Origin of the sequence: Kitasatospora sp. NPDC051853 (genome assembly GCF_044452665.1) — a bacterium.
Lineage (GTDB): Bacteria > Actinomycetota > Actinomycetes > Streptomycetales > Streptomycetaceae > Kitasatospora.
Map to the genome: position 1 here is coordinate 1 of NZ_JBITBY010000006.1, position 444615 is coordinate 444615.

Below are 444615 nucleotides of genomic sequence, written 5' to 3' on the forward strand. Positions count from 1 at the left end.
CCGCCCCCGCGGGGGGGGCCCCCGGGGGCGGGCGGGGCCCCCCCCCCCCCCCGGGGGGGGGGGGCGCCCCCCCCCCCCCCCCCCCCCCCCCCCCCCGTCGCAGGTGAACGGAGTAGGTCACCGAAAAAATCTCTGATCTTCTCGGCCCCACCCGTGCTACAGTCGAAGCAGTTGCAGTTTTGGTTCCCATGAACGTATGTGTGCGCCTGCTGGTACCAACCAACAGGCGCATTTGTTTTGTCCGGTGTTTTGTCTCCGGATGGGGATCGCGGCTACTTGGAGCCTACGAGGTGTGGGTTCCTTGCCCCAGTTTTAGAGGAGACGGTTATGGCTACCGGCACCGTGAAGTGGTTCAACAGCGAAAAGGGCTTCGGCTTCATCGAGCAGCAGGGTGGCGGCCCGGACGTGTTCGCCCACTACTCGAACATCCAGGCCAACGGCTTCCGTGAGCTCGTCGAGGGCCAGCAGGTCGAGTTCGACGTGACCCAGGGCCAGAAGGGCCCGCAGGCCGAGAACATCCGCGTCATCGGCTGAAGCTGATCCACGCGTAGCGAGGGCCCGCACCGCTCGGTGCGGGCCCTCGCTCATGCCGCCGAACGGCCGGGGCGGCACCACCTTCCTGACGGCCGACCACCAGGCCGACCGCCACGCGCGCACCCACGTGCCCGCCGGTGGCCGTCGGACGTCCAGGACGGAGTACCACCCCGTATGAGCACCCCCGCACGCCCGCCGCGCGCCCGCCGCGGTACGCAGCAGTCCACCGACCGCACCCAGCAGCCCCGCACCGGTGGCCGTGGTCCGCAGGGCGGACGCGGCCAGCAGTCCGGCGGCGGCGCCCGTCGTGCCCCGCGTGCCCGCACCGCACCGCAGGCCCCCGCCGACTTCACCGTGGTCGAGGGCACCCCGGCCCGGCCGCCGGCCGCCACCTTCGCCGAGCTGGAGATGCCCAAGGGCCTGCTCTCGGCGCTCGGCCAGCAGGGCGTGACCGAGCCCTTCCCGATCCAGTCGGCCACCCTGCCCGACTCGCTGGCCGGGCGCGACGTGCTCGGCCGCGGCCGCACCGGCTCCGGCAAGACGCTGGCCTTCGGCCTGTCGCTGCTGGCCCGCACCGCCGGCAAGCGCGCCTCCGCGCGCAGCCCGCTGGCCCTGGTGCTGGTGCCCACCCGTGAGCTGGCCCAGCAGGTCACCGACGCGCTCACCCCCTACGCCACCGCCGTGAACCTGCGGATCGCCACCGTGGTCGGCGGCATGTCGATCAACCGTCAGGCCAACGCGGTGCGCCGTGGGGCCGAGGTGCTGGTCGCCACCCCCGGCCGCCTGGACGACCTGATCAACCGTCAGGACGTGCAGCTGGGCGACGTGCAGATCACCGTGCTCGACGAGGCCGACCAGATGGCCGACATGGGCTTCCTGCCGCAGGTCACCAAGCTGCTGGAGCAGGTCGCCGAGGGCGGGCAGCGGATGCTGTTCTCCGCCACCCTGGACCGCAACGTCGACCGCCTGGTGCAGCGCTTCCTCACCGACCCGGTCACCCACTCCGTGGACCCGTCGGCCGGCGCCGTCACCACCATGGACCACCACGTGCTCCAGCTGGAGGCGACCGACAAGGTCTCCGCCGCCGCGCACATCGCCTCCCGCGAGGGGCGCCTGATCATGTTCGTGCACACCAAGCACGGCGCCGACCGTCTCGCCAAGCAGCTGCTGGCCAGCGGCGTCCGGGCGGCCGCGCTGCACGGCGGCAAGTCGCAGCCCCAGCGCAACCGGGTGCTGGACCAGTTCCGCGACGGCCACGTCACCGCGCTGATCGCCACCAACGTGGCGGCCCGCGGCATCCACATCGACGGCCTGGACCTGGTCGTCAACGTGGACCCGCCGATCGACCACAAGGACTACCTGCACCGCGGCGGCCGCACCGCCCGGGCCGGCGAGTCCGGCACCGTGGTCACCCTGGTGCTGCCCGAGCAGCGCCGCGAGGTCAGCCGCCTGATGACCACGGCCGGCATCCGGCCGACCGTCACCAAGGTGCGCCCCGGTGACGCCGAGCTGGCCAAGATCACCGGTGCCCGCACCCCGAGCGGCGTCGCCGTCACCCTGGCCCCGCCGGTGGTGGCCGCCCCGGCCGCCGAGTCCGCCGCCCCGGCCCAGCCGCGCCGCCGCGCCCCCAAGCGCTCCGGCCTGCCCACCGACGTCGACATGAACGGCAACGCCCGCCGTCCCCGTCCCAAGCAGCGGATCGGCGCCGGCGGTTCCGGTTCCGGCTCCGGTGGCACGGGCGGCGGCCGCACCGCGGCCGGCTTCATCGGCAAGTCCGCCGGCCGCAAGCCGGGCTCCGGCTCCAAGAGCGGCTCGAACTACGGCACCGGCCGCCAGCGCCGCAAGTCCGACTGAGCGTCAACCCGCGCTTCCCGCAGGGGCGGTGGACCATCCCGGTCCGCCGCCCCTGCGGCGTTTCCGCGCGCGTTCCGCCACCGGGACGGATCGGAACGGCCGTTCGGGGGTGTGCTAGGTTCGCGGCCGCCGCATGATGGCGGCTGACGACGGGGCACGGGGGAAGGAAGCCTGACATGTCGGGTGGGTACCAGGTCGATCCGGAGGCGATACGGCGATTCGGCCGGACCTCCGAGGAACGGGCGGCCAGGCTGCGGGAGATCCGTGGCCGGCTGGGGGCGCAGCAGCTGCCCGCCGACGCGTTCGGCAAGCTGCCGGAGTCGGACGAGATCACCCGGGACTACCAGGAGCGCAGCGAGGCGGCGATCGAGAACGTCGGTGCCGCCGCCGAGTCCATGGAGCGGCTGAACGAGTACGCGCAGGGCCTGGCCCGCACGTACGACGGCATCGAGCAGGGGCTCTCCGACGAGCTGACCACGATGGCCGGGGGGACGGGCTGATGAGCGGCGGACCGGCTTCGCAGGCGGCCAACGCCTACGCCAAGGTCAGTGACTGGATGAGCCCGCTCGGCAGCGTGATCGACGAGATCATGCGGCCGATCGTCGAACCGCTCGCGGAGATGCTGGAGTTCGTCACCGGCGACCCGGAGGGGCTGCTGGAGGCGTCCAAGCTCTGGAAGGAGCAGGCCGAGGCGCTCCGCGAGGTGATCGCCGACCAGCGCCGGGACCGGGCCGCGCTGCGGCACGACTGGGCCGGCGAGGCCGCCGACCGCTTCCAGCAGGAGCTCGAGACCTTCGAGCGGGGGCTGGAGGAGGAGGCGGACGACATGGAGAACACCGCCTTCCAGCTGGAGGAGGCGGCCGAACAGTGCCGGGTCGCCCAGGAGATGGTCGAGACGGTCATCCGCGAGCTGATCGAGTGGGCCATCATCAGCCTGGCCGCGGCGGCCGCGTTCAGCGTGGTCACGGCCGGCGTCTCGCTGGCCGCCGAGGCGGCCGCCGCCGCGGCCGAGGGGGCCATCGCCAGCGCCCGGATCGCCATGCTGGTACGGAAGTTGGCGACCGCGCTGCAGAAGGTCGCGAAGGCCATGCAGAAGCTCAAGGAGATCTCGGCCGGTCCGCGCGCCAGCGTGCTGCGGCCCTCCACCTGGCGGGACCCGGCGATGCTCCAGGCGTACGCGGCGAAGAAGGTGGTCAAGATCGTCGGCAAGACCGCACTCGGCGCGGTCGGCCTCACCGGCGACCCGGTGGGCGAGGCGGGGCAGACCGCGATCGAGCAGGGCCTGATCTTCGGAGCGGACGAGGTGGACAAGCGGATCAACCCGCAGAACCTGCCCCCGACCGTAGAGTTGAGCCCCGAGGAGCGCAAGCGGCGCTTCGACCAGGCCTTCGGCTGACGGCCGGGCGGGCAGGGTGCGGGGAGGACGGGGCTGATGCTGGAGAGCGTACGGGCGGCGGTGCAGCCGCTGCTGGAGCCGGGCGAGCAGCTGATCGAGGCGGCCCGGGTGACCTTGGTGCCCGGCATCCCCCGCCCGCCCGAGCAGTACCTGGCCCCGGCCCGGCCGAGTGCGGTGGAGGAGCGGCTGGCCAAGCCGTTCGGTCTGCTCCGTCGTGCCTACACGGCCGTCAACCCGCTCTCCAGCGCGGTCGGCGCGGTGGAGGACCGGATGGTGGGGGCGGTGCCCGACTCGGTCTTCCACGGCACCGGGATGGGCGGCGGCTGGGAGAGCGCGGCCGGCCGGTTCGTGATCCGGCTGCACACCGACGGCGGCCACACCAGCGGCCTGCTGGCGGTCACCGACCGGCGGGTGGCGGTGGCGGTGGACCGCTCGGCGCTCTGGCAGCTGTTCAGCGAGGAGTACGCGCTGCACTGGGCCGTCCCGCGCCACGAGGTGCGGGAGTTGCGGCGCAACGCCACCGGCGTCATCCAGCGCGGGCGGATCGACCTGCTCTTCGCGGACGGCTCCTGGGCCGGGGTGACGGCCGATCTGCCGCGCAACGCCGATCCGTTGGTGGCGGCGTTCCACGGCTGAGCGGGCGTCAGGCCCCGGCGAGACCGCGCAGGCGCCCGGTGGTCTCCTCGTCGCGCGGGGAGAAGACCACCAGCTGGAAGCCGTCCGGGGCCTGGAGCACCAGCTGGTCGATCCGGAGCAGGCCGAGCGTCTCGTGGGCCAAGTCCTTGGCGGTGCCCGCGCGTTCGCTGATCTGGTGCTCGTCCAGCCAGCGGGCGGCCTCCGGGAAGTGGGTGCGCAGGCGGTCCAGGGTGGCGGCCAGTGCGGGGCGGTCGCCGGCGGTGGCGCGCAGCTGGGCGATCAGGCGGCGGGCGTGCTGCTCCCAGTCCACGGTGCGGTCGCGGTTGGGGCGGTGGGCGAAGGCCAGCCAGGCCAGGTTGCGGTCGGCGGGGGAGTGCCGGGAGAAGGCGAACAGCGCGTCGGCCTCCGGGTTCCAGGCCCGCACCTGCCAGTCGGCGTCCATCAGGAAGGCCGGGGCCGGGGACTGCGCGGTGGTCAACCGGGCCAGTGGGATGGGGAGTTCGGCGGGTGCGGGGTCCCGGTCGGCGGCCGACGGGTCGGTGGCCAGCCGGAAGAGGTAGTCGGTCTCCGCGCGGTCCAGCCGCAGGGTGCGGGCCAGGCTGCCCAGCACCTCGGCGGAGGGGTTGATCCGCCGCCCCTGCTCCAGCCAGGTGTACCAGGTCACCCCGACCCCGGCGAGCAGCGCCAGCTCCTCGCGGCGCAGGCCCGGGGTGCGGCGGCGCACGCCCGGGGCGAGGCCGACCTGCTCGGGGGTCAGCCGGGCCCGGCGGGTGCGCAGGAAGTCGGACAGCTCGGTGCGCCGCTCGTCGCGCCGCAGTTCCTTGACGGCCATGTGGTTCCCCCTGGTCCTGGTAGCCGGACTACCAGTATCACCAGGCACTGCTGCGCCTTCGCACGGGGCGGGAGGGTGGAGGCATCGCAAGGACGCAGTACCGCTGGTGAAGGAGTACCGAGATGACGAACCGTCCGATCCGTGCCGCCGCCGTGGCCGTGGTGGCCGCCGCCCTGCTGGGAGGAGCGGTGGCCCCGGCCGTCGCCGCCCGGCCCCGCCCGGGGGCGGTCGCCTCCGCGTCCGTGCTGGCCGGCCACGCCGACAGCCTGCACCCCGAGGACGCCGTCTGGGACGCCGGGCACGGCCGCTTCCTGGTCGGCTCGATCCGGCACGGCACCGTCTCCGCCGTCCGCCCCGACGGCTCGGTGCGCACCCTGGTGGACGACCCGGCCGTGCTGGTCTCGGTGATCGGCATCCAGGTCGACCGGGCCCGCAACCGGGTGCTGGTCGCCAACGCCGACCCCGGCTTCGGCCTGCGCCACGAGGCGGGCAAGGTGGTCGCGGGCATCGGGGCGTACGACCTGGAGACCGGGCGGCGGCTGTTCTACACCGACCTGGCGGCGGTGGCCGCCGACGGCGGGCGGCACTTCGCCAACGACCTGGTGCTGGGCCCGGACGGCGAGGCGTACGTGACCGACTCCTTCGCCCCCGTGCTGTACCGGGTGCGGCCGGACGGCCGGGCCTCGGTGATCCTGCGGGACCAGCGGCTGGCCGCGCCGGTCGGCGGCTTCGGGCTGAACGGCATCGTGCGGCACGGCCGGACGCTGCTGATCGCCAAGTACGACGACGGCACCCTGTGGCGGGTGCCGGTCGACCGGCCGGAGGACTTCCGGCAGGTCCGGCTGGCCGGCCCGACGGCGATCGGCCTGGACGGCCTGTACCGCGCCTCCGGCGGCCGCCTGCTGGGCGTCACCAACACCCTGGGCGGCGCCGGGGCCGACACCCTGGTGGACATCCGCTCCACCGACGGCTGGCGCACCGCCGTCCTGACGGCCCGTCCGTCCGCCGACCCGGCCCCGACGGCGGTGGTCGCCGGGCCGCACGGCTCCGTCTGGACGCTGTCCGGCCGGATGGACCTGCTGTTCGGCGGCACCACGGACGACCGGTTCACCCTGCGTAGGCTGTGACCATGGAACTCGACGCGCGGCGCCTCGACGAGCAGGGCCTCGACGAGCAGGAACGGTGCCTGGACGAGCTGCTGACCGCACTCGGCCTGGCCTGGGACGAACCCGCCGACCCGCGCGTCGAGGCCCTGGCCGCCCGCCAGCCGCTCTACCCGCAGTACCACCGGGTGGGCCACAAGCGGCAGGTGGTGTTCCGCACGCTGGAGGCCGGGCCCCGGCAGCTGGTGCTGGACCACTACCCGGCGGTGCTGCGGGCGGTGGCGGCCGACCACGACCCCAACTCGCCGCGCTGGCTGGTCGCCGTCCTGGCCGGGGCGGTCGGCCCGCGCCGGGCCCGCCGGGACCTGGACGCGGCGGGGGCCTCGGCGGCGGCGCTGCGCTGGGCGCTGCCGGACTAGCGGACCACCTCGGGGAGGGGGCGGACGTACCGCCGGTCGGCCGGGGTGAGGGACTCCGCCGGGCCGGCGGCGCGGAGCACCACGTCCAGGACGGCGTCCGGGTCGCAGGCGTAACCGCCGCTGGCCCAGGCCGGGTTGGCCTCGACCACGGCCCAGCTGCCGTCGGCGAGCTGTCCGACGTCCACCACGGCCGCGCTCGGCAGGCCGCCGGTGGCGAGCACCTCGGCGGCGAAGGCCAGGGCGGCGGGCGGCACCTCCGGGGAGACCGCCAGGTCGCCGCCGACCGCGTAGCGGCTCGCGGCGCGGACGGTGCCGTCGAGCACGAACAGCCGGTACTCGGTGGCGAACGTGACCACGTCGCTGACCAGGACCGGGGTGTCGTCGTCCAGGGCGTCCGGGCCGGGCAGGCCGCTGCCGTCCGGGTGGACCCGGGCCGCGAAGAGCTTGTCGTTGGGCGGCTTGAGGAAGGCGGGGCGGCGCAGCCCGCGCGCCTCGGCGAGGGTGGTGACCGTCACCTGACGGCCCAGCAGCTCGCGCGGCAGCGTGGTCAGCCAGTCGTCCGGCGGCTCCAGTGGCGCGACGCCGAGCACCCCGGCGACGACGTCGGCGAACAGGGGCCCGCCGTACAGGTGCGCGGGCCTCAGCTCGGCGAGCCACTCCGGGGCCTCCCAGCGGGTGGCGGTGTGGGCGGTGAGCCCGCGGAAGCGAGCCCGGGTCAGCAGTTGCAGACCCGTCTCGTTGATCCGGGGCGCGAGCAGGAGGAGCGTCATGCGGCCCATGCTGACGGATCGTCGGCGGTCCTGACCAGCCGATTCTCCGAGGGAGGACGGCGGCCGCGGTGATGGTCCGATCGGATGGTCTTGTTCAGGGCGGGCTCCGGTGTGGACGAATCATCAGATGGGCGGCCCGGCCCGGTGGCCGGGCCGTCGTCCTGTCAGCCCCGTCCTCGGAACGGAGAGCCGCATGCGTCGCTTCGCGCGCGCCGTGTCAGCAGCCCTGCTCCTGTGCGCCGCGCTCACCGGCGCCCCGGCCGCCGCCGCTTCCTCGCCGGTGCCGGTCGCGCTGTCGGCCGGGGCAGTGCCGGACCAGTACATCGTCACGCTCAAGCACCGGGTCGAACCCCGGGAGCTGGCGGGCCGGCTCGGGATCTCGCCGCGGTTCACCTACGGGAAGGTGGCGCACGGTTTCGCGGCGGTGCTGAGCCCGCGTCAGGTGGAGGTGCTGCGCCGGGTGCCCGGGGTGCTGGCGATCGAGCAGGACGGGGTGGTCGCCGTCGAGGGGGCCGCGCGGCCCCGGGGGTCGGCCTCGTCCTGGGGGCTGAGCCGGATCAACCAGCGTGCCCTGCCGCTGACCGGCCGCTTCGAGGTGGCACACACCGGGGCGGGCGTCACGGCCTACGTGCTGGACAGCGGGATCGACTTCGCGCACGAGGAGTTCCGCGGGCGGGCGTTCCGCGGGTTCGACGCCGTCGGTGACGGGCGGAACGGGCAGGACTGCCACGGGCACGGCACGCACGTCGCGGGGACCGTCGGCGGCTCCGAGCACGGGGTCGCGCGGGGGAGCACGCTGGTCTCGGTGCGGGTGCTGGGGTGCGACGGCTTCGGTACCTGGTCGGGCTTCCTGGCGGGCGTCGACTGGGTCGCGCAGGACGCGGTGCAGCCGGCGGTGCTGAACGGTTCGCTCGGGGGACCGCACTCGGCCGTCGTCGACGCCGCGGTGAACTCGCTCGCGGCCTGGGGCGTCCTGCCGGTGCTCGCGGCGGGGAACAGCCACGAGGACGCCTGCGGCGTCTCGCCGGCCGGGGCCAGGCTGGCACTCACCGTCGGGGCGACCGACATCGAGGACCGGCAGGCGGGCTTCAGCAACCACGGCCCCTGCCTGGCGATGTTCGCGCCCGGGGTCGGGATCGTCTCGGCCGGGCTCGGCGGCGGCTCCGCCACCATGAGCGGGACCTCGATGGCCGGCCCGCACGTGACCGGCATCGCGGTGCTGCTCAAGCAGGCCGAGCCCCGGGCGACCCCCGCGGAGATCAAGCGGCGGCTCGCCGAGTGGGCCACCCCGGACGCGCTCACCGTCAGCTCGACCTCGCCGAACCTGCTGGCCTACACGGCCGGGCTGTAGCGGGCCCGCCGTCAGGCGGCGAGCCGGGCGGTGCGGCGGGCCTGGTCGTAGCGGTGCAGGAGCAGCTCGGCGATCTCCGGGGCGGCGCCGAGGACCGGGGCGACCAGGTCGACGCCGGCGGTGCGGGCGGCCTCGGCGATCCGGTCGGGGAGCAGGCCGGGGGCCAGCAGGTAGGGCGCGACGGCGAGGCGGCGCAGGCCGCGGGCGCGCAGGGCGGCGACGGCGTCGGCCGGGTGGGGCGGGACGGCGGAGGCGTGGGCGACCTCGACGGCGGCGAAGCCGCGGGTGCGGCGGTACTCGTCGGCGACGGCGCGGGTGGCGGCGTTGGCGGCCTGGTCGGAGGAGCCGGCGGCGGCGAGCACCAGGCCGGTGCGCGGGGCGTCGGCGAGGTCGAGCCCGGCCTCGGTGAGGCGGCGGTCCAGCGCGGCGAGCAGCAGCGGGGAGGGGCCGAGCACTCCGGCGACCGGGAGGGTGGCCCCGGCCTCGCGGAGGGCGGCGGGGATGTCGCTGCGGGCGTGGAAGGCCCGGTTGAGCAGCAGCGGGACGGCGATGGCGTCCCGCAGGCGGGGCGCGACCCGGCCGAGCCGGGGGGCGCAGTGGTCCAGGTAGGCGGTGGTGATCTCCAGGTCCGGGCGCAGTGACCGGACCTGGTGGGTGAGCGCGTCGACCGTGGCGGCGTGCCGGGGGTCCCGGCTGCCGTGGGCGATGAGCAGCAGGGCGGGGCCGCCCGCGCCGCCGCCGGGGTGGCGGGGCGCGGGCGGACGGCCGTGGTGCGGGAACATCGCGCGGGCCTTACCGGGCGCCGTGCAGGAGGCCGCGGTTGCGCAGGACGCGGCGCTCCAGGGGGCTGAAGAAGAGCAGGTCGATGGCGACGCCGACGATCAGGATGAGGATGATGCCGAGCAGCACGCCGGACATGTCGGCGAACTCGCGCTGGTTCTCCAGGTAGCGGCCGAGGCCGATGCCCAACTCGGGGGAGGCGGCGATGAGTTCGGCGGCCATCAGGGAGCGCCAGGAGAAGGCCCAGCCCTGCTTGAGGCCGGCCAGGTAGCCGGGGAGGGCACCGGGGAGCAGGATGTGGCGGGCCTGGACCAGGCCGCTGGCGCCCATGGTGCGGCCGGCCCGCAGCAGGATCGGCGGCACCTGGTCGATGCCGGCCACCAGGCCGTTGGCCACCGAGGGGACGGCGCCGAGCAGGATGACGGCGTACATGGTGGAGTTGTTGACGCCGAGCCAGATGACGGCGGCGGGCACCCAGGCGACCGAGGGCAGCGACTGCAGGCCGGACAGGATCGGGCCGATCGCGGCGCGCACCGGCTTGAGCTGGGCGACCAGCAGGCCGATCGGGGTGCCGATGATCACGGCGGCGACGAAGCCGGACAGGCCGCGCCACAGGCTGGTCCAGATGATGCTGAACAGGGTGCCCTGGCCCCAGAGGTCGGCGAGGGCGTCCCAGACCATGCCGGGGCTGGGGAGCTTGTAGCTGTCGGTGAGCTCCAGGCTGAAGGCGGCCTGCCAGACGGCCAGCACCAGGGCGATGGCGATGACCGGGGGCAGGGCCTTCTGACGCAGGGTCACCAGCAGCGGGGTGCGGGTGGTGACGACGGCGTCGAGGGCGTCCAGGCCGGCGCCGACGTCGGCGCTGCTGGGGCCCTGGCTCTTGTCGAGGAGGGGGGTGGTCTCAGTGCTGGCCATGGCGGCGGATCTCCCCACGCAGCTCGTCGGTGATTTCGATGGACAGGTCGGCCACGCCGGCGGACTCGATGCGGCGGGGCTGGGGCAGGTCGATGCGCCACTCCTTGGCGACCCGGCCGGGGCGCGAGGAGAGCAGGACGACCCGCTGGGCGAGGCGGACGGCCTCGCGCACGTTGTGGGTGACGAACAGCACGGTCAGCTTGCGCTCGGCCCAGATGCGGGTGAGCTCGTCGTGCAGCACGTCGCGGGTGATGGCGTCGAGCGCGGCGAAGGGCTCGTCCATCAGCAGCACGTCGCTGCCCTGGGCCAGCGCCCGGGCCAGGGCGACGCGCTGGCGCATGCCGCCCGAGAGCTCGTGGACGCGCTTGCCGTACGCGCCGTGCAGGCGGACCAGCTCCAGCAGGCGCTCGGCCTCGGCGCGGCGCTCGGCCTTGGGGGTGCCGCCCAGGCGCAGGGCGAGCTCGATGTTCTTGCCGGCCGTCAGCCAGGGGAAGAGCGCGTGCTCCTGGAACATCAACGCCGGGCGGCCGCCGGCGAGTTCGATGTTCCCGGCGGTGGGCTTGTCGAGCCCGGCCACCAGGTTGAGCAGGGTGGACTTACCGCAGCCCGAGGCGCCGAGCAGGGTGACGAACTCACCCGGGGCGACGTCGAGGGTGATGTCGTCCAGCACGTGGGTGGCCGCGCCCGGGCGGCCGAAGGACTTGTGGACGTGCGAGATCCGTACGGCGGGGGCGCCGATCGGGACCTCGGCGCTCTGCGCGCTCTTCGAGGTGGTCAGTGCCGTGGTCATCTCCGGGCACCTCCTGGGTGACTGGTCTGGCGGCTGGCGAAGGGAGTGGGAGCCGGGGTCCGGCCCCGCCCGGCCCGTTGACTGGGCATCGACCGGGCTGGGCGGGGGCACGGACCTCGGAGCTTGCTGGCGCTGCTTACTTGGTGCCGAGCCCGGCGTCCGCGACGGCGGCCTGGCTCTTCTCCTTGAGCACCTTGTTCAGCAGGGTCAGGTCGTAGATCCCCGCCAGGTTGGGCTTCTTGAGGAGACCGGCGGTCACCGCGTTGTCGGCCTCCTTCTGCAGGGTGGAGGCCAGCGGGTCGTCGATGAAGTCGATGTCCGCCCAGGCCGGGTCGAGGATGGCGGCCTCCAGTGCGTTGCCGGCGGCCTCCTTGATGGCCGCGTTGGCGGCGGCCTTGGCCTTGTCCGGGTTGGCCTTGATGTAGGCGTTGGTGTTCACCGAGCCGCGCAGCACGGCCTCGACCACGTCCGGGTGCTCCTTGAGGAACTTCTGCGAGACGATGATGTTGGTGATCACGAACTTGTTGTCCGGCCACAGGGACTTCTCGTTGAGGAGTTCCTTGGCGCCCAGGGTGACCAGCTTGGAGGCGGTGGGCTCGGGGACCCAGGCGCCGTCGATGGAGCCGGACTTGTAGGCGTCGGGGGTGACCTTGTTGTCCGAGCGGACCACGTTGACGTCGCCCGCACCGGAGTTGGCGTCGACCTTCCAGCCCTTGCTGTTCAGGAAGGAGAGCAGGGCGACGTCCTGGGTGTTGCCGATCTGCGGGGTGGCGATCTTCTTGCCCTTGAGGTCGTCGACCGACTTGATCTTGTCGGGGTTGACGACCAGTCGGACGCCGCCGGAGGCCGAGCCGCCGATGATCTTCAGGGCCTCGCCGTTGGACTTGGTGTAGCCGTTGATGGCGGGGGAGGGGCCGATCCAGCCGATGTCGATCGAGCCGGCGTTGAGGGCCTCGATCTCGGCGGGGCCGGCGTTGAAGATCTGGGTCTTGATCTGGGTGGAGCCCAGCTCCTTCTGGAACAGGCCCTCCTTGAGGCCGACCAGCGGGGTGCCGTGGGTCAGGTTGGCGAAGTAACCGATCTTCACCGTGTCGGCCGAGAGCTTGGCGCCACCGGCGGCGGAGGCGGCGGCCGGGGCGGCGGCGGAGGTCTTGTCCTCGCTCTTGGCGCCGTAGCCGCAGGCGGAGAGCAGGCCGATCGCGGTCAGGCCGGCCACGGTGGCGGCGGCGGTGCGTCTGATCCGGGTGGAGCCGTGGTGCTGCGCGGTCATCGCTTCGTCCTCGGAGAAGTTCATGGAAGAAAGAAAGAAAGTCGGGCGTGGGTGCCTGCGGATCCGGAGCGACCGCCGCTGTGGGAAGCGGCCGCCCCGGTGACAGGGGCTCAGAGCCCCTGTCCGCCTGCACATCGCGTCAGCCCGCCCTGGCCACTGCCGAGGACGCCGCTGCCGATGCGGCCGCCTTCCTTGTCCATGCCCGAGAACGCCTCGCTGGGCATCAGACCCAGTCCTCCTCGTCGGGTTCCTGTGCGGTGGGTGTGGTCTCGAAGGCCTCGCCCGCCATGCCGGCGGTGAGGGTGGTGCCGTCGGCCGGGTCGATCAGGAGGAAGGACCCGGTGCGGCGGTTGTCGGTGTAGGGGTCGAGCGCGAGCGGCTCGGCCGTCCGCAGGACCACGTGCCCGATCTCGTTGACCTCCAACCCCTGGGCGCCGGAGCGCTGTTCGAGGCTGTCGATGTCGATGCGGTAGGTGATGTCCTTGACCAGGGCGCGCACCGTGCGGGTGGTGTGCTTGAGCAGGACCTTGGCGCCGACGGTCAGCGGGCGCTCGTTCAGGTGGCAGACGGTGGCCTCGACGTCCTTGGTGGGGACGGGGGTCGGGCCGGCCGCGATCAGGTCGCCGCGGGAGATGTCGATGTCGTCGGCCAGACGGACCGTCACCGACTGGGGGGCCCAGGCGATGTCGGTCTCGGTGCCGAGGGCGTCGATCCCGGTGACGGTGGTGGTGCGCCCGGCCGGCAGCACGGTGACGCTGTCGCCGACCCGCAGCACGCCCGAGGCCAACTGGCCCGCGTAGCCGCGGTAGTCGGGGTGCTCGGCGGTCTGCGGACGGATCACGTACTGGACCGGGAAGCGGGCCGGCTCGTCGCTGGGGTCGGTGCCGACCGGCACGTTCTCCAGGTGCTCCAGCAGGGTCGGGCCACCGTACCAGTCCATGTGCGCGGACGGCTCGACCACGTTGTCACCGGCCAGCGCGGAGATCGGGATCGCGACGATGTCGGTGACCCCGAGGGAGGCCGCGTAGGCGGTGAACTCCTCGGCGATGGCGGCGAAGACGGGCTCGGCGTACTCGACCAGGTCCATCTTGTTGACCGCCAGCACCACGTGCGGCACGCGCAGCAGGGCGGCGACGGCCGCGTGGCGGCGGGTCTGCTCGACCACGCCGTTGCGGGCGTCGACCAGCACCACGGCCAGCTCGGCGGTGGAGGCGCCGGTGACCATGTTGCGGGTGTACTGCACGTGGCCGGGGGTGTCGGCGAGGATGAAGCGGCGCCGGGCGGTGGCGAAGTAGCGGTACGCCACGTCGATGGTGATGCCCTGCTCGCGCTCGGCCCGCAGACCGTCCGTCAGCAGCGCCAGGTCCGGCGCCTCCTGACCACGGCTGAGGGAGGCGCGCTCGACGGCCTCCAGCTGGTCGGCCAGCACCGACTTGGAGTCGTGCAGCAGACGGCCGACCAGGGTGGACTTGCCGTCGTCGACGGAGCCGGCGGTGGCGAAGCGCAGCAGCGAGGTGGCGGTTGCTTCCTGGGTGGTGCTCATCTTAGAAGTACCCTTCGCGCTTGCGGTCTTCCATCGCGGCCTCGGAGAGCTTGTCGTCGGCGCGGGTGGCGCCGCGCTCGGTGAGGCGGCTGGCGGCGATCTCGGTGATGATGTCCGCGTTGGTGGCGGCGTCGGAGTCGACCGCGCCGGTGCAGGACATGTCGCCCACGGTGCGGTAGCGGATCAGGCGGGTCTCCACCTGCTCGGTCTCCTTGGGGCCGCCCCACTCGCCGGCGGTCAGCCACATGCCGTCGCGCTTGAAGACCTCGCGCTGGTGGGCGTAGTAGATGCCCGGGAGCTCGATCTTCTCGCGCTCGATGTACTGCCAGACGTCCAGCTCGGTCCAGTTGGAGAGCGGGAAGACGCGCACGTGCTCGCCGGCCGCGTGGCGGCCGTTGTAGAGCGACCACAGCTCGGGGCGCTGGCGGCGCGGGTCCCAGGCGCCGAACTCGTCGCGCAGGGAGAAGACGCGCTCCTTGGCGCGGGCCTTCTCCTCGTCGCGGCGGCCGCCGCCGAAGACGGCGTCGAACTTGTGGGACTCGATGGCGTCCAGCAGCGGGACGGTCTGCAGCGGGTTGCGGGTGCCGTCGGGGCGCTCGCGCAGCCGGCCGTCGTCGATGAAGTCCTGCACGTTCGCCACGTACAGCCGCAGGTTGTGCTTGGCGGCCGTGCGGTCGCGGTACTCGATGACCTCGGGGAAGTTGTGGCCGGTGTCCACGTGCAGCAGCGCGAACGGCACCGGCGCGGGGGCGAAGGCCTTGAGCGCCAGGTGCAGCATGACGATGGAGTCCTTGCCGCCGGAGAACAGGATCACCGGCCGCTCGAACTCACCCGCCACCTCGCGGAAGATGTGCACCGACTCCGCCTCCAGCGCGTCCAGGTGCGACAGCGCGAACGGCGACTCGGTCAGCGGCGTGGTGTGCGTCGCGGTGGTCATGCCAGGCCCCTCTCGGTCAGGAAGGCGTACAGCTCGGCGGCGGACTCCGCCACCAGGCGGCCCTGCGTCTGGAGCCTCAACTCCGGGTTCTCCGGGGCCTCGTAGGGGTCGTCCACACCGGTCAGGCCGGAGATCTCACCGGCCGCCTGCTTGGCGTACAGACCCTTGACGTCCCGCTCGGAGCACAGCTCCACCGGAGTGGCCACGTGCACCTCCAGGAACTCGGTGCCGAGCTCCGAGTGGCGCTCGCGGACCGCGGCCCGGGAGTCGGCGTAGGGGGCGATCACCGGGGCCAGGACCTTCACGCCGTTGCGGGCGAGCTTCTCGGCGACGAAGCCGATCCGCGCCACGTTGGTGTGCCGGTCCTCCTTGCTGAACCCCAGCCCCTTGGACAGGAACTCACGGATCTCGTCACCGTCGAGGACCTCGACCCGGTGGCCCTCGGCGCGCAGCCGCTCGGCCAGCGCGAAGGCCAGCGTGGTCTTGCCGGCGCTCGGGAGCCCGGTCAGCCACACCGTGGCGCCGCGCTCGCAGGGGGCGGCCTGCGGGGCCGCCTCTGCGGCTCCGTCGGCGGCCAGGGTGTGGACTGTGCTCACGGGTCGTTCTCCTAGGGGTGGTTGACGGTCGGTCGGCGGATCAGAGGTGGATGCCGCACTCGGTCTTGCCCGAGCCGGCCCAGCGGCCGGCCCGGCCCTCCTCGCCCTCGCCCGGCTTGGCGGTGCAGGACAGCGGCGAGCAGCCGATCGAGGTGTAGCCCTCCCACAGCAGCGGGTTGAGCAGTACCCCGTTGGCGGCGACGTAGGCGTCCACGTCGTCCTGGGTCCAGCGGGCGATCGGGGCGATCTTCACCTTGCGGCGCTTGGCGTCCCAGGCCACCACCGGGGTGTTGGCCCGGGACGGCGACTCGTCCCGGCGCAGGCCGGTGGCCCAGGCGTCGTACCCGGCCAGGCCGCGGTTGAGCGGCTCGACCTTGCGCAGGGCGCAGCACAGGTCGTTGTCCCGGTCGTGCAGGTTCGGCCCGTACTGGGCGTCCTGCTCGGCCACGGTCTGCAGCGGCTTGAGGGTGATGACGTTGACCGGCATCACCGCGGCCACCGCGTCCCGGGTGCCGATGGTCTCCGGGAAGTGGTAGCCGGTGTCCAGGAAGACCACGTCCACCCCGGGGAAGACCGAGGAGGCCAGGTGGGCCACCACGGCGTCCTCCATCGAGGAGGTGACGCAGAACCGGGAGCCGAAGGTCTCGGCGGCCCAGCGCAGGACCTCCTGCGCCGGGGCCTCCTCCAGGTCGACGGCGGCCTTGGCCGCTATCGCCTCGTAGTCAGTCACGCTGCTCATGTGCCGTTCCCCCGTGGGTGGTTGACAGCAGGCCCAGGTACTTCAGCTGGAACGCCCGGCGGCAGGAGTGGCACTCCCAGGCGCCGTGGCCGGCCTCCGAGGGCCGCAGGTCCTCGTCGCCGCAGTACGGGCAGTGGAAGGGGGCCGCGCGCTCGCTCACGACAGCTGCTCCTCACTGGCCCGGGCCGTCCACTGGGCGAACCGCTCGCCCTCGTTCCGGTCCTCCTGGTAGCGGGTCAGGACCCGCTCCACGTAGTCCGGCAGGCCGTCCTTGGTGACCTTGAGGCCGCGGACCTTGCGGCCGAAGCCGGCCTCCAGGCCGAGCGCGCCGCCCAGGTGGACCTGGTAGCCCTCGACCTGCTCGCCGTTCTCGTCCGTCACCAGCTGGCCCTTGAGGCCGATGTCGGCGACCTGGATGCGGGCGCAGGCGTTCGGGCAGCCGTTGATGTTGATGGTCAGCGGCTCGGCGAACTCCGGGAGGCGGGCCTCCAGTTCGTCGATCAGGGTGCGGCCGCGCTCCTTGGTCTCGACGATCGCCAGCTTGCAGAACTCGATGCCGGTGCAGGCCATCGTGCCGCGGCGGAACGGCGAGGGGGTGACCCGCAGGTCCAGCGCCTCCAGGCCGGCCACCAGCGACTCGACCCGGTCCTCGGCGATGTCGAGGACCAGCATCTTCTGCTCGGCGGTGGTGCGCAGGCGGTCCGAGCCGTGCTCGGCGGCCAGCTCGGCGATCTGGCCGAGCAGCTTGCCGTTGACCCGGCCGACCCGCGGGGCGAAGCCGACGTAGAACTTGCCGTCCTTCTGCCGGTGCACGCCGACGTGGTCGCGCCAGGTGCCGCTGGGCTCCTTCGGCGCCGGGCCGTCCACCAGCCGGTACTTGAGGTACTCGTCCTCCAGCACCTGGCGGAACTTCTCCGGGCCCCAGTCGGCGACCAGGAACTTCAGCCGGGCGCGGTTGCGCAGGCGGCGGTAGCCGTAGTCACGGAAGATGCCGATCACACCGCCGTAGACGTCGGCCACCTCGTCCAGCGGCACCCAGGCGCCGAGCCGGACACCCAGCTTGGGGTTGGTGGAGAGGCCGCCGCCGACCCAGAGGTCGAAGCCCGGGCCGTGCTCGGGGTGCTCGACGCCGACGAAGGCGATGTCGTTGATCTCGTGCGCCACGTCCAGCAGCGGCGAGCCGGAGATCGCCGACTTGAACTTGCGCGGCAGGTTGGAGAAGTCCTTGTTGCCGATGAAGCGGCTCATGATCTCGTCGATGGCGGGGGTGCCGTCGATGATCTCGTCCTCGGCGATCCCGGCCACCGGGGAGCCCAGGATGACGCGCGGGGTGTCGCCGCAGGCCTCGGTGGTGGAGAGGCCGACCGCCTCCAGGGTCTGCCAGATCGCCGGGACGTCCTCGATCCGGATCCAGTGGTACTGGACGTTCTGGCGGTCGGTCAGGTCGGCGGTGCCGCGGCCGTACTTCTCCGAGACCTCGGCGATCGCCTTCAGCTGGGCCACCGTCAGACGGCCGCCGTCGATCCGGACCCGGAGCATGAAGAACTCGGCGTCCAGCTCGTGCGGCTCCAGGATCGCGGTCTTGCCGCCGTCGATCCCCTCCTTGCGCTGGGTGTACAGACCCCACCAGCGCATCCGGCCGCGCAGGTCGGCCGGGTCGATGGACTCGAAGCCGCGCTGGGCGTAGATCGTCTCAATGCGCGTCCGCACGTTGAGACCGTCGTCGTCCTTCTTGAACTGCTCGTTCGCGTTGAGCGGGGTCCGGTGCCCGAGTCCCCACTGGCCCTCGCCACGGTGGCGGGTCACCTTGCGGGCGGCCGCGGGGCGGCGCACGGGGGCGCCGGCGGCCTGGGGCTCGTCCGTTTCGGGGGTGCTGGCCATGGTGAAGTCCTTACGGCAGTGGCTCTGGGGGCGGCTGCGGGGCTTCCGGGCACGGACCTGCTGCGACCTGCGGGTTCTCCGCGAGGTACGGGGGAGCAGTGACCTTGCCGGGGGCTCGCGCATCCGCAGCGGCGGGGACGGCGAAAGGGTTCGCGCCGGGGTGCGGTGGAAGGCGGCGGGTGGGCTCAGGTCACCGGACAGATGGCGCTGGACACGCGAAGGAGATCGACGTGAAGTCGACCTACTAGGGTGGTTCCGGCGCTCGGCATGGCAAGAGATTCGCACGCCGCACGACCCCCGGTCCACCAACGTCCGGATGGTGGACTCGTGAGTTTCGCTTCCTGAGACGCGCTCCGCTCCGCCGCAGCCAGGACGGCCGGTGAGACCTCGTCAGGTTGCTCGTGGGTCCCACGCCCCGGGACCGATAGGTTAGGGGCGTGCAAGCAGCAGGGGAAACCAGCAGGACGGGGGCCGAGCGCCCCTCACGGCGGCGCCGTCGCGGACGCCGCCGCCGTGAGTCGACGTGGCGCCGGACGGCCTGGACCTTGGTCAAGGACACCACCAACACCTGCGTCGAGTACCGGGTCACCGGACTCGCGGCGGAGGCGGCTTTCTTCACGCTGCTCTCCATCCCCCCGCTGCTGCTCTGCCTGGCGGGCACCCTCGGGTACCTGGACGACATCCTCGGGGCCGGCACCATCGAGAAGCTGGAGCAGGACATCCTGCAGGCCAGCGCCACCGTGCTGGCCCCCAGCTCGATCCAGCAGATCGTCCAGCCGCTGCTGGACAGCGTCTTCGACGAGGGCGGCCGGCCCGACCTGATCTCGATCGGCTTCCTGCTCTCGCTCTGGTCCGGCTCGCGGGCGCTCTACATCTTCATCGACACCATCACCGTCATGTACGGCCTGGACGGCAAGCGCGGCATCGTCAAGACCCGGCTGATGTCGCTCGGCCTCTACCTGGGCGCCCTGGTGATCGGCTCGCTGGTGCTGCCGCTGCTGCTGGCCGGGCCCGGCCTGGTCCGCAACGCGCTGGGCCCCGACTCGGCCGGGCCGATCAACGCGCTCTCCTGGCCGGTGGTGATCTGTCTGCTGATCATCTTCCTCACCACCCTCTACCACGTGGCCGTGCCGGTCTCCACGCCCTGGCGCGAGGACATCCCCGGCGCCCTGGTGGCCCTGGTGGTGCTGGTGGTGTGCAGCGTGCTGCTCCGGCTCTACCTGGTCAGCTCGATCGAGGGCCGCTCGGTCTACGGGCAGCTGGCCGCGCCGGTCGCGGTGCTGCTCTGGATCGGCGTGGTGGCGCTCGCGGTGCTGATCGGCGCCGCGATGAACGCCGCGCTGGACCGCCGCTGGCCGACCACCGAGACCGCCGACGCCCGCGCCGAGAACGAGCGCGCCAGCGAGGAGGCGGCCGCCGCCGTGGTCCGCGAGGCCACCGCCCGCCGGGCCGTGGAGCGGGCCCGGCTGGCCCGCGAGCTGGGCCTGGGCGAGGGCCACGAGGAGGACCTGGACGAGGACGACGAGGGCGACCACCCGCCCTCCGAGTACCCCGAGCGCTGGGCCGACTTCCTGCCGCCGGGCAATCTGCGCGGCCGCCTCGCAAACGGTGGGCCGCACCACCGCCGCCGTCCGCCGCCCCCGCCGGACAGCGACCGTCCGGGCGGCTCCTGGCACGTCTGACGGGTGGTGGAAAAAAGAGGTGCGCGGGCCTGTGGGGGTTCGCTATCGTCGCCCGGGCCGGGGGCGAGCTGCCCCCCGTGAAAGCCGTTGAGTGAACAAGGAGGTGACGACCGTGCTGACTGTCGTCGTCGCGGACTCCGTCCGCACCCAGAAGGTCCTCGTTCTCACCTCCGTGGTCTCCGGCTGACACTCCTTCACCATCCGCGCCGTGCGCGGGACGCCGGGGCCACCCCTTTGAAGGGTCACCCCGAAGTTGAACCTCTCCACCACTGACCGCTCGCTGTCCGGCTACGGCTGGAACGACGGGTGGGCCTCCAAGTTCTCCCTCTTCGCCGGCACGGACCTGCGTCCGGGCCGGGTCACCCGGGTCGACCGGGGCCTGTGCGACGTCTTCCTCGACGACGACGGCTCCGGCGCGCCCGGCACCGTCCGGGCCGACCTGCGCCCGGTGCGGATCTCCGATCCGGCCGAGTGGGTCTGCACCGGCGACTGGGTCGGCGTCGACCTCACCACCGCTCCGCTGCCGAGCGTCGCGGCCGTGCTGCCCAGGACCACCGCGATCGTCCGCAGCACCGCGGGCAAGCGCTCCGAGGGCCAGGTGCTCGCGGCCAACGTGGACACCGTGATGATCGCCGTCTCGCTGGCGGCCGATCCGGACCTCGGACGGATCGAGCGCTTCGTCGCGCTGGCCTGGGAGTCCGGCGCCGAGCCGCTGGTCGTGCTGACCAAGAGCGACCTGGTCGGCGACGCCGACTTCGTCAAGGACGACGTCGAGGGAGTCGCCCCCGGCGTCACGGTGCTCGCGGTGAGCGCCGAGACCGGCGAGGGCATCGACGTGCTCCGGGCCTGCCTCGGCACCACCAGCGCGCTGATCGGCCAGTCCGGCGCGGGCAAGTCCACCCTCACCAACGCGCTCAGCTCCTCCGAGTCGATGGTCGTCCAGGCCACCCGCTCGGTGGACGAGAAGGGCCGGCACACCACCACCACCCGCGAGATGATCCCGCTGCCCGGCGGCGGCGTGGTCATCGACACCCCGGGCCTGCGCGGCGCCGGCCTGTTCGGTGGCGAGGGCCTCGCGGTGGCCTTTGCCGAGATCGAGGAGCTGGCCGCCGACTGCCGCTTCCACGACTGCCGCCACGCCGGGGAGCCGGGCTGTGCCGTCCGGGCCGCGCTCGAGGAGGGCACCCTCCCGGTGCGCCGCTGGGAGAGCTACCAGAAGCTCCAGAAGGAGAACCTCTGGATCGCCTCCCGCACGGACGCCCGGCTGGCCGCCGAGCGCCTGAAGAAGTGGAAGACCATCACCAAGTCGGTCCGGGCCAACGGCTCGCCGAAGAAGTAGCGCGAGCGAGGGCCGCGACCCGGATCGGGTCGCGGCCCTCGGCCGTCTCATGCACGCGTCTCACTCCTCGGGCAGCCGCCCGGTGCGGATCACCTCGGCGTACCAGCGCGCGCTGTCCTTGGGCGTGCGGCGCTGGCTGGCGAAGTCCACGTGCACCATGCCGAAGCGCTTGCCGTACCCGAAGGACCACTCGAAGTTGTCCAGCAGCGACCACAGGAAGTACCCGCCCACCGGCACCCCGTCGGCCGCCGCCCGCCGCACCGCGTCCAGGTGGCCGTGCAGGTACGCCACCCGCTCCGGGTCGTGCACCGCGCCGCTCGGGTCGCTGTAGTCGTCGTAGGCGGCGCCGTTCTCGGTGACCAGCAGCGGCACGCCGGGCAGTTCGTCCCGCAGGCGGGTGAGCAGCTCGTACAGCCCGTCCGCGTCCACCGGCCAGCCCATCGCGGTGCGGCTGCCCTCGGCCGGCACGAAGCGCACGCCCTCGTCGGCCGGCCAGGGGGAGATCTCCCCGGCGTGGCCGTCCTGGCGCGGGGCCGGGTCCGACGGGTCGTCGGCGCCGACCACGGTGGGCGTGTAGTAGTTGATGCCCAGCGAGTCGATCGGGCGGGAGATCTCCGCCAGGTCGCCGTCGTGGACGAAGCCCCAGTCGGTGACGTGCGCGGTGTCGGCCAGCACGTCGGCGGGGTAGCTGCCCTTGAAGACCGGGTCGAGGAAGATCCGGTTGGCCAGGCCGTCGATCCGGCGGGCCGCGTCCAGGTCGGCGGGGGTCCGGCCGGCCGGGCGGACGGCGGCCAGGTTGAGGGTGAGCGAGACCTGCGCGGAGGACGGCAGCTCGGCGCGCAGGGCGGCCGTGCCCAGGCCGTGGGCCAGCAGCAGGTGGTGATGGGCCGTCAGCGCCTCCACCGGGCTGGTCCGGCCGGGGGCGTGCACCCCGGAGCCGTAGCCGAGGAAGGCGGAGCACCAGGGCTCGTTGAGCGTGGTCCAGGTCGGGACGCGGTCGCCCAGGCGGCGGGCCGCGAGGGCGGCGTACTCGGCGAAGCGGTACGCCGTCTCCCGGTCGAGCCAGCCGCCCGCGTCCTCCAGGGCCTGCGGCAGGTCCCAGTGGTAGAGCGTGACCACGGGCGTGATGCCCTTGCCCAGCAGCTCGTCCACCAGGCGGTCGTAGAAGTCGAGCCCGGTCTCGTTGGCCGGGCCGGTGCCGCCCGGCCGCACCCGCGGCCAGGAGAGCGAGAACCGGTAGGCGCCCAGGCCGAGTTCGGCCATCAGCGCGACGTCCTCGCGGTAGCGGTGGTAGTGGTCGCAGGCGATGTCGCCGGTGTCGCCGTTGCGCACCTTGCCTGGGGTGCGGCTGAAGGTGTCCCAGATGGACGGGGAGCGGCCGCCCTCGGCGGCGGCGCCCTCGATCTGGTACGCGGCGGTGGCCGCGCCCCAGACGAAGCCGGTGGGGAAGTCGGATCGGACGGGGGCCGGTAGGGCTGCTACGGACATGTCGCCTTCCATGGACGTCTACGGTAGAGGGCTCAGCCCTTGACGGCGCCCTGCATGATGCCGCCGACTATCTGACGGCCCAGCAGGGCGAAGACCAGGAGCACGGGGAGGGTGCCGACCAGGGTGCCGGCCATGACGATCGACTGGTCGGGCACGTAGCCCTGGCCGAGCGACTTCAGGGCCACCTGGACGGTCGGGTTCTGCGAACTCAGCGCCACCACCGGCCAGAAGAAGTCGTTCCAGGTGGCCATGAAGGTGAGCATGGCGAGCACCGCCATGCCGGGGCGGGCCACCGGCAGCACGATCGAGCGGAAGATCCGCAGGCTCGACGCGCCGTCCATCCGGCCCGCCTCGATCAGCTCGTCCGGCAGGGCCTGGACCAGGAACTGGCGCATGAAGAAGACGCCGAAGGCGGAGACCAGCGAGGGCAGGATCACCGAGGGCAGTTTGTTCTGGAGGTCCAGCTTCACGATCACCATGAAGAGCGGGATCACCCCGAGCTGCGGCGGGATCATCATGGTGCCCACCGTGACGGCCAGCAGCAACCCCCGCCCCCGGAACCGGAGTTTGGCGAAGGCGAAGCCGGCCAGGGTGGAGGAGAGCACCACGCCGACGGTGACCGCGACGGAGACGATCAGCGAGTTGAGCAGGGCCGTGCCGATCGCGGCCTGCTCCAGCGCCTCGCCGATGTTGTGGAACAGGTTGGGGCCCGGGGTGAGCGCCGGAGTCGCCGAGCTGAGCTCGGAGTTGGAGCGGCTGGCGGCCACCAGGGTCCAGTAGAAGGGGAAGACGAAGAGCAGGGTGGCGAAGGCAAGCACCGCGTAGGCGAGCGGTCCGCCGTGCAGCGGCGAGCGCCGTCCGGTGGTCCGGCTGCCGGTGCGCTTGAGCACGAGTGTCGTGGAGGCCAAGGGAGTTCACCCGTCCGTACGGTTGCGCCGGGCGGCGACGGCCGCGTTGGTCAGGGCCAGCACCACGATCAGCAGGAACATCACCCAGGCCACGGCGGCGGCCCGGCCGAGGTGGAAGAAGGTCCAGCCCTGCTCGTAGAGGTAGAGGCCGAGGGTCTGGTACTGGTGCGAGATGCCGCCGCCCGAGTTGCCCTCGTAGAGCAGCGGCTCGCCGAACAGCTGGGTGGCGCCGATGGTGGAGACCACCACGGTGAAGACGATGGTCGGCCGCAGACCGGGCACGGTGATGTGCCGGAACTGCTGCCAGCGGGAGGCGCCGTCCACCGCCGCCGACTCGTACAGCTCGTTCGGGATGGACTGCATCCCGGCCAGGTAGATCAGCGCGTTGTAGCCCGTCCAGCGCCAGGTGACGATGGCCGAGACCCCGAACTGCGAGGCCCAGGTGGAGGCCTGCCAGTCCACCGGTCCCACCCCGACGCCCTGCAGCGCCCAGTTGATCAGACCGTAGTCGCGCCCGAAGAGCTGGGCGAAGACCAGGGTGGCGGCGGCCACCGAGGTGGCGTACGGCATCAGCATGGCGACCCGGAAGAAGGTCCGGCCGCGCAGCCGGTAGTTGAGCAGGTGGGCCAGCCCGAGCGCCATCAGCAACTGCGGGACGGTGGAGAGCACACCGATGGTGAAGGTGTTGCCGAGGGCGTTCCAGAAGAACGGGTCCTCGAACAACCGGGTGTAGTTCTGCAGGCCCAGCCAGTCCATCCGCTCCGAGGTCTGCAGCTCCACCCGGTGCAGCGAGACGTACGCGGTGTACAGCAGCGGGAAGAGGCCGAAGGCCGCGAACAGGACGAAGAACGGGGCGAGGAAGCCGTACGGGGCCAGCCGCCCGGCGAGCCGGCCCGGGCGCGGGGCGGGCCTGGTCGTGGGGCGGGGGGCGGTGAGCGTGGCCATGGGGGTCCTTTCCCGGGCCGGGGCCGCAGAGCGGAACGGCCCCGGCCCGGGGGAGTCGGGCGTCGGAGGGGCGCCGGAGCGGACGGTCCGTCAGTTGCCGGAGGCCTTCTTGACGTTGTCCAGGGCGTGCTGCCAGGCGGTGGCCGGGGCGGTGCCGGTGCGCTCCACCTCGCCGAGCGCGTCCGTGAAGGCCTTGCCGATCACGCCGTCCTGGGTGCCGAGCACCTGGGCGGGCATGGTGACGGCGGCCTCGGAGAAGATCTCACCGATCGGGGCGTCGTTGAAGTACGGGTCCTTGACCGACTTGATCTCGGCCTGCGCGGCGGTGGAGGACGGGAAGGAGCCCTGCTTGGCGAACAGCTTGGCCTGCTGCTCCTTGGCGTTCAGCCACGTGATCAGCTCGGCCGCCTCCTTGGGGTGCTTGGCGGTCTTCGGGACCGCCAGGTAGGCGCCGCCCCAGTTGCCGGTCCTGCCCGGGCCGGGGGCGATGTCCCACTTGCCGGAGAAGGAGGTGCCGGCCTGGCCCTTGATGTAGCCGATCATCCAGGCCGGGCAGCTGAGGGTGGCGAACTTGCCGGTGGAGAAGGCCTTGTTCCACTCCGGGGTCCACTGCGGGAGCTTGGCCGAGAGGCCGTCGGCGACCAGCTTGGTGGCGTCCGCCCAGGCGGTCCGCACGGCCGGGTTGGTCTCGTGCACCGGCTTGCCGGACTCGTCGGCGTAGCGCACCTTCTGCTGGCCGACCTCGGCGGTGAACATCCCGGCGGCGCTGTCGGTCCAGGCGTTGCCCGGCTCGGCCTTGGCGACGTACTCCTTGCCGAGCTCCAGGTAGCCCGCCCAGGTGGACCACTTGGCGGCCAGCTCGGTGCGGTCGGTCGGCAGGCCGGCCGCCTTGAACAGGTCGGTGCGGAAGCAGATCGCCTCCGGGCCGATGTCGGTGCCCGCGGCCAGCACCTTGCCGTCGGCGGTCCGCACCGCGGCGGCCTTCCAGGGCACCAGGCCGTCGTTGACCTCGGCCGCGCCCAGTGAGCGCAGGTCCTGGAACTTGTCGGCCTGCTTCTGCATCACGCTGGCGATCCGGCCCACCTCCAGGCCCTGCACGTCGGCCAGGCCGCCGCCCCCGGCCAGCTTGGTCTGGAGCGCCTGCCAGTACTGGCCCTCGTCCTGGGTGTCGGTCTGCTTCACGGTGATGTTCGGGTGCAGCTTCATGTACTCGTCGTAGAGGCCGGCCTCCTTGAACCCGAAGGTGCCGAACAGGTCGACGGTCAGCGTGACCTTGCCGTCGCCGTCGGCCGAGCCGGTGGAGCCGGAACCGCAGGCGGTCAGCAGCAGGGCGGCGGCGAGGGCGGCGCTGCCGAGGGTGGCGGCTCTGAACGGGCGCATGGGGGTGCCTCCTGATCGAGTTCTGAGAGCGCTCTCAAGCGCTGGAAGGAGCGTGCCGGGCGGCGCCCCGACCGTCAAGTGGTCGAAACCTGAACGTGATCTGGGGAGTTCGGGGAGTCCTGGTTTCACAGTCCGAAGTCAGGAAGGTTTCGTCCGGCCCGTTGACACCCTTCCGGGACCGCCCCTACGGTCCGGGGCTGAGAGCGCTCTCACCTTCCCCCACTTCCAGTTGAGGTGACTCATCGTGAAGCCACCACGGCGCCCCGCCGCCGTCCTGACCGCCCTGGCCCTCGCCGCCGCCGCGCTCACCGCGACCGTCGGCGCGCCCAGCGCCTCCGCCGCCACCGTCAAGGTCGGCCTCGGCGGGTACACCGACACCCGCCCGGCCGGCACCGTCGGCCCGAGCAACTCCGCCGGCGCCCCGGTGACGCCCAAGGTCACCGCCCGGATGGCCGGCAAGGCCGTGCCCACCAACGACTGGTGGTCCTCGCTGGTCTTCCAGCGCTACGCGGGCAACCCGTACTCCGAGAACATGTACGCCCACCCGTTCACCTTCAAGGCCGTCAACTCCGGCCTGGAGGTGGGCTACCCGACCTCGCCGACCGTCACCCCCGACGGCCGCCAGTACGACTTCACCCACACCAAGGACCTCACCCTCGGCGTGGCCGGGCTCAACTCGCCCGACACCAAGGTGGACGGCTGGACCGACTGGACCGTCACCCCCGCCTGGTCCGACGCCGGGCACACCTTCACCGCCACCATCGGCCACGGCCTGCCCTACGTCTACGCCAGGGCCACCGGCGGCGCCGCCCAGATCACCGCGGCCGGCACCCCGACGGTCTTCGCCAATCAGGGCAACGTCCTCGGCATCACCGTCGGGGGCCACCACTACGGCCTGTTCGCGCCGACCGGCACCAGCTGGAACGTCAGCGGCACCACCCTGACGGCCGCGCTCGGCACCAAGGACCACTACTCCGTCGCCGTCCTGCCCTCGCCCGGCGACCTGGCGCTGTACCGCACTTACGCCTACAGCTTCGTCACCGACACCAAGGTCTCCTGGGCCTACGACAACGGCTCGCTGACCACGAACTACACCGCCACCACCACCCCCGTCGAGGGCAGCCAGACCGGCACCCTGCTGGCCCTCTACCGGCACCAGTGGCTGGCCACCTCCGACCAGCTCACCGCGCTGAGCTACACCTCACCGCGCGGCCAGATGAAGGTCCGTCAGGGCAGCGGCTTCTCCACCGTGATGAAGGCCGACGCCATCCTGCCCTCGCTGCCGGACGTCGGCGGCGCCGACCGCGCCTCGCTGGGCGCCCTGGTCCGCGAGGCGGCCGACGCGGCCGACCCGTTCAGCGGCGCCACCGACACCTACTGGACCGGCAAGGCCCTCGGCCGCCTGGCCCAACTGGTGCCGATCGCCGACCAGTTGGGCGACACCGCGACCAGGGACAAGCTGCTCGGCCTGATCAAGGGCAAGCTCCAGCAGTGGTTCGCCGGCACCGGCTCCACGGTCTTCGCCTACGACACCCTGTGGAAGACCCTGATCGGCTACCCGGCCTCGTACGGCACCGACGGCGAGCTCAACGACCACCACTTCCACTACGGCTACTACATCCAGGCCGCCGCCACCGTGGCGCGCTACGACGCGGCCTGGGCCGCGGACTCCGCCTGGGGCGGCATGGTCAAGCTGCTCGCCAAGGACGCCGCCAACACCGACCGGGCCGACGCCCGCTTCCCCTGGCTGCGCAGCTTCGACCCGTACGCGGGCATGGGCTGGGCCTCCGGCCACGCCGGCTTCGCGGCCGGCAACAACGAGGAGTCCTCCTCCGAGTCGCTCAACTTCAGCGCCGGGCTGATCCTCTACGGCTCCGCCACCGGTGACACCGCGCTGCGCGACCTGGGCATCTACCTCTACACCACCGAGTCGCGGGCCGTGGAGCAGTACTGGTTCAACGCCGACCAGGCCGTCTTCCCGTCCTCCTTCGGGCACCAGACCGTCGGCATGGTGTGGGGCAGCGGCGCGGCCTACTCCACCTGGTGGACCGCCAGCCCCGGCATGATCCACGGCATCAACTACCTGCCGATCACCGGCGGTTCGCTCTACCTGGCACGCCGTCAGGACGACGTGCTGGCCAACCTGGCCGAGCACCGGGCCAACAACGGCGGTGCCCTCACCGACTGGCGGGACCTGGCCTGGGAGTTCCAGGCACTCGCCGACCCGGCCGGGGCCAAGGCCAACTGGCAGGCGGGCAAGGACTCCTACACCCCGGAGGAGGGCGAGTCCAAGGCCCACGTCCAGCACTGGATCGGCAACCTCGCGGTGCTCGGCACCCTCGACCCGGCGGTCACCGCCGACCTGCCGACGGCGGCGGTCTTCGTCAACGGCTCCACCCGGACGCACGTCGCGCACAACTTCTCGACGACGGCGCGGACGGTCCGCTTCTCGGACGGCGCGGTGCTGACCGTGCCGGCCCGGTCCACCGCGAGCGAGCGCGGCAGCTTCCAGGACGGCGGCACGGGCGGGGTCACGCCGTCGCCCACCCCGTCGCCGTCGCCGTCCTCCTCGCCCTCCCCGTCCCCGTCCCCGTCCTCCTCGCCGTCGGTGCCGCCGGTCGGCGGGAACACCTTCTACCTCCAGCCCGGCGGCAGGCTGACCACCGGGTACGGCGCCGGGGCCTCCTCCGACACCGTCGCCTCGGCGGGCGGCACCAACCACGACGGCACGCCGTACCAGCCCACCGTCTACGAGGTGCGCAACGTCAACGCCACCCTGCGGGCGGGCGCCGCAACGGAGTTCGACCTCTACCTGGACGCCGGCTCCGCCGTCGGCCTCGGGCAGCAGCTGCGGGTCTCCTACGACCTGACCGGGGACGGCAGCTTCGACCGGACCGAGACCTACCGGTACTTCGCCACCGATCCGGTGACCGGCTGGGAGCGCTACTCGGCGACCGCCGGGTTGGCGGCCTCCACCGGTGCGCTCGGCAACCTGAGCAACGGCACCGTCCGGATCGAGGTCTGGTCGGCGATCGGCAACGCCCCGGCGGCCCTGCGGGTGGGCGCCACCCAGGCCCAGGGCAGCGCCTCGGTGCTCCGCCTGCCGTTCGCCTGACGGACGGCGCTCCCCGGGCCGGGCCGCGGGCTCCCGTGGTGGATGGTGACCACCACGGGAGCCCGTGCGGCGCCCGGGGAAGGGCCGTAGGACTGTCCTATCATCGGCCGGTGACTCTCGATGCGGCCTTGGCCGATTTCATCGCCCGGGGCGGGCCCGACGAGCAGGTCCCGCAGGTGCTCGGCGCCGTCATCGACCAGGGGCTCTACGTCCCGGTCCGGGAGGACGGGGACCCGCTGCTGGTCCAGCGGGCCGGGGACGGGGTGCCGGCACTGCCCGGCTTCACCGACGAACTCGACTGTGCCGCCCACCTCCCGCACGCCGCCGGGACCGTCTACTGCGACGCGCTCCGGCTGCTGGAGGTGATCCGCGAGTACGGCGCGGCCCGTCTGGTGCTCTTCGGCCCCGACGGCGCGACCGTGCTGCTGCCGGTGGAGTCGCTCTTCGAGGCGATGGCCGGACGCGGCGTCCGGGGAGCGGGGCAGCGGCTCAGGCTGACCTGGTCCACCCATCCGCTCGCGGTGGCGCTGCGGGACGCGGCGCTCGCCCGGGTGCGCGACTTCCCGGAGGTCCACTGCGTCTGGGTCTCGCACGCGCGCTGGCTGGACACCGGCGCCGAACACCTGTTGGTGCACCTGGCGGTGGACGCCGACCCGCCCGGCAACGCCGGACACCCCTTCATGCAGGCGCTGCTCACCGAGGAGCTGGTGCTCGGCGACGGCGACCCGATGGTCTCCGCCCTGGCCCTCAACCGCACCACCCACGCGGACCAGATCGCCGACCTGGACCGGATGGGCCTGGACACCGTCCGGGTGGACCACGCCACCGGCCGGGTGGAGGTGCTCTCGCGGGAGTACGACGCGCCGCCGCCCGCGGCGCCCCCGGAGGAGCGGCCGCCGAAGCGGTGGTGGCGCCGTGGCCGGGAGTAGGCTGCGCACGTCCGGTCGGAGCTGATCTGCTGTCAGGAGACCCACGTGCCCGAGGAGTTCGCGGAGCTGACCACCCCGGAGCTGACCACCCCGGAGCTGACCACTCCGGAGCTGGCCGCCCTGGAGCTGACGACCCCGGAGCTGGCCGACGCGGCGGTGCGGCTCGGCCTGCCGGTACGGGTGGCACCGCCCGGGATCGCGGCGGTGACCCCCGGGCAGCGGGTCCTCGGACGGGCACTGCCCGTCCGGCACCACGGGAGCGTGGACGTCTTCCTGGAGGCGTACGGCACGGCCGGCCCGGGGCAGGTGCTGGTGATCGACAACGGCGGCCGGACGGACGAGGCCTGCGTCGGCGACCTCGCGGTGCTGGAGGCGGCCGCGGCCGGGATCGCGGGCGTGGTGGTCTGGGGCCTGCACCGGGACACCCCGCAGCTGGCCGGGATCGGCCTGCCGGTGTTCAGCTACGGCAGCAACCCGCTCGGCCCGCTCCGGGTGGACCCGCGCGAACCGGAGACGCTCGTCTCCGCCCGCTTCGGCCCCCACCTGGTCACGGCGGAGGACCTGGTGGTCGCCGACCTGGACGGCGTGCTCTTCCTCCCCGCCCCCCACGCCCGGGAACTGGCCGCCACCGCCGCCGCGATCCAGGCCACCGAACGGGCCCAGGCCGACCGCATCCGGGCCGGTGACACGCTGCGCCGCCAGACCTCCTTCGAGGACTACCTGGCCCGCCGCGCCGCCGACCCGGCGTACACCTTCCGCGAGCACCTGCGGCAGGTCGGCGGCGCGATCGAGGTCTGACGGGGCGTCGGGACGGGTCGAGGCGGGACGGGGTGGGGCGGGACGGGGTGGGCCCGGGGCGGCCGCCCGGCCGCTACCCCGGGTCGTGCGGGACCTCGGCCCAGACGGTCTTGCCGGGCGGGGCGGGGTGGTGACCCCAGGCCCGGCTGAGGTGGCGGACGACCACCAGGCCGTGGCCGCCCGGGCGGTGGGACGGGATGCGTGGGCTGCCGTCCGTGACCGCCACCCGGACGGCGGCCGGGCCCCGGGCCCGGCCCGGGCCGGGCGGGCCCAGGTCGGTCAGCACCAGGCTGCGCGGGCCGCCGCCGTGCAGGACCGCGTTGGCCACCAACTCGCCTGCCACCAGGGCGGCGTCGTCGCACCCGGGCCGGCCGACCAGCCAGTCGGCCAGGGTCGCCAGGACCAGGCGGCGGGCGGTCGCGACCGGGGCGGCCAGCCCGGCCAGGTCGATCCGGTGCACCCGCGCCGACGGCGGGGGACCGGTCCGTGGTGCCGTCACCGGTCACCTCCTCGTTCTCGGTGCCTCCCTCGTCCTCCCGGTCCGCCCGGCGGCGGATCAGGAAGGGTCCGGGACGAGGGCGGTGCGCAGCTCGCCGAGCACCCGGGCGAGCAGCCGCGAGACGTGCATCTGCGAGACGCCGAGCCGCTCGCCTATCTGGGACTGGGTGAGCTCCTCGCTGAAGCGCATCGCCAGCAGCAGGCGGTCCCGCTCCGGCAGTGCGGAGATGGTGGGCTTCAACGCCTGGACGGCGTCGACCCGTTCGAAGCGCGGGTCCTCCGCACCGAGCACGGCCTCCAGGGGCGGGCCCTCCCCGTTGGCGGCGTCGTCCAGCCGGGCCTCCAGCGAGTTCGCGGTCCGGGCCTCGGCCGCGCCGATGCCCTCCACCACCTCCTCCTCGGAGAGGCCGAGGTGCTCGGCGAGTTCGGGCACGGTCGGGCTGCGGTCCAGCCGCTGCTCCAGCTCCTCGCTGCCCCGCACCACGGCCAGCCGGGCCTCCTGGAGCCGGCGCGGGACGTGCACCGCCCAGGTGCTGTCCCGGAAGAAGCGCTTGACCTCGCCGACGATGGTCGGCACGGCGAAGGTGGTGAACTCCAGCCCCCGCTCCGGCTCGAAGCGGTCGATCGCCTTGATCAGGCCCACCGTCCCGGCCTGCACGATGTCCTCCAGCGGCTCCCGGCTGCCGGAGAAGCGCCGGACCGCGAAGCGCACCAGCGAGACGTTCAGCTCGATCAGGGTGGCCCGCACGTAGGAGTACTCGGGCGTGCCCTCCTCCAGTTCGTGCAGCCGGGCGAAGAGCACGCGGGACAGCTGGCGCGCGTCCGGTGCGGCCACCTCGCGGGGCCGGTCGAGCGCGGGACCGTCCTGCAGCCCGGGCAGGCCGGCCAGGGCGGCCCGGCGCAGCCCCGACGGGGCGGGTGGGACGGGGCCGGTGTCCGCCAGGGCGGTGGTGATGGTCGCCATGTCGTTCCTCTCCTCGGGCTTCCGCGACGAGAGCGCGGTTACCCGGAGTGCCCCGGGCCATGTCCGCGCACACGCGATCGTCACAGGGTCGGCACGCCGGCTCCGGATCGTGGTGCCGGGTCTTCATGGGGCAAGTGTCGTGCGCCACAAGGGCGGTTGGTGTACGTTCGGCAGGTTTCGCCCCGCACATCGGGGTGAGACGCAGGCCGGGCCGAACCACCGGAACGAGCGAAGGAGCACCCATGACCGTCGTCTCGCGCCTGCCCGGCGCCTTCGAACACGAGTGGAACTGGCAGCTGCGCGCCGCCTGCCGGACCGTCAGCACCGACCTGTTCTTCACCCCGCTCGGCGAGCGCGGGCCCGAGCGGGAGGCCCGGGAGGCGAGTGCCAAGGAGGTCTGCGCCCGCTGCCCCGTCCGGGAGGCCTGCCTGCGCCACGCCCTCCTCGCGCACGAGACGTACGGGGTCTGGGGCGGGATGACCGAGGACGAGCGGGAGCGGATGTTCCGCGCCTCGCGTCGTCGTCGTACGGCGGCCTGACGGCCGTTCACCTTCTTCTGCCCCGCGGCAGGGAGAGCGAGGAGCACGGGCGTGCAGATCTGGACCGTCCTGCGGCCCACCGTGGCGGTGGCCGTCGTCGTACTGGCGCTGCTGGTGGTGGACCGGGTGGTGCGCCGCGTGCTGCGGCGGCTCACCGCCGCCCACCCCGAGGCGGTCGCCTGGCCGGTGCTGCGGCGCTGCCGGGTGCCGTTCCTGGCGGCCACCGGCTCGGCGCTGCTGCTGGCCGGAGGACGGGTGGCCGTTCCGGGCGCGGGGGTGGTGCGGCACGCGCTGCTGCTCGCCCTGCTGGTGGGCTGCGGCTGGCTGGCGGCCCGGATGGTGTCCCTGCTGCTGGTGACCGGGCTGAGCCGGTACGCGAGCGGGCGGCCGGACCGCGACCCGGCGCGGGTGCGGCGGGTGCGGACCCAGGCGAGCGTGCTCGGCCGGGTCTGCGGGGCGGCGATCGCGGTGCTCACGCTGGCCGGGGTGCTGATGACCTTCCCCGCCGTCCGCACGGTCGGCACCAGCCTGCTGGCCTCGGCCGGGCTGGCCGGCCTGGTGCTCGGGGTGGCCGCCCAGAGCACCCTCGGGAACCTCTTCGCCGGACTCCAGCTCGCCTTCAGCGACATGGTCGGTATCGACGACGTGGTGGTGGTCGGGGGCGAGTGGGGCACCGTCGAGGAGATCACCCTGACCTACGTCGCCATCGCCACCTGGGACCAGCGGCGGATCGTGATGCCCGTCTCCCACTTCGTCGGCAAGCCCTTCGAGAACTGGTCCCGCCGGGGCCCCGGCATCACCGGCACCGCCGTGCTCCACCTCGACCACAGCACCCCCGTCGGCGAGCTGCGCGCCGAGTTCGAGCGGCGGATCGCCGAGCACCCCCTCTGGGACGGCGTCGGCCGCGCCCTCCAGGTCGTCGACACCACGCCCAGCACCATCGTGGTGCGGGCCCTGATGACCGCCCGCAACGCCGACGACGCCTTCGAACTCCGGTGCTGGGCACGGGAGGAGCTGATCCGTCACCTCCGGCACCACCACCCCGGCGCCCTGCCCCGGGTGGCCTTCGCCGCGGCGCCCGCGGAGGTCGGTCCCGCTCAGGCCGGTCCCGTGGAGGCCGGCCCGGCGGAGGCCGCTCCTGCTCAGGCCGAGGGGTCGAAGCGGGCGACGTAGCGGCGCTGCCACGGGGTCTCCACGGCGTGCGGGGAGTAGTGCGCGCGGACGTAGGCGACGGCCTCCCGGGCGGGCACCCCGTCCAGGACGGCGAGGCAGGCCAGCGCGGTGCCGGTGCGGCCGCGCCCGCCGGCGCAGGCGAACTCGACCCGTTCGGCGGTGCAGCGGCGCCAGGCCTCCCGGAGCGCCTCGGTGGTGGCCACCGGGTCGGCGGGCAGCCGGAAGTCCGGCCAGCGCAGCCAGCGGAACTCCCAGGCCACGGGCGGGGGTTGACGGCCGAGCAGGTAGAGGGCGAACTCCGGCTCCGGGCCCGGCGGCAGGGGGTTGCTCAGGCCGCGGCCGCGGACCAGCCGTCCGGAGGGGAGACGGAGAACGCCGTCCGCCGCGGGATCCCAGGTCACGACGTGCTTCATGACGCACTCCCGAAGGCGCCGTCCGCCAGGAGCGGGACGGTGGCGGAGGCGTCGGTCTCCACGGCGACGGCGACGTCCTGCGGCCAACCGCCGTCGGCCAGTTCGCGGCCGGAGGCACAGGACCGGACGGTGGCGGCCGGGTCGGGGTCGGCGCGGAGGGCGAGGGCGGCGAGGGCCGCCTCGGGGGAGAGCCGGGCGGCGGAGCCGGGCAGGGCGGCGATCACCGCACCTGCGCCCAGCAGGTCCTCGACGGCTGGGCGGAGCGAACCGTCCGGCCAGCGCTCGCCGGCCGCGACCACGGCGAGGGGCCGCTCCGGCGTGCCGTAGCCCTCCCGGTGGAGGTGACGGGCGACGGCGGTGGCGTTGCGCAGGCAGGCGGCGTACACCGGCAGGCCCTCGGCGGCGGCCGCGATCGCCGACCCGTTCGGGGACGGCAGCACCAGGCGCGGGGTGAACGGCGCGGTGCGCAGCGCCGCGGGGGAGAGCGACCAGGGCGCCCGCGGCGAGGCCTGCCGCCGCCCGACCGCCAGGTCCGCCCCGTGCCCGGCCGCGAACTCCCGCGCGGTGTCGTCCCGCCAGGGGTACGGGTACACCCGCGTCCCGCGTTCCACCGCCACGCTCACCGCCGTGGTGAACGACAGGACGTCCACCACCACCAGCGCGGCCGCCCCGGCGCGTGCCAGCCGCGCCGCGCCGACCGGCCCCCACTCGAACCGCACCCCGTACCCCGCCTGGGCACTCCACGTCTGCTCGTCCATGACGGGGCATCATTTCACGGCGGGGCACGGGCCCCCGGAATTCCGTTGATCGTGCGGGGGAGGGCGGAGCAGAGTGCCGGCCATGACGAGTGCTTGGGTGGCGGAGCTGGCGCTGGGCGGGGTGGTGCTGCTCGGTTCGACCGTGCAGCGGATGGCCGGGATGGGCCTCGCCCTGGTCGCCGTACCGGTCCTGGCCCTGCTGATCGGCCCGGCCGAGGGGGTCGCCCTGGCCAACTGCGCCTCCGGGGTGATCAGCCTGCTCGGGTTGGCGGGGAACTGGCGGGAGGTCAGGCCGCGGGCCATGGTCCCGCTGGTCCTGGCGGCCGGCTGCACCGTCCCGTCGGGCGTGTGGGTCGCCGACCGCCTGCCGGGCCCCGCCCTGCTGGTCGGCATCGGGCTGCTGGTGACGCTCGCCGTGCTGGTGGTGCTCGCCGGTGCGCGGGCCGCCGCCCTGCGCGGCACCGGCGGAGCGGTGGCCGCCGGAGCGGCCAGCGGCTTCATGAACTCCGCGGCGGGCGTGGGCGGCCCCGCCCTCTCCCTCTACGCCGTCAACGCCGGCTGGACCGCCCGCGAGTTCCTCCCCAACGCCCTCTTCTACGGCTTCGTCGTCAACGTCTTCTCCGTCACCGCCAAGGGCCTGCCCCACCTCTCGGGCGACGGATGGACCCTGGCGGCGGCTGGCATCGCGGGCGGAGCTGTGATCGGCGGCACGCTGGCCGGACGGGTACCGGAGCGCTGGGCCCGGCGGGTGGTCCTGGGCATCGCCCTGGCCGGTGGCCTCAGCACGCTGGTGAAGGGCGTCGTGAGCTTGTGAATCAGGTCAGCAGGCGGTCGAGCATGGCCCGGAGAGCACCGTCATCTCCGTTGTGGCTCTGGATCGAGGCCCGTCGGTTCTGCTCGGCATCCAGAAGGCGCCAGGAGAGCTGGTAACCGGATTCGGTCGCGAGTTGGGAGAGGAAGGCCCGCTGGGTGCGCCCGTTCCCTTCGCGGAACGGGTGAAGAGCGTTGATGTCGCCGTAGAGGCTGGTCAGTCTGTCCAGGAAGGCGGAGCGAGGCAGCGCCGCCAGTTGCGAGGGGGCCGGGACGCCGGCGAAGACGCTCCCGGCGAAGGCCTCGAGGTGTTCGGTCCGGCAGAAGCCGGTCTCCTTGGAGATCTCGACGGTGCGTAGCTGCCCGGCCCACTCGTAGACGAGGCCGAAGATGGCTCGGTGGAAGGCCTGGAGATGGGGGAGGTCGTAGCTGCCGGGGACGGGGTGGGCAGCGATCCGGATCAGGGTTGCGTGGGTGATGTCGGCTTCTGCGGCTGCGAGTTGGGCCGGGTCGGTGATGCCGAGCAGATTGCGCAGTGTCCCGTCAGGAAGGGCGTAGGGGTCGTTCATCCTGTCCGTCGTTCAGTGGGGCCCGGTAGCGGTTGGCGGCGCGCTCGACGAGTTCGTCGGCGGTGATCCGGCCGTGCGCGTAGTCGTCGGCGTCCGCCTCGGCGGCGCTGGACGCGTGCAGGCCCTCGGCGCGGAGCGACCCGGCGGCCGAGGCCACGGCCTCACGACGCCGGGCGGCGGTCAGTTCCTCGTAGAGGGCGACGGAGAGCAGGACGCCCTGGGGTTTCCGGTGGGCGCCGATGACCACAGGGGCGGCGGCCGGGCCTTCGGCGGCGAGACCGGCCAGTATCTGAGGAAGCTGTGCTCTCGCCGAGCTGACGGTGACTACTTCCTGGATGTCCATACCGGAAGTGTACAGAAATCTGTACAGATTTCACCGTCAGGCGGAGCCGCGGAGGATCAGGCGGGTGGGGGTGATGACGGAGGTGGGGGTGTTGGGCTGGGTGGGGGTGTTGAGGCGGCGGAGGAGGAGACGGGCCATCAGGCGGCCCATCTCCTCGATGTCCTGGCGGATGGTGGTGAGCGGGGGCTCGGTCCAGGCGGCGATGGACTCGACGTCGTCGAAGCCGATGACGGCGACGTCGTCGGGGACGGTGCGGCCGTGGGCGCGGAGGACGTGGAGGGCGCCGGAGGCCATCTGGTCGGAGGCGGCGAAGACGGCGTCCAGGTCGGGGCGGCGTTCGAGGAGTTCGGCCATCGCGCGGCGGCCGCCCTCGGGGGTGAAGTCGCCGACGGCGATCAGGGCGGGGTCGCCGTCGGGGAGGAGGTCGCGGTAGCCGTCGAGGCGGTCCATGGAGGAGGTCTGGTCGAGCGGGCCGGTGATGGTGGCGATCCTGGTGCGGCCGAGGGAGCGCAGGTGCTGGACGGCGGTGCGGGCGCCGCCGCGGTTGTCGCTGTCGACGTAGACCAGTTCGCGGTCGGACTCGGCGCCGGGCCAGCCGGGGCGGCCGCCGATCACGGTGGGCAGCCCAACGCGGCGGGCCATCTCGGGCAGCGGGTCGCTCTGGTGGAGGGAGAAGAGCAGGGCGCCGTCCACGTGGCCGCCGGCCAGGTAGCGGCCGACCCGCTGGTAGTCCTGCTGGTCCTCGATGAAGAGCAGCACCATCTGGTTGTCGGCGGCGGAGAGTTCGCGGCTGATGCCGCGCAGGTGCTGGGCGAAGAAGGGGTCGGAGAAGAGGCGGCTCTCCGGTTCGGCGACCACCACGGCCACGGCCTGGTTGCGCCGGGTGACCAGGGTGCGGGCGGCCAGGTTGGGCACGTAGCCGAGTTCCTCGACGGCGCGCTGGACCTTCTCCCGCAGGGGTTCCCGTACGCCGGTGCCGCCGTTGATCACCCGGGAGGCGGTGGCGCGGGAGACGCCGGCGCGCTCCGCGACCGACTCCAGGGTGGGGCGGGGGAGCGGCGCGGCCGACTCGGCCTCGGGCTGCGGCTGGGCCACCTCGGTACTCCTCGTGAGGGCTGCGGTGCTGGGACGGGGGGGACGTGCCGGTACAGAGCTTACTCGTACCGGGACAGTCGTGAGAGCGCTCTCAGAGGCTTTCCCGCGGCACGGCTCGCCAGGGGCGACGGCGGTGTCCGAATCCCGCCAGTCGCGCCCCGTGCGGTGACGCAGACTGGAGGGCGTGACCGAGACCGAGACCCTGACCGACGACACCCGCTACCGGGCGGTGGACAGCCGGGACGCCCGTTTCGACGGGGTGTTCTTCACCGCCGTCCGCAGCACCGGCATCTACTGCCGCCCGAGCTGCCCCGCCGTCACGCCCAAGCGCGTCAACTGCACCTTCTACCCGACGGCGGCCGCCGCCCAGGGCGCCGGGTACCGGGCCTGCCGCCGCTGCCGTCCGGACTCGGTGCCCGGCTCGCCGGAGTGGAACCACCGGGCGGACCTGGTCGGCCGGGCCATGCGGCTGATCGGTGACGGCGTGGTCGACCGGGAGGGCGTCTCCGGCCTGGCCGACCGGCTCGGGTACAGCGCACGGCAGGTGCAGCGGCAGCTGAGCGCGGAGCTGGGCGCGGGGCCGATCGCCCTGGCCCGCGCGCAGCGCGCGCAGACCGCCCGGCTGCTGCTCCAGACGACGCAACTCCCGGTCACCGAGATCGCGTTCGCGGCCGGCTTCTCCTCGGTCCGCCAGTTCAACGACACCGTGCGCGAGGTCTACGACCGCACCCCGAGCGGCCTGCGCGCCGAGGCCAACGGCCACCGCCCCGGCACCGCCACCGCCGGGCAGATCGGACTCCGCCTCGCCTACCGGGGCGCGCTGGACAGCGACCACCTGCTGGACTTCCTCGCCCTGCGCGCCGTCCCCGGCGTGGAGGAGGTCGTGACCGACGGCGCGTCGGGCGTGCGGACCTACCGGCGCACCCTCGCCCTCCCGTACGGCCACGCCGTCGCCGAGGTGGACGGCTTGGCCCCCGGCGAACGGCCGGACCGCGGCTGGCTGGACTGCCGCCTCCAGCTCACCGACCTGCGCGACCTCACCACCGCCGTGCACCGGCTGCGCGCCCTCTTCGACCTGGACGCCGACCCGGGCGCGGTGGACGGCCAGCTCGGCGCCGACCCGGTGCTCGGCGAGCTGGTCCGCTCCCGTCCCGGGGTGCGCTCCCCGGGGCACGTGGACCCGCATGAGCTGGCCGTGCGCGCCGTGCTCGGCCAGCAGGTGACGGTGGCCGCCGCCCGCACGCTGGCCGGGCGGCTGGCCGAGAAGTACGGCGCCCCGCTGGCCGAGCCCAGCGGCGGGCTGCGGCTGCTCTTCCCGACCGCCGCCGCCCTGGCCGGGGCGGCGCCGGAGGACCTGGCCATGCCGGACGCGCGCAAGCGCGCCCTGCGCGGGCTCTGTGCGGCCCTGGCGGACGGCACGGTCCGCCTCGACGGCGGAGTGGACCGCGAGGAGGCCGCCGCCGAACTGCTCGCCCTGCCCGGCATCGGCCCCTGGACGGTCGGCTACCTGCGGATGCGGGCGCTGGCCGACCCGGACGTCTTCCTGCCCAGCGACATCGGCGTCAAGCACGGCCTGCTCCGGCTCGGGCACCCCGGTGACCCGAAGTCGGCGGCGGTGGCGGGCGCGGCCTGGGCGCCCTGGCGCTCGTACGCGGTGCACCGGCTGTGGGCCTCGCTCACCCCGCCGGTGGGGGAGAATCCTCCGAAGGGCAAGCGGGGGAAGACTGTTGACGGTGCGTCAGGAAGTGGATCGGCATGACGACGACGGTGTACACCACGATGGAGAGCCCGCTCGGGCGGCTGCTGCTCAGCGGGGTGCCGGACGGCTCGGGCGGGGTCGCGCTGCGCTCCGTCACCGCGCCCGGGCAGAAGGGCGCCCCGGAGGGCCCGGCCGACGGGTGGGTGGCCGATGACGCGGCCTTCGCCGAGGTGATCGCCCAGCTCGACGCGTACTTCGCGGGGGACCGGACCGACTTCTCGCTGGCGCTCGACCCCGAGGGCAGCGACTTCCGCCGGGCGATCTGGGCCGCCCTGGCCGAGATCCCCTACGGCGAGACGGTCACCTACGGCGAACTCGGCGCGATGGCCGGCCGGCCCCCGACCGCCGTCCGAGCGGTGGGCGGCGCGGTCGGCGCCAACCCGCTGCTGGTGATCCTCCCCTGCCACCGCGTGCTCGGCGCGAACGGCGCCATGACCGGCTTCGCGGCGGGGGTGGACCGCAAGCGGCAGCTGCTCGCGTTGGAGCGCGGCTCGCTGTTCTGAGCCCTGGTGGGGGTCAGGGTGCCTCCCAGTAGAAGCGCCCCTCGAGGTGGTCCGGGCTCAGGAAGACGTAGCCGTGCCCGTCACCGAAGTTGAGGAAGTAGGGGTCCTCCCCGGCCCCGCTGCAGTCGCCGAGCTGGAGGAGGAACTCCCAGGGGGCGTCGACGCCGGGACGGCCGTGGCTGAGGTACGCGGTGCCGCCCAGGTACGTGCCCAGCTCGTGCCCGTCGCGGCCGGGCGGCGCCGGTGTCAGGTCGAGGTGGCCTTCCACGGGCACCTCGCGGTAGTCGGGGCTCCAGCGCCAGAGCGTCCGGCCCCGGGTTCCGGCCGGGCCCGTGACGGCGAAGTGCGGGACGCGGCCGCCGGGCTGGACCAGGACGACCGCGTCGCCGTCCTCCGGGCCGAGGCCACCCATGATCATGTCCTCCTCCTCCACGAAGAGGTACGCGAGGCGCAGCTCGTCCCCGGGGATCGGGAACTGTCCGACGAACACCAGCGGTTCGCCCGTACGGGAGTCGAGCGGCCACGCCGGTTCGGCGAGCCAGACCGGGTCGCCGCCGAGTTTGGCGACCGGTTCGGTGATGGGGTGCTCCGCGGGCCGGAACGTCAGTCGGAGACGGGGAAGGAAGGCGGCACCGTACGGTCCGTCGGCCTGCCCGGTGGGACGCGCGATCATGGCGGCACCCTACGGGGGAGCGCCGACAGCGGCCGGGCCGGGTCGACGGGCGGTCAGAGCGGCCGGTCGTCCGGGGTGGTGAGGGCGCGGGCGAGGAGTTCGAGGCCGGGGAGGGCGTTCATGACGGCCTCGCGGTCGGTGTCGCCGAGGCTCTCCAGGGCGGCGGCGAGGCGGCGTTCGTGGGCTAGTTGCCAGTCGCGGAGCTGGCGGCGGCCGGCGTCGGTGAGGGCGATGCGGGCGGTGCGGCGGTCGCCCGGGTCGGGCTGGCGGTCGACGAAGCCGGCGTCCAGGAGCTTGCCGACCAGGCCGCTGACGGTGTTGGGGGCCAGGCGCTGACGGGCCGCCAGTTCGCCGACCCGGAGCGGGGCGGCGGCCAGGGTCTGGAGGAGTTCGACCTGCGCCATGGGCAGGGACTCCCACGGGTAGTCGGTGCGGATGCTGCTGCGCAGCGCCCGTCGCAGCCGGGTGATCACGTCCGTCAGCCGTTGGGCCCGCTCCAGCGTGCCGTCGTCCTCGCCGCGGGGATCGGACGGGGCGGGCGGAACGGGGCTGGGCTGCGAAGACATGGGCGACAGCGTAGCGGGCGGGGCGCGGCGGCCCGGGCGCGTTCCGAGGGATGGCCGGGTAGCTCTGTGGACCGAATGGATCGGTGACAGATATATTTAGGGCATGGCCACCGTGCGAGAGCTGACCGGACGCCTGCTGGTCGAGCGTCCGCGGCCGCGGACGATCGCCGCCCGGCCGTACGCGCACTGGCTGGCCGTCGGCGCGGTCTGCCTCGGGGCCTTCCTCGGTCAGCTCACCGCGAGCGTCACCGCGCTGGTCTTCCCCGCCCTGGAGTCCGCCTTCGACACGGGCTTCGCGGCCGTGGCCTGGGTGTCGCTGGCCTACCTGCTGGTGCTGGTGGCGCTGCTCGCCCCGGTCGGGCGGCTGTCCGACCTGATCGGGCGCAAGACGGTCTACCTGGGCGGCTTCGCGGTCTTCGCGCTCGCCTCGCTCGGGGCCGGGGCGGCCGGGAGCCTCGGCGTGCTGGTGGCCTGCCGGGCCGTGCAGGCGGTCGGCGGCGCGATGATGCAGGCCAACAGCGTCGCGCTGGTCGCCCGCGGCGTGCCCGAGCGGGCCATGCGGACGGCGCTCGGCGTCCAGGCGGCCGCGCAGGCCCTGGGCCTGGCGCTGGGCCCGAGCCTGGGCGGCCTGCTGGTCCAACACGCCTCCTGGCGCTGGGTGTTCTGGGTCAACGTGCCGATCGGGCTGGTCGGCCTGGTGGCGGGATGGTTCCTGCTGCCCCGCACCCACCCCGACGGCTGCCCGCCCCGACTCCCGCGCCCGGAAGGGAAGTTCGACCTGGCCGGGCTGCTCCTGCTCGCCGGGGCCACCACCTCCGCACTGCTCGGGCTCTCCGCCGCCTCCGGCCTCCCGCTCCCCGGCTGGGCGGTGGCCGCACTGCTGCTGCTCGCCACCGTGCTGGCGCTCGCCCTGACCCGGCAGGAACGCCGCGCGGACCGTCCGCTGATCCCGCCGGGCCTGGTCAACACCCCCGGCATCCGCACCGGCCTGCTGGTCGCGCTGGTCGGCTACCTGCTGCTGTTCTGCCCGCTGGTGCTCGGCCCGGTGGTGCTGGCCGGGGCGGGGGTCCCGGTGGCGGTCGCGGGGCTGGTGATCACCGCGCTGCCGGGGGCGTTCGCGGTGGCGGCCACCGTCGGCGGCGCGCTGCTCCCCGCCACCTGGACGGACGCCGCCCGCTGCCGCCTCGGGGCGCTACTGGCGGCGCTCGGCCTGGCCGGGGCCGCCGTCCTGCCCGCCGCCCCGGTGGCCACGGCGGTGCCGCTGGCGGTCGCCGGGTACGGGCTCGGGCTGCTGCTGCCGGCCAACAACGCCCTGGTGATGCGCGCCATACCGGCCGCCAGCTCGGCGGTCGGCGGCGGGCTGGTCAGCATGGTGCGCAGCCTCGGCACGGCGCTCGGCACCGCCCTGCCGGTGCTCGGCGTCCACCTGGCCGGGCCCGCCACCGGGGGCCGGGCGGTCCTCGCGCTGCTGGTCCTGGTCGCCGTGGCGGCGGCCCTGGCCGCGGGGCGGGTACGGACCCCGGCGCGCGGCCCGGCCGATCGGCCCGCCCTGCCGCGTCAGTCGGCCGGGGCCGGGTAGGGCTGACGGAGCGTCGGGAGACGCCGACGGGGCGCGGCGCGGGCGGTGTACCGTCCGTGCCGCGCCCAGTCGGGCCGGTGTCTGCCGCCGCTCCCGTCAGGAGAGCGGCTTGGCGCCGCGCTTGTCCAGCATCGAGGTCATCAGGTCGATCTCGGCGCTCTGCCCGTTGACCATGGTCTGGGCGAGGCGCTTCTCCACCGGGTCGGTGCCGATGTCCAGGAAGCCCTGGGCCATCGCGACCCCGCCCTTGTGGTGCTCGATCATCAGCTGGAGGTAGAGCACCTCGGCGTCCTGGCCGCTGAGCGAACGCAGCTTGCCCAGGTCGGTGTTGGTGGCCATGCCCGGCATCAGCGCGCCGTCGTCGGCGGTGAACTTGTGGTCCATCTTCATCCACGCCATGGGGGTGGCACCGGAGTGCTGGGTGAGCCCCCACTGGTCCAGCCAGCCGGTCATCATGCCGCGCTGGTTGGCCTGGGTGTTGATGATGTCGAAGGCCAGGGTCCGGACGTCCTGGTCCTGGGTCCGGTCCCGGACGATGAACGACATGTCCACGGCCTGCTGGTGATGGGTCGACATGTCCCGCGCGAAGCCGGCCTCGGCCGACTCCTGCGCGGGGGCCGCCACGGCCGGGCCGCTGGAGCTGCTGCTGACCAGCGCGGGCACGCCGAGGCCCAGGGCCACGGCGGCGGCCAGCGCGGCCGGCCACCAGACCCGGCGGCGGCCGCCCCGGACGGGGGAGACCGGCTCCTGACCCTCCGTCACGGCGGTCTCGTCCCGGACGACCTCGTCCTTGACGGTCACGGTCACATCACCGCCGCGCTGCAGGAGGCACCCGGCTCCTGGGTCTGCGGGCCCTGCACGTACTTGGTGAAGAAGGTGCCGACCCGCGGGTCGGAGGCGCTGTCCACCGAGAGCTGGGTGCCCCAGGCGGTCAGGGTGATGGTGCCCTTCTCGTCCGGGTAGGGGCTGATGAAGGAGTACGGGGTGGACTTCACCTTGCTGGAGAGCGTGTTGATGTCCTCGGCCGAGGCCTTCGAGTTGTACGTCACCCAGACCGCGCCGTGCTCCAGGGCGTGCACGGCCTTCTCGTTCTCGACCGGCTTGTCGTAGACGGTGCCCATGCAGTTGAGCCACATCGGGTTGTGGTCACCGCCGACCGGCGGGGTCTGCGGGTAGGTCACGGTGGTCTGGACGTGGTTGCGCGAGAGGTTGTCGAAGGTCTGGACGCCGTCGATCGGGGCCTTGGCGGCCGCGGTCTCCTTGTCCTTCTTCGCCTTGGCGTCGAGCGCGATCCACGCGCCGCCGCCGACCATGCCGCCGACGAGCACCACGCCGAGGGTGATCGCGAGGATCTTGTTGCGGCGGTCGCGGCGCTGCTCCTCGGCGCGCAGCTCGGCGATCCGGGCGCGGCGTTCGGCGGTGCTGCCCTTCACGGTGCCCTTGCCCTTGGCGGGCTGCTGCTGCTTGGTCGGCTGCTTGGAAGCGGAACCCATGGAAGTGTGTCCTTGTCCCCGCCGGGCGGTGTCCGGCCGGCGGTATGCGGATTGGCAGGGGAAGCGGAGCCGTCCGGTCCGGCCGGTCGGCCGGGGTGGTCCGGGCGGTGGGTTCCGCTCAGCTCAGGTGGACCTGGAGGACGTGCAGGTCGGGCGCGAGGTCGAGATCGCCCACCGGTGCGGGCCGGGCCGGCGCGGGCAGCGCCAGCGGCGGCACCAGCCGGGCCGCGACGGCCGGTACGGGCTGCGGCGGCGCGTTCGGCAGCTGGGCCTCCGGCCCGCAGAACGTGTGCCCCGAGCAGCCGCTGCCCGGGAACGGCCGCTCGCCGTCCACCGAGCACCAGACCAGCTCGGCGGGGAGCCCGGCCTGGACGGAACTGTGCCTCGTGGTGGCGTGCCCGCCCGGCTGGGGCTGGGCGTGGGCGCCCGGGAGCGCGGTCACCGTGGTCAGCGGGGTGGGTGCGGCGGCCGCCCGGGCCACCGCGTGGGCCGGGCCCGAGCACGGCAGGGCCAGCAGCAGACCGGCCAGCAGGAACGCCCACAGCGCGGCGACGGGGTGGTGGCCTGCGCGGGCCCTCCCCGGCTGCGGTCTGGTGGCCTCCGGCGCGGTCATGCGCACATATTAATCAGCCGAACGGGTGAGGGTAGAGCCCCTTTGGGGGTCTGATCACCGCCCCCACCCCACCCCCGACCCGGGAATTCATCCTGTTGGCACCGTGCAGCACCTGCGCCGCCCCGGCCGGAGGGTGCCGTTCCGGCCGCTGAGCCCATGGAGTGACCGGTTGTCGCCGAATGCCGGACAGCGTCGTTCTCCGTTCGGAAGAATGACGCCGAGTCCGGGAGCAGGCACCGCTCGGCAGACGGCCAGAGACGCACGAGGAGCAGCCGGATGAGCAACCAGGGCACACCGTTGCAGCGCGGCGACGGCTGGTGGCACGAGGTGTACACCGGTCCGGCGGCCACCCTGCCGGATGCCCTGGCGGCGCCCGACGCGGCGGCCGAGGACGCGACGGTGGACGAGTGGTTCGACTCCGCGGTCGGGATGATCGGGGCGCAGCGGACGACGGAGACCGAGGCCGTGGCGGAGCCCGGGCCCGAGGCCGAGGCCGAGGCCGAGGACGCGACGGCGGGGGAGGGTGTGGAGCCCGCCGCCGTGGAGCCGACGGTGGACGAGTGGTTCGACTCGGCGCTCGGGATGATCGGGCCGCAGCGGGTGGCGGAGACTTCGTCGGATGGGCCGGCGGAACCGGTGGTGCCGGTCGTGGCCGAGGCCGGGCCCGACGTCGCGGCCGAGCCGGTCGTGGAGGTCGCGCCGGAGCCCGTGGCCGAGCCCGAAGCGATCGTCGAGCCGGATCCGGAGCCCGTGGCCGTGACGGTGCCTCAGGTGGCCGAGCCCACACTGGAGCCCGAGGTTCCGCCCGTGACGGAGCCCGAGTCCGAACCCGTAGCGACCGTCGAGCCGGATCCGGAGCCCGTCGTGCCGTCCGCCGAGGTGTCCGTCCCGCCGCTGACGCCGCCCGCTCGGCGGGCGTTCGCGCAGCAGCCGGTGCCGCACGTGGGGGAGCGCCCGCCGACGTACGGGCCGGAGCCGACCGCCGTCACGGCCGTGGAGCCGGACGAGTTGGACCTGCTGACCCCCGACACGGTGGTGGACGGTGCGCAGTACGGCGGGGCGACCGTACGGGCCGTCTCGGTGCGGGGGGATTCGGCCCGGTACCGGGGCGAGGGGCGGCGGGACGCGCTGCTGCTGACCCGGTTCGGGGAGGGGGAGGACGGGCTGCTGCTGGCGGTGGTCGGCACCACGCCGGAGCCCTCGCCGTTGGCGGCGGAGGCCTGCCGGCAGTTGGCGGCGGCGGTCGGGCGGAGTCGGGCGGAGCTCGCCGCCGACCTGCGCGCGGGCGCGCGGGACCGGCTGCGCTACGGGCTCCAACGTCTGACCACCGGCGCGTTCGCCCCGCTGCGCGCCCCCGGGGCACCGCAGGACGCCCCGCAGGACGCCGCCCTGCACTGCCTGATGATCTCGCTCGACCCGACCGCCACCCACCGCGCGGCCTTCGGCCTCGGGCCCGGCGGCCTCTACCTGCTGCGCTCCGGCCACTGGATCGACGCCTACGCCGCCCGCCTGCTCCACCACCCGGACGGCCAGCTCCCGCACCCGGTGGGCCCGCACCCCCGCGCGTTCCGCTTCCGGCTGGTCCCGGCCACCTCGGGCGACATCCTGCTGCTCTGCACCCCCGGCCTGGCCGACCCCCTCGCCGAGGAGCCCTCGGTGGCCCACTTCCTCGCCAACCACTGGGCCCACCCGCACCCGCCCGGCACCGTGGACTTCCTCCGCCAGATCCAGGTCCGCGCCAAGGGCTACGCCTCCGACCGCACCGCCGTCGCCCTCTGGACCGAGTGACGCCGCGTCAGCCCGCCCCCTTCGCCCGCCGGCCCGCCCGGCGCGGCGGTGGCCACTCCTGGAGGCGTTCGCCGACGGAGGTCCTCGCCGCCGGTTTCGAGCCGCGGCGGTCATCCCGCCCGGCACGCACGGTCGACGCGAACGGTCGGACAGCCCCCGGAGCAGGCCCGCGTGCCGGGCACCGCGCTGCCGCCTCGCGCCAGCCGGTCCGGACGCCGACCACGGCCCGAGCGGAGGTCAGTCCCGCAGCAGGGCCCGGGCGACGGAGTCGAGCTGTGCCTCGGCCGTGGCGCGGTCGGCGCCGGGGAGGCCGATCGCCACGGGGACGGCCAGTCCGTCGAGCAGGGCCCGCAACTGCACGGCCCGTTCGGCGACTCCGGTGCTCCCGAGCCCGAACTCCCCGCCCGCCACGCCCTCTTCGAGCAGTGCGACCAGGTCCGCCTGCCACGGGGCCTCGATCTCCAGCTGGCCCTGCCGGATCTCGGCGCTCGCGGGGGAGCGTCCCCAGACCTCCAGCCAGAGCACCCAGCGCGGATCGCCCGGACCCTCCGGCAGGTACAGGGCGCCGTAGGCGGCCAGCCGCTGACGGACCGTCGTGCCGCGGTCGGCGAGGACGGCCCGGCGGCGTTCGCCGAGCTGTTCCTCGCTCCAGCGCAGCGTCTCCAGCAGTAGCTGGTCCTTGCTGCCGAAGTAGTAGAGGAGGTGGCCGGCGCTCATCTGGAGCTGCTTGCCGAGCCCGGCCATGGTCAGTTTGGCCAGCCCGTGCTCGGCGATGGCGGCCCGCGCGGTGGCGAAGACCTCCTCGCGCGGCCGCGCCGGGCGCCGGGTGCGTGGCTCGGCCATCGGGGCTGTCCTTCCTGCTCCTGCGGGGTGGCTGGGCTGCGGTCAGCCTCTCACGAAAGGCCGCCCCACCGTCCGTCCGTCCGCCGCGGGCCGTCCTGCGGGCCGTCCCGCGGTCCGGGCCCGCTGTCCCGTGGCGTACCGACCCTCGCCGACAGGCCCGCTCCTAACGCTGGTCGCCGACCTCGAGGACGGGCCGGTGGTGGCGGGCCCGGCCGCCGTGTCGGCCGCGGCCGGCCAGACGGCAGCCGAGGCAGTCGGTGTGGCGGGTGGTGTCCCGGACCTTCCAGCTCCACTGCTGCTCGGGGCGGGGGCCGCTCGGCTTGCCCCAGCCGGTGAGGTGCAGTGCCCAGGTGGCCAGGGCGCCGAGGACGACCACGGCGGCGCCCAGCCGGAGGAGGAGGGGTGAGCCCGCGCACATGCCCACCCCCGCGAGGACGGTGCCGGCCGTCACCACGGCGGTGCCGGTCCAGCCGGCGAGGGTGTGGCCCATGTCGTGGTGACCGTGGATGCCGCTCATGGGGGCGCTCCTTCGTCATGATGGGGGACGTAGACGCAGATGTCTTAGTTTCTAAGTATCTTAGACTGTAAGGAGATTTCTGGTGGAGGGCAAGCCGCGCCCCGAGGCGTCCCCGGAGCAGGCCCTGGCGGCCATGGACCGGCTGATCGCGCTGAGCCTGACCGGCCAGCAGGACATCGCGCAGCGCCTGGGACTGGGGGTCACCGACCTCACCTGCCTCGGCCACGTGCTGGGGGCCGGCGCCGAGCCGATCACCGCGGGGGAGCTGGCCGAGCGGGCCAACCTCACCACCGGGGCCGTCACCGGTGTGGTCAACCGCCTGGAGAAGGCCGGCTACGCCCGCCGGCAGGCGGACCCGGCGGACCGGCGGCGGGTGCGGGTCGTCGCCGACGAGACGGCGGCCGGGCGGCTGTACGAGGTGTACGGGCCGTTCTACCTGCGGTTGAACGAGCTGTTCGCCGACTACACGCCGGACGAGGTCGCCGTGCTGGCGGACTGGTTCACCCGTGCGGCCGGGCTGATGCGGACCCGGCAGGAGGAGCTGCGGCGGCCGGCGGACGGGTGACGGCGGGCTGCGGGGCCGGACTCCCGGCGAAGGAGGGGAGTTGACGACGGTTCAGACGCGCGTGGACCGGATGCGGCGGTACCCGTACGGCATGTCGTCCGTCGCCACCACCGCGCGTGCGGGGCACGGCTCGACCGCGATGCGCCGGGAGGACGGCCGGTGGGCCACCCCGCTGCGGGAACTGACGGTGGAACAGCTCGCCGCCGTCGCGACGGCGGAGGGCGTCACCTCGGCCGGGTAGCATCCGGCCCGGGGCGGAGGGAACGCCACCACCAGACCCATGGGGGATTTCATGCGCACACGTGCGAAGGGCCTGCTGGCCCTCGCCTTCAGCTCGGTCCTGGCCCTGACGGCCGTCTCCGCCACCGGTGCCACCGGCGCGGCCGCGGCCGGCAGCCGGGGCCTGGAGATCGCGGTGCCGGCGTACGTCTGGCCGGGGGGCCCGATGACCACGGCCCTGCAGGGCACCTCGCCCGCCGCCTCGGTGGTGGTGCTCAACCCGGGCAACGGCGACAGCCCGTTCAGCGCCGCCTGGCAGGCGCAGGCCGACGCACTGCGCGCCGGGGTCACCGCGACCGGCGCGCACACCAAGGTGCTCGGCTACGTCCACACCGGCAACGGCACCCGCCCGGCGGCCGAGGTGAAGGCCTCGGTGGACAACTACCTGAAGACCGCCGACGGCAAGCTGCACGTGGACGGCATCTTCTTCGACGTGGTCAGCCGGGACTGCGGCGCGGGCAACGCCACCCGCGACCACTACCTGGCGCTGCGTCAGTACGTGCAGGCCACCGTCGAGTCGGTGGCGCCCGGCACCGAGGAGCTGGTGATCGACAACCCCGGCACCGCGATCGCCGACTGCTACCTGGAGCCCGGCCACCGCACCGCCGACACCTTCGTCACCTACGAGGGCACCCACGCCAACTACACCGGCAGCGGCTGGCTCGGCGGGAACGTCTTCAACCTGACGGCCGGCTACTACTCGGGCGCGGCCTTCGACCCGAGCGGCACCTCCTTCTGGCACCTGGTCTACGGCGTGCCCGGCCAGGTCGAGATGAAGGCCGCCCTGGACACCGCCTTCGCCCGGGGCGCCGGCTACGCCTACGCCACCGACGACACCCTGCCCAACCCCTGGGACGCGGCGCCGGGCTTCGGCTTCGCCGCCCAGACCTCGTACGCGGCGACCATCGGCTGACGGTCGGTCAGGGCCTCGTCAGGGCCCCGGCGGGGCACCGGGAGCGCACGTCGCCCGGTGCCCCGCCGGGGCGTACGCGCCGGGGCCGGGCGCCGTCGGCGTTCCCCCGTTCGTCTGATTGTCCGCCGCTTTCCGGGGCGGGGGAGCACCTGACGGGTCATCACTGGAGGCATGGGAAGAACCGGCTCCGTGCTCCTCTCCTCGCTGCTCGTGCTCGCGGCAGTCCTCCCGATCTCCTCCGAGGTGGTGCTCCCGGTCTCCGCGGACACCGCGGAGGCCGTGAAGGAGGCCACCACCTGCCCCCGCGTCCAGGTGGCCGGGCACCGCGGCGCCCCCGCCGTGGCGCCCGAGAACACCATGGCCTCCTTCGACGCCGCCCTCCGCGAGGGGGCCGACTGGCTGGAGACCGACGTCCTGGTCAGCCGGGACGGCGTCCCGGTGCTGATCCACGACCCGACCGTGGACCGGGTCACCGGCGGCACCGGCCACGGCGAGGTCGCCGGCCTGCGGATCGCCGAACTGGACCGGCTGCGGGTCACCGTTGGCCCCGGTGGTCCGCAGCCGATCCCGCACCTCACCGAACTGCTGGACCGGCTGCGCGGCACCGAGGTCCGGCTGCTGCTGGAGATCAAGGACGTCGGCGGCCCGGCGGACGCCGCCCTGATCGGCCGGCTGGCCGCGGTCTCCGGCGTCCGGGTGGAGCTCTACTCCTTCCGGCCCGAGCACCTGCGGGCGGCCCACGGCGCCGCACCCGGCCTCCCGCTCACCCTGCTCCAGGCCTCTTGGTACGCCCGGGACCCGGAGGGGCTGCCGCTGCATGCCGTCTCCCTGGAGCGGGTGCTCGCCACCCCCGAGCGGATCCGGGCCGAGCACGCGGCGGGGCGCCGGGTCTACGTCTGGACGGTGGACGACCCGGCCGCCTGGGACGAGCTGGCGGAGCGCGGGGTGGACGCGGTGATCACCGACACCCCCGGCGCCGCCCGCTCCCGGCTGGACCGCGACTGCCCGCGGCGCGGCGGCCACCAGTGGCGGCGCATGGCGGCACCCCGGTGAACCCGGTGGGACCTACGCCCGCTCCGGCCTGACCCGCGTGGAGGAGGAGCGGGCGGGGCCACCCCAGCCGTGGCCGTGCACCTCGCCGGAGGGGATTCAGAGCAGTCCGTGGTGCCGCTTGGCCTCCTCGGCGAGGGAGTTGGCGTACTCGGCGAGCGTCACCCCGCCGAACGGCTCGTCGACGGGCAGCACGAGGTACTTGCTGGACTCGAGACTTCCGGCGTTGTCCCCGAGCCTGACGCCGATGCAGGTGCCGACCGCGCGGACGAAGTCGCTCCCGCCGAGGTGGACCGTCGTTCCGTCGGGCCGCTCCCAAGGCAGGAACTTCAGGCCCTCGGTACCGGCGCCCAGCCAAGTGGCACGGGCCTGTGCCGGGTTGTTCCGGGCCCAGGCCGCGAATCCTGCGGCGTAGGGCAGGGCACTGCGGTGGGCCTGGAACGTGAGGACCGTCCGGGGCGGGACGGCTCCCAGGCGCAGCAAGTACCGTCAGGCGGTCTCACGGGGCTTGCGCAGAACGGTGTTGGGCATGTGTTGTCACTCCTCGGGACCGGTCGGGCGGTTGGTGATCATGCCGCACCGGGTGTGAGCGGCGGCCTCGCGGGGACGCTCAGCTCCTTGCGGTGGACGGTGGAGCTGTGGCGCACCCGCATGCCGACCCGCAGGTAGAGGTCGAGGGCGCCGGTCCCGGAGTGGGTGCCGAGGGTGGTGGTGGGGCGGCCGTGGCGGCGGAAGGCGTCGAAGGTGGCGGCCAGGAGGTGGCGGGCGAGGCCGCGGTGGCGGTGGGCGGGGTGGACGGCGAGCTGTTCGATCCAGCCCTGGTCCGGTTCGGGGGAGTGCAGGGAGACGGTGGCGCCGGTGAGCCGGCCGTCGGTGAGGGCGAGCAGGGTGGCGGCCGGGGCGAAGGCGGGGTGGGCGACGGTGTGCGCGGCCCACTCCCGGTAGCCGTGGCGGCGCTGCTGCCACTCGTCGAAGGCGTCCTGGACGAGGGTGTGCAGGGCCGGGCCGTCGCCCTCCCGGTACGGCCGGACGGTGGTGCCGGGCGGCGCGGGCGGGAGCTCCCCCGGGGTGGCCCGGTGCTCCAACAGCCATTCGGTGACCCGGGGTTGGTACCCGCGTGAGCGGACCAGGGAGACCGCGGCCGCGTCGGCGTCCGGTACCACCTGGGTGATCTGCTCCGCGCCGGCCGCCCGGGCCCGGGCCTCGGCCCAGTCGAGCAGCGCCGCCCCGAGCCCGAGCCCCCGGTGCGCCGGGTGCACCCGCACCACGGAGCGCCGGTCGACCCAGGCCCAGCCCGCGACCGCGCCGGTGGCGTCCCGCGCCACCGCGGTGTCCAGCTCGGCCACCAGCCCGGGCCGGGCCAGGTCGGCCGTCACCCGGCCGGCGTCGCTGCCGGCCCGCCCGTACAACTCCCGCTCGCAGGAGGCCAGCAGGGCCTCGACCGCGCGGACGTCCTCGGGCCGGGCCGGGTGGCTCCGGTACCCGGCGGGCAGCAGCGGTTCGACGTGTCCCGGCATGCCGTCAGCCTAACCGGCGGGGCACGGAGGGGAGTTCAGTCCCCGACGTAGATCTGCTGCTGCGGGTCGAGGTGCTCGCCGCCGGGGGCCGTGTAGTTGGCGTAGGGGGTCTTGCCGCTGAGCACGTGGGCCACCGAGGTGGCGGCGGCCGAGGTCAGGCCGGTGGCCAGCGCGATGGCGGCAGCGGCGGCGGCGATGGAGCGGATGTGCATGGTTCCCCCGTGGTCCGTTCGTCCCGGCCGTACGGGCCGGAGCGGCGATCCTCGCAGGTGGGCGGCGCGCCGCACAAGGGATGTCCGTGGCCCGGGACGGTGACGGCCCGCCGGCCGGAAGGCCGACGGGCCGACGGGCCGTCACCGAGGCTGACCGGGGGGTCAGGGCTTGGGCTGCTGCTGGGTGATGCAGTGGATGCCGCCGCCGTTGGCGAAGATCTCGCGGGCGTCGACCAGTTCGACGGTGCGGCCGGGGTAGGCCTGGCCGAGCAGCTCGGCGGCGGTCCGGTCGCGCGGGTCGTCGAAGGCGCAGAGGATGACGGCGCCGTTGGCGACGTAGTGGTTGATGTAGGAGTAGTCGACCGGCTCGCCCTCCTCGTCCAGCAGGACGGTGGGGGCGGGGAGTTCGATGACCTCCAGCTGCCGACCCTGGGCGTCGGTGGAGGCGCGCAGGATGGCGACCAGCTCCTGGCAGACCTCGTGGTCCGGGTGGGCCGGGTCCGGCTGGACGTGGGCGACGACCACGCCGGGGCGGACGAAGGAGGCGACGATGTCGATGTGGCCCCGGGTGCCGAACTCGTCGTAGTCGCGGGTGAGTCCGCGCGGCAGCCAGACCGCCTTGGTGGTGCCGAGGTGGGCGTGCAGCTCGGCCTCGACCTGCTCCCTGGTCCAGTCGGAGTTGCGGCCCTCGCCGAGCTGGACGGTGTCGGTCACCAGCACGGTGCCCTCGCCGTCGACGTGGATGCCGCCGCCCTCGTTGATCAGGCGGGAGGCGAAGCGCTGCACCTCGGTGAGCTTGGTGATCTCCTCGGCGATGTGCTGGTCGTTGTCCCAGCGGGCCCAGGACTGCGCGCCCCAGCCGTTGAACACCCAGTCGGTGGCGGCGAGTTCACCGGAGCCGTTGACCAGGAAGGTCGGGCCGATGTCCCGCATCCAGGCGTCGTCCAGCGGGCGCTCGACCAGTTCGACGGCGGCGTCGACGTAGCGGCGGGCGGCGTCCAGCTCCCCGGTGTTGACGATCATCGTGACCGGCTCGTACCGGACGATGGTGTTGGCGACCCGGGCCCAGGCCTCCCGCGCGTCGTGCAGGTGGTCGGGGGTGTCGAAGGTCGGGTTGTCGGTGGGGAAGGCCATCCAGGTGCGGTCGTGCGGGTGCCATTCGGCGGGCATCCGGAAGCCGAGCTGGGCGGGGGTGGAGGTCATGGGTGTGAAGTCCTCAGCGGGTGACGGGGGTCGGGTGGGCGGGGGTCAGAGGAAGTAGAGGCGGCTGAGCGACACCGAGTCGGCCGGGGCCGAGCGCAGGGGTTCGCCGTCGAGCGAGACCAGGCCGGTGGTGGCCTCGACCTGGACGGTGCCGGTGCGGGCGTTGCGGACCATGTCGGCCGGGCCGATGCCGCGGGTGCCGCGGACGGCGACCCGGCGGCGCCGGGTGGGCAGGGTGTCGCCGTTGTCGACCGCGGCCCGGGCCACGAAGGCGACCGAGAGGTCGGCGGCGGTGGCGCCGTGGGCGCCGAACTGCGGCCCCAGGACGAGGGGTTCGCAGCGGTCGGTGGAGGCGTTGGGGTCGCCGGTGACGCCGTAGGCGGGGAAGCCGGACTTCAGCACCAGCTGCGGTTTGGCGCCGAAGTGGTCCGGGCGCCAGAGCACGATGTCGGCGAGCTTGCCCACCTCGATCGAGCCGACCTCGTGGGAGAGGCCGTGGGCGATGGCGGGGTTGATGGTGAGCTTGGCGATGTAGCGCAGCACCCGCTCGTTGTCGTCCCCGGCCTCGGTGGTGCCGAACCCACCGTCCAGCGGCCCGAGTTCGAGCTTCATCTTGCCGGCCATGGCGAAGGTGCGGCGCACCGTCTCGCCGGCCCGGCCCATGCCCTGGGCGTCGGAGGAGGTGATGCCGATGACGCCCAGGTCGTGCAGCACGTCCTCGGCGCCCATGGTGCCGGCCCGGATCCGGTCGCGGGCCATGGCGGCGTCGCCGGGGAGGTCCACCTTGAGGTCGTGGGCCGAGACGATCATGCCGAAGTGCTCGCCGAGGGCGTCCCGGCCGAAGGGCAGGGTGGGGTTGGTGGAGGAGCCGATCACGTTGGGGACGCCGGCCATCTTCAGCACGTTCGGGACGTGCCCGCCGCCGCAGCCCTCGATGTGGAAGGCGTGGATGGTGCGCCCGTCCAGGACCCGCAGGGTGTCCTCGACCGAGAGGCACTCGTTGAGGCCGTCGGTGTGCAGCGCGACCTGGACGTCGTGCTCCTCGGCGACCCGCAGCGCGGTGTCCAGGGCGCGGGTGTGGGCGCCCATGTCCTCGTGCACCTTGAAGCCCGAGGCGCCGCCCTCGGCCAGCGCCTCGACCAGCGGGGCCGGGTCGGAGGAGGAGCCGCGGCCCAGGAAGCCGATGTTGACCGGCCAGGCGTCGAAGGCGTTGAAGGCGTGCCGCAGGGCCCAGGGGGAGTTGACGCCGACGCCCCAGACCGGGCCGAACTCCTGGCCGATGACGGTGGTGACGCCGGAGGCCAGCGAGGCCTCCATGATCCGCGGCGAGAGCAGGTGGACGTGGGTGTCGATCGCGCCGGCGGTGGCGATCAGGCCCTCGCCGGAGACGATCGTGGTGCCGGTGCCGACCACCACCTCGACGCCGTCCAGGGTGTCCGGGTTGCCGGCCCGGCCGATGGCGGCGATCCGGCCGCCGACCAGGCCGATCGAGGTCTTGCGGACGCCCTGCACCGCGTCGATCACCAGCACGTTGGAGATGACGACGTCACAGGTGTCGCGCACGGCGGCGGGCTTGAGGTGCAGCCCGTCCCGGGCGGTCTTGCCGAAGCCGGCCAGGAACTCGTCGCCGGGGGCCTGCGAGTCGGACTCCACCCGGACGATCAGGCCGGAGTCGCCGAGCCGGATCCGGTCGCCGGCCCGGGGGCCGTGCACGGAGACGTAGTCGTGCGGGGTGATGGCGGTCATCGGACGGCCTCCGCGGGGGTGTCGACGGTGGTCACGAGTCCAGCTCCGCGTCGTCGAAGCTCGTGAGGTAGCCGGTGGCGCGGGCCTTGGCGAGGGCGGCCTCGCGGGCGCCGGGGGCGTCCAACGGTCCGTCCACCAGGCCGGCGAAGCCGATCGCCACCCGGGCCCCGCCGATCGGCACCAGGCCGACCTCGACGGTGGCGCCCGGGTCGAAGCGGACCGAGGAGCCGGCCGGGACGGCGAGGTGGGTGCCGTAGGCGGCGGAGCGGTCGAAGGCCAGCCGGGGGTTGGCCTCGAAGAAGTGGAAGTGCGAGGTGACCGAGATCGGCACGTCCGAGGTGTTGTGCACGGGGATCAGCAGGGTCTCCTCGACCGGGTCGTAGCCCCGGCCGCTGCCCAGCAGTGCTCCGCCGGGAGCCTCGTCACCGAGCGAACCGGCGCCCCGGAACGGGTCGTTGACCACCGCGAGGCGGGTGCCGTCGTCGAAGACCGCCTCGACCTGGACCACGGTCACCACGTCGGGCACGCCGGGCAGCACGTCCTCGGCGGAGAGCACGCTGCGGCCGGCCTCGACGGCTTCGGCCAGCCGGCGGCCGTCCCGGGCCGCCTCGCAGACGGTGTCGGCGATCAGTGCGGTGGCCTCGGGGACGTTGAGCTTCACGCCCCGGGCCCGCCGGGCGCGGGCGAGTTCGGCGGCGGTGAAGATCAGCAGCCGGTCCCGCTCGGTGGGGGTCAGTCGCACGGTGCCTCGCTCTCCTGCCGTGGGCGGTGGTCGATCAACTTAGAACGACGTTCAAACTCTGCGTCCGGCCATTGAACCCGGACGGCGCCGCCGTGTCCAGCCTTGTCCGTTCCGGGGCGTTCTGCGCGCCGGGCGCGGCGCGCGGGTGGCGGTCCAAACCTCCTGGTCGCCCCGGAAAGGATCACTTCGAGCCCCTTGAGCCCCACTTCACCTCAGGTGACCGTCCGCACACTGTTGCGTGTCCCCGCCAGTGGGCATGAGGATGGTCGTCGGTATCGGGACAGTCCGCCAGCGGGGGACGCGACGCGGCCAACTGTCCGGGAGAAGGGCTGTGGGGGGCGTTACGTGATGGAAGGCAAGGCCAGGTTCCCGCGTCAGCGGACGGCTTCGAGCAGCACGGCGGCCGGCGGGGACTCCGTCCGCGCCAGGGACCACGAGCAGTTCGCCCACGACGGCCGGGCCCACCCGCGGCAGGAGCCGGGCTGCGCCCTGCACCGCAGGCTGCACGCCGCCCTCGGCCCGTCCGACCTGACCGGCGTCGGCGCCGTCCGCCGCCGCCTGCGGGCCGCCCTCGACCTCTGGGGCGTCCCCGAACTCGCCGACACCGCCGAGCTGTTGACCTCCGAGCTGGTGACCAACGCGCTGCTGCACACCGAGCGTGGCGCGGTGCTGGACGCGGTGCTCAGCCCCGAGCAGCGGCTGCGGATCGAGGTGCAGGACGGCACCACCCGGCTGCCGGGCCGCCGGGCCGCGAGCGAGACCGCCACCTCCGGCCGGGGCCTCCAGCTGGTCGAGGCGCTGGCCGACGACTGGGGCGTCCAGCTGCGCGGCGACGGCAAGGTCACCTGGTTCGAGCTCGGCGCCGCCTGAGGCGGCACGGCCCCGTCCCTCCCGACCGTCCCCCGTGCATATGCCGCGTCACCGCCGGGTCACGAAATGCCCCGGGCTCATTGCCCGCGCCGCCGTCCTGTGCTCATCTGGACCTGGCCTTTCGGGTACGTCCCGCGCGTGCGGCCCGGCCCGTCACCCGAAAGCCCGCTGGTGAGGCGGTACTAGTAATCTTTCGGCAGGATAGTGAGAATGTGTGCCCGGGAAGGCAGCGGGGAGATCCGAGCCTCGACTGACCGCCCTCGACCCGAGCACCGCCCACCCACTCGGCACACGGCTGTCACGGTCCGCCCGGACCTGACGGCACGGCAGCGGCAGGAGAAGCATGGCGACTGAGCCCGAGTCCACGGGGCCCGCACGCCGCACCCCGCCTGCCCAGTCGGCCCGCGGCACGGCCGGTCCCGGCAGGCAGGCGGTGAACGCGCTGCGCCCGGCCGCCGCCGGCAGCGGCCTGGCCGCCGGCCGGATCGCCCCGGTGGTCCCGCGCGGCCTGCCCACCAGGACGGGCGACTCCACCCCCGACTGGCTCGAACCCGCGATGGCCGCCAACGGCATCGGCTCCTTCGACTGGGACATCCGCCGCGACGTGCTGGAGGGGGACCCGCGCGCCTGCGCCATCCTCGGCCTGGACCCGGGCCGCTTCGACCGCAGCTCGGCCGCCTTCCTGGCGATGCTGCACCCCGAGGACGCCCCGGTGGTCCGCCGCCGGGTCGAGCGGGCCGTCGCCGAGCTCGGCCAGTGCGGCGCCTACTACCGCACCGTCTTCCCCGGCGGGGAGCTGCACGCCGCCCGCTTCCGCGGCCGGGTGCTGGCCGACGCCTTCGGGCGGCCCTCCCGGATGGTCGGCTTCGTCTGGGACGCCACCGTCGAGCTGCACAAGCGCGAGCGGGCCGGGGCGATGGCCGCGCTGCGCGAGGAGCGTTCGCGGTTCATCAAGGAGGCCGCCCGCGCGCTCTCCGAGGCCGTCACCGTCCGCGACGTGGCCCGGGTCTTCACCGAGCTGCCGCTGCCCGGCCTGCCGCCGGACGGCCTGATCCTGGCCTCGCTGGAGGCCGGCCGGTTCCAGGTGCTCGGCGCCAGCGGCTACCGGAACGGCGACCTGCGCCAGTACGACCGGGTGCCCGTCCCGGCCGGCCACCCGGCCGCCGAGGCGATCCGCAACCGCGCCCCGGTCTTCATCTCCAGCCGCGAGGAGTACCGCGAGCGCTACCCCGACGCCTACCCGCAGATGGCCGAGACCGGCCAGCGCAGCGCCTGGGCCTTCCTCCCGCTGGTGGCCAGCGGCCGGGTGACCGGCGTCTGCGTGGTCGGCTTCGACGACGACCGCGAGCTGGACGCCGACGAGCGCACCCTGCTCTCCACCCTGGGCGGCCTGGTCGCCCAGTCGCTGGCCCGGGCCCGGCTGCACGACGCCGAGCACGAGCTGGCGGCCGGCCTGCAGCGGGTGATGCTGCCGCGCACCGTCCCCTCCGTCCCCGGCGTCACCACCGCCGTCCGCTACCTGGCGGCCGGCTCCGGCCTGCAGATCGGCGGCGACTGGTACGACGTGGTGCCGCTGCCCGGCGGCCACGTCGGCCTGGTGATCGGCGACGTACAGGGCCACGACGTGCACGCGGCCGGGATCATGGGGCAGCTGCGGATCGCACTGCGCGCCTACGCGGCCGAGGGGCACCCGCCCGCCGCCGTGATGGCCCGGGCCTCCCGCTTCCTGGCCGACCTGGACACCGACCACTTCGCCACCTGCACCTACGCCGAGGTGAACGTGGACTACGGCGTGGTCTACGCCGTCCGGGCCGGCCACCTGGACCCGGTGGTCCGCCGGGCCGACGGCACCGCCGCCGCCGTCCCGGTGGCCGGCGGGCTGCCGCTGGGCGTCTCCCCGGACGAGGAGTACCGGGTCACCCGGTTCTCCCTGGACCCGGGGGAGACGGTGGTGCTCTGCACCGACGGCCTGGTCGAGGCCCGCGACATGGACCTGGACACCGGCTACGCCCGGCTCTGCGCCACCGTCGCCCGCGAGCTGCCCGGCCGCGGCGAGGGCCCGCGCGACCCGCTGGACGAACTCGCCGACCGGGTCGCCTCCTTGGCCGCCGACTCGACCGAGCGCGAGGACGACATAGCGCTGCTGCTGCTCCGCTGGGACGGCCCGGCGGGCGGGCTGGCCGCGCAGCAGCTGCGCCGCCGGATCGGCCAGGCCGACCTGGCCCGGATCTCCGAGCTGCGCGGCGAGCTGCGGGACGCGCTGCGCCGCTGGGGCGTGGCGGAGCTGGTCGACTCGGCCGAGCTGCTCGCCTCCGAGCTGGTCACCAACGCCATCCGGCACACCGACCGGGACGCCATGTTCACCGCCCGGCTCTACCGGGAGGGCGCCGGGGAGGGCCGGGCCCGGCTGCGGGTCGAGGTGGAGGACGAGTCCGACCTCTGGCCGACCAGGCGCACCCCGGGCGAGCAGGCCTCCTCCGGGCGCGGCCTGATGCTGGTGGAGGCGCTGGCCGACGCCTGGGGCGTGGAGCCGCGCGGGACCGGCAAGCGGATGTGGTTCGAACTCTCCGCCGACTGAACCGGCCGGACCGCTCGGCCTGACCGGGCGGATCGAACGGACCGGACGGATCGAACGGACGGACCGTCAGGTGGCGGCCGGGGGAGCCGGGCCGCGGCCTGATCGGTCCGGTCACGGGTTGCGCCGGGGGCGTGGGTCGCGCACCGCGCGCCGCGGACGGCCGCCCGGCGGTCCGTCAGCGCCCGACCGGCTGGTCCGTCAGCCGAACTGCTGCTCCAGGTCCTTGAGCTTCTGCTCCAGGGAGTCCAGCCGGGGCAGCGGCATGGTCTCCTCCTCCGGCGTCAGGTCGATGCTGCGCCTGGCCGGCAGCGCGCCCTCGGTGGCCGGAACGGCGGGGGCTGGGGAGTTCGGGGAGCCCGGGGAGCCCTGCGAGTTCTGCGACGGTTCTATGACGGGCTCCGAACTTCCCGGCGTCAGCTGCCGGTTGGCCCCCCGGGCCCGCCAGGCGCTGCCCGGCTGGCGGCCGATGGCGCGGATCTCGGCCCGCTCCCGACGGCTGGCCATCCGCTGGCGCTCGCGGTCCAGCGCGGCCTGCCGCTTGTCGTCGCGGACCTCCTCGACCGCCTCGTCCAGGCTGCGGACGCCCTCCAGCAGCATCAACGACCAGGCGGCGTACGTCTCCAGGGGCGCCCGCAGCCAGCGGACCACCCGGATCTGCGGCAGCGGGCGCGGCACCAGGCCCTGCTCGCGCAGCGCGGCCCGGCGGGTCTGCTTCAGTGCGCGGTCGAAGAGGATCGCGGCCGAGAGCGACATCCCGGCGAAGAACTGCGGGGCCCCGACGTGGCCGTAACCCCGGGGCGCGTGCACCCAGTTGAACCAGGCCGAGGCGCCGGCGAACAGCCAGACCAGCAGGCGGGAGCCGAGCGCGGCGTCACCGTGGCTGGCCTCGCGGACCGCGAGGACGGAGCAGAACATCGCGGCGCCGTCCAGGCCGAACGGCACCAGGTACTCCCAGCCGCCGGAGAGCCCGAGGTTCTGCACCCCGAAGCCGACCAGGCCGTGGAAGGACAGGGCCGCCGCGACGCCGGCGCAGCAGAACAGCAGCGCGTAGGCGGAGACCCCGTACATCGACTCCTTGCGGCGGCGGCGCTCCTCGCTGCGCTCCCAGGAGTCGGTCGCACCGGTGGCGGCCGCGGCGGCCGCCGCCCTGGTGCGCAGGAAGGTCACCAGGACGGCGACCGCCACCAGACCGGCCACGCCCGTGACGGCCCAGCCCAGTGGAATATCGGACAGTTTCATGGCCGGAACCAGCCTCGCTTTCCCGCCGTGTGACGGCGAGTCACCACTATGGCCGATGGCTGACGGCCTTTCGGCCGATTCCGGGGCAATGCACCGAGGAGAGGGAATTCCGAACTCGTTGAATCCATAAGGTCATATGAAAGGACCGAGCCGAATCGGGCCCGGAACGCACTATTCCGGACAGCTCCGCGGACAGGTGAGACAGGTTTCTTCCGGACGCACCGTGTAGAACAGGCAGCAGCTCACCCGGGTCCTGGTCCGGGCGGCCGGGCCGTCCGTCAACCGCCTGAACCCCGCCCCGCCGACGAACGGGCGCTCGGACGGGCCGGGCAGCAGTTCGGCCGCCTCGGCGGCGGCCCGCTCCTCCTCGCCGAGCAGACCGCCGAGGAACCAGAGCCCCTCGATCACGTCGTCGGTGGCCATCCCCCACAGGGTGCGCGAGCCGCGCCGCATGGCCGGGCGGAAGGCGCCCAGCACCGGGGTGAGCAACTCGGTCAGCGCGGAGCGCAGTTCGGCCCGCAGGGCGGCCTCGTCCGGCACCACCCGGGCGCCCGGCAGGCGGGCCGCGGGGTCGTCCGGGAGGCAGGCGAAGCCGGCCGGGTGGACGGCGAGCCCGCCGCCGGGGCGGTCGATCGCCACCCGTTCGGCGGGCAGCCGGGGCACCCGGCGCTCCAGGAACCACGGCAGGGTGAAGGCCAGCGCGGCGGGCCAGACGTAGCGGTGCAGGCAGAACCCGGCCGCCACGTCGGGCCGCAACAGCTGCCCGTAGTCGGCCAGGGCGAGGGACTGGTCGTGGGCGATGAGCTCCTGGCGGACCGATTCCTCGGCGATCAGCGCGGTGGTCGTCACCCAGCCGGGGCCGGTGGGCAGCGGGCCGGCGACGATCCGCAGGGCGGGGAAGACCCGGTGCTGGCGGGCGTAGGAGCCGAGCAGCGGCGGCGCGCCGGTGGACGGGGCCTCGGTGGGCGGGGTCCTGGTGAGCGGGCCGTCGGAGGGCAGGTCGTCGGCGAGGGGGCCGGGCCCGGCGGGGCGGGCCTCGGTGCTGCTGGCGGTCATGCGGGCCCCCGGGGGTGGGCCGGGGCTCGGGGAGCCCGGGACGGCGGTACGGGCCGGCCCGCACGGGCGGGCCGGACCTGCCCGGAGTGGGTCTCCCCGGGCAGGTTAGGCTCACCTTAGCTGAAGCCCGTTCCGACGTCCCGTCAGCTTCCGCCGTCCGGGGGAGCCGCCGGGGCGGGCACGGTGTCCAGCCGCCGCGCGAGCCAGACCGGCACGCCGCCCAGCGCCTGCACCAGCCGGGCCGCCTCCGCCCGCAGCCGGGCCGCCTCGGCCGGCTCGGAGACCTCGGCCAACGCCGCCAGGGCCGGTGCCACCCCCACGGTGAAGCCGAGCTCCTCACGGATCGTCAGGGAGGCCCGGAAGCCCTCCCGGGCCTGCTCCGTGTCGCCCGCCGCCAGGGCCAGCGAGGCCAGGTGGCGCCAGGTGTAGGAGCGCAGGAGTTCGTCACCTCGCTCGGCCGCGCCGTCGTGCGCGCGCCGGTACGCGATCCAGGCCGCCTGCCGGTCGTGCAGCAGGTTCTCCGCCACCAGGCCGCGCCGGAAGTCCAGCAGCGGCCGCCCCGGGGCGTCCGGCGGGAGCAGGGCGGAGGTCCGCCCGAGCGCCGCCTGGGCCTCGTCCAGCCGGTCGCGCGGGCCCAGCACGCTGGCCACGTAGGCCAGGAAGCCGCGGGCGCAGGCGGCCGCGGCGCGCTGGCCCGGTGTGGCGGCCAGTGCCTCCGCCGCGCGCAGTGCCTCCTCGCCCTGCTCCCAGTGCGCGGCGGTGAACATGCACTGCTCGATGAGGAGTTCGGCCCTGCCGAGGGCAGCCGAAGGGTCGTCACGGGCCGCCGGTAGGAGCAGTTCGGCGGCCTCCTGCCAGCACCCCCGGGACCGTAGCCGCCAGACCGCGTCCGTCTTGCTGCCCCCCAGGGCCGTTCCGTGCTCCGACAACGCCACCTCCTTGTGCGCGGTGTCCAGCGAGCGGGCATGGCCGCTGTGGCGGCAATTCAACACGGGGGTGAGCTTGTGCACCAGATCACGAGCGCGAGATGATCCGGAATCAGCCCCTCCTGATCAACTGGTCCAGACCGCTGGGGAGGGGCTCGGCCGACGGGCCGTCAGGACGTCCAACCCGTCTCCAGCAGGGCTTCGGCGGCGCCGTTGGCCGGCTGCGGGATGCCCGACTCGTCGAGGCGGAACAGTGCCACCAGCAGCTGCTCGCCGCGGACCAGGGCCTGCTGGGTGAAGCCCGAGCGGCTGAACAGCGCCGCCGCGATCTCCTCCGCGTGCAGGGTGCGCAGCCAGAGGCACTCCACCGTGCGCAGGTCGGCCGGTGCCCCGGAACCGTCCAGCTGGGCCACCATCCGACCACCCAACAGGGTGACCACGGAAGTCTCCTGATCCTCCGTCAGCTCCAGGTCGTCGAAGCCCAGCCACTGGAGGTAGCGGGCGGTGGTGAGCACCGCGTCGTCCTCGGAGCGCACCGGGTGCGGGCGGAACGGCGGCCGGAGCTCCCAGGCGGACGGACCGCCCTGCACGGGGACGGTCGGCCGGGGGTCGGCCGGCAGGCCGTCGAGCGCGCGGGTGTCGAACGGGCGCGGAGTGGACGGGCGTTGGTGACGGGGGCCCGGGCCGGCGCTCTGGAGGCGGGGCGCCCGGTCGACCGGGAGGCGGACGGTGGCGCCGCAGTTGCAGGTGAACTCCGGCTGGGGCCACTGGTCGTCACGGCCGCAGTGCGGGCAGCGCATGCTCAGCCAGGAGTCCTCCCAGGAGCGGAAGCGGATCTGCACCGGTATGCCGCCGCGCAGCAGCGGCACCCGCAGCCGGGCCCCGCAGGGGCAGGGCAGGCTGGGCGGCTCGTACAGGTGCTCGCGGCGGCAGGCCGGACAGCGGATCGGGCTCGCGCCGTGCGGCCGGTCCGCCGCCGGTTCGTCGAAGTCGTCGGGCAGCGGTGCTCCGGGCATCGTGCACACCGTCCGTTCTGGTCGCCTGGCCTGGTCGGTCCCATCGTCCCCGATCGGACCGGCCGTCGGCCCTGATATCGGCAATCCTCAGGGAGAGACCAGGGGCACGTCAGGGGCGCACGGTCCCACGGGAGGAGGGCCGGTCAGCCCGCGTCCCAGCGGGCCAGGTCCGCCGGGGTGTCGAGATCGTCCGGGACGGCGACGTCGCCGCACTCGACCAGCTCCACCGGGTGGGCGGCGAGCAGCGCGCGGGCCCCGGCGTCGCCGACCGCGCCGGCCGCCGCCTCGGCGAAGTGGCGGGCGCCGATCAGCACCGGATGGCCGCGCCTGCCGCCGTAGGCGGCGGCGGCCAGCTCGGCCCCGGCCGCGTGGGCGGCGAGCAGGCGGGCCACGGCGGCCGGGGTGACGCCCGGGGTGTCGACCAGCATCACCAGGGCGGCGGTGGCCTCCGGGGGGAGCGCCGCCAGCCCGGCGCGGAGGGAGGAGCCCATGCCGCCCTCCCAGTCGGGGTTGTCCACCAGGACGCTCGCCCCGGTGTCCACGGTGGCCCGCACCTCCCCGGCGGCGGCCCCCAGCACCACCACGGCCCCGGCGCAGCCGCCGGCCCGGACCACCCCCAGGGCGTGCGAGAGCAGCGGGCGCCCCTGACGGGTGATCAGCGCCTTGGGCCGCCCGCCGAGGCGGCGTCCGCCGCCCGCCGCGAGGACCAGGGCCGGGACGTGCACCGTGCTCATGCCGCTGCTCTCCTCTTCTCCTCCGGTCGTTCCTTCCGCACGGCTCATCCTGCCCCCGCCGGGACCGCCGGAGAGGGCGGAGCGGTTGTGTGATCGCACAGGGCGGCGCCGCAGGTCAGCGGGGTGGGCCGGTGCTTCCGCCGCTGGCGCCCGCCGGGGGACGGGCCCTGTACTGGGCAGATGGACACCGCACCAAGCCCGCTGGTGGACCGCTTCGGCCGGGTCCACACCGATCTGCGGGTCTCCCTCACCGACCGCTGCAACCTGCGCTGCACCTACTGCATGCCGGCCGAGGGTCTGAACTGGCTGCCCCGGGCCGAGGTGCTCACCGACGACGAGGTGGTCAGGCTGGCCCGGATCGCCGTCACCCGGCTCGGCATCACCGCCCTACGGCTGACCGGCGGCGAACCGCTGCTCCGGCGCGGCCTGCCGGGGCTGGTGGCGCGGCTCAGCCCGCTCGGGGCCGAGGTCTCGCTGACCACCAACGGGATCGGGCTGGCCCGGACGGCGGCCGACTTGAAGGCCGCCGGGCTGCACCGGGTGAACGTCAGCCTGGACACCCTTCGGCCCGAACGCTACGCCGAGATCACCCGCCGGGACCGGATCGCCGACGTCTTCGCCGGCCTGGCCGCCGCGCAGGCGGCCGGGCTGGCGCCGGTGAAGGTCAACGCGGTGCCGGTGCGGGGGGTCAACGACGACGAGATCGTGGAGCTGGTCGAGTTCGCGGCGGAGCACGGGTACCGGATGCGGTTCATCGAGTCGATGCCGCTGGACGCGCAGGGCGCGTGGGAGCGGGACCGGATGATCACGGCGGACGAGCTGCTCGCGGTCCTGACGGAGCGTTGGGAGCTGGTGCCGGTCGGGCGGCACGGCAACGCCCCGGCGGAGGAGTGGCGGATCGCCGGGACGGAGGTCGTGGTCGGGGTGATCGCCTCGGTGACGCGGCCGTTCTGCGGCGGCTGCGACCGGGTCCGGCTGACGGCCGACGGGCAGCTGCGGAACTGTCTCTTCGCGACGGAGGAGTCCGATCTGCGGGCCCTGCTGCGGGGCGGTGCCGACGACGCGGCGATCGAACGGGCCTGGCGCAACACCATCGCCCGCAAGGGCCCGGGCCACGACATCAGCTCCGCGGACTTCGTCCAGCCGGACCGCCCCATGTCCGCCATCGGCGGCTGACGCCCGGCAGGGCAGCGGCCCCGGGGCACGAGGGATGAACGTGGCCCGCCGGGGGCGCGAGGGACGTACGTGGTTACCCCGGGGGCGCGAGGAACTGCGCGCGGGGGAACGGCAGTACGTGCAACTGGCTGATGTGCCCCGATCTCACGCCGGGCCGCCTTCCGATTCGCGCAGTTCCTCGCGCCCCCAGGGCCTTCGGCCCAGGGCCGCACCCCCGGGGCCGGTCAGTCGGTGCAGCGGGTGCCCGGGGGTGGGAGGGTGCCGGTGGTGAGGAAGGTGTTGACGGCGGTGAAGGTGCACTTGCTGCGGTTGTAGCCGAGGTGGCCTTCGCCCTCGCGGGTGAGGAGGGTGGCGTTGCCGAGTTGGGCGGTGAGCTGCTCGGCCCAGGCGTAGGGGGTGGCCGGGTCGCCGGTGGTGCCGACGACCAGGACCGGGGGTGCGCCGTTGGACTTGGTGGGGCCGGGCTGCTCCGAGGTCCGGTACGGCCAGCTGCGGCAGTCCGGGTCGAACAGGTCCTCGTCGGTGTAGCGGGCGGAGATCAGCGGCGCCTCGTCGCGCAGCTTCTGCTTGGCCGCCGCGAGCCGGGCCTCGGTGGGGACGTCCGCGCCCGGGTCCGCGCAGTGGATGGCGGTGTAGGCGTCGAGCATGTTGGTGTGCTTGCCGTCCTCGCCGCGGCGGTAGTAGTCGTCGGCCATCGCCAGCAGGTAATCGCCCTTGTCGCGGAGCATCGCCCAGGCGACGGCGTTGCGCAGGTACTCCCAGCTGGTCGCGTTGCCGTAGAGCATGCTCAGGGTGCCGATCCAGGCGGAGGAGGCGGTGAGCTTGCGGCCGCTGGAGGTGGTGAGCGGCTCCTTCTTCAGGCCGTCCAGGAAGGCGGCCAGTTTGCCGGCGGCCTTCTCCGGGTCCTTGCCGAGGCTGCACCCCTTCTGCTTGACGCAGTCGGCGGCGAAGGCGTTCAGGGCCTTCTCGAAGCTGATGTTCTGCTGGACGGCGTGGTCGAGTTGGGAAAGCGTCGAGTCCACCGCGCCGTCCAGGACCACCCGGCCGACCTTGTCGGGGAACTGCTCGATGTAGCGGGAGCCGAGGTAGGTCCCGTAGGAGAAGCCGAGGTAGTTGAGCTTGGGCTCGCCGAGCGCGCCGCGCAGCACGTCCAGGTCGCGGGCGGCGTCCCGGGTGCCGACGTGCGGGAGGAGCTTGCCGGAGTTGGCCTGGCAGGCGTCGGCCATCGCCTTGCCCCGGGTGCCGTCGCGGACGTCGGTGCTGTCGAACTCGTCCCGGGCGCGGTCGTCCATGCAGTGCACGGCGGTGCTGGCGCCGACGCCGCGCGGGTCGAAGCCGACCAGGTCGTAGCTCTCGCGCAGGCCGTCCTTGCCGAACTCGGTGCCGCGCGCGGCCACCATGCTCACGCCGGAGCTGCCGGGGCCGCCCGGGTTGAGCAGCAGGTGGCCGATCCGCCTGCCCTCCTGGGCGGTCTGACGCCGTGCCAGGGCGAGCTCGATGACCTCGCCGCCGGGGGCGGCGTAGTCCAGCGGGACGCGGAGCCGGGCGCACTGGGCGGTGGACTCGTCGGCCTTCGCGGTCTTCGGGTCGTCGGCGCAGGCGGACCAGGTGATCTGCTGGCCGTAGAACGGCTTGAGCCCCGGGTCGGCCTCGCCGGTGGGCTTCGGGGTCGGCGTGGGGCTCGGTTCGGGCGTGGGACTGGTGCTGGGAGAGGCACTGGGCGAGGCGCCGGGGCCGGGGGCGGCGGCCTCGGTGGAGGCGCCGGAGGTGCACCCCGCGAGCAGGGTGGCCGCCAGGACGGCGGGGAGGAGTCGGCCGGTGAGCCGGACGGTGTTCGCGATCACCGCATATGGCTATCACCTGACGGTCACACTGATCATCTTGTTATCGCGAGGGGGTGCCCGGTGCCGTCGTCAGCCGCCGCAGAGGGTGAGCATGGTCCTCTTGTCGGCGGGCACCACCGGGAGTTGGTACTTGAGGGAGACCTGGGCGAAGCGGACGGCGTAGGAGCAGCGGACGGCCTCGTTGGCGGGGAGCCAGGTGGAGGGGCCGGAGTCGCCCTTGGAGGCGTTCTGGGAGCCGTCGGCGGGGATGAGGTTGAGGGGGTCGTTGGCGATCTGGACGCGCTTGGCCTTGGGCCAGGCGGCGGCGCCCTGCTTCCAGTCGTAGGAGAGCGGCATCACGTGGTCGATCTGGATCTTCGTGGCGGCCTGCTTGGTCCACTGCACGGTCTGCCCGGTGTAGGGGTCGTAGATGGTCATGCCGGTGACCACGCAGGCGGAGCCGTCCTTGCGGGTGACCGAGCGGCCGTCGCGGGCCAGCAGGTCGTCGCGGGTGCCGCAGTCGTTGTGGCCGAAGGGGACGCCGTCCACGTTGTCGGTCCACGGCGGGCCGAACTGGTCGCGGTCGTAGCCGGCCTGGGAGCCGGGCTCGGCGGTGGTGACCGTGGCGATCAGGTCGCGGGCGGCCTTCTTGTCCGCGTCGGAGGTGATCGGGGCCAGGCCGGGCTTGGTGCCGTCGGGGTTCTGCAGCGGGTTGGTGCCCAGGGCGTCGACGGGGGCGGGGGACCTGTCCTGGGAGGAGCCGGTGGTGCCGCAGGCGGCCAGGGCCGGGGCGAGCAGCAGGAGCAGGGCGGTCGCGGTGAGTGTGGTCCTGCGGGCGCGCACGGTTCCCCCGGTCGGTGGTGCGGTCGGTGACGGTGCACCAGCACAGCAGTCGCCCCACGGAGGGTCAAGTCGGCGCGTCGGCGCGTCGGAACGGAGTGTGCGAGCACACACGCGCCCCTCGGCGGGGGAGCCGCCGAGGGGCGCGTGCGGTGCTGGGGCGTCAGGCCTTGGGCTGGGCCGTCAGGTCGTAGAGCGTGGTGCCGCCGACGGTCTTGGCGGTGAAGTTCTCCGCCACCCAGGAGGCGATCTCGGAGGACCAGTTGGAGCCGCCCATGCCGCCGCCGCCCATGCCGCCGCCACCGATGAACCAGTGCACCTTGCCGTCGGCGACGTACTGCTTGAACTGCTCCAGCGAGAGGGAGGGGTCCGAGCCGTTGAAGCCGCCGAGCGCCATCACCGGCTCGCCGCTGGCGAGTTGGTAGCTGGCCTGGTTCTGCGAGCCGACCGCCGCGGCGGTCCAGGTGTACCGGTCGGCGTCCTGCTTGAGCAGCTGGGCCACCTCGTCACTGACCTTGGCGCCGTTGAGCAGGCCGCCCATGCCGCCCACGCCGCCGCCGCCGAAGCCGCCACGGCCCTCGCCACCGCCGGGGAACTGGCCCGTCCCGCCCGGGAACTGGCCGGTGCCACCGGGGAACTGGCCGGTGCCGCCCGGCAGCTGGCCGCCGCCCTGCGGGAACTGGCCGGTCCCGCCCGGGAGTTGCCCGCCGCCGGGGAGCTGGCCCGTCCCGCCGGGGAGCTGGCCGCGGCCGGTGCCGCCCTGCGGGAAGCCCCCGCCGTCGCCGTTCATCCGCATCCGGGGCCCGCCGCCGCCCGGCCCGAAGCCGTTGCCCCCCTCGACCCGGGGGCCGGCCGTCACGATGGAGCCGGTGTGCGGGGTCGAGACCGTGTCGATCGCGTACGCCGTCGGCCCGCCGAGGGCCGCCGCCAGGGCGGCCAGGCCGGCCACCGCGCCGAGCCGGGCGCCGGTGCGGCCGGGCAGCCGCAGGAGCGGGGCGAGGGCCAGCACCAGGGCCGCCGACAGCCCGGCGGCCGGTACGGCCCAGCGCAGCCACGGCAGGAAGGTGGAGCTGCGGCCGAGCAGTACGTAGGCCCAGACCGCGGTGACCGCGACGGTCAGCGCCAGCAGGGCCGCGTACGAGACCCGGGCCCGGGCCCGCCAGAGGCCGTCGACGCCCATGCCGACCAGGGCCGCGACCGCCGGGGCGAGGGCCACCGTGTAGTACTGGTGGAAGATCCCGGACATGAAGCTGAAGGTCAGGCCGGTGAACAGCAGCCAACCGCCCCAGACCAGGAAGGCGGTGCGGGCGCCGTCGGTGCGCGGGGCGCGGCGGGTGGCCCAGAGGCCGACCAGCAGCAGGATCAGCGCGGCCGGGAGCAGCCAGGCGATCTGGCCGCCGATGTCGCCGTCGAACAGCCGGGTGATGCCGGTGCTGCCCCACATGCCGCCGCCCTGGCCGCCGGGGCGCCCGCCGCCGCCGACGCTGCCGGTCTCGTTGCCGGTGATCCGGCCGAGGCCGTTGTAGCCGAAGGTGACGGAGAGGAAGTCGTTGTCCTGCGAACCGCCGATGTACGGGCGGGAGGAGGCCGGGACCAGCTCGACGACGGCCACCCACCAGCCGGCCGAGACGACCAGCGCGAGGGCGCCGTACAGCAGTTGGACCACCCGGCGGCCGAGGCCGGTGGGGGCGACCACCAGGTACACCAGGGCGATCGCGGGCAGCACCAGGAAGGCCTGGAGGGTCTTGGTGAGGAAGCCGAAGCCGAGCATCACGCCGACGAACAGCAGCCAGCGGGTGCTCGCGGTCTCGGTGGCCCGGACGGTGCCGTAGGCGGCCAGGGTGAGCAGCAGGACGAGCAGCGCGTCCGGGTTGTTGAAGCGGAACATCAGCGCGGCCACCGGGGTGAGCGCCAGCACCGCGCCGGCCACCAGACCGCCGAGCGGGGAGAACCGGCGCCGCACCGTCGCGTACACGGTGGCCACGGTGGCCACCGCCATCAGCACCTGGGGCATCAGCAGGCTGAAGGAGTTGAGGCCGAACACCCGGGCGGAGAGCGCCATCGGCCAGAGCGACATCGGCGCCTTGTCGACGGTGATGAAGTTGGCCGCGTCCGAGGAGCCGTAGAAGAAGGCCTTCCAGCTCTGCGAACCGGCCTGCACGGCGGCCGAGTAGAAGGAGTTCGCCCAGCCGTTGGCGGTGAGGTTCCAGAAGTAGAGCACCGCGGTCAGGGCGAGCAGGCCGAGCAGCGCGGGGCGGGCCCAGGCCGGGTCGTCGGGGCGGCCGCGCCAGGTGCGGGCCGGCAGGGTGGCGAGCCGGGCCGCCCAGGTGGCCGGGCCCTTGGGGCCGGCGGCCGGGAGCGGGAGGGAGGGGAAGAGCGGGGGGACCTCGGCCCGGGCCGGGGGCGTCGGGGCGGCGGGCGGCTCCGGCGGCGGGTAGTTCGCAGCCTCGGGCCACGGTTCGCTGGTCGGAGGAGGGGAACTGGTCGTGGTCATGGGGGATACGCTCGGGCGTCCCCCTGAGATTCTCATGAGGTGCGGCTGTGAGCCGGTTTCAAATCCGGCCGCCCCGTCCCCCCGGGGGAATCAGGCGGGCTGAACCTGCGTCAGGTGCTTGCCGAGCCACTCCAGGGCGGGCGGGATCTCCCTGGTCCAGGTGTGGAAGTTGTGGCCGCCGCTGTCCAGGGTGATGGTGGCCATCCGGGTGGGCGCCTTGAAGTTGGCGACCATCTCCTGGGTGGCCTGGTAGTTGTACTCGTTGTAGCTGGTGGCCAGCAGCAGCGAGACCGGCTGGGCGGGCCGGTTCTTCAGCAGCCAGACCAGGTCGTTCTCCTTCTTCAGCTGCTCGTCGCCCGCGAACAGGTCGCCCGTGGTGGCGTCGATCGGCGTGGTGTAGTAGCCGGAGAGCGAGATCGCCGTGCGGTACGAATCCGGCTTGCGCAGCGCGAACTTGAGGGCGCAGTACCCCCCGGTGGAGTTGCCGATCGCGACCCGCTGGTCGGGCTGGTCGGACACCCGGTAGGAGGCGGCCACCGCGGTCGGCAGGTCCTCGGTGAAGTAGGTCTCCACCTGCGGCCCGCGCGGCACGTCGACGCACTCGGTGTCCCGGTTGCCGACCACGGTCGGACGCATCATCACCAGCACGGTGGGCGGCAGCTTGCCCGCCTCGATCGCGGCCAGCGCGGAGGCCGGGTACTCCAGCAGCGAGATCAGCTTCTCGGCCGACCCCGGGTAGCCGGAGAGCACCAGCGCCATCGGGAACTTGCGGTGGTCGTTGTCCGACTGGAAGTACTGCGGCGGCAGGTAGACGTAGGCGTCGCCGCTGATACCGGACTTGGCGCCCTTGATGGTGACCTGCTGGATCACCCCGGCCCGGTCCCGCGAGGACCCCTGCGAGGAGTACACCTTCTGCTCCCCGCGCAGCGCCACCGCCTTGCCGGGCTGCTGCTCCACCACGACGCCGGGGCTGCCGCTGGTGCCGAGCAGGTCGGTCCAGCTGGTGTAGAAGCCGAAGTAGGAGTTGGCCACCAGGCCCATCGCCGACAGCAGCGCCACCTGCGCCACCAGGAAGGCGCCGATCCGCCCGGCCCAGGCCTTCCACCCCTTCCCGGCCAGTCGTGGCCAGAGCCACATGGTGAGCACGAACGCCACCACCGCGAACACGACGGCGACGATCTGGATCGGGGTTCCGGTCAAGCTGGGCACTTGCTGATCGTAGATGAGAGATTCCTGTGCGCGGCGCTCCGGGGCGTCGTTCTGCCCCGTTCCCCACCGGATCTGCCCGTGCGATCACGCCGGGGCTGCCCCCGCGCTCGTGCTATAAACGGCCGCATGAGCGAAGCCCTGGCGCGGCGGCCCGCGACGCTGGAGGACGTGGCCCGGGAGGCGGGGGTCTCGCGATCGACCGTCTCACGGGTGATCAACAACATCCGGAACGTGGACCCCGAGCTCCAGCAGGTGGTCCGGGACGCGGTCGCCGCCACCGGCTACGTCCCCAACGCGGCCGCCCGCGCCCTGGTGACCAGACGGGCCGGGGCGGTGGCGCTGGTGTTCTCCGGCACGCCGGGCCAGGGCGAGATCTTCACCGACCCCTTCTTCGGACGGGTCGTCAGCGGCGTGATCGGCGCGCTGCGCCCGCTCGGCGTGCACCCCGTGCTGATGCTGGCGGACGACGCGGCGGCCCGCGAGGAGGTGCTCTCCTTCCTCCGCCAGGGCAACGCCGACGGCGCGATGCTGGTCTCCACCCGGGCCGGGGACCCGCTGCCGGGCCGTCTGGTGGAGGCCGGGCTGCCGGTGGTGATGTTCGGCAGCCCGCCGGAGGGCCTCGCCGACGGAGTGAGCTGGGTCGACCTGGCCAACGTCGAGGGCGGCCGGCTGGCCGCCGGACTGCTGCGCGGGCGCGGCTGCCGGCGGATCGTCTCGATCGCCGGGCCGTCCGCGCTCTCCGCCGGGCGGGACCGGCTGGCGGGGGTGCGCGAGGTGCTCGGTGACGTGCCGTCGGCCGAGGGCGACTTCGGGCAGGCCAGCGGGGCGGCGGCGATGGCCCGCCTGCTGGCCTCCTGCCCGGACCTGGACGGCGTGGTGGCCGCCAACGACCTGATGGCCCGGGGTGCGGTCGCGGTGCTGGCCGAGCACGGGCGGCGGGTGCCGGAGGACGTCGCGGTGGTGGGGTTCGACGACAGCAGCGCGGCGACGGGCGGGCTGCCGCTGCTCTCGACGGTCCGCCAGCCGGTGGAACTGATGGCGGCCGAGATGGCCCGGATCCTCCTGGAACGGGTGGTCGGGTCGGCCTCCGGGACGGCCTCGGTGGTCTTCGAGCCGGAGTTGGTGGTCCGCGAATCCGCTTGATGCGTGGGCGCGCGGCGGAACGGCAGGGCGTGCAACTGGCTGACGTGCCCCGATCCAGCGCTGGTCCGCCTTCCGATGCGCGCAGTTCCTCGCGCCCCTGAGGTCGCTGCCCTTTCACGCTCGGGGGCCGCCCTGTTTCGACGGCCGGGGAAATCACCGGTGAATTTCCTTGGGGAGGGCGGGAATTGCCCGTTCACAATGCCGCACCGGCGGGCCGGTGCTTCCGGCAATTGGGGTGAGGTGGGAGACTCGGGGCATATCCGATGAGAGGAAGCGCGATGGGATTCAAGCGACTGCTGGCCGGTCTCGGAGCCGGCGGGGCCTCGGTGGAGACGGTGCTGAACGACCCGAACGTGGTCCCCGGCGGCACGCTGCACGGTGAGGTGCGGATCCAGGGCGGCAAGGTGGACCAGCGGATCGAGGGGCTGACCCTCAGCCTCCAGGCCCGGGTCGAGGTGGAGAGCGGGGACGGCGAGCACCACCAGGACATCCGCTTCCAACCGACCCGACTGGGCGGGGAGTTCGAGCTCAAGGAGGGTGCGCTGCACGCCGTGCCGTTCGCCCTCCCGGTGCCGTGGGAGACGCCGGTGACGGCGGTCGGCGGGCAGCAGCTGCGCGGCATGGCGCTCGGGGTGCACACCGAGCTGGCGATCGGCCGGGCGGTGGACGCGGGCGACCTCGACCCGATCGTGGTGCACCCGCTGCCGGTGCAGCAGGCGATCCTGGACGCGTTCGGCCGGCTCGGCTTCGGCTTCAAGAGCGCGGACCTGGAGCGCGGCCACGTCCGCAACACCCGCCAGCGGCTGCCGTTCTACCAGGAGATCGAGTTCTTCGCGCCGCAGCAGCAGTACCCGGGGCTGAACCAGGTCGAGCTCACCTTCGTGGCGGACGAGCACGCGGTGGACGTGGTGCTGGAGATGGACAAGAAGGGCGGTCTGTTCACCGAGGGCTCCGACACCTTCCGCTCCTTCACCGTCGCGCACGCGGACGTGAACGCGACCGACTGGGCCGGGTACCTGCACCAGTGGCTCCATTCGGTGGGCGGCCAGCGCGGCTGGCTCTGATCCACCGGGCCCCGCGCCTACGGTGACGGGGTGTCAGTGAGTCGTAGGGCCGTGCCGGGCGGGTTGGCGGCGGGGCTGGCGGGCTGCGGCGGCCCGGCGGCGCCACCGTCGCCCGCCGCCTCGTCGTCGGTGTCGGTCTCCGCCGCACCCGGCCCGTCGCCCGCACCGTCGGCCCTGCCGCCCAGGGCCGAGGTGGTCGCCCGGTACGGCGGGCAGCCGGCCGGGCGGTGGGGGACGGACGTGGCCGGGGTGATCGGCCGGCTGCCGGGGGAGGCGGTCGCGCTCACCTTCGACGCCTGTGGCGGCCCCGGCGGCAACGGCTGCGACGAGGCTCTGCTGCGGACGCTGCGTCAGCACGCCGTGCCCGCCACCCTGTTCGTGAACGCGCGCTGGCTGGCGGCCGATCCCGGCCGGGCCCGGGAGCTGGCCGCCGATCCGCTGTTCGAGCTGGCCAACCACGGCACCGCGCACCGCCCGCTCTCGGTGGACGGCCGCTCCGCCTACGGGATCGCCGGCACCCGCGGCGTCGGCGAGGTCTACGACGAGGTGGCGGCCAACCACCGAGGGCTGGCCGAGCTGACCGGCCGTCCGCCCCGCTTCTTCCGCTCCGGCACCGCGCACTACGACGAGACCGCCGTCCGGGTGGTCGGCGAGCTGGGCGAACGGGTGGCCGGGTTCACCGTGAACGCGGACGCGGGGGCCACCTTCACCCCGGCCGAGGTGCGGCGGGCGCTGGCCGCCGTCCGCCCGGGGGCGGTCGTGATCGCGCACGTCAACCGGCCCGGCCGCGGCACGGCCGCCGGGTTCGCCGCCGCGCTGCCGGAACTGCTCGGCGCCGGGCGGAGGTTCGTACGCCTCTCGGATGGTGTAGACCACCTGGGTTAGCCGCTAGGGTGCCGGTCAACCACCGGGAGGGGCAGTCATGACCACCAGTACCACCACCGAGCGAGTGCGCACCGTCCGGGCCGGAACGGCCACCGGCGAGGTGATCCGCTGCGGGGTCTCGGACGCGATGCTGGCCGAGCTGGCGGTCTCCGTCGTCTTCTTCTACGACCGCCCGCTGGACGAGCAGCGCCTCGCGGACGGGTTGGCGGTGGCGCTGGGCCGGGCGCCGGTGTTCGCCGGGCGGCTGCGGAGCACCGGCGCGGGCCTGGAGATCGTCTGCTCCGACGCGGGCGTCCCGATGGTCTCGGCGGACGCCCCCGAGAACCTGGGCGAGGCGCTCGGCCGGATGACCCTGGCGGCCTCCGGGTACGTGGACCACGTCGCGGCCCAGGCCGTGCACGAGGGGGAACTCCCGCTGCTCACCGTCCGGTTGAGCCGCCTGGCGGACGGCGGGACGGCGCTCGGCTGCTCCTGGCACCACGTGCTCGGGGACGTGCAGACCTTCATGACCCTGATGCGGGCCTGGTCGGCGGCGGTGGACGGCAGCGAGCCGCCCGAGGTGCTGGTGGTCGAGGACCGGGAGGCGTACCTGGACTCGGTGCTGCCCGAACGGGACTCCGGGCGGCTGGGCTTCCGCGTCCCCGGGCCGGAGGAGGTGGAGCTGCTGGGACGGGAGTTCGCCGTCGCCTCCCGGGCCAACCGGACCGTGCAGGTCTACTTCACCGACGCCGAAGTCGCCCGGCTGCGGTCGGAGTTCGAGGAGGCGGCCGGGCGCCGGCTGTCGGTCAACGACGTGCTCTGCGCCCACGTGGTCACCGCCGTGCGCCGGCTGGACGAGGACCACGAGCCGCGCACCCTGGTGCTGCCGGTGAACGTGCGCCGCCACCTGGGCCTGCCGGCCGGCGGTCTGGGGAACGTGCTGGGCGAGATCGTGCTGGACTGCCCGGCGGACGCCGCGCCGGCCGCGCTGGCCGCCCGGGTCCGGGCCGCGGTCGAGGGTTTCCTCACCGACCACCTCAGCCTGCGCACCAACCGGGACTTCCTCGCGGGCCTCGGCCGGGAGCGGCTGCGCGCGTGCGTGCCGCTCGGCTTCGACCCGGCGGCCAAGACCTTCACCCTCTCCACCTGGTCCCGTGCCGGGGTCTACGACCTGGCCTTCGAGGGGCACCGGCCGATCGCCTTCAGTCCGGCGGCCAGTGTCCAACTCCCGTGGGTCTCCTGGCTGGTGGAGGGTTTCGAGGGCAGCGGCCACCTGCTCACCGTCTCGCTCCCGGTCCGGCTGGCCGCCCGGCTGCGCACCGAGGCCGGGCAGGCCCTGCTGCACGCGCACCGCGCGGCCGACGAGCAACTGCCGGAGATCGCCCGGCAGATGAAGAAGCTGGCGTGAGCCGGCGGCCGGCCCCACCTCCGCCGAGGTGGGGCCGGCCGCCGGGTCAGCGGGCCGCGGTCACGGGAAGGAGACCACGGTGGACGGGACGGTGCTGGTGCCCGAGGTGCCGGGGCCGGTGGAGTTGATCACGTGGTTGTACTGGCCGTTGCCGCCCAGCGAGACCACCGAGAGGTCGTGGAACTTCACGCCCGGGCGGACCGGGGCCTCGAAGCCGTGCTCCTGGCGGATGGTCGGGTCCACGTTGTAGTAGCAGTAGCTGCCCAGGCCCCAGCCCTCGTGGGTCTGGACGTCGGGGCCGACCCGGTAGGCGGCGTAGCCCTGGGTCGAACCGTTCTGCACGGCGGCCTGGTTGGGGGCGTCGTAGGCCTTCTCGTTCTGGAAGAAGACGGTCCTGCCGCGCTCGCCGAACCACTGCACGTCGTACTTGTTGAAGTGCTCGACGAACAGGCCGGTGGTCAGCACGTCGTCGCCGTTCACGATCAGGCCGTGGTCGGAGCGGTTGGTCTCCCAGCCGACGCCGTCACCGTGGTCGGCCCGCCAGAGCCAGGTGTGGTCCACGATCACGTCGTCGCTGTTCACCACGACGGCCGTGGTGGCCTTGCCCGCACCCGCGCCGCCGACCCGGACGAAGACGTCCTGCACGGTGGTGGGGTTGGCGGTGTGGTCGGCGGCGGCCCCGGCCGGGCCGACCTCCAGCAGGGTGGGGGAGTTGACCGGGCCGGCGTCGATCAGGAAGCCGGCCAGCTTGACGCCGTCCACGTCGGCGACCTTCATCGCCGTCACGCCGTTGTCCGGGATCAGGGTGGCCAGGCCGAGGCCGAGCACCACGGTGTCCGGACGGGTCACGTCGATGGTCCGGTCGACGTGGTAGACCCCGGGCGTGAAGAGCAGGTTGAGGCCCTGGGCCAGCGCCGCGTTGATGGTGGCGGCGGTGGCGCCCGCCTTCACCACGTAGAACTGGGAGAGCGGGACGGAGCTGCCCTGCGGCGCGCCGTTGCCCCAGCTGGTGCCGCGGGCGTCGGTGCGCTTGGCCGGGACGAAGACCTTGTAGTCGGCGCCGTCCAGGTAGAGGAAGGGCTTCTCCCGGGAGACCGGGGTGGTCTCCAGGGTGGTGTAGGCCGGGTTCGGGAAGCCCTGCGCGGGCGCGCCCTGGACGCCGGAGAAGACCTGGTTCCAGACCCCGTTGGAGAAGCCGCCGATCGAGCTGTCCCGGGTGTACCACTGCTGCTGCGAGTAGTTGCCGATCTGCCCGTCGATCTTGCTGTCCGCGATGTACCCGCCACTGGCCCAGCCGTAGCCGTTGGGCGCCAGGTTGAGGCCGCCCTTGATGTGCATCCGGCGGAACGGCGCGGCCTGCGAGACGGCCCAGCGGTCGGTGCCGCTGACCGGGTTGACCGCCAGGTTCTCGGTCGAGCGCCAGAAGTTCTGGGTGGCGTTGCCGTTGAACCAGCCGGCGTCCACGGTGATGTCGCCGTTGATCAGGGTGTCGTCGGGGGACAGGCCGAGGCCGTTGACCGAGGTGTAGAAGCCGACCTGGGCGTTGAGGTTGTTGTAGGTGCCCGGCTTGAACAGGAACTGGTAGCGCCCGCTGCCGAACTGGGCCGACTCCTGCTGCTGGAAGACCTCGTCCAGCTTGGCCTGGATGTTCGGGGTGGACGGGTCGAAGACGATCACGTTGGGGCCGAGGTCGCCACCGCCCTGGATCGGGGGCAGGCCGGTGCCGGTGTTGACCTTGAAGTCCCAGAGCGAGTAGCCCCAACCGGTGCCCCGGGTCAGGCCGTTGACCCGCACGTAGCGGCCGGAGCCGGTGACGTTCAGGGTCTCCTGGCCGCCGGTGCCGTTGGTGGTGGTGTGGACCGTGGTCCACCCGTTCCCGTCGGCGGAGGTCTGGATCTGGTACGACTTCCCGTACGCCGCCTCCCAGTTGAGCACCACCCGGCAGAGCTGCTGGACCGAGCCGAGGTCCACCTGGAGCCACTGCGGGTCACTGGCCGCCGAGGCCCAGCGGGTGCCGGAGTTGCCGTCGGTGGCGGCGGAGGCCGGGGTGCCCGCGTTCTCGGTGGAGGAGGCGGTGGTGGGGCGGCCCTGGGCGGCGTCGGTGGTGGAGCAGGTGGAGCCGCCGGTCTGCGAGCCGAAGACCTGGAACTCCCAGAGCGAGTAGCCGTACCCGGTGCCCCGGGTCAGGCCGTTCATCCGCACGTAGCGGCCGGTGCCGGTGACGTTCAGGGTCTCCTGGCCGCCGGTGCCGTTGGTGGTGGTGTGGATGGTGGTCCAGTTCGCACCGTCGGCGGAGGTCTGGATCTGGTACGACTTCCCGTACGCGGCCTCCCAGTTGAGCACCACCTTACTGATGGTGGAGCTGGCGCCGAGGTCCACCTGGAGCCACTGCTGGTCGCTCGCGGCCGAGGACCAGCGGGTGGCGGTGGAGCCGTCCACCGCGAGGGCGGCGGCGGTCCCGCCGTTCTCGGTGGAGGAGGCGGTGACCGCCTTGCCCTGGGAGATCAGGGCGTCGGCGGCGTGGGCGGTGGTACCGGGCAGGGCGAGCAGCGCTCCGGAGAGCAGTGCCAGCGTGGTGGCGGTCGCGGCTGTACCGCGTGCCGAGGTGAGCCTCACGGGCTTCTCCTGCGGTGGGTGGGGGGTGGGGGTCGGGGAGGCGCGGGCGGTGGACACGGACACACCGGCGGATCTTTGGAGAGCGCTCCCCGGTGGGAGTGTGGAGGGCCCAACTCGCGGCTGTCAAGCACCCGGTGGCGACCTGACGTACCGCCGGCCGGTCGGCCACCGGCCGGGCGTGTACGGTCAAGTCACTTCCCCGAAGGGGGAGTTGTCGCAGGTCGGCGCGGCTATGCCGGGGTCAGCCGGCGGAGTTCGCCGCCCGAGGTGAGGAAGTGCGTGAGCGGCAGGGTGGCCGCGCCCACGGTGACGGCGTCCGGGCCGAGGCGGCCCAGGGTGATGGTGGTCTGGGCGCGCGGGAAGCGCAGGGCGTACTCGGTGGCGGCGGCCTCGATGCCCGGCAGCAGCCGCGGCCCGAGCAGCAGCCCGGCCCAGCCGCCGATGACGATCCGTTCGGGGTTGAACAGGTTGACCAGGTCGGCGATGGCCGCGCCCAGGTACTCGGCGGCCTCCGCGAGCAGGGCCTCCGCCGCCGGGTCGCCGGCCTCGGCGGCGGCCAGCAGCGCGGCCAGGCCCTCCTTCTCCGAACTGCCGGGCGGAGCCGCGCCCCACCGCTCGACCAGCGCCTCCGCGCCGACGTACGCCTCCAGGCAGCCCTTGGAGCCGCACCGGCAGAGCCGCCCGCCGACGTGCACCTTGGTGTGCCCCCACTCGCCCGCGCTGCTGGTGGCGCCCCGGAAGCGGGAGCCGTCGGCGATCACGCAGGCCCCGACGCCGGAGCCGAACAGCGCGACCACCGCGTGCCGCGCGCCCTGCCCGGCGCCGAACCACATCTCGGCCTGGCCCAGGGTCTTGGCACCGTTGTCCACGTAGAGCGGCAGGTCGGTGCCGGCCCGCAGCAGCCGGCCCAGCGGGACGGCGTCCCAGCCGACGGTCTGGCTGTGCACCACCACGCCGTACCCGTCCGAGTCGGGTTCGCCCTGCTCCACGATGCCGGGCACGCCGATGCCGACCCCGAGCACGGTGGCCCGGTCCACTCCGGTGCGCTCCAGCACCTCGGTGATGCCGGTGAGCATCAGCTCGACCACGTGGTCCACGTCGTGGCCGTGGTCGGAGAGCGGGTGGTCGCTGGCGGCCAGCTCGGTCAGCGCCAGGTCGAAGAGCGCGACCCGTACCTGGGTCTCGCCCACGTCCACCCCGATCAGGTGCGCCCGGTCCGGGGTGACCTGGAGCAGGATGCGCGGACGGCCGCCGTCGGAGTCGACCGAGCCGCACTCCTCCACCAGCCCGTCGGCGATCAGTTCGCCCACCACGTTGCTGACCGAGCCGCCGCTCAGGCCGCTGATCCTCCCCAACTCCTGTCTGCTCAGCGGACCTTCGAAGTACAGCCGGTGCAACAGGGTGGAACGGCTGCCCCGTCGCAGGTCACGGACGGTCTGCTTGCCTCGCTCTGCCATCTGGTCTCCCTCCTGACTCGAATCTATCGCTGCGCGGACTCTTGACGCCAGCTTTTCTCACACGTTAAATCACGGTCCGAAGTAAGCATCTGAGCTCGCGGTTCCACGGCGGCTCACACTTCCCCCGAATCCCACCACCCACTCGTCCGAGAGGGACACGGTCATGCGCTTCCACCGTCTCGCCGCAGCCACCGCCCTGGTCTCCGTCCTCACCCTGACCGCGACCGCCTGCGGCGGCGGGTCCTCCTCCGAGGGCGGCGACAACAGCGCCCCGAAGGAACTCACCTACTGGGCCAGCAACCAGGGCACCAGCCTGGAGAACGACAAGCAGGTCCTGGAGCCCGAACTGAGAAAGTTCGAGCAGCAGACCGGCATCAAGGTCAAGCTCGAGGTCGTCCCCTGGTCCGACCTGCTCAACCGCATCCTGGCCGCCACCGCCTCCGGCCAGGGCCCCGACGTGCTGAACATCGGCAACACCTGGTCCGCCTCGCTCCAGGCCACCGGCGCCCTGCTGCCGTTCGACGAGACCACCTTCGGCAAGATCGGCGGCAAGGACCGGTTCACGCCGTCCACCATCGCCTCCGCCGGGGCGGCGGGCAAGGACCCGGCGGCCGTCCCGCTGTACTCCATGGCCTACGGCCTCTACTACAACAAGAAGCTCTTCCAGGAGGCCGGCATCGCCCAGCCCCCCGCCACCTGGGACGAGCTGGTGACGGACGCCCAGAAGCTCACCAAGGACGGCAAGTTCGGCCTCGCCATCGAGGGCGGCAACGTCTCGGAGAACGTCCACCACGCCTTCGCCTTCGGCAAGCAGCACGGCGCCGACTGGTTCGACGCGGCCGGCAAGCCCGCCTTCGCCACCCCCGAGGCGGTCGCGGCGGTCAAGCAGTACGTCGACTTCATCGCCAAGGACAAGATCGCCGCCCCCGGCAACGCCGAGTACGCGGCCAACCAGTCGGTGACCGACTTCGCCAGTGGCAAGGCCGCGATGCTGATGTGGCAGGCGGCCGGCGCCTCGCTCAAGTCGCACGGCATGGCCCCCGAGGACTATGCCGTCGCGCCGATCCCGCTCCCGGCGGGCGCCACCGGCGCCAAGGCCACCACCTCGATGGTGGCCGGCATCAACCTGGCGGTCTTCAAGAACACCAAGAACACCGACGGCGCCCTGCAGTTCGTGAAGTTCATGACCAGCACCGAGGAGCAGGTCCAGCTCAACAAGACCTACGGCTCCATCCCGCCGGTGAAGGAGGCCCAGGCCGATCCCGCCTTCTCCACCCCGGAGTTGAAGACCCTGGCCACCGTGCTGCAGACCAGCGCCGCCCCGCTGCCGCAGGTGGCCAACGAGAGCCAGTTCGAGACCCTGGTCGGCACCGCGGTGAAGAACCTGCTGGCCGCGGCCGCCTCCGGCAAGCCGGTCACCGAGGAGTCGGTGAAGGCCGAGCTCACCAAGGCCCAGCAGCAGATGCCGGCGAACTGATCCTGATGCGACAGCGATTCGGCCGACGTGCCCTGCCCTACCTGCTCCTGCTCCCGGCACTCGCCCTGGAGCTGCTGATCCACCTGGTCCCGATGGTGGTCGGCATCGCGATGAGCTTCAAGCAGCTCACCCAGTTCTTCATCCGGGACTGGTCGGCCGCGCCCTGGTCCGGCCTCGCCAACTACCGCGTGGCGGTGGACTTCGACGCACCGATCGGCCGGTCGCTGCTGCACTCGTTCTGGGTCACCTGTACGTTCACCGCCCTGGCGGTCGGGCTCTCCTGGCTGCTGGGGACGGCGGCGGCGGTCTTCCTGCAGCAGGAGTTCCGGGGGCGGGGCCTGCTCCGCACCCTGTTCCTGGTGCCCTACGCGCTGCCGGTCTACGCGGCGGTGATCACCTGGTCGTTCATGTTCCAGCGGGACACCGGCCTGGTGAACCACCTGCTGGTGGACCAGCTGCACCTGCTGGACGAGAAGCCGTTCTGGCTGATCGGCGAGAACAGCTTCTGGGCCCTGGTGGTGGTCGCGGTCTGGAAGACCTGGCCGTTCGCCTTCCTCACCCTGATGGCCGGCCTGCAGAACATCCCGCGCGAGCTCTACGAGGCCTCCGCGATCGACGGGGCGGGCGTCTGGCAGCAGATCCGCCGGATCACCCTGCCCTCACTGCGGCCGGTCAACCAGGTGCTGGTGCTGGTGCTCTTCCTCTGGACCTTCAACGACTTCAACACCCCCTACGTGCTGTTCGGCAAGTCCGCCCCCGAGCAGGCCGACCTGATCTCCATCCACATCTACCAATCCTCCTTCGTCACCTGGAACTTCGGCTCCGGCTCGGCCATGTCGGTCCTGCTGCTGCTGTTCCTGCTGCTGGTGACGGCGGTCTACCTGTTCGTCGGTTCGCGCCGGAGGGACGCCGATGCTTAAGCCCCCCACGTCCTTCCTGTGGGCCCGCAGGGTGTTCCTCACCCTGCTGACCGCCTTCGTGCTGGCGCCGGTGCTGGTGATGCTCAGCTCCTCGCTCAAGCCGCTGCGCGACGTCCAGGGCCCGTTCCGCTGGTTCCCCAGCGAGCTGACGCTCCGTCCGTACGTCGACATCTGGACGACCGTCCCGCTGGCCGACTACTTCGTCAACTCCCTGATCGTGTCGCTGAGCGCGACGGTCTGCTCGGTGGCCATCGCGGTCTTCGCGGCCTACGGGGTGAGCCGCTACCGCTTCCGGGGGCGCAAGCTCTTCACCGTCACGGTGCTCTCCACCCAGATGTTCCCCGGCATCCTCTTCCTGCTGCCGCTGTTCCTGATCTTCGTGAACCTGGGCAACGCCACCGGTGTCGCCCTCTACGGCAGTCGCGGCGGGCTGATCCTCACCTACCTCACCTTCTCGCTCCCGTTCTCGATCTGGATGCTGGTCGGCTACTTCGACTCCATCCCGCGGGACTTGGACGAGGCGGCGGCGGTGGACGGCTGCGGACCGCTGCGCACCCTGCTGCGGATCGTGGTCCCCGCCGCCACCCCCGGCATCATCGCCGTCTCGGTCTACGCCTTCATGACCGCCTGGGGCGAGGTGCTGTTCGCCTCGGTGATGACCAACCGGACCACCCGCACCCTCTCCGTCGGCCTCCAGGGGTACGCCACCCAGACCGACGTGTACTGGAACCAGGTGATGGCCGCCTCCCTGGTGGTCAGCGTCCCGGTCGTCGCCGGCTTCCTCCTGCTGCAGCGTTACCTGGTCGCCGGCCTCACCGCCGGGGCCGTCAAGTGACCCTCCCCTTGCTCCCCTCCGAAAGGCTTTCTGACATGGAACTCGGTGCTCTCCCCGACGACTTCGTCTGGGGCGCGGCCACCGCCGCCTACCAGATCGAGGGCGCCGTCGCCGAGGACGGCCGGGCCCCGTCGATCTGGGACACCTTCTCCCACACCCCGGGGAAGGTCGACAACGGCGACACCGGTGACGTGGCGTGCGACCACTACCACCGCTGGCCGGAGGACCTCTCGCTGGCCTCCCGGCTGGGCCTCGGCGCCTACCGCTTCTCGATCGCCTGGCCCCGCGTGGTGCCGCAGGCCGACGGCGTGGTCAACCCGGCCGGTCTGGACTTCTACGACCGGCTGGTGGACGCCCAGTTGGCGGCCGGCATCACGCCCTTCCCGACCCTGTACCACTGGGACCTCCCGCAGGCCCAGCAGGACCGCGGCGGCTGGGCCGAGCGCGAGACCGCCGAACGCTTCGGCGAGTACGCGGCGGTGGTCGCGGAGCGCCTGGGCGACCGGGTGACCAACTGGGCCACCCTCAACGAGCCGCTCTGCTCCGCCTGGATCGGCCACCTCGACGGCACCATGGCCCCCGGCATCAGGGACCTCACCACCGCCGTCCGGGCCTCCTACCACCTGCACCTCGGCCACGGCCTGGCCGTCCAGGCCCTGCGGGCGGCCGTGCCGGGCGCGAAGATCGGCATCGTCAACAACCTCAGCACCATCGAGCCGGCCTCCGGCTCGGCCGCCGACCTGGCCGCCGCCGTGCGCGCCGACGGCCACATCAACCGGTGGTGGCTCGACCCGGTCTTCGGGCGCGGCTACCCCGAGGACATGGTCAAGCTCTACGGCGTCGAACTCCCGGTCCGGGACGGCGACATGGAGCTGATCGGCGCCCCGCTGGACTGGATCGGCCTGAACTACTACTTCCGGCAGTTCGTGACCGACGACCCGTCCGGCCCGGCCCCGGGCTTCCGTCAGGTGCGCGGCCCGAACGCCGAGCACACCGCGATGGACTGGGAGGTGCACGCCCCCGGCCTGGAGGAGCTGATCCTGCGCCTGGCGAACGAGTACGGCGCCGCGAAGATCTACGTCACCGAGAACGGCTCCGCCTACGCCGACACCGTCACCCCCGAGGGAGCCGTCCACGACCCGGGCCGCACCGCCTACCTGGAGCAGCACCTCGCCGCCTGCGACCGCGCGGTGGCCCAGGGCGCCCCGCTGGCCGGGTACTTCGCCTGGTCCCTGCTCGACAACTTCGAGTGGGCGTACGGCTACGACAAGCGCTTCGGCCTGGTCCACGTCGACTACGAGACCCAGCGCCGCACCGTCAAGACCAGCGGCCTGCGCTACGCCGAGCTGATCGCGGCCCACCGCAGCCGCTGACCGTCACCACCGGGGCCGGCCAGGGAGAACACCCTGGCCGGCCCTTCCGCGTCCGGCGGCGTCCGGCTCCGGCGCGCACCGCCCGCGGGCGGGCAATTCTGTCGGCGCCATTGAAAAGCAATGTGACGTGTGCCATTTTACCTCGCAGTCCGTCGCTGACGGACGTCTGCTCCAACCCCCAGGAGTGAACCTTGCGAGCCATCGCCACCACCCTGCTGATCGCGGCCCTCGCGGCCGCCCCCCTCTCGGCAGTCCAGACCGCCCACGCCGCCCAGGGCGGGCTCAAGGCGGAGCAGGTCCTCGCGGACCCGTCCCAGCGGCCCGCCCACGGCAGCGCCAAGGACGCCGCCGCCCTGGCGGCCCCCACCGGCGGCCGGCTGGAGTCGCGCATCCTGCCGATCGTCCACACCTGCAGCCCGTCGCTGCGGATCCGGGCGCAGGAGATGACCGCCGACCAACTGGCCGCCACCTGCGCCAGCCTGGCCAACCAGGACGCCTACTTCCACGGCGTGGTCAAGGACTCGGGGCCGGTCGCCAACGACTTCAACACCACGCTCGAGGTCGACGTCTTCAACTCCAGCGCCGACTACAAGTCCTACGCCGGGAAGATCTACGGCATCAACACCAACAACGGCGGAATGTACCTGGAGGGCGACCCGGCCAAGTCCGGCAACCAGCCGCGGTTCATCTGCTACGAGCGCACCGACGTCAGCCCCGGCTGGCAGATCTGGAACCTCAACCACGAGTACACCCACTACCTCGACGGCCGGTTCGACCTCTACGGCGACTTCAACGCCAGCCAGACCACCCCGACCGTCTGGTGGGGCGAGGGCATCGCGGAGTACGTCTCGTACTCCTACCGAGGCGTCAGCTACACCAACGCGACAGCCGAGGCGGGCAAGCACACCTACGCCCTGCGCACCCTGTTCGACACCACCTACGACAACACCGACACCAATCGCACCTACAACTGGGGCTACCTGGCCGCCCGTTACATGGTCGAGAAGCACCCGGCCGACGTCGCCACCGTGCTCGGGCACTACCGCACCGGGAACTGGGCCGCCGCCCGCACCTTCCTCACCTCGCTCAGCTACGAGAGCGACTGGAACACCTGGCTGACCGCCGTGGCCGCCGGCGCGTGACCGGTGCGCCGCTGCCCTCGCCGTCTCCGGACCGCGAGGGCAGCGGCGCCGGCCAACTGTCCTCCTCGCTCCGCACAGGCGGATTCCGCCCTCCGGCCGAGCAGCCGCCGAGCGGTTATCGGGCCGACGTAGACTCCAGGGAGTCCGAGCCGAGGAGGGGCAGTGGAGGCGTGGATTTCGGTGCGGGGCGGGGACGACCCGGTGCACGAGCTGCGGGAGTTGGACGCGTGGTTGAACGACGAGCCCGAGCTGCGGGGGAAGGTGCGGCCGCGGGCGGCGCGGCCGGGGCACGGTGAACTCGGCGCTCCCTACGACGTGTTGATCGCGGCGATCGGGAGCGGTGGAGTGGTCACCGTTCTCGCCGGATCGCTGCACGGCTACCTGACCCGCCCGCGCGGTGCCGACGTGCGGATCTCGGTGTCCGCGCCGGACGGGCGCAGCGTGGAGGTGGAGGCCCAACGGGTCGAGGACGTCGAGGCGTTGCTCCGCCAGGTGATCGCCGCCTCGTCCGAGGAGGGCGAGGGCGGAGCGGAGGCGTGAGCCGGGCGGTCGATCCGGGGCGCTCGCGGGCGGTGCTGATCGGCACGCCGTCCTACCAGGACGAGCGGCTGCCCGAGCTGGCGGTGGTCGGGGCCGGAGTGGCCGACCTGGCACGGGTGCTGACCGATCCGGAGCTCGGCGGCTTCCCGGCGGAGCACTGCCGCACCGTGCCGCCGGACGCCGACCTCGCCCGGGTGGGGGAGGAGTTGACGGCCGCCGCCGAGGAGGCGGAGGACCTGTTGCTGGTCTACTTCTGCGGCCACGGCCTGATCGACCGCCGCGGCAGGCTGCACCTCGGTCTGGCCGGTACCCGGCTGGAGCAACTCCCGTACACCGCGCTGCCCTTCGAGGCCGTCCGGGAGACCTTCCTGGACAGCCGGGCGGAGAACCGGGTCCTGGTCCTGGACAGCTGCTTCAGCGGCCGGGCGGTGGGCCGTCCGATGGCCGGGGAGGAGCAGCGGCACCTCGCCGAGCTGGAGGTCTCCGGTGCCTTCACCCTCACCTCCGCCCCGGCCAACCGGGCCGCCCTGGTGCTGGACGGCGAACCGCACACCGCCTTCACCGGCCGGCTGCTCCGACTGCTGGAGGAGGGCAGCCCGCAGGCCGGTCCGATGCTCACGCCGGCCGGGATCTTCCGCCACCTGCGGGCCCAACTGGCAGCCGAGGGGCTGCCGTTGCCGCAGCACCTGGGCACCGACACGGCCGGCGAGCTCGGACTGGTGCGCAACCGGCAGGCCCTGACGGGCCGTCGGCCGCCGGTGAACGGGACGCTCCCGGCCTTGGCGCACGCGGCCGTCACCGGCCCCGCCCCGTCGCTGCGGGAAACGGCTCCGGAGGAGGCGGTCCGCGCGATCGAGCGGGCGCTGCGGCTCACGGCCCGGGCGGAGAGCAAGCAGCTGCGACGCGTCCTGGTCTCCGCCGTCGCCCCGGTGGTCGCGGCGGTCTCGGAGGAGCAGGCGGTGGGCATGGCCGCCACCGTCTCCGACCCGGACCGGCGGCAGTCGATCACGGCGGACATCGCCGTGGTGCTCGCCGCCGAGGACGCCTTCAAGGCCCTCGACACGGCCCACGGCCTCTGGGAGTCCTACCGGAGCACGGCCGTCGCGGAGATCGCCCGCGTCGACGACCACCGCCACCCCGGGAACGGGGCGTACCTCCTGGACACCTACCTGCTCGCCGGCCAGAAGCCGGGCAGAGGGAGTCCGGTCTGCTGGGAGGACGTGGTGCGGTCGGTCGCGGCCTTCGCCCCGGACCGGGCCGAGCAGCTCGCCGCCGCCCTCCCGGAGGGGTACTCCCGCACCGTGGCCCGCGCCGGGATCGCCCTGGCCCTGGCGGCCACCGATCCGGACCGCGCCCTCCGGCTGCTGCCCGACCGGTGTCCGCCCTGGGCGACGCCGCCCGTGGCCGAGGCCCTGGCCGTGATCGACCCGGACCGGGCGTTGCGCTTCCTCGCCCCGTACGCGGGCCAACGCCCCTACGCCCACGCCTTGGTGGGCGTCGCCCGCTCGACAGTGGCCACCGACCCCCGGCGCGCCGTCCGTCTCGCCGACGCCGTCACCGAACGGTCCTGCCGCATCGAGGCCCTCGCCGCCGTGGCGACAGTGGTCGCCGCCACCGACCCCGACCACGCCCTGCGGATCGCCCGCACCATCGGCGACCCCGAGGCGGAGCAGGCGGCCCGGGCCGACCTGGTCCCGGTCCTCGCCGCCACCGACCCGCCCCGCGCCACGGCCCTCACCGAAACCATCGACCACACCCTCTGGAAGGTGCGCGCCCTCACCGGCACCGCCGCCGTCCTCCTCGGCACCGGCCACCGCCGCGGCAGCGCCGCCGCCCTCGCGTCCCGTCGGTGACCCGAGGGGCGGCGGCGCCGGCCGGCTACAGGCCCGGGATCTGCCGGGCGGCGAAGGCCTGGCGGACGGTGGCGGCGGCCTGGTCGCCGTACATGGCGCGGGCGGTGGCCACGGTGGTCAGGGCGGCGGCGGAGAAGGAGGTGTCGGGGGCGAAGGAGAACTGGGCGTTGACGATCAGGCGGTCGGCGGTGCGGGCACCGAGGGCCTTGCGGATGTCGTAGAGGGCCTGGGACCAGATCTCGCCGTCGGCGTGCACCTCGCCGACGCGGTCGGCGTAGACCTTGCCGGTGTCCAGGCGGCGCAGGCAGTGCGGCGTGGTGGAGGTGTAGGAGGTCGAGTCCCAGTCGCCGACGCAGGCCTCCTCGGCGCGGCCGGTCCAGCCGTAGCGGGCCTGGGCGGCCTGACCGACGGTCAGGGCGAGGTAGTCGCCGAAGGCCTCGCCGATCGAGCCGGCCTCCACCGAGCTGCCGAAGCCGGGCACCTGGGCCTCGTGCACCGCGTGGCCGTACTCGTGCACGATCACCTCGGCGTCCTCGGCGTCGTCCACGCCGCCCTTGCCGAGGCGGATCTCGTTCTTCTTGTCGGTGAAGAAGGAGTTGTCCGAGCCCCACTGGTTGAGCCGGACCTGCTGGACCTTGTCGTTGGCCCCGCGCAGCTCGCTGCCGAAGCCGAGGCCCTGGAGGTACTCCTGCGCCTCGTTGACCCAGAAGTACGCCATCACCTGCTCGAACTGGTCCGCGTTCCGGGTGTACCGGAAGTCCCCGGTGGCCGACCGGGCCGGGGTGCCGGTCTCGGAGCGGACCGCCGCCCACGTGCCGGAGAGGCCCCCGCTCGTGTCCAGGTTGCGCAGCGCCACGGTCGCGTAGGCGGCGGCCAGGGCGGCGGAGTCGGCGTCCTTGGCGTCGGTCAGCGACTGGTCGCCGGTGGCCTGGACGGGGTTGACCCGGAAGACCTGGCCCACGGGGGCGGAGGCCGGGGCGGGCGCGGGCGCGGCGACGGCCGGGGCGACCGGCACGGCGAGGGTGGCCAGGGCGGCGGCGGTGGCCAGGGCGAGGCGGGAGGCACGGGTGGTGCGGGACAAGGTTCCTCCAGGGCGGGCTGGGTGAGGGTGCGGCGGCCCGACCGATCGGTCGGGGCCGACGGCGGGGATCATGCCGCATCGCCGTAGGAAAGGACAGACCCGGGACCGAATCCGCCGGGTACTCCTAACACTCGTGCCCGGTGCTCCCGTTAGGGGGTTGCCAAACGGTTTTCGGGCCGCCGAGACTCCAAGGAGGCCGGAGCGGAGGAGGGGCAGTGGAGGCGTGGATCTCGGTGCGGGGCGGGAGCGGGGTGCGCGAGCTTCGGGCGCTGGAGGTGTGGCTGGGCGCCGAGGCGGCGCTGCGCGGCCGGGTGCGGCCGCGGGCGGTGCGGCGCTGGCGCGGTGAACTCGGCGTCCCCTACGGGGTGTTGGTGGTAGCGGTCGGGCACGGCGGGGCGGTCGCCGCGCTGGCGGGCTCGCTGCACGCCTTCCTGGCCCGGCCGCACGGCGCCGGGGTGCGGATCTCGGTCTCCTGCCCGGAGGGGCGGAGCGTGGAGCTGGCGGACCAGCGGGCCGAGGAGGTGGTGGCCCTGGTCGGCGGAGTGCTCACCGCCCCCGAGGAGGACGCGGTGTGGCCGGCGGCGGACGGGGTCCTCGCGTCCTGACGGATGCCGGTCGGCGTACGTATGATCGCCCGGACCGGCAAGTCGGGGGAGTGGGGCGTGGTGGGCGACGAGCGCGTGGTGGTGGTCACCGGGGGCGGGACGGGGATCGGGGCGGCGACCGCCCGGGTGCTGCGGGAGAGCGGGCACGAGGTGGTGGTGTCCGGGCGGCGGCGGGAGCCGCTGGAGGCGGTGGCGCGGGAGACCGGGGCCGTCGCGCACGTGGCGGACACCACGGAGCAGGGGCAGGTGGACGGGCTGGTCGCGGCGGCGGTCGAGCGGTTCGGGCGGCTGGACGGCCTGGTGCTGAACGCCGGGATCGGGCGGCCGGGAGGAGTGGGGGAGCTCGCGGTCGAGGACTGGGAGGCGGTGCTGCGGACCAATGTCACCGGCCCGTTCCTGGTGCTGCGCGCCGCGCTGCCGCACCTGCTGGCGGCCGGGGGCGGCGGCGCCGTGGTCGGGGTGGCCTCGGTCTCCGCGCTGCGCAACGGGCACGGCAACGCCGCGTACGCGACCTCCAAGGCCGCGCTGCTCCAGCTCTGCCGTTCGGTGGCCGTCGACTACGGCCGCCACGGTCTGCGGTCCAACGTGGTCTGCCCCAGCTGGGTCCGCACCGAGATGGCCGACCGGCCGATGGGCCGCCTCGCCGAGCTGGGCGGCCACGGGGACGTGGAGGCCGCGTACCAGGAGGCCACCAGGCTCAACCCCCTGGGGCGGCCCGGCGAGGCGGCCGAAGTGGCCGAGGCCGTCGCCTGGCTGCTCTCCCCGTCCGCGAGCCTGGTCAACGGCGCGGTGCTCACCGTCGACGGCGGCATCAGCACGGTGGACCCGGGCACGGTGCCCTTCCCCTTCCGGGTGGAGCGCCGGGAGGACTGATCCTCCGTCAGGGGCCGGGCGGATCTGCTTGCATGGGCCCCATGAGCGCCATACTCACCAGTGTCATAGCCGTCCTCGGCACCCTGCTCGGCTCCTTCCTCACCCACGCGTTCCAGCAGCGCTCCGCCACCCACGCCGAGCGCGGTGCCCAGGCCGAACGGCTGCGGCAGGAGCGGCTGGAGGTCTACGGGGCCTACGCCGGGCTGCTGGTGGAGTTCCGCCAGGCCGTGCTGCACCACTGGTTCTGCCTGCACCGGGGCACCGACGCCGCCGAGGAGCCGGCCCTGCGGGCCAAGTCCTTCGAGCTGCGCTCGCAGACCCAGCACGCGGTCTTCCGGCTCCAGTTGATCGCCGACTCGCCCGAGCTCACCGCCGCCGCGACGGCCGCCTTCGAGACGATCGGCCGGATCGACCGGGCCGCCGACCTGGAGGACGTGGAGCGGCGCCGGGACGCCACCAGGGACCTGATCGACGCCTTCGTGGCCACCGCCCGGCACCACCTGTGATCTTCTGACGCCGCCTCAGGGGATAATCACAACCGTGACAGAGTACCGCGAATGGACCCATGACGGCACCGAACTCGCCTGGCTGTCGGCCCGGCTCGGCCGGCCGGAGCCCGGCCCGGGGCACCTGGTGTCCGAGATCCTGCCCGACGGGTACGAGGCCTACGTCCGGATCTTCCACCGCTTCGAGAGCCTGGACGGCGCGACCGCCGGCCCGAGGTGGCGGGAGTGGGCCGAGCGCTCGGGCGTGCCGTTCGTCCCGGAGCTCTCGCACCGCTGGCTGAAGGACGGCCTGGAGACGGAGGACGAGGACGGCGAGGTGACCACCGTCCGGTGGGTGGCGGAGGACGGGGCGCTGGACGCCGCCAGCCGCCGCGCGCTGACGACCGCCCTCGCGGCGGTGACGGGGGATCAGCCCGTGCACTACGCCTGGGACCTCGCCGCCGTCACCAACGGCCTGGACCGCCCGCTGGTGCGCACCGCCCCGCTGGCCGGCCTGGAGCAGCTGCGCACCGAACTGGCCGCCACCGTCGGCGAGTCCGGCCCCGAGTACTGGTGGCCCGAGGACCGCGGCTGGGTGGTCTCCAGCGACTACGACCTGCTCTCCACCTACGTGGCCTGCGACACCGCCACCGCCGCCCTCCTCCTCGCCGACCCGGCCCTGGAGACCATCGCGGCCGCCCCGCACACCCGCGTCGACTGGGACACCGAGGTCCCGCGGGTCGAGGCGTAGCCGTAGGCGGCGCGGTTCACGGTGTGCCGTCCTTGGCCGAACTTCAACCCCGACCAGTCATCACCGAGGGCGGCCACCTTCACGTCGACGGCACCGAGTGGCACAGCATCGCGTGATCGTCGAGCTCCCCGACCAGCACGGCGAAGGACCGGTGGAAGGCGAGCGTCACATCGGCCCCCGCGGGCCGCCGGCCGCGATCGTGCTCCCCCTCGGCCAGGTCCGGGACCTCCTATCCAGCGGGCCGATGGGGTACCCGCACCCGGTCGCCGGGCCTGATCGCCCACGTCGAATCCCTTTCGGCAGCCCGGTGGTCCTGGCCTGGCATGTTCTCGAACAGTACCGAGATGGGCAGGCCTGGTGAGGAGGTGAGAGGTGGAAGACGTCGTGTCACCCGAACCCGAGCATCAGTGGGCTCGCCGCGTTGTAGCGTGGTACCGGCCTACCTGTACGGAGGAGACGTGACCGCACAGCCGGAGCACCACGCCGACGAGCTGATCCCGCGCCCTGAGCGGACCATCACCGCCCTCAAGGCTGCCCTTGCCGTCGTGGCCCCGGACCGTCTGCTGGAGATGCAGACGGAGCAGGCCGAAGCGATCACCAAGGCCATCGACTCCGACACCCTCGATCCCCTCCGAGGGTTCCTCCTGCGGTGGGCCGTCGTGGTCGAGATCGAACGCCACCCGGAGACGGCCTCCAAGCTCCGCCGAGCCGAATACCTCATGCAGGTGGCGGAGGAGCCGGATGACTCCCGGCGTCATGCCCTCAGCGCTGCCGAGATCGTCCGAGCCGCTTACCGAGTGCTGGGCGCATGACGTGGTCCTGGGAGTACCTCCCCAATGAGGAATACGTAGTCAGCGGAACGCCGCCGGCCTTCGTCGCCGAGGTCGAGAAGAAGGCTGACGAGCTGGTTCGAGCTGCGGAGGCCCTCTATCTCGACGGAACCTCGTACCGAGGCGAGAACCCCAGGAGCAAGACGGCCGACGTTCCGGGAGGCATGTTCGAATACCTGACCGTCGTGCGGCACGAGCAGATCTACATCGTCCAGGTCACGTACCTGTAGGCCGCCAGGAAGCCTTCTGTACGGCTGGCCACGAGGGCTGTGCAGCCTACGGTGCACCCTGCGAGCGGTGCTCGTTCTTCTTTTGGTGAGTATTCGCGCCGCTGCCTTCTTGCCGAGCGAGATTGGCATGAGTGAAATAAGAATGCCCGTTCGGTCGCCGCTCGTTGCTGCTGTATGCGGTGGTTTGTATGACAAGCGCACATGGGGAGTGGCCGGCATGGGATGATTTCCACAAGGAGTGTTGTCGTGTCCAGGTCGGGGAACATTGGCACTGTGGATGGAGCAACTGGTCCAGGCCGTGGATGCGGTCCTGGCGGGCGAGGGCCGTTCAGGTGGCCGTGCGGAATCCCCGAGGCACACGAAGGTCGGGGACGTCCATCATCTGGAGGACGGGTGGTACGGGCTGCCCACCTATGCGAGCCGGATCGACCCTGATGACCTCGAGGACATGCGGTTGGCGACGGGGGCCGGCCCCGATGATCGGCAAGGTCGGTCCTTCACCGTCCTCGGCTGGCGGGTCGAGTCGGAGCGGGTGCGGCTCCAGGTGGCTGCCCATGCGCCCCGGAGTGGATTGGCGCTGTGGGCGGTACGGAGACCGCCCGATTTCCTGGTCCGATCGCTGCGCGAGGCAAGCGACCTTGCGCTGCGGGGCAAGCGCGTCCTGCTGGTCTCCGGCACCAATGTGGCGGTGGACAACGCCTTGGAGGGGGTACTCAAGGACCGCTCGTCGCTGCCGCCTGGTCTGATGGTCCGAGTCGGTTCTCCCGCGCTCCGCCACGTGGCCGAGGACCCGCGGGTCTCGCTCCCCCTGTTGGTGCGGGCCAAAGTCGCGGAAGCCGAGAGTGCGGTGGAAGGCGTCGCCGAGCGACTCGCTGCCCTGGCGGGCGAGCCACTGCTGACCGAAATGCGCGAGACGGAGGCCCGACTCGTTGGTTTTGACCCCGACGCGTACGGGCGGGCGAAGAGGCGCCTTGTCCACGGCCACCTGGTGGAGCGCCTTGCGACCGAACTGGAGGCGGCCGAAAGGGGTGAGGCGGACGCCCGGTGCCGGAGTGAGCAGGCTGCTGTCGAGCACAGCAAGGCGCTTGGGCGCTGGGAAAGTTGGGAGCCTCAGCGTGCTCTGCTGGAGCAGGTGGCGCAGTGGCGGGCCGAGATCGGGAAGGGCAAGCAGAGCCAGCAGCAATTGGGGGCGGCCCTGCTCGATGCCGAGGCCGCCTTGGCCGCTCTGGAAACGGAGCAACGCGAGCTCGACGGACGGGGTCGCTTGCGGGCCAGGCGGCGGCGTGGCGAGATCCAGCGCGAACGAGCTGAGCAGGGCCGACGCCGTGATGTCCTCCACCAGCAGGTCGTCCAAGCCGTCGATGACACTGCGCTGCGCCTGCAACTGGCGCTGATCACTTCGACTGCCGCCGACCAGGCCAAGGCCGACCAGGACCTCGACCTCGCCCGGCAGACGGCGCAGGCTGCCGGACATCGGCTGCGTGCCGCTCAGCAGGATCACTGCCCTCAGCCCGGGGACGCCGATCTGGTGGCCACCTCCGACAACGCCGGCCTTCCCCGGCTGACCGGTCGGCTTCGGGAACTGCAGGAGTCCTGTGCCGGACTGCTGGCCGAGCAGGGCAAGCTGGAGCGTGAACACGAGCGACTCGTGCGGGAGTTGGCGCGTCGACGCTCCCAAGCCGAGCCTGAGCTGATCCGCGGAGCGAGAGTGGTGGCCACCACGCTTGCCCGGTTGCGGCTCAACCGGACCGTGGCCGAGGGACCCTACGATGTCGTCCTGGTCGACGAGGCCGGGGCTGCGCTGCTGCCCGAACTGATCGTCGCGGTCGCCAAGGCCAAGGAGACCGTCGTCCTGTTCGGGGACTTCTGTCAGCTCGGCCCGGTGATGCCCACGCGTGTGCCGAAGCAGCCGGAACTGGAGCGGTGGATCCGTACGGACTGCTTCGAGCTGGTGGGCATCCGCACGCCCGCCGACGCGTTGGCGCACCCCGGATGCGCGGCACTGCTCACCACGCACCGGTTCGGACCCGACACCACCGATCTGGTCAACCGGATCGCCTACGGCGGCATGCTCAGGTCGGCGCGCCCGGTGCGGGACCGGGCGCTGGACCCGGAGATCATCCTGGTCACGACCGACGGGCTCGGTGAGGAAGACGACGGAATGGCTTCCGCACGGCGGGTGCCGGGGGAGAAGGGCCGCTGGTGGGTGGCCGGCAGCCTGCTGGCCACCGCGCTTGCAGAGCGTCACCACGACGAGGGCGAGAGCGTCGGAATCGTCACGCCGTACAAGCTGCAGGCACAGGTGACGCATGACTGGCTCCACGATCAAGGCCGCCTGTTCCGAACCCCGGAGGTGGAGGTGGGCACCGCGCACCGGTTCCAGGGGCGGGAGTTCGACGTGGTCATTCTGGACCTGGTCGAGGACGGTGTGCTTGCGGGATGGGCTGCTGTCGGCGACTTCAAGGACTCGCGGCCGTACCCCAGGGACGGGGCCAGGCTCTTCAACGTTGGTGCGACGCGGGCGCGCCAGCGCGTCTACGTGCTCGCGGCCTGGGAGGCCGTCGCCAGAGCGGCGAGCGGGACGGTCCTGGCCCATGTGCGCGACATGGCGAGAGCGGAGCCCGAAGCGTTGGTGCGCGGTGTCCGTTCCGATCATCTCGTCGGCCTGCCGACTGCTGCGTCGCCGGGGCTGAACCCGTTGCAGCAGGAGATCTGGCGGGCTTTCGAAGGCCACGTCCGGTACACCGCCATCCACGACGAGGACACCTACTACCCCGACGCCCTCGACGCCATTGACCAGGCCCGCCACAGCATTTGGCTCTGGTCACCCTGGTACACCAAGCGGATGTGGGAGGTGCTCCCGCGCCTTCACGAAGCGCGCGGCCGCGGTGTGCGGATCCATCTCTTCGTCACCAACGAGAGCGACAGCCTGCTGCAGGGCCAGCTGGCCAAACCGAAGACCGCCGCCGACGCCGCCCGCCGCCTGCCGGAACTCAAGGCGGTGGCCGACACGGTGGTGGAGATCAAGGACATGCACCAGAAGATCCTGGTGATCGACGAACGGCTCTGCTTCCTCGGCAGCCTCAACACCCTGTCCCACGCGCCCGGTGGGCAAGGCCGGCGCGAAATCATGATCCCGTTCCGAGGGCGCCGCTTCGCCCGCCACATCCTCGACCACGAGAATGCCGAGCTCTTGCTTCACCCGCCCGCCTGCCCCGACCACGGAGACCAGGCCGAGCTGCGAAAGTACACGATCCCGTCCAAGCAGCGCACCGCGAAGTCCGCGCACACGACCAACCACCCGGCCCAGCGCTACTTCGTCTGGGCCTGTCCCACACGCGTTGCCGTCGTCGAGCCCGACGGCACCACCGGAACGGTCGGTTGCGACAGGCGGAAGGCTCTGCGCCCTGAGGAGGCCGGATACTTGGGAAAGCAGCCGTCGTTGTAGGCGTCGATCCGAGCGACGACTCCCCGGGCCGGTCTGCCAGGGGGCGCCGTATCCTGACGGGGCGTCGGCAGCGGTCTGGGGGGCGGGAGGAGCGGGAGTGGAGAGTCAGCCGGCGGTCGTGCCGACGTACGGGATGTCGAACGACTTCGCGGCCATCATCTGCGCGGTGCTGGCCGCGTTGCTGGTGGTGGCGGCACTGGAGGCGGTCAACGGGTTCCGGGACAACCGGCAGCGCAATGAGGAACTGCTGCTGGAGTACGCCGAGCCGATCAGGCGGACACTGCTTGCCCGGAGCACCGGCATTCCGCTCCCACCGGCCGAGCAGGCGGACGTGGACAAGGAGCTACAGCGGTTCTGGATCCGCAAGCACTCGCTCCAACGGATCCGGATGTTCGCTGTGCTGTACATGGCCAGCAGCGCGCTGCTGGCCTGCGGCATCGCGGCGGCCGTGCGCTGGGCTGCCCTCAAGCAGCCCACCGCGGGCTATGCCACCGCGCAGTTCTGTCTGGTGGCAGCGGGATTGTCCACCGTCATGCTCGTCGCCGGACTGGCGCTCAGGCTCTCCGTGGATCGCAGGTACCGGCGCCACCGTCTTCAGATCGAACTCTCCCGGCAGCTCGGCGAGCCGAACGCCACGCTGGCCCACCGTCAGTTCCTGGACTGGACGTTGGAAGCGGGCGACGGCTCGATCATCGAGATCGCCGGGCAGCGCTTCGTCCACCCGTGGAAGTCGGGCCGGATGTCCAGAGCACCTCTCGACTAGCACTTCCTGGCGGCATCGGATTCTGAGGACGGGCGGCCTAGCTCGCCGTCCGCGGGATGCGCCGCTGCCAGTCCCGTTCGAAGACCACGTCGCCGCCCTCCAGGGCGGTGAGGTGGTTGTGGACGGTGAAGTGGTGGGCGTCGCAGGTGATTTCGGAGCGGGTGCGGACGGTGGTGTCCCAGCCGAGGTCGGGGCGCTGGAGGCGGACGGTCCAGTCGGAGCGGGTGGCGGCGGAGAGCGGGGAGTCGGCCAGGACGCGGTAGGACTCCAGGGCGTGTTCGTCGTAGACCAGGCCGTCGGGGTAGATCCGGGTGCCGCCGTAGCCGGGGTCGACCTCCAGGCGGTGCTCGCCGGTGGCGACGTCGCGTAGGACCAGGCGTTCGGGGCGGGCGGTGAGCGGTTCGGGGTGGGTGACGTCCAGCCCCTCGGACTGCTCGGGCGGCTCGAAGGTGACCGGCGGGGAGCCGGCGTCGGCGGCCAGGTGGCGGACGGGGAGGACCAGGCGGCTGTGGCCCGGGTCGACCTCGAAGCCGGTGGGGTCGGGCTGGGGCCAGATCCAGGGCCAGTAGGCGGAGGAGAGGGAGAGCCGCAGGCGGTGGCCGGCCGGGAAGGCGTGGGCGATGGAGACCAGCTCGAAGGAGACGTCCTCCGCCTCGCCGGGGGTCCACTCCACCACCCGGTCCCGGCCCTGACGGGAGCTCAGGTTGAGCACGCCCCGGGTGACCAGGGTGGAGGAGCCGTCGGGGGCGACGTCGCAGAGCCGGGCGATCACCTGGCCGCGCCGGGCCCGGCCGCGCACCCGCAGCCGCACCGAGGCCCGCCCCAGGACCTCCACCGGCTCGGGCAGCGGCTGCGAGTCGAAGCAGACCGAGCGTCCGTCCTCCTCGCGCTGGTCCGGCGGCAGGTCGGCGGCGTTGCCGAAGGGGAAGAACCGCCCGGCGTCGAGGCCGGTGTGCTGCGGGGAGCGGACCTCCACGTAGCGGTCGGCCGAGGTGCCGGCGGTGCGCAGCGTGTCGTCGAGGCCGTAGCCGACCTCCCGGACGTCCGGCGAGGGCCAGGTCTCGTCGCCGACCCAGCGGCCGGGCCGGTTGGCGTACACGGTGGCGGGCGGTACCGACTCGTTCATCCAACTGCGCAGCGCGGGCTCGGACATGACGCCGTTGTCCACGCCCTTGAGCCAGTGGTCCCACCAGCGCAGGGTCTCCTGGAGGAAGCCGATCGCGGGGCCGGGCGGCAGGCCGCGGTCGGGGTACTGGTGCGACCAGGGGCCGATGATGCCGCGCACCGGGGCGTCCAGGTGCTCCAGCAGCCGCAGCACGGTGTCCCGGTAGGGGTCGGCCCAGCCGCCGACGGCGAGCACGGCGGCCCGGACCGCGCCGTAGTCCTCGCAGACGCTGCCGTGCCGCCAGTAGTCGTCCCGGACCTGGTGGGTGAGCCAGGGGTGGACGAAGGGTTCGAGGGCGGCCAGGCGCTCCAGCCACATGCGGCGCCAGTCGTCGCCGACGTACTTCGGGTCCGGCGGGCGGGCGGCGAAGGCCAGCATGGTGGCGGACCAGGCGTGCATGTCCACCGCGAGCAGCGAACCGCCCATGTAGTGCACGTCGTTGTCGTAGCGGTCGTCGGTGGAGCAGACGGTGACCACGGCCTTGAGCGGTTCGGGGGCCAGCGCGGCGATCTGGAGGCTGTTGAAGCCGCCCCAGGAGATGCCGAACATGCCGACCTTCCCGCTGCACCAGGGCTGCGCGGCCAGCCACTCCACCACCTCGACGCCGTCGGCCAGCTCCTGGGCGGAGTACTCGTCGCCGGGCAGGCCGCCGGAGTTGCCGTGCCCGCGCACGTCCACCCGGACCGAGGCGTAGCCGTGGCCGGCGTACCAGGGGTGGCGCTGGGCGTCGCGCGGGGCGGTCCAGTCGGTCAGCCGGTAGGGGAGGTACTCCAGCAGGGCGGGGACGGGCTCCTCGGTGACGGGGCGCCAGATCCGGGCGTACAGCTCGACCCCGTCGGAGAGCGGGATGCGCAGGTCCTCGCGGGTGGTCCCGTACGGGTACTGCGACGGGTGCTGCATCGGAACTCCTCCGGACGGGGTCAGCGGACGGGGTGCATGGTGCGGCGCATCCAGGGCAGGGCGAGGTACAGGGCGACGCCGGCGGCGACCGCGAGGGCGCCGAGCCAGCCGTAGTAGGCGGCGTCGGAGACCTCGCCGTAGACCTTGGTCAGCTGGGCGGCGATGCCCTGGGAGAGGGCCAGCGAGAGGAACCAGACGGCCATGGTCTGGCCGGTGAAGTGACGGGGCGCCAGCTTGCTGGTGGCGGACATGCCGGTGGTCTCCAGCAGGATGTCGCCGACGCCCATGAAGAGGTAACAGCCGAGCAGCCAGAGGCCGGCGATCCGGTAGTCGCCGCTCTTCCCGGCGGTGGCCGGGACCAGCACCAGGAAGGCGGCCCCGGCGGCGAACAGCGAGTAGGCGATCTTGCGGGAGGCGTGCGGCTGGCGGTGGTCCATCCGTACCCACAGGGCCGCCACCACCGGGGCGAGCAGCACCTCGATGGCGCCCAGGATCGAGGTCCACCAGCTGGACGGGAAGTGCCAGCCGAAGATCGAGTTGTCCACGTGGTCCACGGCCAGCAGGGCCAGCGTGGTGTAGGAGGAGAACAGCACCAGGTTGAAGACCACCGAGGCGAGGAAGAGCACCACGTACGGCCGCAGCCGTCCGCGCTCCTCCCGGCTGACCTCGGGGGAGCGGAACATGACGGCGAAGTAGGCGATCGGGGCCAGCACCGAGACCAGGGTGATCAGGTCGACGGTGCGGTCCATGGTGAGCCAGCCGACTGCCCAGAGCAGCACCCCGAGCGCGGCCACCGCGGCGGCGCCCAGCAGCGCGCCCCTGGTCCAGCGGGTGCGTTCGGCGGGGGTGAGCGGGTGGACCGGGCCGCGGTCGCGGTGCAGGGTGGAACGGCCCAGCACGTACTGGACCACGCCGAAGGTCATGCCGATCGCGGCGGCCGAGAAGCCCCAGTGCCAGCCCTCGTTCTGGCCGAGCCAGCCGCTGACCAGCGGGCCGGCGAAGGCGCCGATGTTGATGGCCATGTAGTAGAGGGCGAAGCCGGCGTCGCGGCGGTCGTCGTCGGTGGCGTAGAGGCCGCCGACCAGGGTGGCCGCGTTGGGCTTGAGGAAGCCGGTGCCGACCACGATCAGGCCCAGGCCCGCCCAGGTCATGGCGGCGGTGGGCACCGACATCGCGTAGTGGCCGCAGGCGATCAGCACCCCGCCGTGGAGCACCGCCCGGTAGGAGCCGAGCATCCGGTCGGCGAGCCAGCCGCCGACCACCGAGGTCAGGTAGACCAGCGTGCCGTAGGCGGAGACCACCGAGGCGGCGGTGCCCTGGGGCATGCCCAGGCCGCCGTCGGCCACCGAGTCGGCGAAGTAGAGGACCAGGATGGCCTGCATGCCGAGGAAGGAGAACCGCTCCCAGACCTCCAGGCCGGAGAGGGTCAGCAGGCCGCGGGGGTGCCCGAAGAAGGAGTGGTCGAGTCGGGCGGTGTCCCTGCGCTCGGTGTCCGTGGTCACAGGAACAGACGATAAGGGACATTTATGTCGATTTCCTGACGGAGTGTGAGCTGGGGGGCCGTCAGGGCGGCCCCCGGACGCCGTCGAGTGCTCCCGCGCGCCGGGGTGGCGCAGTTGCGAACGGCTTGCAAGTGCGACCCGCCAGGGGGAAGGATGGCCCAGCTCAGCGCTCTGGGCATCTCGTACGACTTACCTGGAGGACTGCCGGATGGCTTCGCCTGCGAGACTGCGCGACCGGCTCACCCGCGAGGAGTGGATCCGGCTGGCCGGCATGGGCGGCTTCGTGCTGGCCCTGCACGTGATCGGCTGGTTCACCCTGATCGCCCTGGTCGCCCCGGAGGAGTACGACGTCGGCGGCCAGGTCTTCGGCGTCGGCATGGGCCTGACCGCCTACACCCTCGGCATGCGGCACGCCTTCGACGCCGACCACATCGCGGCCATCGACAACACCACCCGCAAGCTGATGGGCCAGGGCCAGCGCCCGCTCTCGGTCGGCTTCTGGTTCTCGCTCGGCCACTCCTCGATCGTCTTCGGCCTCTGCGCGCTGCTCGCCTTCGGCATCCAGTCGCTGGCCGGGCAGGTCGAGTCGGACGACTCCACCCTGCACGACGTCACCGGCCTGATCGGGGTCAGCGTCTCCGGCGTCTTCCTGGTGCTGATCGGCCTGATCAACCTGGGCGCCTTCAACGGCATCCTGCGGGTCTTCCGCAAGATGAAGGTCGGCGAGTACGACGAGGCCGAGCTGGAGCGCCAGCTCGACAAGCGCGGCTTCCTCAACCGGATCCTCGGCAGGGTCACCAAGGCCGTCACCAAGCCGTGGCACATGTACCCGGTCGGCCTGCTCTTCGGCCTGGGCTTCGACACCGCCACCGAGGTCTCGCTGCTGGTGCTGGCCGGCGGCGCGGCCGCCTTCCAACTGCCCTGGTACGCGCTGCTGGTGCTGCCGGTGCTGTTCGCCGCCGGGATGAGCCTGCTGGACACCATCGACGGCTCGTTCATGAACTTCGCCTACGAGTGGGCGCTCTCCAAGCCGGTCCGCAAGATCTACTACAACCTCACCGTCACCGGCCTCTCGGTCCTGGTCGCGCTGGTGATCGGCACCATCGAGCTGGTCGGCCTGCTCGGCGAGAAGCTGGAGATCACCTCCGGCCCGGTCGCCTGGATCGGCGAGATTGACCTCGACCTGGTCGGCTACGCCATCGTCGGCCTGTTCGTGCTCACCTGGGCGGCGGCGTACGGCTACTGGAAGCTCGCCCGGGTCGAGGAGCGCTGGACGGCCGCCATGGCCAAGGGTGCCGCGGTCCGCGACTGAGCCGCCGTCACACCCCGTCGGGAGGGCCCGGGCAGCTGCCCGGGCCCTCCGGTGCGTTCAGAGCCAGCCGCGTTGGGCGGCCTTGAGACCGGCCTCGAAGCGGCTGGCGGCGTCGAGGCGCTCCATCAGGGCGGCCATCTGGCGCCGGACGGTGCGCAGCGAGACGCCGAGGCGCTTGCCGGCGGCCTCATCGGTGAGGCCGGTGGCGAGCAGGCGCAGGAGTTCGCGCTCGGCCGGGTTGAGGCCGGTCTCGCGGTCGGAGGCCGGGTCGGCGCCGAGCGGGGTGGCGGTGTCCCAGGCCTGCTCGAAGAGGGCCACCAGGGAGGCGACCAGGCCCGGTTCGGTGGTGCAGAGGGCACCCGCCCTGGTGTCGGCGGGGTCGATCGGGACCACCGCGACCCGGCGGTCGAAGACCAGCAGGCGGGGCGGCAGCATCGGGGCGGTCCGCACCTGGCCGCCGAGCCCGGCCATCCACTGGGCGTAGAGGAAGGTCGGCAGGTCGTTGCGGACCGAGTCCTGGTAGAGCGTCAGCAGCCGGACGCCGCGCGCCATCGCGTCCTGGTCCAGCGGCCGGGACGCCTCCAGGCTGGCGGCGGACTGCGCCCCGCCGGGCATCACCGAGAGGCACTCCTCGGTCAGGCCCTCGGTGAGTACCTCCAGCTTGGCCTGGATGGCGTCCAGCCCCTGGAGCCGCTCGGCCTGCACCGTGCCGGAGCCCGGCCGCAGGTCCGCGTACTCCGCCACGGCCCGGGCGGCGGCGGCCCGGCCGAGCGTCAGCTCCTGCTGGCGGCGGGCGAGTTCCTCCTCCTGACGGCGCAGGATCAGCTCCAGGCCGCGCTCCGGGCTGACCGGGCGCAGCTGGCCCGGGCGGTCCCGGGAGGCGCGCAGCAGGGTGAGGTCGGCCAGCCGGTCGAGTGCGTCGCGGACCACCGGCTCGGAGAGCGCGAGCCGCGCGCAGAGCTCGGCCAGGCCGCCCTCCGGGTGCGCCAGCAGCTCGCGGTAGACCGCCTCGGCGGTCGGGTCCAGGCCCAAGAGTTCCAGCACGTCGGCGGCCCCCCACAGCTCGTCGTGTACGCGGCACGTGCGCGTGATCCGGATCTTCACATTCCGCACGCGTGGTGCGCAAGCCCGTCCGGGCGGGGCCGTGCCGCACCCCGGGCAGCTTGCTGCCTGGCACGTTCGTGCCGTCCGGCTGCCCTCCCCGCAGGGGTGGGCGGCCGGGCAGGATCGGGGTGTCGGACGATCAGATCCAGAGAACCGGGAACCACCGTGCTCAACTCCGCCCGCCGTGCCGCCGCCCTGCTCACCACCGTCCTCGCGGCCGGTGCCCTGCTGGCCGCCGCCGCCCCGTCGCAGGCCGCCCTGGCCGACAAGGGCATCGGCTGGGACGCCCCCGCCAAGCGCACCGTGCTCGCCGACAAGGGCATCGGCTGGGACGCCCCGGCCAAGTCCGCTCCGGCCAAGTCCGCTCCGGCCGAGTCCGGCCGGGTCTGACCGGGCGGGCCGCCGCCGGAGCCGCGCGGTGCACACCGTCGACCTCGTCCTGGTCCGCCCGGGCGCCGGTCCGCCCGGGCCGGACGAGGCCAGCGCCGTGCAGGACGCGATCTGGGCGCACGCCGCCCCGGCCGACGGGCTGGAGCACGTCCGGGCGCTGGCCCTGCCCGAGGGCATCGGCCTGGTGCTCTTCCTGCGCGCGGCCTCCCGGGCCCGGGCGTCAGTGCAGGCCCAGCTGCTGCTGGCCCGGGTGCTGAGCTCGGCCGCGCACGCCGGGCTGACCGTGGCCTCCTGGCTCTGACCCTCCGTCACCTTCCTCTTCCCCACCTCCCCCAGTCCCCCCAGCTCAGCGGTCCGCCACCGGCGGATCGCTGTCATGGTCATGCCTCAAGGAGAACCATGTCACGCCTTCCCGGCGGCGGAGCCCCGCCGTCGTCCCACGGCCCCCGCAGCGGGCGCCCCGGCCTGCGGCCGCTGGCCGTCGCGCTCTCGGTGCTGATGGCCGCCGAGTGCGGCGTCGCGATGCTGAGCACCGGTCAGGCCTTCGCCGTCACCGCCGACTCCTCGCGGATCGAGCTCCCCTCGTCCGCGCCGAGGACGGCCGGCCCGGCCGAGGCCCAGAACGAGGCCAGTGCCCGGGTCAAGGCCCGGCTGGAGAACCGCCGGATCGAGATCCTGGACGCCCGCTCCGAGACGGTCACCCTCTGGGCCAACCCGGACGGCTCGACCACCCAGGACATGGCCACCGGCCCGGTCCGCTTCAAGGGCACGGACGGCCGCTGGCAGGACGTGGACGTCTCGCTGGTGCAGCAGCCGGACGGCAAGGTCACCGCCAAGGGCCACCCGCTGGGCCTGACCCTGGCCGGGAAGAGCGCCGCCCCCAAGCCCGGGCCGAAGGCCAAGGCCGCCCCGTCGGCCGGCTCGGCCGCGGCCGAGCCGGTGCCGAGCACCCCGCTGGTCACCCTGCAGGGCGGCGCCGACGGCCAGGCCATGACCCTGTCCTGGCGCGGCGCGCTGCCCGCGCCGACCCTGGAGGGCACCAAGGCCCGGTACCCGGACGCGCTGACCGCGACCGACCTGGTGATCGAGTCCACCCGGACCGGCTTCGAGCAGTTCCTGGAGCTCAAGGACCGATCGGCCGTCGCGGCCAACGGCTCGGTCACCATGACCCTGGACGCCAAGGGCCTCACCGCCCGGGCGAACGAGGACCGTTCGGTCTCCTTCATCGACCCGAAGACCGGCCTGGAGGCGGGCGTGCTGCCCGCCCCGGTGATGTGGGACGCCCAGGTCGACCCGCGCACCGGCGACCACCGGAACACCGCCCCGGTGGGCCTGAAGGTCAGTCAGAACGGCGACGCCGTCGACCTCACGCTCACCCCGGACGCGGCCTTCCTGAACGACCCGAAGACCCAGTACCCCGTCACCGTCGACCCGGCGGTCAACCTCGGGGTCGGCTTCGACACCTTCGTCCAGCAGGGCTACGCCACCGACGTCTCCAGCCAGACCGAGCTCAAGCTCGGCAACAACGGCTCCGGCCAGGTGGCCCGCTCCTTCCTGCAGTTCCCGATGGCGAAGATCACCGGGAAGCAGATCCAGAACGCCAAGCTCAACCTGTGGAACTTCCACTCCTGGTCCTGCACGGCCAAGGGCTGGGAGGTCTGGGACACCGGCAGCGCCTCCACCGCCACCCGGTGGACCGCGCAGCCCGGTTGGAACAAGAAGTGGGCCTCCTCCACCTCCACCAAGGGCTACTCCTCCAGCTGCGGCGACGGCTGGGTGAACACCGACGTCACCACCCTGGTGCAGGCCTGGGCGAACAACGGCAACGCCAACAACACCCTGGGCATCCGGGCCACCGACGAGACCGACGAGTACGCCTGGAAGAAGTTCAACTCCGGCAACGCGGCCTCCAACACGCCCTACCTGTCGGTGACCTACAACACCAAGCCGGGTGCGGCCACCCCGATCTCCCCGCTGTCGGGCGCGCTCACCAACGACTCCACCCCGACCCTGACCGGCAAGGCCACCGACCCGGACGGCAACACCGTCCAGCTCTCCTACGAGATCTGGGCCGCCAACGGGACCGCCGCGCTGCAGACCGGCAAGTCGGCCTTCGCCGCCTCCGGCACCAACGCGCCCTGGACGCCCACCACCGCGCTGGCCCCCGGGGCCTACAAGTGGCGGGCCGCGGTCTACGACGGCCTGATCTGGAACGGCACCTGGTCCGCCTGGCAGACCTTCACGGTGGACACCACCGCGCCCGGCGCGACCACCATCGGCTCGGCCGACTTCCCGGCCGGCGCGTGGTCCGGCAGCGCCGACGGCTCCGGCAACTTCACCGGCAACTTCACCTTCACGCCGCCGAGTTCGGACGTGAAGGACATCCAGTACAAGCTGGACGGCGGGGCCTGGGTCACCGTCGCCACCACCGGAGCCGCGGTCACCAAGGCGCTCACCTTCAAGGCCGGCCAGCACACCGTCACGGTGCACACCCGGGACGCGGCGGGCAACCTCTCGGCCGACCGCACCCACGTGTTCTACGCCGGCAAGGGCGCCGCCCTGACCACTCCCGGCGACGGCGAGCGCCCGGCCCGCCGCACCGTGCTGCAGGCCGAGGGCAAGAGCAGCTACACCGGCGTGCGCTACCAGTACCGGCGCGGCGAGGCGGACGCCTGGAAGGACGTGCCGACCGCCAACGTGACCACCACCGGCGGCGGTTCGCTCGCCGCCTGGCCGTACGCCGCGGCGGCCGGCAAGCCCGCCCCGCTGACCTGGAACATCACCGACACACTGGCCCAGGACGGCCCGGTCGACGTGCGCGCGGTCTTCACCGACGGCTCCGCCACCGACGCCTCCGAGCCCAACACCGTGACGGTGGACCGCAAGGCGGGCACCGCGCCGAACGAGGCGCACGGCCCGGGCACGCTCAACCTGCTGACCGGCGACTACACCCTCTCGGCCACCGATGCCTCGGCCTTCCAGGTCTCGGCCACCCGCTCGCTCTCCTCCCGCAACGCGCGGGCCCAGGAGGACGGCCAGGCCCCGATCTTCGGCGCCGAGTGGTCGGCCGGAACCGTGATCGACGTCAACGAGACCGCCTGGTCCTACGTCAAGCAGACCTCGGCCACCTCGGTCGCGCTGGTCGACGTGGCGGGCCGGGAGTACGGCTTCACCGCCACCACCGGCGGCGGCTGGAAGCCCGAGCCGGGCGCCGAGGAGCTCACCCTCACCGGCACCACGGCCACCTCCTTCGCCCTGAAGGACACCGGCGGCGACACCGTGACCTTCACCAAGGCCGATGCCGCCCAGCCGACCTGGCGGATCTCGTCGAGCGCCGAGAACGGCATCGCCGACTCCACCACCACGGTCACCTCGGAGGCCGTGACGGTGGGTGGCAAGAAGCTCTCCCGCCCCAAGCTGGTGATCGCGCCCACCACCGCGGTGGCCGCCGCCACCTGCGCCTCGGTGCCGAGCACCGCGGGCTGCCGGGTGCTGGAGTACGTCTACGCCGACGCCACCACCGGCACCGACGCCGCCTTCGGCGACTTCGCCGGCCAGGTCAAGGAGTTGAGGCTCTGGGCGACCGAGCCGGGCGCCTCGACGGCCACCGCCAAGGTGGTCTCCAGCTACCGCTACGACGGCTCCGGCAAGCTGCGTGAGCAGCGCAACCCGCTGCAGCCGCAGGCCGCCCCGGTGGCCTACGACTACGACGCGGCCGGCCGGGTCACCAAGCTGACCCCGGGCATCGACCTGCCGTGGAGCTTCGCCTACGGCAAGGCGGGCAACTCCGCGACCGCGGGCGAGGGCATGCTGCTCTCGGTCTCCCGGGCCGGCCTCAAGCCCGGCAGCAAGGACGTGACCGAGGGCACCGCCACCTCCACGGTGGTCTACGACGTGCCGCTCACCGGTGCCAACGCCCCGTACCAGCTGGGTGGTTCGGACGTTGCGGCCTGGGGCCAGACGGACGCCCCGACCGACGCCACCGCGATCCTGCCGCCGGACGCCGTGCCGGCCGGCAACGCGGGCTCGGCGCTCACCCCGGCCGCCTACAAGCGGGCCGCGATCACCTACACCAACGCCTCCGGCCGCGAGGTCAACTCGGCCGTCCCCGGCGGCCACCTGACCACCACCGAGTACGACCGGTACGGCAACACCGTGCGGGCCCTGTCGGCCGCCAACCGCTCGCTCGCGCTCGGCCTCACCGCCGCCGACAAGGCGGTCCAGTCCGACCTCGGCATCGGCGGCCTGACCGCCGCCGCCCGGGCCGAACTCCTCTCCGCCCGCACCGTGTTCAACGACAAGGGCACCCGGGCGCTGGAGACCTTCGGCCCGCTGCGCCGGATCGAGCTGACCGAGGACCTGAAGAACGGCGCCACCACCGTGCAGCCGGCCGGCGCCACTCTGGTGGCCCGGAACTGGACGGTCAGCGAGTACGACCAGGGCCGCCCGGCGGACGCCACCGTCGAGGACCAGGTCACCAAGGTCAGCGCCGGCGCGCAGCCGCTGGAGTACCCGGCCCTGATGGCCGACGCCCGGGTCACCGAGACCGCCTACGACTGGGTCAAGGGCCTGCCGGTCCGCGAGGTCCAGGACCCGAACGGACAGGCCGTCACCAACGCGGTGGAGTACGACGCGCAGGGCCGCGCCGTCAAGGAGCTGCTGCCCGGGGCCACCGGCGCCGACGCCGCCACCACCGTGACCAGCTACTGGTCCGGCACTGGCACCGGTCCGTGCAAGGGCCGCCCGGAGTGGGCCGACCTGGCCTGCACCACCGGCCCGGCGGGCGCGATCACCGGCGGCGGCGCCAACCCGGCCGCGCTGCCCGTGATCACCTCCGAGTACGACTGGTGGGGCCAGCAGACCAAGGTCACCGAGACCGTCGGCGCCACCACCCGCACCAACACCACCAGCTACGACCCGATGGGCCGCACCCTCTCGGTGACCCTGACCGGCGGCCTGGGCCAGGCCCCGCCGCAGAGCACCACCGAGTACGACCCGGTGACCGGACGGGCCGTCAGGACCGTCTCGCCGACCGGCGGCACCATCACCCGCGAGTACGACCGGCTCGGCCGGATGGTCAGCTACACCGACGCCGACGGCGGCGTCACCCGGGCCGAGTACGACCTGCTCAACCGCCTGGTGAAGACCACCGACTCGGCGCCCTCCAGCGTCAGCTACGTCTACGACCACGCGGTCGAGCCGCGCGGCCTGGCGGTGCGCACGGTGGACTCGGTGGCGGGCTCGTTCGCCGTCGCCTTCGACCCGGACGGCGAGGTCTCGACCGAGAAGCTGCCCGGCGGCTACACCCTGAACGTCCAGCGCGACCCGGCCGGTGCGGTCACCTCCCGGGTCTACACCCGGGACTCGGACGCCGCCGTGGTGATGTCCGACAGCGTCACCCGGGCCGCCAACGGCGAGCTCACCAGCCACTCCGGCTGGTCCTCGCAGGACTACCGCTACGACCGGCTGGGCCGCCTCACCTCGGTCGAGGACACCACCGGCGACACCTGCACCAAGCGCTCCTACACCTTCGACAAGCGGGCCAACCGCACCTCGCTGACCACCGCCGAGGCCGCGGCCGGCGCGGGCTGCCCGGCCACCGGCGGCACCACCGCCACCTCCACGTACGACAGCGCCGACCGCCTGGTCGACGCCGGGCACGCCTACGACGCGCTCGGCCGCACCACCAACCTGCCCGGCGTGCAGGTGGGTTGGTACGCCAACGACCTGCTCCAGCAGCAGACCACCGACACCCGTCGGCAGACCTGGGCGCTGGACGCCAACCTGCGCAACCGGTCCTGGACCACCGAGGGCAACGACGGCGGCGGCTGGGTGCAGGACGGCGCCAGGACCAACCACTACGCCAGCGACGGCGACAGCCCGCGCTGGATCACCGAGGACGCCGCCACCGGCGAGCTGACCCGGATCGTCGACACGGCCGGCGGCTCCTTCGGGGCCACCACCTCGGCCACCGGCGACGTGGTGCTGCAGTTCTCCAACGTGCACGGCGACGTGGCCCTCCGGCTTCCGCTGGACCCGGCCGACAGCCTGCTGGTGCTGGACAACGACGAGTACGGCAACCCGCGTTCGGGCCAGCCGGCCACCCGGTACAACTGGCTGGGTGAGAAGGTCCGCTCCAGCGAGACCCCGACCGGCACCGTGCTGATGGGCGCCCGGGTCTACAACCCGGCCAGTGGCCGCTTCCTCTCCACCGACCCGGTGCCCAACGGCGGCGCCAACGCCTACGGCTACTGCTCGGGCGACCCGGTCAACTGCCGGGACACCACCGGCACCCTGGACTACTCGTTCAAGTTCGACCTGGGGAACGGGACCCGGAGTGCCAGCGGCCTGTTCAAGTACTGGATGGCCAACTTCGGCAAGATCTTCCCGCTCAAGGGCCGGGCCAACAAGATCACCTACGTCGGCCAGAAGATGGACCTGCGGGACTCCTTCGCCTGGGGCATGGGCTCGATCAACTTCAACGTCCGGGTCGCCTACATCGGCTCGAACACGCTGAAGCTCGGCACCCGCAAGGGCAGCTTCGTGCACGGCCGCAACAGCTACATCCAGTTCACCATCACCAAGGGCCGGACCGACCGGATCGGCATGGGCCGGCTCTACCTGACCACCCACGGCCACACCGCGGGGGACAGCCCGGCGGACGACTGCATCGACACCTGGTACTGCCCGCTCACCGCGTGGATGTACCGGAAGGGTGCCCATCTCACCTGGGAGAAGCTGGCCGGCAACCTGCGCCGTCACGTCTGACCAGGCAGCTCTGACGGACCGTCGGCCCGTCGCCCCTCCGGGGGCGGCGGGCCTTCCCGTCGTCCGGGTGCGGGGCGTCCCCGCGCCCGGACCGTTGCCGATTGTTAACTGACGGAGTCTTGTCGCGCCATTTTCTACGCGCGTATCTTTGGGCCGCCGGTACTGGCCGGTAATGATCTACGCGGGTAGTGGCCTCCGGTCCGCTGCCTGACCCACCCTCAGCCCCGGCGACCCCACGACCGCCGGAGCGTCCTACCGAGGAGCCCTGCCCGGTGACCAAGTCCACCGCCCCCCGTTCGCGTCGCGCGCTGCTGCGCGCCACCCTGCTGCCGGCCGGCGTCGCGGCCTCGCTCGTGCTCGTCCCGCTGCCGGGTGCGATCGCCGTGCCCTCGGCCGACGCGGTCATCGCGGAGGTGTACGGCGGCGGCGGCAACTCCGGCGCCACCCTGAAGAACGACTTCGTCGAGCTGGCCAACAAGGGCACCGGCGCGCTGAGCCTGGCCGGCTACAGCGTCCAGTACCTGCCCGGCACCCCGGGCGCCAACACCCAGTGGGGCGTCACCCCGCTGACCGGCACCATCGCCGCGGGCGGCCGCTACCTGGTGGCCGAGGCCCCCGGCGCCGGCGGCACCGTCGCGCTGCCCGCCCCGGACGCCTCCGGTTCGCTGGCGCTCTCCGGCACCTCGGGCACCGTCGCGCTGGTCCAGGGCACCGCCCCGCTGACCTGCAAGACCGCCGCCGACTGCGCGGCCGAGCCGCGGATCAAGGACCTGGTCGGCTTCGGCACCGCCGTGGTCCGCGAGGGCTCCGGCCCCGCCGCGGGCGCGAGCAACACCGCCTCGGTGGCCCGCACCGCGGGCCTGCCGGACACCGACGACAACGCGGCCGACCTGAAGGCCGCCTCGCCCTCCCCGGTGAACTCCAAGGGCGAGGCCGCCGAGGGCGGCGACACCGGCACCGGCCCGACCGACCCCGGCACCGTCCGCATCCACGACATCCAGGGCACCACCCGGCTCTCCCCGCTGACCGGCAAGACCATCGCGGGCGTGCCCGGCGTGGTCACCGCCGTGCGCACCTACGGCTCCAAGGGCTTCTGGTTCCAGGACCCGGACGCGGACGCCGACCCGGCCACCAGCGAGGGCCTGTTCGTCTACACCGGCAGCGCCGACCCGGCCGTCAAGGTCGGCGACTCGGTGCTGGTGACCGGCAAGGTCGCCGAGTACTACCCGGCGTTCAGCGCGGGCGGCCAGTCGCTCACCCAGCTGACCAACCCCCAGGTCACCGTCCGCTCCGCCGGCAACCCGGTGCCCGCCGCGGTGCTGCTGGACGAGGCCTCGCTCCCGGCCGCGTACACCCAGGAGGCGGCCGGCGGCTCGATCGACCCGCTGCCGCTCAAGCCCGCCGACTACGCGCTCGACCGCTTCGAGTCGCTGGAGGGCATGAACGTCCAGCTGGGCCACGCCCGGGTCGTCCAGGCCACCGACGAGCACCACCAGCTCTGGGTGACGGTCCGTCCGACCGACCCGCGCACCGAGCGCGGCGGCGCCGCGTACCTCGGCTACCAGGGCCAGAACTCCGGCCGCCTGATGATCCAGTCGGCGCTGACCGAGGCCCAGCGTCCGTTCCCGGTGGCCAACGTCGGCGACGAGATCTACGGCGGCACCCAGGGCCCGCTGGACTACAACCGCTTCGGCGGTTACACCCTGGTGGCCAACACCATCGGCGAGCACGTGGACAACCAGCTGGAGCGCGAGGTCACCGACCGCGCGCTGCCCAGCGAGGTCGCCATCGCCACCTACAACGTGGAGAACCTCGACCCGGGTGACCCGGACGAGAAGTTCTCCGAGCTGGCCAAGGGCGTGGTCACCAACCTGCGCTCGCCCGACATCGTGGTGCTGGAGGAGATCCAGGACAACAACGGCGCGGTCAACGACGGCACGGTGGACGCGAGCCAGACCCTGGCCAAGTTCGCCGCCGCGATCCGCGCGGCCGGCGGCCCGTCCTACGACTGGCGCACCATCGACCCGGAGAACGGCAAGGACGGCGGCGAGCCGGGCGGCAACATCCGCACCGCCTTCCTGTTCAACCCGAAGCGGGTCTCCTTCAACGACATCGCGGGCGGCGACGCCACCACCGCGGTGGGCGTGACCGGCTCCGGCAAGTGGACCTCGCTGACCGCCTCCCCGGGCCGGATCGACCCGGGCAACGAGGCCTGGGCGAGCAGCCGCAAGCCGCTGGTCGGCGAGTTCATGTTCCACAACAAGAAGATCTTCGTGATCGCCAACCACTTCAACAGCAAGGGTGGCGACCAGGGCCTGGACAGCCGCTTCCAGGCGCCCACCCGCTCCTCCGAGGTGCAGCGGGTCAAGCAGGCCCAGGCCGAGCAGGCCTTCGTCGCCAAGCTGCTGGCCGCCGACCCGAAGGCCCGGGTGGTCTCGCTCGGCGACCTGAACGACTTCCAGTTCTCCCCGGCGCTGACCGCCCTCACCAAGGACGGCGTGCTCCGCGACCTGGTCAACGAGCTTCCGGCGAACGAGCGTTACTCCTACGTCTTCCAGGGCAACTCGCAGGTGCTGGACCACACCCTGGTCAGCCCGGCGCTGAAGCACGTGGAGTACGACGTGGTGCACATCAACGCCGAGTTCGCCCAGCAGGCGAGCGACCACGACCCGCAGATCGTCCGCATCAAGCCGTAAGGCCGATCGACACGGCGGGGGGGCCCCCCCCCCCCCCGGGGGGCCCCCCCCCGGGGCGCCGGCCCCCCCCCCCCCGCCCGGGGGCCCCCCCCCCCCCGCCCCCCCCCCCCCCCCCCCGGGGGGGGGGGGGGGCGCGGGGGGGGGGGGCGGGGGGGCGGCCCCCGGCGGGGGGGGGGGCGGGGGGGCCCCCCCCCCGCCCGCCCCCCCCGCCCGCCCCCCCCCCCCCCCCCCCCCCCCCCCCCCCCCGCCGCGTTCTCCGGTGCTACCGGCCCAGTGCCTTGAGCACCGCGCCGGCCATCGCCCGCTCGCCGGCCGCGTTCGGGTGGAACGGCACCGCCGGGGAGCCCGGCAGCGCGCCCTCCACCCAGCGGTCGTCCGAGCAGGCGTCGTGGCCCCTGGTGGGGGACAGGGTGTCCACGTACGTGGCGCCGTTGGCGGCGGCGGTCCGGGCCAGCATGGCGTTCAACTCGCCCAGCACGCCCCGCAGGTAGTCCACGTCCCCGGGGGTGACGGGCTGGCGGCCGATGCAGCTGCGGCCGTCCTCGGGCAGCACGGCCGGGTAACCGACCAGCAGCACCTTGGCGTTGGGCGACTTGGCGTGGATCTTCCGCAGCATGTCGGCGAGTTGGGGCGCGGCCCCGGCGATCCGGGCGCGCAGCGAGTCCTCGCCGTAGACCCACTGGAAGGACCAGTCGCGCCACTCCCAGTGCCCGTCGGCGTAGACGTCCTTGCACGGGGTGCCGAAGGGGTTGACCACCGCCCCGGCGATGCAGACGCCGATCACGTCGCCGACGCCCAGGTCGGTGACCCCGAGGTCGTTGCCGCCGATGCCGAGGGTGACCAGCCCGGTGTCCGGCCGCAGCGCGTCCAGCTGCGGGTCGTTGACCCGGAGGAAGGCGTCGTACTGGGCCGTGGTGAGGTGCTTCACCTTGGCGGCGGCGCAGGTGACGTCGGTGTAGGCGGGGCTGCTCAGCGCGGCCGCGACCAGGTGGCCGTAGTTGCGGTCCGAGCGCAGGCAGAGGCCGGCGGACTGGCCGGGTACGCCGGCGCCGGCGGCGTAGGAGTCGCCGAGCGCGACGTACGGGCCGTATCCGGTCTGGGCCTGGGCGGTGGTGGCGGTGGTGGGGGCGGCGAACGCGGCCAGTGCGGCGGCGGCGACCAAGAATTTCCGGGCATGGCGGAGCACGGTTCCTCCTGAGGGGTGGAGAGAAACGCATGGTGGGGGAATTCGCTTTACCGACAAGTAAGTTACTGGCAGGTTAATAGGGCTGTCCAGGGGTGTTGCGGAAATCCATTCGCTCCGTCAACTCCACTGGTATTTACGATCCTTGGCGGATCGTTTGTCGGCGGAATTCCGCTACCCGGCGGAGCGGAAATCCGGTGCGCGGTGGTTGACCCGGCCCGGCCCAGGCCAGAGAATCCCGACACCACCCCCGCACCCCTGGAGGAACCCCGTGGCACTGGACGCCGACGTCATCGTGATCGGAGCGGGGTTGGCCGGCCTGGTGGCCACGGCCGAACTCGCCGACGCGGGACGGAAGGTGATCCTCCTCGACCAGGAGCCCGCCGCCTCCCTCGGCGGCCAGGCGCACTGGTCCTTCGGCGGCCTCTTCCTGGTCGACTCGCCCGAGCAGCGCCGGATGCGGATCCGCGACTCGCACGAACTCGCCTGGCAGGACTGGCTCGGCACGGCCGGGTTCGACCGTCCGGAGGACGCCTGGCCGCGCCGCTGGGCCGAGGCCTACGTCGCCTTCGCGGCGGGGGAGAAGCGGTCCTGGCTGCACCGGCAGGGCGTCCGGTTCTTCCCGGTGGTCGGCTGGGCCGAGCGGGGCGGCCTCTCCGCCACCGGCCCCGGCAACTCGGTGCCGCGCTTCCACATCACCTGGGGCACCGGCCCCGGCCTGGTCGCCCCCTTCGCCGCCCGGGTCCGGGCCGCCGCCGCCCGCGGGCTGGTGGACCTGCGCTTCCGGCACCGGGTCACCGGCCTCGCCGCCACCGCCGGGGCCGTCGACACCGTCACCGGCGAGGTGCTGGTGCCCAGTCAGGTGGCCCGCGGCGAGGCCAGCTCCCGCGAGGTGGCCGGCTCCTTCGAACTGCGCGCCCAGGCGGTGATCGTCACCTCCGGCGGCATCGGCGGCAACCACGAACTGGTCCGCAAGGCCTGGCCCGCCCGGCTCGGCACCCCGCCGCAGAAGCTGCTCAGCGGAGTCCCCGCGCACGTGGACGGCCTGATGCTGGACATCGCGGGCGCGGCCGGCGGCCACCTGATCAACGGCGACCGGATGTGGCACTACACCGAGGGCATCGAGAACTGGGACCCGATCTGGCCGAAGCACGGCATCCGGATCCTGCCCGGCCCGTCCTCGCTCTGGCTGGACGCGCGGGGTCGGCGGCTGCCGGTGCCACTCTTCCCGGGCTTCGACACCCTGGGCACGCTGGAGCACATCATGACGACCGGTCACGAGTACACCTGGTTCGTGCTCACCCAGAAGATCATCGAGAAGGAGTTCGCACTCTCCGGCTCGGAGCAGAACCCCGACCTGACCGGCAAGTCGGTGCGCGGGGTGCTCGGCCGGGCGCTGCCCGGGGCCACCGGGCCGGTGGAGGCCTTCAAGCGGCACGGGGCGGACTTCGTGGTGGCCGACTCGCTCGCCGAACTGGTGAAGGGGATGAACGCGAAGGGCGGCGAGGACCTGATCGACGAGGCCGAGCTGCGCCGGGAGATCGAGGCCCGGGACCGCGAGCTGGCCAACCCCTTCTCCAAGGACCTCCAGGTCACCGCCATCCACGGCGCCCGCCGCTACCTGGGCGACAAGCTGATCCGCACCGCCACCCCGCACCGCCTGCTCGACCCCAAGGCCGGGCCGCTGATCGCGGTGCGGCTGAACATCCTCACCCGCAAGTCGCTCGGCGGCCTGGAGACCGACCTCGACTCCCGCGTCCTGCGGGCCGACGGCTCGCCGCTGGAGGGCGTCTACGCGGCCGGTGAGGCGGCCGGCTTCGGCGGCGGCGGGGTGCACGGCTACCGCTCGCTGGAGGGCACCTTCCTCGGCGGCTGTCTGTTCTCCGGCCGGGCGGCGGGCCGGGCGGCGGCGAGGGCCACCGCCTGACCCGCCCCGGGGGCTCCGGTCAGCGCTTCATGTAGACGCTGTCCATGAAGTCCACGATCTGCTTGTCCGTCAGCCGGCCGCCCTCGCGGTGACCCATCGCGAGGTCGGCCTCGCTGATCATGCCGACCAGCCGCTCCCCGTCGATCACCGGGATGCGGCGGATCTGGTGCTGCTCCATCTTCTTCAGCACCGCGTCGATCGAGTCGTCCGCGCGGACGCAGTGCAGATGGCCGCCGAGCTCCATCGCCTTCATCATCGACGGGTCCTTGCCCTCCGCGATACATCGGGTGACGATGTCCCGGTCGGTGATGATCCCCTTGAGGAGCTGGTCCTCGCCGCAGATCGGCAGGGCGCCGACGCCCATGTCCCGCATCATCATGGCGGCGTCGAGCAGGGTCTGGTCGGCACGGACGCACTGGGCACCGGCGTGCATGATGTCGCTGGCCGTGATCATGAGTCGAACCTCCGGTCCGCCCCCGGAGGGTCCGGGGTGCGGTCGCGGCCACCGTAAGCAGGTGCCGGACGGACCGCACGGCGGGCGGCCGGGCCCGTGACGCTCCGTCATGGCGGCGGCCGTACTGACGCACCCTGCCGGGGCCGCGGTGCCGTGGTGCAGAATTCAGGGTGATCACGGGGGTGGCGCCAGCCCTCCCCGGCGCCCGCAGCACGGCCCCGGCACCCATGCCGCCGGGCCCCCGTCGGAAGGAAACTGATGGCTCGTCGCCCCCGCAAGGAGGCCGCCGCGGCGGCTCCGGCCCCCGTCACCGTCACGGTCTGCCGGGGATGCTGCTGCGGGACGGAGCGGCGGCACCCGGAGGTGGACCACGCGGCGCAGCTGGTGCGGCTGAAGGAGGGGATCGGTGCGGCCGGACGGGTCCGCGCGGTGCCCTGCCTGGACGCCTGCGACCACTCCAACGTGGTGGTGGTCAGCCCCTCCGCCGAGGGCCGCGCGGCGGGCGGGCGCCCGGTCTGGCTCGGCTGGGTGCTGGCCGACGACATGCTCGACGAGATCACCGACTGGGTGAAGGCGGGCGGCCCCGGCGTCGCCGACTCGCCCGGGACGCTGGACCTCCAGGAGTTCGCCGTCTCCCGCCGGGTCCGCGACGGCCTGCCGGGCTGAGCCACTGCCGGGCTGAGCCGCTGTCCGGCTTCGCGTCGCGGACCTGGCATGCTGCCGGGCATGACCGAGACGGAACTGAACGGCAGGCCGGTGCGGCCCGAGGAGCTCCAGGCGCTGGCGCTCACCAACTACGGCCACTTCACCACCCTGCGGGTGTCCGACGGCTGGGTGCGCGGCCTCGCCCTGCACCTGGAGCGGCTGCGGCGGGACTGCCGGGCGCTGTTCTCGGCCGAGCTGGACCTCGACCGGGTGCGGCAGTACGCCCGGCGGGCCGTCCCGGCGGCGGGCGGGGACGTCATGGTCCGGATCACCGTCTTCGACCCGGCCCTGGACCTGGCCGGTCCGGCCGGGAAGGCCGACCCCGCCGTCCTGGTGACGACCCGTCCGGCCGGTGCGGCGGCCGCCTGGCCGCCGCTGCGGGTCCGCTCGGTGACGTACGTACGGGACCTGCCACAGGTGAAGGCGGTCGGTCTGTTCGGCGCGCTGCACCACCGCAGGGAGGCCCAACTGGCCGGGTACGACGACGCGTTGTTCGTCTCGCCGGAGGGCGCGGTGGGGGAGGGCGGCACCTGGAACCTCGGCCTGGTCCGGGGCGGCGAGGTGGTCTGGCCCGAGGCCCCGTACCTGCCGGGAGTCACCCAGGAGCTGCTGGACGGGCTGCTGCCGGGCCGCCGCGAGGTGGTCACCCCCGGCCGGCTGCCGGAGTTCGAGGCGGCGTTCGCCACCAACGCGGCCATGCCGCTGGGCCTGCGGCCGGTCACCGCGATCGACGCGGTGGCCTACCCGTCCGAGCACCCGGTGCTGGAGGAGCTGGCCGCCGGGTACGCCGCGCTGGCGGGCGAGCCGCTCTGAGCGGCCGGCCCGGCCCGGGCGGCCGTGGGCGTGACGGACCGGAGTGGGGACCGGGGGCTCAGGCGGCCGGGACAGCGGGCCGGGGACGGTGGAGCTCCCAGAGAAACCCGTCCGAGAGGTGGTGGCCACCGTGGCCGTGCTGTGTCGACCCGCCGTGGCGGTGCCCGAACACGTGATCACGATGGCGGAGAGCCTGGAGATGGCCCGCAGGCTGCACCGCGACAACCCCCAACTGCCGCTCGCCCTGCGGCTGATCGAGAACACCGGAGTACGCACCCGGCACCTGGTGCAGCCGATCGAGCAGACCCTGCGCCATCCGGGCTTCGAGGCCCGGAACCGGGTGTACACCGAGCACGCCAAGGAGCGGGTGCCCCCGGTGGTCCGGCAGGCGCTCCAGCACGCGGAGCTCGCACCGCCGGAGATCGACCTGATCCTGTACGTCTCCTGCACCGGCTTCGCGATGCCCTCGCTGACCGCCTGGCTGGTCGGCGCGATGGGCTTCCGGCCGGAGACCAGACAGCTGCCGATCGCCCAGCTCGGCTGCGCGGCCGGCGGCGCGGCGGTGAACCGGGCGCACGACTTCTGCCGGGCCTACCCGGGGGCGAACGTGCTGATCGTCTCCTGCGAGTTCTGCTCGCTCTGCTACCAGCCGGACGACGTCGGGGTCGGCTCGCTGCTCTCCGACGGCCTGTTCGGGGACGCGGTGGCGGCCGCCGTGGTCCGTGGCCGGGGCGGCGCCGGGATGGCGCTGGAGCGGAACGGCTCGTACCTGATCCCCGGCACCGAGGAGTGGATCTCCTACGACGTCAGGTCCACCGGCTTCCACTTCCGGCTGGACCGGCGGGTGCCCGGCACGATGGAGCCGCTGGCCCCGGTGATCGGCCGATTGGCGGCCGAACACGACTGGGACGCCTCGGCGTTGGACTTCTACGTGATCCACGCCGGCGGCCCGCGCATCCTGGACGACCTCAGCCGTTTCCTGGGCGTGGCCCGGGAGGCGTTCCGGCACAGCCGGGCCACCCTGACCGAGTACGGCAACATCGCCAGCGCGGTGGTGCTGGACGCGCTCGGCCGGCTCTTCGACGCGGGAGGCGCGGAGCCCGGCGGCCGGGGCGTGATCGCCGGCTTCGGCCCCGGCATCACGGCCGAAATGGCGCTCGGCCGCTGGACGGTGGGAGGCGGGCAGCCGTGACGGAGGCGCTGATCGTCCCGCCCGGAGCCGGGCGGAGATTCGTCACCAGGGCGCACGAGGTCACCTTCAAGGTGACCGGCGAGCACTCCCGCGCCGCCTCCACCTTCGAGGTGGTGGTGCCGCCCGGCTTCGACGTCGGGGCCCATGTGCACCGGCGCGGCGAGGAGTTGTTCTACGTCCTGGAGGGCGAGCTCGACTTCCTGGCCTTCGAGCCGCGGCGGCGGACCGCCGAGGGCTGGCGGGACTGGCGCTCGGCCGCCGGGGACCGGCCGGTCCGGGCCGGGGCGGGCAGCTGCCTGTTCGTCCCGCCGGGCTGCCCGCACGCCTTCGCCAACCGCACCGACCGGCCGGCCCGGATGCTGTTCCAGCAGTCCCCTCCACCGGACCACGAGCGCTACTTCGAGCAGCTGATGGAGATCTTCGACTCCGGCCGGGGCGTCGACTCCGGGGCGGTGGCCCGGTTGCGCGAGCGCTACGACGTGCACCAGTTGACCCCGCTGCGGTACGAGGCGGCGGCCGGGTCCGAAGGAGGAGCGTGATGACCAGGGTGCTCGCGGTCTGCGGATCGCTGCGAGAGGGCTCGGTGAACCGACGGCTGCTCCGGGCCGCCGCCCGACTGGCCCCGGAGGGAATGGAGTTCCGCTGGTACCGGGGGCTCGCGGACCTCCCGCACTACGACGAGGACCTCGACGCCCGGCCGCCGGGCCCGCCGGTGCGGGGGCTGCGCGAGCAGATCCGCCGGGCGGACGCGCTGGTGATCGCGATGCCCGAGTACAACCACTCGGTGCCGGGCGTGCTGAAGAACGCCATCGACTGGGCCTCCCGGCCGAAGACCGGGGCGGCCCTGTCCGGGAAGCCCGTCGCCCTGATGGTGGCCACCCCCAGCCGCCTGCACGGACACCACGCGCTGGCGGAGGCGGCCCGGGTGCTCGACTCGATGGGCAACACGGTGGTGGCCCGGCCCGGACTGCTGGTCCGCTCGGCCCCCGACCTGCTGCCGGAGGGCGCGGGCGACGGGCTCACCGACCGGGTCACGGCCGAGCTGCTCCGGGACCTGCTGGAGCAGCTCGGCCGGGCCGCCGGGCAGCGCTGAGGAGTCGGCGGTGGGCTCGGTGATGGGGTCGGCGGGCGGGCCGGTGGGCGGGCCGGTGGAGCTGAGGGTGGTGCGGGGCGGGCCGACACCGGCCGAACTGGCCGTCGCGGTGGCGCTGCTGACCCGGCGTCGGCTCCCGGCGGCGGCCCGGTCGTGGGCCGCCGCCAGCCGCTGGCGGGAACCGGGGTACCACGCTCCCGGCTGCTGGTGCCTGCCGCCGGCCCGGCGGCCGGCCCCGGCGCTGCCCGCTCGGTAACTGCTCAGTGGCCGCTCAGTAGCCGCGGGCGCCGCGGCCCGGGTCGGCCTGCTGGACCTTGGAGGCCAGGTCGTGGCCGTCCTTGGAGACGCCGTAACGGTCCATCACGTAGTTCATCGCGGCCGCGCAGCTGGCGACCGGGTCGTAGATGTTGGTGGAGGTGCCCGGCTGGTGGTGGGCGGCGAAGGTGCTCGGGATGGTCTGCCAGGGGCCGCGCGAGCAGTTCTGCGGGAAGCCGTCGCCGACCTTGGGGCCGTGGGCGTTGCTGTCCCAGTCGTTGACCAGCGGCATCGAGTTGTACGAGGACTCGCGGCCGGTCATGGTCAGCAGGCCGCGCATCCAGTTGGCCCGGGCCTGCGGGTCGGTGACGCCCATCAGGTCGAGCGTCTTGTTGATGTAGTCCTCGCAGGCCGCCCGGCCGCTCTTCCAGGAGCCCCGGCCGCCGTACTCGACCTCGGAGACCTTGATCGCGGAGGCGGTGGACGGCGTGGCGGAGGCGTCGCCGCCGTTGTCCCCGCCGCCGTCGTGGTCGCCGCTGCCGTTGCCGTTCCCGTGGCCGTTGCCCTGCCCGTTACCGTGGCCGTTCCCGTTGCCCTGGCCGTTCCCGTGGCCATTGCCGTTGCCGTTCCCGGTGGGCTTGGGCTTGTCCGGGGTCTCGCGCTCCTTGTCCTGCTTCTTCTGCTCCTCGGCGATCCGGCGCTCCGCCTCCTGGTACTCCCGGATCACGGCCTGGAGCTTCAGGGCGTCCGCGGCGATCGCCTTGGTGAGCTTCTCCTTGGTCTCCATCAGGTGCCGGGCGCGGTTCTCCACGTCCTTGGCGTCGTTCAGCACGTCGTAGGCGATGTAGAACCCGGCGATCCCCGCCAGCGGGCTGACCGCCAGGTCCACCGCGACCGCCTTGGCCAAGGTGTCCTGGATCTTCCCGAGCTTGGCCTGCAGCTCCGCCATCCGCTGGCTCATCTGCTGCCAGTCCTTCTGGAGCCTGCCCAGCTCCGCCGTCGAGACGCCGAACCCGCCACTCATACCGCTGCCCCCATGCCTACTAGCTCTGCCCTGGACCACCACCGCGAACACCTGCCCGCGCCACGTCTGGTGACGGCCCCTCAACACCTGATGGTTCCCCGGCATCCTGCCATGACCTGGCCATCCACCGCAGACGGCCGGTGCTCGGCCCGGGGCGGGGCCGGTGCGGTTCAGCCGAGGAGCGGGACGAAGCCTCCCCGGGAAGAGCCCCGGCCGAGCAGGGCGGACCAGTCGAACGAGTCGGGCAGGGCGTCGACGGAGAGCACGACGGCGCCACCGGCCCGTTCGGCGTCGGCGCACCAGTCGGCCATCCCGCCCGGTCCGGCCGGGGAACCGACCACCGGCGCGACCATGGCGGGCACCATCAGACCGGCGTCCCCCGGGCCGTCCACGACGCAGAGGGTGAGCCTGGGCACGATGCTCCACCCCTCGCAGCGGGCCGCCGTCGCCACCGTCCCGTCGGGTGCGCTGACGGCGGGCAGCTCCGCGTGCACGGGCGCGTCGGCGAGGAGCAGGACGGGGGTCGTCCCGCGGACGAAGAGGGTCTGTTCGGGGTTCAGCAGCATCCGGCCATCCTGCCAGGCGACGCCGACGGCACCGCCCGAGGGATAAACCGCTTGCCCCCCGGGCGGGCTGACCTAGCATCGGCAGGGTGGCCAGTGAACTGCGGCGGATCACCGCCTTCCGGACCTCCTTCGCCCGGCGGCAGGCCGGCTCGGTGCGGGAGGTGGAGGGCGGGTTCGTGGTGCGCAGCGCGGAGTTCCCGCTGTCCTACGAGCACAACCAGCTGCACGTGGACGGGACGGGCCTCGACCCGGCCGGGCTGCTCGTGCTCGCGGACGAGGTGATGGCGGACGCGGACCACCGGTTGCTGACGGTCTACGACGACGAGCTCGGGGCGGCCTGTGCGCCGCTGTTCGCCGCCGCCGGGTACCAGCACAGCACCGAGCTGGTGATGCACCACACCGGCCCGGTGCCGCCGGCCCCGCCCGCGGTGCGGGCCGAGCCGGTGGGCTGGTCGGAGCTGGCGGGGCCGTACGGGGAGCGGCTGCGCGAGTGGATGCCGGAGCTGACGGACGAGGGCGTGCGGCAGTTGGTCGAGCGCCGCCAGGCGCGTCTGCGGGGTGCGGAGGAGGTGCTCTTCCTGGCGGCCCGGACCCCGGAGGGGGAGGTGGCGGCCTGGGCCGACCTCTACCTGGACCCGTCGAGCGGCGCCGCCCAGATCGAGGACCTGATCACCGCCGCCGAGCACACCCGCCGGGGCTACGCGGACACCGTGGTCGCCACGGCGCTGCACCGCGCGGCCGGGGTGGAGCTGCGCTTCCTGATCGCCGACGCCGAGGACTGGCCGCAGTACTGGTACGGGCGCCGGGGCTTCACCCCGGTGGGCAGGGGGCACTCCTTCACCCGCACCTGAGGCCGTTGACGGCCATGATCAAATGGCTGAACGGGCAGGCCCTGACGGAGGGCTGACCAATCATCAGGAGTGAACGTGCGCAAGCTGGTGTACTTCATCGCCACCACGCTGGACGGCCACATCGCCGCCCCCTCCGGCGGCGACCCGACCGGCCCGGACGGTTTCTGGCCGGTCGGCCAGGACTACGTCGAGCACCTGGTCGCCGAGTACCCCGAGACCCTCCCGGGCCCGGCCCGCGCCGCCTTCGGCCTGACCGCCGAGGGCACCCGCTTCGACACCGTGCTGGAGGGCACCAACACCTACCGGATCGGCCTGGACGCCGGCGTCACCAACGCCTACCCGCACCTGCGCCACCTGGTCTTCTCCCGCTCCCTCACCGAACTCCCGGACCCCTCGGTCGAGTTGGTCGCCACCGACCCGGTCGCCAGGGTCCGCGAGCTCAAGCAGGAGGACGGCCGGGACATCTGGCTCTGCGGCGGCGGCGAGCTGGCCGGCACGCTCTACGCGGAGATCGACCGCCTGGTGCTCAAGCTCTCCCCGCTGAGCACCGGCTCCGGCATCCCGCTGTTCGGCCGCTCGGTCGCCTTCGAGCCCCGCGGTTGGCAGCTGACCGACCAGACCGCCCTGAAGAGCGGCGTCCTCTTCCTCACCTACGACCGGGTCTGAGGACGCCGCCCGACCGGTCAGGCCAGGGCCCGGCGCAGCACCTCGCAGAGTTCGGCGAGCTGGCGTTGCGAGACGTCCGCCGACAGGATCGCCTGCGAGCCGTGGAAGGTGCCGGGCCACTGGTGCAGTTCGACCGGGACCCCGGCCTGCATCAACTGCAGGGCGTAGACGATCTCCTCGTCCCTGAGCGGGTCGAACTCGGCGGTCGAGATGTACGCGGGCGGCAGGCCGGAGAGTTCGGTGGCCCGGGCGGGGGCGGCGTACTCGTCGGCCACCGCGTCGCCCAGGTAGTGCGCCCAGATCGCGGTCAGCTTGGCCCGGTCGTGCCACGGGGTGGCGGTGAAGTGCCGCTGGGACCAGGTCTCCTGGCGGTCGTCCAGGCCGGGTTGGTTGAGCAGCTGGAAGCGGATCGCCGGACCCCGCCGGTCGCGCGAGCGCAGCGCCAGCCCGGCGGCCAGGCCGCCGCCCGCGCTGTGCCCGCCGACCGCGATCCGCTCCGGGTCGACCCCGAGCTCCTCCGCGTGCCCGGCCAGCCAGCCGAGCACCGTCCAGGCGTCGTCCAGCGCCGCCGGGTAGCGGTGCTCGGGGGAGCGCCGGTAGTCCACCGAGACCACCAACGCCCCCGAGCCGTGGGCCAGCTTGGCCGCCCACGGGTGCTCCGTCTCCAGGTCGCCGAAGACGAACCCCCCGCCGTGCAGCCAGATGATCGCGCCCAGGGGGGACGTCCCGTCCCGGGGGCGGTAGATCCGCACCGCCACGTCCGGGTCGCCGGGCACGGTGCGGTCCTCGACGTCCAGCAGTTCGGCCTCCGGGGCGGGCCGGGCGGCAGCCCGCTCGGCGAAGTTGCGCCGGGCGGTCAGCGGGTCGGTCACGTCGGTGTCGGGCAGGAAGGGGATGAAGGCTTCGAGTTCAGGGTCCATGCCGCCCATCCTGTCCGCCCACTGACGCACCGTCAGCCGCCGCCCGTCGCACGTCCCGCCCCCGTGGCGCACCGTTCGGCGGAGGCATGCCGGGCGGGCCGGGGCCTAGGGTGCCGGTATGGAAGCACTGGCGGTCCGGCTGTCCGGGCTCGATCCGTACGTCGACGGTGCGATCCGCATCATCGGCTTCTACGACACCCTGATGCGCCGCCGGGTCGACCTGCCCGCGCTGGCCCGCACCTCCGCCGGGCTGGCCGAGTGCGTGACCGGCATCCGGCTGCACGGCACGGAGCGGACGGTCCGCTTCTCGCCGCTGGGGACCGAGGTCGCGGGGCCGCCGGGGGAGGCCTCGGCGCGGGTCGCGGTCACCCTGGACGAGGAGGAGATCGGCGAGGTCTGGCTGGAGCGCGGCGGCGCGGGGAGCCCGCTGGACGAGGTGCTGCTCGACCGCCTGGCCATCGCCGTCGCGGCGGCGGTCGAGCGGTACGGGCCGGCCCGCACCACGATGGCCGACCCGGCGCTGGTCGAACTGGCCGTCAGCTCCGGTGCCGACGAGGCGGCCCGGGCCAGGGCGCTGCGGCTGCTCGGGTTCTCACCGGACCGGCCCCTGTGCGTGGTGGCCGTCCGCTCTCCGGAGCTCGCCCTTGACCGGCTCGGAGCGGCGGTCTGTCCCGGTCGGCCGGTGAAGGCGGCCACGCTGGGCGGCGTCGGGGTGCTGCTGGCCGCCGCGCTGGACCGGTCGGCCTTCCCCGCCGGAATCCGGGCGGGCATCGGCTCGGCGGCCGCTCCGGCGCAGGCCTGGCCGCAGGCCCGCACCGCGCTCCGGTTCACCACCGAGCACCAACCGGTGGTCAGCCACCAGGAGTTGGGTGCGCTGGCGCTGTTGGCGGCGGTACCGCCGACGGCCGTGCGGGCCAACCCGGACGTGGTCGCCGTCGCCCGGCTCGCCGCGGACCCGGAGGGGCTGGCCACCCTGGAGGCGTACTGCCGGACCGGCTCGCTGCGCCGTGCCGCCGACGACCTCCACCTCCACCACAGCAGCGTCGCCCGCCGGATCGACGGGATCGGCCGTACCCTCGGCCTCGACCTCACCGACCCGGCGGACCTGACCAGGGCACGGATCGCCCTCACCGCCCGGCGGTTGCTGGACGGTGAGGGCGGGGTCGAGGACGCTGCCGAGGGCTCGGCGGGCACGGGCGGCTGACGGGGCGCCGGCGGGAAGCGGGGGGCGGGGCGGTGGTGCCGGGCGGCGGGGCCCGATGAGGGCTCAGGCCCCGGTGAGCACCGTCGTCAGCCGGCCGAGATCCGAGCGCCAGGTCTCGGCGTACTCGGTCTCGCCCCAGAGCTCGGCCAGCTCGGAGTCCGCCCCGAGCACCCGGCCCAGCGCGGCGGCCGCCAGTGCCCGCAGCTCCGGTGGGAGCGGGGGCAGCGGCTGCTTGGGGCCGTAGGCGGGTGACACCGGTGCCCCGCCCGGGAGTTGGGAGGCGATCAGGGCGGCGGCGGCCACCGCCTCGGCGCCCTCGTCGCTCTCCAGGTAGTCCGTGCTGTCCGCGACGGCAGCCAGCACCCGGCGCAGGATCTCGCCCCGCTCGGACGGCTCGGCGTCGTCCAGGAAGGCGGCGAAGTCGGCCGCGTTGTCGTTCTCGAACGGGCCGATGTCCCAGGCGCCCATGGCGTGCTCCCCCAACTCGGGTGGTGGTGTCCGGAGGATCATCGCAGCGGGGGGTGACACCCCGTTGGAGCGGGGTGGTCCACCGGCCGCACGGCCGGGGGCGACTGGTGCCGCGGCCTCGCCCCAAGCTAAGCTGAACGTGTTCAAAAGAGCGTGCCGGGGATGCTTGGCCACCCCCGGCCATCGGAATACGGGGGCGTGCGGCATGGGGGAACGACCGGGGAGACCGGGAGGACGTGGCCGGGGTACGAGAACGTCGGCGCTGCTGTTGGGCCTCGGGCTGCTGGTGACTGGCCCGGCGCTCTCCGGGTGCAGCCTGTCGGCCGTCTACGTGCTCTGCGTCGGGGAGCAGCCCGCCGGGATCACCTCGGCCGACCTGGCCGGGGCCTACCGGGGGGATCCGAACGGAAGGCTGACCCTTGCAGCGGACGGCACGGTGACCGTCTCCGACTGGAGCCACCGCGTGCACGGGACCAGCGGGAAGGTCGTCCGGATCGCGCACGCGTCCGGTACCTGGGCGCTGCGCGAAACCACTGCCGAGGACGGGATCCTGGAGGTGGTCATGACCTTGGACGCGGAGGGCGGCACCGTGCACGAGTACGCCAACATAGGCGGCAGCCGGAAGAAGCCCGAGCTGGTCTACCACCTCGGTGGGGACCCGGACAGCTGCGAGACGGTCGACCTGGCCAGGGCCGAATGAGCTCCGGCCCTCCGGAGTGGGCGGACCCACTCCGGAGGGTGACTGGCCGTCAGCCGGCCTACCGGGTGCGGTAGGCGTCCACGATGGTCTGGGTGAGCGTGTTGCCGCCGATGTCGGTCAGTTCCGCGCGCAGGCTCACGCCCGCCGCCCGGCCGGTCGCCGGGACGGTCACCGCGCCCCGCTCCAGCGGGAGTTGACGCCAGGTGGCGCCGCCGTCCAGCGAGTACGAGAAGCCCAGCGAACGGTGCCTCCCGTCGGCCGCCGCACCGCGGACGGTGACCGGCAGCCGCAGCGCCGCGTCGGCCGGCGCCGAGCCGTCGCTGCGCAGCGCGGGGGAGAAGCGGACCACGCTGAGCGGTAGCGGGGTCGGGCCGGTGGTGGCCGCACGGGTGGAGAAGGTCCAGTCGGCCGTCACCTTGGTCGCCGCCCCGGGGACGCCGCCGCGCTCCACCGAGCTGGTCAGCCGGTAGTCCGCCCGGCCGGCCGGGACGGTGAAGGTGGCCTGCCCGGGGGCGTCGGTGGCGGTCCCGACCACCCGGCCGTCCCGGTGGAGCGTGGTGGCGGTGGCGTCGAAGGCCGGGGACCAGGCCACGTGTCCGTCGCCGTCCGCCAGCATCGAGACGTCCAGGGTGAGTTGGTCGCCGTCCTGGACCAGCGCCGGCCGGGTGGTGAGCTGCGGGCCGAGGACCGCGTTGTCGAAGGCGTGCACGGTCCTGGTCCCGGCGCGCAGGTTCAGCCCGAGGGCGGGGTAGACGGTCGGCCGGGCCTCACCGACCCGCGGCGTCTGGTAGATCAGGTCCCACGCGCCGCGCTCCGGGGTGACCAGGAACTCCGCCGTTGCCGGCACCGGGAACTTGGCCGGCACCCCGATGGTCGGCCCCTGCGCCGGGGACAGGTCCACCACGGCCTCGCCCTCGCTGCCCGGCCGGGCGGCCCCGCGCACCTCCAGGGCGGCCAGGTCCCGCGGCGCCGGGTGCCGCACCAGCCCGTCCAGCGCCCGGCTGCCGGTGAAGACGTACCCGAGGGCGTAGGTGGTGGCCCCGTTCCGCCAGTAGCTGTCGTACGACTGACGGACCGTGCCGGGCTCGGCGTCCGGGCCGACGTGGCCGATCCGGACCTCCGGGTGGGAGAACATCCGGTTCGCCAGCCGGGAGCCCGGGCCCGAGCCGACCACCAGGTACACGCCGCTGTTCACGAACTCCGCCGAGGCGTCCGGCGGCCGCACGTCCACCGGGGAGGTGCGGCGGGAGTCCAGGGTGACGGTGGTGTCCCGGGACAGGTCCAGCCGGGGCTGCACCAGCCAGTCCACCGCGTCCGAGCCGGTGAAGGTGGAGTCCAGCAGGTACCGGCCCTTGGGCAGCCGGACCTTGGTGGTGCCGGAGGCGTCGTACGGCGCCTCGGTCAGGTCCGCGCCCGGGCCGGAGACGCCGATCACGTGGGTGGCGTAGGTGGAGGTGGGGCGGCCGTCGCGGCCGAGGTGATGGATCGTCAGGGTGTAGGTGCCGGCGTCGGCCGCCACGGCGTCGGTGACCGGCGCGGCGGTGACCAGCAAGGCGACGCCGACGGCCAGCGAACGCAGGGCGGCGCGGCGGGTGGGGAGGGTGGGGCGGGAGTTGTCCATGCCCCTGCCCTGCACCCTGGCGCCGCCGCGTTCCGGTGATCCGGGTCACAGCGGCGGCCGGGCCGCCCCGGTGTGGCGCAGGTCACCGGAACTCCCGCAACGCCCGAGGCAGGGCGGAGTGTGACAACGTACGGGAGGAACCGGACATGAGGGACCGTCTGCGCGCGGGGGACCGCGACGCCCTGGCGGAGCTGTACGACGAGCACGCCGCCGTGCTGTACCGCTACGCCCTGCGCGTCACCGGCGACTGGGCGGAGGCCGAGGACATCGTCTCGGCCACCTTCCTGACCGCCTGGAACGCGCGGGAGTCGCTGCGCACCGAGGGAGGCGAACTCCGGCCCTGGCTGCTCGGCATCGCCACCAACCTCATCCGCCGCAACGCCCGCACCCGCCGCCTGCGCCGCCTGGCCCTGGCCCGCGTCCCCGAACGCGGCCTGCTCCCCGACTTCGCCGACGACCTGGTCGCCCACCTCGCCGACGCCGAACAGCTCCGGGCCGCCCGCGCCGCCCTCGGCCGGCTGCGGCCGCGCGACCGCGAGGTCTTCGTCCTGGTGGTCTGGGAGGGCCTCGACTACGCGGCCGCCGCCGAGGCCCTCGGCATCCCGGTCGGCACCGTCCGCTCCCGCCTCTCGCGGGCCCGCGACCGGCTCCGGGTGCTCACCGAGGCCGAGCTGCGCCGTTCCCGCCCGGCTCCGTCCGACGCCGCGTCACCCGTCCCGTCCCCTGCGCCGTCCCCTGGCCCGTCCCCCGTTCCGTCCCCCGCCCGCCTCCGCCTCCAGGAGTCCTCCCGGTGAACCGCACCCAGCCCCCCTCCGACCCCTCCCGTTCCCTCGCCGAGCTGCTGCCCCCGCCGCCGGTGCCGCCGTTGGGGGCCGCGCGCGGCCGCCAGCTCAAGGAGTCGGTGCTGCGCTCCGCCGCCCCTGCTCCTGCCCCCGCCCCCGCCGTTGCGGTGGCCCGTCCCGTCCGCCGTCCGCTGCTCCTCGCCGGGGTCGCGCTGGCCTGCGCCGTCACCGGCGTGGTGGCCGTGCAGCCGTGGCAGCGGGCGGCCCCCGCCCCCGCGGTCGTCGCGGACGCCCCCACCTCCGCCGTCCACCTGCTCGACCGGATCGCCCTGGTGTCCTCCGGGGCCGGTGCCGCTTCCCGGCCGGGCGCCCGCGCCGACCAGTTCGTCTACGTGGAGAGCCGGGTCGCGTTCGCCGGGCGCAGCGCGGACGGCGGCCCCGCCGTCCTCCCGCCCGTGCACACCCGCCGGGTCTGGTCCTCCGCCGACGGCAGCCGCCCCGGCCTGGTCCGCGAGGACGGCGCCCCCGACAGCGTCACCAGCTACGCCCCCGGCACCCCCGTCGACGGCACCGCCCCCTCCTCCCCGTCCGGCCCCTCGGTGAGCAACCCCACCCCGGCCTGGCTCGCCTCGCTCCCGACCGACCCGGCCGCCCTGCTCCGCCTGATCCACGATCAGACCCGGGGCCAGGGCGGCGACCCGGACCAGCGCGCCTTCACCGCCATCGGCGACCTCCTCGCCGAGACCTCCGCACCCCCGCAGGTCACCGCCGCCCTCTACCGCGCCGCCGCCCTGATCCCGGGCGTCACCGTGGTCCCCTCCGCCACCGACGCCGCCGGCCGCGAGGGCGTGGCCGTGGCCCGCACCGCCCCCTCCTCCGGCGCACAGACCCAGTGGGTCTTCGACCGCGTCACCCACCACTACCTCGGCGAACGCACCGTCCTCACCACGACCACCGACGCCGGCCCGGCCGGTACCGTCCTCGGCACCTCCGCCGTCCTGACCCGCGCCGTCGTCGACCGCCCGGGCGACCTCCCGGCCCCGTCCGCAGCCTGACCCTCCCCGCCGTCGGCGGGGTCGGAAACTCGTGAAAAAACTGACGCCGCGCCCTCCCGGAAAGGCCCCTCACGGGCCTCCGGCGGGGGCGCGGCCGCACTCCCGGGGTGGCCTGAGGGTGGTGGGGGCGGGCGCCTCCGGGGAGGCGCGCAGAGACTCTCCTGAGGCTCCGTCAAACCTGCTCTGACCTGGCATTTTTCCGAAATTTGCCTAGGCTGGAGGCTCCGTTCGGGCGACCTTCGGGAGGGGTACTGTGAGTACGGAGAACCACACCTACGACGCCAGCCACATCCAGGTGCTGGAGGGCCTGGAAGCGGTCCGGAAGAGGCCTGGGATGTACATCGGCTCGACCGGCGAACGGGGCCTGCACCACATGGCCCACGAGGTGGCCTGCCACTTGATGAACGAGGTCCTCGCCGGGAACGGGAGCCGGGTCGACGTCACGGTGTTGTCCGACGGCGGTCTCCGGGTCAGGAGCAACGGGAGCACCGATCCCGCTGACCTCTGGACGGTGTTGAGCGAATTCTCCTTCGGCTACGCCGGGAAGTTGAGGCGCAACGAGATCGTTCTCCGCTTCCCCGGAATGCTGTGTGCGGTGAACGCCCTGTCCGCCCGTTTGGAGTTCGAGGTCCAGCACGATGGCATCCGCTGGGCAGCGGACTTCATCCGGGGGCGCACGGCCACTCCGCTCACGCAGGCCGGTCCGGCGCACGGCAGTGCGACCGTCGTGACGTTCTGGCCGGACCCGGAGATCTTCGACACCACGGACTTCTCCTACGAGATCCTGGCCGACGCTTTCGGGGAACTGGCCTTCCTCTACCGGGAGTTGAACGTCACCCTCATCGACGAGCGCGGTCCGGGAGAGCCCCGTTCGCGTGTCTTCGAGGGTGGTCTCCAGGGTCTCCTCGCCCTCCTGGACGGTGAGAAGGTGCTGGATCCCGTCACCTTCAGGTGCGACGACAGTCGGATGCCCGGCGAGCTGGAGGTCGCGTTGCGCTGGCGGCCTGGCGGTGGGAAGGTCCGCGCATGGAGCTTCGCCAACGGCTATCGGACCGAGGGCGGTGGCACCCACGAGAAGGGTCTCCGGCGCGGGCTGCGGTCGGCCGTCAACTCCTACGCCCGGCAGCGCCGGTTGCTCCCGGTGGGGGCTCCTGAGGTCAGCTGGGACGGGGTCTCGGACGGACTGACCGCGGTGGTGTCCGTGAAGCTCGACGAGCACCTGGTACTCGAAGGTTCCTGCCGCGAAAGGCTGGCCAACCCGGCGGTCGCCACCTGCGTGGAGGACGCCGTCCGGGAGCACGTCACCGCCTGGCTGGAGAGCCACCCGGCCGAGGCCGAAGCCCTTCTCGCCCGGACGGCCCTCGGCGCCGACCGGTCCTGACGGTCCGCCACCTCCCCGGGCGGCGGCCTCAGTCGACGTAGCACTCGCCGCCCGGGGAGGTGTCCGGGGAGCCCATGCTGCCGACGTACAGGGCGAACAGGATCAGGGTGACCACGACCAGTACCACCCACTTGACCTCGGGTTCGGTCTGCTTCGGAAGTGCGGCGGCCAGGCCGAGTTGGACCAGGAACAGCACCACGCCCATGCCGACCCAGGCGAAGGCCGTGCCCATGGTGATCGTCGCGCGGGTCGCGACGCCCATGCCGAACCGGCAGTCCGACCACTGGCTCGACACCATGGCGGTCCCCAGCAGGGTGGCTCCCAGCGCGAGGGCCTGGCCCGTGAGGTACCAGAGGCAGCCGGGGGATCTGCCGTTCGCCTGCTCCGTCATGCCGTACGACCTTTCGTCCGTTCTCTCCTTGCCAGCTCACACACGCCACTGACGTTCCGTCGGTTCCCACCCGCCCGTTCCGTGGCAGGATCGGGCACCTGACGGCGAGGGGCGGCGGTCGCGGGTGGTCGAGGGCTGGGATTGGGACGAGACCCTGTTCGAGGGGGTGGCGCCGTACTACGAGCGCGGCCGGCTTCCGTACGCACCGGGGTTGGTGGCGGCGCTGACCGCGGAGTTGGGGCTGGACGGCAGCCGGGGCCGCCTGCTCGACGTGGGCTGCGGTCCCGGCACCCTGGCGCTGCGCCTGGCCGGACGGTTCGCGGAGGTCGTCGGGGTGGACCCGGACGCCGGGATGCTCGCCGAGGCGCGCCGCGCGGCGGAGGGTGTGGGTGGAAACCTCCGCTGGGTACGGGCCCGCGCCGAGCAACTCCCCGCCGGTCTCGGCACGTTCACCGTCGCGACCTTCGGCAACGCCTTCCACTGGATGGACCAGGACCGGGTGGCGGCCACCATTCACGACCTGCTCCGGCCCGGCGGTGCCTTCGTGCACGTCGCGGACTGGAAGGCCGAACCCCGCTCCACGGAGGCCTTCCCCCACCCGCCGGTCCCCCACGCCGCCGTCGCCGACCTCGTCCGCACCCACCTCGGCCCGCTCCGCCGGGCCGGCCGGGGCGTGCTGCCCCACGGCACCCCGAGCGGCGAGGCCGAGGCCCTGGCCCGGGCGGGCTTCGCCGCTCCCGTCCGACTCCTCGTCCCCGGCGGCGAGTTGCTGACCCGCACGGCCGACGACGTGGTGGCCGGTACCTTCTCGCTGTCCTCCTCCGCCCCGCACCTCTTCGGCCCCCGCCTGCCCGCCTTCGAGGCGGACCTGCGGGCCCTGCTGCACGCCGCCTCCCCGGCCACCGGCCTGTTCTCCGAACGCCTCCCCAGCACCGAGGCCCGCATCTGGCGCAGGCTCAGCCGCTGAGCTCCCGGGCCGACGACGCGGCGTCCGTCGGGACGTACGGGCACCGAGTGCCCGTGACCGGCTCGACGGTTACCGTGCCGGGACGGAGGGGCGTGAGGTCTTCGCGAGGGGGCAACCGGGGGGCTGTGACGCCACCGCCGGCTTCTCCCGGGATCCCTCGGGCATCCGGCAGTTCGCCGTGCGAGAGCCGGCCGAGGTGACCTGCCGCGGTGACGCCGTCACCTACGACACAGTATTCCTCGGCCAACTCCCGCTCGTCTTAGTCGACTTCGACACCGCTCATCCCGGCTTCGACGTCACCGAGGTGTGGGATGGGGACGTGGCCGGTACCGTCCCCGTCAGTTCTCGAGTTCGCGCGCATCCGACCTCCCCGGGATCAGGACGGCGAGGGTGCTGCGGGCCTCGCGGCGCAGGGTGCGGCGGCGGGCGAAGGTCGCGGTCAGGGCGAGGAGCGAGACGGTTCCGCCGTAGAGCGCGGCAGCGATCGTGGAGAGCAGCCCGACGGTCATCGGGCACGCACCTTTCTTCCCCCCGTCGGGCCCGCCCGGCACACGGCACGGGGGCGGGCGTTGCTGCGGTTCCCTCCACCATACGGGTGGCGTCAACTCCCTTGTGCGCCCTCGGGAGGCCGCTGCGGGAATCCGCGTCATCCGTGTGGGTGGTGTACGGCGCGGGAGGCGCGGCCGGGTGGGGTGACGGATGGTCAACTCGGGGGGCGGGTGACGTGGAGTGGCCCGGGGACGAGAGGTGCTGTGGTGGGCGGACGGGTGCGGGCCGCGCTGGTGGCCGTGGTGGGTGGTGCGGTGCTGGTGGCCGGGGGAGGGGTCGCCGTCGGGGCGGGGACGGTGACGTGCGACGTGCGGGAGATGGGCGCGCAGGCGGCGAAGCTGCGGGCGCAGGGGCGGGAGGCGGAGGCCCGGGCGGTCGAGCAGCGCATCCGGGCGTGCGAGGACGCGGAGCGGGACAGCGCCGGGCCGCTCTGGCGGTGAGGAGCTTCAGCCCTCGCCGAGGGCGGCCAGCTGGGCGGTGAGGGTGTCGGCGTGCTGGAAGGTGAGGCCGGCCAGGGCGATGTGACGCCAGGTCACGGTGGAGCCGCCGTCGAGGATGAAGACGGAGCGGCGCAGGCCGAGGCCGGGGACGGTGATGCCGTAGGCGCGGGCGACGGCGCGGTCCGGGTCGGCGAGGAGGGGGAAGCCGAGGCGGTGCTTGCGGGCGAAGCGTTCGTGGCTGTCGAGGTCCTGGGGGCTGATGCCCCAGACGGTGGCGCCGAGGTCGCGGAAGCGGTCGAGGTCGGAGGTGTACGAGCACAGCTGCTTGGTGCAGACGGGCGTGTCGTCCCCGGGGTAGAAGACCAGCACCAGCGGCCCGCCCTTGGCCTCCTCCAGGCGGTACTCCCGGCGCTCGGCCAGGTCCTCCGTCAGGAGGACCCCGGGCAGCGAGAACGAGGGGGCTGAGGCCCCGACGGCGGGCGGCTTGGCCATGGGAGGTTCCTCCGGTGGGGACGTTGCCGGGGGCGTGCAGGCACGTCCCGGGAGCCTTGCGGACGGGGTTGCGGCGGTACGGTCGCACTGTACTTGCTCGGTGCCGTCGGTCGGAGCACCGTCAAGCGAGGGAAACGTGCGGAGGCGGTGGCGGCGTGGTCGAGGAGGGGCCGGGACCGAGGAGTCGAGATCCCCGGGCCGGCCGGGTTCACGCTGTCGACGGAGATCCTCAAGGGCTACAGCCGCTGAGGGCGGTCCGGGCCTCCGGGCCGGTCACGGCTCCAGGAGTCCGGTCCGGCGGGCGTGGAGTTCGGAGCGGACCAGTTCGAGGAGGCGGCCCGACCAGTTGCGGCCGTGGCCGGCGTTGTCGCCCCAGAACGCCGAGTTCATGTCGTCGTAGATCACGGTGGCGTCGTCCGTCGCGAGCAGCACCGAGGCCAGTGCGGGGTGCTGGTCGTACTTGGCGCGCAGCAGGTGCGTCATGACGGCGGTCCGGACGTGCTCCCAGTCCTCGCGGCGGGGCGTCCCGCTCGCGAGCGTGCGTGCCGCGGCGGCGCTCTCCGCCGCCGTGACCGCGGGCCGGGCCGAAGGGTCGGCGACCGACAGGGCCCAGTAGGCGTGGGCGGCGGAGGGGTACTCGGTGCCGGCGACCGTGATCGGGGCGGGGTAGTCGTGGCGCAGGCCGAGCTTCCTGGGGTCGGCCAGCGGCTTGTTGGGGTACGAGTGGGAGAGCTGGACGGCGGGTGCGTGCGGTGTCACCGGTCCGTCCGCGGGGACGGCGGTGGCCCGTTCGGCCTTCCAGCGGGCCCGCTCCTCGAAGTAGGCGACGGCCTTGTCGTAGCCCGCCTGGGTGATCGTCTTGCCCGACGACAGGTTGGTCAGGCCGCCGGGCCCGGCCACCAGGACGCGCAGCGGCCAGTCCTTGCTGTCCATGTCGCCCAGCGCGAAGTGGCGCTGGGACTCCGGGATCGCCAGGTACGCGGCACGGGCCGTGGCCCGGTTCTCCTCGGTCCGGTCGGCGAGGAAGGTGTCGACGGCGGCCAGGCAGCGGTCGGTCGAGTCGGGGCGGCCGTTCAACTCGTCGATGGTGTCGCGGACTTCGGCGGCCAGCAGTTCGGGCGTGAGCCAGCTCTCCGGCTCGCCGAACGTCCAGTCGGCCAGCTCGTGGGCGGACGCCTCGGCGCCCTCCGGGAAGGTGGTGGCCACCCAGCCGGTGCGCAGCTTCTCCTCGAACTCCTCGAAGGTGACCAGGCCCCAGCAGTCGATGAGACCGTCCGCGTAGATGAAGAGGTCGGTGAGGTAGTGGCGGTCGCCGTTGCGGATGAAGGCGTGCCGCCAGGTGCCGGGGACGCGGACGCCGTCCGCCGTGCGGTGAGTGATCCTGTTGCCGGTCATCCCGCGATTGTGGCGCAGCGGACGCCGGCGGGCACCGGCCTTTTTCGGGCCGGGCCGGGTCGGGCCGCCCCGGCCCGGGTCAGCGGCGGGGCCCGTACATGATGACCGCGACGCCGGCCAGGCAGACGAGGGCGCCGAGGACGTCGGTGCGGGTGGGGCGGAAGCCGTCGACGGACATGCCCCAGAGCAGGGAGCCGGCGACGAAGACGCCGCCGTAGGCGGCGAGGACGCGGCCGAAGTTCGCGTCGGGCTGGAGGGCGGCGACGAAGCCGTAGACGCCGAGGGCGACGATGCCGAGGCCGGCCAGCCACCAGGGGCGGGCCTCCTTGACGCTCTGCCAGATCAGCCAGCAGCCGCCGATCTCGGCGACGGCGGCGAGGACGAAGAGCAGGACGGAGCGCAGGACGGTCATGGTCCGAGCCTATGCGGTCGGTGAGGAGGGGCTGACCGGGGGAAACGCGGTTGTGGAGGAGGGCGGTGGCTTGGTCGAATCGGGGGCGTGAAGACCCTTCTGGAGACCGAGCGGTTGGTGCTGCGGCAGTTCGGCGGTGCGGACCTGGACGAGCTGGCGGCCCTGCACGGGGACCCCGAGGTGATGCGGTACATCGACACCGGGCGCCCGCAGCCGAGGGAGGTCGTGGCGGAGCGGGTGCTGCCCGCGATCCTCCGTGCGTACCGCGAGCTCCCGGACGGGATGGGGACGTTCGCGGTGGTGGGGAAGGCGGACGGCGCCTTCCTGGGGTGGGTGGCGCTGCAGCCGGCCGACAGTGCCGGCCTCGCGGCGGGCTCCACAGAGCTGGGCTACCGCTTCCGCCCGGCCGCCTGGGGCCGGGGCTACGCGACCGAGGCGGCCCGGGCGTTGGTGGGGTACGCGTTCGGGCACGGCGGGACGGAGGCCGTGGTGGCCACCACGATGACGGTGAACGCCGGCTCCCGGCGGGTGATGGCGAAGACCGGGCTGCGCCACGTCCGGACCTTCCACGAGGAGTGGCCGGACCACATCGAGGGCGCGGAGCACGGCGACGTGGAGTACCTGGTCACCCGCCGGGAGTGGGAGGCGCAGAGGCCTACTGGCGGTAGGTGGTGAGGAAGCGGCCGATCCGGCTGATCGCGGTCTCCAGGTCGTCGGCCCGGGGGAGGGTGACGAAGCGGAAGTGGTCGGGGCGGGGCCAGTTGAAGCCGGTGCCCTGGACGATGTGGATCTTCTCGCGGAGCAGCAGGTCCAGCACGAAGCGCTCGTCGTCGACGATGCGGTGCACCGCCGGGTCGAGCTTGGCGAAGGCGTAGAGGGCGCCCTTGGGCTTGACGCAGCTGACGCCGGGGAGCTCGTTGAGGGCCCGGTGGACCACGTCGCGTTGTTCGGTGAGGCGGCCGTTCGGCAGGGTGAGGTCGTGGATGGACTGGTGCCCGCCGAGGGCGGCCTGGACGGCGTACTGGGCCGGGACGTTGGGGCACAGCCGCATCCCGGCGAGCATGGTGAGCCCCTCCAGGTAGTCCTTGGCGTGCTGCTTGGGGCCGGAGACCACCAGCCAGCCGCTGCGGAAGCCGGCCACCCGGTAGGCCTTGGAGAGGCCGTTGAAGGTGAGGGTGACCACGTCGTCGGAGAGGGCGGCCAGGCAGTGGTGCTCGACGCCGTCGTAGAGGATCTTGTCGTAGATCTCGTCGGCCAGCACCATCAGGCCGTGGCGGCGGGCGAGTTCGAGGATGCCGAGGAGGAGTTCCTTCGGGTAGACCGCGCCGGTCGGGTTGTTCGGGTTGATGACGACGATGGCCTTGGTGCGGTGGGTGATCTTCGAGGCGATGTCGTCGAGGTCGGGGTACCACTCCGCCTCCTCGTCGCAGAGGTAGTGCACCGCCTTGCCGCCGGCCAGCCGGACCACGGCCGTCCAGAGCGGGAAGTCCGGCGCGGGGACGAGGACTTCGTCGCCGTCGTCGACCAGGGCCTGGACCGCCATCTGGATCAGCTCGGAGGCGCCGTTGCCCAGGTAGACGTCGTTGACCGTCACCCCGGAGACGCCGCGCTGCTGGTAGTACTGCACCACGGCGCGGCGGGCGGGCAGGATGCCGCGCGAGTCGCTGTAGCCGTGCGCGTTGGGCAGGTTGCGGATGATGTCCTGGAGGATCTCCTCCGGCGCCTCGAAGCCGAACGGGGCCGGGTTGCCGGTGTTCAGCCGGAGCACGCTGTGGCCGGCCTCCTCGAGCGCGTTGGCCTGCTCGACCACCGGGCCGCGGATCTCGTAACACACGCCCGCCAGCTTGCTGGACTGCCGAAACTCCATCTGCGGCCTCCCGACCGTGGTACCTCTACCCGTGTCCGGTGACGCGCCGTCATCCGTCATCATCCGGTTGCTTTGTTCTACCAAGTACCCACTTGGAAAGTCCAACCTTTTGGCTATGCTGATCCACATGTCACGCCGAAGCTACGACCAGTACTGCGCCGTCGCCCGCGCCCTGGACGCGGTGGGAGAGCGCTGGAGCCTCCTGATCGTCCGTGAACTGCTGCGCGGTCCGCGCCGTTACACCGACCTGCACGCCGACCTGCCGGGCGTGTCGACCGACATCCTGGCCGCCCGGCTGAAGCAGCTGGAGGCGGAGGGCCTGGTGGAGCGCCGCAAGCTGGAGCGCCCGGCCAACGCGATGGTCTACGAGCTCACCGAACGGGGCGCGGCGCTGCGCCTGGTGGTGGACGCGCTGGGGGAGTGGGGGATGGACGCGCTCGGCGAGCAGCGGCCGACGGACGCCGTGCGGGAGCACTGGGTGACGGCGGCCCGGCCCTGACGGCGGATCAAGCGGTCGTGTCCGCACGGTAATTGGTACTGCACGACGGTGGTGCCGGGGCGGGCCGGGCGGGAGGATGGGCACCGCACGTGTGTGTCCTGTCCACGCCAGAGACCGGAGTGCCGCATGAGCCGTCCTGCCCTGCCCAGCCGCCGTGACGCCCTGAGGTGGGGGGTGGGAGGCGCGATCGCCCTGGCGGGCGCGGGTGTCGGCCTGGCCGGCCCCGCGGGCGCCGCCGCGCTGTACGCCCCGGACTGGATGGCCCGGCTGGACGGCGGGCTGCCGCTCACCCGGCTGACCATCCCCGGCACGCACGACTCCTGGTGCACCGACCCGGGCAACGGCACCGAGTGGTCGCACACCCAGAACTGGGGCCTGCCGCAGCAGCTGGAGAAGGGCATCCGCTTCTTCGACATCCGGCTGAACGGCCTCCAGGGGACGGCCGACGAGATGGGCGTCTACCACGACCGCTACTACCAGTACCACCGCTACCAGGACGTGCTGAACGCCTGCCGCGACCACCTCCGGCGGTTCCCGGGCGAGGTGCTGGTGATGCGGGTCCGGAACGAGAGGGCGGGCGGACAGGCGCTCGGCGACGAGGAGTTCCGCCGGCGCTTCGACTTCTACATGGACCACCCCTCGATGAACTACCGCGGCCTGTTCTGGACCAACCCCTGGTGGCCCCGGGTCGGCGAGGCCCGGGGCCGGATCGTGCTGGCGGCGGACTTCGCCAACCCCTGGTCCGTCATCCAGTGGTCGAGCGGGACCAACGGGTTCTTCCGCACCCAGGACACCTGGCAGGGGGTGTCCACCTCGGCCAAGGCCACGCTGGTGGAGCAGTGGTTCGACCAGGCCCACCTCAACCAGGGCGCGGCCGAGATGTACTGCAACTTCACCAGCTACGCCAACGGCCTCTGGCCGAAGACGCAGGCCGGCTACATCCTGCCGAGGGTCTTCCGCTACCTGGACGCGCGCAGGGCGGAGCGGGCCCACCTCGGCATCGTGCCGATGGACTTCCCGGACTTCGACGAGCGGATCGTCAGCCTGCTGATCGCGAAGAACTTCGTCTGACGGGCGGTCAGCGGCGGTCCCGGAGCTGGGCCAGGACCTCCGCGCGGGCCTCGTCCGGGTCGAAGGGGGCCGGGGAGAAGAGGCCGCCGGAGGCCCGGACGTGGGCCTGCCAGTCATCCTGCCAGAACTCCACCGTCCAGCCCGGCCAGAGCATGGGCACCTCGTCCGCCTGCGGGGTGAAGTACGCGCACCACCAGCCCAGTTCGCGCCGCTCCGGGTCGAGGTGGATACCGGAGGCGGTGTGCAGGCGGACGGTGCCGTGCTCGGGGGCGTCGGCCAGGCGGTCGAGGAGGGCGGGGCCCTCGCGGAGCGGGTGGTCGGAGACGTCGCTGGTGATGTGCGACCGGCCTCCGGGGAAGGTGATCACCACGCCACCCGGGTCCTCCCGCTCCAGGTCCTCGTCCCCCGGGGCCAGCAGCTCTTCCGGGTAGATGCGGTCGTGGTCGCGGCGGGCCTCCGCCGGGTCCCGGCCGGCGTACGTGAGCAGGGCGGACTGGCCCTGGTAGAGCCAGCGGACCTCCCAGCCCGGCCAGGCCTCGGCGAGCAGCTCCAAGGTGGCGGCGCGGTGCCGGAGTTCGGTGCTGGGGCCCTCCCAGACGAAGAGCATCAGCACCTTCCGGGCGAGGTCGACCACCGCTCCGCCCTGGGCGTGGATCTCGTCCAGCCACCAGCCGTCCTGCTTGAGCCGGGGGAGCGAGGCGAGCAGGACGTCCGGCCCCCGCAGGAAGTCGAGGTCGAAGCCGACCGCACGGCCGGACCGGTACAGCTCCTGGCTGCCGTCCTCGCGGATCACGACGATGTTCGCTCTGTCTCCCATGGCAGCAGGATGGGCCCCGGCGGGGCGGCGGTGCCAGGGGATTTCCGGTGGGGTGTCCAGGGGGTGGAAATCAGGTGAGACCCGCTGGTGGCAGGACCCGGACGCGTTGGAGGCCTACGTCTACAGCCCGGGGCACATCGCGGTGCTGCGGCGGCGCCGGGAGTGGTTCTCCCGGGCGGGCGAGGCGATGACCGCGCTCTGGTGGGTGCCGGCCGGGCACGAGCCGACGGTGGCCGAGGCGGAGGCCAAGCTGCGCAGGCTGCGGGCGCGGGGGCCGGGGCCGGAGGTGTTCACGCTGCGGGAGACCTTCCCGGCACCGGGAGTCTGACAACCGTTCACGAGGCTTGTGTGTTCGGCCGCCGATGCGTCAACCTCGTTGCTGGCGGCCGGACATGACCAGCGGCCCACTCCGCCCCCTCCCTTGTCATGGGCATGCGATGGATGGCCGGATCCGCCGAGCACGTACCGCCCCCACCTAGGAGGAGTCCCCCTGATGGCTGTGATACGTCACCCCCGCTCCCGCCGCGGCATGCTCGCCGCCACCGCCGCCACCGTGGCGGCCCTCGCGCTCGGACTCGGCGTCGCCCTCCCCGCCCAGGCCGAGGCCCCCCGCCCGGAGGGCGCGGTGCTCAACGCCGACGCCCCGGACGCCGTGCCCGGCAGCTACCTGGTGGTGCTCAACCAGGGCTTCGCGTCGGCCGGTTCGGCGCAGGGGAAGGCGCTGGTGGAGCGCTACGGCGCCCAGGTGACCAGCACCTACACGGCGGCGCTGAACGGCTTCGCGGTCCGGCTCGACGAGGCGGGGGCCAGGCGGCTGGCCGCCGACCCGGCGGTGGCCGCCGTCTCCCGCAACCGCACCTTCCACGTGGACGCCACCCAGTCCAACCCGCCCTCCTGGGGTCTGGACCGGATCGACCAGCGGGCGCTGCCGCTGGACAGCGGCTACACCTACCCGGACACCGCGGGTGAGGGCGTGACCGCGTACGTCATCGACACCGGCGTGCGGATCAGCCACTCCGAGTTCGGCGGGCGGGCGAGCAACGGCTACGACGCCATCGACAAGGACAACGTGGCGCAGGACGGCCACGGGCACGGCACCCACGTGGCCGGTACGGTGGCGGGCTCCTCGTACGGCGTGGCCAAGAAGGCGAAGATCGTCGCCGTCCGGGTGCTCGACAACTCCGGCTCCGGCACCACCGAGCAGGTGGTCGCCGGCATCGACTGGGTCACCGCCAACGCGGTGAAGCCGGCCGTGGCCAACATGAGCCTGGGCGGTGGCGTGGACACCGTGCTGGACGCGGCCGTCCGCCGCTCGATCGCGGCCGGCATCACCTACGGCGTCGCGGCGGGCAACGACAACCAGGACGCGGGCACCCACTCCCCGGCCCGGGTCTCCGAGGCGATCACGGTGGGCTCGACCACCAGCTCCGACGCCCGCTCCAGCTTCTCCAACTACGGCAGCCTGGTGGACCTGTTCGCGCCCGGCTCCTCCATCAAGTCCTCCTGGAACACCGGCGACACCGCCACCAACACCATCTCCGGCACCTCGATGGCCACCCCGCACGTGGTCGGCGCGGCCGCCCTCTGGCTGGCCGACCACCGGACCGACAGCCCGGCCCAGGTGGCCACCGCCCTGGTGAACAACGCCACCACCGGCGTGGTGACCAGCCCCGGCAGCGGCTCGCCCAACCGGCTGCTGTACGTGGGCAGCGGCGGCACCACGCCGCCCACCGGGCCGAAGTTCGAGAACGCCGCCGACTACGCGATCGCCGACAACACCACGGTGGAGTCGCCCGTCACGGTCAGCGGCGTGAGCGGCAACGCCCCGGCCACGCTCAAGGTCGAGGTGGACATCAAGCACACCTACAAGGGCGACCTCAAGGTGGAGCTGGTGGCGCCGGACGGTTCGGCCTACCTGATCAAGAACTTCGGTGACGGCGGCAGCACCGACAACGTGATCGGGACCTTCACCGTCAACGCCTCCTCCGAGGTGGCGAACGGCGTCTGGAAGCTGCGGGTCAGCGACAACGCCGCCGCCGACATCGGCAAGATCGACCGCTGGGCGCTGCAGTTCTGACGCCCCCTCGGTGAACGCCCGGCGGGGCCGCACTCGTCCCCCGAGTGCGGCCCCGCCCGGGCGTACCGGCCGCTACGCCTCGGCGATCAGGGCGGTGCCGACGGTGCGGAAGCCGACCCGGCCGTAGATCCGGGCCACGTTCTCGTCGCCGGCGGAGAGGAAGACCGTCCGCACCCCGCGGGCGCGGGCGTCGGCCACCAGGGCGGCGGTGACGGCGTACCCGAGGCCCTGGCGGCGGGCGCTCGGCAGGGTGCCGATGCCGACCAACTCGGTGACCTCGCCCACCGGTTGGTGCTGGCCGCCGCAGAGCGCGGTGCCGTCCGGGCCGAACGCGGCGGCCACCACGGTGAGGCCGTCACGGATCCGCTGGGCGATCCGGGCGGCCGTCCCGTCGGCGCTCAACTGAGCCGTCATCGCGGCCAGTTCGGCAGGGCCGGCGGTGCCGATCGCGGTGCCCGGCTCGCCGAAGGAGAGGTAGGCCACCGCGAGCGACTCGGCCAGCGCCGGGTCCTCCGCGCCGACCACCCGGACGGTGGCGGCGGCCGGGTGCGCGTCGTCCTCCGCCGTGCCGCCGCCGGTGCCGTCCGGAACGGCCTCGGTGAGCACCATCAGCGGGTGGTCGTGCACCGGGAGCCCGGTCGCCTCCACCGCCGCGCGCAGCCCCGGGGTGGTCTCGGCCACCCACTCGAAGGCCTCCGGCACCTCCGCCTCGCGCTGCCGGGCACGCACCCGCTCGACGTCCTCGGGGGTGACCCCGCGGCCGGACCAGCCCAGGGCCGGACGGGCGTAGTAGGGGAAGCCCGGGCCGTTGCGCAGGAAGAGCGAGAGCGGGCCGAAGTCCTCGACGCGGGCGGCGCTGCGCGGGACGGCGTCGTAGTACCGCTCCAGCCGGTCGAGCAGCTCGGAGGGGGAGGGATCGGTGCTGTTCGGGTCGTCGGTCACGGGCGAATGAAAGCAGGCGGCACCCCCGATGGCCAGCGGATTACCCCGCCCGGGGTGGTGGTCGTGGCGGGTGGTCGTGGCGCGCGGCGGCGCTACGCGTACGATCGTGCTGCCATGACGAACCAGACCGCCACCACCACGTACCGCAGCTACGTCGCCGTCGGGGACTCCTTCACCGAGGGCATGTGCGACGAGCTGCTCCCCGACGGCCACTACCTCGGCTGGGCCGACCGGGTCGCCCGGGCGCTCGCGGCCGAGAGCGGGCCCGGCTTCCGGTACGCCAACCTCGCGGTGCGGGGCAAGCTGATCGGGCAGATCCGGGACGAGCAGCTGGACGCGGCCGCCGCGATGGGAGCCGAACTGGTCACCCTGGCAGGCGGGTTGAACGACGTGCTGCGGCCCGGGTGCGACATCGGGCTGGTGAAGCGGCTGCTCGGCGAGTCGGCCGAGAAGCTGCTCGCGGGCGGCTCCACGGTGGTGATGTTCACCAGTACCGACCCGACCAGGCGGCTGGGCGGCAGCGCGCGGCTGCTCCCGGCGATCCTGGAGATGAAGGCCTACGTCGAGGGCCTGGCCCGGCGCCACCCCCGACTGCGGGTGGTCGACCTGTTCTCGGCCCCGTGCTTCGACGACCGCCGGCTCTGGGACGAGGACCGTCTCCACCTCTCCCCGGAGGGCCACCGCCGGGTCGCCGTCGCGGTGTTGGAGGCCCTCGGCCGGCCGGCCCCGTTCGACTGGCGCGCCCCGCTGCCGCCCGCCCCGCCGCGCACCCGCGTCGCCAAGGCCGGTGCGGACCTCCGGTGGCTGCGCACCCACCTCGGCCCCTGGATCGGCCGCCGTCTCACCGGCCGCTCCTCCGGCGACGGCCGCCCGCCCAAGCGCGCCGAGCTGCTCCCCTATGAGGGCTGACGGAGGTTACCGGGGAGTCGGGTGGATCTCGTTCCGATGTGGTCAAGTTGCTTGTCCAAGTGGTCAGTTGACTTGACCACCGGACAGGTGGAGCTGGCATGCTGCCGGTATGAGCGAGCCCGAGCCCATCGCCCAGAGTCTCCCGCCCCTGCTGATAGCCCTGGCCTCCGAGTTGGTGCACGCCATCGACACCGGAGTGCGCGACCGGGGCTTCACCGACCTCCGCCCCGCCCACGGCTTCGCCTTCGCCCGGCTCGCTCCGGGCGGTGCCACCGTCAACGAGTTGGCGGTCCACCTCGGCGTCACCAAACAGGCGGCCAGTCAGATGGTCGATGACCTGGTCCGGAAGGGCTACGTCGAACGACATCCGCACCCCAGCGACGCCCGCGCCAAGCTGATCGTCCTGACCGACCTCGGCTGGGAGTGCACCCGCGCCACCGAGGCCGCCGCCGCCGACGCCGTCCGCCCCTGGGCCACCACCCTGGGCCGGCGCCGCCTGCGCGAGCTCCACGAGGACCTCAACCTGCTGGCCCCCGTCGGCCAGCTCCGCCCCGCCTGGTGACACTCCCCACCCCCTCGGGGGACACCCGCACCTGACGAGGTGTCGGTCCGTTTGCCCGGCCCATCGGGGGAGCCGGGCGGAAGGGCCGGCGACCCGACGGGGGCCCGCCGGGGGCCCGCGCGCCGCCGCGTTAACTGTTTGCGTGCACACGGCAGGCCCGGGCAAGGTGCCGGGATGACGACGGAGAACGCGGTACTGCCGCCCGAGGTGCTGGACTACTACGCGCGCGGCGAGGAGGACGGCCGGCTGGACCGGGGCGCCAACCGCCTCGAGGAGCTGCGGACCAGGGAGCTGCTGCTGCGCCTGCTCCCGCCCGCCCCGGCCCGGGTGCTGGACGTGGGCGGCGGCAGCGGCCGGTACGCGGAGTGGCTGGCCGGGCTCGGGTACGCGGTCGAGCTGGTCGATCCGGTGCCGCTGCACGTGGAACAGGCCGGGCGGCGGCCCGGCGTTACGGCCCGGCTCGGCGACGCACGGGCGCTGGAGGTGCCGGACGCCTCGGTGGACGCGGTGCTGCTGCTCGGCCCGCTCTACCACCTGACGGAGCGCCGGGACCGGGTGAGGGCGCTGGCCGAGGCGCGGCGGGTGGTCCGGCCGGGCGGGCCGGTGGTGGCCGCGACCATCAACCGCTTCGCGGGCCTGCACGACATGCTCGCCAAGGAGTACTACTTCGACCCGGCCCGCCGCCCGCAGGTGGACGCGGCGGTCGTCGACGGCCACCTGCGGCCGTCCGGAGAGCGGCCCGCCTTCACCACCGCCTACTTCCACCGGCCCGAGGAGGTGCCGGAGGAGTACGCGGAGGCCGGGCTCGCGGTCGCCGGGCAGTACGGCGTCGAGGGCGCGGCCTGGCTGATGGGCGGGGTGAACGACTGGCTGGACGACGAGGAGCGGCGGGCCGTGGTGCTGGAGGCGGTGCGGCGCACCGAGTCGGAGCCCTCCCTGCTCGGCGTCAGCGGTCACCTGCTGACGGCCGGCCGGCGTCCGGAGCGGGCCGGCTGACCCTCCTTCGGGTGCGAAAGGGCGGGTACCCGTGCCGCCCGCGCGCCCCGCGGCCTACGATCTCCGGACGAGTCGGTGTGAGGGGGAGAGCGTGGGCCGTGTACGACCGGCGGGGGCCGGGGCGGGGGAGGCCGGGCCGCAGCGGGACGGTGTGCTGGTGCTGATGGCGGCGGCCGTCGCCTCGGTCCTGGTGGTCTCGCTGGCGGTCAGCTGGCTGGCCCGGCAGCTGGTGCCGTTCGCCCTGCTGCTGTCCCTGGCCGCGATGGCCGGGGCCGTCACCAGCCGCTTTCGGGTGCTCGCCCGTCGGCGCGAGTTCGTCGCCAGGACGGCCCAGCTGAGGCACGGCGGGCGGTTCCTGGCGATGAGTCAGGAGGAGTTCGCGCAGGCCCTCGCCGAACTCTGCCGCCGGGACGGCTGCGCCTCGGCGGAGCTGACCGGCCCGGCCGAGCTCCTCGTCACCGCCCCGGACGGCGGCCGCCTGCTGCTGCGCACCGTCCGCCAGGAGTCCCGCTCCCCGCTCGGCCCCGCCGAGCTCGGGCAGCTGCCGGAGACCCACCACGACCACCGGACGGCCCTGGTGACGGCCGGTCGCTTCACCGAGGCCGCCACCGCCCGCTGCACCGGGGCCGGCATCCGCACCGTCGACCAGCGCGCCCTCTCCCTCTGGGCCGACGGCAGCGGCCCGCCGCCCTGGGCCTGACCGGCCGGTCCGCGGGGCGGCCCGGTGCCCGGCGCCTGTGCCGGAGCCGGAGCCGTCAGGTCAGGGTGATGCGGACCGCCACCGTGCCGGTGTGGCCGCGGCGCAGGCGGCTGCCGAGGAGGGTGAGGCGGCCGATCAGGCCGTACTTGCGGTTGAGCAGGGCGCGGTACTCGTGGGCCGCGGCGGCGTCCAGGATCTCGGCGGTGCCGGGGACCTGCTCACCGGTCGGGTTGCCGCGGACGTCGCAGGGGCCGACCAGGACGTCGGCGCGGTTGCGGATCCGCTTGACCTTCCAGGAGTCGGCCACCGTCCAGATGCCCAGCGCGTCACCGTCCCGGACCACCCAGACCGGCGTCGGCACGCCGGACCCGTCCCGCTTGAAGGTGGTCACCAACAGGTACTTGCCGTCGGCGAGTTGGTCGATCGTCTGGGAGCTCATGCCGGGAGTCTAGGCGGGGCCCGTGAGCTGGGGTATACCGGGACGACCCGCCCGGAGCCGGACGGGTGGACGGGGGTGGTGGTGACGTACGCCAGAGTGACCACGGCGGCGGAGGGTGACACGGCCCTGGCGTTCGCCACGGGGGTGGTGGGTGCCGGGCTGGTGGCGCTGGGTGCGACGGCGGGGCGGGCCGGGCCGGGGTACCTGGCCTACGGGTGCTCGCTGGCGCTGCCGGGGCTGCTCTGGTCCTCGCTCCAGGTGCTGCGGCCGGGCCGGATCACGGTGGACGGGCGCGGGCTCTCCGTACGCTTCGCCTTCCTACCCCGTGAGGTCCGGCTGCTTCCTACCCCGTGAGGTCCGGCTGCCGTGGGCGGCGGTCACCATGGTGACCGAGCTCGGGGTGCGGATCGCCCGGGAGCCGGTGCCGGTGGTGGCCTTCGACCTGGAGGTGCCGCTGCCCCGGGTGGTGCGGCTCTCCTCGGCCTGGTCGCTCTACCGGCGGCTGGCGGAACGGCTGGGCCGCGGGCCCGGGGCACCCGGCTTGGCCTTCGTGGCCCGGCACCGGGAGGAGGAGTTCGCCGAACTGCTGCTGGCGGTCCGTGAACTCGGCGTGCGCCACCGGGACCGTACCCCGGATCCCTTCACGCTGTGACCGCCCGCCGTGCCGTTCAGGCCGTGACCGCCCGGCGCGGGCGGTCGACCAGTTCGCCGCCGCAGTTGGGGCAGACCTGCTCCATCGCGTCCGCGCACGGCACGCAGTAGCTGCACTCGTAGGAGCAGATCCGGGCGGGCCCGTCCGCCGCCAGCTCGGCGGTGCCGCAGCGCTCGCACAGTCCGCGCATCTCCAGGGCCATCGGGTGCTCCGTTCTCCGTGATCGGGTGGAGCACCATTCTGGGGCGAAGGAAAACCGCAGGTGAAGGGGTGTCAGTGCCACCCTCCGCCGAGATCCTGCCAGAATGCGGACGGTACTCAGCGTTGAACCAGGAGAAGGTGACCGGCTTCGTGACCATGCCAGTCGAACGGAAGATCGCCGAAGAGCTGGGCGTACGGGAGGGGCAGGTGAGAGCGGCCGTCGAACTGCTCGACGGCGGCTCGACCGTCCCCTTCATCGCGCGCTACCGCAAGGAGGTCACCGGCGAGCTCGACGACGCCCAGCTGCGCACCCTGGAGGAGCGCCTGCGCTACCTGCGCGAGCTGGAGGAGCGCCGGGCCGCGGTGCTGGAGTCGATCGAGGCCCAGGGCAAGCTGGACGAGGCGCTCAAGGCGCGGATCCTGGCCGCCGACTCCAAGGCCCGCCTGGAGGACATCTACCTCCCGTACAAGCCCAAGCGGCGCACCAAGGCCCAGATCGCCCGCGAGGCCGGCCTGGAGCCGCTGGCCGACGCCCTGCTCGCCGACCCGGGCCTGACGCCCGATCAGGCCGCCGGGGCCTACCTGAACGAGGCGGTGGCCGACAGCGCCGCCGCCCTGGAGGGCGCCCGTGCCATCCTGGTCGAGCGCTTCGGCGAGGACGCCGACCTGGTCGGCTCGCTGCGCGAGCGGATGTGGGGCCGGGGCCGCCTGGTCGCCACCGTCCGCGAGGGCAAGGAGCAGGACGGCGCCAAGTTCGCCGACTACTTCGACTTCGCCGAGCCCTACACCAAGCTCCCCTCGCACCGCATCCTGGCGATGCTGCGCGGCGAGAAGGAGGAGGTGCTCGACCTCGACCTCTCCCCGTACGACGGTGCCGAGGGCGACCTGCCCGGCGAGAACGACTACGAGCAGCGGATCGCCGCCCGCTTCGGCGTCGCCGACCGCGGCCGCCCGGCCGACAAATGGCTGGGCGACACCGTCCGCTGGGCCTGGCGCACCCGGATCCAGGTGCGGCTCGGCATCGACCTGCGCACCCGGCTGCGCCAGGAGGCCGAGGACGAGGCCGTCCGGGTCTTCGCCGCCAACCTGCGCGACCTGCTGCTGGCCGCCCCGGCCGGTACCCGCGCCACCATGGGCCTGGACCCGGGCTTCCGCACCGGCGTCAAGGTCGCCGTGGTGGACGCCACCGGCAAGGTGGTCGCGCACGAGACCATCTACCCGCACCAGCCCGCCAACAAGTGGGACGCCTCGATCGCCACCCTGGCCGCGCTGGCCGCGAAGCACGACGTCGAGCTGGTCGCGATCGGCAACGGCACCGCCTCCCGGGAGACCGACAAGCTGGCCGAGGACCTGATCAAGCGTCACCCCGAGCTGAAGCTCACCAAGGCGATGGTCTCCGAGGCCGGCGCCTCGGTCTACTCCGCCTCGGCCTTCGCCTCCCAGGAGCTGCCGGACCTCAACGTCTCGATCCGCGGCGCGGTCTCCATCGCCCGCCGGCTCCAGGACCCGCTGGCCGAGCTGGTGAAGATCGACCCCAAGTCGATCGGCGTCGGCCAGTACCAGCACGACCTCAGCGAGGTGAAGCTCTCGCGGTCCCTGGACGCGGTGGTCGAGGACTGCGTCAACGCGGTCGGCGTGGACGTCAACACCGCCTCCGCCCCACTGCTCACCCGGGTCTCCGGGGTGACCGGCACGCTGGCCGACAACATCGTGGCGCACCGCGACGCCAACGGGCCGTTCCGCACCCGCAAGGCGCTCAAGGACGTGGCCCGGCTCGGGCCGAAGGCCTTCGAGCAGTGCGCGGGCTTCCTGCGCATCCCCGGGGGTGACGACCCGTTGGACGCCTCGGCGGTGCACCCCGAGGCCTACCCCGTGGTGCGCAAGATCCTCGCCGCCACCGGTGGCGACCTGCGCGCCCTGATCGGCAACGGGGCCGCCCTGCGCGCCCTGCGGCCCTCGGACTTCGCCGACGACACCTTCGGCGTCCCGACCGTCACCGACATCCTCGGCGAGCTGGACAAGCCGGGCCGCGACCCGCGCCCGGCCTTCCGCACCGCCACCTTCAAGGAGGGCGTCGACAAGATCGGCGACCTGGAGGCCGGCATGGTGCTGGAGGGCGTGGTCACCAACGTGGCCGCCTTCGGCGCCTTCGTGGACGTGGGCGTCCACCAGGACGGCCTGGTGCACGTCTCGGCGCTGTCCAAGAACTTCGTCAAGGACCCGCGCGAGGTGGTCAAGCCCGGCGACATCGTCAAGGTCCGGGTCGTCTCGGTGGACGTGCCCCGCAAGCGGATCGGCCTGACGCTCCGTCTGGACGACGAGACCCCGCGCGGCGGCTCCACCTCCGGTGGCGGTGGCGGTGGCGGCCAGGACCGCAACCGGGACCGCGGCCCGCGCCCGCCCCGCCAGGGCGGCGGCAACCGCGACCAGGGCCAGCGCGGCCGCGGCAACGCCTCGTCGGCCCCCGCCCCCGCGAACAGCGCGATGGCCGACGCCCTGCGCCGGGCGGGCCTGACCGGCAAGTGACGCCGGACCGCTGACACGCCGTCGGGCCGCCTCCCGTTCTCGGGGGTGCGGCCCGAAGTCGGTCGGTGCCCGTGAGGGGCCCCTCGGGGGCGGGGCCCCGGGATGGGGTCAGATGGGGGAGCGGTCGTCAGCCGGCGGTGGCGCGGGAGTCGACCGCGAGGGCGATCAGGTCGTGCCACCAGGGGTCGCGGTGGTGGGTCAGCAGGCGCTGGGCCTCCGCCGGGGGCACGGCGCGGACCTCGACCACCTGCTCGCCGTCCTCCGGGTTCAGGGGCTCGGAGTCGACCGTGACCTCGGCCCAGCCCCAGAGCCAGGCCTTCTCGGGGTGCGGCTGCCAGGGGCGGTAGGGCTCGGGGTGGTCGGTGACGCAGCGGTGGGCGCCGATCCAGACCGGCTCGCCGAGCATCCGGGCGCCGGCCTCCTCGCGCAGCTCGCGCACCAGGCAGCTCTCGATGCTCTCGGCCGCCTCCCGGGTGCCGCCGGGGAGGAACCAGTGGCCCCGCGCGTCCCGGCAGAGCACCACCTGGTCACCGGAGAACCCGACCAGGTGGATGTTGGTGATCAGCCCGTCCGGCGGGAGCTCCGCCGCGAACTGGGCGTCGATGCCGCCCCAGGCCCAGCGCTGGGGCGCGTACAGGCGCGGGTAACGGGCGGCCTGCTCGGCTGTTCTGTCCGAAGTGTCCGTCATTCAAGGATCTTAGTCCCGCCCGGGCGGTGGCTGTAAAGCACCGCTGACACGCGGTCAGGTCCGCCCGCGCCGGGGCCGCGTAGGGTGGGCCGGAACCACCCCGGAGGGAGTCCCCGATGCCCACTGTCCTCTACGTCACCGACCTGACCTACCAGGCCAAGGGCCGCCGCTACTGCGACGAGGACATCGCGCTCTCGGCCGCGCTGCGCGGCGAGTTCGCGACGGTGCTCTGCCACCCGCTGGACGCCGCCGCCCTGATGGGCCGCTTCGACCTCACCGTGGTGCGCAACAGCGGCCCGGTGCTCGGGTACCGGGAGGCGCACGAGGCGTTCCGGGAGCGCGCGCTGGCCGAGGGGGTCAAGGTCTTCAACCCCCTGCACGGCCGGGGCGACATGGCCGGCAAGGGGTACCTGCTCGACCTCACCGCCGCCGGGTACCCGGTGATCCCCACCGTGGCCTCGGCGGACGGGCTCGGCCGGCTGCCGGAGGCGGCCGTCTACCTGAGCAAGCCGCTGCTGGGCGCCGACTCGATCGGGATGGCACTGCACCGCCCGGAGGAGCTGCCCTCCCTGGAGCTGGACGGCACGGTGCTGCTCCAGCCCCGGATCGACTTCCGGTACGAGGTCTCCTTCTACTACGTCGGCCGGGAGTTCCAGTACGCGCTGTACGCCCCGGACCCGGCCGCCCGCTGGCGGCTGGAGCGCTACGACCCCACGCCCTCCGACCTGGCCTTCGCCCGCCGCTTCGTGGAGTGGAACGCGCTCGACCACGGCATCCAGCGGGTGGACGCCTGTCGCACGCCCGAAGGCGGGCTCCTGCTGGTCGAGTTGGAGGACCTCAACCCCTACCTCTCGCTGGACCTGCTGGACGGCGGCACCCGGGCCTCCTTCACCGCCGCGATGGCCGCCTCGATGCGGAGCCTGCTGGAGTCCTGACGGGCGGTCAGTGCCGGAGCAGGTAGGGCAGCGAACTGTCGTTGTTCAACAGCCAGGCCAGGTAGGAGGGGTTGGTCCTGGCCAGCTCCAGGTAGGCCGAGCGCAGGTCGCCGTACAGGCCCTCCAGGGCGCAGCTGCTGAGGGCCCGGGCCCGCCAGACCAGCAGCAGCCGGACGCTGAACGGGTCCCCGTGGACGGGGCGGATGACGGTGCCGGGGCCGGGGAGCGAGGTGGGCTGGCAGGGGCGGACGGCCTCGCCGGAGGCGACCAGTTCGGCGGCGGTGGCGTTGTCCCTGACCTGCACCACCCGGGGGTTGAGCCCGGCCTCGGAGAGGACGCGGCGCAGTGCGGCGTACTCGTGGTCGGCGGTCGGGTCGACCATCCAGGCGTCGGCGGCCAGGTCCTGGAGGCGCACCACGGGGGAGGCGGCCGCCGGGTGGGTCAGGGCCAGCGCGACGAACTGCGGCTCGCGGGCGACCAGGACGCGGTGCCCGGTGCCCTCGGGCAGCCGGAGCGGGAAGCCCTCGCTCTCGTGCACGAAGGCCAGGTCCAGCTGCTCGGCGCCGACCAGTTGGAGCAGGGCGTTGGCCGAGACGTCGATCCGGATGGTGGTGTCGGTGTCCGGCAGTCGCTCGTGCACCCGGCGCAGCCAGCCGGCGGTGGCCCGGCTGCCGACGCTGCCGATCCGCAGCCTGGCCCGGTCCGCTCCGTCGGTCTCCTGCCGGGCGGCGGCGACCAGTTCGGCCATGTCGGCGACGATGCCGCGGGCCCGGGAGAGCACCGAGTGGCCGAGCGGGGTGAGTCTGCTGCCGGTCCGCTCGCGGGTGAACAGCCGCCCGCCGACGGCCCGTTCGATCCGGTGCAGCTGGGTGGTGACGGAGGGCTGGGTGGTGCCGAGCTGCAGGGCGGCCTTGCGCACGCTGCCGGTGTCGGCGACCGCGCACAGCACTCGCAGGTGCCTGACTTCGAGCTCCACAGCGGGAGCATAGGCGGTCGCTGACCTGCACGCCAGGGACATGACACCTTCTGTCAAGGCGGGTGATAGCCCCGTGCTATCTCCGGCTGCCATCATCCGCAGCCCCGGGGTGGTGGCCGAAGCTCATGGGCACAGCGCAATCCCCCACGCCAAGCCGGCTGCCCCACAGGTGACTTGGCCCCATGAACTGGAGTCCCCCGCATGCAGCGCTCCATGCTCTCGCTCGCCGCGGCCGCCGCCCTCGCCCTGACCGGCCTGGCCGCCCCGGCCGCCGTGGCCGCGCCCGCGCAGCCCGCCGTCGCCCAGTACGCCGGCTCGGCGGCCGAGCAGGCCGACGTCAAGGCCTTCCACGAGGCGGTCATGAAGGCCGCGCTGGAACGGCAGGCGGCCAACCCGTACCTGCTCGCGGTCACCGTCACCTACAACGCCGCCTCCGCGCCGACCTTCCGCACCCAGATCGCCAACTCCACCTCGATCTGGAACAGTTCGGTCTCCAACGTCCAGCTGCGTTCGGTCACCGGCACCGCGGACTTCAAGTACTACGAGGGCAACGACTCGCGTGGTTCCTACGCCTCCACCGACGGCCACGGCCGCGGCTACATCTTCCTGGACTACCGCCAGAACCAGCAGTACAACTCCACCCGGGTCACCGCTCACGAGACCGGCCACGTGCTCGGCCTGCCGGACCACTACTCCGGCCCGTGCAGCGAGCTGATGTCCGGCGGCGGCCCCGGCACCTCCTGCACCAACGCCCGCCCGAACGCCGCCGAGAAGAGCCGGGTGAACCAGCTCTGGGCCAACGGCGTCGCTGCGTTCAAGGCCCAGCAGACGGCGAAGGCCGGTCGGTGAGAAGCTAGTTGACGTCCGAGGGCCCGGCCTCCGTGCGGAGCGGCCGGGCCCTCGGCATGCCCGCGGCTCAGCTCCTGGACGCGAGCAGCAGGGCCACGTCGTCCACCCGGTGGTCGGAGTGCCGGGCCTCGCGCAGCAGTTGGTCGGCCAGCCGGTCGAGACCGTCGGCCGGACTGTGGGCCAGGGCGCTGCGCAGCCGGTCCAGGCCCTGGTCGATCGGGGCGCCGGGCCGCTCCACCAGGCCGTCGGTGAACAGCGCGAGCACCGCCCCCGGCGCCAACTCCAGCTCCGTGCACGGGTACTCGGCCCCGGGATCGACCCCGAGCAGCGGGCCGCCGGGCAGCTCCAGCAGCTCGGTGCGGCCGTCCGGGTGCCGCAGCAGCGGCGGGACGTGCCCGGCCCGCACGGCCCTCGCCCGGCCGCTGGCCGGATCCAGCCGGAGCAGCAGACAGCTGGCCAGCAGCCCCGGGTCGAGCTCCAGCAGCAGCCGGTTGGTCCTGCTCAGCACCTCGCCGGGGGACTCGTCGGTGTCAACGAACGCCCGTACCGCACTGCGGAGTTGGCCCATCGTCGCAGCGGCCCCGACACTGTGCCCCTCGACGTCCCCGATCACCAGCGAGACGCACCCGCCGCCCGCGATCGCGTCGTACCAGTCACCGCCGATCTCCATCCCCCGGGTGCCCGGCAGGTAGCGCGCCGCCACCGCCAGACCCGGGACCTCCGGCAGCCGGTGCGGCAGCAGCGCCTGCTGCAGGCCGCGGGCCAGCGCGAACTCCGCGTCGTACAGCCGCGCCCGGTCCAGCGCCTGGGCGATCAGCCCGCCCAGGGCGGTCAGCACCGCGCGCTCCTCGCTGCCGAACACCCGGGACCGCTCGAAGCCCAGGATGCAGCTGCCCACCGGCAGCCCCGAGGCGACCAGTGGCAGGAAGGCCCAGGCCCCCATCTCGTCCTGCGCCAGACCCGGGTAGGCCGCCTGGAGCTCCCGGGCCGACTCGAAGAACACCGGCGCACCGCTGCTGAACACCTCCGCCCCCGGCACCCGGGCCCGCACCGGGATCCCCTCGAACGGCTCCAGGAACCCGTCCGGGTACCCCGACTGCGCGATCAGGTGCATCCGCCCGCCCCGGACCAGGTAGAGCGCCAGCTCCTGGCCGCCGAACCCGGGCAGGATCTGGTCGATCACGCAGTCGCAGACCTCCTTCACCGTCACCGCCTCGGTGAGCGCGCTGGCCAGCTGGAGCAGGTGGTACGTCGCCCCCAGACTGGCGGGGGTGGCCGGCGGGGCCTCGCGCGGCCCTGCTCCGGCCCCTGCTCCTGCTCCGGCTCTTGTTCCGGCCCTGGGCCGGGCAGCGGCGGGCACGCCCGGCCGCTCGGCCGGGGTGATCCGCACCGTCAGCCCGGACGGGTCCGGGTAGAGCGCGAAGGCCAGCCACTGGTCGGGCGGGCGCAGCGCCAGGAAGGCGGTCGGCTGCTGGGCCAGCATCGCGGCCCGGTAACGGTCCTCGTAGGCCGGCTCCGCCAGCCAGGGGAGCACGGACCAGGGATGACGGCCGATCAGTTCGTCCCGGCCGGTGCGCAGCAGCAGTTCGGCACTGCGGTTCAGGTAGCCGACCCGGCCGTCCGGATCGAGTGCCACCACCCCGTCGCGCAGCCGCTCCACCGCGGCGGCGGCCGGGTGCGACGGCTCCTCGGCGGAGACGGTCAGCGGCTGCTCGGGCGGTGCGGGCGGATCGTCGGCGAGCGCCGCCGCCAACCGGTTGGCCACCGTCCTGAGCTGCCGCCGGGCACTCGCCGACGGGGTGTACCCGGCCGGCCAGACCACCGCCAGGACACCGAGCGGGTGACCGTCGGCACTGACCGGAGTGCAGCCGAAGGCCTGCAGGTGCGGCAGGCCCAGCGCCACCCGGGGGTAGCGCCTCATGGTCTCCTCCGGGTCGGTGAGCAGCACCGTCCGCCCGGTCCGGAACGCCTCCGAGGCGGGCAGCGGAGCCGCCACCGACAGGTACCGGAACCCGCTCAGCAACTCCACCGGAATCCCGGCCACCGCACTCAGCACCAACCCCCGGCGGTCCGCCGAGGGCAGGTAGAGCACGCTTCCGTACGCCGAGGTCGTGCGGACCGCCCGCCGCAGCGCCTCGGCGAGGACGGCCTCGTCGGCCGGACCCTGGCGCATGTCCTCTCTGTACGCCGCACCACCAGGGGTGTCAAACCGGGGGGCGTCCGGGAGTCGCCCGGAAGGGCAGCGGCCCAGGGGCGCGAGGAACTGCGCGCTGCGGTAGGTGATGACCCGTGTACCGGGTACGGAGGTTCACTTGCAGGTGGCTGTCCGTACCCGGCACACGGGTCTCGTCCTTCCGATTCGCGCAGTTCCCCGCGCCCCTGGCCGCCCTCCGGGCGGCACGGGCGGCACCCGGGGTGACCGATCAGGGGTGTTCGGTGAGGGCCCGGGCGGTGGCGAGTTCGGTACGGGCGGCCTCCTCGACCTGGGCGAGGTAGGTGTAGGCGTCCGAGCCGATCGGGATCCGCACGGGCGCCTCCTCGGCGGCGACGATCCGCAGCACGCGCTCCGCGAAGTCGGCCGGCCGCCCGATCTCCGGCAGGTCCTCCATCTGCCGCATGGTGGCGAGCATCGGGTCCACCAGCTCCCGGTAGGCGTCGAGCCGGCGGGCGCTCTCGTTCACCGAGGTGCCGTAGTGGGTGGCGAAGCCGCCCGGTTCGACGGCGGTGACCCGGATGCCGAAGGCCGCGACCTCGGCGGCCAGGGTCTGCGTCATGCCTTCCAGCGCGTACTTGCCGGTGACGTACGCCCCCAGACCCGGCAGGCCCATCCGCCCGGCGATCGAGGAGACGTTGACGATGTGTCCGGAGCCCCGCTCCCGCATGCCGGGCAGCACCGCGCGGACCAGCCGCCACGGCCCGACCACCAGGGTCTCCAACTGGTCCCGCAGCTCCTGGTCGCCGACCTCCTCGACCGCGCCGAAGAGCCCGTAGCCGGCGTTGTTGACCAGCACGTCGATCCCGCCGAGGCGGTCCTCGGCGAGCGCCACCGCCCCCGTCACCTGGGCCTGGTCGCGGACGTCCAGGGCGGTGGTGAGCACCCGGTCCGGGTGGCGCTCCCTCAGCTCCTCCAGGGTGGCGGGCTTGCGGGCGGTGGCCAGGACGGTGTCGCCCGCCGCCGCGACCGCCTCGGCCAGCGCCAGGCCCAGGCCCGACGAACATCCGGTGATCAGCCAACGCCGTGCCATGGGCTCCCCCTACGAGTCTGCGGTGACGGCCCACGCTCCCAGATCCGGAGCCGGGCCGCTCCGCTTCCGTCCGCCCCGGCCGAGGCGAGCGGAAGCGCACCAGGGGCGCACGCTCCCGCCGCCGGATGCGCCCCCGGCACGAACGAGCACCAGCCGGCGCGCCCTCCTCACTCCGTCGCGGTGAACAGCTCCAGCGCCCTGTCCCGGACGTCCTCGGCCGGGTGGCGGCGCAGCGTCCGGAGCAGGTCCCGCCACTCGGCGGGCCAGCCGTGGCGCCGGCCGAAGACGGTGGTCAGGCCGAGCGCCTGGAGGCCGGAGCGGTAGCCGCCGCACGCGGCCAGCTGCCGGGCGAGGGCCGCCACCGCGGCCGGGTCCTCGGGCATGAGTGCGCTCCGCCGCCTCCGGGAGAGCGCGTCCGCGCACTGCAGGGCCAGCGCCGGACGTCCCGCGCAGGCCTCCTCCAGATCGGCCAACCTCCCTGCCAGCACGGCCGGCTCGTCCCTGAGGTCGACCAGGGAGAGCAGCAGCCGGACCCGCAGCGCGGGCTCCGGGCGGAGCAGCTCGGCCAGGGCCGTCACGGTCTCCCGCTGCCAGGGCCGCTCCGGCTGGGCGACGGAGGTGAGCAGCTCCCGCAGGCGCTGACGGGCCGGCAGGTCCCGGTCCTCCCCGGCGTCCGCGGTGTCCGCGGCGTCCGCGGTCCCACCGGGCAGGCCCGACGCCGCGTCCGCCGCGAGCAGCACGGTGACGGTGCGGTGCAGCACGCTGCCCGGCGCGGCCCCGCCCAGGGGGTGCGGCTGCCCGTTCCAGGCCAGTGAGACGGTGGCGCGGGCGGCGGCCCGCCAGGTGGCCCGCAGGGCCGGGTCGGCGACCAGGGCGGGGAGCAGACCGGCCACCTCGGGGGCGAAGCGGGCCCACTGGGGAAGGCTCTCCAGCCCGGCGACGGCGACCTCCGGCTCGGGGCTGCGGCAGACCCGGCCGACCAGGCCGGCGTACCGGACGCGGTGCGCCTCGGCGAGCTGCCACGGGCGTATCCGCACCAGGGCCTGCTGCGCCTGGGCGGGGCCGGAGGCGGCCCGTTCGAGCAGGTCCCAGACCTCCGGACGCTCCGTCAGCCGGGTCGCGGCCCCGATGGCGGCGGCCAGCGCGTCAGGGTGCTGACCGGGTGTCAGGGTGGCGGTGCGCAGCAGGGCGGCGGCCCGGGCCGGCGGCAGGTACGCGGTGGCCAGCCGGACGGCCTCCTTGCGGGTGGTCACCTTGCCGCCGGTGGTCAGCGGCGCCAGCTGCCGTTCGAGCTCCGCGGGGCGGACGTGGCGGGCGGCCCTGGCGGCGGAGTACATCGCCACCCGGGCCCGGTCCCCGTCCACCCGGGCGAGCAGTGGCGCCAGCGCCCCGGCCGGGTCGTCGGTCCAGGGCAGCGCGGCCAGCGCGGCCTCGGCGAGCACCACCTCGGCGGAGTCCAGGTGCTCCAGGGCCAGCAGCCGGCCGTGCACCGGAACGCCCCGGGCCGCGGTGAGGGCGGAGGCCCGGTGGTGGACGGGTTGGGTGGTGTCGGCCACCGTGCCGGCCGCGAGCCGGGCGGCGGCCTCCTGCTGACGGGGTGCCCAGCGCCGGGCGTCCCCCAGCGGTGGCAGCGGCGCCCGGGTGCCGCGCGGCAGGAAGCGGCCGTACGGCGGCGCGGCGGCCAGCAGCGGGTCGAGCAGGTCGGCCCGACGGGTGGTCAGCACCGCCAGCACCGGCGGCAGTACGGCGGCCGAGGGGTCGAGCCGGAGCAGGTGCTCCACCCGGTCGTCCCGGGTGGCCGGGGCGTCCAGCCAGTACCGGGCGGCGGTGCGGAAGGCGGCGTCGTCGGAGTGCTCCAGCGCGTCGGCCAGCAGGGCCTGGAGCTCGGGCATCCGGTGCGCCCGGCGGCCGAGCGATCCGGTCAGGGCGAACAGCAGCCGGTGGTGCGGGCCGGGGGCCTCGGCCAGCAGCCAGGGGCGCAGCGCGGTGAACACCTGGTGCTCCTGGCCCCGGCGCAGGGTGCGCTCCAGCGGGCCGAGGTCGGCGCCGCCGAAGTGTCCGGCGAGCTGCTGAAAGGTGGTCAGCGACCACTCCAGCAAGGGCGATCCGGCCTCGGTGGCGTTCTCCCGCAGGATCCCGACGGCCAGTCGGCGCAGGGCGTTCCTGGTCTGCTGGGAGCAGTCGCGGGCGGTGAGCGCGTCGGTGGTCAGCCGGCCCAGCGCGGCCGCGTCGGCCGGGGCGAAGAGCCGGGGGTGCAGCCCGGCCAGCGCGCCGAGCGCGGCGGACCGCACCGGGTCCTGCTCGTTGCGCAGCCGGTCGAGCAGCGGCAGCAGCCGGGCCAGGTCCGCGGGGTCGCCGGAGCCGCCCGCGTTGGTGATCAGCAGCGGCCAGGCATGGGACCGCTCCTCCGCCGACGGGCGTCGGGTGGCGGCCAGCAGCTCGGCGCCCACCTCCGCGGCGGGCAGCCGGGCGAGCACGGTCAGCACGGCGTACCGGCTCTGCCCGGCCGCCGCGCGCCGGTCGGCCTCGGCGCGGGCCCAGGCGTGGCGGTGCGCGCGCGGCAGCAGGTCGAGCTCGGTGAAGCGGGTGAGGTCCAGCCCCTTGGTGGCGGTCTCGAAGAAGGTGCCCCGGCGGCTCGGCGCGAGCTCGCGCAGCAGGGCGAGGTACAGCTCGGGCTGCTCGTACCAGCGGCGGCCGAGCTCGCCCAGCGACGGCGGGTCGGCCCGGACCAGCCGCCGCAGCAGCGAACGGGCCGGCCGGTGCACCAGCGGCCGTTCGGCCCGGGCCGGGTCGAGCAGCCAGCGGACCACCCGCTCGGCGTCCACCGCCACCAGCAGGCCGAGCCGCCCGGCCACCTGCCGGGGCAGCGCGCCCGGCCCGTACCGCTCCAGCAGGGTGAGCACCCGGGCCGGGTCGACGGGCAGCACGGCGGCCACCGCATCCGCCCGCCACTGCCACCAGGCGTCGCGCAACTGCTGGGTGCGATCCGCGAGTTCGAGCTCGGCGTGGTCCAGGAACAGGGCGGGGTGACGGCGGGCCAGCCGGGCCGGGCCGTTGCCCGCGTGGGCCAGCTCCGGCAGCAGCCGGGCGGCCGTCGCGGGGGAGCAGGCGGGCAGCAGCCGGGCCGCCTCGTCCTCCCCCCAGTACTCGCGCACCCGGTCCACCAGCCGGTCGGCCGCTCCGGTCCGCCGCCCGGCCAGCAGCGCCTCGGCCAGCCGGCCGCGCTCCACGGCGGCGGCCGACGGGTAGGCGTCCTCGACCGCCGCGTCCGGCACCAGGCCCTGCCGGACCGCGCGGAAGGCGTACCCGCGGACCACCGCGTCCCGGTCACCCAGCCACCCGGCCAGCCGGTCGCCCCGCCGGGTGGCCAGCGCGGCCAGCGCCGCGAGGCGCCGCTCGTACGGCCCGCGCGAGTCCAACTGGTCGATCAGTTTGGTGAGTTGGCGTTCGTCCAGGCCGCGGGCGAAGCGGGCCACGTACGGGTCCACCCGCGGCGCGGGGAGCGGGTCGACGGCGCGGAGCAGCTGATCGGCGATGCGGAACATGCGGCCGATTCTGCCCGGTCCGGCCCTGGCCGGGCCAACGGAAAAACCAGGGGCCGACGGGTGGGCCAGGGTGCCATCATGGCCGGTCAACCGGCCCGGTCGGCCGGGGGCGGAGCGAAACAGTGGAGACGAGCATGGTCAGCGGTACGGCATTGGCGGGGATCGCCCTGGTGGCGTTGGGGATGGCACTGACGCCCGGCCCCAACCTGGTCTACCTGGTGTCCCGTTCGGTGTTGCAGGGCCGCCGGGCCGGGCTGGTCTCGCTGGCCGGGGTCGGGCTCGGCTTCCTGGTGTACCTCGCGGCGGCCGTGGCCGGGATCGCCACCGTCTTCGCGCTGGTGCCCGGGATCTACCTGACCCTCAAGCTGCTCGGCGCCGGGTACCTGCTCTGGCTGGCCTGGCAGATGCTCCGGCCCGGTGGCCACTCACCCTTCGCCACCCGGGAGTTGACCCCGGACCGGCCGCGGAAGCTGTTCGCGATGGGCTTCGTCACCTGCCTGCTCAACCCCAAGATCGCCATCCTCTACGTCTCGCTGCTCCCGCAGTTCATCGACCCCGAACGCGGCGGAGTGGCCGTGCAGAGCTTCGCCCTCGGCCTGACCCAGATCCTGGTCTGCCTGGCCAGCGACGCGGCGTTCGTCGTCACCGCCGGCTCGGTCGCCGCCTTCCTCACCCGCCGCCCCACCTGGCAGCGCGTGCACCGCTACGCGATGGGCACCGCCCTCGCCGCCTTCGCCGTCCGGCTCGCCGCCGACCGCTCCCGCGCCGTGGTGGCCGCACCGTGAGGGGCCGCCGGACGGGGATCGACACGGTCACCCAGGAGAACATCCGGTACCTGCTGACCCTGGCGCCCGTCGAGGTCCGCTCTGGCGTCTGCGCCCGGTTGGGGATCGAACCGGGCGGCGTACTGGCGGGAGCGGTGCACCTGCACGGCGACGCCGAGCACCGGCCGCTGCTCTTCGCGGGGCTCGTGCCGTTGCTCCCTCGGGCCGCCGGCTGGTGGATGCTGCGGGAGGACATTCCGGAGGTCAACCGGCAACTGCTGAGCCACGGGTGGCTGCCGCCGGGCCTGGCCGCCGACGTCCGGGACGGGATGCCGTTCGGTCCGGGCACCGTCGGGTCGGTGCCGGTGCTTCCGGCCCGGTACGGGGTGTGGGCCCCGGCCCCCGCTCCGCTCGCTCCGGCCGACGAGCTGATCGCGCAGCTGAGGGCGGCCGTCGGGCCCAAGCGACTGCGTTCGGCCCGTAGTGCCGCAGGACAACTCCGCTACTCCGACTGGCCCTTGGTGGCCGAGGCGGATGCCGCCGAGCCGCTGCCCGGCTTCGCCCGGTGGGCGCTGGCCGAGCGGATCGACTGCCCGGCCGAGCTGCGGGCCGCCTTCGGCAGCCATCCCAAGTTCGAGCACCGGCTCCGGCAGGCCACCACGGCGGTGGAGTGCCGGGAACTGCTGGACCGGAGCGGGCTGGTCCGTGCCACGCTGCGCATCCTCGACCTGGGCCGGTGGGCCTTTCCGACCGCGCTGGCTCCGGTGGAGGAGGCCCTACGGCCCCTGGTGGCCCGTCACTTGGCCGACCGGCCGGAAGCGTGGGTCGTGCTGGCCCGGTTGCTGCCGACCTACCGCGGCACCGTGGGTGCCCTGCTGGCCGAGGCCGGAGCGGCCCGGCCGGGGGAGGAGGCGGTGCTCCCACCGGCCACCCCGCGCACAGCGGCCGGTGAGCGGGCCGCCGACCCCGCTGCCGCCCTGCGGACCGCATCCGCCCGTGCCGCCGCGGCCCCCGACAGCCCGTTGGCGGAGCACCGCCGGCGGATGGCCGAGCGCCGGGCGCGGGGCGAACTCCCCGGACCGTCCGGCAGCGGGACCACCGACCGGGAGGCCGCACCGCCGCCGGGGCGGGGTGGGTGGCTGGGGTGGTTGCGCGGGTCGCGCTGACGGTGAGCCGGTTGCGGTGCGGTGGCCGGGGCGGGCCCGTTCGGTCCGGCCCGCCCCGGCTGCCGTCCGGCCGCCTGGTGCCGTCGACCGGGGCGGTCCGCTCGGGTCGTTGACGGCCGGTCAGCTCGCCGTTGGCGGTGCGGTGCGGTGGACGCTGATCACCGCCGCCACGTCCGCCGGGAGGGCGGGCGGTGGGAGGTGGGCGCTGAGGGCGTCCAGGCGGCGGCGGACGGTGGTGGCCACGCCCTTGCCGAGGACGTAGCGGGTCGCGGTGGCGGCCGCCGGGGCGGCGTCCAGCAGGCGGTGGGCCGCCCGGCTGCGCAGGCCGGTGTTGCTCAACACCAGGTGTCGCAGCCGGTGTGCGGCTCCGGACAGGGCGGAGCCGATGGCGGTGGCGGCCGTCTCGTCCAGCCGGTTGTCCGGTGCGCCGAGGTGGGCGGCGGCGCGGACCCGGCCCAGGTCCAGCAGCTCCACCCCGGCCCCGGCCGCCGCCGTCACCAGCTCGGCGAGCGCGGTCGGCCCGATCCCCGAACTCGCGACCGAGAGCCGGGTGAGGCGACCGTAGGGGGCGGAGCGCAGGGCGGCGGTGAGTGCCCCGGTGCCCCGGTCGCCCAGCCCGGCCGCCGAGAGGTAGAGCTCACCCACCGCGCCGGCCGCCACCAGTCGCGCCACCTGCTCGGCACCTTCCGGCCCGAGCGGGTTGCCGCCCAGGTAGAGCCGCTCCAGCGGCGGCCGGTCGGTGGCCAGCAGGGCGTCCGTCAACTCGGCCAGCGCAGCCGGCGTCAGACCGGTCTGCACCAGGTCCAGCGTGCGCAACTCGCTTGCCGCGCGCACCAGATCGCCCGCCGCGTCGCCCAGCGGGTTGCGCTTGAGCCAGAGTGCCCGGACCGCCTGCGGGGAGGCGCGCAGCTGGTCGGCGATCCGGCAGGCCCCGCCGGTGGTGATGCCGTTGCAGCCCAGGTAGAGGGTGCTCACGTCGGCGACCAGGACCCGCGCGGTGACGGCGGCGGCGCCCTCGTCGCCCAGTCCGTCGGTGCCCAGCAGCAGGTGCCGCACCGGCCCGGGCGTACCGTCCGCGGCGCGCGGGCGGAGCGCCTCGGCGACCAACCGCGCACCGTCCGGCCCGAGTTGCTGCTTGCACAGGTCCAGTCGGCCGTCCGGCAGGGCGGTGCCGACCGGGAAGTCGATCCGTTCGGCGGCGGCCCGCCCGGCGCGCAGCCAGCCCAGCAGCGGACCGAGCTCCGGCTCCCGGCCCGCGGTCACCACGCCGCCTCCCGGTAGTCCTTGAGGAAGACGCCGGAGTACGGCTCCCCGGCCTCGCCGCGGACGATCGGGTGGTAGACCCGGGCCGCGCCGTCCACCACGTCGAGCGGGGTGCGGAAGCCGTGCCCGGCCATCCGGGCCTTCTTCGGGGCCGGGTTCTCGTCGGTGATCCAGCCGGTGTCCACCGCGCACATGTGCACGCCCTGCTCGGCGAGTTCGGCCGCGCTGGTGCGGGTGAGCATGTTGAGCGCGGCCTTGGCCATGTTGGTGTGCGGGTGGCCGCCGGTCTTGTTGCGGACCTCGAAGCGGCCCTCCACGGCGGTGACGTTGACCACGTACCGGTGCGGGTGCGGCGAGGCGAGCAGCAGCGGCAGCAGCCGGTCGCAGAGCAGTGCCGGGGCGAGGGAGTTGACCAGCTGGGTCTCCAGCACCTCGGCCGGGTCCAGCTCCCCGAGCCGGGCCGACCAGGAGTTGGCGGGCGCGGTGTCCGGCAGCAGTCCGGCCTCGTCCGCCTCCGGCAGCACCACGCCCGCCGACGGGCCGGCCGCCAGCTCGGCGGCCGGCCAGGCGGTGGTGAGCGCGGGCATCGGCCGGAAGCCGGGCGCCTGCCGCACCGGTGCCCCGGGCGGTAGTGCCTCGGTCTCCCCGGCGGCCAGCAGCGCGTACGCCTCGGGCGGGCGTCGCAGGGTCTGTGCGGCGTTGTTCACCAGGATGTCCAGCGGCCGCCCGTCCCGGCGCAACTCCTCGCACAGGCCCAGCACTTGGCGCGGGTCGCGCAGGTCGATGCCGACCACCGAGAGCCGGTCCAGCCAGTCCGCGCTGCCCTTGGCGGCCCGGAAGCGGCGCAGCGTGTCGTGCGGGAAACGGCTGGTGACGGTCAGTTCGACGCCGTCCCGCAGCATCATCAGGGCCAGCTGGAAGCCGATCTTCACCCGGCCGCCGGTGAGCAGCGCGCGGCGCCCCCGCAGGTCAGTGCCCAGGGCACGGAAGGCGGTGTTGTCGGCGGCGCAGTCCGGGCAGAGCAGGTGGTAGAAGCCGTCCAGCTGCCGGTAGGCGGTCTTGCAGACGTAGCAGTGCCGGGCCCGGTGCAGCCGCCCGGCGGGCGCGGGCGCCCGCTCCGGCAGCGGCGCGTCCTCACGGCGGGTCAGGCCGCCGGTGGCGGTGGCGGAGGTCAGCACGGCGTCGGCGGCCGTGCGGGCCCGGCGGCGGAGCTTGCGGCTCTCCCGGAGGAAGGAGTCGCTGTTGCGCTCGGCCCGGAGCCGTACCGGGTGGTCCACGGGCAGGCGCCGCAGGCGGCCCAGGGTCCGCTCGAAGTCGGCGAGCTCCCGCTCCGTCACCTCGTCCTGCTGCACTGCCCCTCGCCCCTCCGTGAACCCGTCCGGTCCCGGTCGGATTCGAACCGACGTGATCCTGCATGCCATGCAGGTGCGCCTGCCTCTGCGCTACGGGACCGTCCGGGCCGCCCGGTGACCGGATTCGAACCGGCGTGTCTGCCTGAGCAAGGCATGCGCCTGCCTCTGCGCTACGCCCGGACGGTTCGCACATGCTAGCGGGTCGGTGCGCACGGGATCATCCGAATACGCGCGGTGGGTGCGGGCACGGACGGAACCCGCGCGGTGCTCTTGACCTAGAGTGCACTCCAAGGGGCAGGGTGGGCCTCCGGACGATCGGCCACACCGGAGGAGTGAAGAAGCATGCGCAACACCACCCTGGGCACCGGCGGTCCCGAGGTCGGCGTGATCGGGCTCGGGTGCATGGGCATGACCTGGGCGTACGACCCGAACGGACGGGACGACGCGACCTCGGTACGGGTGCTGCGCGAGGCACTGGACCTGGGCGTGACCCTGATCGACACGGCGGACGTCTACGGGCCGTTCGACAACGAGGAACTGGTCGGCAAGGGCCTGGCCGGGGAGTACCGCGAGCGGGCCGTGCTGGCCACCAAGGTCGGCCTGGTGACGGGCCTCGGCGGGGCCCGGGTCGGCAACGACGGACGCCCCGAGCACGTCCGCGCCTCCATCGACGACAGCCTGCGCCGCCTCGGCACCGACTACGTCGACCTCTACCAGCTGCACCGGGTCGACCCGGCCGTCCCGGTCGAGGAGACCTGGGGCGCGATGGCCGAGCAGGTCGCGGCCGGCAAGGTGCGGCGGCTCGGCCTCTCCGAGGTGACGGTGGAGCAGATCCGGCGCGCCCGGGCCGTCCACCCGGTCGCCTCCGTGCAGTCCGAGCTCTCGCTCTGGACCCGGGACGCGCTGGCCGAGGTGCTCCCGTACACCGAGGCCAACGGCATCGCCTTCCTGCCCTTCTCCCCGCTCGGCCGCGGCTTCCTGGCCGGCCGCTTCGGCACCGCCGCCGACCTCCCCGCCGACGACTGGCGCTCCACCCTCCCGCGCTTCCAGGCCGACGCCCTGGCCGCCAACCAGGCCCTGGTGGACACCGTCCGCCGGATCGCCGACGCGCACGGCGCCACCCCGGCCCAGGTCGCCCTCGCCTGGGTGGTCGCCCAGGGCAGCCTGGTCATCCCGATCCCCGGCACCAAGACCCCCAAGTACCTGGCCGACAACGCCGGTTCGGCCGACCTCGTGCTCACCGCCGAGGACCTCGCCGAGCTCGACGCCCTCCCGGCCCCGGTCGGCGACCGCTACTGACGCGCGCTCAGGCCGGGCCGCCCCCGCCGTCGCGCGGGGACGGCCCGGCTTGCCGTTCCTCCGGTCCACGCGCTTGCATGTGCGAATGCCCTCACCCGTCCTGTACCTGTTCGGCACCGCCGCCTTCCCCGTGCTCGGCGTACGCTCCGTCATCGAGCAGGCCCAGGCCCGCGGCTGGGACGTCTGCCTCGGCCTGACCCCGACCGCCGCCGACTGGCTCGGGCCCGAGATCCCGGCCCTCACCGAGCTCACCGGCCACCTGGTGAAGAGCCGCTACCGCCGCCCCGGCGAACCCGACCTGCTGCCCCCGCCGGACGCCGTCCTGTTCGGCCCGGCCACCTTCAACTCGCTCAACTCCCTCGCCCTGGGCCTCACTTCCTCCTGGGTCGTCGGCTACACCGCCGAGGCCTTCGGCAAGGGCCTCCCGGTCGTCGTCCTGCCCTGCGTGAACGACGCCCTGGCCGCCCACCCGCAGTACCCCCGCAGCCTCGCCACCCTCCGCTCGGCCGGCGCCCGGGTCCTCACCTCCGGGCCGGACCTGCCATGGTCCGAGGCCCTGGATGCGGTCGGTGGCCCGTAGCGGGCCGGTTCTCTCATATGCTCTCGGGGGAACAACATCCACATCACGAGGAGCAGAGCAATGAGCGAGAACGACCTCAAGAACGTCTACTTCGACGTCACCGCCGACGGCGAGGACCTGGGCCGCATCGTCTTCAAGCTGTACGACGACGTCGTCCCGAAGACCGCGAAGAACTTCCGCGAGCTGGCGACCGGTCAGCACGGCTTCGGCTACAAGGAGTCCACCTTCCACCGGGTCATCCCGGCCTTCATGCTCCAGGGCGGCGACTTCACCCGGGGCGACGGCACCGGCGGCAAGAGCATCTACGGCGAGAAGTTCGCGGACGAGAACTTCACCAAGACGCACGACCGCCCGGGCCTGCTCTCGATGGCCAACGCCGGCCGCAACACCAACGGCTCGCAGTTCTTCGTCACCACCATCGTGACCGACTGGCTCGACGGCAAGCACGTCGTCTTCGGCGAGGTCGTCGAGGGCATGGACGTCGTCAAGGCGATCGAGGGCTTCGGCAGCCAGTCCGGCCGCACCTCCAAGAAGATCGTCATCAAGGACTCCGGCACCGTCTGAGTCCCCTGACACCCCCGCCCCGGGGCCGCGCACCCGCACGGCCCCGGGAGGGGAGTCACCTGCCTTCCCGGCCGCCCTGGCCTTCCCGGACAAACCGATGGCGCGCCGACTGCCCGGCCCCCTACCGTCCCGGGCATGACCAGGACCACGCCGCCCCGACCGGTCTCCGCGGAGGCCCTCTTCCCGGAGCTGGCCCCCTACCGGGGCCGGGTCACCCGGCTGCACCCGAGACCCGGCCGCCCCGGCCGGCACGACAGCCACATCGGCGGCCCGCTGCTCTGGCCGGGCGACGAACCGTGGCCGCCCTGCCGCGAGCCGCACCAGCCCGAGACCGAGGGGTACGCACCGGAGGACATCCGCCGTACCCGGGCGGACGGCAGCCACCCGGCCGGCCGGCCGTGGCCCTCGGACGACGGGCCCGGCCCGGTACCGTTCCTGGCGTTGGCCCAGCTCTTCCGCCGCGACATCCCGGGGCTCGCCCCCGGGCCGGACGGCGCCGACCTGGTGCAGCTGTTCCGCTGCCCCCGGACCCACGGCCCGTACCTGGAGCGCCGCTACCACCTGGAGTGGCGGTCGGCCGCCCGCACCGAGCGGGCCGGACGCTTCCGCGTCGATCCACCCGTGGCGCCCCTGCTCCGCTGGGAGCACGAACTCCCCGAACCGTGCGTGCTGCATCCGGAAGAGGTGGACACCTACCCCTGGGCCGAGGACGACACGCTGCCGGCCGAGCTGATCGCGCGCATCGACGCCTGGGAGGACGCCCAGCGGGCGGAGCGCGGTCCCGACGCCCTCGACTACCAGTGCGACCTCTCGATCCCGCCCGGTTGGCGGGTCGGCGGCTTCCCCAGCTGGGCGTCGACCGGCCCGATGGCCGTCGACTGCGCGTCCTGTGCCACCCCGATGCGGCTGCTGCTGACGGCCGAGGGAGGTGAGTACGACGGTGGCTCGCACAGCTGGGTGCCACTGGAGGACCGTGACCCGGACCGTACCGGGAAGGAGTCGGTCCGGTTCGGGCTGTCCGCGGCCACCCCCACCCGGCTCCGCTTCGGCCGCGACCGGGACCTCCACGTCCTCACCTGCCCCGCCGACCTGGGGCACCCGCCGCGCTGGGTGCTCTCCTGAGCACGCGTCAGGTGAGGGCCGCGACCACGGTGGAGTGGAACCTCCCCACCGCGGTGTCCACGCTCCGGATGAAGGTGGCCCCGGCTTGGCCGCCCTTGTCGGGGAGGCCCTTGTAGAGCGAGAGCCGGAAGCCGGTCGGGCGGGAGTCGTGCCGCGGCAGGAGTTCGCCGGGTACGAGCCGCAGCGCGCTCAAGGTCCGGGACGGCCCCTGGGGCGTCCCGTCGACGAGTGCCTCGACGTGGAGGCCGGCGGGAGCGTCGGCGAGCTGTCCGACCAGGCGCTCGGCCCAGTCGGACGGACGTCCCTGCTCCGGCGCGGGGACCTCGATCGAGGTGCACAGCTTCTTGGCGCGCAGGTCCGCCGTGAGCAGCAGGTTCCCCGGCGCGTCGTCGATCCTGATCTCGGCGTGCAGACGGCCCTCGTCGGCCAGCCGGTCCGCGGCGGCGGTGAGACGGCCCAGAGCCCCCTCGGCCCGGTCGGTGCGCTTGATCACCGGCCGTACCCGGACCCCGAGTTCACCGCCGAGCTCGAGGCAGATCTGCTGGGTGAGGCGCTCCCAGCTCTCCACCACCTGGAGGGCGCGCTCGTCGCCCCGCTGGAGCTTGCTCAACTCGACCGCGTTCCGCACCGGTACCCAGGCCGGGCCCATGCGCTGGAAGCCGTGGCAGCCCGAGTGGTCGTGCCGGAGGTAGTGGAGGAGCTCCTGGAGCAGCCAGGCGTGTGCCGGGTGCCCGAGGCCCTCGTGCCGGATCAGCATCTTCGCCTGGTGCGCGATCTCGGCCCACGACAGGTGCCAGAGCCCGACCCGATGCCGGCCTGCGCTGTCGGTCCGCACCTTGACCAGCGGGAGGCCGTCCACGGCCACGTCGTTGGAGACCGTGATCACGGCGTCGTCCTCCCGGTGCGCGGCGATGTCCAGATAGTCCTGGATCTGAGCCGACTTCAGGGGATTGCCGTTGGTCTTGGACTCGACCAGGGCCCGCCACGGCCCCCCGGCGCGCTCGACCACGATCACGCCGTCCGGGTACCTGGTGCCCTTGCCGTGCGGGAGCTTCACCTCGGTGAAGGTCTCCATCCGGCCGGCCGGTGCGCCGAACGGAGCGGTGAGCCGGCGGCCGAACTCCGGCACCTGGGCCATCACGGCCAGCAGCACGGACGTGGCCCGGACTTCGCGTTCGTGGTCGTTCTTGAGCGTCGGGGCGGGGAAGAGGCGGGCCGGGTGCCACTGGGCGTTCTCGGCGAAGGAGTCCTTCGCCTCCTTCGGCAGTGTCACCTTCTTCCTGGTGGTGCGCACGGGCCCGGCCACCGGGGTGGCGGAAGCCACTGACGGGGCCGCGACGACCGGGGACGGGGGCTCGTCGTCGACCTCGACCCCGAACGCGGTGGCCAGCCCGGCCAGGCCGGTGTCGTAACCCTGGCCCACCGCACGGAACTTCCAGTGCCCGGCCAGCCGGTAGAGCTCGCCGAACACGAGGGCGTTCTCCGCGCCGGAAGGCTCGATCGCGAAGCCGAGCAGCTGCTCGCCGAAGGAGTCGGCGAGCCCGACCCGGAGGGCCTCCAACTGGCTGAAGGGGGCGAGCTGATGACGGCTCGCGGCGATCACGACCCGCTCGACCTCGGCGGGCAGTGCCGAGAGGTCGATCCCGATCCGGTCCTCCGCGCCGCTCTCCGTCAGGCGCTGGCCGAGCAGTTGGACGCTGCCGTCCGCGGCCGCCGGGTTGTTGTAGAAGAGGAAGTCGGCGTTGCTGCGGACCTTGCCGTCCGCCGTGACGAGGAGGACGGAGACGTCGGCGTCGCCCTCACCCGTGGGGCTGCTCCAGCCGACGCTCACGACGAAGGGGTCGAGCTCGGTCGTGAGGGTGTCCAGGCCGATGTTGGCGCCCTTGGTCATCTCGTGCACGGTCGGACCTCCCGGGGCCGGGCCGCCGGCGACGGAAGGGGCGGCCTCAGCGGAGCGGAGTGCGCCGTGGGTCGACGGCCGGGCGGTAGCTGGAGCCTACTCCGGGGGCCGTGCGTGTGCCCTCGATCGGATGTGGGCCGATCGGGGGAAGCCGTCAGGTGGGGTCGCGTGCGCCCCACCTGACGGGAGGTCAGGACTCCTTGGTCCAGATCAGCTTGCGGCCGGTCTCGGCCGGGGCGGTGGGGGTGTAGTCCACCGTGCGGTCGAGGTGGTAGCCGAGGGTGCGGGGGATGGCGGCGCTGGGGTGGTTGGCCTCGTCGCAGCGGATCTCGACGCGGGTGATGCCCGGGAGGGCGAGGGCGGCGTCGGTGAGGGCGGCGGCGGCGTTGGTGGCGATGCGGCGGCCGGTGTGGGAGGCGGAGACCCAGTAGCCGATCTCCAGGGCGCCGGCGCCGATCCGGCCGTGCAGGCCGAAGGCGCCGACCACGCTGCCCGGGTCCTCGTCGAGGCCGGCCAGGTACATGAAGTCGGTGCCGTCCTCCCAGGCGGTGATGCCGGCCAGGGCGAGCTCGCGGGTGTGCTCGGGGGTGGGGGCGGAGGCGGCCCACTCCATCCAGGGGCGGAGGTGGTCGAGGTTGGCCACGGTGGCCTCGTTGAGACGGTCCGAGTCCGCAAGGGTGCGGCGGCGCAGGTGGACGCCGTCGGGGAGGGTGATCAGCTCCGGCGGGCGGCCGGGGGTGAGGGGGGACTGGGCGGGGGCGGCTTCGGGGGTGGTCTCGCTCATGCGCGGATTATGCCTTCCCTTTACCGCCCCCGACCAGGGGGTTTTTCGCTGAACGGACTCCGCTGCCGGTATTCCGGACGGAGTGTCAGAGTCGGACCAGGACCTCGTCGAGTGGCTTGCGGTGGAGGTCGGGCACCCGGGCGTCCTCGGCCGGGTAGCCGACCGGGATGACGTACGCGGCGCGCTCCTCCTGCGGGCGGTCGCAGACCTCGTTGAGGAACTTCATCGGGCTCGGGGTGTGGGTCAGGGTGGCCAGCCCGGCCTGGTGGAGGGAGGCGAGCAGGAAGCCGACGGCGATGCCGACCGACTCCTTGGTGTAGTAGGGCCGGGGCGAGTCCGGGCCCTTGTGGACCTCGAAGACCACGATCACGGCCGGGGCGTCCTCGAGGAAGGGCTTGTGCCAGTCGGTCCCGATCGGGGCCAGGGCGGTGAGCCACTCCTCGGAGGCGCGGTGGTCGTAGAACTCGCGCTCCTCGGCCTCGGCGGCCTCGCGCAGGCGGCGCTTGCGCTCGGGGTCGGTGATCACGACGAAGCGCCAGGGCTGGACGTGTGCGCCGCTGGGGGCGGTGGAGGCGGTGCGGATCGCCCAGTCGATCACCTCCTCGGGGATCGGCCGGGTCGAGTAGTCGCGGACGGTGCGGCGCTGGTCCATGACCTCGTGGAAGGCCTGGGTGCGGGCGGCCGCCTCGTGGGCGGGCACGGTCATGGGGCGGAGCGGCACGGTGGGGTGGGTGGCCGCCGGTGCGGTGCTGTCAACCATGGCGCACAGCACAGCACATGACGGGGGGTCGGGGGAAGGTCTGGACCACTCTCCTTCCGGGCCGGTGCGGTCGGGCAGGTTCAGTCGGAGTGGTCGCCGGCCTGGGTGGGGCGGGCCCGGACGTGCATCCGTTCGCCCTGGGCACCGAACAGGCTGAGGAACTCCACCGGGCGGTCGCCCGCGTTGGCGAAGGCGTGCGGGGTGCGGGTGTCGAACTCGGCGGCCTCGCCCGCCTTGAGCACCAGGTCGTGTTCGCCGAGGTGCAGCCGGAGCCGGCCGGAGAGCACGTAGAGCCACTCGTAGCCCTCGTGGGTGCCCCGCTCGACCGGGGTGCCGGGCGGTGTGCGGTCCGGCGGGATGACCATCTTGTAGGCGTGCATGCCGCCGAGGTTCCTGGTCAGCGGGATGAAGGTGCGGCCGTGCCGGGTGAACGGGCGGGCGTGGATCCTCGGGTCGCCGGTGGCGGGGGCGCCGACCAGCTCGTCCAGCGGCACCCCGTACGCCTGGGCCAGCGGCAGCAGCAGCTCCAGGGTGGGTTTGCGCCGGCCGGACTCCAGCCGGGAGAGGGTGCTCACCGAGATGCCGGTGGTCTCGCCCAGCCGGTTCAGGGTGAGGTCGCGGGCCTGGCGCAGCGCCCGCAGGCGCGGGCCGACGGCGGTCAGCACGGGTTCGAAGTCCATCCGTCCATTTGCTGCTTCGGCAAGGTTCTTTGTCAATCGCGCGGGGCCGGGTGCAGGCTCGGGGACGTGGAGGCGGGGACGTGGAAAGGAGGCCCGAGATGGAGCGGTACGACGTGGTGGTGGTCGGCGGCGGTGCGGCCGGCCTGAGCGGAGCGGTGACGCTGGCCCGGGCCCGGCGCTCGGTCCTGGTGGTCGACGAGGGCCGCCCGAGGAACGCTCCGGCGGACGGGGTGCACGGTTACCTCGGCCGCGAGGGCACCCCGCCCGGCGAGCTGGTCGCGGCCGGCCGGGAGGAGCTGCGCGGCTACGGCGGGCAGGTCCGCCGGGGCACGGCGGTGGCGGCGGAGCGCGGGGCGGACGGCGGTTTCGTGGTCCGGCTGGCGGACGGCGGGGAGGTGGCGGCGGCCCGGCTGCTGGTCACCACCGGTCTGGCGGACGGGCTGCCGGAGCTGCCCGGGCTGGCCGAGCAGTGGGGGCGGGGCGTGCTGCACTGCCCGTACTGCCACGGCTGGGAGGTGCGGGACGAGGAGATCGGGGTGCTCTCCACCGGGCCGTTCGCGGTGCACCAGGCGCTGATGTGGCGTCAGTGGAGCGAGCGGATCACGCTCTTCCGGCACACCGGGCCCGAGCTCGACGCGGAGCAGCGCGAGCAGCTGGCGGCGCGCGGCATCGAGGTGGTCGAGGGCGAGGTGGCCGAGGTGGTCGGCGGCGCGGACGGCCGGATGGCCGGGCTGCGGTTGGCCGACGGGCGGCTGGTGCCGTGCCGCGCGCTGACCGTCACCACCCGGCTGACCGCCCGGGGCGGCGGGCTGCTGGAGTCGCTCGGCCTGGCCCCGGTGGAGCAGGAGCGGGACGGGCACGTGATCGGCACGCACTTCGCGGCCGACCCGGTCGGCGCCACCGCCGTGCCCGGGGTCTGGCTGGCGGGCAACGTCACCGGGCTGATGGACCAGGTGGTGGCCGCGGCGGCGGCCGGCGTACGGGCCGGGGCGGCGGTCAACGCCGACCTGACGGCCGAGGAGACGCGCCGCGCGGTCGCGGCGTACCGGATGCGGGAAGAGGGAGAGAACAGTATGGGCAACCACGAGCACGGGCACGGACACCAGCACGGGCACCAGCGCGGCGGCGCGGCGGTGGAGGAGTTCTGGGACGGCCGCTACGGCGAGAGCGAGCGGATCTGGAGCGGGAACCCGAACCCGACGCTGGTCCGGGAGGCGGCCGGGCTGACGCCGGGCCGGGCGCTGGACCTGGGGTGCGGGGAGGGCGCGGACGCGCTCTGGCTGGCCGAGCGGGGGTGGACGGTGACCGCGACGGACGTGTCGAAGGTGGCGCTGGAGCGGGCCGTGGAGCACGCGGCGGCGGCCGGGCCGGAGGTCGCGGCGCGGATCGACTGGCAGCGGCACGACTTCGGGGTCTCGTTCCCGGAGGGGGAGTACGAGCTGGTCTCGGCGCACTTCCTGCACTCGCCGGCCGACGTGGAGCTGGACCGCGACGTGATCCTGCGGTCCGCGGCGGCCGCGGTGGCCGTCGGCGGCACGCTGCTGGTGGTCGGGCACTACGAGCACCCGTCCTGGGCGCAGGACCGGCACCCGGGGATGGTCTTCCCGAGCACGGACGAGGTGCTCGCTGCTCTCCAACTGCCGGACGGGGACTGGGTGGTGGAGCGCAGCCAGCTGGAGCCCCGGGACTTCCCGTCCCCGGACGGCACCCCGGGCACCCGGACCGACAACCTGCTCAGGGTCCGCCGCGTGCGTTAGCGGTCACGCCGGGGGCGCGGGGAACTGCGCGCGGTGGAAAGGCAGCACCTGCAACTGGCTGATGGTGGTTCAGTTGCAGGTGGGCCGCCTTCCGCCTCGCGCAGTTCCTCGCGCCCCCGGAGGTGCAGCCTCGGTCAGAGTTCCACGACGCGCCCGTCGGCGACCTGGAGGCGGCGGTTGACCGTGACGGCGTCGAGCATGCGGCGGTCGTGGGTGACCAGCAGGAGCGTCCCCGTGTAGGAGGCGAGGGCGGACTCCAGCTGCTCGATGGCGGGCAGGTCCAGGTGGTTGGTGGGCTCGTCCAGGACCAGGAGGTTGACGCCGCGGCCCTGGAGGAGGGCCAGGGCGGCGCGGGTCCGCTCGCCGGGGGAGAGGGTGTCGGCGGGGCGCAGGACGTGGGCCGCCTTGAGGCCGAACTTGGCCAGCAGGGTGCGGACCTCCTCCGGGTTGGCGTCCGGGACGGCCGCCTGGAAGGCGTCGAGCAGGGGCTCGCCGCCGAAGAACAGCCCGCGCGCCTGGTCCACCTCGCCGACCAGGACGCCGGAGCCCAGGGTCGCGCTGCCCTCGGTGAGTTCGAGGCGTCCGAGCAGCGCGGCCAGCAGGGTGGACTTGCCCGCGCCGTTGGCGCCGGTGATGGCGACCCGGTCCGCCCAGTCGATCTGGAGGTCGACCGGTCCGAAGGAGAAGTCGCCGCGGGAGGCCCTGGCGCCGCGCAGGGTGGCCACCACCGAGCCGGAGCGCGGTGCGGAGGCGATCTCCATCCGCAGCTCCCACTCCTTGCGGGGCTCCTCGACCACCTCCAGCCGTTCGATCATCCGCTGGGTCTGCCGGGCCTTGGCGGCCTGCTTCTCGGTGGACTCGGTGCGCATCGCGCGCCCGATCTTGTCGTTGTCGCTGGACTTGCGGCGGGCGTTGCGGACGCCGTTCTCCATCCAGCCGCGCTGCATCCGGGCCCGGGCCTCCAGCCCGGCCTTGGTGTCGGAGTACTCCTCGTACTCCTCGCGGGCGTGCCGGCGGGCCACCGCGCGCTCCTCCAGGTAGGCGTCGTAGCCGCCGCCGTAGTGGTTGATCTGCTGCTGGGCGAGGTCCAGCTCCAGCACCCGGGTGACGGTGCGGGTGAGGAACTCGCGGTCGTGGCTGATCAGCACGGTGCCGGCGCGCAGGCCCTTGACGAAGTTCTCCAGCCGCTCCAGGCCGTCCAGGTCCAGGTCGTTGGTGGGCTCGTCGAGCAGGAAGACGTCGTAGCGGGAGAGCAGCAGCGAGGCCAGGCCGGCCCGGGCGGCCTGGCCGCCGGAGAGGGCGGTCATCGGCAGGTCGAGGCTGATCTTGAGGCCGAGCGAGTCGGCCACCTCCTCGGCCCGCTCCTCCAGGTCGGCGCCGCCGAGGTCCAGCCAGCGGTCCAGGCTGGTGGCGTAGGCGTCGTCCGCGCCGGGGCGGCCCTCGACCAGGCCCTCGGTGGCCTCGTCCAGCGCGGCCTGGGCGGCGGCCACGCCGGTGCGGCGGGCCAGGAACTCGCGGACCGACTCGCCCTCCCGGCGCTCCGGCTCCTGCGGCAGGTGACCGACGTTGGCGGTCGGCGGGCTCAGCTTGAGCGAGCCGCCCTCCGGGCTGGTCAGCCCGGCCAGCAGCTTGAGCAGGGTCGACTTGCCCGCACCGTTGACCCCGACCAGCCCGATCACGTCGCCGGGGGCGACGACCAGGTCCAGGCCGGAGAAGAGGATGCGGTCGCCGTGGCCGGCGCTCAGGTCCTTGACTACGAGAGTGGCACTCATGATGCGGCCGATTTTACGGGGCCCGGGGAGAGCCTCCGAATAATCCGTTGCGGGCCCCACCGGGTGGCTCCTACCGTGGTCCACGGCTCGCAAGCAATCCCAAGACTGGAGAAGGCCGTTGCTCTACTGAGGTCCTGAGACACCGTTCCCGCCGTGATGACGTCACCTCCGGCGGTGCGCGTGCGCGACCTCAGTGGAGAGCCCTGTCCTCCCTGCCGTGTGCCCGTAGCGGTGTCTCCCGTGTGCCCATCCACCACGGCGACCACCGGGAGGCCAACCATGGCGCAACCCACCACCGTTTCCATCCGCTGCACCGACCTCTGCTTCGAGTGGCCCGACGGCCGCAGCGTGCTGCACGACTTCCAGCTCGTGGTCGGCCCCGGCCGCACCGGGCTGATCGGCCTGAACGGGGCCGGCAAGTCCACCCTGCTGAAGCTGCTCGCGGGCGAGCTCGCACCGACCTCCGGCGGCGTCCGGATCGGTGGCGAACTCGGCTACCTGCCACAGGACTTGACCCTGGACACCACCCAGCGGGTGGACCAGGCCCTGGGTATCGGGCAGACCCGTGAGGCGCTGCACGCGATCGAGGCGGGCTCCGTCGAGGAGCGCCACTTCGCCGCCATCGGCGACGACTGGGACGTCGAGGAGCGCGCCCACGCGACCCTCGCCGGGCTCGGCCTCGGCCGGCTCGACCTGGACCGCACCGTCGGCGGGCTCTCCGGCGGCGAGGCGGTGCTGCTGCACCTGGCCGCACTGCTGCTGCGCCGCCCGGACGTGCTGCTGCTCGACGAACCCACCAACAACCTGGACCGGCGCGCCCGTTCACTGCTCTACCAGGCGGTGGAGCGCTGGCACGGGGTGCTGGTGGTGGTCAGCCACGACCGCGAGCTGCTCCAGCACGTGGACCAGATCGCCGACCTGCGGGACGGCTCGGTCACCTGGTACGGCGGCAACTTCGCCGACTACGAGCGGACGGTGGCCGCTCAGCAGGAGACCGCCGAGCGGCTGCTGCGGGTGGCCGAGGCCGACGTGCAGCGCCAGAAGCGGGACCTGATGGAGGCCCGGACCAAGCTGGACCGCAGCGCCAGCTACGGGCGGAAGAAGAGCTTCGAGCGGAACGACCCGAAGATCATCCGAGGGGCGCTCAAGCGCAAGGCCGAGGTGACCGCGGGCAAGGTGACCGGCCTGCACGTGGAGAAGCTGGCCGAGGCCAGGGAGCGGCTGACGGTGGCGGAGGAGGCCGTCCGGGACGACGCCGAGATCCGGATCGACCTGCCCCGCACGGCCGTCCCGGCCGGGCGGACGGTGCTCGGCCTGGACCGGGTGCGGCTGGTCCGCGGGCCGGCCGAGCCGGTCTCGCTGGAGCTGCGCGGCCCCGAGCGGATCGCCCTGCTCGGGACCAACGGGGCCGGGAAGTCCACCCTGCTGCGCACCATCGCGGGCGAAGTCCCGTTCGTGGAAGGCCTGTTGGACACCCCGGTGCCGGTCCGGCACCTGCCGCAGCGGCTCGACCTGCTGGACGGGGCGCTCTCCGTGGTGGCCAACGTCAAGGCCTTCGCGCCGGGGGCCGGGGACAACGCGGTCCGGGCCCGGCTGGCCCGGTTCCAGTTCCGCGGCGCCCGGGCCGAGCAGCCGGCCGGGACGCTGTCGGGCGGCGAGCGCTTCCGGGCCACCCTGGCCGCGCTGCTGCTGGCCGACCCGCCGCCGCAGCTGCTGCTGCTCGACGAGCCGACCAACAACCTCGACCTGGCGAGCGTGCGTCAGCTCACCCAGGCGCTCTCGGGGTACCAGGGGGCGCTCGTGGTCGCCAGCCACGACGTGCCGTTCCTGCGCGGGCTCGGCATCACCCGCTGGCTGGAGCTGGACGAGCGGGGGCTGCGCACCGTCGACCCGATGTGACGGTGAGCTGCCGCCGAGCAGGGGGTACCGGGGGTCTGTCGGCCCCCGGTACCCCTTCGGTACCATCGGGCCCATGCCAGCGCTCAACATCGAGTACACGGAGCACGAACTCGCCGCCATCCGCGAGGCGGCGGCGGCCGACGGCAAGAGTGTGAAGGCGTACGTGCACGACCTGAGCGTCCGGGAGCAGCAGCGCAGGGTCTTCGTGAACCGCGCGGTGGCGTTCTGGAACGAGCACGTCGAGGAGTTCGACGCGGCCTTCCCCGAGGACGCGCCGACGACGGGGAGCCCGGTGGCGTGAGGACCGTGCTGCTCGTCGACATCCGGTGGCTGCTCGACGTCCAGGAGCAGGCCTACCCCGAGGACCTGACGGTGAGTGACTACTCGGCCCTCCAGGCCGCGGTGGCCCGCCACCGGGTCAACACCGCCCAGCTCGGCCACGACCCCGACCCGGCCTGGCGGGCGGCCGCCCTGATGCACACCATCGTCCAGCTCCGCCCGCTGCCGGTGCGCAACAACCTCTACGCCTGCATGACCACGGCGGCCTACATGCACGCCGCCGAGGAGGGCATCGACCCGCCCTACGGCGCCCTGGTCGAGCTCGCCCGCGACGTCGCGGAGTCCCGTGCCGACATCTTCGCCGCCGCCGACCGGATCAGGTCCTGGCGGATCTGACCGGACCCGGTCGGCCTCGCTCGGTTCCGGTCATCGGAGGGCGAGTATCGGCCATGCGGCCGCGCGGGGAACGGGAGTTGGGCTGTGATGGCCCGATTCACCGTAGTGCGGACGACGGTTTGGGGCCGACGTGGAGAACGAGGGCAGCGCAGCGCCGACGGGCGGGGCCGGGGCGGGCGAGGAGCGGTTCCGGGGGTTGTTGGAGGCGGCGCCGGACGCGATGGTGATCGTGGACGGGGCGGGTCTGATCCGGTTGGTGAACGCGCAGACGGAGTCGTTGTTCGGCTACCGTCGTTCCGAACTGCTGGGCCAGCCGGTGGAGTTGTTGATCCCGGGTCGGTTCCGTGGGCTGCACGGGAAGCACCGTGAGGGGTATGCGTCGGCGCGGCAGGTGCGGCCGATGGGTGCGGGGTTGGAGCTGCACGGGCTGCGCAAGGACGGGACGGAGTTCCCGGTGGAGATCAGCCTGAGTCCGCTGGAGACCACGGACGGTCTGCTGGTGTCGGCGGCGGTGCGCGACGTCAGCGACCGCAAGGCCGCCGAGCAGCGGTTCCGGGGGTTGTTGGAGGCGGCGCCGGACGCGATGGTGATCGTGGACGGGGCGGGTCTGATCCGGTTGGTGAACGCGCAGACGGAGTCGTTGTTCGGCTACCGTCGTTCCGAACTGTTGGGCCAGCCGGTGGAGTTGTTGATCCCGGGTCGGTTCCGTGGGCTGCACGGGAAGCACCGTGAGGGGTATGCGTCGGCGCGGCAGGTGCGGCCGATGGGTGCGGGGTTGGAGCTGCACGGGCTGCGCAAGGACGGGACGGAGTTCCCGGTGGAGATCAGCCTGAGCCCGCTGGAGACCACGGACGGTCTGCTGGTGTCGGCGGCGGTGCGCGACGTCAGCGACCGCAAGGCCGCCGAGCAGCACATCAACCAGCTGGCCGCGCTGGTCGAGTCCTCCCAGGACGCCATCCTCGCCAAGACCCTGGACGGGTACGTCACCTACTGGAACGCCGCCGCCCAGCGGATGTACGGCTACTCCGCCGAGGAGGCGATCGGGCGTCACGTGGGGATGCTGGCGCTGCCCGAGTACGCGCACGAGATCGACGCGCTGCTGGAACTGCTGGCCCGGGGCGAGAAGATCGAGCACTTCGAGACCCTGCGGGTCACCCGGGACGGGCGCCTGCTGGACGTGGACGTCACCCTGTGGCCCACCCACGCCGCCGACGGCACGGTGGACGGCGCCTGCGCGATCGTCCGCGACATCAGCGACCGCAAGCGGGCCGAGGCCGAGCTGCACGCCCTCTACGAGCAGCAGCGGCACATCGCCCTGACCCTCCAGCGCAGCCTGATGGGCACCCCGCCGGCCATCCCCGGGCTGGCCACCGCCAGCCGCTACCTGCCCGCCACCCAGGGGGCCGGGGTGGGCGGCGACTGGTTCGACCTGATCCCGCTGGGGGCCGGCCGGGTCGGCATCGTGATCGGCGACGTGATGGGGCGGGGCCTGGACGCCGCCGCCGTGATGGGCCAACTACGCGCCGCCGCCCACGCCCTGGCCAAGACCGGCATGGAGCCGAGACAGCTGATGCAGGCGCTGGACGCGATCGTCGGCGACCTGGACCAGCCGGACCAGCTGGTCACCTGCTGCTACCTGACGCTCGCCCCGGACACCGGCGAGGTGACGGTCTGTTCGGCCGGCCACCTGCCGGCCCTGCTGGTCGATCCGGCGCTGGGCGTACGGGTGCTGGAGGCCCCGGTCAGCGCACCGCTCGGGGTCGGCGGGATCCCGCACCAGCAGACCCGCACCGCCGTCCCGCCCGGCGCGGCCCTGGTGCTCTACACCGACGGGCTGGTGGAGACCCCCGGCGGGGACATCGAGTCCCGGCTGGCGGAGCTCACCCGCACCCTGGGCGAGGCCTTCGCCGCGCCCGCCGACCGGACCGAGACGGACGACGGCCTGGAGGCGGCGGCCGACCGGGTGCTGGCCGCGCTGCTGCCCGACGCGCGGGGCCACGACGACGACGTCACCCTGCTGCTGGCCCGGCTGCCGGAGGCCCCGCTGGCCACGGCCGGCACCGACCTGCCGGGGCTCCCCTCGGCGGTCGCGGAGGGCCGGGCCTTCCTCGGCAAGACGCTCACCGCCTGGCACTGCGCCCATCTGGCGGACGACGCGCGGCTGTTGGTCTCCGAGGTGCTGACCAACGCGATCAAGCACGCCCGCGGCCCGTTCGCCCTCCAGGTACGCCGGGCGGCCGCCGAGCTGACGGTGGAGGTCAGCGACCGCAGCCCGCACCTGCCGCAGCCCCGGCTGGCCGACCCGGACGACGAGTCGGGCCGGGGCCTGCTGCTGGTGGAGGCCCTCGCGGCCAGCTGGGGCGTGCGGCCGACCGAGGAGGGCAAGACCACCTGGTTCACCCTGCGGTCCTGAGCGGTGGGGCCGGGCCCGTCCCCCGTGGTGCGGCGAACGGGCCCGGCGAGGGGCAGTACGGGTCGGCGCGGGTCAGGCCGGGACGACCGTGATGTCGTCGCACCAGCCGTAGCCGGTGCCGCTGCGGGCGTAGCAGTAGACGCGGGCGCTGGTGGCGGCCGGTCCGGTGGTGAAGGTGGTGGAGCCCTGGGTGTAGGTGGTGCCGGTGAAGGCGGCCCGGGTGGTGGAACCCGCGGTGTCGTACTGCTTGACGCCGAGGGAGAGTTCGGTGCCCGCTGCGGAGACCCGGCCCCAGCCGGAGAGGCGGTAGGTGGTGTTCGGGGCGAGGGCGATCACCTGTTCGGCGGCGGCCTGGGCCGGGCCGACCCGGACGGCGCGGGCGCCGGAGTGGGCGTTGGCGGTGTCGAGGGTGACGCCGCCGTAGTACGTCCAGGGGGAGAGGGTGGCGTCCTCGAAGCCGGGGTTGCGGACGGCGTTGGTGACCACCGGGGCGCAGGTGGAGTCGTCGAAGGCGGAGAGCTGGGCGAAGCCCCGGTCCGGGCGGCAGACGGCCGGGACGGCGGTGCCGAACCAGTCCCGGCCGCCGTTGCCCGCGATCGGTGAACCGGTGCGCAGGGCTGGGGAGTTGGCGGTCAGCCGGTAGTCCTCGGGGGCGGTGCCGCCGGGGTTGGCGAAGAGCGGGTCGGCGGTGGACTTCTCCGGGTCGGCCGGCTCGTTGGCCGGGTGGTTGCCGTGGAGGGTGTTGGCCTGCCAGGTGTAGTCGGCGGCGGTGTAGTTGGTGTAGCCGCCGGTGCCGAGGTTCTGGAAGACGTTGTTGGTCAGCCGGGTGATGGTGGAACCGGAGCCGTCCTGGATGATCGCGGCGGTCGAACCGGCGGGCAGGTAGGCGGTGTTCTGGTAGATCCGGGCGTTCTTCTCGCCCACCGCGTACAGCCAGCGGCTGCGGTCGTCGACGCTCAGGTTGTAGCGGACCACGGTGCCGGTGGAGCTGGAGCCGGCCCCGCAGGCGCCGCAGAAGAGCATGAAGCCGCCCTCGTTGTGGTGGCTGTAGTTGTACTGGAAGAGGGCGTCGTTGTTGCCGTAGTCGGAGTCGAAGGCCATCCCGTCGTTGTTGTCGGCGAGGCGGCGGACGTGGTGGACCTCGTTGAACTGGACGGTGGTGGCGTCGGAGTTGATGGTCCAGATGCCCGCGTTGGAGCCCATCGGACGCATCGCGATGTCGTAGGCGGTGTTGTGCTCGACCAGCGCGTGGTCGGCGGCCCGGACCACGATGCCGTCGCCGCCGGTGTCGTTGATCGTGTTGCCGCGGAAGACGATCCGGGTGGAGGCCCGCCAGTTGACGGTGGTGCCGCAGCCGTCGCCGGTGCCGTAGGAGGGGCGGCACATCCAGGTCGAGCGGTTGGTCAGGCCCTCGCGGTCGACCCGGGAGATCCGGGAGTCGCTCACCAGGACGTCGTCGAAGTTGGTGGGCGTGGTCAGGCCGGAGACCCGGAACTGGATGCCGTTGGACCACTTGGTGGTGTCGCCGTTGACGTCGTGCACGTAGAGGTCGTCGGCGACGTAGTGGGTGCCGACGCCGTCGGGCAGGTCGGCGATCTCCACCAGCAGGCCGTTGCGCTCGCGCTTGGTGGTGTTGGTGTCGGGGAAGGTGATCTCGAGGTCGCGGATCTCCCACTGCTCGACGTTGTAGAGGTGGACGGCGGCCTTCTCGGTGGAGGCCGCATCGCCCTGGACCACCGGACGGGAGGTGGAGGTGCCGTACCCGGCCAGGGTGACGGGGGAGCCGGGGGCGCCGGAGCCCTGGGGCCTGAGGGTGCCGAGGCAGGTGGCGCCGCGCTTGAGGAGGAGCTGGTCGCCCGGGCCGAACACGTGGGCGTTGGCGGTGGCCAGGTTGTTCCAGGGGCTGGCGGCCGTGCCGGTACCGTTGGTGGGCGCGGAGCAGTCGAGGTAGTGGGCTCCCGCGGCGGCCTCGGCCGCCGGAGCGGGGAGGACGGCGGCGGTGACCGCGAGGAGGGTGAGGGCTATGCGAGGCAGGAGCATGAGTGGGGTTGACTCCTTGAGCGGTGAACGGATCACTGCAGACCGTTAGATCAAACGGCGATCGAATGATACAAAGTGATCAGACGGTCGCGACAGACCCGTGCACCCGCGAACCTGGAGAAGGAAGCCCATGACCATCTCGGCCGACGAACGGCGGACCCGCATCACCGAGGCCGTCCGCGAGCTCGGCACGGTCCGGGTGGCGGACCTGGCCACCCGCCTCGGCATCCCCGCCGTGACCGTCCGCCGCGATGTCGCCGCCCTCGCCGAGAGCGGCCGCCTCAACCGCTCGCACGGCTCCGTCTCGCTCGCCGCCGCCGACCCGGCCGCGCCGGTCCCCGCCGGCGAGCGGGTGATCGGCATGCTGGTGCCCACCGTGGGCTCCTACTTCGACGAGGTGATCGCCGGCGCCCGGGCCGCCGCCGCGAAGGCCGGCGCCCGCCTGGTGCTCGGCATCGCCCCCTACGAGGCCCGCGACGACCAGGAGCAGGCCGCCCGCCTGCTCGACTCCGGCGTGGACGGTCTGCTGCTCACCCCCAACTGGCAGCCCGGCGGCCGCGCCGAGGACTCCGCCTGGCTGGGCCGCCTCCCCGTCCCCGCCGTCCTGGTCGAGCGCCGCGCGGCCCCCGAGAGCCCCGGCGCCGAACTCGACTCCGTGGTCTCCGACCACCGCCACGGCGCCCTGCTGGCGCTGCGTCACCTGGCCGCCCTCGGCCACACCTCCGTCCTGCTGGCCGCCCGCGAGGACACCTGGACCGCCCACCAGGTCCGCACCGGCTACACCGCCGGCGCCGAGCTGCTCGGCCTCACCGCCCACCCGGTGATCGACCTGCACCGCCCCGGCGGCGGCCCCGCCGACCCGGCCCTGGTGGCCGAGAAGATCGCCGCCGCCGCCCGCAAGGGCACCCGCGCGGTGCTGGTCCACAACGACCAGGATGCCATCCAACTCCCGCCCGTGCTGCGCTCGCTGGGCCTGGACGTGCCCACCGACGTCGCCCTGATCTCCTACGACGACGTCTTCGCCGCCCTGGCCGCGCCCCCGCTCACCGCCGTCGCCCCGCCCAAGCAGGCGGTCGGCGCCACCGCCCTCTCCCTGCTGCTCCGGCGGCTGGGCGGGGAGCCGGACCTCCCCGCCCACCACATCGAGCTGCTGCCGAGCCTGAAGGTCCGCACCTCCTGCGGCGGCGCGGCCTGAGCCGGCGTCAGCAGTACTTCCGCCGGCGGTACTCGCGTCAGCAGTACTTGAACGAGCTGATCTTGTCGTTGATCCAGTTCGGCAGGTACGGCCACTGCTCGTGCGGGCCGATCTTGAACTCGGCACCGCCGTACCAGTTGTGCTCGTAGAAGCAGATGCTGCTCCCGGTCTTGTTGACGACCGAGGAGGTGACGTCCTGCATGCCCTTGTCGCCGGCCGGGCCACGGCCGAGCTTGCCCATGTCGCCGACGTTCTGGTTCGACCCGAAGGCGCTGTACTTGGACTCCAGGGCGAAGTGGTGCGCGATGAAGTTGGCCTCCGGCCAGAGGCAGACGTAGCCGTTGGGGCAGGACCCCTCCCCGTGGCTGATGTCGTAGACGCTCGCGGCGTTGGCGGAGGTGGAGAGGGTGAGGACCAGTCCGGCCGCGACGGCGGCGGAGAGTCCGAACTTGGCGAGCTTGGTCTTGGAGAACACGGTGTACCTCTTCTTCTGTGGAGGGGATCTACGGGTGGTCAGCAGTACTTGAAGGAGCTGATCCTGTCGTTGATCCAGCCCGGCACCGAGGCCCACTTCTCCCGGGGCCCGATCCTGAACTCCGCGCCGCCGTAGTTGTTGTGCTCGTAGAAGCAGATGCTGCTCCCGGTGTTGTTCACCACCGAGGAGGCCTCGTCCTGCATCCCCTTCCAGCGCCAGAGCTTGCTCTCGAAGACGATCTTCCCCATGTCCGGGGTGTTCTGGTCGGAGCCCACGGACCCGTAGTCGGTGCCGCCCTTGGGGTTGCCGCGGTGGAAGTCGTTGTCGCTCCACAGGCAGACCCAGTTGGCCGGGCAGCTGCCGGAGCCGTTGTTGATCTCCTTGAGCACGTCGGCGTTGGCCGGCACCGTCGAGGCGACCAGCGCCCCGGTCAGGGCGGCGGCTCCCAGGGCGAGACGTACGGCGGTGGTGCGAAGCTTCACGGTGGACTCCTCTGCGGTCACTGTCAGGTGCTGCCCCGGGGTCCGTTCTCCCGGGCGCAGCACCACAGTGCCGCCCGGGCCGTACCGGCGGCCTCAGTCATCTGACGGTCCGTCAGGGTACGGAGGATTGGCTGACGGAGCGCATCCGGGCGGTCGTCAAGACGTGAGGACCGCAGAGCTCCGAGGACCGTCAGGGCTTGAGGCGCCCGAGGGTGAGACCGCCGGAGGCCCGCTTGAAGAGGTACTCGGCGCGCTCGTAGGAGAGCCGGGCCCGGCCGGTGTCCGGACAGAGGTCCGCGGCGGGCAGGCGGGCCGGGCCGGGGCGGCGGTCGGTGAGGAAGAGCGGGCCCCGGGTGCGGCCGGCCAGCAGCTCGGGGAGCAGCCGGGCGGTGCCGGAGCGCCAGCTGATGGTGGAGCGCCGGCCGTCGCCGCTCCGGGCCCGGCGGTCCTCCAGGTCCAGGTCCTCGACGTCCAGGGCCAGCACGGCCTTCACTCCGGCACCGGACTCGTGGAGCAGCCGCCACAGCACGCGCTCGCGGACCGACGTGCCGGGCAGTGCGCAGAGCGCGTCCAGCCGGGCCGGGCTGACCGCCCCGGCGGCCCGGGGTCCGGGCTCGGCCCGCCGCTCCAGTGCCGTCGCCAACTCCCCGGCCAGCCCGGGAAGTCCGGCCCAGAGGGCGAAGGACCGCACGGCCGCGCGGTGCCGGTTCCAGGTCCGGGCGGCCGCCGTGCCCCAGGCGGTGGCGAACACCCCGGCCACCTGAGCGGCCGTCAGCCCGTCCAGCGGCAGGCCCTCCCCGAGCGCCAGGCAGAGCCGCCGCACGGTCTGCCCGTAGGAGCGGGCGGTCGAGGCGTCCAGCTCCGGGCGGGCCAGGAAGGCGCGGGTGGCCGGGCCGAGGGCGGGGCCCTGCGAGGTGCTCGGCCGCGAGGTGCTCGGCCGTGCGGTGTCGAGGGCTTCGGCGCGCGCGAGCAGGAAGGCGCGTTCGGCGGCGTTGCGGGTGAGTTCGGCCGCGCGGAGGAACTCCGGCCGGGCCTCGGCCGGCCGGTGCAGCCGGGCCAGCAGATCGCCCCGGACGCTCGGCAGCAGGTGGTAGTCGCGCAGCGCGGGTTCGGCGGTCAGCTCGTCGGCCAGGTCGAGCCCGGCCTGCGGGCCGCGGGCCATGCCGACCGCGACGGCCCGGTTCAGCCGGACCACCGGCGTGGGCAGCAGCCGGGCCAGCGCCCCGTACAGGGCGGCGATCTGCGCCCAGTCGGTGGCCTCGGCGGTGGGCGCCTGGGCGTGGCAGACCGCGATCGCCGCCTGGAGCACGTACGGGCCGGGCGGGCCGCCGAGCTCGCGGGCCCGGAGCATCGCGGTGAAACCGCGGCGGATCAGCAACTGGTCCCAGCGGCCCCGGTTCTGCTCGTGCAGCAGCACCGGTTCGCCGGCCGGGCCGGTGCGGGCGGCCGAGCGCGAGGCCTGGATCTCCATCAGCGCCACCAGACCGTGCACCTCGGCCTCGCGCGGGGCCAGCACCGCCAGCAGCCGGCCCAGCCGGAGCGCCTCCTGGCAGAGGCCGGGGCGCATCAGGTCGTCGCCGGTGGTGGCCGAGTAGCCCTCGTTGAAGATCAGGTAGACGACCTCCAGGACGGAGGCCAGCCGCCCCGTGAGCTCCTCGCCCTCGGGTAGTTCGAAGGAGACCCGGTGCTCGGCCAGGGTCCGCTTGGCGGCGGCGATCCGCCGGGTGACCTCCGGGCCGGTGGTCAGGAAGGCACGGGCGATCTCGGCCGGGGTGAGGCCGCCGAGCAGACGGAGCGTCAGGGCGGCCCGCTGGGCGGCCGGCAGCACGGGGTGACAGGAGACCAGCATCAGCCGGAGCACGTCCTCCGGGTCGTCGTCCGGCGGCCGGTCCTGGTGCTGCTCCTGGAGCTGCTCCTGCGTCAACTCGTGGGCCAGCTGGCCCTGTCGGCGCTCCTGCAGCTGGGAGCGGCGGATGTGGTCCACCGCCCGGCGCCTGGCGATGGTGGTCAGCCAGGCGCCCGGGTTGTCCGGGACGCCGGTGCGGGGCCACTGCTCCAGCGCCGCCACCAGGGCGTCCTGGGCCAGCTCCTCGGCCAGCCCGAGGTCGCGGACCATCCGGACCAGGGAGGCGACGATCTTCGCCGACTCCAGCTTCCAGACCGCGTCGACCGTCCGGCGGGTATCCAGCACGGTCCTCATCCCACCACACCGGCCCCGGTGCGTGTCTTGCGTGCCGGGGCCGGTGTGGTGGGGGTGGATCGGGCATGAGGGCGGATCAGGCGGTGAACACCTGCTGGAGGCGGCTCTGGCCGTCGCCGACGATCCGGCGGAAGCGGCGGGCCAGCTCGACCGCCTCCTCCTGCGAGCGGACCTCGACCAGGGCGAAGCCGGCCACCGCCTCCTTCGCCTCGGCGAACGGGCCGTCCGTCACCGTGATCTCTTCGCCGGAGGAGGAGACCAGGATCGAGGCCGGGTCCAGCCCGCCGGTGGCCAGCAGGACACCGGAGGCGGTCAGCTCCTCGATGAAGGCGCCCATCTCGGCGAAGAGCTTCTCGTCGGGGGTGGAGCCGTCGGCGTTGGTGGTCATCAGGTAGCGCATGGGGTTTCTCCTCGGGTGGGTGCTGTTGCTGCTTCCACCGGTACGTCGAACGAGGCGATGTGACAGGGAACGGGCCGCGTTCCCTGTCACACCGGCCGGACGACGTGTGAGTGAGGAACCACCCGCCACCCCGGAGGAAGAACCCGCCATGACCACCTACACCACCTCGGCCGTCACCGCCCGCCCCCGCCCCCGCCCTCGTCCCCGTACCCGCACGCTGCTCGCCCTCGGCGCGGCGGTGATGCCGGTCTGGACGGTGGTGGCCTCGGCCCAGGCCCTCACCCGGGAGGGCTTCTCCGTCCTCCGGCACCCGCTCAGCATCCTGAGCAACGGCCCGCTGGGCTGGGTGCAGATCACCAACTTCCTGGTCACCGGCCTGCTGATGGCGGCAGGGGCGACCGGGCTGCGCCAGGCGATGCGGGGTCAGGCCGGTGCCACCTGGGTGCCCCGGCTGGTCCGCCTCGGCGGCCTCGGCATGGTGGCGGCCGGCGTCTTCGTGATGGACCCGGCCGACGGCTTCCCGGTCGGCACCCCGGCCGGACCGCCCGCCGCCCTCAGCTGGCACGGCTACGCCCACATGGCGGCCGGTTCGGTCACCTTCCTCTCCCTCATCGCGGCCTGCTACCTCCTGGGCCGCCACTTCCGCCTGGCTGGCGACCGCACCTCGGCCGTCCTCTCCCGGACCGCCGGCACCGCCCTGCTGCTCGGCAACGGCTGGGCGATGGGCGGCGGCCCGGCCGGTTCGCTGACCCTGGCCGTCGGCGTGATCACCGCGATGGCGTGGATCTCCCTGGTCTCGGCCCGGCTGCGCCGCACCGCCTGACCCACACCCCTGCCCCGCACCTCCCGACCTGCACCGCCTGACCCGCCGTCAGCATCCTCCGGCCCGGCCCCGTGGAAATCTCGGGTGCCCGGGCCGGGGGCGTTCCGCGATACTCCCGCCATGGCCCTCCACCAGCAGCTCGCGCGCGTGAGCACCGCGTACCTCGACGGCTGCCGCCGTGCCGCTGCGGCCGCGCCCGACGCCGACCCGGGGTGGGGCCCGCCGGACGGCGACACGCTCGATCTCGACTGGGCCCTCTGGGGGTTGGTCCGCTACCTGCGCTGGGCGGAGGAGGAGCCGGAACTGCTCCGCACCCTGGAGCGGAGCATCGACGGCGACGGTCCGGAGGAGATCCCGTACCTCGACCACCTGGAGGTCTACGACCGCTTCGGTGACCCGCCCTCGCTGCTCTCCCCGCCGGTGGTCGCCGAACTCGCGGCCCGCCTGGGCGCGGTGAACCCCGAGGCGGTGTTCGCCGCGTTCCCGCAGGAGCGCGAACTGGTCGAGGAGGCCTGCGGGCTGGGGCCCGTCGACGGTGACGTCCGGGAGTGGCTCGCGCTGCACCTGGCGGCCCTGCGGGAGTTCTACCGGGAGGCCGCCGCACGGGAGTTGGCCGTGGTGGCCTGGGTGGACTGAGGCAGCGGTCAGTCGGTGTCGGTGGCAGCGAGGAGGTGATGTGCGCGCTCCAGCAGCGACAGGGGTCGCAATGCTCCCGACCTCACCTGGGTCGGCTCGTCGATGACCTGCAACGCGGTGTCTGCTCGACCGGTTCGGCCGCCGCCCGGGCGGTCTGACGATCCGCAACGCTCGGATGTCGCTGAACCCGTTGGGAACATGATCAGTTGACGCCCTGTCGGACGTGGTCCTCGATGCTGGTGGACAGCAGCCTCAGTCCACGAGCGTGACGACTGCCGAGAAGCCGGTGAACTCGGAGGCGAGGGCGTCCATGATGACCTCGTCGCAGACCTGGCCGAGCCAGTAGCCAGCCTCGCGCAGGGTCCCGGCGGCCTTGAAGCCGGCCTTCTCGTAGGCGCGGATGCCGGCCTTGTTGGGGGCGAGGACCTTGAGCCAGACCATCCGCAGGTTGGTGATGTGGAAGGCGTAGTCCAAGGTCAGGCGAGTGGCGGCGGTGCCCAGGCCCTTGCCGCGGGCCTCGGGGGCGATCATCACGACGTACTCGGCGGTGCGGACGGCCGGGTCGGGCAGCAGCGTGGTGACCCCGGCCGGGACCGGCGTCCCGCCGGTGAGGTCGTAGACGGTGAAGCGGATGTTGTCGCCGCGGAGCTGGTGGGCGATGCCCTCGGTGCGGGCCTCCAGCGACTCAGGCTGCTGACGGCCGTAGCCGACGAGCAGGGCGGGGTCCTGTTCCCACCGCCAGTAGGTCTCCACGAGGTCGGCGCGGTAGGGGCCGAGGCCGCAGGTGTCGTGGCGGACCCAGATGATCGGCTCAGCGGTGGCGGTGATGGCGGGCTCCGATGGTGAGGACGGGTGTGTAGGCGAGGGTGGAGGGCGGTTCGGCCACCGGGACGCCGTCCTCAGTCTGCACCCAGGCGTGCAGCCGCACGGGATCTGCGGCGATGCCGTGGCACCACGTGACGGAGAGGCGGCGGGCGGCCAACAGCAGCACGGTGGCGGCGGACACCTCCAAGCAGGCGGTGCGGGCCGGGGAGCACCAGCCGGCGGACCGGACCGCGAGCACGGCCGCCTTCGCCTGATCGGGGTTGGCGGGGCGCGGCAGGGGGCGCACGGTCCGCTCCTGGCCTGTGCGCTGATGCGCCGTCACCCGTGTGGGTGTCGTGGTCGGTGAAACTGGCAGACGGTGACACGGTGGGCCGCAGAATCGGCCGGATGGATGACGTCCCCGACTGCCCGCCGTCTCCGCCCCTGCCGTCCCCACCCCCACCGCCCTGCCCACCGCCGGCCGGGCCGCCGTGGCACTGGCCGCCGCACTGGCTGTGGTCCTGCCACACGCCTTCGCCGACACCGAAACCGACGCCCAGCCCGTCGCCCTCGCCCTCGAAGAGTCCGGCCCCGACGCCGTCCACCTCCCCGAGCGCGAAGCCCACGCCCACGCCCACGCCTGAGGTGACACCGACGCCGACGGTCGCGTCCGCCCCCACGCCGTCGGCGACGTCCGCCCCCGCCGAGGCCGCCGTGCCCCGGCCGTCGGCCGCCCGCGTCACACCGTCGCGGTCGGAGCGGCCGTCCCCGAGCCCGACCTCGGTGCCGCCGGCTCCGCCGTCGCCGTCCGCGACGCAGGCCGTCGTGCTGGCGGCGCCTCCGTCTCCGCCCGTACTGCCGCCGCCCGCAGGTGAGTTGGACCCGATGGTGTGGTCCACCGTGCTGCTGTTGGTGGTCCTGGTGCCGTCCGCCGTGGCGGCGCTACTGCAACCCGTCCTGCGCAACCACCGGAGCCGCTCGTGAACCTGCTCTCCCTACTCGGCGCCCTCGCGGCCGTCGCCGTCGCGATGACCGGCCTGGCCGTCGGCCACCGCTTCCGTCCGCGGCCGCTGCCCGTGGAGGGCGAGCCGGAACCGGAGCCGCACGCCGTGCTGCTGACCATCGGCTCCGGCATCCTCTCCGGCTTCGTGCTGCTCACCGGCTTCCTGGTGGCCACCGGCTGGGCCGCCCGCACCACCCACGTGCTGCCGCCGCTGGGGCTGTACGCGGCGGACGTCTGCGCGAGCATCGCGGTGCTGCTCTACCCGGCGCTCGCGGGGCTGCCGGTGACGCCCCGTCACATCACGGCCGTCGCCTTCTTCAGCGCCCTGGTCGGCTACACCCTCACCGCGGCCTTCCAGCTCCGCCCGTGACCACGTCCGTGGACGGGCACGGGGGCCGCCGACGCACCCCGCGTCAACGGCCCCCCGCGGGTGGCGTCCGGAGTCTGCCCTTCCGGACGCCGCCCGCTGCCCGGAGGGTCGCCGCAGCGCCTCCCGCTGCGGCACGGACCGCGTCCCGGCGGCCTCCGGGCCCGTTCCGCGGGCACTCGGTACTTCCCCGCATCCGTTCCCTCACCCGTGGTGAGCTGCCCGGATGCCCGGCCGGCGACGGCCCGGATGTCCGCGGAGGCAGCCGCCGGTGAGCCCTCGGGCACTGTTCCCATCCGGAGGTTGACGCCCGCTCGGCCGCCCCGGAGGCTGGTCACAGCCCGTCTGCCGGGCCCCGTCGCCCGGCCCCGTGCCGACGTCCCCCCAGAACCTGCCGGTCCCGGCCCGGTCACTGCTCGGCCGAGCCGGGCCGGGCGACGCTCCTCTCCTCCACCCGGTGCTGACGCCCCGTCCCCTGCCGTCGGCCCCGATGCTCCGGCTGACCCTGCGTCATCCCCTCCCGCCCTCCGTTCCGCCGGCGCCGGCGGAACAGGGTGTGGTGCGGCGGGTGCCTTGGGAGCCGTAGGAGCGGGAAGTCCCCAAGGCGGTGCGGGAGTTGCTGGAGCAGAGGCCGGTGGTGGTGAAGCCGGCCGCCGACGTGGCCGGCGTCTCGGTCCACCGGGTCGGTACCGAGGCCGAGTTGGAGCGGGCGGCGGACGAAGTGGCCGGGCGGGGGCTGGAGTTCCTGGTCGAGCCGTTCCTGCCAGGGCGGGAGTTCACGGTGGCGGTGGAGATCGAGCTGACCACGCCGCTGTTCGACTACGCGGCCAAGTACCGGGCGGGGGCGGTGCGGGAGCTCTGTCCCGCGCCGGTGGAGGAGGGGTTCGCGGCCCGGCTCCGGGAACTGGCACCGGCCGCCCATCGTGCCTTGGGCTTCGGGGCCGATGCGTACTCGCACACCGACTTCCGCTGCGACGCCTCCGGTGAGCCGATGTGCATCGAGGTGAACGCGCTGCCAGGCCTCGCCGCCACCAGCCTGCTGCCGCCCGCCGCGTCCGGCGCCGGCTGGAGCCACCCGAAGTTGACGCAGCGGATCCTGGACCTGGCGGGGGGACTGAGCCGCCCCGGGGGACCCTGGTGCCGCGGTTCCGGCCGAAGGGTCCCTAAGCTGCGAGTATGCCGAGCAGAATGAGCCTTGCCGAGATCACTCCCGACAACCTGGACAGCGCGATCGCCGTCCGCGTGCACCCGGAGCAGGAGCACGTGGTCTCGTCAGTGGTGAAGTCCCTCGCGGAGGCGTACGTCCACCCCGGGGTGGCCTGGCCGCGGCTCATCCTGGACGGCGACCGCGTGGTCGGCTTCCTGATGGCCTTCCTGGACATCGACTGGTTCGGCGACGGCAGCGGTGACATCCGCTCGGGCCTGTGGCGGCTGAACATCTCCGCCGAGGCCCAGGGCCGCGGCTACGGCCGCTTCGCCGTCCAGGAGGTGGCCGCCGAGATCCGCCGCCGCGGCGGCCGCCGCCTCTTCGTCACCTGGCACCAGGGCCCGTCCAGCCCGGAGAACTTCTACCTGGGTCTCGGCTTCCGCCCGACCGGCGAACTGAGCGACGGTGAGATCGTCGGCGTCCTGGAGCTGATCTGACCTCAGGAACCGTCGCCGCCGTCCCCGCCGGTGCTCCGGCCGTCGCCCCGGCGGCGGTCGGACTTGGCGAAGGCGCGGGCGGTGGCGGCGAGGATCTGGGTGGCGGTGGCCACGCCACGGGTCCAGCGGGGGCCGCCGCGGTCGGCCCAGACGGTGCAGACGCAGCCGAACACGACGAGGGCCAGCAGGCCGACGAGCAGCGGACCGATCATGTTCTCCACCCCGGGCGGTAGGTGCCGTGAGGGGGAATCATCGCAGATCGGGGGCGGTGTCGGCGCCCTTCGGCGGGGTGACGTGCCGTTCCCTGTCAGTCGGCCATGGCTGCGGCGAGGTTCGACAGGAGGGTCGAGTAGCGGTCCGCGCCCAGCCGTGTGCCGAGCCGGGATCCTTTCAGCAGGAACAGGCCGAAGGTGCCCTGGCATGAAGCACGGAGATCGCTGCCGTTGCCGCAGTGGACCGATTGCAGGTCGACGGTGCGTCGCCCGGTGTCGACCACGTACGTCTTCAAGACGTAGGTGTCGACTTCCACGTCGGAACTGCTCCGCACCCTGGTCCGGGTCACCGTCACGACCAGGTCGGGGTCGCCGGTGTCGATCGTTCGCACCACTGTGTCGGCTACCGGGTTGGCGGGCGGGCAGTCGGGAAGCCCGAGCCTGCGGACCAGGAGGGCCGCCGCCACCGGGTCGTCGGCACCACAGATGGTCTTGGCAGCCCGCTCCGGACCGGTACGGGGCGGGAGAAAAGCGACGACCATGCGTCTCAAGTTCGGTTCGCCGATGAACACGCCGCTGCCGAGGACCGCGCAAGGTGCCCCGAAACCGGCCAGGTAGACCACCTCGGGGCTCTCACCGGGTACGGCGACGCCGTAGACGACCCAGCCGCGCGGAAGCGTGACCCCGTCCGGCAGCGTGACGTCCTGCGGTACGCGGACAGCCGCACCGCCGGCGGAGTCGGGGCGCATCGCCGGGCAGGTGTCGGCCACCAGGGCCGTCCCCGTCACGGCAGGCCTCGCCCCGCTGTACGGGAGGGCGATCAGCACGTTCTTGCCGTACGCGGGCCCGTCGGTGGGCGGAGACGACGGGTAGACGCCGTGGTCGAACCGGTCGAGGACCCGCTCCGCCAGCCGCCAGGCGGCCAGTTCCGAGTGTGTCAGCGAGCTGGGTTCGCCGTCCGCGCGTAGCAGACCCAGCATCATGCGGAACCCGAACATCATCGTGCCGCGCCGGACGAACAGCCCGTCCGCTCCGCACCACAGGGCCTCGCGTGATCCATTGGGGCCGTCCGTCAAGCGGCAGGTGTCGTCGGCCAGCACTTGCCGCTTCCCGCGCTCCCACTCGGAGTCCGCGACGTGCCCGTACTGCCAGTCCGCCTCCCAATGCGCGTCCTGGTAGGGAGCCGGGGGCTTGAACGGAGCGTCCATCGTCTTCTGTTCGTAGAAGCAGGACCGCCGGTCGGTCTGGTAGGCGATGTCGATGTAGCCGAATCGGTCGGTGCTCCACACCCGGGTGCCGCTGGCGATCACCGGGAGCTTGCGCAAGTACGAGTCCTCCGCGACGTCGGCCGAGGCCATCAGGTCCTCGACGGTCAGCACCTGACAGGGGTCCCTGGGGAAGATCGCCACCGGACCGGCGGGATCGGACGGCTTCCGGCCGTGCCACAGGACGGCGCCGGCGGCCAGCAGGCCGAACAGCAGGATGCCGACGACGACCTTCGTGTCACGGCGCATCAGGGACGCAGCCCCACCGCGAGGGCACCGAAGTCGGAGCGGTTGCTGCCCACCGTCTTCCACCCCTTGGCGCTGACGTCCGGGGGCGAGACGTAGGCGCCGCCCACGCGGTCCGGGAGGCCGGACAGGACGAACGGCCGACCGCCCTCGCCCGTGATCTCGGTCTTCCCGGCCCGGCCGTCCACGGTGTACGAGACGACCAGCACGTAGTGGATCAGGTCCCGCTGCGCGAAGACCGAGACGGTCACCGGCGCCACCTCCTGGAACGTGAGCCCGAAGCCGTTGCGATCGAAGTGGGGAGCGCCCAGGGTGCGCTTGTCCTGGTCGTAGGCGCGGGCGCGGGGCTGCGCCTCGTCCAGGTCGAGGCCGACCACCAACGCGTCGACGCCGCCTGCCGATTCGGTTCCGTACGCCGCACCGTCGTAGGGCCGGGTCCGGTCGAGGACGCGTGCACCGATGTCGGTGACCATCACCGTCCGGTGCCGATTCCCCTCCAGGGTGAACCTCACGGTGTCCTCGACCATCGGGGCGCCTTCGTGCACGGCCGCGAGTTCGCCGATGGTGGTGTCCGGGGCGGGCTTCGGAAGGGGGTCCTTCAACACCCACCAGCGTTGGAGGTCCCCGGGTGTGCCGACTCCGCTGAGCACGGTCCTGAGGGCCGGGCCGCTCTCCGTCGGGCCCCGGGCGTTCCACCACAGGGCACCGGCGACCAGGGCGGAGGAGAGGACCGAGGCGAGCAGCACCCGCCCGGCCACGACCAGCCGCGAGGGCCGCGCGGGGCCGGGGTACGCCGTACCGCTGAGCAACGGAGGCGGGCCGTCCTCCGGTCCGCCGAGGGCGGCACGGAAGAGCTTGCGCTCGGGTGGCGCGAGACGCTCGACCGTCGCCAGCGGCTCCACGGTCAGCGCGCTGACGCCCTCGCGTAACCGGTGCTCGGTGACGACTCCGATCGCGAACTCACCGCCCCGGCCGTCGGTGGCGAAGACCAGCGTGCCCGAGATGCCGGGCCACACCGACTCGTTCCGGGCATCGCGCGGTGCGGCCTTGAGGTGGAAGGTCAGCCTGCCGCCCACCTGTCCCTCGGCGGTGGGGACGTACCCGACCAGTTGGGCGCGCCCGCGTGGCCGCGAACCGGGACCACGGGGCTTGTCGCCCTCCTTCCACCAGGGGTAGCCCAACCCCTGGCACGCCAAGCTGGTCGCCCGGGAGGTGTCCACCCCTCGGGAACGGACCTGCGGCGCCTCGGGCGCATCCGCCCCGGTCAGGATGAGCAGGGCGAGGTCGGTGTGCTCCCCGCCGTGCGCGACGATCTCGGCGGGGTACTCCGCGCCGCCCCAGAAGCGCACCACGACTTCGCCCGGTCCGACCGCATGACCGACCGTCAGCACGTGCCGGCCGCCCACGCAGTATCCGGAGGACACGGTCCACCGGGCGGCCTCGCCGGTCCCGGAGCAGTGGAGCACTTCGACGGCGTACTTGCTGTCCGGCATCGGTGTCAGGGACGCTCTGCGCTGGGCCGGGAGCTCACGAGAACGGATTCGCCGTCGCGGTCGACCGGGGGGCCGAGCTGCAAGGTCACGGTCTGCACCGTCTCCCTGCTGTACCCGGAGTCTGCTCCGAGCTCCAGCACCCAGAACTTCGCCTTGCCGCCGGCCTGCGCATCCAGCGTGACGGCGACCTGGAACTCCAGGGTCACCCCCTCCACCGGGAAGCGCAGGTCCCGGCCTTCGGCCGCCCTCGCGGCCTCGGCCAGCTCCTCCTGCAACGCCGCCACGGCTTCGGTCAGCCCGATTCTGCCCGTCATTCCCGCCCCCTTGGTCCAGAGGCGCCGATCGTACGGCCACGACCCGGGCGGCGTACGGTCTTTGACCGTCTTTCGTGGATGAACTTTTGGCAACTCCTGTTGACCCGAGCGGAGTTCCGAAGTGATCAGTGCGGCCGGGGGAGGGCGAGGAGGGGGGCGAAGGGGGCGGCGGTGGGGTGCCAGGGGGCCTCGTACTCCCAGGAGACCCAGGCGGTCGGGGGGAGTTGGGAGAGGCAGGCGGTGAGGGGGAGGGTGCCGGTGCCGAGGGGGAGGGGGGTGAGGTCGTCGGGGGAGGCGATGTCCTTGACCTGGGTGTAGCCGAGCCAGGGGGCGAGGGCGGTGTGGGATTCGAGGGGGGTCTCGTCGGCCAGGTGGGTGTGCATCAGGTCCCAGAGGCCGCCGACGGCGGGGGAGTCGACGGCGGTGGTGAGGCGGGCGACGGCGCGGGCGGAGCGGTGGGTGTCGTGGGTCTCGACCAGGACGCGGACGCCGAGGGCGGTGGCGGTCGGGGCGATGGCGGTCAGGCGGCGGACGGCGGTGGCGTCGGTGCCGCGGGGGAAGACCCGGACGAAGGGGGAGCCGAGGTCGGCGGCCAGCCGGAGGTGGGCGGTGAGGTCGGCGAGGACGGGGCCGTCCTCGCCCGGTTCGGCGATGCCGAGGTAGGAGCAGACGGCGAGGGGGAGGACGCCGGTGGTGGTGAACCGCCGGGCGAGGGCGGCGCGTTCGGCGGGGGTGAGGCCGAGGTGGACCGGTTCGCCGGGGGTGCAGCGCAGCTCGACGCCGTCCCAGCCGTGGTCGGTGGCGAGTCGGAGGACCTCGGGGACGGGGAGGCCGGGCAGTCCGAGGGTGGAGAAGGCCCACTTCACGGCCGTACCTCCACGGTGGCGTCGCCGAGCGAGGCGGTGACGGAGGAGCCGTCGGGCCAGTGGACGTGCAGGGTGGTGCCGGTGACCGTGACCGCGGGGGACGGGCGGTCGGGGGACGGGCGGTCGGGGGTGCCGGTGAGGCGGGCGGTGCAGACGAAGAGCCCGTCGGTGACCGTGCCGGTGAGGGCGGGGAGGGTGGCGTCCGGGCCGTAGGCGGTGCCCTCCGGGAGGTGGTGGGCCGTCAGGGCGGTGTAGCCGTGCACGGGGTGGAGCGAGGAGTGCAGGCGGGGGGTGGTGACCGCCCAGCCGGTCTGGCGGGCGGGGGTGCCGGGGGCCGCGCCGGTGACCAGGTGGGCGCGGACCTCGTCGGGGCCGTGGGCCAGGGTGAGCGAGGTCACCCGGAGGCCCTCGGCCGGGGTGGAGTGCGAGGCGGCCCAGCCGGGTCCGGTGCCGAGCGGGGTGATCCGGCCGCGTCCGGTGGCGGCCCCGTCGAGGGTCAACGCGAAGTGGTTGTCCGAGAGTTCGGCATCGAAGGTCGGCCCGGTGGCGGTGGAGTGGGCGCAGCGGGCGTACAGCGGGTCGTCGGGCAGGGGGTCCCCGGTGGCGGGCTGGTCGTCGCTGCCGTGGTTGTGGACGCGCACCACCCCGTCGGCGGCGGTGGACTGCACCAGCCAGCCCGGGGCCGCCAACGGCAGGACGGTGTCGGCCTGTTCGGCGGGGGCGGGCTGTTCGGTGGCGGTCCAGGCGGGGTGGTCGGCGGGGAGGAGGAGGCCGAGGAAGCCCTTGCTCGACCAGTAGGGCGAGGCCGGGCCGGAGTAGGGCTGGACCATCGGCGGGTGGGCGCCGTACCAGCCGAGGGTGAGCAGGCCGCGGTGGTCGGCGGCGCCGCGGTCGAGGAAGTGCCGCAGGGCGCCGGAGGCCAGCCGCCGGGTGGTGCCGGGGGCGAGCGGGGTGTGGCCGGTGAGGGCGCCGAGCCAGAGGGGGGCGGCCGCGGCGTGACGGTAGATCAGGGAGCGGCCCTGGTGGAGCGGGGCGCCGTCGCCGCCGAAGGTGCGGGCGTAGCCCTCCAGGTGGGCGGCGAGCCGGGCGCCGTACCGGGCGAGCAGCCCGGCGTCCCCGGCCAGGTGGGCGTGGAGCACGGGGTAGAGGTGCAGGGCCCAGCCGTTGTAGTGGTCGACGGCGCGGGGGCGGCCGTCGGTGTACCAGCCCTCGCCGAGGTACCAGCCGTCCAGCTTGGCCAGGCCGCGGGTGACGGCGGCGGAGCAGGCGGCGGCGTCGGTGCCCGCCTCCTCCAGCAGTCCGGGGTCGGTGGTGTCGAGTTCGGCGAGGAAGCCGGCCACGGTGAGCGGGAAGAGGTGCCAGTTGTTGTCCACCGGTTCGCGGTGGAGGGCGGCGGCCAGCCAGCGGACGGCGCGGAGCCGGACGGGTGCGTCCAGCCGCTCCCAGAGCCAGGGGCGGGTGAGGCGCAGGGCCAGTGCGACGGAGGCGGCCTCGACCATCGGCTGGCCGCGGTCGGTGATCCGCGGCCAGGCCTCCGCCGAGGCCGGGTCGGTGCCGGCGGCCAGGCCGGCGGCGTAGCGCTCCAGCAGGCCGGCCGGGTCCGCGCCCCGGGCGCCCGCGGTGCGGAAGGCGGCGAGCAGGAAGGTGCGGGCGTATCCCTCCAGGCCGTCCGAGGCGGGGCCGGACCAGCTGGGGCGGGGGCCGGGCAGGTCGATCCGGGCCAGCCCGGGGGAGGCGTACGGGCGGACGGCGGCCAGCAGGCCGTCGGCGGCGGCCTCCCAGTGGGCCCTGGTCCAGCCGGTGTGCGGGCTGAGGACGCGGTCCTCGGCGGGCAGCGGGAAGGGGGTGGCCGCGGGGGCGGGCGCGGCGACGGGCACGGGAGCGGGCATGGGGGTGTCCTCCGTCCGGGGCTTACCGGGCCGAATCTAGGAGCAGGGTGATCACCCGTCAAGGTCAGGCGATCGAATGATCGGACAAGAGATCAGATCGGATCATTCGATCCAGATCTCTTGACTCCGATCGGAGGGCGGCCCAAGATGGCGTCACACCTCGTCAGACCGCCGTAAGAGCGGCGATCCGACGCCAAAGCGGTGCAATCCCCCCTCACTGCCAGGAGCCGAGCCATGCCTTCTTCCCCCGCCCGCCCCCGCAGAGCCCTCCTGCTCGGCGCCTGCGCGCTCTCGCTCACCCTGCTCACCGCCTGCGGCAGCGGCGGGTCGGGCTCCGGCTCCACCCAGGCGGCCACGGGGGAGCAGGCCACCGACGGCAAGCCGGTCTCGCTCACCTTCTGGGGCTGGGCCAAGGGCACCAAGGACGTGGTGGCCGCGTTCAACGCCTCCCACCCGAACGTCCAGATCACCTTCGAGGAGATCCCCTCCGGCAACGCGGGCGGCTACGCCAAGATCGCCAACGCGGTGAAGGCCGGCAACGCCCCCGACGTCTTCAACGTCGAGTACCCCCAGCTGCCCGACTTCGTCAGCCAGGGCGCCGTGCAGGACATCTCCAAGCTGGTCACCCCCGACCTCAAGGCCAAGTACCTGCCGCAGGCCGTCGAGCTGACCACCCTGGGCGGCAAGAACTGGGCGCTGCCGCTGGACGCCGCCCCGCAGTCCTTCTACTACCGCAAGGACCTGTTCGAGAAGGCCGGCATCACCGCGGCCCCCAAGACCTGGGACGAGTTCCGCACCGCCGCCCAGAAGCTCAAGCAGGCCGACCCCAACACCCGGATCGCCACCTTCTTCCCCGACGACCCGAGCACCTTCGAGGCGCTCGCCTGGCAGGCCGGGGCCACCTGGTTCGGGACCAAGGGCGACTCCTGGCAGATCGCCCTGACCTCCCCGCAGACCACCAAGGTCGCCGACTACTGGCAGCAGATGATCGGCGAGGACCTGGTCCGTTCCATGCCCTCCTTCAGCCAGCAGTGGACCGCCTCGCTCCAGAAGGGCGAGACGGCCGGCTACCTGGGCGCCTCCTGGGGCGGCGGCGTGCTCAAGTCCTCGGTGCCGGACGGCGCCGGCAAGTGGGCCGTGGCCCCGATCCCGACCTGGGACGGCAGCCCCGCCAGCGGCATGCTGGGCGGCACCACCTTCGCCGTCTCCAAGGACAGCAAGAAGGCCAAGGCCGCCGTCGAGTTCGCCACCTGGGCCACCACCACCCCCGAGGGCATCAAGGCCCGGATCGCCTCCGGCACCTCCTCCGCCTACCCGGCCGCGCCCGAGCTGGTGCCGGTCGCCAAGGCGGCCTTCGACACCGCCTTCTACGGCGGCCAGGACATCTACGCGATCTACCAGGACGCCGCCAAGTCCATCAAGCCGAACTGGAGTTGGGGCCCCGCCATGGGCGCCACCAACACCTCGCTGAAGGACGCCTTCGGCAAGCTGTCCGGCGGCACCACCCTCGGCCAGGCCGTGGACGGCGCCCAGAAGGCCACCGTGGCCGAGCTGAAGAACCGCGGCCTCAAGGTCGCCGAGTGACCACCTCCGTCACCCGGCGGAGGAAGCGCGGGAACGGGGCCGCCGCCACCCTGCTGGCCCCGTTCCTGCTCCTCTTCACCGCCTGCACCCTGGTCCCGATCGGCTACGCGCTCTGGCTCAGCCTGCACAGCGAGCGCAGCTCCGGCCTCGGCTTCGGCGGCTCGGAGACGGTCTTCACCGGCCTCGGCAACTACACCCGGGCCCTGGCCGACCAGGCGTTCCGCGAGGGCTTCCTGACGACGGCCCAGTACTGCCTGCTCTACATCCCGCTGATGACCGGCCTGGCGCTCGGCCTGGCCCTGCTGCTGGACTCCGCGCTGGCCCGGGCCCGCCGCTTCTTCCAACTGGCGCTCTTCCTGCCGCACGCGGTGCCCGGCATCATCGCCGCGCTGATCTGGATGTACCTGTACACCCCCGGCATCAGCCCGGTGATCGGCGCCCTGGAGGGCCTCGGCACCCAGCCCGACCTGCTCGGCCACCCGCTCCCCGCCGTGGTGAACATCGCGCTCTGGGAGTGGACCGGCTACAACATGGTGATCTTCTACGCCGCGCTGCAGGCCATCCCGCGCGAGGTGCTGGAGGCCGCCGTGGTGGACGGCGCGGGGCCGCTGCGCACCGCGCTGAGCGTCAAGATCCCGCTGATCCGGGCCTCGATCACGATGGTCGGCCTGTTCACCGTGATCGGCTCGCTCCAGCTCTTCACCGAACCGATGATCCTGCACGGCGCCTCACCCGGCGTCAGCTCCACCTGGACTCCGAACATGTACGCCTACACCGCCGCCTTCGAGAAGGGCGACTACGGCCTGGCCGCCGCGGCCTCGGTGCTGCTGGCCCTGACCGCCGCCGCCCTCTCCTTCCTGGTCACCCGCTTCGGCCGCGGCCGGAAGGAGGCGAACGCCGGATGAGCACCACCACGACCGCCCGCCGCCCCTGGTCGCTCTCCAAGGCCGCCGTCAACGGCGCCCTGCTGCTGGCCACCCTCTACACCCTGCTCCCGCTCGGCTGGCTGGTCACCGCCGCCGCCAAGGACACCGGCGACCTGATCGGCGGCCGCGCCCTCACCGCCGACACCTGGCACCTGGGCGCCAACCTCCAGGCGCTGGCCACCAGCGGCGACGGCATCTACTTCCGCTGGTACCTCAACTCCCTGCTCTACGCCGGGATCGGGGCCCTGCTCTGCGCCCTGGTCTGCGTCTGCGCCGGGTACGCCTTCCAGGTCTACGACTTCCCCGGCAAGGAGAAGGTCTTCGGCCTGGTGCTGCTCGGCGTGCTGGTGCCCACCACCGCGCTCGCCCTGCCGATGTACCTGCTCGCCTCCGAACTGGGCGTGGTGAACACCTTCTGGTCGGTCTTCATCCCCTCCCTGGTCAACCCCTTCGGGGTCTACCTGGCCCGGGTGTTCGTGGCCGGCTACGTGCCCGGCGAGGTGCTGGAGGCCGCCCGGATGGACGGCGCCGGTGAGCTGCGCACCTTCTGGTCGATCGGCCTGAAGATGGTGATGCCCGGCTTCGTGACCGTGTTCCTGTTCCAGTTCACCGCGATCTGGAACAACTTCTTCCTCCCGCTGGTGATGCTCTCCGACAGCCGGCTCTTCCCGGTCAGCCTCGGCCTCTACAGCTGGAACGCGCAGACCCGCGCCTTCCCCGAGTACTACCCCCTGGTGGTCACCGGTTCGCTGCTCGCCGTGCTCCCGCTGGTGATCGCCTTCGTCGTGCTCCAGCGCCACTGGAAGGCCGGACTGACCGCAGGGAGCGTCAAGTGACCCTCTACCAGGAGACCTCCGTGACCGACTCCGCCCCACCGGCCCCGCCCGGGCAGCGCCGACCGCGTGCCCTGCTCGCCATGGAGCGCGGCCTCGCCGAGCGGCTGATCGACCGGGAAACCCTCGGCCGGCTCACCGAACTCGCCGACCTCGACCCGCAGTTGGTGGTGGACGACTTCACCACCCCGGCCGCCCTGGCCGCCCTCGCCGAGGCCGAGGTGATCGTCAGCAGCTGGGGCTGCCCGCCGCTGGACGAGACCGTGCTGGCCGCCGCCCCCCGGCTGCGCGCCGTGATCCACGCGGCCGGCTCGGTCAAGCACCACATCACCGAGGCCTGCTGGCAGCGCGGCCTGGAGGTCACCTCCGCCGCCTGGGCCAACGCGCTCCCGGTGGCCGAGTACACCGTGGCCGCCGTGCTGCTGGCCAACAAGCAGCTGCTGCGGATCCGCGAGGACTACCGGGCCCGCCGCACCCGCCACGACTGGCAGGACGCCTACGCCACCACCGGCAACTACCGCCGCACCGTCGGCGTGGTCGGTGCCTCGCGGATCGGGCGGCGGGTGCTGGAGCTGCTCCGCCCGTACGACCTGGAGCTGCTGCTGCACGACCCGTACGTGACGGCCGAGGAGGCGCGCGAACTCGGCGCCCGGTCGGTGGAGTTGGACGAGCTCTGCGCCGCCTCGGACGTGGTCACGGTGCACGCCCCGGAGCTGCCCGCCACCCACCACCTGATCGACGCGCGGCGGCTGGCCCTGATGCCGGACGGCGCCACGCTGGTCAACACCTCGCGCGGCTCGCTGCTCGACCAGGACGCGCTGGTCGCGGAGCTGGTCACCGGACGGCTGAACGCGGTGCTGGACGTCACCGTCCCGGAGGTGCTGCCGGCCGACTCCCCGCTGTACGAGCTGCCGAACGTGGTGCTCACCCCGCACGTGGCGGGCTCGCTCGGTGGTGAACTCCACCGGATGGCGGCCGCCGCCGCCGACGAACTGGCGCGCTTCGCCGCCGGGTTGCCGTTCGCGCACCCGGTGCTGCCGCAGGACATCGCCCGCAGCGCTTGACGGAGCAGCGCGTGCAAGTGAGCGCCCGTACCCGGCAGAAGGGTCCGTGCCTTTTGTCTCGCGCAGTTCCTCGCGCCCCTGGGCAGTGCAACTGCCCCTCTGACCAATCTACTTCCTAGGAGACTCCCCATGCCCCGCAGGGTGATCGGCATCGTGATGAACGGTGTCACCGGCCGGATGGGCTACCGCCAGCACCTGGTGCGTTCGATCCTGGCCATTCGGGAGCAGGGCGGCCTGCCGCTCGGTGACGGTGAGGTGCTGTGGCCGGAGCCGATCCTGGTCGGCCGCAGTGAGCTCAAGCTGAAGGAGCTGGCGGACCGTCACGGTCTGGCCCACTGGACCACCTCGCTGGAGGAGGCGCTGGCGCACCCGTTGGCGGAGGTGTACTTCGACGCGCAGGTGACGCCGGCCCGGGAGGGCGCGCTGCGGGCGGCGATCGCGGCCGGCAAGCACGTCTACACGGAGAAGCCGACGGCCGAATCGCTGGACGCGGCACTGGAGTTGGCGCGGCTGGCGCGGGAGGCGGGGGTGTGCAACGGGGCGGTGCAGGACAAGCTGTTCCTGCCGGGTCTGCTGAAGCTCAAGCGGCTGGTGGACGGGGGTTTCTTCGGCCGCATCCTGTCGGTGCGAGGGGAGTTCGGCTACTGGGTGTTCGAGGGCGACTGGCAGGAAGCGCAGCGTCCGTCCTGGAACTACCGGGCCCAGGACGGCGGCGGGATGATCCTGGACATGTTCCCGCACTGGCGGTACGTGCTGGACAACATCGTCGCCCCGGTCCGCTCGGTGTACGCGCACACCGCCACGCACATCCCGCAGCGCGTCGACGAGCAGGGCCGTGCGTACGAGGCCACGGCGGACGACGCGGCGTACGGGGTCTTCGAGCTGGAGGGCGGCATCACCGCGCAGATCAACTCCTCCTGGGCGGTGCGGGTGGACCGGGACGAGCTGGTGGAGTTCCAGATCGACGGCACCGAGGGCAGCGCCGTCGCCGGGCTGCGCAACTGCCGCATCCAGCACCGGGCTTCGACCCCCAAGCCGGTCTGGAACCCGGACCTGCCGGCGACCGAGTCGTTCCGTGACCAGTGGCAGCAGGTGCCGGACAACGGCGAGTTCGACAACGGCTTCAAGATCCAGTGGGAGCTGTTCCTGCGCCACGTCGCCACCGGCTCCGCCTACCACTGGGACCTGCTGGAGGGCGCCAAGGGCGTCCAGCTCGCCGAGCTCGGCATGCAGTCGGCCCGCGAGGGCCGCCGCCTCGACGTCCCGGAGCTGTCCCTGTGAGCACCAGTATCGAGCTCCCCGGTGGCGTCCACCGGATGCGTGAGCCGCTCGCCCTCCCCGCCGGGCCCGCGCCCGCCTCCAGGACCGTCTTCGCCGCCGCCCATGTGGTCGCCGACCCGCTGGGCGGCAACGCCCCCGGAGCCCCGGCCGCCGTCGACTGGGACGCCACCCTCGCCTTCCGTCACCACCTGTGGTCGCTGGGCCTGGGCGTGGCCGACGCGATGGACACCGCGCAGCGCGGGATGGGCCTGGACTGGGCGGCCACGGCCGAGCTGATCCGCCGCTCCGGTGCGGAGGCGCGGGCGGTGGGTGGGCGGCTGGCCTGCGGAGTGGGCACCGACCAGCTCACCGCACCCTCCCTGGATGGTGTGCGGGCCGCGTACGCCGAGCAGTTGGAGGTCGTGGAGCAGGCCGGTGCGCAGCCGATCCTGATGGCCAGCCGGGCGCTGGCCGCCACGGCGCGCGGGCCGCAGGACTACCTGGAGGTCTACGGCGAGCTGATCAAGCAGTCCGGGCAGCCGGTGATCCTGCACTGGCTGGGTGAGATGTTCGACCCCGCCCTCGCCGGGTACTGGGGATCGGCCGACCTGGACGCCGCCACCGACACCGTGCTCACTCTGATCAAGGAGCACGCCGACCGGATCGACGGCATCAAGGTCTCCCTCCTGGACGCCGGGCGGGAGGTGGCCCTGCGCCGCGCCCTGCCGGAGGGGGTGCGGCTCTACACCGGGGACGACTTCCACTACCCCGAGCTGATCCGCGGCGACGAAATCGGGCACAGCGACGCCCTGTTGGGTGTCTTCGACCCGATCGCCGCGGTGGCCGCGGCCGCCCTGCGGGCGCTGGACGCCGGCGACCTCGCCGCGTACGACGCGCTGTTCGCCCCGACCCTGCCGCTGGCCCGCCACCTGTTCGCGGCGCCGACCTTCCACTACAAGACCGGCATCGTCTTCCTCGCCTGGCTGGCCGGACACCAGTCGCACTTCACCATGGTCGCGGGCGCGCAGAGCGGCCGCTCCGTCCCGCACCTGATCCAGCTCTTCCAACTGGCCGACCAGGCGGGCATCCTGCCCGACCCCGACCTCGCCGCCCACCGGATGCGGCAGTTCCTGGCGGTGTCGCTGTGATGCGCGGGCTCTCGCTCAACCAGATCACCACCAAGGGGTGGACCCTGCCGGAGGCCGTGCGCGGCTGCGCGGAGGCCGGGATCGAGGGGATCGGCCTCTGGCGCGACAAGGTGGCGGAGACGGGCGTCGCCCGGGCCGCCAAGCTCTGCCGGGACGCCGGACTGACCGTCAGCAGCCTGTGCCGGGGCGGCTTCCTGACCGCCGCCACGCCGGAGGGGCGCCGGGCCGCGCTCGCCGACAACCTCCAGGCGATCGAGGAGGCGGCCGAACTCGGCACCGACACCCTGGTCCTGGTGGTCGGCGGCCTGCCCGAGGGCTCCCGCGACCTGCCCGGCGCGCGAGCCGCCGTCGCCGACCTGCTCGGCGAACTCGCCCCGCACGCCGGGGACTTCGGCGTCCGCCTGGCCATCGAACCGCTGCACCCGATGTTCTGCGCCGACCGCGCGGTGGTCTCCACCCTCGGCCAGGCCCTCGACCTCGCCGAACCCTTCCCCGCCTCCCAGGTCGGGGTGGTGGTCGACAGCTACCACGTCTGGTGGGACCCGCAGTTGGCGCAGCAGATAGCCCGCGCGGGCGAGCGCATCGCCGCCTACCAGCTCTGCGACTGGACCCTCCCGCTCCCCGCGGACGCCTTGCTCGGACGCGGCCACGTCGGCGACGGCCACATCGACTTCCGGGCACTGGACGCCATGGTGGCGGCCGCCGGGTACACCGGCTGGATCGAGGTCGAGATCTTCAACCAGCAGATCTGGGACACCCCCGGCGCCGAGACCCTGCGCACCCTGATCGAGCGTCACCGGGCCCACGTGGCCGCCCTGTGAAGGTCGTGATCGCGCCGGACTCCTTCAAGGGAACGGCCACCGCCACCGAGGCAGCCGATGCCCTGGCCGCCGGCTGGCACTCCGTCCGCCCCCACGACGAGCTCGTGACACTCCCGATGGCCGACGGCGGCGAGGGCACCCTCGCCGCCGTCGCGGGCCGGGCCTCGCTGCACCGGGTGCCCGGCTGCACCGGCCCCGACGGCCGCCCGGTGACCGGTCTGTTCGCCCTGCTCCCGGACGGCACCGCCGTGGTCGAACTCGCCACCGCGAGCGGCCTCCCGCTGATGGACCGTCCTGCCCCGCTCACCGCCACCACCCGCGGCACTGGCCAGGCCGTCGCCGCCGCCCTCGACGCCGGCGCCACCCGTCTGCTGATCGGCCTCGGCGGCTCCGCCTCCACCGACGGCGGCGCGGGCTTCCTCACCGCCCTCGGCCTGCGCCTGCTCGACCCCCACGGTCTTGAACTACCCGACGGAGGAGGGCCCTTGGCCTCGGTCGCCGCCGTCGACCGCAGCGCACTGCGACCGCCTCCGCCCGGTGGGGTCCGGCTGCTCACCGACGTCACCAACCCCCTCCTCGGCCCCACCGGAGCGGCCGCCGTCTACGGACCGCAGAAGGGTGCCGGCCCGGCCGACGTCGCCGCCCTCGACCACGGCCTGGCCCGCCTGGCCGCGCTGCTGGGCACGGACCCCGCCACCCCCGGCGCCGGGGCGGCGGGCGGCACCGCGTACGGCCTGCACGCCCTCTGGTCCGCCGACATCACCCCGGGTGCGGCGGCCGTCGCCGACCTGCTCGGCCTCACCGGGGCGGTGGCCGACGCCGACCTCGTCATCACCGGCGAGGGCCGCTACGACGCGACCTCCCACCAGGGCAAGGCCGTCGGCGAGGTCCTCCGCCGTGCCGCCCGCACCCGCACCGCCGTGGTGGCCGGAGCCTCCGACCGCCCCGTGCTGACCCTGACCGCCCTGGCCGGCTCCTCCCGGGCCGCACTGGACGCCCCGCTGCACTGGCTGGCGGTGGCCGGTGCGAGGCTTGCGGCAGGTGAGCCGGCCCACCCGGGTGGGTAGGGGCCGGGCGGACGAGGGGGAGAACATGACCGAGGGTCAGGACAGCGGTGTGGTCGTCTACTGGCGGCCGATGTGCCCGTACTGCGTGAAGCTGATGACCCAGCTGCGCTTCACGGACCTGGAGTACACCACCGTCAACATCTGGAAGGACCCCGAGGCCGCCGCCTACGTGCGCTCCGTCGCCGACGGCAACGAGACCGTCCCCACCGTCTCGGTGGCCGGCCACGCCCTGGTCAACCCGTCCCGTCGCGAGCTGCTCGCCGCCGTCGACACCCACGCCCCGCAGGCCCGCAAGCGCGGTTGAGCCGTTCCCGCTGCGGCCACGGTTGAGTACGGCTACTCATGCAGGCGGGTGGGGCGGTCTGACACGCTCCGTCAGGTGAACGGTCGCACGGGGGCGCTGACGGCCCTGCATCTCCTCCTGGTCTGGGCGGTGACGGCACTGGTGGTGCCGCTCCTCGGTCTCGTCGTGCTGGCGGCGGGTTGGGCCGGCGGGCTCGGCGGGGCGGCGGTGGTCCTGCTGCCGGGCGTTCCGGCGGTGGTGGGTCTGCTCGCCCTGGCCGGTGGCCCGGCGGCCTCGGTGGTGCCGCTGTGCGGGTCGGTCCGGCGGCGCCTGGTCTGGGCGGTGTCGGTCTTCGTCCTCGGCACGCTCGGCGTCCTGGCTGGTGTGGCCGCGTACAGCAGGGGCGTGGACCTCGGGAGCGGCGGTGTCAGGGCCGCCCTGACGGGCGTGCCGTACGCCGTGGCGGCCGCGTTCTTCGTGCCCGGCGTGCGGGTGCGGGCGGGAGCGGCCCTCCTGCTGGCCGTCGGAGTGCTGTACGGGGGATTCGCCGGCCCGGCCCAGGCGGAGCAGACCCGGCACGAGGCGGAGGCGGCACGCTACCGGGAACGGGCCGACCTGCTGTACCTGGCCGACCCGCCGCCCGGGATGCGGGTGGCCCTGGCCGACTCGGAGGCCGCCGGCTTCCTGGTCGACTACCGCTCGGCCGCGGGCGGGCCGGAGCGGCTGGGCCTGACGGTGCGCCGCCCCCTGACCCCGGAGCTGCGCTGCCCCGAGGCCTCGACGGAGGGCACGACCTGCCGGGTGGACGAGGGCCGCGAGGTGGTCGAGGTGCACGTCTTCCCGGACGGCACCCGCCAGGTGACCCTGACCCGGCGTCACGGGCCCTCGGAGGTCGAGGTGGGGAGCCAGTCCCTCGACGAGGCCGGACTCCGGCGCGTCCTGGACTCCGTGCACCCGTTGTCCGGGCCGGAGTTGGAGGACCTGATGCGGTCGGAGCGGATCCGCCACCACCTCTGATCCGCCAGCACCCCTGATCCGCCACCGCCTCTGATCCGCGGCCCCCGCGGCCTCGGGCTCAGGCGGCACCCGGGTCGTACCCGGTGACGGCCCGGGCGTACGCATGCAGGGCGCCGATCACCTCCGCGCGGGTGCGGCGGCCCGCCAGCACCTCCATCTGGTAGCCGTCCTCCATCGCCAGCAGGCTGCTGGCCAGCAGCCGTGGCGAGTCGGCCAGCCGGAAGTGCCCCTGGGCCTCGCCGAGCACCAGGATGCCGTAGTAGACCGCGACCTGACGTTCGGTCAGTGCCGAGTCCAGGGCGGCCGCGCGGGGGTCGCGCAGGCTCCTGGGCCAGTACTCGAAGAGCAGCCGGGGCAGCAGGTCGTCCGGTCCCGTGGCGACGCCCGAGGCGATGCAGTCGCGCAGCCGCAGGCGGGCGTCGGGCTCCTGCTCGGCGGCCTGCTCGCGGGCCCGGCAGAAGCGCTCGATGGCCTGCTGGAAGGTCTCGTACATCAGCTCGTCGAGATCGCCGTAGTAGTACAGGACGGCCGCCGGGGTGACCCCGGCCTCGGCCGCGACGTCCTTGAGGCGCAGCCCCTCCAGGCCCCGGCTGAGCAGCGCCCGCTGGGCGGCCTCGCCGAGTTCGGCCCGCCGTGCGTCCTGGTCCTTGCGCCGCGCCACTGTTCGCTCTCCCGGTCGTTGCTGAAGGTGAGCGTAACGATACCCGACCAGCTCTTGACGCCCTCGGGGCCTTTTCCTTAAATCTCTGTTTAACGAAAAGCTCCGACCCCCGGGAGTACCTCCGTGTCCACCGTCACCAGATCCGACGACCCTCCGGCCGCCGCCCCGGGCAAGGGGCTGCGCCCCGGCTCGGTCGGCCTGCTGGCCTCCGTCACGCTCGGCCTCTCCTCGGTCGCCCCCGCCTACTCGATAGCCGTCACGCTCGGCTTCGTCACGGTGGTGGCCGGGGACGCGGCGCCCGCCGCACTGCTGCTCGGCTTCGTGCCGATCCTGCTCACCGCGTTCGCCTTCCGCGAGCTCAACCGCGAACTGCCGGACTGCGGAACGACGTTCGTCTGGACCACCCGGGCCTTCGGGCCGATCGCCGGCTGGCTCTCCGGTGGCTGGGTGGTGCAGTGCGCGACGCTGATCGCGATGACCGCGCTGGCCCGGATCGGCGCCACCTACCTGCTCGGGCTGCTCGGGCTCACCGGCGCGGCCGGGAACGGGGCCGTGGTGACCGCGGTGGCGGTGCTGCTGCTCGGCGGCGCCACGGTGCTGGCCCGCCGGGGCCTGCAGCTCGCCGCGGTGGTGCAGTACGCGCTGCTCGGCCTCCAGCTGCTGGCCCTGCTCGCCTTCGGCGTGGCCGCCCTGGCCGCCGACGGCGCCACCGCCCCGTCGCTCGGCTGGCTGAACCCCCTCGGCTTCGACGGGTTCGGCCCGTTCGCGGAGGCGGTGATCCTCTGCCTCTACATCTACTGGGGCTGGGACGCCCTGATCACCGCGAACGAGGAGACCGTCGACAGCGCCCGGACCCCCGGCCGGGCCGCCGTCCTCTCCACCCTGGTGCTGCTCGCCACCTACCTCTTCACCGCCTTCGCCGCGATCTCCTTCGCCGGGGTGGGCAGCGAGGGCGCCGGGCTCGGCAGCCCGGAGAACGCGGCCGACGTGCTGGCCACCCTCGCCCCGGCCGTGCTCGGCGGCGGCCTCGCCAAGGTGGTGCAGCTGGCGGTCTGCGTCTCGGCGGTCTCGGCGCTGCTCACCTGCCTGGTCGGCAGCTCCCGGGCGACGCTCTCGATGGCCTCCCACGGGGCCCTGCCCGGGCGCTTCGCGCGGCTGCACCCGCGCCACGGCACCCCGGCGTTCGGCGCCGCGTTCTTCGGTGCGGCCGCGGCCGTGGTGCTGGTCCTGCTCACCCTGCTCTCGGCCGACTTCCTCGGGGACGCGATCCTGTCGGTCGGCCTGCTGATCGCCCTCTACTACGGCGTCACGGGCCTGGCCTGCGTCTGGTACTTCCGCCGCACCCTGCGCGACTCCGCCCGCCACCTGCTGTTCCGGGGCGTGCTGCCGCTGGCCGGCGGTCTGATGATGATCGCCGCCTTCGCCCGGACCGCCCGCGACATGGTCGACCCCGGCTACGGCTCCACCTCGCTCGGCGGGGTCGGCGGGGTGTTCCTGCTGGGCGCCGGCTCGATCCTGCTCGGCGCCGTGCTGACCCTGCTCGCCCGGGCCCGCTTCCGCCCGTTCTTCCGCACCGGCCGCGACAGCGTGGCCGGACCGACCGTCAAGGACCACTGACCATGCGCACCCTGGCCATCGCCGCCCTGCAGACCACGCCCGTCCCCTTCGACCGCGAGGCCACCTGGGAGCGGTTCGCCGCCCAGGTCCGGGCCGTCCGCGCCACCTTCCCCCACGTCCAACTGGTGGTGGTCCCGGAGCTGTTGCTGGCCGCCGAGGCGCCGCTGCTGCAGGCGCGGGCCGACTGGATGGAGCAGGTGGCGGAGCCCGTCCCCGGCCCGCTCACCGACCGGATCGCCGAACTGGCCCGGGAGACCGGGCTCTGGCTGGTGCCGGGCAGCCTGTACGAGCGGGACGGGGACGGGCGGATCTTCAACACCGCGATCGCCGTCTCGCCGGAGGGCGGGATCGCGGCCCGCTACCGCAAGGTCTTCCCCTGGCAGCCCTACGAGGCCACCGAGCCCGGCCACGAGTTCGTGGTCTTCGACCTCCCGGGGATCGGCCGGGCGGGGCTGGCCATCTGCTACGACGGCTCCTTCCCCGAGACGGTCCGTCAGCTGGCCTGGCTGGGGGCCGAGGTGGTGATCCAGCCGACCCTGACCACCACCCGGGACCGGGAGATGGAGCTGGTCTGCGCCCGCGCCAACGCCTGGACCAACCAGGTCTACGTGGTGAACCTCAACGCCGCCGACCCGGCCGGGGTCGGTCACAGCGCGATCGTCGACCCGGAGGGCACGGTGCGCCAGCAGGCGGCCGGCGGCGAGGAGATCCTGGTCGACGTGCTCGACCTGGACGCCGTCACCCGGGTGAGGCGGTACGGCAGTTCGGGGCTGAACCGCCCCTGGGCCCAGCTGGAGCGCTACGGGCACGCCATCGAGCTGCCCGCCTACGGCGGCGGCTTCCGGCCCCGCCCCTCCGGGCGGGAGTGAGGCCCCGTCAGGGCGAGGGGAAGAGGTTGGCGGCCACCAGGAGGAGGAAGACGGGCAGGGTCAGGAAGGCCAGGGAGGCCAGCAGGCAGCCGAGCTCCGCCAGCGCGTGTCCGGTGGACTGGTACCGGACGGGTGCCTGGTGCCCCGCCGGGGTCGTGCGCCACTTGCCCGAGGTCTGACTCACCCGGCCAGTCTCGGGCAGGGCCGGGGGCCTCTGCCTGAGTACCGGTACTCAATCGCGGAGGCGGGGCCGACGGCATTGCTCGAAGATGCTCGAAGCGGCTATAAATCAAGCATCAATGAGCAATGGAGTCTGCCGTGATCCTGACCGTCACCCTCAACGCCGCCCTCGACGTCACCTACCACCTGCCCCGGGTGGCCCGCTTCGGGAGCAACCGGGTGCGGGAGGTCGCCGAGCAGGCGGGCGGCAAGGGGGTCAACGTGGCCCGGGTGCTGCGGGCGCTCGGGGCGGAGGTCGTGGCCACCGGTCTGGCCGGCGGGGCGGCGGGTCTGGCGATCCGTCAGGAGCTGGGGCGGGCCGGGCTGCCGGAGGAGTTCACGGCCGTGGCCGGGGAGAGCCGCCGCACCATCGCCGTGGTGGAGCAGGAGGACGGCGACGCCACCGTGTACCTGGAGCCGGGGCCGGTGGTGACCGAGGAGGAGTGGCTGGCCTTCCTGGAGCGGTACGCGCGGCTGCTGGCCGGGGCCGGGGCGGTGGTGCTCTCCGGCAGCCTGCCGCGCGGCCTGCCCGCCGACGCGTACCGGACGCTGGTGGAGCTCGCCGGGGAGCGGGGCGTCCCGGCCGTGCTGGACGCGGACGGGGCGGCGCTGGCCCACGGGCTGGCGGCGGGCCCCGCCCTGGTGAAGCCCAACCGCAAGGAGCTGGCGGCGGCCGTCGGCTCCGACGACCCGCAGGCGGGTGCCGCGCGGCTGCGGGCCGCCGGGGCCGGGGCGGTGGCCGCCTCGCTCGGCCCCGACGGGCTGCTCGCCGTGACCGGGCACGGCAGCTGGCTCGCCACTCCGCCGGAGCCGGTGCCCGGCAACCCCACCGGCGCCGGCGACGCGGCGGTGGCCGCCCTCACCCTCGGCCTGGTCCGGGACGAGCCCTGGCCGGACCGCCTGCGCCGCGCCGTGGCCCTGTCCGCCGCGACCGTCCTGGCGCCCCGCGCCGGCGAGTTCGACGCGGCGGCGTACCGGCGCTGGCTGGAGCTGGTCCGGGTCGAGCCCCGGGGGTGACGCGGGGTCAGGACTTGAGCTGGTAGGCCTTCATGTTCTTCAGCAGCAGGTAGGTGTCGCGCAGCGAGCCCGAACTGTCGTCCAGCGAGCGGTAGATGCCCCACTTGGGGCGGACCCGGTCGGCCAGGAAGGTGTCCACGCCCGTCTTGGTGGCGTCGACCACGGTCTTGCCGCCGCTCTTGAGCACCCAGCGGACCGAACCGGCCTTGCCGTCGCCGATCCTGATCTCGTACTCGACGTCGACCCACTTGTTCTGGAGCGGTTCGAGGTCGGTCCGGCCGACCAGCACGCCGCCGTCGAACACCTTGTGCTCGATGGTCTGCTTCCCGTCCACCCGGCGCAGCGAGGTGACGGTGATCGGGGAGGTGCCGTTGCCCGGCTGCTTGGTCTGCATGATGTGGGTGAAGGTGGTGGTCGCCATCAGCGAACTCGGGATGTACATCGAGTAGGTGACGCGCCAGGTCTGGCCGAGCTTCCACTCCAGGAAGTCCGAGGAGGAGGTGCGGTTGCCGGTGACCTCGTGGCGCTGGCGGTCGTCGTAGGAGTCGCGGTCCACCTTGTGCATGTCGAAGCGGTAGGCGTCGCCCGCGACCTTGATGTGCGGGCCGCCGGCCGGGTGCGAGTCGGCCCGGTCGTCCTCGACCGTCTCGAAGGCGCGCAGGCCGTCGGCGGCCGGGCTGGGTGACCAGCGCAGGGTCCAGGTCGGCGCGGCGGAGGCGGAGCCCGCCGGGACGAGCAGGGCCGGGAGGGTCAGGGCGAGGGCGGTCAGGACGGTGGGGAGCACGCGGGGACGCATCAGCTGCCAACTCCTGTGGTCGGGCCGGTCGGATGGCCGCCATCCTGCCGTGCTGACGATGGACAGTAAAGATTCCTGACAGTTCTCGGAGTGTCGATCCTGTGGAGCGAACGTGCGTGCTTTTCCTGCCAGTTGACCGGGCGTCGGTTGACCGGACCGTGATCCGTCGGGTTATGGTCACTCCGTGCGCGCATCCCCGTACCGAGCGCTGCTGGCGCTCGTCGCCCTGGTGCTGGCCACGCTGACCTGTTCGGCGGCCGGCCCCTCCGCGCACACCCATCTGGCCGCCCCCGCCGGGGTGCTGACGGTCTTCGAGCTGGAGTCGCAGGACCCCTGCCCGGGCGGCGCGACCCCCGCCCCGACGGTCGCCGACCACTGCGCAGAGGAGTCCGCCCAGTTGCTGGCCGCCCCGGCCCCGCTGCTCCCGGCCCTGGCACTGGTCGCCCTGCTCGCCGTCGCCGTCCTGCTGTCCGCCCCGGCCCTGCCGGGACGGGCGGCCCGCACGCGCAACCGCCGCGCCCGGCCGAGACACGGCCGCACCCTTCTGAACCAGCTCTGCCTGCAGCGGGTCTGACGGAACCCCACGCCCTGCCCCACCGACCAGTGGGGCGGACGGGCGTGCCCGCCGACCTGATCATCCGTCAGCAGGAAGCAGAGCAGTGACGATCACGCGTTCCCTCGACACGGCGGTGCTCACCCCCGCCACCCTTCCCCGCACGACCGCCGGCACCGGCACCGGGCGCTCGCTGGCCGCCGCCGTCGGCCACACCCCGGTGGTGTGGATCGGCGAGCCGTTCACCGGCTCCGCCCAGGGCTTCTGGGCCAAGCTGGAGGGCTTCAACCCCGGCGGCATCAAGGACCGCCCCGCCCTGCACATGGTGGCCCGAGCCCGCGAGCGCGGCGAACTCCGGCCCGGCGCACGGATCGTGGAGTCCACCAGCGGCACCCTGGGCCTCGGCCTGGCGCTGGCCGGGCAGATCCACGGCCACCCCGTCACCGTGGTCACCGACCCGGGCCTGGAGCCCGACGTGCACCGGCTGCTCACCGCCCAGGGCGCCACCGTCGACCTGGTCGGCGATCCGCACCCCACCGGCGGCTGGCAGGAGGCCCGCCGCCTGCGGGTGGCCGAGCTGCTCGCCGCCGACCCCACCGCCTGGTGCCCCGACCAGTACGCCAACCCCGACAACGTGGCCGCCTACGAACCGCTGGCCGAGGAGCTGGTGGCCCAACTCGGCCGGGTGGACGTGCTGGTGGCCAGCGTCGGCACCGGCGGCCACTCCGCCGGGGTGAGCCGGGTGCTGCGCGAGTACTACCCCGAACTCAAGGTGATCGGGGTGGACACCACCGGCTCCACCATCTTCGGCCAGCCCGCCCGCAGCCGGCTGATGCGGGGGCTCGGCAGCTCCATCCACCCGCGCAACGTCGCCTACGAGCAGTTCGCCGAGGTGCACTGGGTGGCCGCCCCCGAGGCCGTCCGGGCCTGCCGGGCGCTGGCCCGCTCCGCCTACGCCTCCGGCGGCTGGAGCGTCGGTGCCGTCGCCCTGGTCGCCGCCTGGGCCGCCCGGAACGAACCGCCCGGCACCCGGATCGCCGCGATCTTCCCGGACGGCCCGCACCGCTACCTCTCCACCGTCTACAACGACGACTACTGCCGCCCGAACGGCCTGCTGGACGGCGAGACCGCCGGACACCCCGACGAGATCGCCCACCCCGGCGAGCGCGAGGTCACCCGCTGGACCCGCTGCCGCACCGTCACCGACCCGCTGGGCGGCGCGCGGTGACGGCCGGGCGGAGCGGAGGGCGGGCCGGGTACCGCTCCTTCGAGCGCAGCGTCCGGCTGCTGATGGTCAACCAGTTCACCATCAACCTCGGCTTCTACATGCTGATGCCGTACCTGGCCCAGCACCTCTCCGGCACCCTGGGCCTGGCCGGCTGGACGGTCGGCCTGGTGCTCGGCGTGCGCAACCTCAGCCAGCAGGGCATGTTCCTGGTCGGTGGCGCCTTGGCGGATCGTTTCGGCTACAAGCCGCTGATCGTCACCGGCCTGGCCCTGCGCACCGTCGGCTTCGCGGTGCTCGGCCTGGTCGACTCCGTCCCCGCGCTGCTCGCCGCCTCGGCGGCCACCGGGCTGGCCGGGGCGCTGTTCAACCCGGCGGTGCGCGCGTACGTGGCGGCGGACGCGGGGGAGCGGCGGGTGGAGGCGTTCGCCCTGTTCAACGTCTTCTACCAGGCGGGCATCCTGCTCGGCCCGCTGGCCGGGCTGGCCCTCACCTGGCTGGACTTCCGGCTCACCTGCCTGACCGCGGCGGCGGTCTTCGCCGTGCTCAGTGCGGTGCAGGTGCGCAGCCTGCCGCACCGGCCGGCCGAGCGCGGCGGCGGGCAGCCGCTGCGGTGGCGCGGGCTGCTGGGCAACCGGCGGTTCCTGCTCTTCGCCGCCGCGATGACCGGCTCCTACGTGCTCTCCTTCCAGGTCTACCTGGCACTGCCGCTGGAGGTCCGGCGGATCGGCGGCGAGGCGGCCGCCCCCGCGGTGGCGGTGCTCTTCGTGGTCTCCGGCCTGGCCACCGTCCTCGGCCAGACCAGGCTCACGGCCTGGTGCCGCCGGACCTGGCCGCCCGGGCGCTCCCTGACGGCGGGTCTGCTGGCGATGGCCGCGGCCTTCCTGCCGCTCGCGGCGGCCGCCGCCGTCCCGCCGCCCGGGCCGGGCCCGGCCCGGCTGGCGCTCGCGCTCGGCCCGCCGGTGCTGGCCGCCGCGCTGCTCACGCTGGGGACCATGCTGGCCTACCCGTTCGAGATGGACACCGTGGTCTCGCTCGCCGAGGGCCGCCTGGTGGCCACCCACTACGGGCTCTACAACACCGTCTGCGGGATCGGCATCACGCTCGGGAACCTCGCGGTCGGCGCCGCGCTGGACCTCGCGCCCGCCGCGACCTGGCTCGGCCTGACCGCCCTCGGCCTCGCGGCCGCGGCCGCCCTGGCCGCCCTGCACCGCACGGGCCGGCTGGCCCCGGCGCCGCGCCCGGCCGCCACCCCGGCCCGGGTCGGCTGAGACGGCGCCGGGTGCCCCGTCCTGACCGTGCGTCAGGACGGGGCACCCGGCCGCGCCGTCCGGGCCTGCCCGTACAGTGGCCGGATGCCTCCCGAGACACCGCCGGAGTACTCGCCGCAGCAGCAACTCGACTCCTGGATCGGCGACTTGCCGTACCGGCTGGGAATCCTGGAGAAGGTGCTGCTGCCCGGGCACTTCCGCTTCGACCACTCGCCCGGGTCGCTCGACGCCCTGGAGCAGCACCTGCTGGACCAGGACACGGCCGCCGGGGAGTGGGCGGAGCTGGCGGAGTGCGCGACGGCCTACCTCGGCGAAGTGCTGCGCGCGGTCGCGGGCGGAGGCTGGGCCTGGCACACCCGGCCGGGCGGTGCGGACCCGGGCCGGCCGGTGCTCCGGCCGGACCAGGAGCTGGGCCTCTCGCCGGTGGCCCCGGGACTGCTGATCGACCACGCGCTCCGGGTCCGCACCGGGACGGCGTTCGCGGGGGAGGCCGGGCGGCTGCGCGCCGAGGTGGCGGAGCGTCAGGAGGCATTCCCCGGCTGGGAACCGGCCGCGGAGCACACGCCCGGGGTGGACCCGGAGCCGCCGCTGCCGGAGCACCCGGTCCTGACCGAGTGGCTGGCCGGGCGGCGGGAGGCGTTCGAGCCCTGGTCGCAGGAGGCCTTCGGCCGCTCGGTGCACTGGAACCAGCACGCGGGGACCCTGGACTGGCTGGAGCACGCCGTGCGGCAGCGGTTCGCCGGCCCGGCCGAGTTCGACGCGGCGCGGGCGGAGCCGTTCGTCCAGGGCGCGTGCTGGTACCTGGGCGAGACGATCCGGCGGAACACGGGAGCGGTCTGGCAGTACGTCCCCGTCGACCCCGGGGCCGGGCCCGGTGCCCCGGGGTCGCCCGGACACCCGTGGACCGGGGTGCCGTTCGTCGCCCAGCCGGACAAGCGGCTCGGGGGCGCGGCGGTCCCGCTGGAGTGCCTGCGCGACCTGTTCCGGTACGAGGACGACGTCCTGCGGCACGTCCTGCTCCGGTTCCGGTCCTGCTCGTACGCGTACGTGGGCGGGCTGCTCCGGCGGATCGGCATGGTGCCGGCGGCGCGGGTCGAGGCGGCCCTGGCGGAGCGCGCCGACCACGCGCACGAGGAACTGGCCGCCCACGAGGTGCCGGGCATGCTGGAGGCGTTCGGCGTGGCGGTGCGGGTCCACGCCGACGACGTGGACTTCCTGGAGGAGAGCTACGACCACCTGCTCCAGGAGGCCGCGGCCCTCACCGGCGGCGCGGTCACCGTCACCGGCGTCCGGCTGCGCGAGGACGGGGACGGCGACGAGGCCCTGGAGTTCCTCCGCAACGGCGTGCCGGTCTCGGTGCCCACCGAGCACCACTCGGACGAGTACCTCGACCACCTGGCGGTCGACCTGCTCATGGGGCACCTGGACCCCGACCCCGCCGTCGACACCCGGCGGTTCCGCCTGGTCCTGTTCGTGCACGGGGAGCACTCCAGCCACGACACCTACTACGTCCACGCGTCGCCCGAGCACGCGGCGGTGCTGGAGAAGGAGCTCGGCCTGGAGCTGCGCTGACCGACCTGACACGGCCTGTTCCGAGGTGTGGGACGTCCGGGCACCGGGGGGCGGGCGCGGGGGAGGATGGCGGTGCCCCGCCCGAGTTGAGCCTGGAGGACGTTGTGACGGTGGTCGAGATACCCGGATCGAAGTCGGTGACGGCGCGCGCGCTGTTCCTGGCCGCTGCCGCGAACGGCAGCACCAGGCTGCGCCGCCCGCTGCACTCCGACGACACCGAGGGCTTCGCGGCCGGCCTCGCCGCGCTCGGCTACGCGGTCACCGGGGACGGCCAGGACTGGATCATCGAGGGCCGCCCGCAGGGCCCCGCCAACGACGCCGACGTCTACTGCCGCGACGGCGCCACCACCGCCCGCTTCCTCCCCGCGCTGGCCGCCGCCGGGCACGGCGAGTTCCGCTTCGACGCCTCCGCGCAGATGCGCCGCCGCCCGGTCGGCCCGCTCACCGAGGCGCTGCGCGAGCTCGGCGTGGAACTGGTGCACGAGGAGAACGAGGGCCACCACCCGCTGCGGATCAGCGCGCGCGGCGTCAAGGGCGGCGAGCTCACCCTGGACGCCGGGCTCTCCTCGCAGTACCTGACCGCCCTGCTGCTGCTCGGCCCGCTCACCGAGCAGGGCCTGCGGATCACCGTCACCGACCTGGTCTCGGTGCCCTACGTCGAGATCACCCTGGCCATGATGCGCAGCTTCGGCGTCGAGGTCGGGCGCGAGGGCGACGGCAAGGTCTTCGTGGTGCCGCCGGGCGGCTACACCGCCGTCGAGTACCCGGTCGAGCCGGACGCCTCCACCGCCAGCTACGTCTTCGCCGCCGCCGCCCTGACGGGCCGTGAGGTGACGGTGCCCGGTCTCGGCAAGGGGGCGCTGCAGGGCGACCTGAAGTTCGTCGAGGTGCTGGAGCGGATGGGCGCCCGGGTCCGGATCGGCGCGGACGAGGTGACCGTGACGGGCGCGCCGGGCGGGCGGCTGTCCGGGATCACCGTCAACATGCGGGACATCTCCGACACCATGCCGACGCTGGCCGCCATCGCGCCGTTCGCCGACGGGCCGGTGCGGATCGAGGACGTCTACAACACCCGGGTCAAGGAGTGCGACCGCCTGGAGGCCTGCGCGCAGAACCTGCGGGCCCAGGGCATCGAGGTGGAGACCGGGCGGGACTGGATCGAGATCAAGCCGGGTACGCCGCAGCCGGTGGAGATCGCCACCTTCGGGGACCACCGGATCGTGATGTCCTTCGCGGTGGCCGGGCTGCGCACCCCGGGCGTCACCTTCGACGACCCGGGGTGCGTGCGGAAGACCTTCCCGGCCTTCCACGAGGAGTTCGCGAAGCTGCGCGCCTCCTGGGGGATCTGACCGCGGGTCAGGCCTCGGCCGGCTTGAGCCTGCGCGCGACCAGCGTGCCGAGCCGGTCGAGGCCGACCACGAGTGCCGCGAGCGCGATGAACTCGAAGGTCAGCTGGACGATCTGCAGCGACACCCAGCCGTAGCCCTTCTCGCTCGGGTCCAGGAAGAAGTACGGGTACTTGACCGGGAAGTCCGGGAAGAGCAGGGCCCGGGCGATGGTGACGGCGGCGTAGCCGAGCGGGAAGGCGAGCCAGAGCGGCAGGTCCTTCCAACGGGAGGCGTTGCGCGGCTTGAGGCAGAGCCAGTCGCCCAGCACCAGCACGGGCGTGACGTAGTGCAGGAAGAAGCTGGACCACTCCTGCACCAGGTTCTCGCCGTCCACCAGCCCCGGCAGCGGGCTGACGCCCTTGTTCAGCAGGATGTGCGCCACCAGGCCGGTGATGGTGATGTACAGCGTCACCGCCCCGCGCAGCCGCGGCGCGGGCGCCTCGACGGTGGAGCGCTTCGCCATCCAGTACACGGCCCCGAGGAAGTACCCCAGCACGATCACGTTGCTCTCGATGGTGAAGTACACCAGCGAGCTGTTGCTGAGGATCAGCCCGAGCCCGGCCGAGAGCACGATGGCCGCTCGCCACCAGAGGGCGGGGCGGGTCCAGACCGACATGTTGTTCACCAGTCCGTGGTCGATTGTTGGCATGGTCGCCGCACTCTACCTGCGGGTAGCCGACCCACGGAAGGCACCTGGTCAGCCGGGCTGGACGAAGCCCTCCTGGTAGGCGGTGATGACGGCCTGGGTGCGGTCGCGGGCGGCGAGTTTGGTGAGGATGCCGCCGACGTGGGTCTTGACGGTCTCGGTGCTGACGACGAGGCGGGCGGCGATCTCGGCGTTGTTGAGGCCGGCGGCCATCAGGCGCAGGACCTGGGACTCGCGGTCGGTGAGGCGGCGGGTGCGGCCGTCGGTGCGCTCGGGGCGGCGGCCGGCCGCGAGGTCGCGGATGGCGGCGGGGAAGAGCAGGGAGTCGCCGCGGGCGACCAGGCGGACGGCCTGGACCATCTCGTCGGCGCTGGCCCGCTTGAGCAGGAAGCCGGCCGCGCCGACCCGCAGGGCGTCGTAGACGTGGTCGTCGTTCTCGAAGGTGGTGACCACCAGGATCCGGGGCGCCGGGTCGAGGGTGGAGACCAGCTGTTCGGTGGCGCGGATGCCGTCCACCTGCGGCATCCGGACGTCCATCAGCACCACGTCCGGCCGCAACTCCCGGACGAGGGAGACCACTTCGGCCCCGTTCGCGGCCTCCCCGACCACCTCCAGGTCGGGTTCGGCGTTCAGGATGGCCCGCAGGCCCATCCGTACCAGCCGCTCGTCGTCGGCGATCACCACACGCAGCGTCATGCCAGAAGCCCCCTCGTCGTACCGGTTCAACTGCTCAGCGGCAGCCGGGCGGTGAGCCGCCAGCGGCCGTCCCCGTCCGCCCCGGCGCCGCACGTGCCGCCCAGCACGGCGGCCCGCTCGGTCATCCCGGGCAGCCCCCGCCCGCCGCCGGGGCGGCTCGGGCGGTCCTCGCCGACCGGATTGATCAGCTCCAACTCCAGCGCTCCGTCCGCCACTTCGAGACGGAGTTCGGCCCCCACCCGCCCGGCGTGCCGGAGCACGTTGGTCAGCCCCTCCTGGACGATCCGGTACGCCGCCCGGGAGACCTCCACCGGCAGCTCGGCCGTCCCCGGCCCGACCCGGGCGGACACCGCCACTCCGGCCAGCTCCGTCTGCCGCAGCAGGGCGCCGAGCCCGGCCAGGGTGGGGGCGGCGGAACCGGCGGCGGGGGCGGCGTCCTCGGCGTCCTCGCGGAGCAGGCCGAGCACGGTGTCCAGTTCGGCCACCGCCGCCCGGGCGGTCTCCTCGATCGCCTTGAGCGCCTCCTCGGCGAACTCGGGATCGCTGCGCAGCACCCGCCCGGCGGCCGCGGCCTGGATGCCGACGGCGCTCAGCGCGTGGCCGACCGAGTCGTGCAACTCCCGTGCCAGCCGGTTGCGCTGGGCCAGCTCCAGGGCCCGCTGCTCGGCCGCGGCGAGCCGCTCGCCGGGCGTCGGGCCGAGCAGCGGCACCGCGGTGCGGGCCAGCCAGGCCCCGGCCCCGGCGTTGGTCAGCAGCACCAGCAGGGCCAGCCCGAGCGCGACCAGCTGCGGCGCCACCCCGAGCGGGCCGAACAGCTCCCGCACCGCCGGATGGTCCGGGAAGAGCACCAGCACGCAGACCGCGGGCGGGACGGAGAGCGACATCCCCGAGACCACCCCGCCGCAGAACAGGTGCTGGACGAACCAGGCGGCGGTGCGCCGCCGGGCGGCCCAGGAGCGCGACGGGGTGCCCGCCAACTCCCGCTCCCCGGCCAGCCCGAGGGCCCGCGCGGCAGTCGCCTCCAGGACCCGGACGGCCGGCAGCAGCAGTGCCACGGCGGCGGCCAGCGGCAGCGCCACCGCGAAGGCCTCGAACTGCGCCAGGACGTCCCCGCGCGAGTCGTCCAGCCCCCGGGTGGTGGAGACCAGGATCAGGCTGAGCAGCCAGAAGGGCATCAGCAGGGCTCCGCCGAGCACCAGGTGCACCCAGCGGAGCGCCGCTCGTCGTCCGATCAGTGCACTCACGCGGCTGACACTACGTCAGCGGTGGCGCGCACACGTTCGACGGGGGTCTGAGCCTGCTCGGCGGCGGCGTGTGCGCGCTCGACCAGGACCAGCGCTCCGACCACCAGCAGCAGCCCGCCGATCCCGGCCTGCACCGCCTCGGCCAGCTGCCCGGCCGGGGGGACGGTGTCGGCCGGCTCGGGGAGGCCGGGCTGGAGCAGCCAGGTGAAGACGTTCCAGGTGCCCCAGGCGAAGACCGCGCCGCTGGTCAGCCAGCCGGTCACCAGGACGGGGGCCAGCGGGCGCTCCGGGGTGCGGCGCAGGACCACCCACAGGAAGGCGGCGCAGGCGGCCAGCAGCAGCACGGCGGTGACGGCGTCGATGATCCGGGCCGGCCGGTGGCCGTCCAACAGCCGCAGCGGACGGGCCAGTTCGCCGCCGAGCGCCCAGTACAGCCGGGCGGCGGCGAGCGGGAGGGCCAGCCCGGCGGCGGTCACCGCGAGCACCCGCTGCAGCCCGAGGGTGGCGGTGCGGGGCAGGTCGCCGATCCGGTCGGCGAGCAGCCCGGCCCAGCGCTCCCGGGCGTGCAGGGCGAAGCCGGCCAGCAGGGTGATGCCCTGGAGCGCGAAGCCGCCGTAGACCACGGCGAACACCCAGGGCTGGAGCCAGGTCTGCGGGTCGACCGAGGGTTCGGTGCCGAGCAGCAGCTCGGTGCCGAAGATCAGCGGGAGTTCGACCAGCAGGGCGCCCAGCATGCCGCTGCCGACCCAGGCGGGGAAGAGCACCAGCCCGACCGGGAGCCGCCGGCCCCAGGGGCGGACGAAGGCCAGCGCCAGCACGATCGCCACCGCGTCCATCACGAAGGTGACCAGGTTCGCGGCCCACAGGGCGCCGGAGTGGGCGAGGTCGGCGTCGGGGCCGAAGCCGACCGTGCTGCCGCACAGCCAGAGCGACTTGAGGGTCAGGTACGGCACGGTGGCCGCGACGGTGAGGGCGCAGATGCCCCGGCGCGGTGCGCCGGACGGGGTGAGGTCCATGCCTCCACCCTCCCGTCCGGCGCCCCCGCCCCACGTCCTCCGTGGTCAGGAACCCGTTCCCCCCGGCGGGGGAGGCGGTGCTACTCCTGGGGGAGGGTCACCCCGCTGGCGCGGAGCATCTCCTCGCGCTCCACCACCTTGACCCGCTCGCGCTGCTGCGGCTCGCCGAGCGCCTTCTCGTACGCGTCCAGCAGCTTCCAGCCGTCCCAGGTGGTGTACGCGACCTGGTTGGCCGTCAGGTGCGCGAGGACGGCGTCCTCCTCCGGAGCCTCGGGGGTGCGCAGCGCGCCGGCCCGGAAGTCCTCGATCAGGCAGGCCACGGTCTCGTTGGCGTCGCCCTTGGTGTGGCCGATCAGGCCGACCGGGCCGCGCTTGATCCAGCCGGTGACGTAGGTGGAGGGCAGGTGGTGCCCGGCCTCCATGACCCGGCCGGCCTCGTGCGGCACGGTGCCGGAGACGGCGTCCCAGGGCAGCTTGGGCAGCTCCTCGGAGAGGTAGCCGACGGCGCGGTAGACGGCGCCCAGGTCCCAGTCGGTGTACGCGCCGGTGCCCTTGACGTTGCCGGTGCCGTCCAGCTCGGTGCGTTCGGTGCGCAGGCCGGTGACCCTGCCGTCCTCGCCGAGCACCTCGACGGGGGACTCGAAGAAGTGCAGGAAGAGCTTGTGCGGGCGCTCGCCCACGTCGCGGATGGCCCAGTTCTCCAGGGTGGCGGCGACCATGTCGGCCTGCTTGTTGCCCCGGCGGGTGGCGATCGAGCCCTCGTCGTAGTCGATGTCCTCGGGGTTGACGATGACCTCGATGTTCGGCGAGTGGTCCAGCTCGCGCAGCTCCATCGGGCTGAACTTGGCCTGGGCCGGGCCGCGGCGGCCGAAGACGTGGACCTCCAGCGCCCGGTTGGCCTTGAGGCCGTCGTAGACGTTGGCCGGGATCTCGGTGGGCAGCAGCTCGTCCGCGGTCTTGGCCAGGATGCGGGCCACGTCCAGCGCGACGTTGCCGACGCCGAGCACCGCGACCTTCTCGGCCTCCAGCGGCCAGGTGCGGGGAACGTCCGGGTGGCCGTCGTACCAGGAGACGAAGTCGGCCGCGCCGTGCGAGCCGTCCAGCTCGATGCCCGGGATGTTCAGCTCGCGGTCGGCCATCGCGCCGGTGGAGAACACCACGGCGTCGTAGAGGCGGTGCAGGTCGTCCAGGCCCAGGTCGGTGGGGTAGTCCACGTTCCCGAACAGGCGGACCTGCGGCTTGTCCAGCACCTGGTGGAGCGCGGTGACGATGCCCTTGATCCGGGGGTGGTCGGGGGCGACGCCGTAGCGGATCAGGCCGAAGGGCGCGGGCATGCGCTCGAACAGGTCGATCGACACACCGGGGTCGGCGGCGACCTCGGACTTCAGCAACGCGTCGGCGGCGTAGATGCCGGCCGGACCGGCTCCGACTATGGCCACTCGGATGGGGCGGGACATTCGTGCATCCTTCGGCTGGGCAGCGTTGACCGCCAGGGTCCCTGACGGTTCCTGGTTAGGCTACCCTTTCCCGATCTATGACCCCATAGGGACGGCCTATGGCCGAGGGAGTGGAGTGGTACAGACCACCGTCTTTCGGGCGGGGTGTGAATGGCTGGTTCGTCACCTTCCTTTGACGTGTCCATGCCTTCAGTCTTGTGCGGCCGGACCACGGCCGACCACACCGACCGCACACGAGGGAGAAGTCATGACCATGCGCCGGACCGCCCGGGCGGGCATCGTCGCCGCGATCGTCGCCCTACCGCTGGTGTTCGCCTCCACCGCCTCGGCGGTGGAGGTCCACGAGGGGTCCGACTACGCGGCCTACACCGGCGGCACCCTGTTCGCCTGCGACCTGGAGGCGGACGGGAACGGCGTCTACGCCGAGTACCGGGGGCCGGGGGCCTCGCACGGCTACATCTGGGACGGCAACGGCTCGCAGGGCGGCTGCAGCACCGCCCAGGTCGCCGTCACCTCCTTCCGGGTCTGCGAGGACACCTGGGGTCCCGACACCTGTTCCTCCTGGGTGACCGTCTGACGGTCCGTCCGACCGCGGAGCCGCCGCCCCCGCCGGGGGCGGCGGCTCCGTCGCGCGGGTGGTGCCCAGGGTCACGGGGCGATCGGCAGCGGGCGGCAGGTCGAGGTGGCGGTCGGGCCGGCGGAGGCGGTGGCGCAGGAGTTGGGGTACCTCGGCCCGACCAGGGAGACGCGGCCGACCTGGTACGGGCCCTGCCCGTACCAGCCGTGGAAGGTCACGGTCACCTCGTTGACGTCGCCGATCTCCACGGTGCCGAACAGGCCGCTCCACCCCGGGCCGTCGGCCCAGCGGGTCACCTCGCCGCTGCCGGTCCCGGTGCCCGAGACGGTGACGAAGGCGTAGGAGCCGGACACCTGGGCGGACAGGTCGTAGCCGGTGCGGGGGACGACGGAGACCTTCTGGGAGCAGCCCGCGTAGTCCTGGCCGCCGGGGCGGCCCTCGGCGATCCGGTCGGTCACGGTCACCGAGCCGGTGCAGGACCAGCCGGCGGCCAGCGGGTCGTGGAAGTCGCCGTTGCGCACCCACTCCAGGGGCGGGGGCTGGGCGACGGCGGGACCCCCGCTCACCAGGGTCGCGGTGGCGGTCAGGGCCAGGGCGCCGAACAGGACGGCGGGGGTGCTGGACGGACGTCCGGGTGCACGCATTGCCTTCTCCGTGGGGGAGTTGTGGACGGGCAAGGGTGCAGGGAGTGGGCACACCCTGGCGGAGGCCGGATGGTGGCGTCAAGGGTGCCGATTTCGCTGATCCTCTGGACGGTATATTCAACTCACCGGTATATGTGGACCCATGACGGACCGTTCGATGCAGGAGCCGACGCTCCTGCTGCTCACCGCACTGGCCGACGCGCCCCGGCACGGGTATGCGCTGCTCCAGGAGGTCTCCGTGATCTCCGGGGGCCGCGTGAAGCTCCGCGCCGGGACGCTCTACGGAGCCCTGGAACGCCTGCTCAAGCAGGGGTTGGTCAGGGTGGAGGGGGAGGAAGTGGTGGCCGGAAGGGCCCGGCGGACCTTCGGGCTCACCGAGGGAGGGCGGGAGGTGCTGGCCGCCGAGGCGGAGCGGTTGCGCGCCGTGGTGGCCGAGGCCGACCGGCGGCTCTCCTCGGCCCGTGCCGCCAAGCTGCGCCCCGGGTACGCCTCGTGAGCGGCCTCGGCGTGCGGGTGGCGATGCGCATCCACCCGGCGGCCTACCGCCGGTCCGAGGGGGCCGAGTTGGCGGCGGTGTTCGCGGACACCACGGCCGGCAAGGGGAGTTGGGTGGTCGCCCGGGAGCTGGTCGATCTGGCCGGGCACGGGCTGCGGATGCGGCTCGGGCTCGGCTCCGACCGGACCTTGGCCCAACTGGCCGCCCTGGCAGCGCCGTTCGCGGGGGTGGCGGCGATGTCGGGGCAGCTGGCCGACCAGGTGTCCGCTGTCATCGGCGACCTTGGCAGCCCCCGGGGTCTCGGCTGGCGGCTGCGGGTCCCCTTCGACACCTTCCAGGGCTTCGGCTACTGGGTCTACCAGGCGGCCCTGCTGATCACGCTGGCCGTGGCCGTCGCGGCCGTGGCCGGGCGCTGGTCCACGGCCCGGGCACTGGTGCCCGTCGGCCTGTTGGCGGTCCTGGGCCAGGTGGTGGTCGAGGCCGAGATCTCGACCAGCCTGGCCACGGGCGACTGGGGCCGGCTGCTGGCCAGGTTGGCAGGCTGGCACGGGCCCCAGCTGATCTGGCTGCTGATCCTGCTGGCCGCTCCCCGGGACCTGCTCGGGCCGCCCACCCGCAGGCGCGGGCTGGCCTCGCTGGCGGGCCTGCTGGTGGGCGGTGTGCTGCTCAACACCGCGCTCGGGCTGGGCCCCTTCTCGCCCTTCAACCACGGCACTCCGAGTGTCGTGCTCGCCCTGGTGCTCGGCGTGACGGAGCTCGCGCTGCTCGCCGTGGCCGTGCCCGCGCTGCTGCGCGGCCGCCCCGGCCCGGCGGCCGGGGCCCTGGCCGGGGCGCCCGTGCTCTGTCTGATGGTGCTCTCGGCCGCCGGCAACCTGTGGAACTCCGGCAGCCGCTCCCTGACCGTCGCGCTGCTCGCGGTGGCGGTGCTCGGCGCCGCCGCGCTGGCCCGCCGGCGGCCGGGGTTCCCCGCCCGCCGTCCGCCGGCCGCCCGGTAGGCCGGTCGCACACCGGAGGCCCCGCCGTCACGGCGGGGCCTCCTTCGCGTTCCCCGGCGGGTGAGGCGCCGTCAGAACAGCAGACGGGCTTCGCGGTGGGTGTGGGACTCGATGCCGGAGGCCGCCTTGAGGATCAGCTCGTGGGCCAGGTTGGAGCAGGCGCGGGCGGCGGCCAGCTCCTCGCCGACGGTGGAGTCGGGGGCGTCGTCCGGGTTGCGGCGGGCGATGCCGAGACCGCGCACGCCGGGGGCGCTGAAGCCCTCCAGTGAGGCGGTGCAGGTGGTGCGGTTCTCGTCCTCCTCGAAGACGAGCGCGACGTTCCACTGGTTTCGCACGGTCGGTCACCTCGTTCCGGATGGGTACCGGGTGGATCGTTCAAGGCCCAGCCTCCGCCTGTGCGCGGCCGATTTCAAGGCGAGCGGGAGGCCGGTCGAACCGGTGTCGCGACCCGTGCGCGGAAGCCTTGTTACCGTCGGGTCACTTGTCTATCATCGCCACTGTGACAGCCCTACTGTCAAACACGAGAGGACGGCCGGTGGACGGGACGACCAACCGGGGACCGCTCGCCGGGGTGCGGGTGGTCGAGCTGGCCGGGATCGGGCCCGGCCCGTTCGCGGCGATGCTGCTCGCCGACCTCGGCGCCGACGTGGTCCGGGTGGACCGCCCGGGGCCCTCCCCGCTCGGCCCGGAGCCGGGCCACGACCTGACCAACCGGAACAAGCGCTCGGTCCTGGTGGACCTCAAGTCCCCCGAGGGGCCGGGCCGGGTGCTCGACCTGGTCGAGCGCGCCCACCTGCTGATCGAGGGCTACCGCCCGGGCGTCGCCGAACGCCTCGGCGTCGGCCCGGACGCCTGCCTGGCCCGCAACCCCGCGCTGGTCTACGGCCGGATGACCGGCTGGGGCCAGGACGGCCCGCTGGCCCAGCGGGCCGGGCACGACCTCGGCTACACCGCCACCGCCGGGGTGCTCGGCCTGGCCGGCCCGGCCGACGGCCCGCCCGCCTGGGCGGCCAACCTGCTGGGCGACTACGCGGGCGGCTCGCTCTACCTGGTGGTCGGCCTGCTGGCCGGCCTGCGGCACGCCGAACTCACCGGCACCGGCCAGGTGGTGGACGCCGCCATCGTGGACGGCGCGGCCCACCTGACCACCATGCTCTGGGGCCTGCTGGGCGCCGGGCTCTGGCAGGACGCACGCGGCGTCAACCTGCTGGACGGCGGCGCCCCGTGCTACGCCAGCTACCGCACCTCGGACGGCCGGTACATGGCCGTTGGCGCGCTGGAGCCGCAGTTCTGGGCCGAGTTCGTCCGCCTGCTGGAGCTCCCGGCCGACGCCCCCGGCCAGTTCGACCTGCCCCGCTGGCCCGAGCTGCGGGCCGCCGTCGCGGCGCGCTTCGCCACCCGCACCCAGGCCGAGTGGACCGAGGTCTTCGAGGGCACCGACGCCTGCACCTCCCCGGTGCTGACGCTCGGTCAGTCCACCGCACACCCGCACCTGGTGGCCCGGGGCACCTACCTCACCGAGGGCGGCGTCACCCAGCCCGCCCCGGCCCCCCGGTTCTCCGCCACCCCCGGCGGGGTGCACCGCCCGCCCGCCCTGCCCGGCGCGCACACCGAACAGGTGGCGCGCGACTGGGACGTCAAGAGCCTTCAGAACCCCTCCAGTTGAGAGCAGGAGCCGTGCAGCGCGAGATCTACACCGAGGAGCACGAGGCGTTCCGCGAGACCGTCCGCGCCTTCCTGGCCAAGGAGGTGCTGCCGCACCACGACCGCTGGGAGAAGGACGGCATCGTGGACCGCTCGGCCTGGCTGGCCGCCGGGCGGCAGGGCCTGCTCGGCCTGGCCGTCGAGGAGGAGTACGGCGGGGGCGGCGAGCCCGACTTCCGCTACCCGGCCGTGCTGGCCGAGGAGTTCGTCCGGGCCGGGGCCAGCGGCCTGGCGATCGGCCTGCACAACGACATCATCGGCCCCTACCTCACCCAGCTGGCCACCGAGGAGCAGAAGCGCCGCTGGCTGCCCGGCTTCTGCTCCGGCGAGCTGATCACCGCGATCGCGATGACCGAGCCCGGCACCGGCTCCGACCTCCAGGGCATCGCCACCCGGGCCGAGGACAAGGGCGACCACTACCTGCTGAACGGCGCCAAGACCTTCATCTCCAACGGCATCCTGGCCGACCTGGTGGTGGTGGTCGCCAAGACCACCGAGGAGGGCGGCGCGCACGGCCTCAGCCTGCTGGTGGTCGAGCGCGGCATGCCCGGCTTCGAGCGCGGCCGCAACCTCGACAAGATCGGCCAGAAGGCCCAGGACACCGCCGAGCTGTTCTTCCAGGACGTCCGCGTCCCCAAGGAGAACCTGCTGGGCGAGCTCAACCAGGGCTTCTTCTACCTGATGCGCAACCTCGCCCAGGAGCGCCTGGCCATCGCGGTGGCCGCGATCGCCGGGGCCGAGCACCTGGTGGAGATCACCACCGAGTACGTCAAGCAGCGCACCGCCTTCGGCCGCCCGCTGGCCAAGCTCCAGCACGTCCGCTTCGAGATCGCCGAGCTGGCCACCGAGTGCGCCGTCACCCGGACCTTCGTGGACCGCTGCATCACCGAGCACAACCGCTGGGCGCTCACCCCGGTGGACGCCTCGATGGCCAAGTGGTGGGCCACCGAGCTGCAGAAGCGCACCGCCGACCGCTGCCTCCAACTGCACGGCGGATACGGCTACATGACGGAGTACCCGGTCGCCAGGGCGTTCACCGACGGCCGGATCCAGACCATCTACGGCGGCACGACCGAGATCATGAAAGAGATCATCGGCCGCTCCATCCTCGGCTGAAAGGCACTCACACCGTGACCACCGAAGCGTACGTCTACGAGGCGATCCGCACACCGCGCGGCCGGGGCAAGGCCAACGGCTCGCTGCACGCCACCAAGCCGATCGACCTGGTGGTCGGCCTGATCCACGAGATCCAGCGCCGCCTGCCGGACCTGGACCCGGCCGCGATCGACGACATCGTGCTCGGCGTGGTCAGCCCGATCGGCGACCAGGGCTCCGACATCGCCCGGGTCGCCGCGATCGCGGCCGGCCTGCCGGACACCGTGGCCGGCGTGCAGGAGAACCGCTTCTGCGCCTCCGGCCTGGAGGCGGTCAACCTGGCCGCCGCCAAGGTCCGTTCGGGCTGGGAGGACCTCATCCTGGCCGGCGGCGTGGAGTCGATGAGCCGGGTCAAGATGGGCTCCGACGGCGGCGCCTGGTTCGCCGACCCGATGACCGCCTACGAGACCTCCTTCATCCCGCAGGGCGTCGGCGCCGACCTGATCGCCACCATCGAGGGCTTCTCCCGCACCGACGTGGACGCCTTCGCCGCCGAGTCCCAGGCCCGGGCCGCCAAGGCGCAGGCCGACGGCCTGTTCGACCGCTCGGTGGTGCCGGTGCGCGACCGCAACGGCCTGGTGGTGCTGGAGCGCGACGAGTTCATCCGCCCGGGGACGACGGTGGAGACCCTGGCCGGGCTCAAGCCCTCGTTCGCCGGGATCGGCGAGATGGGCGGCTTCGACGCCGTCGCGCTGCAGAAGTACCACTGGGTCGAGGCCATCGACCACGTCCACCACGCGGGCAACTCCTCCGGCATCGTGGACGGCGCGGCCCTGGTCGCGATCGGCTCCAAGGAGGTCGGCGAGCGCTACGGGCTGCGCCCGCGCGGCCGGATCGTCTCGGCCGCCGTCTCCGGCTCCGAGCCCACCATCATGCTCACCGGCCCCGCCCCGGCCACCCGCAAGGCGCTGGCCAAGGCCGGGCTGACCGCGGCCGACATCGACCTGGTCGAGATCAACGAGGCCTTCGCCGCCGTCGCCCTGCGCTTCGTCCGCGAGCTCGGCTTCCGGCCGGACCAGGTGAACGTCAACGGCGGCTCGATCGCGCTCGGCCACCCGCTGGGCGCCACCGGCGCGATGCTGATCGGCACGGTGCTGGACGAGCTGGAGCGCCGCGAGCAGCGCTACGGCCTGGTGACCCTGTGCGTCGGCGGCGGCATGGGCATCGCCACCGTGATCGAGCGCATCTGACCACCCGACACTTCTGGACTTCTGGAGACCCTCTCTCATGACTTCCGTCACCCCCATCCGCTGGGAGCAGGACCAGGTCGGCGTGGTCACCCTGGTGCTCGACGACCCGGACCAGTCCGCCAACACCATGAACGCCGCGTTCACCGCCGCGTTCGAGGAGACCGTCCAGCGCCTCAAGGACTTCGACGGCCTCCGCGGTGTCATCATCACCTCGGCCAAGAAGACCTTCTTCGCCGGCGGCGACCTGCGCCTCATCTCCGCCGCCCAACCGGCCGACGCCCAGCGGGTGTTCGACAACTCGATGCGGATCAAGCGCGCGCTGCGCACCCTGGAGACGCTCGGCAGGCCGGTGGTCGCGGCCATCAACGGCGCGGCGCTCGGCGGCGGCCTGGAGCTGGCGCTGGCCTGCCACCACCGGATCGCGCTGGACGCGCCCGGCAGCAAGATCGGCCTGCCCGAGGTGACGCTGGGCCTGCTGCCCGGCGGTGGCGGGGTGGTCCGCACGGTCCGGATGTTCGGCATCACCGACGCGCTGCTCAAGGTGCTGCTGCAGGGCCGCCAGTACCGCCCGGCGCAGGCGCTGGAGATCGGCCTGGTGGACGAACTCGTCTCCGACGCCGACGAGTTGCTGGTCAAGGCGCGCGCCTGGGTGGAGGCCAACGAGACCGCTGTCCAGCCCTGGGACGTCAAGGGTTACAAGATCCCCGGCGGCACCCCGTCCACCCCCGCCTTCGCGGCCAACCTGCCGGCCTTCCCGGCCAACCTGCGCAAGCAGATCAACGGCGCCCCCTACCCGGCCCCGCGCAACGTGCTGGCCGCCGCGGTGGAGAGCGCCCAGGTGGACGTGGACAACGCCTTCGTGATCGAGGCCCGCTACTTCACCGAGCTGGCCTGCGGGCAGACCTCGAAGAACATGATCAAGGCGCTGTTCTTCGACATGCAGGCCGTCAACTCCGGTGCCAGCCGCCCGGCTTCGCCGGCCAAGCGGAAGGCCTCCCGCGTGGCGGTCCTCGGCGCCGGGATGATGGGCGCGGGCATCGCGTTCTCCTGCGCCAAGGCCGGGCTCACCGTCTTCCTCAAGGACGTCACGCCGGAGGCCGCCGAGCGCGGCAAGGCCTACTCCGCCGGGCTGCTGGAGAAGCAGGTGGCCCGCGGCCGGATGACCGCCGAGGAGCGGGACGCCTTCCTGGCCCGGATCACCCCCACCGCCGAGGCGGCCGACCTGGCCGGCTGCGACACCGTGATCGAGGCGGTCTTCGAGAACACCGAGCTCAAGCACAAGGTGTTCCAGGAGGTCCAGGGCGTGGTCGCGCCCGACGCGCTGCTCTGCTCCAACACCTCGACCCTGCCGATCGGCCTGCTCGCGGAGGGCGTCGAGCGCCCGGCCGACTTCATCGGCCTGCACTTCTTCTCGCCGGTCGACAAGATGCCGCTGGTCGAGATCATCCGCGGTCCGCAGACCGGCGACGAGGCGCTGGCCGCCGCCTTCGACCTGGTGCAGCAGATCAGGAAGACCCCGATCGTGGTGAACGACTCCCGCGGCTTCTTCACCTCCCGGGTGATCGGACAGTTCATCAGCGAGGGCGTGGCGATGGTCGGCGAGGGCCTGGAGCCCGCCTCGATCGAGCAGGCCGCCGCCCAGGCCGGCTACCCGGCCAAGGTGCTCTCGCTGCTCGACGAGCTGACCCTCACCCTGCCGCGCAAGATCCGCGACGAGGCCCGCCGCGCCGTCGAGGAGGCCGGCGGGGAGTGGCCCGGCCACCCCTCCGACGAGGTCTTCGACCGGATGGTCACCGAGTTCGACCGCCCCGGCCGCAGCGGTGGCGGCGGCTTCTACGAGTACGAGGACGGCAAGCGCACCCGCCTCTGGCCGGGCCTGCGCGAGCACTTCACCCGCCCCGGCGCGGAGATCCCGTTCCGCGACATGCAGGAGCGGATGCTGTTCTCCGAGGCGATCGACTCGGTCCGCTGCCTGGAGGAGAACGTCCTCACCACCGTCCCGGACGCCAACGTCGGCTCCATCCTCGGCATCGGCTTCCCGGCCTGGACCGGCGGCGTGCTCCAGTACATCAACGGCTACCAGGGCGGGATCGCCGGATTCGCCGCCCGCGCCCGCGAGTTGGCGGCCGCCTACGGGCCGCGCTTCGAGCCCCCGGCGCTGCTGGACGAGATGGCGGCGGAGGGCCGCACCTTCTGACCCGCCTCCCGGCCCGCTCCCGGGGCCCGGCCGGTGACGTTCGCGGTCACCGGCCGGGCCCCTCGGCGTCCCGCAGGCCGCTGGGGCTGCTGCCGGACCACCGCCGCACCGCGCGGCGCAGGGCACGGGCGTCCGCGTAGCCGGTGCGGGCGGCGATCGTCTCGGTGCTCAACCCGGTGCCGCGCAGCAGCTCCAGCACCCTGGCGCGGCGGGCGGACTGGAGCTCCTCGCGCCAGCTCGTCCCGTGCTCGTCCAGTCTGCGCTGGAGGGTGCGCGGGCCGATCGCCAGCTGCTGCGCCACCGCGGCCAGGGTCGGCCCGCCCTCCCGCTCCGCCGCCGCGAGCGCGATCCGGAACAGGTCCAGCCAGCTGTGCAGCGGGACGGCCGCGCTGACGCTCTGCTCCGCGTGCGCCCGGAGCACGGCCGAAAGACCGGGCTGGGCAAGGGGGTTGGCGGCCCTGAGATCGGCGGCGGCGAAGGTGACGGAGGAGATCGGGGCGTCGAACTCGACCGGCGCCCCGCCGTAGAGCTCGCGCAGCGACCGGTGCCGGCGAGGTGCGCGGGCCGCCAGCGCGACCCGGACGGGGACCAGGTCCCGCCCGGTGGCCTCGGAGAACCGCCGGCGGAACAGGCCCATCGCGAAGGCGCGGATGGCGGCCGCCGTCTCGTCGGTCAGGTCGGCCTCGTTGGCGTGGCTGACCACGATCCGCCCGCCCTCCGGGCCGTCCTCCTCGGCGATCCGGATCGCCTCCGTCCCGGCGTCGGCGATGGCGGCCAGGTGCGCGGAGGCGTCCCGCACCCCGTCGAGCGGGGTGGCGGCGGAGGTGATCAGGTAGTCCCAGACCCCGAAGGCCCCGAGCTGCGACTGCCGCGTCATCGCCAGGGCCACCTCGGTCCACGGGACCTGAGTGACCATCAGCTGCCAGATCCGGATGTTGGTGGCGGAGGGGGTCCGGTAGCGGTCGCCGGAGAGGTGCTCCGGCGCCATGCCCAGCAGGCGGCCGTACTGCTCCCGGTCGACGCCGAGGAGTTCGGCGCAGCCGGCGTTCACCCGGGTGAACGCCGACGGGGTGGTCCCTTCGTGCGGCTGTGCGGAGGTGGCGGAGGACATGACAGCCGAGCATAGCCAGCACGGGCCTGGCGCACAGGGTCCGGTGGCTGTCGCCTTCGGTCCTCGGTTCCGCGGCCACCATCACCTAGCGTCGTGGCGTACGGCCCCCAGCCGTCCTCCCGGAGAGGCCCTCCTCCCGGTCCCGTCCCCCACCGGGCCCGGCACGAGGGCCTCTCCGGCTCCCGCCCGGTCACTCCCGGTCGTGGGCCTCGCGGGCCGCCAGGACCTCGGGCATGTGCTCGTCGGCCCAGTCCTTGAGGGTGCGCAGGACGGGGAGCAGGCTGCGGCCGAGCCCGGTGAGCCCGTAGTCCACCCGGGCCGGGACGGTGGGGGTCACGGTGCGGGTGAGCAGGCCGTCCCGTTCGAGGTGGCGGAGGGTCTGGGTGAGCATCTTCTCGCTGATCCCGGCCATCCGGGTGCGGAGTTCGCCGTAGCGCAGCGGGCCGTCCGCGAGGGCGTTGACGGTCAGGCTCACCCACTTGTCGCCGATCCGCTCCAGCAGGTGCCGGGCCGGGCACTCGGCCAGGTAGGCGTCGTAGCGGGCCCGTTCGGCGGCGCGGCGCTGGGCGGCGGTCATGGTGGGCACTGGCTCTCCTCCCGGTGCGGTACGCACTTCGGGGTGCGTCCTTACCCCGGGAGCGTAACGGCCCTTAGCGTCGGCGGCAGTTGACGATCAGTCCGTGGAGAGGAGCAGCAGTGCGTGCCGTCGTCGTCCGTACTTCCGGAGGTCCCGAGCAGGTCAGGGTGGAGGAGGTGGAGCGTCCCGAACCCGGGCCGGGGCAGCTGCGGATCAGGGTGGAGGCCGCCGCCGTCAACCCGGTGGACGCGGTGACCCGGGCCGGGGTGCTGGCCGGGGCCGGGCTGATGGCGGAGCGGGAGGTGACGGGCATCGGCTGGGACGTCGCGGGAGTGGTGGAGCAACTGGGCGACGGCGTGGCGGGGTTCGGGCTCGGCGACCGGGTGATCGGGTTGCGCGATCGGCTGGACCTCCCGCTCGGGACCCACGCGGACCAGGTGGTGCTGGACGCGACCGCGGTGGCCCCGGCGCCTGCCGGGGTGCCGGTGGTGGAGGCGGCGGCCCTGCCGCTCAACGGCCTGACGGCCGATCAGGCCCTGGACCTGCTCGGACTGCCGCCCGGTTCGACGGTGCTGGTCACCGGTGCGGCGGGCGGGGTGGGCGGGCTGGCCGTCCAGCTGGCCGCGCTGCGCGGGCTGCGGGTGGTGGCGCAGGGCGGGGCGGCGGACCGCGAGTCGCTGCTCGGGCTGGGCGCGGAGTGGTTCGTGCCCCGGGGCGACGGTGAACTCGCCGAGCGCGTGCGGGCCTTGGTGCCCGGCGGGGTGGACGGGGCACTGGACGCGGCGCTGCTCGGGGTGGAGGCCCTCGGGGCGGTCCGCAACCGGGGTGCCTTCGTCGCCCTCTCGGCGGGGCGGGCCCCGGCCGCCCTGCGCGGCATCCGGGTCGCCCAGGTCTGGGTGGCCGCCGACGCCGAGGCCCTGACCCGGCTCGGCGCCCTGGCCGCCGACGGGCGCCTGAGCTTGCGGGTCTCCGAGGTCCTCCCGCTCGCCGAGGCGGCCCGGGCCCACCGGCTGCTGGCCCGCCCAGGCCGCCGGGGCGCCCTGGTCCTGGTGCCCTGAAGGCCGGTGCGGCACCGCCGGGCTGATGATCGGTAGGATGCGCGCCGCCGGTCGAGCCCGCCCGGACGACGCACCGGGAGCACCATCATGACCAGCACCGATGACCGGCCGCCCGCACCGCGGATCGGCGCCGCCACCGACCGGCCCGGCCCGGCGGAGCCGTACCGGCCGGCGCCGGACGCACCGGTCGACGGGAAGGGCGGCCGCCGGTGGAACCTCCTGGCGGTGGTGAGCCTCGGGGCGGCCGGCCTGAGCCTCGGGGCGCCGCTGCTCGCCGGCACCGAGGCGGCGGCGAGGCTGGAGGGCCCGTTCGTCGGCGGTGCGGCGCTGGCGGCCCTGCTCGCCGTGGGGCTGTTCGGCATCGTGGCCGCCGTCTGCGGGGCACTCGGGTGGCGGCGCTCGCGGCGCGGTCGGCGGGCCGCCCGGCTGGCGGTGGCCGGGCAGGTACTGGCCCTGGTGACGATGGGTCACGTGGCCCTCCTCGGGCGGCCGCTGTTCGGCACCGAGGTGGTCCCGGCCGGACGGCTGGAGGCGGGTGACTGCTTCCGCCGCCCGGCCGCGGCGGACGGTGCCGCGGTCCTGCGCGAAGTGTCCTGCGCCGGACCGCACGACGGCTGGGTCTACGCCGAGGTGAGCCTGGCCGGTGCCGACTACCCCGGGCACGAGAGGCTCAGCCTCCAGGCGGAGGGCCAGTGCGGCGACGCACGGGAGGCGCGGGGCATGGAGCACGCGGCGGCGGGCTCGACGGTGCCGACGGAGGGCGGCTGGCAGGCCGGGCTGCGCGTCGCCCTCTGCTACGTCGACCGGCACCGCTGAGGCGGCTGCGCCTCCGGCGGCCGGTCAGGGCTCGCTGCGGGTGAGCTCCTCGGCCAGGGAACGCTGGAAGGCCGTCACCAGGGCCTGGACGACCATGGGTTGGATCCGTTCGGTCAGGCCCTTCATCCGCTCCAGCTCCTGCTCGCTCGGCTCGCTCTCCCGGTAGGGCCGCCAGACCGTGTCGCGGAAGAGGCGGTGCAGGTCGTGGGCGGTGGCCTGGCTGTGCAGGCGGACCACGGCGCGGGCGGCGAGCAGGGTCTCCAGCGGGATGGGGACGTCCAGGACGCGGACGCCGAGCGGCAGCATGCCGGGCTCGATCTTGAACAGCTCCGGGTCCTCGGTGCGGTGCACCGCACCCATCGCGGCCAGCCGGTCGACGTCCTCCTCGGAGAGCTCCCGGCCGACCCGCCGGCCCAGCTGCTCGCGGGTCGCCTCCTCGGCCGCCTCGGGCGTCCAGGAGGCGACCAGGCCCCGGTGGAAGGCCAGGTCCAAGGAGCTGATGTCCTCCGGCAGTTGGGCCAGGTAGCGTTCGATCGCGGCCAGCGTCAGCCCCTGCCGCTGGAGCTCCTCGATCAGCTCCAGCCGCCCCAGGTGCTCGGCCCCGTACCACCCCACCCGCCGCGGCCCCAGCTCCGGCGGGGGCAGCAGCCCCTTGGCGCTGTAGAAACGCAGCGTCCGCACCGTGACCCCGGCCCGTGCCGCCAACTCGTCGACGGTCATCTGCGACGGTGCCGGCGCTGCCATGGTGGGCCTCCTGCTCGGATCGGGACGCGGCAGTACCGCTGTGACAGCAGTAGTGTCCCATCCGGTGCGGGCCGGTGCCGAGCGGCGGGCGTTCAGGGTTCGGCGCGCGGGGTGACCAGACCGGTCTCGTAGGCGAGGACCACGGCCTGGACGCGGTCGCGCAGGCCGAGCTTGGTGAGGATGCGGCCGATGTGGGTCTTGACGGTGGTGGGGCTGAGGACCAGGCGGTCGGCGAGTTCGGCGTTGCTGAGACCGGTGGCGAGCAGGCGCAGGACCTCGAGTTCACGGGGCGTCAGGTCGTCGAGGGCGCGGTGCGGGACGGGCACCGGGCCGGGGGAGGGGGGCTCGGGGCGGGCGAAGCGTTCGACCAGGCGGCGGGTGATGGCGGGGGCGAGCAGGGCGTCACCGGTGCGGACCAGGCGGACGGCGGCGACCAGGTGCTCGGGGGTGACGTCCTTGAGCAGGAAGCCGCTGGCCCCGAGGGTGAGGGCGGAGTACACGTAGTGGTCGAGGTCGTAGGTGGTGAGGATGAGCACCTTGGGGCCGTCCGGCCGGGCGGCGATCCGGCGGGTGGCCTCGATGCCGTCCATGACGGGCATCCGGACGTCCATCAGGACCACGTCCGGCCGGGTGCGCAGGACGGCCGACACCGCCTCGGCGCCGTTGGCGGCCTCGGCCACCACCTCGATGCCGTCGGCGGCCAGGATCATCCCGAAGCCGGTGCGCACCAGCGCCTGGTCGTCCGCCAGGACGACCCGCAGCGGGGCCGGGCTCATCCGGTCCGCCAGGGCAGCCGCGCGGTGATCCGGTAGCCACCGGCCGGGGTCGGCCCGGCGGTCAGCTCGCCGCCGCAGACGGAGAGCCGCTCCCGCAGGCCGATCAGCCCGCGCCCGCTGCCGGTGCCGGTGCCGGTGCCGGTACCGCTGCCGGTGGCCGCCGCGGTGCCGGCCGGGCCGGTGTCGGTGGCCTCGATCTCCAGCCAGTCCCCGGAGGTCCCCAGCACCACCTCGGCCCGGGCCCCCGGGGCGTGCTTGAGGGTGTTGGTCAGTGCCTCCTGCACCACCCGGTACACCGTCAACTCCACGATCGGCGGCAGGGGTTCGGCCGGCAGCGCCACGTTCGTCCGCACCGGCAGCCCGGCCGCCACCACCCGCTCCACCAGCGCGTCCAGCTGCGCCAGCCCGGGCTGCGGCTCCAGGCCCTCGGCCCGCTCGTCCTCGGGGGCGGCCAACAGGCCCATCACCTGCCGGAGTTCGGCCAGCGCCGCCCGCCCGCCCGACTCCACCGCGAGCAGCGCCTCCCGGGCCCGCTCCGGCGAGGTGCCCAGCACGGTGCGGGCCGCGCCCGCCTGAATGACCATCACGCTGACATTGTGGGTCACCACGTCGTGCAGTTCGGCCGCGATCCGGGCCCGCTCCTCCGCGACCGCCCGCCGGGTCTCCTCCCGCTGGGCCAGCCGCAGTTCGTCCAGCCGCTCCCGCCCGGCCGCCAACCGCCGCTGCCAGAACCGCACCAGGGAGGCCGAGACCCCCGCCGCCAGCAGCACCACGGCCGGGCTCGACCAGCCCGGCAGCACCGGCTGCGCGTCCCGCAGCACCACCCCCGCCACCACCGCCCCGGCCAGTAGCGCCGCGACGGCGGGCACCCGGTGGCGGCTGTGCCGGACGGCGCCGTAGGCGGCCAGCACGCAGCAGAGCACGTTGATCCAGGAGGCCCGGTCGCCCAGGGCCAGCAGGGCCGCGAGGACGAGGGCGAAGACGGCCAGCGGCCACCGCCGCCGGGCCGCCAGCGGCCCGGCGGAGAGGGGAACGAGCAGCCACAGTACGGCGGTCGACGGTCTCTCCGGCCTGTCCGGTCCGGCCGTCTCCACAGGTCCGACCGCCGGCCACGGCTCCGCGACGACGGGCGGAGCCGGAGCCGCTGGCGGGACCGGAGCCACAGGTGGGGCAGGGGCCGCCGGTGAGGTCGGGACGGCGGGCCGGGCAGGGTCAGCCGGTGGGGTGAGGACCGTCGGTGGCGCGAGTGGGGCCGGGGTGGTGACGAACTCCTGCGGCCCGATGCGGATCGGGCCGTCGCCGGGGTACCGGACGGCCACCACGGCAGCCGCGACGGTCAGCACCACCGCGAGCAGCACGTCGGACCACCGGACCCGGGGCGACGGCCGGTCGTCCGCGCGCAGTGTCTTCCGTATCTGGTGACGCCATCCGCGTCGCTCGTCCGCATGCACCGGGTCATTGTGCGGGCCGGGCGCCCCGCGCCGCGTCCACCCCGGCGACGACCCCGCCCTCCGCGAGGCGTACGCCGCGCGGAGGACCCCCGGGGCGGATCCTCCGCGGGGAGGGCCGGAGGTCGGCGGAACGGCCGACGCGCCGCCCGTGCGCCCGGCCCTAGGTTCAGCCGGCATGCCCCAGACCCCAGTCCCCGACCGGAGGACCACCGTGCCCCACGTGATCGAACTCGCCGGCGCCGTCCGGCGCCACGGCACCACCACCGCGCTCGGCCCGCTCGACCTCACCGTCGCCGAGGGCGAGGCGCTGGCCGTGACCGGGCCCTCCGGCAGCGGCAAGTCCACCCTGCTCAACCTGGTGGCCGGGCTGGACCGCCCGACCGAGGGGAGCGTCACCGTCGCCGGGACCAGGCTGGACGGGCTCGGCGAGCACGCGCTGGCCCGCTTCCGCCGGGAGCGGATCGGCATGGTCTTCCAGTTCTTCAACCTGCTGGACGACCTCACCGTGGCCGACAACATCCTCCTCCCCGCCCAGCTGCGCGGCGCCGGACGGCGCACCGCCGCGGCCCGCGCCGAGGAGCTGATGGAGCAGCTCGGCATCGCCCGGCACGCCCGGGCCCATCCCGGGCAGCTCTCCGGTGGCGAGCGCCAACGCGTCGCGGTGGCACGGGCCTTGGTGAACCGCCCGGCCCTGCTGCTGGCGGACGAGCCGACCGGTGCGCTGGACAGCGCCGCCGGGGAGCAGGTGCGCGAGCTGCTCACCGAGCTGCACCGCGGCGGCCAGACGGTGGTGCTGGTCACCCACGACCTGGAGCTGGCCCGGGCCTGCGCCAGCCGTACGGTGGTGCTGATCGACGGTCAGCTCGCCCGGGACGACCGGACGGAGGCCGTCCGATGAGACTCCGCCCCTCCGGGGCCCTCGGCCCGGTGGTGCGTGCCGGGGTGGCCCGACGGCGGGTGCAGAGCCTGGTGGTGGCGCTGGCTGCGCTGTTCGCGGTCGCCTCCTCCGTGGTGGCCGGGGCGCTGCTGGTCGCCGTCGACGCCCCGTTCCAGCGCGCCTTCACCCGGCAGCACGGCGCGCACCTGACGGTCCAGCTGGACCGCGCGGAGGCAGACGCCGCCCAACTCGCCGCCGCCGCCGAGGCGGTGGGCGTCACCGGGACCGGCGGCCCCTACCCGGCACTGGCCCTCCAGCTCACCGACCAGGAGGGCCGCCGCCTGTCCGCCCTCACCGCCGTGGGCCGACCGGACCCCGGCGGCGCCGTCGACCGGCTCGAACTCACCGGCGGCCGTTGGGCCGCGGCCCCGGGCGAGCTGGTGCTCTCCCGCTCCTCGGTCAGCGCCGACTTCCGGCTGGGGACGGTGCTGCGCGCCGCGCAGCACCCCGGCGGCCCCGGGCTGACCGTGGTCGGACTGGCGTTCTCCGCCGGGCGCAGCGCCGACGCCTGGGTGACGCCCGGTCAGCTCGACGCCCTGGCCACCCCGGAGCGGCCCGCCACCCTCCAGGTCCTCCACCGCCTCGCCGAACCCGACGGCAAGGACCAACTCGATGCGGCCCGAAGGAAGTTCGCCGACGCGCTGCCCGCCGGGGCGGTGCTCGGCTCGGCCACCTGGCTCGACGCCGAGCGCGCCGCCGACGAGGGGGCCGCGCCCACCGTCCCGTTCCTGCTCACCTTCGGCGCGCTCGGCCTGGCGATGGCGGTGATCACCGTGGCCGGAGCGGTGAGCGGCGCGGTCGGCACCGGCCTGCGGCGGATCGGCATCCTCAAGGCGGTCGGCTTCACCCCCGCCGAGGTGGTCCGCGCCTACCTGGCGCAGGCCCTGGTCCCGGCCGGCGCGGGCGTCCTGCTCGGCGTCCCGCTCGGCAACCTGCTGGCCCTGCCGCTGCTCGCCGACGCCGAGCAGGCGTACGGCGCGGTCTCGCTCGGCGTGGCCTGGTGGGTGGACCTGCTGGTCCCGGCCACCGCCCTGGCCGTGGTCGCCCTGGCCGCCCTGCTGCCCGCCCTGCGCGCCGGACGGCTGCGCACCGTCGAGGCCATCGCGGTGGGCCGCACCCCGCGCGCCGGCCGCGGCCGCCGGGCCCACCGGCTGGCCGCCCGGCTGCCGCTGCCCCGGGCCGTGACCTACGGGCTGGCGCTGCCCTTCGCCCACCCCGTCCGGGCCCTGGCCATGCTGCTCGTGGTCGCCTTCGGCACCCTCACCACGGTCTTCGCGGTCGGCCTGACGGGCTCCCTCGGCGCGGTCGGCGCCGCCCAGGACCCGGGCGGCCGGGCCGGGGTGACGGTGTTCACCGGCGGTGGCTCCGGCGGGCCCGGCGTCCCGGCCCCCGGCCAGGCCGAACGGCCCGCCGCCGACCCGGCCCGGATCCGCGCCGCCATCGAGGCCCAGCCCGGCACCGCGGGGTACTACGGCCGGACCTGGGCCGAGATCAGCGTGCCCGGGGTGTCCGGCGCCTCCCGGGCGGTCCTCTACGAAGGGGACTCCCGGCGCGGCGCGCTGGAGCTGATCGACGGTCACTGGCTGGACGGCCCGGGCCAGCTGGTCGCCCCCAGCGGCTTCCTGACCCGCACCGGCCACCGGATCGGCGACACCGTCCGGGTGGTCCACCAGGGCACCACCAGGGAGCTGCGGATCGTCGGCGAGGGCTTCGAGACGGCGGACGAGGGCATGCACCTGCACGCCCTGCTCGCCGACTTCCCCGCCGCCGACCCCGGCTCCTACCTGGTCACCCTGGCCGACGGGACGGACCCGGCCGGGTACGCCGCCCGGCTCACCGCCGTGGTCGGCCCGCTGGGCGGCGAGGCGGTCGCGACGGCGCCGGACGGGCGGGAGGGGCTGGCCCTGGTGCTGACCGCGATGGCGGCGCTGCTCACCCTGCTGCTGGTCGGGGTGGCCGGGCTCGGGGTGCTCAACTCGGTGCTGCTGGACACCCGGGAGCGGGTCCGCGACCTGGGCATCGCCAAGGCCGTCGGCATGACCCCGCGTCAGACCGTGGCCCTGGTGCTCTCCTCGGTCACCCTGATCGGGCTGCTCGGCACCGCGCTCGGCCTCCCGGCCGGGGCCCTGCTGCACGCGGTGGTCGTCCCCGCCATGGGCCACGCCGCCGGCCTGGAACTCCCGCGGTCCGTGCTGGCCGGCCCCGGCCCCTCGCAGCTCGCCCTGCTGGCCCCGGCCGGGCTGCTGATCGCCCTGCTCGGCGCCCTCCTGCCGGCCACCTGGGCGGCCCGCACCACCACCGCCACGGCCCTGCGGACCGAGTGACCCCGGGCCCGGGGCCGTCCGCCCCCTCCGGTACGCTCGCGCAGCCGTTCGATCGCTGGTGGTGGCGGCGGGACCAGGGGGAGCGAAGCAGTGGACACGTCGTCATCCGGCCGGCCGGGCAGCCCGCGTGACGGTGCGGCGGAGGAGCCGAACCCCTTCGCCGCGCCGTCCTACCCGGCGCTGCCCGGGCAGCCCGGGCGCTCCCGGCGGCGGTTCGGCCCGGGCGCCTGGGCCGCCCTCGTCCTGGCGGTCGGCCTGGTGGCCGCCACCGCCGTGGTGGTGGTGACCAAGGGCTCGGAGGCCGTCCGGGAGGTCGGGGAGCGGGTCCGCAACGCCGAGAAGCCGTGGCAGCCCGGGGAGTGCTTCCGGGGCGAGGCGGGCGAGTTGTCGCGTGCCGAGGAGGTGCCCTGCACCGAGCCGCACCGGATGGAGGTGTTCAGCGCCTACGACCTGGCCGACCAGGCGTACCCGGGGAGCGAGGCGCTGCGCACCATGGTCCTGGGGCGGTGCCGGCGCGGCCAGTACGGGTACGTGCTCGACCGCTCGGCGATCCCCCGCGGCACCCGGATCGGCGCACTGATGCCGAGCGAGGCCCAGTGGCGGCTCGGGGGCCGGGGGATGGTCTGCCACTTCACCCACCCGCAGCCGCGGCGGGGTTCGATCACCAAGGGCACGGCCGGCTACTCGCCCGAGCAGTACGGCTACCTGATGGCCGAGCACCCCGTCGACGAGGTGCTGTCCCAGTGGCCGGAGCAGACGCCGTCCCAAGTCCCGCTCCAGTACCGGGAGTTCGCCGCCGACCTGGCCAAGGCGCTGCGGGTGGAGTCGGGCCTGCTGGACGGCGTCCGCTGGAGCGAGGGGCCGAAGCGGGAGCTGGCCGGGCTCAAGGCGGAGCTGGAGGCCCAGGCGCGGCAGGCCGACCTGGTGGCGCGGACCGAATCCGTCCAACTGCTCGCCGAGGTGGACAAGTTGCGCGTCCACGGCCAGGCCGACCTGCGCTTCCGCTCCGCCCTGGGCCTCCCGGTCGTCCCGGAGGACGCCGCCGACGAAGTCTGACCGGGCGCCCCTCCGGGGCCTGGTCAGACCGAGAGCAGCTCCGGGTGGTGGCGCTTCGTCACCTCGGGGTGGGCCCTCGCGTAGCCCTTGAGCTCGTTCCTGCCGAACTCGGCGAACAGCGGGTTGGCCGGGTCCTCGGTGGCGCCGGGGGCGTGGTGGGCGTTCGGGAAGTCGAGCGGCTCGATGTGGGCGTCGAGGCGGGGGTTGTAGAAGAACGGGACGGAGAAGCGCTCGCGGGCCCCGGCCGGGCTGACCACGCGGTGGCGGGTGGCCTTCAGGTAGCCGTCGGTGGCGACCTCCAGGAGCTCGCCGAGGTTGACCACGAAGGCACCGGGCATCGGCGGGACGGAGAGGAAGGTGTCGTCGGGGAGCAGGACCTCCAGCCCGCCGACGGTGTCCTGGAGCAGCAGGGTGATGAAGCCGTAGTCCTTGTGGGCGCCCACGCCCTGGCCGGCGCCGTCGGGCGCGGTGCCGGGGTAGCGGACCAGCTTGAGCCGCAGGTGGGGGTGGCCGGCGAAGGCGTAGTCGTAGAAGTCGGGGCGGGCGCCGATCGAGGCGAGCAGCTCGTGCAGCAGCTTGGCGGCGACCTGGCCGAGCCGGTCGATCCAGTGGAGGGCGGCGGGGCGGAGCGCGGGCAGCGCGGCCGGCCACTGGTTGGGGCCCTCCAGCCACCAGTAGGGCTGCTCCGCGGGGCCGGGCACGTGCGGGGGCAGCTCGGCGCCGATGTCCAGCTGGTCGCGCCAGTCCTGGCTGCCGCCGGTGCGCTCGGTGCCGGTGCGGGTGTAGCCGCGGTAGTGCGGGGAGTTGAGGTTGCTGACGGCCAGTCGGTCCGCCTCGGGGAGGGCGAAGAAGGCGTGCATGGCGTCCGTCAGCCCGGTGGTCTCCTCCGGCGTCACGCCGTGGCCGACGAGCTGGAAGAACCCGACCTCGGTGGCGGCCGCGCGCAGCGCGTCGTGCAGCCGGGAGCGGTCGTCGGCGGAGCCGTCGGCGAGCGAGAGGTCGATGACCGGGAGACCGGTGAGGTGCGCTGTCATTGCCGCCGTCCGTGGTGAGTGCCGCTGGTACCGGACACAGCACCACAGTAGTGCGGGTTTGTTCCGCTCAGGGGGTTGACCTGTCCGGAATCCGGAGGAGACTTGTGGGTACACCCCGGGAACACCGGACGGGTCGCCCCGCCGGCCGAGACGTCGGCCACCCGCGCGATCAGGTCCAAGCCCCCCGGTCAGGCCCCCGGCAACTCCCTCCGGGCGCGGCTCCGCGAGCGACGGCCACGGACCCGGCAGACGGACGGAAGTACCGGGGACTGCGCTGTCCGGGCCCGGTGGCCGACCGGGCCCGGTACGGGATCAGTGGGGGAACGGGCACTTCGCGGGGGCGTCGGACTCGAAGGTGCCGAGCTCGCTCAGCCGGTAGCCGTTCGGGTAGCCCCTGACCTGCCGCCCGTCCCGGGCGAAGTGCGGCTCACGGCGGGCGGGGAGCAACTGGACGAAGCGGCCGCGCAGCCGCATCCCGGCCCGGACCGCCGCGCGCAGGGCGGCCGGCGGGGCGGGGTAGCCGAAGGCCTCCCGCAGCGGGTCGTCGAGCAGGCAGAGCGCGGAGAGCCGCATCTGCCCGCCGAGCGGGCGCGGGTACCAGCTCTCGGTGAGGTCCAGGGTGGCGTCCGAGACGGCCCGGCCGCCGGCGTCGAAGCCGAAGTGCTCGCGCTCGTAGGCGTCGAGCAGGGTCTCGAACTCCCGGTACGTCTCCGGGACGTCGCGCAGGCCCATGTGGCGGCCCAGCTCGCGGTAGTAGTTGACGGAGGCGCGGACCTCGTGGGAGGAGAAGCGCCGCCAGCCGTAGTCGTCCATCCAGCGCTTGGGGACCACCACGAAGGTGGCGAGCACGTAGACGAAGTCCTCGTCGGAGATCGCGTAGCGGCGGTGCATCTGGTTCATCCGCCGGATCGCCTCGCGGCCCTGCGGGGAGTGGAAGCCGTGCTCGACCACGGCCTCCAGGATCAGCACGGTGTCGTCGTAGCGCTTCTGCGCGCGCTCGGTGAACTCGCCGGTCTCCGCGAGCAGTCGGCCGATGCTGGGGACCGCGTACGTGCGGTAGAGGGCGAAGCCGAGCGCCTGGTTGGTGTCCCAGGGGAACTCGTGCTGGCTCATGATCCGGTAGATCTCGGTGTACTGGGTCTCCGGGTCGAGCCGGCGGATCCGCCGCAGCCACTCGTAGCGGTTCATCGGGGGGATCCTTCCGGTGCGGACGGCTGGCTGCCGCGACCCTAGGGCGCGGCAACCAGCTGGTCAACACCGTGATCCGACGCGTGATCTGACGTGTGGTCAGCTTGGCCTCGGCCGCGCGGGCCGCGCCGGACCCCGCCCGTCAGGCGGAGCGGCCCGGTTCGGCCCCGGGCTCGAAGCTGGCGTAGTACGCGGCGGCCATGTCCTCCTCGCCGTGCCCCTGGGCGGCGGCCCGTTCGAAGCGCTCGGCCGAGGCGGCGGCCACGTCCAGCCGGACGCCGTGGCGGGCGCCGGCCTCGACGATCAGGCGGGCGTCCTTGGCGGCGGTGGTGACGGCGAAGGCGGCCGGGCTGAGCCGGTCCTCCAGCACCAGGGCCGACTTGGCGTGCAGGTAGCCCATGTCCAGCGGGCCGCCGGCGATCAGGTCGAGGAAGTGCCGCGGGTCCACCCCGAGGCCGTGGGAGAGCGCGAGCGCCTCGCCGGCCGCGTTGGTGGCGGCCAGCACCCAGCTGTTGGCGACCAGCTTGAGGCGGGTGGCGGCGCCCGAGGCGCCGTCCTCGCCGGTCCACACCGTGCGGGTGCCGACCGCCTCCAGGGCCGGCGCCAGACCGGCCCGGTGCTCGGCGGGCCCGGCGGCCAGCACGGTGAGCTGCCCGGCCTCGGCGGGCGCGCGGGTGCCGAGCACGGGGGCGTCGAAGAACACCAGGCCGTGCGCCCCGGCCAGCCCGGCCAGGGCGGCGACGTCCTCCGGCCCGACGGTGGTGGACTGCATCCAGAGCGCCCCGGGGCGCAGGCCGGGCACGGCCCGGCCCATCGCGTCCAGGACGGCTGCGCCGTCGTGCAGCATGGTCAGCACCAGGTCGGCGCCCTCGACGGCCCCGGCCGCGGTGTCCGCGACCAGCACGCCGTCGGCGGCCAGTGGTTCTGCCTTGGCGCGGGTGCGGTTCCAGGCGGTGACGGTGTGCCCGGCCCGGGCCAGGTTGCGGGCCATCGCCGCGCCCATGATCCCGGTGCCGAGCACACCGACGGTGAGCCGGTCCGACATGACGTTCCCCTCTCGGTCATGGTTCCCCGATGGTGAGCATACGACTGACGGGGCGTCATGATCGGCCGGGGTCAGGCGCGGGCCGCCTCGGCCGGGGCGGGGGCGGGGTCCTTCGCGGCAGTGGCGGGCCGGCCGGCCGGGATGACGGCGGCCACGGCGGCCGCGGCCAGGGCGACGGCCGAGCCGATCAGCAGGGCGGTCCGGAACCCGTGCTCGGAGGGCAGCGCGCGGCCGTGGAAGTCGGTGGTCAGCTGGGCCAGCACCACGCCCATGACGGCGGCGGAGACGGAGCTGCCGATGGAGCGCATCAGGGTGTTGAAGCTGTTCGCCGAGGCGGTCTCCCGCGGCGGGACGGCGCCCATGATGAGTGCGGGCATCGCGCCGTAGGCGAGGCCGACGCCGGTGTTGCAGACCAGGGAGGCCACCAGCAGGCCCCAGGTGGAGCCGAGCAGCAGCTGCGCGGAGGCGTAGCCGAGGGCGATCACCAGGCTGCCGACGGCCAGGGTGACCTTGGGGCCCTTGGCGGCGGAGAGCTTGGCGCCGAGCGGGGCCAGCACCATCATCGCCAGCCCGGCCGGGGCCATCCACAGGCCCATCGCCATCATCGACTGGCCCAGCCCGTAGCCGGTGGCCTCGGGCAGTTGGAGCAGCTGGGGGACCACCAGGGACTGGGCGTACATGGCGAAGCCGACCAGGACCGAGGCCGCGTTGGTGATCAGCACCTGCGGGCGGGCGGTGACCCGCAGGTCGACCAGCGGGTCGGTGGTGCGCAGCTCCCAGAAGCCCCAGAGCAGCAGCAGGGCGAGCGCGGCGGCGGCCAGGCCGAGGGTGGTGGCGCTGCCCCAGCCCCAGTCCGAGCCCTTGGAGACGGCGAGCAGGAGGGAGACCAGTCCGGCGCCGAGGCCGAGCGCGCCGGGGAGGTCGAAGCGTCCGCCGGTGGAGTCGACGGACCGTCCGGCGGGGACGAGGCGGGCGACCAGGACGGCCACCAGCAGGCTGAGCCCGGCGGCCACCCAGAACAGCACCCGCCAGCTGGCGTGCTCCGCGACGGCGGCCGAGAACGGCAGGCCGAGCGCGCCGCCGACGCCCATCGAGGCGCTCATCACGGCGATCGCCGAGCCGAGCCGCTCGGGCGGCAGCAGGTCGCGCAGCAGGCTGATGCCGAGCGGTACGACGCCCATGCCGACGCCCTGGAGGCCGCGCCCGACGATCATCGGGACGACCGAGGAGGAGAGCGCGCAGACCACCGAGCCGATGATCAGCGGCACGGTGGAGACCAGCAGCATCCGGTGCTTGCCGTACATGTCGCCGAGCCGGCCGGCGACGGGGGTGGCCACGGCGGCCGAGAGCAGGGTGGCGGTGATCACCCAGGAGGCGTTCGAGGCACTGGTGGAGAGCAGCGCGGGCAGGTCGCCGATCAGCGGGACCACCAGGGTCTGCATGACGGCGGCGACGATGCCGGCCAGCGCCAGCACACCGGTGACCGCTCCGGCGCGGGGTGTCTGATCGGACGGGTTCTCGGGCACGGGGGCTCCTCGGGTGCGGCAGGTACTCGTGCACCGTACATGCGATGTGCATCATGCACAACGCATGTACGGTGCACATCCCCGTGGTATACCTGCTGGTGGGACAGGTGCCGCAGGGAAGGAACCGCGCGATGGAGAGGCCCACCCAGCAGGTCGAGTTCGAGACCATGCTGCTCGGCCGGCACAGCCACCTGAGCCCGCGCGGCAAGCGCGAGGGCGGGCTGGACCGCAGCGCCTACATCCTGCTCAGCCGCCTGGGGGTGGAGGGCCCGATGACGATCGGTCAGCTGAGCGAGGCCTTCGGGCTGGACACCTCCACGCTCAACCGGCAGACGGCGGCGATGACCCGGGCCGGTCTGGTCGAGCGGATCCCGGACGAGGGCGGCGGCATCGCCCGCAAGTTCCGCGTCACGGACCAGGGCGGGCGGGCGCTGGAGCGGGAGCGCGCGGAGATCGTCGCGGGCCTGGAGACGGTGCTCGACGACTGGAGCGAGGAGGACGTGGCCGCCTTCGCGGGGTACCTCCAGCGGTTCAACGGCTCGATCGAGCGGATCTCGGGACGTCCCTGGCCACGGCCCTGACGCGCCGGAGGGCCTGACACGCCGGAGGCCCTGACGCGCCGGAGGGCCGGACACCGTCGGTGGTGTCCGGCCCTCGTCGGGTGACGGTGGATCAGAACTGCAGCGACCAGGCGTTGACGTAGCCGGTGTCGTTCACCGCGTTGTCGGTGACCCGGAGCTTCCAGGTGCCGTTGGCGGTCTCCGAGGAGGCGTTGACGGTGTAGGTGGCCTGCACGTTGTCCGCGCTGTCGTTGGCGTTGTAGTCCTTGAGCAGGTAGGCGCTGCCGTCCGGGGCGATCAGCTGGAGGCGCAGGTCACCGCGGAAGGTGTGCCGGATGTCCACCGCGACGGAGAGGTTGGACGGGGCGTTGCCGCTGACGCCGGTGACGGAGACCGGGGACTCCACGGTGGTGTTGTCGTTGACCGTGTAGTCGGCGGTGTTCTCGAACTTCTTGCCGGTGGGCGGCGTGGTGGTGCCCCCGCCGACCTTCAGCAGGCGGTTCGGCGAACCGCTGCCGGCGTTGGTCACCTTGCCGGTGGTGGCGTCGGCGACCAGCTGGTCCCGGACCTGCTGCGGCGTCCAGGACGGGTTGGCCGAGAGCAGCAGGGCCGCGGCACCCGCGGTGTGCGGGGAGGCCATCGAGGTGCCGTTCATGCTGGTGCTCGCGGTGTCGCCGCTGTTGGAGGCGGAGACGATGGCCGAGCCCGGGGCGAACAGGTCCAGGCAGGTGCCGTAGTTGGAGTACGAGGCGCGGGAGTCCGAGGAGTCGGTGGCGCCGACGGTGATCGCCGCGCCGAGGGAGGCGGGCGAGGAGGTGCAGGCGTCCTTGGAGCTGTTGCCGGCGGCGACGGCGTAGGTGACGCCGGAGGCGATCGACTTGGCCACCGCGTCGTTGAGGGTCTGGTCGGTGTCGCCGCCGATGCTCATGTTGGCCACGGCGGGCTTGACGGCGTTGGCGGTGACCCAGTCCACGCCCTTGATGACGGTGGACCAGGGGGCGGAACCGTTGCAGTCCAGCACCCGGACGGAGACCAGCTTCACGCCCTTGGCCACGCCGTAGGAGGAGCCGCCGACGGTGCCCGCCACGTGGGTGCCGTGGCCCTGGCAGTCCGAGGCGTTGGAGTCGTTGTCCACGAAGTCGTAGCCGCTGACGGCCCGTCCGCTGAAGTCCTGGTGGGTCAGCCGGACACCGGTGTCGATCACGTAGGCGGTGACGTTGGAGGCGGTGGCCGGGTAGGTGTACGCCTTGTCGAGGGGCAGGGAAGCCTGGTCGATCCGGTCCAGGCCCCAGGAGGGCGGGTTGGACTGGGTCCCGGTGACGTGGGCCAGGCCGTCGGCCTCCACCCGGCGCACACCCGGCTCGGCGGCCAGCCGGCGGGCGGCGGCGGGGGAGAGGCGGACGGCGAAGCCGTGCAGCGCCGCGCTGTACACCTGGCTGATGCTGCCGCCGTGACGGGCCGCCAACTGCTGGGCCTTCGACGGGACTTCGGAGGCGGTGAGGCCGTCCGCGAGGGTCACGACGTACGAGCCCTCGATCACCCCGGGGCGGTCGGTGCCGACCACGGTGCCCTCGGCGGCGATGGCCGGTGCGGCGGCCAGCACGGGGGCGCCGAGGGTGGCGAGCAGGAGGGCAGCGGCCGTGGCCGTGCTTCGGAGCTTCATGTGGGGGTCTCCTGGAGCAGGGAAGTGAGGGGGACGGTGGGCGGCGGCGCCCCGACCGGTGCGCCGGGTGCCGCCCCCACCTGGCCGTGGCCGCACCGGATCTGTGGGGAGGGTGCGGGCCGCTCGGCCGTTGGGCAAGAGCATCGGGCCGCGCGGGGTACGGCAGCCAGGGGCGGACGCACCCAGAGAAGGGCCCCGGAGCACCCAGAAAACCGGTGCCTCATCGGTCCCCTTCCACCGGGCTCCTTCCCCGTGGCGTACACCCGATGGTGCAGACGGGCGGGCCGACGTCACCATCCGGTGCAGCGCGAGGAGTCGGCATCGGGAGGACGCGGTCACCCCGCCCCGCTCCGTAGGTTCGTCACGTACCGGACGACACCCGAGGAGGACGGCATGAAGAGCGTGAACACGACCGGGGCGGGGCTTGCCCTGATCGGTGGCGGGGCACTGGCGATGGTGGCGGTCGAGGGGCTGAACCCGCGGTACGCGCTGGTGAGCGAGACCCTGAGCCGGTACGTCCACGGCACCGCCGGCGGCCTGCTCCCCTTGGCGCTGCTGGCCGTTGCCGCGGCCTCCGGACTGCTGGCCCTCCGGCTCGGACCCACCGCCGGACGGACGGGGCGGGTCGCCGTCGGACGGGCGGGGCGGGTCGCCCTGGCGGTGTGGGCGGCCGGACTGGCGGTCGCGGCGGTCTTCCCGGCCGACCCGCCCGGTCACTGGAGCCGCCCTTCGACGGCCGAACTCGTCCACGGCAGTGCCGCGTTCCTCGCCTTCACGGCGTTGCCGACGGCCGCCGTGCTGCTGCGCGGAAGGCTGCTGCGCGGCGGACCGGTGGCCCGGTGGCCCCGGCTGGGCACCGCCCTGAATGTCCTCGTCGCGGCGACGGTGTCGTCGACCGCGGTGCTCGCGGTCTTCCTGGTGGACGTGATGGACGGCGGGCCCTCGCTCGGGCTGGGCGGTGCCCCGACGCTGGTCGGGCTGGCCGAGCGCCTGGTGCTCGCCGCCGACCTGGGGTGGGTCGCCCTGGCCCTGGTGGCTCTGGCGGCGGGGGCGGGCCGTGGCGGGGAGCGGCGTCGTGGATGATCACCGCATGACCCGTACCGTTCCCGCGCCGGGGGCGCGGAGCTCCGTCGCCCGGTCGCTCGTCGCCCGGTCGCTCGTCGCCCGGTTGCTCGCCGCCCGGCCGCTTGCCGCTTGGTCGCTCGCCGCCGTCACCGTCGTCGCCGTGCCGGCGGGCACCGCCCGCGCGGGAGGCCGGCTGGACCTGGCGGGCACCGTACCGCTGGCCCTCTGGCTGGGCCTGCTGCTCCTGGCGGGGCGTCAACGGCCGCTGCTGGTCCTGCTGTTGAGCCTCCAGGCGGTGCTGGTGTTCCGCACCTCGGGGCTCACCGAGCTCGGGTGGGTGTGGCCGGCCTCCGCCGCGTACGCCGTGCTGGCTGCGGACGACCGGCCCGGACGCCCCGGACTGCCGTGGGCGGTCGGCCTCGGCGCGGCCCAACTCGCCTTCGCGGTGGGCTGGGAGACCACGGCGGGCGGGGTCGGTGCCAGGGCGGCGATCGGCTCGCTGGGGGTCGAGGCGCTCTGGCTGGCGCTGCTGCTCGCCGCGGCCGCCGCCCACCGCAACCGGCTGCGCTGGCGGTCGGAACTGGAGCAGCGGGTGCTCCGGGCGGAGCAGGAGCGGGAGGCGCAGGCCGGCCGGCGGATCGCCGAGGCGCGGCTGGAGATGGCCCGCGAGCTGCACGACGTGGTGGGCCACACCCTCACCGTGGTCGGGCTCCAACTCCGGGTGGCCACCGAGGCGTTGGGTGACTCCCCGGAGGACGCCCGGGCCGCGCTGGCGACCGCGCAGCAGGTCCGCACCGAGGCGGTCCGGGACCTCCGTTCGCTGGTCGACGTGCTGCGCACGCCGGGCCGCACACCGGTGGAGCCGGCCGCCGGTGCCGCGGAGGTCGCGGCGCTGGTCGAGCGGACCAGGTCGGCGCGGCTGGACGTCCGGCTCGAAACCACGGGCGATCTGGCCGCCCTCCCGGCCCCGGCCTCGCTGGCGGTGCACCGGGTCGTCCAGGAGGCGCTGACCAACACCGTTCGGCACGCCGGGGCGTCCCGGGCCGAGGTCTCCGTCCGGTGCGCGGACGGGCAGGTCGAGGTGACCGTCCTGGACGACGGGGTCGCGTCGGCGGTGTCGGCGGCGGCTTCCGACGGTGGGTCGCCATCGTCGGGGCACGGGATACGGGGGATGGGCGAGCGGGTGGCGGCGCTCGGCGGGGAGTTCGCCGCAGGGCCGCGCGGGGCCGGGCAGGGGGGTGGGTGGCTGGTGCGGGCGGTCATTCCCGTGCCAGGCTTCCGGGCATGACGATCAAGGTGCTGCTCGCCGACGACCAGGCGCTGGTCCGGGCCGGGTTCGGCAGTCTGCTGGACCGGTCCGAGGACATCGAGGTGGTCGGCGAGGCCGGCACCGGCGACGAGGCGGTCCGGACCGCCCGCGCCCTCCGCCCGGACGTGGTCCTGATGGACATCCGGATGCCCGGCACCGACGGCATCACCGCCACCCGCACCATCGTCGGGGACCCGGAACTGACGGGCTGTCGGGTCATCGTCCTGACCACCTTCGAGACGGACGAGTACGTCTTCGCGGCGCTGCGGGCGGGCGCGAGCGGATTCCTCACCAAGGAGACCGAACCGGACGAACTGCGCCAGGCCGTGCGGGCGGTGGCGGCCGGCGACGCCCTGCTCTCGCCCGGGGTGACCCGCCGGGTGATCGAGCGGTTCGCCCACCGGCCGGCCGCCCCCACCGACACCGCCGAGCGGCTCGCCGTGCTCACCGAACGGGAACGCGAGGTGGCGCGGTTGATCGCGACCGGCCTCTCCAACGAGCAGATCGCCGGCCGCCTGGTCATCAGCCCGCTCACCGCCAAGACCCACGTCACCCGCGCCATCGCCAAGCTCGGCGTCCGCGACCGGGCCCAGCTGGTCATCCTCGCCTACGAGACCGGGCTGGTCCGGGTCGGCGCGAACTGAGCCGCCCCCGCCGCGCGTCGTGCCCCGGCCGGGCGCGCCGCGGGGCCGTACTGTCGAAGTCCGTTGTGGAGGAGGACTTCTGATGCGCAAGGTGACCTACTCGATGGGCGTCTCGTTGGACGGCTACGTCATCGGGCCGGACGGCAAGTTCGACTGGGGGGACCCGGACGAGGAGGTGTTCCGGTTCTGCATCGAGGAGGTGCGGGGCGTGGACGTCCACCTGATGGGCCGTCGGCTCTACGAGACGATGCTCTACTGGGAGGACCCGGCCAACACGACCGACCCGGCGGAGCAGGAGTGGGTGGACGTCTGGTGCCCGCTGCCCAAGGTGGTCTTCTCCCGCACCCTGACGGAGGTCCGGGGCACCGCGACCCGGCTGGCGGCCGGCGGCCTGGCGGAGGAGATCGCCCGGCTGCGCGCGGAGCCGGGGGACGGGGACATCGCCATCGGCGGCGCCACCCTCGCGGCGGAGGCCGCCGCCCTCGACCTGATCGACGAGTACCGCGCCCGGGTCTGCCCCGTCCTGGTCGGCGGCGGCGTCCCGTTCTTCCCACAGGCGGAGCGCCACGTGGACCTCGACCTGGTGGAGACCCGGACCTTCGCGTCGAAGGTGGTGTACATGGCCTACCGGGTGGTGCGCTGACCTCCCGTGTCGGCGGCCCGGCCTAGGGTGCCGACGAGGACGGACGATCGACGTGGGAGGACCTCGTGGGAGCCAAGACCGGTCTGGTGGCGTACCTGGACGGCAGCGGTGACGGTGACGTGCCCGGCCTGCTGAAGGGAGCCGGCGAGCCGGACCGGGAGCGGACGGCCGCCCTGGTCCGGCGCCTCCACCCGGGCTGGGAGGTCGAGGAGATCGAGGGGTCCACCCTGTCCGAGCAGGTGCGGCCTCCCGAGGGGTTGGTTTACGCGGGCAGTTGGCCCGGGCTGGACGTGGTCTGCGACCGCCGGGTGATGGTGGACAACCCGACGAGGGAGCTCCCGGCGGAGGTGGTGGCGGAGGGCGCCGGCCGCCGCATGGTGCTGCACGCCATGCACAGCGTGGTCGACTGGCTGGCCTTCGCCGTCTGGCAGGACGGTCAGGTGGTCCGCGCGCTGAGCCTCTCCCCGGACGACGGCATCATCGAGAACACCGGCGCCCCCTTCCCCTTCGAACACCCCTACTGGGCCGGCGAACGCTCCGTCGAGGAGAGCCTCTGGCCGGACGACGACGAGGAGCCCTACCCGCTCCCCTTCCACCCACTGGAGCTGGGCGAGGACGCGCTGCGCGGCCTCTTCGGCTTCATCGTGGAGGGCCGCCCGGAGCCCGGGGACGTGAACCCGGGTGAGGTGCGGCTGCGCGGCTTCCGCGTGCGTGACCCGCAGGCGCCGGACCCGGCCGAGGCCGAGACCGCGCTCCGGGCCCGGGTGGCGGCGATGCCTCCGCCGAGGGTCTACGTCATGGGCCCGGACGGGAAGTTGGTGGAGCGTCCGCGGTGACACCGGTGGTGCCTCGGCCCGCGCCGTGAGGCAGGGCGGTGGCCGAGGCACCCGCCGCGGTCAGGCGGGTGGCGACCGCCACCGCGTACTCCTCGGGGACGTACTCGGCGAGCAGGACGGGCGGCGCGGCCGTCACGGCCTGCTGCGCACGCCACAGTCCGAGGCCCGAGAACTGCCGGTACGCCTGCGCGACCGCCAGCGGGGCGGGGCCGACGTCCAGCAGGACGAGGTCGTGGGGGACGGCGTCGCAGACGAGCGTGACGTACCCGGGCCTGTCGGTCATGCTCGCCAACCTAGGGGTGGAGCGCGGGAGCGGCAATCGAGTTGCGGACGGGTGGGCGCGGTGCGAACACTGGCGCGCGATGATGCCATTGACAGAGATCGACCGGATGAAGCGGACCGTCGCCGAGGACTGGACGAGTGCCGTTGCCGACCGGGTGGCCGCCGCGTGGGGGTACCCGCCCGGGAGCGCCAGGTGGTGGCGGTCCAGTGCCTGCCACGTGTTCGTCCTGCCGGGGGACGGGGCCCGGCGCTACCTGCGCTTCGTGTCCGATGCGTACGGGAGGGCCGAACGCCTGGCAGGGGTGGCCGGGTTGATGGCCCGGCTGCACGGGGCGGGGGCCGCCGTGGTCCGGCCGGTCCCGGCCGTGTCGGGGGAGCTCACCGTGACGGTGCCGACCGGGCTCGGGCCGGTGTGCGCCATGGTCGTCGAGTCTGCCCCGGGGGAGGCGTTGGGGGTGGAGGAGCTCACCGGGGAGTTGGCCGGGGAGTGGGGTGCGGCGCTGGCCCGGCTGCACCGGGAGGCGGCGGGGACGGGGCCGGGGCTTCCCGAGGCCTTCGGCGAACTGTCGGACGTGGCAGGGATGTTCGGGGAGGACGCCGAGCTCGTTGCGGCGGTCGCGGAGCTCGCCGGGTGGATGGACCGGCTTCCGCGTGATGCCGGGAACTGGGGCGTGGTGCACGGGGATTTCGAGCTCGACAACCTGGCCTGGAGCGGCGGGCGGCCCACCGCCTACGACTTCGACGAGGCCGCCCTCTCCTGGTACGCCGCCGACATCGCCTTCGCCCTGCGGGATCTGGCAGGCGCCGAGGGGCGGGCCGACTACCGGGAATTCCTGGAGGGTTACCGCACCGTCCGCCCGCTGACCGACGAGGACGTCGCCCGGCTGCCGCTCTTCGCCGGCCTGAACGCCGCGGTTTCGCTCGTCCGCATCACGCGGGCCCTGGGCCGCCCCGGCCCGGACGAGGCCGAGTGGCTGGAGCGGCTGCGCGCCGACCTGACCGGCTTGGCCGCCGGGCACCGGGCCCTCGTGCTGGCGGCCGTCAGGGAGTGGGGTCGGCCGGGGTGAGGGCGGGGGCCAGGGCGGTGCGGGAGGGGACGGAGAGTTTGCGCATGGCGTTGGCGACGTGGTGCTCGACGGTGCGGTGGGAGAGGACCAGGCGCTCGGCGATCTCGGCGTTGCGCAGGCCTGTGGCGGCGAGTTCGGCGATCTCGCGTTCGCGGGGGGAGAGGGCGTCGCCGTAGGGGCGGCGGCCGCCGCGGGTGGGCGGGGTGATGCCGTGGTCGCGCAGCAGGGTGCGGGTGAGGGCGGTGTCCCAGCCGGCGCCGAGGGCGGTGAAGCGGTCGAGGGCGGCGAGCAGGTCGGGGGCCGCGGACTGGGGGGTGGTCAGGGAGCAGCGCCCGCGGGCGAGCCGGGCGCGGGCCTGTTCGTAGGGGCGGTCGGCGGCGGCCCAGGCGTGTTCGGCCTCGGTCCAGGGTTCGGGGCGGGTGGCGAGCAGGGCGCGGCAGGTGGCGAGGGCGGCCCGGCCGGCCGGGGCGTCGCGGTCGGCGAGGCCGGCGGCGAACTCCTCGGTGAGTGCGGTGGCGGCGGGGCGGTCGCCCAGGGCGATGAGGGACTGGACGGCGGCTGGCACCACCTCGGCGGCCCAGACCCAGGCCTCGATCCGCCGCAGGGCGTCGAGGGCGGGCTCGGTGTGGCTGCGGGCCCGGGCGGGCCGTCCGGCGGCGAGTTCGAGGCGGGCCAGGGCCCCGGCGGAGGCGGCGGTGACCATGCCGGTGTCCTGGCGGACGGTCTGCTGGGCCTGGGTCAGGTACTGGCGGGCGGTGCCGGTGCGGCCGGTGGCCAGGGCGTGCAGGCCGCGCAGCAGGGTGGCCTCGGCGGCCAGGTCGGGGAGGTCGGCGTAGTCGGCGACCGCGGCGGCGGCCCGGGTGTCGAGCTGCTCCCAGCGGCCTCCGGCCCAGTCGAGCAGCAGCCGGGCGGTGTGGGCGAGGCCCCGGTAGTAGGGGCTGTCGGCGTCGGCGAGGAGTTCGTCGACGCGGGCCAGGAAGCGGTCGGCGGCGTGCGGGTGGCCGAGCACCACGCAGGCGTGGGCGAGGTTGGCGTGGGCCCGGGTGAGGTGGAGGCGGCCGGCGGGGGAGGCGGGTTCGGCGGGCAGCTCCTGGACGGCGGTCCAGGCGGCCGGGTCGGCGATGAACATCAGGGTGCTGACCCGGTTGGCCTGCACCGCGATCCGAGTGTCGGCGTCCCCGATCTCGGCGGCCAACTCCTGGGAACGGTCCAGCCATTGGAGGTGGCGCCGGAACGGCCAGCCGCTCACCGAGGGGATGGCCAGCGCGGACATCGCCCGGGCGGCCAGCTCGGGGCGTCCGGTCAGGTCGGTGATCGCCTCGGCGATCTCCTCCCGTCCGGCCACCCCGGCCCCGGCCTGATTGCGGAGCAACATGCCGGTGTTGAGCCGGAGTTCGCCCCGGAGTGCGGTGGGCATCGGCTCCTCGGCCAGCACCTCGCGGAGGAAGGGGACGGTGCCGGGGCGGGGGCGTCCGGTGAGGGCGGCCCGGCTGAGCTTGAGGGCCAGGCGGGCCCGCCGTCCGCCGGTGCCGGCGCGGGCCGCCGCGTCGAGCAGCTCGACCGCCTCCGCCCCGCGCCCGGCCCGGGCCGCCTCGTCGGCCGCCGCCTCGGCGTACTGCGGCCACTGCGGGGAGGCCGCCAGCCGGTGGTGGCGGGCGAGTTCGGCCAGCGGGGCGCGGTCGGGGCCGGAGCGCAGGCGGCGGGCGGCCCGCAGGTGGAGCTGGCGGCGGCGTTCGGGGCCGGTGAGTTCGGCGGCGGCGGTCCGGGCGAGCGGGTGGGCGGGGCCGAAGGTGCCGTCGGGGTGTCCGGCGAGCAGCCCGGCCTCGGTGGCGGGCGGCAGGGCGGTGGCCGCCTCGGCGGGGGTGAGGCCGGCGACGGCGGCCAGGGTGGGGGCGGTGACGGGGGCGTCCAGGACGGCGGCCGCCTGGATCAACTGCTGTGCCTGGTCGGGTAGTTCGGAGAGGCGCCCGAGGAGCTCGCGGCGGGCGGCCGGGGGGAGGGAGCCGGCCGGCACGGCCGACGCGGTGGCGAGCAGGGCGGAGGCCAGGCCGGGCAGGCCGCCGGTGCGGTGCAGCACCTCGGCCAGGAGGTCGTCCGGGGCGCCGGAAGCGCCGGGCAGCAGGGCGAGTTGGGCCGGGGTCAGGGGGTCGACGGTGAGCTCGACGGCCGGGCAGCGGGCGTCGGCGAGGATGCCGGCCAGGGTCAGTTCGGCGGCGGGGGAGCGGCGACTGGTCAGCACCAGGCCGGTGGTGACGGATGGCCGTGCCGCCAGGTGGCGGAGGAAGCGGACGGTCAGGGGGTCGGCGCCGTGCAGGTCCTCCAGGACGAGGACCGGCCGGAGTTCGGCCAGCAGGGCCGTCAAACCCCGGAAGACCAGGTGGAGTTCGCCGGAGGGCAGGGGCGGCGGCAGCTGCTCGGAGAGCTCCGGGAGCAGCGCGTGCAGGGCTCCGGTGACGGGCGGCAGGGTGGTGGCGGCCAGCAGGCCGGCGGCCGGGGCGAGCGCGTCCACCAGCGCGCCGAGCGGGAAGCCCTGCCCACCGCCGGTGCACCGTCCGGTCAGCAGCGGCCGCCCGCCGGGCAGCGGCAGCCGGGCCAGCTCGCCCACCACCGCGCTCCGTCCGGCCCCGGCCGGTCCGGTGAGCAGCACGATCCCGGCCGGTCCCGCGAGCGCGGCGGCCAGGTCGGTGAGCAGTTCCTCCCGTCCGACGAGCGGGGCCGGGGTCTCGACAGGCCTGGCTGGGCGCACGGCTTCCTCCCTGGTCGGACCGCTCGTCCTGCTAGGGAGCAGTGGGCGCCCACCCTAGCCCGGTGCCGGTGGCCCCGGGGTGCTCGGAGGAAAGTTCCGTGGACCGACGGAGTTTTCTGGGTGGCGGCGGGCCGGTGAGGGCGGCGGGCCGTGGGCGCCGGACCGTGGTGCCCCCGGCCCGGTCAGTCCTCCGGGATGTGGGCGAGCATGCGCTCCATGCCGTTGACCCAGTTGGCGCGCAGGGCGGCGGTGGCGCCGGGGAGGTCGCCGTCGAGGAGGCGGCGGGCGATCTCGCAGTGCTCCTCGGACTGCCGGGCGACCAGCTGGTCCTCGGCGATGACCAGGTTCTCGTAGCGGCGCATGCCGGCCTTGACCCGGGAGAGCAGGTCGAGCAGGCGGCCGTTGGGGCAGCCGCCGAGCAGGAGGCCGTGCCACTCGTCGTCGAGGCGGTCGACCACGGCGTGCTCGGCCATCGCGTCGGGGAAGCCCTGGGCCAGCTCCAGCAGGCGCGGGGCGATCGCGGCCAGGTGCCCGGGGTCGGAGGACTCCAGCGCCAGCGACTCCAACGCGGCGACTATGGCGACCAGTTCGCGGAACTCGCGGCGGCTGACCGGGGCGAAGCGGAAGCCCCGGCCCTGGCTGCTCTCCAGTACGCCCTCGCCCGCGAGGGTGATCAGCGCCTCCCGCAGCGGGGTCCGGCTCACTCCCAACTCGGCTGCCAGCACGGCCTCGTTGACGTCGGTGCCGGCGGCGAACTCGCCACGGGTCAGCCGCTCCATCAGCTCGTCGCGGATCTGCTCGCGCAGCGGACGGCGTTCGATCGCCATCGGGCCCCCTATCGGTCGGATCTCAGCATAGCTCTTGACCGAATGCAGAGTACTGAACTAAGTATTCTGAATACAAAATTCGGATGGCCGGAGGGGGAGTCGGATCCATGGGCCTGACGCGTGTCCCGGGGCTGCTCTACGGGGGCGACTACAACCCCGAGCAGTGGCCGGAGGAGGTCTGGGCGGAGGACGTCCGGCTGATGGCCGAGGCCGGGGTGAACGTGGCCACCGTCGCGGTCTTCTCCTGGTCCCGGCTCGAACCGGCCCCGGGCGTCTACGAGTTCGGCTGGCTGGACCGGGTGCTCGACCTGCTGCACGAGCACGGGATCGCGGCCGACCTGGCCACCGCCACCGCCACCCCACCGCCCTGGCTGGTCCGGCAGCACCCCGAGATCCGGCCGCAGGACGCGGCCGGCACCCGGCTGGAGTTCGGCTCCCGGCAGGGGTACTGCCCCTCCTCCCCGGTCTTCCGGGCGGCCGCCGTCCGCCTCGCCCGGGCCCTGGCCGAGCGGTACCGGGACCACCCGGCCCTGGTGATGTGGCACGTCGGCAACGAGTACGCCGACCACACCACCGAGTGCTTCTGCGAGGAGTCCGCCCGTGACTTCCGGAGCTGGCTGCGCGAGCGGTACACCACCCTGGACGGGCTCAACGCGGCCTGGGGGACGTCCTGTTGGGGCCAGCACTACACCGACTGGGGGCAGCTCGAACCGCCCCGCAAGGCCCCGGGCCCGGTCAACCCGGCCCAGCTGCTGGACTGGCGGCGGTTCTCCAGCGACGCGCTGCTGGCCTGCTTCGAGGCCGAGCGCGCGGTGCTCAAGGAGGTCACCCCGGACGTCCCGGTGACCACCAACTTCATGAGCGTGCTGCGCGACCTGGACTACTGGAAGTGGGCCGCCGCCGAGGACCTCGTCACCGACGACGCCTACCCCGACCCGGCCGACCCGAGGGCGCACGTCAAGGTCGCGCTCAGCTACGACCTGATGCGCTCGCTCAAGCGGCAGCCCTGGCTGCTGCTGGAGTCGGCGCCCGGCGCGGTGAGTTGGCGCGAGGTCAACGTGCCGAAGGCGCCCGGCGTGATGCGGCTGCACAGCCTGCAGGCGCTGGCGCACGGCTCGGACGGGGTGATGTTCTTCCAGTGGCGCCAGGCCAGGTACGGCCCGGAGAAGTTCCACTCGGCGATGCTCCCGCACGGCGGTACCGACACTCGGCAGTGGCGCGAGACGGTGGCGCTCGGCGCGGACGTGCGGCGCCTCGCCGGGGTGGCCGGCACGGAGACCCGGGCCGAGGTCGCGCTGGTGCTGGGCTGGGAGAGCTGGTGGGGCCTGGAGGCCCCGGAGTCGCTGCCGTCCAACCGGCTGAAGCTGCATCAGCTGCTGCTGGCCTGGTACGCGCCGCTGCACGCCCGGGGCATCGCGGTGGACCTCACCCCGCCCGGCCGGGACCTCTCCGGCTACCGGGTGGTCATCGCGCCCAACCTCTACCTCTGCACGGAGGAGCAGGCCGCCAACCTGGCCGCGTTCCGGGGCCAGGTGGTGGTCGGACCGTTCAGCGGAGTGGTGGACGCCGACGACCAGGTGCACGAGGGCGGGGCGCCCGGGCCGCTGCGGGAGCTGCTCGGGGTGCGGGTGGAGGAGTTCTGGCCGCTGCCGGACGGTGAGGTCCAGGAACTCGTCACGGACGGGGGCCAGGAGGTCACCGCGCGGACCTGGACCGAGTGGCTGGAGACCGAGGGCGCCGAGGTGCTCGCCCGCTACCGGGGCGGCCCGCTGGACGGCCGCCCGGCCGTCACCCGGAACGGCACCGCCACCTACCTGAGCTGCCTGCCGGAGGACCCGGCGCCCTTCCTCGACGCGGTGCTGGCCGCCGCCGGGGTCGTCGGCACCGAGCTGCCCGAGGGCGTCGAACTCTGCCGCCGCGACGGCCACCTGTTCCTGCTCAACCACGGGGCCGAGCCGGCCACCGTGACCCTGCCCACCGACGGCGTCGACCTGCTGACCGGGCGTCAGCTGAGCGGCACCGTCGTCATCGCGGCGCACGACGCCGTGGTGCTCAAGCACTCTTGAGGAGCGAGATGAGCCACCCCACGAGCCACCCCTACATACCCAACGCCGGGCCCGAGGCCCGGGCCGCCATGCTCGCCGAGATCGGCGCCGCGGACGTGGCCGAGTTCTACGGCGACATCCCGGCCGACCTGTGGCTGGCCCGCCCGCTCGACCTGCCCGAGCCGTTCGCCGACGAGCAGGGCCTGGTGCGGCACGTGCGCGGCCTGCTGGCCCGCAACTCCGACACCACCGAACTGCTCAGCTTCCTCGGCCACGGCTGCTACCCGCACCACGTGCCCGCGGTCTGCGACGAGGTGAACGGCCGCGGCGAGTTCCTCACCGCCTACGCGGGCGAGCCGTACGAGGACCACGGCCGGTTCCAGGCGCTCTTCGAGTACGTCTCGATGATGGCCGAGCTGCTGGAGATGGACGTCGTCAACGTCCCCACCTACGACGGCTACCAGGCGGCCGGCACGGCGCTGCGGATGGCCGCGCGCTACACCGGTCGCAGCCGGGTGCTGGTCAGCGGGGCGGTGGCCGCCGACAAGCTGGCCAAGATCCGCGACTACCTGGCCCCCGACCTGGAGGTGGTGCTCGCCCCGGTCGCCGACTCCGGCGAACTCGGGGAGGTCACCCTCGACGAGAGCTTCGCGGCGCTCTACCTGGAGACCCCGAACGTCTACGGCGTGGTGGAGACGAAGGGGCGTCAACTCGCCGAGCAGGCCCACGCGGTGGGCGCACTGCTGGTGGTCGGCACCGACCCGGTCTCGCTCGGGGTGCTCGCCCCGCCGTCCTCCTACGGGGCCGACCTGGTCTGCGGGGACATCCAGTCGCTCGGCATGCACCAGCAGTACGGCGGCGGCCAGGCCGGGTTCATCGCCAGCCGGGACGAGGAGCGGCTGGTGGCCGAGTACCCCTCCCGCCTCTTCGGCATCGCGCCGACGGCAGTGGAGGGCGAGTACGGCTTCGGCGACGTCTTCTACGACCGCACCTCCTTCGCGCTGCGCGAGGAGGGCAAGGAGTGGGTCGGCACCGCCGCCGCCCTCTGGGGCATCACCGCCGGGGTCTACCTGGCGCTGATGGGCCCGCAGGGGATGCGCGAGCTCGGCGAGACGGTGCTGGCCCGGACCCGGTACGCGATGACCGCGCTGGCCGGTGCGGGGGCGGTGGTGCGCCATCAGGAGGCGATCCACTTCCGGGAGTTCGCGATCGAGGTGCCGGACGCCGACGCGCTGCTGGCCGCCCTGCTGGAGCGGGGCATCCTCGGCGGGGTCCGGCTCGGGCCGCGGGAGCTGCTGGTCTGCGTCACCGAGCGGCACGCCATCGCCGACATCGACGTCCTCGCGGCGGCCGTCAAGGACGCCCTGGCCACTTCCGGAGGTACCCGGTGAGCTCGCACGGAGAGTCCTTCGCCACCCTTCCGGTGGCGCCCAAGCCGGCCCTGCGCCGCTTCCACCAGGCACGCTGGGACGAGGAGATCGTCTTCGAGCTGTCCCGGCCCGGCCGCCGCGGCATCGGGGTCCCGGCCCCGGGCGCCCCGTTGGTCGAACTCCCGGACGGCGTACGGCGGGAGACCCCGCCCGCGCTGCCGGAGCTCTCGCAGAACCAGGTGGTCCGGCACTGGTTCCGGCTCTCCCAGGAGACCCTGGGCGCCGACTTCAACATCGACGTGGGCCAGGGCACCTGCACCATGAAGTACAGCCCGAAGGTGAACGACACCTTCGTGCGGGACCCGAAGGTGGCCGAACTGCACCCGCTCCAGCCGGAGTCCACGGTGCAGGGCGTGCTGGAGGTGTACTGGCGGCTGGAGCAGATCCTCAGGGAGGTCTCCGGCATGGCCCGGGTCTCGCTCCAGCCCGGGGCCGGCTCGGCGGCGATCTACGCCAACATCGCGATGATCCGCGCCTACCACGCCTCCCGGGGCGAGGGCGGGCAGCGGGACCAGGTGATCACCACCATGTTCTCGCACCCCTCGAACGCGGCCTGCGCCAAGGTGGCCGGGTACGAGGTGATCACCCTGATGCCGGACGCCGACGGCTACCCGGACATCGAGGCGCTGCGCGCCGCCGTCGGCCCGCGCACCGCGGCCCTGCTGATCACCAACCCGGAGGACACCGGGATCTTCAACCCGAGGATCCGCGAGTTCGTCGAACTCGTCCACGCGGCGGGCGGGTTGGCCTGCTACGACCAGGCCAACGCCAACGGCATCCTGGGCATCACCCGGGCCCGGGAGGCCGGTTTCGACCTCTGCCACTTCAACCTGCACAAGACCTTCTCCACCCCGCACGCCTGCGGCGGACCGGCGGCCGGGGCCTGCGGGGTCTCCGAGGCGCTGGTGCCCTTCCTGCCCGGGCCGGTGGTGGACCGGGTCGGCGAGGAGTACCGGCTCACCACCCCGGAGAGCAGCGTCGGCAAGATCCGGCCCTTCCTCGGCGTGACGCCCAACGTGGTGCGGGCCTACGCCTGGGTGATGGCCCTCGGCGCCGAGGGCCTGCGCGAGGTGGCCGAGACGGCGGTGCTCAACAACAACTACCTGCTGCACAAGGTGAGCCGCATCCCCGGGGCCTCCGTCCCGTGGCCCGAGCGGCGCCGGGTGGAGCAGGTCCGGTACTCCTGGCAGGAGCTGTCGGAGGAGACCGGGGTGCACTCGGAGGAGATCGGCATCCGGGCCGCCGACTTCGGGCTGCACTACTGGACCAGCCACCACCCGTACGTGGTGCCCGAGCCGTTCACCCTGGAGCCGACCGAGTCGTACTCCCGGGAGGACCTGGACGAGTACGCCGCCGTGCTCGCCCACGTGGCCCAGGAGGCGCGCACCGACCCGGAGTTCGTCAAGGGCGCGCCGTACCACCAGACCGTGCACCGGACCGACGCCACCTGCCTGGACGACCCCGAGCAGTGGGCCCCCACCTGGCGCGCCTACCTGCGGAAGCACCGGCGGTGATCGTCGGCCTGGTGGTCAACCCGGTGGCCGGGCTCGGCGGCGCGGTCGCGCTCAAGGGCAGCGACGGCGCTGGGGTGCAGGCCAGGGCGCTGGCCCTGGGGGCGGTGCCCCGGGCCGGGGAGCGGGCGGCGGCCGCGCTGCGGGCGCTGCACGCCCGGCGGCCGGGCGTCCTGGTCCGTACGGTGGCCGGGGCGATGGGGGAGGAGAGCGCCCGGGCGGCCGGGGTTCCGTACGAAGTCGCCTTCCGGGCGGGCGAGTCGACCGGTGCGGCGGACACCCGGGCGGCGGTCGCGGCCCTGGCCGGGGCGGACCTGCTGCTCTTCGCGGGCGGGGACGGCACCGCCCGCGACGTGCTGGACGCCGGGCCGGTCGGGGCGGTGCTCGGCGTCCCGGCCGGGGTGAAGGTGTACTCCGGCTGCTTCGCCGTCAGCCCGTTCGCCGCCGGGGTGACGGCGGCCGGGTACGACGGCCGGACGCTGGAGGCCGAGGTGGTCGACCTGGACGAGGAGGCCCACCGGGCCGGCCGGGTCGGGGCCCGGCTGTACGGGACGCTCCGGGTGCCCGCCGCCCGGGCCCGGCTCAGCGGCCGCAAGACCGGCTCCTCCGCCGCGCCGCCCGGCTCGGTGGAGTCGGTGGCCCGGGCGGCGGTGGACGCGATGGCGCCGGGGGTCTCGTACGCCCTCGGGCCGGGCGCCACCACCCTGGCGGTCGGGCGCCGGCTCGGCCTGGAGCTCACGCCGCTGGGCGTGGACCTGGTCCGGGACGGGGAGTTGCTCGCCCGTGACGTCACCGAGCAGACCTTGCTCACCCATGCCATGTCACAGGTCACGTGCGCCGTGCTCTCCGTCATCGGGGGCCAGGGCTTCGTGATCGGGCGGGGCAACCAGCAGTTCAGCCCGCGGGTGCTGGAGCGGCTGGCCGGGATCACCGTGCTCGCCACCCAGCAGAAGCTCGCCGCGCTCGGCGGCCGCCCGCTGCTCGTCGACAGCGGGGACCCGCTGGCCGACGCCGCGCTCAGCGGCCCGGCCCGGGTGGTCACCGGCCACCGCGAATCCGTGGTGTACCGCATCCAGTCAGCAAGTGAGGATCTATGAACACCCTGCAGAACAAGGTCGCGATCGTCACCGGCGGGGCCTCCGGCATCGGCCGGGCCACCGCCAAGCTGTTCGCCGCCGAGGGCGCCGCCGTGGTGATCGCCGACCTGGCGGACGCCGGCCCGGTGGTCCGGGAGATCGAGGCGGCCGGCGGCCGGGCCACCGCGGTGCGGGCCGACGTCTCCTCGGAGACCGACTGCCGACGGGTCGTCACCATCGCGGTGGAGACCTACGGCGGGCTGCACGTGCTCTTCAACAACGCCGGGATCACCCGCCGCCAGACCGCGCTGGAGATCAGCGCCGACGACTGGGACCTGGTGATGGCGGTCAACGTCCGCTCGGTCTACCTGATGTGCCGCTTCGCCATCCCGGTCATGAAGGAGGGCGGCTCGATCGTCAACACCGGCTCCGGCTGGGGCCTCAAGGGCGGTGCGCAGGCCCTGGTCTACTGCGCCTCCAAGGCCGCCGTGGTCAACATGACGCGCGCTCTGGCGATCGACCACGCGGCGGCCGGCATCCGGGTCAACTCGGTCAATCCCGGTGACACCGAGACCCCGATGCTGCGCGAGGAGGCCCGCCAACTCCAGGAGGAGTGGGCGGTGTTCGAGAAGGACGCGCACGACCGCCCGATGGGGCGGGCCGGGACGCCGGAGGAGATCGCCAGTGCGGTGCTCTTCCTCGCCGGCGACGCCAGCAGCTACATGACCGGCTCCGCCCTCCTGGTGGACGGCGGCGGTCTGGCCTGAACCCCCTGCTCCACCCTCAACTTCCCCACCATCAGGAGCACTTCGTGTCTGTCATCAGCAGGAGAACCGCACTGCTCGCCGTCGCCACCGCGCTCACCGTGTCCGCCTGCAGCGGCTCCGGCGGCTCGGGCGCCCTGGGATCCTCCGACGCCAAGGACGGCAAGGTCACCATCCGCTGGTCCACCTGGGGTTCGGCCGAGGACCTGGACGTCTTCAAGGCCTTCACCGACGACTTCACCAAGAAGCACCCGAACATCACCCTCAAGTTCGAGCCGGTCGCCTCCTACGAGGACTACAACCCCAAGCTGCTCACCCAGCTGACCTCCAAGACCGCCCCCGACGTCTTCTACGTCGGCGACGACTTCATCGGCAAGCTGGTCGCGGACGGCGTGCTCGCCCCGCTGGACCAGCAGTTGGCCGGGCCGGACAGCAGGAGCAAGCCCGCGGACTTCTTCGAGGGCATCTACGGCGGGGCGAAGAAGGGCGGCGTCACCTACGGCGTGCCCAACGACACCAACCCCGAGGTGCTCTGGTACGACAAGAAGGCGCTCGCCGAGGCCGGGATCACCGAGGACCCGGCCGCGCTCAACCAGGCCGGGGCGTGGACCATGGCCACCTACCTGGAGATGAACGCCAAGCTCAAGGCGGCGGACAAGTACGGCTCCATCTTCTGGAACTGGTACGGCTCCACCTACAGCCTGGTGAACGGCTTCGGCGGCAAGGTCTGGGAGGGCGGCAAGTACGTCGCGCCGAGCGACCCGAAGGCCCGTCAGGCGTTCAAGGTGCTGGCCGACGGCTACAAGGACAAGACCTTCGCCTCGGCCGACCTGCTCCCGGAGGGCAACGGCCCGGGCACCCAGTTCGTCAAGCACAAGGCCGGCTTCTACGCGGGCGGGCGCTGGGTGGCCGAGAGCGTCAAGAAGGGCGGGGACCTGGCCAACTACGACATCGTGCCGTTCCCCTCGGTGGACGGGAAGCCGATCCCGAGCGCGGTGGCCGCCTCCTACCTGGCGATCAACAAGGACAGCGCGCACCCGAAGGAGGCGTTCACCTTCCTCACCGAGTTCGTCTCCAAGGAGGGCCAGGCCCTGCGGCTCAAGGGCGGCACCGCCGTCCCCTCGGTCAAGGGCGCGGACGAGCTGGTGACGGAGGGGAACTACCCCGCCCACGTGAGGACCTTCCTGGACGCCCGGGACAACGGCTTCGCCAACTACCCGGAGGAGGTGGCCGTTCCGGGCCTGACCAAGGCCGTCAACGACCACCTGATGAAGATCTGGGAGGGCAAGGTGGGCCTGGACCAGGGGCTCACCGAGCTGCAGACCCTGGTCGACGGCATGAAGGGCAAGCAGGGGTGAGTGCCGTCGCCGAGGCGCCCGCACGCGACCGGTCCCGCCGCGCCGCCACCCGGAGCGGCCGCGAGCCGCTCTGGCGGCGGCGGGACCGCCGCTGGGCCGTGCTCTTCCTGGCCCCCCAACTCCTGGGGCTGCTGGTCTTCCTGGTCGGCCCGCTGGGCTTCGCCGTGGTGCTCTCCTTCCTGGACTGGAACGGACTGGGCGACGCCACCTGGGTCGGCCTCGACAACTACGGCGCCCTGCTGGGCGATCCGTACTTCGGCAAGGCGGTCTGGAACACCGTCAAGATCGGCCTCATCACCGTGCCGGCCGGGCTGGTGGTGGCGCTCGGGCTGGCGCTCGCCCTGCACGGGGTGCGCGGCCGGACCGTCTACCGGGTGGTCTACTTCCTTCCGGTGGTGACCAGTTCGGTCGCCGTCTCGGTGCTCTGGCAGATCATCCTGGGCAGCGGCACCGACGGCATCCTGAACGGCACGGCGCGGGACCTGCTCGGGGTCACCCTGCCGAACTGGCTGGAGGATCCGGTCTGGGTGGTCCCCGCCATCGCGGTGGTGACCGTCTGGTCCTCGCTGGGCCTGAACGTGGTGATCTTCCTGGCCGGGCTCGCCACCATCCCCGCCAACCTGCTGGAGGCCGCCCGGATCGACGGCGCCGGCCCCTGGCAGACCCTGCGCTCCGTCACCCTGCCGCTGCTCTCGCCGACCGTCTTCTTCACCGTGGTGGTCTCGGTGATCAGCTCCTTCCAGGCCTTCGACCTGATCTACGTGCTGGTCAACCCGGACCACAACGAGGGCGCCCAGACCATCGTCTACAAGGTCTACCAACAGGGCTTCCGGGAGTTCCACTTCGGGCTCTCCAGTGCCGCGGCACTGCTCCTGCTGCTGCTCACGCTGCTGGTCACGGCCATCCAGTTCAAGGCGCAGAAGCGCTTCGTCCACTACGAGTCGTGAGGCCGCGATGACCAGCTTCCGCAAGCAGGCCCTGCTGCACGCCGGGCTCACCCTCGGCGGCCTGCTGATGATCTTCCCGTTCGTCTGGATGCTGCTCACCTCCTTCAAGGGGGTGCAGCAGATGATCAACGAACCGCTGGCCTGGCTGCCCGACCCGTGGCGCCCGGAGAACTACGCCGACGTGCTCCGGGCCGTCCCGCTCGGGCAGGCCTACTGGAACAGCATGTACATCGCGGCCGTCACCGTGGTGGCCACCCTGCTCACCGGCGCGATGGCGGCCTACGCCTTCGCCCGCATCCCGTTCCGCGGCTCGGGCCCGGTCTTCGGGCTCTTCCTGGCCACCCAGATGGTGCCCTCCCAGGTCATCGTGGTGCCGCTCTACATCATGCTGGCCAAGCTCCACCTCATCGACTCCCACCTGGCGTTGATCCTCCCGGCGATCGCCAACCCGTTCGCCGTCTTCCTGCTGCGGCAGTTCATCCGGGCCGTCCCGGTCGAACTGGAGGACGCCGCCCGGATCGACGGCGCGGGCCGCTGGACCATCTTCTGGCGGATCATCCTGCCCAACATCCGGCCGGGGCTGTGGACGCTGGGCATCATCGTCTTCCTGGGCAGCTGGAACAGCTACTTCTTCCCGCTGATCTTCCTCAACAGCCCAGAACTCTTCACCGTGCCACTGCTGTTGGACTCCTTCAACTCCGCCAAGGGCGGTCTGGACTACGGTCTGACCGCGGCACTGTCGGCGATGACGGTGCTGCCGATGCTGATCGCCTTCCTGGTCGGGCAGCGCAAGATCCTCAACAGCATGGCCGAGTCCGGACTCGGGGGGCGCTGAGCATGTACGTCGAACTGGACCTGGTGGAGCGGCCGTTCACCGAGCGGGGCTCGCGGCTGCTGGTGCTCGCCCCGGCGGAGGAGGACGGTCTGCGGGTGGCCCGGGCCGAGTACGAGGCGCCGCTGACGGTGGAGTTGTCACGGCTGGTGGTGCGGGACGCCGGCGGCCGGGAGCTGCCGGTGGTCTCGGCGGACCCGGTGGCGGTGCGCTTCGAGGGCGGGGCCGAGCTGCTGTTCGCCGACCCGTCGACGCTGGTGCTCACGGGGGAGGGCGGGACGGCCTCCTGGCGGCTGCCCGGCGGGACGGTGCGGTCGGTGGAGCTGACCGGGTGTCAGGTGGTCGTCGGCCCGGAGGACGGCCCGGAGGTCGGCCTGGAGGGGGAGTGGGCCGCCGGCGGTGTCCGCCGTGCCGCCGAGCGACGCTGGGCGGAGTGGTTCGCACTGCTGCCCGAGGTGCCGGAGGAGCTGGCGGAGCGGGCCCGGATGGCCTGGTGGACGCTGGCCGTCAATCTGCTGCCGATCGGCGGCCGGGAGGGGCTCGTCCCCTCCAAGTACGGCTACCTGGGGGTCTGGAACTGGGACGCGCTCTTCCACGCCGTCGCCCTGCGGCACGCCTCGCCGGCGCTGGCCCGCGACCAGATCCTGCTGCTCCTCGACCACCAGCTGGCCAGCGGCCAACTCCCGGACGTGGTGCACGACTTCGGCGTCCTGGCGGAGACCACCGACCTGCCCCGCTCCGACCTGGCCCGGCTGAGCGAGCACGTCGGCCGGGCCAACGGCGCCGGGATGTCCGCCACCCCGGTGCCCGTCACCAAGCCCCCGCTCACCGCCTGGGCGGTCTGGAAGGTCCACCAGGCCGACCCGGACCCGGAGTTCCTCGCCGAGGTCTACCCCAAGCTGGTCCGCGCCCACGAGTGGTGGTTCACCGCCTCCGACCCGGACGGCGACGGCCTGCCCGAGTACCTCCACCCGTACTCCTCCGGCCTGGACGACAGCCCCGTCTGGGACTACGGCCCGCGCGCCGAACCCCCGGACCTCAACTCCTACCTGATCCACCAGGCGGACTGCCTGGCCGACATCGCCGAGGCCACCGGCCGGCCCGAGGAGGCCGCCCGGTGGCGCGAACGGGCCGCCGCGCACCAGGAGTTGATGCTCGCCAGACGCTGGGACGGCAAGGGCTTCCGCACCCTGTCGGACGGGGCGCCGGTGCGGGTGCGGACGGTGCTCGACCTGATGCCGCTCTTCACCGGACGGCTCCCGGCGGGGGTGGCGGCGGAACTGGAGCGGACCCTGCGCTCGCCCTCCTTCTGGGGCCGCCACCCCGTCCCCACCGTGGCCTTCGACGACCCGGCCTTCGAACCGGACGCGATGTGGCGCGGCCCGGTCTGGCTGAACGTCAACTACCTGCTGGCGGAGGGCCTGGAGCGCTCCGGCTTCGCCGGGACGGCGGCGGAGCTGCGCCGCCGCACCCTGGCGATGGTCCGGGACGGGGGCGGCCTCTACGAGTACTGGAACCCGCTCACCGGGGCCTGCGCCCCGCGCGCCACCAGCGGCTTCGGCTGGTCGGCCGCGCTGTTCGTGGACCTCGCCGTCAGCGGGAGTGGTTGAGGACGTTCCCGTTCACGCAGTGGTTGACCGCGTCGCCGACCCAGGTGCCGCCCACGGGGACGACGGCGAGTTCCTGGAAGCAGACGGCGGCGGCGGTGAAGGCCCAGTTGTTCGCGGCGTTCACCGCTTCGCCGAAGTTGCTGTCGTTGTCGGCCTGCGCGGGTGTGGCCAGGGTCAGGGCGAGGGCGGCCAGGGCCGCCGCGGAGATGATCTTTCGCATGCCCCGTGCAACGACGGGCCACGGCTGACGACACGTCCCGTCCACCGTCCGGTCGTACGGTCGCGGCGGACCGGGTGGACGGGGCGGACGGGGCGTCAGACGGCGACCGCCACCAGGGGGAGGGTGAGCACCACCGTGCGGCCGGCGCCGGTGTTCTCGACGGTGAAGCGCAGGCCAGGGGTCTCGCGCAGGGCCGCCCAGCCCGCGTCCCGGAGGTGGCCCTGGGCGAAGGCCCAGTACATCGCCTCGTCCGGGACGGGCGGGCCGCCGTCGGTGATCCGGACCTCGGTCTCGCCCGCGCCGGTCCGGTAGGCCGTCACGGAGGCCTTCGCCCACGGCGGATTGCGGCGCAGCGCCTGCTCGACGAGGACGGTGAGGAGGCGGTCCAGCTCGGGCTGGGCCAGCGCGACCTCCGGCAGTCCGGCGGGCAGCCGGACCGTCGTGGCACCGGCGGGTGTGCCGGCCAGGGCCACCCGCAACGCCTCGGGGAGGCTGGCGGCGACCGGGGACAGGTCCGGTTCGGTCATGACGTCTCCTGGCTGGGGCTCTTCGGTGGGTGCGGTCATACTGTCGCACCCGGTCCGGCGGGCCACGTCACCCCGTGGTCCTGGTCCCGGCCGCCGTCCGGCGGGTCACCCCCGCCGAGCGGCGGGGGGGACGTCCGGGCCGCGTCGCAGGTCAGAGGGGGCGGCTCAGAGCGCGCCGAGCTGCTCCGCGAGGTCGTCCAGGCCGAGCGAGCCCTGGGAGAGCGCCGCCGTGTGCCAGGCCTTGAGGTCGAACGCGGCGCCGCGACGGCGCCGGGCCTCCTCCCGCCCGCGCAGCCAGACCCGCTCGCCGAGCTTGTAGCCGATGGCCTGGCCGGGCCAGCCGAGGTAGCGGACGATCTCGCTGTCCCGCTTCCCGGCCGGGGTGCCGCTGTAGGTGGCCATGAACTCGGTCGCCAGCTCGGGCGTCCAGCGCTCGCCGGGGTGGAAGCCCGAGTCGGCGGGGACCGTCAGGCCCAGGTGCATGCCGATGTCGATGATCACCCGGATGGTGCGCAGCATCTGCTCGTCCAGGAAACCGAGCCGGTGCGCCGGGTCCTCGAAGAAGCCCAGCTCGTCCATCAGGCGCTCCGCGTAGAGCGCCCAGCCCTCGATGTTGGCGCTCACCCGGCCGAAGGTGGTCTGGTAGCGGCACAGCTCGCCGGCCGCCAGCTCGGTCCACCGGGCCAGCTGGAGGTGGTGGCCCGGGACGCCCTCGTGGTACCAGGTGGTGACGAGGTGCCAGGTCGGGAAGACCGTCCGGCCCAGGGTCGGCAGGTAGGTGCGGCCGGGGCGGCCGAAGTCCAGGCTGGGCGCGGAGTAGAACGGGGCGGCGGCGCTGCCGGCCGGGGCCAGGTGCGACTCCACCCGGCGCAGCGGGCCGGAGATGTCGAAGTGCGTCCCGTCCAGCGCGGTGATCGCCTGCTCCATCACCTGCTGGAGCCACTCCCGGACCGCCTCCTCGCCCTCGACCGCGTGGCCGTGCCGGTGCAGGTGGTCCACCGCCTCCAGGACCCCGGCCCCGGGCAGCACCCGCCCGGCCTCGACGCGCATCTCGGCGGCCGTCCGGTGGAACTCCTCCCAGGCCCAGGCGTACGCCTCGTCCAGGTCGAGGTCGGCGCCCGCGTGGTCACGGACCGCCAGCCGGTAGCGCTCCCGGCCGACGGCGTCCGGGGTGCCGAGGGCGGCGGGTGCGTAGGTGTCGCGCAGCCAGTCGCGGAACCCGGCGACGGCGGCGGTGGCCGCGCGGGCCGCCTCGGTGAGCTCGCCGTGCAGCTTCTCGGGCCCGGGGGCCACGAAGTCGGCGAACCAGCCGGCGGAGCCGGTGGACTCCCCGGTCCAGGCGGTGAGTTGCTCGACCACCGACTCCGCCTGCCGGGGTGCGGCGAGCAGCCCCCGGGAGATGCCTTCGTCCAGGGTGGTGCGGTAGCCGTCGAGCGCGCCGGGCAGATTGCGCAGCCGGCCGGCCACCAGGGCCCAGTCCTCCTCGGTGGCGGTGGGCACGAAGGTGAAGACGTCGCGCACCTGGTGGACGTGGGCGCCGATGTTGCGGAGCTGACGGTAGTTCTCGCCGTTCTCGTGCAGGGCCAGTTCGGCGCTGAGGCGGTCCCGGAGCAGGCGGGCGCAGTTCCGGTCGGCGGGGGTGACGGGAGCGGGGGCCGCGGCGAGGGCGGCGAGGGTGTGCCGGGCGGTGTCGGCCTGCTCCTCGAAACCCTCCGGCGAGAGGTCCGGCTGCCGGTCGTCCCCGGAGCGGAGCCCCAACCAGGCGGCCACCAGCGGATTCCGGGCGGCCACCTGGTCGAGGTGGCGGTCGGCGATGGCGCGTGCGGTGATCGTTTCGTCTGCCATGCCGCCATCCTCGCCGAACCCGCCTTCACTGTCCGGCGGTTCGGGCACTCCCCGTGCGGGCTGCCCGTCGTTCCGGACGCCCGCGGGTTCGGACGCCCGCGGGTTCGCTTGCCCGCCGGTTCGGGCGCCCGCCGGTGCGGCTACTCGCCGGTGCGGCCGTCGGTGAGCTCGCGGACGATGTCCAGGTGGCCGGCGTGGCGGGCGTACTCCTGGAGGACGTGGAACAGGATCCAGCCCAGGGTGGGCAGCGGAGTCCCGTCGTCGGGGAAGCGGCCGCCCGGGGTGGCGTGGGTGGCGAGCGGGGTGCCCGTGACCGCCTTGCGGGTGTACGCGCCGCCCGCGTGCAGGGCGGCCAGGAGCGACTCGACGGTCTCCTCCGGGCCGACGTGCCAGCGGTCGTCGGGGCCCCGGTCGCCCCAGGGGGTGGGGAGCGGCTCGCCCTGGAAGGCCCAGCGGATCCAGCGCCGCTCCATGTGTGCCAGGTGCTTGAGCAGTTCCAGCGCGCTCCAGCCGGAGGGGAGGAGGGAGGCGCGGAGCTCCGCGTCCGGCACACCGGCGAACTTGGCGTCGACGGCGGACCGGTAGTAGTCCAGGTAGCCGAGCAACAGCTCGGTGGGGTCGGAGAGTTGGTTGTCCGGCTCGGGCAGGTGATCGCTCATGGGCCGAGTCTGCCACCCCGGCCCGGCGGGAGGGGCGGTGGTCGGCCAGAGGAGGGTGCGGTTCGGGCCAGCCGGACGGGAACGCGGGCTGCGGGAAGCGGCGGATGCCTACTGTCGGAGGGACCGTCGGTATCCGCACCGCCCGTGCGCCGCCCAGGTAGGAGACCCCGCCGTGCCGTCTCTGCTGCACTACGAGATCCTCACCGACCCGACCTCCCTCCAGGCCTCCTCCGAGGGGCGGCCGTCCGTCGGGACGGTGTACGTCATCGTCTCCAACACCCATCAGGAAGACGTCGACTGGCGGTACATCGACCTGGTGATCCCGGTCGGCACCGGCCCCGAGGACCTGACCGCGGACCGCGCGGCCATCCGCCCCGGCATCACCACGAGCTACAACACGCCCTGGGACACGGCGGATCCGGCCTTCGCCTGGGACGAGGACGAGCAGGCCTTCCGGGCCCAGCACCCCACCCGGCCGGGCAGCAAGCAGACCTTCCCGGGGCAGCAGTCGATCACCCTCACGCTGGAGAACGTCCCCGTCACGGCCGGCGGCGGACTGGTCCGCCTGACGGTCCGTGAGCGGACGGGCGGCGGGGACGGGACGGCGGCCATGCCGACCGACGCCTTCGTCACCACGCTCGCGGTGGTCAAGCAGCTGCCCCGGACCCCGCGCAACTTCCGCCCCCGGCTGGCCCTCCTCCCGGAGGGCGCGCAGGTCGAGCTGGAGTGGGACGGGCCGAGCAACCTCGACTACTGGATCCGCTTCCCGGACGGCCGGACCGTCCCGGTGGCGCTCGGTGCGGCCGGCCCCGTGGTGGTGGACCAGCCCTACACCTGGCCCACGCCGGGTGCCGCGCCCGTCCCGGTCCCCAAGCGCGGCACCACGTACACGCTGATCGCCGGGACGAACGTCGACGGGCAGCCGCAGCACGGGTACTTCCTCACCACCACCGTCCACGCCCTGGTCCCCGAGTTCGAGAACGGCATCCGCACCCCGTGGATCGAGGGCGGCAAGGACCGGGGCCGGCTCGTCCTCACGGCGGACGGCGTCCGGGTCGACGACCGCTCCGGCGGCCGGGGGACGGTGTCGGCCGGGACCGTCGAGGCGCGCGACGTGCGGACCGGGACCGTCAAGGGCCTGACGACCGACTCGGGCCGGATCCGCTTCCCCGACTCCGGGGTGGAGGTCCTGCACGGCCCGGGCGAGGACCTGGGCGTGGTCACCGCCGAACGCCTCGAGGTGAACGGCGTCGACACCAAGTGGGTCGGCGACCGCGCGGCCGGGCACGGGTGGGTGGAGTTCCCGGGAGCCGGGATCGACGTCCGGCGGGACGGCGGTCGGGCGTGGGGCGTCGTCGCCGCTGACAAGGCGGACCTCAACGGGGTGAACACCAAGTGGGTGCAGGGCCGTGACCCGGCCGACGGCTGGATCGAGTTCCCCCGCTCGGGGATCGACGTCCGCCGGGACGGCGGCCAGGAGCCGGGCACCGTCTCGGCCGGCCTCGCCGACCTCGGCGACCTGAAGACCGGCGGGGCCCACGTCCAGGGCCGGCTCACCGTGGCCGGCGGCATGAAGCTCGGCCACGAGGGCGGGCGCCTCTTCACCACCCTCCCCGACCGGATCGTCTTCCACGGCATCAACGAGTTCAAGCAGTGGGTCACCTTCGACCGCGGCCTCGCCACCGACGCGGGCAAGGGCAGCCTCTCGATCACCAAGGAGTACGGCGTCCTGATCCGCGGCTGCGACGTCCAACTCCAGCAAGGCCGCCTCTCCGTCTCCACCGGCGAACCGCCCCAGGTCCGCTTCCTCTGACGGTGCGCCGTGGCACCATCCCCGGCATGACAGAGGTCGACTGGTCCGGGCTGTTCCACGCGACGGGCTCCGCCGCCGACACGCCGAGGCGGCTGGCGGCGTTGCTCGGCGACGACCCGCGGGCGCTCGTCGAGGGGTGCATGGAGTTGTGGTCCACGCTCCGTCGGGAGGGCGGGGCGTGGCCCGCCACCGCGCCGACCGCCCTGCTGGTCGTCGACCTGTTGGACGACCCCCGGCTCGGCCCTGACGATCCGTCACTGCGGGACGCGATGCTCGTGTACCTCTACGGGGTCGGTGTCGCGGCCGACGTGGGAGGGCGGGAGAGGGAGGTCCGCGCCCGGATCGCGGGGCGCGGGCCGGAGTTGGACGCCTGGACGGCGGACTACCTGGCGGCCGACCAGGACGGCCGGAGCCGGATGTGGCAGGACGAGGGCGGGACGGGCCCGGGCGAGCTGGTCATCGAGCGGGCGGCCCTCGCCTGTGGTGACCTGGCCCCCGGACTGCTGCGGCGGGTGCTGCCGTACCTGGAGTCGGAGCACGGGCGGCGTCGGGCGCTCGCCGCCGCGGCAGTCGGCTCGCTGGCCCTCGACGCCTCCGGTACCGGTCAATGCCCCTTGCTGGTCGAGCGGTTGGCCGGAGTGGCTCGGGCCGCCTCCGGTGACCCTTACGATCTGGCGACGGTGCTGCTGGCGGTCGGCCGGCTCGGTGGCGACACCCGCCCGTGGCTGACCGACCCGCACCTGGGGGTCAGGGTCTGTGCAGCGATGGCCCCCGGCCTCGCCGGTGAGGCGGCGGCGGAACGGGAACTCGCGGTGTCACCACGGGCGTTCGTCGAGTCCTTCGGCGACATGGCGCCGCCGCCGCAGTTCCAGAGCGGGCCGTACGGGGACCTGCTCACCGCCAGGTCGTTCCGGCGGGTCGGCTGACGTCGTCAGGACGGGTGGTCGCAGGCGTGGTGGCGGGGGTGTCGTGGGTGGCAGCTGTGCAGCACTGCCCGGACGGCGTCGGCCTGTGGTTAGCTCGTCGGAGTGGTCCGGTGCACGTGGAAGCCGCGGTACCCGTCCGGCGGTCGGGGCGTCCTACGCCCCGGCGACCAGCATCCCGCCCATCCCCAGCATGGTCGCCGCGACCAGCCCGTCCAGCACGCGCCAGGCCTTCGGCCGGGACAGGACGCCGCTCAGCAGCCGGGCGCCGAATCCCAGGCCGGCGAACCAGCACAGGCTGGCCAGCACGGCGCCCGCGCCGAAGGCCCAGCGCAGGTCGCCGCGGTCGGAGGCGAGCGAGCCCAGCAGGAGCACGGTGTCGAGGTACACGTGCGGGTTCAGCCAGGTCATCGCCAGGCAGGTCAGGACTGCTCGCCGGACGGACCTCGCCCCCGGTCCGCCGCCGGTGAGGGTGGCCGTCGGATCCGGGCGCAGGGCCCGCCGGGCGGCCAGGAAGCCGTAGCAGAGCAGGAACGCCCCGCCCACCAGGCCCACCACGCTCAGCGCCGCCGGCCAGGCCGTGACCACCGTGCCCACTCCCGTCACGCCGAGCGCGATCAGCGCCGCGTCCGAGACGGCGCAGATGGCGACCACCGCGAGGACGGCGTGCCGGCGGACGCCCTGGCGCAGGACGAACGCGTTCTGGGCTCCGATGGCGACGATGAGGGAGAGCCCGGTGCCGAAACCGGCGGCTGCGGCGGTGATGGTGCTGGTGTTCATGGCTCGACCGTATGGATCGCGTAGTGATGAGTACAGCTAAAGATTCTTAGGTAACATCAGCCGTACTTATGGACGATCTCCCCCTGGACCAGGTCCGGACCCTGCTCGCGGTGGTCGACGAGGGCACCTTCGACGCCGCGGCTGCCGCACTGCACGTGACCCCCTCCGCCGTCAGCCAGCGCGTCAAGGCCCTGGAGCAGCGCATCGGACGGGTCCTGCTGCTGCGCACCAAGCCGGTGCGGCCCACCGAGTCCGGTGAGGTGGTGGTCCGCTTCGCCCGCCAGCTGGCCCGCCTGGAACGGGACGCCCGCGCCGAACTGGGCCTGGCGGCGGAGCAGGGCCCGGCCCGGGTCCCGATCGCGGTCAACGCCGACTCCCTCGCGACCTGGTTCCTGCCCGCGCTCACGCAGGTGCCGCAGGACCCGCCGATCTGCTTCGAGCTCCACCGGGAAGACGAGTCCCACACCACCGCCCTGCTGCGCGAGGGTCAGGTGATGGCCGCCGTCACCTCCTCGCCCGACCCGGTGGCCGGCTGCACCGTGCGGCGGCTCGGGCTGGCCCGCTACCTGGCCGTGGCCACGCCGGAGTTCACGGCCCGTCATCTCACCGGGGACCTGGCCGGGGATCTGAGCGAAGCCCCCACCGTGGTCTTCGACCGGCGTGACGAGCTCCAGGACGAGTTCGTCCGCTCCCTCACCCGGGGGCGGTCGGGCGCCGGGCGGACCCGCCACCTGGTGCCCGCCTCGGACGGGTTCCGGGACGCGGTGGCCGCCGGTCTCGGCTGGGGCCTCGTGCCCGAGCCGCAGGCCGAGCCGCTGCTGCGGTCCGGCCGGCTGGTGGAACTGGCACCCGCCCGGCCCATGGACGTCCCCCTGTACTGGCAGCAGTGGAAGCTCGATTCGCCCGCCCTGTCCACGGTCGCCGAGGTCGTCGCGGCGGCCGCCGCCGAGGCCCTGCTGCCCGGACCCACCCGCCGGTCGTAGACCGCGCCCGGACCACTCCTGAGCGCTCCCGGACCGCCCTGGCCCAGCCCGGGGCGTCCGTCCCGCGTTGCCGGTGGTCGGCCTCCGCACGTCGGCGGTGGTGCCGCCGTGCAGCGCCTCGGCCCCGGCGATCCGCTCGCCGGTCTCCCGGTGCCGGCGCACCCGGGCCGGAGGCCGTGATCGGCTCTGCGGGGACGGTGGAGTGACGGAGCGTCAGGAGTGCTCAGGCCGTGCGGTGTTCGGTGGGGCTGACGCCGTGGATGCGCTTGAAGGCGGTGCTGAGGGCGAACGGGGTGGAGTAGCCGACCTGGTGGGCGACGGAGGCGAGGGTGGTGGTGGGGTCGTGGAGGAGGTCGGCGGCCAGGGCGAGGCGGCGGGTGGTGAGGTAGGCCATCGGGGGTTCGCCGACCAGGTCGGTGAAGCGGCGGGCGAGGGCGGCGCGGGAGACGCCGACGGCGGAGGCCAGGTCGGCGACCGTCCAGGGGCGGGCCAGGTCGGAGTGGAGCAGGCGGAGGGCCTGGCCGACCACGGGGTCGGTGTGGGCGCAGTACCAGGCCGGGGCATCCGAGTCGGGGCGGTCGAACCAGGCGCGCAGGGTGGTGATCAGGATGAGGTCCAGCAGCCGGTCCAGGACGGCGTCCTGGCCGGGGCGGTCGAGGCCGATCTCCTCGCCGAGCAGGGTGGTCAGGGGTGAGTCGAGGGGGAGGGAGAGCAGCGGCGGGAGGGTGTCCAGCAGGCTGCGGCTGACCTCCCCGCGCAGCTGGTACGTCCCGCAGATCAGGACGGTGGGCCCGTCCGGGTTCGCGCCCCAGGTGCGGACGCCCTGGTCGAGCTCGTCGCAGAGGGGTTCGCCGTCGAGGGTGGTGGAGGTCTGGTCGGGGTGGATCACCACGGTGGGCGGGGTCTCGGGGGAGTCGGCGACGGTGTACGGGGCCGGGCCGCGCGTCACCGCCACGTCGCCGGGTCGGAGTCGGACGGGTGCGCCCTGCCCGGGGTCGGGGACCACCCAGGTGGTGCCGGCGATCGGGATCAGCAGGGTGAGCGGGGCCCGGTCCTCGATCCGGATCGACCAGGGCGGGGTGAACACGGAGCGGAGGAGGAAGGCGCCCCGGGCCCGGGGGCCGGTGAGCAGACCGGCGAGTGCGTCCATGGGCGCCGAGTGTAGACGCGCGCGTATGGAGGGGAGCCGGAGGACCATGGTCCTCCGGGGCGCAAGGCGGTTGACTGGTGGTCAGCAGGAGAACGACGGGACGCGGGACACAGGGGGAAGCACGATGGCTTGGTTCAGAACTGCGGTGCTGCTGGCGGCGACGGTGACGATGGGACTCAGCGCGGGGCTGTTCTTCGCCTACAGCTGCTCGGTCATGCCGGGGCTGGCGAAGGCGGACGACCGGACCTTCGTGGAGACCATGCAGCGGATCAACGTGGCCATCCTGAACGGGTGGTTCATGGCGGTCTTCATGGGGGCGCTGGTGCTGTCGCTGCTCGCGGTGGGCCTGCACCTGGGGGCGGGGCAGCGCGGTGCACTGCCCTGGCTGGTGGCGGCGGCGGTGCTGTACGTGGTGCTGATGGTGGTCACGGGCACGGTCAACGTGCCGCTCAACGACCAGCTGGCGGCGGCCGGTTCGCTCGACCACATCCCGGACCTGGCTGCGGTGCGGGAGCGGTTCGAGACGACCTGGGTGAAGTGGAACACCGTGCGGACCGTGGCGGGTACGGCCGGGTTCGGCTGTCTGGTGGCGGCGTTGGTGGTGGGCGGGCGCAGCACGGGGTGAGGCGGGGGGAGAGGAACGGGAGGGGTCAGAAGACGGGGGAGGTCGCGGCGCGCAGCTGGCAGCGGTTGCCGAAGGTCCGCGACCACTTGACCGGGGACCCCTCCCAGACGCCCTCGGCGGTGGCGGCGACGGGGGAGTAGAGGGCGGTGCAGAGCGTGCCGGTGGCTCCGCGCAGCCGGTCCGGGTCGCCGCCGGCCGCGGCCAGCGCGGTGCACGCGGCGTCGGGGGCGGGGTGGGTGCCGGTGGGGCGGTCGGAGCAGTCCAGCGTGGTGCGGTCGTCGGGGGTGGGGGAGACGGTCTCGCCCTCACTGACCGTCAGGACCAGGGTGGAGTTGGCCGGTTGCGGGGCGAGCGGGCGGGCCTCGGCGGGGACGACGGCCGGGGCCGCGCAGCAGGCGGCGGCCAGGGCGAGGGCGACGGGGAGCAGACGGGGAAGGGTCATGGCGACCAGCCTGGCCACGGCCGCCCGGACGCGCCAAACCACTGTCCCCCGCAGGGGTGAGGTCCGACTCGATTGGACGACCGGAGCGCGGGGCCACTGCGTGGGGCGGGGTACGGGGCCGGGGCACGGGGCCGCTGCGTGGGGCTCCAGGGCTCCGGGGTGGCCGGTCGGCGTGGGGTGACCGGCCGTCAGCCGGCCGTCGGGGGCGGGTCGGTGATGGCGGTGATCTGCAGGGAGGGCAGGTGGACGGTGAAGACGACCCGGCGGGAGCCGCCCTCGTACCAGGTCTCGGTGACAGTGACGGTGCGGGTGCCCGGCGGGCCGGCCGGCGGCGGGGACTCGTGCAGGGACCAGCTGCGCGGGATGTTCCGCTCGCGGAAGACCGGGTCGGCGCCGCCGTGGGTGGCGGACCAGGTCTCCAACTCCGCGTTCAGCGGCGGCGAGAGCGTCCGGGCCCGGATCTCGGCCGGGAACTCCTCGATCTCGCCCAGGGCGGCGAGGCGGTACTCGGCGAAGAAGGAGTCCACCTCGCCGAGCGGCGTCCGGGGCTCGGACGCCGCCGTGGCGGGCGGGGTCGCGGCGATCGGGAGGAGGAGGGCGGTGGCGGCGGCAATCGCGAAGTATTTCCTCATGGCAAAGACTTCACCATGAATTGGTAAAACATGAAATCGCTCGCCGGGGTGAACCGCCGGAACTGACGGCCGGTCAGTCGTGCTGCGGCGCGGGCCGACCGGGCCCCGGGCTCCCGGCGAAGGCCTGGGCGATCGGCAGCCAGGCCTCGGCCACCGGCCCCGACACCCGCAGGGCCAGCTCGTCGCGGTGGCGCCGCTGGGTGACCAGCAGGCAGAAGTCCAGTGCGGGTCCGCGCACCGAGTCGGCAGCATCGGCCGGGCCCCAGGTCCACGGTTCGCCGGAGGGCGCGGTCAGTTCGACCCGGACCGGCGCCTCCGGGGCCGGCAGGCCGTGCAGCACGAACGCGAACCCCATGGTCCGTACCCCGAGGTGGGCCACGTGCCGCAGCCGGGCGGTCGGTTCCCGGACCACGCCGAGGGCGTCGGCCACGTCCTGGCCGTGCGCCCAGGTCTCCATCAGCCGGGCGGTGGCCATCGTGGGGGCCTTCATCGGTGGTCCGAACCAGGGGAGTTGGCGGCCCGAGGCGGCGGCCTCGGCCAGGGCCGCGGCCAGCTCCGCGCGCCCGGCCCGCCAGCGGGCCAGCAGCTCGGCGGGCGCCTCGCCGACGCCCTCGGCGGCCCCGGCCTCCACCGGGTCGTCGCCGGTGGCCAGCAGGTCGGCGAAGCGGTCCTGGAACGCCTCGCCCTCCCGGCAGGCGAGCAGCGACCACCGGTCGGTCCAGGCGAGGTGGGAGATCTGGTGCGCGACGGTCCACCCCTCGGCGGGGGTCGGGGTCGCGAACCCGGCGGCGTCCAGCGGGGCGACGAGGGCGTCCAGCGACTCGGTCTCGTCGCGCAGGTCGTCCAGCAGAGCGGTGGCATCGGCCACGGAGTGACTCCTCAACGATGGTCGGGGACAGCGGAGTTGGGGGCCGGGCGGGAATCCGGAACGGCGGGAGGACGGACGCCGTCCCGGCCCCCGCGGCGGGGTCAGTTGACCTGGCGGTCGCGTCCCGCCCAGTAGGGTTCGCGGAGCTTGAACTTCTGCAGCTTGCCGGTCGTGGTGCGGGCCAGTTCGGTGCGGAACTCCACCGAGGTCGGGGCCTTGTACCCGGCCAGCCGCTCCTTGCAGTGGGCGATCAGCTCGGCGGCCAGCTCCTCCTCGGAACCGGAACCGGAGCCGGAACCGGAGCCGGCCGCGCCGTCCCGGCGGACCACCAGCGCCTTGACCGTCTCGCCCCACTTGGCGTCCGGCACGCCGATCACCGCGACCTCGGCCACCGCCGGGTGGGCGTAGAGGCAGTCCTCCACCTCGATCGAGGAGACGTTCTCGCCGCCGGTGATGATGACGTCCTTCTTCCGGTCCGAGACGGTCAGGTACCCGTCCGTCACGGTGCCGCCGTCGCCGCTGTGGAACCAGCCGTCCCGGATCGCCTCCGCGGTCTCGGCGGGCTGCTGCCAGTAGCCGGTCATCACGGTGTTGGAGCGGATCAGCACCTCGCCCTCCTCGTCCACCCGCAGCTCGGTGCCGATCGAGGGCGACCCCTGCCGTACCAGCCGCTCGGCCCGCTCCAGCGGCGGGAGGTCGTCCCACTCGGACCGGCCGCGGTTGACGGTGACGATCGGGGAGGTCTCGGTCAGGCCGTAGATCTGCATGAACTCCCAGCCGAGCTCCTCCTCCACCCGCTGCACCACGGAGGTGGGCGGCGGCGCCCCGGCGACGATCATCCGGACCCGGTCCCGGCCGGGCACCGGCCCGTCCCACTCGGCGGCGGCCGCCAGCACCGAGGCCACCACGGCGGGGGCGCCGCAGAGGAAGGTGACGCCGTACTGCTCGATCCGGCGCAGGATCTCGGCGCCGTCCACCTTGCGCAGCACCACGTGCTGCGCGCCCAGGCCGGTGAGGGCGAACGGCATGCCCCAGCCGTTGGCGTGGAACATCGGCAGGGTGTGCAGGTAGACGTCGCGGTCGCTGGCGCCGAAGTGCAGGCCCATCAGCACCGCGTTCAGCCACAGGTTGCGGTGGGTGAGCTGAACGCCCTTGGGGCGGGCGGTGGTTCCGCTGGTGAAGTTGATCGTCGCGGTGTCCGACTCGGCGATCTCGTGGTGCACCGGCTCGCGGTCGAAGTCGTACAGCTGGGCGTCGCTCTCCGCACCCAGCACGAAGCGGTGCTTGACCGGCACGCCGGCCAGTGCCTCGTCCAGCTCGGGGTCGACCAACAGGGCGCTGGCCCCGCTGTGTTCGACGATGTAGGCGACCTCCTCGGCCCGCAGCCGGAAGTTCACCGGGACCAGGATGCGGCCGTGGCCGCTGACCCCGTAGAGCGAGGTCATCAGCCGGGCCGAGTTGTGGGAGACGATCGCCACCCGCTCACCCGGCCCGATGCCCAGCCGGTCCAGCCCGGCGGCCTGGGCGCGGGCCAGCTCGGCCACCCGTCGGTACGTCAGGTCGCCCCAGGACTCGGCGGGTTGGAGCGGTTCGTCGACGACCCCGATCCGGTCGCCGTAGACCGTCTCGGCCCGCCGGAGGAAGTCCATCACGGTGAGTGGAGTCTGCATGGGGCACACTCTGCCGCGCGGGCCGCCGCACCGACAGGGGGCGTACCCCTTCCGGCCCACCCGTACCGTGGGTCCGACGCGTCACTCCTCGGGGATCAGGCCCAGCTGGCTCATGAACTCGAACTGGTCGAAGTAGAGCCGGTACTCCACGATCCGGCCGTCCCGCACGGTGGCCAGGTCGCAGCCGCGGATCCTGATCTCCCGCTGGGTGGGCGGCAGTTTCGAGCCGTCGGGCATGGTCAGCGGCCCGGTGTTGCGGCCGGTGTAGTAGCCCTCGTCGATCGCGGTGTCCCCCACCTCGTACGCGGCGACCGGCTCGAAGTAGGCCTCGGGGATCGCCTCCGACATGTCCCCGAAGTAGTCCACCAGGGCTTTGCGTCCGCGCAGTTCCAGCTGGTCCGGGGTGGACGCGACCACGTCCTCGGCGAGGCATTCGCCGAGGGCCTCCAGGTCGGGCGTACCGGTCACCGCAGCGGTCATGCGGTCCATGAGCTCGCGTGCCTCGCCCATGGCGACCACCTCCTCGGTCAAGAGGGACAGTGCTTCCCATTCTCCTCCCGGGACGCCCCGGAGGCCCGGTGCCAGACTGGGAGGGCGGGGGCCGGACGGCGGCGAGGGAAGAGCCGATGGACACCAGCACGCAGGTGGACGTCAGGGAGCTGCGGCGCGGGTTCCGCGGACGGCTGGTCCGGCCGGGAGACCCGGAGTACGAGGAGGGCCGCCGGATCTGGAACGGTTCGATCGACCGGCGCCCGGCCCTGATCGCCTACTGCACCGACCCGGCCGACGTGGCCGCCGCCGTCCGCTGGGCCGCCGCCCGCCACGCTGCCGGCGGCGACCTGCCGGTCGCGGTCCGCAGCGGCGGGCACAGCTTCTCCGGCCAGTCGCTCTGCGAGGGCGGCATCGTGATCGACCTCTCCGGGCTGCGCCGGATCACCGTGGACGAGGAGGCCCGCACCGTCCGCGCCCAGGCCGGGGCGCTGCTCGGCGAGCTGGACGCGGCCACCCAGGCGGTCGGGATGGCCGTCCCGTCCGGCATCGTCACCCACACCGGACTGGCCGGGCTCACCCTGGGCGGCGGGATCGGCTGGCTGATGCGCAAGCACGGCCTGACGGTCGATCAGCTGGTCGGCGCCGAGCTGGTCACCGCCTCCGGGGAGCGGGTCCGGGCCGACGCCCGGGAGAACCCGGAGCTGTACTGGGGCCTGCGCGGGGGCGGCGGCAACTTCGGGGTGGTCACCGAGTTCGAGTACCGGATGCACCCGGTCGGGCCGACCGTGCTGGCCGGGCCGCTGATCTGGCCGGTGGCCGACTCGGCCCGGGTGCTGCGCTTCTACCGGGAGTGGATCGAGGAGGTGCCGGACGAGCTGACCACCGCCGTGGTGCACCGGACCGCGCCGCCGCTGCCGGGCGTTCCGCCGGAGCTGGCGGGGCAACTGGTCGTGGCGGTGCTCTGCTGCTGGGCGGGGGACCTGGAACAGGGGGAGAAGGTGCTGCGCCCGCTGCGCCGGTTCGGGCCGCCGGCCGCCGACCTGTGCCACCCCAAGCCCTTCCTGGAGCACCAGGCCTCGCTGGACCCGTCCTTCCCGCCGGGGCGCTGGTACTACTTCAAGTCCTGCGACGTGGCCCGGCTCTCCGACGAGGTGATCGACGTGACCGCCGAGCACGCGGCGCGGATCGCCTCCCCGCTCACCAGCTTCCCGATCTTCCAACTCGGCGGTGCCATCGCCAGGGTGGGCGAGGAGGAGACCGCCTTCAGCGGCCGCGGCGCCGGGCACACCTTCAACATCAACGCCACCTGCGCGGGCCCCGAGGGCTTCGAGGAGGAGCGGGCCTGGTCCCGCGGGCTGTGGCGGGCGCTCACCCCGCACCACACCGGCGTCTACGTCAACTTCCTGATGGAGGAGGGCGAGCAGCGCGTCCGGGAGGCCTACGGCGAGGCGAAGTACCGGCGGCTGCGGGAGCTCAAGCGCGCCTGGGACCCGGGTAACCTGTTCCGGCTCAACCAGAACATCAGACCGGATCCGACAGACTGAGGAGCCATCAGGTGCAGCACGCGTCCTGGGCCGAACTGACCGCCTACCGCTCCCGGCTGCGGGGCTGCCTGCTCGGCGGAGCGATCGGGGACGCGCTGGGCAACCCGGTGGAGTTCCGTTCGCTGGCGGACATCCGGGCCGCGTACGGTCCGGCCGGCGTCACCGGCCTGGTGCCCGACCACGAGGGCGTGGTCGGGCGGATCACCGACGACACCCAGATGACCCTGTTCAGCGCCGAGGGCCGGCTCAACGGCTACCGCCGGGCCCGGGCCAAGGGCATCACCGGGGCCGAGGGCGAGCTGGTGCTGGACGCCTACCTGCGCTGGCTGGACACCCAGGACCTCCCGGCCCCGCCCCCGGCCGAGGGCCTGCGCCACCGGGGCGGCGAACTGCGGCAGGAGCCCTGGCTCTACGCCCGCCGCGCCCCCGGCAACGCCTGCCTCTCCGGCCTGCGCACCCCGCAGGCGCCGCACCCGTACGCCGAACTCACCGGCGCCCCCGGACCGGTCAACCCGGGCTCCAAGGGCTGCGGCACCGTGATGCGGTCGGCGCCGTTCGGCTTCACCCAGCAGGGTGCCGAGCACTCCTTCCAGCTGGCCGCCAACTGCGCCCAGATCACCCACGGCCACCCCACCGGCTACTACGCGGCCGGCGCCCTCGCGGCGATGATCAGCCACCTGGTGGACGGCGAGTCCCTGCCGGGGGCGGTGCTGCGGACGCTGGAGCTGTTGCGGCGGTACCCCGGGCACGAGGAGACCTCCACCGCGCTGCGGCGGGCCGTCGACCTGGCGGCGGAGGGCGAGGCGAGCGCGGAGCAGCTGGAGCGGCTCGGCCAGGGCTGGGTGGCGGAGGAGGCGCTGGCCATCGCGGTGTACGCGGTGCTGGCCCCGACCCGCCCGCAGTCCTACAGCTACGGCCACGGCCCCACCGTCTGCGACCCCTCCCCGGCCCGCACCCCGATCGAGGCCGCCTTCCTGCTCTCCGTCAACCACTCCGGCGACAGCGACTCCACCGGCTCCATCGCCGGCAACCTGCTGGGCGCCCACCACGGCGACGTCCGCCTCCCGCTGCACTGGCTGAAGCGGATCGAGGGCCGCGCCGTGATCGCCCAGGTGGCCGACGACTTCGCCGCCGAGGTCAGCCCGGGCGAGAAGCGTCCGTGGGAGCACTGAGCGAGGGCGCCGGGCGGGAGGGTTCCGGCTACCCGGAGGTGGTCTACTTCGCGACCTCCTCCTTCCACCAGGACCTGCCCCGGGACGGGTGGCCCGGCTCGGCGGTCGACGAGTACCTGGAGCGGGAGGTGACGGAGACCTTCCAGGGGTTGCGGGCCGACCTCGACCGACTGGAGCGGGAGCGGGTCGGCGAAGAGGAGCTGGGGGCGCTCTGGCGTCGGAACGGCACGGTGATGTTCGACCCGCCTGCGGTGGGGACGTCCTACCGGGAGTGGTTCGCGGCGCTGCGGGCCCGGGTCGAGGGCGCGTAGGGGCGGCCGGGGGAGCCCCGGCGCACTCGTGCGGGTGGAAGCGGAAGTGATCGCTCCGCCGGGCGGGTGACGGGGGCTCATGGGGCGGGCGGGGGCTGCCGATTCAGGTGGAGTCCCGTACCGACCTCGGAGGACTTCATCATCATGCGTACGACTCTTGCCAAGATCACCGCTGCCGCCGCCATCTGCGGCTGTGCCCTCGTCATGGGCGCGGGCGTGGCCTCGGCCCACAACCACTGCCGCCACTCGCACGGCTCGCTGGCCGTCGGCGGCAACGCCGTGACGGTGGGCGACGGTGCCGCGATGGCGGTCGGCGGTGACGTCGACGCCGCCGGTGACGCGGGTGCGGTGGGCGGCGACGCCATGGGCGGCGGTGCGGCCGGTGCGGTCGGCGGCGACGCCCACGGCGTCGACTACGCGGGTGCGGTGGGCGGCGACGCCTGGGCCGAGGGCCCGGCGGCCGCGGTCGGCGGCGACGCCGAGTCGCTGTGCGAGGACGCCATGGCCGTCGGCGGCGACGCGCTGGGCTACTGAGCCGGGGCCGATCGGCCCTGATCACACGTCAGCGGGGCCCGGCCGGTGATCCCGGCGGGGCCCCGCTGACGCGCGTTCCCGTGGGCGGACGGAGGGACGGACGGTCCGTCAGGTCGCGGAGCCGGCCGCCGCGCCGGTCCTGAGGTCGGCGCCCCAGCGGGCCAGCTCGGCGTGCAGGTCGAGCGAGCGCATGCCGGCCCCGTCCTCCGCGGAGGGCCACTCCTCGCGCGGCACCCGCCACATCACCTCGAACTCGATGCCGTCCGGGTCCTTGGCGTAGAAGGACTTGGAGACCCCGTGGTCGGTGGCGCCGACGATCGAGCCGGTGGCGCTCAGCCTGGTGGCGATCTCGGCCAGCTCGCCGAGGGTGCCGACCTCCCAGGCTAGGTGGTAGAGCCCGACGCTGCCGCGGCTGGGGGAGGGGGCCTGCTCGCCGACCGCGAAGAGGCCGAGGTCGTGGTCGTTCAGGGTGTCCTCGGCGCTCAGGAAGGCGGCCCGGCCGGGGATCTCGACGTCGACCTTGAAGCCGAAGGCGTCGGTGTAGAAGGCGACCGAGCGAGCCACGTCGCGGACGTAGAGCACGGCGTGGTTCAGGCGACGGACTGGCATGGGAAGCTCCTCCTCCGGAAATTTGGTTCAAATTTGAACCTGACATACCTCACGGTACACCTTGGTTCGAATTTGAACAACCGATAGAATCGGCGGCATGGACGAGCCCAGATGGTTGGACGATGAAGAGATGGCCGCCTGGCGGGGCTTCGTGGTCGCCAGCAATCTGGTCGAGCGCCGCCTGGAGCAGCAGCTCAAGGAGAGCGCGGGCCTGTCCCACACCCAGTACGAGATCCTCAGCCAGCTCTCCGAGGCCCCCGGCCGCTCGCTCCGGATGACCGACCTGGCCGACCGCCTGGTCACCTCCAAGAGCGGGCTCACCTACCAGATCACCCAGTTGGAGAAGGCCGGGCTGGTCAGCCGCCGCTCCTGCTCCAGCGATGTGCGCGGCGTCTTCGCCGAGCTCACCGAGCATGGCTGGGAGGTGCTGCGCGAGGTCGCCCCGGGGCACGTCGCCACCGTCCGCGAGGCCCTGATCGACCTGCTCACCCGGGAGCAGCTGGCCGTGCTGGCCGAGGGCCTGGGCACCGTCAGCGCCCGCCTGCGCGCGGGCGACCGCTGACGTGCCGGGCCCCGCTGACGCACCGGGCCCGCCGACGCGGTGTCGCGTCGACGGGCCCCTGCGGTGAGCCGGTGAGCCGGTGAGCCGGTGGATCAGGCGGTGGCGAGGGAGATCTCGGTCGACTTGATCAGGGCGACCACGGTGGAGCCCGCCGCCAGGCCGAGCTCGGCCACGGCGTCGGCGGTGATCGCGGCGGTCAGCTCGCCGCCCTCGACGGAGACCTTGACGCCGGCCATCGCGGGGCCGGTGGTGACCTCGGTGACGGTGCCGGCCAGCTGGTTGCGGATGCTCAGGCCGGCCACCGGGGCGGTGGCGAGGGCGACCTCGGTGGACTTCACCAGGGCGCGGACGGCGGTGCCGTCGGTGAGGCCGAGCTCCTTGACGGCGTCCGCGGTGATCGCGGCGGTGAGGTCCTGGCCGCCCGCGAGGCGGACCTTGACGGTGGCCATCACGGCGCCGGTGGTGACCTCGGCGACGGTGCCGGAGAGCTGGTTGCGGATGCTGAGCGACATGGGATGCCTTGCTTCTCGACGGGGATGCGGAGCGGGTCCGCCCTGGTCGTGCCGCGATCAGTCTAGGTGGAGATCGTCGCAGCTCAGGGATGGTGCGCAGGTGCCAGCCTGATGGTCCGTCAGGCTGGCACCTGCGAGCTCAGGGGAGGGTGACGGCGCGGACGCAGAGGACGTCCGGGAGGTGGGAGGCGAGCAGGCTCCAGCTCTCGCCCTCGTCGGCGGAGCCGTGGACCTCGCCGTTGCGGTTGCCGAAGTAGACGCCGGCCGGGGAGGCGTCGTCGGTGCAGAGCGCGTCGCGCAGGACCACGCCGTAGTGGTCCTCGTCGGGCAGGCCGGCGGCCAGCGGGTGCCAGGTGGTGCCCGCGTCGGTGGTGCGGAAGACGCGGCAGCGGCGGTCCACCGGGAGGCGGGCGTAGTCGGCGTCGAGCGGGAAGAGGTAGGCGGTGCCGCCGTGGTGGGGGTGGGCGGCCAGGCCGAAGCCGAAGGTGGCGGGGAGGCCGGTGCCGATGTCCTGCCAGTGGCCGCCCGCGTCGTCGCTGCGGTAGACCCCGCCGTGGTTCTGCAGGTAGAGGCGGTCCGGGTCGGCCGGGTCGGCGGCGACCTTGTGCACGCACTGGCCGAACTCGGGGTACTCGTCCGGCAGGAAGGGGGCCCGGATGCCGGTGTTGGAGGGCCGCCAGTTCCTGCCGCCGTCGGTGGTGCGGTAGACGCCGCCGGTGGAGACCGCGACGGTGACCGCGTCCGGGTCCCGACGGTCCGTCAGGACGGTGTGCAGGCCCTGGCCGCCGAAGCCGGCCGCCCACTCGGCGCGCTGCGGGTGCGACCAGAGGTTCTCGTCCAGGGCGAAGCTCTCGCCGCCGTCGGTGGAGCGGAACAGCGCGGCCGGCTGGGTGCCCGCGTAGACCACGCCGGGGGCCTCCTCGCCCGCCGGGTGGAGCTGCCAGACCCGCTCCAAGGAGGTGCCGGTGTGCTCGGGGAAGCGGACGGCCGGGGTGCCGGGCTCCTGCCAGGTGGCGCCGAGGTCGTCGGACCACCAGACGGACGGGCCCCAGTGGCTGCTGTCGGCGCCGACCAGGATGCGCGGGCGCTCGGGGCGGCGGTCGACGGCGACCGAGTAGATCGCGTTCATGGCGAAGTGCGGGCCGGTGAAGTCCCATGTGCGGCGGTCGCGGCTGCGGCCCAGGAAGAGGCCCTTCTGCGTTCCGACGGCCAGCAGTGACTCGGTCATGGCGTACCACCTGAGGGGGTGAGGTCGTTGGCGGCGCCAGTCTGCTCCCGGGGGAGGGCGGCCGCACGCCAGCGCGCCGGGGGCCAGGGCCGGGAATCGTGCCGGGAATCAGGGAGAACGGTCGATGGTTTATGATTCAACAAGAACGCGAGAGGAGCAGTACCGATGGCCACCATGACCGACGTCCGCCGCGCGGCCGACCGCTTCCACACCAAGGCGGGCTGGCTCGACTCCCACCACTCCTTCTCCTTCTCCCGGCACTGGGACCCGGCCAACACCCACTTCGGTCTGCTGCTGGTCTCCAACGACGACGTGGTGGCCCCCGGCACCGGCTTCGACACCCACCCGCACCGGGACATGGAGATCGTCACCTGGGTGCTGGAGGGCGGCCTGGTGCACCAGGACTCCGAGGGGCACAACGGCGTCATCTACCCGGGCCTGGCCCAGCGGATGAGCGCGGGCGCCGGGATCCTGCACAGCGAGAAGAACGACTCCTGGACGATCACCGGGCAGCCCGAGCACCAGGACCCGGTCCGCTTCATCCAGATGTGGGTCATCCCGGACGCCGCCGGGATCGCCCCCGGGTACGAGCAACTGGACATCAACGACCAGCTGGCGCGGGGTGGTTGGACCACCCTGGCGTCCGGGATGGGCAAGCACGCCAATCAGCGGGCGATCGGCATCCGGCAGAAGCACGCCGCGCTGCACGTGGCCCGGCTGCGCCCGGAGGAGACGGTGGGCACGGTGACCGCGCCGTTCGTCCACCTCTTCGTGGCCAAGGGCGAGGTGGCGCTGGAGGGCACCGGCCTGCTGCACGAGGGCGACGCGGCCCGGATCAGCGCGGCCGAGGGGCAGCGGATCACCGCCGGGGCGGCGGGCGCCGAGGTGCTGATGTGGGAGATGGACGCGGCGGTCAACGTCTCCTGACAGGACGTGCCGCCAGGAAGGCCTCTCCTGACGGGGCGTCCGGCCGGGGCGGTCAGAGCCCGCCGGTGGTGAGGGCCCGGGAGTCCGGCACGCGGTGTGCCGGCACCCGGGCCTCCCGGCGTCCGCCCGCGATCTGCTCGAAGGCCCACTCGGCCGACATCAGCGCGCCCTCCTGCCAGCCCGGCAGGGCGGAGACCTGGTCCCCGATCACCAGGAAGGCGTTCTCGCCCTGCGGGTACATCAGGGTGGTGTAGAGGTGCTTGTGCTCCGGGTCGGCCGGGCGCCAGTCGGCCCAGGCGCCGAGCTGGTGCGGGATCTTGTGCCAGGCGACGGAGAGCGCCAGCTCGCCGGGCACCACGGTGGGCGAGGCGAACTCGTCGTGCAGCCGGGCGGCGGCGGAGCGGGCGGTGGAGATCCGCTCGTCGTGGGGGCGGTCGCCGAAGGCCTCGGCCGCCCCGTAGGAGTTGTAGGCGCCGGTCAGGGTGCCCTTCCCGGTGGCGGAGAAGTAGTCGTTGGACGGGTACCAGATCTGGCGGATCTCGTGGTCGACCCAGCTGATGCCGCCGTAGATCTGGTAGCGCTCGGACTCCCAGAACCGCCGGTTGGCCTGCCAGCCGACCTTGCAGGCGGGGGCGAACGGGGTGTCCCGGACGGCGGTGCGGAAGTCCTCGGTCACGCCGGTCAGGGCGACCTGCCGGTGGAGCACCGGCAGCGGGACGTTGCTCAGGCAGTGGTCGAAGCGCTGCTGCCGCTCGGTGCCGCCCTCGGACCAGCCGACCACGACCCCCTCGCCGTCCAGCTGGACGCTGCGCACGGGGCAGTCGAGCTTCAGCACGCCGGCCGGCAGCGCGGCGGCCGCCGCCCGCCAGATCGAGTCCATGCCGCCGACCGGCTGGAAGGAGGTGGTGTGCCAGTGCAACTCGCTGTCCTGGTAGAAGCCGTGCTCCCAGAAGCCGCTGTCGAGCAGGTCGGCCAGGGCGAGCGGGTCGACGGGCTCCTCCTGCTGGGGCACCGCGGGCCGGGCGGCCAGGCCGGAGCGGGTGGAGCCGTGGTAGCGGCGGTCGTCCGGGTCGAGGGCGCCGAAGGACACCAACAGCTCGGCGAAGCGCTCGCGCTGAGCGGGCGTCAGCCCGTCGGAGGCCTGGCTGCCCAGCTCCAGCGCCCGGTGCAGGTGCTCGGCGACGTGGCCGCGGGTGTCGTTGGCGATCCGGCGGTTGGGTTTGGGGGTGCCCTGCCAGGCGGCGTCGCTCCGGAAGAGGTTGGCCGTGCTGGTGTGGACGTACGGCTCCAGCGGGACCCGGAGGGTGCGGCAGAACTCCAGCACCCGCTGGTGGTGGTAGGGGATCCGGCCGGCGCCGAGGTTGAGGTACAGGCCCTGGTCGAACCGGCAGGTCAGGGAGCGGGTGGAGCCGTCGGCCCAGACCTCGGTGATCCGGTCCCCGGGGCGGGCGGTGAGGGTGCGCCCGCCCACCCGGCCCTGGGCCTCCAGCACCGTCACCCGGTACCCGGCGCTGCCGAACCGGAGGGCGGCGGCCAGCCCGGCCGGGCCCGCGCCGAGCACCGCCACGGTCCTCCCCTCGCCCGCCCGGGACGCGGGCGGGCGAGGGGGAGTGGCGGCGGTGGCGGGGGCGGCTCCGGTCATCACCTGCGTCAGGGTGGCGGCGACCGCCCCGGCCAGGCCCAGGAAGGCGCGGCGGTCGGGGGCGTGGTCCGGCTGGTCCATGGGTGCTCCTCGGGAACTGACGGCTCGGCGGGAGTCGTACGGCTCTTGGGTAGCACACGAAGGACTTCACGGACGTCTGTGCACGGAGGATTTCCCTCCGGGGGGTGAAGGGTCGTCACATACGCTGGTGGGACTGTCAGTCCACGCCGTCGCGGAGCGTCTCCAGCAGCCGCAGCCAGACCTCGCTGACCGTCGGGTACGCCGGCACCGCGTGCCAGAGCCGGGCCACCGGCACCTCGCCGACCACCGCGACGGTGGCCGAGTGCAGCAGCTCCGCCACCCCGGGGCCGACGAAGGTCGCGCCGACCAGCACGCCGCGGTCCAGGTCCACCACCATCCGGGCCCTCCCCCGGTAGTCGTCCACGTAGAGCGAGGCGCCCGCGACGTGGCCCAGTTCGTAGTCGACCGCGCGCACCCGCAGGCCGGCCCGCTCCGCCTCGGCCAGCGAGAGGCCGACCGCCGCCGCCTCCGGCTCGGTGAAGACCACCTGCGGCGCCCCGGCGGTGTCCGCGCTGGCCGCGTGCGCGCCCCAGCGCGCGGTGTCCAGCGGCTCGCCGGCCGCCCGCGCGGCGATCGCCGCGCCCGTGATCCGGGCCTGGTACTTGCCCTGGTGGGTCAGCAGCGCCCGGTGGTTGACGTCCCCGGCCGCGTACAGCCAGCCGCCCGGGACGCCCTCGACCAGGCAGGAGTCGTCCACCGGCAGCCAGCGGCCCGGCTCCAGGCCGACGCTGGCCAGCCCGATGTCGTCGGTCCGCGGCACCCGGCCGGTGGCGTACAGCACCTCGTCCGCCGCCACCGAGGAGCCGTCGGCCAAGGTCAGCGTCACCTCCCCGCCCTGCCGGGCCAGGCGCACCACCTCGGCACCGAGCCGGACGTCCACCCCGGCGGCCCGCAGGCCGTCCGCCACCAGCTCCCCGGCGAACGGCTCCATCCGCTCCAGCAGCTTCCCGCCGCGCACCAGCAGGGTGACCCGCGAGCCGAGCGCCCGCCAGGCGGTGGCCATCTCCACCGCCACCACCCCGCCGCCGACCACCGTCAGCCGGCCCGGCACCTTGGCCGAGCTGGTCGCGTCCCGGCTGGTCCACGGGTGGGCCTCGGCCAGCCCCGGCACCGGCGGCAGCGCGGCCCGCGAGCCGGTGCAGACCGCCACCGCGTGACGGGCCGTCAGCACCCGCACGCCCTCCGGCGTCTCCACCTCCACCCGCCGCTCCCCGGCCAGCCGGCCGTGGCCCCGCACCAGGTCGATCCCGGTGTCGCGGAGCCAGGTCACCTGGCTGTCGTCGTGCCAGTGCCAGGTGAACTCGTCCCGCCGGGCCAGCACCGCCGCCGCGTCCAGCTCCCCGGTCACCGCCTCCCGCGCCCCCGGCAGCGCCCGGGCGTGGGCCAGCGCATGGGCCGGGCGCAGCAGCGCCTTGCTCGGCATGCAGGCCCAGTACGAGCACTCGCCGCCGATCAGCTGACTCTCCACCAGCACCGTGCTGAGCCCCGCCGCCCTCGTCCGGTCGGCCAGGTTCTCCCCGGTCGGACCACCCCCGAGGACCACCACGTCGTACTGCTCCGCCTCGCCGCTCACCACTGCCCCGCTCCCTCCGCCGACCCTCCGTACGGGCCCATCCTGCGCGGGCCCGGGCGGCCGGGCCAGTGCCGACCCCGGTGTGTCGCGGCTGACGGGCCGTCGGACCGCGGGCGTCCGCGCCGGTGCCCGTGGGACGGGAGTCCACCGGCGGGCCGGGTGGGACGGCCCACGGATGGCCGGAAACGGGCGGGTCCGTTCGCGGCGGGGCCTGGGATCATCCCGACCCATGCCGAGAGCCACCGCCTGCCCCTCGTGCACGACCCCCCCTGCCCGACGACGACCGGTACCCGCTCTGGTGCCCCGCGTGCGAGTGGAACCTCGCACCGGCCGCACCGGCCGCACCGGAGCCCGCCGCCCCGCCGCAGGGCCGCCGTGCCGTCCGGCGGCGGGCCCGGGAGGAGCGCCGGGCGCGGGAGGTGCGGCGGCGGGCGGAGCAGCTCCACGAGGCGCTGGAGCGCGGCGAGGAGCCGGGGCCCGACCGCAGCGGCCTGGCCGCCGCGGCACTGGCGGGGGTGGTGCACCTGGTGACCGCCGCCGTGGTCCTGGGATCGGTCGCGCTGCTGGTGGCGGGCCCCTGGCCGCTGCGGGTGCTGGGCGGCTGCGGCCTGCTCCTCGGCTACGCGCTGCGGCCCCGGTTCGGCCGCCTCCGGCCGGACCCCGCCGACCTCGCCCGCGCCGAGGCGCCGGAGCTGTACGCGCTGGCGGACCGGGTGGCCGCCGCGGTCGGCGCCGAGCCGGTGCACCTGATCCGCGTCACCGGGGAGTTCGGCGCTTCCTTCGAACGGATCGGCCTGCGCCGCCGCGCCGTGCTGCGGATCGGGCTGCCCTACTGGGCGGTGCTGACCGGGCCGGAGCGGGTCGCCCTGCTCGGGCACGAGCTCGGACACGACGTCAACGGGGATCCCCGGCGCGGCCGCTGGCTGCGGTCGGCCGAGTCGACCCTGCGGGAGTGGCGCCTAGTGGCGCACCGGGTCGAGCCGGAGCGCGACTTCGTGGGGTTCACCATCCGGATCGTCAGGTCCGTGGCGCTGGTGCCGCGGCGCCTGCTGGGGCTCGGGCCGGAGCGGCTGCTCGCCCTGCTGGAGCGGCTCGGCGCCCGCTCGGGGCAGCGGGCCGAGTACCTGGCGGACCGGTTTTCGGCCACCGTCGCCCCGCCCGCCGCCGTCCGGGGCATGCTCGCGGGCCTGCTGCTCGCCCCGAGCGCCGAGGCGGCCGCGACCCGGATCCGGGCGCGGCCCGGAGAGGATGGACGGCCCGGGCGGGACCGGGCGGTGGCGGAGTACTGGGCGGAGCTGAGCGGGCTGGCCGCCGGCCTCCCCCCGCACGAGCTGGAACGGCGGCTGCGGCTGTCGGCCCGGGAGTTCGGTGCGGCGGACCCCGCCCACCCGCCGACCCACCTTCGGATCCGGCTGCTGACGGCCCGTCCGGTGGATCCGGCGCCGGTGGCCTTCCGCCGGATCGAGCAGGAGAAGGTGGAGGCGGAGCTGGCCGGGGCACGGGCCCGGGTGGGGGCGGAGCTGCTGGGACACTGAGCGCCGGGCCGCGGCCCGGCGGCATGGCCGCAGGTCAGACGTTGTGCTTTCGGTACGAAATTCGAAGGCCCGGCGGCCGGGTGGCTGGCTAGGGTGCCGTGGTGACGGTCGAGAGAACTGGTCCGGGGGAACCGGACGTGCGAAGTGCCGGGCGGTACCTGTGGTGGCTGGCGGCCAGTCAGCCGGGGCGGGTCGCGCTCGGCGCGGTGCTGAGCGCGGTGTGGCTGGGCGCGCTGACGATGATGCCCTACATCCTCTCCCGGGCGGTGGACGACGGCCTCAAGGCCGGGAGCTACCCGGCGCTGGCCGGGTGGGCGGTGGCCTTCCTGGTGGTCGGCGCGGTGAACGCGGTGATCGGGGCGTACCGCCACCGCACCATGACCAAGGTCCGGATGAACGCCACCTTCCGCACCACCCGCGTGGTGGTCCGTCAGGCCGTCCGGCTCGGTGGCGAGCTGCCCCGGCAGACCGCCACCGGCGAGGTGGTGACCATCGGCGTCTCCGACGTGCAGCGGATGAGCCAGACCCTCACCTTCAGCGGACCGGGCTTCGGCGCCGTGGTGGCCTACCTGCTGGTCGCGGGCCAACTGCTGCGGATCTCGCCGGTGCTCGCCGTGCTGGTGCTGCTCGGCGTCCCCGCGCTGGCCGGGCTGATCGGTCCGATGCTCGCCCGGGTCCAGCGGGCCGAGGCCGGGTACCGGGAGCAGCAGGGCGAGGTGGCGGCCCGGTTCGAGGACCTGAGCGACGGCCTGCGGGTGCTCAACGGGCTCGGCGGCAAGGAGGAGTTCGCCGCCCGGTACGCCCGGGAGTCGCGCAAGCTGATGGCCGACGGCTTCAAGGTCGGCCGGGTGGCCAGCTGGATCGAGGCGCTCGGCAGCGGACTGCCGCTGCTCTTCCTCGGTGCGGTGACCTGGGTCTCCGCCCGGATGGCGGCCCAGGGCTCCATCACGATCGGCGAGTTGGTCGCCGTCTACGGCTACACGGCGGCCCTCACGGTGCCGGTCTACTTCCTGATCGAGGGCGGCCGCGACCTCACCCGCGGCCTGGTCGCGGCCGGGCGGACGGTCGGCTTCCTCCGGCTGGAGCCCCGCCCGGCCGGCCCGGCCGCCGCGGCCACCCCGGCCCCCGCCGGGCCCGCCCCGCTCCGGGACGAGCTCTCCGGCGTCGAACTCGCCCCCGGCGGGCTCACGGTGCTCGCCGCCCGGCGGCCCGCCGAGGCACTGGAGGTGGCGGACCGGCTGGCGCTGTTCGCCGACCCCGGTGCGGAGGGCGGCCGGTGGGACGGCCGCCCGCTGGAGGAGTACGCGCTGCGCGAGGTGCGCGGCCGGATCGTGCTGGCGGAGAACGAGGCGGCGCTGTTCGCCGGGCCGCTGCGCGAGGTGCTCGGCGGACGGCGGGAGCCGGCCGACCAGGAGCTGCTCGCCGCCCTGGAGGCGGCCTCGGCGCTGGACGTGCTGCGCGGGCTGCCCGGCGGCCTGGCCGCCCCGATCCGGGCGGAGGGCCGCAACCTCTCCGGCGGCCAGCGTCAACGGCTGCGCCTGGCACGGGCGTTGCTCGCCGATCCGGAGGTGCTGATCGCGGTCGAGCCCAGCTCCGCCGTGGACACCCACACCGAGGCGGCGATGGCGGCCGGACTGCGGGCCTTCCGGGCCGGGCGGACCACCCTGGTGGTCTCCACCTCGCCGCTGCTGCTCGACCTCGCCGACACCGTGCTGTACCTGGCCGACGGCCGGGTCGCCGCCGCCGGTACCCACCGCGAACTGCTGCGCCGGGCCCCGGAGTACCGGGCCCTGGTCTCCCGCGACGAGGAGGAGCCGCCCACCGGCCCCCGCGTCCCGCTGCCGACGGCCCGCACGTCCTCGCCCGCCGCCGCCGAGGAGGCCGCCCGATGAGCACCGAACGAGCCCTTCCCGTCGCCACGCCCCGGGAGACCCGCCGGGCCGCCGCCGCGCTGCTGCGCCAGGACGGCCGGGCGCTCGGCGGCGTGACCGTGCTGAACGGCCTGGCCGCCCTGGTCGGCCTGGCCGGGCCCTGGCTGCTCGGCCGGATCGTCGACGCGGTGGTGAAGGGCCACGGCACCGCCGCCGTGGACCGGCTGGCACTCGCCGTGGTGGTCTGCGGCGTGGTGCAGCTCCTGCTGACCCGTCAGGCGGTGCACCAGGGCTACCGGGTGGCCGAGCGGGCCGCCGCCCGGCTGCGCGAGCGCCTGGTCGACCGGGTGCTGGCGCTGCCGCCGACCGTGGTGGAGCGGGTCGGCACCGGCGATCTGACGACCCGTGGCACCACCGACGTGGCCACCGTCGGCACCACCCTCAAGGACAGCGTCCCGGAGATGGCGGTGGGGATCTTCCAGGGGCTGTTCATCCTGGTCGCGATCTTCCTGGTCGACCCGCTGCTCGGGGCGTGCAGCGTGCTCGCCCTCTCCGGCCTGTGGTTCGTCGCCCGCTGGTACCTGGCCCGGGCCCGGGACGCCTACCTGGCCGAGGGCGCCGCCAACTCGGAGGTCGCCGAGGTGCTCGGCACCACCGCCGCCGGGGCCCGGACGGTCGAGGCGCTCGGCCTCCAAGAGCGCCGCACCGCCGCGATGGAGACCGCGATCGAGGTCTCCCGGACGGCCCGGCTGCGCACCCTGCTGCTGCGCAGCTTCCTCTTCCCGCTGGTCGACACCTCCTACGTGGCGCCGGTGACGGTGGTGCTGCTGGTCGGCGGCGCACTGCACGCCAACGGTTCGGTGGCGCTCAGCGCGGTGGTGACCTGCACGCTCTACCTGCGGCGGCTGGTCGACCCGCTGGACACCGTGATGCTCCGGCTGGAGCAGCTGCAGAGCAGCGCCGCCTCCTTCGCCCGGGTCGAGGGGGTCGGCGCGGTGCCGGCCGAGGACGCGGGGGCGGCCGGCACGGCCCGCCCGGCCGACCAGCGGATCGAGGTGAGCGGGGTCCGCTACGCCTACGAGGGCGGCCAGGACGTGCTGCACGGCGTCGACCTGACGGTCCGTCCGGGGGAGCGGCTGGCGGTGGTCGGCCCGTCCGGCTCCGGCAAGACCACGCTGAGCCGGCTGCTGGCCGGGATGGACCGGCCGAGCGGCGGCTCGGTGCTGGTCGGCGGCGTGCCGGTGGCCGACCTGGACCCGGAGCTGCTGCGCCGGGAGGTGGTGCTGGTCACCCAGGAGCACCACGTCTTCCTCGGCACCCTCCGGGACAACCTGCGGATCGCCGCACCCACCGCCGACGACCGCGAGCTGACCGAGGCGCTGGCGTCGGTCGGCTGGGCGCACGACCTGCCGGACGGCCTGGACACCGAGCTCGGCCCCACCGGCCACCGGCTGGACGGGGCCCGGGCCCAGCAGCTGGCGCTGGCCCGGGTGGTGCTGGCCGACCCGCACACGGTGATCCTGGACGAGGCCACCGCCCTGCTCGACCCGACGGCGGCCCGGGCCACCGAGCGGGCGCTGGCGGCGGTGCTCAAGGGCCGCACCGTGATCGCGGTGGCGCACCGGCTGCACACCGCGCACGACGCCGACCGGGTGGCCGTGATGGCCGACGGGCGGCTGACCGAGCTGGGCAGCCACGAGGAACTGGTCGCCCGGGACGGCGCGTACGCGGCGCTCTGGCGCTCCTGGCAGCAGAAGTAGGGACATGAACGGCGGAGGCCGGGCCCCTGTTCCGGGGACCCGGCCTCCTGACGTTCCGTCGGACGCGCTCAGCGCACCCGGCGCACCCAGAGGAAGCAGAAGCCGACCAGCGCCGCGGCGGCCACCAGGCAGAGCCCGGTCTGGGTCCAGAGCATCGGCCAGGCGTGCGACGGCGGGTGGTGCAGCACGTAGGCCTGGTCGACCGAGGCGGCGTAGGTCTCGCAGCCGGGGGACTGACAGAGCAGGCTGCCGTCCGGCAGGGCGAACGGCGGCCAGTTGTCGTGGGCCGGGACGCGGACGCCCGCCGTGGTGCGGTAGCCGGTCTCCAGCAGCTCGGAGTCCAGCGGTGTGATCACGGGGAAGTGGCCGTTGACCAGGTGGGCGATGTCCGCGTCGTGCGGCATGAGGGAGACCTTGACCGGGGCCGTCGCCTCCACGGCCGGGGTGAAGAGGTCGCGCAGGTTGTCGACGGCCAGCCGCAGGCCCACCGTGAGCACGGCGGTGACCGCCATCGAGGCCACCACCCGGCGCACCACCAGGCCGACGGCCGCGCCGATCGCCAGGCCCAGCAGGCAGAAGCCGACCACGGAGGGGCCGGAGGTGGTCCGGCTCATCCAGGTGAACCAGTGGTAGTAGCCGGGCACCCCGAGCCGCCCCTCGACCACCCGCGCGAACCAGGTGGCGACGCCCGCCAGCAGCAGCGAGCCGAGCAGGGTGAGCGCGAACGGCGCGGCCAGCCGCCCGGCCAGCCAGCGGGACCGCGAGACGGACTGGGTCCAGGCCAGCCGGTGGGTGCCGGACTCGAACTCCCGGGCCAGCAGCGGTGCCCCGACGAACAGGCCGAGCAGGCCCGGGAGCGCGAACAGCGTCCAGCCGGTGGCCACCACGCCCCGCGGCCACCACATCGACAGCTCGGTGGCCCGGGCGTTCACGGCCGTGCACTCGGGCGGGAAGTAGACGTCGTTGCAGCCCTGCAGGCCGTTGGCGGTGACCCAGGAGTCGATCCGCCAGCCGAAGTACAGCACCCAGGCGCAGACCGCGAGCAGCACGCCGCCGGCGGCCAGCAGGGTGGTCCGCTCCTGACGCAGGCTCAGCCAGGCCGTGCCGCGCAGCGAGGGGCGGGGAAGGACGGCGGTGCTCAACGGACCGTCACCTCCTCGCGGACGGTCGGTGCGGCGGTGCCGGGGGCGCGCAGGTGGGCGAGCAGGAGTTCCTCCAGGGTGGGTTCGCCCAGGTCCCAGTCCGGGGCGACCGGGCCGGTGGGGCGGATCATCGCGGTGGCCTGACGGCCCGTCCGGCGCAGCTCGACCAGGTGGTGGGCGGCCAGCGCGGGCGGGATGCCCTCGCCCTCGTGGGCGCCGACCACCTTGCGGTGGGCGGCGAGCAGCTCGTCCACCTCACCGGCCAGCCGGACGCTGCCGTCGCGCAGCAGCAGCACGTGGTCGCAGACGCCCTCCAGCTCGGCCAGCACGTGGGAGGAGATCAGCACGGTGGTGCCGTGCTCCACAGCCTGGGCCAGCAGCAGGCCGGTGAGCTCGTGCCGGGCCACCGGGTCGACGTCGGCCAGCGGTTCGTCCAGCAGCAGCAGTTCGGGCCGCTTGCCGAGGGCCAGGGCGAGGGCGACCCGGGTGCGCTGGCCACCGGAGAGCGAGCCGGCCCGGGCGGTGGGTGCCAAGCCGCCCTGCTCCAGGACGAGTTCGGCGACCTTCTGGTCCCAGGAGGGGTTCAGCTCGCGGCCCATCCGGAGGGTGTCGGCGACGGACAGCCGGGGGTAGAGCGGCTTGTCCTGGGCCAGCAGGGCGATCCGGCGGCGGCCCTCCGCCGTGCCGGGCGCGTGGCCGAAGACCTCGACGGTGCCGGTGGTGGGGGTGAGCAGCCCGGCGGCCAGTGCCATCAGGGTGGACTTGCCGGCGCCGTTCGGGCCGACCAGGGCGGTGATCCGGCCGGCCGGCAGGCTGAGCTCGCAGTCGCGCAGGGCCCAGCCGCGGCGGTACTTCAGCCCGAGGCCGGTGGCCCTCAAGGCCGGTATGTGCTGCGGGAGTTGCGCTTCGGTGGGATGGTTCACCCGGGCTCCTCGGCCGTGCTGGTGCGTGCGCTGGTGGTCAGTGGGGCGGTGCAGCCGGGAAGCCGGCGTCCAGTGCGGTGGTGACGACGGCCTCGACGTCCTCCCGGTCCAGCCCGGCCTCCCGGGCCCGGCGCACCCAGTCGGCCAGCTCCTCGTGCAGGGCGGAGGCGGCGACCGTCTCGGGCTTGGCCAGCGAACGCCGGACGAAGGTGCCGACTCCCCGCCGGCTGTCCACCAGGCCCTCCCGCTCCAGCTCGCGGTAGGCCTTGAGCACGGTGTTGGGATTGATCGCGGTGGCCTCCACCACCTCGCGGGCGGTGGGGAGTTGATCGCCGGGGCGGAGCACGCCCAGCCGCAGGGCGCGCTTGGTCTGCTCCACGATCTGCAGATACGGGGAGAGACCGCTGTGCCGGTCGATGAGGTACTCGACCACGTCCTGACCTTCATTCCACTAGTTATCTAGGGAAATCCTGCCCAGTCGCGGGGGTGGACGTCAAGTGCCGCCCTTGACAGGCCCGGACGTGCCGTGATCACCATTCCACTAGTTAACTAGTGGAATGGTGATCAGATGAACCTCGCCCTGCTGGAGCGGCGGCCCGGCCGGACCGCCGGCCCGAAGCCCGAGGTGCCGCACCGGGCGGCCCTCGGCCCGAACGGGGTGGCGGCGGCCGTGGCCTGCCTGTTCGCCGTGGTGTACGCGCTGGTCTCGGTCACCCGGCACCGGCGGATGCTCAGCGCCGCCTTCGACCTGGGGATCTTCGAGCAGGCGGTGAGCGCCTACGCCCAGGGCCGGCTGCCGGTGGTCGAGCTCAAGGGCCCGGGCTACAACCTGCTCGGCGACCACTTCCACCCGGTGCTGGCCCTGCTCGCCCCGGCCTACCGGCTGGCCCCGGGGCCGGTCACCCTGCTGCTGGCCCAGGCGGTGCTGATGGCACTGGCCTGCTGGCCGCTCACCCGCTGGGCCTGCCGGACGGCCGGGCACCGGGCCGGGCTGCTGATCGGCCTGGCCTTCGGCAGCTCCTGGGGGATGGTCTCGGCGGTCGCCTTCGACTTCCACGAAATCGCCTTCGCCGTACCGCTGTTGGCCTTCGCCGTGGAGGCGCTGGCGGCCCGGCGGTGGCGGGCGGCGGTGCTCTGGTCGCTGCCGCTGGTGCTGGTCAAGGAGGACCTCGGGCTGACCGTCGGCGCGGTCGGCGGCTACCTGCTCTGGCGCGGGGACCGCCCCGCCGTGCGGTGGGGCGGTCTGGCGCTGCTGGTGCTCGGCCCGGCGGCCACCGCGCTGGAGACCCTGGTGCTGCTGCCGATGGCCAACACGCACGGCGTCTTCGACTACTGGAACCAGGTCCCGGGCACCGAGGGCTCGACCGGCTTCTCGCCGTTCTTCCTGTTCTGGCCGCCCCTGAAGTGGGTGCTGCTGTTCATGCTGGCCGCCCCGGTCGCCTTCGTCGCGGTGCGCTCGCCGCTGGTGCTGCTGGCCCTGCCCACCCTGGGCTGGCGGCTGCTGGGGGCCAACCAGCACTACTGGGAACCGTCGTACCACTACAGCGCGGTGCTGATGCCGGTGCTGTTCGGCGCGTTGATCGACAGGCTCGGACGCGAGGGCGGGTGGCGGTGGGCCCGGGCGCGTCGGCTGGTGCTGGCCTGGGTGGCCGCGTTCGCCGTGGTCGGCGCGGTGGCCTACCCGCTGCGCGACCTGGTCCTGCCCGGCGGCTGGACGCCGAACGCGCACGTGCGGACCGCGCACCGGCTGATGGAGCGGGTGCCGGACGGCGTGACGGTGGCCGCCAGCAACCGGCTGAGCCCGCTGCTGGTCTCCCGGGCCACCGTCAGCCTGGCCTGCCAGGGCGGCCCGGAGTCGGCCGCCCCGCCGCAGTGGGTGGTGATCGACCGCACCGACCCGACGGTGCAGAGCCCCTGCCCCGAGGCCCGCACCCTGGAGCGGCTGGCCGCCTACCGGGCCGCCGGCTACCTGACGGTGGCCGAGGAGGACGGCATCACCGTGCTGCGGAGGCCGTGAACTCGCCCTCGGCGGCCGCGGGCCGACCGGTCATCAGGCGCTGCGGCCGCCGCACCAGCAGGTAGCCGATCCCGGCCAGGGTGACCAGGCCGACGCCGAGCAGGGCGGCCCAGACCTGGTACCAGGGGGCGCCGGGCGGGGCCAGCACCGCGCGCGGCCAGCAGATGTTGGCCACCTCGAAGCCGGTCCACAGCACCGCCAGCAGGTTGACCGGGGTGCCCCAGCGGCCGAGCGAGAACGCCCCGGCCGGGCGCCAGGTGCCGCGCAGCCGGGCCACCAGCGCGGTCAGGCAGAGCAGGAAGAACGGCAGGAAGGTGGCCGCGCTGCCGAAGGTGATCAGGCTGCCGATCGCGGTGGACTCCAGGCCGAGCGGCAGTGCGGCGGCGCTCACCAGGGTGGCCGCGACCAGGCCGCCGATCGGCGCCTGATGGCGGTTCACCGTGCGGATCTGCCGGGAGAACGGGAAGACGCCGTCCCGGGCCAGCGAGTACAGGCCGCGTGCGGCGCCGCCCTGGGAGGCCATCAGGCAGGCGGCGAAGCTGACCAGCACCACCACGACGAAGGGCTTGGCGGCCCAGCCGCCGAAGCCGGTCACCACGGCGGTGGTGACCGGGTCGAGGTCCTCGCCGGCCACCACCCGGGCCGGGTCGGGGTGGGCCAGCACCACCGAGACGGCGTTCAGGATCACCACGGCGCCCACGCTCAGCAGCGCCCAGCGCATCGCGCGCGGCACCTGGCGGGCCGCGTCCTTGGTCTCCTCGGCGGTGGAGACGCAGGCGTCGAAGCCGATGAAGGCCCAGCCGCCGACCGCCACCACGGCCAGCAGCCCGGCCAGCCCGCCGGTGCCGGTCGCGGCCGAGGCGCCGAGGTCGTCGGTGAGCAGGGCGAAGCCGTGCTCACGGAAGAACAACAGCAGCGCCAGCCCGACCAGGACGGAGGCCACCGTCTCGGCCACGATGCCGGCGCTGACGAACCAGCGCAGCAGGTTGATCCCGTAGGCGTTGACCAGCAGGCAGGCCACCGTGAACGCGGCGGCGGTGAGCACCAGTTGGGGTGGCGTGGGGACCGCGTCGAAGAGCGCGAAGAACCAGGGCGCGGCCAGGTAGGCGACGGTGGTGTTGGCGAACATCACCGCGAACTGCCAGAGCCAGCCGCTCAGCCAGGCGAAGCCGGGGGAGGCCAGCCGCCGGGCCCACTGGTAGGCGCCGCCGGCCAGCGGCCACTGCGAGGCCAGCTCGGAGTAGACGCCCACCACCAGCAGCTGCCCGAGCAGGCAGACCGGCAGGGCCCAGACCCAGGCGCCGCCGCGCAGGCCCATGCCCACCTGGGCCACCGCGTAGAGCCCCACCACGGGGGAGACCACGGCGAAGCCCATCGCGACGTTGCCCAGGACGCCCAGGCTGCGGCGCAGCTCCTGGCGGTAGCCGAGCGCGGCCAGTGTCTCGCTGTCCGTGCCGGGTGCGCCGTCGGTCATCTCGTCGGTCATCGGGAACCGCCTCACCGTCGTAAAACTAACTTTGTTAGTCGGTGACCGTAGCGGCCCGGGGCGGGAGAGGGAAGGGGTGAGACCAGGCTGTAACGTGGCCGGTCGGAGACGGGTGGAAGGGTGGGGCGGGCGTGGGCCGACCGAACAGGGCGCTGCTGAGCCGGGAGGCCATCGCGGCCGCCGCGCTGGCGGTGGTGGACGAGGACGGGGCGGACGGCCTCACCATGCGGGCGCTGGCCGAGCGGCTCGGCGTCAAGGCGGCCTCGCTCTACAACCACGTCGCCGGGAAGGACGAACTGGTCGACGGGCTGGCCGAGTTGGTCAACGCGGAGATCGACCTCGGGCCGCTGGCGGGCCCGGACTGGCGGGCCGGCGTCGCCGAGTACGCCCGCGGCTACCGGGCGGCCTTCCTGCGCCACCCGCACACGATCGCCCTGCTGGCCCGGCGGCAGGTCGGCGCGGAGCGCCAACTCCTCGGCTACGAGAGCCTGTTGGCCTGCCTCGGCCGGGCCGGCTTCGAGCCCGCCGACGCCGCCGAGGCGGCCGCCGCGCTGGACTACCTGGTCCTCGGCTCCGCACTGGAGACCTTCACGGCCGGGTTCGCCCGACCGGCGGAGGACTACCGGCCCGGCTACCCGTCACTGGCCGCGGCGCTCGCCGCCTCGGCGGCCCGGGGGAACGGGCTGGACGAGCGGGGCTTCGAACTGGCGCTGCGCCTGCTGCTGGACGGGCTGGCGGCCCGGCTCTGACGGCCGGGGCGGGGGCCGGACACGAAGGTGGGCGGGCCCGGTCTCGTCCCCGGGCCCGCCCATGCTCCCGCCCACCGGTCGCGACCGGTGCGCCTTCCGGCCCCGCGGGCGGGGCCGGAAACCTGCGTCAGGCCTCGGCGGCGGCCTGCTCGGCCTGCTCGGCCGCGATCTTGGCGCGGACCTCGTCCATGTCCAGCTCGCGGGCCTTGCCGATCAGCTCCTCGAAGGCCTGCGCGGGCAGCGCGCCCGCCTGGGAGAAGATCATCACGCCCTCGCGGATGATCGCCAGGGTCGGGATCGAGCGGATCTCGAACGCCGCCGCGAGCTCCTGCTGCGCCTCGGTGTCCACCTTGGCGAAGACCAGGTCGGGGTGGCGCTCGGCGGCCTTCTCGAAGACCGGCGCGAACCGCACGCAGGGGCCGCACCAGCCCGCCCAGAAGTCGATGAAGACGAAGGCCTTGCCGTCCGGGCCCTGCACCACCTCGTCGAAGTTCTCGGTGGTCAGTTCGACGGTGCTGCTGCTCATGGTCGGCTCCCTGCCTCTCTCGTGGTCGGTCCCGCACCGCCCTCAACAGGACGGTGCACCGGGCTATTCCGCTACTTGGTGGGCACGTAGTCGAAGCGCGGGGTCAGCGTGCCGAACAGCGAGTCGGGCGCCGGCCCGCTGCCGAAGAAGACGGCGGTCAGCCCGGCGGCGTCCTTGGTGAAGTGGAACGGCACCTGGTCCAGCTTGAAGCCGGTCAGGGTCGGCCGGCCGTTGGCGATCACCTCTTCCGGGGTGGTGTAGGCGATCGTCACCTCCTCCAGCACGTCCTTGCCGTCCACCCGGATGCCGGCCGCGTAGCCCGGCTGCGGCATCACCCGGATCCAGGTCGGGATCAGCTCGACCACGTGGCCGCTGCTCTCCTGGGTGAGGGTGATCCCGCCCGGGTAGAAGATCCGGCCCTTCTCGTCCAGGTGGTCGCCGGCCGTGGAGCCGATCGGCATGTCGAAGCCGTGGCCGTCCGGGTCGAGCGTGAACGGCGCGATGGCGCCGAGCTTGACGCCGACACCGGCCAGCCACGCCTTGGTGCTCTCGCTGGCCCGGACGTGGGCGCTGCCCCAGGGCGAGATGTACGGGCCGACGGCCCGCAGCTGCGGAGGTTGGTGCCCGGCGTCCTGGTGCACCGATGCGGAGGCCTGCGCGGCGGTGGCCGGGCCGAGCGGGAGGACGAGGGCCACAGCGGCGGCGGTGGCGGCCAGTTTGCGGAGGAGGTTCACGGTCCGGGATCCCATCGGGTGTCAGGGCAGGTAGCGGAAGGTGCCGGAGAGGGTGCCGAAGGCGTCGCCGGCTTCGAAGGAGGTGCCGAGCGCTTCGTTCAGCGTCCCGGCGCCGACCGCGGTGAGGGTCAGCGGCACCCGGGCGGTGCGGATCCCGCCCGGGGCCAGGCCCCAGCCCGGGCCGAAGGCGTCCCGCAGGGTGTAGGAGCAGAACAGCTGCTCGGTCTCGGACCTGACGCCGTTCACCTCCAGGTAGGAGGAGAGGCCGCGGGTCGGCGAGAACCGCAGGTAGAACTCGTCCATGGTCCAACTGCCCCCGGACAGCGAGGAGCTGAGGTTCACTCCGCCGGGGTAGTAGACCCGGCCGAACTCCTCCAGGTCGAAGTGGTCGCCGGAGGTCCAGCCGATGTCGCTCTTGATGCCGGCGTCCCCGGGCAGCGCGTACACCGGGTCGATCGGGGTGATCACCACCTCCTGCTCGGCCAGCCGCGCCTTGAACTCCGGTGCCCACTCGACCTGGGCGTCGCCCCAGGGCGAGACGTACGGGCCGGACGGCATCCCGGCGGCCTGCGCGGACCCCGGGGCGGTCGCGCAGAGCATCAGCACGGCGAAGAGCACGGTGAGGAGTTGACGTACTTTCATATCGGATCCCCAGTCATGGGACGGCCCAACTCGCTTGCGGCGGTGGGCGGATGGCGCCGCACGGCGGAACGTCCCCGCGCGGCGGGTCGGTCCCGGACGCTACCCCGGCCCGGCCGGTCCGTCCGCATGCGGATGACTCTCCCGAGTGCGGTCCGGGCCGGAAATTGATCCGGCCGGGGGAATCGGGTGACTCTTTCGGGGGGTGACGGCTGCGTGAAGATCCACGGGGCGCCTAGGTTGGCCGTGGCCGTCGGACGGGACCCGTCCCCGGCGGCCCGTCACGTGTCCAACGGCGGCTGAGGCCAAGCCGGTTGGGCCCGCCCCGTTTCCCGTACCCGGACCCCTGGGAGCCACTGTGCCCGGACCTGCCGGTCCCCGCCCCGGTCGGCGGACTTTCCTCGGCGCCGCCGCCGCCACGTTGACCGCGGCCGCGCTCGGCGGGCCGCTGCTCGGCCGCAGCCTGGCGGGCGGGCACGTCGACGCGCCCGCCGTGCTGGCCGACCCGCAGGCCAACGTCACCGACGTGTTCGCCTTCACCAGCCCGGACGACCACACCATGGTCACCATCGCCGTCGACGTCCAGCCCGCCCAGCTGCCCGGGGCGTCGCCGCTCAACTACCCGTTCGCCACCCGGGCCCGGTACGAGGTGCACGTGGACCGGACCGGCGACGGCCGCCCGGACCTCACCTACCGGTGGACCTTCCGGAACGAGGACCGGCGGCTGTTCGGCGGCGGGCCGATCGCGATCGCCCCGGTGCGCTCGCTCACCGACTCCTCGCTGCTCTTCCGCCAGCGCTACACGCTGGAGCGGATCCGCCCCGGCCGCCCCGCCGAGGTGCTGCTCTCCGACGCCGTCGCGGCGCCCACCCACACCGGCCTGGCGCTGATGCCCGACTACCGGGCCCTGCGCACCGAGGCCACCCGCGCGCTGCCGGGCGGCGGCCGCACCCTGGCCGGCCAGATCGCCGAGCCGTTCATCGCGGACAGCCGGGTCTTCGGCCTGTTCGTGCTCGGCACCGTGGGGCCCGTCCCGGGTGCGCTGCCCGCCGCCGGGCCGCTCTCCGCGCTCAACGTCGGCTCGCTGATCCTCCAGCTCCCCAAGCGCGAACTCGCCCTGAACGGCGACCCGGAGCGCAATCCGGTGGTCGGCGTCTGGGCCACCGTCTCCCGGGAGGGCGCCGACCTCTCCCGCGACCTGCGCACCCAGGCCGCGAGCTACCGGCAGATCGGCCGGCTCGGCATGCCGCACGTCTGCTTCGCGCTCTGGGGCAGCGCCGCCTTCAACGCCGCCCCCGGCGGGCCGGAGGACCGGTTCAACGCCCGGCCGGCCGAACTCGACCACCAGGACGCCGACTTCGTCGCCGCCACGCTCGACCCGGCCCCGCCCCGCCGGATCGAGGCGGCCCAGGGCTTCGCCGCCCCGGCCACCCCGCGCGAGGACATCCGGGCGCTCTTCCTCAGCGGCATCGGCGCGGCCAACGGCTCCCGCTTCGGCTTCGACCTGAACACCCACGCGCTGAACGCCGACGCCGACCCGGCCGCGATCACCCACGCCGAGGAACTCAGGCTCAACCTCACCACGCCGGTCAGCGCCGAGCCGCACCCGTACGGGGTGCTCGATGGTGACCGCCAGGGCTACCCCAACGGCCGCCGGTTCAACGACGTCATCGACGTCCCGCTGCTGCGGATGCTGGAGGGCGAACCCTCCGAACGCTCCGCCGCCCACCTGCTGCCACCACCGAGCTTCGACGTCCAGCCCGCGCCCGCCTCGGACGTCTTCCCGTACGTCAACCTGCCGCACGCGGGCCCGTGACGCGCCGTCAGTGGCTGGGCGGCGGGCTGCTGGTGCTGGCCTGCGCGGCGGGGCTGGTGGCACTCTCGCCGGAGCGGGCGGTCCGCCCGATCGGGGTGGTCGGCCCGGTGGCCGTGCCCGCGCCGCCGCCGCCCGACCGGCTGACCGCGGCCCGGGAGGCGGCCAGGCTGCGGTCCGAGGACCCGGCGGCCTGGTCGGAGGTCGGCCTGGCCGCGGTGGAACAGGCCCGGACCTCCCTGGACGCCACCCGGCTCGACCTGGCCGAACGGGCCCTGGCCCGTTCCCTGGAGCTGCGGCCGGAGGCCAACTACGACGCCGTGGTCGGCTTCGGCGCGCTCGCCAACGCCCGGCACGAGTTCGGCGCCGCCCGGGACCACGGCCTGCGGGCCACCGCGATGGCGCCCGAACGGGCGTCCGCCTACGCGGTGCTGGCCGACGCAGAGTTGGAACTCGGTCACTACCCGGAGGCCACCGCCGCCACCCAGCGCCTGCTGGACCTGGCGCCGAACGCCGCCGCCCTGGTCCGGGCCGCCCAGGACCTACAGACGCACGGCCGCCGGGAGGAGGCGGTGCTCGCCCTGGAGCGCGCCCTGGAGGCGGCCGGGCCGGCCGGGGAACGGGCCTTCTGCGCCCGGCGGTTGGGCGACCTGGCGTGGGAGGAGGGCCGGTTCGCCGAGGCGGACGGCCACTACCGGCAGGCCCTGGCCGCCCGACCGGACGACGCCCAGGCCGCCTTCGGCCTGGCCAGGACCGCCGCCGCCGAGGGGCGGACCGAGGAGGCGGCCCGGCGGCTGGCCGAGCTGACCGCGCGGGCGCCGCTCCCGCAGTTCCTGCTGGAGCAGGCCGAGTTGGCCCTCGCCACCGGCCACCGGGCCGAGGCGGAGGGCCCGTTGGCGGCCCTCGCGGCGGAGGCCCGGCTGGCCGTCGGCCCGGCCGACCTGCACCTGGCGCGGTACCTGGCCGACCACGGCGACGCCGACGAGGCGGTGCGGCAGCTCACCGAGGAGTGGGAACGGCGCACCAGCACCCCCGTCGCCGCCGAGCTGGCCTGGGCCCTGCACCGGGCCGGGGACGACCGTAGCGCCCTCCGGCACGCCCGGTTCGTGGCCGAGTCGGGCGGCGAGTCGGTGCTGGCCGGCTACCACCGGGGCGTGATCGAACTCGCCCTCGGCCTGCCGGAGGGCCGGCAGACCCTGCGCGCCGCGCTGGACCGCAACCCGCGGTTCTCCGCGTACCACGCGGACCGGGCCCGCCGCCTGCTGACCGAAGGGGAGCGATGACCGGACTCGACGGACCTGCCACTCGGAGGACCCGGACCCGGACCCGGACCCGCACCGGCCGGCCGACCGGTGCGGTCCTGGCGGCGTTGCTGCTGCCGGGGGCGCTGCTGCCGGGACTGCTGCTCCCCGGGGAGGCCGAGGCGCACCCGCTGGGGAACTTCAGCGTCAACCGCTACGACGGCCTGCGGCTGCGGCCCGACCGCATCCAGGACAGCCTGGTGCTCGACACCGCCGAGATCCCCACCGCCCAGGACCGGAACACCGCCGACCGGGACCACGACGGCGTGGTGGACCCGTCCGAGGCCGCCGACCGGGCCGGACAGCGGTGCGCCGAACTCGCGGGCGCGGTCCGGGCGAACGTCGGCGGATGGGAACCGTCCTGGCGGGTGGAGGCGAGCAGCCTGGCCTACCGGCCCGGTGCGGCCGGCCTGCCCACCGCCCGGCTGAGCTGCGAACTCCATGCCGACGCCGACCTCACCCGACCGGTCCGGGTCTCCTTCCACTCCGGGGCGGACCACGCCCGCCCGGGCTGGAAGGAGATCACCGCCGTCGGCGAGGGCGTCGAACTGCGCGAGGGCAGCGTGCCCCGGCGGAGCAGCACCGACGGCCTGCGCAGCTACCCGGCCGACTCCACCGAGCGGCCGCTCTCCGTGGTCGCCGCCGAGCTCGCGGCCGACGGGGCGTCGGCACTCCCGCCCGACGGGGCGTCAGCACCCGTGCCCGACGGTGCGCAGCTGCCCCCGCCCGAAGGCACCCCGACCGGGCGGCGGTCGGTGCCGGGTGCCCACCGCTCCGCCGAACGGCGGGCCGTCCCGGCCGGTGCCGTCGGCCTGCCCCCGCTGGACGGGGTCGAGCGGCACCTCGCCGCCCTCACCACCACCCGCGACCTGACCGTCCCCGTCGGCCTGGCGGCCATCGCCCTGGCCCTGCTGCTGGGCGCCGGTCACGCCGCCCTCCCGGGGCACGCCAAACTCGCGGTCGCCGCCTGCCTGGCCCGCGGCCCGGGCCGGACCAGGCGCAGTGGCCTGCGCTCCGCCCTGGCGGTCGGCGCGACGGTGACGGCGACCCACACGGCGGGGGTCCTGGTGGTCGGCCTGCTGCTGACCGCCTCCACCACGCTGGTGGGGGAGCGCCTGCTGAGCGGTCTCGGGCTGGCCGGCGGAGCCCTGGTCACCCTCATCGGTGCGGCCCTGCTGGTCTCCGCCGTCCGCGCGCTGCCCGCCGTCCGCACCCTCCGCCGCGGCCGCTCCGCCCTGGCGGCGGAGAAGGCCGCGACCACCGGCCACGACGCCGGACCGCACCACGGACACCAGCACGAGCACCACGAGCGCGGCCACCACGGCCATGACCACACCCACACCCACGCCCACGCCCACGCCCACCGGCCCGGGAGGTTCCGCCTCCCCTCCCTGCTCGGGGTCGGCCTGGCCGGCGGGCTGGTGCCCAGCCCCTCCGCCCTGGTGGTCCTGCTGGGCGCGGTGGCGCTCGGCCGGACCTCCTTCGGGGTGCTGCTGGTGCTCGGCTACGGCATCGGCATGGCGCTCGCGCTGGCCGCCGCCGGACTGCTGCTCTCCGGCGGCTCGACCCGCGTCGCCGCGCTCACCGCCCGGTACGTCCCGGCGCTCGGCCGGTACGCCCGCTTCGGCGGCCTGCTCACCGCCCTGGTGGTGCTGGCCGTCGGCCTCGGTCTGGTGCTGCGGGGTGCCTCCGGCCTGTAGGCGGCCGACGCGGTGTCAGGCGGCCGGGTCCACGCTGCGCCGGACGGCGTGGGCGTACCGCCGGGCGGCCAGCCGCTGGAGCAGCGGCACCACCGGCCCGCCGAGCCGGGTGTACCAGCGGCCGGGGCGGCTGAAGGCGGTGACGGTCAGCCGGACCGCGCCGTCCGGGGCGAGGTCCACCACGAAGGACTCCTCCCCGGCCTCCGGATGGCCCGTCAGGGTGCCGTAGGCGAAGCCGATCCGGTCCGGCTCGCGGACCGACCAGAGCACCTCGGCCGGTGCGCTCACCCGCAGCGGCCCGAGCCCGATCCGGCACACCACCCGTACTCCGGCCGCGGCCGGCGGCGTCCCGGGGTCGATCTCGATCCCGGCGTCGCGGTGCATCCGCCAGCCGGTCACGGTGTCCCCGGCCGCCTCCAGCACCTCCCGGCCGTACCCGATCAGCGCCCGGTGGCGCAGGTGTCGGTACCCGGCGGGCAGCCGGTCCGAGGCGAGGGCGTCGACGTCGGGGTAGTTGAAGGAACGTCGGGGGACGGCGGCCGTCGCGGCCCGCCGCACCAGGCGGCCGCAGCCCCTGACGTACAGCCCTTGCAGCAGGCCGAGCAGCGGTCCGCCGAGCCGGGTGTACCAGCGGTCGGGGCGGCTGAAGGCGGTGACGGTCAGCCAGACCGCGCCGTCCGGGGCGAGGTCCACCACGAAGGACTCCTCGCCGCGGGCCGGATGGCCCGTCAGGGTGCCGTAGGCGAAGCCGATCCGGTCCGGTTCGCGGACCGACCAGACCACCTCGGCGGGGGCCGAGACGGTGAGCGGGCCGAACCCGAGGCCGAGCGAGGCCCGCACGCCCGGGTCGGTCCGCTCTGCCTCGGCCCGGACCTTGGTGCCCATGCCGCGGTGCATCCGCCAGGTGGTCACGGTCTCCCCGGCGGCCTCCAGGACCTCGCGGCCGTGGCCGATCAGCGTGCGGTGGTGCAGGTGCCGGTATCCGGCCGGCAGTTGTTCCGGGGTGCGGGTGGCGCCGACCTCGGGGTAGCTGAAGGCGGTGGTTCGGGGACTCATCGGGTCAGCTCCTCGCGAGCGGTCGGTCCGAGCCGGCGCCAGGCCAGCAGTGAGCAGAGCGCGAAGCCGAGCGCGTTGCCCAGGCCGTGGGTGGCGGCCATCCAGGTCAGGGTGGGGTGGGCCAGTCCGGTGGCCTCGCCGAGCGCCCACCAGAGGGCGAGCAGCATGGTGGCCACCAGGACGGCGGCGGAGCCGAGCAGCAGCCGGCCGGTGAGCCGGTCGGGGGCGCGGCGGCTGACGTCCCGCCAGGTGAGCAGGCCGGTCAGCCACATGCCGGCGGTCAGCACGACGGCGCCGACCAGCTCGGCCAGGTCGCCGACGAAGTAGCCGCCGAGCACCAGCAGGGTGCCGAGCGGCACGCTGAGCGCGGCGGCCGCCGCCTGCCCGGGGTGGTCGCCGACGGTCCGTCCGACCAGCCCGGCCACCAGCGCGGCGGTGAAGCCGGCGAAGTGGAAGTGCGGCACGGTGAGCGCCAGGATGTCCAGGTCGAAGCCGAACAGCTCGGTGCCCGAGCGCTCGGCGACCAGGGCCAGCCCGGCCACCGAGGGGGCCGCGAGGGCGGTGAGCGCGGCCAGTTCGGCGGGTGCGAGCGAGCGGCGGTGGGCCAGCCGGGCGGGTGCCAGCAGGGCCAGCGCCACGGTGGCGGCGGCGTAGACGGCGGCCAGGGCGGTGGCGGTGGCGCCGCGCGGGAGCCAGAGCGCGAGCGCTCCGGGCAGGGCGGCGAAGGGCCAGAGACGGGCCAGGGCGGCGGCGCCGGGGCCGCCGAGCAGGCCGAGGCCCAGCGGTACGACGGCCAGCATGCCGAGCATGACGATGAGGTTGACCAGGGTGGTCACGGCAGCCGCCCCCTCTCGTTGAACGTGTTCAAAGCTGCTGCGCGGATGACTCTACGCCACCTCTGAACGCGTTCAACACCCACCCCGGAGCAGACTGGAGGGGACGGATCCCTTCGAGGCGGTGGTGACGATGACACGGACACTCGTCGGCTGGCACGTCGAGCTGGAGTTCATGGCGGAGGGCGACCGCACCAAGGCGGCCGCGATGGTCCGGCTGTCCGACGGCACCGAGGTCAGGGCGCACGGCTACAGCACCCGGCACAGCGGCGACCGCCCGCAGCTGCGGGTGGGCGAGGAGGTGGCCGGGGCCAGGGCGCTCAACGACCTGGCGATGCAGCTGCTGACCAAGGCGCACGAGGAGCTGCGGGACGCCGGTCGGCCGACCCGGTACTCGCTCGGCTGACCGGGTGCGCGCGTCGGCTGACGGCCCGTCGGCCGACGCGCGCGGCGCGCCTCAGCGGCCGACCCGGTCCAGGGAGATGCCCGGGTCGGCCAGCTGCGCCGGGTCGACCGTCCGGCCGGAGCGGACCAGGTCGCGGATCGGGTCGGTGACGTCCCAGACGTTGACGTTCATCCCGGCCAGCACCCGCCCGCCGGAGAGCCAGAAGGCGATGAACTCGCGCGAGCGCCGCTCCCCCCGGAAGACCACCCGGTCGAAGCCGCCCGGCTCCACGTAGCCGGTGTACTCCATGCCCAGGTCGTACTGGTCGGTGAAGAAGTACGGCACCCGGTCGTGCACCGCCTCCTGCCCGAGCATCGCCCGGGCCGCCACCCTCGGCTGGTGCAGCGCGTTGGCCCAGTGCTCGACCCGGACCGGCCGGCCGAACAGCGGGTGGAAGGCGTTGGCCACGTCACCCGCCGCGAACACCTCCGGCGCCGAGGTGGCCAGCCCCTGGTCGGTGCGGATGCCGTTGTCCACGTGCAGCCCGGCCGCCTCGGCCAGCCCGGTGTTCGGGACGATGCCGATGCCGACCACCACGGCGTCCGCCGGGACCAGCTCGCCGCCCTCCAGCCGCACCCCCTCGTCGGTCACCTCCGTCACCCGGACGCCGAAGCGCAGGTCCACCCCGTGCTCCCGGTGCAGGTCGGCGAAGACCCCGGCCGCCTCCCGGCCCAGCACCCGCAGCAGCGGCAGCTCGGCCGCCTCCAGCACCGTCACCTCCGCCCCCGCCTCCCGCGCGGCGGACGCCGTCTCCAGCCCGATCCAGCCCGCGCCGATCACCACGATCCGGGCCCTCGGGCGGATCGCCGCCCTGATCCGCTCGCTGTCCCCGACGGTGCGCAGGTAGTGCACCTGCTCGCCCTCGGCGCCGGGCACGGTCAGCCGCCGCGGCGAGGAGCCGGTGGTGAGCAGCAGCCGGGTGTACGGCACCAGCCCGCCGTCGTCCAGGCTGACGGTCCGTCCGCCCGGGTCGATCGCGGTCGCCGTCACCCCGAGCCGCAGGTCCACCCCCTGGTCGGCGTACCACTCCGCCGGATGGACGTAGATCTTCTCCCGGGCGGTCTTGCCCATCAGGTAGCCCTTGGACAGCGGCGGCCGCTCGTACGGCCGTTCCTCCTCGCTGCCGATGAGCGTCACCGGGCCGTCGTAGCCCTCCGCCCGCAGGGTCTCCACCGCCTTCGCCCCCGCCAGGCTCGCCCCCACCACGACGTAGCCCATCCGCATCGCCCGCTCCTCTCCTCCACTGCGCCGCACCCCGCCATCACACCCCGGAGGACTGCCCGCCGCGCGTCGAACCACACGTCCCGCCCGGCACTGTCGCCCCCGCCGCCCTAGGCTGTGGAGCGCCACGACCGGAAGGAAGGGCTCCGCATGAGCGAGCAGACCGCCACCGTCCGCTGCGTCCCGGCCGCCCCGTGCTGGGTCAGCCTGATGGCGCGTGACCTGACGGTGGCCCAGGAGTTCTACGGGCCGCTGCTCGGCTGGTCCTTCGAGGACGGGCGGCACGGCTTCGGCCCGTACGTCCGGGCGGTGGTGGACGGGGTGGAGGTGGCCGGGCTCGGCACCACCGAGGGGGAGTGGCAGCCCCCCGTCGCCTGGACCACCTACTTCGGCACCGAGAGCGCCGACGAGACCGCCGGCCGGATCCGCGAACGCGGCGGCACCGTCGCCGTCGGCCCGCTCCCCTTCGACGCCGGCCGGATGGCCCTCGCCTCCGACCTCACCGGCGCCGCCTTCGGCCTCTGGGAGGGCGACCTCGGCTGTACCACCTGGGTCCGCTCGGCCGGCGCACCCGTCTGGATCGAACTCCGCACCGGGGACCCGTTCCAGGCCGCCCTCTTCTACGGCGAGGTCTTCCGCTGGGACGAGCGCGACCCGTCCCGGCTGGAGGTCCGCTACGAGCACGAGCGCGTCGTGCTGCGCACCGGCGGCCACAGCGTCGCAGCCCTGCGCCGCGGCGAACCGACCGGCGCCCACTGGGAGGTCTACTTCTCCGTCCCCGGCACCGACGCCGCCGCCACCCGCGCCACCACCCTCGGCGGCACCGTCGTCGAACCCCCCGCCGACACCCCCTACGGCCGCACCGCCCGCCTCCGTGACCCGGAGGGCGGCCTGTTCTCCGTCATCACCCCGGTGGCCTGAGGAAATCCGGTTGAGCCGAGGCGGGGTCCGGGCGAGGCTGGGCCGGTGATCCATGAACTGTCCCCCTACCGGCTGACCTGGGACGAGGTCGACCCCGCCCGACACCCCTTCGACCGCGCGGCCGTGGCCGAGGTGGTGCGCGGGCTCGGGCCGGCCGGACGGGTGCCGTGGGCGCCGGACGCCCCGCGCGGGCCCGAACACCAGGCATTGGTGCGGGAGCACGGACGCTTCTGGGGTGACGCCATGGCATACGCACTCGCCCGGCACTACGGGGACTGGGCGCTGGGCTGGCGCTGGGCCCTCGCCGAGGGCGACATCGACGGCGGGCCGATCGGCAGTTGGTGCTGTCCGCCGCACTCGATCGGCACCCCGGAGGAGACCCTCACCCGGGTCGCGGAGGCCCTGTGCGAGTGGCGCGACTGGCTGGAGGACCTGGCGGACCGCTTCGAGGCCAGTCCACTGGAACTCGCCGAGGTGGCGGACCAGCGGATCCTCTGGGAGAACGTCTCCCGCCGGTTGATCGCCCACGTGGCGGACCGCACCGAGGCCGGCAGCGCGTGGTACGGCCACTGCCGGCAGGTGCTCGGATGGTTCCTGGCCCGCTGGGGCGTGGCCCCCGACACGGCCCAGCGGCTGGTGGACGAGGCCGTCGGTGGTCGCTTCCGCAGCTGGACCGCCCCGGAGCCTCCGGTGCTGTACGAGGTCGCCGAGCGCCTGGCCGAGTCCCTGACACCGGAGCTCGGCCGGTGGACTCCCGCGCCCGGGCGTGACCACCTGGAGGACTGGCTGAGGGTGCGTGAGACCGTGCCGTGGCACGAGACGCGGACCGACGGGGGCAGCGGACCAGTGGCGCCGGAGCGGGACGGGGCGGCGGAGGACATCCGGGCCTTCGACCTGGCGATCGACCGGGCGCGCGGTGAGGGCCTGCTGGCCGCCCTGGAGCAGCTGAGGGCGGACGCCGCGCGCGGGGCGGCGCTCGACTTCGAGCTGCTGAGCAGTTGGCAGCAGCACGTCCTGGGCACCTCGCAGCCACCGCCGTTCCGCACCCTCACGGCCTTCGCCAAGGGTGGCCGCGAGCGGTACGGCATCGGGCCCGGCACCCGCGCGCGGTTGGACGCGTGTCTGGCCGGGAGCGCCGACGTGGCAGGGCTCCCGTTGGCGGTCCGGGCCGCCAGGGCGTACCTGGACGTCTGCTTCTTCCACCCGTTCGACGACGGCAACGCCCGGGCGGGCTTCCTGGCCATGGTCTTCGTCCTCGCCCGCGAGGGCTGCGCTCTCGACAGCGTCCTCCTGCTCCGCCGGACCTCCTACCGGGCGGACGCCCCGCAGGACGCGCTGGGCCTCGCCGGGTACGTGGCAGCCCATCTGGCCTGGACCCGCGAGAAGGCGGTCACCGCCTGAGCGGGTGTCAACTCCCGTTCAGGGCTTCGGAGACGGCGCGGGCGAAGCCCTCGGGGTTGTCGAACATGATGGTGTGGCCGCAGTCCGGGACGGCCCGGACGGTGGTGCCGGTGGCGGTCAGTTCCGCGGCGCCGGCCGGGGCGCCGTCGGCCTCGGGGTGGAGGTAGGTGCGGGGGATCGTCAGGGCGGCGAGGTGCTCGCGCAGGGGCGGGGTGGTGCCCCGGGCGCGGTGGACGGCGGTGCGGTGGAGGGCGACGGGGCCGGCCAGCCGCATGGTGGCCCACCAGGTGGGGCCGACCCGGTCGGCGGTCCGGTGCCACCCTTCGGCGAGGAACTCCTCTTCGGTGTACTCGGTGATGCCGGTGGACCCGGGGGTGGGGCCGGGCGGCGCCGGGGCGAGGACCGAGTCGACCAGGACCAGCTGCGAGACCAGGTGCGGGTGACGGGCCGCCAGCAGGACGGCGACCGCCCCGCCCAGGCTGTGCGCGATCACCTCGGCGCCGTCCACCCCGGCGGCGGTGAGGGCGGCGGCCACCGCGTCGGCGTGCGACTCCAGGGTGTACGGGAAGTCGGTGGGCCGGTCGCTGATGCCGAAGCCGAGCAGGTCGAGCAGGAGCGACCGACGGCCCGTCAGCAGCGGGTGGGCCGCGGCCGCGGCGGAGTAGACGGGCGAGCTGGAGCCCAGGCCGTGCAGGTAGAGCCGGGCCGGTTCGGCGCCGGGCAGCTCGATCCAGCGGATCAGGTCGCCGTTCGGGGTCACGGGGGCTTGGCGCATGGCGGGGCTCCTGGCTCGCTGTGGGTGCGGTGGGCGGACGGCCCTGACCATACCTCGATGCCGAGGTACAGCGGAAGCGATATAGGCGGGTGCGCGGCATGGCAGCATGGGCGCATGCTGAAGCTCGCCATCCTCGGGTTCCTCTGCGACCGGCCGCTGCACGGCTACGAGCTGCGCCGCCACCTGGCCGCCCTCACCGGGCACGTCCGGCCGATCAGTGACGGCACCCTCTACCCGGCGATCAAGCGCCTGGAGGCCGAGGGCCTGCTGCGCCGCGAGACCGAGCCCGGCGTGGCGGCCGCACCCCGGCACACCCTCCACCTCACCCCGGCCGGGCAGCGCGCGCTGCGCGAACTGCTGCGCGAGCCGGAGGAGTTGGACATCAGCGACGAGAACCGCTGGTTCACCGTGCTGGCCTTCCTTCGCCATCTGGAGAGCCCGGCCGAGCAGGCGGCGGTGCTCCGCCGCCGGCTCGCCTTCCTCGGCGAACCGGCCAGCTTCTTCTACGACGGCACCCGCCCCGTCCGGGCGGAGGAGCTCACCGACCCGTTCCGGGCCGGGCTGCTGCGGATCGCCCGCGCCACCACCGAGGCCGAACTCGCCTGGCTGGAGGCGACGTTGAAGGACCTGGAGCCGGAGGCGGCGGGGCAGGGGCCTCAGGCGTCCAGCGCCGTCCCGTAGAGGCGGTTCGCCTTCGGGCGGATGACCGGGCGGCGCTCGGCCACCGGCTCGGCCAGGAAGGCCTCCTCGTCCTCGGCCACCGCGAAGGACCGGACGTCGCCGCCCGTCACGTGCACGGCCGCCCGGGAGTCGGAGCGCAGGGGGTGCCGGCTTCTCGGTCGTGCCGTGGCCGACCGTTCTGACGGTCCGACAGTTTCCGTTTCGGGCCGGAAGACCGTCAGGCGTCCGCGCGGCGGGAGCCGGCCGGCCGGAAGAGGCGGTGCATGGCCTCGGGGAGCTGGTCGGCGGCGGTGACCGGGCGGTGGAACTCGAAGCGGGCGTCGAGGATGCGGTCGCCGTCGATCATCCGCACCCGCAGGCCGAAGCGGTCCAGGGCGACCGGGCGGACGTCGGGTCCGCCGGGCGCGTCCTGCCAGCCGGCCGGGCCCGCGGGGTGGTCGAGGGCCAGGGCGCCCAGGCGGGCCAGGTGGTCGGGGTGGGCGGCGGCCAGGTGCTGGAGCACGGCGGCCTCGTCGGCGGCGAGCGGGTCCGGCGCGGCCGCGCCGAGGCCGTCGAGCGGGACGCAGCACTCCGAGCCCCAGAGGTCCTCGACCGAGAGGTGCTCGGGGGTGAGGCGGAGCAGGGCGTGGCGGACCCCGGCGGGGCGCTGCGGGAAGAGCCCGTCGAGCACCTCGGGCGCCGCGGCGGTGAGCACGTCCAGGGTCCCGTGCACGGTGGCGCGGCCCCGGATGCGGTGCGGCATGGCGACCGGCGCCACGTCCACCGCCTCGGCCACGGCCGGGAGCGCGTCGTCGTGGGGGACCGAGGCGATCCGGCAGAGCGGGGAGTCCTGCTCGACCAGGACGGCGAGCGAGCCGTCCGCCAGCACCGTGCAGCGGGCCGCCGGCGGGACGCCGGGGCGCTGGGCCAGGTCCATGCCGGGCACGTCGACGATCACCGAGGAGGCGAACTCCAGCAGGGTGCGGGCGCGTTCGGCCGCGGTGGGCGCGGGGCTTCCGGAGCTGGGCAGGGCAGGGCTGGCGGGCATCCGTCCTCCTGGGTAGGTAAGGCGAGCCTAACCTAAGTCGAGGGAGGGTGGAAGGAGCGGCCCCGGCGGGACGTCAGATCGCGGCCCCGAGCATCCGCAGCACCAGCACCCCGTACCGGCGGCCCAGCTCCTCCGGGGTCTCGCTGCTCCGCTCGCTGTACCAGCGCGAGACGTCGATGCCGAGCGAGGTCACCGCGCGGGCGGCCGTCCGCACGTCCGGCACCTGGAAGGAACCTTCCGCCACCCCGGCCTCGATGATCCGCCGCACCGTCTCCTCGATCCGCCGCCGCAGCTCGGCGACCACCTCGAACTCCTCCTCCGGCAGCGCGTGCAGCTCGTGGTTGACGATCCGTCCGACCGTGTGGCCGCGGGCGTGCCAGCGGGTGAAGTCCTCGACCAGCTGCCGCATCTGCCCCACCGGGCCGCCGCCCTCGGCGGCCGCGCGCTCCACCAGCTCCAGGGTGGCCTGGTGGCCGGTGCGGCTGATCTCGGAGAGCAGTGCCGACTTGGACGGGTAGTGGATGTAGAGGGCGGCCGGGCTCATGCCGGCGGCGGTGGCGATGTCCCGGGTGGTGGTGGCGTGGTAGCCGCGCCGGGCGAAGGACTCGACCGCCGCGAGCAGCAGCCGGCGGGCGGCCTCGGTCCGCTCGCCCGTGCTGCCGGTGGGCCAGAGTTCGGCGGTCGCGTGGTCGTTCATGGTGGTCATCCTCGCAGACGGGTGCGGTCCGCCCCGGGGTCGGAGTGGTTGACAGTGTGACCCGTCGCCAACATGCTAAGCAAGCGCTTAGTCACGTGTCCGCGCCGTCGTCGTGGACCAGAGGACCAGTGGAGAGGAATCGGCCATGGCGCCGTCGTTCAAGGACCGGGTGGCCGTGGTCACCGGAGCCAGCCGGGGCATCGGCCTCGGCATCGCCCGCGAGCTGGTGGAGCGCGGGGCCAGGGTCTGCATCACCGCCCGCAACCCCGAACCGCTGGCCGAGGCGGTCCGCGAGCTCGGCGGCCCCGACCACGCCATCGCCGTCGCGGGCAAGTCCGACGACCCGGCCCACCAGGCCGAGGCGGTGGCCCGCACCGTGGAGCAGTTCGGCCGCCTCGACCACCTGGTCAACAACACCGGCATCAACCCGGTCTTCGGCTCCCTGCTGGACGTCGACCAGGCCGCCGCCGCCAAGATCCTCGGCGTCAACGTCCTCGCCCCGCTGGCCTGGATCCGCCTCGCCCGGGACGCCTGGATGGGCGAGCACGGCGGCTCGGTGGTCAACGTCGCCTCCATCGCCGGCATCCGCGCCTCGCTCGGGATCGGCATGTACGGGGTCTCGAAGGCCGCGCTGATGCGCGTCACCACCGAACTCGGCGCCGAGCTCGGCCCCTCCATCCGGGTCAACGCCGTCGCCCCCGCCGTGGTCAAGACCCGCTTCGCCGAGGCGCTGTACGAGGGCCGCGAGGAGCAGGTCTCCGCCGCCTACCCGATGAAGCGGCTCGGCGTCCCGCAGGACGTGGCCGGGGCGGTCGCCTTCCTGCTCTCCGAGGACTCCGCCTGGATCACCGGCCAGACCCTGGTGGTGGACGGCGGCATCACCCTCGGCGGTGGTCTGTGACCCGGCGGCTGGGCGTGGTGGTCACCGGTGCCGGCCACGGCATCGGGGCCGCCCTGGCCGAGGCCTTCGCGGCGGCCGGCGGGGCCAGGGTGGTGGTCAACGACCTGGACGCGGAGGCGGCCGCGGCCGTCGCCGAGCGGATCGGCGGCGTCGCCGTGCCGGGCGACGCCTCGCGTCCGGAGGAGCTGATCACGGCCGCCCGCAAGGAGCTCGGCCACATCGACGTCTACTGCGCCAACGCGGGCGTCGCCCCGGTCGGTGGCGCCGACGCGGGCCCCGCCGCCTGGGAGAGCGCCTGGCAGGTCAACGTGCTGGCGCACGTCCGGGCGGCCGAACTCCTGCTCCCCGACTGGCTGGAGCGCGGCGCCGGCCGTTTCGTCGCCACCGTCTCGGCGGCCGGGCTGCTCACCAGCCTCGGCTCCGCCCCGTACTCCGTCAGCAAGCACGGGGCACTGGCCTTCGCCGAGTGGCTCTCCGCCACCTACCGGCACCGGGGCGTGCGGGTGCACGCGGTCTGCCCGCAGGGCGTACGGACCAGGATGCTGGAGGAGACCGGCCGGGCCGGTCAACTGCTGCTGGCGGACGAGGCCTTGGAGCCTTCCGTGGTCGCGGAGGAGGTGATGCGGGGGATCGCCGAGGAGCGGTTCCTGATCCTGCCGCACCCCGAGGTGGCCCGGTACTACCTGGCCCGGGCCGGGGACACCGACCGCTGGCTGGGCACGATGAACCGGATGCAGCAACGGCTGGAGGACGAGGCGTGAGCACGATGCGGGCGTGGCAGGTCGGGGAGCTGGGCGAGCCGGGTGCGGTGATGCGGCTGGCCGATGTCCCGCAACCATCGGCCGGAGAAGGTCAGTTGCTGGTCCGGGTGCGGGCCGCCGCGGTCAACTTCCCGGACGCGCTGATGGTCCGGGGCCACTACCAGGTGCGGCCGCCGCTGCCGTTCACCCCGGGCGTGGAGCTGTGCGGCGAGGTGGTCGGCGGGGAGCGGGCCGGCGAACGCGTCATCGGCACCCCGCTGCTGCCGGCCGGGGCCTTCGCCGAGTACGCGCTGATGGACGCCCGGGGCGCGTTCGCGGCCCCGCCGGCCCTGGACGACGCGGAGGCCGCCGGGCTCCACATCGCCTACCAGACCGCCTGGTTCGCGCTGCACCGGCGGGCCGGGCTGCGGGCCGGGGAGACACTGCTCGTGCACGCCGCGGCCGGGGGTGTCGGCAGTGCCGCCGTCCAGCTCGGCAAGGCGGCGGGCGCCACCGTCATCGCGGTCGTCGGAGGCCACGAGAAGGCAGCCGTGGCACGGGAGTTGGGGGCCGACCAGGTGATCGACCGCCGGTCCGAGGACTTCATTGCGGCCGTCAAGGAGTGCACCGGCGGCCGGGGCGCGGACGTGGTCTTCGACCCGGTGGGCGGCGACGCCTACACCGGCTCCACCCGCTGCATCGCGTTCGAGGGCCGCATCGTCGTCATCGGCTTCGCCAGCGGCACCATCCCCACCGCCGCCCTCAACCACGCCCTGGTCAAGAACTACTCGGTGCTCGGCCTCCACTGGGGCCTCTACACCACCCACGACCCCGCCGCCGTCCACGCGGCCCACACCGAACTCACCGCCCTGGCCGCCAAGTCCGTCATCCGCCCCCTGGTCAGCGAACGCCTCCCCCTGGCCGGAGCCGCCGACGCCGTCCAACGCGTCGCCGACGGCACCACCACCGGCCGGATCGCGATCCTGCCGTAAGGGACGCGCCGGGGTTCCACCGGGACGTCCGACACGCCGCTACGGCATGGTGAGGCCGACCGGCCCGGCCAGCGCGGCCCGGTGGAACCCCGGGGTGCCGAGGGCGAGTTGGTCGGCCTTGGCCCGCTTGAGGTAGAGGTGGGCCGGGTGCTCCCAGGTCATGCCGATGCCGCCGTGCAGCTGCACGCACTCCTCGGCGGCCCGGACGGCCAGCGCCCCGCAGTGGGACTGCGCGACCGCCACCGCCACCGCCGCGTCCGGGCTGCCGGTGGCGAGCGCGTCCGCCGCGTACCGGGCGGCGGCCCGGCCCCCGACGACCTCCAGCCAGAGGTCGGCCAGACGGTGCTTGAGCGCCTGGAAGGAGCCGACCGGGCGGCCGAACTGGTGACGCTCCTTCAGGTAGGCCACGGTGGTGGCCAGGCACCACTCGGCGATCCCGAGCTGTTCGGAGGCCAGCAGGCCGGCCCCGGTCAGCAGGGCCTCTCCGACCGGCTCCTGACCGTCCGCCACCTTCCGGGCCCGCGCGCCGTCCAGCTCCAGGTCGGCCAGCGGCCGGGTGAGGTCGAACGAGGTCCGGGGGAGGACGGTGACCTCGGCCCGCTCCACGGCCCAGAGCGCACCCCCGGCCGGGACCAGCAGCACGTCGGCGGCCAGGGCGTCCGCCACCGAGGTGATCCGGCCGGAGAGCCGCTCCCCGGCCGTGAGCCGCGGCAGCGCCGCGCCGGGCGGGGTGGAGAAGGGGACCGCGAGCGCGGCCGTCCTGGAGCCCTCGGCCAGCCCGGGGAGCAGCTCCCGCTCTCCGGCGGCCAGCAGCGCCGTCACGGCCAGCACCGAGCTGCCGAAGTACGGCACCGGTGCCACCGAGCGTCCCAACTCCTCGAGCACCAACGCCACTTCGCGCACCGAGGCGCCGGCCCCGCCGAGCTCCTCGGGTACCTGGAGCCCGGCCACCCCGAGCCCGTCGGCCAGGCCGCGCCAGAGCCGCGGGTCGTAGGGCTCGTCGGTCTCGACCCGGGCGAGCACCGCCGCCGGCGGGCAGTGGTCGGTCAGGAAGTCCCGGACGGCGGAGCGGAGTTCCTCCTCCACCTCGCCGTACAGCAGATCGGGGGTCGGCAGGTCGGAGTTCGACAGGTGGGAGTCGGGCAGGTGGGAGTCGGGCAGTGCGCTCACCGGCGCAGCTCCTTCCACGGCAGGTCCTTGTCGGTGCGCGGCTCGGCGGGCAGGCCGAGCACCCGCTCGGCGATCACGTTGCGCAGGATCTCGGAGGAGCCGCCCTCGATCGAGTTCCCCTTGGCGCGCAGGTAGCGGTACCCGGCGTCGCGCCCGGTGAAGTCGACCACTTCCGGGCGGGTCATCGCCCAGTCCTGGTAGACGAGCCCGTCCTCACCGAGCAACTCCAGCTCCAGACCGCTGAGTTCCTGGGCCAGCCGGGCGAAGGCCAGCTTCATCGCCGCCCCCTCCGGCCCGGGCTGCCCGACCGCCAGTTGCTGGCGCAGCCGCTCGCCGGTCAGCCGCAGCACCTCGGCGTCCACCCAGCCCTTCAGTAGCCGCTGGTGCAGTTCGTGGGTGCGCAGTTCGGGCCGCTCGCGCCAGACGTCGGCCAGCACGCCGATCATCCCGCCCTCGCGCGGGGTGGCCTGGCCGCCGATCGCCACCCGCTCGTTGTTGAGGGTGGTCTGGGCGATCCGCCAGCCCTCGCCGACGGCGCCGATCCGGTGCGCGTCGGGGATCCGCACGCCGGTCAGGAAGACCTCGTTGAACTCGGCCTCCCCGGTGATCTGGCGCAGCGGCCGGACCTCCACCCCGGGGTCGGTCATGTCGCAGACGAAGTAGCTGATCCCCTGATGCTTGGGCAGGTCCGGATCGGTGCGGGCGAGCAGGATGGCCCAGCGCGCGGCGTGCGCGATCGAGGTCCACACCTTCTGGCCGTCCACCACCCAGTGGTCGCCGTCGCGGACCGCCCGGGTGGCGAGCGCGGCCAGGTCGGAGCCGGCGCCGGGCTCGCTGAACAGCTGGCACCAGACCTCCTCGCCGGTCCAGAGCGGACGCAGGAAGCGCTGCCGCTGCTCCTCGGTGCCGTGCCGCAGGATGGTCGGGGCGGCCATCCCGAGGCCGATCCCGATCCGGCGGGGGTCGTTGTCGGGGGCGCCGGCCGCCGCCAACTCCTCGTCCACGGCGGCCTGTTCGGAGCGTGCCGCGCCCAGCCCACCGAGGCCGGGCGGGAAGTGCACCCAGGCGAGGCCGGCGTCGAACCGGGCCCGCAGGAAGTCGAGCCGGTCGGTGGTGGCCGGGTCGTGGCCGGACAGGAACTCCCTGGTCCGTGCCCGCAGTCGTGTGGTCGGCTCCATGGTCAGCCCTCCTGGTGGCGCCGCAGCTCCCGGCGGGCCAGCGACCGCCGGTGCACCTCGTCCGGACCGTCGGCCAGCCGCAAGGTCCGGTTCCCCGCCCAGAGTTGGGCCAGCGGGGTGTCCTGGCTCACCCCGGCCGCGCCGTGCGCCTGGACGGCCTTGTCGAGCACCCACTCCGTCATGGCCGGGACGGCGATCTTGATGGCCTGGATCTCGGTGTGCGCGCCCCGGTTCCCGACGGTGTCCATCAGCCAGGCCGTCTTGAGCACCAGCAGCCTGGCCTGCTCGATCCGTACCCGCGACTCGGCGATCCACTCCTGCACCACCCCCTGGGCGGCCAGCGGCTTGCCGAAGGCGACCCGTTCGGTCACCCGGCGGCACATCAACTCCAGCGCCCGCTCGGCGATCCCGATCGCCCGCATGCAGTGGTGGATCCGGCCGGGGCCCAGCCGGGCCTGGGCGATGGCGAAGCCCGCGCCCTCCTCGCCGATCAGGTTGGCGGCCGGGACGCGGACGTCCTCGAACAGGATCTCGGCGTGCCCGCCGTGGTCCTCGTCCTTGTAGCCGAAGACCGTCATGCCCCGGCGGACCGTCACCCCGGGAGTGTCCCGGGGCACCAGGATCATGCTCTGCTGGCGGTGCGGATCGGCCGCCGGATCGGTCTTGCCCATCACGATGAAGACCTTGCAGTCCGGGTTCATCGCCCCGGTGATGTACCACTTGCGGCCGTTGACCACGTACTCGTCGCCGCGGCGCTCGATGCTCGTGGTGATGTTGGTGGCGTCCGAGGAGGCCACCTCCGGCTCGGTCATCGCGAAGGCCGAGCGGATCTCCGCGTTCAGCAGCGGCTCCAGCCACTGCTTGCGCTGGGCCTCGTCGCCGAACTGGGCGAGCAGCTCCATGTTCCCGGTGTCCGGCGCGGCGCAGTTGAGCGCGGCGGGGGCCAGCAGGATCGAACGGCCCGTCAACTCGGCCAGCGGCGCGTACTGGAGGTTGGTCAGCCCGGCGCCGTGCTCCCCGGGAAGGAAGAGGTTCCACAGGCCGCGGGCCCGGGCCTCGGCCTGGAGCTCGCGGATCACCGGCGGGATCGTCCACTCGGGCCGTGCCGGGTCGGCGAGTTGGGCGGCCAGCACCGGCTCCGCCGGGTACACCGCCTCGTCCAGGAAGGCGGTCAGCCGCTCGCGCAGCCGCTCGGTCCGGTCGTCGTAGGCGAAGTCCACGGTCAGCGCTCCTTGAGTGCGGTCAGGCCGAACTGCACGAACAGCGGCACCAGTTCACCCACCCGGTCGAAGCCGGAGCCCACGGTGCGGCCCTGGCTGTGGCGGAAGTGGATGCCCTCCAGCACGACGGCCAGCTTGAACGAGGCGAAGCCGACGTACCAGCCGAGCGCCGAGATGTCCCGGCCCGAGCCCCCGGCGTAGCGGCCGACCAGCTCGGCGGCCGAGGGGAAGCCCGGGGCCAGTGCGGCGCCCGGCAGGATGCCGTCGTACTGGCGGGCCAGCTCGGTGTACATCACCAGCAGGCCGAGGTCGGTGAGCGGGTCGCCGAGGGTGGACATCTCCCAGTCCAGCACGGCGGTGATCCGGTCGTCCGGGCCGACCAGCACGTTGTCGAGCCGGTAGTCGCCGTGGACCAGGGCCGGCGCGGGGGAGGCGGGCAGGGTGTCCGTCAGACCGCTCCGCAGCTCGGCGATGCCCGGCACCTCACGGCTGGGGGACGCCTCCAACTGCCGCTCCCAGCGCCGGAGCTGACGCTCCAGGAAGCCCTCCGGCCGCCCGAAGTCCGCCAGCCCGACGGCCGCCGGGTCGACGGCGTGCAGCGCCGTCAGGGTGTCGGCCAGGTGCAGCCCGAGCGCGTGCACCCGCTCCTCGCCCAGGGCCGCCAGCGCGGCGGCGTCCCGGTGCGGCGTCCCGGCCACGTGCTCCATCAGGTACCAGGGCGCCCCGAGCACCTCCGGGTCCTCGACCAGCAGCAGCGTCCGCGGCACCGGTACGGCGGTCGACGCCAGCGCCGTCATCACCCGGTACTCCCGGCCCATGTCGTGGGCCGTCGCCAGCACGTGCCCGAGCGGCGGCCGCCGCAGCACCCAGGTCGAACCGCCGTCCCCCACCCGGTAGGTGAGGTTCGACCGCCCGCCCTCGATCAGCTCCGCCCGCAGCGGGCCGTGCACCAGTCCGGGGCGCTCCGCGTCGAGGTGGGCCCGCAGCCGGGCGAGGTCCAGGCCGGGCGGATCGGGGAAGTCATCGCTCATGGGGCAGTCCTCACGGGTGGGTGACTAAGCGCTTGCTTAGCATTGCCCCGAGTCCTGCCCCTGTCAACGTCCCGCACGGGGGTGCGGGCCGTCAGACGGTGAAGGCCTCGGGGCCGAAGCGCCCCCAGGCCACGAAGGCGGCCAGCAGGAGGTAGCCGAGGTCCACGGCCACCAGCTTCATCTCGCCGCGCCGGAACCGGACCACGGCCGCCCCGGCCATCAGCAGCACCAGCCCGAGTGCGGCCAGCGGCGCCAGGACGGGCGCGACGCCCACGGCGGCCGGCAGCACCAACCCCAGCCCGGCCAGTACCTCCAGCGCCCCGATCGCCTTCACCCCGCCCGCGCTGAAGTCGCCGACCCACTGCGAGGCGGGCCCGAAGGCCGCGATCCGCGCCTTCGACAGGACCAGCTTGAGGCCGCCGCCCGCGAGGTAGGCGACCGCGAGGAAGCCGGCGACGATCCACAGGGCGACGTTCATGAGGTGCTCCTCCGGGGACTGCCGGCGCCGATCGCCGGTCACCCCTGGGACGAGAGGGGCACGCCTCCTGTGACACCGCGCGGTGTGACCCCCGTCACGCGGCGGGCAGTGCGACGGCCGCCCCGGGGACCTTCCCGGGGCGGCCGTGTGCGGGGGTGCGGCGGCTATCCGCCGTTGACCTTGGTGGCGATGCGGTCGCCGAGGTCCTTGTCGATGCTGCGCCAGTAGTCGAGGGCGCGGGCCAGGACGGGGGCGGAGACGCCGTTCAGGAGGTGGCCGCTGACGTTGGAGACCAGGCGGTCGCGGGCGGCGTCGTCCAGGACGTGGCGGACCATCGTGCCGGCCTGGCCCCAGTCGTCGTCCTCGCGGTGCAGGGGGTAGGCCTCGCGGACCATCTTGCCGGCCACGTCCCAGCCGAGCGGGGAGCCCCAGAGCTCGGGCTGGGCGGCGGGGCCGCCGTAGGAGTTCGGGGCGTAGGGGCGGGCGGCCCGGGAGGCGTCGAAGCGCATCGGCCCGTCCTTGGCGTAGGAGTGCACCGGGACGTGCGGCCGGTTGGGCGGCAGCTGGGCGTAGTTGGGGCCGATCCGGTACCGGTGGGTGTCGGGGTAGGAGAAGATCCGGCCGAGCAGCATCTTGTCCGGCGAGACGCCGATGCCGGGCACCAGGTTGGAGGGCTCGAAGGCGGCCTGCTCGATGTGCACGTGGTAGTCGTCGGGGTTCCGGTTGAGCGTCATCCGGCCGACCTCGATCAGCGGGTAGTCGCCGTGCGGCCAGACCTTGGTGAGGTCGAAGGGGTTGAACCGGTAGCTCCAGGCGTCCTCGAAGGGCATCACCTGGACGTGCAGCGTCCAGCTCGGGGCGTTGCCGCCCGCGATGCTGTCGAAGAGGTCGCGGAGGTGGGCGTCCGGGTCCTGGCCGGCCAGCCGGTCGGCGTCCTCCTGGGTGAGGAACTCGATGCCCTGGTCGGTCTTGAAGTGGTACTTCACCCAGAAGCGCTCGCCGTCCGCGTTGACCCACTGGTAGGTGTGCGAGCCGTAGCCGTTCATGTGGCGCCAGCTCTTCGGGATGCCGCGGTCGCCCATCAGCCAGGTGACCTGGTGGGCGCTCTCGGGGTTGAGCGTCCAGAAGTCCCACTGCATGTCGTTGTCGCGCAGGTGGTTGTCGGGGCGGCGCTTCTGCGAGCGGATGAAGTCCTGGAACTTGATCGGGTCCCGGACGAAGAAGACCGGGGTGTTGTTGCCGACCAGGTCGTAGTTGCCCTGCTCCGTGTAGAACTTCACCGCGAAGCCGCGCGGGTCGCGCCAGGTGTCCGGGGTGCCGAGCTCGCCGGCCACGGTGGAGAAGCGGACCAGCAGGTCGCACCGCTTGCCCGGCTGGAACAGGTCGGCCTTGGTGAACCGGCTGACGTCGTTGGTGACTTCGAAGACTCCGTAGGCCCCGCCGCCCTTGGCGTGCACCACCCGCTCGGGCACCCGTTCCCGGTTGAACTGGGCCATCTTCTCGATCAGGTAGTGGTCGTGCAGCAGGATCGGGCCCACCGGCCCGGCGGTCAGCGAATCCGAGTCGCTCTCGACCGGGACACCGGCGTTGTTGGTGGTGTACGGGACGTGTGCTTCGGACATGGGGTAGGGCCTCCTAGCGGTACGCGCGTACCTCTCGGCCGGCGGTCGGCCCGCGACGGCCGATACCCACTCGAACACCGACCGCGCCGTCCCACAACCGCAGCGCTACTCCGCGGGGGCCCACACCGCGCGTCCGCCGCCGAGCCACTCGACCAGCTCGGGGTCGTCCAGGTCCGGGTCCTCGACCCCGGCCTGGCGGAGGTACTCCGCCACGTCGGCCTCGCCGGTGGCCTTGCCCACCAGGCGCCCGTAGATCTCCACCCGCCGGTAGGGGCGGGCCCCCTTGGTGGGGGCCCGCACCACCACCGGCGGGTGGAAGATGTCACGGCTCATGGTTCCAGTGTCGCGCGGTCAGTCACGGACCAGCAGGACGACGCCGGCCGTGATCACGGCCAGGGCCAGTGCGGCGAGGCCGTACACCAGCCGGTGGCGGTTCAGGACGGGCACGAAGGAGTCCGCCGAGTAGCGGCCGGGGCCGGTCAGGGTGAGGGCGGTGAAGGCGGCGAGCAGCATGATCACGTACTCGGGGCCGTCGGGGGAGAAGAAGGAGCCCGTCCAGGTGACGGCCAGCGCGTTGAGCATGGTGCCGACCACGGCGGCGCCGGCCAGCGGGGTGAGCAGGCCGACGGCGATGCCGAGGCCGCCGAGGGTCTCGGTGAGTGCGGCCACCACGGCCATCGCGTCGGGTGCGGGGTAGCCGACGGAGGCGAAGAACTGGGAGGTGGCGTCGAGGCCGCTGCCGCCGAACCAGCCGAACAGCTTCTGCAGGCCGTGCCCGGCCATGGTCAGGCCGAGGCCGAGGCGCAGCACCAGCAGGCCGAGGTCGTAGGCGGGCAGGGTGGCGGTGCCGGGGGGCGTGGGGGAGGTGGTCGTCATGAGCAGCAGGTCTCCGGTCTCGGGCGGCCTGGACAAGGGGAAGCGCGGTTCGAATTTGAACCACTTGGGTGACCGTACCTGACATTTCCAATTTGAACAACGAGCACGAACTTGCCTGATGAACTGTCAAGTCCCTTGGTCCTCGCGGAAGGACTCACGGAAGACCTCCCGCGCCTCCTTGTCCTCCCGCAGCCCGAGGAAGCGCGGATGCCGCAGCCTTCCCTCCTCGGTCCAGCCGGTGAAGGCGCACTGGGCGACCAGTACCGGCTCCACCCAGTGCGGCGCCCGCTCCGGCACCGGGCCGTCGAACGGCGAGCCCGGCCGGGCCAGCGCGTCCAGCCGGGCCCGCAGTGCGTGCAGCACGGCGGTGGAGAAGCCGGTGCCGACCTTGCCCGCGTACCGCAGCCGTCCGTCCGCCAGGTGGGTGCCGAGCAGCAGGGCGCCGAAGCCCGCCCGGGAGCCCGCCGGGTCGGTGAAGCCGCCGACCACCAGCTCCTGGGCTGCGGTGCACTTGAGCTTCAGCCAGTCCGAGGAGCGGCGCTGCTGGTAGGCGCCGTCCGCGCGCTTGACGATCAGGCCCTCCCAGCCCCGTGCGCAGGCCTCGGCCAGCGGTGCGGGGCCGTCCGCCTCCCGGTGCTCGGTGTAGCGCAGTGGGCCGCCGTAGCGCAGGGCCCGGGCGAGCACCCGCTTGCGCTCGGCGAGCGGGAGGCGGGTGGTGTCGTACTCCTCCAGCCGGAGCAGGTCGAAGAGGAAGTAGGTGACCGCCACGCCGGTGGCCAGGGCCCGGCGCGGATCGTGCAGCTGCATGCGCCGCTGGAGCCGTTCGAAGCTGGTCGCGCCGTGCTCGTCCAGGGCGACGATCTCGCCGTCCAGGACGAAGCGCCGCACCGGCTGGGCGGCCAGTGCCTCGGCCAACTCCGGGAATCCGGGCGCCAGTTGCTTTCCGGTGCGGGACTCCAGGCGGACGGTCGGGCCGTCCCGGTAGGCCAGTGCCCGGATGCCGTCGAGCTTGCGCTCCAGCAGCCAGCCCGGGCCGAACTCCCGGCGCTCGCTGGGGGTGGCCAGCATCGGCGAGAAGCGGAGCGGTGTCATCCCTCCAGGGTGGCACCGGGGCCCGGCCCGGGCCGGGCCCCGCGGGGGCGGCTCAGGCCAGGCGGCCGCCGCCGTCGACGTGCAGGACGGTGCCGGTGACGTACGGGTTCCCGATCGCGTACAGCACCGCCCGGACCAGGTCGGCGGGGGCACCGACCCGGCGGGCCGGGTTCTTCGCGGCGACGCCGGCCAGGAAGGCGTCCTTGCGCTCGGCCAGGCCGTCCCAGGCGCCGGAGTCGACGATGCCGGGGGAGACCGCGTTGACCCGGACGGGGGCCAGCTCGACCGCGAGGGCCTCGACCAGGAAGGCCAGGGCGCCGTTGGTGGTGGCCATCACCACCCGCTCCGGGGCGGGGCGCCAGGCGGCCACGCCGGAGAAGAAGGTGAACGAGCCGCCCGGCCCGGCCTGCCCGGCCAGGTGCTTGGCGAGCAGCAGCGGACCGAACACCTTGGCCGCGAACGCCCGTTGCACATCGGCCAGTTGCAGGTCCTTCACCGGCCCGTTGGCCGGCATGGCGGCGGTCGACACCAGGTGGTCGAAGCGGCCGGTCCGCTCGGCCAGTGCGGCGATCGAGGCCTCGTCGGCCAGGTCGACCGGCTGGACCAGGGCCGGGCCGGGCAGCTCCGCGGCGGTGGCGGCCAGCCGGGCCTCGTCCGGCCCGGCCAGCACCAGTTCGGCCCCGGCCGCCGAGGCCGTCCGGGCCAGCTCGCGGCCGATGCCCGAGCCCGCGCCGACCACGACCAGGCGGCGTCCGTCCAGGGTGTCCTTGCTCATCGCTCTCCTCCTCAGGGGGTGGTTGATCCCTCTCCCCGAGCCTCCGCCGCCGCCTCACCCCCTGTCCAAGACATGCTTCCTTGCCCAGCCATACACTCCGTGCATGGCTACGCTCCGTCAGTACGAGTACCTGGTCACCGTGGTGGAGACCGGCTCCTTCACCCGGGCCGCCGAGCTGCTGCACGTCTCCCAGCCGGCCCTCTCGCACCAGGTGCGGGCGCTGGAGCGGGAGTGCGGCGGGCCGCTGCTGGAGCGGCTGCCGCGCTCGGTGCGGCTCACCCCGATGGGCCGCGAGGTGGAGCCGCACGCCCGGGCCGCGCTGGCCGGGGCCGAACGGGCCCGGGCCGCCGCGCGCCGCGCCGCCGGGCTGGACGGCGGGGAGCTCCAGCTCGCGGTGGTGTACTCCGTCGCGCTCGGCGTGCTCCCGCCGGTGCTCCGGGCCTGGCGGGCCCGCCACCCGCAGGTCCGGGTGCGGCTGCGCGAGTACCCGCACACCGAGGCGCTCACCGCCGCGATGGCGGACGGCGGGGCGGACCTCGCGGTGGGGCCGCGGCCCGACGGATGGGCGGGCCCGGTACGGGAGTTGGGGCAGGAGGAGTTCGTGGTGGTGCTCGCCGAGGACGACCCGGGCGGGGCGTTGGACGGGGCGCCGGGCGAGGCACCGGACGGGCGGATCGCGCTGGCCTCGCTGGCCGACCGGGAGTGGGTGCACTACGCGCCCGGCAACGGCCTGGTCGAAGTGCTGGACGCGGCCTGCGCGGCGGCCGGCTTCCGTCCGCGGGCGGGTGTGCGGACCGAGCAGACCGCCGCCGCCCCGCTGCTCGCCGCGGCCGGCCTCGGCCCGGCCCTGGTGCCCGGGAACCTGCTGCCGCCCGGCTTCGCCGCCCGTGTGCTGCACCCCGACCCGCCGGTCCGCCGGACCCTGGCCGGGTACGCCCGTCCGGAGCCGGACCGGATCACCGCCGCCTTCCTGGAGGTGCTGGCCGCCCACGCCCGGGTGGGCGAACCTGGAGGGCAGGGGGCCGGAGGCGTCGGCTGAGGAGGCCCGGATGGCCAGGGCGATGTGGTCGGGGACGTTGAGCTTCGGGCTGGTCACCGTGCCGGTGGCGCTGTACTCGGCCACCGAGGACCACAGCGTCCGGTTCCGCCAGCTCCAGCGCGGCACCTCCGACCGGGTGCGCAACCAGCGGGTCAACGAGCGCACCGGCGAGGAGGTGTCCTACGTCGACGTGGTCAAGGGCTTCGAGCTCTCCGAGGGCGAGTACGTGGTGGTGGAGCCGCAGGAGCTGGAGGAGATCTCGCCCGGGCGGTCGAGGACCATCGAGATCCTCGGCTTCGTGGAGCTGGAGGCGGTCGAGCCGATCCTCTTCGACAAGACCTACTACCTGGGCCCCAAGGGCAAGGAGTACACCAAGGTCTACGCCCTGCTGAGGGAGGCGCTGAGCCGTACCGGCAAGGCCGGGATCGCCAAGTTCGCCATGCGCGGCCGCGAGTACCTGACGGCGGTGCACGCCGAGGGCGACACCCTCACCCTGCACACCATGCACTTCGCCGACGAGGTGCGGGACCCGCACGGCGAGGTGGACAACCTGCCCGAGGCCGGTGTCGCGCTCCAGGAACGGGAGTTGGCGGCGGCCGAGCAGCTGATCGGGATGCTCGCGATGGAGTGGCGGCCCGAGGACTACCGGGACGACTACGAGGACCGGGTGCGCGAGCTGGTGGAGGCCAAGGTGGAGGGCCGCGAGGTGGTCCGGAGCGCGGAGCCCGTTGTGGCCACCAACGTGGTGGACCTGATGGAGGTGCTCAACCGCTCGATGGCGGCGGTCGGCAGGGCGCCCGCCCCGGTGGGGCCGGCGGCCGCCGAGGAGGGGCTCGCCGGACTGACGAAGGCACAGCTCTACGAACGGGCAACGGAGTTGGGCATCAAGGGGCGCTCCTCGATGAACCGGGACGAGCTCCTGAAGGCGGTCGGGAAGGCGGTGAAGCGCCACCTCAAGGCCGTCTCCTGAACAGCCGTCTCCTGGGTAGCCGTCTCCTGGTCAAGGGCGCCCCAGCCAGACGGTGGTGACGTTGCAGAACTCCCGGATGCCGTGCCCCGCCAACTCCCGTCCGTAGCCGGAGTTCTTGACCCCACCGAAGGGCAGTGCCGGGTGCGAGGCGGTCATCCCGTTGAAGAACAGCCCGCCGGCCACCAGCTCGCGCAGGCAGTACTCGCGCTCCTCCGGATCCTCGGTCCAGATGTTCGAACTCAGGCCGTACGGCGTCGCGTTGGCCAGCTCCACGGCCTCCGCGAGGTCGTTCACCCGGTAGAGGGTGGCGACCGGGCCGAAGGTCTCGGCGGTGTGGATCAGCATCTCGGGGGAGACGCCGGTGAGCACCGTCGGCGGGTAGTACCAGCCCCGCTCGGGGACGCCCGCCCGGTCGCCGCCGGTCTCGGCGGTGGCCCCGTGCCGCAGGGCGTCGGCGACCAGGGCGGAGAGGTCGTCCCGGCCCTGACGGGTCGCCAGCGGGCCGAGGTCGGTGTCGGCGTCCATCGGGTCGCCCACCCGCAGCGCGCGCATCGCCCGGGCGAAGGCGGAGGCGAAGCGCGGGTACACCTGCTCGTGCACGATGAACCGCTTGGCGGCGATGCAGGACTGGCCGTTGTTCTGGATCCGGGCCTTCACGGCCGTGGTCACGGCCGCCTCCAGGTCGGCGCTGGGCAGCACCAGGAACGGGTCGCTGCCGCCCAGCTCCAGCACGCTCTTCTTCAGCGCGTCGCCGGCCGCCGCGCCGACCGACCGCCCGGCGCCCTCACTGCCCGTCAGCGTCACCGCCGCCACCCGGGGGTCGTGGATCACCCGCTCCACCTGGTCCGAGCCGATCAGCAGCGTCTGGAAGACTCCGGGGGCGGCCCCGGCCCGGTGGAACAGGTCGGCCAGGGTGAGGGCGGTGCGCGGCACGTTGGAGGCGTGCTTGAGCAGCGCCACGTTCCCGGCCATCAGGGCGGGGGCCAGGAAGCGGACCACCTGCCAGAGCGGGAAGTTCCACGGCATCACCGCGAGCACCGCCCCGAGCGGACGGTAGCGGACGTACGCGAAGGCGGCGCCGGAGTCCGCCACGTCCTCGTCGGAGGGGCGCTCGTCGGCGATCAGGGCCGCGCCGTGGTCGGCGTACCAGCGCAGCGCCTTGGCGCACTTGGCCGCCTCGGCGCGGGCCTGGGCCAGCGGCTTGCCCATCTCGGTGGTGACGGTGACCGCGATCCGGTCGCGCTCGGCGTCCAGCAGCGCGGCGGCCCGGCGCAGCAGGTCGGCCCGCTCCTCGAAGCCGGTGGCCCGCTGGAGCACCGCGGCCTCGGCGGCCCGGCCCAGGGCCAGTTCGAGCGCGTCCCGGCCCAGCGGCTCGAAGGTCTCCAGGGTCTCGCCGGTGGCCGGGTTCACGGTCGCGATCGCCATCGCGCACCTCCAGGGGGTTCGGGCCGGTCCTCGGGCGGGGCGTCCGAGCCGGTGGCCGGGTCGGGAGCGGGGTTCCGGGCCGGTACCGGTCGGCCCGGAGCCGGGGTGGGGTCAGGCCGGGGTCAGTCCGGGCTCAGGCCGGGTGGTCGGCGATGCGTTCGGCGGCCTCGCGGGCGCGGGCGCCGCTGCGGGTGCGGCCGGGGGCCACGTGGCGGTACGGGAAGCGCCGGACGTACTCGGCCTCCAGCTGGCCGGAGCGCAGGGTGTGCCGGCTGAGGGCCTCCTCGGAGCCGTAGAGGAAGGTCTCGTGGCGGGTGCGGTGCAGCTGCTGGAGCTCGCGCAGCAGCACGCCGGTCTCCAGTTCGGCGGCCGGGACCCCGAGCGGGCGGGGTTCCTGCTGGGCGTGCGGGTGGTGCGCGTCGGGGCGGGTGTCGGGGTGCAGCATGGACGGCCTCCTCGGCATTCGGCCCCCCTGGGTACCGACTGCCCCCGTCCCACACCGAGAAACCGGGCAAGTGGGTGCAGAAGGTGCAGAAGGTGCAGAACCAGTTTCCCCGCCAGTGCCACGGGGCACCAGCAGCCACATGGATCCGGTGCGGGCACTGGAGCGGATCGCCTACCTGCTGGAGGTCGAGCAGGGCGAGGCCCACCGGGTGCGCGCCTTCCGGCAGGCCGCCGAGACGGCCCGGGAGTTCCTCGCCCGGGACCCCGATCCGGCCGCACTGGCCGCGAAGGGGACCGAACTGCCCGGCATCGGGACCACCAGCGCTCGGGTGATCGCCGAGGCGGTGGCCGGGCGGACCCCGGTCTACCTGGACGGGCTGGAGCGCCGGGTGGCGCTGCCGCGGGCGGGGGAGGGCGCGGGAGCCGAGCTGGCCGCCGCGCTGCGCGGGGACTGCCACCTGCACTCCGACTGGTCCGACGGCACCGTGCCGATCGAGCGGATGGCCCGGGCCGCGATCGAGCTCGGCCACCGGTGGGCGGTGCTCACCGACCACTCGCCGCGGCTCACCGTCGCGCACGGCCTCAGCGCCGATCGGCTGCGCCACCAGCTCGACGTGGTCGCGGAGTTGAACGGGACGCTGGCGCCGTTCCGGCTGCTCGCCGGCATCGAGTGCGACATCCTCGACGACGGCTCGCTGGACCAGGAGGACGAACTCCTCGACCGGCTCGACCTGGTGGTCGGCTCGGTTCACTCCAAGCTGCGGATGGACCCGCTGCCGATGACCCGGCGCCTGCTGGCCGCCGTCCGCAACCCCCGGCTGGACGTCCTCGGCCACTGCACCGGGCGGCTGATCGGGGACAAGCCGCGGCCGGAGTCCCGGTTCGACGCCGCGAAGGTCTTCGCCGCCTGCGCCGAGAGCCGCACCGCCGTCGAGATCAACTGCCGCCCCGAGCGCCGCGATCCGCCCTCCCGGCTGATCGCGCTCGCGGTGCAGGCGGGCTGCCTGTTCTCGATCGACACCGACGCGCACGCCCCCGGCCAGCTGGCCTGGCAGCCCTACGGCTGCGACCGGGCGGCCGCCGCCGGGATCACCGCCGAACGGGTCGTCACCACCTGGACGGAGCGTCAACTCCTCGACTGGACAGGCGATGTCTGAGCAGCCCGAGGTGGTGCACACCGAAGTCGGCGGGCGGCGGCTGCGGTTGACCCACCTGGAGAAGGTGCTCTACCCGGAGGCCGGGTGGACCAAGGCCGAGGCGGTGCACTACTACGCCTCCGTGGCACCGAGGCTGCTGCCGCACCTGGCCGGGCGGCCGGCCTCGTTCCTGCGCTTCCCCGAGGGCGTCGGCGGGCAGCGGTTCTGGGCCAAGCGGGTGCCCGGCGGGGCACCGGACTGGCTCACCACCCTGGACGTCGCGCACCGGGAGGGGACGTTCCGCCAGGTGGTGGTGGCCGACCTGCCGACGCTGGTCTGGGCGGCCAACCTCGGGGCGCTGGAGCTGCACGTCCCGCAGTGGCGGGGTGCGCCCGAGCAGCACGACCGGCTGGTGATCGACCTGGACCCCGGGCCGGGGACCACGGTGGTGGAGTGCTGCGCCGTCGCCCTGGCCGCCCGACGGCTGCTCGCCGCCGACGGGCTGACGGCCTTTCCGAAGACCTCCGGGGCCAAGGGGCTGCACCTGCTGGTGCCGCTGCACCCCGCGCCCGGACGGGCCGCCACCGACTACGCCCGGCGGCTGGCCGGACAGTTGCGCGCGGCCGCGCCCGGACTGGTGGTGGACCGGATGGAGAAGTCGCTGCGCCGCGGCCGGATCCTCGTCGACTGGTCCCAGAACACCAGCGCCAAGACCACCGTCGCCCCCTACTCCCTCCGGGCCGGCGAGCGCCCACTGGTCTCCACACCCGTCCCCTGGACCGCCGTGGAGTCCTGCCGCCACCCCGCCGACCTCGAGTTCACCCCCGAACGGGTCCTCGCCCTCCCCGCGGACCCGATGGCCGCCCTCACCACCCCCCGCCACCTGGGCCGACTGCCCGGTCCGTAGGCTCGTCGCCCATGTGGCGGAGGGTGAGCAACGCGGTGGACCGGGCCTGCGAGGCCATCGGGCGGTGGCTGGAGGTCGACCTGCTGCACCGTTCCGATCCGGTGGGGACGGTGCGTCCGGACTTCCCCGAGCACGGGCCCTGGGAGGGGGTGGCGTACTGGGACCCGATGCCGACCGCGCGGGAGCTGGCCCCCAACGGCGTCGGGAGCGCGCGCTGGGAGCAGCGGCACCCCTTCAACGTGCCCGGCCCGTTCTACACCGGTGAGACCTTCTGCGGTGTGGGATCGCAGGTCCCGGAGCACATCCTGCTCACCGACGGGGACACCGAGTTCGTCTACCGGCAGCCGGACTCCCCGGCCCGGTTGTCGGACTTCCTGGAGGCACCGGAGGGGGACGGCGCCGGCGGCTACGCGTGGGACGGGGACGAGCACTGGACGCCCGAGCTGGTCCGGGCCTGGTGGCGGGACCGGGGGCAGGTGCGGGAGTGGCTGCTCGGCGAGCTCGCCGAGCCCCGGGGGATCAGCGAGGAGTGGGAGCTCCGGCAGTTCCTGGCGGACCTGGACGGCGGGGCGCTGGAGGCGTACCTGCGCGGGTACCTGTACTGGCTGACGGAGGGTCGGGAGCCGGCCCTCGGGGTGGAGCTGCCGCCGCTGGTGTGACGGCCGGAACGCGCGTCGGTCGGCGGGGGCGGCGGGGCCGGCTGGTGGAGTGGGGGGATGTCAGAGCGACGGGCGACGTGGATGTATCCGGAGGGGCACCCGAAGGCGCGGCTCGGGCCGGTGCTGCTGGTGCTGACCTTCGCCGGGGGGTTGGTGGACGCGGTGAGCTTCCTGGACCTGGGGAAGGTCTTCGTGGCCAACATGACCGGGAACGTGGCGTTCCTGGGGCTGGCGCTGGCCGGGGTGTCGGAGCTGTCGGCGCCCGCCTCGGGGACGGCGCTGGCCGGGTTCCTGGTGGGGGCGGCGGTGGCGGGGCGCTGGGGCGGGGAGCGCCTGGCGCTGGTGGTGTGGGTGCAGGCGGGGCTGGTGGCGGTGTCGCTGGGCGGGCTGTGGCTGGACGGCGGACGGTACGCGGTGCTGGTGCCGCTGGCGCTCGGGATGGGGCTGCAGAACGGCGTGGTGCACGAGCTCGCCCTGCCGGACCTGGCGACCACGGTGGTGACCAGGACGCTGGCCGGGCTGGCCGCCGACGGTCGCGGGGCAGCGGCCCGGCGGCGGGTGCTGAGCGTGGTCGCGCTCTTCCTCGGGGCGCTGGCCGGCGGGCTGCTGCACCTGTGGGTGGACCCGCGGGCGGCGCTGGCCGCGGTGCTGGTGCTGCTGGTCGGGGTGGCGGCGTGGGAGACGGCCGTGCCCCGGCGGACCGGGAGGTCGGCCGGGGCGGCGGGCGGGCTGACGGTCGGTCAGAGGAGCGTCGACCAGTAGTACCAGAAGCGGTCGAGGATCAGCAGGGCGATCACCGCGTACCAGAGGGCCGGGACGGCCCAGTGGTAGCGGGCGGCCTCGCGGACCACCGGCTTCAGGGACTTCGGGACGGGGATCACGCCGCTGCGCAGGTTGTGCAGGGTGGTGTACCAGAACAGCGGGATCATCGCGGCCCAGACCACCAGGCAGTACGGGCAGAGCGCGCCGATCGAGTAGAGCGTCTGCGTCATCAGCCAGGTGACGAAGCCGATCCCGAACAGCACCCCGGCCTGCAGGCCGAGCCAGAACCAGCGCCGGTAGGCGGCCCCGGCCAGGATGCCCGCGCCGACGGCGGTGACCACCGCGAAGGCGGCCAGGCCGATCAGCGAGTTGGGGAAGCCGAAGACCGAGGCCTGGTCGCTGGTCATCACCGAGCCGCAGCTGATGATCGGGTTGATCGAGCAGCTGGGGACGTAGGACGGGTCCTGGAGGATCTTGATCTTGTCCAGGGTCAGCACCGCCGAGGCGGCCAGCCCGAGCAGACCGGTGACGACGAACAGCCAGGCGAGCTTCCGGCCCGCCGCGACCGGGGCCGTCACTTGGCCGCCGTGGTCTGCTCGACCAGGGCCTTGAAGGCGTCGCCGGTGATCACCTTGTTGTCCGGGAAGACGTTCAGCTGCTTGCCGTCCAGCAGCACCGCGGGGGTGCCGGAGACGCCGGAGTCGTCGAAGGCCTTGGAGACCTTGGAGACCCACGGCAGGTAGGTGCCCTCGTTGACCGCCTTCACGAAGGCGTCGGTCTTCAGGCCGGGCACCTTGTCGGCCAGGTTGAGCATCGCCTCGGCGGAGCCGAAGCCGTCCTTGCTCTCGTCGGGCTGGTTGGCGTAGAGCACGTCGTGGAAGGCCTTGAACTTGTCCACGCCCTCGTTCAGGGCGGCAGCCGTCGCGTTGAGCGCGGTCTTGGAGCCCTTGCCGCCGAGGTTGCGGTCCAGGAACGTGGCGAAGTGGTACTCGATCTTGTACGTGCCCTGGTCGGCCAGTTCCTGCATGGTCTTACCGGCGCTGGACTCCAGCCGCTCGCAGACCGGGCAGCGGAAGTCCTCGTAGACCTTGAGGGTGTGCGGGGCGTCGGCCTTGCCGTAGGTCACCACGGTGCCGTCGCCGGTGGCGTTGGCGGGGACCACCAGCGGGCCGCTCGCGGTGGGGGTGTCCGAGGAGGAGCCGCTGGAGGCGACGGCGGCGGTGATGCCGCCGACCAGGGCGAGCACCAGGGCGGAGGAGACGCCGACCACGACCCGGCGGCGGGTCTTGGCGGCCTTCTGCTCGCGGGCGTGCTGCTCGCGCATGCGGTCGGTGGCGGAGCGGTTCTGCTTCTTCTGCTGGTTGCTGCTCATGACGGTGCGTCGAATCCTGTCGCTACGGAGGTCCTGGTGGGCACGCCGGGGCACGCGCGGGGGCGCGCCGGGCGGGGAGGGCCTGCGGGTGACGGGCCGTCGGGGGTGACGGGTGGTCAGCAGGCCGGGGCGCTCACCGGGGGACCGCGCCGCAGCGCGGGCCGGAGCAGGACGTCCTCGGCGGGGATCCGCTCGCGGGTCGAGGAGGGGATGGGCAGCCGGAGCACCGGGCGGGCCGGGAGCGGCGTCACCAGGCGGAGGAACCGCCAGGCGCCGGCGAGGAGTTCGCCGAGGGTGCGGCCGGCGGTGGCCTGGCCGCGCAGCGCGGACTCGCCGAGGCGCAGCGCCCAGGCGGCCAGCACGGCCACCAGCAGGTGGCCGGCGAGCACCGGGAGCCCGGCGAACGGGGCCGGGGTGCTGCCGGGGTTGAGCAGGAACTCGCCGATCGAACCGCCGGAGCAGACCAGCGGCTTCAGCCCGCCGGCCGGCGGCGCGCCGTGGTCGGAGCAGGCCCGCTGCCCGAGGTCGAAGACGGCGCCGACGGCCAGCTGGGTGGGGAGCAGCACCGCGAGGATGCGGGCGAAGCTCCGGTCGGAGCCGATGAAGGCGTGGCCCACGGCGTAGACGGCGGCCGCGGCCACCGCGACGGTGGTCAGCGGCAGGGCCCGGCCGGTCAGCAGGACCTGGCCGAGGGCGGCGAGGGGCACCACGAGCGCGGTGAACACCGCGGCGCGCGTCGCCCTGGTCGCCTGACTGCCCTTCATGACGATCGAGTCTGCCATGCGACGGGGGGCCCGCGGGGCGTCTGTGAGTGGCTTCACGGTTGTTCGTTGCGTATAAGGAAGGCCGCGCTGAGCTGCGGGAAGGCGTCCGGGACCGGCCACGTACGATGGTCCGATGCCGATCCCCAAAGCCGAACTGCACCTGCACATCGAGGGCACCCTGGAGCCCGAGCTGGCCTTCGCGCTGGCCGAGCGGAACGGGGTGGAGCTGCCGTTCGACCGGGTCGAGGAGCTGCGGGCCGCCTACCGCTTCGACGACCTCCAGTCCTTCCTGGACCTCTACTACCGGCTGATGGACGTCCTGCGCACCGAGCGGGACTTCACCGAGCTGGCCGAGGCCTACCTGGAGCGGGCCGCCGCGCAGGGCGTGCGGCACGCGGAGATCTTCTTCGACCCGCAGGCGCACACCGCCCGGGGCCTGGACATCGGCACCGTGATCAACGGGCTCGGCGCCGCACTGGACCGCAGCGAGAGCCGGTACGGGATCACCACCCGGCTGATCCTCTGCTTCCTGCGCGACGAGAGCGCCGAGTCGGCGCTGGCCACGCTGGCCGCCGCCGAGCCGTACCTGGACCGGATCACCGCGGTCGGCCTGGACTCGGCCGAGGTCGGGCACCCGCCGGTGAAGTTCGTCGAGGTGTACCGGCGGGCCCGCGAGCTGGGCCTGCGGGCGGTCGCGCACGCGGGGGAGGAGGGCCCGGCCTCGTACGTGTGGGAGGCGCTGGACCTGCTGGAGGTGGAGCGGATCGACCACGGGCTGCGCTGCCTGGAGGACGAGGAGCTGGTGGAGCGGCTGGTGCGGGAGCGCGTCCCGTTGACGGTCTGTCCGTTCTCCAACGTCCGGCTGCGCTGCGTGGACACGCTGGCCGACCACCCGCTGCGGCGGATGCTGGACGCCGGGCTGGTGGCCACCGTGAACTCGGACGACCCGGCCTACTTCGGCGGCTACGTGGACGAGAACCTGACCGCGACCGCCGAGGAGCTCGGCCTGACGGTGGACCAGCAGTACGTGCTGGCGCGGAACTCCTTCGAGGCGAGCTTCCTGGACGGGGCGACCAGGGACCGCTACCTCGCCGAACTGGAGGCCCACCGGAGCGCCTCGCGGTAGCGCTTGGGCCGAGCGGGTGAAGGCCGCGCGCGGCGCGGGTGTCGCGCCCTCGGCGGCGCGGTGGCCGACCTAGGGTTGGCCCATCGCCCGGTGGAGTGGCCGAGTGGCGAGGCGACGGCCCGCAAGGCCGTTCACAGGGGTTCGAATCCTTTCTCCACCTCGACGCGCGTGGGGGTGGGCCGCCGGCCGTGCGGCCCACCCCCGGCGCGTTCCGGCGGCTCAGTACAGGACCACGGAGAGCCGGGCCGGGCCGGTCGGGGTGGTGGTGTCGCAGAAGTAGGTGACCGCGCGGTGGCTGTCCACGTACGCCTGGCCGGCCGCGTGGCAGGCGGCGGCGGTCGGGTAGACGCCGACGTAGGTGTAGCCGAACGCCTGGGCGGCCGGAGCGGTGAGCAGGGCGGTGCCGGTGGCCAGGATGCCGGCCACGGCCACGGTGGAGAGCGCCTTGCGGAGCGACATGAGTGGTTTCCCTCCCTCGGGTGAGCGCCGGGGTCCTCGTCCCTGCGCTTCGCCGAGGAGCCTCCTCCGAATGTGAAGACGGAGCAATGGTCGAGACCAATTCCGACCGGAAGCCATGCGGTGGTTCCGTGAAGGCGCAGGTGGCGGGCGCGACTGACGGGAAGACGATCATTTTCCGGACAGTTCTTGCACTGTCCGGCACCTGACAGACCGTCAGCGACGGGGCGCCGGCAAAATCCGGTGCGCCGGACGGGGCGTGCTCGCTAGGCTCGCGGCACTGACCGCGCGTCAGCCCGTTCCGTGCGGGCGGCGCCAGACCGCACACGAGGGGAGCCACGGCCATGCGCGAGCACACCGCCGTCCACGCTCCCCGGGTCCGGTCCACGGTGATCCTGGTGTCTCGCGCCGTCCGGTGCCGGCTGCGCGCCCCGCACCGCAGGCCCGGGACGACCCCGGCCCGCCCGCACGCCCGCTGAGGCCTGCGGCCGGCCGCGTCCGGGCGAATCGCGCCGTCCTGTCCGGGAACTCCCCGAAAGGCCAACGGCCGTGCGAACCCAGCGACTTCACCACACCGAGCATGACCTGACCACCGTCCGCAACCTGGGCATCCTGGCCCACGTGGACGCCGGCAAGACCACCGTCACCGAACGCGTGCTGTACGCCACCGGCACCACCCACCGGCGCGGCGAGGTGCACGACGGCACCACCGTCACCGACTTCGACCCGCAGGAGCGGGACCGGGGCATCACCATCTTCGCCGCCGCCGTCACCTGCACCTGGGCCGGCCACCGGATCAACCTGATCGACACCCCCGGCCACGTCGACTTCGCCGACGAGGTGGAGCGCTCGCTGCGCGTGCTGGACGGCGCCGTCGCCGTCTTCGACGCGGTGGCCGGCGTCGAGCCGCAGAGCGAGGCGGTCTGGCGGCAGGCCGACCGGCACGGCGTGCCCAGGATCGCCTTCGTCAACAAACTCGACCGCACCGGCGCCGACTTCGACGCCGCCGTGGCCTCCATCCGGGACCGGCTGCACACCGTCCCGCTGCCCGTCCAGCTGCCGATCGGCCGCGAGGGCGGCTTCACCGGCGTGGTGGACCTGCTCCGGATGACGGCGCTGGTGTGGGGCGACGGCGCCGAGGCCGCCGAGCGGGCCGAGGTGCCCGGGGAGCTGCGCGCCGAGGCCGTGCTGCGCCGCCGTCAACTGGAGGAGAGCGTGGCCGAGTTGCACCCCGGCGCGTTCGAGGAGTACTGCGCGAAGGGGGAGTTGGGTGCCGACACGCTCGGCGCCGCGCTGCGTGACCTCACCCGGGAGGGTGCCGCGGTGGTGGTGCTCGGCGGCTCGGCCTACCGGAACCGGGGCGTGGAGCCGCTGCTGGACGCGGTGGTGGCCTACCTGCCCTCGCCGCTGGACATCGGGCCGGTACGGGGGACCGACGGCGAGGACGTGGCCGTCCGGCCGCCCGATCCGGCGGCCCCGTTCGCCGGGCTGGTCTTCAAGGTGCACGCCGCGCCGACCGGCCGGCTCAGCTACCTGCGGATCTACTCCGGCACCCTCAGGAAGGGGGACACCGTGCTCGACACCACCACCGGCCGCACCGAGCGGGCGGCCCGCATCCTGCGGGTCCGCGCCGACCGGCACACCGACACCGCCGAGGCGGTGGCCGGCGACATCGTGGCGCTGATCGGCCCGAAGGCGGCCCGCCCCGGTGCCACCCTCGCCGCCCCGTCGGCACCGCTGGTGCTCGAACCCCCGCGCACTGCCGAGCCGGTGGTCTCGGTGGCCGTCGAGGCCCGGCTCGGCGCCGACGCCGACCGGCTGGCCGCCGCGCTGGCCCGGCTCACCGAGGAGGACCCCTCCCTGACGGTGCGCACCGACCCGGAGACCGGGCAGACGGTGCTCTCCGGCATGGGCGAACTCCACCTGGAGGTCGCGGTGGAGGCGCTCCGCCGGGTGCACGGGCTGGACGTCACCGCCGGGCGGCCGCAGGTCGCGTACCGGGAGACGGTCGCACGGGGCGTCGGCGGCCACGTCCACCGGCACGTCAAACAAGACGGCGGCTCGGGGCAGTTCGCGCACCTGGTGCTGGACGTCGAACCACTGCCGGCGGGCGACGGGCCGGGCTTCGAGTTCCGCTCCACCGTCACCGGCGGGCGGGTGCCGGCCGAGTACGTCCGGGCGGTGGAGGCCGGCTGCCGGGACGCCCTGGTGGACGGCCCGCTGGGCGGCCACCCCGTCACCGGACTGCGGGTCACCCTCACCGACGGGGCGACCCACGTGAAGGACTCCTCGGAGCCCGCCTTCCGCACCGCCGGGCGGAACGGGCTCCGGGAGGCCCTGCGGGCCTGCGCGATGCTCCTGCTGGAGCCGGTCGCCGAGGTCACCGTCACGGTGCCCGAGGAGGCCGTCGGCACGGTGATCGGTGACCTGTCCGCACGGCGCGGCCGGGTCACCGGCTCCACCACGCGGGCGGGTACGGCGGTGGTCACCGCCGTCGTGCCGCTGGCCGAACTCTTCGGCTACGCCACGCGGTTGCGCAGCCGGACGCAGGGCCGCGGCTCCTTCACCGCACGCCCCGACGGCTACGCACCGGCCTGATCCCACCGGGGGGTCAGGGGCGCGAGGAACTGCGCGCTGCGGAAGTCACAGACCCGATTGCCGGGTGCGGAGAATCACTTGCACGTGGCTGTCCGCACCCGGCCCACGGTCACCGTCTTCCGTCTCGCGCAGTTCCTCGCGCCCCCGGGGTGACCAACTCCCTTTTAAACCGGGAGGGGTACCCAGCCGGCCTCGTCCCAGGCGCGCAGCTGGGCGGCCTTGGGCGTGGTGGCGAGGGCTGCCACGCCCGGGCCGCCGAGCAGCAGGGTGCTCGGGGTGGCCGGGCAGAAGACCGGCCAGGAAAGGGAGTTGGGGCTGCCCGGGGTGCCGTGGCGGGCGAAGGAGGCGATCAGGTCGATGAAGGTGTCCGAGACCTGCCGCTCCAGCGGGCCGTCGCCGAACTCCGCCGCGTTGGCCGGGAGGGCGAAGGTGCCGAACAGGAACGGCGAGGTCGCCTCGTGCGGGGTGCCGAACCACGGGGCGCGCACCGGGTGGGTGAACTCCATCCGGTAGTGCGGGCGTTCGGAGCGCTGGGCACGGCGCTCGGCGAGACGGACGATCAGGTGGCGGAACAGGCCGTCGCCGTGGATCTCGGTGAGGAGCGAGAGCGGGTCGGCGGCCCGGCCCTCCGCCGTGGCGGCGGCGCGGTAGGCGGCCACCAACTGCTCGGCCAGCCCGGCCGGGGGCTGCGCCGCACCCCGGAGCAGGTACTGCCGGACGGAGTCCAGCAGTTCGGCCTCGGTGGTGGGCGTGGGCACCGGGGTCGGGGAGCCCGGGCCGGTGAAGAAGGAGCCCTCGGTGGCGGTGTTCACGGAGAGCACCGGCAGCACCGGGTCCGGGAGTTGGTGGTCGTAGCCGCGCATCCACCGGCCGTCCACCACCGGCCCCCGGTACTCCCGGCCGCTGGCCAGCGGCCGGGAGTCGGCCGGCCCGGTGAACAGCCCGTCCCAGGCGTCCCGCAGGGCCGCGGCCGGAACCTCCCGCAGCCCCGGGACGGTGGTGCCGAGCCTGGCCGCCACCGTCTCGAAGGCGGTCCGGGAGTCCTCGGGGGTGAGCGCCAGGGCCGGGGCCCAGACGTGCGCCGCGCTGATCGGCACGATCCGGCGCAGCAGCGGCCGGACCTCCGGCAGCAGGGCCAGCTGCCAGGTGGAGGAGCCTCCGGCGGAGGTGCCCACCAGGGTGATGTTGCCCGGATCGCCGCCGAACGCACGGGCGTTGGCCGCCACCCAGCGCAGCAGCGCGGCCTGGTCCTGGAGGCCCCAGTTGGCGAAGGAGCCGGTGCGGGCGTCGTCGAGCCGCTCGTGCAGGCCGAAACCGAACACGCCCAGGCGGTAGTTGAAGGTCACCACCACCAGGTCGCCCCGCTCGGCCAGCCGCGCCCCGTCGTAGGTCGGCAGGCTGCCCGCCCCCAACTTCCAGCCCCCGCCGTGGACGTAGACCAGCACCGGGCGGGAACCGGTGGTGCCCGGCGTCCAGACGTTGGCGTAGAGCGAGTCCTCGCTGCTGCCCGGCAGCACGGTCTGGAAGGACGGTGCCGAGAACGCGGTCGCCTCCCGCACCCCGTCCCACGGCAGCGGCGGCCTCGGCGAGGCGAACCGCAGCGGCCCGACCGGGGGTTGGGCGTACGGGACGCCCCGGAAGACCGCGACCGGGCCGGAGCCGGTGCCGCGCACCCAGCCGGCCGTGGTGCGGGCCAGCGGCACCGCGGAGGCGGTGGCCGTCGCCGCCCCGGGCTCGGCGGCGGCGGGCTGGGAGGTCACCGTCGCGACGGCCGCCGTGGCGGCGGCGGTCGCGACCGCGCCGGCGGACAGGAAGGTACGGCGGGACAGGCCGGGCGATCGCATCACGGGCTCCTCGGGCGACACGGGGACCCGGCCGAGTCTGCGACGGCGCCGCCCGCCGCTCCATCGGCATTCCGGAACTCCGTCAGATCCCCCACCGCGGAGCCCGGCCGGGCCCGGGTGGCGTGCGGGGCCCGGTGGACGCCCCCTCCCCCCGGCGGGGGAGGGGCTCCGGCCCGGTGGACGACGCGGTACGGCCCGGCCGGGCGGAAGGGTGGAGCCATGACCACTCCGACCGCCACGCCGCAGCCCGCCCGCCCCCTGCCCGCAGGGCCGTCCGCCCGTCTCGCCGTCGCCGCCGCGGCGGCCTGGGGCCTGCTCTTCGCCGCCGTCCACGTGTACTGGCTGTTCGGCGGCCGGGCCCTGCTGCCGGACGGCCTCTCGGTCACCGGCAACCTTCCGCTGCTGGTGATCGACGTCCTGGCCGTCCCGCTCTCGCTCGCCGCCACCGCCCTCGCGCTCGCGCTGATCCGCCCCTGGGGCCTGCGCTTCGGGAAGCTGCCCAGGACGGCGGGGTGGGCGGTCGCCGCGGTGCTGGCCGTGCACGCCCTGCCGACGGTCCCCGACTGGCTGCTGCTCGCGGCCGGGCGGCAGGAGCTCGCCGGGATGCCGGCCATGGAGCGCTTCGCCACCGCGCTGTACGAGCCGTGGTTCCTGCTCGGCGCCGTCCTGTTCGCGGCGGCCGTCCACACCACGGGCCGGGGCCGCCGACGCGGCTGACCCGCCGTCAGCCGGCCGACGGCGGGTCCTGCCGGGGGAAGCGGGTGCGGGGCTACGGCACCGCCGGGGCGGTGACCGGGGCGCTGTAGTCGTAGCCGTCGTCGCCGTCGGAGGTGACGTTGGCGGTGATCGAGGAGGCGCCGTAGGCGAGGACGCCCAGGACGATGAAGACCACCAGCAGGGCCCGGCCCGAACTGCCCATCACCAGCGGGCGGGTGGCCGAGACCGGGCCGGCCCCGGCCACCGAGTCGAGGGCGTCCTCGCCGAACAGGCCCTTCGGGTAGGCGGAGCTGAGCATCAGGAAGTAGGCCTGGTAGCGGAAGCGGTAGCGGACGATGGCCGCGGTGGCCTCGAACAGCGGGCGCGGCATCCGGCCGAGGAAGAGCACCACCAGCCAGCTGATGAAGCAGACGGCCCACCAGCCGCTCATCAGCACGCCCTGGATGATCGCGGCCGGGATCACCAGGACGATCCGGAAGAACACCGCCAGCCGGTTCAGCTCACCGGGGCGGACCTCCACCCGGACGGGGTGCTCCGGGGCGTCGAAGCGGAACGGCGGGTAGGAGTCCACCAGCAGCATCAGGTACGACTCCACCCGGGCGCCGTACGCGACGTACCCGGTGAGGAAGCCGGCCGCGAACTCCGGCAGCCGGCCGGTGAACAGGGCACCGAACCAGCCCAGCACCGCGACCACGAAGGCCACGATCGACAGCAGCCAGAACACGATGTACTGCGGGATCAGCAGCAGCATGCGGAAGAACACGGTGAGCCGGCTCTGCCGCCCGGGCTCCGGCACGTCCATCGCGGGCAGCCACTCCCGGCCGCCCGCGGGCAGTGTCGCGGATGCGTCCCACATGCTGTCTCCCTGAGGCCTCGTCAGCTTCCCCCTCCCCCGAACATCGCAGGAGGGGGAGACGGGCGCCCGCCGGACTGGCCCGAACGGGCTGGGGGCGGCGGTCCGAGTACGGCGGCGGCCTCAGGTGCGGCCGGACTCCAGGTCGAGCAGCTGCCGCTTGCGCTCCAGCCCGCCCGCGTAGCCGGTCAGCGAGCCGTCCGCGCCGACCACCCGGTGGCAGGGGCGGACCACCAGCAGCGGGTTGGCACCGATCGCCGCGCCGAGCGCGCGGACCGCCGCCCGGGAGATGCCCGCCTGCTCGGCCAGCGCGCCGTAGCTGGTGGTGGAGCCGTACGGCAGCCGCTCCAGCGCCGCCCACACCCTGCGCTGGAACTCGGTGCCCCGGGCGGTGAACTCCAGGTCGAAGCCGTCCGAGCCGCCCGCGAAGTACGCCCGCAGCTGGGACTCCACCTCGGCGAAGGCGGCGGTGTCCTCCACCCACTCGGGACGGACCACGGCCGCGTTCTTCTGGCCGGTCATCGAGACCGAGGCGAGCGCCAGACCGCCCTTCGCGGTGGCGGAGTCCTCGCCGACCAGCAGCAGCGGTCCGAAGGGGCTGTCGAGGGTGGTGTAACGGGTGGTCACGTGCGCTCCCGGGTCCGGGTCCTTGCCTACCCTCCCCACTCTGCCCGCGCCGGGCCGGCCCGACCGGCGGAAAAACGACATCGCGTCCAGCGGCGGTCAGGAGTCCCGGGGCTCGCCGCGGAAGAGGTGGCGCAGGCGTTCCGCGAACTCCTCGTACTCCTGCCGGCGCTGCTCCTCGTGGTCGGCCTTCACGGCCTCCTCGGCCTTCCGCTGGGCCATCCGGACCTCGGCCTCCACCTCCTCGGACGGGATCCGGGCCACCTCGCCGCCCAGCCGGACGGCGATCTCGTCGGCGGCGGCCGGGTCGGTCTCCTTGACCGAGGCGACCAGCAGGTTGCCGCCGTCGTCGACCAGGGCGCTGATGACCGTCAGGCTCTCCAGCGCGTCCTGGGCGTCCTTGGTCTCGCCGGCCGAGCCGAGCACCGCCCCGGCGCCCAGCCCGAGCGCCAGCCCGACCGGGCCGCCGAGCAGGCCGAGCAGCGCCCCGACCGCGCTGAAGGTCAGGGTCCGGCGCCCGGTGTCGGGGGCGAAGCTGTCGGCGATGTCGAGGTAGCCCTCGGCGGAGCGCTGGAGGATCGCGGCCCCGGCCACCCCCGGCAGGCGGGTGACGTCGTGGAAGGCCTCGAAGGTGTGGGTCGGGTCCTTGAAGGTGTAGAAGAGGACGTTGTCGTCACCGGACATGTTCTGACTGCCCCTCACGGCTGGACGCGGGTCACCCCGTTACCGCTCCGACGCTAGCCGCGCGGGGCCCGCCGCGCCCCTTCAGGGCGTGGGCGGCTGCACCGGACGGCCCTGACGGGCGCTCACCACCATCGCGTGGGTGCCGCCGGCCGCGGGCCCACCCGTGTTCCCGTCGGAGCCGTCGCGGGGGAGGAGGCCGAGCACCCCGGCCGTCAGGGCGGTCGGCCCGGTGGCGAGCGGCAGTGCTCCGACGGCCAGCAGGCCGCGCCCCGGCGGCTCGCCCGTGCTGCGCACGGTGTGTCCCGTCCCCCTCGTGCCAAGACCGTTGGTCCGTCCGTCCCATGAAGGGCTGTCAGGTCCACCGCGATCCCGGGCGCCCGCCGGCCCCGCGCGTCACACGGCTGACCCCTCGTCGGTCGCGGATCGTCCGGTGGGTCGGGAGCATGGGAACGGGAGCACGGGGGGAGGAGCGGTCGAGGAGAGGAGCGGCGCAGTGGTCACCCGTCAGAGCCTGTCCAACCGCGCGCTCGCGCTCTGGCTGCTCGGCGTCACGGCCCTGGTGCTGTACCTCGGGGAGTTCACCGGCACCTCGATCCGGATGGTCGGCCTGCTGGCCTTCCTGCCCGCCCTGGCCGCGGCCTTCTGCACGGTCCGGCAGACCGCCTTCACCGCCGTCTGGACCCTGGCCGCGGTGGCCGGGGCGCTGTTCGGCTACAACCCGCGCGAGCTCGGCGACGCGCTCCTGATGATCGGCCTCACCGCCGCCATCGGCGCCCTCGCGGTGGTCGGCTGCTGGTACCGGATCCGCCGTGAGGAGGAGCTGCTGCGGCTGCGCTCCACCGCCACCGCCATGCAGCAGCGCATCCTGCGCCCGCTCCCGCAGCGCACCGCCGAGCTGCTGGCCGAGGGCGTCTACGAGCCGGTGCAGGAGGACAAGCTGGTCGGCGGGGACATCTACGACGTGGCCGCCTCCGCCCACGGCACCCGGGTGCTGATCGGCGACGTCCAGGGCAAGGGCCTGTCCGCGATCGGGGTGGCCTTCGCGGTGATCGGCGCCTTCCGGGAGGCCGCGCACCGCGAGCCCACGCTGGCCGGCGTGGCCGAGGCGCTGGAGGCCGCCGTGGTCCGGCACAACGCGTACGCGGCCGAGCTGGGCGAGAGCGAGCGCTTCGCCACCGCCCTGGTGCTCGGCTTCGACGGCACCGACACCGCCGAGGTGGTCGGCTGCGGGCACGAGGCGCCGTACCTGCTGCGGCCCGAGCGCGAACCGGTCCCCGTCCCGCTCGCCGAACCCGGGCTGCCGCTCGGCCTCGGCGAACTGGCGGACGGGCCGCGCCCGGCGGGCCGCTTCGGCTTCCCGGCCGACGCCACCCTGGTGCTCTGCACCGACGGCCTCACCGAGGCCCGTTCCGCAGACGGCACCTTCTTCCCGCTGGCCGAACGGCTGGCCGCCGCCCGCGGCCTCCAGCCGGGCCGGCTCGCCGACCACCTGCTCGCCCAGGCCCAGGCGTACACCGCCGGGCGGCAGCAGGACGACATCGCGATCCTGACGCTCCGTCGGCCCTGACGCTCCGTCGTCCGGCCCGGACGCTCCACCGGCGGGGGCGACCCTTCTGCGGTCTGGACCATCTGCCGATGGCGTACGCTCACGCTTCAGCCGCTCCCATCGAGGGCGTCGTGGGCAGCCGTACGACCAGGCAGGAGACAGCACCGTGAGCGCGATCCCGGGCACGGATCTCGACGAGCACCCGGAGCAGGCCGGCTCCCCGCCGGAGGACCCCGGGCAGGAGCGGCCGCCCCGGGAGTCCGTGGCTGCCTGGGGGCGCCGCGCCCTCCACGAGTACGGCCCGGCCCTGGCCGTCTACGGCACGGTGAAGCTGACCGGTTTCACCGTCTTCATGTGGCTGCTCAGCTGGTCCGGCGACTACCTCACCAACAACCCCCGCTTCGGCGGCGGCGCCAAGCCCTGGGACGTGCTCGGCGGCTGGGACGGCTGGTGGTACCAGCAGATCGCCGCCAACGGCTACCACCCCACCCCGCTGAAGGTGATCGGCCCGCCGCCGTTCGAGTACGAGCAGAACTCGGTGGCCTTCTTCCCGCTCTACCCCGGCGCCATGAAGGTGGTCTCCGCCGTCACCGGCCTCGGCCCGTACGGGGCGGGCTTGGTGGTCTCGATCCTCGCCTCCTTCGTCGCCGCCGCCGGGATCTACGCCCTGACGAGCCGTCTGTTCGACCGCCGCACCGGCGTCATCGCCGCCGCCGTCTGGGGCTTCTTCCCCGGCTCCGGCGTGGAGTGGGCGGTCTACTCGGACTCGCTGTTCGTCGCCCTCGCCGCCTGGTCCTGCTACCTGATCCTGGAGCGCCGCTGGCTGGCCGCCGGCGTCACCGTCTTCGTCGCCGGGCTCAACCGGCCGACCGCCGCCGCCCTGGTCGCCGCCCTCGGGGTGGCCGCGCTGATCGCCCTCTACCAGCGCCGGGACGGCTGGCTCGGGCCGGTCTCCGCCCTCGTCATCGCCCCGCTCGGCTTCGTCGGCTACCTGGCCTGGGTGAACTGGCGGATGGGCGACTGGGGCGGTTACTTCAAGCTCCAGAAGGGTGCCTGGCTGCACTTCTTCGACTACGGCGACCACACCTTCGCGGTGCTGAAGACGCTCCTCCTCGGCAAGGGCGCCTACGCCTTCACCTATCCGACCGAGGACATGATCGCGCTCTTCCTGGTCTTCCTGCTGCCGCCGCTGCTCTTCCTCCTGGTCCGCCTCAAGGTCCCGGTCTTCCTGCTCGTCTACACCGCCGTCACCATCGTCCTGGTGCTCGGCAGCGCCCAGATCTTCGGCAACACCTCCCGCTACCTGCTCCCCGTCTTCCCCCTCTTCCTGCCGATCGCGGTGGCGCTGCGCCGCCTCTCCCTGCCCGCCCTCGGGGCGCTGGTGGGATGGGCGGCGATCGCCTCCGGCTGGTACGCGGGCTACGTCCTGTTCGAGCTCGGCATCCCGTAGAGCGGGCGGTTCAGCCGCCGAGGAAGACCGGGTTGGTGAGGGCGGCCATCGGGCCCCAGGGGAGTTCGGGGCCCATGGAGTTGCCCCGGCCCGGGGAGCCGTCGGGCCGGGGGAGGCGGACCTCGGCACGGACGTAGGCGGCGAGCGAGGTGGTGGTGCGCCAGGTGAGGACCCCGGTCCCGCTCGCGGGGAGGGGTTCCTGGCGGAGCTGTCCCTCGTCGGTGATCAGGCGCAGGGTGCCGTTCGGGACGCCCGAGACGGCCAGCCGGACGTCCACCGGGGCGTCCGGTGCGACCGCGAGGCGCTCGCCGATCCCGGCCGTGCGGCCCGCGCCGACGGCGGTGAGGTCGAGCTGCACGGCGGCCGAGCCCGCGATCCAGCTGCGCCCCGCCCGCAGCCCGGCCAGGACGTGGTCCCGGGTCAGGTCCTCGGCGAGCACCACGGTGTGCGGGGCGCCGATCGGCTGCGGCGCGCTGTGCGCGTCGCTGTTGCCGATCGCCGGGAGCCAGCGGCCGCCGTGCCGGGCGGCCCGCACCAGTTGGGCGTCCCAGGTGTCGAGGGCGGACTCGTCGTCGTAGGTCCAGGGCCCGTTCCAGACCTCGACCGCGTCGGCCTCCTCGTAGCCGAACTTCCAGGCGCAGGCCACGTACGGGCAGTACGGGTGCGCGGGCACCACCAGGCCGCCGCCGCGCCGCACCTCGCGGGCGAACCGCTGGTGCACGCCGTCCCGGGCCCGGTAGCGCCAGTCCACCCACTGGCCGGGCCGGGTGCCGAGCGCCAGCCAGTGGCCGTTGCGGGTGGTCACCTCCTCGCCCGGGACCACCAGCAGGTCGGGCCCGGCCAGCGGGCCCCAACTGCCGTGCGAGGACGAGGTGTTGTGGTCGGTGGAGACGATGAAGTCCAGCCCGGCCGCCCGGGCCCCGGCGGCCACCTCCTCGGGGGTGCGGCGCCCGTCCGAGTGCACGGTGTGCAGGTGGCAGTCGCCCCGGTACCAGGCCCGGCCCCGCCCCGCGGCCCGCTCCGCCGGGTAGGAGGGCACGTACGCCGGGCCGGACCGGCCGAACCGGAAGGTCACCTCGACCCGGTACTCCAGCCCCTGCGGGGCCACCTGGTACGGGCCGAGCACCACGTGCCAGCGGCCCGGGCGGACCGGCCCCGGCAGGTAGCCCGGGGTGGCCCGGTCGCGGGCGATCGCGAACTCGGTGCGGAAGCCGCCCGACCAGCCACGGAAGCCCGGGCCGCCCAGCTCGGTGCCCCGCTCGTCGAAGACCCCGATGTCGCAGGAGTTGCCCGGGGTGCCGGGCGGCACGGCCGGGCGGTCGTAGGAGTAACGGACCGCCAGCTCGCGCACGCCCGGCGGGACGTCCACCGGCAGGTGCACGAAGTCGGGCGCGCCGGTCTCCAGACGGCCCGTCAGGACCACCGTCCGCTCGCCGTCCGGGGCCTCCGGCCCGCTCCCCGGCGCCTCCCCGTCCCCGGCCTCCCCGTCCCCGGCCGCCGCTGCTGGGGCGGCCGCTGCCGCGGCGACGGTGAACCCCACCGCCGCGGCCCCGGCCAGCAGGCCCCGCCGTCCGATCCCGTCCGTGGTGGGTTCCTGGTGCTCGCTCATCCGTCCGTCCTCCCCTGGGTGGCTCCGCTGCCGTGCGGCTCCTTCCCCCGCCCGGTGAACCGGTGGTGAGAGGGGCCCCTCGGCTTGCGGGCGGGCCGGTGGCGGGCGGGTACGGCGGGCGTGGTTCGATGGGCGGCCGCTGTCCGAACGAATGAACCGGTGGGACGTCCGTCGTGAACCACACCGCCGCGACGGTCCTCTCCGTCGCGCTGCTGATCCTCGTCCTGGGCTGCGCCGTGGCCCGTCCGCGCGGCCTGCCGGAGGCGGTGGCCGCGGTGCCCGCCGCCGGGCTGCTGGTGGTCACCGACGTGGTGCCCTGGCGGACCGCGGTGGCCGAACTGGAGCGGCTCGGCCCGGTCACCGCCTTCCTGGCCGCCGTCCTGGTGCTCGCCCGGCTCTGCGACGGCGAGGGCCTGTTCCGCGCCTGCGGGGCCTGGATGGCCCGGACCGCCGGGACGCCCCGGCGGCTGCTCGCCCAGGTCTTCCTGCTCTGCTCCGTGGTCACCGCCGTGCTCAGCCTGGACGCCACCGTGGTGCTGCTCACCCCCGTGGTCTTCGCCACCGCCACCCGCCTCGGCGTCCGGGCCCGGCCGCACTCCTACGCCGCCGCCCACCTCTCCAACACCGCCTCGCTGCTGCTGCCCGTCTCCAACCTCACCAACCTGCTGGTCTTCACCGCCAGCGGCCTGGCGTTCACCCGCTTCGCCGCCCTGATGACGCTGCCCTGGGTGGTGGCCGTCGCCGCCGAGTACGTCGTCCTGCGGTGGTTCTTCGCCGCCGACCTGACCGCCTCGGCCCGCCCGCAGCACGACGCGGAGCCGGCCGAGCGGCCGGTCTTCGCCCTGGTGGTGCTGGCCGCCACCCTGGGCGGCTTCGTGCTGGCCTCCGCGCTCGGCGCCGAGCCGGTCTGGGCGGCCGCCGCCGGGGCCCTGGTGCTGGCCGTCCGGGCGCTGCGTCGCCGGACGGTGACGCCCCGCGGGCTGGTGGGGGCCGCCAACCTCCCCTTCCTGGCCTTCGTGCTCGCCCTCGGCGTGGTGGTCAAGGCCGTGGTCGACCACGGGCTGGCCGAGGCGCTCGGCCACCTCACCCCGACCGGGGACTCGCTGGGCGCGCTGTTCGCGTTCGCGGCCCTGGCCGCCGTCCTGGCCAACGTGATCAACAACCTGCCGGCCGTGCTGGTGCTGCTCCCGCTCGCCCTGCCCTCCGGGCCGGGCGCGGTGCTGGCCGTCCTGCTCGGCGTCAACATCGGGCCGAACCTCGGCTACGCGGGCTCGCTGGCCACCCTGCTCTGGCGCCGGATCGTGCAGGAGCGGGGCGGGGAGCCGGTGCGGCTGGGCGAGTTCACCCGGCTCGGGCTGCTGACGGTGCCGCTCGCGCTCGGGCTCGCGGTGCCGGCGCTCTGGATCTCGCTGCGGCTGATCGGGGTCTGACGGACCGTCGGGGCCGGGCCGGGCCGGGCCGGATCGGGCTGGGGGGCTGGCTCAGACCGCGCCGGTCCCGTTCACCTCGCGGAACCACGCGGCGGTCAGCGCCGCCACCTCCTCCAGCGCGCCCAACTCCTCGAAGAGGTGCCCGGCCCCCGGGACCACCACGATCCGGTGCGGGGCCGTGATCCGGGCGGCGGCCTCCCGGTTGAGCGCCAGCACCGTCCCGTCCCGGCCGCCGACGATCAGCAGCACCGGCGCCCGCACCTGCCCGAGCGCCGCTCCCGCCAGGTCCGGCCGCCCGCCCCGGCTGACCACCGACCGCACCCGCTCGGGCCGTTGGGCCGCCGCCTGGAGGGCCGCCGCCGCGCCGGTGCTGGCGCCGAACAGACCGACCGCCAGCCGGGCGGTGGCCGGGTGCGAGCCCAGCCAGTCCACGGCGGTGACCAGGCGGCGGCCCAGCATCGGGATGTCGAAGCGGTAGGCGGCGGAGAGTGCGTCCGCCCGTTCCTCCTGACCGGTCAGCAGGTCCAGCAGCAGGGTGGCGAGGCCGTGCTCCTGGAGGGTCCGGGCGATCGCGCGGTTGCGCGGGCTGTGCCGGGAGCTGCCGCTGCCGTGGGCGAACAGGACCACCGTCGCGGCCGTGCGGGGCACCACCAGGTCACCGGCCAGGGTGGCCGGGCCGACCGGCAGTTCCACCCGCTGGGAGAGCATCGTTCCGCCTCCAGTGCTTCCTCGCACTGCGCCACTGCCCGGCGCCGCCCTCCCGAAACGTGCGCGTCGTCGTGATCCGAGGGGGTGCGGGGGCTCGCCGGGGGCGTACACGGGTGCGACGGAGCGTGACCACGAAGCATCCGCCCCGCAGGCGGGCGAGAGCCCCCTCCGGGGGACAATCAGTACACGGAGCAGTGCAGTTGTGTCCTATCATCCTCCCGGCCCGGAACCGGGTCGCGTCGAACCGCGTCACTCTCGGTGGTCACGGAACGGCACAGCCCCGGCGGCCACGGCCGGGCGGACGGACACCCCAGGGGGGACGAGATGGGCCAGACGCGCTGGGAACTGCCGGAGTACGAGCACCTGCGCGAACTCGGCGCGGGCGCGGCCGGCCGGGTGGTGCTGGCCAGGCACCGGGAGACCGGCACGCCCGTCGCCGTCAAGTACCTCACCGGAACCGCCGCCGACCACCAGGGCTTCCGCGCCGAGGCCGAACTCCTCGGCGGCCTGGACTCCCCGCACGTCGCCCGGCTCTACGAGTACGTCGAGGGCCCGCAGGGCGCCGCGATCGTGATGGAGCTGGTCGACGGCATCTCGCTGCGCGACCTCATCAAGGCCGAGGGCGCCACCGGCCCCGAGGCCGCCCTCACCGTGCTCAAGGGCTCCCTGCTCGGCCTGGCCGCCGCCCACGCGGCCGGCGTGGTGCACCGCGACTACAAGCCCGCCAACGTGCTGGTCGCGGCTGACGGATCGTCGAAACTGGTCGACTTCGGCATCGCCCTGCGCGACGGCACCACCGGCACGGTGGCCGGCACCCCCGCGTACATGGCCCCCGAGCAGTGGGCCGGCAAGCCCGCCGCCCCCACCACCGACGTCTACGCCGCCACCGCGACCTTCTTCGAGTGCCTCACCGGGGTCAAGCCCTACGCCGGCACCACCCTGATGGAGCTGGCCGTCCAGCACACCGAGGCCGACATCCCGGCCGAGCAGGCCCCCGAGGCGCTGCGCCCGCTGATCCTGGCCGGCCTGGCCAAGACCCCCGGGGACCGGCCCGACGGGGCCGCGCTGCTGGTCGAGCAGCTGGAGGAGGCGGCCGGCGCCGCGTACGGGCCCGACTGGGAGCAGCGCGGGCGGCACCGCCTGGCCGCCCTGGTCGCGCTGCTGCCGTTCCTGCTGCCCTCGGCGGGCGGCGAGGTCGGCGGCACCTCCTTCGCCACCACCTCCCTCGGGCCCACGGGCGGGGGCGGCGCCGCGGGCGCGGGCGCCGGTGCCGGCGGGGCCGTGCCGCGGACGGTGCGGCGGGTACGGGTGGTCGGCGCGGCGGCGGGCGCGCTGCTGATCGCCACCGCCGTGGCCGGGGTCGCGGTCGCGGGCGCCTCCGACCCGGCGAACGCGGGCACCGTCGCCGAACCCAAGGTCACCACCACCCTCGGCGCACCGGCCCCCGCGCCCTCCGCCGCGGACCCGACCGCCCCGGCCTCGCCGTCGGACTCCGCCCCGCCGTCCCCGTCGGCCTCCCCGTCGCCCTCGGCGAGCGAGTCCTCCGCCGCCCCGAGCGCCGTGGCCACCACCCCCGGTGCCACCCTCGCGCCCCCGCCCACCAAGGCCCCGCCCACCACCAAGGCCCCGGCCTCCCCGGTCCTCACCACCGCCCCGACCCCTCCGGCGAGCAGTGCCCCGCCCACTCCGTCCGCGCCCTCCACTCCGACGGTCACCCCGCCGGCGCCCCCGCTCCGGGTGCTCTCCATCAACGGGACGGCGTCCTGCAGCACCACCCAGATGACCGTCTCGGGCACCGTGCAGACCGACGGTGCGGCGGACGGCATCCTCACCCTGAGCTGGACCAGCAGCGCCTCCCGCCTCCCCGTCACGCACACCGTGGCGCTCCCGAAGGGGCAGAAGACGGTGAAGTTCAGCGACTCGATGCCCTTCGGGACGGCCTTCTCCCGCACGGTCCGGCTGAACACCACCCCGGCGGCCGCGAGCGGCCAGGGCAGCACGTTCACCAAGGACACCATCACCTGCAACCCGCCCCGCTGACACCGCTGAGAGCAGGACGACCGGCATGACCACCCCGCCCACCCCCGCCCCCGAGCCCGACCCCACCGTCCGCCTCGGCAAGCAGGACACCCCCCTGCCCCTCGGCCCGGTCCGCCCGGCCGAGGACGGGACCGTCCGACTCCGGCAGTCCGCCGACGAACTGCCGGAGGAGACGGTGCGGCTCGGTGGCGCCGCCGAGGAGACGGTGAAGCTCGCGCCCGCCGACGCGACCGTCCGCCTGGGTGCGGGCGCGGGCGCGGGTGCCGCTGCCGGCGCCGACCCGGAACTGACGGTCCGTCTGGCGCCGGACGCCGCCGAGGCCACCGTCAAGCTCTCCCCGGCGGCCGCTCCCGACGCCACGGTGAAGCTGACCCCGGCCGCTCCCGACGCCACCGTGAAGCTGACCCCGGCCGACCCGGCCGCCACGGTGAAGCTCTCCCCGGCCGCCGCCCCCGACGCCGAGGCCACCGTCAAGCTCCCGCCGGGTGGCGTCGCCCTCGACGCGACCACCGAGATGACCGCGACGGCCCTGACGGAGCGCCTCGACCGGACCCCGCCGCCGACTCCCGTCCCGGTCCCCAGCCCCGCCCCCGAGCCCACCGCGCCGGACGGCGGCCTGCGCCGCTTCGGCCCGGGCGTCCCGCCGCAGGCCGCCGCCGTCTGGCACGGCGCGGCCCAGCAGGAACCCCCGCCCCGCCCCCGTCGCCGGGGCCGTTGGGCGCTCTTCCTCCTGGTGCTCCTCCTGGCCCTCGCCCTGCTCGGCTGGTTCGCCTGGCAGCGCTACGGCCGCCCGGTGGCCGTCAACTCCGTCTCCGTGCAGACCGGTTCGGCCGACCTGCCCTGCGACGGCACCCAGGTCATCACCGCCGCGCTGGAGACCGACGGCGGCGCCGGTGACGTCTCCTACCGCTGGCTCCGCAGCGACGGCACCGACTCCGGCCCCCTCACCCAGCGCGTCGAGCCCGGCCACCACACCACCCAGCTCACCCTGCGCTGGTCCTTCCACGGCCAGGGCACCCTCGACGCCACCGCCACCCTCCAGGTCGACGCCCCGACCGCCCACACCTCAGCCGTCTCCTTCCGCTACACCTGCCCCTGACGCACCGTCCGGCCCCCTCCTCGGAGGGGGCACGGCAGCACGGCTCCCGAACCGCTCGGCCAGCGCGTCGACCTCCCGCCGGAGGGCCTCGTCGGTCTCCACCACCCGGCGGGCCACCGTCCGGGTGCCTTCCCCCGTCTGCCGGTACAGGCCGACCACGGCGTGGCCCGCCTCCCGCCCCAACCGCTGCCCGATCCTCCGGGCGGCCTCCTCCAGCGCCTGCACGAGCCGATCGCTCACCCGAACGACACCCCCGCCGCCACGGCCTCGAACGACCGTACGTGAAAGGCCACTTGGGCGGCCTGCTCGTGCAGCAGCTCGGCGTGGCGCAGCAACTCCCCGGGCACGACCCGGAAACCGCCGGCCCCCGCACCGCCGGCCCCCGCAGCGCCGACTCCCGCGCTGCCGGCCCCCGCGCCCGGCCCGGCGGCCGCCCCGGCCCCGAGGAAGGTCAAGCCGGTCAACACCCCTTCCACCACCCGCTCCAGGGGCTCCACCGCCTGCGCCACCAGCTCGGCGACGATCCGCTCCTCCAGCTCCCGGAGGATCCCGTCGACGACCCGTCGGGTCGCCTCCACCAACGCTGCCTCGGCCGCTGCCGCCGCGCCCAGGGTGGCCGCGGTGGCCGCAGTGGCTGCGGCGAATTCCAGTGCCGCCAACGTGAGTTGGGCGATGACCGTTGTCTTCGCCACCACCACCGCGTCGGCCGCCAGCTCGATCGTGGTCGCCACCACGCCGCAGACGGCGACGAGTTCGTCCAGGTGCTCGACGGTCATGCTCCGCCAGCGCTCCGCCAACACCCGGTAGGAGCCGGCCTCGTAGCACTCCGCCATCCCCCGGACGGTCGCGGTCGCAGCCTGGTGACCCCCGTCGAGCTCGGCCGCGAACTGCCGCACCCGCCCGGCGAACTCCCGGACCCGGTCCTCGTCCACCTCCGGCCAGTGGAGCCCGAGGACGTCCGCGACCCAGACCAACTCACCGGGCAACTCGATGGCCAAGGCTTCCCTCACTATGACGTGCAGTCAGTGCTCCATCACGCTCGGTGCATCATAGTCGCTCGCGGGGGCGCCCCTCGCGCCGCCGCCGCGTCGGCTGACCTTCCGTCAGGCGTGGTTGCGAGGAGGACGAGGACGGCGTCGATCACCTCTTGTCGCGGTGGCTGCTTGGCGCGAGCATGGGCAGGCAGTCATGTGGTTCAGGAGGGGATTCCGTCGAGGTGCGGTGGAGAGCGGAGGCCCGCTCTCCGCGTGCCCCGGTACGGATCCGACGACAACGGTGGAGTGGAGCATGGTCTTTGACGCCCTGGTGGCTCTTCGGCGGGCGGGGAATCCGGCCGGTCCGCGTTCCACCGGCCCCGAGTCGGTCTGATGGCCGTCGGTCTGGGCATCCTCGGTCCGTTGCAGGTGCTGGCGGACGGTCGCCCGGTCGATCCGGGGCCGCGCAAGCAGCAGATCATGCTGGCCGCGCTGCTGTGCCACGCCAATACGCGGGTCTCCGCCGACGAGCTGGCCGAGGCGCTCTGGGGGGACGCACCGCCCCGGACGGCGCGGAAGAACCTCCAGGTGTACGTGTGCGCGCTGCGCAGGCTGCTCGGCGCCGGCTCCGAGACCCGGATCGGCCACCAGAGCGGCGGGTACGTGCTGCACACGGTGGCCGAGGAGTTCGACGTGCTCGGCTTCGAACAGCGGGCCTGGACCGGTGCGCCGGCCGCCGCGCTGGAGCTGTGGCGGGGGCCGGTGCTGGACGGGCTCCGGGACGTGCCACTGATCGACACCGTGGCGCAGCGGCTGGACCAACGGGTGCTGGTGGTCTTCGAGGACTGGGTGGAGGCGGCCCTGGCCACCGGTGGCGGTGCGTCGGCGGTCGCCCGGGTCTCGGAGGTCGCGCAGCGGCACCCGTTCCGGGAGCGGCTGCGGATGCTCCAGATGAACGCGCTGAGCCAGGCCGGGCGGCGCTCCGAGGCGCTGGCGGTGTACGACGAGCTGCGCCAGGCGCTGGCCCACGAACTGGGGCTGCCGCCCAGCCCGGCGCTGGAGCGGTGCTACCGGTCGCTGCTGGAGGCCCAGGCCACCGAAGGACCGTGGCCGGTGACGGGCGGTCAGGGCGGTCAGGGCCGTCAGGGGCGGGAGGGGCGGGAGGGGCGGGAGGTCGGGCCGAACCTGCTGCCCTGCGATCCGCTGACCTTCACCGGGCGGGAGGCCGCCGCCCGGGAGCTGACCGGGGTCCTGGTCGGGGGCGAGGGCCGGCTGGCCGTGGTGAGCGGCCCGCTCGGCGCGGGCAAGACCGCGCTGGCCGCGCACGTGGCGCACCGGCTCGGCGAGCGCTTCCCGGACGGCCGGCTGTTCGTCCGGCTGCGCGGCGAGGACGGGCGGGCGCGGCCGGTGGAGGACGTGCTGCGCCAACTGCTGGCGGCCGTCGCCCCCGACCGGGCGGCGTCGGCGGATCCGCGCTGGGAGTGGCAGCTGTGGCTGACGGGGCGTCGGGCGCTGCTGGTGGTCGACGACGCGCGGTGCGAGAGCGAGGTCAGACCGCTGCTGCCGGAGGCGGGGGAGAGCGCGGTGCTGGTGACGGCGCGCCCCGGGCTGATCGGTCTGGAGGGGGCGCACCGGCTCTGGCTCGGCGCCTTCGAGCCGGCCGAGGCGGTGGAGTTCCTCGGCCGGGTGATCGGTGCGGCGCGGGTCGACGCGGACCGGGAGGCCGCCGGGCGGATCGTCCGCTCGGCCGGGCTGCTGCCGCTCGGGGTCCGGCTGGTGGCCGACCGGCTGGCCTTCCTGCGGCACGTCCCGCTGGGGGAGTACGCCGCGCGGTTGGCGGGCGGCCGGGGGCTGCTGGACGAGCTGTGCGGGGCGGACCCGGCGGTCCGGGCCCGGCTGGCGGAGTCGCTCCGGCACCTGCCCGAGGCCTGGCGCAGGACGGCGCTGCGGCTCGGTCTGTGCGAGGAGCGGGTGTTCACCCCGGACCAGGCCGCCGCCGTGCTCGGGAGCGATCCGGGGACGGCGGTGCGGGTGCTGGAACGGCTGCTGGAGGAGGCCCTGGTGGCGGTGGCCCAGCCGGAGGAGGGCGGGGAGGGGGGCACGGGGCTGCGCTACGAGATGCCCGCGCTGCTGCACGCCTACGCGCGCGAGACGGTGGGCGGGCCGGTGGGCCCGCGGCCGACCGGCTATCCGGTGACGGGGTACCAGGACTACGGCTCGGAAGTGGACCTGACATTGTTCGAGCCGGTGCCGTAGCCGCTGACCAGCCGTCATACCGCCGCCGAACCGGCGGCCAGGCACGGCCATACCGCGGATCCCTAACTTCTCTTCCGGGACGGCGTAGCGGACGCCGCCACGACAGAGGAGGACACCATGTCGGAGAACATCAACCCGGAGCAGAACGCCGCCGAGGCCGAGGACGTCGACGTCGTGGCGCACGGTCTGGGCGAGGAGGCCGTCGAGGACGTCTGCGTCATCAACAACCGGGCCGACCTGGCCTGATCCGTCGAGTCGTGCCAACCGGGCCGGCCATCCGGGCGACGGCGTTCGCCGCCGCCATCCGGACGGCCGGCCCGGTGGCCGGCCGCCCCGACCGGGAGATGCCGTGAACATCCTGCTCTGCCCGCTCAGCGACGGCGGCTACCTCTACCCGGCGATCGCCGCCGGGCGGGAACTGGCCCGCCGGGGGCACCGGGTGAGCCTGCTCGGCCGGTCCACCGCCGCGCCGTTCGCGGACGAGGCGGGACTGCCGTTCGCGGCGGCGGAGGAGTTCGGGGGGCGGCAGGCGTTCTCGGCGGCCCGGTGGGGCACCACCGGAGCCGCGCAGTACCGGGCGACCGTACGGGCCGCCCGGCAGGCCCGGGCCGACCTGCTGGTCACCTCGGTGCTGTGCAACGGCACCCTGCTCGCGGCCGAGGCGCTGGACCTCCCGGTGGTGGTCATCGGCCTCTCGGTCCACCTGTGGAACTACCGCAGCGGTGGCGCGGACGAGCCGCAGTGGGGCCGGACCAGGCAGAACCGCACCGACGAGTGCCTGGAGCTGTACGCGGCGGTCCGGGAAGAGGCCGGACTGGCCGGACGGGCACCCCGCCGGCCGGAGAACCCGCTGCACGGCGACGCCCTGCTGCTCCGTGGCATCCCGGAACTCGAGTACCCCGGCGCCGAGTTGCCCGAGCGGACGTACCAAGTGGGCCCGCTGGACTGGGAACCGGCCGCCGACCGGGCGGAACTCGCGGACATCACAGGAGCGTTGGACCGCTGCGGCAAGCCGGTCGTCTACGTGCACCTGGGCCGCTTCTTCGGCGGCGGCAGCCCGTGGCCCCGACTCAACACCACCTTCACCGGCGGACGCTTCCAGGCGGTGGTGGAACAGGGACGGACCGCCGACCCGCAGCCCGCCCCCGAGGCCGACGTCCTGCTGGTCCGCAGACCGTGGCTGGGGCCGCTGCTCGACCGGGCCGGGCTGGTGCTGACCAACGGCACCTCCGCCCCGGTGCTGGCCGCGCTGCAGCGCGGTCTCCCGCTCGGAGTCTCCCCCAACGGCTCCGAGCAGCCGGTGCTGGCCGCCGCCTGCCGACGGGCCGGCGCGGCCGTGCACCTCCCGAACACACCGGAGCCCGACCAGCGGGCCCGGCTCGACGCGGCCTGGCAGGACGACCGGCTGCGCGAGAACGCCCGCCGCCTCGGCCGCCGGCTCGCCGCGACGCTCGGTGCGGCCCGCGCCGCCGACATCGCCGAGCAGGTGGCCCAGCAGAGTGCGACCCCCAGGGAGAACCATGATGACGCGATCGGTCGGTCCGGACACCGCGACGGTGCGGCGGCTGTCGGCGGGCCTGCTCCGGTGGGTGCGGCTGCACGCCGAGTTCCTTGACTCCCCGTCAGGACGGGCCGAGCTGCCGGTGACCCCACGGGTGAAGGCCCTGCTCCAGCTCGCCCTGCTGCGCCGCTCCTGGGAGCGGGCGACCCCGGCCGACCCCGGCCTGGACGAGGTGACCGCCGTCCTCGGGCGGGTCTGGCGCGACCCGGACCACCTCGGCCTGCTCACCCTCGACCCGCGCTACGCCACGGGCTTCCAACTGATGTACGGCGCGCTCGCACCCGCCGGCGCCGTCCACGACTCCTACCGCGAGGTGCTCACCGGGCTCACGGCCGGCCGTGCCCTGGCGCCCGAGCGGAGGACGCCCTTCGGGCAGCTGGAGACCAGGTACTACGCCGATCTCCTCGGGCTCGCCCACCGGTTCGGCGACTACCCGGCGCTGTACCGGGCGAGCCTGCTGGCCGAGCACGGCGACGGACAGCCGATCACCGACCTGGAGGTGTGCGACGTGACGCACACGGTCTTCCACCTGACCGACTTCGGCGGCCACGCCCCGGACCTGACGGACGGTGAGCTGGCGCACGCCCGCGACCGGGTGGACCGGCTGACCGAACTCGCCGTGCGGGGCCAGGAGTGGGAGCTCGGCGCGAAGCTGCTGCTGGCGCAGCACTGCCTCGGCCTCGACCCGCTGCACACCTCCTCGGGGGCGGCCGTCCTGCGGATGCTGATCGAGGTCCAGGCCCCCGGCGGCGCGATCCCGGGACGGTCCGCCGACCGGGCGGCCGAGGACGGGACCACCGTCGAGTTCTTCCGGAAGTCGTACCAGGCCACGGTCGTGGCGGCGTTGACCACGGTCACCCTGCTGAACAGCCGGGTCGGCGAGCCGGTGCTGGGCGGTGCCCGGTGACCCGGACCCTGAGCGACGGCGCACGCATCCTCCAGGGCGAGCGGACCTGGTGGTTCCTCGGCCCCGGCGGCGGCCTGGCCCGACTGCGCGACACCCAGGTGACCGCCGACGGCGGGCTGGAGGCCGGCGCCGAGAACCGGCTGCGCGAGCTGGGGATGTTCACCACCACCCCGCCGCGCGCCTACGAGCTGACCGTGCTCACCAGCACGCACTGCAACCTGGGCTGCGGCTACTGCTTCCAGAACACCGCCCAGGACCTGACCGGCGGAGCCCGCCCGCCCCGGATCGCCCGGACCAGGCTGAGCTCGCGGACCATCACCGACATCCTCGACTTCACACGGCGTCAGATGGCCGCCGCCGAGCTGGAGAGGATGAACATCCTGCTGTTCGGCGGCGAGCCGCTGCTCAACCCGCGCGGCTGCCTGGAACTGCTGGAGCGGGCGGCGGACCACGGCCTCGGCCACGCCCGGATGATCTCCAACGCCACCCTGCTCAAGCCGAGGCTGGCCGCCCAGCTCGCCGAGCGGGGGCTGCGCAGCGTGCAGATCACCTTCGACGGCGACCGGCCCGACCACGACCGGATCCGGATCGGGCGCGCGGACGGCAGCGGCACCTTCGACACCATCGTGCGCAACATCGTCCGGGCCTCCGAGGTCTCCGAACTCCGCTGGCAGCTCCGGGTCAACGTCTCCCAGGAGACCTACCTGGGCGTCGACGCGCTGATCGACCGCCTGGCCGGCGCGCTCGACCCGGCCCGCTGCTCCCTCTACTTCGCCCAGGTCGGGGACGTCGGCATCGGCTACGGCAACGACCTGCTGCACACCGGCGAGCTGTCCGCCCGCTTCTCCGGCTGGCAGCGCCGGGCCCTCGACCTCGGCTTCACCGTCTCCCGCCCGCAGGCGTACCGCCCGTGCGCCACCTGCGGTCACGGCGACGGCCGCTACGGCGCGGTGGTCAGCGCGGACGGCACGCTGGCCAGCTGCTGGGAGACGGCCGGGAAGACCGAGTGGGAGGTCGGCTCCGTCACCGCCGGCTACCTGCCGAGCGAGGTCACCAAGGAGCGCTGGGTCGGCTGCGAGGACCTGTACCAGCACGACGAGGACCGGCGGACCCTGGCCGCCTTCCGCGACTCGGTGGACGCGGCCCTGCTCGACTACCTGGACCTGACGGGACGTCTGTAGCCATGCCGACCGACATCGCCGAGGTCGCGCCGCCGGCCGGGCTCCGGCGGGTGGGGGACGGTGCGCTCGACTGGCTGGAGCGCCACCTCGCCTGGTTCGACCCGTTCTCGCCCCAGGCCGGTGCCTCGGCGCACGGCACCTCGGCACACGGCAAGGCCAAGGCCGCGCTGGAGCTGGCGCTGCTCCGCCACTGCTGGGCCCGGACGGCCGACGAGGGCGACCCCCGGTTCGGCCGGGTGACCAACCTGGTCCGCACCCTCTGGCGGCAGCCCGAGGTCCGACGGCTCGTCACCGCCGTTCCGGCCCAGGCGACCTACTACGGGCTGGTCCACGCCGCGCTCGACCCGGACGGTCCGCCGGACGGGACGGTGCTGGACCGGGCCGCGGTCGACGGCCTGTCACCGTACCTGCGGCTGGAACTGCGGTACTACGGCGACCAGGCGCGGGCCCGCCACGACATCGAGTCGTACGCGGAACTCGCCGAACGGAACGTGCTGGTGACGCTGCCCGCGGTGGTGCGGGAGCGGGCGGTGCCTGAGCGGACGGCGCCGGACGGCGAGCCGCCGGTCAGCATTCCGCAGGCGTACGCGGTCACGCACTCCAGCTACTACCTGACCGACTTCGGCCGGACCGCCCCGCCGCTCTCCGCCGAGCAGCTGACGGGCGCCCGGGAACTGGTCCGGGCCGTGCTGGAGCACTGCGTCCGGCGGGACTGGTGGGACCTGGCCGCCGAGCTGATGATGGCCCAGGTCTGCCTGGGGGAGCGGCCGTTGGACACCCCCTGGGGCCGGGACGCCCTCGCCTGCCTGGCCCGGGCCCAGCGGCCGGACGGCGCGATCCCCGGACGCTCGGCCAACACCGCCGCGCCGCCGTCCGCCCCGGCCGGCGAGTTCTTCGCGGCGGCGTACCACACCACCCTGGTCACCGCCCTGATGGCGCTGCTGGTCTCCTCGGCGGGTGCCCGGTGAGCCGCCCCGCGGGCCGCCGCCGGTGGGTGCTCATCAGCCCGGAGTACACCCGGCTCTGGTTCGGCCAGGCGCTCTCCACCGTCGGGGACGCGGTCTTCTCCACCGCCCTGGTGCTCTGGGTGGCCACCGACCTGGCGGCCGGCCGGCCCTGGGCGCCGCAGGCGGTCAGCGGTGTGGTGCTGGCGACCAGCCTCTCCGTCCTGGTCGTCGGCCCGCTGGCGGGTGTCTTCGTCGACCGCTGGGACCGGCGGCGCACCATGCTCGGCACCGAGGTGCTGCGCGGCGGGCTGGTCGGCGTGCTGGCCGCCGTCTCCTTCCTCCCGGCGGACGCCCTCCCGATCGGACTCTGGCTCGCCCTGATCTACCTGACGGTCGCGGTGCTCAACGCCGTCGGCCAGTTCTTCACCCCCGCCCGGATCTCCGTCATCGCCGACATGGTCACCGGGGAGGGTGAGCGGGCCCGCGCGGCCGGCATCGCCCAGGCGACCGGCACCACCGCCTGGATCATCGGGCCGCCGCTGGCCGCGCCACTGCTGTTCACCGTCGGCATCCAGTGGGCGCTGCTCTTCAACGCGCTCTCCTACGTGGTGTCCTGGTTCGCCATCCGGTCGGTGCGCCCGGACCCCTCGGCGGCCCCCCGCCGGACCCGGCCGAAGGCCGAACGGCCGAGCCTGGTCCGGGACTTCGTGGACGGCCTGCGGTTCTACAGCGGCAACCGCTTCCTGGTCGCGCTGCTGCTGATGTCCGTGATCGGCCAGATCGGCGCGGGGGCGCTGAGCGCCCTGAACGTCTTCTTCGTCACCGACAACCTGCACGTCTCCGCCCAGCTGTACGGCTACCTCGGCACCGCGACCGGGATCGGCGGCATCCTCGGCGCGCTGGCCTCCGGCCGCGTGGTGGAGCGGATCGGGGCGCGCCGCGCCGCCTGGGTCGCGCTGCTGGTGAGCGGTGTCCTGCTGGTGCTGTACTCACGGCAGGGCAACTTCCTCGCCGCCACGGCCCTGCTCTTCGTCTTCGCGCTCCCGATCACCGTACTGAACAGCGCGCTGTCACCGCTCCTGCTGGACGCCGCCCCGGCCGAGTTCCGGGCCCGGGTGATGGCGGTGTTCTACCCGGCCACCCGGCTCGCGTCGATGCTCGGCGCGGTGCTCTCCGGCTGGATCGCCGGGACCGGGCTGGACGGCTTCCGGGCCACGCTGCTCGGGATGCGGTTCGGGCCGATCGACACCGTACTGGTGGCCGCCGGGATCGTGATCGTGCTGGCCGGGGTCTACGCCCGCAGCGCACTTCCCGTCCTGGACAAGGCAGTTGACGGGACGGCGGGGGCGGCCCCCGACCAGCCGGCCGAAGCCTCAGCCTCGGCCCCTCCGGAGCGCAGGCCGGCTCCGGAGGGCAGGCCGTGACCTGTGCCGGCTGCGGGCGGAGCGTCGCCGACACCGACCGGTTCTGCGCCGGGTGCGGCACTCCGCTGGCCGCCGGCCCGCAGCGCGAGACCCGGCGCAAGGTCTCCGCGCTCTTCCTGGACCTCGTCGACTCCACCGCCCTGGCCGAACGCCTCGACCCGGAGGCACTGCGCCGGGTGATGGACCGGTGGTTCGCCGGCTGCGTCGACGCCGTCGCCGAACACGGCGGCGCGGTGGAGAAGTTCATCGGCGACGCCGTCCTCGCCGTCTTCGGCGCCACCACGGCCCACGAGGACGACGCGCTGCGGGCGGTGCGCGCCGCCACCGGGGCGCTGGCCACCCTGGCCGGACTCACCGCCGAACTCAGCGCCGAGTACGGCGTGGCACCGGAGGCGCGGGCCGGGATCTGCACCGGCGACGTCGTGGTGCTCACCCGGCCCGGGGACGACTTCCGCGTCATCGGCGACGCGGTCAACACCGCCGCCCGTCTCCAGACCGCCGCCCGGCCCGGTGAGGTGCTGCTCTGCGCCGACACCGCGGCCATGGCGCGCGGGCAGGTCACCCTCGCGCCGGTCGCGCCGCTCAGCCTGAAGGGCAAGGCGCGGCCGGTCCCCGCCTGGCGGGTCACCGCCCCCGGGCCGGCCGTCGGACCGGCCGCTCCGGGCATCCCGTTCATCGGACGGGAGGGCGAACTCCAGGTACTGGAAAGCAGTTTCCGGCGGGCCCGGCAGCGGCGCCGGGCGCAGCTCGTCACCGTGGTCGGGACGCCCGGCATCGGCAAGTCGCGGCTGGTACGGGAGTTCCTGGCCGGGCTCCCGGCGGACGAGGTGGCGGTGCTGACCGGCCGCTGCTCCGCCTACGGCCGGGGCATCACCTTCCGGCCGCTCGCCGAGATGCTCGGCGCGCTGCCCGGCGGCCTGCCGGCGCTCGCGACGGATGGGGCACCTGACGGCCCGTCGGAATCACCGCGCGCGGCGCAGGTGCTCGGCCTGGTGGAGAAGGGCGGCTGCACCGGCCTGGTCGGTGTCGAGGACATCACCTGGGCGACCGGGCACCTGCTCGAAGTGCTGGGCCGCAGCCGGGCGGTGGTGATGGTCTGGGACGACCTGCACCGGTCCGAGCCGAGCCTGCTGGACCTCATCGAGGAGCTGGCGGTCCGGCTGCGGGACACCCCGGTCCTGCTGCTCTGCCTGACCCGTCCCTCCCTGCTGGAGCGCAGGGCCGGCTGGGGCGACGGACGGCCGGACACCAGCACTCTCGAACTCGGCCCGATGACGGCCGCCCAGACCGCCGAACTCCTCGGCCACCTGGCGCTCCGCGAGGAGGTCCAGGCGCACCTGATGCCGGCCGACTCCGGCCGGGTCGCCGCCCTGTGCGACGGCAACCCGCTCTTCGCCGAGCAGCTGATGGACGTCCTCGCCGAGGGCGCCCCGGGCACCCGGGTCCCGCTCGGCATCCAGGCCCTGCTGGGCGCCCGGCTCGACCAACTGCCGGAGGACGAACGGCGATCGGTGGAGCTGGCGGCGGTGATCGGGCGTGAGTTCACCCGCGACCTGCTGGTGCTGATGGCCGAGGCGGAGGCCGTCGCCGCCCCCGCCGTGGACGAGGCGACCGCCCGGCTGGTCCGGCGGCGCATCCTGGAGCAGGGCCGAGCCGGCACGCTGCGCTTCGCCCAGGAGCTGCTCCGCGACACCGCCTACGAGTTCACCCCGAAGGCCTGCCGCGAACGTCGGCACGAGCTGCTGGCCCAGTGGTTCGCCCGGGAGCCGGAGCCGGACCCGCTGACGGTGGTCCACCACGTCGAGGCCGCCCACCGGCTGCGCCGCCAACTGCGGCCGGGGGACACCGGCCTGCCGGCGCTGGCGAGCACGGCGGCGGACACCCTGACCGACGAGGGCCTGCACGCCCTGGCCCGCCGGGACCTGCCCGCCGCCGTCCAACTCCTCTCACGCGCAGCCGACTTGCTCCCCGTCGGCGACCGCCGCCACACCGCGCTCGCGCTGCGCCTGTGCGACGCCGGGATCGGCCTCCGGGACGCGGAGCTGTGCCGTACCGCCCTGGACCGCGCCGCGGCCGTCGGGCCGGACGACCCGGCGGCCGCGGCCGTCCGCACGGTCCAGCGCGGCATCGTCGAGCTCCGACTCGGCCTCGCTCCGACCTCTGCGGCGGAGCCGGAGCTCGACCCCGAGGACCACCTCGGCTGGTGCCGACTGCACCAACTCCGCGCCCACCGGCACCTGGTGGCGGAACGCACCGCCGCCGCCGAGGCCGCGCTGCGGCTCGCGGTGGAACGTGCCCGGGCCATGGCGGACGACGACGAGGAGGACCGACTGCTGGGCGCCGTAGGCGAGTTGGCGCGGCGTTCGCCTCTTGCGGTGGCCGCCGGGCTCGACCTCTGCGCCGAACTGGGCGAGCGGTTCGCGGACGGCTGGGCCCTGCTCGTCCCGGTCCTGCTGACCAGGGCCCACCTGACGGCACTCGGCGGCGACCTCGACACCGCCCGCCGCATCCTGACCGACCTGCCGGCCGCCGCGCGCGACAACCGTTCCGACCCGGGCGACGCGGCGGTGCTCGCCACCGCCGGGTACGTCGAATCCCTGGCCGGGGAGCACCGGGCGGCCGAGGCCCGGTACCGGCAGAGCCTGGCCGCACGCCCCGCCGGTCCGCACGCCCAGGAAGCCGAAGTGGCCATCGCCCGGGCGCTGTTCGCCCGAGGGAGGACCGCCGAGGCGGCGGCCTCCCTCCCGCAGGACGGCGGCGCCGGCCTGCGGGCCCGGATCGGCGTGGCCGCGCTGCGTGGCCGGATCGCCTCGGCACTCGGCCGGCACGAGGAAGCGGTCGCCCTGGCCTCCGGCGCACGGGCCCTGGCCTCCGGGGTGGACGACCCCTGTCTGGTCGGTGGCGCGCTCCTCGACCTGGCCGTGGTGCACCGGGCGGCGGGCCGGCGGCAGCAGGCCCGGGAGGAGGGTACGGCGGCGCTCCGGGCCTTCGAGGCGAAGGGCGCCGTGCTCCTGGCCGACCGTGTGCGCGCCTGGCTGCACGCCCCCGGAGGCCCGGATGTCTGAGTCGCCGCCCTGGCGCCGTCCGCCGCGCGACCAGTTCCCGGGCGTGCCGGCCTGGAGCATGCCGATCACGACGGTGCCTCAGGAACCCTTCGCCATCAGCCCGTCGGGCCCCGCGCCCGTCACCCGGGAGTGGGCTTGGGGCGGCGCGGACGGCTCCGGCGTCCGGGTCTGCGTGCTGGACAGCGGCGTGGAGGCCGACCACCCCCTGGTCGGTGGCCTCGACCGCGCCATGGACGTACGCCCGGACGGGACCGGCGCGTTCGTCGTCCGGCCGGTCGACCCCGGTGAACCCGGTGACACCGCCGGGCACGGCACCGCCTGCGCGAGCATCATCCGCGCGCTCGCCCCCGGCGCCGCGATCACCTCGGTCCGGGTCCTCTCCAACGGCGCGCGCGGCACCGGTACCCACGGCACCGGAGCGGCGCTGCTCACGGGCCTGCGCTGGGCGATCGACGAGGGCTACGACGTCATCAACATGAGCCTGTCCACCACCAAGCCCGAGTTCCGCGACGAGCTGCGCGACCTCGCCGACGCCGCCTACTTCCGACGCAGCGTCATCGTCGCCGCCGCCCACAACATGCCGGTGCGCAGCTACCCCTGGCTGTTCCCCTCGGTCATCTCGGTGGCGAGCCACGACGGCCCCGACCCGAGGTCCTACTACTACAACCCCGCCCCGCCGGTGGAGTTCTACGCCCAGGGCGTCCGGGTCCCGGTGGCCGGGCTCGGCGGAAGGCGCATGCTCTCCACCGGCAACAGCTTCGCCACCCCGCACATCGCGGGCATCTGCGCGCTCATCCTCGGCAAGCACCCCGCCCTGACACCGTTCCAGCTCAAGTCCGTGCTCTACCTGGCCGCCGAGAACGTGACCGCCCTGTCCGCCGACACCGATCCCGATGGGGGCCACCGTGCCGACCGAACCGCCCCGGACCGCTGACCTCACGCAGCGCCGACTCCTCCAGTCCGTCGTCGAGGTGGCCCGCAGCGTCTTCGGGGCCGCCGCCACCTCCGTGATGCTGGTCGACCCCGCCACCGGCGACCTGGTCTTCGAAGCCGTCGCCGGCGAGGGCGAGCACCACCTCGTCGGTACCCGTCTCCCCGGCGGCACCGGCATCGCCGGCTGGGCCGTCCTCACCGGCCAGCCCGTCGTCGTCGACGACGTCACCGAGAGCCCCCTGTTCGCCCGCCCGGCAGCCGAGTCCACCGGCTACGTCCCGCGCAGCATCATGGCCGCCCCCCTGATCTGCGAGGGCGACTGCGTCGGCGTGCTCTCCGTCCTGGACCGCGACAGCCGCCCGCGCTCCGACCTCGGCGACCTCGGCTCCCTCGGCCTCCTGGCCACCGAGATGGCGACCGTCCTCGACCTGCTCGTCCACCTCCGCGCCCGGCAGACGCCGCCCGCGCCGCTCGACCAGCCACTGCTGCAACGGCTCGCGGAGCGCCTGCCCACGGCCCCCGACCACGTGCGCGCGACGGTCACCAAGCTCCTGCTGATGGCCGACGACATGCTGGCCGCCGACGGCTGATCCCGAACCCTGCGACGAGATGACAAGCGTTCACGAAGCCGCTTTGATCTGCCTGGACTCCTCCGTGGCCGTGCCCGGAGCCGCCCTGGTCACGCCACGCCCGGTTGCGCAGTGCCTGGGCCGAAGGCCGGTTCCTGGCTTCTCCCGGATCGTCCGGGCAGCTCAACACACCCCGGCCGACATGATGCCCCTGCGTGTCCTGGCAGCGGCCAGGACCGTTGTCAGTGCCAGGTGAGGCTCAGAGGTGCGGCCACGGATGTCCGTGGCCGCCTTTAGACTGGCCCCTTCATGTAAGACGGCGGAGCCTGACGCGTACCTCCTGGCGGACGCGGCCAGTGGATCTGGGGTGGCGAGGCCGTGCACCTAGTAGGGGATCGCTAACGTGTTCGATGGCGCAGCTGGGCATGTCCCGGTTTGTGGTGTCCATCCTTCAGGCTCGGTGCATGTGGTTCGGAGGAACAATGTCTGCTCTTGAGGTTGTCGAGATCTGCGCTGGTGCAGGAGGGCAGGCCCTCGGACTCGAGCGAGCAGGTTTCGAGCACAGGCTCGCTGTCGAACTCGACGAGAACGCGTGTGCCACCCTCAAGCTGAACCGGCCGTCGTGGAACGTTCAGCAGGGCGATGTCGCCGACGAGAAGACCTGGAACCCCGAAGACCACCACGGTGTCGATCTGCTGGCCGGGGGCGTGCCGTGCCCGCCGTTCACCATCGCGGGCAAGCAGCTCGGAGCCACCGACGAGCGTGACCTCTTCGCCTGGGCGGTCCAGCTGGCCGGCCAGGTCAAGCCCAAGGCACTGATGCTGGAGAACGTCCGGGGCCTCAGCGCCAGCCGCTTCTCCGCCTACCGCCAGCACGTCCTGGACACGCTGCGCGATCTCGGTTACGTCGGCGAGTGGAGGCTCCTGCAGGCGTCGGACTTCGGTGTGCCGCAGCTCCGCCCGAGGTTCGTCCTGGTGGCGCTCCAGGAAGAGTACGCGGACTACTTCCACTGGCCGGAGCCCCACGAGGAGCCGGCACCCACGGTCGGTGAGGCCCTGAAGGACCTGATGGCGGCCAACGGCTGGCCCGGCGTGGACGAGTGGGTTGCCCGTGCGAACGGCATCGCCCCGACCGTCGTCGGCGGCTCCAAGAAGCACGGTGGTGCGGACTTGGGGCCCTCGCGGGCCAAGGCTGCCTGGGAGGCCATGGGGGTCGACGCCTGGGGCATCGCGAATGAGGCTCCGGAGCCCGGCTTCACCCCCGCGGTGAGCAAGAAGGGCGAGGTGCGCGGAGGTCCGAAGCTGACGAGTCGGATGGCAGCCCGCCTGCAGGGTTTCAGTGATGACTGGCAGTTCGCCGGAGGCAAGACCACTGGTTACCGGCAGATCGGGAACGCCTTCCCGCCGCCCGTCGCCGAGGCCGTCGGAAGGCAGATCGCCAAGGCATTGAACAAGCAGGGCGAGCCGCGCAAGCGGGCAGAGACCACGCACGACCCGGTCTACCGCCTGCTGCGAGGGCGTTCCCAGGCACTGTCGGCGGAGCGGATCGTCGCCCTGCTGGCCAAGCAGGACGTCGTGATGGAGCTGCCGGAGGTCGAGCAGCGCATCACTCACCTCGGCCGGGACTTCGAGATCGAGACGGTCGAGCTCAAGGGCGTCCAGAGCTACCTGCTCCGGGACTTCAAGGCGTTCCTCGGACAAGAGGGCCACGAGCGGCACGAGCTGTTCAAGGCCAACAAGGCCAGGATCAGCTGACGGAGGTGCCCGCAGGTGCTGCAGCCTGCGGGCACCGTGGTCGTCAGGCCCTGGACGGCTCGGGAAGCTTGGGGGCGGTGGTGACGGGATCGCCCTCCCGCGCCACTGCCCATCTGGCTCCCTCGAGCTCGACCCAGGGATCCTCCGTGCGGTCCGGCGTCCAGGGGGCGAGACGGATGCTCACCGACTCCCCGGGGCCTGGAACGGGCAGTCCAAGTGCCTCGGCGATCTCCTGGTGTATCCCGTACTGGCCGAGGATGATGATGCCCTCGGGCTGCAGGGCGGACCGGGAGCCACCGTTGTACCGGATGCGCTTCATGTAGTCGTCCTGCCGGGCGACCGTGGCGACCACGGATCGCGAGATGATGCGTCCTCGGGCCCGCCGGAAGAGCTCGTTCAGCCGCTTCGTTCCGTGCTTGTGCGCGAACACCGCGTCGATGTCCTCCTGAGGGAGCCTCAGGAGGACGTTGTCCTGGAGCGGTGCATCGCGATAGATCCAGTGGACAGCCGACTCGCGAGCCGCCGCGGACAGCGACCGCTTGCCGTCCCGGTTTCCGGTCTTGGTCAGCACGGCTTCGCTGACCCGGAACAGTCCGGCTGACCACAGACCCTCCTCGTCGCTGGCCCAGAGGCCGAGGCAGAGGTGGCCCATGGCCTCCGGCGGGATCATCCAGCGGCCGAACTCCTGCGAGTACTTGCAGTCCACGTCGCTGCCGGCGATGGAGTAGTCCATCTTGTCGCCGTCCTCGAAGCCGAACTCGCGCTGGAGGTTGATCTCGACCAGCGTCCCGGCATGGGTCTTCTCGGTCTTGTGCAGGTCCTCCCAGCGGAACCGCCCGGTGTGCTGGCCGTCCAGCAGCATGTCGAAGGTGCGGCGGATGGCCCGGGCGAACCGCTCGCCCGAAGGGTCCGCCGCCTTGAGGGCGAGCGCCACCAGGTCGAGTCCGGGGTCGTCCGGCAGGGCGGAACCAGCTGGGAACAGTTCGAGCGGCGATGACGTCACGTCAGTTTTCCTCCAGGCAGGGAAACATGGCTGGCTACGAGTGCGATGCCGGTCAGCCGGCCACCTCCGGCGAGGCCTCGACGACCACGCTGTCGGGGTGGCTGGAATCCTTGGCCTGGAAGCGGACCAAGCGCCGGGTCGAATCCATGGCGGACTTCGGCGGTACCAGGGCGAACGCCATGACGACCTTGGACGGGACAGCGGCCCCCTGCCTGATCGCTGCCGGGATGGCGCCCTGGTCGTCGCGCTTGCCCTCGACCACCGGGTACAGCAGGGCAACGCCGGTACGGGCGCCGACCCGGTCGTCCGCGGCACCGCTGCCGACCGCGTTGACGAGGGCCTCTGCCACCTTCCGGTGGTCGACACCCGTGATGCGGCCGAAAGCGGACTTGCCAGCCTGGCGGCTACGCGTGACCAACGACATCGGGACCGAACCGGCCACGGTGGCCGAATTCCCGTCCTTCTTGACGAGCTGAGGAGCAATCAGGAGCCAGTCGTCGACCGTCGCCAGGCGGCCGTCGAGCTGGGCCAGGTAGCGGAGGTGCGGGAGGAAGATCCCCTCACGCTCCCACTCGAGGCGGCTCAGCACGGAGAGCAGCTCGGCGTGGCTGACCCGTGCGGTGAGTGCCTCGAAGGCAGGCTCTGGCTGGCCGGGAGCGCTGAATCCATTCGGCTCGGCCGTGAGGTTCTGCAGCAGAGGTGCCCACCGGTGGACGTTCCGGGCGAGCGCGTCGGCATCCTCGGGGTAGGCGGCGGGCTCGATGGTTTTGCCGGGAGAGCGCACCTCGACGAGTTCGGCGTTGAACATCTTGTTCCGTGCCGACGGCTTGATCCACGGGAGGTGCTGCGCGACCAGCGGCGGTACCTGGGACGGCGTCACTTGCGGCATCCCGTCCACCAGTTCGGCGTACTGGGCCAGCTGCTCCCGGAACAGCTCCTCGTCGCGGCAGATGGCCTCGAACGCCTCGTACAGGTCGGCGGTGGACGTCTTGGTCATCGGCTCCTCGCGGCCGATGAACAGACGCACGAGGTCGGCGTAGCCCGGACGGAAGCCGAACCACCGGCCCATCTGCATGAGCGTGTCGGCCTGCTTCGTCATGCGCCGGTAGTAGGTGACCGTGAGCCCCTCGACGGTGAATCCCCGGGAGAGCTTGGTGCCGCCGACGAGGATCTTCCACACGTTCGGCGTGCGGTCGAAGTCGAGGTCCAGCTGTTCGAAGTACTTGTCCGAGTCGCCGTTGACGATCACGACCGGGTTGCCGCCCGAGCCGATCAGTTGACGGGCCCGGCTGACGTAGGGCCGGAGGTCCTCGTAGCTCGCCGGATTGGGCAGGTCGGCCGCCCTGGCCCGGGAGACCGGGGCGAAGTCCTCCGCCCAGAGGGCGGCGAGCCGGGCGTGGCCCTCGGAGGAGGCGTAACCGGACTGGTGCCAGGCGGAGTTGATCTGCAGGGCCAGCTCTGCGTGGTCGTCCTTCCGGACGGACTGGTGGACGAGCATCGTGTGGTGGCGGAACGGACCCTTGGCGACGCCGTGGTCGGAGCGGAAGAGCTTCAGCGCGCCGGAGAGGAGGAAGCTGTCCAGTGCCTCCTGGAGACGGTCCCCGGCGTCCCCCCAGATGCCCCGGACATGCGCCTTCTCCTGCGAGTTGGCGACAGTCCGCTCCGACGGGGGGACCGGCGAATCGAGGTCGTGGAAGTCCTGGACACCCATGTACCCCTGCGGGCGGGGGAGGGAGATCAGGAAGTCGCTGGGGAAGATGTCGGCCGCGTCGCCAGGGTCCACGAAGACGTTGGCGAACGGGGTGGCGGTGTAGCCGACGTACTGGGCACGCGGGAGCAGGCGGAGCAGTTCCGAGATCAGGCCGTTGATCGCGGTCCGTTCGACGGCACCCTTCTCCGACTTCTTGGGGTCGGTGGTGTTCACGGAGGCCTGGTCCGACTCGTCGTCGATGATGAGTGCGGGGAGCTCGCCGAGGAGTCCGTGGATCTGCTTGAGGTCCTTGACCAGCTTCGTCAGGACCGTCTTGTTCTTCTTGACGATCAGGACGCGAGCGGCGGTGTGGTGCAGGTTGGCCGGATCGTGCAGGGGCAGTGCGGGCGAGCGCTTCTCGAACTCGAGCGCGCGGATGCCCTGGGCAAGGCTCTCGTAGTCCTTCTCCCGGGTGGTGAGGCGCTCGACGTCGAAGGCCTGCAGCATCGACGGCCGCGCGCCGTGCTTCACGAATTCGGGCCAGTCCTCGTCGTCGCCGACGTAGTCGATGCCGACCAGGGTGTCGGGATCGTCGACGTCAGCTCCGCGCAGGATGTTCTCCTGGCCGATCAGCTCCATGTCCAGCCGTCGCTGGGTCTGGCGCCGCAGCAGGTTGAGGGTGCCGCCGAGGACGATCACCAGGCGGTAGCCGGCGTCGATCGCCTTCGCTGTGACACCGGTGAAGTTGGCGGTCTTGCCGGACTGGACGTATCCGACGACCAGGCCCTTGGCCTGCCGACGGGCGGCCTGCTCGGGATTGGCGAGCCGTTCGACGACCGCTCGGCTGGCCTCGTCCAGGCTGGCGATCGCCGCCTCGCTCCAGCCCTTCTGGCGGAGCTTCCCCTCGTACGCGCGCCAGTAGAACGAGCGGGCGGCGGCGGTCTGGGGCGTGTACCAGGGCACGTGCTCGCGGGCGATGACAGTGGTCCCGGCAACGTGCTGGACGGGCACCACGGTGTCGAGCGCCTTGGCCAGGTCGGGGCCGAAGCCGAGCCGCTCGTACGCGGCTGCCCGCCTCTCATCGGTCCGGGGAGCGGTGTCCGGGGACCAGGCCGGCCCTTCCGCGAAGTCCCAGGCGGTCAAGGACTTGGCCCAGAGGGCGGCGAGCGCACCGCCCCGGCCGTCCTCCTCGGCCAGGCGGGCCCGGAAGCTCTCCTCGTCCAGCGCGGCCCCCGGGTAGTCGGCCTCGACCAGCTCGGCCGTGTCCCGGAAGTTGCGGGGACGGCTCATGCCGTTCAGTACTTCGGTGTGGATCTCGAGGAGCAGGTCAGTCATGTCGTGCCTCCCAGCGGTGCAGCAGATCGGTCAGGAGCCGGAGCGGTTGCGGCGGTCGCGCTGGGCGAGTACCGACGAGAGCAGGATGCTGTTCCAGTAGTCGATGCGGTCGGCCCGCTTGCGCTCCCAACGGCCGAGGCCGAAGCAGTCCTGCAGGAGCAGGTAGAGCAGGGTCTTGGTGACGGGAGCGTCGTTGGCCCCGCCGCGGCGGCCGTCGTTGAAGTCCTCGCGGTACGCCCGGTTGAGCAGAATGCCGTTGCCCTCGCGGTCCAGGTCGAAGAACTTGTCGTCGGGGAGGGCCACCCACTCCACCCGCAGGGGGTCCTCACCGCCCTTGAGCGGAAGCTCTTCCCGGACGGCCCGCTTGATCATGGGATCGAAACCCTTGCCGGGTTCGATCACCGCGGGCCGCTCGATCGTCTTCCTCGAAGCACCGTCCCGGTAGGCGGCCTCCGCGGCAACCAGGAACTCCCGGAAGGGCTGGCCCTGGGAGTCGGTGGCGTGTTCGACACCGACGGTGAAGGCGGGGGTGACGTCCACGCCGTCCTTCTTGACGGTCAGACTGAACACGTCACCGGACTGCTCCGGCAGGTCGACGGCGATCCGTGCCAGGACGAGGTGGCCCTCGGGAGCCCGGAGGTTGTTCCAGCCGCCGGCCTGTACGAGCCGGTCGTTCCGGTAGAAGTAGAAGCCCTGGCGCTCCTGGACCGTACCGATCTGGCGGAAGCCGGCCAGCGTCGACTTGGCGGGCCAGACGTGGGCATCCAGGGTGATCTCGCCCACGCCTTCGACCTTGGCCGAGTACTGACGCGGGAAGCCCGGACGCCCGGGCACCTTGTAGCCGAACGGATCCAGCGGATCCACGCTGATGTGGTCCGTCTCCTCGCCGCTGGAGACGTCCCAGACCGCGATGTCGAGCATCAGGCCCCGGCTGAGGAAACGGTGCAGGTAGAGCCCGAGGTGGGTCTCCAGCCTGCTGATCGCCTTGGAGAGGAACTGCTCGCTCTGCCCGGGTGCGATCGTCTCGAACGCACGGACCCGGTCCCAGCGGACCAGAGTGCCGTGCCACTCGATGAGCCCGTCATAGACGTCGATCTGCTGCTGGGCGAACTCGGGGCGGACGGTGTCGCAGCGGAACCCGTCGGCGATGCCCTCGGCCGTCAGTTTCCGGCCGGCCGGCGAGCTCCGCTTGGTCCGGCTGATCACGGTGAGGGACTGGGCGTGGGAGAGCGACGCGGCCTTGAGGCCCGTCCCGTACATGCCGAGGGCGCCGTCGTCGTAGGACCGGCGGCGGCCCACGGTCATGGCGGCATCGAGGCCGTCGGCGTCCATGCCGCGGCCGTTGTCCAGGACCAGCAGGGAGACTATGCGGTCGGAGTCGCGGAGGAAATGCACGACGACGGAGTCGGCCCCCGCGTCGATCGAATTGTCGATGAGGTCGGCCACCGCCGCTTCGAACCCGTAGCCCTGATTCGTCAGCGCCTTGGCGTACCCGGCGTCCGGAGGAAGGTGTGTACTTCCGTGCGTCGGTACGTCGTACTGCCAGGCAGCGCGGAGTGAGGCGGAAGGGGTCATGCGGTCGCTGCTCCTCGGACGCACGGATCCGGGCCCGCCCAGGAGTTGGCGGAAGCCTGATCGGTTTCTGGGGTCTCGAGGATCACGATATGGCAGCAGGGTGCGGAGAATCTGTTCGATGCTCAACTTTTGGAGCAGTGAAGCAAACAAAAAACTGCGGGCCCGGATTTCTCCAGGCCCGCAGTTCGTCTTCTGTGTCCGAGGGGGGACTTGAACCCCCACGCCCGATAAAGGGCACTAGCACCTCAAGCTAGCGCGTCTGCCATTCCGCCACCCGGACTAGGTGTCTGTCTCGGCGGTGTGTTCCCCGCTCCGACACGGAGAACATTACCAGGCTCCGAGGGTGGTTCTCGACCACGTTTGCGCCGGTCACGGGGTGCGTGGGGGGATAACAGGGCAGACCATCACAGAACGGACAGGTCGAGGGCTGGAGGTGGGTCTGGTGGGTGCGGTCGGCGGACGTGGTGGGGGTCGGGGCGGGGACGGGGAGGCAGCGGAGCGGGGGCTGGCGCGGGGGTTCGGGATGTTGGTGGTGCTGGGGGTGGTGCTGGTCGGGGCGGCGGTGTTCGGGCTGCTGTACACGGCGTTCGCGACGCTGACGAGCGTGCTGCTGTTCGGGTGGCTGCTGCTGATCGGCGGGGCGGCGGGGCTGGCGCACGCGGTGCTGGCCCGGAACGCGAACTTCTTCTGGCTGGGGGCCTCGGTCGCGGCGCTGAACATCGCGGCGGGCGCGGTGATGATCGTGCGGCCGGATGCGGCGGCGGAGGGGCTGACGCTGTTCGCGGCGCTGCTCTTCCTGAGCGCGGGGACCTTCCGGTTGGTCGGGGGGCTGGCGGTGCGGGGGCCGCAGTTCGGGTGGACGCTGTTGCTCGGGGTGCTGGACGTGATCATCGGCCTGCTCGCGCTGGCGCAGTGGCCGAGCGATTCGCTCTACACGCTGGGGCTGCTGTTCTCGCTCTCGCTGCTCTTCGACGGCCTGGGGCTGGTGAGCATCGGGGTCGGGGCCCGGCGGGTGATCGGGATGCTGGGCGAGGCGCGGCGGGAGACGGAGCCCGAGGAGCCGGTCGCGGATGGGGCGCAGGTGACGGGGGAGACTCCGGTGAATGTGGAGAAGCCGTCCGGTCCGTGAATGTTCCGTCGGCGGCCGGGCGGATTGCGAACGGGAAGCGTCAGGAGGGGCAGGAAAACGGTCGGGACACGCCACGGCACGTCAAGTTGCAGTCGCTGAGCCGGTGCTGACTGCCGTTCTCCTAGCCTCGGTGGTCCAGTGCGAAGGGCGGCTAGACGTGGAGCAGACCAGAAGACCGGCCGAGCCCGTGACGAGGACGAGACCGGTGGCGCCGGCCGGGCAGGTGCGCGGGGCGCGCGGCAGCCGCGGCCGGCGCGAGGCGGAGGGCCCCGGCGAGGGGGTCTGGCGGTTCTCGGCGGTGGCGCACGAGGCCTCGGTGCCGCAGACCAGGCACGCCGTGCGGGACCGGCTGTTGGCGCAGGGGATGGCGGGGGAGGCGTACCAGGAGCTGATCGACGACGTGCTGCTGATCGTCTCGGAGCTGGTGGGCAACGCGGTCACGCACGCCGCGGTGCTCTCGCCGCACCTGACCACCGAGCTGGCCATCGAGGGCGGCTGGGTGCGGGTCTCGGTGGAGGACGGGCACCCGTACCGGCCGAAGGCGTTGGAGAGCGACATCGGGCAGCTGGGCGGCCGCGGGCTGCTGCTGGTGAAGAGCGTGACGCTGCAGGCGGGCGGGGTCTGCGACGTGGAGCGGACGGGGGAGGGCGGCAAGGTGATCTGGGCCTCGCTGCCACTGCCCGAGGTGTTCGCGGAGCCGGACGGGGAGCCCGGGCTGCCGGAGGCCGTGCTGCCGGGCGTGCTGCGGCCGGGTGTCGGCCACCAGGCGGTGCGGCCGGCCGCCGCCGTCCCGGGCCCGGCGCGCCGCGAGGTGTGAGCCCGCAGGCCCGGTGCCGTGGAGCGAATGGCGGGAGGCCGTGGAGCGAACGGCGGGAGGGGGCGTCGGACCGGGAGATCTCCCCGGCCCGACGCCCCCTCGGGTGCCCGTGTGAACCGTGAACGGAGCGGTTACCAGCTGGGCCCGGCGATCTCCCGGATCCCCGGGAGGGCGGCCTCGAAGACCGTCCGGAACCACACGGAGGTCGGCTTCTCCGCCTCCAGCGCCTTGAGCTCCTCGGCGGTGACGTAGCGGAAGTCGTCCACCTCCTCCGGGTCCGGCTGCGGCTCGTCGGTGACCAGGCCGACGAAGAGGTGGTTCCACTCCCGCTCGATCAGGCCGGAGGCCTCGTCGGGCAGGTCGTAGCGGACGGTGCCGGCCTCGCAGAGCAGGGCGGGGGCGACGCCCAGCTCCTCGGCGGTGCGGCGGGCGGCGGCGACGAAGGGCTGCTCGCCGGGGTAGGGGTGGCCGCAGCAGGTGTTGGACCAGACGCCGGGGGAGTGGTACTTGCCGAGCGCGCGGCGCTGGAGCAGCATCCGGCCCTGCCGGTCGAAGAGGAAGACGGAGAACGCCCGGTGCAGCCGGCCCGGCTGCTGGTGGGCCCAGAGCTTCTCGGCGGTGCCGATGGTCACGCCCTCGTCGTCGACGAGCTCCAGCAGGATCTCGGCGGGAGCGCCGGGGGCGGCGCCGTCCTCGGTCAGCAGGGACGGTCGGGACTCGGGCATGGGGCCTCTTTCGCGACGGGGAGGTGGGAGTTCGGGGGGTGCGGCGGCCGCTCCGGACGCCGCCCGGGCGTCCGGGGCCAGTCTGCCGTATGGGTGGCTACCCGAATGGGCGCGACGCACACGGAGGCGTGGAAGGGCCGGATGATCAGTCAACCCGTTCGATTCGTGATCGACCAGGTCCGCCTCCTGATCCTTTCCGATCATCTGCTCCGATCATCTGCCCGCCCTCGGTGACCGCCCCGGCGGCTGCTCCGGTGACCGCTCCGATCGCCGTCTCCCCACGGCCTCCCCGAGGTCTCCCTGCCGTCTTCGCGCAGCTCCCCCGCAGCTCCCCCGCCGTCTCCCCGCCACCTCGGAGCCCGTCCGGCCCCTGTGGTTTCGGGGGTGTACGCCCGGTCCGGTAGCCTCACCGTGCCCGCGCGGGACGGGCGGGGGCCGAGCGGTACCGGCCGCGTTCGGGCTGGTCGTGGCCGTCGCCTACGATCACAGCGGAAGCTGACGTCACAGCGGAACACCACGAGACACCACGAGTCAGGAGACACCGCATGATCGGCCTCGTTCTGGCCGCCGGCGCCGGTCGCCGGTTGCGCCCGTACACCGACACGCTGCCCAAGGCGCTGGTGCCGGTGGACGGCGAGCGGACCGTGCTGGACCTCACCCTCAAGAACTTCGCCGAGGTCGGCCTGACCGAGGCCGCCATCGTGGTGGGGTACCGCAAGGAGGCGGTGTACGACCGCAAGGAGGAGCTGGAGCGCGCGTACGGCGTCAAGCTCACCCTGGTCGAGAACGACAAGGCCGAGGAGTGGAACAACGCCTACTCCCTCTGGTGCGCCCGCGACCTCTTCGCCGAGGGCCTGCTGCTGGCCAACGGCGACACCGTGCACCCCGCCTCGGTGCAGCACACCATGCTGGACGGCTACCGCGGCCGGATCGCCGCCGGCCAGACCCCCGGCATCCTGCTGGCGCTGGACACCGTGAAGAAGCTGGCCGACGAGGAGATGAAGGTCGTCGTCGACCCGGCCGCCGGGATGCGCCGGATCACCAAGCTGATGGAGCCCGCCGAGGCCACCGGCGAGTACATCGGCGTCACCGTTATCGACCCCTCGGCCGCCGCCGACCTGGCCTCCGCGCTGCAGGCCACCTTCGAGCGCGACCCGCAGCTGTACTACGAGGACGGCTACCAGGAGATGGTGGACCGCGGGCTGCGGATCGACGTGCAGCCGATCGGCGAGGTCTCCTGGGTGGAGGTCGACAACCACGACGACCTGGCGAAGGCGCGGGAGATCGCGTGCCGGTACTGACCAGGCTGGTGCCCTCGCCGGTCTTCATGGAGATCCGCCCGGGCGCCCTGGACGCCCTCGGCGGCATCCTCGCGGACCAGCGGATCTCCGCCTCCGGCCGGATCGCGGTCGCGGTCAGCACCGGCTCCGGCGCCAGGCTGCGCGAGCGGCTGGAGCCGGCCCTGCCCGGTGCCGACTGGTACGAGGTGGAGGACGGCTCGCTGGACGCCGCGGTGCGGCTGGCGGACCAGGTCCGCGGCGGGCACTACGACACCATGGTCGGCCTCGGCGGCGGCAAGATCATCGACGCCGCCAAGTACGCCGCCGCCCGGGTCGGCCTGCCGCTGGTCGCGGTGGCCACCAACCTGGCCCACGACGGCCTCTGCTCGCCCGTCTCCACCCTCGACAACGACGCCGGCCGGGGCTCCTACGGGGTGCCCGGGCCGATCGGCATCGTGGTCGACCTGGACGTCGTCCGGCAGGCCCCGCCGCGCTTCGTGGCCTCCGGGATCGGCGACGCCGTCTCCAACATCTCGGCCTGCGCGGACTGGGAGCTCTCGCACGTCCACACCGGTGAGCCGGTGGACGGACTGGCCGTGGCGATGGCCCGCACGGCCGGCGAGACCCTGCTGCGGCACCCCGGGAAGCTGACGGACGGGGACCTCCTGACGACGCTCGCGGAAGCCCTGGTACTGTCCGGCATCGCGATGAGCATCGCGGGCAGCACCCGGCCCTCCTCGGGCGCCTGCCACGAGATCTCGCACGCCCTGGACGTGCTCTACCCCAAGCGCTCCGCCCAGCACGGCGAACAGGTCGGCCTCGGCGCGGCCTTCGCCACCTTCCTGCGGGGCGAGCGCGAGCTGTCGGCTCTGATGGTGGACCGGTTCCGGTACCACGGCCTGCCGGTGACGGCAGATCAGATCGGCTTCACCGAGGCGGAGTTCACCGAGGCGGTGCACTACGCTCCGAACACCCGTCCGGGTCGCTTCACCATCCTGGAACACCTCGACCTCTCCCCCTCTGACATCAGGGACTCGTACGCCGACTATGTCCAAGCCGTCAACAGCTGACCGCCCCCCGGTCGACCTGACCCGCCGCCCCTCGATCGAGGAGCTGCGCGCGGTGATCCACCCCGAGGGCATGCTCCAGCGCAGAAGCGCCGAGCACTGGGCCGGGCGCCTCTACATGCGGAAGATCTCGCTGCGGATCACCCGGGTGCTCTCCACCGTCACGGCGATCACGCCCAACGGCCTGACGTACCTGATGATGGTCACCGGCATCCTGGCCGGTGCCGCCCTGGTGGTGCCCGGCATCGCCGGCGCCGTCCTGGGCGCCCTGCTGATCCAGGTCTACCTGCTGCTGGACTGCGTGGACGGCGAGGTGGCCCGCTGGCGCCGGCAGACCTCGCTGACCGGCGTCTACCTGGACCGGGTCGGCCACTACATGTCCGAGGCCGCGCTGCTCACCGGCCTCGGCCTGCGCGCCACCGACCTGTTCCACCGTCAGGGCAGCGCCTCGCACTGGGAGTGGGCCTTCCTCGGCACGCTGGCCGCGCTCGGCGCCATCCTGATCAAGTCGGAGACCGACCTGGTGGACGTGGCCCGGGCCCGCAGCGGGATGACCGCCGTCGAGGACAGCGCCTCGGTGCCGCGCTCGGCCGGGGTGGCCAAGGCCCGCAAGGCCGCCGCCTTCCTGAAGTTCCACCGGCTGGTCGGCGCGGTCGAGGCCTCGCTGCTCATCCTGGCGGCCGGGATCGCCGACGCGGTGGCCGGGGACCTCTTCTTCACCCGCCTCGCGGTGGTCGTGCTGGCCGCGATCGCGATGCTCCAGACCGTCCTGCACCTGCTCTCCATCGTCCTGTCGAGCAGGCTCCGATGAGCGACCAGTTCCGTCTCGGCGCCGTCATCATCACCATGGGCAACCGGCCCGCCGAGCTCAACGCCCTGATCGAGTCGGTCCGCGCCCAGGAGGGCCCGGCGGTCGAGCTCGCCGTGGTCGGCAACGGCGCCCCGCTGCCCGAGCTGCCCGAGGGCGTCCGCTCGGTCGAGCTGCCCGAGAACCTCGGCATCCCCGGCGGGCGCAACGTCGGCATCGAGCTGTTCGGCCCCGACGGCCGGGACGTGGACGCCGTCCTCTTCCTGGACGACGACGGCCTGCTGCCGCGCACCGACTCCGCCCGCCTGCTGCGCGAGGCCTTCACCGCCGACCCGGGCCTGGGCATCGTCTCGTTCCGGATCGCCGACCCGGACACCGGCGAGACCCAGCGCCGCCACGTGCCCCGGCTGCGGGCCAGCGACCCGATGCACTCCTCCCGGGTGACCACCTTCCTCGGCGGCGCCAGCGCCGTCCGCAGCGCGGTCTTCCCGCAGGCCGGGCAGCTGCCCGCGGAGTTCTTCTACGCCCACGAGGAGACCGACCTCGCGTGGCGGGCGCTGGACGCCGGCTGGTCCATCGACTACCGCGCCGACGTGGTGCTCTTCCACCCGACCACCTCCCCGGCCCGGCACGCCGCGTACTTCCACAACGTCGCCCGGAACAGGGTCTGGCTCGCGAGGCGGAACCTTCCGGCCCCTCTCGTGCCTCTCTACCTGGGAGTCTGGTTCCTGCTCACGGTGGCCCGCCGTCCCTCCGGGGAGGCGCTCAAGGCCTGGCTGGGCGGGTTCAAGGCCGGCTGGCGCGAACAGTGCGGTCCGCGTCGGCCGATGCGTTGGCGTACGGTGTGGCGATTGACCCGTTTGGGCCGACCGCCGATCATCTGATCGCAGAAAATCTTCCGGCGACCCCCGTCGTCGGACCGGTACTTCCCCCCGTTGATCCCGGTGGGTCAGACCGGAACCGCCGCCGTTCCCCCGTCGGCGGCCCGGTCTTCCGATCCCGTGAAGGACGAATGTGTCGACAGTGAGTGACCCGGTCAACTTCTCCGCACCCAGCGGCGTTGACGCGGGTCTGACCCCGAAGCAGCTCGTGGCCAAGTACGGCCTGACCGTGAGCGGCAAGCGGCCCGGCCTGTTCAAGTACGTGCGCGAGCTCTGGTCGCGGCGCCAGTTCATCATGGCGTTCGCCACCGCCCGCCTGGTGGCGCAGTACACCACGGCCAAGCTCGGCCAGGTCTGGCAGGTCCTCACCCCGCTGCTGAACTGTGCGGTGTTCTACCTGGTCTTCGGCGTGATGATGAAGACCGGCGAGACGATCGACCCGTACATCCCCTGGCTCTGCATCGGCGTCTTCGTCTTCCAGTTCAGCCAGAGCGCGGTGCTCTCCGGCACCCGGGCGATCTCCGACAACCTCGGCCTGATCCGCGCGCTGCACTTCCCCCGGGCCAGCCTGCCGATCGCCTTCACAGTGATCCAGCTCCAGCAGCTGCTGATCTCGATGATCGTGCTGGTCGGCATCGTGCTGTTCTGGCAGCCGCCGACCATGACCTGGCTGCTGCTGATCCCGGCGCTGGTCCTGCAGTGCGTCTTCAACACCGGCCTCGCCCTGATGTTCGCCCGGATCGGCGCCAAGACCAGCGACATGGCCCAGCTGATGCCGTTCCTGCTGCGCACCTGGATGTACACCTCCGGCGTGATGTACTCCGTCCAGGGCGCGGTCGAGAAGTGGCCGACCATCTGGCAGGCGCTGTTCCGCCTGAACCCGGCCTCGGTCTACATGGACCTGATCCGCTACGCGTTCATCCCGAACACGTACAACAAGGAGGCGCTGCCTCCGCACGTCTGGGCCATCGCGCTCGGCTGGGCGCTCATCGCCGGTCTGGTCGGCTTCGTGTACTTCTGGAAGGCAGAGGAGGAGTACGGCCGTGGCTGACACCGTGACCACCGAGACCCGAGGGGCCGTCATGAGCAAGACCCAGGACGCCCGGATCCCCACCGTGGTGGTGGACGACGTGCACATCGTCTACCGGGTGCACGGTGCCGGCTCGGGCCGCGGCAGCGCGACCTCGGCGCTCAGCCGGATCATCTCCCGCAAGCGCTCGCCCGCGATCCGCGAGGTGCACGCCGTCCGGGGCATCAGCTTCACCGCCTACAAGGGCGAGGCGGTCGGCCTGATCGGCTCCAACGGCTCCGGCAAGTCGACCATGCTGTCGGCCATCGCCGGTCTGCTGCCGACCGAGAAGGGCGCCATCTACACCAATGGCCAGCCCTCGCTGCTGGGCGTCAACGCGGCACTGATGGACGATCTGACGGGGGATCGGAACATCGTGCTGGGCTGCCTGGCGATGGGCATGTCGATGGCCGAGGTCAAGCGCCGCTACCAGGACATCGTGGACTTCTCGGGGATCAACGAGAAGGGCGACTTCATCTCGCTGCCGATGCGCGCCTACTCCTCCGGCATGGCGGCCCGCCTGCGCTTCTCCATCGCGGCGGCCAAGACCCACGACGTGCTGCTGATCGACGAGGCCCTGGCCACCGGTGACCAGAAGTTCCAGCGCCGCTCCGAGGACCGGATCCGCGAGCTGCGCAAGGAGGCGGGCACCGTCTTCCTGGTCAGCCACAACAACAACTCGATCCGCGACACCTGCGAGCGCACCATCTGGATCGAGAAGGGCGAGCTGGTCATGGACGGCTCGACCGAGGACGTCATGAAGGAGTACGAGAAGGAGCACTGACCCTGGTGCTCCTCGCAGGCGGAGGGGCCGGTGCCGAGCACAGTCGGCGCCGGCCCCTCCGCCGTGTCCGGGTGGGCCGCCGGGCGTCGGCGGTGTAGAACGGGGGAGTGACGGAAGTGGCTTCAATGCAATCGGACAGTAGGACCGACGGCGAGACCCTCGGCAAGGCGGGGGCGGAGAACTTCCCGGTCGCGCCCGGCTTCCTGCCGGCCGCCTGGCGGGCCGACCTGATGGCGGTGTACGGCTTCGCCCGGCTGGTGGACGACGCCGGCGACGGTGACCTGGCCGAGCCCGAGAAGGTGGCCGCGCTGCTCGGCGTCGAGGGGGCCCCGGCCGACGAGGGCTTCCGGCTCGCCCTGCTGGACGGGCTGGAGCGGGACCTGGACCGGGCCTTCGGAGCGGCCCTGGACAGCCGCGCGGAGCAGCCCCGGCACCCGCTGATGCGGGGCCTGGTGCCGCTGATCGACCGTCACCCGGTGACCCCGGAGCCGTTCCGCCGGCTGATCGAGGCCAACCGGGTGGACCAGACCACCTTCCGGTACGCCACCCAGCAGGACCTGATCGGCTACTGCACCCTTTCGGCCGATCCGGTCGGCCGCCTGGTGCTGGCCCTGGCCGGGAAGGCCACCCCGGACCGGATCGCCCACTCGGACGCGATCTGCACCGGCCTCCAGCTGGCCGAGCACCTCCAGGACGTGGCCGAGGACCTGGCCCGCGGCCGGATCTACCTCCCGCAGCGGGACATGGAGCGCTTCGGCGTCACCGAGCGGGACCTCGCCGCGCCCACCGCGAACGACCGCGTGCGCGGGCTGATCGCCCATCAGGTGGAGCGCACCCGGACCCTGCTCGACCACGGAGCACCGCTGGTGGGTACGGTGCACGGGAGGCTCCGACTGCTGCTGGCGGGATTCACCGCCGGCGGGTACGCGGCCCTGTCGGCGATCGAGGCCGCCGGGTACGACGTGCTCGCCGTGCAGGCGAAGCCGGACAAGCGCCGCCTCGCGGTCAAGGCGGCGGCAATCTTCGCGAAGGGAAGGTGAACGCCCGCGTGGCGGCATCACCACTGGCCCCGGCCCCGGTCATGGCGGCCTACCGGTACTGCGAGGCGGTCACCGCCCTCCAGGCCCGGAACTTCAGCTACGGCATCCGGCTGCTGCCCGAGCCCAAGCGGCTCGGCATGTCGGCGCTCTACGCGCTGGCCCGCCGGGTGGACGACATCGGCGACGGCGAGCTCCCGCCGGAGCAGAAGGCCGATCAGCTGCGGCAGACCCGGCTCCTGCTGGAGGAGATCCGGCTCGGCACGGTGAGTGACGAGGACACCGACCCGATCAAGGTCGCGCTGGCCGACACCGCCCGCCGCTTCCCGGTCGACCTGGGCGGGTTCGACGAGCTGATCGACGGCGTCGAGATGGACCTGAGGGGCGCCGAGTACAAGACCTTCGAGGAGCTCAAGGTCTACTGCCGCTGCGTGGCCGGGTCCATCGGCCGGCTCTCGCTCGGCGTGTACGGCTGCGAGCAGCCCAAGCTCGGCGCCGAGTACGCCGACACCCTGGGCCTGGCCCTCCAGCTCACCAACATCCTGCGCGACCTGCGCGAGGACGCCGCCAACGGCCGCACCTACCTGCCCACCGAGGACCTGGTGCGATTCGGCTGCGAACAGGGTTTCGACCTGGACCGGCCGCCGGTCGGCGCCGACTTCACCGGTCTGGTCGCCTTCCAGGCCGAGCGGGCCCAGCAGGCCTTCGCCGACGGCCTGCGGCTGCTGCCGCTGCTGGACCGGCGCAGCCGGGCCTGCACCGCCGCGATGGCCGGGATCTACCACCGGCTGCTCGGCCGGATCGCCGCCGACCCGGAGTCGGTGCTGCGCGGCCGGGTCTCGCTGCCGGGGTGGGAGAAGGCGTACGTGGCACTCTCCGGGCTCGCCGGAGGGCGTTCTTGATTCTCTCCGCGTTTATGTCACGCTGTGTCAGCACCCGGTCGCCGCACGGCGGTCGGGCACGGGCTGGCCACGACCACCGCAGGGGAGGCGCGAGATGACGGCACGGCACGACCGGGAACCCTCCGCCGTGGTGGTCGGCGGCGGCCTGGCGGGCATCACCGCCGCGCTGCGCCTGGCCGAGGCCGGCCGGCGGGTCACCCTGGTGGAGACCAGGCCCCGCCTCGGCGGCCTGGCCTTCTCCTTCCGCCGCGGCGAGCTGACCGTCGACAACGGCCAGCACGTCTTCCTCCGCTGCTGCACCGCCTACCGCGGCCTGATCGACCGCCTGGGTGCGGGCCGGCTGGTGGACGTCCAGCCCCGGCTGGACGTCCCGGTCCTGTCGGTCTCCCCGGACGGGCGCCGCACCCTGGGCCGGCTGCGCCGGGCGGGCCTGCCCGTCCCGCTGCACCTGGCCGGCAGCCTGGCCTCGTACCCGCACCTGACCCCGGCCGACCGGCTGCGGGTGGTGCGGGCCGCGCTGGCCCTCAAGGGGCTGGACCTGGACGACCCGGGCCTGGACCGGATCTCCTTCGCCGAGTGGCTGCGCTCCCACGGCCAGACCCCGGCCACCACGGCCGCGCTCTGGGACCTGGTCGGCGTCGCCACCCTGAACGCCACCGCCGAGCAGACCTCGCTGGCGCTGGCCGCGATGGTCTTCAAGACCGGCCTGCTCTCCGACCCGGGCGCCTCCGACATCGGCATGGCCAAGGTGCCGCTCGGGGACGTCCACCACGACCTGGCGCTGGCCGAGCTGGAGCGGGCCGGGGTCGCGGTGCGGCTGCGCACCCGGGTGGCCGAGGTCAAGACCGCCGAGCAGCACTGCGTCCGGCTGGAGGGCGGCGAGCTGCTCACCGCGGACACCGTGGTGCTGGCCGGGGCCCAGGAGTCGGCCGCCGCGCTGCTCCCGGAGGGGGCGCTGGAGCACCCCGAGCGCCTGGCCCGGCTCGGCCACGCGCCGATCCTCAACGTCCACGTGGTCTACGACCGCCGGCTGCTGAGGCAGCCGTTCTTCGCCGCGCTCGGCTCGCCGGTGCAGTGGGTCTTCGACCGCACCGCGCACTCCGGCCTGGACGTGCCCGGCGCGCAGTACCTGGCCCTCTCGCAGTCCGCCGTGCAGGACGAGATCGACCTGCCGGTGGCCGAGCTGAGGGAGCGTTACCTGCCCGAGCTGGAGCGGCTGCTGCCGGCCGCCCGGGGCGCGGAGGTCCTGGACTTCTTCGTCACCCGGGAGCGGACCGCGACCTTCGCCCCCGCCCCGGGCACCGCGGCCCTGCGCCCCGGCCCGGTCACCCGGGTGCCGGGTCTGCTGCTGGCCGGTTCGTGGACCTCCACCGGGTGGCCCGCGACCATGGAGGGGGCCGTCCGCAGCGGCCACGCGGCCGCCGACGCGGCATTGGCCGGAAGGCGCCGTCCGGTGGACCGGAGTGACGGAAGGTGGCCCCGATGAGCCTGGGGCCGGGTAGAACTGACACCGCACCAGAGCGGCCGCGCGTGCCGGCCGCACCGTTCGCAGTACAGGGAGAGGGAACGTACGTGGAGCCTCGCAGCGGGACCGGTTCGGTCCAGGACGCGCCGGCCGCACTCCCGGTGCCGGAACTGCTGGCCCGCGGCCGCGCCCTCTGCACCCCGCCGCTGCGCGCCGCCGTCGCCCGGCTGGCCGCACCGATGGACACCGTGGCCGCATACCACTTCGGCTGGATCGACCGGGACGGCACGCCCGCGGCGGGGGACGGCGGCAAGGCCGTGCGCCCGGCGCTCGCGCTGCTCTCGGCCGAGGCGGTCGGCGCTCCGGCGCAGGTCGGCGTGCCCGGTGGTGTTTCGGTCGAACTGGTGCACAACTTCTCGCTCCTCCATGATGACTTGATGGACGGTGACGAGACGCGCCGGCACCGGGCCACGGCCTGGACGGTCTTCGGTCCGGCCCAGGCGATCCTGGTCGGCGACGGCCTGGCCGCCCTGGGCACCGAGGTCCTGCTCGACGCCGCCGTCACCGGCACCGCCTCCGCCGCCGACGCGGCCCGCGCGGTCCGGCTGATCACCAGCACCACCCGGCAGCTGATCGACGGGCAGGCCAAGGACCTCTCCTTCGAGCACCGCGACGTGGTCACCGTCGAGGAGTGCCTCGACATGGAGGCGGGCAAGACCGGCGCCCTGCTGGCCGCCGCCTCCGCCATCGGCGCGGTGCTGGCCGGGGCCGACGACCGGACCTCGGACGCGCTCCAGCGCTACGGCATGCACCTCGGCCTGGCCTTCCAGGCGGTGGACGACCTGCTCGGCATCTGGGGCGCCACCGAGGTCACCGGCAAGCCGCACTGGGGGGACCTGCGCCAGCGCAAGAAGTCCCTCCCGGTGGCCGCCGCGCTGGCCGAGGGCGGCGCCGCCTCCCGCCGGCTGGCCGCGGAGCTGGCCGACCCGCACAGCCGCGGCGAGGAGAGCGAGGAGCAGCTCGCCGCCCGCGCCGCGCTGATCGAGCAGGCCGGCGGCCGGGCGTGGACCCAGCAGGAGGCCCGCCGGCAGCACCGGACCGCCCTCGCCGCCCTGGACGAGGTGCCCATGACGGACGAGGTGCGCCAGCGCTTCGTCGCACTCGCCGAATTCGTGGTGGTACGAGAGAGGTGACGTTGACGTGACAGCAACCGCGGACGGCCGGCTCGACCCTGAGTACGATCCCGAGCCGGCCGCGGTGGGCGAACGCCCGCCGGTCACGGACCGGTTGACCGGCCGTCAGACGACGGTCGCGACGGCCCCGGCGCCGGAACCGCCGGGGGCCGGGAGCCGGCAGCCCGGCGGGGCGGAGCGGAGCGGTCCGTTCGATCCGTCGGAGGCCCTGGCCCGGGCCACCACCGAGTTGTTGTCACGCCAGAGCCCGGACGGCTGGTGGAAGGGCGACCTGGAGACCAACGTCACCATGGACGCCGAGGACCTGTTACTGCGTCAGTTCCTCGGCATCCGCGAGCCGGAGCAGACCGAGGCCACCGCGGCCTGGATCCGCTCCCAGCAGCGCGAGGACGGCACCTGGTCCACCTTCTACGGCGGCCCGCCCGAGCTCTCCACCACGGTCGAGGCCTACGTCGCGCTCAAGCTCGCCGGGGACGACCCCGGCGCGCCGCACATGACCGCCGCCTCCCGGTACGTCCGGGAGCACGGCGGCATCGCGGCCAGCCGGGTGTTCACCCGGATCTGGCTGGCACTGTTCGGCTGGTGGCCCTGGGAGCGGCTGCCGGAGATGCCGCCGGAGATCATCTTCCTGCCCCGCTGGCTGCCGCTGAACATCTACGCCTTCGGCTGCTGGGCCCGGCAGACCATCGTCCCGCTCACCGTGGTCTCGGCCCACCGCCCGGTCCGCCCGGCCCCGTTCGACCTCACCGAACTGCACACCGACCCGGCCGACCCCTACCCGCTGCGCCCGCTGGCCCCGCTCACCGGCTGGGACGGCGTCTTCGAACGCCTCGACCTGGTCCTGCACGCCTACCACAAGCGCGCCCTGCGCCCGCTGCGCCGGGTGGCCCTGGCCCAGGCCGGCCGCTGGATCGTCGAGCGCCAGGAGGCGGACGGCTGCTGGGGCGGCATCCAGCCGCCCGCCGTCTACTCCCTGATCGCTCTGCACCTGCTCGGCTACGACCTCGAACACCCCGTCATGCGGGCCGGCCTGGCCGCCTTCGACCGCTTCACCGTGCACACCGAGGACGGCCGCCGCTGGCTGGAGGCCTGCCAGTCCCCGGTCTGGGACACCTGCCTGGCCACCATCGCGCTGCGGGACGCGGGCCTGCCCGCCGACCACCCCGCGCTGGTCTCGGCCGCCGACTGGATGCTCGCCGAGGAGATCCGCAAGCCCGGCGACTGGGCCGTTCAGCGCCCCCGGCTGACCCCCGGCGGCTGGGCCTTCGAGTTCGAGAACGACAACTACCCCGACATCGACGACACCGCCGAGGTGGTGCTCGCCCTCAAGCGGGTCGCCCATCCGGACCCCGGGCGGATCGAGGGGGCGGTGCGGCGGGGCGTCGAGTGGAACCTCGGCATGCAGTCCCGCAACGGCGCCTGGGGCGCCTTCGACGTCGACAACACCAGCACCCTCCCCAACAAGCTGCCGTTCTGCGACTTCGGCGAGGTGGTCGACCCGCCGTCGGCCGACGTCACCGCGCACGTGGTGGAGATGCTCGCCGAGACCGGCCTGGCCGGGGACCGGCGGACCAGACGCGGCATCGACTGGCTGCTCAAGAACCAGGAGGCGGACGGCTCCTGGTTCGGCCGCTGGGGCACCAACTACATCTACGGCACCGGCTCCGTCCTGCCCGCCCTGGTGGCCGCCGGGATGCCCGTCTCGCACCCCGCCGTCCGCCGCGCGGTGGACTGGCTGGCGGACCGTCAGAACCCGGACGGCGGCTGGGGCGAGGACATGCGCTCCTACGAGGACCCGGCCCGCTGGTCCGGGCGCGGCGAGTCCACCGCCTCGCAGACCGCCTGGGCCCTGATGGCCCTGCTGGCGGCCGGCGAGGGGCCGGACGGGGCGCGCAGCGAGGTGGTCGAGCGGGGCGTCCAGTGGCTCTGCCGCACCCAGCTGCCGAGCGGCAGCTGGGACGAGCCCCAGTTCACCGGGACGGGCTTCCCGTGGGACTTCTCGATCAACTACCACCTGTACCGGCTGGTCTTCCCGGTGACCGCCCTCGGCCGTTACCTGCACGGCAACCCCATGACGGGAGGCAGGGCATGACGAAGCGTGCGCCGCGCGCGGCGGGCACCGGACGGCCCTCCCCGGCCCCCGGCCCCGGCCGGTACCCGTACGGCGACCCCAGGACGGGAGGCCGGCGGTGAGGCACGTCGCACCCGTCCCGCCGTCCGGGGCGGACCCCGCCGCCCCGCTGCTGGTCGTCTGCGCGCTCGGCCCCGAGGTGTGGGCGCTGCGCGGCGGTGACTGGAGCGGCACCGGGGCCGTGCTGCTCCGGACCGGGATGGGCCGGGCCCGGGCCCGGCGGGCGGTCGGCGGGCTGCTCGCCCGGCCCGGCTACGGGGCGCTCGCGGTGGCCGGCTTCGGCGCCGCCCTCGGGCCGGGCGTCCTGCCCGGGGACGTGATCGTCGCGGACTCCGTGCGGGACGCCGAGGGTGACGCCTGGTCACTCGACTCCGCCCCCGCCCTGGCCGCCGAGCTGCGGGCCCGCGGCCTGACCGTCCACATCGGCCCGCACCACACCGCCGACCACGTGGTCCGCGGTGCGGAGCGCAGCGCGCTGCACGCCACCGGTGCCCGCGCCGTCGACATGGAGGCCGCCGCCGTGCTGGCCGCCCGGGCCGAGGCCGGCTCCGGGCTGCCGGCGGCGGTGCTCCGGGTGGTGGTCGACACCCCCAGCCGGGAGCTGCTGCGGCCCGGCACCCTGCCCGCCGGGCTGCGCGCCTGGCGGGCCCTGCGGGCCACCGTGCCGGCCCTCGCGGCCTGGCGGCGGTCGGTGGCCCGCGACGAGCTGAAGAACCGTGCACCACAGTCCTCGACGCTCCCTCAGGAGGCGAGCTAGCCATGGCAATGCCGCTGCGCCAGTCCGTGCGCGTCAGCACCTACCTGCTCCAGCAGAAGCTCAAGCGGAACAAGAAGTTCCCGCTGATCGTCGAACTGGAGCCGCTCTACGCCTGCAACCTGGCCTGCGAGGGCTGCGGGAAGATCCAGCACCCGGCCGGGGTGCTGAAGCAGCGGATGCCGGTCGCCCAGGCGGTCGGCGCGGTGCTGGAGTCGGGCGCCCCGATGGTCTCCATCGCGGGCGGCGAACCGCTGATGCACCCGCAGATCGACGAGATCGTCCGCCAGTTGGTGGGGCGGCGCAAGTACGTCTTCCTCTGCACCAACGCGCTGCTGCTGCGCAAGAAGCTGGACAAGTTCACCCCCTCGCCGTACTTCACCTTCACCGTGCACATCGACGGGCTGCGCGAGCGGCACGACGCCTCGGTGGCCAAGGAGGGCACCTTCGACGAGGCGGTGGAGGCGATCAAGGAGGCCAAGCGGCGCGGCTTCCGGGTGACCACCAACTCGACCTTCTTCAACACCGACACCCCGCAGACCATCATCGAGGTGCTGGACTACCTCAACGACGAGCTGCAGGTCGACGAGATGATGATCTCCCCGGCCTACGCCTACGAGAAGGCGCCCGACCAGGACCACTTCCTGGGCGTGGAGCAGACCAGGGAGCTGTTCCGGAAGACCTTCGCGGGCGGCAACCGCCGCCGCTGGCGGCTCAACCACAGCCCGCTCTTCCTGGACTTCCTGGAGGGCAAGGTCGACTTCGAGTGCACCGCCTGGGGCATCCCGAACTACTCGCTGTTCGGCTGGCAGCGCCCCTGCTACCTGATGGCCGACGGCTACGTCCCCACCTACCGTGAGCTGATCGAGAAGACCGACTGGGCCAAGTACGGTCGCGGCAAGGACCCGCGCTGCGACAACTGCATGGCGCACTGCGGGTACGAACCGACCGCCGTGCTGGCCACCATGGGCTCCCTCAAGGAGTCCCTGCGGGCCGCCCGGGAGACCCTCGGCGCGCACTGACAGCACCCTCGGGAGCCCGCCCTGGCGGGCTCCCGACAGGCGCACCGGCAGCGATGGCCGCAGGCTGGACACAGACCGTCACCAGCACGGACCGTCATCGCCCAGTACCGAGCCACGAGGTGAAGCCATGTCAGTCCTGTCCACCGTCCGGGGCCCCGCCGACCTCCGCCGCCTCTCCCCGCCGGAGCTCGCCCGGCTCGCGGACGAGATCCGCGAGTTCCTGGTCTCCGCCGTCACCAAGACCGGCGGACACCTGGGGCCCAACCTCGGGGTGGTGGAGCTGACCATCGCGCTGCACCGGGTCTTCGACTCGCCGTACGACCGCATCCTCTGGGACACCGGACACCAGGCCTACGTCCACAAGCTGCTCACGGGCCGTCAGGACTTCGCCCGGCTGCGGATGCAGGGCGGCCTCTCCGGCTACCCGTCCCGGGCCGAGTCCGAACACGACGTGATCGAGAACTCGCACGCCTCCACCGCCCTCGGCTACGCCGACGGCCTGGCCAAGGCGCACCAACTGCTCGGCACCCCCGGCCGGCACACCGTGGCGGTGATCGGCGACGGGGCGCTCACCGGCGGGATGGCCTGGGAGGCGCTGAACAACATCGCCGAGGCCGACCGCCCGCTGGTCATCGTGGTCAACGACAACGAGCGCTCCTACGCGAAGACCATCGGCGGCCTGGCCCACCACCTGGCCGCGCTGCGCACCGCCCAGGGCTACGAGCGCTTCCTGGCGCTGGGCAAGGGCGCGCTGCAGCGCACCCCGCTGGTCGGCAAGCCGGTCTTCGACGCGCTGCACGGGGCCAAGAAGGGCTTCAAGGACGCGTTCACCCCGCAGGGCATGTTCGAGGACCTGGGCCTGAAGTACCTCGGCCCGATCGACGGCCACGACCTCGTCTCGGTGGAGCAGGCGCTCCGTCAGGCCCGGGGCTTCGACGGCCCGGTCATCGTGCACTGCCTCACCGTCAAGGGCCGCGGCTACCGCCCCGCCGAGCAGGACGAGGCCGACCGCTTCCACGCCGTCGGCGCCATGGACCCGTACACCTGCCTGCCCGTCTCGCCCTCCTCCGGAGCCTCCTGGACCTCCGTCTTCGGCAGCGAACTGGCCGCCCTCGGCGCCGAACGCCCGGACGTGGTGGCGATCACCGCCGCCATGCTCCAGCCCGTCGGCCTGGCCCCGTTCGCCGCCGCCCACCCCGAGCGCACCTACGACGTCGGCATCGCCGAGCAGCACGCGGTGGCCAGCGCGGCCGGCCTGGCCACCGGCGGCCTGCACCCCGTCGTGGCCGTCTACGCCACGTTCCTCAACCGGGCCTTCGACCAGGTGCTGATGGACGTCGCCCTGCACCGCCTGGGCGTCACCTTCGTGCTCGACCGGGCCGGGGTGACCGGCAACGACGGGGCCTCGCACAACGGCATGTGGGACATGTCCATCCTCCAGGTGGTGCCGGGCCTGCGGCTGGCCGCGCCCCGCGACGCCGAGCAGCTGCGCGTCCAGCTGCGGGAGGCGGTGGACGTCCGGGACGCCCCCACGGTGGTCCGCTTCCCCAAGGGCGACCTCGGCCCCGAGGTCCCCGCGCTGGAGCGGCTCGGCGGCGTCGACGTCCTGCAACGCACCGGCCCCGCACCGGAGATCCTGCTGGTCGCGGTCGGCGCCATGGCCCCCGCCTGCCTGGACGCGGCGGCCCTGCTGCTCGCCGAGGGCTTCACCTGCACCGTGGTGGACCCGCGCTGGGTCAAGCCGGTCGACCCGGTGCTGCCGCTGCTGGCCGCCGAGCACCGGCTGGTGGTCACGGTCGAGGACAACGGCCGGGTGGGCGGCGTCGGTTCGGCCATCGCCCAGGCCATGCGGGACGCCGGAGTGGACGTGCCGCTGCGCGACCTCGGCATCCCGCAGGAGTTCCTCACGCACGCCGGGCGGGGAGAGATCCTCGAGGAGATCGGCCTCACCGGGACGGGCGTGGCCGCCCAGACCGCCGTCTTCGCCAAGCAACTCCTGCGCCCCCAGAACCCCGCACGCAGCCAGAACCCCGCACACGGGGAGAACCCGAACCGCGAACCCGACCAAGGAGCGAACCAGCACCATGCCGGCTGACCGTCTCGACCTCTCCGCGCTGCTCGCCGAACGGGGCGCCGAACGCTACGAGTTGCAGGCCAAGTACCTCAACCCGCAACTGGCCCGGATGCTGCACACCATCGGCTTCGACAAGTACTACGAGCGCGCGGAGGGGGCCTACTTCTACGACGCGGAGGGCAACGACTACCTCGACATGCTGGCCGGCTTCGGCATCTTCGCCCTCGGCCGCCACCACCCGGTGGTCCGGGCCGCCGTGCAGGACGTGATGGACCTCGGCCTGCCGGACCTGGTCCGCTTCGACTGCTCCCCGCTCCAGGGCCTGCTGGCCGAGCAACTCCTCTCCTACGCACCGGGGTTGGACCGGGTCTTCTTCGGCAACAGCGGCACCGAGGCGGTCGAGACGGCGCTGAAGTTCGCCCGCTACGCCACCGGGAAGCGGCGGGTGCTCTACTGCGACCACGCCTTCCACGGCCTGACCACGGGCTCGCTGTCGGTCAACGGCGAGAACGGCTTCCGCAAGGGCTTCGACCCGCTGCTCCCCGACACCGCCATCCCGCTCGGTGACCTCGGCGCGCTGCGGAAGGAACTCCGCAAGGGCGACGTCGCCGCGCTGATCGTCGAGCCGATCCAGGGCAAGGGCGTGCTCGCCCCGCCGCCCGGCTGGCTGCTCGCCGCCCAGCAACTCCTGCACGAGCACAAGGCCCTGCTCATCTGCGACGAGGTGCAGACGGGGGTCGGGCGGACGGGCTCCTTCTTCGCCTACCAGGCGGAGGCGGGCGTCCAGCCCGACCTGGTGTGCGCGGCCAAGGCCCTGTCGGGCGGGTACGTCCCGGTGGGTGCCACGTTGGGGAAGGGGTGGATCTTCGAGAAGGTGTACTCCTCGATGGACCGGGTGCTGGTGCACTCGGCCAGCTTCGGCTCCAACGCCCAGGCGATGGCGGCCGGCCTCGCCACCCTGCACGTGATGCGGGAGGAGGCGGTGGTGGAGAACGCCGCGAAGGTCGGGGAGCTGTTCCGCGGGCGGTTGTCGGCGCTGGTGGAGAAGTACGAGCTGCTGGCGGAGGTGCGGGGTCGGGGACTGATGATCGGCATCGAGTTCGGCCGGCCCAAGTCGCTGAAGCTGAGGACCGGTTGGACTGCGTTGCAGGCGGCGCGGAAGGGCCTGTTCGCCCAGATGGTGGTGGTGCCGCTGCTCCAGCGCCACCGCATCCTCACCCAGGTCTCCGGCGACCACCTGGAGGTCATCAAGCTGATCCCGCCGCTGATCATCACCGAGCGGGAGGTGGACCGCTTCATGACCGCCTTCGAGGAGATCATGGACGACGCCCACCGGGGCAGCGGCCTGATGTGGGACTTCGGGCGGACGCTGGTCAAGCAGGCAGTGGGGAGCCGGTAGGGCCTCTTGCCTCTTACCTCTTGCCTCTGTGCTTCTGCGTGGGCGCTTCTGTAGCAGGACCGGGACAGGGGCGCCCGCTGCGTGTGATCCCCCGAACACTATGATCGCTGCACGTTTGGTTGATCGTCAGTAACGGGGGATGACGAAGTGGCGCTCATGTTGCCGGACAGCGTCGAGTGGGTTCTCGAGATGCTGGGCTTCGACTGGCCGACGGCGAATGAGGACAAGCTGCGGGAGTCGGCGCAGGTGTGGCGTGACTTCGCCGATCAGGTGGAGGAGTTGCACTATCGGGGTGCGTCGGCGGCGAACGGGGTGTTGTCGAGCAATTCGGGTGATTCGATCGATGCGTTCCGGGGGACGTGGGAGAAGTTCTCGGGTGGTGGGGGTGGGTATCTGGCGGATGCGGCGACGGCTGCGCGGTTGATCGCGGCGGCGTTCGATGCTGCTGCGGTGATCGTGGTGACGTGCAAGATCGCTGTGATTGCGCAGTTGGTGGCGTTGGCGGTGGAGTTGATCGCTGCTCAGGCGGCTGCGCCGTTCACGTTGGGGTTGTCGGAGTTGGGGGCGGCCGGGGCGACGTTGGCGACGAAGGCCATCGTGCGGCGGTTGTTGAAGGAGCTGCGGCAGGCTCTGGTCGAGGCGATCATGGAGACGCTGAAGGAGCCGGTGGTTTCGGCTGTTCAGGGGATGATCAGTGATCTGATCGCGCAGACGGTGAACCAGGGTTTCGGTGCGCAGGACGGGTATGACCTGGGGCGGACGGCGAAGCGGGGTGCGGAGGACTTCACGGACGCGGTGAAGAACTCGGGGCAGACGTTCACGGAGGCGTTGCGGGACGGGGTGGGTTCGCGGGCGGGGCGGCATGCGCGGGACGGGTTGGAGAGCGCGGCGGGCCGCAACAACAACGACTCGGGCTCCAACAACGACGCGGGCTCGTCGAACAGCAACAGCTCCTCGCCGTCGTCGTCCTCCAACTCTCCTTCTTCGTCGAGTAGTTCGCCGTCTTCGTCCAGTCCCTCCAGCACGCACAGTCCCTCGTCGAGCAGCACTCCGGGGGACAGCGGCAGCACGCCGAGCAGCACGAGCCGTCCGACGAGCACTGCGCCGGACAGCACCCCGACGAGCGAGTCGCCGTCGTCGAACCGTCCCCAGCCGACCACGGCGCCGTCGCAGCCGGGTGGGGATCCGTCTCCGTCACGGACGCCGTCGCCTGCGTTGGACCCGTTCGGTACCCGGGTGGGTCCGGACGCGGCGAACGACGGTCCGTCGCGCACGCCGGTGACGCCGGAGAGCAGCACGCCGCCGTCGCGCAACGACGACGCGGGAAGCCGCACCAACACCCCTGCCCCGGAAGGCCGTTCGGCGCCGGACAACTCCGGTACGACGCGCACACCCGACCATGACCCGGGCTCGACCCGGCCCAGCGCCAATGACGGTCCGTCGCGCACCCCGGATCACGACCCGGGTTCCACGCGGCCGACCACCAACGAGGGTCCGTCGCGCACTCCTGACCAGGACTCGGGTTCGTCGCGTCCGTCGGCGAACGATGGTCCGTCGCGCACGCCTGACCACGATCCCGGTTCGTCGCGTCCGTCGGCGAATGACGGTCCGTCGCGCACTCCTGACCATGACCCGGGTTCGACGCGGCCGTCGGCGAACGATGGTCCGTCGCGGACCCCTGACCACGATCCCGGTTCGACCCGTCCGACCACCAATGAGGGTCCGTCGCGGAGTCCGGAGCACGATCCGGCTCCGTCGCGGCCGTCGCAGGAGCCTGCTGCGCCGACGCTGGGGCCGGTGCGCCCCTCGGAGGCGGGTCCGGCTCCGCAGCCCGCGCACACCCCTGCGCCGGAGGCGGGACGTCCGGCGGAGGTGCCGACGCCGCGTCATGAGAGCGCGCCGGAGCCCGCATCGACGCGCCCGGAAGCCACGACGCCGTCCCCGCAGCAGCACCAGCCCGCGCCGGAGCGCACCGCGCCCGCGGAGCCGGCCGGCGCCCCCGCCCACACCCCTGCCCAGGCGCCTTCGTCGCACGCGCCGGGGCCGGACGGCAGCACGCCCTCGCCGTCGCCGACGCGGGTGGACCCCAGGACCGCGTTCGCCAACGACCCCACCCCCAGCCCCACGTCGTCGGACCCGGCGTCGCCTGCGGGCACGCCGCGGCTGAACACCGCGGGCCTGGGCGCCACCGCCACCGCACCCCCGCCGTCGTCGGATCACCGCCCGGGCCCGGTGCCCACCGGCGACCCCACCCCCAACACCCCCGGCACGCCGGGGACTCCGGGGATGGCGGGTGGTGTGCCGCACGCCGGTACCCCGCAGGCCGCCACGCCCACCACCCCGTCGAACCGGCCCACCGCGCCGCAGGCGCCGGCCACGCCGACGGGTCCGGTGCCCTCGCAGCGCCGCCCGGACAGTGACGGGCCGACCTTCGGGCCGCGTCCGGCCGCCGACCGCGGCCCCGCCACCAACCGGCCGGATCCGCGTACCGCCTACGCCAACCCCCGCCCCGACATCGGCAACCGCCTCAACCCCGACGGCCAGAACACCACTCCGTCGAAGCCCGACGCCACGCCGCGCCCCGATCTGGGCAACCGCCTGAACCCCAACGGCCAGAACCAGACACCGAAGCCCGACGCGGCGCCGCGTCCGGACCTGGGCAACCGGCTCGACCCGAACGGGCAGAACACCACAACGCCGAAGCCCGACGCGACGCCGCGCCCGGACCTGGGCAACCGCCTGAACCCCGACGGCCACAACGCCGCTGCGCCGAAGCCCGATGCGACGCCGCGCCCGGACATAGGCAACCGGCTCGACCCGGACGGCGGCAACTCCCGCCCGGACGACGCCCGTTCGCACCACGACGACAGCACCAGGCCGGACATCGGCAGCCGGCTGGACCCCGAGGGCCACACCACCCACCGCACCGACGACAACGACCACGTGTCGAAGGAGCCGTACCGGCCCGCCACCCAGGACCGCCCGCAGGGCAGCCCCGGCGGACTCGACGACCCCTCACCCGCCGACAACCGGCACGTCAACGATGCGGTGCCCCGCAACCCCGACGGCACCCCCACCCGCCACCCCGACCCCAACGACGGCAACTGGCCCGCCGCCGTCAACGGCACCGACCCCAACGCCCCGGGGCGCACCAACAACTGCGTCGACGTCGCCCTGGCGATGGTGGACACCTACTCCGGCCACCCCACCGCCGCCGCCTCCCGCACCCCCGACACCGACGCAGGCGGCAACCCCTCCGACCGCGGCGAGCGCGGCGGCCGCGACCGCATCGAAAACGCCCTCGGCGCCCGCTTCAACGACATGGGCAACGGCCCCCAGGCCTACCGCCGCCTCGAAGACACCCTCCGAAACAGCGGCCACGGCTCCCAGGCCGTCATCATCACCACCGACAAGGACGGCCGCTCCCACGCCTGGAACGCCGTCAACCACAACGGCACCATCACCTACATCGACGCCCAAACCGGAAAGCGCAGCAACCAACCCCTCCACAACGGCGACAACGGCGTCTTCGCCATCCCCCTCGACCCCGACCGCACCCCCACCACCCCCGAGCACCACACCACCGACCCCACCCACAACCCCGACCACGACCGCACCGCCCCCGAAGAAGCCGCCGGGCAGTCGTCCGATGGTGAATCACCGCCGCCCTCGGAGCCGGAGAGGAACGAGGCCGATCGGCCTCGCAGGCCTGTCGGTGATCTCATCCCCGACGGTAGCGGGAGCAATCTGTCGGAGAGTCAGATCAGGGACGGGTTGCAGCAGGCACTCGACCGCGAGTACGGGGAATTCCGTGTGCGGGTGACACAGGTTTTCGCGGGGCCCGACAATTTGGGTTGGGACGCGGATATCGTCGACCGCGAAGGAAATCACGTCGGCCGGATGGAGCGCACCTTCCACCGGAACGAGAACGGTGATCTGGTAGTCAAGCACGAGATATTGAAGATCTTCTCCGAGGAGAACCAGGGGAAGGGCTTCGGATCCGCTTTCAGTCGAGATCTGGAGAACTGGTACCGTGACTCGGGAGTGAAGGAAATCCGGCTCACGGCGGGCAAGGAGAACGGTGGCTACACCTGGGCGCGCCGTGACTATCGGTGGGCGGACGAGAAGGCCGCCAAGCGGATCTTCGAGCGTTTGAAGGCAAAGCTCAGGGATGCCGACCCGCCGCCGACCGCGGAGGAGGCGGCTGCCGTCGCCGACATCATGAACCGCTCCCGCAGGCCCTTCGGGAGCGATGGGTATCCCACACCCAACGAAATCGCCATGGTGGGAGCCGGGGGCGATGCCCCGTTCGGGCAGCGCGTACTGGTAGGGAGCAGCTGGGAAGGAGTGAAGACGCTGTGAGAGGGATTCCGCCGGAGGACTCGCAGTCGGTCGACCCCGAGGTGATCGAGCGTCACCGGGCGACCTCGGAGTGGTACTACGAGTTCTGTGAGAAGTACGGGGTGGACGGCCCCGAGTACGCGACTCCGGAGCAGTCGGCAGAGTACGACCGTGGCATCAAGGCCATCTACGAGCGTTTTCGGAGTGAGAAAACCCGTGTGCAGGACCGCCTCGTGGCCGAGTGGAGCGCGGAATTCTGCGAGAAGTACGGTCTGACGAATCCCTGGCTGGCTTCTGACGAGCAATTGGCCGAGTACGAGCGTCGGCTCGACGAGATCTACGCTTCCGATCCCGGCACGTCCTGAGCGTCGACTGTGCCTCGCCGGTCCACCGGCCCTCCACCAGGACGGGCCGGTGGACCGCGTCGTCCGGGCCGCCGACTCCGATGAGGGATGGGCACCGGGTGAGCGCGAGACAAGAAGGTGGGTGCCGTCGGACATGGTCCACGTGGAGTTCGGCAGTGAGGACGCGCTGCACGCCCACCTCTACCTCCAGAAGGTTTACGACTGCCTCTTCCTGGGTGCCGACGGAGTGCCCGTAGCTTCGGAGTGACGGTGCGGCGAAAGGTTCGGACAGCTGTGAGGGTCGAGGCTGCGGCAGTGATGCTGGAGCGGCTCGCGGCCGTGGACTGGGTGGCGTGGGAGCCGGCGTTCGAGCATGCCGAGGAGCGGGCCCGGTTGATGCGGGAGTACCTGCGGCGGGCGGCGCGTTGGGCGGAGGCCGTGGGTGGGGCGGACGGGTGGCCGTTCTGCGACCTCGCGGGGTCGGTCGATTCCGGGGCGGAGGTTGAGGCCGGGGTGGCCGCGCGGTTGGCGGGGGTGGTCGAGGGGGTGGGGGACGGGAGCAACGGGGCGAAGATCTGTCGGGCGGCGGTGCGGTGGGCGTCACTCGGGGAGGACGTCGTGGTGGGGTACGGGCTGCCGGATCCGTACGAGCCGTTGGTAGCGATGGTGGAGCTCGGGGGTGCGGTCACGATGGAGAACGGGATGATCGACTTCGTCACCACCCGGGTGCGGGTGCGGAGTTGGCGGGATCACCTTGACTGAGGGCAAGGACCTCCGGGGAGCGGACCTCTACCGGGAGTGGCTGGAGGAGGAGGACTTCGCCGGGGCGGACCTGAGCGGGGCGTGCCTGGTGCGGGCCGAGTTGGACGGGGCGGTGCTGCGGGGTGCCCGGTTGGACGGGGCGGATCTGACGGGGGCTTCGCTGTACGGGGTGGATGCGTCGGGGGCGAGTTTCCGTGGGGCGCGGATGCTGGGGGCGGGGCTGTTGCGGACGGATCTGCGGGGTGCGGATCTCTCGGGGGCGGTGGTCGAGGACAACTCGTTCAAGGTGGTCCTGGACGAGGCGACCGTCGTGGAGGGGCTGACGGGGACGGTGTTCGGGCCGGCCGTGTTGGTGCGGGACGGTGAGCAAGTCGAGCTGGGCGGGAGTGAGTTGGAGCGGTGGATCGCGGAGCGGGGTGGGCAGGTGCGGGTGATTCCGCCGCGGGGGCTGGCGAGGAGCGGGCAGTGAGTCGGGCGGCCGCCGTGGTGCAGCGGTTGATGGCGATCGACTGGCGGGACGAGAAGCGCGCCTTGGCGGAGGCGGACACCCGGGCGGTGCTGCTGCTGGAGTACTTCCGGCGGGCCGCGAACTGGGTGGAGTGGTGCGGCGGGACGGAGGGCTGGCCGTTCGTCGACCTCGCGGAGTCGGTCGATCCCACGGTGGCGGTCCCGGCGGAGATCGCGGAGCCGTTCGAGGCCTACCTCTACGACAACGTCGGGCTGTTCAACGCGAGCGAGATGTCCCGGGCGGCGGTCCGGTGGGCGGTGCTGACCGAGGTGTCGACCGTCCCGCGGCCGCCGTTGGAGGATCCGTACGAGCCGCTGATCCGCTGCTTCGAGCTGGGTGGTGGGCTCGCCACCGAGGGGCACTGGGTGGACCTGTGGACGATGATGATCCCCAAGCGGAAGCCGGCCGACTACGCGGGGCCCGACAGGGTGACGAGGCTGCTCGACCGCCTGGCGGCGATCCGGTGGAACGACGACGAGGCTGCGACCCGGCACGAGGGCTCGCGGGCCGAGCTGTTCGCGGAGTACCTGCGGCGGATGGGGAGTTGGGGGCTCGCCCACGGGGCCGAGCGGCCGTGGCCGGGGCTCGACCCGGTGGAGTGTCTCGACCCGTCGGTGCGGGTGGCCGAGGGGCACGCGGCGCGGCTGGAGCGGATCGTGGAGGAGAACGCGCTCGGCCCGATGACGGCGAGGTTCTGCCGGAACGCGGTCCGTTGGGCGGAGTTGGGGCGGTGGCGGGCGCTGGGGGCGCCGGACGAGGACCCCTTCGAGCCGTTGCTGCGCTGCTTCGAGCGGGGCGGGCAGTTCTTCACGGAGAACCGGGTCGCCCTGCTGGGGATCGGCGGTGGGGTGCCGTTCCGGAGCGTGGCGGAGTGGGCGGAGCAAGGGGCGTCGGAGTCGTTGGAGTCCTTGGAACCCGGCTACTTGGACGCGTTGGACCGGGCCTGAGCCGCGGCGACCAGGGCGGCCAGGCCGTCGAGGTGGCGGGCCAGGCCGAAGGTGAAGAGGGAGTCGGGGGAGAGGGCGAGGCCGCCGGGGGCGGTGCGGGCGGCGGTGAAGGCGGGGAAGGTGCCGTCGGTGAGCAGGGTGGCCATCCGGGCCTCCTGGACCTGCATCCACTGCTCGCCGGTGACGCCGCTGGTGCGGTCGGCCTCCTGCTCGGCGGCGAGGTCGACGGCGCAGCCGCGGACGTGGCCGAAGAGCGAGACGGCGGCGTGCATCCGGGTGTCGGCGTCGAGGCCGAGACCGTCCAGGGTGGCGAGCAGGTACTCGATCTGCCGCATGCCGTGGGGGGCGAGCAGCGGGCGGGCGAGGTTCAAGGTGGCTGCCAGCCACGGGTGTCGGTGGTAGAGGTCCCACTGTGCGCGGGCCGCGGACTCCAGGCGCGTCCGCCAGTCGGCGGACGGGTCGGGGGTGGGGAGGGTGGCCTCGGCGAAGGCGGCGTCGGTCATCAGGGCGAGGAGTTGGTCGCGGTTGCGGACGTGCCGGTAGAGGGACATGGCGGAGGTGCCCAGCTCGGCCGCGAGCCGTCGCATGGTCAGGGCGGCCGCGCCCTCCGCGTCGGCGATGGCGATCCCGGCCCGGACGAGACGGGCGCCGGCCGCCGCCTCGGCCGCCGCCTCGGCTGACGGGGCGTCGGACGGGGCCTCGGGACGGCGGGCGGTGCGGGCCGGCCGGGGCGCCGCGCGGACCACGGTGCCGACGCCGGGCACCGCGCGGACCAGGCCCTCGTGTTGGAGGGTGGAGAGCACCTTGGTCGCGGTCGCCATGGCGACGCCCCAGCGCTGGGTGATGGCACGGGTGGAGGGGACGCGGTCGCCCGGGCGCAGCTCGCCGCTGCGGATGCGGTCCCGCAGCTCGGCGGCGATCCGGACGTAGGGCGGGTCCACGGTCATGGTGGTGCACTCCTCGGTGTACTAGTGCGCTGAACCTAGTGCACTAGGAAGGGTGGATCAACTCTGCTGTTCACAGGCGTACTTGTCGGTGATTACGTTGTACGCACCGAAGGAACGAACGAGGGAGCAGAGATGAACGCCACCGCCACCACCCCCGCCCGCACCGTGCTGATCTCCGGCGCCGGCGTCGCCGGACCGGCGCTCGCCTACTGGCTGCGCCGCCACGGCTTCGTCCCGACCGTGGTGGAGCGCGCGCCGGCGCTGCGCGAGGGCGGCTACGCGGTGGACTTCCGGGGCGAGGCGCTGGACGTGCTGGACCGGATGGGCCTGCTGGAGCGGATCGCCGAGCAGGACACCGAGATGGGCGACGCACTGCTGGTGGACGGCGACGGGCGGGCGTACGCGACCCTGCCGTCCGTGGTCTTCGCCGGTGAACTGGAGGTGCTGAAGGGCGACTTGACCCGGATGCTGTACGAGGTCACCCGGGACGGGGTGGAGTACGTCTTCGGCGACTCGGTCACCGGGCTGACCGAGGACGCGGACGGGGTCGAGGTCACCTTCGAGCGCGGTGCCCCGCGCCGCTTCGACCTGGTGGTCGGCGCCGACGGCCTGCACTCGCGGACCAGGGCGCTGGTCTTCGGGCCGGAGGAGCGGTACGTGCGCCACCTCGGCATCCACACCGCCGTCTTCGGCCTGGACAACTACCTCGGGCTGGAGAACACCGGCCGCCTCTACGCGGCGCCGGGCCGGGCGGCCAACGTCTTCACCACCCGGGCCGACTCCGGGGCCCGCGCCGCCTTCCACTTCGCCTCCGAAGGGCCGCTGGAGCGCGAGGACCGCCACGACCGGGCCCGGCAGCAGCGGCTGATCGCCGAGCGGTTCGCGGACGACGGCTGGGAGATCCCGCGCCTGCTGCGCGAGATGGAGCGGGCGGCGGACTTCTTCTTCGACGCCAACGCCCAGGTGGAGATGGAGACCTGGTCCAAGGGGCGGGTGGTGCTGCTCGGCGACGCCGGGTACTGCGCCGGTCCGACCTCGGGGCGCGGCACCTCGCAGGCGCTGATCGGCGCGTACGTGCTGGCCGGCGAGCTGGCCGAGGCCGGGGGTGACCACGTCGCGGCCTTCGCCGCCTACGAGCGGGAGTTGCGCGGGTACGTGACGGAGCACCAGGCGATGGGGCGGGAGGGGGCGGAGCGGTTCTTCGGGCCCGCGCCCACCCAGGAGGTGCTGGACGCGATCGCCGCCCGGGCGGCCGGCCAGGCCCGTACCGCTCCCGTCCGGCTGCGCGACTACGGGCTTCGGGTGGCTCGGGCGGCTCGGGTGGCGTAGGGGGGCGCGAACGGTCGGTGAGGGCGGTGATTCCGTCAGGTCCCCGCGACGCGGCGGCCCGGGTAGGGTCGGGCGGATGACCTCCCCGCTGCTGGCCCGTGCCCTGACCGCCCCCGCCGAGCCGCCGCTGCGGCCGTTGCCGGAGGAGGTGGCCGGGTTGCTGCTCGCCCTCGACGCCCCGCCCCGGTTGGCCGCTCACCTGCGGGCGGTGCACGACGTGGCGTACCGGTTGGTGATGTGGATGGAGGAGCGGTACCCGGGGCTGGAAGTGGACCGGGAGGCGGTGCTGTTCGGGGCGGCCACCCATGACATCGGGAAGACCAGGCACCCCGCCGAGCTGTCCGGGCCGGGGTCGCTGCACGAGGAAGCGGGCCGGGAACTGCTGCTGGAGCACGGCACCGCTCCGGCGCTGGCCCGCTTCGCCGCGACGCACGCCAGTTGGACGCGCCCCGGCACCACGCTGGAGGAGCTGCTGGTGAGCACCGCCGACAAGGTGTGGAAGAACAAGCGGGTGCCGGAGTTGGAGGATCTGCTGGTGGCTGGGCTCGTGGCGGCGACGGGCGGGGAGCGGTGGGAGGAGTACCTGGCCCTGGACGAGCTGCTCACCGCGCTGGGGGACGGCGCGGAGGAGCGGCTCGCGTTCCAGGGGGCGTTCCCGGTCTGACGGGAGGTCAGGGAGCTCAGTGCGGGATGGCCGCGATCAGGTCGGAGGCGCCCTGGCGCTTGAGGGCGAGGGCGGTGGCGGTGCCGAGGTCCTCGGGGGTGAGGGAGCCGGCCCACTCGTGGGCGTCGAGGATCTGCTTGCCGTCGGGGGAGAAGACCCGGCCGCGCAGGGAGAGGCGGCCGTCCGGTTCGGCCTTGGCGTAGCCGGCGATGGGGGAGTTGCAGTGGCCCTGGAGGACGTGCAGGAACATCCGCTCCGCCGTGGCCTCGCGCCAGGTGTCGTGGTGGGCCAGGCCGCGTACGGTCTCGATGGTCCGTTCGTCGTCCTCGCGGCACTGGAGCGCCAGCACCCCGGCCCCGATCGGCGGGCACATGGTCTCGACGGGCAGCACCTCGGTGATCCGGGCCGTCTCGCCGATCCGCTCCAGGCCGGAGACGGCGAGCAGCAGGGCGTCGTACTCGCCGGCCTCCAGCTTGGCGAGGCGGCTGTTGGCGTTGCCGCGGATCGGACGGCAGTCCAGGTGGGGGTGGGTGGCGGCGAGCTGGGCCACCCGGCGCACGGAGGAGGTGCCGATCCGGGCGCCGGGCGGGAGCTGGTCCAGGGTCAGGCCGTCGGGCTGGACGACCGCGTCGCGGATGTCGTCGCGGCGCAGGTAGGCCGCGAAGACCGTCCCGGCCGGGAGCGGCCGGTCGGCGGGGACGTCCTTGAGGCAGTGCACGGCGAGGTCGGCCTCGCCGGCCAGCAGGGCGGCGTCGACCTCCTTGGTGAAGGCGCCCTTGCCGCCGAGCTTGGCGAGGTCGCCCATCCAGCGGTCGCCCGAGGTGGTGACGGGCACCACCTCGGTGCGCAGGGCCGGGTGGAGGGCGGCCAGTTCGGCCTGCACCCGCTCGACCTGGGCGAGGGCCATCGGTGAGGAACGGGAGACGATGCGGATCAACTCGGCAGCGGGCATGGAGGGATGATAGTCCGTCAGGGGCTGCCTCCCGGACCGTCCGCAGCCGGGTGCGAGGTGTCGTCGAGGCGCTTTCGAGGTGCCTTCGAGTGGCGGTCGAAGGCACCTCGAAGGCCGGGCCCGGCCGGAGGGGGGAGTCCCCGTCAGGCCCGGACGGCCTGCCGGGCGGTGGCTCCCGGGGCCTGCCGGACGAGGTCGAGGAAGGCCGAGACGGCGGGGGAGAGCCGGGTGCCCGCCGACCAGAGGGCCTGTGCGTAGGTCTCGGTCCGGGGGAGCCAGGGCAGGACCGAGAGTCCCTGGCCGGCCAGGCCGGCGCCGCTGACGGCGCTCTCCGGGACCATGGCGACGCCCAGTCCGGCCTGGGCCATGCTGAGGGCGCCCCGGGTGGAGCCGGTCTCCAGCACGGCCGGGTCGATGCCGTGCTCCCGGCGCAGGTGGTGGACCAGCGCCTCCTGGGAGGCGCAGTCCGGGTCGACCACCAGGACCCGTCCGATGGAGTCGGTGGTGGGCGGGGTGGTGGTGCCGTTCGGCTGTGGCTCGCCGACCGGCACCATCGGGACGCGGAACAGGGACTGGCGGCTGACCCCGGGCAGGCCGGGGGCCTCGTCGTCGGGGTCGGCGGTCAGGGTGAGGGCGACGTCGACCTCGCCCTGGGCGACGGCGCTCTCCACCTCGGTGGCGGTGAGCACCTTGGGCGCGATCGTGACCTCGGGGTGGCGGAAGCGGCACTGCCGCACCAGCTCGCCCATCTCGTACTCCATCAGGAGCGTGGTGGAGCCGACCACCACCCGGCCGGTGGCCCCGCCGCCGATCTTCATGGCGGTGTTGAGCTCGTCGAGGACGGAGAAGATCCGGCCGACGTAGTCGCGGGTGGTCTCGCCGGCGGGGGTGAGGCGGACCCCGTGCGGCAGGCGGTGGAAGAGCTGGGCCCCCAGCCGGCTCTCCAGGGACTGGATGTGTGTGGTGACGCTGGACTGGGAACAGCCGAGGTTCTTCGAGCTCCTGGTCAGGCTCCCGGTGTTGGCGACGTCCCAGAAGGTCTTCAGCTGACGGACCGTGAAATCCACGTATGCCCCCCACGGCACATGGTGACGTTGAGAATCTAACGGGTGTGCTGCTCTCTAGCCATTAGAGAGTGGCACGCGTGTTCGGGATTCTCAAACCCCGGCCGGGTCCGGTGTGACACGTGGGGTCGGATTCTCCGTCAGTTACGCACGAGTAGGGGCAACCAGAGGGGCGGTAGGTCAGTCAGAGGGTTCGTGACGCGCATGATGACGGGCCCGACGACCACCCCTGAGCTGCGGCGCTCACAGCTGAGGCACCGTCAGGTGCGCCGGGTGTAACGCGGCGGACCGGGCCCTCGTCATCTGATCGCAACAGGGGCTTCCTACGGTGGAGCGCCAGGTACCGCCGGAGGAAGGAACGCAGCGTGACACAGGTACGGACCGCCTGCTCGTACTGCGGGGTCGGCTGCGGCATCGTGCTCGACCTGGCCACCGGGCCGGACGGGCGGATCACGGCCGCCAGGGTCACCGGCGACGGGGAGCACCCGGCCAACGCCGGGCGGCTCTGCACCAAGGGCGCCACCCACGCCGAGCTGCTCGCCGCCCCCGGCCGGCTCTCCACCGCGCTGGTCCGGGCCGAACGGGGCGCCCCGCCCGCCCCGATGGACGTGGACGCCGCGATCGCCGAGACCGCGCGGCGGCTGCGCGCCGTGCTGGACGAGCACGGCCCCGACGCGCTCTCCCTCTACGTCTCCGGCCAGATGTCCATGGAGGCCCAGTACCTGGCCAACAAGCTGGCCAAGGGCTACTGGCGGACCAACAACATCGAGTCCAACTCCCGGCTCTGCATGGCCAGCGCGGGCAGCGGCTACAAGCTCTCGCTCGGCGCCGACGGACCGCCCGGCTCCTACGAGGACCTGGACCGGGCCGACCTCTTCCTGGTGATCGGCTCCAACATGGCCGACTGCCACCCGATCCTCTTCCTGCGGATGATGGAGCGGGTCAAGGCCGGCGCGAAGCTGATCGTGGTGGACCCGCGCCGCACCCCGACCGCCGACAAGGCCGGGCTCTTCCTCCAGGTCCGCCCCGGCACCGACCTGGCCCTGCTGAACGGCCTGCTCCACCTGCTGGTCGAGAACGGCCACACCGACCCGGCCTTCATCGACGGGCACACCGAGGGCTGGGAGGAGCTGCCGGAGTTCCTCGCCGACTACACCCCCGCCGCGGTCTCCGCGATCACCGGGATACCCGAGGCCGACCTGCGCACCGCCGCCGAGTGGATCGGCACGGCGGGCGAGTGGACCAGCTGCTGGACGATGGGCCTCAACCAGTCCACCCACGGCACCTGGAACACCAACGCCCTGGTCAACCTGCACCTGGCCACCGGCGCGATCTGCCGCCCCGGCAGCGGCCCGTTCTCGCTCACCGGGCAGCCGAACGCGATGGGCGGCCGGGAGATGGGCTACATGGGCCCCGGCCTGCCCGGTCAGCGCTCCGTCCTGGTGGCCGAGGAGCGGGAGTTCACCGAGCGGGTCTGGGGGATCCCCGAGGGCAGCCTGCGCACCGAGGTCGGCAAGGGCACCGTCGAGATGTTCGAGCGGATGGCCGAGGGCGCGATCAAGGCCTGCTGGGTCATCTGCACCAACCCGGTGGCCTCGGTGGCCAACCGGGCCACCGTGATCCGCGGCCTGGAGGCGGCCGAACTGGTCGTCACCCAGGACGTGTTCGCCGAGACCGAGACCAACGCGTACGCCGACCTCACCCTCCCCGCCACCCTGTGGGCCGAGTCCGACGGCGTGCAGGTCAACTCCGAGCGCTGCCTGACCCTGATCCCCGGCGTGCTGGACGCGCCCGGGCAGGCGCTCCCCGACTGGAAGCTGATCGCCGAGGTGGCCCGCGAGATGGGCTACGCCGAGGGCTTCACGTACGCGAGCGCGGAGGAGGTCTACCAGGAGATCCAGCGGTTCTGGAACCCGGCCACCGGCTGGGACCTGCGCGGCGCCGGCTACGACCGGCTGCGCCGCACCCCCGTGCAGTGGCCCGCCGCGCCCGGCGGCCCGGAGCGCAACCCGATTCGCTACCGCAACGACGGCGTCAGCCAGGCCCTGCTGGAGCGCCCCGACGGCAGCCGCCCCGCGCTGGCCTTCGCCACCCCGTCCGGCCGGGCCAGGTTCTTCGCCCGGCCGCACCTGCCGCCCGCCGAACTCCCGGACGCGGAGCACCCGTTCACCCTCACCACCGGCCGGGTCCAGCACCAGTGGCACACCCTCACCAAGACCGGCAAGGTGGCCAAGCTCACCAAGCTCGACCCGGGCTCCTTCGTCCAGGTGCACCCCGAGGACGCCGCCGAGCTGGGCATCGCCGAGGGCGACCAGGTGGAGGTGGCCTCCCGCCGCGGCCGTGCGGTGCTGCCGGCCCGGGTCACCGACCGGGTGCTGCCCGGCACCTGCTTCGCGCCCTTCCACTGGAACGACCTGTTCGGCGAGTACCTGAGCGTCAACGCCGTCACCAACGACGCCGTCGACCCGGTCTCCTTCCAGCCCGAGTTCAAGGCCTGTGCGGTGCGGCTCACCAAGGTCGCGGCCGCGGCCTCCCCGGTGCTCGACCTTCCCGCCGAACTCCCGGTCACCGTACCGCTGTTGGCGGCGGCCCTGGGGCTGGGCGAGCTGACCCCGCCGGTGCTGGCGGAGGAGGAGCGCAGCTACCTCGCCGGGTACCTGGCCGGGATCACCGCCGCCCCGCCGGAGAGCGGGGTGCCGGTGCTGCCCGCGCAGGCGCCGCTCGCCCCCGCCACCGCCCGCTGGGTGGACGGGCTGCTGGCCGGGATGTACTCGCGCACCGCGCCGACCGCCGAGCGCGGGCAGGTGCTGGTGCTCTGGGCCTCCCAGACCGGCACCGCCGAGGAGGCCGCCGCCACCGTCACCGCCCGGCTCACCGCGGCCGGCCGGCCCGCCCGGATGCTCGCCATGGCCGACTGCACGCCCGCCGAACTCGCCGGTGGCGCCGACCTGTTGGTGGTCACCAGCACCTTCGGCGACGGCGAGGCCCCGGACAACGGCGCGGCCTTCTGGCAGTGGCTCGGCGCCGAGGACGCGCCCCGCCTGGAGGGCACCCGCTACGCCGTGCTGGCCTTCGGCGACCCCAGTTACGCCGACTTCTGCGCCCACGGCCGCCGCCTGGACGAACGCCTGGCCGAGCTGGGCGCCGAGCGGGTGCTGCCCCGGACGGAGTGCGAGCCGGGCCAGGAGGCCCGGGCCGCCGACTGGTCGGCCCGGGCCGCGGAGGCGCTGGCCGACGCCCGCCCCGCCGCACCGAGGACCGCGAGGCGCGAGGAGCACCCCGCCCGGCTGGTCGGCAACCGGCTGCTCAGCCTGCCCGGCGCCGCCAAGGAGATCCGCCGCTTCACCTTCGACCTCGGCGAGGACGGCCCCGCGTACGAGGCCGGCGACGCGCTCGGCGTCCGCCCTGCCAACTGCCCCGCCCTGGTGGAGGAGTGGCTCACCCTCACCGGCCACCACCCCGACACCGCCGTCACGGTGGAGGGGGCCGGTGAGCTCCCCTTCGCCGAGGCGCTCACCCGCCACCTGGACATCACCCGGCTCACCCCCGACCTGCTCCGGCTGGCCGCCGAGCGGACCAGGGACCGCGAACTGCGCGCCCTGCTCCGCCCGGACAACAAGGACGGCCTGGCCCAGTGGAGCTGGGGCCGCCAGGCGGTGGACCTGCTGGCCGAGCACCCGTTCAAGCTGAGCGCCCAGGAGTGGGCCGAGGCGCTGCGCCGGCTCCAGCCCCGCCTCTACTCCATCTCCTCCAGCCCGCTCACCGACCCGCGCCGGCCGAGCATCACCGTCTCGGTGCTCCGCTACGAGGGCCCGCGCGGCCGCCGGCGCAAGGGCGTGGCCTCCACCTTCCTGGCCGACGCCGCACCGGAGCAGCCCGTCCCGGTCTTCGTCCAGCGCGCCCCGCACTTCCGCCCGCCGGCCGACCCCTCGGCCAAGACCGTGATGATCGGCCCCGGCACCGGGGTGGCCCCCTTCCTCGGCTTCCTGGAGCACCGCCGCGCCCTCGGCCACCTGGGCTCCAACTGGCTGTTCTTCGGCGAGCAGCGCCGGGCCGCCGACTTCTACTACCGGGACGAGCTGGACGAGCTCTACCGCTCCGGCACCCTCTCCCGGCTGGACCTCGCCTTCTCCCGCGACCAGCGCGCCAAGGTCTACGTCCAGGACCGGATGCGCGAGCACGGCGCCCAGCTCTGGCGCTGGCTCCAGGACGGCGCCCACCTCTACGTCTGCGGCGACGCCACCCGGATGGCCAAGGACGTGGACCGCACCCTGCGGGAGATCGCCGTCACCCACGGCGGCCTGACCGAGGACGAGGCCCAGGTGCACCTCAAGCAGCTCGCCGCCGACGGCCGCTACGCCCGGGACGTGTACTGACGGCAGGCCCGCCGGGGCCGGCGCTCCCTCAGCCGGCGGGCGTCGGAGCGCCCTGCGGCCCTGCCGCCCGGCTGGCCGGGACGGTGTCGGTGGCGTCGACGGTGGTCGCGGGCGCGGTGGTGCGCAGGTGGGTGAGGGCCGCCTGCAGGGCGACGGCGCCCTCGCCGACGGCGGAGCCGACCCGCTTCACCGAACCGGACCGCACGTCCCCGGCCGCGAAGACACCGGGGAGGCTGGTCTCCATCAGATAGGGGTCACGCTGCTCGGCCCACGGCAGCGGCAGGCGGCCCGCGTCCTCGCGGGCCGCCTGCCGGACGTCCGGGCCGGTGAGCAGGAACCCGCCGGAGTCCCGGGCGCAGACGTCGGCCAGCCAGGCACTGGCCGGGACGGAGCCGATCAGCACGTGCAGCAGTGCGGCGGGCACCTCCTCGACCTCGCCGGTGCGGTTGTCGCGCAGCCGCAGGCCGGTCAGGCGGGTGTCGCCCAGGGCCTCCACCACCTCGGTGCCGCAGCGCAGTTCGACCCGGTCGTCGGCCTCGATCCGGTCGAGCAGGTAGGCCGACATGGCCTGCGGGCGGGCCGACGCCTCCCGGACCAGCAGGGTGACGGAGTCGGCGTGCTCGGCGAAGTGCAGGGCGGCCTGGCCCGCCGAGTTCCCGGCGCCGACCATGTAGACGTGCTGCCCCGCCGAGGCCTTGGCCTCGCTGAGGCAGGAGCCGAAGTAGATCCCGGCCCCGGTGAGGCGCTCGACGCCGGGCACCGGCAGGGTCCGCCACTGCATGCCGGTGGTCACCAGGACGGCCCGGCCGCTGATCCGCGAGCCGTCGTCGAGGTGCACCAGGTGCCCGCCGGGGACGGGCTCCAGCCGGGTGGCGATCCGGGTGGAGACCCACTCCACGCCCATCCGGCGGGCCTGGGTGAGGGCCCGCTGCGCCAGCTCACTGCCCGTCAGACCGGCCGGGAAGCCGAGGTAGTTCTCGATCCGGGAGGTCGACCCGGCCTGGCCGCCGGGGGCGTCGTCCTCGACCAGCAGGACACTCAGGTTCTCGCACGCCCCGTAGACCGCACCGGCCAGCCCGGCGGGGCCGCCGCCGACCACCACCAGGTCGTAGGCCGTCCGGCTGGCGGGCCTGGTCAGCCCGAGCTCCAGCGCCAGCCGGCTGAGCCCGGGGTCCGTCAGCCGCCGTCCGTCCGGCAGGACCGTCACCACCGGCTCGTCCTCGGGCGCGTCCTCGGTGGAGAACGGGACCGCGTTGCGGGCCAGGAAGTCCCGTACCCGGTACGCCCCGGCCGAGAACGGCGAGCCGATCACGGTCACCGCGCCGGACGGCCCCCGGCGCCGGCTCAGCTTCCACTCCAGCAGCAACTCGTCCACCAGCGGCAGGAGCCCGTCCGCCCAGAGGTCCGAGGAGGCGGGCAGTGCCAGCGAGCGGACCGCGGTCCCGGTCTCCCGGTCGGTGAGCAGCAGCCCCTTGGTGGCCGGGCTCAACGCGGCCACCGCGTCCAGGAGTTCGGCCCCGTGCGCGTCGGTCAGGCTCTCCTCGGCGATCACCAGGGCCGGTCCGGTGCCGTCGGCCGTCTCGGCCGTCAGCGACAGGGCCTCGGCCAGGCCCGCCACCGTCCGGACCCGGTACCGGGCCCCGTAGCGGGAGCGCAGGGCCTCCGCCAGGTCCTCCCGCCGGGCCGGGGCGGGTGAGGCGATCAGGATGGTGGGCCGGGGTGCGCTGCCGTTGCCGCTCATGGTTCTCCAAGTGATCCGGCGCACCGACCTCCGGCCCGCCTCCGCCGCGGCGGCCGTCGAGCACGGCCGTCGCCCCCGGACCAACGATCACCGGTCCGTCCCGTTCCGGGTTGCCGCCCCGAGGGGTCCTACCGCTCCGTCCGGCGGCGGCGGACCACGACCGCCAGGTCCACCGCCGCGAGCAGGGTCAGGACGCCGCAGACGATCGCGAAGGTGCGCAGGCTGGCCTGGCTCGGCACGTCGCCCGGGCCGTTCACCGCCGACCAGAGGGCGAAGCCCGCCGTCATCAGGGCGTAGAGCGGGGTGAAGAGGACGGAGAGCAGGAAGCGGAGCTTGAGGTCGCTCCGTGCGGTCATCGGTTCGCTGCCGCTGCGCCAGTCGCGCGGGGTCTTGGCCGGTCGCATCGCCGCACCACCTCCAAGGCCTACGATCGGCATGTACCCACGAGGGGAGAGGGGTAACGGCGATGGACGAGGACGAGTACCTCGGGCTGACCGGGGAGCAGGCCGAGCGGCTGGCCGCCGAGCGGGGCTGGCGGACGGTCCGGGTGCTGGCGCCTGGGGCGCTGGTCACCCTGGAGTACCGGGAGGACCGGCTCAATCTCCAGCTGCGGGACGGCCGGGTGGAGCGCTGCTGGCAGGGCTGACCGGAGCGGGGGAGGGGCGGACCGGGGCGGCCCGCCAGAGGTCGGTGATCCGGCGGTCGACGGCGGTGACCAGCGGCTCGCCGGTCGGCAGGGCGAGCAGCACCAGGGCGCCCGCGGCCCACCCGGCGAGCACGTCGGAGAACCAGTGGGTGCCCAGGTAGACGGTGGTCAGGCCGACCGAGGCGGCGACCAGCGAGACCAGCACCACCCCGGTCCGCTGCCAGCGCACCGCCAGGTAGGCCAGCACGCCCCAGGTGACCACCGAGTTGGCGGTGTGCCCGGAGGGGAAGATGGTGCCGCCGAGGAAGAGCTCGGGGTCGTTGAGGTAGTGCGCGTAGTGCGGGCCGAGCCGGCCGGTGAGGATCTTCACGCTGCCCACCGTGACGTTGAGCAGCAGCAGGGCTCCCGCCATCACCAGCAGCGGCCGCACGGTGCGCTGCCGGACGCACCGCCAGCCCAGCCAGAGGCAGGCCGCGATGGCGGACGGGCCGCGCTGGCCGACCACCACCCAGAGGTCGAGGAAGTCCAGCACCTGCGGCCAGCGCTTGTACGGGCGCAGCTGTTTGAGCCACCAGTCCAGGTGCACCAGCGAGGTGTCGAACAGCACCGCCAGCACGATCAGCAGGTAGGCCAGCCCGACCAGTACGGTGAGCGCCCGATGGCCCGGGCTCATCGGGAACGGGGGTCTGACGGGGCGTCGGGTGGCGGTGGGCACCCCCAGACAGTACCCGGACAGAAGCGGACATTACGTCAGCTCCGGGACGGGGCGGCCGCTTCCGCAGGGTGGGGGTCCCACAGAAACGGCCGCGTCACCGGGCCCGAACGGAGGCCCCCGGCGCGGGCCGGCGGACTTGTTCGGACATCAGTTGCAGAGGAACTTAGCAGCCGCTCCCCGCCCGTGGTCACTCGTTTCGGTCTCGATTTCACGGCGCGGCCGTACCCGCGAACCCCTCGGGCCCCGCACCGTGTGCGGGGCCCGAGGGGTGTGTGCTCCTACAGTATGTAAGGAGCGGTCAGGGGGTGAGCCGCTCTACCGCGGCCGCCCCCTCCAGCTCCAGTTGGCGCCGGGCGCGCTCGATCAGCGCGGGGGTGGGGGTCCGGCCCGAGGCCATCACCAGGTCCTCGGGGTCGACCGGGTGCTCGGCGCCGGTGTGCAGCAGCCGGTCGGGCGTGGGCATGGAGTCGGCGTCGTCCGCGGGGTTCATCATCGTGCTGCCTCCAGGGTCCTCGGAGGGTGCGCAGCGGCACCCGTGCCCCGAGTCTGCCCCCGCCGTCCCCGCCCCGCGAGCGGACGGCGCGTCAGTCCAGCGGGCCGCCCGCCACGTAGATGACCTGGCCGGAGACGAAGCCGGCCGCCTCGGCGGCGAGGAAGGAGATGGTGTTGGCGACGTCCTCCGGCAGGCCGACCCGGGCGACCGGGATCTGGGTGGCGGCGGCCGCCTTGAAGGCCTCGAACTCCATGCCGACCCGGGCCGCGGTGGCGGCGGTCATCTCGGTGGCGATGAAGCCGGGCGCGACCGCGTTGGCGGTGATGCCGAACTTGCCGAGCTCGATCGCCAGGGTCTTGGTGAAGCCCTGCATGCCGGCCTTGGCGGCGGAGTAGTTCGCCTGGCCGCGGTTGCCCTGGGCGGAGGAGGAGGAGAGGTTGACGATCCGCCCGAAGCCGGCGTCCACCATGTGCTTCTGGCAGGCCCGGGACATCAGGAAGGCGCCCTTGAGGTGCACGTCCATGACGGTGTCCCAGTCCGACTCGGACATCTTGAAGAGCAGGTTGTCGCGCAGCACGCCGGCGTTGTTGACCAGCACCACCGGGGCGCCGAGCTCGGTCGCGATCCGCTCCACGGCGGCCGCCACCTGGGCCGCGTCCGAGACGTCCGCGCCGACCGCGAGGGCCCGGCCGCCGGCCGCGGTGATCCGCTCGGCGGTCTCCTTCCCGGCCTCCTCGGTCAGGTCCACCACCGCGACCGCGTAGCCGTCGGCGGCCAGGCGCTCGGCCGTGGCCGCGCCGATCCCGCGCGCGGCTCCGGTGACCACCGCGACGCGGGGGCTGCTCTGCTCGGTCATGTTCGTACTCGTCTCTCTCTCGGGGGTGACGGGAGAACGCCATCGGCGCCGCCGAACGTTCGGACGGGCGTCGCGGGCGCAAGATTACCGACCGGTAGGAATGCTGACCAGAGGGCAGAGCCGCAGGTGACGCAGGGTGAGGATGGCTCATGTTCGGAGCCGCGGAGGCCTGCTCGACGTGTGCGCGACACCTGGCGGAAATATGCCAACTCCGCCGAACAAACATCTACTCTCGGCCCCAGCCTGCCAGTTCTGGCCGACCGTTTGTATAGTGTGCGCCAGCAGCCACCGGCTGCACGGCTGGCGCGCTCACCCTCACAGCGGGTCGCTCACTCGCCGTTACTGCCCGCCCGGGTGTCCCACACACACCGGGTGTGACATCGGGACGGATTTCATGGTGCTGGGGGAGATCCCGACAACCCGCGTGCCCGGCCGACTGCAGCAGTCGCCCGGTCACCTCATCCGCGTGGCCCAGCAGGTGCACACCCGCCTCTGGTCCGAGCATGTCGGCAACGAGTTGACGGCGCCTCAGTTCGCCGTACTGCTCGTGCTGGCGCTCGAACCGGGAGCGGACCAGCGCACCGTCGGCGAGCGTGCCTCGCTCGACAAGGCCACGATGGCCGAGATGGTCGCCCGGCTGGTCCGGCGCGGCCTGGTCCTGCGCCGCCGCGATCCTGCGGACGGCCGGCGCAAGCTGCTGGCGCTCTCGCAGAACGGCGCCCAGGTGGTCCGGGAGGCCACCGGGGGCGTGGTCCGCGTCCAGCGGACCCTGTTCGAGCCGCTCACCCCTGAGGAGCAGCTCGAACTGGTCCGGGTGATGGCCCGGATCGCCCGCCTGGAGCCCGCCGCCGTGGCGGCAATGACCGACGCCAGGCCCCTGCTGGACGCGCAGCGCGCCGTCGGCTACCTCATCCGGGTGGCGCAGCAGGTGCACACCAAGCTCTGGTCCGACCAGGTCGGCTCCGACCTGACGGCGCCCCAGTACGCGGTGCTGGACGCGCTGGAGACCGAGCCGGGCGCCGACCAGCGCACCGTCGGCGAGCTGGCCTCGTTGGACAAGGCGACCATGGCCGAGATGGTCAGCCGGCTGGTCCGGCGCGGCCTGGTGCTCCGCCGCCGGGACCCGCTGGACGGGCGCCGCAACCTGCTCTCGCTCTCCCCGGCCGGCCAGGAGCTGCTCCACCGCTCCTCGGCGGGGGTCCGCGCGGTGCAGGAGCTGCTGCTCGCCCCGCTGGAGCCGCACGAGCACGCGCCCGCGATGGCGCTGCTCGCCAAGGCGGCCCGGCTGTAACGATTCATCAGGCTCCACGGACCTGGCAGGAACGATTTTGCCCGGTCTTCCCGGAGCGCCCGACCGACCGGCCACCACCCTTTCCGTAGAGGGTGGTGGCCGGTCGGCTTGGGGCCGGCCGCGACGGCCGGTCAGTTCCAGTCGAAATGCTGCGGGTCCGGGCCGAGGCGCTTGCCGGTCTCCACGCCGGCGATCGCGGCCAGGTCCTCGGCGTCCAGCTCGAAGCCGGCCACGTCGAGGTTCTCCCGGATGCGCGCGGGGGTGACCGACTTCGGGATCGCGATGATCCCGCTCTGCAGGTGCCAGCGGAGCACCACCTGGGCGACGGTGCGGCCGTGCTTCTCGGCCACCTTCACCAGGGCCGGCTCGGAGAGCAGGTCCTTGCCCTGGCCCAGCGGGCTCCAGGCCTCCGTGGCGATGCCGTGCTCGGCGTGGTAGGCGCGCAGCTCGTGCTGCGGGAAGTGCGGGTGCAGCTCGACCTGGTTGAGCACCGGCACCAGCGCGCTGCGCTCGCGCAGCTTGTCCAGCTGCTCGGGGCCGAAGTTGGAGACGCCGACCGAGAGGGCACGGCCGTCGGCGGCCAGCTTCTCGAAGACCGTCCAGATGTTGAGGAAGCTGTCCCCGTGCATCGGGCGGGGCCAGTGGATCAGGTAGAGGTCCACGTGGTCCAGGCCGAGCTTGGTGAGGGACTCCTCGAAGGCGCGCTCCACCCGGGACCGGCCCTGCTCGCCGGACCAGTCGACCTTGCCCGAGTTCCACAGCTTGGTGGTGACGTACAGCTCCTCGCGCGGCACGCCCGAGGCGGCGACGGCCCGGCCGGTGCCCTCCTCGTTCTCGTAGACCGCTGCGGTGTCGATCGAGCGGTAGCCCGCCTCGATCGCGGTGGCGACGGCGGTGGTGGCCTGGTCGTCCTCCACCTGCCAGACGCCGAAGCCCAGCTGCGGGATCGAGCGGCCGTCGTTGAGGGTGATGCTCGGGATGGTGCTCACGGGAAGGGGTGCCCTCCAGGTCGTCCGGTGGTTTCCGTCATGCTCCCAACTGGTGGTCCAGGCCACTTGTTCCCGTCTCGGCCGAATTCGTCCGAAAATTCCTGCGCACGGACCACACCGGACCCGCCCGTACCACCCCGGTACCCCTCCTGACGTGGCCGGACCGGTCCGCCCGGGCCGAAAAACGGTTGCGGCCCGCGCCCGCACCCCGGCACGCTCGATGGCCATGACGTCGTGACGGAGCATCACCTCCCCCTGCCGGAGGCCCGCCTCCCCCCTGCCGCCCCCGGTGACCCGGGCCCGGCCATCCTCCCCCGCCCGCACCACCGCATCGGAGCGTCATGCCGCTCACCACCCTCCCGATGGCAGATCCGGGCCGCCCGGACCTGCACTCCCCGCTGGCGTTCCTGCGCTGGCTCCAACGCAGCCAGCGCCGGGGCAGCTGGCTGGCCACCCTCTGGGGCACCGTCGAGATGGCCGCGATGGCCGCCCTTCCGGCCGCGCTCGGCCTCGGCATCCAGGCCGTGGTCGACGGCGACACCGGCGCACTGTGGTGGGCGGGGGCGCTCGCCGTGCTGCTCACCACGCTCCAGGCCGTCGGCAGCGTCCTGCTGCACCGCCAGGCGGTGTGGAACTGGATCACCGCCGCCGCCCAGGTCCGCCAACTGGTGGCCCGTCAGGCCAGCGCGCTGGGCGCCGGGCTGTCCCGCCGGATCGCCACCGGCGAGATCGTCGCGGTCAGCAGCGGCGACGTGGAGAAGATCGGCTGGTACGTCGAACTGGTCGCCAGGGTCCGGGCCGCCGTGCTGGTCTGGCTGGCCGTCAGCCTGGTGGTGCTGGTGCAGCAGCCGCTGCTCGGCACCGTCGTGCTGCTCGGCGTCCCGGTCCTCGCGCTCTCGGTGCTGCCGCTGCTCGGCCCCTTCGAGCGCCGCTACGACGAGCAGCGCCGCCTCGGCGGCAGGGCCACCGAGCTGGCCGCCGACACCGTCGCGGGCCTGCGGGTGCTGCGCGGCATCGGCGGCGAGGAGCTCTTCCTCTCCCGCTACCGGGAGGCCTCCCAGCGGGTCCGCGGTGCCGCCGTCCGGGCGGCCAGGGTCTGGTCCCTGATGCAGGCCCAGCAGGTGCTGCTGCCCGGCCTGTTCGTGGTCGGGGTCACCTGGTACGGGGTCGAGCTGGCCGCCCAGGGCCGGATCACCGTCGGCGAACTGGTCGCCGTCTACGGCGCCACCGCCTTCCTGGCCGCCCCGCTGCGCATCCTCGGCGAGGCCGCCCACGCCTGGAGCGTGGCCCGGGTCTCGGCCGGCCGGGCCACCCGGGTGCTCGCGCTGCGCCGCACCTCCTCGGACGCGGCGCTCACCGCCGAACTGCCCGCCGACCCCGGCCTGGCCGACCTGCACGACCCGGTCACCGGACTCACCGCCCGGGCCGGCCGGCTCACCGCCGTGGTCTGCGGCGACCCGGAGACGGCCGGTTCGCTGGCCGCCCGGCTCGGCGGCCACGTGCCGCTGGCCGAGGACGAGACCGCACCGCCCTCCGTCCGGCTCGGCGGCGTCGAGCTGGACGCCGCGCCGCTGGCCGCGGCCCGGGCCGCCGTGCTGGTGCACGACAAGGAGCCGGTGCTGCTCTCCGGCACGCTGGCCGAGCTGCTCGCCGTCCCCGCCTCCGGACGGGTCGGTGCGGACCAGGCGGTGCGCGCCGCCCAGGCCGAGGACGTCCTGGACGCCCTGGTCGACGGCTCGCCCGAGGCCGGCGGGGACGCCATGAAGGCCGCGATCACCGAGCGCGGCCGCTCGCTCTCCGGCGGCCAGCGCCAGCGCCTGGCACTGGCCCGCGCCCTGGTGGTCGACCCGCCGGTGCTCGTCCTGGACGAGCCCACCAGCGCCGTCGACGCCCACACCGAGACCCGGATCGCGGCCGGCCTGCGCACCGTCCGGGAGGGCCGCACCACCGTGGTGCTGGCCACCAGCCCGCTGCTGCTCGACCAGGCCGACACCGTGGTGCTGGTCGACGGCGGCCGGGTGGCCGCCACCGGCCGCCACCGCGAACTGCTGCACACCACCCCGGCCTACCGGGCCGTGGTCACCCGCGAGGACGACGAGGCCGCCGCCTCCACCACCGTTGCCACCGTTGCCGTCGAGGAGACCGTATGAAGCCGCCCCTGGTCCAGGAGCAGGGCCCGGCCACCGTCCTGCCCGTGGCCACCCCCGCCACCGTCCGCTCCTACGTCCGCCACCTGGCACGCCGTCACCGGGGCGGCTTCGGCGCGGTGGTGGGCCTGCACACCGTGGCCACCCTGGCCGGTCTGGTCGGGCCCTGGGTGCTCGGCTCGCTGGTCGAGGACCTGAGCGCGGGCACCGCCGGGGGCAAGGTGCTCTCCGCCGTCGGCTGGTACCTGGCCGCACTGGTGGTGCAGGCCGCCTTCATCGGCTGGTCCCGACTGCGCGGCGGGATGCTCGGCGAGGAGGTGCTGGCCGACCTGCGCGAGGACTTCCTGGTCCGCTCGGTGGCCCTGCCGCCGGGCGTGCTGGAGCGGGCCGGGACGGGCGACCTGGTCTCCCGCGGCACCACCGACGTGGACCGGCTGGCCAAGTCCGTCCGCGAGGCGGTGCCCGAACTGGCCGTCGCCGTGGTCTCGGTGGTGCTGGTGCTCGGCGCCCTGGTGCTCACCTCCCCGCTGCTGGCGGTCTCGGTGGCCCTCGCGCTGCCGCTGCTGCTCTCCACCTCCCGCTGGTACTTCCGGCGCGCCCCGCAGTCCTACCGCTCCGAGTCCGCCGGGTACGCGGCGGTCAACACCGTGCTCGCCGAGACGGTGGACGCCGGGCGCACCGTCGAGTCGCTGCGGCTCGGCGGCGGGCGGGTGGAGCTGACGGACCGCAAGATCCACGAGTGGCAGGCCTGGGAGCGCTACACCCTCTGGCTGCGCTCGGTCTGGTTCCCGACCGTCTCCGCCTCCTACGCGATCGTCATCATCGGCACCCTGGTGCTCGGCGGCTGGTTCGCCCTGCGCGGATGGCTGACGGTCGGCCAGCTGACCGCCGGGGTGCTCTACGCCCAGGCCCTCACCCACCCCGTGGACCTCATCCTGCGCTGGTACGACGAGCTCCAGGTCGGCCAGGCCTCGCTGGCCCGGCTGGTCGGCGTCCGCGAGGTGGCCGACCCGGAGACCGACGCCTCGGTCCGCCCGGCGGGCCGTCAGGTGGCCGCCGCCGACGTGCGGTTCGGCTACCGCGAGGGCGCCGACGTGCTGCACGGCATCAGCCTGGACGTCGCCCCCGGCAGCCGGGTCGCCCTGGTCGGCCCCTCCGGAGCCGGCAAGTCCACCCTCGGCCGGCTGCTCGCCGGGATCTACGCCCCGGGCCGCGGCAGCGTCACCCTGGGCGGAGCCGCGCTCTCCCGGATGCCGGCGGAGCGGGTCCGCGCCGAAGTGGCCCTGGTCAACCAGGAGCACCACGTCTTCGTCGGCACCCTCCGGGACAACCTGCGCCTCGCCCGGCCGGAGGCGGCCGACACCGAGCTGCGCACCGCCCTCGCGGCGGTCGACGCCGACGAGTGGGCCGACGCCCTCCCCGAAGGCCTCGACACCGAGGTCGGCTCCGGCGGCCTCGCCCTGACACCCCCTCAGGCCCAGCAGCTCGCCCTCGCCCGCCTGGTCCTCGCCGACCCCCACACCCTGGTCCTCGACGAGGCCACCTCCCTCCTCGACCCGCGCGCCGCCCGCCACCTCGAACGCTCCCTCTCCCGCGTCCTGGCCGGCCGCACCGTCATCGCCATCGCCCACCGCCTCCACACCGCCCACGACGCCGACGTCATCGCCGTCGTCGAACGCGGCCGGATCAGCGAGTACGGCCCCCACACCGCCCTCGTCACCGCCGACGGTCCCTACGCCGCCCTCTGGCGCTCCTGGCGCGACGAGAACTGACGCCTGGTCAGCGGCCCCGCCCGGCTCACCCGCCGAGCGGGGCCATCGACGGACGGGCCCGGCCGAGCCGTGCTTCGGCCTCGGTGCGACGGGCGGTCTCCTGTGCGAGCCGGCCCTTCAGGACGGCCACTTCCTCGCGCAGCGCGGTGAGTTGTCCGAGCAGTTCCGGAACGGAGGCGGGCGGTTCGGCCGCGACGGGCAGCGGGGTGAGCGGGAGCGGAGCGTGTCCGGTGGTGACCGGTGAGCCCGGCCGCCCGAGCCCGGCCCGGAGGCTGCGTGCCTGGGCCTCACGGAGTTCCTCCGGCGGGAAGCTCCGCTCGGCGGTGCCGACCAGCAGGGTGAGGGTCTCCGGTCGCCGGCGCAGTTCCGGCGCTGCGATCATCTCGGCGGTGAACTCGGCTCCCCGTGCCACCACGCCGTCCAGGACGGCCGACAGATACTCCGCCGACCGTTGGGACGAGCTCCGCAGGAGTGCCAGCACTGTGGGTGGCGGGCACTCCTTGGCCGCCCGGTGCAGCAGCCTGACGCCGATCTCCCGGAAGCCGAGGCGGTCCAAGAGGTCCGTCAGGGCACGGAGCTCGGACGACTCCAGGGTCTTGGCCGTTCGGGCCAGCATCCGCATGACTTCGGCATCGATGCGGAGTGCCAGCTCACGGGCCTCCGCCTCAGGACGGCTCCGCAGGTACTCCAGGACCAGCCGGGTGCCGTGCGACGGGTTTGCGAACAGGTCCAGGGCAGCCACGAACTCGACCACGTCGACGATCCGTCTGGTGACGAGCGGGTGGTAGCCGGCCTCCGCCAGCCGGTCCAGCCCGATCTCGGTGGGAAGGGCACAGAGCACCGCGGCGGCACGTCTCGGTGGGCCGGTGCGCAACAGCCGGTCGAGATGGACCTGGAGGACCGGGCCGAGGCACCTCCCGGTGAGACTGGCCAGGAAGTCCGCCGCAGCCGGGGCGGGGAGTTCCTCGAGCACACGGTCCGTCAGCCGGTTGGCGAGGTCGAGGCGCTTGTACCTCGCGAGCAGCTCGGTGACCTGGAGCAGGTCGAGGTCGCTGCGCCACCTGGCCAGGTTGCCGAGACAGAGCTCGAGGGCGGAGCGGAGTTCGGGCCGGCTGTTCAAGTCGACGAGCAGGACCACGACATCGGCGCCCCGGAGGAACCGCATCGACGCGCCGGTGATCGTCGTCACCGCCTGGAGGCCGGGGGACCGGTCGTGCAGGTGGACGAGGAGGGTGAGGAGCAACGAGTCGGAGTGGGTCGACGCGAACGCTTGCAGGGCCGGACCGACGTACCCGTACAGTTGCCGGTCGACCAGACTGCAGAGCAGGTTCACGGCCTCGGTGAGACTGCGCTCGCGTACCGTTCCCGGTAACGCCGAGATCACCTGGGCCGCCCCCTCGGCCTGGTGCAGTGCCAGCAGCAAGGTGGCCACCTCGGGGGCCGGCCGGCTCCGGCAGGCAGCTCGGACGAGCTCGGTGGCGACCGGGCGGTGCCTGTCCTCGCTGTCGGAGACCAGGCGGACCAACTCGTCCACCGGAGTCCGGTCGGTGCCGGCCAGCAGGTCGCTCACACTGCTGGTTCCGGCGGTCCGCTCCTTCATCTCCTCTTCGATCCGGAGCCGCTCCAGCCGTTCCAGCCGGGCCACCAGGGAGATCACCCAGGCCCGGAGCACCAGGATCTCGTTCTGCAGGTTGTTCACCCGCTCCTGAAGCGCGTCCCGCTCTCGCTGTACCCGTAGCCGGGCGGCCGAGCTCAGGTCCCGCTGCCGGCGCACGGCTTTCAGCCGGGTGTCGGCCTCCTCGAGAGCGTCCTTGAGGTCGGCGAGTTGGGCCGACAGTTCCTGGTGGTCCCGCAGGCAGTCCTCCAACTCGGCCTGGAGCGAGGCGACCTGGGCGTGACCGCCACGTCGGAAGCTCTTGGTGTGCAGATCGCGGAGCCTCGCCTGGTCCGACGCGTCCACTGGTCTCCCCGCGGCGGCCAGCTGCTCGAACAGGGAGGCGAGGAACTGCTCGCCGGGGTCCCGCTGACCGTTGAGGTAGCGGGAGAGGGTCGGCGCCGGGATGTGGTGCTCCTTCCCGTAGACCCGGTAGCTGACGCCGAGTTGGTGGAAATGCCGCTTCAGGCGCTCGGCGAACTCCTGCCGGGTGCTCGCGGCATTCCGCGTGCGGGGGGCCGGAAGGTTCTGACTGGGTACGTCCTGGAGCACTGCACCGTCCTCGCTGAAATGTCCTCCTGCCGATTGTGGGGCCCACTGGCACATGACGGAGGCTGTTGCCGCGAAGCGGTAACGGACGGCTCCGTTGCCGATGTGGACGGCAACGCGTTGCACCTGGCGCAACAGTGCTGCGGGGCCGGACGGTGGGATCCCTGCCGTCTCTGCGAGGAGTACCTGATGAGCCGTACCGCGACCGTCCTGCTCGGCGCCGCCGTGGTGGTGCTGGCCGCCCTGATGGTGGCGGCCGGGGCGGGGAAGCTGGCGCGGTTGGACGGGGCGAGCTGGCCGGCGGCGGTGGTGCGGAGCGGGGTGGCGTTCGCCGGGACGCTGACCTTGGCGGCCGTACTGGTGGGGGCGGTGGTGGCACTGCTGTGAGGGCGTTCGGCCGTACGGATGGTGTCGGTGCGATCGTCGGAGTGGTGCGGCGGGTGCCGGGCGGGGTGGGCGCATGCTCGCCGGGTGACCAAGACAACGGGTGATGGGCAGGGGAAGCGGAGCGAGATCGCGGGGGTCCCCACGCGGGTGATCGCGATCGGGGCGATCGTGGTGCTGGCGGTGTGGTTCCTGCTGGCCAACCTGGACAAGGTGAAGATCCAGTTCTGGGTGTTCACGGTGTCCTGTCCGCTGTGGATCGCGCTGCTGGCGACCCTGCTCGCGGGCGGGGCGCTGGGCTGGCTGCTCAAGGGGCGGCGCTCGAAGTGAGCGGGGTGTCCGCCTTCACCCCGCTGATCGAACTCCGGGGGGTGAACAAGCACTTCGGGGCGTTGCACGTGCTCCAGGAGATCGACCTGACGGTCGGCCGGGGCGAGGTCGTGGTGGTGATCGGGCCGTCCGGGTCGGGGAAGTCGACGCTCTGCCGGGCGGTCAACCGGCTGGAGCAGATCGAGTCGGGGACGATCACCATCGACGGGGTGCCGCTGCCGGAGGAGGGCAAGGGGCTGGCGAAGCTGCGGGCCGAGGTGGGGATGGTGTTCCAGTCCTTCAACCTGTTCGCCCACAAGACGGTGCTGCAGAACGTGGTGCTGGCGCAGGTGAAGGTCAGGAAGCGCGGGAGGCAGGAGGCCGAGGCGAAGGCCCGGGCGCTGCTGGAGCGGGTCGGTCTGGCCGCGCACGCGGACAAGTACCCGGCCCAGCTCTCCGGCGGGCAGCAGCAGCGGGTGGCGATCGCCCGGGCGTTGGCGATGGACCCGAAGGCGCTGCTGTTCGACGAGCCGACCTCCGCCCTCGACCCGGAGATGATCAACGAGGTGCTGGACGTGATGAAGGGGCTGGCCGACGAGGGCATGACGATGGTGGTGGTGACGCACGAGATGGGCTTCGCCCGCAGTGCGGCCAACCGCGTGGTGTTCATGGCGGACGGGCGGATCCTGGAGGACCGCGCGCCGGAGGAGTTCTTCGCCAGCCCGCGGACGGACCGGGCCAAGGACTTCCTCTCCAAGATCCTGAAGCACTGAGGGGCGGTCAGCGATGAGGCGCATCGTGCTCGTTGCGGTACTGGTCCTCGCCGCCGCCTGCGGCAAGCCCGGCACCCCGCCGCCCAAGGGCCCGCAGCCCAGCGCGCTGCCGACGTACCGGGTGAACAGCGCCGACGCGGTGCAGGGCTCGCCCACCCTGGACGCCGCGCGCGGCCGCGGCCGGCTGGTGGTGGGGGCCAAGGAGGACCAGCCGTACCTGGGGCAGAAGAACCCGGCCACCGGCACCTACTCGGGCTTCGACATCGAGATCGCCAAGATGGTCGCCGCCGACCTCGGCTTCGCGCCGGAGCAGATCCAGTTCCGCACCATCGCCTCGGCCAACCGCGAGACGGCGCTGCAGAACGGCCAGGTGGACTACTACGTCGGCACCTACACCATCAACGACAACCGCAAGAAGCTGGTCGGCTTCGCCGGGCCGTACTACATCGCGGGCCAGGGCCTGTTGGTGCGTCAGCAGGAGCAGGACATCGACGGGCCGCAGGACCTGGCCGGCAAGAAGGTCTGCTCCGCCGCCGGGTCCACCCCGTACCAGCGGATCCAGAAGGACTACCCGCAGGCCACCCTGGTCGGCTACGACACCTACTCGGCCTGCGTGGACAACCTGATCACCGCCCAGGTGGACGCGGTGACCACCGACGACACCATCCTGATGGGCTACGCGGCCAAGGCCCCGGACGAGTTGAAGCTGGTCGGGCAGCCGTTCTCCAAGGAGCCGTACGGCATCGGCACGCCGCGCGGCGACACCGCGCTGCGGGCCGCGATCAACGACGCGCTGCAGAACCACGAGCAGAACGGCGACTGGAAGAAGGCGTACGACGCCACCCTCGGCCTCTCCGGGGTGCCCGCGCCGACGCCCCCGCCGATCGACCGGTACTAGAGGGAGGTGCCCGGGGTGAAGGTCCTGACGGACAACTGGTCCACGTACTGGGAGGGTTTCCTCGGCACGCTGGAGCTGACCGCGGTCAGCGCGGCGCTGGCGTTGGCGCTCGGGGTGCTGATGGCGGGCTGCCGGGTCTCGCCGGTGAAGCCGCTGCGCACGCTGGGCACGGCCTGGGTGACGGTGCTGCGCAACACCCCGCTGACCCTGCTGTTCTTCGCGGTGCTGCTGGGGCTGCCGAGGTTCGGGATCTCGCTGCCGTTCTTCACCTTCGCGGTGATCGCGCTCGGCTGCTACACCTCGGCCTTCGTCTGCGAGGCGCTGCGCTCGGGCATCAACACGGTGCCCACCGGGCAGGGCGAGGCGGCCCGCAGCCTCGGCATGACCTTCGGTCAGACCCTGGGCCTGGTGGTGCTGCCGCAGGCGTTCCGCTCGGTGGTGGCGCCGGTGGGCAGCGTGATGATCGCGCTGGCCAAGAACACCGCGATCGCCGGTTCGTTCTCGGTGGTGGAGCTGCTCGGCACCTACCGGACCGTCAACGAGCTGGGCTACAGCATCGTCTGGACCTTCGTCTGGATCGCCGCAGGGTACCTGGTGATCACCCTGGCGATCAGCGCGGTCTTCAACCTGATGGAACGACGGCTGGCGGTGTCCCGATGAGCTCCGCACTGTACGACGTCCCCGGGCCGAAGGCGGCCGCCCGGCACCGGCTCTACGGGGTGCTGACCACCGTGCTGCTGGCGGCGGTGCTCGGCTGGGTGGTGTGGAAGCTCTTCGACACCGAGCAGTTCACCTACCAGAAGTGGATGCCCTTCGAGTACCGGGGCGTCCAGGAGCTGCTGCTGCGCGGCCTCGGCAACACGCTCAAGGCCTTTGCGCTGACCGCCCTCTTCGCCCTGCCCTTCGGCGCGCTGTTCGCCGCCGGGCGGCTCTCCGACCACCGGCCGGTGCGCTGGGTCTGCACCGTGGTGGTGGAGTTCTTCCGGGCCATGCCGCTGCTGGTGATGATCTTCTTCATCTTCGTCGCCATGCAGGTGCAGCCGCTCTGGGCGCTGGTGGCCGGGCTGACCCTCTACAACGGCTCGGTGCTGGCCGAGGTCTTCCGGGCCGGCGTGCTGGCGGTGCCCAAGGGGCAGCGCGAGGCGGCCTTCGCGCTCGGCATGCGCAAGACCCAGGTGATGGCGTACGTGCTGGTGCCGCAGGCCAACCGGGCCATGCTGCCGAGCATCATCAGCCAGCTGGTGGTGGCGCTCAAGGACACCTCGCTGGGCTTCCTGATCACCTACGAGGAGTTCCTGCACGCGGGCAAGCTGATCGCCACCAACCTCGACTACGACCTCCCCTTCATCCCGGTGGTGCTGGTGATCGCCCCGGTCTACATCGGCATGTGCCTGCTGCTCTCCTGGCTGGCCCGCTGGGTCGAGCAGCGCGGGCGGCGCAGCCCCCGGATCAAGGGTGGGGCCCCGATGGCGAAGGCCGGCGTGGCGATGGGGTTGCCTCCTGAGGCGCAGTGACACCAGTGGGACTCAGAAGCAGCTGACGGACTATCGGAGGCAAACCCAAAATCTGCTTATGATTCGGGGATGTTCGACTCCCGGCACCTGCGCACCTTCCACGAGGTGGTCGTCACTGGCTCCTACTCGGCGGCGGCCCGCGAGCTCGGCTACACCCAGCCCGCGATCACCCAGCAGATGAAGGCACTGGAGCGCGAGGTCGGGGTGCCGCTGTTCACCCGGGCCGGGCGCGGGCTGCGGCTCACCGAGGCCGGGGAGACCCTGGCCCGGCACGCCGAGGAGATCCTGGAAGGCCTGCGCACCGCCCAGCAGCAGCTCGGCGCGCTCGCCCGGCTGCGCGCCGGACGGGTCCGGGTCTGCGCCTTCCCCAGTGCCAACGCCACCCTGATCCCGGCCGCGATGGCCCGCCTCCAGGCCGAGCACCCCGGCATCCGGGTCGAGCTGCTGGAGGCCGAACCGCCCGAGTCGATCCAGCGGCTGCTGCGCGGCGAGTGCGACATCACGCTGGCCTTCAGCTACCCCGGCGCCGACGCCGAGGTACCGCCGGAGGTGCAGGTCACGCCGCTGATGGAGGACCAGCTCACCGTGCTGCTCCCGCTCGGCCACCCGCTGGCGCGCCGTCAGGCCGTCCGGATCTCCGACCTCGCCGAGGAGCGCTGGATCGCCGGCTGCCCGCGCTGCCGGGCCAATCTGCTCCAGGTCTGCTCCGACCAGGGCTTCGCCCCCGACGTGGTCTTCACCACCGACGACAACCTCGCCGTGCAGAGCCTGGTCGCGGCCGGCGTCGGCATCGCCCTGATGCCCGCCCTGGTGCTCTCCTTCATGTGCCACGCCAAGGTCACCGGCCGCCTCGCCGAGCCGCACGTGCGCCGCCAGGTCTCCGCCTACGTGCTCCGCGACCACCTCCGGGTGCCCGCCACCGGACTGGTCCTGGACGAACTGGTCCGGGCCGCCGCCTCCCGCGTCGGCTGCTGATCACCACGGACGGCCGCCCGCTGAGCGGGCGAACGGCGCGCGCACGCGCCCGTCATCCATAAGCACGAGCTGGCGGAACGTCAAGGAATCCTCGTTGGACGCGTGCGCGCACGCGTCGCACGCTCGGTGGCATGACAACCACCACCGCGCCCCTGGACGCCTGTACCGAGCGGATGCACGGCCTGGTCGACGAGCTGCGCCGCGTGGTCGGCCGGGCCCTGCCGCCGGAGCTGACGGTCCGGCTGGTCGCCGCCGCGCTCGCCCCGCACCTCGGCAGCCCGGACCTGCTCACCCCGGCCCAGCAGGAGGGCGACCCCGAGCGCTACCGCCAGCACCTGCTGCACGCCGAGTCCGACGGCAGCCTCTCGATAGCCGCCCTGGTCTGGCTCCCCGGCCAGCACACCTCGATCCACGACCACGTCTCCTGGTGCGCCACCGGCGTCCACCAGGGCGAGGAGAGCGAGCGCCGCTACCTGCTGGTCCCCGACGGCCGCACCGGACGGCTGGTCGCCACCGAGGACGTGGTGAACCGTCAGGGCGAGGTCTGCGGCTTCACCCCGCCCGGTGACATCCACCGGGTGGCCAACACCGGCTCCGGCACCGCCATCTCCCTGCACGTCTACGGCGCCGACCTGGCCCGGCTGGGCAGCAGCGTCCGCCGGGTCTACCAGCAGCCGGTCGAGGGCTGAACCACCATGGCCATCACGCTGCGCGCCGTCGCGCACCCCACCCTCCCCGGCCCGGTCCGCCGCCACGGCCCCGGCCTCGCCCTGGCCGCCGCCGGGGTGGCCCTCGCCTGGGCCGTGCACCGCGCCGTCCCGGCCGTGCCGATGCTCACCGCCGCCGTGGTGCTCGGGGTGACGGCCGGTCAGCTGCCCGCGCTGCGCCCGCTGGTCGGCGGCGCCGCCAAGGCCGGTCTCGGCCTGGCCTCCAAGCGGCTGATGCGCGCCGGGATCGTGCTGCTCGGCCTCAAGCTCGGGCTGCGGGACGTGCTCGGCCTCGGCTGGGCCAGCGTGCTGATGGTGCTCACCGTGGTCGCCGCCACCTTCTTCGGCACCGTCTGGCTGGGCCGCCGGCTCGGCCTGCCGGGCGACCAGCCGCTGCTGATCGCCACCGGCTACTCGATCTGCGGGGCCTCGGCGATCGGCGCGGTCGGCCAGGCGGCCGGCAGCGAGGAGGAGGACATGGCCACCTCCGCCGCCCTGGTCACCCTCTGCGGCACGCTGGCCATCGCGGTGCTGCCGCTGCTGCGCACCCCGCTCGGGCTGGACGCGGGCGAGTTCGGCCGCTGGGTCGGCGCCGGGGTGCACGACGTCGGCCAGGTGGTGGCCACCGCGCAGACCGCCGGGGCCGAGGCGCTGCGGGAGGCGGTGCTGGTCAAGCTGATGCGGGTGGCCATGCTGGCCCCGCTGGTGGCCGGGGTCGGGATCGTGCTGGCCCGCCGCGGGCCGCGCGCCGGCAAGGCGGGCGCCAAGCCGCCGGTGCTGCCGCTGTTCGTGGTCGGCTTCCTGGCGATGGTCGCGGTCAACAGCACCGGCCTGGTCCCGGCGGTGGCCCTCTCGCTGGCCGCGCACGCCCAGGAACTCCTGCTCGCCACCGCCCTGTTCGCCCTCGGCAGCGCCGTCCGGCTCTCCTCGCTCACCCGCACCGGCGCCCGGGTCGCCCTCCT

Annotated in this window: 415 protein-coding genes, 4 tRNA genes and 7 pseudogenes (1 of these 426 only partly in view); 236 read left to right on the forward strand and 190 right to left on the reverse strand. The window is 73.8% G+C overall.

The window, feature by feature from the left end; all coding sequences use genetic code 11:
• Window positions 1–327: 327 nt before the first annotated feature.
• From ACIA8O_RS18025 to ACIA8O_RS18045, 5 genes are all read left to right on the forward strand, one after another.
• Complete coding sequence (locus tag ACIA8O_RS18025; protein WP_345284203.1) at window positions 328–534, forward strand: cold-shock protein; 207 nt, start codon at window positions 328–330, stop codon at window positions 532–534.
• Window positions 535–708: 174 nt separating this feature from the next.
• Window positions 709–2388, forward strand: coding sequence for a DEAD/DEAH box helicase (locus ACIA8O_RS18030; RefSeq protein WP_396294842.1), 1680 nt, complete (start codon window positions 709–711; stop codon window positions 2386–2388).
• A gap of 176 nt (window positions 2389–2564) precedes the next feature.
• Complete coding sequence (locus tag ACIA8O_RS18035) at window positions 2565–2888, forward strand: hypothetical protein (protein ID WP_396294844.1); 324 nt, start codon at window positions 2565–2567, stop codon at window positions 2886–2888.
• Complete coding sequence (locus ACIA8O_RS18040; protein WP_396294845.1) at window positions 2888–3784, forward strand: WXG100 family type VII secretion target; 897 nt, start codon at window positions 2888–2890, stop codon at window positions 3782–3784. Before ACIA8O_RS18035 ends, ACIA8O_RS18040 begins: the two co-directional genes overlap by 1 nt.
• 36 nt (window positions 3785–3820) lie before the next feature.
• Window positions 3821–4420, forward strand: a complete 600-nt coding sequence (locus ACIA8O_RS18045) for a hypothetical protein (RefSeq protein WP_396294847.1) — start codon at window positions 3821–3823, stop codon at window positions 4418–4420.
• Between the two features lie 7 nt (window positions 4421–4427).
• Here the strand turns inward: ACIA8O_RS18045 and ACIA8O_RS18050 are convergent, their stop codons facing one another.
• On the reverse strand, window positions 4428–5252 hold the full coding sequence (locus ACIA8O_RS18050) for a helix-turn-helix domain-containing protein (protein ID WP_396294848.1): 825 nt from the start codon (window positions 5250–5252) through the stop codon (window positions 4428–4430).
• Between the two features lie 122 nt (window positions 5253–5374).
• Here ACIA8O_RS18050 and ACIA8O_RS18055 point away from each other — a divergent pair, with 122 nt between their 5' ends.
• Window positions 5375–6379 (forward strand): hypothetical protein, encoded by a 1005-nt coding sequence (locus ACIA8O_RS18055; protein WP_396294849.1) that lies wholly within the window; start codon window positions 5375–5377, stop codon window positions 6377–6379.
• A gap of 2 nt (window positions 6380–6381) precedes the next feature.
• Window positions 6382–6774, forward strand: a complete 393-nt coding sequence (locus ACIA8O_RS18060) for a hypothetical protein (RefSeq protein WP_396294850.1) — start codon at window positions 6382–6384, stop codon at window positions 6772–6774.
• Here the strand turns inward: ACIA8O_RS18060 and ACIA8O_RS18065 are convergent.
• Window positions 6771–7544, reverse strand: a complete 774-nt coding sequence (locus tag ACIA8O_RS18065) for an ATP-grasp domain-containing protein (RefSeq protein ID WP_396294851.1) — start codon at window positions 7542–7544, stop codon at window positions 6771–6773. The two genes, ACIA8O_RS18060 and ACIA8O_RS18065, sit on opposite strands and share 4 nt — an antisense overlap.
• Window positions 7545–7737: 193 nt before the next feature.
• Here ACIA8O_RS18065 and ACIA8O_RS18070 point away from each other — a divergent pair, with 193 nt between their 5' ends.
• A complete protein-coding gene (locus ACIA8O_RS18070; RefSeq protein WP_396294852.1) occupies window positions 7738–8895 on the forward strand; it encodes a S8 family peptidase in 1158 nt (385 codons plus the stop codon).
• Between the two features lie 11 nt (window positions 8896–8906).
• On the opposite strand, the gene ACIA8O_RS18075 is transcribed toward ACIA8O_RS18070, so the two are convergent.
• From ACIA8O_RS18075 to ACIA8O_RS18125, 11 genes are all read right to left on the reverse strand, one after another.
• Complete coding sequence (locus ACIA8O_RS18075; RefSeq protein ID WP_396294853.1) at window positions 8907–9677, reverse strand: sirohydrochlorin chelatase; 771 nt, start codon at window positions 9675–9677, stop codon at window positions 8907–8909.
• 10 nt (window positions 9678–9687) lie between these two features.
• Window positions 9688–10590: an ABC transporter permease gene (locus tag ACIA8O_RS18080; RefSeq protein ID WP_396294854.1), complete on the reverse strand. Its 903-nt coding sequence runs from the start codon at window positions 10588–10590 to the stop codon at window positions 9688–9690.
• Window positions 10577–11380: an ABC transporter ATP-binding protein gene (locus ACIA8O_RS18085; RefSeq protein ID WP_396294855.1), complete on the reverse strand. Its 804-nt coding sequence runs from the start codon at window positions 11378–11380 to the stop codon at window positions 10577–10579. The genes ACIA8O_RS18080 and ACIA8O_RS18085 overlap by 14 nt, the downstream gene beginning before the upstream one ends.
• Before the next feature lie 136 nt (window positions 11381–11516).
• Entirely contained in the window at window positions 11517–12650 is a 1134-nt protein-coding gene (locus ACIA8O_RS18090; RefSeq protein ID WP_396295322.1) for an aliphatic sulfonate ABC transporter substrate-binding protein, read from the reverse strand.
• A 223-nt stretch (window positions 12651–12873) separates the two neighbouring features.
• Window positions 12874–14193, reverse strand: coding sequence for a sulfate adenylyltransferase subunit 1 (locus ACIA8O_RS18095; protein ID WP_396294856.1), 1320 nt, complete (start codon window positions 14191–14193; stop codon window positions 12874–12876).
• A gap of 1 nt (window position 14194) precedes the next feature.
• Window positions 14195–15130, reverse strand: coding sequence for a sulfate adenylyltransferase subunit CysD (gene cysD / locus ACIA8O_RS18100; protein WP_396294857.1), 936 nt, complete (start codon window positions 15128–15130; stop codon window positions 14195–14197).
• On the reverse strand, window positions 15127–15708 hold the full coding sequence (gene cysC / locus ACIA8O_RS18105; RefSeq protein WP_396295323.1) for an adenylyl-sulfate kinase: 582 nt from the start codon (window positions 15706–15708) through the stop codon (window positions 15127–15129). Before cysC ends, cysD begins: the two co-directional genes overlap by 4 nt.
• A 58-nt stretch (window positions 15709–15766) precedes the next feature.
• On the reverse strand, window positions 15767–16465 hold the full coding sequence (locus ACIA8O_RS18110) for a phosphoadenylyl-sulfate reductase (RefSeq protein WP_396294858.1): 699 nt from the start codon (window positions 16463–16465) through the stop codon (window positions 15767–15769).
• Window positions 16449–16625 carry a hypothetical protein gene (locus tag ACIA8O_RS18115; protein WP_396294860.1) on the reverse strand — a complete coding sequence of 59 codons (177 nt, stop codon included), beginning with the start codon at window positions 16623–16625 and terminating at the stop codon, window positions 16449–16451. Before ACIA8O_RS18115 ends, ACIA8O_RS18110 begins: the two co-directional genes overlap by 17 nt.
• Window positions 16622–18346, reverse strand: coding sequence for a nitrite/sulfite reductase (locus tag ACIA8O_RS18120; protein WP_396294862.1), 1725 nt, complete (start codon window positions 18344–18346; stop codon window positions 16622–16624). The genes ACIA8O_RS18115 and ACIA8O_RS18120 overlap by 4 nt, the downstream gene beginning before the upstream one ends.
• A gap of 185 nt (window positions 18347–18531) precedes the next feature.
• The gene (locus tag ACIA8O_RS18125) at window positions 18532–18615 is read right to left on the reverse strand and encodes a putative leader peptide (protein WP_310593185.1); all 84 of its coding nucleotides are present in this window, start codon (window positions 18613–18615) and stop codon (window positions 18532–18534) included.
• Window positions 18616–18783: 168 nt separating this feature from the next.
• Here ACIA8O_RS18125 and ACIA8O_RS18130 point away from each other — a divergent pair, with 168 nt between their 5' ends.
• Together ACIA8O_RS18130 and rsgA are read left to right on the forward strand one after the other, a co-directional pair.
• Window positions 18784–20028 carry a YihY/virulence factor BrkB family protein gene (locus ACIA8O_RS18130; RefSeq protein WP_396294863.1) on the forward strand — a complete coding sequence of 415 codons (1245 nt, stop codon included), beginning with the start codon at window positions 18784–18786 and terminating at the stop codon, window positions 20026–20028.
• A 253-nt stretch (window positions 20029–20281) separates the two neighbouring features.
• Window positions 20282–21367: a ribosome small subunit-dependent GTPase A gene (gene rsgA, locus ACIA8O_RS18135; RefSeq protein WP_396294864.1), complete on the forward strand. Its 1086-nt coding sequence runs from the start codon at window positions 20282–20284 to the stop codon at window positions 21365–21367.
• A 60-nt stretch (window positions 21368–21427) separates the two neighbouring features.
• On the opposite strand, the gene ACIA8O_RS18140 is transcribed toward rsgA, so the two are convergent.
• From ACIA8O_RS18140 to ACIA8O_RS18155, 4 genes are all read right to left on the reverse strand, one after another.
• Window positions 21428–22855: a GH1 family beta-glucosidase gene (locus ACIA8O_RS18140; RefSeq protein WP_396294865.1), complete on the reverse strand. Its 1428-nt coding sequence runs from the start codon at window positions 22853–22855 to the stop codon at window positions 21428–21430.
• A gap of 32 nt (window positions 22856–22887) precedes the next feature.
• On the reverse strand, window positions 22888–23745 hold the full coding sequence (locus ACIA8O_RS18145) for a carbohydrate ABC transporter permease (RefSeq protein WP_396295324.1): 858 nt from the start codon (window positions 23743–23745) through the stop codon (window positions 22888–22890).
• A 24-nt stretch (window positions 23746–23769) separates the two neighbouring features.
• Window positions 23770–24708: a carbohydrate ABC transporter permease gene (locus ACIA8O_RS18150; protein WP_396294866.1), complete on the reverse strand. Its 939-nt coding sequence runs from the start codon at window positions 24706–24708 to the stop codon at window positions 23770–23772.
• A 90-nt stretch (window positions 24709–24798) separates the two neighbouring features.
• Entirely contained in the window at window positions 24799–26088 is a 1290-nt protein-coding gene (locus ACIA8O_RS18155; protein WP_396294867.1) for an extracellular solute-binding protein, read from the reverse strand.
• A gap of 241 nt (window positions 26089–26329) precedes the next feature.
• On the opposite strand from ACIA8O_RS18155, the gene ACIA8O_RS18160 reads away from it, so the two are divergent.
• The 3 genes from ACIA8O_RS18160 (at window position 26330) to ACIA8O_RS18170 (ending at window position 30930) form a co-directional block, all read left to right on the forward strand.
• Window positions 26330–29203 (forward strand): glycosyl hydrolase, encoded by a 2874-nt coding sequence (locus ACIA8O_RS18160; protein WP_396295325.1) that lies wholly within the window; start codon window positions 26330–26332, stop codon window positions 29201–29203.
• Between the two features lie 110 nt (window positions 29204–29313).
• Window positions 29314–30132, forward strand: a complete 819-nt coding sequence (locus ACIA8O_RS18165; protein ID WP_396294868.1) for a hypothetical protein — start codon at window positions 29314–29316, stop codon at window positions 30130–30132.
• A gap of 111 nt (window positions 30133–30243) precedes the next feature.
• Complete coding sequence (locus ACIA8O_RS18170) at window positions 30244–30930, forward strand: RraA family protein (RefSeq protein ID WP_396295326.1); 687 nt, start codon at window positions 30244–30246, stop codon at window positions 30928–30930.
• A gap of 73 nt (window positions 30931–31003) precedes the next feature.
• Here the strand turns inward: ACIA8O_RS18170 and ACIA8O_RS18175 are convergent, their stop codons facing one another.
• Window positions 31004–31429 (reverse strand): ATP-binding protein, encoded by a 426-nt coding sequence (locus tag ACIA8O_RS18175; protein ID WP_396294870.1) that lies wholly within the window; start codon window positions 31427–31429, stop codon window positions 31004–31006.
• A gap of 57 nt (window positions 31430–31486) precedes the next feature.
• Window positions 31487–32392, reverse strand: coding sequence for a SigB/SigF/SigG family RNA polymerase sigma factor (locus ACIA8O_RS18180; RefSeq protein ID WP_396294871.1), 906 nt, complete (start codon window positions 32390–32392; stop codon window positions 31487–31489).
• Window positions 32393–32634: 242 nt separating this feature from the next.
• Here ACIA8O_RS18180 and ACIA8O_RS18185 point away from each other — a divergent pair, with 242 nt between their 5' ends.
• Together ACIA8O_RS18185 and ACIA8O_RS18190 are read left to right on the forward strand one after the other, a co-directional pair.
• Entirely contained in the window at window positions 32635–32931 is a 297-nt protein-coding gene (locus tag ACIA8O_RS18185) for a WhiB family transcriptional regulator (RefSeq protein ID WP_396294872.1), read from the forward strand.
• A gap of 51 nt (window positions 32932–32982) precedes the next feature.
• Window positions 32983–34104, forward strand: coding sequence for a mechanosensitive ion channel family protein (locus ACIA8O_RS18190; protein ID WP_396294873.1), 1122 nt, complete (start codon window positions 32983–32985; stop codon window positions 34102–34104).
• On the opposite strand, the gene ACIA8O_RS18195 is transcribed toward ACIA8O_RS18190, so the two are convergent.
• A complete protein-coding gene (locus ACIA8O_RS18195; protein WP_396294874.1) occupies window positions 34074–34517 on the reverse strand; it encodes a protein-tyrosine phosphatase family protein in 444 nt (147 codons plus the stop codon). The two genes, ACIA8O_RS18190 and ACIA8O_RS18195, sit on opposite strands and share 31 nt — an antisense overlap.
• Window positions 34514–35275 carry a 2-phosphosulfolactate phosphatase gene (locus tag ACIA8O_RS18200; RefSeq protein WP_396294875.1) on the reverse strand — a complete coding sequence of 254 codons (762 nt, stop codon included), beginning with the start codon at window positions 35273–35275 and terminating at the stop codon, window positions 34514–34516. The genes ACIA8O_RS18195 and ACIA8O_RS18200 overlap by 4 nt, the downstream gene beginning before the upstream one ends.
• A gap of 82 nt (window positions 35276–35357) precedes the next feature.
• Here ACIA8O_RS18200 and ACIA8O_RS18205 point away from each other — a divergent pair, with 82 nt between their 5' ends.
• Window positions 35358–36089 (forward strand): TSUP family transporter, encoded by a 732-nt coding sequence (locus ACIA8O_RS18205; RefSeq protein WP_396294876.1) that lies wholly within the window; start codon window positions 35358–35360, stop codon window positions 36087–36089.
• A gap of 1 nt (window position 36090) precedes the next feature.
• On the opposite strand, the gene ACIA8O_RS18210 is transcribed toward ACIA8O_RS18205, so the two are convergent.
• Genes ACIA8O_RS18210 through ACIA8O_RS18220 form a run of 3 tightly spaced genes read right to left on the reverse strand, consistent with a single transcriptional unit; the run spans window position 36091 to window position 38092 of the window.
• A complete protein-coding gene (locus ACIA8O_RS18210; RefSeq protein WP_396294877.1) occupies window positions 36091–36654 on the reverse strand; it encodes a Fic/DOC family protein in 564 nt (187 codons plus the stop codon).
• Window positions 36629–36997 carry a type II toxin-antitoxin system Phd/YefM family antitoxin gene (locus ACIA8O_RS18215; RefSeq protein WP_396294878.1) on the reverse strand — a complete coding sequence of 123 codons (369 nt, stop codon included), beginning with the start codon at window positions 36995–36997 and terminating at the stop codon, window positions 36629–36631. The genes ACIA8O_RS18210 and ACIA8O_RS18215 overlap by 26 nt, the downstream gene beginning before the upstream one ends.
• Before the next feature lie 36 nt (window positions 36998–37033).
• On the reverse strand, window positions 37034–38092 hold the full coding sequence (locus ACIA8O_RS18220; RefSeq protein ID WP_396294879.1) for a LacI family DNA-binding transcriptional regulator: 1059 nt from the start codon (window positions 38090–38092) through the stop codon (window positions 37034–37036).
• A gap of 184 nt (window positions 38093–38276) precedes the next feature.
• Between ACIA8O_RS18220 and ACIA8O_RS18225 the strand changes: the two genes are divergently transcribed.
• Window positions 38277–39851: an AlkA N-terminal domain-containing protein gene (locus ACIA8O_RS18225; RefSeq protein ID WP_396294880.1), complete on the forward strand. Its 1575-nt coding sequence runs from the start codon at window positions 38277–38279 to the stop codon at window positions 39849–39851.
• Complete coding sequence (locus ACIA8O_RS18230; RefSeq protein WP_396294881.1) at window positions 39848–40354, forward strand: methylated-DNA--[protein]-cysteine S-methyltransferase; 507 nt, start codon at window positions 39848–39850, stop codon at window positions 40352–40354. Before ACIA8O_RS18225 ends, ACIA8O_RS18230 begins: the two co-directional genes overlap by 4 nt.
• 13 nt (window positions 40355–40367) lie before the next feature.
• On the opposite strand, the gene ACIA8O_RS18235 is transcribed toward ACIA8O_RS18230, so the two are convergent.
• Window positions 40368–41027, reverse strand: coding sequence for a hypothetical protein (locus ACIA8O_RS18235; protein ID WP_396294882.1), 660 nt, complete (start codon window positions 41025–41027; stop codon window positions 40368–40370).
• A gap of 53 nt (window positions 41028–41080) precedes the next feature.
• The gene (locus tag ACIA8O_RS18240; protein ID WP_396294883.1) at window positions 41081–41593 is read right to left on the reverse strand and encodes a MarR family winged helix-turn-helix transcriptional regulator; all 513 of its coding nucleotides are present in this window, start codon (window positions 41591–41593) and stop codon (window positions 41081–41083) included.
• A gap of 103 nt (window positions 41594–41696) precedes the next feature.
• Between ACIA8O_RS18240 and ACIA8O_RS18245 the strand changes: the two genes are divergently transcribed.
• On the forward strand, window positions 41697–43172 hold the full coding sequence (locus ACIA8O_RS18245) for an MFS transporter (RefSeq protein ID WP_396294884.1): 1476 nt from the start codon (window positions 41697–41699) through the stop codon (window positions 43170–43172).
• Window positions 43173–43268: 96 nt separating this feature from the next.
• On the opposite strand, the gene ACIA8O_RS18250 is transcribed toward ACIA8O_RS18245, so the two are convergent.
• The 3 genes from ACIA8O_RS18250 to ACIA8O_RS18260 form a co-directional block, all read right to left on the reverse strand.
• The gene (locus ACIA8O_RS18250) at window positions 43269–43847 is read right to left on the reverse strand and encodes a DUF305 domain-containing protein (RefSeq protein WP_396295327.1); all 579 of its coding nucleotides are present in this window, start codon (window positions 43845–43847) and stop codon (window positions 43269–43271) included.
• 128 nt (window positions 43848–43975) lie between these two features.
• Complete coding sequence (locus ACIA8O_RS18255) at window positions 43976–44665, reverse strand: DUF3105 domain-containing protein (protein WP_396294885.1); 690 nt, start codon at window positions 44663–44665, stop codon at window positions 43976–43978.
• A gap of 118 nt (window positions 44666–44783) precedes the next feature.
• On the reverse strand, window positions 44784–45278 hold the full coding sequence (locus tag ACIA8O_RS18260) for a hypothetical protein (RefSeq protein WP_396294886.1): 495 nt from the start codon (window positions 45276–45278) through the stop codon (window positions 44784–44786).
• 276 nt (window positions 45279–45554) lie between these two features.
• On the opposite strand from ACIA8O_RS18260, the gene ACIA8O_RS18265 reads away from it, so the two are divergent.
• Window positions 45555–47066 (forward strand): hypothetical protein, encoded by a 1512-nt coding sequence (locus ACIA8O_RS18265; protein ID WP_396294887.1) that lies wholly within the window; start codon window positions 45555–45557, stop codon window positions 47064–47066.
• A gap of 237 nt (window positions 47067–47303) precedes the next feature.
• Here ACIA8O_RS18265 and ACIA8O_RS18270 read toward each other — a convergent pair whose 3' ends face one another.
• Both ACIA8O_RS18270 and ACIA8O_RS18275 read right to left on the reverse strand, forming a co-directional pair.
• Window positions 47304–47909, reverse strand: coding sequence for a TetR/AcrR family transcriptional regulator (locus tag ACIA8O_RS18270; protein ID WP_396294888.1), 606 nt, complete (start codon window positions 47907–47909; stop codon window positions 47304–47306).
• 163 nt (window positions 47910–48072) lie between these two features.
• Complete coding sequence (locus tag ACIA8O_RS18275; protein WP_396294889.1) at window positions 48073–48426, reverse strand: HGxxPAAW family protein; 354 nt, start codon at window positions 48424–48426, stop codon at window positions 48073–48075.
• 82 nt (window positions 48427–48508) lie between these two features.
• Here ACIA8O_RS18275 and ACIA8O_RS18280 point away from each other — a divergent pair, with 82 nt between their 5' ends.
• From ACIA8O_RS18280 to ACIA8O_RS18295, 4 genes are all read left to right on the forward strand, one after another.
• Window positions 48509–48991 (forward strand): MarR family winged helix-turn-helix transcriptional regulator, encoded by a 483-nt coding sequence (locus ACIA8O_RS18280; protein WP_396294890.1) that lies wholly within the window; start codon window positions 48509–48511, stop codon window positions 48989–48991.
• 40 nt (window positions 48992–49031) lie between these two features.
• On the forward strand, window positions 49032–49232 hold the full coding sequence (locus ACIA8O_RS18285) for a hypothetical protein (protein WP_396294891.1): 201 nt from the start codon (window positions 49032–49034) through the stop codon (window positions 49230–49232).
• A gap of 51 nt (window positions 49233–49283) precedes the next feature.
• The gene (locus ACIA8O_RS18290; RefSeq protein ID WP_396294892.1) at window positions 49284–50183 is read left to right on the forward strand and encodes a spherulation-specific family 4 protein; all 900 of its coding nucleotides are present in this window, start codon (window positions 49284–49286) and stop codon (window positions 50181–50183) included.
• A gap of 171 nt (window positions 50184–50354) precedes the next feature.
• Entirely contained in the window at window positions 50355–51236 is an 882-nt protein-coding gene (locus ACIA8O_RS18295; RefSeq protein WP_396294894.1) for a glycerophosphodiester phosphodiesterase, read from the forward strand.
• 96 nt (window positions 51237–51332) lie between these two features.
• On the opposite strand, the gene ACIA8O_RS18300 is transcribed toward ACIA8O_RS18295, so the two are convergent.
• The 6 genes from ACIA8O_RS18300 to ACIA8O_RS18325 form a co-directional block, all read right to left on the reverse strand.
• Window positions 51333–51716 (reverse strand): hypothetical protein, encoded by a 384-nt coding sequence (locus ACIA8O_RS18300; protein ID WP_396294895.1) that lies wholly within the window; start codon window positions 51714–51716, stop codon window positions 51333–51335.
• A gap of 86 nt (window positions 51717–51802) precedes the next feature.
• Entirely contained in the window at window positions 51803–52750 is a 948-nt protein-coding gene (locus ACIA8O_RS18305) for a GNAT family N-acetyltransferase (protein WP_396294896.1), read from the reverse strand.
• 35 nt (window positions 52751–52785) lie between these two features.
• Complete coding sequence (locus ACIA8O_RS18310) at window positions 52786–52962, reverse strand: hypothetical protein (protein WP_396294897.1); 177 nt, start codon at window positions 52960–52962, stop codon at window positions 52786–52788.
• 162 nt (window positions 52963–53124) lie between these two features.
• Entirely contained in the window at window positions 53125–54165 is a 1041-nt protein-coding gene (locus ACIA8O_RS18315; RefSeq protein WP_396294898.1) for an agmatine/peptidylarginine deiminase, read from the reverse strand.
• Window positions 54166–54210: 45 nt separating this feature from the next.
• Window positions 54211–55911 carry an urease subunit alpha gene (locus tag ACIA8O_RS18320; RefSeq protein ID WP_396294899.1) on the reverse strand — a complete coding sequence of 567 codons (1701 nt, stop codon included), beginning with the start codon at window positions 55909–55911 and terminating at the stop codon, window positions 54211–54213.
• Between the two features lie 31 nt (window positions 55912–55942).
• Window positions 55943–56653, reverse strand: coding sequence for an urease subunit gamma (locus ACIA8O_RS18325; RefSeq protein ID WP_396294900.1), 711 nt, complete (start codon window positions 56651–56653; stop codon window positions 55943–55945).
• A gap of 348 nt (window positions 56654–57001) precedes the next feature.
• Here ACIA8O_RS18325 and ACIA8O_RS18330 point away from each other — a divergent pair, with 348 nt between their 5' ends.
• Both ACIA8O_RS18330 and ACIA8O_RS18335 read left to right on the forward strand, forming a co-directional pair.
• Entirely contained in the window at window positions 57002–57523 is a 522-nt protein-coding gene (locus tag ACIA8O_RS18330; RefSeq protein ID WP_396295328.1) for an ATP-binding protein, read from the forward strand.
• Between the two features lie 343 nt (window positions 57524–57866).
• Window positions 57867–60101: a SpoIIE family protein phosphatase gene (locus tag ACIA8O_RS18335; protein WP_396294901.1), complete on the forward strand. Its 2235-nt coding sequence runs from the start codon at window positions 57867–57869 to the stop codon at window positions 60099–60101.
• Window positions 60102–60299: 198 nt separating this feature from the next.
• Here ACIA8O_RS18335 and ACIA8O_RS18340 read toward each other — a convergent pair whose 3' ends face one another.
• The 5 genes from ACIA8O_RS18340 to ACIA8O_RS18360 form a co-directional block, all read right to left on the reverse strand.
• Entirely contained in the window at window positions 60300–61340 is a 1041-nt protein-coding gene (locus ACIA8O_RS18340) for a DUF2637 domain-containing protein (protein WP_396294902.1), read from the reverse strand.
• A 171-nt stretch (window positions 61341–61511) separates the two neighbouring features.
• Window positions 61512–62396 (reverse strand): (2Fe-2S)-binding protein, encoded by an 885-nt coding sequence (locus tag ACIA8O_RS18345; RefSeq protein ID WP_396294903.1) that lies wholly within the window; start codon window positions 62394–62396, stop codon window positions 61512–61514.
• A 143-nt stretch (window positions 62397–62539) separates the two neighbouring features.
• Window positions 62540–63325 carry a hypothetical protein gene (locus ACIA8O_RS18350; RefSeq protein WP_396294904.1) on the reverse strand — a complete coding sequence of 262 codons (786 nt, stop codon included), beginning with the start codon at window positions 63323–63325 and terminating at the stop codon, window positions 62540–62542.
• A gap of 167 nt (window positions 63326–63492) precedes the next feature.
• Complete coding sequence (locus ACIA8O_RS18355) at window positions 63493–64338, reverse strand: hypothetical protein (protein WP_396294905.1); 846 nt, start codon at window positions 64336–64338, stop codon at window positions 63493–63495.
• Between the two features lie 143 nt (window positions 64339–64481).
• Window positions 64482–65072: an NTP transferase domain-containing protein gene (locus ACIA8O_RS18360; RefSeq protein WP_396294906.1), complete on the reverse strand. Its 591-nt coding sequence runs from the start codon at window positions 65070–65072 to the stop codon at window positions 64482–64484.
• A 180-nt stretch (window positions 65073–65252) separates the two neighbouring features.
• On the opposite strand from ACIA8O_RS18360, the gene moaA reads away from it, so the two are divergent.
• Entirely contained in the window at window positions 65253–66248 is a 996-nt protein-coding gene (gene moaA / locus ACIA8O_RS18365; protein ID WP_396294907.1) for a GTP 3',8-cyclase MoaA, read from the forward strand.
• A 224-nt stretch (window positions 66249–66472) separates the two neighbouring features.
• Here moaA and ACIA8O_RS18370 read toward each other — a convergent pair whose 3' ends face one another.
• The 4 genes from ACIA8O_RS18370 to ACIA8O_RS18385 all read right to left on the reverse strand — a co-directional run bounded on the left by ACIA8O_RS18370 (window position 66473) and on the right by ACIA8O_RS18385 (window position 72614).
• Entirely contained in the window at window positions 66473–68092 is a 1620-nt protein-coding gene (locus ACIA8O_RS18370) for an alpha/beta hydrolase (protein ID WP_396294908.1), read from the reverse strand.
• Between the two features lie 69 nt (window positions 68093–68161).
• Window positions 68162–68914 carry an HNH endonuclease family protein gene (locus tag ACIA8O_RS18375; protein ID WP_396294909.1) on the reverse strand — a complete coding sequence of 251 codons (753 nt, stop codon included), beginning with the start codon at window positions 68912–68914 and terminating at the stop codon, window positions 68162–68164.
• Between the two features lie 160 nt (window positions 68915–69074).
• Window positions 69075–71405 carry an ArnT family glycosyltransferase gene (locus ACIA8O_RS18380; RefSeq protein ID WP_396294910.1) on the reverse strand — a complete coding sequence of 777 codons (2331 nt, stop codon included), beginning with the start codon at window positions 71403–71405 and terminating at the stop codon, window positions 69075–69077.
• Between the two features lie 90 nt (window positions 71406–71495).
• Complete coding sequence (locus ACIA8O_RS18385) at window positions 71496–72614, reverse strand: alpha/beta hydrolase (RefSeq protein ID WP_396294911.1); 1119 nt, start codon at window positions 72612–72614, stop codon at window positions 71496–71498.
• Between the two features lie 126 nt (window positions 72615–72740).
• On the opposite strand from ACIA8O_RS18385, the gene ACIA8O_RS18390 reads away from it, so the two are divergent.
• The 4 genes from ACIA8O_RS18390 to ACIA8O_RS18405 all read left to right on the forward strand — a co-directional run bounded on the left by ACIA8O_RS18390 (window position 72741) and on the right by ACIA8O_RS18405 (window position 77093).
• Window positions 72741–73757 carry a LacI family DNA-binding transcriptional regulator gene (locus ACIA8O_RS18390; protein ID WP_396294912.1) on the forward strand — a complete coding sequence of 339 codons (1017 nt, stop codon included), beginning with the start codon at window positions 72741–72743 and terminating at the stop codon, window positions 73755–73757.
• Window positions 73758–74035: 278 nt separating this feature from the next.
• A complete protein-coding gene (locus tag ACIA8O_RS18395) occupies window positions 74036–74821 on the forward strand; it encodes a sporulation protein (protein ID WP_396294913.1) in 786 nt (261 codons plus the stop codon).
• A 30-nt stretch (window positions 74822–74851) separates the two neighbouring features.
• Window positions 74852–75706 (forward strand): polysaccharide deacetylase family protein, encoded by an 855-nt coding sequence (locus ACIA8O_RS18400; RefSeq protein WP_396294914.1) that lies wholly within the window; start codon window positions 74852–74854, stop codon window positions 75704–75706.
• Between the two features lie 37 nt (window positions 75707–75743).
• The gene (locus ACIA8O_RS18405; RefSeq protein WP_396294915.1) at window positions 75744–77093 is read left to right on the forward strand and encodes an acyltransferase; all 1350 of its coding nucleotides are present in this window, start codon (window positions 75744–75746) and stop codon (window positions 77091–77093) included.
• 60 nt (window positions 77094–77153) lie between these two features.
• Here ACIA8O_RS18405 and ACIA8O_RS18410 read toward each other — a convergent pair whose 3' ends face one another.
• Window positions 77154–79709, reverse strand: coding sequence for a discoidin domain-containing protein (locus ACIA8O_RS18410; protein WP_396294916.1), 2556 nt, complete (start codon window positions 79707–79709; stop codon window positions 77154–77156).
• Window positions 79710–79939: 230 nt separating this feature from the next.
• Window positions 79940–81166, reverse strand: a complete 1227-nt coding sequence (locus ACIA8O_RS18415) for an ROK family protein (protein ID WP_396294918.1) — start codon at window positions 81164–81166, stop codon at window positions 79940–79942.
• A 163-nt stretch (window positions 81167–81329) separates the two neighbouring features.
• On the opposite strand from ACIA8O_RS18415, the gene ACIA8O_RS18420 reads away from it, so the two are divergent.
• From ACIA8O_RS18420 to ACIA8O_RS18450, 7 genes and pseudogenes are all read left to right on the forward strand, one after another.
• A complete protein-coding gene (locus ACIA8O_RS18420; protein ID WP_396294920.1) occupies window positions 81330–82643 on the forward strand; it encodes an ABC transporter substrate-binding protein in 1314 nt (437 codons plus the stop codon).
• Window positions 82644–82666: 23 nt separating this feature from the next.
• Window positions 82667–83563, forward strand: a pseudogene (locus tag ACIA8O_RS18425) (carbohydrate ABC transporter permease); the annotation flags it as partial.
• A complete protein-coding gene (locus ACIA8O_RS18430; RefSeq protein WP_396294921.1) occupies window positions 83556–84398 on the forward strand; it encodes a carbohydrate ABC transporter permease in 843 nt (280 codons plus the stop codon). The pseudogene ACIA8O_RS18425 and the gene ACIA8O_RS18430, both read left to right, overlap by 8 nt.
• Before the next feature lie 35 nt (window positions 84399–84433).
• The gene (locus ACIA8O_RS18435) at window positions 84434–85771 is read left to right on the forward strand and encodes a GH1 family beta-glucosidase (protein WP_396294922.1); all 1338 of its coding nucleotides are present in this window, start codon (window positions 84434–84436) and stop codon (window positions 85769–85771) included.
• A 374-nt stretch (window positions 85772–86145) separates the two neighbouring features.
• A pseudogene (locus ACIA8O_RS18440) lies at window positions 86146–86907 on the forward strand (collagenase); the annotation flags it as partial.
• A 168-nt stretch (window positions 86908–87075) separates the two neighbouring features.
• Window positions 87076–87453 carry a hypothetical protein gene (locus ACIA8O_RS18445; protein WP_396294923.1) on the forward strand — a complete coding sequence of 126 codons (378 nt, stop codon included), beginning with the start codon at window positions 87076–87078 and terminating at the stop codon, window positions 87451–87453.
• A complete protein-coding gene (locus tag ACIA8O_RS18450) occupies window positions 87450–89306 on the forward strand; it encodes a hypothetical protein (RefSeq protein WP_396294924.1) in 1857 nt (618 codons plus the stop codon). The genes ACIA8O_RS18445 and ACIA8O_RS18450 overlap by 4 nt, the downstream gene beginning before the upstream one ends.
• A 25-nt stretch (window positions 89307–89331) precedes the next feature.
• Here the strand turns inward: ACIA8O_RS18450 and ACIA8O_RS18455 are convergent, their stop codons facing one another.
• The gene (locus ACIA8O_RS18455; protein WP_396294925.1) at window positions 89332–90387 is read right to left on the reverse strand and encodes a M36 family metallopeptidase; all 1056 of its coding nucleotides are present in this window, start codon (window positions 90385–90387) and stop codon (window positions 89332–89334) included.
• Window positions 90388–90602: 215 nt separating this feature from the next.
• Between ACIA8O_RS18455 and ACIA8O_RS18460 the strand changes: the two genes are divergently transcribed.
• The 8 genes from ACIA8O_RS18460 to ACIA8O_RS18495 all read left to right on the forward strand — a co-directional run bounded on the left by ACIA8O_RS18460 (window position 90603) and on the right by ACIA8O_RS18495 (window position 98372).
• The gene (locus tag ACIA8O_RS18460; protein WP_396294926.1) at window positions 90603–90992 is read left to right on the forward strand and encodes a hypothetical protein; all 390 of its coding nucleotides are present in this window, start codon (window positions 90603–90605) and stop codon (window positions 90990–90992) included.
• Window positions 90993–91052: 60 nt separating this feature from the next.
• Window positions 91053–91865, forward strand: a complete 813-nt coding sequence (locus tag ACIA8O_RS18465) for an SDR family NAD(P)-dependent oxidoreductase (RefSeq protein WP_396295329.1) — start codon at window positions 91053–91055, stop codon at window positions 91863–91865.
• 41 nt (window positions 91866–91906) lie between these two features.
• Window positions 91907–92371: a hypothetical protein gene (locus ACIA8O_RS18470; RefSeq protein ID WP_396294927.1), complete on the forward strand. Its 465-nt coding sequence runs from the start codon at window positions 91907–91909 to the stop codon at window positions 92369–92371.
• Window positions 92372–92405: 34 nt separating this feature from the next.
• Entirely contained in the window at window positions 92406–93101 is a 696-nt protein-coding gene (locus ACIA8O_RS18475; protein ID WP_396294928.1) for a hypothetical protein, read from the forward strand.
• A 458-nt stretch (window positions 93102–93559) separates the two neighbouring features.
• Window positions 93560–93913: a hypothetical protein gene (locus tag ACIA8O_RS18480; RefSeq protein WP_396294929.1), complete on the forward strand. Its 354-nt coding sequence runs from the start codon at window positions 93560–93562 to the stop codon at window positions 93911–93913.
• The gene (locus ACIA8O_RS18485) at window positions 93910–94161 is read left to right on the forward strand and encodes a hypothetical protein (protein ID WP_396294930.1); all 252 of its coding nucleotides are present in this window, start codon (window positions 93910–93912) and stop codon (window positions 94159–94161) included. Before ACIA8O_RS18480 ends, ACIA8O_RS18485 begins: the two co-directional genes overlap by 4 nt.
• A gap of 277 nt (window positions 94162–94438) precedes the next feature.
• Window positions 94439–97609 carry an AAA domain-containing protein gene (locus ACIA8O_RS18490; protein WP_396294931.1) on the forward strand — a complete coding sequence of 1057 codons (3171 nt, stop codon included), beginning with the start codon at window positions 94439–94441 and terminating at the stop codon, window positions 97607–97609.
• A 97-nt stretch (window positions 97610–97706) separates the two neighbouring features.
• Window positions 97707–98372 carry a hypothetical protein gene (locus ACIA8O_RS18495; RefSeq protein ID WP_396294932.1) on the forward strand — a complete coding sequence of 222 codons (666 nt, stop codon included), beginning with the start codon at window positions 97707–97709 and terminating at the stop codon, window positions 98370–98372.
• 37 nt (window positions 98373–98409) lie between these two features.
• Here the strand turns inward: ACIA8O_RS18495 and ACIA8O_RS18500 are convergent, their stop codons facing one another.
• Together ACIA8O_RS18500 and ACIA8O_RS18505 are read right to left on the reverse strand one after the other, a co-directional pair.
• Window positions 98410–100437, reverse strand: a complete 2028-nt coding sequence (locus ACIA8O_RS18500; protein WP_396294933.1) for a CocE/NonD family hydrolase — start codon at window positions 100435–100437, stop codon at window positions 98410–98412.
• Window positions 100438–100457: 20 nt separating this feature from the next.
• Entirely contained in the window at window positions 100458–101939 is a 1482-nt protein-coding gene (locus tag ACIA8O_RS18505; protein WP_396294935.1) for a peptide MFS transporter, read from the reverse strand.
• A gap of 208 nt (window positions 101940–102147) precedes the next feature.
• Between ACIA8O_RS18505 and ACIA8O_RS18510 the strand changes: the two genes are divergently transcribed.
• A complete protein-coding gene (locus tag ACIA8O_RS18510) occupies window positions 102148–103251 on the forward strand; it encodes a HoxN/HupN/NixA family nickel/cobalt transporter (protein WP_396294936.1) in 1104 nt (367 codons plus the stop codon).
• A gap of 57 nt (window positions 103252–103308) precedes the next feature.
• On the opposite strand, the gene ACIA8O_RS18515 is transcribed toward ACIA8O_RS18510, so the two are convergent.
• Window positions 103309–104295 (reverse strand): LuxR C-terminal-related transcriptional regulator, encoded by a 987-nt coding sequence (locus ACIA8O_RS18515; protein ID WP_396294937.1) that lies wholly within the window; start codon window positions 104293–104295, stop codon window positions 103309–103311.
• Window positions 104296–104520: 225 nt separating this feature from the next.
• On the opposite strand from ACIA8O_RS18515, the gene ACIA8O_RS18520 reads away from it, so the two are divergent.
• From ACIA8O_RS18520 to ACIA8O_RS18535, 4 genes are all read left to right on the forward strand, one after another.
• Window positions 104521–104745, forward strand: coding sequence for a hypothetical protein (locus ACIA8O_RS18520; RefSeq protein ID WP_396294938.1), 225 nt, complete (start codon window positions 104521–104523; stop codon window positions 104743–104745).
• A gap of 28 nt (window positions 104746–104773) precedes the next feature.
• On the forward strand, window positions 104774–105046 hold the full coding sequence (locus ACIA8O_RS18525; RefSeq protein WP_396294939.1) for a hypothetical protein: 273 nt from the start codon (window positions 104774–104776) through the stop codon (window positions 105044–105046).
• A gap of 98 nt (window positions 105047–105144) precedes the next feature.
• On the forward strand, window positions 105145–111513 hold the full coding sequence (locus ACIA8O_RS18530) for a DNRLRE domain-containing protein (RefSeq protein WP_396294941.1): 6369 nt from the start codon (window positions 105145–105147) through the stop codon (window positions 111511–111513).
• Between the two features lie 272 nt (window positions 111514–111785).
• On the forward strand, window positions 111786–114209 hold the full coding sequence (locus ACIA8O_RS18535; RefSeq protein WP_396294943.1) for an endonuclease/exonuclease/phosphatase family protein: 2424 nt from the start codon (window positions 111786–111788) through the stop codon (window positions 114207–114209).
• A 262-nt stretch (window positions 114210–114471) separates the two neighbouring features.
• Here the strand turns inward: ACIA8O_RS18535 and ACIA8O_RS18540 are convergent, their stop codons facing one another.
• Entirely contained in the window at window positions 114472–115395 is a 924-nt protein-coding gene (locus ACIA8O_RS18540) for an SGNH/GDSL hydrolase family protein (RefSeq protein ID WP_396294944.1), read from the reverse strand.
• A 268-nt stretch (window positions 115396–115663) separates the two neighbouring features.
• Here ACIA8O_RS18540 and ACIA8O_RS18545 point away from each other — a divergent pair, with 268 nt between their 5' ends.
• Window positions 115664–117319, forward strand: coding sequence for an FAD-binding dehydrogenase (locus tag ACIA8O_RS18545; protein ID WP_396294945.1), 1656 nt, complete (start codon window positions 115664–115666; stop codon window positions 117317–117319).
• Window positions 117320–117338: 19 nt separating this feature from the next.
• Here the strand turns inward: ACIA8O_RS18545 and ACIA8O_RS18550 are convergent, their stop codons facing one another.
• The gene (locus ACIA8O_RS18550) at window positions 117339–117773 is read right to left on the reverse strand and encodes a CBS domain-containing protein (protein WP_396294947.1); all 435 of its coding nucleotides are present in this window, start codon (window positions 117771–117773) and stop codon (window positions 117339–117341) included.
• 258 nt (window positions 117774–118031) lie between these two features.
• On the opposite strand from ACIA8O_RS18550, the gene ACIA8O_RS18555 reads away from it, so the two are divergent.
• From ACIA8O_RS18555 to ACIA8O_RS18580, 6 genes are all read left to right on the forward strand, one after another.
• On the forward strand, window positions 118032–118439 hold the full coding sequence (locus tag ACIA8O_RS18555; RefSeq protein ID WP_396294948.1) for a (2Fe-2S) ferredoxin domain-containing protein: 408 nt from the start codon (window positions 118032–118034) through the stop codon (window positions 118437–118439).
• A gap of 60 nt (window positions 118440–118499) precedes the next feature.
• The gene (locus tag ACIA8O_RS18560) at window positions 118500–119291 is read left to right on the forward strand and encodes an aminotransferase class IV (RefSeq protein ID WP_396294949.1); all 792 of its coding nucleotides are present in this window, start codon (window positions 118500–118502) and stop codon (window positions 119289–119291) included.
• A 130-nt stretch (window positions 119292–119421) separates the two neighbouring features.
• Window positions 119422–120483: a type III polyketide synthase gene (locus ACIA8O_RS18565; protein WP_396294950.1), complete on the forward strand. Its 1062-nt coding sequence runs from the start codon at window positions 119422–119424 to the stop codon at window positions 120481–120483.
• Window positions 120480–121022, forward strand: coding sequence for a cupin domain-containing protein (locus ACIA8O_RS18570; protein ID WP_396294951.1), 543 nt, complete (start codon window positions 120480–120482; stop codon window positions 121020–121022). Before ACIA8O_RS18565 ends, ACIA8O_RS18570 begins: the two co-directional genes overlap by 4 nt.
• On the forward strand, window positions 121022–121576 hold the full coding sequence (locus ACIA8O_RS18575; protein ID WP_396294952.1) for an NADPH-dependent FMN reductase: 555 nt from the start codon (window positions 121022–121024) through the stop codon (window positions 121574–121576). The genes ACIA8O_RS18570 and ACIA8O_RS18575 overlap by 1 nt, the downstream gene beginning before the upstream one ends.
• Before the next feature lie 10 nt (window positions 121577–121586).
• Complete coding sequence (locus ACIA8O_RS18580) at window positions 121587–121832, forward strand: acyl-CoA carboxylase epsilon subunit (RefSeq protein ID WP_396294953.1); 246 nt, start codon at window positions 121587–121589, stop codon at window positions 121830–121832.
• 15 nt (window positions 121833–121847) lie between these two features.
• Here ACIA8O_RS18580 and ACIA8O_RS18585 read toward each other — a convergent pair whose 3' ends face one another.
• Both ACIA8O_RS18585 and ACIA8O_RS18590 read right to left on the reverse strand, forming a co-directional pair.
• A complete protein-coding gene (locus ACIA8O_RS18585; protein ID WP_396294954.1) occupies window positions 121848–122855 on the reverse strand; it encodes a hypothetical protein in 1008 nt (335 codons plus the stop codon).
• A 170-nt stretch (window positions 122856–123025) separates the two neighbouring features.
• Window positions 123026–123421 (reverse strand): hypothetical protein, encoded by a 396-nt coding sequence (locus tag ACIA8O_RS18590; protein ID WP_396294955.1) that lies wholly within the window; start codon window positions 123419–123421, stop codon window positions 123026–123028.
• Window positions 123422–123507: 86 nt separating this feature from the next.
• Here ACIA8O_RS18590 and ACIA8O_RS18595 point away from each other — a divergent pair, with 86 nt between their 5' ends.
• The gene (locus ACIA8O_RS18595; protein WP_396294956.1) at window positions 123508–124272 is read left to right on the forward strand and encodes a GNAT family N-acetyltransferase; all 765 of its coding nucleotides are present in this window, start codon (window positions 123508–123510) and stop codon (window positions 124270–124272) included.
• 75 nt (window positions 124273–124347) lie between these two features.
• A complete protein-coding gene (locus ACIA8O_RS18600; RefSeq protein ID WP_396294957.1) occupies window positions 124348–124938 on the forward strand; it encodes a dihydrofolate reductase family protein in 591 nt (196 codons plus the stop codon).
• A 17-nt stretch (window positions 124939–124955) separates the two neighbouring features.
• On the opposite strand, the gene ACIA8O_RS18605 is transcribed toward ACIA8O_RS18600, so the two are convergent.
• Window positions 124956–125858, reverse strand: a complete 903-nt coding sequence (locus tag ACIA8O_RS18605) for an alpha/beta hydrolase (protein ID WP_396294958.1) — start codon at window positions 125856–125858, stop codon at window positions 124956–124958.
• 118 nt (window positions 125859–125976) lie between these two features.
• Here ACIA8O_RS18605 and ACIA8O_RS18610 point away from each other — a divergent pair, with 118 nt between their 5' ends.
• On the forward strand, window positions 125977–127062 hold the full coding sequence (locus tag ACIA8O_RS18610) for a helix-turn-helix domain-containing protein (protein WP_396294959.1): 1086 nt from the start codon (window positions 125977–125979) through the stop codon (window positions 127060–127062).
• A 63-nt stretch (window positions 127063–127125) separates the two neighbouring features.
• Here the strand turns inward: ACIA8O_RS18610 and ACIA8O_RS18615 are convergent, their stop codons facing one another.
• Window positions 127126–127530 (reverse strand): DUF4259 domain-containing protein, encoded by a 405-nt coding sequence (locus tag ACIA8O_RS18615; RefSeq protein ID WP_396294960.1) that lies wholly within the window; start codon window positions 127528–127530, stop codon window positions 127126–127128.
• Between the two features lie 286 nt (window positions 127531–127816).
• Here ACIA8O_RS18615 and ACIA8O_RS18620 point away from each other — a divergent pair, with 286 nt between their 5' ends.
• A complete protein-coding gene (locus tag ACIA8O_RS18620) occupies window positions 127817–128230 on the forward strand; it encodes a hypothetical protein (protein WP_396294961.1) in 414 nt (137 codons plus the stop codon).
• Window positions 128231–128288: 58 nt separating this feature from the next.
• Here ACIA8O_RS18620 and ACIA8O_RS18625 read toward each other — a convergent pair whose 3' ends face one another.
• Window positions 128289–129851: a serine protease gene (locus ACIA8O_RS18625; RefSeq protein ID WP_396294962.1), complete on the reverse strand. Its 1563-nt coding sequence runs from the start codon at window positions 129849–129851 to the stop codon at window positions 128289–128291.
• Window positions 129852–129997: 146 nt separating this feature from the next.
• On the opposite strand from ACIA8O_RS18625, the gene ACIA8O_RS18630 reads away from it, so the two are divergent.
• From ACIA8O_RS18630 to ACIA8O_RS18640, 3 genes are all read left to right on the forward strand, one after another.
• The gene (locus ACIA8O_RS18630) at window positions 129998–130645 is read left to right on the forward strand and encodes an RNA polymerase sigma factor (RefSeq protein ID WP_396294963.1); all 648 of its coding nucleotides are present in this window, start codon (window positions 129998–130000) and stop codon (window positions 130643–130645) included.
• Window positions 130642–131688: a CU044_5270 family protein gene (locus ACIA8O_RS18635; protein WP_396294965.1), complete on the forward strand. Its 1047-nt coding sequence runs from the start codon at window positions 130642–130644 to the stop codon at window positions 131686–131688. The genes ACIA8O_RS18630 and ACIA8O_RS18635 overlap by 4 nt, the downstream gene beginning before the upstream one ends.
• 253 nt (window positions 131689–131941) lie before the next feature.
• A complete protein-coding gene (locus ACIA8O_RS18640) occupies window positions 131942–133069 on the forward strand; it encodes a DNA gyrase subunit B (RefSeq protein WP_396294966.1) in 1128 nt (375 codons plus the stop codon).
• Window positions 133070–133097: 28 nt separating this feature from the next.
• Here ACIA8O_RS18640 and ACIA8O_RS18645 read toward each other — a convergent pair whose 3' ends face one another.
• A complete protein-coding gene (locus ACIA8O_RS18645) occupies window positions 133098–133460 on the reverse strand; it encodes a hypothetical protein (protein WP_396294967.1) in 363 nt (120 codons plus the stop codon).
• A 124-nt stretch (window positions 133461–133584) separates the two neighbouring features.
• Between ACIA8O_RS18645 and ACIA8O_RS18650 the strand changes: the two genes are divergently transcribed.
• The gene (locus ACIA8O_RS18650) at window positions 133585–134427 is read left to right on the forward strand and encodes a class I SAM-dependent methyltransferase (RefSeq protein ID WP_396294968.1); all 843 of its coding nucleotides are present in this window, start codon (window positions 133585–133587) and stop codon (window positions 134425–134427) included.
• A gap of 338 nt (window positions 134428–134765) precedes the next feature.
• On the opposite strand, the gene ACIA8O_RS18655 is transcribed toward ACIA8O_RS18650, so the two are convergent.
• Window positions 134766–134936, reverse strand: coding sequence for a hypothetical protein (locus tag ACIA8O_RS18655; protein ID WP_396294969.1), 171 nt, complete (start codon window positions 134934–134936; stop codon window positions 134766–134768).
• Window positions 134937–135182: 246 nt separating this feature from the next.
• Between ACIA8O_RS18655 and ACIA8O_RS18660 the strand changes: the two genes are divergently transcribed.
• On the forward strand, window positions 135183–135416 hold the full coding sequence (locus ACIA8O_RS18660; RefSeq protein ID WP_396294970.1) for a hypothetical protein: 234 nt from the start codon (window positions 135183–135185) through the stop codon (window positions 135414–135416).
• A gap of 6 nt (window positions 135417–135422) precedes the next feature.
• Here the strand turns inward: ACIA8O_RS18660 and ACIA8O_RS18665 are convergent, their stop codons facing one another.
• From ACIA8O_RS18665 to ACIA8O_RS18675, 3 genes are all read right to left on the reverse strand, one after another.
• Complete coding sequence (locus tag ACIA8O_RS18665; RefSeq protein WP_396294971.1) at window positions 135423–135908, reverse strand: peroxiredoxin; 486 nt, start codon at window positions 135906–135908, stop codon at window positions 135423–135425.
• A 273-nt stretch (window positions 135909–136181) separates the two neighbouring features.
• Entirely contained in the window at window positions 136182–137303 is a 1122-nt protein-coding gene (locus ACIA8O_RS18670) for an NADAR family protein (RefSeq protein ID WP_396294973.1), read from the reverse strand.
• 79 nt (window positions 137304–137382) lie between these two features.
• Window positions 137383–137715 carry a YnfA family protein gene (locus ACIA8O_RS18675; RefSeq protein WP_396294974.1) on the reverse strand — a complete coding sequence of 111 codons (333 nt, stop codon included), beginning with the start codon at window positions 137713–137715 and terminating at the stop codon, window positions 137383–137385.
• A gap of 87 nt (window positions 137716–137802) precedes the next feature.
• Here ACIA8O_RS18675 and ACIA8O_RS18680 point away from each other — a divergent pair, with 87 nt between their 5' ends.
• Window positions 137803–138390, forward strand: a complete 588-nt coding sequence (locus ACIA8O_RS18680) for a GNAT family N-acetyltransferase (protein ID WP_396294975.1) — start codon at window positions 137803–137805, stop codon at window positions 138388–138390.
• Here ACIA8O_RS18680 and ACIA8O_RS18685 read toward each other — a convergent pair.
• Window positions 138371–139582 (reverse strand): pyridoxal phosphate-dependent aminotransferase, encoded by a 1212-nt coding sequence (locus tag ACIA8O_RS18685; RefSeq protein ID WP_345284676.1) that lies wholly within the window; start codon window positions 139580–139582, stop codon window positions 138371–138373. The two genes, ACIA8O_RS18680 and ACIA8O_RS18685, sit on opposite strands and share 20 nt — an antisense overlap.
• Window positions 139583–139709: 127 nt before the next feature.
• Between ACIA8O_RS18685 and ACIA8O_RS18690 the strand changes: the two are divergent.
• Window positions 139710–140060, forward strand: a pseudogene (locus ACIA8O_RS18690) (winged helix-turn-helix transcriptional regulator); the annotation flags it as partial.
• A 147-nt stretch (window positions 140061–140207) separates the two neighbouring features.
• Window positions 140208–141152 carry a phosphatidylinositol-specific phospholipase C gene (locus tag ACIA8O_RS18695; RefSeq protein ID WP_396294976.1) on the forward strand — a complete coding sequence of 315 codons (945 nt, stop codon included), beginning with the start codon at window positions 140208–140210 and terminating at the stop codon, window positions 141150–141152.
• Window positions 141153–141159: 7 nt separating this feature from the next.
• On the opposite strand, the gene ACIA8O_RS18700 is transcribed toward ACIA8O_RS18695, so the two are convergent.
• On the reverse strand, window positions 141160–141969 hold the full coding sequence (locus ACIA8O_RS18700; protein WP_396294977.1) for a hypothetical protein: 810 nt from the start codon (window positions 141967–141969) through the stop codon (window positions 141160–141162).
• Window positions 141970–142021: 52 nt separating this feature from the next.
• Here ACIA8O_RS18700 and ACIA8O_RS18705 point away from each other — a divergent pair, with 52 nt between their 5' ends.
• Window positions 142022–142297: a DUF3291 domain-containing protein gene (locus ACIA8O_RS18705; protein WP_396294978.1), complete on the forward strand. Its 276-nt coding sequence runs from the start codon at window positions 142022–142024 to the stop codon at window positions 142295–142297.
• A gap of 165 nt (window positions 142298–142462) precedes the next feature.
• Entirely contained in the window at window positions 142463–144046 is a 1584-nt protein-coding gene (locus ACIA8O_RS18710) for a S8 family peptidase (RefSeq protein WP_396294979.1), read from the forward strand.
• Window positions 144047–144118: 72 nt separating this feature from the next.
• Here the strand turns inward: ACIA8O_RS18710 and ACIA8O_RS18715 are convergent, their stop codons facing one another.
• Window positions 144119–144988, reverse strand: a complete 870-nt coding sequence (locus tag ACIA8O_RS18715; protein WP_396294980.1) for a GNAT family N-acetyltransferase — start codon at window positions 144986–144988, stop codon at window positions 144119–144121.
• A gap of 114 nt (window positions 144989–145102) precedes the next feature.
• Here ACIA8O_RS18715 and ACIA8O_RS18720 point away from each other — a divergent pair, with 114 nt between their 5' ends.
• From ACIA8O_RS18720 to ACIA8O_RS18735, 4 genes are all read left to right on the forward strand, one after another.
• Complete coding sequence (locus ACIA8O_RS18720; protein WP_396294981.1) at window positions 145103–145897, forward strand: SGNH/GDSL hydrolase family protein; 795 nt, start codon at window positions 145103–145105, stop codon at window positions 145895–145897.
• A gap of 109 nt (window positions 145898–146006) precedes the next feature.
• Window positions 146007–146459: a MarR family winged helix-turn-helix transcriptional regulator gene (locus tag ACIA8O_RS18725; RefSeq protein ID WP_396294982.1), complete on the forward strand. Its 453-nt coding sequence runs from the start codon at window positions 146007–146009 to the stop codon at window positions 146457–146459.
• A 174-nt stretch (window positions 146460–146633) separates the two neighbouring features.
• Window positions 146634–147455 carry a class I SAM-dependent methyltransferase gene (locus ACIA8O_RS18730; RefSeq protein ID WP_396294983.1) on the forward strand — a complete coding sequence of 274 codons (822 nt, stop codon included), beginning with the start codon at window positions 146634–146636 and terminating at the stop codon, window positions 147453–147455.
• A 91-nt stretch (window positions 147456–147546) separates the two neighbouring features.
• Window positions 147547–148155, forward strand: a complete 609-nt coding sequence (locus ACIA8O_RS18735; RefSeq protein ID WP_396294984.1) for a restriction endonuclease — start codon at window positions 147547–147549, stop codon at window positions 148153–148155.
• 55 nt (window positions 148156–148210) lie between these two features.
• Here ACIA8O_RS18735 and ACIA8O_RS18740 read toward each other — a convergent pair whose 3' ends face one another.
• Entirely contained in the window at window positions 148211–148594 is a 384-nt protein-coding gene (locus ACIA8O_RS18740) for a PPOX class F420-dependent oxidoreductase (protein ID WP_396294985.1), read from the reverse strand.
• Window positions 148595–148675: 81 nt separating this feature from the next.
• Between ACIA8O_RS18740 and ACIA8O_RS18745 the strand changes: the two genes are divergently transcribed.
• Both ACIA8O_RS18745 and ACIA8O_RS18750 read left to right on the forward strand, forming a co-directional pair.
• A complete protein-coding gene (locus ACIA8O_RS18745; RefSeq protein ID WP_396294987.1) occupies window positions 148676–148948 on the forward strand; it encodes a hypothetical protein in 273 nt (90 codons plus the stop codon).
• 28 nt (window positions 148949–148976) lie between these two features.
• On the forward strand, window positions 148977–149246 hold the full coding sequence (locus ACIA8O_RS18750) for a hypothetical protein (RefSeq protein ID WP_396294988.1): 270 nt from the start codon (window positions 148977–148979) through the stop codon (window positions 149244–149246).
• Window positions 149247–149262: 16 nt separating this feature from the next.
• On the opposite strand, the gene ACIA8O_RS18755 is transcribed toward ACIA8O_RS18750, so the two are convergent.
• The gene (locus tag ACIA8O_RS18755; RefSeq protein WP_396294989.1) at window positions 149263–149448 is read right to left on the reverse strand and encodes a DUF1272 domain-containing protein; all 186 of its coding nucleotides are present in this window, start codon (window positions 149446–149448) and stop codon (window positions 149263–149265) included.
• Between the two features lie 155 nt (window positions 149449–149603).
• On the opposite strand from ACIA8O_RS18755, the gene ACIA8O_RS18760 reads away from it, so the two are divergent.
• Window positions 149604–151973 carry a Tex family protein gene (locus ACIA8O_RS18760; RefSeq protein ID WP_396295330.1) on the forward strand — a complete coding sequence of 790 codons (2370 nt, stop codon included), beginning with the start codon at window positions 149604–149606 and terminating at the stop codon, window positions 151971–151973.
• Window positions 151974–152100: 127 nt separating this feature from the next.
• Here the strand turns inward: ACIA8O_RS18760 and ACIA8O_RS18765 are convergent, their stop codons facing one another.
• Window positions 152101–152661: an NUDIX domain-containing protein gene (locus ACIA8O_RS18765; protein ID WP_396294990.1), complete on the reverse strand. Its 561-nt coding sequence runs from the start codon at window positions 152659–152661 to the stop codon at window positions 152101–152103.
• Window positions 152662–152777: 116 nt separating this feature from the next.
• On the opposite strand from ACIA8O_RS18765, the gene ACIA8O_RS18770 reads away from it, so the two are divergent.
• A complete protein-coding gene (locus ACIA8O_RS18770; RefSeq protein WP_396294991.1) occupies window positions 152778–153596 on the forward strand; it encodes a hypothetical protein in 819 nt (272 codons plus the stop codon).
• Window positions 153597–153603: 7 nt separating this feature from the next.
• Here the strand turns inward: ACIA8O_RS18770 and ACIA8O_RS18775 are convergent, their stop codons facing one another.
• Window positions 153604–154572, reverse strand: a complete 969-nt coding sequence (locus ACIA8O_RS18775; RefSeq protein ID WP_396294992.1) for a LysR family transcriptional regulator — start codon at window positions 154570–154572, stop codon at window positions 153604–153606.
• Window positions 154573–154773: 201 nt separating this feature from the next.
• Here ACIA8O_RS18775 and snpA point away from each other — a divergent pair, with 201 nt between their 5' ends.
• Entirely contained in the window at window positions 154774–155421 is a 648-nt protein-coding gene (gene snpA / locus ACIA8O_RS18780; RefSeq protein WP_396294993.1) for a snapalysin, read from the forward strand.
• 67 nt (window positions 155422–155488) lie between these two features.
• On the opposite strand, the gene ACIA8O_RS18785 is transcribed toward snpA, so the two are convergent.
• The 3 genes from ACIA8O_RS18785 to ACIA8O_RS18795 all read right to left on the reverse strand — a co-directional run bounded on the left by ACIA8O_RS18785 (window position 155489) and on the right by ACIA8O_RS18795 (window position 162211).
• Window positions 155489–157594, reverse strand: a complete 2106-nt coding sequence (locus tag ACIA8O_RS18785) for a SpoIIE family protein phosphatase (protein ID WP_396294994.1) — start codon at window positions 157592–157594, stop codon at window positions 155489–155491.
• A 250-nt stretch (window positions 157595–157844) separates the two neighbouring features.
• Window positions 157845–158666 carry an SDR family oxidoreductase gene (locus ACIA8O_RS18790; RefSeq protein ID WP_396294995.1) on the reverse strand — a complete coding sequence of 274 codons (822 nt, stop codon included), beginning with the start codon at window positions 158664–158666 and terminating at the stop codon, window positions 157845–157847.
• A 167-nt stretch (window positions 158667–158833) separates the two neighbouring features.
• Window positions 158834–162211, reverse strand: coding sequence for a hypothetical protein (locus ACIA8O_RS18795; RefSeq protein WP_396294996.1), 3378 nt, complete (start codon window positions 162209–162211; stop codon window positions 158834–158836).
• A 134-nt stretch (window positions 162212–162345) separates the two neighbouring features.
• On the opposite strand from ACIA8O_RS18795, the gene ACIA8O_RS18800 reads away from it, so the two are divergent.
• Window positions 162346–162996, forward strand: a complete 651-nt coding sequence (locus tag ACIA8O_RS18800; RefSeq protein ID WP_396294997.1) for a LysE family translocator — start codon at window positions 162346–162348, stop codon at window positions 162994–162996.
• Window positions 162993–164141: a hypothetical protein gene (locus ACIA8O_RS18805; RefSeq protein ID WP_396294998.1), complete on the forward strand. Its 1149-nt coding sequence runs from the start codon at window positions 162993–162995 to the stop codon at window positions 164139–164141. Before ACIA8O_RS18800 ends, ACIA8O_RS18805 begins: the two co-directional genes overlap by 4 nt.
• A 120-nt stretch (window positions 164142–164261) precedes the next feature.
• Here the strand turns inward: ACIA8O_RS18805 and ACIA8O_RS18810 are convergent, their stop codons facing one another.
• From ACIA8O_RS18810 to ACIA8O_RS18825, 4 genes are all read right to left on the reverse strand, one after another.
• Window positions 164262–165407 carry a ribonuclease inhibitor gene (locus ACIA8O_RS18810; protein ID WP_396294999.1) on the reverse strand — a complete coding sequence of 382 codons (1146 nt, stop codon included), beginning with the start codon at window positions 165405–165407 and terminating at the stop codon, window positions 164262–164264.
• Entirely contained in the window at window positions 165401–166825 is a 1425-nt protein-coding gene (locus ACIA8O_RS18815; protein ID WP_396295331.1) for an SDR family oxidoreductase, read from the reverse strand. Before ACIA8O_RS18815 ends, ACIA8O_RS18810 begins: the two co-directional genes overlap by 7 nt.
• Window positions 166784–166856 (reverse strand) — tRNA-Ala (locus tag ACIA8O_RS18820). Before ACIA8O_RS18820 ends, ACIA8O_RS18815 begins: the two co-directional genes overlap by 42 nt.
• A gap of 8 nt (window positions 166857–166864) precedes the next feature.
• Window positions 166865–166938: transfer RNA gene (locus ACIA8O_RS18825), tRNA-Ser, on the reverse strand.
• Between the two features lie 160 nt (window positions 166939–167098).
• Here ACIA8O_RS18825 and ACIA8O_RS18830 point away from each other — a divergent pair.
• From ACIA8O_RS18830 to ACIA8O_RS18845, 4 genes are all read left to right on the forward strand, one after another.
• Window positions 167099–168055: an aldo/keto reductase gene (locus ACIA8O_RS18830; protein WP_396295000.1), complete on the forward strand. Its 957-nt coding sequence runs from the start codon at window positions 167099–167101 to the stop codon at window positions 168053–168055.
• An 85-nt stretch (window positions 168056–168140) separates the two neighbouring features.
• Window positions 168141–168635, forward strand: a complete 495-nt coding sequence (locus ACIA8O_RS18835) for a flavoprotein (protein ID WP_396295001.1) — start codon at window positions 168141–168143, stop codon at window positions 168633–168635.
• A 60-nt stretch (window positions 168636–168695) separates the two neighbouring features.
• Window positions 168696–169199 carry a peptidylprolyl isomerase gene (locus ACIA8O_RS18840; protein ID WP_396295002.1) on the forward strand — a complete coding sequence of 168 codons (504 nt, stop codon included), beginning with the start codon at window positions 168696–168698 and terminating at the stop codon, window positions 169197–169199.
• A gap of 135 nt (window positions 169200–169334) precedes the next feature.
• Window positions 169335–170321: a hypothetical protein gene (locus ACIA8O_RS18845; RefSeq protein ID WP_396295003.1), complete on the forward strand. Its 987-nt coding sequence runs from the start codon at window positions 169335–169337 to the stop codon at window positions 170319–170321.
• A gap of 7 nt (window positions 170322–170328) precedes the next feature.
• Here the strand turns inward: ACIA8O_RS18845 and ACIA8O_RS18850 are convergent, their stop codons facing one another.
• The 4 genes from ACIA8O_RS18850 to ACIA8O_RS18865 all read right to left on the reverse strand — a co-directional run bounded on the left by ACIA8O_RS18850 (window position 170329) and on the right by ACIA8O_RS18865 (window position 174445).
• Window positions 170329–172212: a TerD family protein gene (locus ACIA8O_RS18850; protein ID WP_396295332.1), complete on the reverse strand. Its 1884-nt coding sequence runs from the start codon at window positions 172210–172212 to the stop codon at window positions 170329–170331.
• A gap of 199 nt (window positions 172213–172411) precedes the next feature.
• Window positions 172412–173005: a GNAT family N-acetyltransferase gene (locus ACIA8O_RS18855; RefSeq protein ID WP_396295004.1), complete on the reverse strand. Its 594-nt coding sequence runs from the start codon at window positions 173003–173005 to the stop codon at window positions 172412–172414.
• A gap of 85 nt (window positions 173006–173090) precedes the next feature.
• Window positions 173091–173765, reverse strand: coding sequence for a nitroreductase family protein (locus ACIA8O_RS18860; protein ID WP_396295005.1), 675 nt, complete (start codon window positions 173763–173765; stop codon window positions 173091–173093).
• 80 nt (window positions 173766–173845) lie between these two features.
• Entirely contained in the window at window positions 173846–174445 is a 600-nt protein-coding gene (locus ACIA8O_RS18865) for a helix-turn-helix domain-containing protein (RefSeq protein ID WP_396295006.1), read from the reverse strand.
• Window positions 174446–174543: 98 nt separating this feature from the next.
• Between ACIA8O_RS18865 and ACIA8O_RS18870 the strand changes: the two genes are divergently transcribed.
• Window positions 174544–176202, forward strand: a complete 1659-nt coding sequence (locus ACIA8O_RS18870; RefSeq protein WP_396295007.1) for an FAD-dependent oxidoreductase — start codon at window positions 174544–174546, stop codon at window positions 176200–176202.
• A gap of 134 nt (window positions 176203–176336) precedes the next feature.
• Here the strand turns inward: ACIA8O_RS18870 and ACIA8O_RS18875 are convergent, their stop codons facing one another.
• On the reverse strand, window positions 176337–177974 hold the full coding sequence (locus ACIA8O_RS18875; protein WP_396295008.1) for an ABC-F family ATP-binding cassette domain-containing protein: 1638 nt from the start codon (window positions 177972–177974) through the stop codon (window positions 176337–176339).
• Window positions 177975–178253: 279 nt separating this feature from the next.
• Between ACIA8O_RS18875 and ACIA8O_RS18880 the strand changes: the two genes are divergently transcribed.
• The 4 genes from ACIA8O_RS18880 (at window position 178254) to ACIA8O_RS18895 (ending at window position 182961) form a co-directional block, all read left to right on the forward strand.
• Entirely contained in the window at window positions 178254–179873 is a 1620-nt protein-coding gene (locus tag ACIA8O_RS18880) for an ABC-F family ATP-binding cassette domain-containing protein (RefSeq protein ID WP_396295009.1), read from the forward strand.
• A 73-nt stretch (window positions 179874–179946) separates the two neighbouring features.
• The gene (locus ACIA8O_RS18885) at window positions 179947–180174 is read left to right on the forward strand and encodes a hypothetical protein (protein WP_396295010.1); all 228 of its coding nucleotides are present in this window, start codon (window positions 179947–179949) and stop codon (window positions 180172–180174) included.
• Window positions 180171–180548 carry a toxin Doc gene (locus tag ACIA8O_RS18890; protein ID WP_345286792.1) on the forward strand — a complete coding sequence of 126 codons (378 nt, stop codon included), beginning with the start codon at window positions 180171–180173 and terminating at the stop codon, window positions 180546–180548. Before ACIA8O_RS18885 ends, ACIA8O_RS18890 begins: the two co-directional genes overlap by 4 nt.
• Window positions 180549–180678: 130 nt before the next feature.
• Entirely contained in the window at window positions 180679–182961 is a 2283-nt protein-coding gene (locus ACIA8O_RS18895; protein ID WP_396295011.1) for a PAS domain S-box protein, read from the forward strand.
• Window positions 182962–183033: 72 nt separating this feature from the next.
• Here ACIA8O_RS18895 and ACIA8O_RS18900 read toward each other — a convergent pair whose 3' ends face one another.
• On the reverse strand, window positions 183034–185001 hold the full coding sequence (locus ACIA8O_RS18900; protein ID WP_396295012.1) for a carbohydrate binding domain-containing protein: 1968 nt from the start codon (window positions 184999–185001) through the stop codon (window positions 183034–183036).
• A gap of 130 nt (window positions 185002–185131) precedes the next feature.
• Between ACIA8O_RS18900 and ACIA8O_RS18905 the strand changes: the two genes are divergently transcribed.
• The gene (locus ACIA8O_RS18905; RefSeq protein WP_396295013.1) at window positions 185132–186196 is read left to right on the forward strand and encodes a substrate-binding domain-containing protein; all 1065 of its coding nucleotides are present in this window, start codon (window positions 185132–185134) and stop codon (window positions 186194–186196) included.
• Window positions 186197–186233: 37 nt separating this feature from the next.
• Here ACIA8O_RS18905 and ACIA8O_RS18910 read toward each other — a convergent pair whose 3' ends face one another.
• From ACIA8O_RS18910 to ACIA8O_RS18930, 5 genes and pseudogenes are all read right to left on the reverse strand, one after another.
• Window positions 186234–186671 carry a peptidase inhibitor family I36 protein gene (locus ACIA8O_RS18910; RefSeq protein WP_396295014.1) on the reverse strand — a complete coding sequence of 146 codons (438 nt, stop codon included), beginning with the start codon at window positions 186669–186671 and terminating at the stop codon, window positions 186234–186236.
• A 38-nt stretch (window positions 186672–186709) separates the two neighbouring features.
• Window positions 186710–187153, reverse strand: a complete 444-nt coding sequence (locus tag ACIA8O_RS18915) for a peptidase inhibitor family I36 protein (RefSeq protein ID WP_396295015.1) — start codon at window positions 187151–187153, stop codon at window positions 186710–186712.
• Window positions 187154–187343: 190 nt separating this feature from the next.
• Entirely contained in the window at window positions 187344–187976 is a 633-nt protein-coding gene (locus tag ACIA8O_RS18920) for a hypothetical protein (RefSeq protein ID WP_396295333.1), read from the reverse strand.
• Window positions 187977–188105: 129 nt separating this feature from the next.
• Window positions 188106–189353, reverse strand: a pseudogene (locus ACIA8O_RS18925) (RNA polymerase sigma factor); the annotation flags it as partial.
• A 76-nt stretch (window positions 189354–189429) separates the two neighbouring features.
• The gene (locus tag ACIA8O_RS18930; protein WP_396295016.1) at window positions 189430–189753 is read right to left on the reverse strand and encodes a YciI family protein; all 324 of its coding nucleotides are present in this window, start codon (window positions 189751–189753) and stop codon (window positions 189430–189432) included.
• Window positions 189754–189901: 148 nt separating this feature from the next.
• Between ACIA8O_RS18930 and ACIA8O_RS18935 the strand changes: the two genes are divergently transcribed.
• On the forward strand, window positions 189902–190576 hold the full coding sequence (locus tag ACIA8O_RS18935) for a DUF998 domain-containing protein (RefSeq protein WP_396295017.1): 675 nt from the start codon (window positions 189902–189904) through the stop codon (window positions 190574–190576).
• A gap of 120 nt (window positions 190577–190696) precedes the next feature.
• Window positions 190697–191212, forward strand: coding sequence for a DUF1877 domain-containing protein (locus tag ACIA8O_RS18940; protein WP_396295018.1), 516 nt, complete (start codon window positions 190697–190699; stop codon window positions 191210–191212).
• A 252-nt stretch (window positions 191213–191464) separates the two neighbouring features.
• Here the strand turns inward: ACIA8O_RS18940 and ACIA8O_RS18945 are convergent, their stop codons facing one another.
• Window positions 191465–192016: a GNAT family N-acetyltransferase gene (locus ACIA8O_RS18945; RefSeq protein WP_396295334.1), complete on the reverse strand. Its 552-nt coding sequence runs from the start codon at window positions 192014–192016 to the stop codon at window positions 191465–191467.
• 7 nt (window positions 192017–192023) lie between these two features.
• Window positions 192024–192560 carry a lasso peptide biosynthesis B2 protein gene (locus tag ACIA8O_RS18950; protein WP_396295019.1) on the reverse strand — a complete coding sequence of 179 codons (537 nt, stop codon included), beginning with the start codon at window positions 192558–192560 and terminating at the stop codon, window positions 192024–192026.
• On the opposite strand from ACIA8O_RS18950, the gene ACIA8O_RS18955 reads away from it, so the two are divergent.
• From ACIA8O_RS18955 to ACIA8O_RS18970, 4 genes are all read left to right on the forward strand, one after another.
• The gene (locus ACIA8O_RS18955; protein ID WP_396295346.1) at window positions 192508–192660 is read left to right on the forward strand and encodes a hypothetical protein; all 153 of its coding nucleotides are present in this window, start codon (window positions 192508–192510) and stop codon (window positions 192658–192660) included. The two genes, ACIA8O_RS18950 and ACIA8O_RS18955, sit on opposite strands and share 53 nt — an antisense overlap.
• A gap of 336 nt (window positions 192661–192996) precedes the next feature.
• Window positions 192997–193389 (forward strand): hypothetical protein, encoded by a 393-nt coding sequence (locus tag ACIA8O_RS18960; protein WP_396295020.1) that lies wholly within the window; start codon window positions 192997–192999, stop codon window positions 193387–193389.
• 613 nt (window positions 193390–194002) lie between these two features.
• Complete coding sequence (locus ACIA8O_RS18965) at window positions 194003–194578, forward strand: hypothetical protein (protein WP_396295021.1); 576 nt, start codon at window positions 194003–194005, stop codon at window positions 194576–194578.
• The gene (locus tag ACIA8O_RS18970) at window positions 194575–195030 is read left to right on the forward strand and encodes a GNAT family N-acetyltransferase (RefSeq protein WP_396295022.1); all 456 of its coding nucleotides are present in this window, start codon (window positions 194575–194577) and stop codon (window positions 195028–195030) included. The genes ACIA8O_RS18965 and ACIA8O_RS18970 overlap by 4 nt, the downstream gene beginning before the upstream one ends.
• A 2-nt stretch (window positions 195031–195032) precedes the next feature.
• Here the strand turns inward: ACIA8O_RS18970 and ACIA8O_RS18975 are convergent, their stop codons facing one another.
• From ACIA8O_RS18975 to ACIA8O_RS19000, 6 genes are all read right to left on the reverse strand, one after another.
• Window positions 195033–195242: a hypothetical protein gene (locus ACIA8O_RS18975; protein ID WP_396295023.1), complete on the reverse strand. Its 210-nt coding sequence runs from the start codon at window positions 195240–195242 to the stop codon at window positions 195033–195035.
• 95 nt (window positions 195243–195337) lie between these two features.
• Entirely contained in the window at window positions 195338–196621 is a 1284-nt protein-coding gene (locus tag ACIA8O_RS18980; protein ID WP_396295024.1) for a hypothetical protein, read from the reverse strand.
• A 134-nt stretch (window positions 196622–196755) separates the two neighbouring features.
• Window positions 196756–198246, reverse strand: coding sequence for a hypothetical protein (locus tag ACIA8O_RS18985; protein WP_396295025.1), 1491 nt, complete (start codon window positions 198244–198246; stop codon window positions 196756–196758).
• Between the two features lie 5 nt (window positions 198247–198251).
• Window positions 198252–198560: a trypco2 family protein gene (locus ACIA8O_RS18990; RefSeq protein ID WP_396295026.1), complete on the reverse strand. Its 309-nt coding sequence runs from the start codon at window positions 198558–198560 to the stop codon at window positions 198252–198254.
• Between the two features lie 125 nt (window positions 198561–198685).
• Window positions 198686–199426 carry a sugar phosphate isomerase/epimerase family protein gene (locus ACIA8O_RS18995; protein ID WP_396295027.1) on the reverse strand — a complete coding sequence of 247 codons (741 nt, stop codon included), beginning with the start codon at window positions 199424–199426 and terminating at the stop codon, window positions 198686–198688.
• Window positions 199423–201315: a DUF2264 domain-containing protein gene (locus ACIA8O_RS19000; RefSeq protein ID WP_396295028.1), complete on the reverse strand. Its 1893-nt coding sequence runs from the start codon at window positions 201313–201315 to the stop codon at window positions 199423–199425. Before ACIA8O_RS19000 ends, ACIA8O_RS18995 begins: the two co-directional genes overlap by 4 nt.
• Window positions 201316–201549: 234 nt before the next feature.
• On the opposite strand from ACIA8O_RS19000, the gene ACIA8O_RS19005 reads away from it, so the two are divergent.
• From ACIA8O_RS19005 to ACIA8O_RS19050, 10 genes are all read left to right on the forward strand, one after another.
• Complete coding sequence (locus ACIA8O_RS19005; RefSeq protein ID WP_396295029.1) at window positions 201550–202899, forward strand: ABC transporter substrate-binding protein; 1350 nt, start codon at window positions 201550–201552, stop codon at window positions 202897–202899.
• The gene (locus ACIA8O_RS19010) at window positions 202896–203804 is read left to right on the forward strand and encodes a carbohydrate ABC transporter permease (protein ID WP_396295030.1); all 909 of its coding nucleotides are present in this window, start codon (window positions 202896–202898) and stop codon (window positions 203802–203804) included. The genes ACIA8O_RS19005 and ACIA8O_RS19010 overlap by 4 nt, the downstream gene beginning before the upstream one ends.
• Entirely contained in the window at window positions 203801–204661 is an 861-nt protein-coding gene (locus ACIA8O_RS19015) for a carbohydrate ABC transporter permease (RefSeq protein ID WP_396295031.1), read from the forward strand. Before ACIA8O_RS19010 ends, ACIA8O_RS19015 begins: the two co-directional genes overlap by 4 nt.
• 80 nt (window positions 204662–204741) lie before the next feature.
• Window positions 204742–205722: a hydroxyacid dehydrogenase gene (locus ACIA8O_RS19020; protein WP_396295335.1), complete on the forward strand. Its 981-nt coding sequence runs from the start codon at window positions 204742–204744 to the stop codon at window positions 205720–205722.
• Between the two features lie 129 nt (window positions 205723–205851).
• Window positions 205852–207003: a Gfo/Idh/MocA family protein gene (locus ACIA8O_RS19025; RefSeq protein WP_396295032.1), complete on the forward strand. Its 1152-nt coding sequence runs from the start codon at window positions 205852–205854 to the stop codon at window positions 207001–207003.
• A 35-nt stretch (window positions 207004–207038) separates the two neighbouring features.
• Entirely contained in the window at window positions 207039–208130 is a 1092-nt protein-coding gene (locus ACIA8O_RS19030) for a dihydrodipicolinate synthase family protein (protein ID WP_396295336.1), read from the forward strand.
• On the forward strand, window positions 208130–208951 hold the full coding sequence (locus ACIA8O_RS19035; protein ID WP_396295033.1) for a sugar phosphate isomerase/epimerase family protein: 822 nt from the start codon (window positions 208130–208132) through the stop codon (window positions 208949–208951). Before ACIA8O_RS19030 ends, ACIA8O_RS19035 begins: the two co-directional genes overlap by 1 nt.
• A complete protein-coding gene (locus tag ACIA8O_RS19040) occupies window positions 208948–210018 on the forward strand; it encodes a glycerate kinase (protein WP_396295034.1) in 1071 nt (356 codons plus the stop codon). Before ACIA8O_RS19035 ends, ACIA8O_RS19040 begins: the two co-directional genes overlap by 4 nt.
• 25 nt (window positions 210019–210043) lie before the next feature.
• On the forward strand, window positions 210044–210322 hold the full coding sequence (locus tag ACIA8O_RS19045; protein WP_396295035.1) for a mycoredoxin: 279 nt from the start codon (window positions 210044–210046) through the stop codon (window positions 210320–210322).
• Between the two features lie 75 nt (window positions 210323–210397).
• Window positions 210398–211318 (forward strand): hypothetical protein, encoded by a 921-nt coding sequence (locus tag ACIA8O_RS19050; protein WP_396295036.1) that lies wholly within the window; start codon window positions 210398–210400, stop codon window positions 211316–211318.
• 58 nt (window positions 211319–211376) lie between these two features.
• On the opposite strand, the gene ACIA8O_RS19055 is transcribed toward ACIA8O_RS19050, so the two are convergent.
• The gene (locus ACIA8O_RS19055) at window positions 211377–211979 is read right to left on the reverse strand and encodes a TetR/AcrR family transcriptional regulator (protein ID WP_396295037.1); all 603 of its coding nucleotides are present in this window, start codon (window positions 211977–211979) and stop codon (window positions 211377–211379) included.
• A gap of 123 nt (window positions 211980–212102) precedes the next feature.
• Here ACIA8O_RS19055 and ACIA8O_RS19060 point away from each other — a divergent pair, with 123 nt between their 5' ends.
• Window positions 212103–213596, forward strand: coding sequence for an APC family permease (locus ACIA8O_RS19060; RefSeq protein WP_396295038.1), 1494 nt, complete (start codon window positions 212103–212105; stop codon window positions 213594–213596).
• 2 nt (window positions 213597–213598) lie between these two features.
• A complete protein-coding gene (locus ACIA8O_RS19065) occupies window positions 213599–214465 on the forward strand; it encodes a carbon-nitrogen hydrolase family protein (RefSeq protein WP_396295039.1) in 867 nt (288 codons plus the stop codon).
• Window positions 214466–214472: 7 nt separating this feature from the next.
• On the opposite strand, the gene ACIA8O_RS19070 is transcribed toward ACIA8O_RS19065, so the two are convergent.
• Window positions 214473–214649 carry a hypothetical protein gene (locus ACIA8O_RS19070; RefSeq protein WP_396295040.1) on the reverse strand — a complete coding sequence of 59 codons (177 nt, stop codon included), beginning with the start codon at window positions 214647–214649 and terminating at the stop codon, window positions 214473–214475.
• A gap of 122 nt (window positions 214650–214771) precedes the next feature.
• On the opposite strand from ACIA8O_RS19070, the gene ACIA8O_RS19075 reads away from it, so the two are divergent.
• The gene (locus tag ACIA8O_RS19075; protein WP_396295042.1) at window positions 214772–215701 is read left to right on the forward strand and encodes a 1-phosphofructokinase family hexose kinase; all 930 of its coding nucleotides are present in this window, start codon (window positions 214772–214774) and stop codon (window positions 215699–215701) included.
• 7 nt (window positions 215702–215708) lie between these two features.
• On the opposite strand, the gene ACIA8O_RS19080 is transcribed toward ACIA8O_RS19075, so the two are convergent.
• Complete coding sequence (locus ACIA8O_RS19080; RefSeq protein WP_396295043.1) at window positions 215709–216497, reverse strand: Tat pathway signal sequence domain protein; 789 nt, start codon at window positions 216495–216497, stop codon at window positions 215709–215711.
• Between the two features lie 184 nt (window positions 216498–216681).
• Between ACIA8O_RS19080 and ACIA8O_RS19085 the strand changes: the two genes are divergently transcribed.
• The 5 genes from ACIA8O_RS19085 to aroA all read left to right on the forward strand — a co-directional run bounded on the left by ACIA8O_RS19085 (window position 216682) and on the right by aroA (window position 222467).
• Window positions 216682–217071 carry a hypothetical protein gene (locus ACIA8O_RS19085; RefSeq protein WP_396295044.1) on the forward strand — a complete coding sequence of 130 codons (390 nt, stop codon included), beginning with the start codon at window positions 216682–216684 and terminating at the stop codon, window positions 217069–217071.
• A gap of 115 nt (window positions 217072–217186) precedes the next feature.
• Window positions 217187–218278 carry a PLP-dependent cysteine synthase family protein gene (locus ACIA8O_RS19090; RefSeq protein WP_396295337.1) on the forward strand — a complete coding sequence of 364 codons (1092 nt, stop codon included), beginning with the start codon at window positions 217187–217189 and terminating at the stop codon, window positions 218276–218278.
• 62 nt (window positions 218279–218340) lie between these two features.
• A complete protein-coding gene (locus tag ACIA8O_RS19095) occupies window positions 218341–219546 on the forward strand; it encodes an MFS transporter (protein ID WP_396295338.1) in 1206 nt (401 codons plus the stop codon).
• A gap of 84 nt (window positions 219547–219630) precedes the next feature.
• Window positions 219631–221118 (forward strand): hypothetical protein, encoded by a 1488-nt coding sequence (locus ACIA8O_RS19100; RefSeq protein WP_396295045.1) that lies wholly within the window; start codon window positions 219631–219633, stop codon window positions 221116–221118.
• 104 nt (window positions 221119–221222) lie between these two features.
• Window positions 221223–222467 carry a 3-phosphoshikimate 1-carboxyvinyltransferase gene (gene aroA / locus ACIA8O_RS19105; RefSeq protein WP_396295046.1) on the forward strand — a complete coding sequence of 415 codons (1245 nt, stop codon included), beginning with the start codon at window positions 221223–221225 and terminating at the stop codon, window positions 222465–222467.
• A 7-nt stretch (window positions 222468–222474) separates the two neighbouring features.
• Here aroA and ACIA8O_RS19110 read toward each other — a convergent pair whose 3' ends face one another.
• The 5 genes from ACIA8O_RS19110 to ACIA8O_RS19130 all read right to left on the reverse strand — a co-directional run bounded on the left by ACIA8O_RS19110 (window position 222475) and on the right by ACIA8O_RS19130 (window position 227565).
• Complete coding sequence (locus tag ACIA8O_RS19110) at window positions 222475–223155, reverse strand: Pr6Pr family membrane protein (protein WP_396295047.1); 681 nt, start codon at window positions 223153–223155, stop codon at window positions 222475–222477.
• Between the two features lie 48 nt (window positions 223156–223203).
• On the reverse strand, window positions 223204–223848 hold the full coding sequence (locus ACIA8O_RS19115) for a response regulator (RefSeq protein WP_396295048.1): 645 nt from the start codon (window positions 223846–223848) through the stop codon (window positions 223204–223206).
• Between the two features lie 26 nt (window positions 223849–223874).
• A complete protein-coding gene (locus ACIA8O_RS19120; protein WP_396295049.1) occupies window positions 223875–225092 on the reverse strand; it encodes a sensor histidine kinase in 1218 nt (405 codons plus the stop codon).
• The gene (locus ACIA8O_RS19125) at window positions 225089–226108 is read right to left on the reverse strand and encodes a hypothetical protein (RefSeq protein WP_396295050.1); all 1020 of its coding nucleotides are present in this window, start codon (window positions 226106–226108) and stop codon (window positions 225089–225091) included. The genes ACIA8O_RS19120 and ACIA8O_RS19125 overlap by 4 nt, the downstream gene beginning before the upstream one ends.
• An 80-nt stretch (window positions 226109–226188) precedes the next feature.
• A complete protein-coding gene (locus ACIA8O_RS19130; RefSeq protein ID WP_396295051.1) occupies window positions 226189–227565 on the reverse strand; it encodes an FAD-dependent oxidoreductase in 1377 nt (458 codons plus the stop codon).
• 247 nt (window positions 227566–227812) lie between these two features.
• Here ACIA8O_RS19130 and ACIA8O_RS19135 point away from each other — a divergent pair, with 247 nt between their 5' ends.
• Window positions 227813–228142: a hypothetical protein gene (locus tag ACIA8O_RS19135; protein ID WP_396295052.1), complete on the forward strand. Its 330-nt coding sequence runs from the start codon at window positions 227813–227815 to the stop codon at window positions 228140–228142.
• A gap of 71 nt (window positions 228143–228213) precedes the next feature.
• On the opposite strand, the gene ACIA8O_RS19140 is transcribed toward ACIA8O_RS19135, so the two are convergent.
• Window positions 228214–228786 carry a hypothetical protein gene (locus tag ACIA8O_RS19140; RefSeq protein ID WP_396295053.1) on the reverse strand — a complete coding sequence of 191 codons (573 nt, stop codon included), beginning with the start codon at window positions 228784–228786 and terminating at the stop codon, window positions 228214–228216.
• A gap of 142 nt (window positions 228787–228928) precedes the next feature.
• Here ACIA8O_RS19140 and ACIA8O_RS19145 point away from each other — a divergent pair, with 142 nt between their 5' ends.
• Both ACIA8O_RS19145 and ACIA8O_RS19150 read left to right on the forward strand, forming a co-directional pair.
• Window positions 228929–229282 carry a PadR family transcriptional regulator gene (locus ACIA8O_RS19145; protein ID WP_396295055.1) on the forward strand — a complete coding sequence of 118 codons (354 nt, stop codon included), beginning with the start codon at window positions 228929–228931 and terminating at the stop codon, window positions 229280–229282.
• Window positions 229279–230277: a hypothetical protein gene (locus ACIA8O_RS19150; protein ID WP_396295056.1), complete on the forward strand. Its 999-nt coding sequence runs from the start codon at window positions 229279–229281 to the stop codon at window positions 230275–230277. The genes ACIA8O_RS19145 and ACIA8O_RS19150 overlap by 4 nt, the downstream gene beginning before the upstream one ends.
• A gap of 71 nt (window positions 230278–230348) precedes the next feature.
• On the opposite strand, the gene ACIA8O_RS19155 is transcribed toward ACIA8O_RS19150, so the two are convergent.
• Window positions 230349–230612 carry a DUF1876 domain-containing protein gene (locus ACIA8O_RS19155; protein WP_345286607.1) on the reverse strand — a complete coding sequence of 88 codons (264 nt, stop codon included), beginning with the start codon at window positions 230610–230612 and terminating at the stop codon, window positions 230349–230351.
• Between the two features lie 200 nt (window positions 230613–230812).
• Between ACIA8O_RS19155 and ACIA8O_RS19160 the strand changes: the two genes are divergently transcribed.
• The 4 genes from ACIA8O_RS19160 to ACIA8O_RS19175 are packed head-to-tail and all read left to right on the forward strand — an operon-like array spanning window position 230813 to window position 236523.
• Window positions 230813–231943 (forward strand): CaiB/BaiF CoA transferase family protein, encoded by a 1131-nt coding sequence (locus ACIA8O_RS19160; protein WP_396295057.1) that lies wholly within the window; start codon window positions 230813–230815, stop codon window positions 231941–231943.
• Between the two features lie 11 nt (window positions 231944–231954).
• Window positions 231955–233097 (forward strand): acyl-CoA dehydrogenase family protein, encoded by a 1143-nt coding sequence (locus ACIA8O_RS19165; RefSeq protein WP_396295058.1) that lies wholly within the window; start codon window positions 231955–231957, stop codon window positions 233095–233097.
• Between the two features lie 14 nt (window positions 233098–233111).
• On the forward strand, window positions 233112–234326 hold the full coding sequence (locus ACIA8O_RS19170) for an acetyl-CoA C-acetyltransferase (protein WP_396295059.1): 1215 nt from the start codon (window positions 233112–233114) through the stop codon (window positions 234324–234326).
• 37 nt (window positions 234327–234363) lie between these two features.
• A complete protein-coding gene (locus ACIA8O_RS19175) occupies window positions 234364–236523 on the forward strand; it encodes a 3-hydroxyacyl-CoA dehydrogenase NAD-binding domain-containing protein (protein WP_396295060.1) in 2160 nt (719 codons plus the stop codon).
• 46 nt (window positions 236524–236569) lie between these two features.
• Here ACIA8O_RS19175 and ACIA8O_RS19180 read toward each other — a convergent pair whose 3' ends face one another.
• Both ACIA8O_RS19180 and ACIA8O_RS19185 read right to left on the reverse strand, forming a co-directional pair.
• Entirely contained in the window at window positions 236570–237634 is a 1065-nt protein-coding gene (locus ACIA8O_RS19180) for an AraC family transcriptional regulator ligand-binding domain-containing protein (RefSeq protein ID WP_396295061.1), read from the reverse strand.
• Window positions 237635–237824: 190 nt separating this feature from the next.
• Window positions 237825–238220, reverse strand: coding sequence for a winged helix-turn-helix transcriptional regulator (locus tag ACIA8O_RS19185; protein ID WP_396295063.1), 396 nt, complete (start codon window positions 238218–238220; stop codon window positions 237825–237827).
• A gap of 110 nt (window positions 238221–238330) precedes the next feature.
• Here ACIA8O_RS19185 and ACIA8O_RS19190 point away from each other — a divergent pair, with 110 nt between their 5' ends.
• Entirely contained in the window at window positions 238331–239269 is a 939-nt protein-coding gene (locus ACIA8O_RS19190) for an NADP-dependent oxidoreductase (protein ID WP_396295064.1), read from the forward strand.
• 87 nt (window positions 239270–239356) lie between these two features.
• Window positions 239357–240085 (forward strand): hypothetical protein, encoded by a 729-nt coding sequence (locus ACIA8O_RS19195; RefSeq protein WP_396295065.1) that lies wholly within the window; start codon window positions 239357–239359, stop codon window positions 240083–240085.
• A 24-nt stretch (window positions 240086–240109) separates the two neighbouring features.
• Here the strand turns inward: ACIA8O_RS19195 and ACIA8O_RS19200 are convergent, their stop codons facing one another.
• From ACIA8O_RS19200 to ACIA8O_RS19210, 3 genes are all read right to left on the reverse strand, one after another.
• Window positions 240110–240829 carry a MerR family transcriptional regulator gene (locus ACIA8O_RS19200; RefSeq protein ID WP_396295066.1) on the reverse strand — a complete coding sequence of 240 codons (720 nt, stop codon included), beginning with the start codon at window positions 240827–240829 and terminating at the stop codon, window positions 240110–240112.
• A 92-nt stretch (window positions 240830–240921) separates the two neighbouring features.
• A complete protein-coding gene (locus ACIA8O_RS19205) occupies window positions 240922–241605 on the reverse strand; it encodes a response regulator (RefSeq protein ID WP_396295067.1) in 684 nt (227 codons plus the stop codon).
• Window positions 241602–242699: a sensor histidine kinase gene (locus ACIA8O_RS19210; RefSeq protein WP_396295068.1), complete on the reverse strand. Its 1098-nt coding sequence runs from the start codon at window positions 242697–242699 to the stop codon at window positions 241602–241604. The genes ACIA8O_RS19205 and ACIA8O_RS19210 overlap by 4 nt, the downstream gene beginning before the upstream one ends.
• 532 nt (window positions 242700–243231) lie before the next feature.
• Here ACIA8O_RS19210 and ACIA8O_RS19215 point away from each other — a divergent pair.
• From ACIA8O_RS19215 to ACIA8O_RS19225, 3 genes are all read left to right on the forward strand, one after another.
• Entirely contained in the window at window positions 243232–243954 is a 723-nt protein-coding gene (locus ACIA8O_RS19215; RefSeq protein ID WP_396295070.1) for an ABC transporter ATP-binding protein, read from the forward strand.
• Complete coding sequence (locus ACIA8O_RS19220) at window positions 243951–246317, forward strand: FtsX-like permease family protein (RefSeq protein WP_396295072.1); 2367 nt, start codon at window positions 243951–243953, stop codon at window positions 246315–246317. The genes ACIA8O_RS19215 and ACIA8O_RS19220 overlap by 4 nt, the downstream gene beginning before the upstream one ends.
• A 90-nt stretch (window positions 246318–246407) precedes the next feature.
• Window positions 246408–247373 (forward strand): septum formation family protein, encoded by a 966-nt coding sequence (locus ACIA8O_RS19225; RefSeq protein ID WP_396295074.1) that lies wholly within the window; start codon window positions 246408–246410, stop codon window positions 247371–247373.
• A 23-nt stretch (window positions 247374–247396) separates the two neighbouring features.
• Here the strand turns inward: ACIA8O_RS19225 and ACIA8O_RS19230 are convergent, their stop codons facing one another.
• The 4 genes from ACIA8O_RS19230 to ACIA8O_RS19245 form a co-directional block, all read right to left on the reverse strand.
• A complete protein-coding gene (locus tag ACIA8O_RS19230; protein WP_396295075.1) occupies window positions 247397–248407 on the reverse strand; it encodes an isopenicillin N synthase family dioxygenase in 1011 nt (336 codons plus the stop codon).
• A 312-nt stretch (window positions 248408–248719) separates the two neighbouring features.
• Window positions 248720–249595 (reverse strand): oxygenase MpaB family protein, encoded by an 876-nt coding sequence (locus ACIA8O_RS19235; protein WP_396295076.1) that lies wholly within the window; start codon window positions 249593–249595, stop codon window positions 248720–248722.
• A 142-nt stretch (window positions 249596–249737) separates the two neighbouring features.
• Window positions 249738–250640 (reverse strand): NAD(P)-dependent oxidoreductase, encoded by a 903-nt coding sequence (locus ACIA8O_RS19240; RefSeq protein WP_396295077.1) that lies wholly within the window; start codon window positions 250638–250640, stop codon window positions 249738–249740.
• Between the two features lie 71 nt (window positions 250641–250711).
• Complete coding sequence (locus tag ACIA8O_RS19245) at window positions 250712–252166, reverse strand: MFS transporter (protein ID WP_396295078.1); 1455 nt, start codon at window positions 252164–252166, stop codon at window positions 250712–250714.
• Window positions 252167–252297: 131 nt separating this feature from the next.
• Between ACIA8O_RS19245 and ACIA8O_RS19250 the strand changes: the two genes are divergently transcribed.
• The gene (locus ACIA8O_RS19250) at window positions 252298–252747 is read left to right on the forward strand and encodes a MarR family winged helix-turn-helix transcriptional regulator (RefSeq protein WP_396295079.1); all 450 of its coding nucleotides are present in this window, start codon (window positions 252298–252300) and stop codon (window positions 252745–252747) included.
• A 91-nt stretch (window positions 252748–252838) separates the two neighbouring features.
• On the opposite strand, the gene ACIA8O_RS19255 is transcribed toward ACIA8O_RS19250, so the two are convergent.
• Complete coding sequence (locus ACIA8O_RS19255; protein WP_396295080.1) at window positions 252839–254389, reverse strand: S8 family peptidase; 1551 nt, start codon at window positions 254387–254389, stop codon at window positions 252839–252841.
• Between the two features lie 393 nt (window positions 254390–254782).
• Between ACIA8O_RS19255 and ACIA8O_RS19260 the strand changes: the two genes are divergently transcribed.
• The 5 genes from ACIA8O_RS19260 (at window position 254783) to ACIA8O_RS19280 (ending at window position 258886) form a co-directional block, all read left to right on the forward strand.
• Window positions 254783–255472 carry a DUF998 domain-containing protein gene (locus ACIA8O_RS19260; RefSeq protein ID WP_396295081.1) on the forward strand — a complete coding sequence of 230 codons (690 nt, stop codon included), beginning with the start codon at window positions 254783–254785 and terminating at the stop codon, window positions 255470–255472.
• 7 nt (window positions 255473–255479) lie between these two features.
• On the forward strand, window positions 255480–256742 hold the full coding sequence (locus ACIA8O_RS19265; RefSeq protein ID WP_396295082.1) for a sensor histidine kinase: 1263 nt from the start codon (window positions 255480–255482) through the stop codon (window positions 256740–256742).
• Window positions 256739–257407: a response regulator gene (locus tag ACIA8O_RS19270; RefSeq protein ID WP_396295083.1), complete on the forward strand. Its 669-nt coding sequence runs from the start codon at window positions 256739–256741 to the stop codon at window positions 257405–257407. The genes ACIA8O_RS19265 and ACIA8O_RS19270 overlap by 4 nt, the downstream gene beginning before the upstream one ends.
• An 82-nt stretch (window positions 257408–257489) precedes the next feature.
• The gene (locus tag ACIA8O_RS19275) at window positions 257490–258050 is read left to right on the forward strand and encodes a dihydrofolate reductase family protein (protein WP_396295084.1); all 561 of its coding nucleotides are present in this window, start codon (window positions 257490–257492) and stop codon (window positions 258048–258050) included.
• A gap of 65 nt (window positions 258051–258115) precedes the next feature.
• Window positions 258116–258886 carry a DUF6928 family protein gene (locus ACIA8O_RS19280; RefSeq protein WP_396295086.1) on the forward strand — a complete coding sequence of 257 codons (771 nt, stop codon included), beginning with the start codon at window positions 258116–258118 and terminating at the stop codon, window positions 258884–258886.
• Here the strand turns inward: ACIA8O_RS19280 and ACIA8O_RS19285 are convergent.
• Complete coding sequence (locus ACIA8O_RS19285) at window positions 258846–259169, reverse strand: ribosomal protein L7/L12 (protein WP_396295087.1); 324 nt, start codon at window positions 259167–259169, stop codon at window positions 258846–258848. The two genes, ACIA8O_RS19280 and ACIA8O_RS19285, sit on opposite strands and share 41 nt — an antisense overlap.
• Window positions 259170–259248: 79 nt before the next feature.
• On the opposite strand from ACIA8O_RS19285, the gene ACIA8O_RS19290 reads away from it, so the two are divergent.
• Window positions 259249–260235 (forward strand): phosphotransferase enzyme family protein, encoded by a 987-nt coding sequence (locus ACIA8O_RS19290; protein ID WP_396295088.1) that lies wholly within the window; start codon window positions 259249–259251, stop codon window positions 260233–260235.
• Here ACIA8O_RS19290 and ACIA8O_RS19295 read toward each other — a convergent pair.
• Both ACIA8O_RS19295 and ACIA8O_RS19300 read right to left on the reverse strand, forming a co-directional pair.
• Complete coding sequence (locus tag ACIA8O_RS19295; protein ID WP_396295090.1) at window positions 260210–262981, reverse strand: ATP-binding protein; 2772 nt, start codon at window positions 262979–262981, stop codon at window positions 260210–260212. The genes ACIA8O_RS19290 and ACIA8O_RS19295 overlap by 26 nt on opposite strands.
• A gap of 182 nt (window positions 262982–263163) precedes the next feature.
• Entirely contained in the window at window positions 263164–263808 is a 645-nt protein-coding gene (locus ACIA8O_RS19300) for a GntR family transcriptional regulator (RefSeq protein WP_396295091.1), read from the reverse strand.
• A gap of 107 nt (window positions 263809–263915) precedes the next feature.
• Between ACIA8O_RS19300 and ACIA8O_RS19305 the strand changes: the two genes are divergently transcribed.
• Genes ACIA8O_RS19305 through ACIA8O_RS19345 form a run of 9 tightly spaced genes read left to right on the forward strand, consistent with a single transcriptional unit; the run spans window position 263916 to window position 275381 of the window.
• Window positions 263916–265874: a beta-galactosidase gene (locus tag ACIA8O_RS19305; protein WP_396295093.1), complete on the forward strand. Its 1959-nt coding sequence runs from the start codon at window positions 263916–263918 to the stop codon at window positions 265872–265874.
• 8 nt (window positions 265875–265882) lie between these two features.
• Window positions 265883–267244 carry an aminomethyl-transferring glycine dehydrogenase subunit GcvPA gene (gcvPA, locus tag ACIA8O_RS19310; RefSeq protein ID WP_396295094.1) on the forward strand — a complete coding sequence of 454 codons (1362 nt, stop codon included), beginning with the start codon at window positions 265883–265885 and terminating at the stop codon, window positions 267242–267244.
• Window positions 267241–268797, forward strand: a complete 1557-nt coding sequence (gene gcvPB, locus ACIA8O_RS19315; protein ID WP_396295096.1) for an aminomethyl-transferring glycine dehydrogenase subunit GcvPB — start codon at window positions 267241–267243, stop codon at window positions 268795–268797. Before gcvPA ends, gcvPB begins: the two co-directional genes overlap by 4 nt.
• Window positions 268794–269891 carry an ATP-NAD kinase family protein gene (locus tag ACIA8O_RS19320; RefSeq protein WP_396295097.1) on the forward strand — a complete coding sequence of 366 codons (1098 nt, stop codon included), beginning with the start codon at window positions 268794–268796 and terminating at the stop codon, window positions 269889–269891. The genes gcvPB and ACIA8O_RS19320 overlap by 4 nt, the downstream gene beginning before the upstream one ends.
• A complete protein-coding gene (locus ACIA8O_RS19325; protein ID WP_396295099.1) occupies window positions 269888–270637 on the forward strand; it encodes an SDR family NAD(P)-dependent oxidoreductase in 750 nt (249 codons plus the stop codon). Before ACIA8O_RS19320 ends, ACIA8O_RS19325 begins: the two co-directional genes overlap by 4 nt.
• A gap of 44 nt (window positions 270638–270681) precedes the next feature.
• Complete coding sequence (locus ACIA8O_RS19330; protein WP_396295100.1) at window positions 270682–271992, forward strand: ABC transporter substrate-binding protein; 1311 nt, start codon at window positions 270682–270684, stop codon at window positions 271990–271992.
• Complete coding sequence (locus tag ACIA8O_RS19335) at window positions 271989–272939, forward strand: carbohydrate ABC transporter permease (RefSeq protein WP_396295101.1); 951 nt, start codon at window positions 271989–271991, stop codon at window positions 272937–272939. Before ACIA8O_RS19330 ends, ACIA8O_RS19335 begins: the two co-directional genes overlap by 4 nt.
• Before the next feature lie 7 nt (window positions 272940–272946).
• Window positions 272947–273774, forward strand: a complete 828-nt coding sequence (locus ACIA8O_RS19340) for a carbohydrate ABC transporter permease (protein ID WP_396295102.1) — start codon at window positions 272947–272949, stop codon at window positions 273772–273774.
• Window positions 273775–273776: 2 nt separating this feature from the next.
• Window positions 273777–275381 carry an amylo-alpha-1,6-glucosidase gene (locus ACIA8O_RS19345; RefSeq protein ID WP_396295103.1) on the forward strand — a complete coding sequence of 535 codons (1605 nt, stop codon included), beginning with the start codon at window positions 273777–273779 and terminating at the stop codon, window positions 275379–275381.
• Here ACIA8O_RS19345 and ACIA8O_RS19350 read toward each other — a convergent pair.
• The 4 genes from ACIA8O_RS19350 to ACIA8O_RS19365 all read right to left on the reverse strand — a co-directional run bounded on the left by ACIA8O_RS19350 (window position 275365) and on the right by ACIA8O_RS19365 (window position 278632).
• On the reverse strand, window positions 275365–275601 hold the full coding sequence (locus ACIA8O_RS19350) for a hypothetical protein (protein WP_396295104.1): 237 nt from the start codon (window positions 275599–275601) through the stop codon (window positions 275365–275367). The two genes, ACIA8O_RS19345 and ACIA8O_RS19350, sit on opposite strands and share 17 nt — an antisense overlap.
• A 95-nt stretch (window positions 275602–275696) precedes the next feature.
• The gene (locus ACIA8O_RS19355) at window positions 275697–276128 is read right to left on the reverse strand and encodes a hypothetical protein (RefSeq protein WP_396295105.1); all 432 of its coding nucleotides are present in this window, start codon (window positions 276126–276128) and stop codon (window positions 275697–275699) included.
• Window positions 276129–276293: 165 nt separating this feature from the next.
• A complete protein-coding gene (locus tag ACIA8O_RS19360) occupies window positions 276294–277973 on the reverse strand; it encodes a DUF885 domain-containing protein (protein WP_396295106.1) in 1680 nt (559 codons plus the stop codon).
• Between the two features lie 140 nt (window positions 277974–278113).
• Window positions 278114–278632 (reverse strand): DinB family protein, encoded by a 519-nt coding sequence (locus tag ACIA8O_RS19365; RefSeq protein WP_396295107.1) that lies wholly within the window; start codon window positions 278630–278632, stop codon window positions 278114–278116.
• A 172-nt stretch (window positions 278633–278804) separates the two neighbouring features.
• On the opposite strand from ACIA8O_RS19365, the gene ACIA8O_RS19370 reads away from it, so the two are divergent.
• Entirely contained in the window at window positions 278805–280445 is a 1641-nt protein-coding gene (locus ACIA8O_RS19370; protein WP_396295108.1) for a hypothetical protein, read from the forward strand.
• Window positions 280446–280471: 26 nt separating this feature from the next.
• Window positions 280472–281371 carry a hypothetical protein gene (locus ACIA8O_RS19375; RefSeq protein ID WP_396295109.1) on the forward strand — a complete coding sequence of 300 codons (900 nt, stop codon included), beginning with the start codon at window positions 280472–280474 and terminating at the stop codon, window positions 281369–281371.
• A gap of 153 nt (window positions 281372–281524) precedes the next feature.
• On the opposite strand, the gene ACIA8O_RS19380 is transcribed toward ACIA8O_RS19375, so the two are convergent.
• On the reverse strand, window positions 281525–282148 hold the full coding sequence (locus ACIA8O_RS19380; protein ID WP_396295110.1) for a LysE/ArgO family amino acid transporter: 624 nt from the start codon (window positions 282146–282148) through the stop codon (window positions 281525–281527).
• A gap of 68 nt (window positions 282149–282216) precedes the next feature.
• On the opposite strand from ACIA8O_RS19380, the gene ACIA8O_RS19385 reads away from it, so the two are divergent.
• Window positions 282217–283131 carry a LysR family transcriptional regulator ArgP gene (locus ACIA8O_RS19385; RefSeq protein WP_396295112.1) on the forward strand — a complete coding sequence of 305 codons (915 nt, stop codon included), beginning with the start codon at window positions 282217–282219 and terminating at the stop codon, window positions 283129–283131.
• A gap of 223 nt (window positions 283132–283354) precedes the next feature.
• On the opposite strand, the gene ACIA8O_RS19390 is transcribed toward ACIA8O_RS19385, so the two are convergent.
• Entirely contained in the window at window positions 283355–284281 is a 927-nt protein-coding gene (locus ACIA8O_RS19390; RefSeq protein ID WP_396295113.1) for an AraC family transcriptional regulator, read from the reverse strand.
• Between the two features lie 124 nt (window positions 284282–284405).
• On the opposite strand from ACIA8O_RS19390, the gene ACIA8O_RS19395 reads away from it, so the two are divergent.
• Window positions 284406–284906 (forward strand): DUF1772 domain-containing protein, encoded by a 501-nt coding sequence (locus ACIA8O_RS19395; RefSeq protein WP_396295114.1) that lies wholly within the window; start codon window positions 284406–284408, stop codon window positions 284904–284906.
• A gap of 25 nt (window positions 284907–284931) precedes the next feature.
• Here the strand turns inward: ACIA8O_RS19395 and ACIA8O_RS19400 are convergent, their stop codons facing one another.
• The 5 genes from ACIA8O_RS19400 to ACIA8O_RS19420 form a co-directional block, all read right to left on the reverse strand.
• Window positions 284932–285348 carry an SSI family serine proteinase inhibitor gene (locus tag ACIA8O_RS19400; protein ID WP_396295115.1) on the reverse strand — a complete coding sequence of 139 codons (417 nt, stop codon included), beginning with the start codon at window positions 285346–285348 and terminating at the stop codon, window positions 284932–284934.
• Window positions 285349–285536: 188 nt separating this feature from the next.
• Entirely contained in the window at window positions 285537–285980 is a 444-nt protein-coding gene (locus tag ACIA8O_RS19405; protein WP_396295116.1) for a hypothetical protein, read from the reverse strand.
• Between the two features lie 73 nt (window positions 285981–286053).
• Window positions 286054–286848: a TIGR03084 family metal-binding protein gene (locus ACIA8O_RS19410; protein ID WP_396295117.1), complete on the reverse strand. Its 795-nt coding sequence runs from the start codon at window positions 286846–286848 to the stop codon at window positions 286054–286056.
• Window positions 286849–286949: 101 nt separating this feature from the next.
• The gene (locus ACIA8O_RS19415; RefSeq protein ID WP_396295119.1) at window positions 286950–288518 is read right to left on the reverse strand and encodes an AMP-binding protein; all 1569 of its coding nucleotides are present in this window, start codon (window positions 288516–288518) and stop codon (window positions 286950–286952) included.
• Between the two features lie 81 nt (window positions 288519–288599).
• Entirely contained in the window at window positions 288600–289028 is a 429-nt protein-coding gene (locus ACIA8O_RS19420) for an ester cyclase (RefSeq protein ID WP_396295120.1), read from the reverse strand.
• 116 nt (window positions 289029–289144) lie between these two features.
• Between ACIA8O_RS19420 and ACIA8O_RS19425 the strand changes: the two genes are divergently transcribed.
• From ACIA8O_RS19425 to ACIA8O_RS19440, 4 genes are all read left to right on the forward strand, one after another.
• The gene (locus ACIA8O_RS19425; RefSeq protein ID WP_396295121.1) at window positions 289145–290554 is read left to right on the forward strand and encodes an FAD-binding oxidoreductase; all 1410 of its coding nucleotides are present in this window, start codon (window positions 289145–289147) and stop codon (window positions 290552–290554) included.
• Between the two features lie 11 nt (window positions 290555–290565).
• Window positions 290566–291726 carry an ADP-ribosylglycohydrolase family protein gene (locus ACIA8O_RS19430; protein WP_396295122.1) on the forward strand — a complete coding sequence of 387 codons (1161 nt, stop codon included), beginning with the start codon at window positions 290566–290568 and terminating at the stop codon, window positions 291724–291726.
• On the forward strand, window positions 291714–292037 hold the full coding sequence (locus ACIA8O_RS19435; protein WP_396295124.1) for a contact-dependent growth inhibition system immunity protein: 324 nt from the start codon (window positions 291714–291716) through the stop codon (window positions 292035–292037). Before ACIA8O_RS19430 ends, ACIA8O_RS19435 begins: the two co-directional genes overlap by 13 nt.
• A 144-nt stretch (window positions 292038–292181) precedes the next feature.
• Window positions 292182–292571 carry a hypothetical protein gene (locus ACIA8O_RS19440; RefSeq protein ID WP_396295125.1) on the forward strand — a complete coding sequence of 130 codons (390 nt, stop codon included), beginning with the start codon at window positions 292182–292184 and terminating at the stop codon, window positions 292569–292571.
• Window positions 292572–292679: 108 nt separating this feature from the next.
• Here the strand turns inward: ACIA8O_RS19440 and ACIA8O_RS19445 are convergent, their stop codons facing one another.
• On the reverse strand, window positions 292680–293180 hold the full coding sequence (locus tag ACIA8O_RS19445) for a VOC family protein (RefSeq protein ID WP_396295126.1): 501 nt from the start codon (window positions 293178–293180) through the stop codon (window positions 292680–292682).
• Window positions 293181–293277: 97 nt separating this feature from the next.
• Here ACIA8O_RS19445 and ACIA8O_RS19450 point away from each other — a divergent pair, with 97 nt between their 5' ends.
• Window positions 293278–293742, forward strand: a complete 465-nt coding sequence (locus ACIA8O_RS19450; RefSeq protein ID WP_396295127.1) for a MarR family winged helix-turn-helix transcriptional regulator — start codon at window positions 293278–293280, stop codon at window positions 293740–293742.
• 92 nt (window positions 293743–293834) lie between these two features.
• On the opposite strand, the gene ACIA8O_RS19455 is transcribed toward ACIA8O_RS19450, so the two are convergent.
• The gene (locus ACIA8O_RS19455; protein WP_396295128.1) at window positions 293835–294254 is read right to left on the reverse strand and encodes a molybdopterin-binding protein; all 420 of its coding nucleotides are present in this window, start codon (window positions 294252–294254) and stop codon (window positions 293835–293837) included.
• A 139-nt stretch (window positions 294255–294393) separates the two neighbouring features.
• Window positions 294394–295482, reverse strand: coding sequence for a WD40/YVTN/BNR-like repeat-containing protein (locus tag ACIA8O_RS19460; protein ID WP_396295129.1), 1089 nt, complete (start codon window positions 295480–295482; stop codon window positions 294394–294396).
• Window positions 295483–295647: 165 nt separating this feature from the next.
• On the opposite strand from ACIA8O_RS19460, the gene ACIA8O_RS19465 reads away from it, so the two are divergent.
• Window positions 295648–296409 carry a pirin family protein gene (locus ACIA8O_RS19465; RefSeq protein ID WP_396295131.1) on the forward strand — a complete coding sequence of 254 codons (762 nt, stop codon included), beginning with the start codon at window positions 295648–295650 and terminating at the stop codon, window positions 296407–296409.
• Window positions 296410–296461: 52 nt separating this feature from the next.
• Here ACIA8O_RS19465 and ACIA8O_RS19470 read toward each other — a convergent pair whose 3' ends face one another.
• Together ACIA8O_RS19470 and ACIA8O_RS19475 are read right to left on the reverse strand one after the other, a co-directional pair.
• Window positions 296462–298132 carry a flavin monoamine oxidase family protein gene (locus tag ACIA8O_RS19470; RefSeq protein ID WP_396295133.1) on the reverse strand — a complete coding sequence of 557 codons (1671 nt, stop codon included), beginning with the start codon at window positions 298130–298132 and terminating at the stop codon, window positions 296462–296464.
• A gap of 136 nt (window positions 298133–298268) precedes the next feature.
• The gene (locus ACIA8O_RS19475) at window positions 298269–299708 is read right to left on the reverse strand and encodes a dihydrolipoyl dehydrogenase family protein (protein WP_396295134.1); all 1440 of its coding nucleotides are present in this window, start codon (window positions 299706–299708) and stop codon (window positions 298269–298271) included.
• A gap of 416 nt (window positions 299709–300124) precedes the next feature.
• Between ACIA8O_RS19475 and ACIA8O_RS19480 the strand changes: the two genes are divergently transcribed.
• From ACIA8O_RS19480 to ACIA8O_RS19490, 3 genes are all read left to right on the forward strand, one after another.
• Window positions 300125–301240 (forward strand): M48 family metallopeptidase, encoded by a 1116-nt coding sequence (locus ACIA8O_RS19480; protein ID WP_396295135.1) that lies wholly within the window; start codon window positions 300125–300127, stop codon window positions 301238–301240.
• A gap of 137 nt (window positions 301241–301377) precedes the next feature.
• Window positions 301378–303132, forward strand: coding sequence for an ABC transporter transmembrane domain-containing protein (locus ACIA8O_RS19485; RefSeq protein WP_396295136.1), 1755 nt, complete (start codon window positions 301378–301380; stop codon window positions 303130–303132).
• On the forward strand, window positions 303129–304871 hold the full coding sequence (locus ACIA8O_RS19490; protein ID WP_396295137.1) for an ABC transporter ATP-binding protein: 1743 nt from the start codon (window positions 303129–303131) through the stop codon (window positions 304869–304871). Before ACIA8O_RS19485 ends, ACIA8O_RS19490 begins: the two co-directional genes overlap by 4 nt.
• Before the next feature lie 68 nt (window positions 304872–304939).
• On the opposite strand, the gene ACIA8O_RS19495 is transcribed toward ACIA8O_RS19490, so the two are convergent.
• From ACIA8O_RS19495 to ACIA8O_RS19505, 3 genes are read right to left on the reverse strand one after another with little or no spacing between them, the layout of a single operon-like run.
• Entirely contained in the window at window positions 304940–306013 is a 1074-nt protein-coding gene (locus ACIA8O_RS19495) for an ABC transporter permease subunit (protein ID WP_396295138.1), read from the reverse strand.
• Window positions 306010–306936: an ABC transporter ATP-binding protein gene (locus ACIA8O_RS19500; RefSeq protein WP_396295139.1), complete on the reverse strand. Its 927-nt coding sequence runs from the start codon at window positions 306934–306936 to the stop codon at window positions 306010–306012. Before ACIA8O_RS19500 ends, ACIA8O_RS19495 begins: the two co-directional genes overlap by 4 nt.
• 37 nt (window positions 306937–306973) lie before the next feature.
• On the reverse strand, window positions 306974–307369 hold the full coding sequence (locus tag ACIA8O_RS19505) for a GntR family transcriptional regulator (RefSeq protein ID WP_396295140.1): 396 nt from the start codon (window positions 307367–307369) through the stop codon (window positions 306974–306976).
• Window positions 307370–307504: 135 nt separating this feature from the next.
• Between ACIA8O_RS19505 and ACIA8O_RS19510 the strand changes: the two genes are divergently transcribed.
• Window positions 307505–308953, forward strand: coding sequence for a DUF2079 domain-containing protein (locus ACIA8O_RS19510; protein ID WP_396295141.1), 1449 nt, complete (start codon window positions 307505–307507; stop codon window positions 308951–308953).
• Here ACIA8O_RS19510 and ACIA8O_RS19515 read toward each other — a convergent pair.
• On the reverse strand, window positions 308931–310439 hold the full coding sequence (locus tag ACIA8O_RS19515; protein WP_396295142.1) for an APC family permease: 1509 nt from the start codon (window positions 310437–310439) through the stop codon (window positions 308931–308933). The genes ACIA8O_RS19510 and ACIA8O_RS19515 overlap by 23 nt on opposite strands.
• 131 nt (window positions 310440–310570) lie before the next feature.
• Between ACIA8O_RS19515 and ACIA8O_RS19520 the strand changes: the two genes are divergently transcribed.
• On the forward strand, window positions 310571–311188 hold the full coding sequence (locus tag ACIA8O_RS19520) for a TetR/AcrR family transcriptional regulator C-terminal domain-containing protein (RefSeq protein ID WP_396295143.1): 618 nt from the start codon (window positions 310571–310573) through the stop codon (window positions 311186–311188).
• Between the two features lie 127 nt (window positions 311189–311315).
• Here the strand turns inward: ACIA8O_RS19520 and ACIA8O_RS19525 are convergent, their stop codons facing one another.
• From ACIA8O_RS19525 to ACIA8O_RS19535, 3 genes are all read right to left on the reverse strand, one after another.
• The gene (locus ACIA8O_RS19525) at window positions 311316–311714 is read right to left on the reverse strand and encodes a thioredoxin family protein (protein ID WP_396295144.1); all 399 of its coding nucleotides are present in this window, start codon (window positions 311712–311714) and stop codon (window positions 311316–311318) included.
• Window positions 311715–311785: 71 nt separating this feature from the next.
• The gene (locus ACIA8O_RS19530) at window positions 311786–312448 is read right to left on the reverse strand and encodes a hypothetical protein (RefSeq protein ID WP_396295145.1); all 663 of its coding nucleotides are present in this window, start codon (window positions 312446–312448) and stop codon (window positions 311786–311788) included.
• Window positions 312449–312469: 21 nt separating this feature from the next.
• Window positions 312470–313090: a hypothetical protein gene (locus ACIA8O_RS19535; RefSeq protein ID WP_396295146.1), complete on the reverse strand. Its 621-nt coding sequence runs from the start codon at window positions 313088–313090 to the stop codon at window positions 312470–312472.
• 355 nt (window positions 313091–313445) lie between these two features.
• Between ACIA8O_RS19535 and ACIA8O_RS19540 the strand changes: the two genes are divergently transcribed.
• Genes ACIA8O_RS19540 through ACIA8O_RS19550 form a run of 3 tightly spaced genes read left to right on the forward strand, consistent with a single transcriptional unit; the run spans window position 313446 to window position 317901 of the window.
• Entirely contained in the window at window positions 313446–314903 is a 1458-nt protein-coding gene (locus ACIA8O_RS19540) for a DUF4331 domain-containing protein (RefSeq protein WP_396295147.1), read from the forward strand.
• Window positions 314900–316183, forward strand: a complete 1284-nt coding sequence (locus ACIA8O_RS19545) for a tetratricopeptide repeat protein (RefSeq protein ID WP_396295148.1) — start codon at window positions 314900–314902, stop codon at window positions 316181–316183. The genes ACIA8O_RS19540 and ACIA8O_RS19545 overlap by 4 nt, the downstream gene beginning before the upstream one ends.
• Entirely contained in the window at window positions 316180–317901 is a 1722-nt protein-coding gene (locus tag ACIA8O_RS19550; RefSeq protein WP_396295149.1) for a nickel transporter, read from the forward strand. The genes ACIA8O_RS19545 and ACIA8O_RS19550 overlap by 4 nt, the downstream gene beginning before the upstream one ends.
• A 15-nt stretch (window positions 317902–317916) precedes the next feature.
• Here ACIA8O_RS19550 and ACIA8O_RS19555 read toward each other — a convergent pair whose 3' ends face one another.
• Both ACIA8O_RS19555 and ACIA8O_RS19560 read right to left on the reverse strand, forming a co-directional pair.
• On the reverse strand, window positions 317917–318957 hold the full coding sequence (locus ACIA8O_RS19555; protein WP_396295150.1) for a DUF1990 family protein: 1041 nt from the start codon (window positions 318955–318957) through the stop codon (window positions 317917–317919).
• Window positions 318954–319793, reverse strand: a complete 840-nt coding sequence (locus ACIA8O_RS19560) for a YndJ family protein (RefSeq protein ID WP_396295151.1) — start codon at window positions 319791–319793, stop codon at window positions 318954–318956. Before ACIA8O_RS19560 ends, ACIA8O_RS19555 begins: the two co-directional genes overlap by 4 nt.
• Window positions 319794–319923: 130 nt before the next feature.
• Here ACIA8O_RS19560 and ACIA8O_RS19565 point away from each other — a divergent pair, with 130 nt between their 5' ends.
• Window positions 319924–320196: a DUF1876 domain-containing protein gene (locus ACIA8O_RS19565; RefSeq protein WP_396295152.1), complete on the forward strand. Its 273-nt coding sequence runs from the start codon at window positions 319924–319926 to the stop codon at window positions 320194–320196.
• Window positions 320197–320247: 51 nt separating this feature from the next.
• On the opposite strand, the gene ACIA8O_RS19570 is transcribed toward ACIA8O_RS19565, so the two are convergent.
• Window positions 320248–321459, reverse strand: coding sequence for an NAD(P)/FAD-dependent oxidoreductase (locus ACIA8O_RS19570; RefSeq protein WP_396295153.1), 1212 nt, complete (start codon window positions 321457–321459; stop codon window positions 320248–320250).
• 147 nt (window positions 321460–321606) lie between these two features.
• Between ACIA8O_RS19570 and ACIA8O_RS19575 the strand changes: the two genes are divergently transcribed.
• Together ACIA8O_RS19575 and ACIA8O_RS19580 are read left to right on the forward strand one after the other, a co-directional pair.
• The gene (locus tag ACIA8O_RS19575) at window positions 321607–322377 is read left to right on the forward strand and encodes a VOC family protein (RefSeq protein ID WP_396295154.1); all 771 of its coding nucleotides are present in this window, start codon (window positions 321607–321609) and stop codon (window positions 322375–322377) included.
• Window positions 322378–322422: 45 nt separating this feature from the next.
• Window positions 322423–323778, forward strand: a complete 1356-nt coding sequence (locus ACIA8O_RS19580) for a Fic family protein (RefSeq protein ID WP_396295155.1) — start codon at window positions 322423–322425, stop codon at window positions 323776–323778.
• Between the two features lie 7 nt (window positions 323779–323785).
• On the opposite strand, the gene ACIA8O_RS19585 is transcribed toward ACIA8O_RS19580, so the two are convergent.
• A complete protein-coding gene (locus tag ACIA8O_RS19585; RefSeq protein WP_396295156.1) occupies window positions 323786–324553 on the reverse strand; it encodes an alpha/beta fold hydrolase in 768 nt (255 codons plus the stop codon).
• Window positions 324554–324667: 114 nt separating this feature from the next.
• On the opposite strand from ACIA8O_RS19585, the gene ACIA8O_RS19590 reads away from it, so the two are divergent.
• Complete coding sequence (locus ACIA8O_RS19590) at window positions 324668–325234, forward strand: PadR family transcriptional regulator (RefSeq protein WP_396295157.1); 567 nt, start codon at window positions 324668–324670, stop codon at window positions 325232–325234.
• Here ACIA8O_RS19590 and ACIA8O_RS19595 read toward each other — a convergent pair.
• The 3 genes from ACIA8O_RS19595 to ACIA8O_RS19605 form a co-directional block, all read right to left on the reverse strand.
• Complete coding sequence (locus ACIA8O_RS19595; RefSeq protein ID WP_396295158.1) at window positions 325210–325344, reverse strand: hypothetical protein; 135 nt, start codon at window positions 325342–325344, stop codon at window positions 325210–325212. The two genes, ACIA8O_RS19590 and ACIA8O_RS19595, sit on opposite strands and share 25 nt — an antisense overlap.
• A gap of 107 nt (window positions 325345–325451) precedes the next feature.
• A complete protein-coding gene (locus ACIA8O_RS19600; protein ID WP_396295159.1) occupies window positions 325452–326261 on the reverse strand; it encodes a DUF2470 domain-containing protein in 810 nt (269 codons plus the stop codon).
• 73 nt (window positions 326262–326334) lie between these two features.
• Window positions 326335–326958 (reverse strand): TetR/AcrR family transcriptional regulator, encoded by a 624-nt coding sequence (locus ACIA8O_RS19605; RefSeq protein WP_396295160.1) that lies wholly within the window; start codon window positions 326956–326958, stop codon window positions 326335–326337.
• 145 nt (window positions 326959–327103) lie between these two features.
• On the opposite strand from ACIA8O_RS19605, the gene ACIA8O_RS19610 reads away from it, so the two are divergent.
• The 3 genes from ACIA8O_RS19610 to ACIA8O_RS19620 are packed head-to-tail and all read left to right on the forward strand — an operon-like array spanning window position 327104 to window position 329591.
• Window positions 327104–327859, forward strand: a complete 756-nt coding sequence (locus ACIA8O_RS19610; protein WP_396295161.1) for an SDR family oxidoreductase — start codon at window positions 327104–327106, stop codon at window positions 327857–327859.
• Entirely contained in the window at window positions 327856–328620 is a 765-nt protein-coding gene (locus tag ACIA8O_RS19615; RefSeq protein ID WP_396295162.1) for an SDR family oxidoreductase, read from the forward strand. The genes ACIA8O_RS19610 and ACIA8O_RS19615 overlap by 4 nt, the downstream gene beginning before the upstream one ends.
• Before the next feature lie 5 nt (window positions 328621–328625).
• Window positions 328626–329591, forward strand: a complete 966-nt coding sequence (locus ACIA8O_RS19620) for an NADPH:quinone oxidoreductase family protein (RefSeq protein ID WP_396295339.1) — start codon at window positions 328626–328628, stop codon at window positions 329589–329591.
• A 39-nt stretch (window positions 329592–329630) separates the two neighbouring features.
• Here the strand turns inward: ACIA8O_RS19620 and ACIA8O_RS19625 are convergent, their stop codons facing one another.
• The 10 genes from ACIA8O_RS19625 to ACIA8O_RS19670 form a co-directional block, all read right to left on the reverse strand.
• A complete protein-coding gene (locus ACIA8O_RS19625) occupies window positions 329631–330752 on the reverse strand; it encodes an acyl-CoA dehydrogenase family protein (RefSeq protein ID WP_396295340.1) in 1122 nt (373 codons plus the stop codon).
• Between the two features lie 5 nt (window positions 330753–330757).
• Entirely contained in the window at window positions 330758–331939 is a 1182-nt protein-coding gene (locus ACIA8O_RS19630) for an acyl-CoA dehydrogenase family protein (protein WP_396295163.1), read from the reverse strand.
• A gap of 2 nt (window positions 331940–331941) precedes the next feature.
• Complete coding sequence (locus tag ACIA8O_RS19635) at window positions 331942–333159, reverse strand: acyl-CoA dehydrogenase family protein (protein WP_396295164.1); 1218 nt, start codon at window positions 333157–333159, stop codon at window positions 331942–331944.
• Window positions 333160–333161: 2 nt separating this feature from the next.
• The gene (locus ACIA8O_RS19640) at window positions 333162–334190 is read right to left on the reverse strand and encodes a phosphotransferase family protein (RefSeq protein ID WP_396295165.1); all 1029 of its coding nucleotides are present in this window, start codon (window positions 334188–334190) and stop codon (window positions 333162–333164) included.
• A gap of 91 nt (window positions 334191–334281) precedes the next feature.
• Window positions 334282–334668, reverse strand: a complete 387-nt coding sequence (locus tag ACIA8O_RS19645) for a DoxX family protein (protein WP_396295166.1) — start codon at window positions 334666–334668, stop codon at window positions 334282–334284.
• Between the two features lie 164 nt (window positions 334669–334832).
• Entirely contained in the window at window positions 334833–336290 is a 1458-nt protein-coding gene (locus ACIA8O_RS19650) for a catalase (RefSeq protein WP_396295167.1), read from the reverse strand.
• Between the two features lie 105 nt (window positions 336291–336395).
• On the reverse strand, window positions 336396–336623 hold the full coding sequence (locus ACIA8O_RS19655; protein WP_396295168.1) for a hypothetical protein: 228 nt from the start codon (window positions 336621–336623) through the stop codon (window positions 336396–336398).
• Window positions 336624–336641: 18 nt separating this feature from the next.
• Entirely contained in the window at window positions 336642–337166 is a 525-nt protein-coding gene (locus ACIA8O_RS19660; RefSeq protein WP_396295169.1) for a DoxX family protein, read from the reverse strand.
• Window positions 337167–337292: 126 nt separating this feature from the next.
• A complete protein-coding gene (gene ligD / locus ACIA8O_RS19665; RefSeq protein WP_396295170.1) occupies window positions 337293–338258 on the reverse strand; it encodes a non-homologous end-joining DNA ligase in 966 nt (321 codons plus the stop codon).
• Window positions 338259–338310: 52 nt separating this feature from the next.
• Window positions 338311–339033, reverse strand: a complete 723-nt coding sequence (locus tag ACIA8O_RS19670) for an SDR family oxidoreductase (protein ID WP_396295171.1) — start codon at window positions 339031–339033, stop codon at window positions 338311–338313.
• A gap of 103 nt (window positions 339034–339136) precedes the next feature.
• Here ACIA8O_RS19670 and ACIA8O_RS19675 point away from each other — a divergent pair, with 103 nt between their 5' ends.
• Window positions 339137–340072, forward strand: a complete 936-nt coding sequence (locus ACIA8O_RS19675) for a LysR substrate-binding domain-containing protein (RefSeq protein ID WP_396295172.1) — start codon at window positions 339137–339139, stop codon at window positions 340070–340072.
• Window positions 340073–340082: 10 nt separating this feature from the next.
• Window positions 340083–341042 carry a Ku protein gene (locus ACIA8O_RS19680; RefSeq protein WP_396295173.1) on the forward strand — a complete coding sequence of 320 codons (960 nt, stop codon included), beginning with the start codon at window positions 340083–340085 and terminating at the stop codon, window positions 341040–341042.
• Between the two features lie 30 nt (window positions 341043–341072).
• On the opposite strand, the gene ACIA8O_RS19685 is transcribed toward ACIA8O_RS19680, so the two are convergent.
• The gene (locus ACIA8O_RS19685) at window positions 341073–342467 is read right to left on the reverse strand and encodes an aldehyde dehydrogenase family protein (protein WP_396295174.1); all 1395 of its coding nucleotides are present in this window, start codon (window positions 342465–342467) and stop codon (window positions 341073–341075) included.
• A gap of 133 nt (window positions 342468–342600) precedes the next feature.
• The gene (locus ACIA8O_RS19690) at window positions 342601–342912 is read right to left on the reverse strand and encodes a DUF6158 family protein (RefSeq protein WP_396295175.1); all 312 of its coding nucleotides are present in this window, start codon (window positions 342910–342912) and stop codon (window positions 342601–342603) included.
• Window positions 342913–343051: 139 nt separating this feature from the next.
• Here ACIA8O_RS19690 and ACIA8O_RS19695 point away from each other — a divergent pair, with 139 nt between their 5' ends.
• The 4 genes from ACIA8O_RS19695 to ACIA8O_RS19710 are packed head-to-tail and all read left to right on the forward strand — an operon-like array spanning window position 343052 to window position 346375.
• Window positions 343052–344068 carry a PHP domain-containing protein gene (locus ACIA8O_RS19695; protein ID WP_396295176.1) on the forward strand — a complete coding sequence of 339 codons (1017 nt, stop codon included), beginning with the start codon at window positions 343052–343054 and terminating at the stop codon, window positions 344066–344068.
• Window positions 344061–344954, forward strand: coding sequence for a non-homologous end-joining DNA ligase (gene ligD, locus ACIA8O_RS19700; protein WP_396295177.1), 894 nt, complete (start codon window positions 344061–344063; stop codon window positions 344952–344954). The genes ACIA8O_RS19695 and ligD (ACIA8O_RS19700) overlap by 8 nt, the downstream gene beginning before the upstream one ends.
• Before the next feature lie 11 nt (window positions 344955–344965).
• On the forward strand, window positions 344966–345613 hold the full coding sequence (locus tag ACIA8O_RS19705; RefSeq protein WP_396295178.1) for a ferredoxin: 648 nt from the start codon (window positions 344966–344968) through the stop codon (window positions 345611–345613).
• A 57-nt stretch (window positions 345614–345670) separates the two neighbouring features.
• A complete protein-coding gene (locus ACIA8O_RS19710; protein WP_396295179.1) occupies window positions 345671–346375 on the forward strand; it encodes a YoaK family protein in 705 nt (234 codons plus the stop codon).
• On the opposite strand, the gene ACIA8O_RS19715 is transcribed toward ACIA8O_RS19710, so the two are convergent.
• The 3 genes from ACIA8O_RS19715 to ACIA8O_RS19725 form a co-directional block, all read right to left on the reverse strand.
• Window positions 346354–346953, reverse strand: coding sequence for a vitamin K epoxide reductase family protein (locus ACIA8O_RS19715; protein ID WP_396295180.1), 600 nt, complete (start codon window positions 346951–346953; stop codon window positions 346354–346356). The two genes, ACIA8O_RS19710 and ACIA8O_RS19715, sit on opposite strands and share 22 nt — an antisense overlap.
• On the reverse strand, window positions 346950–347747 hold the full coding sequence (locus ACIA8O_RS19720; protein WP_396295181.1) for a DsbA family protein: 798 nt from the start codon (window positions 347745–347747) through the stop codon (window positions 346950–346952). The genes ACIA8O_RS19715 and ACIA8O_RS19720 overlap by 4 nt, the downstream gene beginning before the upstream one ends.
• Window positions 347748–347863: 116 nt before the next feature.
• Window positions 347864–348511 carry a hypothetical protein gene (locus tag ACIA8O_RS19725; RefSeq protein ID WP_396295182.1) on the reverse strand — a complete coding sequence of 216 codons (648 nt, stop codon included), beginning with the start codon at window positions 348509–348511 and terminating at the stop codon, window positions 347864–347866.
• A gap of 133 nt (window positions 348512–348644) precedes the next feature.
• Between ACIA8O_RS19725 and ACIA8O_RS19730 the strand changes: the two genes are divergently transcribed.
• Entirely contained in the window at window positions 348645–349637 is a 993-nt protein-coding gene (locus ACIA8O_RS19730) for an adenosine deaminase (RefSeq protein WP_396295183.1), read from the forward strand.
• An 89-nt stretch (window positions 349638–349726) separates the two neighbouring features.
• Window positions 349727–349797, forward strand: a tRNA-Cys gene (locus tag ACIA8O_RS19735).
• Window positions 349798–349856: 59 nt separating this feature from the next.
• Here ACIA8O_RS19735 and ACIA8O_RS19740 read toward each other — a convergent pair.
• The gene (locus ACIA8O_RS19740) at window positions 349857–350096 is read right to left on the reverse strand and encodes a hypothetical protein (protein ID WP_396295184.1); all 240 of its coding nucleotides are present in this window, start codon (window positions 350094–350096) and stop codon (window positions 349857–349859) included.
• Between the two features lie 546 nt (window positions 350097–350642).
• On the opposite strand from ACIA8O_RS19740, the gene fusA reads away from it, so the two are divergent.
• Window positions 350643–352691 carry an elongation factor G gene (fusA, locus tag ACIA8O_RS19745; protein WP_396295185.1) on the forward strand — a complete coding sequence of 683 codons (2049 nt, stop codon included), beginning with the start codon at window positions 350643–350645 and terminating at the stop codon, window positions 352689–352691.
• A 164-nt stretch (window positions 352692–352855) separates the two neighbouring features.
• On the opposite strand, the gene ACIA8O_RS19750 is transcribed toward fusA, so the two are convergent.
• Entirely contained in the window at window positions 352856–354535 is a 1680-nt protein-coding gene (locus ACIA8O_RS19750; protein WP_396295186.1) for a carboxylesterase family protein, read from the reverse strand.
• Window positions 354536–354754: 219 nt separating this feature from the next.
• Here ACIA8O_RS19750 and ACIA8O_RS19755 point away from each other — a divergent pair, with 219 nt between their 5' ends.
• Window positions 354755–355252, forward strand: a complete 498-nt coding sequence (locus tag ACIA8O_RS19755) for a DUF3995 domain-containing protein (protein WP_396295187.1) — start codon at window positions 354755–354757, stop codon at window positions 355250–355252.
• A 52-nt stretch (window positions 355253–355304) separates the two neighbouring features.
• On the opposite strand, the gene ACIA8O_RS19760 is transcribed toward ACIA8O_RS19755, so the two are convergent.
• From ACIA8O_RS19760 to ACIA8O_RS19775, 4 genes are all read right to left on the reverse strand, one after another.
• A complete protein-coding gene (locus ACIA8O_RS19760; RefSeq protein WP_396295188.1) occupies window positions 355305–356108 on the reverse strand; it encodes a DUF4389 domain-containing protein in 804 nt (267 codons plus the stop codon).
• 120 nt (window positions 356109–356228) lie between these two features.
• The gene (locus ACIA8O_RS19765) at window positions 356229–356732 is read right to left on the reverse strand and encodes a methylated-DNA--[protein]-cysteine S-methyltransferase (protein WP_396295189.1); all 504 of its coding nucleotides are present in this window, start codon (window positions 356730–356732) and stop codon (window positions 356229–356231) included.
• Window positions 356733–356828: 96 nt separating this feature from the next.
• The gene (locus tag ACIA8O_RS19770) at window positions 356829–357413 is read right to left on the reverse strand and encodes a histidine kinase (protein ID WP_396295190.1); all 585 of its coding nucleotides are present in this window, start codon (window positions 357411–357413) and stop codon (window positions 356829–356831) included.
• A gap of 81 nt (window positions 357414–357494) precedes the next feature.
• Window positions 357495–357707: a hypothetical protein gene (locus ACIA8O_RS19775; protein ID WP_396295191.1), complete on the reverse strand. Its 213-nt coding sequence runs from the start codon at window positions 357705–357707 to the stop codon at window positions 357495–357497.
• Window positions 357708–357906: 199 nt separating this feature from the next.
• Between ACIA8O_RS19775 and ACIA8O_RS19780 the strand changes: the two genes are divergently transcribed.
• On the forward strand, window positions 357907–358980 hold the full coding sequence (locus ACIA8O_RS19780; RefSeq protein ID WP_396295192.1) for a PP2C family protein-serine/threonine phosphatase: 1074 nt from the start codon (window positions 357907–357909) through the stop codon (window positions 358978–358980).
• A gap of 145 nt (window positions 358981–359125) precedes the next feature.
• Entirely contained in the window at window positions 359126–360409 is a 1284-nt protein-coding gene (locus ACIA8O_RS19785; protein WP_396295193.1) for a glycosyltransferase family 39 protein, read from the forward strand.
• A 10-nt stretch (window positions 360410–360419) separates the two neighbouring features.
• Here ACIA8O_RS19785 and ACIA8O_RS19790 read toward each other — a convergent pair whose 3' ends face one another.
• Window positions 360420–362018 (reverse strand): CehA/McbA family metallohydrolase, encoded by a 1599-nt coding sequence (locus tag ACIA8O_RS19790; RefSeq protein ID WP_396295194.1) that lies wholly within the window; start codon window positions 362016–362018, stop codon window positions 360420–360422.
• Window positions 362019–362191: 173 nt separating this feature from the next.
• Between ACIA8O_RS19790 and ACIA8O_RS19795 the strand changes: the two genes are divergently transcribed.
• The gene (locus tag ACIA8O_RS19795) at window positions 362192–363448 is read left to right on the forward strand and encodes an SLC13 family permease (protein WP_396295195.1); all 1257 of its coding nucleotides are present in this window, start codon (window positions 362192–362194) and stop codon (window positions 363446–363448) included.
• A 51-nt stretch (window positions 363449–363499) separates the two neighbouring features.
• On the opposite strand, the gene ACIA8O_RS19800 is transcribed toward ACIA8O_RS19795, so the two are convergent.
• Window positions 363500–364156, reverse strand: coding sequence for a dienelactone hydrolase family protein (locus ACIA8O_RS19800; RefSeq protein WP_396295196.1), 657 nt, complete (start codon window positions 364154–364156; stop codon window positions 363500–363502).
• Between the two features lie 324 nt (window positions 364157–364480).
• Here ACIA8O_RS19800 and ACIA8O_RS19805 point away from each other — a divergent pair, with 324 nt between their 5' ends.
• Window positions 364481–366196 carry a serine/threonine-protein kinase gene (locus tag ACIA8O_RS19805; RefSeq protein WP_396295197.1) on the forward strand — a complete coding sequence of 572 codons (1716 nt, stop codon included), beginning with the start codon at window positions 364481–364483 and terminating at the stop codon, window positions 366194–366196.
• A gap of 25 nt (window positions 366197–366221) precedes the next feature.
• Window positions 366222–367295 carry a hypothetical protein gene (locus tag ACIA8O_RS19810; RefSeq protein ID WP_396295198.1) on the forward strand — a complete coding sequence of 358 codons (1074 nt, stop codon included), beginning with the start codon at window positions 366222–366224 and terminating at the stop codon, window positions 367293–367295.
• On the opposite strand, the gene ACIA8O_RS19815 is transcribed toward ACIA8O_RS19810, so the two are convergent.
• Complete coding sequence (locus ACIA8O_RS19815) at window positions 367263–367535, reverse strand: hypothetical protein (protein ID WP_396295199.1); 273 nt, start codon at window positions 367533–367535, stop codon at window positions 367263–367265. The two genes, ACIA8O_RS19810 and ACIA8O_RS19815, sit on opposite strands and share 33 nt — an antisense overlap.
• On the reverse strand, window positions 367532–368293 hold the full coding sequence (locus tag ACIA8O_RS19820; RefSeq protein WP_396295200.1) for a hypothetical protein: 762 nt from the start codon (window positions 368291–368293) through the stop codon (window positions 367532–367534). The genes ACIA8O_RS19815 and ACIA8O_RS19820 overlap by 4 nt, the downstream gene beginning before the upstream one ends.
• A 369-nt stretch (window positions 368294–368662) precedes the next feature.
• On the opposite strand from ACIA8O_RS19820, the gene ACIA8O_RS19825 reads away from it, so the two are divergent.
• From ACIA8O_RS19825 to ACIA8O_RS19880, 12 genes and pseudogenes are all read left to right on the forward strand, one after another.
• Complete coding sequence (locus ACIA8O_RS19825) at window positions 368663–370525, forward strand: BTAD domain-containing putative transcriptional regulator (RefSeq protein ID WP_396295201.1); 1863 nt, start codon at window positions 368663–368665, stop codon at window positions 370523–370525.
• A gap of 117 nt (window positions 370526–370642) precedes the next feature.
• Window positions 370643–370771: a hypothetical protein gene (locus ACIA8O_RS19830; protein WP_396295202.1), complete on the forward strand. Its 129-nt coding sequence runs from the start codon at window positions 370643–370645 to the stop codon at window positions 370769–370771.
• A gap of 103 nt (window positions 370772–370874) precedes the next feature.
• On the forward strand, window positions 370875–372140 hold the full coding sequence (locus ACIA8O_RS19835) for a glycosyltransferase (protein WP_396295203.1): 1266 nt from the start codon (window positions 370875–370877) through the stop codon (window positions 372138–372140).
• Window positions 372049–372993, forward strand: coding sequence for a DUF6895 family protein (locus tag ACIA8O_RS19840; RefSeq protein WP_396295204.1), 945 nt, complete (start codon window positions 372049–372051; stop codon window positions 372991–372993). Before ACIA8O_RS19835 ends, ACIA8O_RS19840 begins: the two co-directional genes overlap by 92 nt.
• Complete coding sequence (locus ACIA8O_RS19845) at window positions 372990–374174, forward strand: radical SAM protein (protein ID WP_396295205.1); 1185 nt, start codon at window positions 372990–372992, stop codon at window positions 374172–374174. Before ACIA8O_RS19840 ends, ACIA8O_RS19845 begins: the two co-directional genes overlap by 4 nt.
• 2 nt (window positions 374175–374176) lie before the next feature.
• On the forward strand, window positions 374177–375142 hold the full coding sequence (locus ACIA8O_RS19850) for a DUF6895 family protein (RefSeq protein ID WP_396295206.1): 966 nt from the start codon (window positions 374177–374179) through the stop codon (window positions 375140–375142).
• On the forward strand, window positions 375139–376545 hold the full coding sequence (locus ACIA8O_RS19855) for an MFS transporter (protein ID WP_396295207.1): 1407 nt from the start codon (window positions 375139–375141) through the stop codon (window positions 376543–376545). The genes ACIA8O_RS19850 and ACIA8O_RS19855 overlap by 4 nt, the downstream gene beginning before the upstream one ends.
• Window positions 376542–377135, forward strand: a pseudogene (locus ACIA8O_RS19860) (adenylate/guanylate cyclase domain-containing protein); the annotation flags it as partial. The gene ACIA8O_RS19855 and the pseudogene ACIA8O_RS19860, both read left to right, overlap by 4 nt.
• Before the next feature lie 90 nt (window positions 377136–377225).
• Window positions 377226–379610 (forward strand): annotated as a pseudogene (locus ACIA8O_RS19865) (ATP-binding protein); the annotation flags it as partial.
• Entirely contained in the window at window positions 379603–380544 is a 942-nt protein-coding gene (locus ACIA8O_RS19870) for a S8 family serine peptidase (protein ID WP_396295208.1), read from the forward strand. The pseudogene ACIA8O_RS19865 and the gene ACIA8O_RS19870, both read left to right, overlap by 8 nt.
• Window positions 380516–381133 carry a GAF domain-containing protein gene (locus tag ACIA8O_RS19875; protein ID WP_396295209.1) on the forward strand — a complete coding sequence of 206 codons (618 nt, stop codon included), beginning with the start codon at window positions 380516–380518 and terminating at the stop codon, window positions 381131–381133. Before ACIA8O_RS19870 ends, ACIA8O_RS19875 begins: the two co-directional genes overlap by 29 nt.
• A gap of 389 nt (window positions 381134–381522) precedes the next feature.
• A complete protein-coding gene (locus ACIA8O_RS19880; protein WP_396295210.1) occupies window positions 381523–382866 on the forward strand; it encodes a DNA cytosine methyltransferase in 1344 nt (447 codons plus the stop codon).
• A gap of 43 nt (window positions 382867–382909) precedes the next feature.
• On the opposite strand, the gene ACIA8O_RS19885 is transcribed toward ACIA8O_RS19880, so the two are convergent.
• The 4 genes from ACIA8O_RS19885 to ACIA8O_RS19900 all read right to left on the reverse strand — a co-directional run bounded on the left by ACIA8O_RS19885 (window position 382910) and on the right by ACIA8O_RS19900 (window position 388749).
• Window positions 382910–383869: a NaeI family type II restriction endonuclease gene (locus ACIA8O_RS19885; protein WP_396295211.1), complete on the reverse strand. Its 960-nt coding sequence runs from the start codon at window positions 383867–383869 to the stop codon at window positions 382910–382912.
• A gap of 52 nt (window positions 383870–383921) precedes the next feature.
• Window positions 383922–386894, reverse strand: a complete 2973-nt coding sequence (locus ACIA8O_RS19890; RefSeq protein WP_396295212.1) for a Z1 domain-containing protein — start codon at window positions 386892–386894, stop codon at window positions 383922–383924.
• A 30-nt stretch (window positions 386895–386924) separates the two neighbouring features.
• A complete protein-coding gene (locus ACIA8O_RS19895; RefSeq protein WP_396295213.1) occupies window positions 386925–388469 on the reverse strand; it encodes an ATP-binding protein in 1545 nt (514 codons plus the stop codon).
• A 195-nt stretch (window positions 388470–388664) separates the two neighbouring features.
• Window positions 388665–388749 (reverse strand) — tRNA-Leu (locus tag ACIA8O_RS19900).
• A 243-nt stretch (window positions 388750–388992) separates the two neighbouring features.
• Between ACIA8O_RS19900 and ACIA8O_RS19905 the strand changes: the two genes are divergently transcribed.
• Together ACIA8O_RS19905 and ACIA8O_RS19910 are read left to right on the forward strand one after the other, a co-directional pair.
• A complete protein-coding gene (locus ACIA8O_RS19905; RefSeq protein ID WP_396295214.1) occupies window positions 388993–389598 on the forward strand; it encodes an HdeD family acid-resistance protein in 606 nt (201 codons plus the stop codon).
• A 223-nt stretch (window positions 389599–389821) separates the two neighbouring features.
• Window positions 389822–390289: pseudogene (locus ACIA8O_RS19910) on the forward strand (ATP-binding protein); the annotation flags it as partial.
• A 257-nt stretch (window positions 390290–390546) separates the two neighbouring features.
• Here the strand turns inward: ACIA8O_RS19910 and idi are convergent.
• Entirely contained in the window at window positions 390547–391140 is a 594-nt protein-coding gene (gene idi / locus ACIA8O_RS19915; RefSeq protein WP_396295215.1) for an isopentenyl-diphosphate Delta-isomerase, read from the reverse strand.
• 545 nt (window positions 391141–391685) lie between these two features.
• Between idi and ACIA8O_RS19920 the strand changes: the two genes are divergently transcribed.
• The 21 genes from ACIA8O_RS19920 to ACIA8O_RS20020 all read left to right on the forward strand — a co-directional run bounded on the left by ACIA8O_RS19920 (window position 391686) and on the right by ACIA8O_RS20020 (window position 415908).
• Entirely contained in the window at window positions 391686–392441 is a 756-nt protein-coding gene (locus ACIA8O_RS19920) for a sugar phosphate nucleotidyltransferase (RefSeq protein WP_396295216.1), read from the forward strand.
• Window positions 392429–393490: an iron-containing alcohol dehydrogenase family protein gene (locus ACIA8O_RS19925; protein ID WP_396295217.1), complete on the forward strand. Its 1062-nt coding sequence runs from the start codon at window positions 392429–392431 to the stop codon at window positions 393488–393490. The genes ACIA8O_RS19920 and ACIA8O_RS19925 overlap by 13 nt, the downstream gene beginning before the upstream one ends.
• A gap of 70 nt (window positions 393491–393560) precedes the next feature.
• Entirely contained in the window at window positions 393561–394298 is a 738-nt protein-coding gene (locus tag ACIA8O_RS19930; RefSeq protein WP_396295341.1) for a CDP-alcohol phosphatidyltransferase family protein, read from the forward strand.
• On the forward strand, window positions 394295–395179 hold the full coding sequence (locus tag ACIA8O_RS19935; RefSeq protein WP_396295218.1) for a glycosyltransferase family 2 protein: 885 nt from the start codon (window positions 394295–394297) through the stop codon (window positions 395177–395179). Before ACIA8O_RS19930 ends, ACIA8O_RS19935 begins: the two co-directional genes overlap by 4 nt.
• Window positions 395180–395309: 130 nt before the next feature.
• Window positions 395310–396227 carry an ABC transporter permease gene (locus tag ACIA8O_RS19940; protein WP_396295219.1) on the forward strand — a complete coding sequence of 306 codons (918 nt, stop codon included), beginning with the start codon at window positions 395310–395312 and terminating at the stop codon, window positions 396225–396227.
• 31 nt (window positions 396228–396258) lie between these two features.
• Window positions 396259–397029 (forward strand): ABC transporter ATP-binding protein, encoded by a 771-nt coding sequence (locus ACIA8O_RS19945; protein ID WP_396295342.1) that lies wholly within the window; start codon window positions 396259–396261, stop codon window positions 397027–397029.
• Between the two features lie 125 nt (window positions 397030–397154).
• Window positions 397155–398069 carry a squalene synthase HpnC gene (hpnC, locus tag ACIA8O_RS19950; RefSeq protein ID WP_396295220.1) on the forward strand — a complete coding sequence of 305 codons (915 nt, stop codon included), beginning with the start codon at window positions 397155–397157 and terminating at the stop codon, window positions 398067–398069.
• Between the two features lie 41 nt (window positions 398070–398110).
• Window positions 398111–398968 (forward strand): presqualene diphosphate synthase HpnD, encoded by an 858-nt coding sequence (hpnD, locus tag ACIA8O_RS19955; protein ID WP_396295343.1) that lies wholly within the window; start codon window positions 398111–398113, stop codon window positions 398966–398968.
• Between the two features lie 94 nt (window positions 398969–399062).
• Window positions 399063–400454 (forward strand): hydroxysqualene dehydroxylase HpnE, encoded by a 1392-nt coding sequence (gene hpnE / locus ACIA8O_RS19960; RefSeq protein ID WP_396295221.1) that lies wholly within the window; start codon window positions 399063–399065, stop codon window positions 400452–400454.
• An 86-nt stretch (window positions 400455–400540) separates the two neighbouring features.
• Entirely contained in the window at window positions 400541–401626 is a 1086-nt protein-coding gene (locus ACIA8O_RS19965; protein ID WP_396295222.1) for a polyprenyl synthetase family protein, read from the forward strand.
• Between the two features lie 7 nt (window positions 401627–401633).
• Complete coding sequence (shc, locus tag ACIA8O_RS19970; protein WP_396295223.1) at window positions 401634–403718, forward strand: squalene--hopene cyclase; 2085 nt, start codon at window positions 401634–401636, stop codon at window positions 403716–403718.
• A gap of 97 nt (window positions 403719–403815) precedes the next feature.
• Window positions 403816–404514, forward strand: coding sequence for a 1-hydroxy-2-methyl-2-butenyl 4-diphosphate reductase (locus tag ACIA8O_RS19975; RefSeq protein WP_396295224.1), 699 nt, complete (start codon window positions 403816–403818; stop codon window positions 404512–404514).
• Window positions 404515–404516: 2 nt separating this feature from the next.
• Window positions 404517–405533, forward strand: a complete 1017-nt coding sequence (gene hpnH / locus ACIA8O_RS19980; protein ID WP_396295225.1) for an adenosyl-hopene transferase HpnH — start codon at window positions 404517–404519, stop codon at window positions 405531–405533.
• Between the two features lie 127 nt (window positions 405534–405660).
• Window positions 405661–407628, forward strand: coding sequence for a 1-deoxy-D-xylulose-5-phosphate synthase (gene dxs / locus ACIA8O_RS19985; RefSeq protein ID WP_396295226.1), 1968 nt, complete (start codon window positions 405661–405663; stop codon window positions 407626–407628).
• On the forward strand, window positions 407618–409006 hold the full coding sequence (locus tag ACIA8O_RS19990; RefSeq protein ID WP_396295227.1) for an aspartate aminotransferase family protein: 1389 nt from the start codon (window positions 407618–407620) through the stop codon (window positions 409004–409006). The genes dxs and ACIA8O_RS19990 overlap by 11 nt, the downstream gene beginning before the upstream one ends.
• Before the next feature lie 156 nt (window positions 409007–409162).
• Window positions 409163–413368 (forward strand): toxin glutamine deamidase domain-containing protein, encoded by a 4206-nt coding sequence (locus ACIA8O_RS19995; protein ID WP_396295344.1) that lies wholly within the window; start codon window positions 409163–409165, stop codon window positions 413366–413368.
• A complete protein-coding gene (locus ACIA8O_RS20000; RefSeq protein ID WP_396295228.1) occupies window positions 413365–413712 on the forward strand; it encodes a hypothetical protein in 348 nt (115 codons plus the stop codon). Before ACIA8O_RS19995 ends, ACIA8O_RS20000 begins: the two co-directional genes overlap by 4 nt.
• Before the next feature lie 49 nt (window positions 413713–413761).
• A complete protein-coding gene (locus ACIA8O_RS20005) occupies window positions 413762–413959 on the forward strand; it encodes a hypothetical protein (protein WP_396295229.1) in 198 nt (65 codons plus the stop codon).
• A 26-nt stretch (window positions 413960–413985) separates the two neighbouring features.
• Window positions 413986–414453 carry a hypothetical protein gene (locus ACIA8O_RS20010; protein WP_396295230.1) on the forward strand — a complete coding sequence of 156 codons (468 nt, stop codon included), beginning with the start codon at window positions 413986–413988 and terminating at the stop codon, window positions 414451–414453.
• Window positions 414446–414922 carry a pentapeptide repeat-containing protein gene (locus ACIA8O_RS20015; protein WP_396295231.1) on the forward strand — a complete coding sequence of 159 codons (477 nt, stop codon included), beginning with the start codon at window positions 414446–414448 and terminating at the stop codon, window positions 414920–414922. Before ACIA8O_RS20010 ends, ACIA8O_RS20015 begins: the two co-directional genes overlap by 8 nt.
• Complete coding sequence (locus ACIA8O_RS20020) at window positions 414919–415908, forward strand: hypothetical protein (RefSeq protein WP_396295232.1); 990 nt, start codon at window positions 414919–414921, stop codon at window positions 415906–415908. The genes ACIA8O_RS20015 and ACIA8O_RS20020 overlap by 4 nt, the downstream gene beginning before the upstream one ends.
• Here ACIA8O_RS20020 and ACIA8O_RS20025 read toward each other — a convergent pair.
• The gene (locus ACIA8O_RS20025) at window positions 415881–416855 is read right to left on the reverse strand and encodes a TetR/AcrR family transcriptional regulator C-terminal domain-containing protein (RefSeq protein ID WP_396295233.1); all 975 of its coding nucleotides are present in this window, start codon (window positions 416853–416855) and stop codon (window positions 415881–415883) included. The genes ACIA8O_RS20020 and ACIA8O_RS20025 overlap by 28 nt on opposite strands.
• 132 nt (window positions 416856–416987) lie before the next feature.
• Between ACIA8O_RS20025 and ACIA8O_RS20030 the strand changes: the two genes are divergently transcribed.
• Both ACIA8O_RS20030 and ACIA8O_RS20035 read left to right on the forward strand, forming a co-directional pair.
• Window positions 416988–418184 carry an FAD-dependent monooxygenase gene (locus ACIA8O_RS20030; protein ID WP_396295234.1) on the forward strand — a complete coding sequence of 399 codons (1197 nt, stop codon included), beginning with the start codon at window positions 416988–416990 and terminating at the stop codon, window positions 418182–418184.
• 76 nt (window positions 418185–418260) lie between these two features.
• The gene (locus ACIA8O_RS20035; protein ID WP_396295235.1) at window positions 418261–418848 is read left to right on the forward strand and encodes an HD domain-containing protein; all 588 of its coding nucleotides are present in this window, start codon (window positions 418261–418263) and stop codon (window positions 418846–418848) included.
• A 16-nt stretch (window positions 418849–418864) separates the two neighbouring features.
• On the opposite strand, the gene hemC is transcribed toward ACIA8O_RS20035, so the two are convergent.
• On the reverse strand, window positions 418865–419800 hold the full coding sequence (gene hemC, locus ACIA8O_RS20040; RefSeq protein WP_396295236.1) for a hydroxymethylbilane synthase: 936 nt from the start codon (window positions 419798–419800) through the stop codon (window positions 418865–418867).
• A gap of 143 nt (window positions 419801–419943) precedes the next feature.
• Window positions 419944–420867, reverse strand: coding sequence for a LysR family transcriptional regulator (locus ACIA8O_RS20045; RefSeq protein WP_396295237.1), 924 nt, complete (start codon window positions 420865–420867; stop codon window positions 419944–419946).
• Between the two features lie 362 nt (window positions 420868–421229).
• Between ACIA8O_RS20045 and ACIA8O_RS20050 the strand changes: the two genes are divergently transcribed.
• Complete coding sequence (locus ACIA8O_RS20050) at window positions 421230–425240, forward strand: molybdopterin-dependent oxidoreductase (protein WP_396295238.1); 4011 nt, start codon at window positions 421230–421232, stop codon at window positions 425238–425240.
• A gap of 28 nt (window positions 425241–425268) precedes the next feature.
• On the opposite strand, the gene ACIA8O_RS20055 is transcribed toward ACIA8O_RS20050, so the two are convergent.
• Together ACIA8O_RS20055 and ACIA8O_RS20060 are read right to left on the reverse strand one after the other, a co-directional pair.
• A complete protein-coding gene (locus ACIA8O_RS20055; protein ID WP_396295239.1) occupies window positions 425269–426981 on the reverse strand; it encodes an FAD-dependent oxidoreductase in 1713 nt (570 codons plus the stop codon).
• A 128-nt stretch (window positions 426982–427109) separates the two neighbouring features.
• Window positions 427110–427385, reverse strand: a complete 276-nt coding sequence (locus tag ACIA8O_RS20060; protein ID WP_396295240.1) for a DUF6343 family protein — start codon at window positions 427383–427385, stop codon at window positions 427110–427112.
• A gap of 62 nt (window positions 427386–427447) precedes the next feature.
• Here ACIA8O_RS20060 and ACIA8O_RS20065 point away from each other — a divergent pair, with 62 nt between their 5' ends.
• A complete protein-coding gene (locus tag ACIA8O_RS20065) occupies window positions 427448–427627 on the forward strand; it encodes an I78 family peptidase inhibitor (RefSeq protein ID WP_396295241.1) in 180 nt (59 codons plus the stop codon).
• Here ACIA8O_RS20065 and ACIA8O_RS20070 read toward each other — a convergent pair.
• The 3 genes from ACIA8O_RS20070 to fabG all read right to left on the reverse strand — a co-directional run bounded on the left by ACIA8O_RS20070 (window position 427578) and on the right by fabG (window position 429691).
• Complete coding sequence (locus tag ACIA8O_RS20070; RefSeq protein ID WP_396295242.1) at window positions 427578–428300, reverse strand: phosphatase PAP2 family protein; 723 nt, start codon at window positions 428298–428300, stop codon at window positions 427578–427580. The two genes, ACIA8O_RS20065 and ACIA8O_RS20070, sit on opposite strands and share 50 nt — an antisense overlap.
• A 340-nt stretch (window positions 428301–428640) precedes the next feature.
• Complete coding sequence (locus ACIA8O_RS20075; protein ID WP_380149869.1) at window positions 428641–428835, reverse strand: hypothetical protein; 195 nt, start codon at window positions 428833–428835, stop codon at window positions 428641–428643.
• Between the two features lie 91 nt (window positions 428836–428926).
• The gene (gene fabG, locus ACIA8O_RS20080) at window positions 428927–429691 is read right to left on the reverse strand and encodes a 3-oxoacyl-ACP reductase FabG (RefSeq protein WP_396295243.1); all 765 of its coding nucleotides are present in this window, start codon (window positions 429689–429691) and stop codon (window positions 428927–428929) included.
• A gap of 466 nt (window positions 429692–430157) precedes the next feature.
• On the opposite strand from fabG, the gene ACIA8O_RS20085 reads away from it, so the two are divergent.
• Entirely contained in the window at window positions 430158–430982 is an 825-nt protein-coding gene (locus ACIA8O_RS20085; RefSeq protein ID WP_396295244.1) for a MarR family winged helix-turn-helix transcriptional regulator, read from the forward strand.
• 131 nt (window positions 430983–431113) lie between these two features.
• On the opposite strand, the gene ACIA8O_RS20090 is transcribed toward ACIA8O_RS20085, so the two are convergent.
• Window positions 431114–431971: an aldo/keto reductase gene (locus ACIA8O_RS20090; RefSeq protein ID WP_396295245.1), complete on the reverse strand. Its 858-nt coding sequence runs from the start codon at window positions 431969–431971 to the stop codon at window positions 431114–431116.
• A 341-nt stretch (window positions 431972–432312) separates the two neighbouring features.
• On the opposite strand from ACIA8O_RS20090, the gene ACIA8O_RS20095 reads away from it, so the two are divergent.
• Window positions 432313–434121 carry an ABC transporter transmembrane domain-containing protein gene (locus ACIA8O_RS20095; protein WP_396295246.1) on the forward strand — a complete coding sequence of 603 codons (1809 nt, stop codon included), beginning with the start codon at window positions 432313–432315 and terminating at the stop codon, window positions 434119–434121.
• Complete coding sequence (locus tag ACIA8O_RS20100) at window positions 434118–435890, forward strand: ABC transporter ATP-binding protein (RefSeq protein ID WP_396295247.1); 1773 nt, start codon at window positions 434118–434120, stop codon at window positions 435888–435890. The genes ACIA8O_RS20095 and ACIA8O_RS20100 overlap by 4 nt, the downstream gene beginning before the upstream one ends.
• 25 nt (window positions 435891–435915) lie before the next feature.
• Here ACIA8O_RS20100 and ACIA8O_RS20105 read toward each other — a convergent pair whose 3' ends face one another.
• Window positions 435916–438096, reverse strand: coding sequence for a hypothetical protein (locus ACIA8O_RS20105; RefSeq protein WP_396295248.1), 2181 nt, complete (start codon window positions 438094–438096; stop codon window positions 435916–435918).
• Window positions 438097–438282: 186 nt separating this feature from the next.
• On the opposite strand from ACIA8O_RS20105, the gene ACIA8O_RS20110 reads away from it, so the two are divergent.
• The 9 genes from ACIA8O_RS20110 to ACIA8O_RS20150 form a co-directional block, all read left to right on the forward strand.
• A complete protein-coding gene (locus ACIA8O_RS20110; protein ID WP_396295249.1) occupies window positions 438283–438480 on the forward strand; it encodes a hypothetical protein in 198 nt (65 codons plus the stop codon).
• 84 nt (window positions 438481–438564) lie between these two features.
• On the forward strand, window positions 438565–438807 hold the full coding sequence (locus ACIA8O_RS20115; RefSeq protein ID WP_396295250.1) for a LapA family protein: 243 nt from the start codon (window positions 438565–438567) through the stop codon (window positions 438805–438807).
• A gap of 23 nt (window positions 438808–438830) precedes the next feature.
• On the forward strand, window positions 438831–439559 hold the full coding sequence (locus ACIA8O_RS20120) for an amino acid ABC transporter ATP-binding protein (protein ID WP_396295345.1): 729 nt from the start codon (window positions 438831–438833) through the stop codon (window positions 439557–439559).
• A 13-nt stretch (window positions 439560–439572) separates the two neighbouring features.
• Complete coding sequence (locus tag ACIA8O_RS20125) at window positions 439573–440457, forward strand: glutamate ABC transporter substrate-binding protein (protein ID WP_396295251.1); 885 nt, start codon at window positions 439573–439575, stop codon at window positions 440455–440457.
• A gap of 15 nt (window positions 440458–440472) precedes the next feature.
• On the forward strand, window positions 440473–441117 hold the full coding sequence (locus ACIA8O_RS20130) for an amino acid ABC transporter permease (protein ID WP_396295252.1): 645 nt from the start codon (window positions 440473–440475) through the stop codon (window positions 441115–441117).
• On the forward strand, window positions 441114–441971 hold the full coding sequence (locus ACIA8O_RS20135) for an amino acid ABC transporter permease (protein WP_396295253.1): 858 nt from the start codon (window positions 441114–441116) through the stop codon (window positions 441969–441971). The genes ACIA8O_RS20130 and ACIA8O_RS20135 overlap by 4 nt, the downstream gene beginning before the upstream one ends.
• 69 nt (window positions 441972–442040) lie before the next feature.
• Window positions 442041–442946 carry a LysR family transcriptional regulator gene (locus ACIA8O_RS20140; protein ID WP_396295254.1) on the forward strand — a complete coding sequence of 302 codons (906 nt, stop codon included), beginning with the start codon at window positions 442041–442043 and terminating at the stop codon, window positions 442944–442946.
• Between the two features lie 131 nt (window positions 442947–443077).
• Window positions 443078–443635 carry a cysteine dioxygenase gene (locus tag ACIA8O_RS20145; RefSeq protein ID WP_396295255.1) on the forward strand — a complete coding sequence of 186 codons (558 nt, stop codon included), beginning with the start codon at window positions 443078–443080 and terminating at the stop codon, window positions 443633–443635.
• A 6-nt stretch (window positions 443636–443641) separates the two neighbouring features.
• On the forward strand, window positions 443642–444615 hold the 5' portion of the coding sequence (locus ACIA8O_RS20150; protein WP_396295256.1) for a YeiH family protein. It continues 64 nt past the right edge of the window; only the first 974 of its 1038 coding nucleotides appear in the window; it begins with the start codon at window positions 443642–443644; its stop codon lies off the right edge, out of view.

What these genes read in the sequence shown, in the direction of transcription:
- ACIA8O_RS20100 (WP_396295247.1), top strand. Translation starts at nt 434,118, where the DNA reads ATGAAGCCGCCCCTGGTCCAGGAGCAGGGCCCGGCCACCGTCCTGCCC.
- ACIA8O_RS18765 (WP_396294990.1), bottom strand. Translation starts at nt 152,661, where the DNA reads ATGACGGACACTTCGGACAGAACAGCCGAGCAGGCCGCCCGTTACCCG.
- ACIA8O_RS18215 (WP_396294878.1), bottom strand. Translation starts at nt 36,997, where the DNA reads ATGGACATCCAGGAAGTAGTCACCGTCAGCTCGGCGAGAGCACAGCTT.
- ACIA8O_RS19075 (WP_396295042.1), top strand. Translation starts at nt 214,772, where the DNA reads ATGGAGTCTGCCGTGATCCTGACCGTCACCCTCAACGCCGCCCTCGAC.
- ACIA8O_RS19555 (WP_396295150.1), bottom strand. Translation starts at nt 318,957, where the DNA reads ATGAGTCCCCGAACCACCGCCTTCAGCTACCCCGAGGTCGGCGCCACC.
- ACIA8O_RS18205 (WP_396294876.1), top strand. Translation starts at nt 35,358, where the DNA reads ATGACGAGTGCTTGGGTGGCGGAGCTGGCGCTGGGCGGGGTGGTGCTG.
- ACIA8O_RS18725 (WP_396294982.1), top strand. Translation starts at nt 146,007, where the DNA reads ATGAGCGAGCCCGAGCCCATCGCCCAGAGTCTCCCGCCCCTGCTGATA.
- ACIA8O_RS19725 (WP_396295182.1), bottom strand. Translation starts at nt 348,511, where the DNA reads ATGAAGGGCAGTCAGGCGACCAGGGCGACGCGCGCCGCGGTGTTCACC.
- ACIA8O_RS19675 (WP_396295172.1), top strand. Translation starts at nt 339,137, where the DNA reads ATGGCTACGCTCCGTCAGTACGAGTACCTGGTCACCGTGGTGGAGACC.
- ACIA8O_RS20110 (WP_396295249.1), top strand. Translation starts at nt 438,283, where the DNA reads ATGAGCCGTACCGCGACCGTCCTGCTCGGCGCCGCCGTGGTGGTGCTG.
- ACIA8O_RS19300 (WP_396295091.1), bottom strand. Translation starts at nt 263,808, where the DNA reads ATGGCGATCGAACGCCGTCCGCTGCGCGAGCAGATCCGCGACGAGCTG.
- ACIA8O_RS18345 (WP_396294903.1), bottom strand. Translation starts at nt 62,396, where the DNA reads ATGACCGCCAGCAGCACCGAGGCCCGCCCCGCCGGGCCCGGCCCCCTC.
- ACIA8O_RS18800 (WP_396294997.1), top strand. Translation starts at nt 162,346, where the DNA reads ATGGTCAGCGGTACGGCATTGGCGGGGATCGCCCTGGTGGCGTTGGGG.
- ACIA8O_RS19535 (WP_396295146.1), bottom strand. Translation starts at nt 313,090, where the DNA reads ATGAAAGTACGTCAACTCCTCACCGTGCTCTTCGCCGTGCTGATGCTC.
- ACIA8O_RS19850 (WP_396295206.1), top strand. Translation starts at nt 374,177, where the DNA reads ATGCCGACCGACATCGCCGAGGTCGCGCCGCCGGCCGGGCTCCGGCGG.
- ACIA8O_RS19360 (WP_396295106.1), bottom strand. Translation starts at nt 277,973, where the DNA reads ATGGCAGACGAAACGATCACCGCACGCGCCATCGCCGACCGCCACCTC.
- ACIA8O_RS19425 (WP_396295121.1), top strand. Translation starts at nt 289,145, where the DNA reads ATGGACACCAGCACGCAGGTGGACGTCAGGGAGCTGCGGCGCGGGTTC.
- ACIA8O_RS18435 (WP_396294922.1), top strand. Translation starts at nt 84,434, where the DNA reads ATGGAACTCGGTGCTCTCCCCGACGACTTCGTCTGGGGCGCGGCCACC.
- ACIA8O_RS19145 (WP_396295055.1), top strand. Translation starts at nt 228,929, where the DNA reads ATGACGGACCGTTCGATGCAGGAGCCGACGCTCCTGCTGCTCACCGCA.
- ACIA8O_RS18630 (WP_396294963.1), top strand. Translation starts at nt 129,998, where the DNA reads ATGAGGGACCGTCTGCGCGCGGGGGACCGCGACGCCCTGGCGGAGCTG.
- ACIA8O_RS20030 (WP_396295234.1), top strand. Translation starts at nt 416,988, where the DNA reads ATGAACGCCACCGCCACCACCCCCGCCCGCACCGTGCTGATCTCCGGC.
- ACIA8O_RS18645 (WP_396294967.1), bottom strand. Translation starts at nt 133,460, where the DNA reads ATGACGGAGCAGGCGAACGGCAGATCCCCCGGCTGCCTCTGGTACCTC.
- ACIA8O_RS19235 (WP_396295076.1), bottom strand. Translation starts at nt 249,595, where the DNA reads ATGAACCGCTACGAGTGGCTGCGGCGGATCCGCCGGCTCGACCCGGAG.
- ACIA8O_RS19890 (WP_396295212.1), bottom strand. Translation starts at nt 386,894, where the DNA reads ATGACTGACCTGCTCCTCGAGATCCACACCGAAGTACTGAACGGCATG.
- ACIA8O_RS19420 (WP_396295120.1), bottom strand. Translation starts at nt 289,028, where the DNA reads ATGGGCGAGGCACGCGAGCTCATGGACCGCATGACCGCTGCGGTGACC.
- ACIA8O_RS18120 (WP_396294862.1), bottom strand. Translation starts at nt 18,346, where the DNA reads ATGGCCAGCACCCCCGAAACGGACGAGCCCCAGGCCGCCGGCGCCCCC.
- ACIA8O_RS18720 (WP_396294981.1), top strand. Translation starts at nt 145,103, where the DNA reads ATGACGAACCAGACCGCCACCACCACGTACCGCAGCTACGTCGCCGTC.
- ACIA8O_RS18830 (WP_396295000.1), top strand. Translation starts at nt 167,099, where the DNA reads ATGCGCAACACCACCCTGGGCACCGGCGGTCCCGAGGTCGGCGTGATC.
- hpnD (WP_396295343.1), top strand. Translation starts at nt 398,111, where the DNA reads ATGGCGGCCTACCGGTACTGCGAGGCGGTCACCGCCCTCCAGGCCCGG.
- dxs (WP_396295226.1), top strand. Translation starts at nt 405,661, where the DNA reads ATGTCAGTCCTGTCCACCGTCCGGGGCCCCGCCGACCTCCGCCGCCTC.
- ACIA8O_RS19380 (WP_396295110.1), bottom strand. Translation starts at nt 282,148, where the DNA reads ATGAACACCAGCACCATCACCGCCGCAGCCGCCGGTTTCGGCACCGGG.
- ACIA8O_RS19350 (WP_396295104.1), bottom strand. Translation starts at nt 275,601, where the DNA reads ATGCGAAAGATCATCTCCGCGGCGGCCCTGGCCGCCCTCGCCCTGACC.
- ACIA8O_RS19115 (WP_396295048.1), bottom strand. Translation starts at nt 223,848, where the DNA reads ATGACGCTGCGTGTGGTGATCGCCGACGACGAGCGGCTGGTACGGATG.
- ACIA8O_RS18785 (WP_396294994.1), bottom strand. Translation starts at nt 157,594, where the DNA reads ATGCGCCAGGGTCCGGCCGACGAGGCCGTCCTCGCCGAGGCGCTGCGG.
- ACIA8O_RS18750 (WP_396294988.1), top strand. Translation starts at nt 148,977, where the DNA reads ATGGTGACCGAGCTCGGGGTGCGGATCGCCCGGGAGCCGGTGCCGGTG.
- ACIA8O_RS18655 (WP_396294969.1), bottom strand. Translation starts at nt 134,936, where the DNA reads ATGACCGTCGGGCTGCTCTCCACGATCGCTGCCGCGCTCTACGGCGGA.
- ACIA8O_RS18940 (WP_396295018.1), top strand. Translation starts at nt 190,697, where the DNA reads ATGGCCCTCCACCAGCAGCTCGCGCGCGTGAGCACCGCGTACCTCGAC.
- ACIA8O_RS18530 (WP_396294941.1), top strand. Translation starts at nt 105,145, where the DNA reads ATGTCACGCCTTCCCGGCGGCGGAGCCCCGCCGTCGTCCCACGGCCCC.
- ACIA8O_RS18065 (WP_396294851.1), bottom strand. Translation starts at nt 7,544, where the DNA reads ATGACGCTCCTCCTGCTCGCGCCCCGGATCAACGAGACGGGTCTGCAA.
- ACIA8O_RS18990 (WP_396295026.1), bottom strand. Translation starts at nt 198,560, where the DNA reads ATGACGGGCAGAATCGGGCTGACCGAAGCCGTGGCGGCGTTGCAGGAG.
- ACIA8O_RS18970 (WP_396295022.1), top strand. Translation starts at nt 194,575, where the DNA reads ATGAGCCTTGCCGAGATCACTCCCGACAACCTGGACAGCGCGATCGCC.
- ACIA8O_RS19205 (WP_396295067.1), bottom strand. Translation starts at nt 241,605, where the DNA reads ATGAGCCCGGCCCCGCTGCGGGTCGTCCTGGCGGACGACCAGGCGCTG.
- ACIA8O_RS18905 (WP_396295013.1), top strand. Translation starts at nt 185,132, where the DNA reads ATGACCATCTCGGCCGACGAACGGCGGACCCGCATCACCGAGGCCGTC.
- ACIA8O_RS18985 (WP_396295025.1), bottom strand. Translation starts at nt 198,246, where the DNA reads ATGCCGGACAGCAAGTACGCCGTCGAAGTGCTCCACTGCTCCGGGACC.
- ACIA8O_RS18675 (WP_396294974.1), bottom strand. Translation starts at nt 137,715, where the DNA reads ATGACCGTCCTGCGCTCCGTCCTGCTCTTCGTCCTCGCCGCCGTCGCC.
- ACIA8O_RS20095 (WP_396295246.1), top strand. Translation starts at nt 432,313, where the DNA reads ATGCCGCTCACCACCCTCCCGATGGCAGATCCGGGCCGCCCGGACCTG.
- ACIA8O_RS19655 (WP_396295168.1), bottom strand. Translation starts at nt 336,623, where the DNA reads ATGAGCCGTGACATCTTCCACCCGCCGGTGGTGGTGCGGGCCCCCACC.
- hemC (WP_396295236.1), bottom strand. Translation starts at nt 419,800, where the DNA reads ATGCCCGCTGCCGAGTTGATCCGCATCGTCTCCCGTTCCTCACCGATG.
- ACIA8O_RS19930 (WP_396295341.1), top strand. Translation starts at nt 393,561, where the DNA reads ATGCTCCAGCGCAGAAGCGCCGAGCACTGGGCCGGGCGCCTCTACATG.
- ACIA8O_RS18470 (WP_396294927.1), top strand. Translation starts at nt 91,907, where the DNA reads ATGAGCGCCATACTCACCAGTGTCATAGCCGTCCTCGGCACCCTGCTC.
- ACIA8O_RS18510 (WP_396294936.1), top strand. Translation starts at nt 102,148, where the DNA reads ATGGCTTCGCCTGCGAGACTGCGCGACCGGCTCACCCGCGAGGAGTGG.
- ACIA8O_RS18845 (WP_396295003.1), top strand. Translation starts at nt 169,335, where the DNA reads ATGACCAGGACCACGCCGCCCCGACCGGTCTCCGCGGAGGCCCTCTTC.
- ACIA8O_RS19260 (WP_396295081.1), top strand. Translation starts at nt 254,783, where the DNA reads ATGAAGAGCGTGAACACGACCGGGGCGGGGCTTGCCCTGATCGGTGGC.
- ACIA8O_RS19390 (WP_396295113.1), bottom strand. Translation starts at nt 284,281, where the DNA reads ATGGACGCACTCGCCGGTCTGCTCACCGGCCCCCGGGCCCGGGGCGCC.
- snpA (WP_396294993.1), top strand. Translation starts at nt 154,774, where the DNA reads ATGCAGCGCTCCATGCTCTCGCTCGCCGCGGCCGCCGCCCTCGCCCTG.
- ACIA8O_RS19880 (WP_396295210.1), top strand. Translation starts at nt 381,523, where the DNA reads ATGGCGCAGCTGGGCATGTCCCGGTTTGTGGTGTCCATCCTTCAGGCT.
- ACIA8O_RS19660 (WP_396295169.1), bottom strand. Translation starts at nt 337,166, where the DNA reads ATGACGACCACCTCCCCCACGCCCCCCGGCACCGCCACCCTGCCCGCC.
- ACIA8O_RS19945 (WP_396295342.1), top strand. Translation starts at nt 396,259, where the DNA reads ATGAGCAAGACCCAGGACGCCCGGATCCCCACCGTGGTGGTGGACGAC.
- ACIA8O_RS19630 (WP_396295163.1), bottom strand. Translation starts at nt 331,939, where the DNA reads ATGGAGCCGACCACACGACTGCGGGCACGGACCAGGGAGTTCCTGTCC.
- ACIA8O_RS18230 (WP_396294881.1), top strand. Translation starts at nt 39,848, where the DNA reads ATGACGACGACGGTGTACACCACGATGGAGAGCCCGCTCGGGCGGCTG.
- ACIA8O_RS18090 (WP_396295322.1), bottom strand. Translation starts at nt 12,650, where the DNA reads ATGACCGCGCAGCACCACGGCTCCACCCGGATCAGACGCACCGCCGCC.
- ACIA8O_RS18790 (WP_396294995.1), bottom strand. Translation starts at nt 158,666, where the DNA reads ATGGCACGGCGTTGGCTGATCACCGGATGTTCGTCGGGCCTGGGCCTG.
- ACIA8O_RS19800 (WP_396295196.1), bottom strand. Translation starts at nt 364,156, where the DNA reads ATGCTCTCCCAGCGGGTGGAACTGCCGGTCGGCCCGGCCACCCTGGCC.
- ACIA8O_RS18610 (WP_396294959.1), top strand. Translation starts at nt 125,977, where the DNA reads ATGGAAGCACTGGCGGTCCGGCTGTCCGGGCTCGATCCGTACGTCGAC.
- ACIA8O_RS18050 (WP_396294848.1), bottom strand. Translation starts at nt 5,252, where the DNA reads ATGGCCGTCAAGGAACTGCGGCGCGACGAGCGGCGCACCGAGCTGTCC.
- ACIA8O_RS18355 (WP_396294905.1), bottom strand. Translation starts at nt 64,338, where the DNA reads ATGCCCGGAGCACCGCTGCCCGACGACTTCGACGAACCGGCGGCGGAC.
- ACIA8O_RS18935 (WP_396295017.1), top strand. Translation starts at nt 189,902, where the DNA reads ATGACCACCTACACCACCTCGGCCGTCACCGCCCGCCCCCGCCCCCGC.
- ACIA8O_RS18670 (WP_396294973.1), bottom strand. Translation starts at nt 137,303, where the DNA reads ATGACCGGCAACAGGATCACTCACCGCACGGCGGACGGCGTCCGCGTC.
- ACIA8O_RS19025 (WP_396295032.1), top strand. Translation starts at nt 205,852, where the DNA reads ATGCCCCGCAGGGTGATCGGCATCGTGATGAACGGTGTCACCGGCCGG.
- ACIA8O_RS20140 (WP_396295254.1), top strand. Translation starts at nt 442,041, where the DNA reads ATGTTCGACTCCCGGCACCTGCGCACCTTCCACGAGGTGGTCGTCACT.
- ACIA8O_RS19705 (WP_396295178.1), top strand. Translation starts at nt 344,966, where the DNA reads ATGTGGCGGAGGGTGAGCAACGCGGTGGACCGGGCCTGCGAGGCCATC.
- ACIA8O_RS18770 (WP_396294991.1), top strand. Translation starts at nt 152,778, where the DNA reads ATGCCCACTGTCCTCTACGTCACCGACCTGACCTACCAGGCCAAGGGC.
- ACIA8O_RS19395 (WP_396295114.1), top strand. Translation starts at nt 284,406, where the DNA reads ATGGCTTGGTTCAGAACTGCGGTGCTGCTGGCGGCGACGGTGACGATG.
- ACIA8O_RS19020 (WP_396295335.1), top strand. Translation starts at nt 204,742, where the DNA reads ATGGAGCGCGGCCTCGCCGAGCGGCTGATCGACCGGGAAACCCTCGGC.
- ACIA8O_RS19610 (WP_396295161.1), top strand. Translation starts at nt 327,104, where the DNA reads ATGGCGCCGTCGTTCAAGGACCGGGTGGCCGTGGTCACCGGAGCCAGC.
- ACIA8O_RS18625 (WP_396294962.1), bottom strand. Translation starts at nt 129,851, where the DNA reads ATGGACAACTCCCGCCCCACCCTCCCCACCCGCCGCGCCGCCCTGCGT.
- ACIA8O_RS19905 (WP_396295214.1), top strand. Translation starts at nt 388,993, where the DNA reads ATGTTGGTGGTGCTGGGGGTGGTGCTGGTCGGGGCGGCGGTGTTCGGG.
- ACIA8O_RS19575 (WP_396295154.1), top strand. Translation starts at nt 321,607, where the DNA reads ATGAGCGAGCAGACCGCCACCGTCCGCTGCGTCCCGGCCGCCCCGTGC.
- ACIA8O_RS19385 (WP_396295112.1), top strand. Translation starts at nt 282,217, where the DNA reads ATGGACGATCTCCCCCTGGACCAGGTCCGGACCCTGCTCGCGGTGGTC.
- ACIA8O_RS18210 (WP_396294877.1), bottom strand. Translation starts at nt 36,654, where the DNA reads ATGAACGACCCCTACGCCCTTCCTGACGGGACACTGCGCAATCTGCTC.
- ACIA8O_RS18500 (WP_396294933.1), bottom strand. Translation starts at nt 100,437, where the DNA reads ATGCAGCACCCGTCGCAGTACCCGTACGGGACCACCCGCGAGGACCTG.
- ACIA8O_RS19030 (WP_396295336.1), top strand. Translation starts at nt 207,039, where the DNA reads ATGCGTGAGCCGCTCGCCCTCCCCGCCGGGCCCGCGCCCGCCTCCAGG.
- ACIA8O_RS19680 (WP_396295173.1), top strand. Translation starts at nt 340,083, where the DNA reads ATGGCCAGGGCGATGTGGTCGGGGACGTTGAGCTTCGGGCTGGTCACC.
- ACIA8O_RS19095 (WP_396295338.1), top strand. Translation starts at nt 218,341, where the DNA reads ATGGTCAACCAGTTCACCATCAACCTCGGCTTCTACATGCTGATGCCG.
- ACIA8O_RS19990 (WP_396295227.1), top strand. Translation starts at nt 407,618, where the DNA reads ATGCCGGCTGACCGTCTCGACCTCTCCGCGCTGCTCGCCGAACGGGGC.
- ACIA8O_RS18320 (WP_396294899.1), bottom strand. Translation starts at nt 55,911, where the DNA reads ATGACCGCCATCACCCCGCACGACTACGTCTCCGTGCACGGCCCCCGG.
- ACIA8O_RS18585 (WP_396294954.1), bottom strand. Translation starts at nt 122,855, where the DNA reads ATGAGTGGCGGGTTCGGCGTCTCGACGGCGGAGCTGGGCAGGCTCCAG.
- ACIA8O_RS18405 (WP_396294915.1), top strand. Translation starts at nt 75,744, where the DNA reads ATGACCACCAGTACCACCACCGAGCGAGTGCGCACCGTCCGGGCCGGA.
- ACIA8O_RS18415 (WP_396294918.1), bottom strand. Translation starts at nt 81,166, where the DNA reads ATGGCAGAGCGAGGCAAGCAGACCGTCCGTGACCTGCGACGGGGCAGC.
- ACIA8O_RS18380 (WP_396294910.1), bottom strand. Translation starts at nt 71,405, where the DNA reads ATGACCACGACCAGTTCCCCTCCTCCGACCAGCGAACCGTGGCCCGAG.
- ACIA8O_RS19270 (WP_396295083.1), top strand. Translation starts at nt 256,739, where the DNA reads ATGACGATCAAGGTGCTGCTCGCCGACGACCAGGCGCTGGTCCGGGCC.
- ACIA8O_RS18840 (WP_396295002.1), top strand. Translation starts at nt 168,696, where the DNA reads ATGAGCGAGAACGACCTCAAGAACGTCTACTTCGACGTCACCGCCGAC.
- ACIA8O_RS18275 (WP_396294889.1), bottom strand. Translation starts at nt 48,426, where the DNA reads ATGAGCGGCATCCACGGTCACCACGACATGGGCCACACCCTCGCCGGC.
- ACIA8O_RS19510 (WP_396295141.1), top strand. Translation starts at nt 307,505, where the DNA reads ATGAACCTCGCCCTGCTGGAGCGGCGGCCCGGCCGGACCGCCGGCCCG.
- ACIA8O_RS18330 (WP_396295328.1), top strand. Translation starts at nt 57,002, where the DNA reads ATGGAAGGCAAGGCCAGGTTCCCGCGTCAGCGGACGGCTTCGAGCAGC.
- ACIA8O_RS19110 (WP_396295047.1), bottom strand. Translation starts at nt 223,155, where the DNA reads ATGCCAACAATCGACCACGGACTGGTGAACAACATGTCGGTCTGGACC.
- ACIA8O_RS19755 (WP_396295187.1), top strand. Translation starts at nt 354,755, where the DNA reads ATGACCACTCCGACCGCCACGCCGCAGCCCGCCCGCCCCCTGCCCGCA.
- ACIA8O_RS18930 (WP_396295016.1), bottom strand. Translation starts at nt 189,753, where the DNA reads ATGCGCTACCTGATGACCACCAACGCCGACGGCTCCACCCCCGACGAG.
- ACIA8O_RS18755 (WP_396294989.1), bottom strand. Translation starts at nt 149,448, where the DNA reads ATGGCCCTGGAGATGCGCGGACTGTGCGAGCGCTGCGGCACCGCCGAG.
- ACIA8O_RS19080 (WP_396295043.1), bottom strand. Translation starts at nt 216,497, where the DNA reads ATGCGTCCCCGCGTGCTCCCCACCGTCCTGACCGCCCTCGCCCTGACC.
- ACIA8O_RS18055 (WP_396294849.1), top strand. Translation starts at nt 5,375, where the DNA reads ATGACGAACCGTCCGATCCGTGCCGCCGCCGTGGCCGTGGTGGCCGCC.
- ACIA8O_RS19830 (WP_396295202.1), top strand. Translation starts at nt 370,643, where the DNA reads ATGTCGGAGAACATCAACCCGGAGCAGAACGCCGCCGAGGCCGAGGAC.
- ACIA8O_RS19770 (WP_396295190.1), bottom strand. Translation starts at nt 357,413, where the DNA reads ATGTCCGGTGACGACAACGTCCTCTTCTACACCTTCAAGGACCCGACC.
- ACIA8O_RS20125 (WP_396295251.1), top strand. Translation starts at nt 439,573, where the DNA reads ATGAGGCGCATCGTGCTCGTTGCGGTACTGGTCCTCGCCGCCGCCTGC.
- ACIA8O_RS19605 (WP_396295160.1), bottom strand. Translation starts at nt 326,958, where the DNA reads ATGAACGACCACGCGACCGCCGAACTCTGGCCCACCGGCAGCACGGGC.
- ACIA8O_RS19325 (WP_396295099.1), top strand. Translation starts at nt 269,888, where the DNA reads ATGAACACCCTGCAGAACAAGGTCGCGATCGTCACCGGCGGGGCCTCC.
- ACIA8O_RS18795 (WP_396294996.1), bottom strand. Translation starts at nt 162,211, where the DNA reads ATGTTCCGCATCGCCGATCAGCTGCTCCGCGCCGTCGACCCGCTCCCC.
- ACIA8O_RS19760 (WP_396295188.1), bottom strand. Translation starts at nt 356,108, where the DNA reads ATGTGGGACGCATCCGCGACACTGCCCGCGGGCGGCCGGGAGTGGCTG.
- ACIA8O_RS19730 (WP_396295183.1), top strand. Translation starts at nt 348,645, where the DNA reads ATGCCGATCCCCAAAGCCGAACTGCACCTGCACATCGAGGGCACCCTG.
- ACIA8O_RS19200 (WP_396295066.1), bottom strand. Translation starts at nt 240,829, where the DNA reads ATGGCAGCGCCGGCACCGTCGCAGATGACCGTCGACGAGTTGGCGGCA.
- ACIA8O_RS20055 (WP_396295239.1), bottom strand. Translation starts at nt 426,981, where the DNA reads ATGAGCGGCAACGGCAGCGCACCCCGGCCCACCATCCTGATCGCCTCA.
- ACIA8O_RS19550 (WP_396295149.1), top strand. Translation starts at nt 316,180, where the DNA reads ATGACCGGACTCGACGGACCTGCCACTCGGAGGACCCGGACCCGGACC.
- ACIA8O_RS19130 (WP_396295051.1), bottom strand. Translation starts at nt 227,565, where the DNA reads ATGTCCCGCCCCATCCGAGTGGCCATAGTCGGAGCCGGTCCGGCCGGC.
- ACIA8O_RS19460 (WP_396295129.1), bottom strand. Translation starts at nt 295,482, where the DNA reads ATGACCGAGTCACTGCTGGCCGTCGGAACGCAGAAGGGCCTCTTCCTG.
- ACIA8O_RS19640 (WP_396295165.1), bottom strand. Translation starts at nt 334,190, where the DNA reads ATGAGCGATGACTTCCCCGATCCGCCCGGCCTGGACCTCGCCCGGCTG.
- ACIA8O_RS19895 (WP_396295213.1), bottom strand. Translation starts at nt 388,469, where the DNA reads ATGACCCCTTCCGCCTCACTCCGCGCTGCCTGGCAGTACGACGTACCG.
- ACIA8O_RS18560 (WP_396294949.1), top strand. Translation starts at nt 118,500, where the DNA reads ATGACCGAGACGGAACTGAACGGCAGGCCGGTGCGGCCCGAGGAGCTC.
- ACIA8O_RS18875 (WP_396295008.1), bottom strand. Translation starts at nt 177,974, where the DNA reads ATGAGTGCCACTCTCGTAGTCAAGGACCTGAGCGCCGGCCACGGCGAC.
- ACIA8O_RS18295 (WP_396294894.1), top strand. Translation starts at nt 50,355, where the DNA reads ATGGGAAGAACCGGCTCCGTGCTCCTCTCCTCGCTGCTCGTGCTCGCG.
- ACIA8O_RS19285 (WP_396295087.1), bottom strand. Translation starts at nt 259,169, where the DNA reads ATGACCGACAGGCCCGGGTACGTCACGCTCGTCTGCGACGCCGTCCCC.
- hpnH (WP_396295225.1), top strand. Translation starts at nt 404,517, where the DNA reads ATGGCAATGCCGCTGCGCCAGTCCGTGCGCGTCAGCACCTACCTGCTC.
- ACIA8O_RS18070 (WP_396294852.1), top strand. Translation starts at nt 7,738, where the DNA reads ATGCGTCGCTTCGCGCGCGCCGTGTCAGCAGCCCTGCTCCTGTGCGCC.
- ACIA8O_RS19045 (WP_396295035.1), top strand. Translation starts at nt 210,044, where the DNA reads ATGACCGAGGGTCAGGACAGCGGTGTGGTCGTCTACTGGCGGCCGATG.
- ACIA8O_RS19135 (WP_396295052.1), top strand. Translation starts at nt 227,813, where the DNA reads ATGACCATGCGCCGGACCGCCCGGGCGGGCATCGTCGCCGCGATCGTC.
- ACIA8O_RS19415 (WP_396295119.1), bottom strand. Translation starts at nt 288,518, where the DNA reads ATGCAGACTCCACTCACCGTGATGGACTTCCTCCGGCGGGCCGAGACG.
- ACIA8O_RS18860 (WP_396295005.1), bottom strand. Translation starts at nt 173,765, where the DNA reads ATGGTTGACAGCACCGCACCGGCGGCCACCCACCCCACCGTGCCGCTC.
- ACIA8O_RS18035 (WP_396294844.1), top strand. Translation starts at nt 2,565, where the DNA reads ATGTCGGGTGGGTACCAGGTCGATCCGGAGGCGATACGGCGATTCGGC.
- ACIA8O_RS18490 (WP_396294931.1), top strand. Translation starts at nt 94,439, where the DNA reads ATGGAGCAACTGGTCCAGGCCGTGGATGCGGTCCTGGCGGGCGAGGGC.
- ACIA8O_RS18695 (WP_396294976.1), top strand. Translation starts at nt 140,208, where the DNA reads ATGAGCCGTCCTGCCCTGCCCAGCCGCCGTGACGCCCTGAGGTGGGGG.
- ACIA8O_RS18315 (WP_396294898.1), bottom strand. Translation starts at nt 54,165, where the DNA reads ATGACCTCCACCCCCGCCCAGCTCGGCTTCCGGATGCCCGCCGAATGG.
- ACIA8O_RS18865 (WP_396295006.1), bottom strand. Translation starts at nt 174,445, where the DNA reads ATGGACTTCGAACCCGTGCTGACCGCCGTCGGCCCGCGCCTGCGGGCG.
- ACIA8O_RS20070 (WP_396295242.1), bottom strand. Translation starts at nt 428,300, where the DNA reads ATGAGCCCGGGCCATCGGGCGCTCACCGTACTGGTCGGGCTGGCCTAC.
- ACIA8O_RS19565 (WP_396295152.1), top strand. Translation starts at nt 319,924, where the DNA reads ATGACACGGACACTCGTCGGCTGGCACGTCGAGCTGGAGTTCATGGCG.
- ACIA8O_RS19440 (WP_396295125.1), top strand. Translation starts at nt 292,182, where the DNA reads ATGCGTACGACTCTTGCCAAGATCACCGCTGCCGCCGCCATCTGCGGC.
- ACIA8O_RS18685 (WP_345284676.1), bottom strand. Translation starts at nt 139,582, where the DNA reads ATGGAGTTTCGGCAGTCCAGCAAGCTGGCGGGCGTGTGTTACGAGATC.
- ACIA8O_RS19645 (WP_396295166.1), bottom strand. Translation starts at nt 334,668, where the DNA reads ATGAACGTCGCCCTGTGGATCGTCGCCGGCTTCCTCGCGGTCGCCTAC.
- ACIA8O_RS19355 (WP_396295105.1), bottom strand. Translation starts at nt 276,128, where the DNA reads ATGACCGAACCGGACCTGTCCCCGGTCGCCGCCAGCCTCCCCGAGGCG.
- ACIA8O_RS18575 (WP_396294952.1), top strand. Translation starts at nt 121,022, where the DNA reads ATGACCAGGGTGCTCGCGGTCTGCGGATCGCTGCGAGAGGGCTCGGTG.
- ACIA8O_RS19805 (WP_396295197.1), top strand. Translation starts at nt 364,481, where the DNA reads ATGGGCCAGACGCGCTGGGAACTGCCGGAGTACGAGCACCTGCGCGAA.
- ACIA8O_RS19690 (WP_396295175.1), bottom strand. Translation starts at nt 342,912, where the DNA reads ATGCTGCACCCCGACACCCGCCCCGACGCGCACCACCCGCACGCCCAG.
- ACIA8O_RS18235 (WP_396294882.1), bottom strand. Translation starts at nt 41,027, where the DNA reads ATGATCGCGCGTCCCACCGGGCAGGCCGACGGACCGTACGGTGCCGCC.
- ACIA8O_RS18485 (WP_396294930.1), top strand. Translation starts at nt 93,910, where the DNA reads ATGACGTGGTCCTGGGAGTACCTCCCCAATGAGGAATACGTAGTCAGC.
- ACIA8O_RS18665 (WP_396294971.1), bottom strand. Translation starts at nt 135,908, where the DNA reads ATGGCCAAGCCGCCCGCCGTCGGGGCCTCAGCCCCCTCGTTCTCGCTG.
- ACIA8O_RS18590 (WP_396294955.1), bottom strand. Translation starts at nt 123,421, where the DNA reads ATGCTGCTGAACCCCGAACAGACCCTCTTCGTCCGCGGGACGACCCCC.
- hpnC (WP_396295220.1), top strand. Translation starts at nt 397,155, where the DNA reads ATGCAATCGGACAGTAGGACCGACGGCGAGACCCTCGGCAAGGCGGGG.
- ACIA8O_RS19220 (WP_396295072.1), top strand. Translation starts at nt 243,951, where the DNA reads ATGAGACTCCGCCCCTCCGGGGCCCTCGGCCCGGTGGTGCGTGCCGGG.
- ACIA8O_RS19720 (WP_396295181.1), bottom strand. Translation starts at nt 347,747, where the DNA reads ATGAGCAGCAACCAGCAGAAGAAGCAGAACCGCTCCGCCACCGACCGC.
- ACIA8O_RS18605 (WP_396294958.1), bottom strand. Translation starts at nt 125,858, where the DNA reads ATGGACCCTGAACTCGAAGCCTTCATCCCCTTCCTGCCCGACACCGAC.
- ACIA8O_RS18730 (WP_396294983.1), top strand. Translation starts at nt 146,634, where the DNA reads ATGACGACGGAGAACGCGGTACTGCCGCCCGAGGTGCTGGACTACTAC.
- ACIA8O_RS18200 (WP_396294875.1), bottom strand. Translation starts at nt 35,275, where the DNA reads ATGGACGAGCAGACGTGGAGTGCCCAGGCGGGGTACGGGGTGCGGTTC.
- ACIA8O_RS18815 (WP_396295331.1), bottom strand. Translation starts at nt 166,825, where the DNA reads ATGGCATGCAGGATCACGTCGGTTCGAATCCGACCGGGACCGGACGGG.
- ACIA8O_RS19740 (WP_396295184.1), bottom strand. Translation starts at nt 350,096, where the DNA reads ATGTCGCTCCGCAAGGCGCTCTCCACCGTGGCCGTGGCCGGCATCCTG.
- ACIA8O_RS19255 (WP_396295080.1), bottom strand. Translation starts at nt 254,389, where the DNA reads ATGAAGCTCCGAAGCACGGCCACGGCCGCTGCCCTCCTGCTCGCCACC.
- ACIA8O_RS20025 (WP_396295233.1), bottom strand. Translation starts at nt 416,855, where the DNA reads ATGACCGTGGACCCGCCCTACGTCCGGATCGCCGCCGAGCTGCGGGAC.
- ACIA8O_RS19685 (WP_396295174.1), bottom strand. Translation starts at nt 342,467, where the DNA reads ATGGCGATCGCGACCGTGAACCCGGCCACCGGCGAGACCCTGGAGACC.
- ACIA8O_RS18710 (WP_396294979.1), top strand. Translation starts at nt 142,463, where the DNA reads ATGGCTGTGATACGTCACCCCCGCTCCCGCCGCGGCATGCTCGCCGCC.
- ACIA8O_RS18265 (WP_396294887.1), top strand. Translation starts at nt 45,555, where the DNA reads ATGAGCAACCAGGGCACACCGTTGCAGCGCGGCGACGGCTGGTGGCAC.
- ACIA8O_RS19265 (WP_396295082.1), top strand. Translation starts at nt 255,480, where the DNA reads ATGACCCGTACCGTTCCCGCGCCGGGGGCGCGGAGCTCCGTCGCCCGG.
- ACIA8O_RS18060 (WP_396294850.1), top strand. Translation starts at nt 6,382, where the DNA reads ATGGAACTCGACGCGCGGCGCCTCGACGAGCAGGGCCTCGACGAGCAG.
- ACIA8O_RS19870 (WP_396295208.1), top strand. Translation starts at nt 379,603, where the DNA reads ATGTCTGAGTCGCCGCCCTGGCGCCGTCCGCCGCGCGACCAGTTCCCG.
- ACIA8O_RS19455 (WP_396295128.1), bottom strand. Translation starts at nt 294,254, where the DNA reads ATGTCGCTCAGCATCCGCAACCAGCTCTCCGGCACCGTCGCCGAGGTC.
- ligD (WP_396295170.1), bottom strand. Translation starts at nt 338,258, where the DNA reads ATGACACCGCTCCGCTTCTCGCCGATGCTGGCCACCCCCAGCGAGCGC.
- ACIA8O_RS19275 (WP_396295084.1), top strand. Translation starts at nt 257,490, where the DNA reads ATGCGCAAGGTGACCTACTCGATGGGCGTCTCGTTGGACGGCTACGTC.
- ACIA8O_RS18110 (WP_396294858.1), bottom strand. Translation starts at nt 16,465, where the DNA reads ATGAGCAGCGTGACTGACTACGAGGCGATAGCGGCCAAGGCCGCCGTC.
- ACIA8O_RS19750 (WP_396295186.1), bottom strand. Translation starts at nt 354,535, where the DNA reads ATGCGATCGCCCGGCCTGTCCCGCCGTACCTTCCTGTCCGCCGGCGCG.
- ACIA8O_RS19935 (WP_396295218.1), top strand. Translation starts at nt 394,295, where the DNA reads ATGAGCGACCAGTTCCGTCTCGGCGCCGTCATCATCACCATGGGCAAC.
- ACIA8O_RS18850 (WP_396295332.1), bottom strand. Translation starts at nt 172,212, where the DNA reads ATGACCAAGGGCGCCAACATCGGCCTGGACACCCTCACGACCGAGCTC.
- ACIA8O_RS19305 (WP_396295093.1), top strand. Translation starts at nt 263,916, where the DNA reads ATGGGCCTGACGCGTGTCCCGGGGCTGCTCTACGGGGGCGACTACAAC.
- moaA (WP_396294907.1), top strand. Translation starts at nt 65,253, where the DNA reads ATGGACACCGCACCAAGCCCGCTGGTGGACCGCTTCGGCCGGGTCCAC.
- ACIA8O_RS18030 (WP_396294842.1), top strand. Translation starts at nt 709, where the DNA reads ATGAGCACCCCCGCACGCCCGCCGCGCGCCCGCCGCGGTACGCAGCAG.
- ACIA8O_RS18125 (WP_310593185.1), bottom strand. Translation starts at nt 18,615, where the DNA reads ATGCCGAGCGCCGGAACCACCCTAGTAGGTCGACTTCACGTCGATCTC.
- ACIA8O_RS18700 (WP_396294977.1), bottom strand. Translation starts at nt 141,969, where the DNA reads ATGGGAGACAGAGCGAACATCGTCGTGATCCGCGAGGACGGCAGCCAG.
- ACIA8O_RS19585 (WP_396295156.1), bottom strand. Translation starts at nt 324,553, where the DNA reads ATGCGCCAAGCCCCCGTGACCCCGAACGGCGACCTGATCCGCTGGATC.
- ACIA8O_RS19240 (WP_396295077.1), bottom strand. Translation starts at nt 250,640, where the DNA reads ATGTCGGACCGGCTCACCGTCGGTGTGCTCGGCACCGGGATCATGGGC.
- ACIA8O_RS18180 (WP_396294871.1), bottom strand. Translation starts at nt 32,392, where the DNA reads ATGGCGACCATCACCACCGCCCTGGCGGACACCGGCCCCGTCCCACCC.
- ACIA8O_RS19035 (WP_396295033.1), top strand. Translation starts at nt 208,130, where the DNA reads ATGCGCGGGCTCTCGCTCAACCAGATCACCACCAAGGGGTGGACCCTG.
- ACIA8O_RS19670 (WP_396295171.1), bottom strand. Translation starts at nt 339,033, where the DNA reads ATGAGCAAGGACACCCTGGACGGACGCCGCCTGGTCGTGGTCGGCGCG.
- ACIA8O_RS19230 (WP_396295075.1), bottom strand. Translation starts at nt 248,407, where the DNA reads ATGACAGCGCACCTCACCGGTCTCCCGGTCATCGACCTCTCGCTCGCC.
- ACIA8O_RS18835 (WP_396295001.1), top strand. Translation starts at nt 168,141, where the DNA reads ATGCCCTCACCCGTCCTGTACCTGTTCGGCACCGCCGCCTTCCCCGTG.
- ACIA8O_RS18155 (WP_396294867.1), bottom strand. Translation starts at nt 26,088, where the DNA reads ATGCGCCCGTTCAGAGCCGCCACCCTCGGCAGCGCCGCCCTCGCCGCC.
- ACIA8O_RS18245 (WP_396294884.1), top strand. Translation starts at nt 41,697, where the DNA reads ATGGCCACCGTGCGAGAGCTGACCGGACGCCTGCTGGTCGAGCGTCCG.
- ACIA8O_RS19015 (WP_396295031.1), top strand. Translation starts at nt 203,801, where the DNA reads ATGAGCACCACCACGACCGCCCGCCGCCCCTGGTCGCTCTCCAAGGCC.
- ACIA8O_RS19340 (WP_396295102.1), top strand. Translation starts at nt 272,947, where the DNA reads ATGACCAGCTTCCGCAAGCAGGCCCTGCTGCACGCCGGGCTCACCCTC.
- ACIA8O_RS18240 (WP_396294883.1), bottom strand. Translation starts at nt 41,593, where the DNA reads ATGTCTTCGCAGCCCAGCCCCGTTCCGCCCGCCCCGTCCGATCCCCGC.
- ACIA8O_RS18885 (WP_396295010.1), top strand. Translation starts at nt 179,947, where the DNA reads ATGCCAGCGCTCAACATCGAGTACACGGAGCACGAACTCGCCGCCATC.
- ACIA8O_RS18390 (WP_396294912.1), top strand. Translation starts at nt 72,741, where the DNA reads ATGAGCGAAGCCCTGGCGCGGCGGCCCGCGACGCTGGAGGACGTGGCC.
- ACIA8O_RS18255 (WP_396294885.1), bottom strand. Translation starts at nt 44,665, where the DNA reads ATGGGTTCCGCTTCCAAGCAGCCGACCAAGCAGCAGCAGCCCGCCAAG.
- ACIA8O_RS18185 (WP_396294872.1), top strand. Translation starts at nt 32,635, where the DNA reads ATGACCGTCGTCTCGCGCCTGCCCGGCGCCTTCGAACACGAGTGGAAC.
- ACIA8O_RS20035 (WP_396295235.1), top strand. Translation starts at nt 418,261, where the DNA reads ATGACCTCCCCGCTGCTGGCCCGTGCCCTGACCGCCCCCGCCGAGCCG.
- ACIA8O_RS18740 (WP_396294985.1), bottom strand. Translation starts at nt 148,594, where the DNA reads ATGAGCTCCCAGACGATCGACCAACTCGCCGACGGCAAGTACCTGTTG.
- ACIA8O_RS18395 (WP_396294913.1), top strand. Translation starts at nt 74,036, where the DNA reads ATGGGATTCAAGCGACTGCTGGCCGGTCTCGGAGCCGGCGGGGCCTCG.
- ACIA8O_RS18975 (WP_396295023.1), bottom strand. Translation starts at nt 195,242, where the DNA reads ATGATCGGTCCGCTGCTCGTCGGCCTGCTGGCCCTCGTCGTGTTCGGC.
- ACIA8O_RS19100 (WP_396295045.1), top strand. Translation starts at nt 219,631, where the DNA reads ATGCCTCCCGAGACACCGCCGGAGTACTCGCCGCAGCAGCAACTCGAC.
- ACIA8O_RS18025 (WP_345284203.1), top strand. Translation starts at nt 328, where the DNA reads ATGGCTACCGGCACCGTGAAGTGGTTCAACAGCGAAAAGGGCTTCGGC.
- ACIA8O_RS19995 (WP_396295344.1), top strand. Translation starts at nt 409,163, where the DNA reads ATGTTGCCGGACAGCGTCGAGTGGGTTCTCGAGATGCTGGGCTTCGAC.
- ACIA8O_RS18555 (WP_396294948.1), top strand. Translation starts at nt 118,032, where the DNA reads ATGGCTCGTCGCCCCCGCAAGGAGGCCGCCGCGGCGGCTCCGGCCCCC.
- ACIA8O_RS18270 (WP_396294888.1), bottom strand. Translation starts at nt 47,909, where the DNA reads ATGGCCGAGCCACGCACCCGGCGCCCGGCGCGGCCGCGCGAGGAGGTC.
- ACIA8O_RS19840 (WP_396295204.1), top strand. Translation starts at nt 372,049, where the DNA reads ATGACGCGATCGGTCGGTCCGGACACCGCGACGGTGCGGCGGCTGTCG.
- ACIA8O_RS19400 (WP_396295115.1), bottom strand. Translation starts at nt 285,348, where the DNA reads ATGACCCTTCCCCGTCTGCTCCCCGTCGCCCTCGCCCTGGCCGCCGCC.
- ACIA8O_RS18095 (WP_396294856.1), bottom strand. Translation starts at nt 14,193, where the DNA reads ATGAGCACCACCCAGGAAGCAACCGCCACCTCGCTGCTGCGCTTCGCC.
- ACIA8O_RS19005 (WP_396295029.1), top strand. Translation starts at nt 201,550, where the DNA reads ATGCCTTCTTCCCCCGCCCGCCCCCGCAGAGCCCTCCTGCTCGGCGCC.
- ACIA8O_RS19490 (WP_396295137.1), top strand. Translation starts at nt 303,129, where the DNA reads ATGAGCACCGAACGAGCCCTTCCCGTCGCCACGCCCCGGGAGACCCGC.
- ACIA8O_RS18870 (WP_396295007.1), top strand. Translation starts at nt 174,544, where the DNA reads ATGGAGCGGTACGACGTGGTGGTGGTCGGCGGCGGTGCGGCCGGCCTG.
- ACIA8O_RS20135 (WP_396295253.1), top strand. Translation starts at nt 441,114, where the DNA reads ATGAGCTCCGCACTGTACGACGTCCCCGGGCCGAAGGCGGCCGCCCGG.
- ACIA8O_RS18045 (WP_396294847.1), top strand. Translation starts at nt 3,821, where the DNA reads ATGCTGGAGAGCGTACGGGCGGCGGTGCAGCCGCTGCTGGAGCCGGGC.
- ACIA8O_RS19195 (WP_396295065.1), top strand. Translation starts at nt 239,357, where the DNA reads ATGACCAGCACCGATGACCGGCCGCCCGCACCGCGGATCGGCGCCGCC.
- ACIA8O_RS18080 (WP_396294854.1), bottom strand. Translation starts at nt 10,590, where the DNA reads ATGGCCAGCACTGAGACCACCCCCCTCCTCGACAAGAGCCAGGGCCCC.
- ACIA8O_RS19000 (WP_396295028.1), bottom strand. Translation starts at nt 201,315, where the DNA reads ATGCCCGCTCCCGTGCCCGTCGCCGCGCCCGCCCCCGCGGCCACCCCC.
- ACIA8O_RS19600 (WP_396295159.1), bottom strand. Translation starts at nt 326,261, where the DNA reads ATGCCCGCCAGCCCTGCCCTGCCCAGCTCCGGAAGCCCCGCGCCCACC.
- ACIA8O_RS19215 (WP_396295070.1), top strand. Translation starts at nt 243,232, where the DNA reads ATGCCCCAGACCCCAGTCCCCGACCGGAGGACCACCGTGCCCCACGTG.
- ACIA8O_RS18900 (WP_396295012.1), bottom strand. Translation starts at nt 185,001, where the DNA reads ATGCTCCTGCCTCGCATAGCCCTCACCCTCCTCGCGGTCACCGCCGCC.
- ACIA8O_RS19250 (WP_396295079.1), top strand. Translation starts at nt 252,298, where the DNA reads ATGGAGAGGCCCACCCAGCAGGTCGAGTTCGAGACCATGCTGCTCGGC.
- ACIA8O_RS19525 (WP_396295144.1), bottom strand. Translation starts at nt 311,714, where the DNA reads ATGAGCAGCAGCACCGTCGAACTGACCACCGAGAACTTCGACGAGGTG.
- ACIA8O_RS19470 (WP_396295133.1), bottom strand. Translation starts at nt 298,132, where the DNA reads ATGGACCAGCCGGACCACGCCCCCGACCGCCGCGCCTTCCTGGGCCTG.
- ACIA8O_RS19810 (WP_396295198.1), top strand. Translation starts at nt 366,222, where the DNA reads ATGACCACCCCGCCCACCCCCGCCCCCGAGCCCGACCCCACCGTCCGC.
- fabG (WP_396295243.1), bottom strand. Translation starts at nt 429,691, where the DNA reads ATGACCGAGCAGAGCAGCCCCCGCGTCGCGGTGGTCACCGGAGCCGCG.
- ACIA8O_RS18310 (WP_396294897.1), bottom strand. Translation starts at nt 52,962, where the DNA reads ATGCACATCCGCTCCATCGCCGCCGCCGCTGCCGCCATCGCGCTGGCC.
- ACIA8O_RS19405 (WP_396295116.1), bottom strand. Translation starts at nt 285,980, where the DNA reads ATGAGGAAATACTTCGCGATTGCCGCCGCCACCGCCCTCCTCCTCCCG.
- ACIA8O_RS18195 (WP_396294874.1), bottom strand. Translation starts at nt 34,517, where the DNA reads ATGAAGCACGTCGTGACCTGGGATCCCGCGGCGGACGGCGTTCTCCGT.
- ACIA8O_RS19140 (WP_396295053.1), bottom strand. Translation starts at nt 228,786, where the DNA reads ATGCGTGCACCCGGACGTCCGTCCAGCACCCCCGCCGTCCTGTTCGGC.
- ACIA8O_RS18150 (WP_396294866.1), bottom strand. Translation starts at nt 24,708, where the DNA reads ATGGCCACGCTCACCGCCCCCCGCCCCACGACCAGGCCCGCCCCGCGC.
- ACIA8O_RS18305 (WP_396294896.1), bottom strand. Translation starts at nt 52,750, where the DNA reads ATGCCGGGACACGTCGAACCGCTGCTGCCCGCCGGGTACCGGAGCCAC.
- ACIA8O_RS19650 (WP_396295167.1), bottom strand. Translation starts at nt 336,290, where the DNA reads ATGTCCGAAGCACACGTCCCGTACACCACCAACAACGCCGGTGTCCCG.
- ACIA8O_RS18760 (WP_396295330.1), top strand. Translation starts at nt 149,604, where the DNA reads ATGCCAGTCGAACGGAAGATCGCCGAAGAGCTGGGCGTACGGGAGGGG.
- cysD (WP_396294857.1), bottom strand. Translation starts at nt 15,130, where the DNA reads ATGACCACCGCGACGCACACCACGCCGCTGACCGAGTCGCCGTTCGCG.
- ACIA8O_RS19450 (WP_396295127.1), top strand. Translation starts at nt 293,278, where the DNA reads ATGGACGAGCCCAGATGGTTGGACGATGAAGAGATGGCCGCCTGGCGG.
- ACIA8O_RS18290 (WP_396294892.1), top strand. Translation starts at nt 49,284, where the DNA reads ATGCGCACACGTGCGAAGGGCCTGCTGGCCCTCGCCTTCAGCTCGGTC.
- ACIA8O_RS19345 (WP_396295103.1), top strand. Translation starts at nt 273,777, where the DNA reads ATGTACGTCGAACTGGACCTGGTGGAGCGGCCGTTCACCGAGCGGGGC.
- idi (WP_396295215.1), bottom strand. Translation starts at nt 391,140, where the DNA reads ATGCCCGAGTCCCGACCGTCCCTGCTGACCGAGGACGGCGCCGCCCCC.
- ACIA8O_RS19570 (WP_396295153.1), bottom strand. Translation starts at nt 321,459, where the DNA reads ATGCGGATGGGCTACGTCGTGGTGGGGGCGAGCCTGGCGGGGGCGAAG.
- ACIA8O_RS18085 (WP_396294855.1), bottom strand. Translation starts at nt 11,380, where the DNA reads ATGACCACGGCACTGACCACCTCGAAGAGCGCGCAGAGCGCCGAGGTC.
- ACIA8O_RS19790 (WP_396295194.1), bottom strand. Translation starts at nt 362,018, where the DNA reads ATGAGCGAGCACCAGGAACCCACCACGGACGGGATCGGACGGCGGGGC.
- ACIA8O_RS18880 (WP_396295009.1), top strand. Translation starts at nt 178,254, where the DNA reads ATGGCGCAACCCACCACCGTTTCCATCCGCTGCACCGACCTCTGCTTC.
- ACIA8O_RS19445 (WP_396295126.1), bottom strand. Translation starts at nt 293,180, where the DNA reads ATGCCAGTCCGTCGCCTGAACCACGCCGTGCTCTACGTCCGCGACGTG.
- ACIA8O_RS19180 (WP_396295061.1), bottom strand. Translation starts at nt 237,634, where the DNA reads ATGTCCTCCGCCACCTCCGCACAGCCGCACGAAGGGACCACCCCGTCG.
- ACIA8O_RS19065 (WP_396295039.1), top strand. Translation starts at nt 213,599, where the DNA reads ATGCGCACCCTGGCCATCGCCGCCCTGCAGACCACGCCCGTCCCCTTC.
- ACIA8O_RS18550 (WP_396294947.1), bottom strand. Translation starts at nt 117,773, where the DNA reads ATGATCACGGCCAGCGACATCATGCACGCCGGTGCCCAGTGCGTCCGT.
- ACIA8O_RS19710 (WP_396295179.1), top strand. Translation starts at nt 345,671, where the DNA reads ATGTCAGAGCGACGGGCGACGTGGATGTATCCGGAGGGGCACCCGAAG.
- ACIA8O_RS20065 (WP_396295241.1), top strand. Translation starts at nt 427,448, where the DNA reads ATGGACGAGGACGAGTACCTCGGGCTGACCGGGGAGCAGGCCGAGCGG.
- gcvPA (WP_396295094.1), top strand. Translation starts at nt 265,883, where the DNA reads ATGAGCCACCCCACGAGCCACCCCTACATACCCAACGCCGGGCCCGAG.
- ligD (WP_396295177.1), top strand. Translation starts at nt 344,061, where the DNA reads ATGTCTGAGCAGCCCGAGGTGGTGCACACCGAAGTCGGCGGGCGGCGG.
- ACIA8O_RS19920 (WP_396295216.1), top strand. Translation starts at nt 391,686, where the DNA reads ATGATCGGCCTCGTTCTGGCCGCCGGCGCCGGTCGCCGGTTGCGCCCG.
- ACIA8O_RS18615 (WP_396294960.1), bottom strand. Translation starts at nt 127,530, where the DNA reads ATGGGCGCCTGGGACATCGGCCCGTTCGAGAACGACAACGCGGCCGAC.
- ACIA8O_RS18040 (WP_396294845.1), top strand. Translation starts at nt 2,888, where the DNA reads ATGAGCGGCGGACCGGCTTCGCAGGCGGCCAACGCCTACGCCAAGGTC.
- ACIA8O_RS19125 (WP_396295050.1), bottom strand. Translation starts at nt 226,108, where the DNA reads ATGGACCTCACCCCGTCCGGCGCACCGCGCCGGGGCATCTGCGCCCTC.
- ACIA8O_RS18260 (WP_396294886.1), bottom strand. Translation starts at nt 45,278, where the DNA reads ATGACCGCGCCGGAGGCCACCAGACCGCAGCCGGGGAGGGCCCGCGCA.
- ACIA8O_RS19175 (WP_396295060.1), top strand. Translation starts at nt 234,364, where the DNA reads ATGACTTCCGTCACCCCCATCCGCTGGGAGCAGGACCAGGTCGGCGTG.
- ACIA8O_RS19465 (WP_396295131.1), top strand. Translation starts at nt 295,648, where the DNA reads ATGGCCACCATGACCGACGTCCGCCGCGCGGCCGACCGCTTCCACACC.
- ACIA8O_RS19515 (WP_396295142.1), bottom strand. Translation starts at nt 310,439, where the DNA reads ATGACCGACGAGATGACCGACGGCGCACCCGGCACGGACAGCGAGACA.
- ACIA8O_RS19590 (WP_396295157.1), top strand. Translation starts at nt 324,668, where the DNA reads ATGCTGAAGCTCGCCATCCTCGGGTTCCTCTGCGACCGGCCGCTGCAC.
- ACIA8O_RS20075 (WP_380149869.1), bottom strand. Translation starts at nt 428,835, where the DNA reads ATGATGAACCCCGCGGACGACGCCGACTCCATGCCCACGCCCGACCGG.
- ACIA8O_RS20060 (WP_396295240.1), bottom strand. Translation starts at nt 427,385, where the DNA reads ATGCGACCGGCCAAGACCCCGCGCGACTGGCGCAGCGGCAGCGAACCG.
- ACIA8O_RS20145 (WP_396295255.1), top strand. Translation starts at nt 443,078, where the DNA reads ATGACAACCACCACCGCGCCCCTGGACGCCTGTACCGAGCGGATGCAC.
- ACIA8O_RS19290 (WP_396295088.1), top strand. Translation starts at nt 259,249, where the DNA reads ATGATGCCATTGACAGAGATCGACCGGATGAAGCGGACCGTCGCCGAG.
- ACIA8O_RS18360 (WP_396294906.1), bottom strand. Translation starts at nt 65,072, where the DNA reads ATGAGCACGGTGCACGTCCCGGCCCTGGTCCTCGCGGCGGGCGGCGGA.
- ACIA8O_RS19375 (WP_396295109.1), top strand. Translation starts at nt 280,472, where the DNA reads ATGACAGAGGTCGACTGGTCCGGGCTGTTCCACGCGACGGGCTCCGCC.
- ACIA8O_RS18340 (WP_396294902.1), bottom strand. Translation starts at nt 61,340, where the DNA reads ATGAAACTGTCCGATATTCCACTGGGCTGGGCCGTCACGGGCGTGGCC.
- ACIA8O_RS19825 (WP_396295201.1), top strand. Translation starts at nt 368,663, where the DNA reads ATGGCCGTCGGTCTGGGCATCCTCGGTCCGTTGCAGGTGCTGGCGGAC.
- ACIA8O_RS19620 (WP_396295339.1), top strand. Translation starts at nt 328,626, where the DNA reads ATGCGGGCGTGGCAGGTCGGGGAGCTGGGCGAGCCGGGTGCGGTGATG.
- hpnE (WP_396295221.1), top strand. Translation starts at nt 399,063, where the DNA reads ATGACGGCACGGCACGACCGGGAACCCTCCGCCGTGGTGGTCGGCGGC.
- ACIA8O_RS18420 (WP_396294920.1), top strand. Translation starts at nt 81,330, where the DNA reads ATGCGCTTCCACCGTCTCGCCGCAGCCACCGCCCTGGTCTCCGTCCTC.
- ACIA8O_RS19365 (WP_396295107.1), bottom strand. Translation starts at nt 278,632, where the DNA reads ATGAGCGATCACCTGCCCGAGCCGGACAACCAACTCTCCGACCCCACC.
- ACIA8O_RS18855 (WP_396295004.1), bottom strand. Translation starts at nt 173,005, where the DNA reads ATGAGCGAGACCACCCCCGAAGCCGCCCCCGCCCAGTCCCCCCTCACC.
- ACIA8O_RS18430 (WP_396294921.1), top strand. Translation starts at nt 83,556, where the DNA reads ATGCTTAAGCCCCCCACGTCCTTCCTGTGGGCCCGCAGGGTGTTCCTC.
- ACIA8O_RS18140 (WP_396294865.1), bottom strand. Translation starts at nt 22,855, where the DNA reads ATGTCCGTAGCAGCCCTACCGGCCCCCGTCCGATCCGACTTCCCCACC.
- ACIA8O_RS18075 (WP_396294853.1), bottom strand. Translation starts at nt 9,677, where the DNA reads ATGTTCCCGCACCACGGCCGTCCGCCCGCGCCCCGCCACCCCGGCGGC.
- ACIA8O_RS19695 (WP_396295176.1), top strand. Translation starts at nt 343,052, where the DNA reads ATGGATCCGGTGCGGGCACTGGAGCGGATCGCCTACCTGCTGGAGGTC.
- ACIA8O_RS18335 (WP_396294901.1), top strand. Translation starts at nt 57,867, where the DNA reads ATGGCGACTGAGCCCGAGTCCACGGGGCCCGCACGCCGCACCCCGCCT.